The 461,373-nt window shown below is 60.9% G+C and carries 424 protein-coding genes, 2 tRNA genes, 1 other RNA gene and 2 pseudogenes (2 of these 429 cut by a window edge); 216 read left to right on the top strand and 213 right to left on the bottom strand.

The window, feature by feature from the left end:
- A protein-coding gene (locus NBH21_RS08015) for a metallophosphoesterase (protein WP_425340391.1) crosses the window boundary here: on the top strand, positions 1–386 show its 3' end. Its footprint begins 709 nt before the window's first position; 386 of the gene's 1,095 nt are visible here — the last part of the coding sequence; its start codon lies off the left edge, out of view; its stop codon occupies positions 384–386.
- A 16-nt stretch (positions 387–402) separates the two neighbouring features.
- On the opposite strand, the gene murB is transcribed toward NBH21_RS08015, so the two are convergent.
- The 18 genes from murB to NBH21_RS08105 all read right to left on the bottom strand — a co-directional run bounded on the left by murB (position 403) and on the right by NBH21_RS08105 (position 19,879).
- Positions 403–1,377 carry a UDP-N-acetylmuramate dehydrogenase gene (gene murB, locus NBH21_RS08020; RefSeq protein WP_250916001.1) on the bottom strand — a complete coding sequence of 325 codons (975 nt, stop codon included), beginning with the start codon at positions 1,375–1,377 and terminating at the stop codon, positions 403–405.
- On the bottom strand, positions 1,374–2,795 hold the full coding sequence (gene murC / locus NBH21_RS08025) for a UDP-N-acetylmuramate--L-alanine ligase (RefSeq protein WP_250916000.1): 1,422 nt from the start codon (positions 2,793–2,795) through the stop codon (positions 1,374–1,376). The genes murB and murC overlap by 4 nt, the downstream gene beginning before the upstream one ends.
- A complete protein-coding gene (murG, locus tag NBH21_RS08030) occupies positions 2,795–3,913 on the bottom strand; it encodes an undecaprenyldiphospho-muramoylpentapeptide beta-N-acetylglucosaminyltransferase (protein WP_250915999.1) in 1,119 nt (372 codons plus the stop codon). The genes murC and murG overlap by 1 nt, the downstream gene beginning before the upstream one ends.
- A gap of 6 nt (positions 3,914–3,919) precedes the next feature.
- Positions 3,920–5,074, bottom strand: coding sequence for a putative lipid II flippase FtsW (gene ftsW / locus NBH21_RS08035; RefSeq protein ID WP_099058273.1), 1,155 nt, complete (start codon positions 5,072–5,074; stop codon positions 3,920–3,922).
- A 1-nt stretch (position 5,075) separates the two neighbouring features.
- On the bottom strand, positions 5,076–6,485 hold the full coding sequence (gene murD, locus NBH21_RS08040; protein WP_250915998.1) for a UDP-N-acetylmuramoyl-L-alanine--D-glutamate ligase: 1,410 nt from the start codon (positions 6,483–6,485) through the stop codon (positions 5,076–5,078).
- 7 nt (positions 6,486–6,492) lie between these two features.
- On the bottom strand, positions 6,493–7,593 hold the full coding sequence (gene mraY / locus NBH21_RS08045) for a phospho-N-acetylmuramoyl-pentapeptide-transferase (protein ID WP_250915997.1): 1,101 nt from the start codon (positions 7,591–7,593) through the stop codon (positions 6,493–6,495).
- Positions 7,594–7,617: 24 nt separating this feature from the next.
- The gene (locus NBH21_RS08050; protein ID WP_250915996.1) at positions 7,618–9,051 is read right to left on the bottom strand and encodes a UDP-N-acetylmuramoylalanyl-D-glutamyl-2,6-diaminopimelate--D-alanyl-D-alanine ligase; all 1,434 of its coding nucleotides are present in this window, start codon (positions 9,049–9,051) and stop codon (positions 7,618–7,620) included.
- Positions 9,048–10,508 (bottom strand): UDP-N-acetylmuramoyl-L-alanyl-D-glutamate--2,6-diaminopimelate ligase, encoded by a 1,461-nt coding sequence (locus NBH21_RS08055; RefSeq protein ID WP_250915995.1) that lies wholly within the window; start codon positions 10,506–10,508, stop codon positions 9,048–9,050. The genes NBH21_RS08050 and NBH21_RS08055 overlap by 4 nt, the downstream gene beginning before the upstream one ends.
- A gap of 59 nt (positions 10,509–10,567) precedes the next feature.
- On the bottom strand, positions 10,568–12,316 hold the full coding sequence (locus NBH21_RS08060; RefSeq protein WP_250915994.1) for a peptidoglycan D,D-transpeptidase FtsI family protein: 1,749 nt from the start codon (positions 12,314–12,316) through the stop codon (positions 10,568–10,570).
- Positions 12,316–12,690 carry a cell division protein FtsL gene (gene ftsL, locus NBH21_RS08065; RefSeq protein WP_250915993.1) on the bottom strand — a complete coding sequence of 125 codons (375 nt, stop codon included), beginning with the start codon at positions 12,688–12,690 and terminating at the stop codon, positions 12,316–12,318. The genes NBH21_RS08060 and ftsL overlap by 1 nt, the downstream gene beginning before the upstream one ends.
- A 3-nt stretch (positions 12,691–12,693) precedes the next feature.
- A complete protein-coding gene (rsmH, locus tag NBH21_RS08070) occupies positions 12,694–13,719 on the bottom strand; it encodes a 16S rRNA (cytosine(1402)-N(4))-methyltransferase RsmH (RefSeq protein WP_250915992.1) in 1,026 nt (341 codons plus the stop codon).
- Between the two features lie 14 nt (positions 13,720–13,733).
- Positions 13,734–14,174: a division/cell wall cluster transcriptional repressor MraZ gene (gene mraZ, locus NBH21_RS08075; protein ID WP_250915991.1), complete on the bottom strand. Its 441-nt coding sequence runs from the start codon at positions 14,172–14,174 to the stop codon at positions 13,734–13,736.
- A gap of 410 nt (positions 14,175–14,584) precedes the next feature.
- An RNA gene (rnpB, locus tag NBH21_RS08080) (RNase P RNA component class A) lies at positions 14,585–14,980 on the bottom strand.
- Between the two features lie 82 nt (positions 14,981–15,062).
- A complete protein-coding gene (locus NBH21_RS08085; protein WP_250915990.1) occupies positions 15,063–16,250 on the bottom strand; it encodes an NAD(P)/FAD-dependent oxidoreductase in 1,188 nt (395 codons plus the stop codon).
- 71 nt (positions 16,251–16,321) lie between these two features.
- Positions 16,322–17,509 (bottom strand): NAD(P)/FAD-dependent oxidoreductase, encoded by a 1,188-nt coding sequence (locus NBH21_RS08090; RefSeq protein ID WP_250915989.1) that lies wholly within the window; start codon positions 17,507–17,509, stop codon positions 16,322–16,324.
- A 72-nt stretch (positions 17,510–17,581) separates the two neighbouring features.
- Positions 17,582–18,115, bottom strand: coding sequence for a lytic transglycosylase domain-containing protein (locus NBH21_RS08095; RefSeq protein ID WP_250915988.1), 534 nt, complete (start codon positions 18,113–18,115; stop codon positions 17,582–17,584).
- Positions 18,116–18,383: 268 nt separating this feature from the next.
- A complete protein-coding gene (locus NBH21_RS08100; protein ID WP_250915987.1) occupies positions 18,384–19,145 on the bottom strand; it encodes an N-acetylmuramoyl-L-alanine amidase in 762 nt (253 codons plus the stop codon).
- Positions 19,142–19,879, bottom strand: a complete 738-nt coding sequence (locus tag NBH21_RS08105) for a J domain-containing protein (RefSeq protein ID WP_250915986.1) — start codon at positions 19,877–19,879, stop codon at positions 19,142–19,144. The genes NBH21_RS08100 and NBH21_RS08105 overlap by 4 nt, the downstream gene beginning before the upstream one ends.
- A gap of 363 nt (positions 19,880–20,242) precedes the next feature.
- On the opposite strand from NBH21_RS08105, the gene NBH21_RS08110 reads away from it, so the two are divergent.
- From NBH21_RS08110 to NBH21_RS08120, 3 genes are all read left to right on the top strand, one after another.
- Positions 20,243–21,457, top strand: coding sequence for a pyrophosphate--fructose-6-phosphate 1-phosphotransferase (locus NBH21_RS08110; RefSeq protein WP_250915985.1), 1,215 nt, complete (start codon positions 20,243–20,245; stop codon positions 21,455–21,457).
- A 47-nt stretch (positions 21,458–21,504) separates the two neighbouring features.
- On the top strand, positions 21,505–22,140 hold the full coding sequence (locus tag NBH21_RS08115) for a LysE family translocator (RefSeq protein ID WP_250915984.1): 636 nt from the start codon (positions 21,505–21,507) through the stop codon (positions 22,138–22,140).
- A gap of 103 nt (positions 22,141–22,243) precedes the next feature.
- Entirely contained in the window at positions 22,244–23,206 is a 963-nt protein-coding gene (locus NBH21_RS08120; protein WP_250915983.1) for a lytic transglycosylase domain-containing protein, read from the top strand.
- 30 nt (positions 23,207–23,236) lie between these two features.
- Here the strand turns inward: NBH21_RS08120 and NBH21_RS08125 are convergent, their stop codons facing one another.
- Positions 23,237–24,604, bottom strand: coding sequence for a serine hydrolase domain-containing protein (locus tag NBH21_RS08125; RefSeq protein WP_250915982.1), 1,368 nt, complete (start codon positions 24,602–24,604; stop codon positions 23,237–23,239).
- Positions 24,605–24,809: 205 nt separating this feature from the next.
- On the opposite strand from NBH21_RS08125, the gene NBH21_RS08130 reads away from it, so the two are divergent.
- From NBH21_RS08130 to NBH21_RS08150, 5 genes are all read left to right on the top strand, one after another.
- Positions 24,810–26,057, top strand: a complete 1,248-nt coding sequence (locus NBH21_RS08130) for a BtaA family protein (RefSeq protein ID WP_250915981.1) — start codon at positions 24,810–24,812, stop codon at positions 26,055–26,057.
- On the top strand, positions 26,057–26,710 hold the full coding sequence (locus NBH21_RS08135) for a class I SAM-dependent methyltransferase (RefSeq protein ID WP_250915980.1): 654 nt from the start codon (positions 26,057–26,059) through the stop codon (positions 26,708–26,710). Before NBH21_RS08130 ends, NBH21_RS08135 begins: the two co-directional genes overlap by 1 nt.
- A 135-nt stretch (positions 26,711–26,845) precedes the next feature.
- On the top strand, positions 26,846–27,628 hold the full coding sequence (locus NBH21_RS08140) for a glycoside hydrolase family 25 protein (protein ID WP_250915979.1): 783 nt from the start codon (positions 26,846–26,848) through the stop codon (positions 27,626–27,628).
- A 142-nt stretch (positions 27,629–27,770) separates the two neighbouring features.
- Positions 27,771–28,955, top strand: coding sequence for a lytic murein transglycosylase (locus NBH21_RS08145; RefSeq protein ID WP_250915978.1), 1,185 nt, complete (start codon positions 27,771–27,773; stop codon positions 28,953–28,955).
- Between the two features lie 113 nt (positions 28,956–29,068).
- Positions 29,069–29,998, top strand: a complete 930-nt coding sequence (locus NBH21_RS08150) for a DMT family transporter (protein ID WP_250915977.1) — start codon at positions 29,069–29,071, stop codon at positions 29,996–29,998.
- A 452-nt stretch (positions 29,999–30,450) separates the two neighbouring features.
- Here the strand turns inward: NBH21_RS08150 and metF are convergent, their stop codons facing one another.
- From metF to NBH21_RS08175, 5 genes are all read right to left on the bottom strand, one after another.
- Positions 30,451–31,359 carry a methylenetetrahydrofolate reductase [NAD(P)H] gene (gene metF / locus NBH21_RS08155; RefSeq protein WP_250915976.1) on the bottom strand — a complete coding sequence of 303 codons (909 nt, stop codon included), beginning with the start codon at positions 31,357–31,359 and terminating at the stop codon, positions 30,451–30,453.
- Positions 31,360–32,367: an ArsR/SmtB family transcription factor gene (locus NBH21_RS08160; RefSeq protein ID WP_250915975.1), complete on the bottom strand. Its 1,008-nt coding sequence runs from the start codon at positions 32,365–32,367 to the stop codon at positions 31,360–31,362. It lies immediately after the preceding gene.
- A gap of 176 nt (positions 32,368–32,543) precedes the next feature.
- On the bottom strand, positions 32,544–34,889 hold the full coding sequence (locus tag NBH21_RS08165; RefSeq protein WP_250915974.1) for a methyl-accepting chemotaxis protein: 2,346 nt from the start codon (positions 34,887–34,889) through the stop codon (positions 32,544–32,546).
- A gap of 246 nt (positions 34,890–35,135) precedes the next feature.
- Positions 35,136–36,785, bottom strand: a complete 1,650-nt coding sequence (gene ettA, locus NBH21_RS08170) for an energy-dependent translational throttle protein EttA (protein WP_250915973.1) — start codon at positions 36,783–36,785, stop codon at positions 35,136–35,138.
- A 111-nt stretch (positions 36,786–36,896) separates the two neighbouring features.
- Entirely contained in the window at positions 36,897–38,684 is a 1,788-nt protein-coding gene (locus NBH21_RS08175) for a hypothetical protein (protein WP_250915972.1), read from the bottom strand.
- A gap of 136 nt (positions 38,685–38,820) precedes the next feature.
- Between NBH21_RS08175 and NBH21_RS08180 the strand changes: the two genes are divergently transcribed.
- From NBH21_RS08180 to NBH21_RS08195, 4 genes are all read left to right on the top strand, one after another.
- Complete coding sequence (locus NBH21_RS08180) at positions 38,821–39,777, top strand: alpha/beta fold hydrolase (RefSeq protein WP_250915971.1); 957 nt, start codon at positions 38,821–38,823, stop codon at positions 39,775–39,777.
- A gap of 245 nt (positions 39,778–40,022) precedes the next feature.
- Positions 40,023–40,979 carry a DMT family transporter gene (locus NBH21_RS08185; RefSeq protein ID WP_250915970.1) on the top strand — a complete coding sequence of 319 codons (957 nt, stop codon included), beginning with the start codon at positions 40,023–40,025 and terminating at the stop codon, positions 40,977–40,979.
- Between the two features lie 11 nt (positions 40,980–40,990).
- Positions 40,991–42,193, top strand: coding sequence for a succinate--glutarate CoA-transferase (caiB, locus tag NBH21_RS08190; protein WP_250915969.1), 1,203 nt, complete (start codon positions 40,991–40,993; stop codon positions 42,191–42,193).
- Positions 42,190–43,842 carry a thiamine pyrophosphate-binding protein gene (locus NBH21_RS08195; RefSeq protein ID WP_250915968.1) on the top strand — a complete coding sequence of 551 codons (1,653 nt, stop codon included), beginning with the start codon at positions 42,190–42,192 and terminating at the stop codon, positions 43,840–43,842. Before caiB ends, NBH21_RS08195 begins: the two co-directional genes overlap by 4 nt.
- A gap of 3 nt (positions 43,843–43,845) precedes the next feature.
- Here NBH21_RS08195 and NBH21_RS08200 read toward each other — a convergent pair whose 3' ends face one another.
- On the bottom strand, positions 43,846–44,712 hold the full coding sequence (locus NBH21_RS08200) for a LysR family transcriptional regulator (protein ID WP_250915967.1): 867 nt from the start codon (positions 44,710–44,712) through the stop codon (positions 43,846–43,848).
- A 136-nt stretch (positions 44,713–44,848) separates the two neighbouring features.
- On the opposite strand from NBH21_RS08200, the gene NBH21_RS08205 reads away from it, so the two are divergent.
- The gene (locus tag NBH21_RS08205; protein ID WP_250915966.1) at positions 44,849–45,673 is read left to right on the top strand and encodes an SDR family oxidoreductase; all 825 of its coding nucleotides are present in this window, start codon (positions 44,849–44,851) and stop codon (positions 45,671–45,673) included.
- Between the two features lie 67 nt (positions 45,674–45,740).
- On the opposite strand, the gene NBH21_RS08210 is transcribed toward NBH21_RS08205, so the two are convergent.
- From NBH21_RS08210 to NBH21_RS08225, 4 genes are all read right to left on the bottom strand, one after another.
- The gene (locus NBH21_RS08210) at positions 45,741–46,082 is read right to left on the bottom strand and encodes a RidA family protein (protein WP_250915965.1); all 342 of its coding nucleotides are present in this window, start codon (positions 46,080–46,082) and stop codon (positions 45,741–45,743) included.
- Positions 46,083–46,142: 60 nt separating this feature from the next.
- Entirely contained in the window at positions 46,143–46,481 is a 339-nt protein-coding gene (locus NBH21_RS08215; RefSeq protein WP_250915964.1) for a protein tyrosine phosphatase family protein, read from the bottom strand.
- An 83-nt stretch (positions 46,482–46,564) separates the two neighbouring features.
- Entirely contained in the window at positions 46,565–47,395 is an 831-nt protein-coding gene (locus NBH21_RS08220; RefSeq protein WP_250915963.1) for an aldose 1-epimerase family protein, read from the bottom strand.
- Entirely contained in the window at positions 47,392–47,796 is a 405-nt protein-coding gene (locus NBH21_RS08225) for a MarR family winged helix-turn-helix transcriptional regulator (RefSeq protein WP_250915962.1), read from the bottom strand. The genes NBH21_RS08220 and NBH21_RS08225 overlap by 4 nt, the downstream gene beginning before the upstream one ends.
- Before the next feature lie 247 nt (positions 47,797–48,043).
- Between NBH21_RS08225 and NBH21_RS08230 the strand changes: the two genes are divergently transcribed.
- The gene (locus tag NBH21_RS08230) at positions 48,044–49,390 is read left to right on the top strand and encodes a L,D-transpeptidase family protein (RefSeq protein ID WP_425340392.1); all 1,347 of its coding nucleotides are present in this window, start codon (positions 48,044–48,046) and stop codon (positions 49,388–49,390) included.
- 109 nt (positions 49,391–49,499) lie between these two features.
- Here NBH21_RS08230 and NBH21_RS08235 read toward each other — a convergent pair whose 3' ends face one another.
- The 7 genes from NBH21_RS08235 to NBH21_RS08265 all read right to left on the bottom strand — a co-directional run bounded on the left by NBH21_RS08235 (position 49,500) and on the right by NBH21_RS08265 (position 57,662).
- Positions 49,500–50,219, bottom strand: a complete 720-nt coding sequence (locus tag NBH21_RS08235; protein ID WP_250915961.1) for a ParA family protein — start codon at positions 50,217–50,219, stop codon at positions 49,500–49,502.
- 190 nt (positions 50,220–50,409) lie between these two features.
- Positions 50,410–50,793 (bottom strand): hypothetical protein, encoded by a 384-nt coding sequence (locus tag NBH21_RS08240; protein ID WP_250915960.1) that lies wholly within the window; start codon positions 50,791–50,793, stop codon positions 50,410–50,412.
- Between the two features lie 120 nt (positions 50,794–50,913).
- Positions 50,914–52,059, bottom strand: coding sequence for an iron-containing alcohol dehydrogenase (locus tag NBH21_RS08245; protein WP_250915959.1), 1,146 nt, complete (start codon positions 52,057–52,059; stop codon positions 50,914–50,916).
- Entirely contained in the window at positions 52,056–53,441 is a 1,386-nt protein-coding gene (locus tag NBH21_RS08250) for an aldehyde dehydrogenase family protein (RefSeq protein ID WP_250915958.1), read from the bottom strand. Before NBH21_RS08250 ends, NBH21_RS08245 begins: the two co-directional genes overlap by 4 nt.
- A 282-nt stretch (positions 53,442–53,723) precedes the next feature.
- Positions 53,724–55,088, bottom strand: coding sequence for a glutamine synthetase family protein (locus NBH21_RS08255; RefSeq protein ID WP_250916413.1), 1,365 nt, complete (start codon positions 55,086–55,088; stop codon positions 53,724–53,726).
- 135 nt (positions 55,089–55,223) lie between these two features.
- Positions 55,224–56,777 carry an amino acid permease gene (locus NBH21_RS08260; protein WP_250915957.1) on the bottom strand — a complete coding sequence of 518 codons (1,554 nt, stop codon included), beginning with the start codon at positions 56,775–56,777 and terminating at the stop codon, positions 55,224–55,226.
- A gap of 111 nt (positions 56,778–56,888) precedes the next feature.
- Positions 56,889–57,662, bottom strand: coding sequence for an N-formylglutamate amidohydrolase (locus NBH21_RS08265; RefSeq protein ID WP_250915956.1), 774 nt, complete (start codon positions 57,660–57,662; stop codon positions 56,889–56,891).
- A 181-nt stretch (positions 57,663–57,843) separates the two neighbouring features.
- Between NBH21_RS08265 and NBH21_RS08270 the strand changes: the two genes are divergently transcribed.
- The 6 genes from NBH21_RS08270 (at position 57,844) to NBH21_RS08295 (ending at position 63,602) form a co-directional block, all read left to right on the top strand.
- Entirely contained in the window at positions 57,844–58,716 is an 873-nt protein-coding gene (locus tag NBH21_RS08270; protein ID WP_250915955.1) for a MurR/RpiR family transcriptional regulator, read from the top strand.
- Between the two features lie 146 nt (positions 58,717–58,862).
- A complete protein-coding gene (locus NBH21_RS08275; RefSeq protein ID WP_250915954.1) occupies positions 58,863–59,969 on the top strand; it encodes an ABC transporter substrate-binding protein in 1,107 nt (368 codons plus the stop codon).
- 119 nt (positions 59,970–60,088) lie between these two features.
- On the top strand, positions 60,089–60,979 hold the full coding sequence (locus NBH21_RS08280) for an ABC transporter permease (RefSeq protein ID WP_250915953.1): 891 nt from the start codon (positions 60,089–60,091) through the stop codon (positions 60,977–60,979).
- Positions 60,976–61,758 (top strand): ABC transporter permease, encoded by a 783-nt coding sequence (locus NBH21_RS08285; RefSeq protein WP_250915952.1) that lies wholly within the window; start codon positions 60,976–60,978, stop codon positions 61,756–61,758. Before NBH21_RS08280 ends, NBH21_RS08285 begins: the two co-directional genes overlap by 4 nt.
- A 10-nt stretch (positions 61,759–61,768) precedes the next feature.
- On the top strand, positions 61,769–62,827 hold the full coding sequence (locus tag NBH21_RS08290; protein WP_250915951.1) for an ABC transporter ATP-binding protein: 1,059 nt from the start codon (positions 61,769–61,771) through the stop codon (positions 62,825–62,827).
- 145 nt (positions 62,828–62,972) lie between these two features.
- A complete protein-coding gene (locus NBH21_RS08295; protein ID WP_250915950.1) occupies positions 62,973–63,602 on the top strand; it encodes a DAK2 domain-containing protein in 630 nt (209 codons plus the stop codon).
- 6 nt (positions 63,603–63,608) lie between these two features.
- Here the strand turns inward: NBH21_RS08295 and NBH21_RS08300 are convergent, their stop codons facing one another.
- Positions 63,609–64,412, bottom strand: coding sequence for a helix-turn-helix transcriptional regulator (locus NBH21_RS08300; protein WP_250915949.1), 804 nt, complete (start codon positions 64,410–64,412; stop codon positions 63,609–63,611).
- 199 nt (positions 64,413–64,611) lie between these two features.
- Here NBH21_RS08300 and NBH21_RS08305 point away from each other — a divergent pair, with 199 nt between their 5' ends.
- From NBH21_RS08305 to NBH21_RS08325, 5 genes are all read left to right on the top strand, one after another.
- Positions 64,612–65,706, top strand: coding sequence for an ABC transporter ATP-binding protein (locus NBH21_RS08305; protein WP_250915948.1), 1,095 nt, complete (start codon positions 64,612–64,614; stop codon positions 65,704–65,706).
- Positions 65,707–65,752: 46 nt separating this feature from the next.
- Complete coding sequence (locus NBH21_RS08310) at positions 65,753–66,913, top strand: ABC transporter substrate-binding protein (protein ID WP_250915947.1); 1,161 nt, start codon at positions 65,753–65,755, stop codon at positions 66,911–66,913.
- A gap of 108 nt (positions 66,914–67,021) precedes the next feature.
- Positions 67,022–67,885, top strand: a complete 864-nt coding sequence (locus NBH21_RS08315; protein WP_250915946.1) for an ABC transporter permease — start codon at positions 67,022–67,024, stop codon at positions 67,883–67,885.
- The gene (locus NBH21_RS08320; protein ID WP_250915945.1) at positions 67,885–68,709 is read left to right on the top strand and encodes an ABC transporter permease; all 825 of its coding nucleotides are present in this window, start codon (positions 67,885–67,887) and stop codon (positions 68,707–68,709) included. The genes NBH21_RS08315 and NBH21_RS08320 overlap by 1 nt, the downstream gene beginning before the upstream one ends.
- A gap of 5 nt (positions 68,710–68,714) precedes the next feature.
- Positions 68,715–69,476, top strand: coding sequence for an SDR family NAD(P)-dependent oxidoreductase (locus NBH21_RS08325; RefSeq protein ID WP_250915944.1), 762 nt, complete (start codon positions 68,715–68,717; stop codon positions 69,474–69,476).
- A 10-nt stretch (positions 69,477–69,486) separates the two neighbouring features.
- Here the strand turns inward: NBH21_RS08325 and NBH21_RS08330 are convergent, their stop codons facing one another.
- Positions 69,487–70,470, bottom strand: a complete 984-nt coding sequence (locus NBH21_RS08330; protein WP_250915943.1) for a GlxA family transcriptional regulator — start codon at positions 70,468–70,470, stop codon at positions 69,487–69,489.
- A gap of 123 nt (positions 70,471–70,593) precedes the next feature.
- On the opposite strand from NBH21_RS08330, the gene bcoG reads away from it, so the two are divergent.
- The 10 genes from bcoG (at position 70,594) to NBH21_RS08380 (ending at position 83,775) form a co-directional block, all read left to right on the top strand.
- A complete protein-coding gene (gene bcoG, locus NBH21_RS08335; RefSeq protein WP_250915942.1) occupies positions 70,594–71,508 on the top strand; it encodes a 3-dehydrocarnitine:acetyl-CoA trimethylamine transferase BcoG in 915 nt (304 codons plus the stop codon).
- Positions 71,509–71,546: 38 nt separating this feature from the next.
- Positions 71,547–73,037: a carnitine 3-dehydrogenase gene (locus tag NBH21_RS08340; protein WP_250915941.1), complete on the top strand. Its 1,491-nt coding sequence runs from the start codon at positions 71,547–71,549 to the stop codon at positions 73,035–73,037.
- 87 nt (positions 73,038–73,124) lie between these two features.
- Positions 73,125–74,285: an acyl-CoA dehydrogenase family protein gene (locus tag NBH21_RS08345; protein WP_250915940.1), complete on the top strand. Its 1,161-nt coding sequence runs from the start codon at positions 73,125–73,127 to the stop codon at positions 74,283–74,285.
- 37 nt (positions 74,286–74,322) lie between these two features.
- On the top strand, positions 74,323–76,377 hold the full coding sequence (locus NBH21_RS08350) for an acetate--CoA ligase family protein (RefSeq protein WP_250915939.1): 2,055 nt from the start codon (positions 74,323–74,325) through the stop codon (positions 76,375–76,377).
- A gap of 4 nt (positions 76,378–76,381) precedes the next feature.
- A complete protein-coding gene (locus NBH21_RS08355) occupies positions 76,382–77,164 on the top strand; it encodes a carnitinyl-CoA dehydratase (protein ID WP_250915938.1) in 783 nt (260 codons plus the stop codon).
- Positions 77,165–77,284: 120 nt separating this feature from the next.
- Complete coding sequence (locus NBH21_RS08360) at positions 77,285–78,874, top strand: ABC transporter substrate-binding protein (protein WP_250915937.1); 1,590 nt, start codon at positions 77,285–77,287, stop codon at positions 78,872–78,874.
- Between the two features lie 108 nt (positions 78,875–78,982).
- On the top strand, positions 78,983–79,987 hold the full coding sequence (locus NBH21_RS08365; protein WP_250915936.1) for an ABC transporter permease: 1,005 nt from the start codon (positions 78,983–78,985) through the stop codon (positions 79,985–79,987).
- Entirely contained in the window at positions 79,984–80,811 is an 828-nt protein-coding gene (locus NBH21_RS08370) for an ABC transporter permease (RefSeq protein WP_250915935.1), read from the top strand. Before NBH21_RS08365 ends, NBH21_RS08370 begins: the two co-directional genes overlap by 4 nt.
- Positions 80,804–82,435, top strand: a complete 1,632-nt coding sequence (locus NBH21_RS08375; RefSeq protein WP_250915934.1) for an ABC transporter ATP-binding protein — start codon at positions 80,804–80,806, stop codon at positions 82,433–82,435. The genes NBH21_RS08370 and NBH21_RS08375 overlap by 8 nt, the downstream gene beginning before the upstream one ends.
- Positions 82,436–82,626: 191 nt before the next feature.
- A complete protein-coding gene (locus NBH21_RS08380) occupies positions 82,627–83,775 on the top strand; it encodes an acyltransferase family protein (protein WP_250915933.1) in 1,149 nt (382 codons plus the stop codon).
- A 40-nt stretch (positions 83,776–83,815) separates the two neighbouring features.
- Here the strand turns inward: NBH21_RS08380 and NBH21_RS08385 are convergent, their stop codons facing one another.
- Positions 83,816–84,604, bottom strand: coding sequence for a helix-turn-helix domain-containing protein (locus NBH21_RS08385; protein ID WP_250915932.1), 789 nt, complete (start codon positions 84,602–84,604; stop codon positions 83,816–83,818).
- 136 nt (positions 84,605–84,740) lie between these two features.
- Between NBH21_RS08385 and NBH21_RS08390 the strand changes: the two genes are divergently transcribed.
- From NBH21_RS08390 to NBH21_RS08405, 4 genes are all read left to right on the top strand, one after another.
- Entirely contained in the window at positions 84,741–86,330 is a 1,590-nt protein-coding gene (locus NBH21_RS08390; RefSeq protein WP_250915931.1) for an ABC transporter substrate-binding protein, read from the top strand.
- 23 nt (positions 86,331–86,353) lie between these two features.
- Positions 86,354–88,354 (top strand): CocE/NonD family hydrolase, encoded by a 2,001-nt coding sequence (locus NBH21_RS08395; protein ID WP_250915930.1) that lies wholly within the window; start codon positions 86,354–86,356, stop codon positions 88,352–88,354.
- Between the two features lie 59 nt (positions 88,355–88,413).
- The gene (locus tag NBH21_RS08400; RefSeq protein WP_250915929.1) at positions 88,414–89,457 is read left to right on the top strand and encodes a zinc-dependent alcohol dehydrogenase family protein; all 1,044 of its coding nucleotides are present in this window, start codon (positions 88,414–88,416) and stop codon (positions 89,455–89,457) included.
- Positions 89,458–89,587: 130 nt separating this feature from the next.
- Entirely contained in the window at positions 89,588–91,300 is a 1,713-nt protein-coding gene (locus tag NBH21_RS08405) for a methyl-accepting chemotaxis protein (RefSeq protein WP_250915928.1), read from the top strand.
- Positions 91,301–91,306: 6 nt separating this feature from the next.
- Here NBH21_RS08405 and NBH21_RS08410 read toward each other — a convergent pair whose 3' ends face one another.
- The gene (locus tag NBH21_RS08410) at positions 91,307–91,741 is read right to left on the bottom strand and encodes an ACT domain-containing protein (protein ID WP_250915927.1); all 435 of its coding nucleotides are present in this window, start codon (positions 91,739–91,741) and stop codon (positions 91,307–91,309) included.
- Between the two features lie 125 nt (positions 91,742–91,866).
- On the opposite strand from NBH21_RS08410, the gene NBH21_RS08415 reads away from it, so the two are divergent.
- Positions 91,867–93,204 carry an MFS transporter gene (locus NBH21_RS08415; RefSeq protein WP_250915926.1) on the top strand — a complete coding sequence of 446 codons (1,338 nt, stop codon included), beginning with the start codon at positions 91,867–91,869 and terminating at the stop codon, positions 93,202–93,204.
- 2 nt (positions 93,205–93,206) lie between these two features.
- Here the strand turns inward: NBH21_RS08415 and NBH21_RS08420 are convergent, their stop codons facing one another.
- On the bottom strand, positions 93,207–94,106 hold the full coding sequence (locus tag NBH21_RS08420) for an alpha/beta hydrolase (RefSeq protein WP_250916412.1): 900 nt from the start codon (positions 94,104–94,106) through the stop codon (positions 93,207–93,209).
- A 160-nt stretch (positions 94,107–94,266) separates the two neighbouring features.
- Here NBH21_RS08420 and NBH21_RS08425 point away from each other — a divergent pair, with 160 nt between their 5' ends.
- Complete coding sequence (locus tag NBH21_RS08425; RefSeq protein ID WP_250915925.1) at positions 94,267–95,136, top strand: protein phosphatase 2C domain-containing protein; 870 nt, start codon at positions 94,267–94,269, stop codon at positions 95,134–95,136.
- A 166-nt stretch (positions 95,137–95,302) separates the two neighbouring features.
- On the opposite strand, the gene metH is transcribed toward NBH21_RS08425, so the two are convergent.
- Positions 95,303–99,070, bottom strand: a complete 3,768-nt coding sequence (gene metH / locus NBH21_RS08430; RefSeq protein ID WP_250915924.1) for a methionine synthase — start codon at positions 99,068–99,070, stop codon at positions 95,303–95,305.
- Between the two features lie 193 nt (positions 99,071–99,263).
- Here metH and NBH21_RS08435 point away from each other — a divergent pair, with 193 nt between their 5' ends.
- Positions 99,264–100,520, top strand: a complete 1,257-nt coding sequence (locus NBH21_RS08435) for an AGE family epimerase/isomerase (protein ID WP_250915923.1) — start codon at positions 99,264–99,266, stop codon at positions 100,518–100,520.
- A gap of 8 nt (positions 100,521–100,528) precedes the next feature.
- Here the strand turns inward: NBH21_RS08435 and NBH21_RS08440 are convergent, their stop codons facing one another.
- The 5 genes from NBH21_RS08440 to NBH21_RS08460 form a co-directional block, all read right to left on the bottom strand.
- The gene (locus tag NBH21_RS08440; RefSeq protein WP_250915922.1) at positions 100,529–101,731 is read right to left on the bottom strand and encodes an efflux RND transporter periplasmic adaptor subunit; all 1,203 of its coding nucleotides are present in this window, start codon (positions 101,729–101,731) and stop codon (positions 100,529–100,531) included.
- Positions 101,732–101,737: 6 nt separating this feature from the next.
- Positions 101,738–104,101: an ABC transporter permease gene (locus NBH21_RS08445; protein ID WP_250915921.1), complete on the bottom strand. Its 2,364-nt coding sequence runs from the start codon at positions 104,099–104,101 to the stop codon at positions 101,738–101,740.
- A gap of 2 nt (positions 104,102–104,103) precedes the next feature.
- Entirely contained in the window at positions 104,104–104,811 is a 708-nt protein-coding gene (locus tag NBH21_RS08450) for an ABC transporter ATP-binding protein (protein ID WP_250915920.1), read from the bottom strand.
- Positions 104,812–104,910: 99 nt separating this feature from the next.
- Complete coding sequence (locus tag NBH21_RS08455; RefSeq protein ID WP_250915919.1) at positions 104,911–106,035, bottom strand: zinc-dependent alcohol dehydrogenase family protein; 1,125 nt, start codon at positions 106,033–106,035, stop codon at positions 104,911–104,913.
- A gap of 443 nt (positions 106,036–106,478) precedes the next feature.
- On the bottom strand, positions 106,479–108,101 hold the full coding sequence (locus tag NBH21_RS08460; protein ID WP_250915918.1) for an ABC-F family ATP-binding cassette domain-containing protein: 1,623 nt from the start codon (positions 108,099–108,101) through the stop codon (positions 106,479–106,481).
- Positions 108,102–108,258: 157 nt separating this feature from the next.
- Here NBH21_RS08460 and NBH21_RS08465 point away from each other — a divergent pair, with 157 nt between their 5' ends.
- Both NBH21_RS08465 and NBH21_RS08470 read left to right on the top strand, forming a co-directional pair.
- The gene (locus NBH21_RS08465) at positions 108,259–109,524 is read left to right on the top strand and encodes a metallophosphoesterase family protein (RefSeq protein ID WP_250915917.1); all 1,266 of its coding nucleotides are present in this window, start codon (positions 108,259–108,261) and stop codon (positions 109,522–109,524) included.
- Complete coding sequence (locus NBH21_RS08470; RefSeq protein WP_250915916.1) at positions 109,524–113,015, top strand: ATP-binding protein; 3,492 nt, start codon at positions 109,524–109,526, stop codon at positions 113,013–113,015. Before NBH21_RS08465 ends, NBH21_RS08470 begins: the two co-directional genes overlap by 1 nt.
- Before the next feature lie 140 nt (positions 113,016–113,155).
- Here the strand turns inward: NBH21_RS08470 and NBH21_RS08475 are convergent, their stop codons facing one another.
- Together NBH21_RS08475 and NBH21_RS08480 are read right to left on the bottom strand one after the other, a co-directional pair.
- The gene (locus NBH21_RS08475) at positions 113,156–113,980 is read right to left on the bottom strand and encodes a transporter substrate-binding domain-containing protein (protein WP_250915915.1); all 825 of its coding nucleotides are present in this window, start codon (positions 113,978–113,980) and stop codon (positions 113,156–113,158) included.
- Between the two features lie 172 nt (positions 113,981–114,152).
- Positions 114,153–115,073: a LysR family transcriptional regulator gene (locus NBH21_RS08480; RefSeq protein WP_250915914.1), complete on the bottom strand. Its 921-nt coding sequence runs from the start codon at positions 115,071–115,073 to the stop codon at positions 114,153–114,155.
- A 208-nt stretch (positions 115,074–115,281) separates the two neighbouring features.
- Between NBH21_RS08480 and NBH21_RS08485 the strand changes: the two genes are divergently transcribed.
- The 10 genes from NBH21_RS08485 (at position 115,282) to NBH21_RS08530 (ending at position 124,275) form a co-directional block, all read left to right on the top strand.
- Positions 115,282–116,454: an NAD(P)/FAD-dependent oxidoreductase gene (locus NBH21_RS08485; RefSeq protein WP_250915913.1), complete on the top strand. Its 1,173-nt coding sequence runs from the start codon at positions 115,282–115,284 to the stop codon at positions 116,452–116,454.
- The gene (locus NBH21_RS08490; protein ID WP_250915912.1) at positions 116,451–116,705 is read left to right on the top strand and encodes a 2Fe-2S iron-sulfur cluster-binding protein; all 255 of its coding nucleotides are present in this window, start codon (positions 116,451–116,453) and stop codon (positions 116,703–116,705) included. The genes NBH21_RS08485 and NBH21_RS08490 overlap by 4 nt, the downstream gene beginning before the upstream one ends.
- Positions 116,698–118,047, top strand: a complete 1,350-nt coding sequence (locus NBH21_RS08495; protein ID WP_250915911.1) for an FAD-dependent oxidoreductase — start codon at positions 116,698–116,700, stop codon at positions 118,045–118,047. Before NBH21_RS08490 ends, NBH21_RS08495 begins: the two co-directional genes overlap by 8 nt.
- Complete coding sequence (locus NBH21_RS08500; RefSeq protein WP_250915910.1) at positions 118,044–119,441, top strand: aldehyde dehydrogenase family protein; 1,398 nt, start codon at positions 118,044–118,046, stop codon at positions 119,439–119,441. The genes NBH21_RS08495 and NBH21_RS08500 overlap by 4 nt, the downstream gene beginning before the upstream one ends.
- Positions 119,442–119,451: 10 nt before the next feature.
- Positions 119,452–120,192: a 4-hydroxy-tetrahydrodipicolinate reductase gene (locus NBH21_RS08505; protein WP_250915909.1), complete on the top strand. Its 741-nt coding sequence runs from the start codon at positions 119,452–119,454 to the stop codon at positions 120,190–120,192.
- A gap of 17 nt (positions 120,193–120,209) precedes the next feature.
- Entirely contained in the window at positions 120,210–121,127 is a 918-nt protein-coding gene (gene dapA / locus NBH21_RS08510) for a 4-hydroxy-tetrahydrodipicolinate synthase (RefSeq protein ID WP_250915908.1), read from the top strand.
- Positions 121,128–121,263: 136 nt separating this feature from the next.
- Positions 121,264–121,929 carry an amino acid ABC transporter permease gene (locus tag NBH21_RS08515; RefSeq protein ID WP_250915907.1) on the top strand — a complete coding sequence of 222 codons (666 nt, stop codon included), beginning with the start codon at positions 121,264–121,266 and terminating at the stop codon, positions 121,927–121,929.
- 11 nt (positions 121,930–121,940) lie between these two features.
- Positions 121,941–122,711 (top strand): amino acid ABC transporter ATP-binding protein, encoded by a 771-nt coding sequence (locus NBH21_RS08520; protein WP_250915906.1) that lies wholly within the window; start codon positions 121,941–121,943, stop codon positions 122,709–122,711.
- Between the two features lie 10 nt (positions 122,712–122,721).
- Positions 122,722–123,795 (top strand): saccharopine dehydrogenase family protein, encoded by a 1,074-nt coding sequence (locus tag NBH21_RS08525; protein ID WP_250915905.1) that lies wholly within the window; start codon positions 122,722–122,724, stop codon positions 123,793–123,795.
- 261 nt (positions 123,796–124,056) lie between these two features.
- Positions 124,057–124,275 carry a hypothetical protein gene (locus NBH21_RS08530; protein ID WP_250915904.1) on the top strand — a complete coding sequence of 73 codons (219 nt, stop codon included), beginning with the start codon at positions 124,057–124,059 and terminating at the stop codon, positions 124,273–124,275.
- A 23-nt stretch (positions 124,276–124,298) separates the two neighbouring features.
- On the opposite strand, the gene NBH21_RS08535 is transcribed toward NBH21_RS08530, so the two are convergent.
- From NBH21_RS08535 to NBH21_RS08575, 9 genes are all read right to left on the bottom strand, one after another.
- Positions 124,299–125,588 (bottom strand): NAD(P)/FAD-dependent oxidoreductase, encoded by a 1,290-nt coding sequence (locus NBH21_RS08535; RefSeq protein ID WP_250915903.1) that lies wholly within the window; start codon positions 125,586–125,588, stop codon positions 124,299–124,301.
- A 10-nt stretch (positions 125,589–125,598) separates the two neighbouring features.
- Positions 125,599–126,951 carry a glutamine synthetase family protein gene (locus tag NBH21_RS08540; RefSeq protein ID WP_250915902.1) on the bottom strand — a complete coding sequence of 451 codons (1,353 nt, stop codon included), beginning with the start codon at positions 126,949–126,951 and terminating at the stop codon, positions 125,599–125,601.
- 21 nt (positions 126,952–126,972) lie between these two features.
- Positions 126,973–127,353, bottom strand: coding sequence for a cupin domain-containing protein (locus NBH21_RS08545; RefSeq protein ID WP_250915901.1), 381 nt, complete (start codon positions 127,351–127,353; stop codon positions 126,973–126,975).
- Between the two features lie 22 nt (positions 127,354–127,375).
- On the bottom strand, positions 127,376–128,317 hold the full coding sequence (locus NBH21_RS08550) for a 2-hydroxyacid dehydrogenase (protein ID WP_250915900.1): 942 nt from the start codon (positions 128,315–128,317) through the stop codon (positions 127,376–127,378).
- A gap of 20 nt (positions 128,318–128,337) precedes the next feature.
- Positions 128,338–129,978, bottom strand: a complete 1,641-nt coding sequence (locus tag NBH21_RS08555) for an ABC transporter ATP-binding protein (RefSeq protein WP_250915899.1) — start codon at positions 129,976–129,978, stop codon at positions 128,338–128,340.
- Entirely contained in the window at positions 129,978–130,817 is an 840-nt protein-coding gene (locus tag NBH21_RS08560; RefSeq protein WP_250915898.1) for an ABC transporter permease, read from the bottom strand. Before NBH21_RS08560 ends, NBH21_RS08555 begins: the two co-directional genes overlap by 1 nt.
- Positions 130,814–131,761 (bottom strand): ABC transporter permease, encoded by a 948-nt coding sequence (locus NBH21_RS08565; RefSeq protein WP_250915897.1) that lies wholly within the window; start codon positions 131,759–131,761, stop codon positions 130,814–130,816. The genes NBH21_RS08560 and NBH21_RS08565 overlap by 4 nt, the downstream gene beginning before the upstream one ends.
- On the bottom strand, positions 131,761–133,359 hold the full coding sequence (locus tag NBH21_RS08570; RefSeq protein WP_250915896.1) for an ABC transporter substrate-binding protein: 1,599 nt from the start codon (positions 133,357–133,359) through the stop codon (positions 131,761–131,763). Before NBH21_RS08570 ends, NBH21_RS08565 begins: the two co-directional genes overlap by 1 nt.
- A gap of 159 nt (positions 133,360–133,518) precedes the next feature.
- Positions 133,519–134,421 (bottom strand): LysR family transcriptional regulator, encoded by a 903-nt coding sequence (locus NBH21_RS08575; RefSeq protein WP_250915895.1) that lies wholly within the window; start codon positions 134,419–134,421, stop codon positions 133,519–133,521.
- Positions 134,422–134,542: 121 nt separating this feature from the next.
- Here NBH21_RS08575 and kdgD point away from each other — a divergent pair, with 121 nt between their 5' ends.
- From kdgD to NBH21_RS08595, 4 genes are all read left to right on the top strand, one after another.
- A complete protein-coding gene (gene kdgD, locus NBH21_RS08580; protein ID WP_250915894.1) occupies positions 134,543–135,499 on the top strand; it encodes a 5-dehydro-4-deoxyglucarate dehydratase in 957 nt (318 codons plus the stop codon).
- A complete protein-coding gene (locus NBH21_RS08585; RefSeq protein WP_250915893.1) occupies positions 135,496–136,920 on the top strand; it encodes an FAD-binding oxidoreductase in 1,425 nt (474 codons plus the stop codon). Before kdgD ends, NBH21_RS08585 begins: the two co-directional genes overlap by 4 nt.
- An 80-nt stretch (positions 136,921–137,000) precedes the next feature.
- Positions 137,001–138,434 (top strand): NAD-dependent succinate-semialdehyde dehydrogenase, encoded by a 1,434-nt coding sequence (locus NBH21_RS08590; protein ID WP_250915892.1) that lies wholly within the window; start codon positions 137,001–137,003, stop codon positions 138,432–138,434.
- 343 nt (positions 138,435–138,777) lie between these two features.
- On the top strand, positions 138,778–139,092 hold the full coding sequence (locus NBH21_RS08595) for a hypothetical protein (protein WP_250915891.1): 315 nt from the start codon (positions 138,778–138,780) through the stop codon (positions 139,090–139,092).
- Between the two features lie 210 nt (positions 139,093–139,302).
- Here the strand turns inward: NBH21_RS08595 and NBH21_RS08600 are convergent, their stop codons facing one another.
- A complete protein-coding gene (locus NBH21_RS08600) occupies positions 139,303–140,046 on the bottom strand; it encodes an SIMPL domain-containing protein (protein WP_250915890.1) in 744 nt (247 codons plus the stop codon).
- A 156-nt stretch (positions 140,047–140,202) separates the two neighbouring features.
- Here NBH21_RS08600 and NBH21_RS08605 point away from each other — a divergent pair.
- A tRNA-Ile gene (locus NBH21_RS08605) sits at positions 140,203–140,278 on the top strand.
- A 294-nt stretch (positions 140,279–140,572) separates the two neighbouring features.
- Here the strand turns inward: NBH21_RS08605 and NBH21_RS08610 are convergent.
- Together NBH21_RS08610 and NBH21_RS08615 are read right to left on the bottom strand one after the other, a co-directional pair.
- On the bottom strand, positions 140,573–140,923 hold the full coding sequence (locus NBH21_RS08610) for a hypothetical protein (protein WP_250915889.1): 351 nt from the start codon (positions 140,921–140,923) through the stop codon (positions 140,573–140,575).
- 262 nt (positions 140,924–141,185) lie between these two features.
- Complete coding sequence (locus NBH21_RS08615; protein ID WP_280925045.1) at positions 141,186–141,596, bottom strand: secondary thiamine-phosphate synthase enzyme YjbQ; 411 nt, start codon at positions 141,594–141,596, stop codon at positions 141,186–141,188.
- 301 nt (positions 141,597–141,897) lie between these two features.
- Between NBH21_RS08615 and NBH21_RS08620 the strand changes: the two genes are divergently transcribed.
- Positions 141,898–144,036, top strand: coding sequence for a sensor domain-containing phosphodiesterase (locus NBH21_RS08620; protein WP_250915887.1), 2,139 nt, complete (start codon positions 141,898–141,900; stop codon positions 144,034–144,036).
- Positions 144,037–144,144: 108 nt separating this feature from the next.
- The gene (locus NBH21_RS08625) at positions 144,145–144,615 is read left to right on the top strand and encodes a heme-degrading domain-containing protein (protein ID WP_250915886.1); all 471 of its coding nucleotides are present in this window, start codon (positions 144,145–144,147) and stop codon (positions 144,613–144,615) included.
- Positions 144,616–144,628: 13 nt separating this feature from the next.
- On the opposite strand, the gene NBH21_RS08630 is transcribed toward NBH21_RS08625, so the two are convergent.
- Positions 144,629–144,976, bottom strand: coding sequence for a YybH family protein (locus tag NBH21_RS08630; RefSeq protein ID WP_250915885.1), 348 nt, complete (start codon positions 144,974–144,976; stop codon positions 144,629–144,631).
- 68 nt (positions 144,977–145,044) lie between these two features.
- Positions 145,045–145,935: a LysR family transcriptional regulator ArgP gene (locus NBH21_RS08635; protein WP_250915884.1), complete on the bottom strand. Its 891-nt coding sequence runs from the start codon at positions 145,933–145,935 to the stop codon at positions 145,045–145,047.
- Between the two features lie 101 nt (positions 145,936–146,036).
- On the opposite strand from NBH21_RS08635, the gene NBH21_RS08640 reads away from it, so the two are divergent.
- Positions 146,037–146,651 (top strand): LysE/ArgO family amino acid transporter, encoded by a 615-nt coding sequence (locus NBH21_RS08640; RefSeq protein ID WP_250915883.1) that lies wholly within the window; start codon positions 146,037–146,039, stop codon positions 146,649–146,651.
- Between the two features lie 77 nt (positions 146,652–146,728).
- Entirely contained in the window at positions 146,729–147,877 is a 1,149-nt protein-coding gene (locus NBH21_RS08645; protein WP_250915882.1) for an amidohydrolase, read from the top strand.
- A gap of 22 nt (positions 147,878–147,899) precedes the next feature.
- Here NBH21_RS08645 and NBH21_RS26155 read toward each other — a convergent pair whose 3' ends face one another.
- On the bottom strand, positions 147,900–148,862 hold the full coding sequence (locus NBH21_RS26155) for a DUF930 domain-containing protein (protein ID WP_250915881.1): 963 nt from the start codon (positions 148,860–148,862) through the stop codon (positions 147,900–147,902).
- 375 nt (positions 148,863–149,237) lie between these two features.
- Here NBH21_RS26155 and NBH21_RS08655 point away from each other — a divergent pair, with 375 nt between their 5' ends.
- Positions 149,238–149,897, top strand: a complete 660-nt coding sequence (locus tag NBH21_RS08655) for a peroxiredoxin (protein ID WP_250915880.1) — start codon at positions 149,238–149,240, stop codon at positions 149,895–149,897.
- 267 nt (positions 149,898–150,164) lie between these two features.
- Positions 150,165–150,404: a DUF2798 domain-containing protein gene (locus tag NBH21_RS08660; RefSeq protein ID WP_250915879.1), complete on the top strand. Its 240-nt coding sequence runs from the start codon at positions 150,165–150,167 to the stop codon at positions 150,402–150,404.
- Positions 150,405–150,462: 58 nt separating this feature from the next.
- Here NBH21_RS08660 and rpoD read toward each other — a convergent pair whose 3' ends face one another.
- The 3 genes from rpoD to NBH21_RS08675 form a co-directional block, all read right to left on the bottom strand.
- Entirely contained in the window at positions 150,463–152,529 is a 2,067-nt protein-coding gene (gene rpoD, locus NBH21_RS08665) for an RNA polymerase sigma factor RpoD (RefSeq protein WP_250915878.1), read from the bottom strand.
- A gap of 518 nt (positions 152,530–153,047) precedes the next feature.
- Entirely contained in the window at positions 153,048–155,048 is a 2,001-nt protein-coding gene (gene dnaG / locus NBH21_RS08670; protein ID WP_250916411.1) for a DNA primase, read from the bottom strand.
- A 165-nt stretch (positions 155,049–155,213) separates the two neighbouring features.
- The gene (locus NBH21_RS08675) at positions 155,214–155,666 is read right to left on the bottom strand and encodes a GatB/YqeY domain-containing protein (RefSeq protein WP_425340393.1); all 453 of its coding nucleotides are present in this window, start codon (positions 155,664–155,666) and stop codon (positions 155,214–155,216) included.
- Positions 155,667–155,978: 312 nt separating this feature from the next.
- Here NBH21_RS08675 and carA point away from each other — a divergent pair, with 312 nt between their 5' ends.
- Entirely contained in the window at positions 155,979–157,184 is a 1,206-nt protein-coding gene (gene carA / locus NBH21_RS08680) for a glutamine-hydrolyzing carbamoyl-phosphate synthase small subunit (protein WP_250915877.1), read from the top strand.
- A gap of 36 nt (positions 157,185–157,220) precedes the next feature.
- On the opposite strand, the gene NBH21_RS08685 is transcribed toward carA, so the two are convergent.
- Positions 157,221–158,621 carry an MATE family efflux transporter gene (locus tag NBH21_RS08685; RefSeq protein ID WP_250915876.1) on the bottom strand — a complete coding sequence of 467 codons (1,401 nt, stop codon included), beginning with the start codon at positions 158,619–158,621 and terminating at the stop codon, positions 157,221–157,223.
- Between the two features lie 157 nt (positions 158,622–158,778).
- On the bottom strand, positions 158,779–159,684 hold the full coding sequence (locus tag NBH21_RS08690; protein ID WP_250915875.1) for a LysR family transcriptional regulator: 906 nt from the start codon (positions 159,682–159,684) through the stop codon (positions 158,779–158,781).
- A gap of 124 nt (positions 159,685–159,808) precedes the next feature.
- On the opposite strand from NBH21_RS08690, the gene NBH21_RS08695 reads away from it, so the two are divergent.
- Positions 159,809–160,801 (top strand): aldo/keto reductase, encoded by a 993-nt coding sequence (locus tag NBH21_RS08695; protein WP_250915874.1) that lies wholly within the window; start codon positions 159,809–159,811, stop codon positions 160,799–160,801.
- 77 nt (positions 160,802–160,878) lie between these two features.
- Here the strand turns inward: NBH21_RS08695 and ypfJ are convergent, their stop codons facing one another.
- Entirely contained in the window at positions 160,879–161,808 is a 930-nt protein-coding gene (gene ypfJ, locus NBH21_RS08700; RefSeq protein WP_250915873.1) for a KPN_02809 family neutral zinc metallopeptidase, read from the bottom strand.
- 108 nt (positions 161,809–161,916) lie between these two features.
- A complete protein-coding gene (locus tag NBH21_RS08705) occupies positions 161,917–162,651 on the bottom strand; it encodes a DUF1868 domain-containing protein (RefSeq protein WP_250915872.1) in 735 nt (244 codons plus the stop codon).
- Between the two features lie 261 nt (positions 162,652–162,912).
- On the opposite strand from NBH21_RS08705, the gene carB reads away from it, so the two are divergent.
- The 7 genes from carB to NBH21_RS08740 all read left to right on the top strand — a co-directional run bounded on the left by carB (position 162,913) and on the right by NBH21_RS08740 (position 173,259).
- A complete protein-coding gene (gene carB, locus NBH21_RS08710; RefSeq protein ID WP_250915871.1) occupies positions 162,913–166,395 on the top strand; it encodes a carbamoyl-phosphate synthase large subunit in 3,483 nt (1,160 codons plus the stop codon).
- A gap of 108 nt (positions 166,396–166,503) precedes the next feature.
- Positions 166,504–168,039, top strand: a complete 1,536-nt coding sequence (locus tag NBH21_RS08715; protein WP_250915870.1) for an MFS transporter — start codon at positions 166,504–166,506, stop codon at positions 168,037–168,039.
- Positions 168,040–168,129: 90 nt separating this feature from the next.
- A complete protein-coding gene (locus NBH21_RS08720) occupies positions 168,130–169,371 on the top strand; it encodes a T6SS phospholipase effector Tle1-like catalytic domain-containing protein (protein WP_250915869.1) in 1,242 nt (413 codons plus the stop codon).
- A 203-nt stretch (positions 169,372–169,574) separates the two neighbouring features.
- The gene (gene greA / locus NBH21_RS08725; RefSeq protein WP_099058414.1) at positions 169,575–170,051 is read left to right on the top strand and encodes a transcription elongation factor GreA; all 477 of its coding nucleotides are present in this window, start codon (positions 169,575–169,577) and stop codon (positions 170,049–170,051) included.
- Positions 170,052–170,072: 21 nt separating this feature from the next.
- Entirely contained in the window at positions 170,073–171,137 is a 1,065-nt protein-coding gene (locus NBH21_RS08730; protein ID WP_250915868.1) for a glycosyltransferase family 4 protein, read from the top strand.
- Positions 171,134–172,363, top strand: coding sequence for a capsular polysaccharide export protein, LipB/KpsS family (locus NBH21_RS08735; RefSeq protein ID WP_250915867.1), 1,230 nt, complete (start codon positions 171,134–171,136; stop codon positions 172,361–172,363). The genes NBH21_RS08730 and NBH21_RS08735 overlap by 4 nt, the downstream gene beginning before the upstream one ends.
- A gap of 5 nt (positions 172,364–172,368) precedes the next feature.
- Positions 172,369–173,259, top strand: coding sequence for a hypothetical protein (locus NBH21_RS08740; protein WP_250915866.1), 891 nt, complete (start codon positions 172,369–172,371; stop codon positions 173,257–173,259).
- Here NBH21_RS08740 and NBH21_RS08745 read toward each other — a convergent pair.
- Positions 173,176–173,643, bottom strand: coding sequence for an Lrp/AsnC family transcriptional regulator (locus tag NBH21_RS08745; RefSeq protein ID WP_250915865.1), 468 nt, complete (start codon positions 173,641–173,643; stop codon positions 173,176–173,178). The two genes, NBH21_RS08740 and NBH21_RS08745, sit on opposite strands and share 84 nt — an antisense overlap.
- 228 nt (positions 173,644–173,871) lie before the next feature.
- Here NBH21_RS08745 and trxB point away from each other — a divergent pair, with 228 nt between their 5' ends.
- The 4 genes from trxB (at position 173,872) to NBH21_RS08765 (ending at position 177,635) form a co-directional block, all read left to right on the top strand.
- On the top strand, positions 173,872–174,846 hold the full coding sequence (gene trxB, locus NBH21_RS08750; protein WP_250915864.1) for a thioredoxin-disulfide reductase: 975 nt from the start codon (positions 173,872–173,874) through the stop codon (positions 174,844–174,846).
- A gap of 20 nt (positions 174,847–174,866) precedes the next feature.
- Entirely contained in the window at positions 174,867–175,763 is an 897-nt protein-coding gene (locus tag NBH21_RS08755; RefSeq protein WP_163900048.1) for a LysR family transcriptional regulator VtlR, read from the top strand.
- 396 nt (positions 175,764–176,159) lie between these two features.
- On the top strand, positions 176,160–176,453 hold the full coding sequence (locus NBH21_RS08760) for an ArsR/SmtB family transcription factor (RefSeq protein WP_250915863.1): 294 nt from the start codon (positions 176,160–176,162) through the stop codon (positions 176,451–176,453).
- Between the two features lie 72 nt (positions 176,454–176,525).
- Positions 176,526–177,635, top strand: coding sequence for an alkene reductase (locus NBH21_RS08765; RefSeq protein ID WP_250915862.1), 1,110 nt, complete (start codon positions 176,526–176,528; stop codon positions 177,633–177,635).
- A 61-nt stretch (positions 177,636–177,696) separates the two neighbouring features.
- Here NBH21_RS08765 and NBH21_RS08770 read toward each other — a convergent pair whose 3' ends face one another.
- Together NBH21_RS08770 and NBH21_RS08775 are read right to left on the bottom strand one after the other, a co-directional pair.
- A complete protein-coding gene (locus NBH21_RS08770; protein ID WP_250915861.1) occupies positions 177,697–178,083 on the bottom strand; it encodes a DUF6220 domain-containing protein in 387 nt (128 codons plus the stop codon).
- Entirely contained in the window at positions 178,080–179,129 is a 1,050-nt protein-coding gene (locus NBH21_RS08775; RefSeq protein WP_250915860.1) for an NAD-dependent epimerase/dehydratase family protein, read from the bottom strand. Before NBH21_RS08775 ends, NBH21_RS08770 begins: the two co-directional genes overlap by 4 nt.
- Before the next feature lie 93 nt (positions 179,130–179,222).
- Here NBH21_RS08775 and NBH21_RS08780 point away from each other — a divergent pair, with 93 nt between their 5' ends.
- Positions 179,223–180,113, top strand: a complete 891-nt coding sequence (locus NBH21_RS08780) for a LysR family transcriptional regulator (protein ID WP_250915859.1) — start codon at positions 179,223–179,225, stop codon at positions 180,111–180,113.
- Between the two features lie 10 nt (positions 180,114–180,123).
- On the top strand, positions 180,124–180,600 hold the full coding sequence (locus NBH21_RS08785; protein ID WP_250915858.1) for a bleomycin resistance protein: 477 nt from the start codon (positions 180,124–180,126) through the stop codon (positions 180,598–180,600).
- A gap of 92 nt (positions 180,601–180,692) precedes the next feature.
- Here the strand turns inward: NBH21_RS08785 and NBH21_RS08790 are convergent, their stop codons facing one another.
- Positions 180,693–180,956: a DUF2188 domain-containing protein gene (locus NBH21_RS08790; RefSeq protein ID WP_250915857.1), complete on the bottom strand. Its 264-nt coding sequence runs from the start codon at positions 180,954–180,956 to the stop codon at positions 180,693–180,695.
- A 166-nt stretch (positions 180,957–181,122) separates the two neighbouring features.
- On the opposite strand from NBH21_RS08790, the gene NBH21_RS08795 reads away from it, so the two are divergent.
- Positions 181,123–182,214, top strand: coding sequence for a calcium:cation antiporter (locus NBH21_RS08795; protein WP_250915856.1), 1,092 nt, complete (start codon positions 181,123–181,125; stop codon positions 182,212–182,214).
- A gap of 172 nt (positions 182,215–182,386) precedes the next feature.
- On the top strand, positions 182,387–183,577 hold the full coding sequence (locus tag NBH21_RS08800) for an OpgC family protein (protein ID WP_250915855.1): 1,191 nt from the start codon (positions 182,387–182,389) through the stop codon (positions 183,575–183,577).
- A 78-nt stretch (positions 183,578–183,655) separates the two neighbouring features.
- Here NBH21_RS08800 and NBH21_RS08805 read toward each other — a convergent pair whose 3' ends face one another.
- The gene (locus tag NBH21_RS08805; protein WP_250915854.1) at positions 183,656–184,858 is read right to left on the bottom strand and encodes a pyridoxal phosphate-dependent aminotransferase; all 1,203 of its coding nucleotides are present in this window, start codon (positions 184,856–184,858) and stop codon (positions 183,656–183,658) included.
- Positions 184,859–185,076: 218 nt separating this feature from the next.
- On the opposite strand from NBH21_RS08805, the gene NBH21_RS08810 reads away from it, so the two are divergent.
- From NBH21_RS08810 to NBH21_RS08830, 6 genes are all read left to right on the top strand, one after another.
- Positions 185,077–186,012: an EAL domain-containing protein gene (locus NBH21_RS08810; RefSeq protein ID WP_250915853.1), complete on the top strand. Its 936-nt coding sequence runs from the start codon at positions 185,077–185,079 to the stop codon at positions 186,010–186,012.
- Between the two features lie 156 nt (positions 186,013–186,168).
- Positions 186,169–186,297, top strand: coding sequence for a hypothetical protein (locus tag NBH21_RS26060; RefSeq protein ID WP_280924228.1), 129 nt, complete (start codon positions 186,169–186,171; stop codon positions 186,295–186,297).
- A gap of 152 nt (positions 186,298–186,449) precedes the next feature.
- Positions 186,450–187,607, top strand: a complete 1,158-nt coding sequence (locus NBH21_RS08815; protein ID WP_250915852.1) for a PQQ-dependent sugar dehydrogenase — start codon at positions 186,450–186,452, stop codon at positions 187,605–187,607.
- A 103-nt stretch (positions 187,608–187,710) separates the two neighbouring features.
- Positions 187,711–188,601, top strand: a complete 891-nt coding sequence (locus NBH21_RS08820) for a DMT family transporter (RefSeq protein WP_250915851.1) — start codon at positions 187,711–187,713, stop codon at positions 188,599–188,601.
- A gap of 457 nt (positions 188,602–189,058) precedes the next feature.
- The gene (locus NBH21_RS08825; protein WP_003494703.1) at positions 189,059–189,274 is read left to right on the top strand and encodes a cold-shock protein; all 216 of its coding nucleotides are present in this window, start codon (positions 189,059–189,061) and stop codon (positions 189,272–189,274) included.
- Positions 189,275–189,425: 151 nt separating this feature from the next.
- Positions 189,426–189,896, top strand: a complete 471-nt coding sequence (locus NBH21_RS08830) for a BA14K family protein (protein ID WP_250915850.1) — start codon at positions 189,426–189,428, stop codon at positions 189,894–189,896.
- A 100-nt stretch (positions 189,897–189,996) separates the two neighbouring features.
- Here NBH21_RS08830 and NBH21_RS08835 read toward each other — a convergent pair whose 3' ends face one another.
- On the bottom strand, positions 189,997–190,644 hold the full coding sequence (locus NBH21_RS08835; RefSeq protein WP_250915849.1) for an MBL fold metallo-hydrolase: 648 nt from the start codon (positions 190,642–190,644) through the stop codon (positions 189,997–189,999).
- Positions 190,645–190,929: 285 nt separating this feature from the next.
- Here NBH21_RS08835 and NBH21_RS08840 point away from each other — a divergent pair, with 285 nt between their 5' ends.
- The 4 genes from NBH21_RS08840 (at position 190,930) to NBH21_RS08855 (ending at position 194,553) form a co-directional block, all read left to right on the top strand.
- Complete coding sequence (locus NBH21_RS08840) at positions 190,930–191,445, top strand: MarR family winged helix-turn-helix transcriptional regulator (RefSeq protein ID WP_250915848.1); 516 nt, start codon at positions 190,930–190,932, stop codon at positions 191,443–191,445.
- A gap of 1 nt (position 191,446) precedes the next feature.
- A complete protein-coding gene (locus tag NBH21_RS08845; RefSeq protein WP_099058436.1) occupies positions 191,447–192,148 on the top strand; it encodes a response regulator in 702 nt (233 codons plus the stop codon).
- A gap of 416 nt (positions 192,149–192,564) precedes the next feature.
- Positions 192,565–193,944 (top strand): ATP-binding protein, encoded by a 1,380-nt coding sequence (locus NBH21_RS08850; RefSeq protein WP_250915847.1) that lies wholly within the window; start codon positions 192,565–192,567, stop codon positions 193,942–193,944.
- Between the two features lie 21 nt (positions 193,945–193,965).
- Positions 193,966–194,553 (top strand): DUF1349 domain-containing protein, encoded by a 588-nt coding sequence (locus NBH21_RS08855; RefSeq protein ID WP_250915846.1) that lies wholly within the window; start codon positions 193,966–193,968, stop codon positions 194,551–194,553.
- A 107-nt stretch (positions 194,554–194,660) separates the two neighbouring features.
- Here the strand turns inward: NBH21_RS08855 and NBH21_RS08860 are convergent, their stop codons facing one another.
- From NBH21_RS08860 to NBH21_RS08875, 4 genes are all read right to left on the bottom strand, one after another.
- Positions 194,661–195,026 (bottom strand): tRNA-binding protein, encoded by a 366-nt coding sequence (locus NBH21_RS08860; protein WP_250915845.1) that lies wholly within the window; start codon positions 195,024–195,026, stop codon positions 194,661–194,663.
- A complete protein-coding gene (proC, locus tag NBH21_RS08865) occupies positions 195,023–195,826 on the bottom strand; it encodes a pyrroline-5-carboxylate reductase (protein WP_250916409.1) in 804 nt (267 codons plus the stop codon). The genes NBH21_RS08860 and proC overlap by 4 nt, the downstream gene beginning before the upstream one ends.
- Before the next feature lie 32 nt (positions 195,827–195,858).
- Positions 195,859–196,359 carry a type III secretion system chaperone family protein gene (locus tag NBH21_RS08870; protein ID WP_099058441.1) on the bottom strand — a complete coding sequence of 167 codons (501 nt, stop codon included), beginning with the start codon at positions 196,357–196,359 and terminating at the stop codon, positions 195,859–195,861.
- A 481-nt stretch (positions 196,360–196,840) separates the two neighbouring features.
- Positions 196,841–197,101: an accessory factor UbiK family protein gene (locus NBH21_RS08875; protein ID WP_250915844.1), complete on the bottom strand. Its 261-nt coding sequence runs from the start codon at positions 197,099–197,101 to the stop codon at positions 196,841–196,843.
- A gap of 196 nt (positions 197,102–197,297) precedes the next feature.
- On the opposite strand from NBH21_RS08875, the gene lgt reads away from it, so the two are divergent.
- From lgt to NBH21_RS08905, 6 genes are all read left to right on the top strand, one after another.
- Positions 197,298–198,131, top strand: coding sequence for a prolipoprotein diacylglyceryl transferase (lgt, locus tag NBH21_RS08880; protein WP_250915843.1), 834 nt, complete (start codon positions 197,298–197,300; stop codon positions 198,129–198,131).
- Between the two features lie 24 nt (positions 198,132–198,155).
- A complete protein-coding gene (locus NBH21_RS08885; RefSeq protein ID WP_250915842.1) occupies positions 198,156–199,256 on the top strand; it encodes a class I SAM-dependent methyltransferase in 1,101 nt (366 codons plus the stop codon).
- 121 nt (positions 199,257–199,377) lie between these two features.
- A complete protein-coding gene (pgeF, locus tag NBH21_RS08890) occupies positions 199,378–200,172 on the top strand; it encodes a peptidoglycan editing factor PgeF (protein ID WP_250915841.1) in 795 nt (264 codons plus the stop codon).
- A 1-nt stretch (position 200,173) separates the two neighbouring features.
- Complete coding sequence (locus NBH21_RS08895; RefSeq protein ID WP_250915840.1) at positions 200,174–201,325, top strand: M24 family metallopeptidase; 1,152 nt, start codon at positions 200,174–200,176, stop codon at positions 201,323–201,325.
- A 115-nt stretch (positions 201,326–201,440) separates the two neighbouring features.
- Positions 201,441–202,271 (top strand): hypothetical protein, encoded by an 831-nt coding sequence (locus NBH21_RS08900; RefSeq protein ID WP_250915839.1) that lies wholly within the window; start codon positions 201,441–201,443, stop codon positions 202,269–202,271.
- Between the two features lie 117 nt (positions 202,272–202,388).
- Positions 202,389–203,321, top strand: a complete 933-nt coding sequence (locus tag NBH21_RS08905; RefSeq protein ID WP_250915838.1) for a ribose-phosphate pyrophosphokinase — start codon at positions 202,389–202,391, stop codon at positions 203,319–203,321.
- 83 nt (positions 203,322–203,404) lie between these two features.
- Here NBH21_RS08905 and NBH21_RS08910 read toward each other — a convergent pair whose 3' ends face one another.
- From NBH21_RS08910 to NBH21_RS08925, 4 genes are all read right to left on the bottom strand, one after another.
- The gene (locus NBH21_RS08910) at positions 203,405–203,791 is read right to left on the bottom strand and encodes a DUF779 domain-containing protein (protein WP_250915837.1); all 387 of its coding nucleotides are present in this window, start codon (positions 203,789–203,791) and stop codon (positions 203,405–203,407) included.
- Between the two features lie 208 nt (positions 203,792–203,999).
- Positions 204,000–205,514, bottom strand: coding sequence for an aldehyde dehydrogenase (adh, locus tag NBH21_RS08915; protein WP_250915836.1), 1,515 nt, complete (start codon positions 205,512–205,514; stop codon positions 204,000–204,002).
- Positions 205,515–205,672: 158 nt separating this feature from the next.
- Complete coding sequence (locus NBH21_RS08920; RefSeq protein ID WP_250915835.1) at positions 205,673–206,632, bottom strand: helix-turn-helix domain-containing protein; 960 nt, start codon at positions 206,630–206,632, stop codon at positions 205,673–205,675.
- A gap of 146 nt (positions 206,633–206,778) precedes the next feature.
- Positions 206,779–208,806, bottom strand: coding sequence for a putative bifunctional diguanylate cyclase/phosphodiesterase (locus NBH21_RS08925; protein ID WP_250915834.1), 2,028 nt, complete (start codon positions 208,804–208,806; stop codon positions 206,779–206,781).
- Between the two features lie 319 nt (positions 208,807–209,125).
- Between NBH21_RS08925 and NBH21_RS08930 the strand changes: the two genes are divergently transcribed.
- From NBH21_RS08930 to pth, 4 genes are all read left to right on the top strand, one after another.
- Positions 209,126–209,725 (top strand): 50S ribosomal protein L25/general stress protein Ctc, encoded by a 600-nt coding sequence (locus NBH21_RS08930; protein WP_250915833.1) that lies wholly within the window; start codon positions 209,126–209,128, stop codon positions 209,723–209,725.
- Between the two features lie 217 nt (positions 209,726–209,942).
- Positions 209,943–212,318: a putative bifunctional diguanylate cyclase/phosphodiesterase gene (locus NBH21_RS08935; RefSeq protein WP_250915832.1), complete on the top strand. Its 2,376-nt coding sequence runs from the start codon at positions 209,943–209,945 to the stop codon at positions 212,316–212,318.
- A 30-nt stretch (positions 212,319–212,348) separates the two neighbouring features.
- Positions 212,349–213,092 carry a substrate-binding periplasmic protein gene (locus NBH21_RS08940; RefSeq protein ID WP_250915831.1) on the top strand — a complete coding sequence of 248 codons (744 nt, stop codon included), beginning with the start codon at positions 212,349–212,351 and terminating at the stop codon, positions 213,090–213,092.
- A gap of 68 nt (positions 213,093–213,160) precedes the next feature.
- On the top strand, positions 213,161–213,889 hold the full coding sequence (pth, locus tag NBH21_RS08945) for an aminoacyl-tRNA hydrolase (RefSeq protein ID WP_250915830.1): 729 nt from the start codon (positions 213,161–213,163) through the stop codon (positions 213,887–213,889).
- A 116-nt stretch (positions 213,890–214,005) separates the two neighbouring features.
- On the opposite strand, the gene aqpZ is transcribed toward pth, so the two are convergent.
- Together aqpZ and clpS are read right to left on the bottom strand one after the other, a co-directional pair.
- Positions 214,006–214,692, bottom strand: a complete 687-nt coding sequence (gene aqpZ, locus NBH21_RS08950; RefSeq protein WP_163900117.1) for an aquaporin Z — start codon at positions 214,690–214,692, stop codon at positions 214,006–214,008.
- 173 nt (positions 214,693–214,865) lie between these two features.
- On the bottom strand, positions 214,866–215,171 hold the full coding sequence (gene clpS / locus NBH21_RS08955; RefSeq protein ID WP_250915829.1) for an ATP-dependent Clp protease adapter ClpS: 306 nt from the start codon (positions 215,169–215,171) through the stop codon (positions 214,866–214,868).
- A gap of 185 nt (positions 215,172–215,356) precedes the next feature.
- Here clpS and ychF point away from each other — a divergent pair, with 185 nt between their 5' ends.
- Complete coding sequence (gene ychF, locus NBH21_RS08960) at positions 215,357–216,460, top strand: redox-regulated ATPase YchF (protein ID WP_250915828.1); 1,104 nt, start codon at positions 215,357–215,359, stop codon at positions 216,458–216,460.
- A gap of 41 nt (positions 216,461–216,501) precedes the next feature.
- Here the strand turns inward: ychF and NBH21_RS08965 are convergent, their stop codons facing one another.
- Positions 216,502–217,629, bottom strand: a complete 1,128-nt coding sequence (locus NBH21_RS08965) for a hypothetical protein (RefSeq protein WP_250915827.1) — start codon at positions 217,627–217,629, stop codon at positions 216,502–216,504.
- 157 nt (positions 217,630–217,786) lie between these two features.
- Between NBH21_RS08965 and NBH21_RS08970 the strand changes: the two genes are divergently transcribed.
- From NBH21_RS08970 to NBH21_RS08990, 5 genes are read left to right on the top strand one after another with little or no spacing between them, the layout of a single operon-like run.
- A complete protein-coding gene (locus NBH21_RS08970; RefSeq protein ID WP_250915826.1) occupies positions 217,787–218,257 on the top strand; it encodes a MaoC family dehydratase in 471 nt (156 codons plus the stop codon).
- Complete coding sequence (locus NBH21_RS08975) at positions 218,254–218,721, top strand: MaoC family dehydratase (RefSeq protein ID WP_250915825.1); 468 nt, start codon at positions 218,254–218,256, stop codon at positions 218,719–218,721. Before NBH21_RS08970 ends, NBH21_RS08975 begins: the two co-directional genes overlap by 4 nt.
- 9 nt (positions 218,722–218,730) lie before the next feature.
- Positions 218,731–219,216, top strand: coding sequence for a glutathione peroxidase (locus NBH21_RS08980; RefSeq protein ID WP_250915824.1), 486 nt, complete (start codon positions 218,731–218,733; stop codon positions 219,214–219,216).
- Positions 219,197–220,054 carry an AraC family transcriptional regulator gene (locus NBH21_RS08985; RefSeq protein ID WP_250915823.1) on the top strand — a complete coding sequence of 286 codons (858 nt, stop codon included), beginning with the start codon at positions 219,197–219,199 and terminating at the stop codon, positions 220,052–220,054. The genes NBH21_RS08980 and NBH21_RS08985 overlap by 20 nt, the downstream gene beginning before the upstream one ends.
- Positions 220,055–220,108: 54 nt before the next feature.
- Complete coding sequence (locus NBH21_RS08990; protein WP_250915822.1) at positions 220,109–220,720, top strand: LysE family translocator; 612 nt, start codon at positions 220,109–220,111, stop codon at positions 220,718–220,720.
- Between the two features lie 27 nt (positions 220,721–220,747).
- On the opposite strand, the gene NBH21_RS08995 is transcribed toward NBH21_RS08990, so the two are convergent.
- From NBH21_RS08995 to petA, 4 genes are all read right to left on the bottom strand, one after another.
- Entirely contained in the window at positions 220,748–221,290 is a 543-nt protein-coding gene (locus NBH21_RS08995; RefSeq protein WP_250915821.1) for an adenine phosphoribosyltransferase, read from the bottom strand.
- A 115-nt stretch (positions 221,291–221,405) separates the two neighbouring features.
- Positions 221,406–222,284 carry a cytochrome c1 gene (locus NBH21_RS09000; protein ID WP_250915820.1) on the bottom strand — a complete coding sequence of 293 codons (879 nt, stop codon included), beginning with the start codon at positions 222,282–222,284 and terminating at the stop codon, positions 221,406–221,408.
- 23 nt (positions 222,285–222,307) lie between these two features.
- Positions 222,308–223,576 (bottom strand): cytochrome b, encoded by a 1,269-nt coding sequence (locus NBH21_RS09005; protein ID WP_250915819.1) that lies wholly within the window; start codon positions 223,574–223,576, stop codon positions 222,308–222,310.
- Between the two features lie 15 nt (positions 223,577–223,591).
- A complete protein-coding gene (gene petA / locus NBH21_RS09010) occupies positions 223,592–224,170 on the bottom strand; it encodes a ubiquinol-cytochrome c reductase iron-sulfur subunit (RefSeq protein ID WP_163900136.1) in 579 nt (192 codons plus the stop codon).
- A gap of 291 nt (positions 224,171–224,461) precedes the next feature.
- Here petA and NBH21_RS09015 point away from each other — a divergent pair, with 291 nt between their 5' ends.
- The gene (locus tag NBH21_RS09015; protein WP_250915818.1) at positions 224,462–225,409 is read left to right on the top strand and encodes an endonuclease/exonuclease/phosphatase family protein; all 948 of its coding nucleotides are present in this window, start codon (positions 224,462–224,464) and stop codon (positions 225,407–225,409) included.
- 21 nt (positions 225,410–225,430) lie between these two features.
- Here the strand turns inward: NBH21_RS09015 and NBH21_RS09020 are convergent, their stop codons facing one another.
- Positions 225,431–227,314: an ABC transporter ATP-binding protein gene (locus NBH21_RS09020; RefSeq protein WP_425340394.1), complete on the bottom strand. Its 1,884-nt coding sequence runs from the start codon at positions 227,312–227,314 to the stop codon at positions 225,431–225,433.
- A 320-nt stretch (positions 227,315–227,634) separates the two neighbouring features.
- Here NBH21_RS09020 and NBH21_RS09025 point away from each other — a divergent pair, with 320 nt between their 5' ends.
- Positions 227,635–228,906, top strand: a complete 1,272-nt coding sequence (locus NBH21_RS09025) for a sugar MFS transporter (RefSeq protein ID WP_250916408.1) — start codon at positions 227,635–227,637, stop codon at positions 228,904–228,906.
- An 88-nt stretch (positions 228,907–228,994) separates the two neighbouring features.
- On the opposite strand, the gene NBH21_RS09030 is transcribed toward NBH21_RS09025, so the two are convergent.
- The 3 genes from NBH21_RS09030 to NBH21_RS09040 all read right to left on the bottom strand — a co-directional run bounded on the left by NBH21_RS09030 (position 228,995) and on the right by NBH21_RS09040 (position 232,007).
- Complete coding sequence (locus tag NBH21_RS09030) at positions 228,995–229,417, bottom strand: DMT family transporter (RefSeq protein WP_250915816.1); 423 nt, start codon at positions 229,415–229,417, stop codon at positions 228,995–228,997.
- Entirely contained in the window at positions 229,417–229,884 is a 468-nt protein-coding gene (locus NBH21_RS09035) for a DMT family transporter (protein WP_250915815.1), read from the bottom strand. Before NBH21_RS09035 ends, NBH21_RS09030 begins: the two co-directional genes overlap by 1 nt.
- A gap of 266 nt (positions 229,885–230,150) precedes the next feature.
- Positions 230,151–232,007, bottom strand: a complete 1,857-nt coding sequence (locus tag NBH21_RS09040) for an ABC transporter ATP-binding protein (protein ID WP_250915814.1) — start codon at positions 232,005–232,007, stop codon at positions 230,151–230,153.
- A gap of 378 nt (positions 232,008–232,385) precedes the next feature.
- On the opposite strand from NBH21_RS09040, the gene NBH21_RS09045 reads away from it, so the two are divergent.
- Together NBH21_RS09045 and NBH21_RS09050 are read left to right on the top strand one after the other, a co-directional pair.
- Entirely contained in the window at positions 232,386–232,841 is a 456-nt protein-coding gene (locus NBH21_RS09045) for a tRNA (cytidine(34)-2'-O)-methyltransferase (protein ID WP_250915813.1), read from the top strand.
- Between the two features lie 257 nt (positions 232,842–233,098).
- A complete protein-coding gene (locus NBH21_RS09050; protein WP_250915812.1) occupies positions 233,099–234,511 on the top strand; it encodes a cell envelope biogenesis protein OmpA in 1,413 nt (470 codons plus the stop codon).
- 109 nt (positions 234,512–234,620) lie between these two features.
- Here NBH21_RS09050 and NBH21_RS09055 read toward each other — a convergent pair whose 3' ends face one another.
- Positions 234,621–234,878 carry a hypothetical protein gene (locus tag NBH21_RS09055; protein ID WP_250915811.1) on the bottom strand — a complete coding sequence of 86 codons (258 nt, stop codon included), beginning with the start codon at positions 234,876–234,878 and terminating at the stop codon, positions 234,621–234,623.
- 165 nt (positions 234,879–235,043) lie between these two features.
- Between NBH21_RS09055 and hemF the strand changes: the two genes are divergently transcribed.
- The 3 genes from hemF (at position 235,044) to NBH21_RS09070 (ending at position 236,738) form a co-directional block, all read left to right on the top strand.
- A complete protein-coding gene (hemF, locus tag NBH21_RS09060) occupies positions 235,044–235,958 on the top strand; it encodes an oxygen-dependent coproporphyrinogen oxidase (RefSeq protein WP_250915810.1) in 915 nt (304 codons plus the stop codon).
- A 177-nt stretch (positions 235,959–236,135) separates the two neighbouring features.
- Positions 236,136–236,408: a hypothetical protein gene (locus NBH21_RS09065; protein WP_250915809.1), complete on the top strand. Its 273-nt coding sequence runs from the start codon at positions 236,136–236,138 to the stop codon at positions 236,406–236,408.
- 144 nt (positions 236,409–236,552) lie between these two features.
- Positions 236,553–236,738 (top strand): DUF1059 domain-containing protein, encoded by a 186-nt coding sequence (locus NBH21_RS09070; protein WP_250915808.1) that lies wholly within the window; start codon positions 236,553–236,555, stop codon positions 236,736–236,738.
- 118 nt (positions 236,739–236,856) lie between these two features.
- Here the strand turns inward: NBH21_RS09070 and NBH21_RS09075 are convergent, their stop codons facing one another.
- From NBH21_RS09075 to NBH21_RS09085, 3 genes are read right to left on the bottom strand one after another with little or no spacing between them, the layout of a single operon-like run.
- Positions 236,857–238,113 (bottom strand): CCA tRNA nucleotidyltransferase, encoded by a 1,257-nt coding sequence (locus NBH21_RS09075; RefSeq protein WP_250915807.1) that lies wholly within the window; start codon positions 238,111–238,113, stop codon positions 236,857–236,859.
- Positions 238,110–238,760, bottom strand: coding sequence for a CoA pyrophosphatase (locus NBH21_RS09080; RefSeq protein ID WP_250915806.1), 651 nt, complete (start codon positions 238,758–238,760; stop codon positions 238,110–238,112). Before NBH21_RS09080 ends, NBH21_RS09075 begins: the two co-directional genes overlap by 4 nt.
- Complete coding sequence (locus NBH21_RS09085) at positions 238,757–239,380, bottom strand: DUF1285 domain-containing protein (protein WP_250915805.1); 624 nt, start codon at positions 239,378–239,380, stop codon at positions 238,757–238,759. Before NBH21_RS09085 ends, NBH21_RS09080 begins: the two co-directional genes overlap by 4 nt.
- Positions 239,381–239,536: 156 nt before the next feature.
- On the opposite strand from NBH21_RS09085, the gene NBH21_RS09090 reads away from it, so the two are divergent.
- The 5 genes from NBH21_RS09090 to NBH21_RS09110 all read left to right on the top strand — a co-directional run bounded on the left by NBH21_RS09090 (position 239,537) and on the right by NBH21_RS09110 (position 246,890).
- Positions 239,537–240,550 (top strand): AAA family ATPase, encoded by a 1,014-nt coding sequence (locus NBH21_RS09090; RefSeq protein WP_250915804.1) that lies wholly within the window; start codon positions 239,537–239,539, stop codon positions 240,548–240,550.
- Between the two features lie 16 nt (positions 240,551–240,566).
- Positions 240,567–241,487, top strand: a complete 921-nt coding sequence (locus NBH21_RS09095) for a DUF58 domain-containing protein (protein ID WP_250915803.1) — start codon at positions 240,567–240,569, stop codon at positions 241,485–241,487.
- Positions 241,484–244,285, top strand: coding sequence for a DUF4159 domain-containing protein (locus tag NBH21_RS09100; protein WP_250915802.1), 2,802 nt, complete (start codon positions 241,484–241,486; stop codon positions 244,283–244,285). The genes NBH21_RS09095 and NBH21_RS09100 overlap by 4 nt, the downstream gene beginning before the upstream one ends.
- A 1-nt stretch (position 244,286) precedes the next feature.
- Entirely contained in the window at positions 244,287–246,359 is a 2,073-nt protein-coding gene (locus NBH21_RS09105) for a hypothetical protein (protein ID WP_250915801.1), read from the top strand.
- A 111-nt stretch (positions 246,360–246,470) separates the two neighbouring features.
- Positions 246,471–246,890, top strand: coding sequence for a GNAT family N-acetyltransferase (locus NBH21_RS09110; RefSeq protein ID WP_250915800.1), 420 nt, complete (start codon positions 246,471–246,473; stop codon positions 246,888–246,890).
- On the opposite strand, the gene NBH21_RS09115 is transcribed toward NBH21_RS09110, so the two are convergent.
- A complete protein-coding gene (locus NBH21_RS09115) occupies positions 246,874–247,437 on the bottom strand; it encodes a GNAT family N-acetyltransferase (protein WP_250915799.1) in 564 nt (187 codons plus the stop codon). The two genes, NBH21_RS09110 and NBH21_RS09115, sit on opposite strands and share 17 nt — an antisense overlap.
- Before the next feature lie 259 nt (positions 247,438–247,696).
- On the opposite strand from NBH21_RS09115, the gene NBH21_RS09120 reads away from it, so the two are divergent.
- On the top strand, positions 247,697–248,677 hold the full coding sequence (locus NBH21_RS09120) for a glutathione S-transferase family protein (protein WP_250915798.1): 981 nt from the start codon (positions 247,697–247,699) through the stop codon (positions 248,675–248,677).
- A 9-nt stretch (positions 248,678–248,686) separates the two neighbouring features.
- On the opposite strand, the gene NBH21_RS09125 is transcribed toward NBH21_RS09120, so the two are convergent.
- Positions 248,687–249,178 (bottom strand): NUDIX domain-containing protein, encoded by a 492-nt coding sequence (locus NBH21_RS09125; protein ID WP_250915797.1) that lies wholly within the window; start codon positions 249,176–249,178, stop codon positions 248,687–248,689.
- 41 nt (positions 249,179–249,219) lie between these two features.
- On the opposite strand from NBH21_RS09125, the gene NBH21_RS09130 reads away from it, so the two are divergent.
- Positions 249,220–250,128 (top strand): metallophosphoesterase family protein, encoded by a 909-nt coding sequence (locus NBH21_RS09130; RefSeq protein ID WP_250915796.1) that lies wholly within the window; start codon positions 249,220–249,222, stop codon positions 250,126–250,128.
- Between the two features lie 94 nt (positions 250,129–250,222).
- On the opposite strand, the gene NBH21_RS09135 is transcribed toward NBH21_RS09130, so the two are convergent.
- The 5 genes from NBH21_RS09135 to NBH21_RS09155 form a co-directional block, all read right to left on the bottom strand.
- Positions 250,223–250,891, bottom strand: coding sequence for a CerR family C-terminal domain-containing protein (locus tag NBH21_RS09135; RefSeq protein ID WP_250915795.1), 669 nt, complete (start codon positions 250,889–250,891; stop codon positions 250,223–250,225).
- A 153-nt stretch (positions 250,892–251,044) separates the two neighbouring features.
- Positions 251,045–251,839: an alpha/beta fold hydrolase gene (locus tag NBH21_RS09140; protein WP_250915794.1), complete on the bottom strand. Its 795-nt coding sequence runs from the start codon at positions 251,837–251,839 to the stop codon at positions 251,045–251,047.
- A gap of 3 nt (positions 251,840–251,842) precedes the next feature.
- Positions 251,843–253,558 (bottom strand): 2-isopropylmalate synthase, encoded by a 1,716-nt coding sequence (leuA, locus tag NBH21_RS09145; protein ID WP_250916407.1) that lies wholly within the window; start codon positions 253,556–253,558, stop codon positions 251,843–251,845.
- A 383-nt stretch (positions 253,559–253,941) separates the two neighbouring features.
- Positions 253,942–255,126 carry a benzoate/H(+) symporter BenE family transporter gene (locus tag NBH21_RS09150; protein ID WP_250915793.1) on the bottom strand — a complete coding sequence of 395 codons (1,185 nt, stop codon included), beginning with the start codon at positions 255,124–255,126 and terminating at the stop codon, positions 253,942–253,944.
- Between the two features lie 213 nt (positions 255,127–255,339).
- A complete protein-coding gene (locus tag NBH21_RS09155) occupies positions 255,340–255,699 on the bottom strand; it encodes a hypothetical protein (RefSeq protein WP_250915792.1) in 360 nt (119 codons plus the stop codon).
- A gap of 59 nt (positions 255,700–255,758) precedes the next feature.
- Here NBH21_RS09155 and NBH21_RS09160 point away from each other — a divergent pair, with 59 nt between their 5' ends.
- The 4 genes from NBH21_RS09160 (at position 255,759) to NBH21_RS09175 (ending at position 259,690) form a co-directional block, all read left to right on the top strand.
- Positions 255,759–256,859 carry a carboxynorspermidine decarboxylase gene (locus NBH21_RS09160; protein ID WP_250915791.1) on the top strand — a complete coding sequence of 367 codons (1,101 nt, stop codon included), beginning with the start codon at positions 255,759–255,761 and terminating at the stop codon, positions 256,857–256,859.
- A gap of 38 nt (positions 256,860–256,897) precedes the next feature.
- Positions 256,898–258,136 (top strand): saccharopine dehydrogenase family protein, encoded by a 1,239-nt coding sequence (locus NBH21_RS09165; protein ID WP_163900188.1) that lies wholly within the window; start codon positions 256,898–256,900, stop codon positions 258,134–258,136.
- Between the two features lie 320 nt (positions 258,137–258,456).
- A complete protein-coding gene (locus NBH21_RS09170) occupies positions 258,457–259,107 on the top strand; it encodes a DUF5343 domain-containing protein (protein WP_250915790.1) in 651 nt (216 codons plus the stop codon).
- Positions 259,100–259,690 (top strand): Swt1 family HEPN domain-containing protein, encoded by a 591-nt coding sequence (locus NBH21_RS09175; RefSeq protein WP_163900192.1) that lies wholly within the window; start codon positions 259,100–259,102, stop codon positions 259,688–259,690. Before NBH21_RS09170 ends, NBH21_RS09175 begins: the two co-directional genes overlap by 8 nt.
- Before the next feature lie 518 nt (positions 259,691–260,208).
- On the opposite strand, the gene NBH21_RS09180 is transcribed toward NBH21_RS09175, so the two are convergent.
- Together NBH21_RS09180 and NBH21_RS09185 are read right to left on the bottom strand one after the other, a co-directional pair.
- Entirely contained in the window at positions 260,209–260,793 is a 585-nt protein-coding gene (locus NBH21_RS09180) for an ATP-dependent Clp protease proteolytic subunit (RefSeq protein WP_099060085.1), read from the bottom strand.
- A 171-nt stretch (positions 260,794–260,964) separates the two neighbouring features.
- Positions 260,965–261,396, bottom strand: coding sequence for an Lrp/AsnC family transcriptional regulator (locus tag NBH21_RS09185; protein WP_099058495.1), 432 nt, complete (start codon positions 261,394–261,396; stop codon positions 260,965–260,967).
- A 123-nt stretch (positions 261,397–261,519) separates the two neighbouring features.
- Here NBH21_RS09185 and NBH21_RS09190 point away from each other — a divergent pair, with 123 nt between their 5' ends.
- Complete coding sequence (locus NBH21_RS09190; protein ID WP_250915789.1) at positions 261,520–262,623, top strand: saccharopine dehydrogenase family protein; 1,104 nt, start codon at positions 261,520–261,522, stop codon at positions 262,621–262,623.
- A 151-nt stretch (positions 262,624–262,774) separates the two neighbouring features.
- On the opposite strand, the gene NBH21_RS09195 is transcribed toward NBH21_RS09190, so the two are convergent.
- Positions 262,775–263,890 (bottom strand): acyl-CoA dehydrogenase family protein, encoded by a 1,116-nt coding sequence (locus tag NBH21_RS09195; protein ID WP_425340401.1) that lies wholly within the window; start codon positions 263,888–263,890, stop codon positions 262,775–262,777.
- A gap of 232 nt (positions 263,891–264,122) precedes the next feature.
- Here NBH21_RS09195 and NBH21_RS09200 point away from each other — a divergent pair, with 232 nt between their 5' ends.
- Positions 264,123–264,815, top strand: a complete 693-nt coding sequence (locus NBH21_RS09200) for a winged helix-turn-helix transcriptional regulator (RefSeq protein ID WP_250915787.1) — start codon at positions 264,123–264,125, stop codon at positions 264,813–264,815.
- 98 nt (positions 264,816–264,913) lie between these two features.
- On the opposite strand, the gene NBH21_RS09205 is transcribed toward NBH21_RS09200, so the two are convergent.
- Together NBH21_RS09205 and NBH21_RS09210 are read right to left on the bottom strand one after the other, a co-directional pair.
- Complete coding sequence (locus NBH21_RS09205) at positions 264,914–267,481, bottom strand: GcvT family protein (protein WP_250915786.1); 2,568 nt, start codon at positions 267,479–267,481, stop codon at positions 264,914–264,916.
- 180 nt (positions 267,482–267,661) lie between these two features.
- Positions 267,662–269,155, bottom strand: a complete 1,494-nt coding sequence (locus tag NBH21_RS09210; RefSeq protein ID WP_250915785.1) for a protein adenylyltransferase SelO — start codon at positions 269,153–269,155, stop codon at positions 267,662–267,664.
- Between the two features lie 277 nt (positions 269,156–269,432).
- Here NBH21_RS09210 and NBH21_RS09215 point away from each other — a divergent pair, with 277 nt between their 5' ends.
- Positions 269,433–269,930, top strand: a complete 498-nt coding sequence (locus NBH21_RS09215) for a hypothetical protein (RefSeq protein ID WP_250915784.1) — start codon at positions 269,433–269,435, stop codon at positions 269,928–269,930.
- Positions 269,931–270,195: 265 nt separating this feature from the next.
- Positions 270,196–270,768, top strand: a complete 573-nt coding sequence (locus tag NBH21_RS09220) for a HupE/UreJ family protein (protein ID WP_250915783.1) — start codon at positions 270,196–270,198, stop codon at positions 270,766–270,768.
- Between the two features lie 173 nt (positions 270,769–270,941).
- Here NBH21_RS09220 and queF read toward each other — a convergent pair whose 3' ends face one another.
- Positions 270,942–271,406, bottom strand: coding sequence for a preQ(1) synthase (gene queF / locus NBH21_RS09225; RefSeq protein ID WP_099058503.1), 465 nt, complete (start codon positions 271,404–271,406; stop codon positions 270,942–270,944).
- Complete coding sequence (locus tag NBH21_RS09230; RefSeq protein WP_250915782.1) at positions 271,403–272,326, bottom strand: cation diffusion facilitator family transporter; 924 nt, start codon at positions 272,324–272,326, stop codon at positions 271,403–271,405. The genes queF and NBH21_RS09230 overlap by 4 nt, the downstream gene beginning before the upstream one ends.
- A 275-nt stretch (positions 272,327–272,601) precedes the next feature.
- On the opposite strand from NBH21_RS09230, the gene NBH21_RS09235 reads away from it, so the two are divergent.
- Together NBH21_RS09235 and NBH21_RS09240 are read left to right on the top strand one after the other, a co-directional pair.
- Complete coding sequence (locus tag NBH21_RS09235) at positions 272,602–273,168, top strand: dual specificity protein phosphatase family protein (RefSeq protein WP_250915781.1); 567 nt, start codon at positions 272,602–272,604, stop codon at positions 273,166–273,168.
- 242 nt (positions 273,169–273,410) lie between these two features.
- Positions 273,411–273,872: a hypothetical protein gene (locus NBH21_RS09240; RefSeq protein WP_250915780.1), complete on the top strand. Its 462-nt coding sequence runs from the start codon at positions 273,411–273,413 to the stop codon at positions 273,870–273,872.
- 33 nt (positions 273,873–273,905) lie between these two features.
- Here the strand turns inward: NBH21_RS09240 and NBH21_RS09245 are convergent, their stop codons facing one another.
- Positions 273,906–276,095, bottom strand: coding sequence for an anthranilate synthase (locus tag NBH21_RS09245; RefSeq protein ID WP_250915779.1), 2,190 nt, complete (start codon positions 276,093–276,095; stop codon positions 273,906–273,908).
- A 565-nt stretch (positions 276,096–276,660) separates the two neighbouring features.
- On the opposite strand from NBH21_RS09245, the gene NBH21_RS09250 reads away from it, so the two are divergent.
- Positions 276,661–277,272, top strand: coding sequence for an extensin-like domain-containing protein (locus tag NBH21_RS09250; RefSeq protein ID WP_250915778.1), 612 nt, complete (start codon positions 276,661–276,663; stop codon positions 277,270–277,272).
- Between the two features lie 62 nt (positions 277,273–277,334).
- Here NBH21_RS09250 and NBH21_RS09255 read toward each other — a convergent pair whose 3' ends face one another.
- Both NBH21_RS09255 and NBH21_RS09260 read right to left on the bottom strand, forming a co-directional pair.
- The gene (locus tag NBH21_RS09255; RefSeq protein WP_250915777.1) at positions 277,335–279,518 is read right to left on the bottom strand and encodes a TonB-dependent hemoglobin/transferrin/lactoferrin family receptor; all 2,184 of its coding nucleotides are present in this window, start codon (positions 279,516–279,518) and stop codon (positions 277,335–277,337) included.
- A gap of 254 nt (positions 279,519–279,772) precedes the next feature.
- Complete coding sequence (locus NBH21_RS09260) at positions 279,773–281,452, bottom strand: formate--tetrahydrofolate ligase (RefSeq protein ID WP_250915776.1); 1,680 nt, start codon at positions 281,450–281,452, stop codon at positions 279,773–279,775.
- Positions 281,453–281,690: 238 nt separating this feature from the next.
- Between NBH21_RS09260 and NBH21_RS09265 the strand changes: the two genes are divergently transcribed.
- Complete coding sequence (locus NBH21_RS09265) at positions 281,691–282,206, top strand: TIGR00645 family protein (protein ID WP_250915775.1); 516 nt, start codon at positions 281,691–281,693, stop codon at positions 282,204–282,206.
- Positions 282,207–282,239: 33 nt separating this feature from the next.
- Here the strand turns inward: NBH21_RS09265 and NBH21_RS09270 are convergent, their stop codons facing one another.
- Together NBH21_RS09270 and putA are read right to left on the bottom strand one after the other, a co-directional pair.
- On the bottom strand, positions 282,240–283,241 hold the full coding sequence (locus NBH21_RS09270) for a COG3904 family protein (protein ID WP_250915774.1): 1,002 nt from the start codon (positions 283,239–283,241) through the stop codon (positions 282,240–282,242).
- Positions 283,242–283,445: 204 nt separating this feature from the next.
- Positions 283,446–286,565, bottom strand: a complete 3,120-nt coding sequence (putA, locus tag NBH21_RS09275) for a bifunctional proline dehydrogenase/L-glutamate gamma-semialdehyde dehydrogenase PutA (RefSeq protein ID WP_250915773.1) — start codon at positions 286,563–286,565, stop codon at positions 283,446–283,448.
- A gap of 110 nt (positions 286,566–286,675) precedes the next feature.
- Here putA and NBH21_RS09280 point away from each other — a divergent pair, with 110 nt between their 5' ends.
- The 3 genes from NBH21_RS09280 to NBH21_RS09290 all read left to right on the top strand — a co-directional run bounded on the left by NBH21_RS09280 (position 286,676) and on the right by NBH21_RS09290 (position 288,538).
- Positions 286,676–287,137: an Lrp/AsnC ligand binding domain-containing protein gene (locus NBH21_RS09280; protein WP_099058513.1), complete on the top strand. Its 462-nt coding sequence runs from the start codon at positions 286,676–286,678 to the stop codon at positions 287,135–287,137.
- A gap of 149 nt (positions 287,138–287,286) precedes the next feature.
- Positions 287,287–288,018, top strand: a complete 732-nt coding sequence (locus NBH21_RS09285; protein WP_250916406.1) for a helix-turn-helix transcriptional regulator — start codon at positions 287,287–287,289, stop codon at positions 288,016–288,018.
- A gap of 61 nt (positions 288,019–288,079) precedes the next feature.
- On the top strand, positions 288,080–288,538 hold the full coding sequence (locus NBH21_RS09290) for a PAS domain-containing protein (RefSeq protein ID WP_250915772.1): 459 nt from the start codon (positions 288,080–288,082) through the stop codon (positions 288,536–288,538).
- Positions 288,539–288,617: 79 nt separating this feature from the next.
- Here NBH21_RS09290 and NBH21_RS09295 read toward each other — a convergent pair whose 3' ends face one another.
- The 7 genes from NBH21_RS09295 to NBH21_RS09325 all read right to left on the bottom strand — a co-directional run bounded on the left by NBH21_RS09295 (position 288,618) and on the right by NBH21_RS09325 (position 296,429).
- Entirely contained in the window at positions 288,618–289,727 is a 1,110-nt protein-coding gene (locus NBH21_RS09295) for a DUF2333 family protein (protein ID WP_250915771.1), read from the bottom strand.
- A complete protein-coding gene (locus NBH21_RS09300; protein ID WP_250915770.1) occupies positions 289,720–291,018 on the bottom strand; it encodes a DUF6638 family protein in 1,299 nt (432 codons plus the stop codon). The genes NBH21_RS09295 and NBH21_RS09300 overlap by 8 nt, the downstream gene beginning before the upstream one ends.
- The gene (locus NBH21_RS09305; protein ID WP_250915769.1) at positions 291,015–292,940 is read right to left on the bottom strand and encodes an AAA family ATPase; all 1,926 of its coding nucleotides are present in this window, start codon (positions 292,938–292,940) and stop codon (positions 291,015–291,017) included. The genes NBH21_RS09300 and NBH21_RS09305 overlap by 4 nt, the downstream gene beginning before the upstream one ends.
- A 4-nt stretch (positions 292,941–292,944) precedes the next feature.
- Positions 292,945–294,093 carry a hypothetical protein gene (locus NBH21_RS09310; RefSeq protein ID WP_250915768.1) on the bottom strand — a complete coding sequence of 383 codons (1,149 nt, stop codon included), beginning with the start codon at positions 294,091–294,093 and terminating at the stop codon, positions 292,945–292,947.
- 108 nt (positions 294,094–294,201) lie between these two features.
- Positions 294,202–295,290: a hypothetical protein gene (locus tag NBH21_RS09315; RefSeq protein ID WP_250915767.1), complete on the bottom strand. Its 1,089-nt coding sequence runs from the start codon at positions 295,288–295,290 to the stop codon at positions 294,202–294,204.
- 152 nt (positions 295,291–295,442) lie between these two features.
- Complete coding sequence (locus tag NBH21_RS09320) at positions 295,443–295,895, bottom strand: pseudoazurin (protein WP_250915766.1); 453 nt, start codon at positions 295,893–295,895, stop codon at positions 295,443–295,445.
- A 147-nt stretch (positions 295,896–296,042) separates the two neighbouring features.
- Positions 296,043–296,429 (bottom strand): c-type cytochrome, encoded by a 387-nt coding sequence (locus NBH21_RS09325; RefSeq protein ID WP_250915765.1) that lies wholly within the window; start codon positions 296,427–296,429, stop codon positions 296,043–296,045.
- Between the two features lie 355 nt (positions 296,430–296,784).
- Here NBH21_RS09325 and NBH21_RS09330 point away from each other — a divergent pair, with 355 nt between their 5' ends.
- From NBH21_RS09330 to NBH21_RS09350, 5 genes are all read left to right on the top strand, one after another.
- On the top strand, positions 296,785–297,684 hold the full coding sequence (locus NBH21_RS09330) for a choline ABC transporter substrate-binding protein (RefSeq protein ID WP_250916405.1): 900 nt from the start codon (positions 296,785–296,787) through the stop codon (positions 297,682–297,684).
- A 92-nt stretch (positions 297,685–297,776) separates the two neighbouring features.
- Positions 297,777–298,637, top strand: coding sequence for a choline ABC transporter permease subunit (gene choW, locus NBH21_RS09335; RefSeq protein ID WP_163905773.1), 861 nt, complete (start codon positions 297,777–297,779; stop codon positions 298,635–298,637).
- Entirely contained in the window at positions 298,634–299,683 is a 1,050-nt protein-coding gene (gene choV / locus NBH21_RS09340; RefSeq protein WP_250915764.1) for a choline ABC transporter ATP-binding protein, read from the top strand. The genes choW and choV overlap by 4 nt, the downstream gene beginning before the upstream one ends.
- A gap of 42 nt (positions 299,684–299,725) precedes the next feature.
- On the top strand, positions 299,726–300,475 hold the full coding sequence (locus NBH21_RS09345) for a HugZ family pyridoxamine 5'-phosphate oxidase (RefSeq protein ID WP_250915763.1): 750 nt from the start codon (positions 299,726–299,728) through the stop codon (positions 300,473–300,475).
- A 114-nt stretch (positions 300,476–300,589) separates the two neighbouring features.
- Positions 300,590–300,907, top strand: coding sequence for an ArsR/SmtB family transcription factor (locus NBH21_RS09350; RefSeq protein WP_099058525.1), 318 nt, complete (start codon positions 300,590–300,592; stop codon positions 300,905–300,907).
- A 196-nt stretch (positions 300,908–301,103) separates the two neighbouring features.
- Here NBH21_RS09350 and NBH21_RS09355 read toward each other — a convergent pair whose 3' ends face one another.
- Positions 301,104–303,074 (bottom strand): PhoX family protein, encoded by a 1,971-nt coding sequence (locus NBH21_RS09355; protein ID WP_250915762.1) that lies wholly within the window; start codon positions 303,072–303,074, stop codon positions 301,104–301,106.
- Between the two features lie 203 nt (positions 303,075–303,277).
- Here NBH21_RS09355 and NBH21_RS09360 point away from each other — a divergent pair, with 203 nt between their 5' ends.
- A complete protein-coding gene (locus NBH21_RS09360; RefSeq protein WP_250915761.1) occupies positions 303,278–303,802 on the top strand; it encodes a ClbS/DfsB family four-helix bundle protein in 525 nt (174 codons plus the stop codon).
- Positions 303,803–304,032: 230 nt separating this feature from the next.
- The gene (locus tag NBH21_RS09365; RefSeq protein WP_250915760.1) at positions 304,033–305,139 is read left to right on the top strand and encodes a branched-chain amino acid ABC transporter substrate-binding protein; all 1,107 of its coding nucleotides are present in this window, start codon (positions 304,033–304,035) and stop codon (positions 305,137–305,139) included.
- A 112-nt stretch (positions 305,140–305,251) separates the two neighbouring features.
- On the opposite strand, the gene NBH21_RS09370 is transcribed toward NBH21_RS09365, so the two are convergent.
- Entirely contained in the window at positions 305,252–306,418 is a 1,167-nt protein-coding gene (locus NBH21_RS09370) for a DUF3095 domain-containing protein (protein ID WP_250915759.1), read from the bottom strand.
- A gap of 185 nt (positions 306,419–306,603) precedes the next feature.
- Positions 306,604–307,443 carry an alpha/beta fold hydrolase gene (locus NBH21_RS09375; protein WP_250916404.1) on the bottom strand — a complete coding sequence of 280 codons (840 nt, stop codon included), beginning with the start codon at positions 307,441–307,443 and terminating at the stop codon, positions 306,604–306,606.
- Between the two features lie 290 nt (positions 307,444–307,733).
- On the opposite strand from NBH21_RS09375, the gene NBH21_RS09380 reads away from it, so the two are divergent.
- The 3 genes from NBH21_RS09380 (at position 307,734) to NBH21_RS09390 (ending at position 310,912) form a co-directional block, all read left to right on the top strand.
- Positions 307,734–308,177, top strand: coding sequence for a MarR family winged helix-turn-helix transcriptional regulator (locus NBH21_RS09380; protein WP_250915758.1), 444 nt, complete (start codon positions 307,734–307,736; stop codon positions 308,175–308,177).
- A 141-nt stretch (positions 308,178–308,318) separates the two neighbouring features.
- On the top strand, positions 308,319–310,013 hold the full coding sequence (ade, locus tag NBH21_RS09385; protein WP_250915757.1) for an adenine deaminase: 1,695 nt from the start codon (positions 308,319–308,321) through the stop codon (positions 310,011–310,013).
- Between the two features lie 110 nt (positions 310,014–310,123).
- Complete coding sequence (locus NBH21_RS09390) at positions 310,124–310,912, top strand: potassium channel family protein (protein ID WP_425340395.1); 789 nt, start codon at positions 310,124–310,126, stop codon at positions 310,910–310,912.
- A gap of 26 nt (positions 310,913–310,938) precedes the next feature.
- On the opposite strand, the gene NBH21_RS09395 is transcribed toward NBH21_RS09390, so the two are convergent.
- The gene (locus NBH21_RS09395; RefSeq protein WP_425314359.1) at positions 310,939–311,310 is read right to left on the bottom strand and encodes an Atu4866 domain-containing protein; all 372 of its coding nucleotides are present in this window, start codon (positions 311,308–311,310) and stop codon (positions 310,939–310,941) included.
- A 337-nt stretch (positions 311,311–311,647) separates the two neighbouring features.
- Here NBH21_RS09395 and NBH21_RS09400 point away from each other — a divergent pair, with 337 nt between their 5' ends.
- A complete protein-coding gene (locus tag NBH21_RS09400; RefSeq protein ID WP_250915756.1) occupies positions 311,648–312,550 on the top strand; it encodes an AraC family transcriptional regulator in 903 nt (300 codons plus the stop codon).
- 22 nt (positions 312,551–312,572) lie between these two features.
- Here NBH21_RS09400 and bglA read toward each other — a convergent pair whose 3' ends face one another.
- The gene (gene bglA, locus NBH21_RS09405) at positions 312,573–314,261 is read right to left on the bottom strand and encodes a beta-galactosidase BglA (protein WP_250915755.1); all 1,689 of its coding nucleotides are present in this window, start codon (positions 314,259–314,261) and stop codon (positions 312,573–312,575) included.
- A gap of 134 nt (positions 314,262–314,395) precedes the next feature.
- Between bglA and NBH21_RS09410 the strand changes: the two genes are divergently transcribed.
- On the top strand, positions 314,396–315,433 hold the full coding sequence (locus NBH21_RS09410; protein ID WP_250915754.1) for an Ldh family oxidoreductase: 1,038 nt from the start codon (positions 314,396–314,398) through the stop codon (positions 315,431–315,433).
- 117 nt (positions 315,434–315,550) lie between these two features.
- Entirely contained in the window at positions 315,551–316,618 is a 1,068-nt protein-coding gene (locus tag NBH21_RS09415) for a glycosyltransferase family 4 protein (protein ID WP_250915753.1), read from the top strand.
- A 10-nt stretch (positions 316,619–316,628) separates the two neighbouring features.
- On the opposite strand, the gene der is transcribed toward NBH21_RS09415, so the two are convergent.
- From der to NBH21_RS09430, 3 genes are all read right to left on the bottom strand, one after another.
- Positions 316,629–318,053 carry a ribosome biogenesis GTPase Der gene (der, locus tag NBH21_RS09420; RefSeq protein WP_250915752.1) on the bottom strand — a complete coding sequence of 475 codons (1,425 nt, stop codon included), beginning with the start codon at positions 318,051–318,053 and terminating at the stop codon, positions 316,629–316,631.
- Between the two features lie 38 nt (positions 318,054–318,091).
- Positions 318,092–318,763, bottom strand: coding sequence for a tetratricopeptide repeat protein (locus tag NBH21_RS09425; protein WP_250915751.1), 672 nt, complete (start codon positions 318,761–318,763; stop codon positions 318,092–318,094).
- Between the two features lie 137 nt (positions 318,764–318,900).
- Entirely contained in the window at positions 318,901–319,479 is a 579-nt protein-coding gene (locus tag NBH21_RS09430; RefSeq protein ID WP_250915750.1) for an NnrU family protein, read from the bottom strand.
- A gap of 127 nt (positions 319,480–319,606) precedes the next feature.
- On the opposite strand from NBH21_RS09430, the gene NBH21_RS09435 reads away from it, so the two are divergent.
- Complete coding sequence (locus NBH21_RS09435) at positions 319,607–320,656, top strand: polysaccharide deacetylase family protein (RefSeq protein WP_250915749.1); 1,050 nt, start codon at positions 319,607–319,609, stop codon at positions 320,654–320,656.
- Positions 320,657–321,024: 368 nt separating this feature from the next.
- Here the strand turns inward: NBH21_RS09435 and sbmA are convergent, their stop codons facing one another.
- From sbmA to NBH21_RS09465, 6 genes are all read right to left on the bottom strand, one after another.
- Positions 321,025–322,302: a peptide antibiotic transporter SbmA gene (sbmA, locus tag NBH21_RS09440; RefSeq protein WP_250915748.1), complete on the bottom strand. Its 1,278-nt coding sequence runs from the start codon at positions 322,300–322,302 to the stop codon at positions 321,025–321,027.
- A gap of 174 nt (positions 322,303–322,476) precedes the next feature.
- Positions 322,477–323,658: a YbfB/YjiJ family MFS transporter gene (locus tag NBH21_RS09445; RefSeq protein WP_250915747.1), complete on the bottom strand. Its 1,182-nt coding sequence runs from the start codon at positions 323,656–323,658 to the stop codon at positions 322,477–322,479.
- A gap of 97 nt (positions 323,659–323,755) precedes the next feature.
- Positions 323,756–324,073 carry a type II toxin-antitoxin system RelE/ParE family toxin gene (locus NBH21_RS09450; RefSeq protein ID WP_250915746.1) on the bottom strand — a complete coding sequence of 106 codons (318 nt, stop codon included), beginning with the start codon at positions 324,071–324,073 and terminating at the stop codon, positions 323,756–323,758.
- Positions 324,070–324,297 (bottom strand): CopG family ribbon-helix-helix protein, encoded by a 228-nt coding sequence (locus tag NBH21_RS09455; RefSeq protein WP_250916402.1) that lies wholly within the window; start codon positions 324,295–324,297, stop codon positions 324,070–324,072. The genes NBH21_RS09450 and NBH21_RS09455 overlap by 4 nt, the downstream gene beginning before the upstream one ends.
- Before the next feature lie 126 nt (positions 324,298–324,423).
- Positions 324,424–325,173 (bottom strand): type I methionyl aminopeptidase, encoded by a 750-nt coding sequence (gene map / locus NBH21_RS09460; protein WP_250915745.1) that lies wholly within the window; start codon positions 325,171–325,173, stop codon positions 324,424–324,426.
- Positions 325,174–325,227: 54 nt separating this feature from the next.
- Complete coding sequence (locus NBH21_RS09465; RefSeq protein WP_250915744.1) at positions 325,228–326,274, bottom strand: LLM class flavin-dependent oxidoreductase; 1,047 nt, start codon at positions 326,272–326,274, stop codon at positions 325,228–325,230.
- A 232-nt stretch (positions 326,275–326,506) separates the two neighbouring features.
- Between NBH21_RS09465 and NBH21_RS09470 the strand changes: the two genes are divergently transcribed.
- The 4 genes from NBH21_RS09470 (at position 326,507) to xdhC (ending at position 332,423) form a co-directional block, all read left to right on the top strand.
- The gene (locus NBH21_RS09470; protein WP_250915743.1) at positions 326,507–327,280 is read left to right on the top strand and encodes a 3-hydroxybutyrate dehydrogenase; all 774 of its coding nucleotides are present in this window, start codon (positions 326,507–326,509) and stop codon (positions 327,278–327,280) included.
- A 60-nt stretch (positions 327,281–327,340) separates the two neighbouring features.
- Entirely contained in the window at positions 327,341–328,810 is a 1,470-nt protein-coding gene (gene xdhA, locus NBH21_RS09475; protein ID WP_250915742.1) for a xanthine dehydrogenase small subunit, read from the top strand.
- Positions 328,811–328,971: 161 nt separating this feature from the next.
- Positions 328,972–331,308, top strand: a complete 2,337-nt coding sequence (xdhB, locus tag NBH21_RS09480) for a xanthine dehydrogenase molybdopterin binding subunit (RefSeq protein ID WP_250915741.1) — start codon at positions 328,972–328,974, stop codon at positions 331,306–331,308.
- A 263-nt stretch (positions 331,309–331,571) separates the two neighbouring features.
- On the top strand, positions 331,572–332,423 hold the full coding sequence (gene xdhC, locus NBH21_RS09485; protein WP_250915740.1) for a xanthine dehydrogenase accessory protein XdhC: 852 nt from the start codon (positions 331,572–331,574) through the stop codon (positions 332,421–332,423).
- On the opposite strand, the gene NBH21_RS09490 is transcribed toward xdhC, so the two are convergent.
- Positions 332,396–332,626: a hypothetical protein gene (locus NBH21_RS09490; protein ID WP_250915739.1), complete on the bottom strand. Its 231-nt coding sequence runs from the start codon at positions 332,624–332,626 to the stop codon at positions 332,396–332,398. The genes xdhC and NBH21_RS09490 overlap by 28 nt on opposite strands.
- 110 nt (positions 332,627–332,736) lie before the next feature.
- Here NBH21_RS09490 and NBH21_RS09495 point away from each other — a divergent pair, with 110 nt between their 5' ends.
- The gene (locus tag NBH21_RS09495; RefSeq protein WP_250915738.1) at positions 332,737–333,654 is read left to right on the top strand and encodes a LysR substrate-binding domain-containing protein; all 918 of its coding nucleotides are present in this window, start codon (positions 332,737–332,739) and stop codon (positions 333,652–333,654) included.
- Here NBH21_RS09495 and NBH21_RS09500 read toward each other — a convergent pair.
- Entirely contained in the window at positions 333,622–333,852 is a 231-nt protein-coding gene (locus tag NBH21_RS09500; RefSeq protein ID WP_250915737.1) for a hypothetical protein, read from the bottom strand. The genes NBH21_RS09495 and NBH21_RS09500 overlap by 33 nt on opposite strands.
- Positions 333,853–333,947: 95 nt before the next feature.
- Here NBH21_RS09500 and NBH21_RS09505 point away from each other — a divergent pair, with 95 nt between their 5' ends.
- A complete protein-coding gene (locus tag NBH21_RS09505; RefSeq protein WP_250915736.1) occupies positions 333,948–334,868 on the top strand; it encodes a LysR substrate-binding domain-containing protein in 921 nt (306 codons plus the stop codon).
- A 21-nt stretch (positions 334,869–334,889) separates the two neighbouring features.
- On the opposite strand, the gene NBH21_RS09510 is transcribed toward NBH21_RS09505, so the two are convergent.
- Positions 334,890–335,225, bottom strand: coding sequence for a hypothetical protein (locus tag NBH21_RS09510; RefSeq protein WP_250915735.1), 336 nt, complete (start codon positions 335,223–335,225; stop codon positions 334,890–334,892).
- A 230-nt stretch (positions 335,226–335,455) separates the two neighbouring features.
- On the opposite strand from NBH21_RS09510, the gene NBH21_RS09515 reads away from it, so the two are divergent.
- From NBH21_RS09515 to NBH21_RS09535, 5 genes are read left to right on the top strand one after another with little or no spacing between them, the layout of a single operon-like run.
- Positions 335,456–336,691, top strand: coding sequence for a urate hydroxylase PuuD (locus tag NBH21_RS09515; RefSeq protein WP_250915734.1), 1,236 nt, complete (start codon positions 335,456–335,458; stop codon positions 336,689–336,691).
- Complete coding sequence (guaD, locus tag NBH21_RS09520) at positions 336,688–337,998, top strand: guanine deaminase (RefSeq protein WP_250915733.1); 1,311 nt, start codon at positions 336,688–336,690, stop codon at positions 337,996–337,998. Before NBH21_RS09515 ends, guaD begins: the two co-directional genes overlap by 4 nt.
- Before the next feature lie 7 nt (positions 337,999–338,005).
- Entirely contained in the window at positions 338,006–338,434 is a 429-nt protein-coding gene (locus NBH21_RS09525; RefSeq protein ID WP_250915732.1) for a hypothetical protein, read from the top strand.
- Positions 338,435–338,453: 19 nt separating this feature from the next.
- The gene (locus NBH21_RS09530; RefSeq protein ID WP_250915731.1) at positions 338,454–338,891 is read left to right on the top strand and encodes a potassium channel family protein; all 438 of its coding nucleotides are present in this window, start codon (positions 338,454–338,456) and stop codon (positions 338,889–338,891) included.
- Between the two features lie 39 nt (positions 338,892–338,930).
- Positions 338,931–340,076, top strand: a complete 1,146-nt coding sequence (locus tag NBH21_RS09535) for an alpha-hydroxy acid oxidase (protein WP_250915730.1) — start codon at positions 338,931–338,933, stop codon at positions 340,074–340,076.
- 10 nt (positions 340,077–340,086) lie between these two features.
- Here NBH21_RS09535 and NBH21_RS09540 read toward each other — a convergent pair whose 3' ends face one another.
- The 9 genes and pseudogenes from NBH21_RS09540 to NBH21_RS09580 form a co-directional block, all read right to left on the bottom strand.
- The gene (locus tag NBH21_RS09540) at positions 340,087–340,875 is read right to left on the bottom strand and encodes an anti-sigma factor family protein (protein ID WP_250915729.1); all 789 of its coding nucleotides are present in this window, start codon (positions 340,873–340,875) and stop codon (positions 340,087–340,089) included.
- Positions 340,872–341,474 carry an RNA polymerase sigma factor gene (locus NBH21_RS09545; protein WP_250915728.1) on the bottom strand — a complete coding sequence of 201 codons (603 nt, stop codon included), beginning with the start codon at positions 341,472–341,474 and terminating at the stop codon, positions 340,872–340,874. The genes NBH21_RS09540 and NBH21_RS09545 overlap by 4 nt, the downstream gene beginning before the upstream one ends.
- Before the next feature lie 174 nt (positions 341,475–341,648).
- Positions 341,649–342,206 (bottom strand): tetratricopeptide repeat protein, encoded by a 558-nt coding sequence (locus NBH21_RS09550; RefSeq protein WP_250915727.1) that lies wholly within the window; start codon positions 342,204–342,206, stop codon positions 341,649–341,651.
- A gap of 180 nt (positions 342,207–342,386) precedes the next feature.
- Positions 342,387–343,127: a metallophosphoesterase family protein gene (locus tag NBH21_RS09555; protein WP_250915726.1), complete on the bottom strand. Its 741-nt coding sequence runs from the start codon at positions 343,125–343,127 to the stop codon at positions 342,387–342,389.
- A 3-nt stretch (positions 343,128–343,130) separates the two neighbouring features.
- Positions 343,131–343,487, bottom strand: coding sequence for a hydroxyisourate hydrolase (gene uraH, locus NBH21_RS09560; RefSeq protein WP_250915725.1), 357 nt, complete (start codon positions 343,485–343,487; stop codon positions 343,131–343,133).
- Entirely contained in the window at positions 343,484–343,984 is a 501-nt protein-coding gene (locus tag NBH21_RS09565) for an ureidoglycolate lyase (protein WP_250915724.1), read from the bottom strand. Before NBH21_RS09565 ends, uraH begins: the two co-directional genes overlap by 4 nt.
- Positions 343,985–343,990: 6 nt before the next feature.
- Positions 343,991–344,317, bottom strand: coding sequence for a HepT-like ribonuclease domain-containing protein (locus NBH21_RS09570; protein ID WP_250915723.1), 327 nt, complete (start codon positions 344,315–344,317; stop codon positions 343,991–343,993).
- A gap of 44 nt (positions 344,318–344,361) precedes the next feature.
- Positions 344,362–344,448: pseudogene (locus NBH21_RS09575) on the bottom strand (nucleotidyltransferase); the annotation flags it as partial.
- 233 nt (positions 344,449–344,681) lie between these two features.
- The gene (locus tag NBH21_RS09580) at positions 344,682–345,716 is read right to left on the bottom strand and encodes a glutamine synthetase beta-grasp domain-containing protein (protein WP_250915722.1); all 1,035 of its coding nucleotides are present in this window, start codon (positions 345,714–345,716) and stop codon (positions 344,682–344,684) included.
- 391 nt (positions 345,717–346,107) lie between these two features.
- On the opposite strand from NBH21_RS09580, the gene NBH21_RS09585 reads away from it, so the two are divergent.
- Positions 346,108–346,290, top strand: coding sequence for a DUF2735 domain-containing protein (locus NBH21_RS09585; protein ID WP_250915721.1), 183 nt, complete (start codon positions 346,108–346,110; stop codon positions 346,288–346,290).
- Positions 346,291–346,707: 417 nt separating this feature from the next.
- Here NBH21_RS09585 and uraD read toward each other — a convergent pair whose 3' ends face one another.
- The 4 genes from uraD to NBH21_RS09605 all read right to left on the bottom strand — a co-directional run bounded on the left by uraD (position 346,708) and on the right by NBH21_RS09605 (position 350,374).
- Entirely contained in the window at positions 346,708–347,208 is a 501-nt protein-coding gene (gene uraD, locus NBH21_RS09590) for a 2-oxo-4-hydroxy-4-carboxy-5-ureidoimidazoline decarboxylase (RefSeq protein WP_250915720.1), read from the bottom strand.
- A 4-nt stretch (positions 347,209–347,212) separates the two neighbouring features.
- The gene (gene puuE / locus NBH21_RS09595; RefSeq protein WP_250915719.1) at positions 347,213–348,133 is read right to left on the bottom strand and encodes an allantoinase PuuE; all 921 of its coding nucleotides are present in this window, start codon (positions 348,131–348,133) and stop codon (positions 347,213–347,215) included.
- Between the two features lie 230 nt (positions 348,134–348,363).
- Positions 348,364–349,071: a DUF1045 domain-containing protein gene (locus NBH21_RS09600; RefSeq protein ID WP_250915718.1), complete on the bottom strand. Its 708-nt coding sequence runs from the start codon at positions 349,069–349,071 to the stop codon at positions 348,364–348,366.
- Positions 349,072–349,177: 106 nt separating this feature from the next.
- Positions 349,178–350,374: an NAD(P)/FAD-dependent oxidoreductase gene (locus NBH21_RS09605; RefSeq protein WP_250915717.1), complete on the bottom strand. Its 1,197-nt coding sequence runs from the start codon at positions 350,372–350,374 to the stop codon at positions 349,178–349,180.
- Between NBH21_RS09605 and mnmC2 the strand changes: the two genes are divergently transcribed.
- Entirely contained in the window at positions 350,373–351,134 is a 762-nt protein-coding gene (mnmC2, locus tag NBH21_RS09610; protein WP_250915716.1) for a tRNA (5-methylaminomethyl-2-thiouridine)(34)-methyltransferase MnmC2, read from the top strand. The two genes, NBH21_RS09605 and mnmC2, sit on opposite strands and share 2 nt — an antisense overlap.
- Here mnmC2 and NBH21_RS09615 read toward each other — a convergent pair.
- Entirely contained in the window at positions 351,117–355,163 is a 4,047-nt protein-coding gene (locus tag NBH21_RS09615) for a PAS domain-containing protein (protein ID WP_250915715.1), read from the bottom strand. The genes mnmC2 and NBH21_RS09615 overlap by 18 nt on opposite strands.
- A gap of 228 nt (positions 355,164–355,391) precedes the next feature.
- Between NBH21_RS09615 and NBH21_RS09620 the strand changes: the two genes are divergently transcribed.
- The gene (locus NBH21_RS09620) at positions 355,392–356,978 is read left to right on the top strand and encodes a trimethylamine methyltransferase family protein (RefSeq protein WP_250915714.1); all 1,587 of its coding nucleotides are present in this window, start codon (positions 355,392–355,394) and stop codon (positions 356,976–356,978) included.
- Here the strand turns inward: NBH21_RS09620 and NBH21_RS09625 are convergent, their stop codons facing one another.
- Complete coding sequence (locus NBH21_RS09625) at positions 356,979–357,662, bottom strand: helix-turn-helix transcriptional regulator (RefSeq protein ID WP_250915713.1); 684 nt, start codon at positions 357,660–357,662, stop codon at positions 356,979–356,981.
- Between the two features lie 85 nt (positions 357,663–357,747).
- Between NBH21_RS09625 and NBH21_RS09630 the strand changes: the two genes are divergently transcribed.
- Both NBH21_RS09630 and NBH21_RS09635 read left to right on the top strand, forming a co-directional pair.
- Complete coding sequence (locus NBH21_RS09630) at positions 357,748–358,062, top strand: hypothetical protein (RefSeq protein ID WP_250915712.1); 315 nt, start codon at positions 357,748–357,750, stop codon at positions 358,060–358,062.
- 5 nt (positions 358,063–358,067) lie between these two features.
- A complete protein-coding gene (locus NBH21_RS09635; RefSeq protein WP_250915711.1) occupies positions 358,068–359,177 on the top strand; it encodes a DNA alkylation repair protein in 1,110 nt (369 codons plus the stop codon).
- Between the two features lie 94 nt (positions 359,178–359,271).
- On the opposite strand, the gene NBH21_RS09640 is transcribed toward NBH21_RS09635, so the two are convergent.
- Positions 359,272–359,844, bottom strand: coding sequence for a cytochrome b/b6 domain-containing protein (locus NBH21_RS09640; protein WP_250915710.1), 573 nt, complete (start codon positions 359,842–359,844; stop codon positions 359,272–359,274).
- Positions 359,844–360,119 carry a PepSY domain-containing protein gene (locus tag NBH21_RS09645; protein WP_250915709.1) on the bottom strand — a complete coding sequence of 92 codons (276 nt, stop codon included), beginning with the start codon at positions 360,117–360,119 and terminating at the stop codon, positions 359,844–359,846. The genes NBH21_RS09640 and NBH21_RS09645 overlap by 1 nt, the downstream gene beginning before the upstream one ends.
- A 135-nt stretch (positions 360,120–360,254) precedes the next feature.
- On the opposite strand from NBH21_RS09645, the gene NBH21_RS09650 reads away from it, so the two are divergent.
- The 5 genes from NBH21_RS09650 (at position 360,255) to NBH21_RS09670 (ending at position 364,909) form a co-directional block, all read left to right on the top strand.
- Positions 360,255–360,623 carry a PepSY domain-containing protein gene (locus tag NBH21_RS09650; RefSeq protein WP_250915708.1) on the top strand — a complete coding sequence of 123 codons (369 nt, stop codon included), beginning with the start codon at positions 360,255–360,257 and terminating at the stop codon, positions 360,621–360,623.
- Complete coding sequence (locus NBH21_RS09655; RefSeq protein WP_250915707.1) at positions 360,620–361,285, top strand: response regulator transcription factor; 666 nt, start codon at positions 360,620–360,622, stop codon at positions 361,283–361,285. Before NBH21_RS09650 ends, NBH21_RS09655 begins: the two co-directional genes overlap by 4 nt.
- Positions 361,282–362,628 carry a sensor histidine kinase gene (locus tag NBH21_RS09660; RefSeq protein WP_250915706.1) on the top strand — a complete coding sequence of 449 codons (1,347 nt, stop codon included), beginning with the start codon at positions 361,282–361,284 and terminating at the stop codon, positions 362,626–362,628. Before NBH21_RS09655 ends, NBH21_RS09660 begins: the two co-directional genes overlap by 4 nt.
- Before the next feature lie 291 nt (positions 362,629–362,919).
- Complete coding sequence (locus tag NBH21_RS09665; RefSeq protein WP_250915705.1) at positions 362,920–364,317, top strand: DEAD/DEAH box helicase; 1,398 nt, start codon at positions 362,920–362,922, stop codon at positions 364,315–364,317.
- Positions 364,318–364,519: 202 nt separating this feature from the next.
- Positions 364,520–364,909: a hypothetical protein gene (locus NBH21_RS09670; RefSeq protein ID WP_250915704.1), complete on the top strand. Its 390-nt coding sequence runs from the start codon at positions 364,520–364,522 to the stop codon at positions 364,907–364,909.
- Positions 364,910–364,921: 12 nt separating this feature from the next.
- Here NBH21_RS09670 and NBH21_RS09675 read toward each other — a convergent pair whose 3' ends face one another.
- A complete protein-coding gene (locus NBH21_RS09675) occupies positions 364,922–365,806 on the bottom strand; it encodes a DMT family transporter (RefSeq protein ID WP_250915703.1) in 885 nt (294 codons plus the stop codon).
- 388 nt (positions 365,807–366,194) lie between these two features.
- Between NBH21_RS09675 and NBH21_RS09680 the strand changes: the two genes are divergently transcribed.
- The 4 genes from NBH21_RS09680 (at position 366,195) to NBH21_RS09695 (ending at position 370,014) form a co-directional block, all read left to right on the top strand.
- Positions 366,195–367,604 carry a circularly permuted type 2 ATP-grasp protein gene (locus NBH21_RS09680; protein WP_250915702.1) on the top strand — a complete coding sequence of 470 codons (1,410 nt, stop codon included), beginning with the start codon at positions 366,195–366,197 and terminating at the stop codon, positions 367,602–367,604.
- Positions 367,605–367,607: 3 nt separating this feature from the next.
- On the top strand, positions 367,608–368,549 hold the full coding sequence (locus NBH21_RS09685) for an alpha-E domain-containing protein (protein WP_250915701.1): 942 nt from the start codon (positions 367,608–367,610) through the stop codon (positions 368,547–368,549).
- Positions 368,550–368,568: 19 nt separating this feature from the next.
- Positions 368,569–369,393: a transglutaminase family protein gene (locus NBH21_RS09690; RefSeq protein ID WP_250915700.1), complete on the top strand. Its 825-nt coding sequence runs from the start codon at positions 368,569–368,571 to the stop codon at positions 369,391–369,393.
- Positions 369,394–369,546: 153 nt separating this feature from the next.
- A complete protein-coding gene (locus tag NBH21_RS09695; RefSeq protein WP_250915699.1) occupies positions 369,547–370,014 on the top strand; it encodes a hypothetical protein in 468 nt (155 codons plus the stop codon).
- Between the two features lie 49 nt (positions 370,015–370,063).
- Here NBH21_RS09695 and NBH21_RS09700 read toward each other — a convergent pair whose 3' ends face one another.
- A complete protein-coding gene (locus NBH21_RS09700) occupies positions 370,064–370,531 on the bottom strand; it encodes a MarR family winged helix-turn-helix transcriptional regulator (protein WP_250915698.1) in 468 nt (155 codons plus the stop codon).
- 391 nt (positions 370,532–370,922) lie between these two features.
- Here NBH21_RS09700 and NBH21_RS09705 point away from each other — a divergent pair.
- Positions 370,923–370,999, top strand: a tRNA-Arg gene (locus tag NBH21_RS09705).
- Positions 371,000–371,202: 203 nt separating this feature from the next.
- Complete coding sequence (locus NBH21_RS09710) at positions 371,203–372,666, top strand: tyrosine-type recombinase/integrase (protein WP_250915697.1); 1,464 nt, start codon at positions 371,203–371,205, stop codon at positions 372,664–372,666.
- Positions 372,667–372,762: 96 nt separating this feature from the next.
- Here NBH21_RS09710 and NBH21_RS09715 read toward each other — a convergent pair whose 3' ends face one another.
- A complete protein-coding gene (locus NBH21_RS09715; RefSeq protein ID WP_250915696.1) occupies positions 372,763–374,400 on the bottom strand; it encodes a recombinase family protein in 1,638 nt (545 codons plus the stop codon).
- Between the two features lie 273 nt (positions 374,401–374,673).
- Between NBH21_RS09715 and NBH21_RS09720 the strand changes: the two genes are divergently transcribed.
- The 3 genes and pseudogenes from NBH21_RS09720 (at position 374,674) to NBH21_RS26310 (ending at position 377,217) form a co-directional block, all read left to right on the top strand.
- Positions 374,674–375,321, top strand: coding sequence for a hypothetical protein (locus NBH21_RS09720; protein ID WP_065655073.1), 648 nt, complete (start codon positions 374,674–374,676; stop codon positions 375,319–375,321).
- A gap of 234 nt (positions 375,322–375,555) precedes the next feature.
- A pseudogene (locus NBH21_RS26305) lies at positions 375,556–376,122 on the top strand (flagellin N-terminal helical domain-containing protein); the annotation flags it as partial.
- 612 nt (positions 376,123–376,734) lie between these two features.
- Positions 376,735–377,217 (top strand): flagellin, encoded by a 483-nt coding sequence (locus tag NBH21_RS26310; RefSeq protein ID WP_483413722.1) that lies wholly within the window; start codon positions 376,735–376,737, stop codon positions 377,215–377,217.
- 179 nt (positions 377,218–377,396) lie between these two features.
- Here NBH21_RS26310 and NBH21_RS09730 read toward each other — a convergent pair whose 3' ends face one another.
- Positions 377,397–378,323 carry a hypothetical protein gene (locus NBH21_RS09730; protein WP_250915694.1) on the bottom strand — a complete coding sequence of 309 codons (927 nt, stop codon included), beginning with the start codon at positions 378,321–378,323 and terminating at the stop codon, positions 377,397–377,399.
- 358 nt (positions 378,324–378,681) lie between these two features.
- On the opposite strand from NBH21_RS09730, the gene NBH21_RS09735 reads away from it, so the two are divergent.
- Together NBH21_RS09735 and NBH21_RS09740 are read left to right on the top strand one after the other, a co-directional pair.
- A complete protein-coding gene (locus NBH21_RS09735) occupies positions 378,682–379,128 on the top strand; it encodes a hypothetical protein (protein ID WP_250915693.1) in 447 nt (148 codons plus the stop codon).
- 314 nt (positions 379,129–379,442) lie between these two features.
- Entirely contained in the window at positions 379,443–380,204 is a 762-nt protein-coding gene (locus NBH21_RS09740) for a DUF2958 domain-containing protein (protein WP_250915692.1), read from the top strand.
- A gap of 33 nt (positions 380,205–380,237) precedes the next feature.
- Here NBH21_RS09740 and NBH21_RS09745 read toward each other — a convergent pair whose 3' ends face one another.
- Positions 380,238–381,623 carry a hypothetical protein gene (locus NBH21_RS09745; RefSeq protein WP_250915691.1) on the bottom strand — a complete coding sequence of 462 codons (1,386 nt, stop codon included), beginning with the start codon at positions 381,621–381,623 and terminating at the stop codon, positions 380,238–380,240.
- 96 nt (positions 381,624–381,719) lie between these two features.
- On the opposite strand from NBH21_RS09745, the gene NBH21_RS09750 reads away from it, so the two are divergent.
- Together NBH21_RS09750 and NBH21_RS09755 are read left to right on the top strand one after the other, a co-directional pair.
- Positions 381,720–381,995 carry a DUF6626 family protein gene (locus NBH21_RS09750; protein WP_250915690.1) on the top strand — a complete coding sequence of 92 codons (276 nt, stop codon included), beginning with the start codon at positions 381,720–381,722 and terminating at the stop codon, positions 381,993–381,995.
- A 71-nt stretch (positions 381,996–382,066) separates the two neighbouring features.
- The gene (locus NBH21_RS09755; protein ID WP_250915689.1) at positions 382,067–383,089 is read left to right on the top strand and encodes an ABC transporter substrate-binding protein; all 1,023 of its coding nucleotides are present in this window, start codon (positions 382,067–382,069) and stop codon (positions 383,087–383,089) included.
- Between the two features lie 38 nt (positions 383,090–383,127).
- Here the strand turns inward: NBH21_RS09755 and gph are convergent, their stop codons facing one another.
- Both gph and NBH21_RS09765 read right to left on the bottom strand, forming a co-directional pair.
- Entirely contained in the window at positions 383,128–383,841 is a 714-nt protein-coding gene (gene gph, locus NBH21_RS09760; protein ID WP_250915688.1) for a phosphoglycolate phosphatase, read from the bottom strand.
- A 113-nt stretch (positions 383,842–383,954) separates the two neighbouring features.
- A complete protein-coding gene (locus tag NBH21_RS09765; protein WP_250915687.1) occupies positions 383,955–384,563 on the bottom strand; it encodes a hypothetical protein in 609 nt (202 codons plus the stop codon).
- Between the two features lie 123 nt (positions 384,564–384,686).
- Between NBH21_RS09765 and NBH21_RS09770 the strand changes: the two genes are divergently transcribed.
- Entirely contained in the window at positions 384,687–386,129 is a 1,443-nt protein-coding gene (locus tag NBH21_RS09770) for an IS1182 family transposase (RefSeq protein WP_250915686.1), read from the top strand.
- Positions 386,130–386,372: 243 nt separating this feature from the next.
- On the opposite strand, the gene NBH21_RS09775 is transcribed toward NBH21_RS09770, so the two are convergent.
- Positions 386,373–387,734 (bottom strand): hypothetical protein, encoded by a 1,362-nt coding sequence (locus NBH21_RS09775; protein ID WP_250915685.1) that lies wholly within the window; start codon positions 387,732–387,734, stop codon positions 386,373–386,375.
- Positions 387,735–387,820: 86 nt separating this feature from the next.
- Between NBH21_RS09775 and NBH21_RS09780 the strand changes: the two genes are divergently transcribed.
- Positions 387,821–390,463: a hypothetical protein gene (locus tag NBH21_RS09780; RefSeq protein WP_250915684.1), complete on the top strand. Its 2,643-nt coding sequence runs from the start codon at positions 387,821–387,823 to the stop codon at positions 390,461–390,463.
- A gap of 48 nt (positions 390,464–390,511) precedes the next feature.
- Here NBH21_RS09780 and NBH21_RS09785 read toward each other — a convergent pair whose 3' ends face one another.
- From NBH21_RS09785 to NBH21_RS09810, 6 genes are all read right to left on the bottom strand, one after another.
- The gene (locus NBH21_RS09785; RefSeq protein WP_250915683.1) at positions 390,512–391,081 is read right to left on the bottom strand and encodes a tyrosine-type recombinase/integrase; all 570 of its coding nucleotides are present in this window, start codon (positions 391,079–391,081) and stop codon (positions 390,512–390,514) included.
- A 339-nt stretch (positions 391,082–391,420) separates the two neighbouring features.
- Positions 391,421–392,116, bottom strand: a complete 696-nt coding sequence (locus tag NBH21_RS09790; RefSeq protein WP_250915682.1) for a hypothetical protein — start codon at positions 392,114–392,116, stop codon at positions 391,421–391,423.
- Positions 392,117–392,182: 66 nt separating this feature from the next.
- On the bottom strand, positions 392,183–393,181 hold the full coding sequence (locus tag NBH21_RS09795) for a restriction endonuclease (RefSeq protein ID WP_250915681.1): 999 nt from the start codon (positions 393,179–393,181) through the stop codon (positions 392,183–392,185).
- Between the two features lie 41 nt (positions 393,182–393,222).
- Positions 393,223–394,731 (bottom strand): ParB N-terminal domain-containing protein, encoded by a 1,509-nt coding sequence (locus NBH21_RS09800; protein ID WP_250915680.1) that lies wholly within the window; start codon positions 394,729–394,731, stop codon positions 393,223–393,225.
- Positions 394,728–396,137: a restriction endonuclease subunit S gene (locus NBH21_RS09805; RefSeq protein WP_250915679.1), complete on the bottom strand. Its 1,410-nt coding sequence runs from the start codon at positions 396,135–396,137 to the stop codon at positions 394,728–394,730. The genes NBH21_RS09800 and NBH21_RS09805 overlap by 4 nt, the downstream gene beginning before the upstream one ends.
- A gap of 8 nt (positions 396,138–396,145) precedes the next feature.
- On the bottom strand, positions 396,146–398,416 hold the full coding sequence (locus NBH21_RS09810; RefSeq protein ID WP_250915678.1) for a type I restriction-modification system subunit M: 2,271 nt from the start codon (positions 398,414–398,416) through the stop codon (positions 396,146–396,148).
- A gap of 849 nt (positions 398,417–399,265) precedes the next feature.
- Here NBH21_RS09810 and NBH21_RS09815 point away from each other — a divergent pair.
- The 8 genes from NBH21_RS09815 (at position 399,266) to arsH (ending at position 405,252) form a co-directional block, all read left to right on the top strand.
- Positions 399,266–400,159, top strand: a complete 894-nt coding sequence (locus NBH21_RS09815; RefSeq protein WP_250915677.1) for a hypothetical protein — start codon at positions 399,266–399,268, stop codon at positions 400,157–400,159.
- A gap of 251 nt (positions 400,160–400,410) precedes the next feature.
- Positions 400,411–401,549, top strand: a protein-coding gene (locus NBH21_RS09820; protein WP_250915676.1) for an IS3 family transposase whose coding sequence is annotated in 2 segments (ribosomal slippage) — positions 400,411–400,669 and positions 400,669–401,549 — 1,140 coding nt in all. Because the reading frame shifts where the segments join, the coding sequence is not laid out codon by codon here.
- 184 nt (positions 401,550–401,733) lie between these two features.
- A complete protein-coding gene (locus NBH21_RS09825) occupies positions 401,734–402,096 on the top strand; it encodes an ArsR/SmtB family transcription factor (RefSeq protein ID WP_250915675.1) in 363 nt (120 codons plus the stop codon).
- The gene (locus NBH21_RS09830; protein WP_250915674.1) at positions 402,084–402,521 is read left to right on the top strand and encodes a GNAT family N-acetyltransferase; all 438 of its coding nucleotides are present in this window, start codon (positions 402,084–402,086) and stop codon (positions 402,519–402,521) included. The genes NBH21_RS09825 and NBH21_RS09830 overlap by 13 nt, the downstream gene beginning before the upstream one ends.
- A gap of 15 nt (positions 402,522–402,536) precedes the next feature.
- The gene (locus NBH21_RS09835) at positions 402,537–403,064 is read left to right on the top strand and encodes an arsenate reductase ArsC (protein ID WP_250915673.1); all 528 of its coding nucleotides are present in this window, start codon (positions 402,537–402,539) and stop codon (positions 403,062–403,064) included.
- A 1-nt stretch (position 403,065) separates the two neighbouring features.
- On the top strand, positions 403,066–404,124 hold the full coding sequence (arsB, locus tag NBH21_RS09840) for an ACR3 family arsenite efflux transporter (protein WP_250915672.1): 1,059 nt from the start codon (positions 403,066–403,068) through the stop codon (positions 404,122–404,124).
- Positions 404,121–404,549 carry an arsenate reductase (glutaredoxin) gene (gene arsC, locus NBH21_RS09845; RefSeq protein ID WP_250915671.1) on the top strand — a complete coding sequence of 143 codons (429 nt, stop codon included), beginning with the start codon at positions 404,121–404,123 and terminating at the stop codon, positions 404,547–404,549. Before arsB ends, arsC begins: the two co-directional genes overlap by 4 nt.
- Positions 404,524–405,252, top strand: a complete 729-nt coding sequence (gene arsH, locus NBH21_RS09850; RefSeq protein WP_250915670.1) for an arsenical resistance protein ArsH — start codon at positions 404,524–404,526, stop codon at positions 405,250–405,252. The genes arsC and arsH overlap by 26 nt, the downstream gene beginning before the upstream one ends.
- Here the strand turns inward: arsH and arsK are convergent, their stop codons facing one another.
- Together arsK and NBH21_RS09860 are read right to left on the bottom strand one after the other, a co-directional pair.
- Positions 405,253–406,464 (bottom strand): arsenite efflux MFS transporter ArsK, encoded by a 1,212-nt coding sequence (gene arsK, locus NBH21_RS09855; protein ID WP_250915669.1) that lies wholly within the window; start codon positions 406,462–406,464, stop codon positions 405,253–405,255.
- Positions 406,457–406,819 carry an ArsR/SmtB family transcription factor gene (locus tag NBH21_RS09860; RefSeq protein WP_250915668.1) on the bottom strand — a complete coding sequence of 121 codons (363 nt, stop codon included), beginning with the start codon at positions 406,817–406,819 and terminating at the stop codon, positions 406,457–406,459. Before NBH21_RS09860 ends, arsK begins: the two co-directional genes overlap by 8 nt.
- Before the next feature lie 42 nt (positions 406,820–406,861).
- Here NBH21_RS09860 and NBH21_RS09865 point away from each other — a divergent pair, with 42 nt between their 5' ends.
- A complete protein-coding gene (locus NBH21_RS09865) occupies positions 406,862–407,374 on the top strand; it encodes a DUF6428 family protein (RefSeq protein ID WP_250915667.1) in 513 nt (170 codons plus the stop codon).
- A 354-nt stretch (positions 407,375–407,728) separates the two neighbouring features.
- Here NBH21_RS09865 and NBH21_RS09870 read toward each other — a convergent pair whose 3' ends face one another.
- From NBH21_RS09870 to NBH21_RS09880, 3 genes are read right to left on the bottom strand one after another with little or no spacing between them, the layout of a single operon-like run.
- Entirely contained in the window at positions 407,729–408,571 is an 843-nt protein-coding gene (locus NBH21_RS09870) for an MBL fold metallo-hydrolase (protein WP_250915666.1), read from the bottom strand.
- Between the two features lie 21 nt (positions 408,572–408,592).
- Positions 408,593–408,919 (bottom strand): hypothetical protein, encoded by a 327-nt coding sequence (locus NBH21_RS09875; RefSeq protein ID WP_250915665.1) that lies wholly within the window; start codon positions 408,917–408,919, stop codon positions 408,593–408,595.
- A 5-nt stretch (positions 408,920–408,924) separates the two neighbouring features.
- Positions 408,925–409,470: a sugar ABC transporter gene (locus NBH21_RS09880; protein WP_250915664.1), complete on the bottom strand. Its 546-nt coding sequence runs from the start codon at positions 409,468–409,470 to the stop codon at positions 408,925–408,927.
- 167 nt (positions 409,471–409,637) lie between these two features.
- On the opposite strand from NBH21_RS09880, the gene NBH21_RS09885 reads away from it, so the two are divergent.
- Positions 409,638–410,540, top strand: coding sequence for a LysR substrate-binding domain-containing protein (locus tag NBH21_RS09885; RefSeq protein WP_250915663.1), 903 nt, complete (start codon positions 409,638–409,640; stop codon positions 410,538–410,540).
- A gap of 220 nt (positions 410,541–410,760) precedes the next feature.
- On the opposite strand, the gene NBH21_RS09890 is transcribed toward NBH21_RS09885, so the two are convergent.
- The 6 genes from NBH21_RS09890 to NBH21_RS09915 all read right to left on the bottom strand — a co-directional run bounded on the left by NBH21_RS09890 (position 410,761) and on the right by NBH21_RS09915 (position 417,691).
- The gene (locus NBH21_RS09890; protein ID WP_250915662.1) at positions 410,761–412,563 is read right to left on the bottom strand and encodes a sensor domain-containing diguanylate cyclase; all 1,803 of its coding nucleotides are present in this window, start codon (positions 412,561–412,563) and stop codon (positions 410,761–410,763) included.
- Positions 412,564–412,990: 427 nt separating this feature from the next.
- On the bottom strand, positions 412,991–413,707 hold the full coding sequence (locus tag NBH21_RS09895) for an ABC transporter ATP-binding protein (protein WP_099058609.1): 717 nt from the start codon (positions 413,705–413,707) through the stop codon (positions 412,991–412,993).
- Positions 413,688–414,452: an ABC transporter ATP-binding protein gene (locus NBH21_RS09900; protein WP_250915661.1), complete on the bottom strand. Its 765-nt coding sequence runs from the start codon at positions 414,450–414,452 to the stop codon at positions 413,688–413,690. The genes NBH21_RS09895 and NBH21_RS09900 overlap by 20 nt, the downstream gene beginning before the upstream one ends.
- Positions 414,449–415,402 (bottom strand): branched-chain amino acid ABC transporter permease, encoded by a 954-nt coding sequence (locus NBH21_RS09905; protein WP_250916401.1) that lies wholly within the window; start codon positions 415,400–415,402, stop codon positions 414,449–414,451. The genes NBH21_RS09900 and NBH21_RS09905 overlap by 4 nt, the downstream gene beginning before the upstream one ends.
- A 56-nt stretch (positions 415,403–415,458) precedes the next feature.
- On the bottom strand, positions 415,459–416,322 hold the full coding sequence (locus NBH21_RS09910) for a branched-chain amino acid ABC transporter permease (RefSeq protein WP_250915660.1): 864 nt from the start codon (positions 416,320–416,322) through the stop codon (positions 415,459–415,461).
- A gap of 196 nt (positions 416,323–416,518) precedes the next feature.
- Positions 416,519–417,691 carry an ABC transporter substrate-binding protein gene (locus NBH21_RS09915; RefSeq protein WP_250915659.1) on the bottom strand — a complete coding sequence of 391 codons (1,173 nt, stop codon included), beginning with the start codon at positions 417,689–417,691 and terminating at the stop codon, positions 416,519–416,521.
- 322 nt (positions 417,692–418,013) lie between these two features.
- On the opposite strand from NBH21_RS09915, the gene NBH21_RS09920 reads away from it, so the two are divergent.
- Positions 418,014–418,403, top strand: a complete 390-nt coding sequence (locus tag NBH21_RS09920) for a globin domain-containing protein (RefSeq protein WP_250915658.1) — start codon at positions 418,014–418,016, stop codon at positions 418,401–418,403.
- A 3-nt stretch (positions 418,404–418,406) separates the two neighbouring features.
- Positions 418,407–418,784: a DUF423 domain-containing protein gene (locus tag NBH21_RS09925; RefSeq protein WP_250915657.1), complete on the top strand. Its 378-nt coding sequence runs from the start codon at positions 418,407–418,409 to the stop codon at positions 418,782–418,784.
- 2 nt (positions 418,785–418,786) lie between these two features.
- Here NBH21_RS09925 and NBH21_RS09930 read toward each other — a convergent pair whose 3' ends face one another.
- The 4 genes from NBH21_RS09930 to pobA all read right to left on the bottom strand — a co-directional run bounded on the left by NBH21_RS09930 (position 418,787) and on the right by pobA (position 421,226).
- The gene (locus NBH21_RS09930) at positions 418,787–419,173 is read right to left on the bottom strand and encodes a VOC family protein (RefSeq protein WP_250915656.1); all 387 of its coding nucleotides are present in this window, start codon (positions 419,171–419,173) and stop codon (positions 418,787–418,789) included.
- Positions 419,174–419,223: 50 nt separating this feature from the next.
- Complete coding sequence (locus tag NBH21_RS09935) at positions 419,224–419,487, bottom strand: hypothetical protein (RefSeq protein WP_250915655.1); 264 nt, start codon at positions 419,485–419,487, stop codon at positions 419,224–419,226.
- Entirely contained in the window at positions 419,487–419,876 is a 390-nt protein-coding gene (locus NBH21_RS09940; RefSeq protein WP_250915654.1) for a DUF2325 domain-containing protein, read from the bottom strand. Before NBH21_RS09940 ends, NBH21_RS09935 begins: the two co-directional genes overlap by 1 nt.
- Before the next feature lie 180 nt (positions 419,877–420,056).
- Positions 420,057–421,226, bottom strand: a complete 1,170-nt coding sequence (gene pobA, locus NBH21_RS09945) for a 4-hydroxybenzoate 3-monooxygenase (RefSeq protein WP_250915653.1) — start codon at positions 421,224–421,226, stop codon at positions 420,057–420,059.
- 110 nt (positions 421,227–421,336) lie between these two features.
- Between pobA and NBH21_RS09950 the strand changes: the two genes are divergently transcribed.
- The 5 genes from NBH21_RS09950 to NBH21_RS09970 all read left to right on the top strand — a co-directional run bounded on the left by NBH21_RS09950 (position 421,337) and on the right by NBH21_RS09970 (position 429,031).
- A complete protein-coding gene (locus NBH21_RS09950; protein WP_250915652.1) occupies positions 421,337–422,221 on the top strand; it encodes a helix-turn-helix domain-containing protein in 885 nt (294 codons plus the stop codon).
- A 116-nt stretch (positions 422,222–422,337) separates the two neighbouring features.
- Entirely contained in the window at positions 422,338–423,699 is a 1,362-nt protein-coding gene (locus tag NBH21_RS09955) for an NAD(P)-dependent oxidoreductase (RefSeq protein WP_250915651.1), read from the top strand.
- Positions 423,700–423,726: 27 nt separating this feature from the next.
- Positions 423,727–425,040: an NAD-dependent dihydropyrimidine dehydrogenase subunit PreA gene (preA, locus tag NBH21_RS09960; protein WP_250915650.1), complete on the top strand. Its 1,314-nt coding sequence runs from the start codon at positions 423,727–423,729 to the stop codon at positions 425,038–425,040.
- 251 nt (positions 425,041–425,291) lie between these two features.
- Positions 425,292–427,976 carry a bifunctional diguanylate cyclase/phosphodiesterase gene (locus NBH21_RS09965; RefSeq protein ID WP_250915649.1) on the top strand — a complete coding sequence of 895 codons (2,685 nt, stop codon included), beginning with the start codon at positions 425,292–425,294 and terminating at the stop codon, positions 427,974–427,976.
- A gap of 128 nt (positions 427,977–428,104) precedes the next feature.
- Positions 428,105–429,031, top strand: a complete 927-nt coding sequence (locus NBH21_RS09970) for a DMT family transporter (RefSeq protein WP_250915648.1) — start codon at positions 428,105–428,107, stop codon at positions 429,029–429,031.
- Here the strand turns inward: NBH21_RS09970 and NBH21_RS09975 are convergent, their stop codons facing one another.
- Positions 429,032–429,685 (bottom strand): TetR family transcriptional regulator C-terminal domain-containing protein, encoded by a 654-nt coding sequence (locus NBH21_RS09975; protein ID WP_250915647.1) that lies wholly within the window; start codon positions 429,683–429,685, stop codon positions 429,032–429,034. It lies immediately after the preceding gene.
- Positions 429,686–429,989: 304 nt separating this feature from the next.
- Between NBH21_RS09975 and NBH21_RS09980 the strand changes: the two genes are divergently transcribed.
- The 4 genes from NBH21_RS09980 (at position 429,990) to NBH21_RS09995 (ending at position 433,712) form a co-directional block, all read left to right on the top strand.
- Complete coding sequence (locus NBH21_RS09980) at positions 429,990–431,243, top strand: Zn-dependent hydrolase (RefSeq protein WP_250915646.1); 1,254 nt, start codon at positions 429,990–429,992, stop codon at positions 431,241–431,243.
- Positions 431,244–431,338: 95 nt separating this feature from the next.
- Positions 431,339–432,793, top strand: coding sequence for a dihydropyrimidinase (gene hydA, locus NBH21_RS09985; RefSeq protein ID WP_250915645.1), 1,455 nt, complete (start codon positions 431,339–431,341; stop codon positions 432,791–432,793).
- A 30-nt stretch (positions 432,794–432,823) separates the two neighbouring features.
- Positions 432,824–433,318, top strand: a complete 495-nt coding sequence (locus NBH21_RS09990; RefSeq protein WP_250915644.1) for a hypothetical protein — start codon at positions 432,824–432,826, stop codon at positions 433,316–433,318.
- Complete coding sequence (locus tag NBH21_RS09995) at positions 433,311–433,712, top strand: hypothetical protein (protein ID WP_250915643.1); 402 nt, start codon at positions 433,311–433,313, stop codon at positions 433,710–433,712. The genes NBH21_RS09990 and NBH21_RS09995 overlap by 8 nt, the downstream gene beginning before the upstream one ends.
- Positions 433,713–433,714: 2 nt before the next feature.
- Here the strand turns inward: NBH21_RS09995 and NBH21_RS10000 are convergent, their stop codons facing one another.
- Positions 433,715–434,128 (bottom strand): cupin domain-containing protein, encoded by a 414-nt coding sequence (locus NBH21_RS10000; RefSeq protein WP_250915642.1) that lies wholly within the window; start codon positions 434,126–434,128, stop codon positions 433,715–433,717.
- A 124-nt stretch (positions 434,129–434,252) separates the two neighbouring features.
- Between NBH21_RS10000 and NBH21_RS10005 the strand changes: the two genes are divergently transcribed.
- The 6 genes from NBH21_RS10005 (at position 434,253) to NBH21_RS10030 (ending at position 442,820) form a co-directional block, all read left to right on the top strand.
- Positions 434,253–435,041, top strand: a complete 789-nt coding sequence (locus NBH21_RS10005) for an ABC transporter ATP-binding protein (protein WP_250915641.1) — start codon at positions 434,253–434,255, stop codon at positions 435,039–435,041.
- A gap of 42 nt (positions 435,042–435,083) precedes the next feature.
- Positions 435,084–435,968: an ABC transporter permease gene (locus NBH21_RS10010; protein WP_250915640.1), complete on the top strand. Its 885-nt coding sequence runs from the start codon at positions 435,084–435,086 to the stop codon at positions 435,966–435,968.
- Positions 435,965–436,831: an ABC transporter permease gene (locus NBH21_RS10015; protein ID WP_250915639.1), complete on the top strand. Its 867-nt coding sequence runs from the start codon at positions 435,965–435,967 to the stop codon at positions 436,829–436,831. The genes NBH21_RS10010 and NBH21_RS10015 overlap by 4 nt, the downstream gene beginning before the upstream one ends.
- A 19-nt stretch (positions 436,832–436,850) precedes the next feature.
- On the top strand, positions 436,851–437,843 hold the full coding sequence (locus NBH21_RS10020; RefSeq protein ID WP_250915638.1) for an ABC transporter substrate-binding protein: 993 nt from the start codon (positions 436,851–436,853) through the stop codon (positions 437,841–437,843).
- Between the two features lie 446 nt (positions 437,844–438,289).
- Positions 438,290–439,480, top strand: coding sequence for an efflux RND transporter periplasmic adaptor subunit (locus NBH21_RS10025; protein WP_250915637.1), 1,191 nt, complete (start codon positions 438,290–438,292; stop codon positions 439,478–439,480).
- 13 nt (positions 439,481–439,493) lie between these two features.
- Positions 439,494–442,820, top strand: coding sequence for an efflux RND transporter permease subunit (locus NBH21_RS10030; protein WP_250915636.1), 3,327 nt, complete (start codon positions 439,494–439,496; stop codon positions 442,818–442,820).
- Between the two features lie 132 nt (positions 442,821–442,952).
- On the opposite strand, the gene NBH21_RS10035 is transcribed toward NBH21_RS10030, so the two are convergent.
- Positions 442,953–443,279 carry a hypothetical protein gene (locus tag NBH21_RS10035; protein ID WP_250915635.1) on the bottom strand — a complete coding sequence of 109 codons (327 nt, stop codon included), beginning with the start codon at positions 443,277–443,279 and terminating at the stop codon, positions 442,953–442,955.
- Between NBH21_RS10035 and NBH21_RS10040 the strand changes: the two genes are divergently transcribed.
- Positions 443,278–443,901 (top strand): Crp/Fnr family transcriptional regulator, encoded by a 624-nt coding sequence (locus tag NBH21_RS10040; protein ID WP_250915634.1) that lies wholly within the window; start codon positions 443,278–443,280, stop codon positions 443,899–443,901. The two genes, NBH21_RS10035 and NBH21_RS10040, sit on opposite strands and share 2 nt — an antisense overlap.
- Positions 443,902–443,939: 38 nt before the next feature.
- On the opposite strand, the gene ureG is transcribed toward NBH21_RS10040, so the two are convergent.
- The 21 genes from ureG to olsC form a co-directional block, all read right to left on the bottom strand.
- Positions 443,940–444,551, bottom strand: a complete 612-nt coding sequence (gene ureG, locus NBH21_RS10045) for an urease accessory protein UreG (RefSeq protein ID WP_250915633.1) — start codon at positions 444,549–444,551, stop codon at positions 443,940–443,942.
- A gap of 96 nt (positions 444,552–444,647) precedes the next feature.
- The gene (locus NBH21_RS10050; protein ID WP_250915632.1) at positions 444,648–445,331 is read right to left on the bottom strand and encodes an urease accessory protein UreF; all 684 of its coding nucleotides are present in this window, start codon (positions 445,329–445,331) and stop codon (positions 444,648–444,650) included.
- A complete protein-coding gene (gene ureE, locus NBH21_RS10055; protein WP_250915631.1) occupies positions 445,324–445,800 on the bottom strand; it encodes an urease accessory protein UreE in 477 nt (158 codons plus the stop codon). Before ureE ends, NBH21_RS10050 begins: the two co-directional genes overlap by 8 nt.
- A gap of 64 nt (positions 445,801–445,864) precedes the next feature.
- On the bottom strand, positions 445,865–446,719 hold the full coding sequence (locus NBH21_RS10060) for a GGDEF domain-containing protein (RefSeq protein WP_250915630.1): 855 nt from the start codon (positions 446,717–446,719) through the stop codon (positions 445,865–445,867).
- Positions 446,720–447,142: 423 nt separating this feature from the next.
- Positions 447,143–447,679 (bottom strand): peroxiredoxin, encoded by a 537-nt coding sequence (locus tag NBH21_RS10065; protein WP_250916400.1) that lies wholly within the window; start codon positions 447,677–447,679, stop codon positions 447,143–447,145.
- A 149-nt stretch (positions 447,680–447,828) separates the two neighbouring features.
- Positions 447,829–448,497, bottom strand: coding sequence for a TIGR02117 family protein (locus tag NBH21_RS10070; protein WP_250915629.1), 669 nt, complete (start codon positions 448,495–448,497; stop codon positions 447,829–447,831).
- Positions 448,498–448,504: 7 nt separating this feature from the next.
- Positions 448,505–450,217 carry an urease subunit alpha gene (gene ureC, locus NBH21_RS10075; protein WP_250915628.1) on the bottom strand — a complete coding sequence of 571 codons (1,713 nt, stop codon included), beginning with the start codon at positions 450,215–450,217 and terminating at the stop codon, positions 448,505–448,507.
- 3 nt (positions 450,218–450,220) lie between these two features.
- Entirely contained in the window at positions 450,221–450,850 is a 630-nt protein-coding gene (locus tag NBH21_RS10080; protein WP_250915627.1) for a Urease operon accessory protein, read from the bottom strand.
- A gap of 29 nt (positions 450,851–450,879) precedes the next feature.
- A complete protein-coding gene (locus tag NBH21_RS10085) occupies positions 450,880–451,296 on the bottom strand; it encodes a lysozyme inhibitor LprI family protein (RefSeq protein ID WP_250915626.1) in 417 nt (138 codons plus the stop codon).
- Positions 451,297–451,327: 31 nt separating this feature from the next.
- The gene (locus NBH21_RS10090; RefSeq protein WP_250915625.1) at positions 451,328–451,633 is read right to left on the bottom strand and encodes an urease subunit beta; all 306 of its coding nucleotides are present in this window, start codon (positions 451,631–451,633) and stop codon (positions 451,328–451,330) included.
- Between the two features lie 19 nt (positions 451,634–451,652).
- Entirely contained in the window at positions 451,653–451,907 is a 255-nt protein-coding gene (locus NBH21_RS10095) for a DUF1272 domain-containing protein (RefSeq protein ID WP_250915624.1), read from the bottom strand.
- Between the two features lie 7 nt (positions 451,908–451,914).
- On the bottom strand, positions 451,915–452,217 hold the full coding sequence (locus tag NBH21_RS10100; RefSeq protein WP_099058644.1) for an urease subunit gamma: 303 nt from the start codon (positions 452,215–452,217) through the stop codon (positions 451,915–451,917).
- Between the two features lie 26 nt (positions 452,218–452,243).
- Positions 452,244–453,062, bottom strand: coding sequence for an urease accessory protein UreD (locus tag NBH21_RS10105; protein WP_250915623.1), 819 nt, complete (start codon positions 453,060–453,062; stop codon positions 452,244–452,246).
- Positions 453,005–454,135 (bottom strand): CE1 family esterase, encoded by a 1,131-nt coding sequence (locus NBH21_RS10110; protein WP_250915622.1) that lies wholly within the window; start codon positions 454,133–454,135, stop codon positions 453,005–453,007. The genes NBH21_RS10105 and NBH21_RS10110 overlap by 58 nt, the downstream gene beginning before the upstream one ends.
- 97 nt (positions 454,136–454,232) lie before the next feature.
- Positions 454,233–454,928 (bottom strand): urea ABC transporter ATP-binding subunit UrtE, encoded by a 696-nt coding sequence (urtE, locus tag NBH21_RS10115; RefSeq protein ID WP_250915621.1) that lies wholly within the window; start codon positions 454,926–454,928, stop codon positions 454,233–454,235.
- A gap of 104 nt (positions 454,929–455,032) precedes the next feature.
- Positions 455,033–455,785 (bottom strand): urea ABC transporter ATP-binding protein UrtD, encoded by a 753-nt coding sequence (urtD, locus tag NBH21_RS10120; RefSeq protein WP_250915620.1) that lies wholly within the window; start codon positions 455,783–455,785, stop codon positions 455,033–455,035.
- A 5-nt stretch (positions 455,786–455,790) separates the two neighbouring features.
- Positions 455,791–456,951 (bottom strand): urea ABC transporter permease subunit UrtC, encoded by a 1,161-nt coding sequence (urtC, locus tag NBH21_RS10125; RefSeq protein ID WP_250915619.1) that lies wholly within the window; start codon positions 456,949–456,951, stop codon positions 455,791–455,793.
- Positions 456,948–458,564: an urea ABC transporter permease subunit UrtB gene (gene urtB / locus NBH21_RS10130; RefSeq protein WP_250915618.1), complete on the bottom strand. Its 1,617-nt coding sequence runs from the start codon at positions 458,562–458,564 to the stop codon at positions 456,948–456,950. Before urtB ends, urtC begins: the two co-directional genes overlap by 4 nt.
- Positions 458,565–458,823: 259 nt before the next feature.
- Positions 458,824–460,113, bottom strand: coding sequence for an urea ABC transporter substrate-binding protein (urtA, locus tag NBH21_RS10135; RefSeq protein WP_250915617.1), 1,290 nt, complete (start codon positions 460,111–460,113; stop codon positions 458,824–458,826).
- A gap of 221 nt (positions 460,114–460,334) precedes the next feature.
- On the bottom strand, positions 460,335–460,967 hold the full coding sequence (locus NBH21_RS10140) for a TerC family protein (RefSeq protein ID WP_250916399.1): 633 nt from the start codon (positions 460,965–460,967) through the stop codon (positions 460,335–460,337).
- A 245-nt stretch (positions 460,968–461,212) separates the two neighbouring features.
- Positions 461,213–461,373: the end of an ornithine lipid ester-linked acyl 2-hydroxylase OlsC gene (olsC, locus tag NBH21_RS10145; RefSeq protein ID WP_250915616.1), read on the bottom strand. The gene runs 670 nt beyond the window's last position; 161 of the gene's 831 nt are visible here — the last part of the coding sequence; the start codon falls outside the window, past its right edge; the stop codon is at positions 461,213–461,215.

Consider the following 461,373-nt stretch of genomic DNA (forward strand, 5'->3'; position numbering starts at 1 on the left):
CATTCGCTGCTGATGGCAGACCCGTGGTGCTGTTCCAGCATTACGGCTGGGACTCGTTTTCTCTGGAGAAATGGGACCCGGAGAAGAAGACCTTCGACGACGAAGGAAGCGGCGCACCCCACTGGTGGTCCGATGCCGAGCGGCAGGCCTTTCTCGATACGATCCAGGGATACAACGTGGCCGCCGTCTTCCACGGCCATGAGCACGATACGCCGATGATCTATCGCAGCGCCGGCCTCGATATCGTCAAGCCGACAGCCGCCTACAAGGGCGGTTTCGGTATTGTCAGGATCACTGACCGCTTCATGGACGTCGTACTCGCGGAAACCGCAGACGAAAAAGGCGGCGTCACTTTCGTCGCCGCCTCCAGCAAGGTTCTGGGCTAATATACTCTTGACCTGATTACTCGGTCGTCACGCCCATGAACGGCTTGATCTCGCGGCCCGGCATGAATGTGCCGAGACGCTTGATTTCCCATTCCAGCTTGATACCGGAATGTTCGAAGACGCGCTGACGCACGGTCTCGCCGAGATATTCGAGGTCGTAGCCGGTAGCGTGGCCGATGTTGATCATGAAGTTGCAGTGCAGCGACGACATCTGCGCACCGCCGATCATCAATCCACGGCAGCCGGCCGCATCGATCAATTCCCAGGCGGAATGCCCTTCCGGGTTCTTGAAGGTCGAACCACCCGTCTTTTCCTTGATCGGCTGCACCGTCTCGCGATGATGGCGCACCGCATCCATTTCAGCGCGGATCTTGGCCTTCTCGTCTGGATAGCCCTCGAACAAGGCGCTGGTGAAGATCAGCCCTTCCGGCGCGGAGGAATGACGGTAGCTGTAGCCCATGTCGGCTTTGGACAGCACATGGATATTGCCCCGCCGGTCAACCGCCTCGACTTCGACCAATCGGCCAGCCGTATCGCCGCCGTTAGCGCCTGCATTCATCCTGACGGCGCCACCGATCGAGCCGGGAATACCATAGAAGAAAGCGAAGCCGCCAATGTTGTGGTCCATCGCCATCGCAGCGATATGCTTGTCGGGGCAGATGGTGCCGGCGCGGATACGGTTCTCGCCCGCCAGTTCAACCTGACCGAAGCCCTTGGCAGACAGGCGGATGACGACACCCGGAATCCCCCCGTCGCGAACGAGGAGGTTAGAACCGACGCCAACGACCGTCAGCGGAACCGATTCGGGCAAAATCTTAAGGAAGGCGACGAGATCCTCCGTATCGTGCGGCTGGAACATGAGCTCGGCCAGACCGCCGGCCTGAAACCACGTCACACGATCCATCGGCGCATCCGGGGTCAACCGACCGCGCAAGCCATCAACGCCCTTATCGAGCGAAGCCAGAAGTTTTTCTCCGTCTACCTGTTTCATTCCGACTTTCCCGAACCCGAATAAGCTTCCAATTCCTTCGGCAGCGCCGCCGCCCAATACGTGATGCTGCCAGCGCCCAACAGGACCACGAAATCGCCGGGTTGCGCAATAGCTGCGACGAGCGGCGCGAGCTGATCCGGCGACGACAGGTAACGGGCGTCACGATGTCCGCCCGATTTGATCCGGGAAACCAGCGCTTCCGCGTCGATACCTTCGATCGGATCCTCACCCGCCGCATAGACCGGAGCCAGGAAAAGCGTGTCGGCATCGTTGAAGCAGTTGGCGAAATCCTCGAACAGGCTGGCAAGACGCGAATAGCGATGCGGCTGATGCACCGCGATGATTCGGCCCTTGCAGGCTTCGCGTGCGGCCCGCAGCACAGCCTTGATCTCGACCGGGTGATGCCCGTAGTCGTCGAAGACCTGCACTCCGTTCCAAGTGCCCGTCAGCGTGAAGCGACGCTTGACGCCACCGAATCCCGAAAGCCCCTTGCGGATCGCCTCTTCCGGAATGTCGAGCCGGTTGGCGACCGCGATTGCGGCGCAGGCATTGGAAATGTTGTGGCGGCCCGGCATCGGCAACTTCAGGTCCTGGAAGCTGAAAACGCGGCCCGTGCGGCGGCGGCGGATCTCGACGTCAAAGGTCGAATGTGTACCTTCCAGACGGACATTCGAGAAGCGGACGTCAGCCTGCGGGTTTTCGCCATAGGTGATGACCTTGCGGTCCTCGATCTTGCCGACCAGCGCCTGCACTTCCGGATGATCGAGGCACATGACGCCGAAGCCGTAGAACGGCACGTTTTCCACGAACTGGCGGAAAGCGGCGCGCGCATTATCGAACGTACCGTAGTGGTCGAGGTGCTCGGGGTCGATGTTGGTAACGATAGCAACTTCGGCCGGCAGCTTCAGGAAGGTGCCGTCCGACTCGTCCGCCTCGACCACCATCCACTCGCCCTCGCCCATGCGGGCATTGGTGCCGTAGGCATTGATGATGCCGCCATTGATGACCGTTGGGTCCAGCCCGCCGGCTTCGAGCAGCGCCGCGACCATGGAGGTCGTCGTCGTCTTGCCATGCGTGCCGCCGATGGCAATCGCATTGCGGAAGCGCATCAGTTCGGCCAACATCTCGGCCCGGCGCACGATCGGCAACAACTTTTCACGCGCGGCAACCAGTTCCGGATTGTTCTTCTTGATCGCGGTCGACACGACGACCACCTCGGCATCGCCGAGATTGGCCGCGTCATGACCGACGAACACTTCGATACCCTTGGCGCGAAGGCGCTGCACGTTCGCGCTGTCGGCCTGGTCCGACCCCTGCACCTTGTGCCCGAGATTGTGCAGCACTTCTGCAATCCCGCTCATCCCGATGCCGCCGATCCCGATAAAATGGACCAGCCCGATGGACTTCGGCATTTTCATCAATTGGCTCCCTTCACGTCGGTCACGCCCTTGCCAGCGGCAATAGCCTCAACCAGATCGGCGAGCAAGCGCGCAGCATCCGGCTTGCCGGCTGTTTTCGCAGCTTCCGCCATTTTGCCAAGCTTTTCCGGGTCCTGCATGGCCTCGCTCAACAGATGCGAAAGGCGCTCGGGACTGAGTTCGGACTGGGCGATCACCTTTGCGCCGCCGGTTGCGGCCAATGCCGCGGCATTCGCCGCCTGATCGTGATCCAGCGCATAGGGATAGGGCACGAGAATGGACGGACGCCCGATCACCGCAAGCTCGGAAACGGTAGATGCACCCGAACGGCAGATCACCAGATGGGCCGCAGCGATCCTTGCCGCCATGTCGGTGAAGAAAGGCTGGATCTCCGCGGAAATGCCGAGCTTGCCGGAGCAGGCCGTGACCCGGTCGTGATCTTCAGGTCTTGCCTGCTGCGTCACACTCAGGCGCTTGCGCAGGTTATCGTCGAGCAGGCTGATGGCATTCGGCACAGCGGCCGAGAAATACTGCGCGCCCTGGCTTCCGCCGAAAACCACCAGACGGAACGGCTGGCCTTCGAGCGATGGCTGGTAAGGCACCGATGACGCGGCAATGACGGCAGGCCGCACCGGATTACCGGTAACCACCGTCTTGGAGGCGAATGCACCACCCTCCGGCAAGAAGCCGCCGGCAATCGCTTTGACCCGGGAAGCCAGCGCCTTGTTGGCGCGCCCCATGACGGCGTTCTGCTCGTGGATGACGGTCGGGATACCGAGACCGGCAGCGGCAAGCAAAGGCGGCACTGTGGGATAACCGCCGAAGCCGACAACGGCCACGGGCTTCAGCCGCCGAATGAGCGCCTTGGCCTGTCGGAACCCCTTCCACAGCGACAGCAGCGCCTTGCCGAACGCCACGGGGTTTTTCGACCCGATCGTCGCCGAGGCAACCGTGTGGATCGCCTCTGCCGGAAACTTGCCTGCATAACGCTCGGCGCGGCTGTCCGTCACCAGATGAACCGAATAGCCGCGCTCGGTCAGCGTGTGCGCCAGCGCTTCGGCCGGAAAAAGATGACCGCCGGTTCCACCGGCGGCGAGAAGGATGATGCCCTTGGACATGTCGTCTTACTCCGCGGGGACGCCGTGAGCGACCCGGAAAAGGCTGCGCTCCTGCGCCCGCTTTTCGGGCCGCCGACGCGTCAGCGCCAAAATGAACCCGGCCGTCACGCAAATCGCGATCATCGAGGAACCGCCGTAGGAAATCAGCGGCAGGGTCATGCCCTTGGCCGGCAGCAGTTCCAGATTGACGCCGATGTTGATCATCGACTGGACGCCGATCTGAAGCACGAGGCCGGCAACCGCGAAACGGTTGAAGTCGTTGCGTTCCTTGAAGGCATGGCTGAGCCCTCGGATCACAAGGAAGGCGAAGATCGACACGAGCACCATGCAGAAGATGATACCGAACTCTTCCGCCGCGACGGAAAAGATGAAGTCGGTGTGGCTGTCCGGGATGATGCGCTTGACGATGCCTTCGCCCGGCCCCTGTCCGAACCAGTCGCCGCGAATGATCGCCTCGCGAGCGGTATCCACCTGGAAGGTATCGCCCTCGCCGGTGAGGAAGCGGTCGATACGCCCTGCCACGTGCGGCAGGGTGAGGTATGCGCCAAAAATGCCGGCCGCGCCGAGGCCGCCGAGCAGCGAGATCCAGAACCATGGCACACCCGCCATGAAGAACATGCCACCCCACACCACCGAGGTAAGAATGGTCTGGCCAAGGTCCGGCTGGGCGATCAGCAGCGCCGCAACGATGCCGAACAGGATGATGGCAAAGAGATTGCCGGGAATTTCCGGCTGGCGGGCATGTTCAGAGAACAGCCAAGCGCAGATGATAACGAAGGCCGGCTTCATGAATTCCGAAGGCTGGATGGAGATGCCGGCAATCGTGATCCAGCGCCGCGCGCCCTTGACCTCGATCCCGAAGAACAGGGCGAGGATCATCATTGCCAGCGACACCGCCAGCAGCACCATGGCCGTTCGCCGGACCTGACGGGGACTGAGGAAGGACAGGCCGATCATCACCCCGATCGCCGGCAGCATGAAGGCCGCGTGACGCTTGACGAAGTGGAAACTGTCGAGCCCCAGCCTCTCCGCAACCGCAGGCGACGCCGCGAAGGAGAGCATGAAACCGATCCCCATCAACAGAATGAAGGTGATCATGAACAACCGGTCGATCGTCCAGAACCAGTCTGCGACGGGTCCCCTCTCCGCGCGGCTTACCATCTCATTTGCCTCCTGTTGGCACGTCGACCAGCATCGTCACACCGTTCAGGGCGGCGACATGGCCGACAAAGGCATCGCCGCGCACTTCGAAGTTCTTGTACTGGTCGAAGCTTGCGCAAGCCGGGGATAACATCACGGCAACAGGACCGCCATCAGCAGCCGAATCAGCCGCAGCATGGGCGACAGCGAGATCGAGCGTGCCGGAAATTTCATAAGGAACCGTTTCACCGAGCGTGACCGCGAAGGCGGAAGCCGCCTCGCCAATCAGATAGGCCTTGGCGATACGCGGAAAGAGAGGCGCAAGGCTGGTGATGCCGCCTTCCTTGGGCAATCCGCCGGCGATCCAGTAGATCCGGTCGTAGCTCGACAACGCGGGGGCCGCCGCTTCGGCATTGGTCGCCTTCGAATCATTGACGTAGACGACATCACCCCGACGACCCACCGGCTGCATGCGATGCTTCAGGCCGGCAAAGGACTGAAGCCCCGCCCGGACCTCGTCCGCGGATACGCCAACAGCAAGGCAGGCGGCAATCGCGGCCGCCGCATTCTGGGCATTATGAGCGCCCCGCAATGTCTGGATACCGTTGAGATCGGCGAGAACCGACGTCGCGCCGCCATGCGCCTCGATGATGCGATGAGCATCATTATAGAGACCGTTCGCAAGCGGCTGACGTTTGGAAATGCGAACCACCTTCCCGCCGGCTCGCTCGACGCGGTCGGCAATCAGTTCGCTGTAGCTGTCGTCCATGCCGACGATGGCCGTATCGCTGCCGGCGACCAGCCGCTCCTTGACGTCGGCATAATGCTGGATCGTGCCATGACGGTCGAGATGATCGGGCGTGACGTTGAGCAGGATGCCTGCGGTCGGGTTAAGCGTCGGTGAAAGATCGATCTGGTAGGACGAGCACTCGACCACGAAGAACCTGCCGTCCTGCGGCGGATCGAGTGTCAGCACCGCACGGCCGATATTGCCACCGAGCTGTGCATCGCGTCCGCTTGCGGAAAGGATATGGGCGATCAGCGCTGTCGTCGTGGACTTGCCGTTCGTGCCGGTGATCGCGATGAACGGGCAATGGGGAGCATGCGCCCGGCGCTCCCGCACGAAGATCTCGACATCGCCGATGATCTCGACGCCTTCGGCTCTCGCAAGCGCCACGGACCAATGCGGCTTCGGATGGGTAAGCGGCACACCCGGCGAGAGCACGAAGCTCGCGACCGTCTTCCAGTCGATATCGTGCAGATCGCGGGTAACGATGCCTTCGCTGGCAGCCTTGGTAACGCTGTCGGGATTATCGTCCCAAGCGATGACATCGGCCCCGCCGGCGACAAGCGATCTGGCGGTAGCGAGCCCGGAACCGCCGAGACCGAAGAGTGCGACCTTCTTGCCCTTGAAGGTAGTGGCCGGGATCATCTCGGCCTCACCGCAGCTTCAGGGTGGAAAGGCCGAGCATGGCAAGGCCCACCGCAATGATCCAGAAACGAACCACGACCTGGCTTTCCGTCCAGCCAAGCTTTTCGAAATGGTGATGGATCGGTGCCATCAGAAACACGCGCTTGCCGGTCATCTTGAAGTAGCCGACCTGGATGATGACCGAGAGCGTTTCGGCGACGAACAGGCCGCCGATGATCGCCATGACGATCTCATGCTTGGTGGCAACGGCGACCGAACCGATCAGGCCACCGAGCGCGAGCGAGCCGGTGTCGCCCATGAAAATGGCCGCCGGCGGCGCATTGAACCAGAGGAAGCCGAGTCCCGCGCCGATCACCGCGCCGAGCACGACGGCCAGCTCGCCGGTGCCGACCACGAAATTGATCTGCAGGTAGTTGGCAAAGACCGCATTGCCCGCGACATAGGCGATCACGCCGAACGACGCCGCGGCTATCATCACGGGTACGATGGCAAGCCCGTCCAGACCGTCGGTCAGGTTGACGGCGTTGCCTGCTGCGACGATCACGAACCCGCCGAACAGCACGAAGAAGATGCCGAGATCGATCAGAAAGTCCTTGAAGAAGGGAAAGGCGATGGAGGAACCGAAGGTAGAGCCCTGCGGTGCGGACATCAGCGACGTCCTCATCATGAAATAGACCGCGATGCCTGCAATGACGAATTCTATGCCCAGGCGCGCCTTGCCGGAGAAGCCCTTCTCCGTCTGCTTGGTAACCTTCAGGTAGTCGTCATAGAAACCGATAGCGCCGAAGCCGAGCGTCACCAGCAGCGTGCAGACCACGTAGACGTTGGAAAGGTCGGCCCAAAGCAGCGACGAGACCACGATGCCGGCGAGAATCATCAGGCCGCCCATGGTCGGCGTCCCGGCCTTCTTGAAGTGGGTTTGCGGACCATCGGCGCGGATCGGCTGCCCCTTGCCCTGCCGGACACGCAGCGATGCGATCATGGCCGGCCCGAACAGGAAGACGACAAGAGCGGAAGTGAAGAGAGCAGCGCCCGTGCGGAACGTGATGTACCGGAACAGGTTGAAGAATTGAAAGTGGTTCGCGAGTTCCACAAGCCAGATCAGCATTGGAGCCCTTTCCGAAAGCTCTTATTAATTTTGGCGCCCCGTGTCGGGCACGGCCGGATACTTGTCAAGAAGAGCCGCAACGATCTTGCCGAAACCAAGACCGAGCGACGATTTCACCATCAGAACGTCGCCAGGGACGACCGACGCCGTGACGAAAGCCGCAAGCTCGGCCGTCGTCTCCAGATAAACGACACCAACGCTCTCGGGCAGAGCGTCGCGAAGCGCGATCATCTCCGGACCGGCCAGCCACACATGTTCGATACCGGCGGCAAGCAGCGGGCTTGCCAGCTCGGCATGGACCTTCTGCGAAAACTCGCCCATTTCCAGCATGTCGCCAAGAACAGCGATCCGCCGCCCCTCGCCTTCGGGCTGTGAGGCCGCAAGCACAGCGATGGCCGCGCGCATGGAAGCGGGATTGGCGTTGTAGCTCTCGTCGATCAACGTGAAGGTCGAGCCCTCGATCATCAGCCGGTGGCGAGCGCCGCGGCCCTTTACGGCAGAAAGACCCTGGAGGGATTCAATGGCCGCGTCCATATCGGCGCCAACCAGCGATACCGCCGCAAGCACGGCAACCGCGTTCTCCGCGATATGACGCCCAGGCGCGCCAAGCGCCACCTCACGCGTCTCACCGCCGAAACAGACCCACACCGTCGAGCTTTCGGCAGCGCCGTCGAACTCGGCGAGCCGGAACTCGGCCTTGGCATGCTGACCAAAGGAATGAACGTTCTCGATACCGGCCGCCTGCGCCGTATGATCGAGGAAATCGAACTGGCTGTTATCGCGATTGAGGATCACGTCGCCACCAGGCTCGAGCCCCTCGAAAATCTCGGCCTTTGCGGCGGCGATCTCCTCAAGGCTCGCAAAATTACCGAGATGCGCGGGCGCAATCGTCGTGATGATGGCAACATCGGGCCGCACCATACGGGAAAGCGGCGCGATCTCGCCGGCATGGTTCATGCCGATCTCGAAGACGCCGAAGCGCGTATCGACCGGCATGCGGGCGAGTGTCAGCGGCACGCCCCAATGATTGTTGAACGAAGCGACGGCGGCGTGGACATTGCCCGAAGGCGAAAGAGCGAGCCGCAGCATTTCCTTCGTCGTCGTCTTTCCGACCGAACCGGTGACAGCGATCACGGTTGCGGAACTGCGATCGCGCGCGGCGATCCCGAGTTTCTGCAGCGCGCCGAGCACGTCCTCCACGACGATCATCGGCACGACCAGCCGCCCGAGCGCCGGAAGCTTCGCCTCGCTGACGACCAGCAGCGAAGCGCCGTTGGCAATGGCAAGGCTCGCAAAGTCATGGCCGTCGACGCGGTCACCCTTGATCGCAAAGAAGGCTTCTCCCGGAGTAATCGTCCGGCTGTCGATCGAAATTCCGGTGATACCCTCCGGCAGAGTGCCGAACGGACGGCCATCCATGGCGTCGATGAGGTCGCGGGTCGTCCAAAGAAACGTCAATGTTCGAATTCCTCCAATGCCTTGCGCAGTTCGGTATGGTCAGAGAACGGCAGCGTTACATCGCCCACAGTCTGCCCCTCCTCATGCCCCTTGCCGGCCACGACAAGCGTGTCCCCCGCCGACAGCATGGCGACGCCGGCGCGGATGGCCTGCGACCGGTCGCCGATCTCAATTCCCTTCGGCGCCGCCGCCATGATTTCCGAACGGATGACCGCCGGAACCTCGGAACGCGGATTGTCATCCGTGACGATGACGATATCCGCCAGACGGCAGGCGATTTCACCCATGATCGGACGCTTGCCCTTGTCACGATCGCCACCACAACCGAAGACGACAATCACGCGGCCCGTCGTGAACGGTCGGACCGAGTTCAGCACATTTTCCAGCGCATCTGGCTTGTGGGCATAATCGACATAAGCGAGAGCGCCGTTCCTGCTATGACCGACAAGTTCCAGACGCCCCGAGGCGCCGACGAGCTTCTCCAGCGCCCTTAGGGCGACAGGAACGGCAACACCGGTCGAAATGGCAAGGCCAGCCGCGACCAGCGCATTGGCGATCTGGAAATCCCCCGCAAGCGGAATGTGCACCTCATGGATCTCGTCGCCGGCATGGATTTCCGCAACCTGTTTGTGGCGGAAATGCTCGACCCGCTTGAGCGACAGGAAGGTTCCGTTGCGACCGACGGTGCGCACGTCATGACCGGCCTTGGTCGCCACGCGGATCGCTTCCGCCGACCACGGATCGTCGGCGAAGATCACCGCCGGAGATCCCTTTGGAAGCAACGTATCGAACAGCCGCATCTTGGCGGCCATGTAGTCCTCTATCGTCGGATGGTAATCCATGTGGTCGCGGCCGAGATTGGTGAAAGCGGCCGCCGCGAGCTTCACGCCGTCGAGACGGCTCTGGTCGAGACCGTGGCTGGAGGCTTCCATCGCGGCATGGGTAACGCCCTCGTCAGCGAGTTCGGCAAGAAGCCTGTGAAGACCGACAGGATCGGGCGTGGTCAGCGAACCATATTCATTGCGTGTGGGCGACACGACGCCCGTCGTTCCGATCTGTGCCGCCGGATGGCCGGCCTCGACCCAGATCTGCCGTGTGAAGGAGGCAACCGAGGTCTTGCCGGCAGTTCCCGTCACCGCAACCATGGTTTCCGGCTGCCGTCCGAAGAAGCGCGCAGCTGCAAGCGCCAGGAACCGGCGCGGATTATCAACCACGAAAACGGGGACGGAGGCCTCCACGGCATGACCAGCCGCGACAGCGGCTGCGCCACGCGAAACCGCATCGGCCACATAGGCCGCGCCGTCCGCCTTCGTGCCCGCAAGAGCGACGAACAGCATTCCGGGCTCGACCTTGCGACTGTCTGCGGTGATACCGGAAATTGTAATCTCACCGACGGCATTTCCCGCCTTGCCGACCTGATCCTGATATTCGCCGCTCACCAGATCCCGCAAAAACATCGATACTTGTCCATTCTCAGAGGCGTTTCCCCCGAATCGCCGCGTAAATTTAAGCCTGCTTAATAAGAAATGAGCAAGGCGGAACCGTCTTCACCGAATTTCGGTTCTACACCGAGAATTGCGGCGCTTCTGCGGATGATTTCCGCAACCATGGGCGCAGCCGACGTACCGGCGAGCGCTGCACCGTTGCCTTTGTCCGTCTTGGGCTCGTCGATGACGGTCAGGACGACATAGCGGGGATTGTCGATCGGGAAGGCGGAAAGGAAGGCGTTGAAGTTCTTGTCACCGACATAGCGACCGTTGACGACCTTGTCCGCAGTGCCGGTCTTGCCGCCGACATTGAAGCCATCCACGCGCGCATTTCGGCCGGAACCCTTTACGCCGTTCCATTCGAACAGGAAGCGCATGTCCTTGCTGGTCGAGGGCTGAATGACCTGCTCGGCAACCTGATCCGCCTCTTCCTGCGTGCGCGGCAGGAAGGTCGGCGGGAGGAGCTTGCCGCCGTTGACCAGCGCAACACCCGCAACCGCCGTTTGCAGCGGCGTCGTCGAGACACCGTGACCGAACGAGATGGTGATCGAGTTGATCTTCTTCCATTCGCGCGGCTGGCTTGGCATCGCGACTTCAGGCAGTTCCGTCCTCAGTCGCGTCGTCAGGCCGAGCCTCTTCAGAAACTCCTTGTGAGCGTCCGTTCCCACCATGTCGGCGATCTTCGCGGTACCGATGTTGGAAGAATACTGGAAGATTTCCGGCACCGTCAGCACGCGGCTCTTGCCGTGGAAATCCTTGATCGTGAAGCCACCGATGCGGATGGGATAGCGCGCATCGACCGTGGAGTTGAGGCTCACCTTACCCTCGTCCAACCCCATTGCCAGGGTGAAGGACTTGAAGGTCGAGCCCATCTCGAACGTGCCGTTCGACATGCGGTTGAGCCAGCCTTCCTGGGCGCTTGCGGCCGGATTGTTGGGATCGAAATCGGGCATCGAGACCATGGCGAGCACTTCGCCGGTATGAACGTCCAGAACGACGCCACCGGCACCCAATGCCTCGAACTTCGTCATCGCCTCGGAAACCACGTCGTGCAGGATATTCTGCACCCTGAGGTCGATCGACAGCTTCACCGGCTCGAGCGGCGTGTCGCTGGTCATACCGAGCGCACGAAGATCAGCCATGCCCTGGTTGTCGATGTATTTTTCCATACCCGACATGCCACGGTTGTCGATGTTGACGTAGCCGACGATGTGGGACGCAGTCGTGCCGCCGGGATAGAAGCGGCGCTTCTCGGGCCGGAAACCGATGCCGGGAATGCCGAGCGCAAGGATCTGGCTCTGCTGCTTCGGCGTGAGCTGGCGGCGCAGCCACTGGAAATGCGACTGCGGATTGGAGAGCTTCTTGTAGGTGCCCTTGATGTCGAGGTCGGTCAGGACGGTCGCGAGCTTTTCGACCGCCTCGTCCGCATCCACGATCTTGTTGGGTTCGGCAAACAGCGACACCGTGCGGATGTCAGTCGCCAGAACCTCGCCGTTACGGTCGACGATGTCGGGACGAGACGCCATCAGCCGGTCGGCAGGCAGAATGCTGGAAACGGTTTCCGGATGAGCATAACCGTACTGCACCAGTCGTCCGCCGATGATTGCATAGGCAACAGCGAAACCGGCGATCATCAGGCCAACACGCTTGCGCGCCATTTCGGTCTTGCGCTTGCCTGTTCCCTTGAACGTCCCGTTCATCGATGCGCCGGCGCGATGAACATCGGCCGAGAAGTGGGCCTGGCTCTTCAACAGCATGATTCGCGAAAGAAAAGTCATCAGCGCTGCACCGATCCGGTTGTAATGAGATCCGAAACAGGATCCGAGCTCTTATTACCTTCTGCCACTTCCGGCTTCGGCACCTCGGCCTTCATCATCGGCAGTTCCACCGGCCGGGCGATCTGTTCCGGCGCCGTCGGTTGCAGCTGCAACTCGGCGCCATAGACCTTGATAAGCCGGTCGAGCCTGTTCGGCTGCGTCAGCAGCGCCCAGTCCGCCTTCAGGAGTTCGATCGTGTCCTTCTCGAGCTTGATCTCGGCCTCGATCTGCCGGACCTCCTCAAGCTTGTTATCGGTGTGATGCTTGATCTGATAGGTCACGGCAGCCGCAGCAGCCATGGCACCGATCATCACGAGGTCGAAAGTCCTGAGCATGGCTTACCCTCCGATCCTGTCGAGACTGGCGAGGTCGGGCAAATCGAAAATGGAGAAATCCGGTTTCTCGGCCGGAGCGGTGGTGCGAATGCCGGCGCGAAGCTTGGCCGACCGAGCCCGCGGATTGATTTCGGCTTCTGCTTCGCTGGCGGAAACCATGCCCTTGCCGACAGGCTCGAAGATCGCCGCCTTCGCCGTCACCATCGGCATGTGGCGAGAACCGGAAGCCTTACCCGAACGCTCGGAGAAGAATTTCTTGACGATCCGGTCTTCCAGCGAATGGAAGGTGACGACCACCAGACGCCCGCCCGGCTTCAACGCCTTCTCGGCAGCAAACAGCGCCTGGGCAAGCTCGCCCAGCTCGTCATTGACGAAGACGCGCAGCGCCTGAAAGACGCGCGTCGCCGGGTGGATTTTGTCCTTGGCCTTGCGTGGCGTCACGATCTCGATCATTCCGGCAAGGTCCCGCGTGGTGCGGAAAGGCTCATTCGCCCGGCGCTTCTCGATAGCGCGCGCAATACGGCCGGCCTGCTTCTCCTCACCAAGAAAACCGAAGATGCGAATGAGATCGCCAACCTTCGCCCTGTTGACGACATCGGCCGCAGATACCCCTGTCCCCGACATGCGCATATCGAGCGGTCCGTTTTTCTGGAAGGAAAAGCCGCGCTCGGCCTCGTCGATCTGCATGGAGGAAACGCCAATATCGAGAACGACGCCATCGAGCCCACCCGCCGGCGCAAAATCGGCCAGCCGGGAAAACGGCGTATGATGCAGCACGAGATGGCCGGCATGCGCATCGACCACAGCCTGACCGCCGGCAATCGCCGTCGGATCGCGATCAAGCGCGATCACGTCGGCACCGGCATCGAGGATAGCGGACGTATAGCCGCCAGCACCGAAGGTGCCATCCAGAATGACCTTGCCGGAACGAGGCTCAAGCGCGTCGAGCACTTCATTAAGAAGAACCGGAATGTGGCGAACCGGTCCGCCTTCGGCTTCAGTTGAACCTCCGCCTGAATTCGCCACCATTCCGTTTCCCCGTTCTATGGAGTCCGCAGCCCTCGCAGTCTGCGCTCCTCTCTTGCCGCCGCCTGCATTTCCTGAAACGCCTGCGGCTGCCAAAGCTGAAAGTGATCCGAGCGCCCGACGAAACAGACTTCCGTCGTGATGCCCGTAAAATCCCGGATGAAATCCGTGACCATCAGACGCCCTTCGGCGTCGAGCTTCATGAAGACGCCACCGCCGTGAACCAGCAGCGACATCTCGTTCCCCTCCCGGGAAAACGGATCCTCGTTCGCGATCTGTCGCTCGTACCGCTCCAGGACATCCGGCCCACCGACACTGATCGCCGGAAACACAAAATCCTGAAAGCAGTACAGCTCCTGGATATCGCGCTGCGCGAGCACGGAACGAAACACCGCCGGAACAGACACCCGCCCCTTCGCATCGATCCTGTTTGTCGCATTGGACAGGAAGCGGTTCATGATAATCGACCGCTACTCCCTTGAAGCGAGAGCCGACAGACAGCCCTCCAGAACTCGAAAACCCGACCGCCACAGATGCCTCAAGTCCGCAAGCTGAAGCCCGCTCCGCTTGCGCGGCCAGTTCGCCTTCGACCTTGAAAATCCGGACCTTCATCGGCCCCTCAACGGTATGCGAATGGGATAACATGGGATAACATGGGCGTCAATGGGACGAGGTATTTCCGATCCCTTTCGGGATTCAAATATTGATAAGCGGTTAAGCTTAACGAATGGTTAGGAGAAGCCGCCGACGTGGCGCTTTTTGACCTCCAAGCTTGACCGAAGCTGGATACGAAAGTCCGCCAAATGCGACATTTTTTCAGGAGGTTAAATTGCCTCCGCCGATCATGGCGGAATGGGGCGGCGGGAAAATTGCCAGTTGGCCTGTAAGCCGGGTTCTGTATGGCTCCGGTCGCCCGGAACGTGGCAGCCATTCATCTGGGACAGCGTTTGCACGCTGCCTCACGCAACCCACCCGGATGACTGGCCCGGAAACAGGCTGTAGACGCTTGCGCGCCCCGCGTCATCCCTATTCGGTCTTGCTCCCGGTGGGGTTTACCGTGCCGTCCCTGTCACCAGCGACGCGGTGGGCTCTTACCCCACCCTTTCACCCTTACCCCGACATGCAGGGCGGTTTGCTTTCTGTGGCACTTTCCCTGGGGTCGCCCCCGCCGGACGTTATCCGGCACCGTATTTCCGTGGAGCCCGGACTTTCCTCACCTTACCGCCTTTCGGCATTGGTAAAGCGCGGCTGCCCGGCCAACTGGCACCGCGTCCTTAGACGAGCAGGCCCGCGATTGCCACCAAAAATGCGGATACCAACAGCAGAAAGAGGCCTTTGGCGACCGATCAAAGGAAAACCGGTGTGAAAACCGGATCATAGGCCTCATCGACGATACGACCGTGCAGCATCAGTTCCGAGCCGAGGCGCCCGATCTCGTCGGAACTCTTGGCCGAAGTACCGCAGCCGCCCGTGAGCACCGCGATCCTGTCGCTGGCAAAGCCGATTGCGGGGTAATTGCCGGGCGTGAAGGACGTGACGCAAGCGCCCATCGTCACCGGCGCTTCGGCAAGCCCCGGCACAAGCCCGTCAAGGATACGCTTGAGATGCCGACGCGTCGTCTCCCGACCGCCGCCACGAAACCAGGCGCGAATATCGGGCTCGGTCGCAAGACGCAGGTCATCAGGATCCCCGCCGATTTTCAGATAGGTCTTGCCATCGGGGTAACGCACCGGCGGCAACAGATAGATGTGATCCAGGGGATCCTCGGGCTGATGGATCAGCGACGGCATGCCCGCATAGGCGCCGAGATCGGCCTCCTCGATCTCGAAAAAGGCGACGGTTCGCCCATAAACCTTCAGATCAAGCGGCCGCGGCAAGAGATTCTTAGCAATGGAAAATCCACCTGCCGCCACCAGCACCCGCTCGCCCCGGACCTCATGGCCTCCGGCCGTCGTCACGACGACCCCTCCGTCCGCTTCCCGCACTGTAACTGCCGTATCAGCAATCAGTTCGGCTCCGGCTTTCCGGGCGAGCTTCGATTGCGCTTCGACCAGCCGGCGCGGATTGACGTAACCCGCATTCGCCGCCTCGTAGACCCCTTCGCATCCCGCGCCGAAACTGAAATAGCCGAAACGTTCGAACAGAGTTGTATCGGACAGGATCTCGACAGGCACGCCAAGTGCTTCAGCGGCACCACAAACATTGCCAACATAGGGATCGACCCCGCCCCGCTTCGGCCCGACGATCAGGCAACCCGTTTCATGATAGAATTCGACGCCGCTCTCCCGGGCGATCTCCGCGTAACGGGCGATAGACCGATTGGCGAGCCGCGCCCAGACCGGATCAGGATCGATGGTGCGGGTGATCCTCGCCTCGTCGTAATGGCTGGCGAATACCCCGTCATGGCTGGCGGCATCCACCGGTTCATCCGGACCGATCAGGACGACGCCGTCCGTCTGCGAGGCCAGATGGCGGGCTGCTGCGGCACCCATCATGCCACGACCGATGACGATATGCCTGTAGCTTCCAACCATGTCTCACCACCCTCGAAATTACGTAATTATCGATAATTTTCAAAACCCTGCTGATGCAGGCGGAATCATTTTCACAAAAACACCGGCCGAAGTTTTTCGGCAAAATCGCCTTCCGACAAGGCACCGTCGACAAGCAGCCGCGCGCCCAATCGTCCCAGTTCATCCGAACATTTCGCGGCAACGAAATTGCCACCCGTCAGCACGGCAACATTGGGGGAAGAGGTAAACCCGATATAGGGATAGGTGGTGCGCGTGAACGATGCGATGCAGGCCCCGCTCGTCGTCGGCGCACCCTCAAGCCCCGGCATGAGCGACACGGCGATGCGTTCGAGCTTGCGGGCTTCCTCGACATCGCCATCCGAACGGAACCAACCGCCGATGGATGGAAGATCCTCGAACGCCGTCTTCTCGCTGTCGCCGCCGATCTTCAGGTAAGTCTTGCCGTCGGGATAGCGCACCGGGGGAAGAATGTAGACAAGATCCTCATCCCGCTCGGCGAAGACCACCGTCGACGGCATGGCCGAAAATTCCGCCTGCCGTCTCTCGTCCAGTTCGAAGAAGACGATGGTGCGCGCCGTCGCGCGCATGTCGACCGGCTGCGGCAACAGCCCGCAGAGATTGGTGAAACCACCGGCCGCGACCAGCACCTTGCCCGCAGTATAGGTCGCGCCGCCGGTCGTCCGCACCTCGGCACCTGCGGCACCCTGCAGAACGGAAATCACAGTCTCGGCAATCAGCTGAGCGCCCTGGCGCTCTGCCATCAAAGCCTGCGCACGCACTAGTGCTCGCGGATTGACATGGCCGGCATTGTGCCGCTCGTAATAACCGGAGTGCCCCTCGGGGAAGCGCATGTGGGGAAAGCGCGTCGCCAGTTCTTCCGAAGCGATCACCTCGACATCGAGATCAAGCTGCTTCGAAACGGCGACCGCACGGGCCATGTAGCCCTCCTCGCCTGGCAGCGGCGTGGAAAACAGGCAGCCAGCCTCGGTGTAGAAACGGATCCCGCTCTGTCTATGCAGTTCGTCGTAACGCTCGATGGAACGCGAGGCGAGCTGGCTCCATACGGGATTATCGTCAAAAGTGCGGGTAATACGGGCTTCGTCGTAGTGGCTGGCGAAAACACCCCGATGCGCCAACCGGTCGGCAGGCTCTTCCGGGCCGATAAGCGCGACCCGTTTGCCTTCCAACGTGAGGTGGCGAGCCGCCGCTGCCCCCATCATGCCTCGTCCGATGACGATAAACTCGAAATCCGTTGCCATGCACTTACCCTCGATTCCAGGGTTCTCGATAGCATGGCAACCATTCGCTTGCACGTCGTTGTCGCGTCGTGATTACAGGGAGCCGATCAGCGCCTGAACCTTGCCGCAGTAACGCTTGGAAACCGGATTCATGCGCTTGGCGCCGTGACCGGCATTGTACTTCAGAATGGTCGAACAGGTCCGGCCATCGCCGAGTTCATGGGCCATCGACAGATATTTCATGCCGTAGCGCAGGTTAGTCTCGGGATCGTAGAGCCCCTTGTTTGAGCCGGAATACCCCATCATGCGGGCAGTCGTCGGCTTGATCTGCATGAGGCCGATCTCACCGGCGCCGCCGCGTGCCTTCGGATTGAAATTGCTCTCGATGCGCACCACGGCGTGGGCAAGCGCGACCGGAACCCCGTAGGTCTTGGCGTATTTGGAAATCAGGCCGGTGTAAGGGCTGTTGGAGAAGGAAGGCGCTGCATATCCTGCTTCGGTTGTGGTCTTCTTGAAGGGAAGCTTGAATGTCTGCTCCCATTGTTCCTTTTCACCCGCGGATGCCGCCATGGAAGAGGACAAAAGAATAGCAAGGCATGCCGCAGCAGCAACAACTCGTCTTATCATGTGGAAGTTCAGTCTCCGAACCAGAGTGGCAGGCGGTCCGTCCTTTTTGGACGCAAATCTACCCTGTTCGCCCGTCCTTCCGGATCAGGCGCCGCACTTGCCCTCATCGTTGATATTTGCGATCGCAATCCGCTTTTTACGGGACACAGCGCCGCTGTTCAGTGCGATCTTTAGAACGTCGAAATTGGGAATTCGTGTGGCGATGCAACAAATTGGCGTTTCGTGCGTTTAGCGACGCCCGCAAAAAGGGGCGCCTCAACCGCCTGTTTCAGGCGTATCGCGGCAGTGCGGAAAGCAGCCTGTGCAGCGTCTCGATGGTCGACATATCGGCTATTCCATCCACCAACGCGGGACGGAAATGCCGCTGGAAAGCAGCGACCACGCCTTCGGTCTTTTCCGAATATTCGCCGGTGATATCAATGTCATAGCCGTAGAGCGACAGCATCGACTGCAACGCCTCTATCGGCTGCCCGCTTTCTCCCTTCTGGAAGAAGCGTCCGCCGGAGACTGGCACCGGCTCGACGAAATGCCCGACACCCGCGGCGTGGAGCTGCCCCCACGGGAAATTTTCACCCGGATCGACCTTGCGAACGGGGGCGACATCGGAGTGTCCGAGCACCCGTTCGGGCCGGATATCGAGCCTCTGGCCGCAATCGCGACACAATTCGATGACCGCTGCGATCTGTGCATCCGTAAACGCCGGAAGACCGGCGGGATGACCGGCATTGGCGATCTCGATACCGATGGAACGCGAATTGATGTCCTTTTCGCCGGCCCAGAAGCTCTTGCCGGCATGCCAGGCGCGGCGCTCCTCCGGCACGAGTTGCGCCACCCGCCCATCCTCATGCACGAAGTAGTGGCTCGACACCTGACTTTCAGGGCTGCAGAGCCACGCGAGAGCCCCCTCTTCCGAAGGCATGCCCGTGTAGTGCAGCAGGATGATATCAGGACGAACGCCATTGGCGCGTTCGCCATGGTTCGGCGAAGGCAGCACGCAGGCAGCCCGATAATCGGCATTGAAAAGGCTCATGCGGCGCGACGTGCTTTCTCGATCGCGGAATAGGCGGCATTGAACTTCGCCATGCGGTGATTGGCGACCGCGTGAAACTCGGTCGGAATACCCCGCGCATGCAGACGGTCAGGATGATGTTCGGCCGCCAACGCCCGGTAGCGCTTGCGGATCGTGGCAAAATCATCGGACGGATCAACGCCGAGAACACCGTAGGGATCCCCGTCGAGATAGACGTGACGCTCGGTGATCGCCTCGAAGCGCTCTTCCGACACGCCGAAGATCTCGGCGATACGCGACAGGAAGGCCAGTTCCTTCTCGTGCAGCATACCGTCTGCCTTGGCGATGTGAAACAGCGCATCGACGATATCCTCGAGCACCGGGCACTGCATCTCGCATGTCCGGCAAAGGCCCGCCAGCTTCTGAGCATAGGCCTCGTAGCCGGCCACGTCCTGACGGGCGAGGTTATAAAGTCGTGCAACGTTGCGCGCTTCTTCCGGCGGAAACTCGAATATCTTGCGGAATGCAGCAACCTCGGCCTCGGAGACGATACCGTCCGCCTTGGCCATCTTGGCCGAAAGCGCGATGATCGCCACGGAGAAGGAAACCTTGCGGCGCGTTTCGGGGTCACCTTCGAAAGCGGTTCTTACCGCCTCGATCACCCCGGACAGTACACTGCCAGCCGCGTCGCCGACAGCGCCCAGCAAACGGTCCCACAACGATGCTATCTGTTCACAGGCGAAATCGAATATCATGCAACAGCATGACCAAATCCCGGCAAAAAAAGCAAGACGGGCAGCCCTCTCGTTGCATTAAACTTTATTCACGTTCGGTTCGGAATAACTGAAGCAACGCCCTGATCTTCATCTGCAAAGCGGGGCATAAAGTATTGCCGCCGACCGCGCGACAACGGCCCCTCGCCTTTTTCCACAACACGCTCCGCGCGCACGTCCGGTTTGAAACGATTATATTCGCACTTGCGGTAGCATTCCTTTTCCGAAGCACCGAAATGCCCGGATTTCTTGATTTTTTTGCTTTACAGCTTGCCCCGACTATCGCATCCATTCGCCCGGAAAAACGTTTTATTGACGGCTCTAAGGGATGCCGAAGGAGGACTGATGGCCAAACAGAAAGTTGCAATGTTGACGGCAGGCGGCTTGGCACCCTGCCTCTCGTCCGCGGTCGGTGGTCTGATCGAGCGCTACACCGACATCGCTCCGGACATCGACATCATCGCCTACAAGTCCGGCTTCCGCGGCCTCCTGATGGATTACAAGATCGAAATCACCCGACAGATGCGCGAGAAGGCTCACGTCCTTCATCGCTACGGCGGTTCGCCGATCGGCAACAGCCGCGTCAAGCTGACCAACACCGCAGACTGTGTGAAGCGCGGCCTTGTCAAGGAAGGCGAAAACCCGCTGCGCGTCGCTGCCGAGCGCCTTGCTGCCGACGGCGTCACCATTCTTCACACCATCGGTGGCGACGATACCAACACCACCGCGGCCGACCTTGCAGCCTATCTCGGAGCCAACGGCTACAACCTGACCGTCGTCGGCCTGCCGAAGACCGTCGACAACGACGTCGTGCCAATCAGGCAGTCGCTCGGCGCATGGACGGCCGCCGATGTCGGCGCCCGTTTCTTCGACCACGTCTCCAATGAGCAGAGCGCCGCGCCGCGTACGCTCGTCATCCATGAAGTCATGGGCCGCCATTGCGGCTGGCTGACCGCCGCGACCGCCCGCGCCTATATCCAGCGCACCAAGGGCAACGAATACATCGAAGGCTTCATGATGAATCAGGAGCTGAAAAACATCGATGGCATCTACCTGCCGGAGACCCATTTCGACCTCGAAGCGGAAGCAGCCCGCCTGAAGGAAATCATGGACCGCACCGGCTTCGTCACGCTCTTCGTCTCTGAAGGCGCTTGCCTCGAGGAAATCGTTGCCGACCGCGAAGCCGCCGGTGAGGAAGTCAAGCGCGACGCCTTCGGCCATGTGAAGATCGACACGATCAACGTCGGCTCCTGGTTCCAGAAGCACTTCGCCAAGCTGCTCGACGCAGAACGCTCCATGGTGCAGAAGTCTGGCTATTACGCTCGCTCCGCCCCGGCGAACTATGACGACCTGCGCCTCATCCAGAGCATGGTCGATCTCGCCGTCGAAAGCGGCTTGAACAAAGTCTCCGGCGTGACCGGCCATGACGAGGATCAGGGCGGCAAACTCCGCACCATCGAATTCCCCCGCATCAAGGGCGGCAAGGCCTTCGACCTGTCCACTCCATGGTTCGCGGAAGTGATGGATTACATGGGGCAGAAATACCGTCCGGCACATTGACGGAGCCGGCGAAAGCTGGCTTGCTCTTTCCCTGGGAGGAAAGACTCATGTCGTTCGAACATTGGCTCGCTTTCGCCGCCGCCTCGGCCTTTCTCTTGGCAATTCCGGGGCCAACCACACTGCTCGTCGTGTCCTATGCATTGGGGCACGGCAGGAAGACGGCGTTTGCGACAGTGACGGGCGTGGCACTGGGCGATTTTGTCGCAATGACGGGATCCCTTCTTGGGCTCGGCGCGTTGCTCGCCGGTTCCGCCACAGCCTTCATGATCCTCAAATGGATCGGCGGCGCCTATCTCGTCTATCTCGGTATCCGACTCTGGAGAGCGCCCGTTGGGGACGGCCCGATGGCGGACAATGACAACCTCCCGGAAGAAAAACCGTTTCGAATCATGGCGCATGCCTTCGCAGTGACGGCGCTAAACCCGAAGAGTATTGTCTTTTTTGTCGCATTCCTGCCGCAATTCATGGCGCCGGCGGTGCCATTTCTCGATCAGGCCGTGATATTCGAAGCAACCTTCCTGGCTCTCTCAATCGTCGTCTGTCTGAGCTATGTCATGCTGGCGGACCGCGCCCGGCGCTTCATTCGCAAGCATTCTGTCAGAAAAGCCGTCAATCGGACGGGCGGAACGCTGCTCATTGCAGCCGGGGCGGTGACGGCGGGCTACCGCAAGATAGCCGCCTGAACGTGGCAAGCTTGCCGCAATTCCGCCCATGCATTATGACACCAGAACGTTAACGGCAGCGCATGCGCGTTAACCGGTGTTTAGTTTTACTTGGGATGTCGGCATGATCGCAAAAAGAGACCTGAGAGCAAACCTGGGTTTCGCCTCCATTCTGCTTGTCGGCCTCGCGGGTTGTACCAGCAGCATGGAAGACGCTGCCAAGCAGGAGCTCAAGGCCAATCCGGTCGCCGGCACGCCCGCTGCAGGCACGCAGACAGCGGCAGCAACCACGGCGGTCAACGGCGTTACGCCGGTTGTTGATCCCAATGCCTCGACCGAACCGCCGCCGATCATTCCCGGTACCCAGACACCCGCCCCGATCCCGGTCCTGAAGGCCACCGCACTGGCAACCGCAGCACAGACCATGCCGGCCGCACAGGCAATGGAGCTGGTGGCGAACCAACAGCGCGGCACCATCCAGACGGCCTCCATGCCGGAATCCCCCAACATGGTGACGAGCCTGCCGGACACGGCACCTGTCGCAGTGCCGACGATCCTGCCGCCGGAAGTGACCGAGGCACAGTCGATCGTTCCGGCACAGAAGCCGGGCAGCGCGCTTGCTTATGCTGCCCCTTCAGGCAACCTGTCGCTTGCAGCGCTCGACAAGCAGTTCGACGTCTCCCCGCCCGGCCCGCCGCCGGCCATTGAAGAGCCGGCGATGAAGCCCGCCACCAGCGGACCGACCGTCATCAATGCCCTGATCAAGAAATACTCGAAATTCTACGACATGCCGGAAGTGTTGATCCACCGGGTCGTCAATCGCGAAAGCACCTATAATCCCGCTGCCTATAACAATGGTCACTACGGTCTCATGCAGATCAAGTATTCGACCGCCAAGTCCATGGGCTATGACGGCCCCGCCTCCGGTCTTTTCGATGCGGAAACCAATCTCAAATATGCGATCAAATACCTGAAGGGCGCATGGCTCGTTGCAGATAACAGCCATGACGGCGCGGTGCGCCTCTACTCGCGCGGCTATTATTACGACGCAAAGCGCAAGGGCATGCTCGACGTTCTCGATCCTTGAGCAGCCGGAAACAGCAGACAGCGAAAAGCCTTACCGAAGGCCGTCAATGACGGCCTTCACCAGTTTCTGGGGCTGGTAGCCCAGTTTCGACGGCGTTAGCCCGAGCCGAACCACGATGAGGCGTTCGGAGGGAATTATGGTGACGAATTGTCCGTCATGACCAAGTATCCAGTAAGCATCGGCGGGCAAGCCGAACGCTTCGTCGTCAACCACTCCCGGCCCTTCCTGCCACGCTTGTCCCTCGGTGAAACGTCCCTTCGAGGCCAATGTCGGCTGCTGCATCATCGCGACATAGCCTTCCGGAAGAAGCCGGTTGCCGTTCCACACGCCATCCTGCAGCAGGAAGAGCCCGAAGCGCGCCCAGTCCCGGGCTGTCGCATAGACATAGGAACTGCCGACGAAAGTGCCGGCGGCATCGGCTTCCAGCACGGCGCTTGTCATGCCGAGTGGCGTAAACAGGGCGGTCTTCGGGTAGCCCAGCGCCTGCGACGTGTCGCCTATGCGGTCCATCCATATCCGCGAAAGAAGAACACTGGAGCCGGATGCATAATTGAAGACCTCTCCCCGCCTCGCCACCAGCGGTTTGTCGGCGGCAAAGGCAGCCATATCAGGCTCAAGATAGAGCATGCGCGTGACATCGGCGACATCGCCATAGTCCTCGTTGAATTCCAGACCGCTCTCCATGGCCATCAGGTCGCGAACGCGGATATCGGCCCTCCTGTCTTCCTTCCAGTCGGGAAACAGCTCACGATCATCCAGGCCGATCTTTCCCTCCCCGACCAGCCGACCGACAATCGCCGCATTGACCACCTTGGCCATCGACCAGCCGAGCAGAGGCGTCTCGGCTGAAAAGCCCGTGCCATAGGCCTCCCCGACGATACGGCCATCCTTGATAACGACGATGGCGCGCATGCCGGGGCCGGCAAGCGCGGGGTCCGCCAGGAGACCGGCAATGGCGGGATTGGGGATGTCAGCCCCATCACCGGCAGGCCAGGCGACATCCGAAACGGTCGGCCTTGCGCCACGCGCAGGTGACGGATCGATATCGTCCAGCGTGGCGCCATCAGGTACGTTGGCGCAACCGAGCCCATCCCTCCTCATGGCAGTACTGGGAGCTATTGCTCCCAGAAGGCGCGCGGTAACGGCTCCCGCATCCCGGTCCACATCGACATTGACCAGCTTGAGCAGAGGATGGCCGGGCGCCTGCACATCCAGGGCGAGAACCTCCTCCGGTTCCCGACCGGCGAGAAAGACATTCGAGCAGACGATCTTTGCCGCATAGCCGGTGCCGACCAGCAGCAGGGCCGGAGGCGAAAACGACAGCCAGAAGACGATTGCCGTAATGAACATGACGAGGGCAAGCACCAGCCCTCGGATGATCTTGCCAAACAATCGCATGCGCTTCCTCCCGATTGCCGGGCCATGCAATCAGGAAACATCCGATGACGAAACCCCAAAAAGGAGGGAGCAAACAGATTGCGTACGTTTTTCCGGCGTCACGAGCGAGCTTCGTACAAGCGGCCAGCGCACCCACAGCCCACGTCATCATACTGTTGCATGAGGGGGCTACACGCCCTCAACGTTCAATGGATGGCTAACGAACATGACCGACGTTGCACCGGATGCCGACTTTCGCAAAAACCGGAAACTCAAGAACGCTCTCCTCCAGCACAAGGCTCTGACGAAGGACGGTCTGTCCGAGCGGTTGTTCGGTATGCTCTTCTCCGGCCTCGTCTATCCGCAGATCTGGGAAGACCCCGAAGTCGACATGGAAGCAATGCAGCTTACCGAAGGTCATTCCATCGTCACCATCGGCTCCGGCGGCTGCAACATGCTGGCCTATCTCTCGCGCAGCCCCTCCAGCATCGATGTTGTTGATCTCAACCCCAACCATGTGGCGCTGAACCGGCTGAAGCTCGCGGCCTTCCAGCACCTGCCCGACCACGCAGCCGTGGTGCACCATTTCGCCCAGGAGAACACCCGCTCAAACTCCCGCAGCTACGACCGCTTCATCGCGCCGAACCTCGATGCGCAGACGCGGGACTACTGGAACAAGCGCGGCGTTACCGGCCGGCGCCGCATCGCGGCCTTCAACCGCAACTTCTATCGCACCGGCCTGCTCGGTCGCTTCATCGGCGCCGGCCACATCGTTGCCCGCCTCCATGGCGTCAAACTGACCGATATCACCGAGACCCGCTCGCTGCGCGAACAGCGCCAGTTCTTCGACGACCGCATCGCTCCGCTGTTCGAAAAGCCGCTGATCCGCTGGATCACGGCCCGCAAGAGCTCCCTCTTCGGCCTCGGCATTCCGCCGCAGCAGTATGACGAGCTTGCCAGCATGTCCGAGGGCGGCACGATCGCGCCCGTACTGCGCCACCGCCTCGAAAAGCTCGCCTGCCATTTCCCGCTGAAGGACAACTACTTCGCATGGCAGGCCTTCGCGCGCCGCTATCCGCAGCCCCATGAAGGTACGCTGCCCACCTATCTGAAGCCGGAGCTTTATCCGGCGATCCGCGCCAATGCGAACCGGGTCACCGTTCACCACGCCAGCTTCACCGAGCTTCTGACACAGAAGGCAGCCGCAAGCGTCGACCGTTACATCCTGCTCGACGCACAGGACTGGATGAACGACCGCCAGCTCAACGACCTCTGGGGCGAAATCACCCGCACGGCTGCTCCCGGCGCGCGCGTGATCTTTCGCACGGCGGCCGAAAAGAGCGTGCTGGACGGGCGGCTTTCCGATACCCTGCTCGACCAGTGGACCTACCATGCCGAAAGGTCCGCGGAGCTCAACAAGCAGGACCGGTCGGCGATCTACGGCGGCTTCCACATCTATGAGAGAAAAGCCTGATGGTCGCCGAAGCCGGGCTCGACGCCGAACACGCCGAACGCATGGACAGGATGTACCGCTACCAGCGGCACATCTATGACCTGACGCGCAAATACTATCTGTTCGGCCGTGATCGCATGATCGCCCGGCTCGATGTCCCGCGCGAGGGCAGCCTGCTTGAAGTCGGCTGCGGCACGGGCCGCAACCTGCTCCTTGCCCATCGGCTTTATCCGACCGCCCGCCTCTACGGGCTTGATATCTCGGCGGAAATGCTGGTCTCCGCACGCGCAAACTTCCGTGGCAAGCCTGCCGAGCCGGTCCTTGCCGTGGCCGATGCCACGACCTTCACCGCAGGCGAATTCGGCGTTTCCGGTTTCGACCGGGTGATGATTTCTTATGCCCTGTCGATGATCCCGGACTGGGAAAAAGCGATCGACGCGAGCCTTGCGGCGCTCAACCCCGGCGGCTCCCTGCATGTGGTCGATTTCGGCCAGCAGGAAGGTCTTCCTGGCTGGTTCAAGCGCTTCCTCCAGTCCTGGCTCGATCGCTTCCACGTCACGCCAAGGGCTGACCTGCGTCAGGCTCTGGAAGCACGGCTTGAACGGGTCGGTGGACGGCTGGAGTTCGAGACCGTCGGACGCGGTTACGCCTGGCATGCGATAATTCGCATCTGACACACTGTCTGACGGTTGAAAATAACGCATATTTAAGGATGATGGAGGCAAAAGGAGGTTTGCGCCTCTTTTGTATTTGCGTGTGCGCGCGCCGCATCAGGGGCATGACCTCGAATTCTATTTCACGGAATAACCATGCGGTGGCTTCTTCACGCCCTTCTGCCGGTCATGATCGCCCTCAGCGGCTGTACCTCGACCAGCTATGACTTCATGGAAACGGCCTCGATCAAGCAGCCCCGTTTCCAAGACAAGGACCCGCAGGACTTCGGCACCAACAATCCCCAGCGACACAAGGTGCACGGCATCGACGTGTCGAAGTGGAACGGTGACGTGGACTGGCCGAGGGTGCGCCAATCCGGCGTTTCCTTCGTCTTCATCAAAGCGACCGAAGGCAAGGACATCATTGATCCGAAGTTTGACGAATACTGGCGCAGGGCTCGCGCTGCCGGTCTCCCGCACGCGCCCTACCACTTCTATTATTTCTGCTCTTCCGCCGACGAGCAGGCCGACTGGTTCATCCGTAACGTACCGAAGGAATCGATGCACCTCCCGCCGGTTCTCGATGTGGAATGGAACCACACGTCGAAGACCTGCCAGTATCGTCCGAATGCGGAAACGGTGCGCAGCGAAATGAAACGCTTCATGGACCGCATCGAAGCCTATTACGGCAAGCGCCCGATCATCTACACCTCGGTCGATTTCCATCGGGACAATCTCCAGGGCGCCTTCCAGGACTATCATTTCTGGGTTCGCGCAGTCGCCCAGCATCCGGAGGAAATCTATCCGGAGCGTCGCTGGGCCTTCTGGCAATATACGTCGACCGGCGTCATTCCCGGAATCAAGGGAGAGACCGATATCAACGTCTTTGCCGGCACCGAGAAAAACTGGAGAAAGTGGGTCGCGGCCGCGTCCAGGTAGGATCGCGGCCGGCGATCTTCATCGCTGCGCCAATAAACTCAGCTAATCCTCTGCAATGCTGTGATTTTCCGGCTGACGATCTCGTTTTCGTCAAAATGACGGGCATGATCGCAGCCGACCCGAAAAATTCAAGGATATGGATATGAAAGCCGCTCCCCGTCTCGCCCTTGCTCTCGCAGGCCTTCTCACTACCACCGCCCCTTCGCTTGCCGCGGAATGCGGCGGCGATCTGCAGGCTTTTCTCGACGGCGTGAAGGCCGAGGCAATCGCGGCAGGAAGCTCGTCGGACGCGGCAATGCAGGCGCTTGCCGGCGCCGTGATCGACCAGAAGGTGCTCTCCCGCGACCGCGCCCAGGGCGTGTTCAAGCAAACCTTCCTCGAGTTTTCCCAGCGCACCGTCAGCCAGGGCCGTCTCGATATCGGCCGCCAGAAGATGAAGCAGTATGCCGATGTCTTCGCCCGCGCCGAACAGGAATTCGGCATCCCCTCCGGCGTCATCACCGCCTTCTGGGCGATGGAAACCGACTTCGGCGCAGTACAGGGCGATTTCAACACCCGCAACGCGCTGGTAACACTCTCGCACGACTGCCGCCGCCCCGAACTCTTCCGTCCGCAGCTGCTGGCACTGATCAAGATGGTCGAGCATGGCGACCTTGATCCCTCGACCAACACGGGCGCATGGGCCGGTGAAATCGGCCAGGTACAGATGCTGCCGGAAGACATCATCGCCTACGGTGTCGATGGAGATGGCGACGGCCACATCAACGTCAAGCAAAGCTCGCCGGACGCCGTCCTGACGGCCGCCAAGTTCATCCAGAGCCTCGGCTTCCAGCGCGGCCAGCCATGGCTGCAGGAAGTCACCGTTCCGGAAAATCTGCCTTGGGAGAAGACCGGCTTCGACAGCGGCATGAAGGCCGGCGACTGGTTCGCGCTCGGCGTCAAGCCGCGCAACGGCAACACCAGCAATGCCGGCCTCGAAGGCGAGCTGCTGCTGCCGCAGGGCCGCAAGGGCCCGGCCTTCATGGCCTATCCGAACTTCAACATCTATCTCGAATGGAACCAGTCCTTCATCTACACCACCTCGGCCGCCTATTTCGCCACGCGGCTCATGGGTGCAGAACCTTACCTGAAGGGCAACCCGGAACCGGGTATCAGCGACACGGAAATGAAGGCGCTCCAGACCAGGCTGCAGCAGAAGGGATATGACGTCGGCAAGATCGACGGCATTCTCGGCGGCGGCACCCGCATGGCGATCCAGAAGGAGCAGCTTCGTCTCGGCCTTCCCGCCGACGGCTGGCCGACCCCGGCTTTCGTCGCCGCGTTCTGATCACGGCGGAACGAACGATCCCGCAACATAAAAAGCCGGACCGCAACAAACGGGTGGCGTGACGAACGCGCCATCCGTAGCTATGAAGCTCGGAGAGAAACCGGAGCTTCCACATGAACACCGTCTCGCAGCAGAAAATGACGACCGCCACCTGGCTGATGCTCTTGCTGCTCGGCCTGATCTGGGGCGGCTCCTTCTTCTTCGCTCGTGTTGCAATCCCCTATGTGCCGCCGTTCACGCTGGTCTTCCTCCGCCTGTCGATCGCAGCGCTGGCCCTGCATCTCTATCTGCGGGGCAATCTGGACATCTACCGCCATCTCGCAGCCAACTGGCGTTCGTTCCTGCTGCTCGGCCTGATCAACAACGCCGTGCCCCACACGCTGATCTTTCTCGGGCAGACCCATATCGGCGCGGGCCTCGCTTCGATCCTCAACGCCACCACCCCGGTCTGGACCGTTATCATCGCCAATCGCCTGACCGACGACGAGAAACTGACCGGCACCAAGCTCGCCGGTTGCCTGACGGGCCTTCTCGGCACGATTGTCCTGATCGGCCCGAGCGCGCTTTCCACGAGTTCGATTCCGCTCTGGGCCGTCTGCCTGCCCATCCTCGCCGCAGTCTCTTATGGTTTTGCCGGCATCTACGGCAAACGCTTCAAGGGTATCCCCGCGCCGGTCACCGCAACCGGTCAGTTGACGGCATCGTCGATCATCATGCTGCCGGCCTCGCTCCTCATCGACCACCCGTGGAACCTCGCCATGCCGCCGGTCGGTGCGCTCGCGGCAATCGTCGCGCTCGCCCTCATCTCCACCGCCTTTGGTTACATCCTGTTCTTCCGCATCATGGCGCGGGCCGGTGCCACCAACACCTCGCTCGTCACACTGCTCGTTCCGCCAAGCGCCATCCTGCTCGGCGCCCTCTTCCTCGATGAGCGCCTGCATGCTACCGATATCGCAGGCATGACGTTGATCGGCCTTGGCTTGGTCATTCTGGATGGCAGGCTGATTGCGCGCAGGCCTGCTTTCGGCACCACGGCCAAATGATGCGGGTTGTCACGCATCAAAACGATCCCGTTTTTGCAAATCACGTTTGTTAAGCAATATTAACAGACGCTCACATTTTCCAAGATTTTGATTTTATTGATCTTTGCAAGCCGTGCGACAACTTATCCACGGCTCTGCACTGCGCTGCAGCACACAAAACGCTTTTCAACCGACACAAAACGGACATATTATCTAACGGTCAACACAAGGAGGCAGACATGGGACTGACCAATTCTCTCAATGTCCTGATCGTCGGTGCGGCGTTTGTGTTCATAGCGACGATGCTGTTCATCTGAGTTTTCATGGGTGAACCAACGGCCATCCTAAAGAGATCCCGAGAGGTCCGGCCAAGCCAGTGATGCTTTCCGAATTCAATAAGAAAGGCGCATGAACCGTTATCGGCATGCGCCTTTTTTAATGGCCAGCGAGATCAAGTAGGCCTCAACTCGGGGTCATGCGGCAGCGCCAGCCACAGCCCGCTCTGACGGCTTCAGTCCAACATTGGCAAGTGTCGCATTCACCAGCGGCGCGCGGTTCATCGTATAGAGATGGAAGTCACCGATGCCTCGACGCACGAGATCCTCGATCTGTTCGGCGGCAACCTCAGCCGCCACTTCCGCCCTCGCCTGCGGTTGATCGTCGAGACCGGCGAAACGGTCGTCCAGAAAGGACGGAACGCTGGAACCGCACATGGAGGCAAAGCGCTTCAACTGGGTGAGGTTCTGGATCGGCATGATGCCCGGCACGATCGGGATGGTGATCCCCGCAGCGCGTACCCGCTCCAGATAACGCTCGAATATATCGTTATCGAAGAAGAACTGGGTGAGCGCCCTGTGAGCACCGGCATCGACCTTGCGCTTGAGCATGTCGATATCGGCCGCATCGTCACGGCTTTCCGGGTGCTTTTCCGGATAGGCCGATACGGAAATCTCGAAATCGCCTATCTCCCTCAAGCCAGCGACCAGTTCGGCCGCGTTGGCAAAGCCACCCGGATGGGGCTGGTAAGCCGTTCCGATGCCGCCCTGCGGATCGCCACGCAGAGCAACGAAATGGCGCACACCAACGGCGCGGAATTCATCCACTACATGGCGAACCTCATCCTTCGTCGCACCGACGCAGGTCAGGTGCGACGCGGTGGGCAGCGTAGTGTCCGAGATCAGGCGGCGCACCGTGGAAAGGGTCGGCGCGCGCGTCGTGCCACCGGCTCCATAGGTCACCGAAACGAAATCCGGGTTCCAGCGCGACAGTTCATCGACCGTCGCCCAGAGCTGGCCTTCCATCTCTTCCGACTTCGGCGGAAAGAATTCGAAGGAAATGCGCAGCGGCGCGCCAGCCTGTTCGTTGTGATCGTTTCTCGCCATTCATATGCTCCCGGTCTGAAGGGTGGATCCGATGGAAGTTTCGCTATGGGCAGGCACGCGCTGGCGGGCAAGCCAGAGAGTGACCGTCAGACCGCCGCCTTTCGGCTGTTCCGGCTTGAGGTCGACTGCACGCTCCACATCGAGATCGTATTTGGCCAGCCATTCGGCCATCGTCTGGTGCGAGAAGCCGAGCCGCACATGGGCATGCTCGTCCCGCAGGTATTCATGATCGTGAGGCGCGAGATCCACGATGGCAAGCCGTCCGCCGGGCTTCAACATGCGGCTTGCCTCGGCCAGCGCCAGCTCGGGCTGCGGCAGGAAGTGCAGCACCTGATGGATCGTCACGAGATCGTATTCATTGCCGTCGAGCGGCAGGTTCAGGATATCGCCATGGCGAACGGCAGCCTTGAGGATGCCGGCCTTGTCAAGATTGGCCCGCGCTACGGCCAGCATGTCACGGCTGGCATCGATGCCGACAGCGCGGCGGTAGCCGTTGGCCAGAAGCTGAAGAATGCGGCCCGTGCCGGTGCCTAGATCCAGCAAAGCATCAACCGGCTCCGTGCCGACCAGCCGCACCAGCGCCGCCTCGACCGCATCGTCATTGACATGCAGCCGCCGCAGCTCGTCCCATCCGGAGGCATTGCGGCTAAAATAGTCCTGTGCGCGCTCCGCTCTCGTCCGCTTGACGGCGGCAAGACGCTCCCCGTCACGGAGCAGCACCGGATCGCTGTCGAGCGTTGCGGCAAGCAGCTGACGCGCCAGCGATGCCGCGTCACCATCCTGCTTGAGGCGAAAATAGGCCCATGCACCCTCCTGATAGCGGTCCACGAGGCCAGCTTCGGTCAACAGTTTCAGGTGGCGGGAGATTCGAGGCTGCGACTGGCCGAGAATATCGGTAAGATCGGTGACCGTCAGGTCGCCGGCAGCAAGCAGGGCAAGCAGGCGAAGTCGCGTAGGTTCGCCTGCGGCTTTCAGCAGTTCGACTAGAACGTCTACACCGAACTTCATACGACCTCCGCTCAAAACCAATCAAGATATAAAGATGTCTTTATGTCATTCACCATCCATGCGCAAGGACTAATTGCGCAACAGGCCCGATTGGCGAGGCGAAGGAAGGAACCGCGACCACTTCACACAAAAACGGCCGCACAGGGCGGCCGCTTGTCTTCGATTGCCGGGTCGGCTCAGAACTCTTCCCACTCGTCCGACTTCATGGCAACGGCGGCATTGCCGTGGGAAATCGGCGCAGGCCGCGCCCTTGACGGCTCCCGCGCCGGGGCCGGTCGCGCCGCAGAAGGACGGCTGACCGGCGCAGCGGTGGCGACGCGCTGAGCGGCCTGCCCCGTGCGGAAGCGGGACAGCAGTTCGGCAAGACGTGCACTCTCCTGTGCGAGGCTTGCCCCTGCGGCGTTCATCTCCTCGACCATGGCGGCATTCTGCTGCGTCGCCTGGTCCATATGATTGACGGCCGTATTGACCTCGCCAAGCCCCAGGGACTGCTCCTGCGCAGCGGTAGCGATGGCATCCATATGGGTATTGATCGACTGCACGAGTTCCGCGATCGAGGAAAGTCCCTCGCCCGTGTCGCTGACGAGTTTGACACCTTCGCTGACGGCGATTTCGGAATTGGCGATCAGCCCCTTGATTTCCTTTGCCGCATTGGCGGAACGCTGGGCCAGTTCGCGAACTTCCTGCGCCACGACTGCAAAGCCCTTGCCGGCTTCACCGGCACGTGCCGCCTCGACGCCGGCATTGAGTGCCAGCAGGTTGGTCTGGAACGCGATCTCGTCGATGACGCCGATGATCTGGCCGATCTGCCGTGAAGACTGTTCGATGCGCCCCATTGCGGAAACGGCGTTTGCGACGACATGGCCCGAGCGATCGGCACGTTCGCGGGTATTGCGAACCAGATCGCGAGCCTCGCCCGTCCGCTTCGACGTAGCCGTGACGTTGGCCGTGATTTCCTCCAACGCTGCAGCGGTTTCCTCGAGCGAAGCAGCCTGCTGCTCTGTACGCTTGGCGAGGTTGTCCGATGCCTGGGAGATTTCGCCCGACCCGTTGGTAACGGAACCGGCGACCTGACCGACGCTCTGCAACGCTTCGCGCAGCTGGCGGACCGACGTATTGAAGTCATGGCGCAGGGCCTCAAACTGCGGCGCAAATTGCTCGTTGATCTCGCACAGCATATCGCCAGAGGCCATGCGCTGGAGACCGGACGCCAGCGCGCCGGTGGCCTTGTTCAGACGCTCGTTAGCATCTTCTTCGGCCTTCCTCTGCAATTCGACGCGTTCTGCCTCGCCGCGGCGACGGTTGTCTTCCGCCTCGGTTTCCAGCTGCGCATTGCGGATGGCAGCCTGACGGAAGATTTCGACCGAGCGAGCCATGCCGCCGATCTCGTCGGCGCGATTGGCGCCGGCGATGGCAATGCCGAGATTGCCGGAAGCCAGTTCCCCCATGGAAGTTGTCAGCGCGGATACCGGCCGCACGACCCGGACCAGAACGACGGCCATGCCGACCACGCCGAAGATGAGGGAAAGCAGGAAGAGCGAGACGTAGAGAACCATGCTTGAGAAGGCATGAGATTCCGAAACCGCCGCAGCATTGTTGATCGCCTCCATCGCCTCGGAGGCAACGCCTGCGATCGTCCCGAGAGCCGCGGTCACGCGCGGACGCCAGTCGTCGATGGAAACGGGCGGCGCCTCGTTTGCCGACTTGGCGACGATATCGGCGCGCCAGTTGGCAAACTCACCGGCGAAGTAACCGTTCTGGGCCTGGGCAAACTTTTCCTTCACCACGGCCGGCGTGTCCGAATGGTCCACAAGAACCTTTACCGCGCTCCATGCGAAAGTCATGCCCGCGTCGAGCTTGGCAAGGTTTGCCTGCTCCTGGGGAGAAAGCGGCCGCTTGGCCGAAATCGGAGCGTTGAGCACGACAGTCGCACTGCCGCCAAGGGCGCGCGTTGCCCAGGCATAACTGCGGATCTGGATCAGGGCCACAAGCGAACTGTCGAGGGAGCGAACCTCGCCCTCTGCCGCAACGGATGCCGCCTCAAGGGCGGTAAGAAGCTTGTCCCCTTCGGCCAGTATGACCTTGTCCAGTCCGGCCTCGCGCTGATCGAGCGGCTTGGCGACGTTCTGGTCGATCCGCTGGCGCAGGGATTGCTGCGCCTTGTACTGCGCATCCAATGCGTTGAGTACCGAACGAAGCTCGACCGAGTCGATGTTCGCCATGTGCCCGGCAGCTTCCGCCATCGCCACGTCCACCTTCTCCCGGGCAGCCACCACGCTGCGCATGGAGCCGGCACCGGCTTCTGTCGAAAGGTTCATCGCAGTCGCCGCGTCCCCGCGCTCACTGCGAAAATTGAGCAATGCGTTGAACAGTGCCTTGTCCAGCGCAGTCAGGCCGGCAACGTCCTGAAACGTGGCGTAGCGCTGGTAGGAACCGTAAGCCGAAGAGCCGACCAGCACAGCCAAGGTCGCACTGACGGCAAGAAATACTCCGATGAGAATATTGCGAATCGAAAGTAACATTTGAAACCCCCTCAGTTCATGAGAAGGAGTGAACAACATTTTCGATTAAATACTGTTAAAATCTGGCAATCGATAAGTGTGCTGACGATCGTCACGCCTCCCAAGATTTGAGGTGGCGCGCTGTCAAAAACTCCGAACAGGCCCTGACGGTGAGATTGTCGCGCCGCCACACTCCCGGCATAACGAAAAACGGCCTGCGGATCATCTTCGCAGGCCGTTTGCTCAAGTACTCTATTGCTTATTCGCTCAACGCGTCAGGCGCTTGTAGGTCACCCGCTTGGGATTGACCGAATCCACGCCGAGACGACGCATCTTGTCCTGCTCGTAATCTTCGAAGTTACCTTCGAACCATTCGACATGGCTGTCGCCTTCGAATGCGAGGATGTGCGTGGCGAGACGGTCGAGGAACATGCGATCGTGGCTGATGATAACAGCGCAGCCGGCGAAGTTTTCCAGCGCGTCTTCGAGTGCACCCAGCGTTTCGGTGTCGAGGTCGTTGGTCGGTTCGTCGAGCAGGAGAACGTTGTAGCCGCCCTTCAGCATCTTGGCCAGGTGAACGCGGTTGCGCTGACCGCCCGAGAGGTTGCCGACCTTCTGCTGCTGGTCGCCACCCTTGAAGTTGAAGGCGCCGCAATAGGCGCGGCTGTTCATTTCATACTTGCCGAGCTTCAGCACATCGTTACCGCCGGAGATTTCCTCCCACACGGTCTTGTTGCCGTCAAGCGTATCGCGGCTCTGGTCGACATAACCGAGTTCCACCGTCTCACCGACGGTGATCGAACCGGAATCCGGCTTTTCCTGTCCGGTGATCATACGAAACAGCGTCGTCTTACCGGCGCCGTTCGGGCCGATGACGCCGACGATACCGCCGGGCGGCAGCTTGAAGGTGAGGTCTTCGATCAGGACACGATCGCCATAGGCCTTGGTAAGACCTTCAGCCTCGATAACCGTATTGCCGAGGCGCTCACCGACCGGAATGACGATCTGCGCGTCGCCCGGGCGACGTTCGGCCGCTGATTTGACCAGCTCGTCATAGGCCTTGATACGGGCCTTGGACTTGGCCTGACGAGCCTTGGGGCTGGCGGAAATCCACTCCTGTTCGCGCGAAAGCGCCTTCTGGCGGGTCGCCTCCTCACGAGCTTCCTGCTGCATGCGCTTGGCCTTGGCCTGAAGGTAGGCCGAGTAGTTGCCCTCGTACGGAATACCGCGACCACGGTCGAGTTCGAGGATCCAGCCGGTAACGTTGTCGAGAAAGTAACGGTCGTGGGTGACCATCAGGATGGCGCCCGGATATTCGCGCAGGTGCTTTTCAAGCCAGGCGATGGTCTCGGCGTCGAGGTGGTTGGTCGGTTCGTCGAGCAGCAGCAGGTCGGGCTGGCGCAGCAGGAGCTGGCAGAGCGCGACGCGGCGCTTCTCACCGCCGGAGAGATTGTCGATCGTCGCATCGCCGGGCGGGCAGCGCAGCGCCTCCATGGCCATCTCGACCTGGCTTTCGAGGTCCCAGAGGTTCTGGCTGTCGATGATGTCCTGGAGCTTGGCGCCCTCTTCCGCCGTCTCGTCGGAATAGTTCATCATCAGTTCGTTGTAGCGGTCGAGGATCGCCTTCTTGTCGGCCACCCCTTCCATGACGTTGCCAAACACGTTGAGGCTCTCGTCGAGCTGCGGCTCCTGCGCGAGGTAACCAAGGGTAGCGCCGTCGGCAAGCCATGCTTCGCCGGTCCACTCCTTGTCGAGACCGGCCATGATCTTCAGAACGGTCGACTTACCGGCGCCGTTCGGGCCGAGGATACCGATCTTAGCGTCCGGGTAGAACGACAGATGGATGTTCTCGAGGATCTTCTTGTTGCCATAGGCCTTGTTGAGGCCTGACATGTGATAGATGAACTGGCGTGCCATCGTTCGGTTGCTCCGCGCGTCGAATTGGGAAGTTGCCGCTATGTAGGCGAAAGCGGCAATGGGAGCAATGCGGTGCGCCCGGTTTTTGTGATTTGCCGCGGTCGCCGCAGACTAGCGCAAGGTATCGTGCTCGATACGAAACAGCCGGAATGCCGATTTGCCGTCACCAACTCCTGTCATCCCGGGCCAGTCCTCGCCACCCGCAAGGGCACGGAAGAGAGGAGCGCGTTCGCCTTCGGCAGGCAGCGTTCGACGGCATACGGCAACATAGTCGAACGGCGCCAGCGCCTCCCGCCGCACCTGCGGATCCTCGCTGGTTAGCGCTTCATAGGTTCGCCGGAGGCCGGGCGACGCGCGATGGAAAGGAATGCCGGCGACGGAAATACCCGGCTGCATGCGCGAAGCAATCGCCATGGCGACACCCGGCGGCGCGAGGATGCGCCCTCTCGACAACTGGTCGAGATCGGACAGCCCCTCCCCTTCACAGCTGTCGGCATTCATGTAGTCGACGATATTGAGCTTTGTTGCGGCCGAGGACATCGCGTTGGCCGCGCCGGATGCGGCAAGGCCAATCAACCCCACGACGGCAAGACCGAGCGCCAACCGTCCCTTGCGCGCGTCCCGCCACAGATGAACCGTCTCCCGAAAGGCAAGGGGCAGGAACAGCGGCCCGACCGAGGTGGCGATCGGAGTGTAGCGAAACATCGCCAGCGCAAGCAGAAGAGCCGAAGCAGCAATGCACCATGCAATTCCCCTCCTGCCGATATCCGCTCCGCTTTCCCTGACAAGCCCGACCGCAGCAAGGATGATGACCAGCGCAAGCAGCGCAAGCCGCAACACTTCCACCCCATGACCGGCCGCCAGAATGGTGCCAATGCCACCCTCCTGCGCCACAGTGGAGAACCAGTAACGCTGCGAGACCGGGTCAATGATGCTGTAGGGTCCAGCGAGGCATTCGCCGAACAGGGCCGGAGCACAAAGCGCAATCGGCAGGCCCACGCCGATCATGGCAAACAGCCGCATGCCAGACCCGGCACGCGACGGGAGCAACAGCACCACGACAGCCGCCCCCAGCGGCATCACCGTCAAAACGAAGGCAAACGGCGCGGAAAAACTGTCGCATTGGGTCGCAAGAATACCATCCGTTCCGACGAGCAGGCTGCCGAGCAGCGGCGTGGTCAAGGCGCAGGAAAATAGGAAGGCAAGCGTGACCCCGCGCATCGCGACGCCACGAACGCACCAGACCATCACAACGGCGACCGCACCAACCGCGACAAGCGGCAGACATTCGAGGCCGATCATTGGCGAAACGGCAATCGCCACGCCGGCAAGCACGCCCCCTGCAAGATCGCCGCGCAATGCACCATAGACGAAGAGCAGGAGCAGAAGGATCTGCGCATTGTGGTGATCGATGCGCCCCGGCTCGAATTCCGACACAGCCGGCGCACCAATCATCACCATCGCGACGAGCTGCCAGAAAGGCACCCTGCCTGAAATATTCGACGTGAGACGAAACAGGCTGGCGCTGAAAAGCAGGCCGAAGACGACAAACATCACCGGCGGCCAGACCAGAAAGGCATACTTCGCGGCAACCTCCCGCCCGGTGAAAGGCTCGATCATCCAGGTCAGGAGAACATACGGCAGATCGACGAGGCGGGACCACGGGGACACGTAGGCATCCGGCATCCGAATTACATCGAGGGTCCGGTCGAACCACCTGCCGTCCGCCAGCAATTGCAGGACCTCGATGCGACGCAAGGCATCGTCGACATCGATTCGCTCGAACCGCCCGTCCAGTCCATCGAGAAAAATCAGCAGAAACCCGATGGAAATCAGGCTTAGGAAAAACAAACCGCGAGTAAGCCCCGTACGGCCACCATCGCCGACTTGCAAAACCATCAAAGCCCCCGTTCAATAGTCCATGGGAGAGGACCACCACGAAACTAGCCCTGCAGGATTTAACGCCGGATAAACCGGGGACCGCTTTGCAGGTCGCATGCCATCGAGTTTTCGATAGGAACAAGGGGGGAGGCACATGTTTACGGAAGCCAGACGTTTTTCCAGTCCGACCGGCGCACTGATCGCCTATCATCACGAGACCGCGCACGACGAGCCCCGCGGCATCCTGTTGATCTGCCACGGCCTGATCGAGCATTCCCGGCGCTACCATGCCTTCGCCCGCGCGATGGCTGAGGCCGGATTCCACGTCTATGCCCACGATCACCGCGGCCATGGCGAGACCACTTGCATCGACGCGCCGCTCGGCCGGTTTGCCGGGCGCGGCGGGGTCCACAAGGTCGTCGCCGATGTTCGCGCCATGCGCGACATGGCGGTCGCCGAACACCCTGGTATGCCGGTCGTGCTCTTCGGGCACTCCATGGGTGGGTTGATCGCCCTGAACACCGCCGCCATGCATCCCGATGCCTTCCGAGCAGTGGCGATCTGGAATTCCAACTTCAATCCCGGCCTCACCGGCCGGTTCGCCCAGGGCGTACTCGCTGCTGAACGCATACTGAAAGGCTCGGACGTTCCAAGCAGCATCCTGCCGAAGGCAACCTTCGATGCCTGGGGGCGCTCCATCAAGAACCGCCGGACGCCATTCGACTGGCTGTCGCGCGACGGGGCGGAAGTCGACAAATATGCAGGCGATCCGCTTTGCCGGTTCGACGCCAGCGTCTCGATGTGGAGCGACGTTCTGGCGCTCACCTTCCGAGGACGCTCTCCCGCAATGCTGAACCGCCTCCCCCGCGATCTGCCCTTCCATCTCGTCGGCGGCAGCCAGGATCCCGCCACCCGCGGCGGCCGCGACATTCTCTGGCTGGAAAAACACCTGCGCGACAGCGGCCTCACCAACATCAGCACCCGCATCTACGAAGACATGCGGCACGAAACGCTGAATGAAATCGGCAAGGAACGCGCGGTCAGCGATTTCAGGAGCTGGTGCGACAACACGGTCGGCGACGCAGCCCGCCCGCTCGAAACACTTTCCTAGCCGCAACCCGCATTTAGGCAGTCAGCGACGGCACCACCACGCACAAGCTCCGGCCCATCCCATAGACTTGTTCGACGGCAGTCAGCGAGCCGCTTGAAGAAGGTGAGAGTGTCGCCCGCGTCGCCACACAAAAGGCGGCTTCGCACCCTTCCTGCGGCAAACCGACGCCCGGCATTGTCGAAAGGGAATAACCCCATGAGAGAAATTCAAGTGTTTGCCGGAACACTCCCCGCTATAGAAAGACCATGATGTCGTCGTCCGCTACATTGGCAGATACCGCCCCCGAAAACAGGATCATGCAGGGCCTCGGACTGATGATTCTCGCCATGCTGGTCGCTCCCTGCATCGACATCTTTTCCAAGCTTGCAACAGCCAACACCTCGCCGACCATGATCACCACCGGCCGCTTTCTGTTCCAAGGACTGTTCATGCTGCCCATCGTTCTTGCCAATGGTACATGGCGTGATTTTTCCTGGCGGCTGAGCGGTTATCACGCCATTCGCGCCGCCGTCATCACTCTGTCGATGATCTGTTTCGTCGCGACGCTCGCCGTCATGCAGGTCGCCGATGCAGTCGCCATCTTCTTCGTCGAACCGATCATCCTGACCGTTCTTGCCAGCATCTTCCTGAAGGAAACCATCGGCTGGCGTCGCTACACTGCCTGCGCCGTCGGTTTCCTCGGTGCTGTCATCGTCATCCGCCCGAGCTTCGAAGAAGTCGGGTTCGTCGCGGTGCTGCCCATTGTGACCGCCTGCGGCATCGCCATCTTCGCGCTGATGACGCGAGCCTTGTCGCAGCGGGAGAACCCGTGGTCGATGCAGTTCCAGATGTCCCTATGGGGCCTGCCGATCTGCGGAGCCCTTCTCGCCTTCGGCGGCGTGACCGGTATCGAGTTTATGGCCCCTTCCATGCCTGACGGGCAGACGCTGGTCTGGTTTGTCGGCATCGGCTTTTCGGCGGCGCTTTCCGGCATTCTCGCTGTCTATGCCTACCGCGTCGCCCCCGCCTCCGTTCTCGCTCCCATGCAATATCTGGAAATCGTGTCCGCGACCCTGCTCGGCTGGCTCGTGTTCGATGCCTTTCCCGATGCGATCAAATGGCTCGGCATCGCCATCATCATCGGTTCCGGCCTTTTCATCGTCTGGCGTGAGCGCCGCTTCTCCTCGAAGCCGGTATCCGACAGAAAACCCATTTCTCCATGACAGGATCGACCATGACTGACGCGCCTTCAAGGAAACCACCTCTTTCCGGCATCCGGGTGATCGAGCTTGCCCGCGTGCTCGCCGGTCCCTGGGCCGGCCAGATGCTGGCGGACATGGGCGCAGATGTCATCAAGGTCGAGAACCCCGAAGGCGGTGACGACACCCGCGCATGGGGGCCGCCCTTCGTTGAGGGCGCCGACGGCGAAAACCTGTCTGCCGCCTACTACCACTCGACCAACCGCAACAAGCGCTCCATCGGCGTCGATTTCCGCTCGCCCGAGGGCCAGGAAATCATCCGGCGGCTGGTCGCCACCGCCGATGTGGTGATCGAGAACTTCAAGGTCGGCGGGTTGAAGAAATACGGCCTCGACTATGAGAGCCTCAAGGCGATAAATCCGAAACTCGTCTACTGCTCGATCACCGGCTTCGGCCAGAACGGCCCCTACGCCGAATTTGCCGGCTACGATTACATCGTACAGGGCATGTCCGGCTTTATGTCGATCACCGGCGAGCCGGACGGCCAGCCGATGAAGGCAGGCGTCGCCATCGCCGACATCTTCACCGGCATCTATGCCGTCACTGCGATCCAGTCGGCGCTGATCCACGCCATGAAAACAGGTGAAGGCCAGATGGTGGACATGGCGCTGCTCGACGTCATGTCCGCGGTGCTTGCCAACCAGAACATGAACTACCTGATCTCCGGAAAATCTCCGGTGCGCCTCGGCAACGCCCACCCGAACATCAGCCCTTACGAGGTCGTTCCGACGGCGGATGGCCACCTGATCCTTGCGGTCGGCAATGACGGCCAGTTCAAGCGCCTCTGCACCATCCTCGGCATAGAACAGGTCGCCGACGATGAGCGCTTCACCACCAACAAGGCACGCGTCGCTCACAAGGCGGAAGTGCGGCGCATCGTTTCGACCGAAACGGCGAAATGGGCAAAACGCGACCTGCTAACGGCCTGCGAAAGCAATGCCGTGCCAGCCGGCCCGATCAACTCCATCGCCGAAATGTTCGACGACCCGCAGGTCAAGGCGCGCGGCCTGAAGATCGACCTGACCGATGCCGATGGCAACACCATCCCAGGCGTTCGAACCCCGATCGTGCTTTCCGAAACGCCGCTGCGCTACGAGCGTCCCAGCCCGCGGGTCGGCGAGCACCGCGATGAAATCCTTGCCGAACTGGAAGAGATCGAGAGAAAGGCAGCCCAATGAAAAAGACCGGTGGTCAACTGATCGTCGATGCGCTCAAGGCAAACGGCGTCAAACGCGTTTCCTGCGTTCCGGGCGAAAGCTATCTCGCGGTGCTCGACGCGCTCTATGAAAGCGGCATCGAAACCATCGTCTGTCGGCAGGAAGGTGGCGCGGCGATGATGGCAGACACCTGGGGCCGGCTGACCGGCGAGCCCGGCATCTGCATGGTCACCCGCGGTCCCGGCGCGACCAACGCGTCCGCCGGCCTGCATGTCGCCAGGCAGGATTCGATCCCGATGATCCTGTTCATCGGTCAGGTGCAGCGCGACGCCCGCGAGCGCGAGGCCTTCCAGGAGGTCGAATACCGCCGCGCCTTCACCGAATTCGCCAAATGGGTCGGAGAGATCGACGACGCAAGGCGCATTCCGGAATTCGTCACCCGCGCCTTTGCCATCGCCACCTCCGGCCGCCCCGGCCCGGTCGTGTTGACGCTGCCGGAGGACATGCTGGTCGATGAAGTCGATGCGCCCGAGGCCAAGCCGTACATGCCGGTCGAGGCCCACCCCGGCCCTGCCCAGATCGAGGCTTTCGGCGCGCTGCTGGCAAAGGCGAAACGCCCGATGCTGATCCTTGGGGGCACGCGCTGGGATGAGGAATCCGTCGCCGGCATCCGTGCCTTCGCCGAACGCTTTGCCCTGCCGGTCGGATGCTCCTTCCGTCGCCAGATGCTGTTCGATCACCTGCATGAAAACTATGCCGGCGATGTCGGCATTGGCATCAACCCGGCGCTTGCGAAGGAAATCAAGGAAAGCGACCTCGTCGTCCTGCTCGGCGGCCGCTTCTCGGAAATGCCGTCTTCGAGCTACACCCTCATCGGCATCCCCTACCCGTCCCAGACGCTGGTGCATGTCCATCCCGATCCGTCCGAACTCGGCCGCGTCTACCGCGCCGACCTTGCGATCTGCGCAACGCCGAAGGATTTCGTCGCGGCACTGGGCAAGCTCTCCCCTGCTGTCGAACCGGAATGGGCCACCCGCACCGCCGCCATGCATGCCGGTTACCTCGCTTGGTCCGCCCCGCCGAAGACGGGTCCGGGCAAGCTGCACATGGGTCCGATCATGGAGTGGATCGAGGCCAATACGCCGAAAGACGCGATCTTCACCAACGGCGCCGGCAACTACGCCACATGGCTGCATCGCTTCCACCGGTTCCAGACCTTCAATACACAGGCCGCCCCCGCCTCGGGATCGATGGGCTACGGCCTGCCCGCCGCCGTCGCCGCCAAGCAACTCTTTCCGAAGCGTGAGGTTATCTGCTTCGCCGGCGATGGCTGCTTCATGATGCACGGACAGGAATTCGCGACCGCCATCCGCTATAACCTGCCTATCATCGTGCTTCTGGTGAACAACGGCATCTACGGCACAATCCGTATGCATCAGGAACGGGAGTATCCCGGCCGCGTCAGCGCCACGGATCTGACCAATCCGGATTTTGCGGCCCTTGCCCGCGCCTATGGCGGCTATGGCGAGACGGTCGAAGACACGGAACAGTTCACCGCTGCCTTCGAACGCGCCCGCGCCTCCGGCAAGCCTGCAATCCTCGACATCAAGCTCGATCCGGAAGCGATCACCCCGACGAGAACGCTGACCCAGATCCGCGAGAGGACCTGATTTTCAGGTTCTCCGTGCGATTTCCCGGGCAACATCGATGAAGGCGCGCACGGGCGGAGGCAGATGCCTGCGCCCGGAGAAATAAATACAAAGCCCCGGAAACGGCGGCGTCCAGTCCTCAAGCACGGCCTCCAGCAACCCGGCCGATAGCGCAGCAGCGGCCTGCCTCTCGGTCATGTAGGCAAGACCTACACCAGCGACGGCGGCCTCGAGCATGAGATCCATGTCCTGCAGCGTCATCGGCCCCTCGACATCGATCCGGCTCTCTTGGCCATGCCGTTCGAATTCCCAACGATAGATTCCCCCACTGGGCAGACGCAATCGCAGGCAAGGATACCGCAATAGATCTGTGGGCACCGAGGGTTTGCCGTAGCGCTCGAAATAACGCGGTGCGCCGAGAACCAGAAAACGCTCCTTCTCGGTCAGAGGAATGGCGACCATGTCCTGCGGTATGCTCTCCCGTAAGCGCACGCCGACATCGAAGCCCTCCTCAACAATATCCACGAGACGGCCCTCGCTCGCGACATCGACATGAACTTCAGGATAGCGACGCTGGAATTCGACAAAAATGGGCATCAACAGCCCCGTCATTCCGCTCGGTGAAGTGTTGATTCTCAATCGCCCGCGCGGACTGGCCGCCGCTGCGGTGGCTCCCTCCATCGCACCAGCGATATCCTTTAGCGCCGGAGAGATCTTTTCCAGAAACCGCTCTCCGGCCTCGGTCAACGATACGCTACGCGTCGTGCGGTTGAACAATCGCACCCCGAGACGGTTTTCCAGCGCCGAAATGGCGTGACTGACGGCAGAGGCGGACATGCCGAGGTCGCGGGCCGCCGCTCGGAAATTACGGGTCTCGGCGACGACGGCCACGGCATTCAGTTCGATCAGCCCTGCCTTCTTCATTGTTCGACTTCACTCATCATGCTGTCCGTAATTATCGTGCTTATCGAAGCATATCCGGAAATCTATCTCTTGCGCATCCCCAAACGCCAAAGGAGTTGGAAGCATGGCAAAAACTGTCCTCATCACCGGAGCATCGTCCGGCATCGGCAAGGCGAGCGCAAAACTCTTCAGCTCTCAAGGCTTCAACGTCGTCGCCACGATGCGGAACATATCCGCCGGCGTGGAATTCAGAGAGCTGTCAAACCTGCTGGTGACACGCCTCGACCTTGAAGATCAGGCCAGCATACAGGCAGCGATTGAGGAAGGGATCGAACGCTTCGGCAGGATCGATATTCTGGTGAATAATGCCGGCTACGGTCTCTACGGCGTCTTCGAGGCGATCCCGCGGGAAAAGCTCCAGCAGCAGTTCGACGTGAATGTCTTCGGCGTGATGGACACCATCCGCGCCATCCTTCCCCATTTTCGCGAGAACCGCGGCGGCACCATCGTCAATCTCAGTTCCGGTGCAGGACACTTCACCCTGCCGATGATCTCGGCCTATTGCGCAAGCAAGTTCGCGCTGGAAGGTTTCACCGAGGCTCTGTCCTATGAGTTGCTGGCGCTCGGCATCGGCGTCAAGCTGGTCATTCCCCATGGCGGAGTGGCGGAAACCTCATTCCAGCAAAGATCGGCCGCCGATTTCGCTCGGGACGGCACGCCGGCCGAATATGAGACCTTTCTCGAAAGAAGCGTCGCCACCTTCACTCGTCTCGGCGGGGCCGTGGCCATGACCTCCTCCGATGTCGCAAAGGTCGTATTCGAGGCGGCGACCGACGGAAAACCGCAGCTGCGCTACTTTGTCGGCGATGCCCAAAGCGGATGGCTGAAAGCCCGCAAGGAACTCGAGGAAAACGACTACATCGCCTTCATGCGCCAAAAATTCGCCTGACCGGCAGAACGAAAAAGGCCGACGCATCAAGAGGATGCGCCGGCCTTTCGAATCAACTTCTCAAGGATCAGAGAGCAGCGGTGACGACGAACTCGACCTTGTAGTCCGGAGTCGCGAGCGCGGCCTGGCTGGTGGCGCGTGCCGGCGGGTTCTTCGGGTCGATCCATGCTTCCCAGACGGCATTCATTTCGCCGAAGGTCGACATGTCCGAGAGGTAGATGATTGTCTGCAGGATCTTGGACTTGTCCGAGCCGGCGGCGGCAAGCAGGCGCTCGACTTCAGCGAGAGCCGACTTCGACTGGTCGGTCACGGACACGCCATCGCCGACCTGGCCAGCCAGATAAACGGTGTTGCCGTGAACGACTGCGCCGCTCATGCGGGCGCCCGGCTCGATACGCTTGATGGTCATGGGAAATACTCCTGTTGCTGTAAAAGGAAATCGACCGGCCTGAACGGCCGGAAGGACAGATCAGCCACGCAGCGGCAGCGTCTTCTGATAGGTATTGGTGGAGCGCGCACCGGAACGGCAGTAGCCGAGCATCGGACGGTCGAAATCGTCGAGCGCGTCCATCATGCCGCTGATGGCCTCCTCTGTCACGCCCATGGGGCCGACCGGCACATGCTTGATCTTGATGCCGAGCTCCTCGGCCCGGGCAGCGATGTCGGCGAAAGCCGGCTGGCCCGGCTCCTCGCCATCGGGCCGATGGCAAACGATCGACTTGAAACCCTGCGCCTTGATCTCGTCGAGATCGTCGACCGTGATCTGGCCGGAGACGGAATACTCTTCGTTGATCTGCCTGATATCCATCGTCATCATGCTCCTCGAATGAATGTGGCAAACACTTAAGGTGCCATGTCGGAGGCGTCAATCAAAGTTGTGCCTAAGCCGGTTCAAACAAACGAGAAAGTCAGGGCGTATTCGCGGCTCTCGCCCGGAGCAAGTTCGACGAGTTCCCCGCGTTTCGCAAGTTCGGCGCGCGGCTCCCAGCGATGGGAAACCGGTTCGATGCCCAGCACATGGGCAGGAGCGGCCTGATTGCGCCAGATCTGCAGGAAAGGCAGGCCATCGGTGCGGAAACGGACCCGAAGCGTCTTGCCGCCGATTGCCGCGATGGGGCCGAGCCGGACTTCCGCCCAGTCTTCATCGCCGGCAGGCACGCAGAACACGCCGCCATTCCCCTCGCCGAATGCCCAGGGAAAACCACCCTTTTCCAGCATGGCGCCCTCCAGACGCACATCATCATCGAAAAGCCGGGCGCCGATATTCATGTGGTACATCAGCATGGCCGGAAACGGCTGCGCACCTGTATTCGTAACCCGGTCGGAAAGCTGTACCTCGCCGGTCGCCCCGTCGATCCGCCAGTGACGCTCCAGCCGGGCGCTGCCGCCATCGGCTAGTCTTGCGTCGATAATCGCGCGGGCCTCCGCGTCCCCTTCTTCGAGGGAGGACGAAACGACCTCCGCCGGATGGGACGAAAACGAGCCATGCAACGGAAAGCGAACGCCGTCCTGGCCGGGAACCGGCTCCGGATGGCGGATGTGGTCGGGACCGCAGGTGAAGAGAAAGCCTTCGAGCGAATGATCAATGCGCGGATCGCCGTCATCGGGGATAGCCCGGCCGGGGGCAATATTGACCCCGTCGACAACGCATGCGCCGATGTCAAACACCGATCCCTCGTCAAGCGAAAGCTTCGGCCCCTTGCCGCCACTGAATTCGATCACTGCCCGCCATCCTCGTCAGCCGGCGATGGCATGCGCAGATGTCCCGTCGCCATCGCATCCTCGATGCCGGACAATCCGTCATCGAGCGCCTTGAGGTACGGCAAATCCACCGCCCCTTCAAGCCAGTGCTGATAGTCGGCGGCACAGCGCTTCAGCTCGGTGTAGGCCGCCTGTCCGCTGTCGGTCAGCGTCAGGATCTCAAAACGCCGGTCCACCGTGTCGCGCTGCCGGCCAAGCCAGCTGCGATCCTCCAGCGCCTTCACGGCGCGGCTGACCTTGGTCTTTGTCAGACCGGCATGCCCGGAAATCGCCTTTGCGGTTCCATGCAGCCCTTCACCCAGCGACCAGAGCACCTGCCACTCCGTCCAGGAAACCTCCCCGCCGACATCGCACTGCCGCATGAAATGGCCGCTAAGCCTTTCCGCCGCACGATTTAACCGATAAGGCAAAAAGCTCTCGATATTGAAATGATTTCGCATCGTCCCCCCGCGACGAGATAAAAAACAGCCGGCTGTCCGATCCTCACTCCCGACAAAACCGACTCTGCTCAAAAATGGATTTTAAGCCATTCTTCACCATGAATTCACCTTTTCCACATTAGTGTCAAATTTATCGCGTTTTTCCCATTGGAAACAAGGAAATCGAATCGTGAGCGATATGAAGAAAGCCGGCCTGTTACTTGCGTCTGTGGCATTGATCCCGGCCCTCCTCGCCATGCCCGCGCACGCGCGCGACCCCTACGGCTATCGCCCGAGCTCGACCATCCTCGTCACACCGGAAGGCGACATCCTCGGCTACACCCCCGAGCAGAACGAAGTCGTGATCAGCCGTGACCGCATGGGTCGCCGCGTTCTTTTCGATCACTACGGCAACCTGATCGCCACGGAAGTTCCGGCGGAAAGCTATTTCCCGCGCGGCGCGCAGCAGCGCGATCACCCGGAAACCGCTTACGACAATTACCCACCGCAGCCGCGCGGATGGAACGACGATCAGGTCGTCACCGGCACGATCCCCGACGCCAACACCATCGATCGTCAGCCGCTCGACGAGCCGGCCCAGGACATGCCCTATGGCGGTCCAGACATGGCGCCGCCGACCGAGCAGGCAGCGCCCCGCACAGTGACGCCCGATATCCCGGTGAAGAGCAACCTGTCACAGCTCGAAATCACCGCTCTCCAGACCTTCCTCGATCGCGAGGGCATTTCACCCGGCGTCATCGACGGCAAGATGGGTCAGAACGTCAACAAGGCGCTGGTGGCTTATCAGCAGATGACCGGCGAGACGCTCGACCCGAACAATGCCGATGACATTCTGGAGCGCCTGCGGCTCTCCGGCGGTCTGGCGATCATCTCCTACACGATCACGCCCGGCGATGCAGCCGGCCCCTACGTCGCGTCGATCCCGGAAGATTACAGCCAGAAGGCTCAGTTGCCGGCGCTGTCCTTCACCTCCACTACCGAGATGCTGGCGGAGAAGTTCCACATGGACGAGGCCTACCTCAAGGCGCTCAACCCGGGCGTCGACTTCACCGTTCCGGGCACGATCATCAAGGTCGTCGATCCGGGCAAGGGCAAGCAGGGGCAGGTCGCAAAGATCGTTGCCGACAAGGGGCTGAAGCAGGTTTTCGCCTACGCCGCCGACGGCTCGCTGATCGCTGCCTATCCGGCCAGCATCGGCTCGGCCGACACCCCCTCGCCGTCCGGCACGGTGACAGTGGAGCGCGTCGCCTTCGATCCTGGCTACACCTACAATCCGAAGGTCAACTTCCAGCAGGGCGCAAACGACAGGGTTCTCGCCATCCCGCCCGGCCCGAACGGCCCTGTCGGCACCGTCTGGATGGCGCTGTCCCGCCCGACCTATGGCATCCACGGCACGCCGGAGCCTTCCAAGATCGGCCGCACCCAAAGCCACGGCTGCATCCGCCTCACCAACTGGGATGCAACCGAACTCGCCAAGATGACCAAGCCAGGCGTAACCGTCGAATTCATTGACTGAGTCAGTCGAGAATCTCATTCCGATAGAAGAAATGGACATGCAAAAGAGCCGCTGGATATCCATCCGGCGGCTCTTCTGCTTTTTCGCTGCTTGGGAGGAGCGAGGTATTTCACGCTGCGCTGCGAACGACCTTGAACAGCCGGCGTGGCTGCTGTGAACGCACGATGCGAACCGGCAGCAACTGCATCACCTCGCCGGCAAACAAGCGAGCATTTTCGCGGGCCTTGTCGAGATTGCTGATCTTTGTGGGGTCCATACTGTAGAGGGTGCCACCACAGTCGAAGATCTCGCGATAGGCGGTGCGCTCGGCGATCGGCGTATTAATGACGTTAACGCCGCGGGCGGCCAGAAGCCCTTTGATGGTCAGAAGAGCGCGCGTGGTCACCATTGAAGTGACGCGAGTCAGAACGACGGAATGGTCGATCTTCAGCTTGCCGGTTTCTTCCATCAGCTTGATGAGGTCGAGAATCTGCGCACCCCCGCGCGCATCCATCGCGCAACCCTGAACTGGGATCATCACATGGTCGGAAAGCCCGATTGCGGTCGTCACGATGGCATCGCGTGCACCGGCAAGATCGATGATCGTATAATCGGCCGTACGGGCCAACTCGCGGATATGCCCCTGCAGGGAGGCGACCGTCACTTCGGAAATCACTTCAATATTATGCTGCGGACCCGAAAGCTCATGCCACTGCGTGATCCAGCGCTGCGGATCGGCGTCCAGGATGCCGACACGATATCCCTGCTGGGCAAGCTCGGTAGCGAGAAGAAGGGCTGCGGTGGTCTTGCCGGCTCCACCCTTGGCATTGGCAAACGAGATGACTGGCATGCTGGATCCCTGAAGCTGTGAACCGAGCCAATCATCAGCTCCTGCAGTCGCCTCCTGTTCATGGAGGCAGTATGCAAATTATTCGCCATCATAGTTAAGAAACGGCAAATGAAGCCGCAAACGCCCTCCCCAAAAATGGGAGGACGTTTGCGAAACATGATGAAAAATAAAAGGTATTTCCGTATCGCGTTTAGCCGCGCAACGGCACGCATGCCCCGACATCTTCCGGCCGAACGCGCCCGACTTTCAGATCGGCAAACCTGGGAATGCTCGCGTCTGGTCCGCCCACGCTCTGCTCGTAGGTTGCGCGATCGAGCGTGATCATCCGGCCACTGCCCAGGATGCTCACCATCTTCTTCGAATCCACATAGGCGATGCTCGCCTTGAGCTTACAGAAAAACTTGCTGTCGCCATTCACCAGAACCCAGCCTTGCCCGCCGGATTTGCCCTGCCCCATCTTGCCGACAACATAGCCCTTCTTCGTCAGCGACGTGAAGTTCTCGGCCGATGCGATGGAGGGGACGAAGAGAACCGCAGCCGCCAGCAGGCAGGAAATGCGTACAGATTTTTTCATGATTGAAAACCTTGTTTGCAACAGGATTAGGGGCCTCGCAAAAAAACTCAGCAGGCCCGAACGATAATGGCCCGACCTTCTTCAAAGTCGGGCCATTATTCAAGTTGTATCCTGCAACGATCAGAAGCAGTCTTCGTACAGCGCCTTGGTGTTTTCCAGCGTCATCTTGACCGGGTTGCCGCCAGCGCTCGGATCCTCGATCGCCATAGCCGACATCTCCTCGATCCGGCTCTTGTCGAGGCCGAGCGCGCCCAGGGTTTCGGGAACACCGAGTTCAGCGCGCAGCTTCAGGACCCAGTTGTAGAAGCCGTCGAAACCGCCTTCGATGCCGAGATAGGCGGCGGCGCTGGCGATCTTGCCTTCGATGGCAGCGCGATTAAAGCGCAGCACCGCCGGCATCACCACGGCGTTGGTCATGCCATGATGGGTGTTGTAGATCGCGCCGATCGGGTGCGAGATCGCGTGGATCGCGCCGAGACCCTTCTGGAAGGAAACGGCACCCATGGCAGCCGCTGACATCATGTGGGTGCGAGCCTCGATATCCGTACCGTCATGGAAGGCACGCGGCAGGTATTCCTTGACGAGACGCATGCCTTCGAGCGCGATACCCTGGCTCATCGGATGGTAGAACGGTGAGGAATAGGCTTCCAGGCAATGGGCGAGCGCATCCATGCCCGTGCCTGCCGTAATCGACTTCGGCATGCCGACGGTCAGCTCGGGATCGCAGATGACGACGCCCGGCAGGAACTTCGGATGGTAGATGATCTTCTTAACATGGGTCTTCGAATTGGTAATGACCGATGCGCGGCCGACTTCGGAGCCGGTACCGGCCGTCGTCGGGACGGCGACGATCGGCGCAATGCCTTCGATGCTGGCGCGGGTCCACCAGTCGCCGATGTCCTCGAAGTCCCAGACGGGCCGCGTCTGGCCAACCATGAAGGCGACGCACTTAGCGAGATCGAGGCCAGACCCGCCGCCGAAGGCGACGACGCCGTCATGACCGCCATCGCGAAACGCCTTGATGCCGGCTTCGAGGTTGATGTCGTTCGGGTTCGGATCGACATCGGCGAAAATCGCCCGTCCCAAGCCGCCTTCGGCAAGGATGTCGAGCGCGCCCTGCGTGATCGCCATCGAGGCAAGGCCCCTGTCGGTGATCAGGAGCGGCTTCTTCATGCCGAGCGACTTGCAGGCGTCGGCGAGTTCCTTGATCCGGCCGCTGCCCATCTTGATGGCGGTGGGATAGCTCCAGTTTGCGACAATGCTCATTTCGTGACTTTCTTGAGGTGGTAGGATTTCGGACGGGTAAGGTTGTGGAAACCGATGACAGATAGCGAACCGCCGCGACCGGTTTCCTTGACGCCCGTCCAGCACAGGGCCGGGTCGAGATAGTCGGCACGGTTCATGAAGACGGTACCGGTTTCGATTTCGCGGCCAAGACGCCCTGCCCGTTCGGGGTCCTGCGTCCAGAGCGATGCAGTAAGGCCGTACTGGCTGTCGTTCATCAGCGCCAGCGCTTCCTCGTCGTTCTTGACCTTCATGATGCCGACGGCCGGGCCGAAGGTTTCGTCGCGCATGAATGACATGGAGTGATCGACGTCCACCAAAACCTGCGGCATCAGATAGGCGTGGCCGTCATCCTGGGGGAAGAGCTTCGGATCTACGAGCGCCTTGGCGCCCTTGGCAACCGCTGCTGCGATCTGTTCGCGCACATGCGCTGCGAAACGGCGATGCGCCATCGGGCCGAGCGTCGTTTCCGGATCGAGCGGGTTGCCGAGCTTGTAGTTCGAAACCCAGGCGACCGACTTCTCGACGAATGCGTCGTACAGGCTCTCATGCACGTAGATGCGCTCGATGCCGCAGCAGCACTGTCCGGAATTGTAGGTAGCGCCATCCATCAGCGTATCGACGGCGGCGTCGAGATCGGCGTCCTCCATCACATAGCCCGGATCCTTGCCGCCGAGTTCGAGGCCGAGGCCTGCGAAGGTGGAGGCAGCAGCGCGCTCGATGGAGCGACCGCCTTCGACCGAACCGGTGAAATTGATGAAGTTGAAGCTGCCGGTCGCAATCAGCGCCGAGGTGGTCGCGTGATCGAGGAAGACGTTGACGAAGACGTCATCGGGAACGCCGGCCTCGACGAAGGCGCGAACAAGCCGTTCGCCGACCAGAAGCGTCTGCGTCGCATGCTTGATGACAACAGTGTTACCGGCCATCAGCGCCGGTGCAACGGTGTTGATCGCCGTCATGTAGGGGTAATTCCACGGCGCAATGACGAAGACGACACCATGCGGCTCGCGCTCGATACGGCGCTCGAAGCTGCCGCTGTTCTCGATCACGAGCGGAGCCAGCGCATCGGCGGCAATGGAGGCCACATAGTTCGAACGCTCATTGAAGCCCTTGTATTCGCCACCGTAGCGGACCGGACGACCCATCATCCAGGCCAGTTCCGGCACGACTTCGTCGGACATCTCGTTGAGGCGGGCGACGCCCTTGAGCACGAGTTGCACGCGCTCTTCCAGCGGACGACGAGCCCAGGCCTTCTGGGCTTTGCGAGCCCGGGCCACGGCAGCGTTTGCCGCCTCCAGCGACATGGCCTCGCGCTCGGCAAACACCGAGCCGTCGACCGGCGAAATGCATTGAATCATTGTCATTCCATTGCTCCTTGAAAGCCCCTCAGGCCAGTAGCCCGACACTCGATGTCACGCCATTGGCCAAGATGGCGCAGCCGCTCAACGCTGATCGATCCCGCCCGCCGGAAAGCGGTGCGGGATCGCGTGTCAGGCTACACCTGCTCCCCTGTTTCATGTCGATTCACAGGGGCATGTCTTGCAGTCTATTGCGATTTGGCCGACACCGAAATCTTCCGAAAGTAATATGTCTGCCGATTGTCGATGGTACCAGGCGAAGATCTTTCGCCGGATGGAGAACGGGCATCAGGCTCGCTCGAAACCGCGCGCGACCTCCCAGTCGGTTACCCGGCGATCGTATTCCTCCTGCTCCCACTCGGCGGCCCGGACGTAGTGATCGATCACGTCGTTGCCGAACGCATCCCGCAGCATGGCCGAGCCGGAAAGCGCCTCGGTCGCTGCACGCAGCGTCCGCGGGATCTCTCGAACCCCCTTCGCACCGTAGGCGTCACCGGTGAACGCGGGCTCCAGCTCCCTCTTCTTCTCGATCCCGTCGATACCCGCTGCCAGCAAAGCCGCCATGGCGAGATAGGGATTGAGGTCGGAGCCGCCGACACGGCATTCAACACGGATCGCCTTGGTTTCTTCTCCGCACATGCGATAGCCTGCGGTGCGGTTGTCCTTGGACCAGATCGCCTTGGTCGGCGCGAAAGTGCCCGCCATGAAGCGTTTGTAGGAATTGATGTAGGGCGCAAGGAAATAGGTGATCTCGCTCGCATGAGAGAGAAGGCCCGCCATGTAATGCTTCATCGTGGACGACATGCCGTGTTCACCGTTCTCATCGAAGAACAGCGGCGTCTTGCCATCGGAGGTCCACAGCGACTGATGGATGTGCGACGAAGAACCCGCGGCATTGTAGTGCCACTTGGCGAGGAAGGTGATCGCCTTGCCGCGCGACCAGGCAATTTCCTTGCAAGCGTTCTTGATGATTGCGTGACGGTCAGCCATGGTCAGCGCGTCGGCATAGCGAACATTGATTTCCTCCTGCCCGGCCGAAGCCTCGCCCTTGGAATTCTCGACCGGAATGCCCGCGGCCTGCAGGCCCTTGCGGATCGCCCGCATCACATCTTCTTCCTTGGTGGTCTGGAAGATGTGGTAGTCTTCGTTGTAGCCGGAGGCGAGCTGCAGGTCGCGGTAACCCGACACGCGGGCATCGTCATAAGTCTGGTCGAACAGGAAGAATTCGAGCTCGCTGGCCATATAGGCCTTCATGCCCATCGCCTCGAGACGGGCGACTTGCTTCTTCAAGATCGCGCGGGGCGAATGGGGTACTTCGTCATGGGTGTGGTGATCCAACACGTCGCACAGAACGAGCGCCGTGCCTTCGAGCCACGGAACGCGACGAAGCGTCGAAAGGTCGGGCTTCATCGTATAGTCGCCATAACCCTTTTCCCAGCTCGTGGACTTGTAGCCCGATACGGTCTCCATCTCCATGTCGGTCGCAAGCAGATAATTGCAGCTGTGAGTTTCCTTGTAGGCGCTCTCGATAAAGTATTCCGCCTGGAAACGCTTGCCCATCAGGCGGCCCTGCATGTCGACCTGGCATGCCAGCACCGTATCGATGCGGCCGTCGGCGACGTCCTTTTTCAAATCGTCGAATGTGTAAATCATGCTCATATTGACCGCCTACAAGGTGAAAATACGTCTCCGATCGGCGATGCTTGCGCCGAATCGGGGCCTGGTCTCATTTTTCGGCCCGGAACAGCTTGACCGCTCCGGGCCGCATCTCAACTGCGCCACGTTAGCTCAGACAACTTCACCAACGGCCTTTTCAGCGGCAGCAATCTGTGCCTGCCGGCGAGCGACTTCATCGCCGATCGGCGGACCCTTGAAACGCTTGTTTTCGAAAGCTAACCAAACGATTGCCGTCAGCACCAGAAAGCCCACGGTGATCGGCAATGCCCAGTCGTTCGGCGGCTGGATGCCGATGTAGAAGATCACCGCCATCGACACGATGACAAGGACGGAGACCAGCCGATAGCCGGTGACGCCCATACTCCACGGACCCATCTTCGACCACTTCGGCGTACCGATCGCCACGAAGCCAAGCGCGATCGGCAAGGCGAAGGAAAGGAAGAGAAAGATGACCGTGCACGACACGACGATCGAGTAGGCCGGCGTTCCGGCAATGGTGATCGCCGAGGTGAACCAGACGAACAGCACCGAAAGGATGGAACCCGTCCAGATGGCAGAAACCGGCGTGCGGTATTTCGGGCTCACCTTCGACAGCGCCGCAGAACCGGGCAGACCCTTGTCACGCGAGAAGGCAAAGATCATACGGGACAGCGAGGTCACCGTCGCGAGGCCGCACAGGAACTGGGACACGAAGATGAGGAAGTACAGTATCTCCTTCATCGTCGGATTGACCTGCGCATCCATTGCCCAGAAGAACACGTTCCAACCCTGCTTGGCGGCATCGTCCATGTTCGGGATCATCAGCACGAACGAGCAAAGCATCACATAGCCGAACAATGCCGACCAGATGACCGAGCTCACCATGCCCTTGGGCACGGAATGGGCAGCCTTGACGGTTTCCTCCGACGTATGGGCCGAGGCGTCGTAGCCGGTGATGGTATAGATCGGCAGCAGCAGTCCGAGCAAAAACGCCATGCTGCCGGAAACCGCGGTCGGCCACACCAGAGAGGCGCCTTCCGTTCCGGTGTAGTTGGCAAAGGTGAAGAGCCTGCCGATTTCATAGCTCGGCGCGGAAATCAGGCACACGACCGTCAGGAGAATGGCGGTGGCGAAGATCAGATAGCCCGAGAAGTCGGTAAGCTTCGCGGTCAGGCCGATACCGAAATGATTGATGAGCGCCTGCAGGCCGGTAATCAGCGCCACGAAGACGACGCGGTGCGTCAGCGTGTCCTCCAGGCCGATATAGGAGCCGAAAGCGCCGAAGAAGAAATAGAACGTACCGACGTTGATGGCACCGAGAACCGTCACAAGGCCGAGCAGGTTGAGCCAGGCAGCCAGCCAGCCGGTGAACCGGTTACCGAGGATCGAACCCCAGTGATAGAGCCCTCCCGCCGTGGGATAGGCCGAGCCGATCTGGGCAAGCCCCAGGGCGAACAGACCCGAAATCAGGCACCCCAGCGGCCAGCCGAGGCCGATGGCCGCCCCGCCCGCTCCGGAGGTCGCCTGCCCGAGCGAGTTGATGCCGCCCGACAGGATGCAGATGATCGAAAAGGAGATCGCGAAGTTCGAGAACGAACTCATGCGACGCTCTAGCTCCTGAGCGTAACCCATGGAGTGCAATATATGAATATCGTGCTTTTTGTCCTGCTCGGTATAATCTGACATGACGTCCCCCAATTAACCGATCGCCCGCGGGATTGCGGACAATTCCGTTGGTCTCGCCATCGTTCTTTTCGATGGCTGGTTTGCAGATCACCTGCTCCCCGGGGTCATTTCTTATTGCTGGCAGGTGCCGATCGCCGCGCGGATCAGTCCTGCCAGATAGTCGGCCATAACCCCTTGGCCGACTTCATCTGCGATCAGGTCGTTTCGAACCTCGATCATTACGTTGAGGTGCCCGTGCGGAAGCCCGTGCAGCCTGAGAGTATGAGTAACGCCGTCCTCGGGGCCGTACGGCGAATTCCGTTCGACACGGAAAGGACCGCCCTCCGCCGCCGCCAGCATGGCATCGGCCAGCCGGCTGTCCGTATCGTGGAGAATGCCGATCTCGACCGCGCGCGGCTTGCCGAGATAGACCGGCGTGAAACTGTGCATCGTCACCAGCACCGTCTGCCGCCCCCCTTCCGTCCGGTCGGCAATGATCGCCGCAATCCGGTCGTGAAACGGCACGTAGAGGGCGGCCGTGCGGGCGTAGCGCTCCGCCGGGGACAGATCCCGGTTGCCGGGAATTTCGTAGATCTCGCTCACCTCCGGCATGGCGCCGGCTGATTCCGGAGGCCGGTTGCAATCGTAGACCAGCCGGGAAAACCGCTGATGGACGAGGGTCGCATCGAGCTTGACCGAAAGAGCCTCTGCTACGGCAAGCGCACCAGGATCCCAGGCGATGTGGCTTGAAAGCGCTTCTGCATCCAGTCCGAGATCGCCGACGCTTGCGGGCAGCCTTCTGGAGGCATGTTCACAGATGAGAAGTACGGCCCCGACACCCTGTGGGTTGTCGACGCCTGCAGCTTCGCCTTCTGCTGCCGTCAGAATATCCGACCTCAAAAGCATGCATGTTCCCCCGGACCTTCATGGTCCTCTTTATTGAGAAGAGAATTCTTCACGATTAAGAGACTGTCAATCCACTCCTGAAAATTTCTCTTCACCTCCCCGATTGACACACAGGTTCGCGACAGGGATAAATTTGTCATGAGGCTGACAAAAGATTGGCCCAGGGGAAAAAGGACGATCATTGCCGAACGCTTCGAAAAGAGTCGCGGACGTCATACAGGCGCGTTTGGAAAACCTGACGCGTGCGGAACGGCAGTTGGCCGACAGCTTGCTGGACAACTATCCCGTTTCCGGGCTGGGCAGCATCACGACAGTCGCGGAAAATGCCGGCGTCTCGACGCCGACGGTTGCGCGCATGGTGCAGAAACTCGGCTATAGGGGATATGCGGAATTCCAGTCCCACCTGCATCAGGAACTCGAAGCGACACTCTCGAACCCGATCGCCAAGCACGATCGCTGGGCCTCCAATGCGCCCGGAACGCATATTCTCAACCGTTTCGCCGAAGCGGTGATGAACAATATGCGCCAGAGCCTTGGCGAACTTGATCCGGCTTCTTTTGACGAGGTTGCCCGGCTGTTGGCCGATCGGCGCCGCAACCTCTATTTCGTCGGCGGACGCATCACCGGCGCTCTCGCCGAGTACTTCTTCACCCACATGCAGGTCATCCGGCCGAAGACGACCCTGATGTCTTCGAACGCCAGCGCCTGGCCGCAGCATGTGCTCAACATGAATCCCGGCGACGTGCTGGTGATCTTCGATATCCGCCGCTACGAGGCGGACATGGCAACACTGGCGCAGGTCGCCAGGACGAGCGGTGTAGAGATCGTGCTCTTCACCGATGAGTGGGGCTCTCCGGTTTCGAAGCATACCAGGCACTGTTTCAAGGTGGCGGTGGAAGCACCGTCCGCCTGGGACTCGTCAGTCGTCACATTATTCGTGGTGGAAGCATTGATAGAGGCAGTCCAGAGTTCGTCGTGGGCAGAGACCCGTGAGCGCATGAACACACTGGAAGGACTGTTCGAACAGGCTCGCCTGTTTCGGAAACCACGCTAGTAGGACATCATACATGCAAGGGAGGAGGTCAGACGGAACAAGAAATCCGAGAGCCGGCTAACGGCCCCACTGGAAATGTCACATTATTATCATGCAAGCCGAATATCTGTCCCGCATCGCTGTATAACCAACCAAGGAGAACTTCAGTGATTACGAATTTCCGCCGCATGCTGTCGCTGACGACCGCCGTTGTCGTCGCGTCGTCCGCTGTCGCTTACGCTGAACCGAGCGCAGAATTGATCGAGGCCGCCGAGAAGGAAGGCATGCTCACCACGATCGCCCTGCCCCACGACTGGTGCGGCTACGGCGCCGTAATCGACGGCTTCAAGAAGAAGTATCCGGAAATTTCGGTCAACGAACTGAACCCGGACGCCGGCTCGGCTGACGAAGTCGAAGCCATCAAGGCCAACAAGGACAACAAGGGCCCGCAGGCTCCTGACGTCATCGACGTCGGTCTCGCTTTCGGCCCGCAGGCAAAGGCTGAAGGCCTGCTGCAGCCTTACAAGGTCTCCACCTGGGACGAAATCCCGGACACCATCAAGGACGCTGAAGGCTACTGGTACGGCGACTACTACGGCGTCATGTCTTTCATCGTGAACAAGGACATCGTCAAGGAAACCCCGAAGGACTGGGCCGACCTGCTGAAGCCCGAGTACGCTGGCCAGTTCGCTCTCGCCGGTGACCCGCGCGCCTCCAACCAGGCCATTCTCGGCGTTCTCGCCGCAGGTCTCGCTTCCGGTGCCAAGGCTGGCAAGGAAGCCGGCGAAGCCGGTCTGAAGTACTTCGCCGAAGTCAACAAGGCCGGCAACTTCGTTCCGGTCATCGGCAAGTCCGGCACGCTTGCCCAGGGCTCGACCCCGATCGTCGTCGCCTGGGACTACAACGCCCTGTCCTGGAAGGACACGCTCGCTGGCAACCCGCCGGTCGACGTTGTCGTTCCGGAAAGCGGCGTTCTCGCCGGCGTCTACGTTCAGGGTATCTCGGCTTACGCTCCGCATCCGAACGCTGCCAAGCTGTGGATGGAATACCTGTACTCCGACGAAGGCCAGACCGCATGGCTCGCCGGCTACTGCCACCCGGCCCGCTTCAACGCCATGTCGAAGGCTGGCAAGATCCCGCAGGCTTTGCTCGACAAGCTGCCGCCGGCTGCATCCTATGAAAAGGCTTACTTCCCGACCCTCGAGGAAGTCGATGCCAACAAGGCTGCCGTCACCGCTGGCTGGGACAAGGTCGTCGGCGCCAACGTACAGTAATTTTGCGCACTGAAATGCCCGCCCCGGTCTTGAGGCCGGGGCGGATTTTGCCTTTTATAGAAATACTTGAACGCATTAAAACAAAAGCCGGGCATGACGCGCGGCAGGGGACACAATCGATGGCAAACGAAAGTCCGGTCGTCGGCAAGCAGGCCGGCATCGCAGATCGGCTCCCGCTGCAATGGCTGGGTGTTGCACCTTTTCTGATATTCGCGACGCTGTTCCTGCTCCTGCCGACGATGAAGATCGTCATCGGTGCATTCCAGACGCCGGATGGCGGGTTCACCCTCCAGAATATCGCCGACCTCTTTACGCCGTCGATCCTGTCGGCCTACTGGATTTCCATCAAGATAAGCTTTGCCTCGGCTTTCCTCGGCTGCCTGATCGGCTTTGCAATGGCTGCAGCCGTCGTCCTCGGCGGATTGCCGTCCGGCATCCGTGCCCCGCTCCTCACCTTCTCGGGCGTGGCCTCCAACTTCGCCGGCGTTCCGCTTGCCTTCGCATTTCTGGCAACGCTCGGTCCGGTCGGCTTCGTCACTGTCTTCCTGCGCACGCAGATCGGCATTGACCTGCGCTCGCTCGGCTTCAATATCCTGTCCTTCTGGGGCCTGACCATCACCTACCTGTTCTTCCAGATCCCGCTGATGATCCTCATCATCACGCCTGCAATCGACGGATTGAAGCGGGAATGGAAGGAAGCGGCCTCGATCCTCGGCGCCACCAACGGGCAATATTGGCGCATGGTCGCCTTCCCGATTCTCCTGCCCTCGCTGCTCGGCACGATGGCGCTGCTGTTCGCCAATGCCTTCGGCGCCGTGGCAACCGCAATCGCGCTGACAGGCTCGTCGCTGAACATTGTGCCGATCCTGCTCTTCGCCCAGATCCGCGGCGATGTTCTCGGCAATCCCAATCTGGGCTATGCTCTGGCTTTCGGAATGATCTTCGTTACCGGCATCGCTAACGCCCTCTACATCTGGCTGCGCGCCCGCAGCGAAAGGTGGCTGAAATGAAGAAGATCTGGGCCTGGGGGGCCTTGCTGTTCGGCCTCCTCTATTTCGCTCTGCCGCTGATCGGCATGACGAACTTTTCGCTGAAGATGCGCCGGGGCGAATATTCGTTCGACGCCTACGCCAAGGTGCTGGGCGATCCACGTTTCCAGGAAACCTTCACCTACTCGGTGACCATGGCGCTGGTGACGATCATCTTCGGTGTCCTGTTGGTCGTACCGACCGCATACTGGGTGCGCCTGCGCATGCCGACGCTACGTCCCTTCATCGAGTTCATCACGCTGCTGCCGCTGGTCATTCCAGCGATTGTAATCGTGTTCGGCTATATCCGGCTCTACAATACGTCGAGCTGGCTGCCGCTGACCGGCTCGATCATGGGAACCAACATTCTCCTGATGTTCGGCTATGCGACGCTGTCGCTGCCCTACATGTATCGCGCCGTGGATACCGGCCTGCAGTCGATCGACGTCCGCACCCTGACGGAAGCGGCCCAGAGCCTCGGTGCCAGCTGGGCCCGTATCCTGTTCCGCATCATCCTGCCGAACGTGCTGATCTCGGTTCTGTCGGGCGCCTTCCTGACATTCGCCATCGTCATCGGCGAATTCACCATGGCCGCACTGCTCAACCGCCCCGCTTTTGGTCCCTACATGCAGCTGCTCGGCGCCAATCGCGCCTATGAGCCGGCGGCCCTCGCCGTGATCGCCTTCGGCATCACCTGGGGATGCCTAGGCCTGATCCAGCTCGTGTCCCGCTTCCAAAAGACAACTCAACGTCCAGCCTGAGAACACCGCCATGTCATTTCTGACCCTGACCAATATCCAGAAATCCTTCGGGCCGGTGCAAGTCGTTCACGACTTCAACATGGCTATCGAGAAGGGCGAATTCATCTCCTTCCTCGGCCCATCGGGCTGTGGCAAGACCACCATCCTGCGCATGGTCGCGGGCTTCGAGACGCCGACCGGCGGCACGATCGTCATCAACGGCCGCGACCAGTTGAGCCTGAAGCCAAACCAGCGAAACATCGGCATGGTGTTCCAGGCCTACGCGCTTTTCCCCAACATGAACGTTTTCGATAACGTCGCGTTCGGCCTGAAGGTCGCCGGTACACCGAAGGCCGAGATCGAAAAGCGCGTGAAGGAGATGCTCGATCTCATCCATCTCGGCCATCTTGGCGAGCGCTATCCCTACCAGATGTCCGGCGGCCAGCAGCAGCGCGTAGCGCTGGCCCGTGCGCTGGCGCCGAAGCCGCAGGTTCTGCTTCTGGACGAGCCGCTCTCGGCGCTCGACGCCAAGATCCGCGTTTCGCTGCGCGAGGAAATCCGCCAGATCCAGCAGAAGCTCGGCATCACCACCATTTTCGTTACCCACGATCAGGAAGAGGCCTTGTCGATTTCCGACCGGGTTGTCGTCATGAATGCCGGCCGGGCCGACCAGATCGGTACGCCCTTCGAGATCTATAACAAGCCGGCCACCCGTTTCGTCGCCTCCTTCGTCGGCACGCTCAACCTCATCGAGGCGACGGTGCTCGATCCCGCGACCGGCAGCGTCCGCATCGGCGACACCGAAGTGAAGCTCAGGGATACCGTTGCAGCGGCCGCAGGCGGCAAGGTGCAGCTCGCCATGCGTCCGGAAGCCGGATCGCTGGCAGACGGCCGCAAGAGCGACACTACCCTCCACGGCCAGGTCGTGTCGAGCCACTTCCTCGGCTCGGTCATCCGCACCCGCCTGAACGTCAGCGGCAACACCATCTCCTTCGACATGTTCAACGATCCGGGCGTCAGCCCACCGGTTGTCGGCGATACGGTGGCGCTCAGGATCGATTCCGGCGACCTGCTGGTCCTGCAGGACTGAAGGTCGCAGCTGCTGCGCTGCAATAACGGCTTGAACCGGGCCTGAAAATTTTCTCTACTTGTCCTAACCGTCACAGGGGTACGGAAAGGGCAAGCATGAGAAACCGGTGCGAACGACAGCAGATCATCATGTGGGAGGCGCTGGCATGACGGCTCCCACTATCACCACCGTCTCACTGCTTGAGGCCTTTTCCGAGATCGCCGCGGCGATGACGGAAAACCGCAGCATGCTTTCCCGTATCGACCGCATCGATGGCGACGGCGACCATGGCGAGACCATGGCCCGCGTCTTCTGCGGCGTGGAAACCCACCTCGCCAAACTGGAACCGTCCGATTCCACGCCTTCCGAACTCTTCGATATCGTTGCCGAAAGCCTGATGACCTTCGACGCGGCTTCGGCCCGGCTCTACGCCAGCGCCTTTCGCCGTGCGGGTACGGCCACGATGCGCAAGAAGGCACTGACGGCCGCCGATTTCGCGAAGGCGTTCAAGGAAATGGCAGCCGGCATTGCTGCCCACGGCAAGGCCGGAACGGAAACAAAGAACATCGCCGATATCTGGCAGGCCGCTGCCGCCGCCTATGCGGAAGCAACTGTCAGCAACGACGATCCGGCCGTCTGTTTGGCGGCTGCCCTTGAAGCGGCCGAGGACGGTGTGGAAACGGATGCCATCATACACGGCGCCGATGCCACCTTCGTCAACGGCCGGCGCCCGCCCGATGCCGGAGCGCTCTCCGCCCTGCTGATGATCCGCGCACTACGAGACAGCTTTCGCTGATCCTGCTCAGGCCGTCGTCGGCAGCGTCTCGAGGTAAAGCGACAGAAGTTGGATCTGCGAGGATATGCCGAGCTTCCGGTAGACATTGCGCCGGTGCACCTTGACCGTGCCGGTCGCTATGTTGAGCCGGAGTCCAATGGACTCCGACGAATGGCCCTGCAGCACGAGCTCGATGATCGCGGCCTCCCGTGCAGTCAGGTTGAGATCCCGCCAGATGCGCTGCGGGCCGGAATCGTCCACATGCCCACGCTTGCGGCTTGCTCGCGCCGCATCGAAACGCTTGCCGGTTTCCGCCCAGAAATGCCGCACGATCGCCGCGACTAAAGGTTCGGCCTGCTTCAAAAGCGCAAACTCGCTGGCCGAAAAGACCCCGGATGCCTCCTTGCGCATCAGGGAAAGCACGATCGTCACATCGCCCGACAGCGTGACGAAGAAACCGATCTCTTCGGCAAGGCCCGTCTGCCCGTAATAGGTCCGGTAGTATTCGCTGGAAAAGAACCGGTCGGGTGCCAGTTCCCGCATGCGAAAAACCCCGGCACCGGCCGCAGTCGCATTCCAGTAGAACGGATCGAGCAGATAGGCGCCGTCCTGATAGAGGCTGACGAAAAGCTCGTGTTCCTTCTCGTTGAAGGTGGCGTAGAGATCGATCGGCCGCTGTTCCCCGCGATAGGCAAAGACAACGACATGGTCGAAGCGCGTGAGGCTCGCCATCAAACGGCGAAAGCGTTCCCCCACCTCGGCATCGGCAAGAGCCTCCACGCCGACCAGCGAGGCAGCAGCCTGAAACAGGTTTCCATGGTCGATCGGCATGGCGTTGAGATCCTTTCCATGTCCGAGCCTCTCCTCCGAAGCGCGGCAGAGGTATATCTCCCACGACACAATTTACGGCAAAATACCTCTCTCGGGGTATATACCGCGAAATGAACGCAGGACTACTCTTCCACCTAGCGACGGTGGCAAGGCAACGAAGAGTGCCGACATAAAAAACCTCTAGCCGCGGGGAACAGACGTGACGCAAACGTCAGTCAACGACATCGAATTCCGGTCCGTTACCAAGAACTATGGTGCCGTGACCGCAGTGAAGAACATTGAACTCGCAGTACCCAAGGGTGCGTTTCTGGCACTGCTAGGGCCATCCGGCTGCGGCAAGACCACTTGCCTCAGGATGATCGGCGGCTTCGAGCAGCCTAGCGAGGGCGAAGTCATGATCGCCGGCACTCCGATGCATGGCGTTCCGGCCTATCGCCGCCCGGTGAACATGGTGTTCCAGCACTATGCGCTCTTCCCGCATTTCGATGTGGAGAACAACGTCGCCTATGGCCTGAGGCAGTTCCGTCCTCGCCTAGCGACTGGCGAAATCACCAAGAGAGTTGCCTCCGCACTCGAGATGGTCCGCCTCGGTGGCTTTGGCAAACGACGTATCCATGAACTCTCCGGCGGTCAGCAACAGCGCGTGGCGCTTGCCCGGGCGCTGGTGAACCGTCCCTCGGTCCTCCTGCTCGACGAACCTTTGGCCGCGCTCGACAAGAACCTGCGCACTGCCATGCAGATAGAACTGCAGACGATCCAGCGGGAACTCGGCATCACCTTCGTGCTCGTCACCCATGACCAGGAAGAGGCACTGTCGATGAGCGATCTCGTCTGCGTCATGAATGCCGGCCGGATCGTTCAGCTCGCCCCACCGCAAGAGGTCTACGACAACCCCGCCGATCTCTTCGTCGCCGGCTTCGTCGGCAAGACCAACAAGCTGGAAGGCGACATCGAGGCCCGAGGCACCGATCGCTGCATGGTCCGCCTCGGCAATGGCGTGGCGATCACCGCACCGGTCAAGCGGGAGCTTTCGGCAGGCAAGGCGATCCTGTCCGTGCGCCCCGAGGCCATCACGCTTTCGACCGCCGCAGACGCGGTCACCGACGCTCTGCGCGGTCAGGTGACAAACCGGATCTTCCTGGGCTCCAGCGTTGAATATTGCGTGGCCGTGCCCGGCATCGGCGATGTCCTCGTCACCACGGAACGCCAGCCTGCCGAAACCGGCCTGCACGATCCCGGCACGGAAGTCGCGCTCGGCTTCGACCCGCAGGCCGTTCACATTTTTTCAGCATGACGAGCATTACAAGAAAACATCACGAAAAAACAAAGGGAACAGCAACATGAGCAGGAAAGAAAAGGATAATTCGCTGATCACGCCCGAACGTTTCGCGGACGAGTTCATGCGTCTGAAGCGTGGTTCCGTGAGCCGCCGTCACTTCCTCGGCATAACCGGCCTCGGCCTTGCAGCCACCGTCATGGGCGGTGCAATGCGCCCCTTCGGTTCCATGGCGATGGCCGAGGATCTCGGCAAGCAGATGTCGATCGCCACCTGGCCGAACTATCACGATCCCGCAACCTTCGAGGCCTTCACCGCCGCGACCGGCGTTGCCGTCGAGGTCAACGTCTTCGGCTCCAACGAGGAAATGCTGGCCAAGCTCCAGGCGGGCGCTTCGGGCTGGGACCTGTTCGTGCCGACCAACTACACGATTTCCACCTACGTTCAGCTCGGCCTGATCGACGAACTCGACCTGACCAAGGTGCCGAACTTCAGTGCAACGACCGAGAACCCGCGCTTCACTTCCGAAGGCAAGATCGACGGCAAGACCTTTGCCCTGCCGAAGAACTGGGGCACCACGGGCTTTGCGGTCAATACCGACAAGATCAAGAAGCCGATGGCAAGCTGGAAGGACTTCTTCGAAGTCGCCATGACCGAGGCTGACGGCCGCGCCATGGTACATGATTATCAGCTCACCACCATCGGCAACGCCCTGGTCTCGCTCGGCTACTCCTTCAACTCGATCAAGCCGGAAGAACTCGCCAAGGCCGAGGAACTGTTGCTCAAGGTGAAGCCGCACCTCTTCGCCATCAACAGCGACTACCAGCCGGCGATGCGCGCGGGTGATGCATGGCTGACCATGTGCTGGACCAATGACGGCGCCCAGCTCAACCGCGACATTCCCGATATCGCCTATATCCTCGGCAAGGACGGCGGCGAGATCTGGACCGACTATTACGCGATCCCGAAGGATGCCCCGAACAAGGCGGCCGGCTACGCACTCCTGAATTTCCTGATGGACCCGGCCGTCGCCGTGAAGGAACACGTCGCCAACGGTGCTCCGGCAACCGACAGCCGCGTCATCGATCTGCTGCCGAAGGAAATCACCTCGAACAAGATCGTCTATCCGGATGAAGCTGCACTGACGCCGCTCGAATTCGGCGCAGCCGTGACGCTGACCGATCCCGGCCGCGCCGAGCTGATGGCACGGTTCAAATCGGCCTGAGCATGAAACCGGGCGGTTCATCGCCGCCCGCTTCCCATCCCCCGCCGATACAAGGCGGACCACGGCGGGGGTCTTCCGTTCAAACTCCTACAGGATCGATTTCGACCCATGGCCAGTCTCGACACAAGGAAAAAGCTTGTGACCGCGGCGCTGATCGCGCCGGCGGCCCTGTGGCTGTTCTTCTTCCTGGTGCTGCCCTTCATCGCCATGCTGGTCTTCTCCTTCGGCGAACGCGGCGCGGCCGGCGGCTATCAGCCAGGCTTCACGCTGGAGCACTACGCCAATCTCGGCGCCCGCTCGATGGCCTATGTCAACACACTGACGCTTGCGCCGGTCGGCTCCCTGCTCTGCCTGCTGATCGCCTATCCGGCAGCCTATTACCTAGCGGTCAAGTCGAGCCCCAGCCACCGGCTCCTGCTGGTCTCGCTCGTCATCATTCCCTTCTGGACGAGCCTGCTCGTGCGCACCTATGCCTGGATGTATATTCTCGGCTCGCGCGGCATTCCGAACCTGCTGGATATCATCGGCATCGAGAATGTCCGAATGCTCAACACGCCCGGCGCAGTGCTGCTCGGCATCGTCTATGGCTATCTGCCGCTGATGATCATGCCGATCTATGTCAGCCTCGAAAAGCTCGACCGACGTCTGTTGGAAGCCTCCGCCGATCTTGGCGCAAAACCGATCTCGACCTTCTTCAGCGTCACCCTGCCGCTCTCGCTTCCCGGCGTCATGACCGGCGTGGCGCTCGTCACCATCCTGCTGCTCGGCGAATACCTGATCCCGCAGCTTCTCGGCGGCGGCAAGGTCTTCTTCCTCGGCAACGCGTTGGTCGACCTCTTCCTGCAATCGCGCAACTGGCCCTTCGGCTCGGCGATTGCCGTCACCCTCGTGCTCATCGTCGTCATCGTCCTGATGATCGCCATGCGGATCGCCTGGCGCGTCTCAGGCACAAGGCAAGTGGATCTCGTCTGATGCGCGCCTTCATCACCAGCGTCTACCTGTTCCTGTATGCGCCGATCGCACTCGTCGTCCTGTTCTCGTTCAATGCCGGCCGCAACGCGTCCGAATTCATCGGCTTCTCGACCCAGTGGTATGGCAAGGCGCTCGGCAACAGCTTTCTGATGAATGCGCTGTGGAACAGCCTCGTCATCGGCCTGACCAGCGCCCTGCTCGCCGCCCTCTTCGGCACCATGGCCGCCCTTGCGATGGAGCGCATGTCACCCCGCATGCGGGCAATCTTCGATGGGCTGTTTTCCGCCGCCATCGTCGTTCCGGGCGTCGTCATCGGCATTGCGACGCTCGTTGCACTGGTCGAGGTGTTCAATTTCGTCAATCCGGTGATAACGGCGATCTGGCCGGGAGAGGTCGCGCCGAAACTGGGGCTCGGTTACGGCTCCGTGATCGCCGCCCACGGCCTGTTCAGCATGGCGCTCGTGACCATGATCGTGAAGGCGCGCATCGCCAGCCTCGGCCGCGATATCGTGGAAGCCTCGAGCGACCTTTACGCCACGCCGTTCACCACTTTCCGCTCCATCGTCCTGCCGCAGATCCTGCCATCCATCGTGGCCGGTTTCCTGCTCGCCTTCACCTTCTCCTTCGACGATTTCATCATCGCCTTCTTCGTCGCGGGATCGAAGACCACGCTGCCGATGTATGTCTTCGCCTCGATCCGCCGCGGCATCACGCCTGAAATCAACGCCGTCGCATCCATGGTGCTTGCCGCCTCGCTCATGATGATCGTCGGCGCACGCAGCCTGATGCGCGAGCGCAAGCCTGCGTCTTCGGAAACGGAGTAAATCCCATGATCCTCAAGGACCGCGTCGCCATCGTCACCGGCGCCGGCTCGGGCATCGGCCGCGCTTCCGCCGCGATCATCGCCCGCGAGGGCGCCCATGTCGTCGTCGCCGACCGGAACGCCGACGCGGCGCAATCGACAGTCGCGGATATCGAGGCGGCAGGAGGTTCGGCCGAGGCGCTCGTTCTCGACGTCACAGACGATGCCGCCCTCAACGATGGATTTGCCGGCGTGCTTGCCCGTCATGGCAGGATCGACATCCTGCACAATCATGCGGGAGCCCAGGTCGAAGGCGATCTGGAAACCGTCTCCGTCGAAGGCTTCGACCGCTCCTGGGACCTGAACGTGCGCGCCCATTTCATGGCGGCTCGCCTCGTCATGCCGGCGATGAAGGCCGCCGGTCGCGGCGCCATCGTCAACACCTCGTCGTCCTCGGGCATTCTCTACGACCGCGAGATGATCGCCTACACCACCTCGAAACACGCTATTATCGCCATGACCAAACAGATGGCCGGCGACTATGCGAAATTCGGCATCCGGGTAAACGCCCTTTGCCCGGGCTGGGTCGACACCCCGTTCAACGATCCCTTCATCCGCCAGATGGGCGGACGACAGGAGCTTGAAGCCTATATCCGGCGAAAGGTGCCGCTCGGCCGCTTCGGCAGCACCGACGAGATCGCGGAAGCCGTTCTCTTCCTCGTCTCCGACCGCTCATCCTATATGACCGGCCAGGTCCTCGTGATTGACGGCGGCGAAACCGTATCCTGAGCGGCCAAGACTACGCGACCAACCCGCTGCCCGGCCGCAACCGCCGGCGGGTGTCGGAAGCGCTTTCGCGGAAATGCGCCCGGTAGCTACGGGCAAAGGCCGAAGCCGAATTGAAACCGGTCAGCGCCGCGATATCGGCAAAGGCAAGCCGCGTCTCGATCACCTTGCGCCGCGCCGCATTGAGCCTGAGAGCCAGGTAATGCACATGCGGCGGCGCGCCGATCGTCTCCCGAAACAGGGATTGCAGGTAACGATCGCTGACCCCGACGCGCCGGGCAAGCCGCGCCAGCGTCAGCGGCTGCTCGATATGCTCCTCCATCAACCGCATGGCATGGCTGACCCTCGGGTCGGCCAGCCGCACGCTGCCGGTCGACGGCATGGCCGCAGCGTCGCCCGGCGTACCGCCCTGCTCGTAGATGAACTGCCGCGACACCTCCAGCGCCATGGAATAGCCGTGACGGCGACGGATCAGTTCCAGCATCAGGTCGAGTGTCGGCAGAGAACCGCCGGTGGTGATACGTTTTCCGTCGATCACATAGCGCTCCCGAACGGTGCGCACCTGCGGATAGGAGGAGGAAAACTCCTCGTAGTCCTCCCAGTGCGAGGTTGCCGAGAAACCGTCGAGCAGCGCCGTTTCGGCCAGCAGCCATGTACCGGATTCGATCCCGGCGACGACACTCCGATGGCGGGCGGACTTTGCCAGCAGGGTTTTCAGCGCGGAGGTCGCATAACGCCGCCAGTTGTGGCTCGACAGCACGAAGAGCGGGGTTGTCTCGTTCTCCGGCCGGAAGACCGCGTCGACCGGTACGGGAATGCGGCTCTTCGTCTCGATCGCCAGCCCGTCCGGGCTCATGATACGCCAGTGGTAAAGGTCAAGACCGCTGACCCGGTTGGCAACACGCAACGGCTCGATCACCGAGGCGACGAGGATGAGGTTGGTTTCCGGAACGACAAGAATGTCGAACTCCGTCGTCTGGATCGGGTCTTCCGCCATGCAAGGGTCTTTTGAAAGAGCATCAGATCAGTTCTGATACTGTATAGAATTGATCCGTTCATGCAAAGCACGTTCCTCAAAACTGGCACGTAATAGCTCCAACAAAAGAGGGAGAACCTGACCGTGCCACTAGCCATGAATCGCGACGTCTTCATCACCTGTGCCGTTACCGGCGCCGGCGACACCACTTCCAGGTCGAAGCACGTACCGATTACCCCCCAGCAGATCGCCGAAAGCGCCATCGATGCAGCCAAGGCTGGCGCTGCCGTCGTTCACTGCCACGTCCGCGAGCCGGAAACAGGTGCAGCAAGCCGCCGCAACGAACTCTACAGGGAAGTTACCGACCGCATCCGCGCAGCCGATGTCGACGTGGTCCTCAACCTCACCGCCGGCATGGGCGGCGACCTGATTTTCGGTGATGTCGAAACCCCCCTTCCCCTGAACACGAAGGGCACCGACATGGCCGGCGCCACCGAGCGCGTCTCCCACGTTGCCGAATGCCTGCCGGAAATCTGCACGCTCGACTGCGGCACGATGAACTTCAACCTCGGCGACTACGTGATGACCAACACGCCGTCGATGCTGCGCGCCATGGCGAAGCTGATGACGGGCCTCGGCGTTCGCCCCGAGATCGAGGCCTTCGATACCGGCCATCTCTGGTTCGCCAAGCAGCTCGCCGAGGAGGGGCTGATCGAGGACCCGGTCCTGATCCAGCTCTGCATGGGTATTCCCTGGGGCGCGCCCGATGATCTCAATACCTTCATGGCGATGGTCAACAACGTGCCGTCGCACTGGACCTTCTCCGCCTTCTCCATCGGCCGCAATGCCATGGCCTATCCGGCAGCCGCCGTGCTCGCCGGCGGCAATGTCCGTGTCGGCCTCGAGGACAACCTCTATGTCGGCAAGGGCCAATTAGCCACCAACGCCCAGCTCGTCGAAAAGGCTGTTCAGGTGATCGAAGGCATGGGCGCCCGCGTTATCGGCCCGGCCGAGGTGCGCGAAAAGCTGAAGCTGGTGAAGCGCGCGCCGCGCAGCTGATTCGGAACAGGCAACCGAGAGATACAGGGAATTTCTGCATGACCAAGATCAACAAGGCCGCCTGTGTCGGCGGCGGCGTCATCGGCGGGGCCTGGGCCGCCCGCTTCCTGCTCGCGGGCATAGACGTTTCGATGTACGACCCGCATCCGGAGGCGACCCGCATTGTCGGCGAAGTGCTGGCCAATGCCGAGCGCGCCTATGGCATGCTGACCATGGCGCCGCTGCCGCCGCGCGGCACGCTTTCCTTCGCCAAAAGCATTGAGGAAGCCGTGCAAGACGCTGACTGGATTCAGGAAAGCGTACCGGAACGGCTGGAGCTGAAGCGCGGAGTCCTGACCCAGATCGACGCGGCCGCAAGCCCGTCTGCCCTGATCGGCTCCTCCACTTCCGGCCTGATGCCGACCGATCTCCAGCGCGACATGAAGCATCCAGAACGCTTCTTCGTCGCCCATCCCTACAATCCCGTCTACCTGCTGCCGCTAGTCGAACTCGTCGGCGGCCAGAAGACCTCGAAGGAAACCATCGCGAAAGCCAAGAAACTTGCCGCCACCATCGGCATGGAAGGCGTGGTCATTGCCAAGGAAATCGAGGCCTTTGTCGGCGACCGCCTGCTCGAAGCCCTGTGGCGCGAAGCGCTCTGGCTGATTCAGGACGACATCTGCGATACCGAAACCCTCGACAACGTGATCCGCTATTCGTTCGGCATGCGCTGGGCGCAGATGGGTCTGTTCGAGACCTATCGCATCGCCGGCGGCGAAGCCGGCATGCGCCACTTCCTCGCCCAGTTCGGCCCCTGCCTCCAGTGGCCCTGGACCAAATTCACCGATGTCGTCGATCTCGACGACGCGCTGGTCGACAAGATCGGCAGCCAGTCGGATGCGCAGTCCGGAGCCTATGGCATCCGCGAACTCGAGCGCATCCGCGACGAGAACCTCGTCGGCATCATGCAGGCGCTGAAGGGCGGAAACGGCGGCAAGGGCTGGGGCGCCGGTAAGCTGCTGGCCGATTTCGAAAGCCGCCTCTGGGCCAATGCCGGCAAGCTCTCGGTCGATACCGGCGCCGCAAAGCCGCTCCGCCTTCTCGACGTCAAGGTCAACCCGTCCTGGGCCGACTATAACGGCCACATGACCGAATTCCGCTACCTTCAGGTCTTCGGCGACACCTCGGACGCCCTGCTCAGGTTGATCGGCGTGGATGACGCTTACGTGAAGGACGGCCACAGCTACTACACGGTGGAGACACACATTCGCCATCTCGGCGAAGCCAAGGTCAACGAAGCGCTCTACTCCACCTGCCAGGTTCTTTCCGTGGATGAAAAACGCATCCACGTCTTCCACACGATCCACCGCGCTGCGGACGACGAAACAATCGCCACCGCCGAGCAGATGCTGCTTCATGTCGACGCAAAAGCCGGCAAGGCGGCACCCGCTCCGGAAAGTGTGCTTTCGAAGGTGAAGGCAATCGCCGAGGCCCATGCCACCCTCCCGAAGCCGGAAGCGGCGGGACGGCATGTGGGGCAGAAGAAATGAAGTCAGACCTTGCCACTCCCGCCGGTCCTGCAGGCCGGCGGGAGCGGCAAAACGGCACGTCACTAACGGAGAATTGGGGGGAAGTGCATGAATTTCGGGCTGACCGAAGAACAGGAAATGATCGTCAGGACGGTGCGGGATTTCGTTGAGACGGAAATCTACCCGCATGAGGACGAGGTTGAGCGAACCGGCATTGTGCCACCGGAACTCGGGCAGGAAATTGCCCGCAAATGCAAGGAAATCGGCTTCTTCGGCTGCAATTTCCCGGAAGAGGTCGGCGGTGCCGGCCTCGATCACACGACATTCACGCTGGTCGAACGTGAACTCGGCCGCGGATCGATGGCCCTGACGGTCTTCTTCGGACGGCCCTCCGGCATCCTGATGGCCTGCAACGACGAGCAGAAGGAAAGATATCTGCTTCCCGCCGTGCGCGGCGACAAGTTTGATGCGCTCGCCATGACCGAACCGGATGCCGGTTCCGACGTCCGCGGCATGAAGTGTTTCGCCCGACCGGACGGCGACGACTGGATCGTTAATGGCACCAAGCATTTCATCAGCCATGCCAACATCGCCGACTTCGTCATCGTCTTCATCGCCACCGGCGAGGAACGGACCCCGCGCGGCCCGAAGAAGCTCATCACCTGCTTCTTCGTCGACCGGGGTACACCCGGTTTCGAGATCCGCGACGGATACTCCTCGGTCTCCCACCGCGGCTACAAGAACTGCATCCTGACCTTCGACGAATGCCGGCTGCCGAAAAGCCAGATCCTCGGCGAGCTTCACAAGGGCTTCGACATCGCCAACGACTGGCTCTATGCGACCCGCCTGACCGTTGCGGCGACCTCCGTCGGCCGGGCACGACGCGCCTTTGACTATGCGCTTTCCTACGCCGCCGAGCGCAAGCAGTTCGGCAAGCCGATCGGAGCCAATCAGGGCGTATCGTTCAAGCTCGCCGACATGATTACCGAGATCGACGCAGCAGACCTCCTCACTCTCTCCGCCGCTTGGCGGCTGGATCAGGGGCTGCCTTCCAACCGCGAAATCGCCTCGGCCAAGGTCTTCGCCACGGAAATGCTCGCCCGCGTCACCGATGAGGCAATCCAGATCTATGGCGGCATGGGCCTGATGGATGACCTGCCGCTCGCCCGCTTCTGGCGCGATGCCCGGGTCGAACGCATCTGGGACGGCACCTCGGAAATACAGCGGCACATCATCAGCCGCGAACTGCTTAGACCGTTGGGAGCGTAAGGATGAAACCGATCGCTCCCGTGGAGAACCTTAGCCCATGATCCGCCCCCTCGACCGCCTGATCCGTCCGAAATCGATCGCCGTCTATGGTGGCAAGGAGGCACGCCGGGTCATCGAGCAGTGCGACAAGATGGGTTTCGCCGGCGAGATCTGGCCGGTTCATCCGAAACTCGACGAGATCTTCGGCCGCAAATGCTATCGCAGCACGGCCGACCTCCCTGCACCGCCCGACGCATCCTTCGTCGGCGTCAACCGGGCGCTCACCATCGACATCATCCGCGAACTGTCCGCCACCGGCGCAGGCGGCGCGATCTGTTATGCCTCAGGTTTTCGTGAGGCAATGAGCGAATTGCCTGATGGCGGCGACCTGCAGGAGGCGCTCGTGGCCGCCGCCGGCGACATGCCGATCATCGGCCCCAACTGCTATGGCCTCATCAACATGCTGGACGGGGCCCTTCTCTGGCCGGACCAGCACGGCATGGTCCGCACGACGAAAGGCGTCGCCATCCTTACGCAGTCGTCCAACATTGCCTGCAACATCTCCATGCAGACCCGCGGACTGCCGCTCGCCTACCTGATGACAGCCGGCAACCAGGCGCAGACAGGCCTTTCCGGCCTGGCCTGCGCCGTGCTTGAAGACCCGCGCGTCACCGCCGTCGGCCTCCATATCGAGGGCTTCGACGACATCCGCACTCTGGAGCGGCTGGCGCTGCGTGCCCGCGAGCTGAAGAAACCCGTCATTGCGCTGAAGGTCGGCAAGTCCGAAGCGGCGCGGAAGGCGACCGTCTCGCACACGGCGTCCCTCGCCGGCAACGACGCCGTTTCGGGCGCGGTTCTGGAACGTCTCGGCATCGGCCGGGTCCACAGCCTGCCGGCCATGCTGGAAACGCTGAAGCTGCTGCATCTCTACGGACCGCTCGAAAATACCGACATCTCCTCCATGAGCTGTTCCGGCGGCGAGGCCTCGCTGATGTCGGATGCCGCAGTCGGCAGGAACATCAACTATCGCGACCTCAAGCCGGAACAACTGGGGCCCCTGCGTGAAAGCCTGGGGGAGATGGTGACGCTCGCCAATCCGCTCGACTATCACACCTTCGTCTGGGGCAATCTGGAACGCCAGACCGCAGCCTTCACGGCAATGATGTCCGGCGGCTACACGATGAACCTCGTCGTACTCGACTTCCCACGCGGCGATCGTTGCGATTCCAGCGACTGGATGACGACGGTCGATGCCGTCGTGGCCGCCGCTCGCGCGACAGGCGCGCGCGCAGGCGTCGTCGCAAGCCTCGGCGAGAATATGCCGGAAGACATCGCGCTCGGCCTGATGGAAGAAAACGTGGTGCCCTTCTCTGGCATCGACGAGGCGCTGACCGCAATAGAAACGGCAGCCGCAATCGACTCCGCCTGGACAAAGCCGACGCCCGCCCCGCTGATAGACGCTGCCATCGTCGACGGCGAAGCCGTAATGCTCTTCGAGGACCAGGCCAAGGCGGAGCTTGCAGCTTTTGGCGTCCCCACCCCGAAAGGCAAGGTCGTCGCGACACCGGATGAGGCAGCAAAGGCAGCCGAGGAAATCGGTTTCCCGGTCGTGCTCAAGGGCCTCGGCATTGCTCACAAGACTGAATCCGGCGCGGTTCGCCTCGACCTGCGCGATGCTGATTCTGTACGTGAAGCGGCAGCGCTAATGGATTCCGTCGCAAGCGGTTTTCTCGTCGAGGAAATGGCGCCAAAGCCGGTTGCCGAAATCATTATCGGCGCGATGCGCGATCCCGTCGCCGGTCCGGTGCTGACGATTGGCGCGGGCGGAATTCTCGTTGAACTGCTGGAGGATAGCGCCATTCTGACACTGCCGACGACGCCGGACGCCATCCGCGAAACGATCGGACGCCTCAAGGTCTCGAAATTGCTGGACGGCTACCGCGGTGGACGGGCCGGCGACAAGGATGCATTGATACAAACCGTCGCAGCCGTGGCACATTATGTCGCAACCAATGCGACGAAAGTTGAAGAAGTCGACGTTAATCCCGTGATGGTGCTGCCGCATGGCATGGGCGTCGTCGCCGTTGACGCCCTGATCCGGAAGAGGAGTTGACTGCATGACCGACCCCATCCGCACCAGACGTGAAGGCGGCATCCTCGAAGTCACCATCGACCGCCCCAAGGCCAATGCCATCGACCTGAAGACGAGCCGCATCATGGGTGAGGTTTTCCGCGATTTTCGCGACGATCCGGAGCTGCGCGTCGCCATCGTGACCGCCGCCGGCGAGAAATTTTTCTGTGCGGGCTGGGATCTCAAAGCCGCCGCCGCCGGCGATGCCGTCGATGGAGACTATGGCATCGGCGGTTTCGGTGGCATGCAGGAACTGCGCGACCTCAACAAGCCGATCATCGCCGCGATCAACGGCATATGCTGCGGCGGCGGTTTCGAGATCGCCCTGTCGACCGATCTCATCCTCGCGGCGGAACACGCGACCTTCGCGCTTCCTGAAATCCGCTCCGGCACCGTGGCGGACGCCGCCTCGATCAAGCTGCCGAAGCGCATCCCCTATCACATTGCCATGGACATGCTGCTGACGGGCCGCTGGCTCGATGCGCAGGAAGGCCATCGCTGGGGCTTCGTCAATGAAATCCTTCCCGCCGACAAGCTGATGGAGCGAGCCTGGGAACTCGCCCGTCTGCTCGAAAGCGGCCCGCCGCTGGTTTATGCGGCAATCAAGGAAATCGTCCGCGATGCCGAGGGCAAGGATTTCCCGACCGCGATGAACAAGATCACCAAGCGGCAGTATCGCACGGTCGACATTCTCTATTCGAGCGAGGATCAGCTCGAAGGCGCTCGCGCCTTCACGGAAAAGCGCGATCCCCTGTGGAAAGGACGATAGAAAGATCGAGGGAGGCCTTCGGAGACCCGGCCTGATGCCATGGCATCGAAACGGTCCCCGCATCACGGAACAAAAACAACATGCCGGATGCGTCCAACCAACCAGAGAAGGAACAGGCTAATGAACGATTATACGAAATACCTCGCAGGTCGTGTCACATCCGCCGGCATGAACCGTCGTGAATTCATGGGGCGGGCCATGGCCGCGGGCTTGACGCTCACGGCCGCAAGCAGCCTTTTCGCAGCCAGCGCCGAAGCCCAGGAGCCCAAGAAGGGCGGTCACCTGAAACTCGGTCTTGAAGGCGGCTCGGCCACCGACAGCAAGGACCCGGCAAAATTCCTGTCGCAGTTCATGTTCTGCGTCGGCCGTTGCTGGGGCGACATGCTGGTCGAAAGCGATCCGCTGACCGGCGCTGCTGTTCCGGCTCTTGCCGAGAGCTGGGAGCCCTCCGCGGATGCCGCCACCTGGACCTTCAAGATCCGCAAGGGTGTGCAGTTCCACGACGGCAAGGAACTGACGGTCGACGACGTTATCGCCACCCTCAAGCGCCACACCGACGAAAAGTCGGAATCCGGCGCGCTTGGCGTGATGAAGTCGATCAAGGAAATCAAGAAGGACGGCGACAATCTCGTCCTCGTGCTCACCGAGGGCAATGCGGACATGCCGCTGCTTCTCACCGACTACCACCTCGTCATCCAGCCGAATGGCGGTAATGACGATCCGCTGGCTTCGATCGGCACCGGTCCCTACAAGCTGACCAGCTTCGAAGCCGGCGTTCGGGCGACCTTCGAAAAGAACCCGAACGACTGGCGTTCCGATCGCGGCTATGTCGACACGATCGAGATCATCGGCATGAACGACGCCACCGCCCGCATCGCGGCACTGTCGTCAGGTCAGGTTCACTACATCAACCGCGTCGATCCGAAGACGGTGGCGCTCCTGAAGCGCGCTCCGAATGTCGAGATCCTCAACACCTCCGGTCGCGGCCACTACGTCTTCATCATGCACTGCAACACCGCGCCGTTCGACAATAACGATCTGCGGCTTGCGCTGAAATACGCCATGGACCGCGAAACCATGGTGGAAAAGATCCTCGGCGGTTACGGCAAGGTCGGCAACGACTTCCCGATCAACAACACCTATGCCCTCTTCCCCGAAGGCATCGAGCAGCGCGCCTACGATCCCGACAAGGCGGCTTTCCACTTCAAGAAGTCGGGTCATTCCGGCTCGGTGCTGTTGCGCACCTCGGAAGTCGCGTTCCCCGGCGCCGTCGATGCGGCGGTCCTCTATCAGCAGAGCGCCAAGAAGGCCGGCATCGACATCGAGGTGAAGCGCGAGCCCGGCGACGGATACTGGTCGAACGTCTGGAACGTCCAGCCCTTCTCCACCTCCTACTGGGGTGGCCGTCCGACGCAGGACCAGATGTATTCCACCGCCTATCTTTCGACGGCGGACTGGAACGACACCCGCTTCCTGCGTCCGGACTTCGACAAGCTCCTGCTGCAGGCCCGCTCGGAACTCGACGAGACCAAACGCAAGGAAATGTATCGCGAGATGGCGATGATGGTCCGCGACGAAGGCGGCCTGATCCTGCCGATGTTCAACGACTTCGTGAACGCCGCCAGCAAGACGGTGAAGGGCTACGTCCACGATATCGGCAACGACATGTCGAACGGCTACGTCGCCACCCGCGTCTGGCTCGAAAGTTGACGAAAATGAGGCGGGGCCGCATGATGCGCCCCTGACATTTCACGGGGATCCGCGCTCCGACAGGACCGCGAATCCTGCTCGATTTTTCATAAAGCCATACCGGAGCCCATGACCCAATTGCCTGACGCCGGTTCGCCGTCACTCAGATTCCGCGAACGATATCCGCTTGTCGCGCTGATCCTTCAGCGCCTCTTCCTCAGTCTCGGCCTGCTGATCGCCGTATCCATGTTGATCTATGGCGGCGTGGAAGCCCTGCCGGGTGATTTCGCGACGACCTATCTCGGCCAGTCCGCCACGCCACAGGCCGTTGCCAACATCCGTTCGGAACTCGGTCTCGACCGGCCCATCGTCACCCGCTATTTCGAGTGGCTCGGCAATGCTTTGCATGGCGATTTCGGTACCTCCTGGGCAAGCCGCAATTCCGTGACCGAGCAGATCGGCAAGCGACTCGGCAATTCGCTGGCTCTTGCGGGACTGGCAGCAATCATATCCGTGCCGCTGGCCGTCGGGCTCGGCATGCTGGCGGTGCATTTCCGCAACCGGCTGCCGGACCGCATCATCAACATCGTCTCGCTGGCGGCCATCTCGCTTCCCGAATTCTTCATCGGCTACCTGCTGATCCTGTTCTTCGCCATCAACTTCGGCATCGCGACCTTCCCCGCAACCGTGCATGACGGCATGACCATATCCGAACGCCTGCAGGCAATGGCGCTGCCCACCGCAACCCTGGTCCTCGTCGTTCTCGCCCACATGATGCGCATGACCCGCGCCGCGATCCTGTCGGTCATGTCATCAGCCTATATGGAAACGGCGGAACTCAAGGGCCTTTCCGCCTTCCGCGCCATCGTCAAGCATGCGGCGCCCAACGCGCTCGCCCCCATCGTCAACGTCGTGGCGCTCAACCTCGCCTATCTCGTGGTCGGCGTGGTCGTGGTCGAGGTGGTCTTCGTCTATCCCGGCATGGGCCAGTACATGGTCGACGCCGTGACCGTTCGTGACATGCCCGTCGTACAGGCATGCGGCCTGATCTTCGCCGCCGTCTATATTTTCCTGAACATGCTGGCCGATATCATCGCGATCATCGCCAATCCGAGACTGAGGCATCCCCGATGAGGCTGAGAGATATCCCTGTTAGCGCCTGGGTCGGCATTCTCGGTATCCTCCTGGCCTTCGTCTGCGCCATATTCGCCCCCTTCATTGCGCCCTTCGAGGAACGTGAGATCGTCGGCGGCGTATGGGAACCGATGGGCGGTGCCTATCTGCTCGGCACCGACAACCTCGGCCGCGACCTCCTGTCCCGCATGATCTACGGCGCCCGCACGACACTGTTCGTGGCGCTTGCCGCAACCGTCCTTTCCTTCTCGCTCGGCATCTTCCTGAGCTTTACGGCGGCGGTCTCGCGCGGCCTGATCGATCAGACGCTCTCCCGCTTCAACGACCTGATGATGTCGATCCCGACGCTGATCTTCGCGCTGGTCGTTCTGGCCGTCCTGCCGCAGAACCTTTTCGTCCTGATCCTCGTCATGGCGGTCCTCGACTCGACCCGCGTCTACCGCCTCGGCCGTGCCGTAGCGCTCGATGTCGCAGTGATGGAGTTTGTGGAAGCGGCAAGGCTTCGCGGCGAAGGCACGCTCTGGATCATCTTCCGGGAAATCCTGCCCAACACGCTTTCGCCGCTTCTGGCCGAATTCGGTCTGCGCTTCGCCTTCTCCATCCTGTTCCTCTCCACCCTCTCCTTCCTCGGCCTTGGCATTCAGCCGCCGGCCGCCGACTGGGGCGGCATGGTAAAGGACAACAAGGACGGCATTATCTTCGGCATTTCCGCAGCCCTCGTTCCGGGCTCGGCCATCGCCGCCCTTGCCGTCTGCGTCAACCTGGTGGTCGACTGGCTGCTGAAACGAACCTCCAGCCTGAAGGGAGGCCGCGGCGATGCCTGAACTTCTTTCCGTCCGCAATCTCAAGATCGAAGCCACCAGCTATCCGCCGGGCGAGCCGCCGAAGAATGTCACCATCGTCGAAGGCGTCTCCTTCGATCTGCGGAAGGGCAAGGTTCTCGGCCTGATCGGCGAATCCGGCGCCGGCAAGTCCACCATCGGCCTGTCGGCACTGGCCTATGGCCGAGGCGGAGTGCGCATCGCCGGCGGCGAAGTGCTGCTGGACGGCGATAACATTCTGGCGCTCGACAAGGGCGGCATCCGCAAGGTGCGCGGCGCCCGCGTCTGTTACGTGGCCCAATCCGCCGCTGCCGCCTTCAACCCCGCCCACAAGCTGGGCGACCAGGTGATCGAGGCAACGCTCACCCACAGGCTGATGACCGTCGAGGAAGCCCGCGCCCGCGCCGTCTACCTCTTCGGCGTGCTCGGCCTGCCCGATCCGAAACACTTCGGCGACCGCTATCCGCATCAGGTATCCGGCGGTCAGTTGCAGCGCGCCATGACGGCCATGGCGCTCTGCCCGAACCCGGAACTGATCGTCTTCGACGAGCCGACCACGGCCCTCGACGTCACCACCCAGATCGATGTCCTGGCAGCGATCAAGCACGCGATCGAGGAAACCCACACCGCAGCGCTCTACATCACCCACGATCTCGCGGTGGTCGCCCAGATCTCCGACGACATCATGGTCCTGCGCCATGGCAAGACTGTCGAATATGGCAGCGCGCAGCAGATCATCGAGCAGCCAAGGCAGGACTACACCCGCGCTTTGGTGAATGTCCGTCAGGCGAAGAAGGACGAGGCCGCCGATCAGTCGAGCGCGCTGCTGAAGGTCGAGAACGTCACGGCCGGCTATCCGAACGGCTTCAGGGTTCTGCATGACGTTTCACTGCACCTGCCGAAGGGCCAGACGCTGGCCGTCGTCGGCGAGAGCGGATCCGGAAAATCGACGCTCGCCCGCGTCATTACCGGCCTCCTGCCCCCGCTCCAGGGCAGTATCAACTTCGACGGACGCCAACTGCCGCCGGCGCTCTCCGGCCGCTCGCGCGACGACCTGCGCCGCATCCAGCTCATCTATCAGATGGCCGACACGGCAATGAACCCGCGTCAGACCGTTCGCGACATCATCGGCCGTCCGCTGACTTTCTACTACGGCCTCCATGGAGCGGCGAAGACGGCCAGGGTCAAGGAACTGCTGGAACAGATCGAAATGGGCTCCGGCTTCGTCGACCGTTTCCCGGCGGAGCTTTCAGGCGGCCAGAAGCAGCGCGTGGCGATTGCCCGGGCGCTCGCGGCAAAGCCCGAACTGCTGCTCTGCGACGAACCGACCTCGGCGCTCGATCCGCTGGTAGCAGAGGGTATCCTGAAACTCCTCATGCGTCTCCAGGAAGAAACCCAGCTTTCCTATGTCTTCATCACCCATGACATCGCCATCGTCCGCGCCATCGCCGACAGCGTTGCCGTGATGCATCGGGGCCAGCTGGTGCGCTTCGGCCCCAAATCGAAGGTGCTGGAGCCTCCTTTCGACGACTATACGGACCTTCTGCTGAAATCCGTCCCCGAAATGGAAATCGGCTGGCTGGAAAAGGCCTTGGCGACCCGGAAGATGGCAAGCGCCGGAAATTGAAGCGCTTGCCGCCCGGCCTCCGTTCGGCCGGGAGAGAAGAACGCCCAACCGACTTCACTTAGCTGTTGCAACAAATACTTGTTGCAATGCGGCAACGCTTTGGAATACTCTACAATCAGAAGTAATAATTGCAGACACTCTATCTATTATTTGCGCGGCAACGCGTTGATTTTCCCGGAGCATCGATCGAAATGATGCGGTTTACCTCACTCGACTCCCTTCGGGGAATTGCGGCTCTGACGGTCGTTCTTCACCATATCTTCCTGACGTTTCCGCAGGCGATCGTGCCGGTCGATCTTTCCAGCCTGTCGGTCTGGTTGGACCCGGTCACGTATCTGCGATATTCGCCGCTGCGCACCATCGTCGGCGGAAGACCCGCCGTTATTCTCTTCTTCGCCTTGAGCGGCTTCGTGCTGGCCCTGCCTTTTGCGGTCGGTCGAAGCACCCCTTATCCGAGCTATCTGGTGAAGCGCTTCTGCCGGATTTATATCCCCTTCGCGGCCTCCATCGCCTTTGCCGCCATGCTCGCATCGCTGTCACCGGCAGGGCCGATCCAGGGCCTCAGCGACTGGTTCAACATGAAATCCTGGACAGAACCGGTCAGCATCAAGCTCATCCTCAGCCATCTTCTGATGCTTGGCACACCCTCCTCCATGGACCTCAACAACGTCATGTGGAGTCTGGTGCATGAGATGCGGATTTCGCTGTTCTTTCCCCTGATTGCACTTTTTCTCCTCCGCGCCCGCCGGATCGCATTGCCCGTCTTTTTCATGATCTGGCTTCTCGCCAGCGCGATCGTTATGCTGTTCAGGCCGGACCCGCTGACGCGGTCGCTCCTCGATACAGCCATCTATACGCTGTTCTTCGCCCTCGGCGCGCAAATGGCGATCGACCGCACACGAATTACGGACATCGTGTCGTCCCTCAGCCGTCCCGCATTGTGGAGCGGCCTGGCGCTAGCGTTCACCCTTTTCGCAGTGCCGCCCGGTCTGCCGGGAGCGGAGCTTCTATATGGACTGGCCTCCATCATGGTCATCGCCGCAGCCCTTGGGAACAACGGTTTCCGCACCGCGCTGGAACACGACGGATGCCAGTGGCTTGGCCGGATTTCCTACAGCCTCTACCTGTTCCACCTTCCGGTGCTGCTGTTCCTGTTCCGCTGGTTCTACGGCGAAATTCATCCCGCGCTGATTATCGCGGCGTCACTTGCGATAATCGTGCCGGTCGCCGCATTGGCCTACAAAAGCGTGGAGGTCCCCTCCATGGCGCTCGGTCGTCGCCTCGGCGCCGCGCTGGCCCCGGAGACCGGAAAGGTCAGGCAATCGAGCGGGGTTTCCTGAAACACCGGGGCCGAAACCTTCGGCATCGGTACCGTCCGTCTCAATATTCCGTCGGCACGGTTAGAATTTCCGCCGACGGATCTTCAAGAAACGCTCGAACCGTCGGCGGCAAATGCCGTGATCCAAGCGGCAGAACGCCGCACCGTGACAGCACCTGACGAATATCCGGCTCCCGTCCGATGGAGCGCCAGATCATCCGCGACGCATAAGGCAGGTTTTCCTTTCGCCACGACACACCCATCGTCGTGCCGCGCAGATAGACCCGCTGATGCGCTTCGAACGGCATCAGGATAGTTTGCGACAGCATCGTGTTACGACCGATATTGCGCTCGGTGATGAAGATGCGGTTGCGCCAGAAAGCCGCCAGTCCGACATATTTCGAAAATTGCAGGATTTCCCGTTCGGCGTCGCGAATGCGCTCCACCGAGCGAACGCGGATCAACCCGTCCTCCTCGTAAAGCCTGCTGTAGGAACAGACCACCAGCCCCGGCCACGACGGCGACAGATGATACGTCTGGTAATATCCGACATGCCGGCGCAACGCCGCGATATCACCCGGAAATCCCTGGAAAACATCGACGACGCCCTCCGCTCCCCCGAGTGACGGCCTGCGAAGCTTCTGCCCGAAGGAACGCTCCGGCAGCTGGAAATCGGCCGGCGTCAGGCCGAAGAACGCAGCGATCCGCGCCAGATTATGGGCAGACGGCTTTGCCTCGCCATTGATGTAGCGATTGAATTGCTGACGGTTGATCCCGATCTCCCGGCACACCTGGGAGATCGAGCGCTGCGTCGCACAGGCGGTCCGGAGGTTTTCGACAAGGGCATCCATTTTCGATTCCATACGCGATTTGAGCACAGGATACATAGCGTAAACCAGCGTAAAAACGCGTCAGATAGCGAAATTGCGCGCCGCATTTGCCGCGATACGGTCAGCCCCGGATTTGAAACAAAAAGGGGAACCGACCATGTCCGAATTCACCAGAAACACCAACGGCCTCATCCTGCCTGCGGGCGTCAACCGCCGCGGTTTCCTCGGCGGCACGGCAGCCCTTGGCGGCCTTGCTGCCTTCGGCGGCAGCCTTCTTCCCCAGTCCGCGCGGGCGCAGGAAGCCAAGCGCGGCGGCCATCTCAAGCTTGGCCTCAAGGGCGGTGCGACGAGCGACGTGCTCGACCCCGCAAGCTACAGCGCCTCGGTTCTCTTCGTGGTCGGCCGCCTCTGGGGCGACACCCTCGTCGAGTCGGATCCGAAGACCGGCGCTCCGCTGCCAGCACTCGCCACCTCGTGGGAGCCTTCCGCCGACGCCTCCGTCTGGACCTTCAAGATCCGCAGCGACGTCGCCTTCCATGACGGCAGCAAGATGACTGTCTCCGACATCGTCGCCACGCTGAAGCGTCACTCGGATGCAAACTCCAAGTCCGGCGCGCTCGGCCTGCTCTCCTCCATCACCGCGATCGAGGAAAAGGCCGGCGATCTCGTCCTGACGCTCAAGGAAGGCAATGCTGACCTGCCGCTGATGCTGACCGACTACCATCTGATCATTCAGCCCAAGGGCGGCGTCGAGAACCCGGCAGCCGCCATCGGCACCGGCCCCTATGTGCTGAAGAGTTTCGAGCCAGGCGTCCGCGCAACCTTCGAGAAGAACGCAAGCGACTGGCGCTCCGATCGCGGTTATGTCGAGAGCGTCGAAATCATCGTCATGAACGATGCGACCGCCCGTATCGCCGCCCTGTCCTCGGGTCAGGTCCATTTCATCAACACCGTCGATCCGAAGACCGTGCCGCTACTCAAGCGCGCACCGAAGGTCGAGATCGTGCGCAGTTCGGGCAAGGGCTTCTACAGCTTCCTGATGCATTGCGACACCGCCCCCTTCGACAACAATGACCTGCGTCTTGCCCTGAAATACGCTGTCGACCGTCAGGCAATCCTCGATCAGGTTCTCGGCGGCTTCGGCACGCTCGGCAACGACTATCCGGTGAACGGCAACTACGCTCTGGCGCCTGAAAACATCGAGCAGCGCATGTACGACCCGGACAAGGCGGCCTTCCACTTCAAGAAGTCCGGCCTCGACCGCCCGGTCCTGCTGCGCACGTCCGACGCGGCCTTCCCCGGCGCCGTGGACGCCGCCATCCTGTTCCAGGAAAGCGCCAAGAAGGCAGGCATCGAAATCGAGGTGAAGCGCGAGCCGGAAGACGGCTACTGGACCAACGTCTGGAACGCCCAGCCCTTCTGCGCATCCTACTGGGGCGGCCGCCCGACGCAGGATTCCCGCTACTCCACCTCCTATCTCTCGACGGCGGAATGGAACGACACCCGTTTCAAGCGCGAGGATTTCGACAAGATGCTGCTCGAGGCTCGCTCCGAGCTAGACGACGCCAAGCGCAAGGCACTCTACCACAGCATGGCGCTGATGGTTCGCGACGAAGGCGGCCTCATCCTGCCGGTGTTCAACGACTACATCATGGCGTCTTCGAACACGCTCAAGGGCTTCGTCGATGATATCGGCAATGACATGTCGAACGGCTATATCGGTAGCCGCGTCTGGTTCGACGCCTGAAAACGCAGGATAGGAAGCCCATCATGTCTGGCACACGCCCCTTCCAAGTCATCGAGAACCAGTGGATCGTCCTGAAGGACGGCACACGCCTTGCCGCCCGCATCTGGATGCCGGACGGGGCGGAAGCCGATCCCGTGCCGGCGGTTTTCGAATTCCTGCCCTACCGCAAGCGCGACGGAACCTGCCTGCGCGACGAGTCGACCTATCCGTCCTTCGCGGAGGCCGGCATTGCCGGCGTCCGCGTCGACATCCGCGGCTCCGGTGAATCGGATGGCGTCATCGACGGCGAATACACTCCGCTCGAACTCGCCAACGCCTGCGAACTCATCGCCTGGATCGCCGAACAGCCGTGGTCGAACGGCTCGGTCGGCATGATGGGTATCTCCTGGGGCGGCTTCAACTGCCTGCAGGTGGCGGCGATGCGGCCGCCTGCCCTGAAAGCGGTCATTTCGATCGCGTCCACCACCGATCGCTACAACGACGATATCCACTACAAGGACGGTTGCCATCTCTCGGCCCAGCTTTCCTGGGCAGCAACCATGCAGGGCTACCAGTCTCGCTCCCCGGACCCGGCGCTCGTGGGCGACCGCTGGAAGGAAATGTGGCTCGAACGGCTGGAAAACGAACCCTTCTTCATGGAGGAATGGCTCTCGCACCAGCGCCGTGACGACTTCTGGAAACACGGCTCGATCTGTGAAGACTTTTCCGCTTTCCAGGTGCCCGCGCTGGTGATTGCCGGCTGGGCCGACGGCTATCGCAACACGCCGCTCAAGGCCGCGGAAGGCTTGGGCGAAAAGGCCAAGGCGTTGATCGGCCCCTGGGTCCATAAATATCCGCATTTCGCCTGGCCCAAGCCGCGCGCCGATTTTCTCGGCGAGGCAATCCGCTGGTGGAACCGCTGGCTGCGTGACGAAGCGAACGGCATCGAGGATACGCCGCAAGTGCGAGCCTACATCATGGACGGCATCCGCCCCGCCCCGCGCCGCGACGTCGACCCCGGCCGCTGGATTGCCAAGGCTGCATGGAGCGAGCCGGAATACCAGTCCTTCGCAGTCGACGCCCATGGAGCACTCGTCACCGGCAATCCGGCTGGAGCGAGCGCGGGAGACGTCTTCCTGAAATCGCCGCTCGACACCGGCACGGCCTCAGGCGAATGGTTCACCCTGAAGCCCGATGCGGAAATGGCAATCGACCAACGCAGCGACGATGCCGGTTCCCTCTGCTTCGAGACCGCACCGCTCACGCAGGATGTCGACTACCTCGGCCGCCCCGTCGTCACGCTGGAAGTGGCCTGCGATGCGGACTGGGCGAACCTGATTGCCCGCGTCGTCGATGTCCATCCCGACGGCACCGCCTATCGCGTCTCCTTCGGCGTCCTCAATCTGGCGCATCGCGAAAGCAATGAAAATCCCAAGGCCATGCCGCATGGCAAGAAGGTCAAGGTGACCGTGACGCTCGACGCCTGCGGTTATCGTTTCCGGGCCGGTCACAGGATCCGCGTCGCGCTTTCGACCGCCTATTGGCCGATGGTGCTGCCGGCACCCTTCGATCCGGGGCTGACAGTCGATACGGCCAGCCTGTCGCTCGCCTTGCCCCTTCTCGGCGCCCATGATGAAATCACGGTGAAGGAGCCGGACAATCCGGATCCGCTGCCGAAATACATCAACCACGAACCGGGCGAGACCCAGCGACAGGTGCTGCGCGATCTCTCCGGCAACAGCACCACCTACTATCTGCTGGAGGACACGGGCCTTTCCGAACACCCGGATACCGGTCTCTCCACCCGCCAGATCCGCGAGGAGGCCTGGTCGATCACGCCCGGTGATCCGCTGTCCATGTCGGGAACCTCGACCTGGACATGCGACATGGTTCGTCCCGGCTGGACGGTTCGCTCGGTCGCGACCTCGACCATGACCTGCACTGAGACCGAATGGCTGATCGAGGCGCATGTGACAGCCCATGAAGGCGAGGCTCTTGTCTTCGAGCGACACTTCGAGCGCCGCATCGCACGTGATTTCATGTGATCGACGTGCTTTGATATCTCGCCGCCGGAATGTCGGCGGCGAGTCTGAAGGAGAGTTTCATGAAGGCGATGCTTTACGAGCGTTTTGGCGAATCCCCTGAAGTGATCGACGTTCCCGATCCGTCGCCGCCGAAAGCCGGTGTCGTCCTCAGCATCACCGCGACAGGCCTCTGCCGCAGTGACTGGCACGGCTGGAAGGGACACGATTCCGATATCAACCTGCCGCATGTCCCCGGCCACGAATTCGCCGGATTGGTCGAGGCTGTCGGGCCGGAAGTGAAGCGCTTCAAGGTCGGCGACCGCGTGACCGTGCCCTTCGTCTCCGGTTGCGGCCACTGCTTCGAATGCAAATCGGGCAACAGTCAGGTTTGCGAGGAGCAGTTCCAGCCCGGCTTCACCCATTGGGGCAGCTATGCCGAATTCATGGCGCTGGATTACGCCGACCATAACCTTGTCAAGCTCCCCGACGCAATCGACGATGCGACGGCGGCAAGCCTCGGCTGCCGTTTCGCAACCTCGTTCCGCGCGGTCGTCGATCAGGGACGGCTCAAGGGTGGCGAGTGGCTGGCCGTGCACGGTTGCGGCGGCGTCGGCCTTTCCGCCATCATGATCGGCAAGGCACTCGGCGCCAACGTCGTTGCCGTCGATATCTCCGAAGAAAAACTCACGCTCGCCCGCTCGCTCGGCGCTTCGGTCACGATCAACTCGACGCGCGAGACGGACGTACCCGTTGCTGTGCGCGATGCAACCGGCGGCGGCGTTCACGTCTCCATCGATGCGCTGGGGTACCCCTCCACCTGCTGCAATTCGATCGTCAACCTGCGCCGGCGCGGTCGCCATGTACAGGTCGGCCTGATGCTCGCCGATCACGCGACACCGCCGCTGCCGATGGACCGGGTCATCGCCCATGAACTGGAGATATACGGCAGTCACGGGATGCAATCCTGGCGCTATGACGCCATGCTCGCAATGATCGAAGCCGGCACATTGCAGCCCCAGAAACTGATTGGCAGGCACATATCGCTGACGGAAGCGGTCCCGGCCCTGATGGCCATGGACAGCTTTGCCGAAAACGGCATCACCATCATCGACCGGTTCGAGTGAAAAACACTGCAGCAGCAGGGCACCTCGCTCGCTGCTGCACTTTCAATCCGATTAAAATTAACAGATTATTTTTAGTTATTTAGCATAAACGTGAATGCTCGCATCTCGCCTATTCCGGAGCTTTTACCTCATGTCCATGCTTTCCCTCGGCCTCGGTTCTGATGCCTCCCGCATCGTCGAGGCATTAAACCGTTCGCTCGCCATCATCGAGTTCGATCTGGAAGGTAACATCCTCGACGCCAACGACAATTTCTGTCGCGTGATGGGCTATCGTAAGAGCGAGATCGTTGGCAGGCACCATCGCATCTTCATCGATCCGGCAGAAGCGAACTCACCTGCCTACCGCGAATTCTGGCGCAATCTTGCAGCCGGCAAGTACGATCAGCAGCAGTACAAGCGCATCGGCAAGGGCGGCCGGACGGTCTGGATCGAGGCGACCTACAATCCGGTCTTTCGCGGCAGCAGGCCTTACAAGGTGGTGAAGACAGCAACCGACATCACCGCGGCGAAGCTTCAAGCCCTGGACAGCACCGGCAAGATCTCGGCGCTCTCCCGCTCGCAGGCGATCATCGAATTTACGCCGAAGGGCGAAATCATCACTGCCAACGAGAACTTTCTCGACCTGATGGGCTATAGCCTGCAGGAGATCAAGGGCCACCATCATTCCCTGTTTTGCGAACAAGAATACGCCAAATCCACCGGCTACAGCGCCTTCTGGAACAGCCTTGCCTCCGGCGAGTTTCATTCCGACCAGTTTACCCGCGTGACGAAGAGCGGCAAAAGGGTTCACATTCAGGCAACCTACAACCCGATCCTCGACGAGACCGGCAAGGTCTGGAAGGTCGTAAAATTCGCCAACGACGTCACCGGCCGCGTCCGGGCCATGGACGAACTTGCAGCAGGCCTCCACCGGCTGGCCGACTGCAACATCCGTATCACGATGGACCACCCCTTCTCATCCGAATTCGAGCCCCTGCGCCACGACTTCAACACCTCTATCGCCAAGTTTCAGGAAACGCTGGTCGAGGTTCTCGCAGAAACGGCGCAGCTCAAGTCCAACAGCGCCGAAATGCGCGAAGGATCCGAGCATCTGGCCAGCCGCTCCGAGCAGCAGGCGTCCTCACTCGAGGAAACTTCGGCAGCACTCGAGCAGATCACCGCCACCATCCGCGAATCCACCAACCGCACGAACGACACGCGATCTCTGGTCCGTGACGCTCACAAGGCGGCAACAGCTTCGGTGGAAGTCGTCAAATCGACGGTCGCAGCCATGGGACGCATCGAGAGCGCCTCAAAGGAGATCGCCAATATCATCGACGTCATCGACGAGATTGCCTTCCAGACGAACCTCTTGGCCCTCAACGCCGGCGTCGAAGCCGCGCGCGCAGGCGAAAGCGGCAAGGGCTTTGCCGTCGTGGCACAGGAAGTGCGCGAACTTGCACAGCGTTCGGCCAAGGCCGCGCAGGAGATCGCCCAGCTCATCACCCACTCCTCGGACGAGGTGAAGGAAGGCGTCAGGCTGGTGGCGGACACCGGCGACGCGCTGAACCGCATCGAGACCTTCGTCCACTCGATCGACCTCAACGTGGAAGCGATCGCAACCGCCGCCATCGAACAGTCGCACCGGCTGTCGGAAATCAGCACGGCGGTCAACGCCCTCGACCAGGTAACCCAGCAGAACACCTCCATGGTTGGCAGCATGAAGGGCATCAGCCTGGCGCTGGCGGAAGGAGCCGAAAAGCTCGTCGTACTGGTCAACCGCTTCAAGCTGAACCGGCGGAAAACCATTCGCGAGCCGGGTGTGACCGCGCCAGCGGCAGCACCGGTGCACCGGGCCGCCTGATCAGGGTCAGGAAAACATCCGCGTCTCGTTCTGCCTGCTTCCGGCGCTGAGTTCCCGAAGCAGGCGCAACGCCTTCTCGGCATCGGTAGCCGGCACGAAGATATGGTCGTGATAAAAAGCCGCGACGACGTTCGCGGCTATTCCGTTTCGTGCGAGTTCACCTGAAACGGCAGCGGTCAACCCCACGGCTTCCAGCGAGGAATGCACATCGAGCGTGATCTGCCTCAACGGCGTCCCGCCAGCCAGTCCGTGCTCCCTCGCTTTGTCCTCGGAGAGGATCAGCGTCAGCCCTTCCGTCTCCCGAAAGGTTCCCACCGGATCCAGTGCAGCGAGGTCCAGAGCGTGTCCCGCTGGTACATGCACGAACACGAAGAGACCGGGAGCCAGTTGAGGCTCCATCTCCGCCAGAAGTTGCACCGGGTCAATGATACCGTTACTCATCCCCAAGCCCCCGCATTTTCAGGGCATTTCGGCCCGACGCAACCATGAAATGGCTTGCAATACCGGCCGCTTTGCCGCATTCCCGGCCCGGCGCGCTCGATGCGCTGTATTTCAGGACGCCTCGCATGAACTCCCTCCCATTGACGCAGACAAAATCCCGCCCCCTCGACGGCCGCGACTACAAGACGCTTGGCCTCTCCGCACTCGGTGGCGCTCTCGAATTTTATGATTTCATCATCTTCGTCTTCTTTGCAACGGTGATCGGCAAGCTGTTCTTTCCCGAGGGCATGCCGGACTGGCTGATTCTGATCCAGACCTTCGGCATCTTCGCCGCCGGTTATCTGGTTCGCCCGCTGGGTGGCATCATTCTCGCGCATTTCGGCGACCGCTTCGGCCGCAAGAAGGTTTTCGCCTTCTCCATCCTGCTGATGGCGCTCTCGACGCTCGGCATGGCGCTCATGCCAACCTACCAGACGATCGGCGTCGCTGCGCCCGTCCTGCTCATCGTTTTGCGCATGTTGCAGGGTGCAGCGATCGGCGGCGAGGTTCCCGGAGCATGGACCTTCGTGGCCGAGCATGTACCCGCCCGCCGCACCGGCCTTGCCTGCGGTATCCTCACGTCAGGCCTATCGCTCGGCATCCTTCTGGGATCGATGATCGCCACGCTGGTCAACACCATCTTCGTGCCCGAGGAAGTGGCCTCCTACGCCTGGCGCATCCCCTTCTTGCTCGGTGGCATCTTCGGCCTCATCGCCGTCTATCTGCGCCGCTGGCTGGAAGAAACGCCTGTTTTCGCCGAAATGAAGCGCAGCAACGCGCTGTCGGCCAGCCTGCCGCTCAAGGCTGTACTCCGCGACCATCCGCGCGCGGTCATCATCTCCGTCCTGCTGACCTGGGTTCTTTCCGCGGCAATCGTCGTCACCACGCTGATGACGGCAACCTTCCTGCAGAAACTCTACGGCTACACCGCCCGCGAGTCGCTTGCCGCGACCTCCTTCGGAACGCTTTTCCTGATGGTCGGCGTGGTCGCCGCAGGCGCCCTGATCGACCGCATCGGCAGCGGCAAGTTCTTCACCTTCGGCAGTATCTTCTTCGCCGTCGCGACCTTTGCCTTCTACACCTATGCGGCAACGTCGCTCGAAATCCTCTTCGCGCTCTACGCCGTAATGGGCCTCTCGGTCGGAATGGTCGGTGCGGTTCCCTATGTGATGGTGCGCGCCTTCCCGGCTCCGGTCCGCTTTTCCGGCCTGTCGTTCTCCTACAACATTTCTTACGCCGTCTTCGGCGGGCTGACGCCGATCGCGGTCACCACCATGCTCGCCGTCAACCCCATGGCCCATGCATGGTATCTGCTGTTCGTTGCGGCGCTTGCCTTCGCCATCGGCATCTATCTGCTCATCCATGGCGACAAGGTCGAGGCTCACGGCGCGGAACAGGAGACCCCGGCCCGCGCCGCAGCCTGATATCAGATCGTTCCCGCCAGCCGGGATACGGCAAGACAAAGGGCGTCGAAGCCATCTTCGGCGCCCTTGCTCATATGGCGGGCGCGCAGCCAAGCATGCACCATCTGCGGTTCCTCGCGAAACCACACATTGACACCGTCCTCGACCAGACGCGCCGCGTAAAGACGGGCATCATCCCTGAGCGGATCGAAATGCGCCGCCGCAACATAGGTTCGCGGCAGCCCCGCAAAGTCGTCGGAGAGCAGCGGAAAGGCCACCACGTCGTCTTCCGGAGCCTTGAGAACCTCGCGATAATAGCGGACATCGGCCGTCGAAAGACCCGGAGCCTCACTCATTTCGACATAGGAGCCGGTAATGAGGTCGCCGCCGAGCCCCGGATAGATCAGCGCCTGCCCAAGGATCTGCTCCGTCCGGCCCTCGTCCCTCGCCCTGAGGGTGAGGCCTGCGACGAGATTGCCGCCGGCGCTGTCGCCGATCAGCACCAGCCTGTCGCCATCAGCGATCAGTGCATCGAGCACCGCCTGACAATCCTCATGCTGCGCCGGCCAGACATGTTCCGGCGCCAGCCGATAGTCGATCGCGGTGAGTTCCGCCCCGACACGATCCGCAATCTCTGCGCAGATGGCGTCATGGCTTTCGAGCGAGCCGACGACGAAACCGCCGCCATGGATATAGACCAGCCTCGCAGCGGTCCTCACCTGAGCCGGTCGATAGAGACGCACCGGCACGCCGGCCACCTCTCCGTCGAGCTTCACAAGCCCCTCCGGCAGCGCGGGGGAGAACTGGGCGCAAAGGGCGTTGTACCAGATGCGCTGCTGGGCAATCGGGGCATCGACAGCATCTGGCGGATAGAAGCTGTCGCATTTTTCGAGAAAGGCGAGAATGCCCGGTTCCGTAGGCATGGGTTTCATCGGTCCGTCTCCCTTGGCAAGATGCGGTGGATCGCATGACATTTTTCATGGTCATGCCCACCCCACCGGATCATCATCCGCACCATACGAGTCGTTGTGACTCCGATCCGGCAGAAATGCTCTTCCATTTGCGTCCTTGAGAGTTCCAGACATGGCTTTTTCCATCGACATCCTCGACACCATCACCGATCCCGGCAAAGCCGGCCGCCCGAACGAGGACAGGTTCGGTTTCAACCCCGATGCCGCCTTCGTTCTGGATGGCGCGACCGGGCTCGGCGACCGGCAGTTCATGGAGGGGCATGGCAGCGATGCGGCATGGATGGCGGAATTCGCGGCAACCCGGCTCGGCGAAAGACTTGACGGTGTCGCTGACGTTGCGGAAACCGTCCGGGTAATTTCATCCGAGGCGCGCGACACCTTTCATGCCATCGCCGGCGAGCAGCCGCGTTATGCATGGCCGAGCAGCAGCCTGACCGGCCTGCACCGTACACCCTCGGGTTTCGAATATTTCGGACTGGGCGACAGCTGCCTCTACCTGCTCCATGACGACGGCCACGGCGATTTCGTGATCCCTATCCCCGGCGCCTATGAATGGGAACAGCTTGCAGCGCAAAAGCATATCGAGCGAACCGGTGGCATCGGTGCTTCCGGCAGCGCCGTCGGCGACCCCACGACGCTGGAGGACCTGCGCAAGGGCCGCTCGCGGCACAACACGACCGAAAGCAATGTATGGACCTTCGGCATGGTGCCGGAAGCGGCAGATCATCTCTACCGGCAACCGATCGAGATCACCGGAGGCGCAACGGCTATCCTCTGCTCGGACGGCCTCGCCGATCTCGTTGCCCTCTACAAGATCTACGATCCCGCCGGTCTGGTGCGGCGCGCCGAAACCGAGGGGCTGTTGCCACTGGTCGAGGAATTGCGCCGCTTCGAGCGGGAGATCGATCCCGATGGATTGAGATTTCCCCGCTTCAAGCAGAGCGACGACACCACAGCCATTCTCTTGCGCTTGAAGGCGTGACGCCCAATCTGGAAAATGATTCCCGTTCAGGGCGATAGCGCGAGAAGCGGAATCTTTTTCGCAAGACTTCCGGGCGACACAGAAATAGCCACCCCTCATCCGCCGGCCGGCACCTTCTCCCCGCAAACGGGGAGAAGAAAAATCATTCTGTTTCGAACGCCACTCGTCAGGCGGCTTCGGTTTCCACCGCCTTCGGCACGTAGTTCAAGACCGGCCCGAGCCAGCGCTCGACCTCCCTGACTTCCATGCCCTTGCGCGCGGCATAATCCTCGACCTGATCGCGCTCGACCTTGGCAACGCCGAAGTAATAGCTCTCGGGATGACCGATATAGATGCCGGATACGGAGGAACCGGGCCACATGGCGTAGCTCTCGGTCAACTCAACGCCCGTCGCCTTTTCCGCATCCAGCAGCCGGAACAGTGTCGTCTTCTCGGTGTGGTCGGGCTGGGCCGGATAACCCGGCGCCGGACGGATGCCGCCATAGGCCTCGCCGACGAGTTCGTCGCTGCTGAAGCTCTCATCCGGCGCATAGCCCCAGAACTCCCGGCGAACCCGCTCGTGCATCCGCTCGGCAAAAGCCTCGGCGAAACGGTCCGCCAGCGCCTTGACCAGAATGGACGAGTAGTCATCATTCGCCCGCTCGAACCGCTCGGCAATGGCGATTTCCTCGAAACCGGCCGTCACCACGAAGCCACCGACATAATCGGCAACGCCGCTACCCTCAGGCGCGACGAAATCCGAGAGCGCCACGTTCGGCCGCCCGTCGCGCTTCGACAATTGCTGGCGCAGCGTGAAGAAGGTCGCAAGCTCCTCCGACCGGGCCTCGTCGGTGAACAGGCGGATATCGTCTCCGACCACATTCGCGGGCCAGAAGCCGATGACGGCCCGCGGGCGGAACCACTTCTCGTCGATGATCTTCTTCAGCATCGACTGGGCGTCGGAGAAAAGCTGGCGCGCGGCCTCGCCCTGCTTCTCGTCTTCGAGAATGGCCGGATAGCGGCCCTTCATCTCCCATGTCTGGAAGAAGGGCGTCCAATCGATGTAGCCGGCAAGTTCTGCGAGGTCGTAGTCCTCGAAGACCTTCGTACCGAGGAAGGAAGGCTTCTTCGGCTTGTAGGCGGACCAGTCGAGCTTCACCGCATTTTCGCGGGCACGCGCCAGCGGCAGGCGCTGCTTCTCGGCTTCGGCCCGCGCATGGGCGTCGGCGACCTTGGCATATTCGGCGCGCAGGCCATCGATGGTGGACGAACGGTTGTCCGGCGACAAGAGCGACGACACGACACCGACCGCACGGCTGGCGTCCGTCACATAGACGGCCTGCCCCGCCTGGTACTGCGGATGGATCTTCACCGCGGTATGCACCCGGCTGGTGGTCGCGCCACCTATCAGCAGCGGAATGTCGAAGCCCTGCCGCTGCATCTCGCCGGCAACATGCACCATCTCGTCGAGCGACGGCGTAATGAGGCCGGAAAGCCCGATGATGTCGACCTTCTCCTTGACTGCAGTCTCGAGAATTTTCGTCGCCGGCACCATCACGCCAAGGTCGATGATATCGTAATTGTTGCAGGCGAGAACGACGCCGACGATGTTCTTGCCGATGTCGTGCACGTCGCCCTTGACCGTCGCCATCAGCACCTTGCCGGCCGATTGCCTTTCGCTGCCGCCGCCATTGGCCGCCTTTTCCGCTTCCATGTAGGGGAGCAACACGGCGACCGCCTGCTTCATCACACGGGCGGATTTGACCACCTGCGGCAGGAACATCTTGCCTGCGCCGAAAAGATCGCCAACCACGTTCATGCCGGCCATCAGCGGCCCCTCGATGACGTGTAGCGGCCGCTCGGCCTTCTGCCGCGCTTCTTCCGTATCGGCGTCGATGAACTCGGTGATGCCGTTGACCAGAGCATGCGAAAGCCGCTTCTCGACCGGCCATTCGCGCCAGGCGAGATCCTGCCCCCTTGCCTGCTTCTCGCCGGTGTCGCGGTAACGGTCGGCGATCTCCAGCAGCCGCTCGGTGGCGTCCGCGCGGCGGTTCAGCACCACATCCTCGCAGGCCTCGCGCAATTCGGGATCGATGCTCTCGTAGACGGCAAGCTGACCGGCATTGACGATGCCCATGTCCATGCCGACCTGAATGGCATGGTAGAGGAACACGGCATGCATCGCCTCGCGCACCGGCTCGTTGCCACGGAACGAGAAGGAAAGGTTCGAGACGCCACCGGAAATATGCACCAGCGGCATCTTTTCGCGGATCGTCCGCGTCGCCTCGATGAAGTCGACGCCGTAATTGTTGTGCTCCTCGATGCCGGTCGCAACGGCAAAGATGTTCGGGTCGAAGATGATGTCTTCCGGCGCGAAACCGACCTCTTCGGTCAGGATACGGTAGGCCCGTTGGCAAATCTCCACCTTGCGGGCATAGGTGTCCGCCTGCCCCTGCTCGTCGAAGGCCATGACGACGACGGCTGCGCCATAATTGCGGATCAGCCGGGCATGCTCGACGAAGGACTGTTCGCCCTCCTTGAGGGAGATGGAATTCACCACCGCCTTGCCCTGCACGCATTTGAGGCCGGCCTCGATGATCGGGAACTTTGACGAGTCGATCATCACCGGCACGCGCGCGATGTCGGGTTCAGCGGCGATCAGGTTCAGGAACTCGACCATCGCCTTCTCGGAATCGATCAGGCCCTCGTCCATATTGATGTCGATGATCTGGGCGCCGTTCTCCACCTGATCGCGAGCGACGACCAGCGCAGACGTGTAATCGCCAGCCGTAATCAGTTTGCGGAACTTGGCCGAGCCGGTGACGTTGGTGCGTTCGCCGACGTTGACGAAGGGTATCTCCTTGGTCAGCACGAAGGGCTCGAGGCCGGAAAGCGACATGAACGGCCGGTGCTCGGCCGGCTTGCGCGGCGCCTTGCCGGCAACGGCCTCGGCGATCGCGCGGATATGCTCAGGCGTCGAACCGCAGCAGCCGCCGACGACATTGACAAGGCCTTCTTCCGCAAAGCCGGTAATCTGCCGCGCCATATCATCAGGCGTCTCGTCATAACGGCCGAACTCGTTCGGCAGGCCGGCATTCGGATAGGCGCAGATGAAGGTGTCGGCGATGCCCGAAAGTTCCTGCAGATGCGGACGCATGGCGTCAGCACCCAGCGCACAGTTGAGGCCGATGGTGAAAGGATTGGCGTGGCGCACCGAATACCAGAAGGCCGACGGCGTCTGGCCCGAAAGGGTGCGACCGGAAAGGTCGGTGATCGTGCCGGAGATCATCACCGGCAGGCGAATGCCCTTGGCAGCGAAACGCTCCTCGCAGGCGAAGATCGCAGCCTTGGCGTTCAGCGTGTCGAAGATCGTTTCGATCAGGATGATATCGGCATTGCCGTCGATCAGTCCGTCGATCTGTTCACCATAGGCAAGGCGCAGGTCGTCAAAAGATACCGCGCGATAACCGGGATTGTTGACGTCGGGCGAAATGGAGGCCGTGCGGTTGGTCGGACCGATGGCGCCGGCCACAAAGCGGCGACGTCCATCCTCGCGCTCGGCGCGGCTTGCAGCCCGGCGAGCAACCAAAGCCCCTTCCCGGTTCAGGTCATAGACCGCCTGCTCCATCTGGTAGTCGGCCTGTGCGATGCGGGTCGAGGAAAACGTGTTGGTTTCCAGGATATCCGCACCCGCCATGGCATAGCGGAAGTGGATCTCCTCGATCGCATCCGGCTGGCTCAGCGTCAGAAGGTCGTTATTGCCCTGCTGGTGACAGGCGCAGCCGATGAAACGGGAGCCGCGAAAGGCGTCCTCGTCAAAGCCCAGCCCCTGGATCTGCGTGCCCATGGCGCCGTCGAGGACAAGGATCCGCTCGCGCGCGGCAGCAGCCAGCGCCTGCATGATCTCCGTGCCGTTCCGTTCCCCAGCATCTCCGTCAAACAGCTTGTCGAACATCTGGCCAGCCTTCCTTGCAAATGACAATAAATCGAAATCACATAAAGATATCTTTATGTCAACATGCGTTTGTTCGTTTCAATTGCGACACGCAAAACAAGGGAATGCTGCAACCGCGACGCCGGTTGCGCGGTGACAATCCTCCGGTTTCGCGATAAGAGGTTTCAAACGATTAGAATTCGGGAGGATCGCTATGCTGGAAACAACCGCCCCCAACGCTCTCGCCACTCGATGGAGCGATCGTTCCTATCATCGCAAATGGCTGCTGGATCAGGCGGACGGCCTCTTTTCCTTCTTCCAGCGGGAAGCCATCAACCCGAAGGGCGGCTTCTTCGACCTGACGCGGGATGGAAAACCGCTCAACACCGAGAATCCTGTCCGCGGCATCCACATGGCCGCGCGTATGGTTCATTGTTACGCGATTGGTGACCTGCTGGGCCGGCCGGGGGCCGCCGACGTGGTTGACCACGGCATGAAATTTCTCTGGGAGCGCCATCGCGACACCGAGCACGGCGGTTATTTCTGGCAGGTGGACGACAATGGCGCGGCCGATGCCGGCAAGCAGGGCTATGGCCACGCCTTCGTGCTTCTGGCTGCCTCCTCCGCCAAGGTCGTGGGCCATCCGCTGGCTGACGCGATGCTTGCCGACATCACAGAAGTTCTCGAAACCCGCTTCTGGGAGGAGCGCTTCGGCGCCATCGCCGAGGAGTTTTCCCGCGACTGGCAGACTGTTCCCGGCTATCGCGGCCAGAACTCCAACATGCACCTCACGGAAGCCCTGATGGCAGCTTTCGAGGCAACCGGTGACAGCGGCTATCTCGCCAAGGCCGAGAGCATCGCGGATCTGCTGATCCGCCGCCGCGCCGCCGAACAGGGTTATCGCGTCCCGGAACATTTCGACGAGGTCTGGACACTCGACCGCATCTATTACCATGAGAACGAGATGTTCCGCCCCTCCGGCACCACGCCGGGACATTGGCTGGAATGGGCCCACCTGATCCTTCAGCTCTGGGTGCTTGGCGGCAAGCGTCACGACTGGATGCCCGACGCCGCCCGCGGCCTGTTTTTCCAGTCCATGTCGCTCGGCTGGGACAAGGAGAAGGGCGGCTTCTTCTATACGCTCGACTGGGAAAACATCCCGGACAAACGCTTCAAGCTGTGGTGGCCGCTATGCGAGGGCGCGGGCGCCGCCCACTTCCTCAACCAGTTGAGCCCGAGTGATTTCCACGAGGAAAGCTACCGCAAGATCTGGAGCTTCATCGCCAACCACAGCCTCGACCCCGACTTCGGCGGCTGGCACGAGGAACTGACGGAAGACCTCCGCCCGGCGAATACCCTCTTCCCCGGCAAGGGCGACATCTATCACGCCCTGCAGGCCTGCCTCATTCCCCTCTTTCCGGCAACGGGCAGTCTGACCAAGGTCATCCGGGAAACCGGCGGCGCGATCTGACTCCGCCCTTACTCCACGCGCGCTTCGACCAGCGCCCCCTCGCTGATCGTATCGCTGGGATGCAGGATGACGGCGTCGCCCTGCTCCAGACCCGCCGCGAGTTCGGCGGTCTCATCGTTCATGTGGCCGATCTCGACCTTGATCTGGCGCGCGCGCCCGTCGCGAATGGCAAAGACCGCCCACTCGCGTCCGTTACGGAACAGAGCGCTGATCGGCACCTGCAGCACGTCTTCGCCCTGCCACAGTGTCAGGCGGGCGTAGATGCGAAATCCATGCCCGAGGCGCGGGTCCTTGTCCTCCAGGTCGAGGATCAGATTGACCCGCTGCTCCTCGATGCCGAGCGCGGAAACCTTGGTGAAGCCTGCCGGCTCGATCCGCCGCACCCTCGCGGCAAGCGCATGTTCGCCGCCCCAGTCGATGATCTCGGCCTGGGCGCCGGGAACGACCCGCACCGCATCCGATGACAGGAGGTCGACGACGATCTCGAGATTGCCGGGATCACCGATCTCGGCAATCTTGGTGCCTGCCGCAACCGGCTGTTCGCTCTTGGCCATGACGCCCAGCACCACCCCGTTCACTGGCGCCGTGACGTAGACACAGCAATTGCGCTCGCGCGGCGCATCGGATGACTGCGGCTGGATGAGGCGCGCCTCGGCGCTGGCAAGCTCCGCCTTGCGCAGCTCGATAGCCGCCTTGGCCGAGCCAAGCTGCGCCTCCAGCACCTCGACCTCGGTCGTAGCTTTCTGCAATGCGCTTTCCGCGAGGAATTCGGTCTTGGCGAGCCGAAGCGCCCGGGCGAGATTATCGCGTGCGAATTGCAGATCGGACTGGAACCGCTTGTATTCGATCTCCGCCATGGAGACGGCAGCGCGGGACGCCTCGCGTGCGGCCAGGAGCTCAGCCTGGTTGCGGCTATCGATCAGCGGCGGATCGAGCGGATGGATGGCCGCTACCACCGTGACATCAGCGGTCACCTTGTCGCCCTCCTCCAGCACCGTGCGCGCCAGATGCCCGGCGATCGGCGCCGAAACGGTATAGACGTCGCGGACCCGCGTGACACCCTCCTGCGACACGCTGACCTTCATCGCGCCGCGCGTAACCGCGCCCGCATCGACGGCCTGCGGTTTTTCCCGCAAGGCATAGGCGAAGCCGGCGACGATCCCGGCAACGACCAGCGTCCAGACGAACCGCTTTATCCATTTTCCCTGCATGGAGCCTTACTCCCTAGCTTTCAGTACGCCCACGAGATCCAGCGCATCGATACGCCGGCGCACGATCAGCGCCGACACCAGCGATGCACCGAGGACCACAAGGCTCGCGATTGCAAATGTCGATGAATTGATGACGAAGGGAATGCGGAAGAGATCGCTGGAAATCCCCTCCACCACCAGCTTCGAGAAAAGATAGCCGAGCAGCCATCCGAGGGGCTGGGCAGCGAGAACGACCACGGCAAGCTCGGTCAGAAGCACACCAGACACTTCCGCCGGCGTAAAGCCGAGCACCCGCAGGCTCGCAAGCTCACGCGCTCGCTCGGAAAGCTGGATCCGCGCCGAATTATAGACCAGCCCGAAAGCGACGATGACGGCGAGCGTCGTATAGACGACCTGCATCGTCGATATGTTCTGCTCGACCGTTGCCCGGAAGCGGTCGCGCGACAGTCCGATCAGCATGGCAAAGGCAATGGCCGGCGTCTGCTTGAGTTCCGCATAGAGCGCCTCCTTCTGCGCCATGTCGAGGGATACCCGCACGCCGGTAATCCGCCGCCCGTCGCCGATCAGCCGGTCGAGCGCGTCGATGCGCATGTAGGCGTCCGTGCCGACAAGGCTCTGCGCGATACCGGTTACCGGCACCATAATGCGCCGGTGGTCCTTCTCGACCAGTTCCACCTCCACCATATCGCCAACCCGCGCGCCGAGCATGTCGGCCACCCGACCTATCAAAAGAAGGCCATGGGCCGGGGGCGAAATCGGCTGCATGTTCGCATCCATGATCCGACCGAGGTCGGCATCCTCTCCGATGCCGAAAATCGTCAGGTCCTTCTCCCGCGAGCCATTGCGCAGCTTAACGGCAAGCGCCCGGAAAGGCTCGGCCCGCATCACGCCGGGCAGATGCCGAACGGCGTCGAGTGCGGCCACCGACCGGTCCTGATCGAAGAACAGGCTGGCATCCTGCCGTTCCATGCGGAAAAATATCTCGTTGACCATGTACTCAACGGAATCGGAAGAAAACATCGAGACCACCAGCAGGGCCACGGAAAAGGCGCTGCCGAGCGAGGTGAGAAACGCCCTGAAAGGCGTGCGGACGATCTGTCTGAAGGCCATGATCGTCAGCTGAGAGACGAGCGGCACACCGCGCGGACGCCTTGAAAACAGCGAACGAAACCGAAGCGGCGCAGGCGGCTGCATGGCAACGGCGGCCGGCAGCGTGATCACCGACCAGATCGCCCGGATGGCGCCGGCAAAAGCCGCTACAATGCAAACACTGCCCGAGATGAGATAGAGGTCGGGGCTCTCCCGGAAAATCAGGAAGGGAAAGGAAAAGAAGCGGGCATAGAGCTGGGTCAACCCACGTCCCGTCCAGTTGCCGGCGGCAAAGCCGATCGTCACGCCGATCAGCGCGATCACGATCGTAAGCTTTAGATAGTGCCAGGCGACCTCGGTCTCGCGGTAGCCGAGCGCTTTCAAGAGCCCGATCTGTTCCCGCTCCAGAGCGATCAGCCGCGTCAGGATCATGTTGACGAGGAAGACCGAGACGAACAGAAAGATCGGCGGGATGATCGCCGCCATCGCCCGAAGCTGGTCGAGTTCGTTTTCGATGAAGGTATGGGAGATCTGATCCTTGCGCGGAAAGGCTCCACGCCCGCCGTATCGGTCTAGCAGGTCGTCGAGCTTTGCCCGCACGTCTTGGAGGTTGGCGCCGCGCAGAGTCGTCAGCGCTGCATTGTTGAAGGCGTCGTCCATGTCGAAGATGCCCTCGAGCGCATCGCGCGACATGTAGAACACGCCGAAGCGGCGCGGATCGGGCACCATGTCGCCCGGCCCGATCGTATAGATGTATTCCGGCGACAGCACGATGCCCGTTACCGTCAGTTCCTGCTTGCGGCCGTTCATGATTGCGGAAAAGCGGCTTCCTTCCGTCAGGCGATGCGCCTTGGCGAAGCTTTCCAGCACCGCCACCTCCTGCGGCCGTCCGGGTTCCGGCAACCGGCCGCTGCGAATATAGAGCCGGTTGACCGCCGGCTGGCCATGTTCCGGCAGGGATACCGCGACCCCGGTCGCCGGCTCCGCCATACCCTCCATGTCAAGGAGCACGTATTCCACGATCCTGAGTTCGGCGCTGCCGATGCCGTTAATTGCAAGGACCCGGTCCCGCAGGTGCAAGGGCGCGCGGTTCGCCTCCACGAACAGGTTGGCGAAGCGATAACGGTCATAGAAGACGCGCCGCGTCTCTTCCAGTGAGCGATAGGAACCCACGGCAATGATGATGGTCGTCACCCCGCAGGCCATCACCAACGCGACCGCCAACACCTGCGCCCAGAGCCGGATGACATCGCGATAGAGCTTCCGGTTGAGCATGGACATGGCTACCAACTCACCGAGGATGGTTGCAGCCGGACCGCGTTCGTCGCCGCCTCCTCGATCCGCCCGTCGCGGAAGGAGAAGACGCGGTGCGCGATCTGGCGAATGGCGGCATTGTGGGTGATGATCGCCATCGTCGTGTCGAATTCCGCGTTGACACGGCAGAGAACCTCCAGCACCAGAATGCCGGTCTTGGAATCGAGCGCGCCTGTCGGCTCGTCGCAGAACAGCACCTCCGGTCGCTTGACGATGGCGCGGGCGATCGCCACGCGCTGCTGCTCGCCACCCGAAAGCTGCGCAGGGAAATGATCCATGCGCTCCTTGAGACCAACCATCGCAAGGGCCTCTCCCGCATCCATGGGATTGCGGGCGATCTCCGTCACCAGCGCCACGTTTTCGTAGGCCGTGAGACTGGGAATGAGATTGTAGAACTGGAAGACAAAGCCGACATGATCGCGCCGGTATCGCGTCAGCTGCCTTTCCGTGTGCTCGGTGAGTTCGTGGTCGGCAAAGCGCACCCGGCCGGAAGTCGCCCGGTCGAGCCCTCCCATGATATTGAGCAGCGTAGACTTGCCACTGCCGGAAGGCCCGAGCATCACCGCCATCTCGCCGCGCTCCAGCGTCAGGTCGACGCCGCACAAAGCCTGTACCTCGACATCGCCGGTGCGATAGGACTTGGTAACGTCCTTGACCTCGAAAAGCGCTTCGCTCATTTCCCACCATGATTGAACAGGGAAAGGCTATCCGAACAGCAAGGCACAGGCTTTGACCATTGTCAAAGCCGGCGAAAGCTCCAACTCGGCCGCTCCCGCCTAGAAGGTGATCACGTGCCGGATCACCTTGGCCTCGTGCAGCAGGTCGAAGGCCTCGTTGATGCCCTCAAGCGGACCGGTCGATGACAGGAGCCGGTTCACCGGCAGTTTCCCGGCCTGATAAAGCGCAATGAAGCGCGGAATATCCCGCACCGGCACGCAGCTTCCCATATAGCTGCCGCGCACCACCCGCTCATCCGCCACCAGCCCGACTGCAGGAATGGAAAACTGGGCAGTAGGCGGCGCAAGCCCGGCGCTGGCGGTCACCCCTCCCCGCCGTGTGATCTTGTAGGCCGTTTCGAATGCGCGCGCCGAGCCGGCCATTTCCACCGCATGATCGACGCCGCCGCGGGTCGCCTCGCGGACCTTCTCCACGATGTCGGGATCGCCGGCAAGGAAGGTATCGGTCGCCCCGATTTCACGCGCCTTGTCGAGCTTTTCCTGCGCCAGATCGATGGCGACGACGCGTGTCGCGCCCGAGGCCACCGCCCCGAGAACGGCGGCAAGCCCGACGCCACCCAGACCGACGATGGCCACGCTCTGGCCCGGCTGAACCCTACATGTATTGACGATCGCCCCGACGCCGGTGAGCACCGCGCAGCCGAACAGCGCCATTTCCGCCATCGGCAGTTCCGCCTCGACCTTGACCGCCGAATAACGGGAAACGACCGCATATTCCGCAAAGCCGGAAACCCCGAGATGATGGTAGAGCGGCACCTCCTCGCAGGAAAGCCGCGAGCCGCCGCCGAGCAATTCCCCCTTGCCATTCGCCTCGGCGCCGGGAATGCAGAGCGCCGAACGCCCTTCCGCGCAAGGCAGGCAATGCCCGCAGGATGGCAGGAAGGTCGTCACCACCCGGTCGCCGGGCCGGATGTCGTGCACCCCGCTTCCAACCGCCTCCACCGTTCCCGCCGCCTCATGCCCGAGCACCATCGGCGTCGGCCGCGGCCGGTCGCCGTTGATGACCGAAAGATCGGAGTGGCAGAGCCCTGCCGCCCCGATTCGCACCAGCAGTTCCTCCGGCCCCGGCCCCGCAAGTTCCACCGTCTCGATGGAAAGCGGCCGCGACACCGAAAACGGCGGTTTGACCGGCGATTGCCTTAAAATGGCAGCTCTGACCTTCATGAATGCAGTCCTCCTGTTATCTCCCGTCCCAAGACATAACAGGAAAGGCAGGCTTTGCGTCTACCCCGGCTTAAAGGCAGCCTTCCCGCGTGTGCGGGGGAACATACCTCGACGTCTCTTCCTTAAATGGATATTCTACCGTTGCCGGTCCTTCGGCTAGTTTGTCATCCGAAGGTTTTGCAGGGGCGGTGTCTGTCCTAGCGCTCCTGCCGGTATCATTCTCCATTTTGCATACGACACTTCCCGCGCGTGGGGGAAACACCAGGCACGCAGAGAGCCGTTCGGATCGATGCCCGGTTCGTCCTCGCGTATGCGGGGAACACTCTTCCTGGAAGCCAGTGAAATCATTCACGAATTCCCTCGCGCCAAAGTCTACCGATTTTTTGAGCCCGGAAAAGCGGTATTTTCAGGCCATGACGACACCCGGTCACGACCCGGAAAACTCAGCCTCCGACGCCCGGCGCCTCGTGGCCGGTACGAGCGACATATTCGGTATAGCCGCCGTCATAGCGGTGAACGCCCTCGTCGGAGAGTTCCAGTACGCGGTTGGACAGCGCGCCCAGAAAATGCCGGTCGTGGCTGACGAAGAGCATGGTGCCCTCGTAATCGGCAAGCGCCTTGATCAGCATTTCCTTGGTGTCGAGGTCGAGGTGGTTGGTCGGCTCGTCGAGAACCAGCAGGTTCGGCGGGTCGAACAGCATGATCGCCATCACCAGCCGCGCCTTCTCGCCGCCCGAGAGCACGCGGCAGCGCTTTTCGATATCGTCGCCGGAAAAGCCGAAGCAGCCGGCGAGCGCGCGAAGCGAACCCTGCCCCGCCTTGGGGAAATTGTGCTCCAGCGTCTCGAAGATAGTCATGTCGCCATCGAGGATATCCATGGCGTGCTGGGCGAAGTATCCCATCTTGACGCTGGCGCCGAGCGTCACCGTGCCCTCGTCCGGCGCGGAATCGCCCGCGACCAGCTTCAGAAGCGTCGACTTGCCGGCGCCGTTGATGCCCATGATGCACCAGCGCTCCTTGCGGCGGACCATGAAATCCAGCCCCTCATAGATCACCCGGTCGCCGTAGCGCTTGTGGACGTTCTTGAGGTTGACGACATCTTCGCCCGAGCGTGGTGCCGGCTGGAACTCGAACGCCACCGTCTGGCGGCGGCGCGGCGGTTCCACGCGCTCGATCTTGTCGAGCTTCTTCACACGGCTCTGCACCTGCGCGGCATGGCTGGCGCGCGCCTTGAAGCGTTCGATGAACTTGATTTCCTTGGCGAGCATCGCCTGCTGACGCTCGAACTGCGCCTGCTGCTGCTTTTCGTTCTGGGCGCGCTGGCCCTCGTAGAATTCGTAGTCGCCGGAATAGCTGTTGAGCGAACCGCCATCGATCTCGATGATCTTGGTGACGATGCGGTTCATGAACTCGCGGTCGTGCGAGGTCATCAGCAAGGCGCCGTCATAGGTTTTCAGGAACTCCTCGAGCCAGATCAGGCTTTCGATGTCCAGATGGTTCGACGGTTCGTCGAGCAGCATCACGTCCGGCCGCATCAAGAGAATGCGCGCCAGCGCCACGCGCATCTTCCAGCCGCCGGAGAGCGCGCCGACATCGCCGTCCATCATCGACTGGCTGAAGGAAAGCCCGGAAAGAACCTCGCGCGCGCGGCCTTCCAGCGCATAGCCGTCCAGCTCCTCGTAGCGCGCCTGCACCTCTCCGTAGCGCTCGATGATGCTGTCCATCTCGTCCATCCGGTCGGGATCGACCATGGCAGCCTCGAGTTCGCGAAGCTCCGCCGCTACTTCGCTGACCGGCCCCGCGCCATTCATCACCTCGGCGACGGCGCTGTGGCCGGACATTTCGCCGACATCCTGGTTGAAGTAACCGATAGTCACACCCTTATCGACGGAAACCTGACCCTCGTCCGGGATCTCCGATCCGGTAATCATGCGGAAAAGCGTCGTCTTGCCGGCACCGTTCGGGCCGACGAGTCCGATCTTCTCGCCCTTGTTGAGCGCGGCGCTCGCCTCGATGAAGAGAAGGCGGTGGCTGTTCTGCTTGCTGATATTCTCGATGCGGATCATGGAAGGGCGGAACCTGCTGGCTGGGTCGTCTGGCGTTCTGGCGTATGCGTGTTTCGGGCGCCCTTATGCCACGGCTTTTTCCCGATGTCGCAGTTTTTCCGTGGGCCCGCACAAGCCGGCGATTGCTGGCGCGTTCCATCGCGGCTAGAACAGCGCCATGCCCTTCAGGTTCGTCCACACCGCCGACATACATCTCGACTCCCCGCTCAAGTCGTTGTCCCTGCGAAACCGCGATCTCGCCGATCTGATCGGCGACGCCACCCGCAAGGCGCTGGTGCGGATTGTCGATCTCTGCCTTGAGGAAAAGGTCGATGCCCTGCTGATCGCCGGCGACCTCTATGACGGCGACCAGACCTCGATGAAGACGGCCCGCTTCCTCGCCTCGCAGATGGAGCGGCTGCATGAGGCGGGCATCCGTGTCTTCAAGATCCGCGGCAATCACGACGCGCTGTCGAAGATCACCCAGCAGCTCGTGCTGCCGCCTTCGGTCAAGGTTTTCGGCACCTCCGCTGAAACGGTCGAGATTGAGGCCGGCGGTCTGTCGGTCGCGATCCATGGCATGAGCTTCGCCAAGCCCCACGCGCCAGATAGCTTATTACCTAAATATCGACCCGCGCTCGTCGGTGCTGCCAATATCGGGCTGATGCATACCAGCCTTGCCGGCGCCATCGGCCACGATCCCTATGCCCCCTGCACTGTCGCCGACCTGCAAGCCTCCGGCTTCGACTACTGGGCGCTCGGCCATATTCACCAGCGCGCCGTTTATCAGGGGCCGCGCACCATCGTCATGCCCGGCATACCGCAAGGGCGCGACATCAACGAAGGCGGCGAAAAATCTGTCTCGCTGGTGACGATATCGGATGATCGCAGCGTCACCGTCGAGGAGCGCCTGACAGGCATCGCCCAGTTTGAAAGGATCGGCGTCGATGTGACCGGCGCTACCGACTGGCGCGAACTCGTCAACCGGCTGGGCGACGCGCTGGAAATCAGGCGCGCCGACACGCGCTCGGAACACCTCGTCGCCCGCCTCAGCCTTTCCGGCGCGACCGAACTTTCCTGGGCCATCCGCCGCGACCTCGATCTCCTGCTGGCGGAAGCCGAACAGCGCGCCGATCGTATCGGCAAGACCTGGATCGACAAGATCGAGCTTGGCGTCACCCCGCCAACAATCAGAACATCTGCCACCGCCGATCCCGTGGTCGAACTGGGAGACCTGATGCGCAGCGACGTGATGGCCGGCCACGGCTTCCGCGAGGAGGTCCGCGAAATGGTCAAGGAACTGCTCGACGACCTGCCGGCGGAAAGCCGCGGCTTTTCCGGCCACAGCGAGGAAGCGCTGGAAGGCTTTATCGACACCCTGATCCGCGAGGGTGGCGAAGACGTGATCGCCCGCCTGAAGAACAGCGGCGAAGGAGACGAATGATGCGGCTCCGGCGTCTCGACCTCACCCGCTACGGCAAGTTCACCGACTTTTCGCTCGATTTCGGCGCGGCTCCCGAAAACGGTCCGGATTTTCACATCGTCTACGGCCTCAACGAAGCCGGAAAGTCGACCGCCTTCAGTGCCTACCTGGACCTGCTGTTCGGCATTCCGGAGCGCAGCCCCTACAACTTCCTCCATGCCTACAATCTCATGCAGGTCGGCGCCGAGCTTGAAATCGACGGCAAGCCCCATGATCTCGTGCGGCTGAAGCAGCGCAACAATGCACTGACCGACAGCCGTGGTCAGGGCATCAACGAAGCCCTGCTCTCGTCGGCGCTCGGCGGCCTCAGCCGTGACTCCTATCGCACCATGTTTTCGCTCGACGACCGGTCGCTGCGGGATGGCGGTGCTGCCATAGTCGAGAGCAAGGGCGACCTTGGTGAACTGCTGTTTTCCGCCAGCGCCGGCCTTGCCGATGCCAGCCGCACGCTTGCAACGATTGCCGAGGAAGCGCAGCAGATCCACAAGAAGCGGGCGCGCAACACCCGCATTGCCGAATTGAAGCGCAGGCTTGCCGAACTCAAGGAGAAGCGCGAGGAAATCGACACCTTCGCCTCCGCCTTCGCCGGGCTCGTCGCAAGCCGCACCCAGGCGGAAAAGGCTTATGACGAAGCGTTGGCCGAGCTTTCCACCGCTCGCACCCGCCACGACGAACTGGCGGCATTGAAACGGGCGCTGCCGCTTGCCGCCGATCTCGCCCGACTCAACGCAGGGCTGGAACGCTTTGCCGGCCTGCCCCGCCCGCCACAGGAATGGACGGCGATGCTGGCCGACCTGATGCGCGATGAAACCCGCCTGCAAACCCAGATTGCCGGCAGCCGCACCGCCCTGTTGAAGCTCGAGGACGAGGTGAATGAAATCGTCATCGACGAGACCCTGCTGCCACTCGCAGGTCGCATCGCCGGTCTCGATGATCTCAAGGCACGCTTCCGCGGCGCGGAAAACGACCTGCCAAAACGTCGGCTTGCGCTTGGCGAACAGAATGCGCTGGTCGCCACCATCCTGAAGACGCTGGGTCAGGCCGGTCAAGACGAGCCCTCCGCCCTGCTCCTTCCCGCCGCCCTCACCGGCACATTGCGTGACCTGATCGAGACGCGTTCCGGCATCGAGGCCACGCGCAAGACGGCCGAACGGGAACACGAAAATGCGGTACGCGCGGTCGAGGAAGTCGAAGGACGATTGGGCGACGAACGACAGGCCGGCCTCGGCCCGAGCGCTCTTCGCCGCCTCGAAACCCTGCTCGACCGGCTGGAAAAGGGCGACCGGCACCTTCGCCTCGCCGCTGAAGAAAAAGAGGCCCGGCGGCTGGACGGCGAGTTCCACGAACAGTCCGCAGCGCTCGCGCCATGGTCGGGCGCCATCGATGAACTGCGCCGCCTCGTGGTTCCCGACCGCCGCCGCATCGAGGCATGGCGAACCGCATCGGGCGAGATCGAGAAACGCATCGCGCGCCATGCCGACCAGCGTCGCGATCTCGAAACCGAACGACGTGAAGTGGCCGCAAGGATCGCCGCCCTGACCGAGACGGGCCAGCCCATCGATGACGAAAGTTCGCTTGCGGCGCGTCAGGCCCGGGAAAAGGCATGGCAGGCCCACCTTGCAGCCCTGAACGCGGAGACCGCCAGCCATTTCGAGACCACGCTCCGGCGCGACGACGCGCTGACCGAAGCTCGCCTTGAACGCTCGGGCGATCTGGCGGAACTGCGCCAGTTGCAGAAACAGGACCGGCTCATCCGCTCCTCCCTGGAACGCGAAGATGAGCTTTTCCGCACAGCCATCGACGAGCGTGACGCACTGCTGAAAGACCTCAAGGCGTCGCTTCCCGCAGAACTGACGCGAGTCGAGGAAGGCTCGGTGGATCGTCTTCTTTCGATCGCCGAAACATGGCTCGAACGTCGCCGGGAATGCCTGTTCACCGCCGAAGCGTTGCAGGAAGTCACCCTGCGCCGCGACGCCCTGCGCGACGAACATACCGCCGACACACAGGCGCTCACCACAGTCTTGGCCGAAGCTCTGGCCGAGACCGACAGGAAACTGGACCCGAACGCCGACCTGCGCCGGCTGCTCGACATCGCCGGCGATCTCGTCGCGGAAGCGCGTACCGGCACCGTCGAGCGCGGCGGCATGGAGCGACGGCTCACCGAACTGCAGGCCGTGCTGAAACAGCGCCGGCAGGCCATGGACGACGCCATCAAGGCGTCCGAAAGCTGGACCGCAAGGTGGCGCGAGAGCCTTGCACGCACTTGGTTCGCCGAAGAAACGGAAATCGCTCCCGTCCGGGCGATCCTCGATGCCCTCACCGAGCTTCCCGCAGCCCTTCGCGAACGCGACCAACTTGCCCAGCGCATCACCCAGATGGAGCGTGACCGGCAAGCCTTCATCGACGAAATCGCCGAACTTCACGACAGCCTAGGACTTTCCTTCGACGCCAATCGCGTGCTCGAAATGACCGAAGATCTTGGTCATCGACTTTCTGAAACCCGTAATGCCCGCGATCTCAGGACGAACCGCGAGCGGGAATTGCAGGAATTGCGCCACGAGGCGGAGCGGCTTGCCGACGCGCTTGCCCTGCACGAAGCCCGCAGGACCGAACTCACCGGCTTTTTCGACGTCGAGACGCTGACCGATGTCAGCCGCCGTATGGAGGACGCCGCAGAACGGCTGCGGCTGGAGCGCCGCGCCGACGAGATCCGCGAACAGATTGCAAGGGACTTGCGGGCTCCCGATTTCGAAACCGCCGAGAAAGTACTCGCCGGCATCGATGAAACCGGGATCGAACGGGAATTCTCCGAACTCACCGAACGCATCGAAAATCTCGGCGAACGGTCCCGCGTGCTGTTTGCCGAACTGACCCGCGCCCGCGACCGGCTGGACGCCGTCGGCGGCGACGATGCCGTGGCGGCCATCGAGGCGGAACGGGCAACCGTGCTGCTCGAAATCGAGGACCTCGCGCTTCGCCACCTGAAGCTCAGGACCGGCGCGCTCGCCGCCGAAAAGGCCCTGATCCTCTACCGCGAAAAGCATCGTTCCTCAATGATGGCGCGCGCGTCGGAAGCCTTCCGACTGGTGACGAAAGGCGAGTATTCCGGCCTTGCCACACGGCCCGAAAAGGATCGCGAAATCCTGATCGGCGTGGCCAAGGACGGCGCTTCGAAACTCTCCGACGCCATGTCGACCGGCACCCGCTACCAGCTCTATCTGGCGCTGCGTTTCGCCGGTTACGAGGAATTCGCAGCCGTGCGCCCCACCGCCACCATCCCCTTCGTCGCCGACGACATCATGGAAACCTTCGACGAGCCCCGCTCCGAGGAAGTCTTCCGCCTGTTCGGCCAGATGGCCGGTCTGGGACAGGTGATCTACCTCACCCACCACCGCCACCTCTGCGACATCGCCCGCGACGTCGTGCCCGGCGTTCGTATTCACGAGCTTTGAGCGGCACGCCTGAACACTGCGGAAGAAGGAGCAGAAACGGGTGGATCGAAACGACGGGGATAGCCTCAAGGCCGGTCACCCGCGCGCACGAAAAAGGCCCCGGCAAGCCGGAGCCCTGACAGCACTCAGGACGGAAAACCTCAGCCGCCGAAGCCGAAGCCTTCCGGAATGTCCTCCAGCTTGATGCCGAACGGCTCGAGGCTGTTGACGATCCAGGTCTGGTTGTTGCCGATCCGGCGGTTGTAATCAGCCCAACCCGAGACGAAGCCCTTGAACACCTGATCCGAATTATAGTTGACTGCGATGACCGAGGGAGCGGCCAGCACGGGGGTCGGAACCTTGAGCTTGCCAAGCGTCGGCGCCTTCTTGGATACGACGAGCCCGTTGAGCATCGTGCTGACCAAACCGTCGGCCTTGCCCGTGGTGGCGGCAACGATGGCTTCGTCACGAGTCTTGAAACGCAGCACATTCGCCTTCGAAAGATACTGCTGGGTCATCAGGTCCTGGGCGGATCCCATGTCGACGGCGAAGGTGTATTTGGGGTCGTTGAGCTCGGTCCATGTCTTACCGGTCAGTTCATCCTTCGGCGAGACGATCACGAAGCTGTTGTAATAGGTCGGAGAGGAGAACTCGATGGCAAGCGCACGCGCCGGCGTCGCAGTCACGGCAAATGCCATGTCCACCTTGCCGCTCTGCACGTCGAGAATGGCATTGGCCCAGCTCGACTCCACGACTTCGAGCTTCACATCCAGCGTCTTGGCGATATCGTTCGCCATGTCGATGACGAAACCCTTCCATTCGCCGGTACGCGGATCCTTGTTGAAGTAAGGAACTTCATTGAGGATGCCCGGAATGCGCAGAACCCCGCGCTGACGGATTTCATCGATCGTGCCGGCATGCGCGGCACCTATCGCCAGCGACAGGGCCACGGCAGCGACACCGCAGATTTTCTTCAGCAAATTCATAATTGATCTCCATGTTCCCCGAGAGTTCTTGCGCGCCGCCGGCAGCCTTCCCGAAAAGCTGGCCTGACCGGAGACGTTGGAGAAAGCGTATCGGACAATCGGGGCCGGACAATGCTAGAGACACGCGGCAGCTTATCGCATTTTTTGTATGTGGCGGCGCGACAATACGCCGTCAGGAAAGGGGCTCCTCGCCGCGCGGGGGATCCAGAACCGTTCCGACGAGTTCGCGCCGACAGTCGTCGAAGAGCTGCTGGACATTCGGATGTTTTTGCAGGAAGCCCGCGTTACCGAAATAGACACGGACCTCCGGCAAACCGGTGATCGGAACACTCGAAATCGTCAGATCCTCGGGTGCGACACACCACGAGGGGATAATCGAGAAGCCCAGCCCCTCCTCCACGCAGCGTTTGACACTCGAGCTTCCGGACGTTGAAATGACGGGCTGGAAGGAGGCGCCGCCGCGGCCGAGAAAGTCGAGCGCAAGGTTGCGAAGGGTCTGGCCGGGTTCATAGGTGATGAAAGGCCTCCCCTCGGCCCATCGCGCAATGTCGTTGGGCGCCGGCGGCGCTCCCCAACCCTTCGGATAGACGAGGCTCAGCCGGTAGGACCCAAGCAGACGCTGGGGCACGACGGGGTCACCGAAATACCGTTCCGAAATACACACGTCGAGAGAACCGTTCTTGACCAGTTCGGCCAGCACGGTGTCGCGTTCGTAGACGGAAAATTCCATGTCGGGAAACTGTTCGCGAAAACGCTTCAGGATGCCCGTGAAGAGATAGTAGAAAATGGCCTGCGGCATGCCCACACGCAATGAGGAACGCTGGTTTTCGATCAGCTTCGTCAGCCTTTCCAGCATGATATCCAGTTCGGGGTGGAGCAGGTTATAGAGCGCCCGCCCGCGTGGCGTGAGCGCTATGCGCTTTGCCCCCTGCTCGGAATCGATGAGCTTTCCCTTCAGGATCTGTTCCAGCCTGCGAACATGGTTTGCCGCCGACTGGTAGGACAGGTTCAACTCCCGCGCCGCGCCGGAAAAGGAGCCGTGGCGGGCGACCTGATAGAAGGTCTGGATGAGGGTAAGGCTGATTTTCGGCATGTCTTTGATCCGGAAGCGGCGGGAAGGCAGTTGAAGCGAACGAACGGCGGATATCAAGCGCCATCAGCGCCACTCCGGATCATCGCGCCCATTCCCCGACAATCTCGATACAAATTTCGTGCAAACGCAAGGCCGTGATCTTGTATCGACGCTGACCGCCTGCCCGCCCCAATATCGGAACCACAACGCAATAATGCTGGTTCCACTCGTGTCTCGAACTTCCTTACCAAGCTCCGTTCTGATCGCCGGCTGCGGCATAGTCGGTGCAGCGACGGCCTTTTTCCTTTCAAGGCGCGGCATCGATGTCACCGTGCTGGATCGCGAAGGGCCGGCCGCCGCAGCGACCGGCGCCGCCGATGGTGCAGTTTCCGTTGCAAGCAAGCGGCCCGGGCCGATGATGATCGCCGCGCTTTCAGGTGTGATGCTTTATCGCGAACTGCTTGCCGAAGGCGTGCTGACGGATCTGTTCAAGCCACGCTCGACCTACATCATCGCCGCGTCCGAAGAGGAATGTGCCGTTCTGGAGGCGCACGCCGCGGCGCTTTCGGGCGAGGGCGTTCAGGTTGAGATGTTCGGCCGGCAGGCACTGCGGGATCATTTTCCCTCTCTCTCACCGGCCGCCCGGATCGGGGTCGAGGTCAAGGGAGACGGACATGCCATCGGTTATCGTATCGTCAACCGCATGCTTTCGGCATTCGGCGTGACCGTTCGGCGAGGAACGGAAGTAACCGGACTTATCGAGGCTGCCGATGGAAGCGTGGCGGGCCTCGCCTCCAACCAGGGCGACTTCCACGCCGAGGCGATCGTCGTTGCCTCTGGCAACGGCACTGCCGACCTTCTCGGCTTCAACGGCATAATGCGCCCCCGCAAAGGCCAATTGCTGGTGACTGAAAGGGCGCCCGCCCTGAACGCCTCCGTGCCCGGCTCAATCATGTCCGGCCGCTATCTTCTGTCCAAGGGGAGCCAGAAGGGCGCGCCAACCCAGGCACGCGGTTATGGGCTGGTCATAGATCCGCTCGTCACCGGACAGTTCCTGATCGGCGGCACCCGCGAAGACACGGATGCCCGACAGACCAACGACCTGGATGCCGTGCGCCATATCCTGACCGACGCCGTCGAACTTGTACCGGACCTGTCGCGGGTAAGGCTGCTGCGCGCCTTCGCCGGCGTGCGCACGGCAGTCATTGACGGCCTTCCCATGGTCGGCCCGGTATCAGGGCGTAAAAACCTTTTCGTCGCAGCCGGTTTCGAAGGAGACGGCATCTGCCTTGGCCCCGTCATGGGCCGGGCGATCGCCGACATGATCTGCGGGAAAAGGCCGGCGCTCGACCTCGCGCCGTTCGAACCGGCCCGCTTCTCGACCCGCGAGGTGGCGGCATGAGCCAGCGCATCTTCTTCTGGCAGGGACAAGAGATCGCTTTCAACGAAGGCGAAAGCATCGCTGCGGCGCTCGCAGCTGCAGGCTTCCTTTCGTATGGCGCCGACATGGCCGGTCGCCAGACTCGATACTTCTGCGGCATCGGCGCCTGCCAGAACTGCCTGATACGCATGGACGGCAAGATCATCGAGGCCTGCCTCACGCCAGCCCGCGCGGGTCTTGTGGTTCAGGATGCGGGAGACGAACATGTCTGACGCTGAAGTTGTCGTCATTGGAGCCGGCCCAGCCGGCCTCGCAGCAGCCGGGGAACTGGCGCGCGCCGGAATTGCAGTCACGCTCGTCGAGCAGCGCGCGACTGCAGGCGGGGCAATTCATCGTCAGCCGGTGGGGGCTGCGAAAGCCATCCCCGTCTCCGCGATAGCACGTCGGCGTTTCGAAACCCTCATGCGGGGCGTGGACACGCCACTCGTCAACCATCGCGTCTCCACGTCCTTCCTTGGTCTCGACGGCGACGGCCTCGTTATCCTCGAAGGTCGTCTCTCGGGGCAGGTCGATGCGATCAAGGCAAAAGCAGTCATTCTCGCCACCGGGGCGGTGGAGAAGATCCGTCCCCTGCCCGGTTGGGAACTACCCGGCGTTTCCACCGCAGGCGGCATGCAGGTCATGCTGAAGGAGACGGGCGCAGCGCCGAAGGGCCGTGTTCTTCTCGCCGGCAACGGCCCACTGCTGATCGCGCTCGCCGCACAGATGATCCGGGCCGGTAATCCACCAATTGCCATTGTCGAGGCAGGAAATCCGTTTTCCGCGCCCGCGACCGCCCTGCGCCTGCTGCCCCATGGTGCGCTGTTGCGCGAAGCGTCAGGCTATATGGCCGACGTGCTGCGTTCGGGCACGCCGTGGAAACGCGGCGCACGGCTATCGAGGATCGAACGGACGCAGAGAGTACTCACGGCAACGATCCGTCATGCCGACGGTCGAGAGGAAAGCATCGAATGCGATCGCATCGCTCTGCATGACGGCATCCGTGAAAACGATATCGGCCTGCCTCCGGCTGCAAGCGATCGGGCGCCTTTCGTCCTCAGGGCTGGGGATTGCCGGCATGCACTTGGCGTCCTGGCCGCCGTCGCCGATGGCGAGCGGGCAGGCGTGGAAGCTACAGGTCTTATCGCCGGCAAACTGGCTGCGCTTGCCCGTTTTCAGAAGAAAATAGTGCGGCAGGAAGCGGCGCAGGCCTTGCTCGCACGGCTCTTCATACCCGTCACGGAGCCGCCACCGCTCGCGGATCTTCCCGGAGAGACCGTTCTTTGCCGTTGCGAAGGTGGAACGGTCGATGACCTCAAGTCACTCCTGAGGATCAAGGACGGGCTTTCCGGGCGGGAAGTCAAACACAACGGCCGCTTTGCCATGGGAAGCTGCCAAGGGCGTTTTTGCGCCGCCAACACGGCGGCACTCATGGCTGAGCTTCGGCCGGATGGCCCAACGCCCACCCAAGGGGATCTTACGGGCCGACGCTGGCCCGTGCGCCCCGTTTCCATCGCGGCGCTCCTCAACGCCGCGTCCGATAAAACGACCAACGATCACGAGGTCCGGTCATGAATAGCCTTAATGCGATCACACCAACGACGACTTCCATCCTCGTCTGCAATCCCTACAACGGTCAGCCGGTCGGCGAGGTTGGCGTATCGTCCGGCGCAGAAATCGTCGCGACTATCGCCCGCGCCAAGAGCGCTCAGGCCGGTTTTCGACGCTCGACACCCGCCGTCCGGCGCGCGCTTCTCAACACGCTGGCCTCGGAGATCGCAGCCGACGCAGACAATCTTGCCCGCATCATCTCATCGGAAATGGGCAAGACGATCCGCGAAGCCCGCAATGAAGTGCGTCGCGCCCAGAACACACTTAAACTCTCAGGCGATGCGGCAACCTTCCTCGACGGCGAAGCACTCCATTGCGGCATCGTGGAAGGCGGCGTCGACAGGCTCGCGACCATCACTTATGAACCGGTCGGCGTCGTCGGTGCGATCACGCCGTTCAACTATCCGCTCAACCTGCTCTGCCACAAGCTCGGTCCGGCTATTGCAGCTGGCAACGCTGTCATCGCCAAACCCTCGCCCAAAGCTCCGCTGGCCGCCGCCCGTCTTGCACAGCTCACGGAAAAGGCCGGCTGGCCGCAGCATCTTTTCCAGGTGGTGCATGGCGCAGCCGACGCCGCACTTTCGCTGGCTCGCGGTCCGATCGATCTCTTGTCCTTTACCGGTGGCCCAACTGCCGGACTTGCCCTGAAGAATGCTTCCGGTCTCGTGCGTTGCCTGATGGAACTCGGCGGCAACGACCCCCTCTTCGTGCTCCCCGACGCAGATCTCGACAAGGCCGTCGCCACCACCATCGGCCACCGCTTTGAAATTGCCGGACAGAGCTGCGCGGCGGTGAAGAAGCTCTATCTGCATCGGGATATCGAAGCGGCTTTCACCGAAAAACTGCTGGCGGCCGTCGACGCGGTCGAATTCGGCGACCCCTCGCTTGACGATACCGACATGGGTCCGGTGATCGACCTGGCTGCGGCAAAGACCGTCGAGGATCGTGTCAACGCCACGCTGTCCACCGGCGAGGCACGGCTCCTGACCGGCGGCACGCGTAACGAAACACTCTACGCCCCGACGGTCATCTCCGGTGTGGCATCGGATGCTCCCGTCATCGCCGACGAGACCTTCGGCCCGATCATCGCCATCCGTTCGTTCACGAACGCGGCGGACGCAATTGCTGAAGTCAACGCCGGCATTTACGGGCTTCAGGCCGGCGTCTTCACAAACGACCATGCGTTGATCCGTCAGTTCTCGCGCGACCTTATCGTCGGTGGCGTGATGATCAACGAGGGGCCGGACTTCCGGGCCGAACATGTTCCCTTCGGCGGCGTCAAGAAGAGTGGCCTCGGTCGGGAAGGCGTACGCATCACGCTCCGTGAAATGTCGGAGCCGAAGGTCGTCATCGACTGAGGAGAGCATCATGCGCATCGGCATCATCGGCGCCTCAGGCCGGGTGGGAACGAGACTGATCGAAACGATCCTGGCCAATCCGGGGCTGGAACTGGCCGCCGCGCTGGTTTCGCCCGGCTCTCCGCTGATCGGCAGACCGGTCGCGGGAGCGATCGAATACCGTCCGGCCGACAAAACGATACGCAGCCATTGCGACGTGATGATCGACTTCTCGACGCCTGCGGCATCGCTTGCGTTTCAGGATCTGCTTGGAACCCAGTCAACCCCGGTCGTTATCGGTACGACCGGCTTTACGACCCAGCACGAGGAGATGCTCTCCCGCTACGCCGAAAATCGCCCCATGCTCGTGAGCGCCAATTTCGCTTACGGGTTCGAGGCCTTCAAGTTGGCAGCACTCGGCTTTGCCCGGCAGATGCCGGGCGCCGAGGCACAGGTCGGGGAAACATACCACGCTCGAAAGAAGGCAGAGCCTTCAGGCACCTCCCGAATGCTGGCGGGAGAAATCGCCGCCATGCGCAGCCTCTCCATGGGATTTGCCGCCCCCGAAACACCTGTCGTCGTCAATCGCGAAGGCGATACGGTCGGCATCAACGAAGTCCGCTTCAACCTCGGTTCCGGCGAGGCGGCCTTCACCTTCACCGTTCACACGCTCTCGGCCTATGCCGAGGGTGCCATCGCCGCCGCGCAATGGTTGGTCAATCGCGCCCCTCCTCCGGGACGCTACAGCCTCGCCGACAGCCTCAACCGATAAACAAAAGGAGTTTGCAGATGAACACTCTGGCGGACCGTTTCAAAGGCGTCTTTACGGCGCTCATCACTCCGTTCAAGGACGGGGCAGTCGACTTCCCGGCCTATGATGCGCTGGTTGCCCGTCAGCTTGAAGCCGGCGTGGCGGGCCTCGTGCCGGTCGGCACCACGGGCGAAGCAGCAACCCTGTCCGAAGAAGAGGCCGAAGCGCTGATCGCCCGAACCGTCAAGCTTGCCGAAGGTCGCGCCCTGATCCTCGCCGGCGCTGGCGCCAACGACACCCACAAGGCGATCGAAAAGGCAAAGCGCGCCGAGACTGCCGGCGCCGACGCGCTGCTGGTGGTCACGCCTTACTACAACAAGCCTTCGCAGGCCGGCCTCGTCGCTCATTACGCCGCAGTTGCGGAATCGACATCCCTTCCCATCGTGCTCTATTCCGTCCCGGGCCGCTGTGGTGTCGAGATCGCTCCGGAGACCTGCGCAGCCCTGATGGAGCGCTGCGGCAACATCGTCGCCATCAAGGAAGCCGGCGGAGACGCAGCCCGCGTAACGAAACTGCGCGCGGCCTGCGGCGATCGCCTGATCGTGCACTCCGGTGACGACGCGCTCACCCTCCCCTTCCTTTCGCTCGGGGCCGTCGGCGTCACGTCGGTGGTGTCCAATGTCGCCCCGCGTGAAATGGTCGCGATGGTCAACGCCTGGCATACAGGCGATATCGCGGGAGCCTTGAAGCTCCACGAGATGATCGCAGAACTGACCGACAGCATGTTCATCGAAAGCAATCCCGGCCCGGTCAAGGCAGCACTAGCCCTTTCGAACCTCGCCGGTCCGGAAATGCGCCTGCCGATGGTCCCGGTTTCAGATCAGACGCGTCAGCGCCTGACCGGCATCCTGACGCGGTTCGGCGAAGCGTCGGCGCAGTTCAGGGAAATGCGCTAAACAAACGCGGCCTGCTTTCCGAAGCGGGCTGCATCCAGAAAATGGACCAAGCCGGCGGGAGAAGCCGGAAACGGTTCGAGCCAGAGGGACAGGGACATGAACGACAATCGCAAACCGGATGGGAAGGGAGACCGCCATGACGTATAACTGGGATTTCCAATCGGTCTGGCAATATTCCGACCTCTTTCTGTGGGGGCTCTGGATTACCGTAGTCTACACGTTCGGATCGATATTCTTCGGCGTTATCATCGGCTTTATCACCTGCGCGGCGCGCCTGTCGGGCTGGAAGCCCCTGGACATCGTCGCCCGCGTCTATCAGGAACTCTTCCGCTGTACGCCGCTGCTGGTTCAGCTTCTGTGGTTCTACTACGCGTTCCCGCTGCTCGTCGGCGCAACCATCGACAACCGTGTTGCGGCCATGTTGACGCTCTCGCTTTATGTCGGCGCCTTCTATGCCGAGATCTTCCGCAGCGGCATTGTCTCAATCGACAAGGGCCAGCGTGAAGCGGCCGCTGCCATCGGCATGAGCCCAGCGCAATCGATGATCCGCATCATCTGGCCGCAGGCGGTGAAACGCATGCTGCCCTCCTTCATCAACCAGTCGGTGATCCAGTTCAAGAACACCTCGCTGGTCTCGGTCATCTCGGTTGCCGACCTCGCCTATATGGCAGCGGTGGTCAATGGCCAGACCTACCGGCCACTCGAATCCTACACCGTGATGGCCCTGCTCTACATCATCATGCTGCTGCCGCTCACGCAGGCTGCGGACTGGATCGAAAAACGCCTCCGGGTCAGCGATTGAGGAGAAGCGACATGACCACTCGACAGAACGAAGCCCCGATCATCGAGGCAATTGCCCTGCGCAAGAGTTACGGCAATCACGAGGTGCTGAAGGGACTGGACCTTTCGCTCGCCCGAGGTGAGGTCGTTGCGCTCATCGGCCCCTCCGGCTCCGGAAAATCCACCTTCATCCGCTGTCTCAATCACATGGAAGTGCCGAGCGAAGGCGCCATCCGCTTCCGGCAGAAGAAGGTCGGCGACACGTTTCGCGACAAGGGAGAGGAAATCGGCTTCGGCACACTGCGCCGCCATGTCGGCATGGTGTTCCAGCACTTCAACCTGTTTCCCCACAAGACGGTGCTGCAGAACGTAGTGGAAGGACCGGTGACCGTGCTCAAGCGCCCGAAGAAGGAAGCGGAAGAACTTGGTCTGGATCTGCTCGGACAGGTGGGACTTGCAGCCAAGCGCGACGCCTATCCGAACCACCTTTCAGGCGGACAGAAACAGCGCGTCGCGATTGCCCGGGCGCTCGCCATGGAGCCTGAAGTCCTGCTCCTCGACGAAGTGACCTCGGCCCTCGATCCCGAACTCGTCGGAGAGGTGCTCTCCGTCATCCGCGGCCTTGCGGAAAAGGGAATGACCATGGCCATCGTCACCCACGAAATGGCCTTTGCTGCCGATGTGTCCAACCGCGTTCTGTTTCTCGATCAGGGCGTGATCGCCGCCAGCGGCTCAGCGGAGGATATCATCCGCAATCCCCGCAACGAACGCCTCAAGGGCTTCGTTTCCCGGTTCCACGGATAGGAGAAAAGAGATGGCTCCCTTCCGGACATTCATCTTCGGCGCGGGCAATATCGGCACCGCCCTGGCCGGTGCGCTGACCACCCTGCCCGAAATGGCCGTCACGCTCGCAGACAGCACCGACGAGGCGCTCGACGCGGCGAGACGGTCCGGAATCGACGCCACCTTTCGGTCCGGTTACCTGCCGGGCGATCTGCGCTCCATGGCAGCCGGTCACGATCTCGTCGTTGCCGCCGTACCCGACCGCACCGTGCCGGAAACCGTCCGTCTGGCCGCCGAGATCGGGACGCATTATCTCGACTTTTCACGACCCGCTCCCGAAACCAGGGCGGCGCTTGCGGGATTGTCCGAACATCGGGCGGTCCTGACCGGCTGCGGCGCCTCTCCCGGGCTGGTCGAAACGCTCGCCATGGATCTCGTCTCGCAGTTCTCGGAAATCGAGGAACTGACAATCCGTGTCGGCGCCATTCCGCAGCACCCCGTCAACCGTCTGGGTTACGGACGCATCTGGAATATGGACGGCCTTTTTGACGAATATCTTCTGCCTAGCCCCGCCCTGCGCGACGGCAAGAAGGTCATGCTGGATCCCCTCGAAGACTATGAGCGCTTCGTGGTGGACGGGATGGCCTACGAGGCCTTCGTCACCTCAGGCGGCATGACCGACGATTTCGCCTCCTGCGCGGTGCCCGTCCGCGGTCTCACATTCAAGACAATCCGCCATCCCGGACATCTGGACTACATGCGCTTCCTTCTGGACGATCTGGGGCTGCGCAAGCGACGCGACATGCTGAAGTCGCTGCTCTGCAACGGCCTGCCAGTCGTAGAGGAGGACGTGGTCATGTTCTTCATCACGGCGAGAGGGCGAAGCGAGGTGGAAAGCGTGGAGCGATCGATCTTCCGGCGCCTTTCTCCATCCTTCCAGGCCGGCCGTTTCAACGCCTTGACCCGCGTTGCCGTCGGCTATGCGGCAAACCTGATCGATCTTCTGAAGCGCGGTGAACTCGGCGAACGCGGCATCATCGCCCACCACAGCCTGCCCGTCGAACCCATTCTCGAGAGCCGCTTCCTGACCGGCATGGCGCCTTGACCGCCTTCGAAAGGCTTCCTGAAGGACTACCGCAAGCCCCGGCATCAATGGTGACACGGGCTTGCCGTACCCTGCGACAAATCGCAACTGCCGTCGGCAATCATCCAACATCAGTGCGAACGGCTCGCAATGCGATTGAACGCAGGCGAATGAGGGCATATTGAGACACTCGACATGGCGGCGTGAACCCACTGCATTTCACGCCATCGCCTGAAGCGGCTCGTTCACCTTCATCCACCCACATCCTTCCGAGAGCATTCCATGGACAACGAAGAAAGCATGACCATCGAAAACCGGGCGGATTTCGCCCAGTGGGCCATTGAACGCGCTCGCGCCATCGTCGCGGATCAGGGCGGCAACCTTGCTGTGGCCGCACGCGACGCCAACGACGAGCAGATCGCCGAAACCGCCAATGCGCTGGGACAGGCGATTGTCGATGCGATGCTCGAAGTCTTCGACGGGCTGATGTCCGACGAGTAACCCGACCGGGATGCGGAAGCCTGTTAGCGCAGGCTCTCGCGCAGCTTGTAATACCACATGCCCGCAGCAAGCGCCTGCTGGCCGACCCAGGCGCCGAACGGCAGCCGGATGTGATCGACGCCGGCGAAGACGTCGAATTCTTCCATCGTGCCGGTGATCGCCTTGGCCATGATCTCGGCAACAATATGGGTCGTTGCGATGCCGTGCCCGGAGTAGCCCTCGGCATAGAAGATGTTCGGCGCGATCCGGCCGAGATGCGGGATGCGATTGACGATGATCCCAGCCATTCCAGACCACTGATAGGCGATCTTCACGCCTTTCAGGCGCGGATAAGTCTTCTCGATCGCGGGCAGCAGTTCGGCGGCGATGTCCTTGCTGTTGCGGCCGGAATAATTGGTGCCGCCGCCGAAGATCAGCCGACGGTCGGCCGACAGGCGGTGATAGTCGAGCACGAAGCGGTTGTCATAGACCGCCAGATCCTGCGGATTGATCGCCTTGGCCGTCTGCTCGGACAATGGCTCGGTCGCCACCACGCCGAGCGAGGCCGGGAACAGCGCGCCGCGCATCTTGCCCCGCGCCAGCCGATGATAGGCGTTGCCCGCCATCAGCACAGTCGTCGCTATCACGTCGCCGCTTGCAGTGCGGACCACCGGCAGGGCCCCATCCTTAATCTCAATGACCTTGGCGTCTTCGAAAATGCGCACGCCGATGGAAGCTGCCGCCATCGCTTCGCCGCGGCAGAGATTGAGCGGGTGGAGATGCATGTTGCGGCGGTTGATGAGGCCGGCCGGGTAAAGCGGGCTCTCTACCAGCGCCGCCATGGCCTTTCCTTCGACGAACTCCACCTCGTCGCCCATACCGCGCTCGACTGCGGTTTCGTAGAGAGCACGCAGTTCCGGAATGTGGGACGGTTTGTAGGCCGTCTGCACATGACCGTGCTTAAGATCGCACTGGATGCCGTATTTCTCCACGCGCCGCTTGATGATGCCGTGGCCGCGCCAGCGCAGATCCCAGATGAAATCCGATGCATCACGGCCCATGGTGCGACGGAACTGCGTCTCCATCGCCTTGTCACCGGAAAGCGAACCCGTCACCTGTCCGCCATTGCGTCCCGATGCGCCCCAGCCAATGCGGTTCTGCTCGAGAACGACCACCGACAGGCCGCGTTCCGCCAGTTCGATGGCGGTATTGAGGCCGGTGAACCCGCCGCCGACGATGCAGACGTCGGCGCGAATGCTGCCATCCAGCTCTTCGAACGGCTGCATCGGGTTGGCGCTGGCGGCGTAGTAGGACTGCGGATAGGCTTCGGACATGGGACGCTCTTCAAACGATGTGCAGGTAGGTGGCATATTCCAGATCAGATATGTCGCGGTTGAAAACCGCAAGCTCCTGTCGCTTGCCGGCAACGAACAATTCGACCAGTCGGTCGGGCAGGATGCGCCTGATGACGTCGCTCTTTTCGAACAGATCGAGTGCTGACGGCCATGTGGTCGGCAAGAGCTTCGCATCGCTGGCATAGGTATTACCCTGGGTAGGCGCCGGCGGCACGGCCTTGCGCTCGATGCCATCGAGCGCCGCCGAAAGGATCGCGGCAATCACGAGATACGGATTGGCATCGACGCCGGCAACGCGGTGTTCGATGCGGCGCGCGACCGAAGGCCCGCCCGGGATACGGATGGCGGCCGTACGGTTCTCATAGCCCCATGCAGCCGTCGTCGGAGCGAGGCTGTCAGGGCAAAGCCGCCGGAAGGAGTTCTGATGCGGGGCAAACAGCGCGGTCGAAGCCGGCATGGCCTCGATCAGGCCGGCCACGGCCTGACGCATGATCTCCGTGCCCTCGGGTCCGCCATTGTCGAACACATTGCGGCCCTCGGTATCGACAATGCTGAAATGCACATGCAGGCCGCTGCCGGACTGGTCGGGATAGGGCTTCGCCATGAAGGTCGCGGCAAACCCATGCTTGCGCGCCATGTTGCGGACGATCTGCTTGAAGAACACCGTATTGTCGGCAATCCTCAGCGGATCCGGCCCATGCATGAGGTTGAATTCATACTGGCTCGGCCCGCTCTCGGACGTCGCGGCATCGACCTCGACACCGCAAGCTGCAGCCATTTCATAGACGTCGTCAAGAAAGCTACCGACCTCTGCGAGTTCCTCAAGCGAGTAGATCGTGTCCTTGGCCGCGGCATGCCCGGGAGACGGCGGTGACAGGGGCGTGGCACGCGCAAAGATCGGGTTGATCAGGTAGAATTCCACCTCGGTCGCGACAACAGGCGTCAGCCCGGCGGCGCGGTAACGGGCGAAGACCTCGGCCAGCACCCGGCGCGGATCGCCGAGAAAGGGCTCGCCGGTTTCCGCCCGCATCCACATCGGCACGAACTGAGACGGCGTGCCGGTCCATGCAAGCGGGATCGGCCCGCGCTCGGTCGGCTCGCAGATCCCGTCCAGATCGCCCTGGTCCAGCGTCAGCGAATTCGCGAAGACGTCAGTGCCCCAGATGTCGACGCCGATGGACGACATCGGCATGCGGATGCCGGATTTCAGGATCTTGTCGAGCGAGGCAGCCTCGACGCGCTTGCCACGGAAACATCCGTTGAGGTCGCAGGTTGCCGCCAGAACATAGCCAGCCTTTTCCGCCCGCGGGTCAGCGGGGCGGATCTGTGTCTCGATTTGCATGATTGGTTCCTTGAAGCCGCGTCAGCTGGCGGCGTTGGCGGGTAGTGCGTCCGCGTCGTAGATCACCCAGAACTTGCGGGTCGTCTCATGCACACGCCAGACGCCGCGGAATCCGGGGCGCATGACGCAGCTGATGCCGGGCTTCAGCACGATGGTCTCGCCGCCGTCCTCGATAAGCTCGGAGTGACCGGAAATGATAGTCATGAATTCCCAGCTGTCCTTGACCACGTTCCACGCGCCAGGCTCGACTTCCCACACGCCACTGGTCACCTTGTTGTCGGCAGTGGCTTCGATGTCCCAGGACTTGTTTTTCGGGTCGCCCTCGATCACCCGTTCTGGACGGGGGGAACCCAGTTCGGGTTCCATGGAGGGGTTGGCGTCGATGGCCAGAAGATTGGTCATGTCAAACTCCTTCGAAAAGAGGTCAGTAGCCGCGGGCGCGATCGCCGACCGGCGACGGCGGCAGACCGGATTCGACGCGGCGGATGTTGTCGATGACGGCGTCGGCAACGATGTCGCTGTTGCCGTCCGAGCCGACATGCGGGGTCACACGTACCAGCGGGTGCTCCCAGAACGGGCTGTCCTGCGGCATCGGCTCGGGCGCGAAGACATCGAGCGTCGCGCCGCCGAGATGGCCGCTGTCGAGCGCCGCCAGCAGGTCTTCGGTAACAAGATGGTTGCCGCGGCCGAGATTGACGACGATGGCGCCCTTCGGAAGCGTCTCGAACAGCGAGCGGTTGAGAATGCCGATGGTGTCGTCGGTTGCCGGAAGGATCGAGATCAGGAAATGCGCCTCGGCAGCCATGGCCTTCAGTCCGTCCGCACCGCTGAAGCTGGTGATCCCGGGAATATCCTTGGGCGAGCGCGACCAGCCCATGACAGAGAAGCCGAGCGCGGCAAGCGTCTTGCCTGCCGTGCTGCCCATTTCGCCGAGACCGAGAAGGCCGACCTTGAGGCGCGACTTGTCACGGATCTGCAGGAATTCCCACTGCTTCTTCGCCTGCTGGGCGGCAGCAACGTCCATCTGGCGGTAGTAGTGCAGAACCACATGCAGAACGTAATCCCGCATCTGTTCCCGTGTCTTGTCGTGCATCAGGCGCACGATCGGCTGCCTGGACGGCAGCTGCGGGTCGGCGATGATGTGGTCGATCCCGGCCCCCATGGAGAAGATGACGTCGAGGTTAGGCAGGGTGGCGAGCAAGCCGGCACGCGGCTTCCAGCACAGTGCATAGGCTACGGAGGCCGGATCGTAATCCTCGCCGTCGGTGTGAACCACCAGTTCCGGCATCCGCTCGCGGAAAATGGCGCGATAGGGTTCAGGATCTTCGCCGGTGGCAGCGATCAGCAGGGCCTTGTTGTTTCTCATTGTCGGAGTCTCCGGTCTCTTCATTCGGTCTCGGCGTGGCGGGCGGCGATCAGTTCGTCCAGCCAGCCGGTACGCAATTCCGGGACGGCCTTGATCAGCGCCCCGGTATAGGTGTCGTAGGGTGGGTTCAGCACCTCGTCCGCCGGTCCCTGCCGGACGATCCGTCCCGCGCGCATCACCGCGACATAGTCGGCCATGGCGCGCACGGCGCTGAAGTCATGGGTGATGAACAGATAGGAGACATGCTCCTCCTTCTGCAGGCGGGCGAGCAGACGCAGCACCTCATCGGCAATCAGCGGATCGAGCGCGCTGGTCACCTCGTCGCAGATGATCAGCTTCGGTTTGGCGGCGAGCGCACGCGCAATGCAGATACGCTGCTTCTGGCCACCCGAAAGGCCAAACGGCATACGGCTGGCGAGATCCGGGCTGAGCTCCACCTGCTCCAGCAGATGGGCGACACCTTCCTGACGCTCGGCCCCCTTGAGACCGTGGAATTTTGTCAGCGGCTGACCGATGATGTCACCCACGGTGTGCCGGGGGTTCATCGCCAGATCCGGGATCTGGTGCACGATCTGGATTTCCCTGAGATCGTCCAGGGAGCGCTTGCGCATGTTTGGCGCCATCAGACGGCCATTGAAGGTAATCGTCCCCTTCTTCGGCGGCAGCAGACCACAGATCACCCGGCCGAAGGTCGATTTACCAGATCCGGATTCCCCGATCACGGCAAGTGTCCGGCCCTGCGGCACGTCAATACTGAGGCCATCCACGACCGTCATCGTGCCGTAGTTGGCGGTGATATCGCGCACCTCCAGCAGAGGCTTCGGCCCTGGTTCCGGCACGTGGACGAGGTTGCGCGCCTCGATCAGCCTGCGGGTATAATCCTGCGCAGGTGCGTTCAGAACCTCGGCGGCAACGCCGGTCTCGACCGTGCGTCCATGGCGCAGAACCATGATGTGGTCCGCCATCTGCGCCACCACGGCGAGATCGTGCGAGATATAGAGGGCCGCCATCCCCTCCTCTCGAATGGCCTCGCGAATGGCGAGAACCACATCCACCTGCGTGGTCACATCGAGCGCCGTCGTCGGCTCATCGAACACGATCAGATCCGGCCGGGCGCACATCGCCATGGCGGTCATTGCGCGCTGCAACTGCCCTCCCGATGCCTGATGAGGAAACTTCTCGCCGAAGGTTTCAGGCTTCGGCAGCTCGAGCTTGCGGAACAGTTCGATGGCGCGCTGGCGAGCCGCGTCCTTGTCGAGCATACCGTAATTGCGCACGGTTTCCGTTACCTGATCGATCAGGCGGAAAGCCGGATTGAAGGCAGATGCCGCCGACTGGGCGACATAGGCGACACGGCGGCCGCGGATTTCACGCAGCGAGGCGGCGCCACCGGCGAGAATGTCCTTGCCATTCAGAATGACATTGCCACCGCTGATCCACGCCCCTCCCCGGCCGGCACCGAGCGTGGCAAGCCCGATGGTGGACTTGCCCGCACCGGATTCCCCGATCAGGCCCATGACCTGACCGCGTTCCAGCGTGAAGGAGACGTTGTGGACCAGCCGGATGGTCTTGCCACCGGCAAGCGGAGCATCGACGCAAAGGTCCTGGATTGAAAGCAGCGGCGTTGAGGATTGGGTATTCACAGCGCGTTCGACCGACATCATGCACCCCGCCGCTTCTGCACCAGCCAGTCGCCGAGCAGGTTTACCGAAATTGCCAGCAAGGCGATGCAGGTCGCCGGTACCAGCGGCGTGATCTTGCCGTAGTTGAAAGCGCCGACATTCTCGCGAACCATGCCGCCCCAATCCGCCATCGGCGGCTGCACGCCAAGCCCGAGGAAGGAGAGCGAGGCAACGAAGAGGAAGGCGAAGACGAAGCGAAGCCCGAATTCGGCAATCAGCGGAATGATGGCGTTCGGCAGAACCTCGCGGAACATCACCCACCATGTGCTTTCGCCACGAAGCCGCGCCACATCGACGAAATCGCGCACCGCGATATCGGCCCCGAGCGAACGGGTCAGGCGGAAGACACGCATGCTGGAAAGGGCAGCAGCGACAATCGTCAGCGTCAGCAGCGACGTTCCGAAAATGCTGATCGCAAGCAGCGCCAGGATCAGCGGTGGCAGCGCCATGAAAAGATCGACGACGCGGCTGATCGCCTGATCCGCAAGGCCGCCGAGAGAAACGGCGGCAAGGCCCAGCGTCACGCCGATAGCGAAAGCTATGCCGGTGATCGCCAGCGACAGGCCGATGGAGGTGCGGGCACCATAGATGATGCGCGACAGCATGTCCCGGCCCAGCTGGTCGGTTCCGAGCGGATGAGCGAGATCCGGGCTCTGCCAAGGCAGCGCGATCAGCTCGGTTTCACTATAGGGCGCTACCCAATCGGCGCCGAGGGCGCAGACGATGAAGAGCAGGCAGAAGGCTGCTGCGAGCCCCACTGCGATGCCATGGCCGCGGCTCGAGCGCTTCTGCGGCGTGGTTGCGTCGCGGAGCATCATTTTGCATGCCTCAATTGCGGGTTGAGCCCGATAGCCAGGAGATCGGCGATCATGTTGAGAAGGATATAGGTCGCGGCAAAGATCAGGCCGCAGGCCTGCACCACGGTGACATCCTGCTTGGAAACGGCGTCAACCATCAGCTGGCCCATGCCGGGATAGGCAAAGATCGCTTCGACGATGATCAAACCCACCACGAGATCGGCGAGGTTGAGCACGACGACGCTGGCGATCGGGCTCATCACGTTCGGCAGCACATGCCGGATGACGATCTTCCATTCCGGCATGCCCTTCAGCATGGCCGTCCCGACATATTCGGAATCCATCACCGAGACGATGCTGGCTCGCGTCAGTCGAATCATGTGCGCCGATGACGTAATCACCAGTGTCATGACCGGGAGGACCAGAAGCGGCAGCATGTCACCGAAGCTCATGTCCGACGTGACGATGGAGATCGACGGCAGAAGATGGAAATTGACCGCGAACAGGGCGATGGCCATGTAGGCGAAGAAGAACTCCGGCGTCGCCACCGTCACCATCGACAGGACCAGAACGACCCGGTCGAACCAGCGGTCGCGGAAGATCGCCGCCAGTGTACCGAGGCCGACCGAAAGCGGCACTGCGACCAATGCCGCACAACCGGCAAGGATCATCGTATTTGCAAGGCGCGCTTCGATCAGCGGACCGATTTCCCGGCCGTTCGTCAGCGATCTCCCGAGATCACCCCGGAACAGACCGCCAAGCCAGGCAAGGTAGCGATAGATTGCGGGGCTGTTTACGCCCCGCGCTTCCCGGAGCGCCGCTACCGTTTCAGGCGTGGCCTGCGAACCAAGCAGCTTGGTCGCGAAGTCACCCGGCAGCAGCTCTCCGGCGAAGAAGAGAATGGCGGAGGCAAAGAGCACCAGAACGATGCCGATGGCCAGACGCTTTACGAGGTATCGGATCATCAGCTTTCCAGCCAGAGCCTTTCAGTGAACCGGCCGCCCATGAGATACCAGGACGGGCTCGGCTCGACGCCGCCAACCCGCTTGCTGTAGGCATCGATGAAGTCGGCGAAGACCGGCACGACGTGACCGCCGTCATTGTGAATAAGGGCCTGCATTTCCCAATACATGTCCTTGCGCTTGGCCTGGTCGAGTTCGCCACGCGCTGCGAGCAGCAACTTGTCAAACTGTTCGTTGGCCCAGAAGCTTTCGTTCCACGGAGCGGTGGACTGGTAGACCATCGACATGATCATGTCGGCAGTCGGACGGCCCATCCATACGCCCGTCGTCATCGGGTGCGCGACATTGAGCCAGACCTGATCCCAGTAACCGTCGGAAGGCTGGCGCACGACTTCGAGGTCGATGCCGGCTGCCTTGGCTGCCTGCTGGTAGAGAAGGCCGACGTTGGCGGAGTTGGCGAAGGTCGCGTCGGAGGTGTCGAGCGCAATCTTGAAGCTGTCCACGCCTGCCTGCTTGAGGTAGTGCTTGGCCTGCTCCGGATCGTAGGGACGCTGCTTCAGTTCCGAGTTGAAGAACGGATCGCTTGCCGGCAGCGGCTGGTCGTTACCGACCTTACCATTGCCACGCAGGATGATGTCGACGATCTTCTGGCGGTCGATCGCATACTTCATCGCCGTACGGACGTTGAGATCGGTGAACGGACCCTGCTTGCAGTTCAGTGCGTAGCTCCAGAACTGGCCGCCGGAGCTGTTGACCACCTGCAGGCCGGGAACGCTGCGCAGCATTTCGACGGCAGCCGGATCGACAAGACCGAGCGCATCGATCTGCCCCGACTGCAGCGCGGCAAGACGTGCCTGGGTGTCGTTGAGAACGAGGAATTCGACTTCATCGACGTGAGCCCGGCCCTCTTTCCAGTAGTTCGGGTTCTTCTTCCAGGTGGCGCGTACGCCCGGCTCGAAAGATGTCTGGATATAACCGCCGGTACCGACCGGCTTTGCCCAGTCCTCGAAACCATCGGGAGTAATGGCAAGGTGGTCGCCGCTGAAGTTGAACGGCAGGTCGGCGTTCGGGCCGTCGAGCGTGATCTGGATCTGGTTATCGGTAAGAGCCTTGATCTCCTTGATTGAGGCCATCAGGCTCTTTGCGCCGGACTGCGTGTTCGGGCCGCGGTGACGGTTGATCGAGTAGATGACGTCGGCGGCAGTGAGCGTCTTGCCGTTGTGGAATTCCACGCCCTTGCGCAGATTGAAGATCCACTCGGTCGCACCCGGCTTGGCTTCCCAGCTCTCGGCCAGCTCCGGAGCCAGCGTCTTGTCGGCCTTGATTTCGACCAGATGGTTGAAGGTCGTGTAGGCGGACATGACACCGAATTCATCGGTTCTGAGCGCCGGGTCGTTGGTGTTACTCGTGGCGCCGAGGATACCGGCCCGCAAGGTGCCGCCCTTCTTCGGTTCAGCCGCACGGGCCATCGAGGGCAGCAGACCGCCGCCCATTCCGAGCGCCAGCCCCATGGCAGCGCCGCTCTTCATCAAAGTTCTGCGCGAGATACCGCCAGCCGCACCCGGCATGACGGTTACCTTACCGTTCCCAGTTGTAGACATTCGAACCCTCTTTCGCCGGTTGCCGTCCTTTTGGACATTCGTTTTTCGGCCGCGGAACCATGCCGCCAAGCCGACCGATCTTTGTGACACCCCGGATGCTAGTCACTTTGAATAATACCGTCTACGTTAATTAATGTATTGTTTGATGCATCTATTGCATCAATTGGAAACCGCCGCTGCAGCCCTGGTTCTCAGGAGTGTCAGGAACCCGTTCAGCGCCGGGTTGTCGTTGTTGCGTCGCCAGGCAACGGAGAGCGTCACCGGCTGCGGCAGGCTCAACTCGACCTCACGGATGACCATGGATTCGAATTGCAGTTGGCGGGCGGATTCGGGAACGAGTGCGATACCCAGCCCGGCCTGCACCAGCGCCAGGATCGCATGGATCTGGGACATGTAATGAATGTAACGCGGGGTGACCCCGACAGACAGGAACACGGCGGCCAGCAGGTCATAGAAATAACGCGCCTCGACAGGTGAATAGCCGATGCAGGTTTCCTGATCGAAGTCCTGCGCCGTGATCGTGCGCCGGCGGGCAAGAGGGTGGTCTATAGGAATGGCGCAGACCAGTTTTTCCCGCGCAACCACAAAGAAATCAAGCTCCTCATGCCCAACCACCGGGCGCATGAGCCCGACATCGATCTGTCCGGAAGACAGCGCTTCCAGCTGCTCCTGAGTCACCATTTCCTTAAGCGTGAAATCGATGTTGCGCAGCGGCACCTTCGCCGCGGTCAACAGTTGCGGCAAAAAGCTGTAGCTCGCGGATGCGGTGAAGCCCACGGCCAGCGCGCCATCCCTGCCCTCGGCAATGCGTCTCGCCGACAAAGACGCGCTCTCGGCGAGATTCAGGATCCGCCGGACCTCGATCAGAAAGGACCGACCGGCCGGCGTCAGCTTCACCGAGCGGCTGGACCGGTTGAGCAGCTCGACACCCACCTGATGCTCCAGCTGCTGGATCTGCCGGCTGAGCGGCGGCTGTGTCATGTGAAGGCGGGCAGCGGCACGTCCGAAATGCAGTTCGTCGGCCACGGCAGCAAAGCAGCGAAGGTGACTGAGTTCAAACATTGATGCTCCATACGTATCGAACAATGCTTATTTTTATGTCGATAGCATCAATTGTAAAGCCTATAAATTGTGCGACTGGCGCTTCTTGCCGAAGACCGCACAAACAAATGGGATTGAATTGATGAGCCGCATGACACCGCAGGAAATGGCCGGAGAGATTTCGAAAGGGCTTCTGTCCTTTCCGGTAACCCACTTCAACAAGACCGGTGCCTTCCAGCCCGAACCTTTCCGCGACCACCTCGAATGGCTGACCGGCTTCGGCCCGGCAACATTCTTCGCAGCCTGTGGCACGGGCGAGTTCTTCTCGCTTTCGCCGGCCGAAGTGGAGACCGTGACCCGCGTCGCCATCGACCAGATGAAGGGCCGCGTGCCGGTCATCGCCGGCGTCGGCTACGGCACGTCGATGGCCGTTGAAATGGCCGCCCGTGCGGAAGCGGCAGGCGCTGACGGCCTGCTGGTGCTGCCGCCCTACTTGATCACGCCGGAAAGCGCCGGGCTCGAAGCTCATGTCGAGGCGATCTGCGCCTCCACCAAGCTTGGCGTCACCATCTACAATCGCGACAACGCCATTCTGGACGAATACGCCCTGGCCCGTCTTGCGGAACGCTGCCCCAACCTAGTCGGCTACAAGGACGGCGTCGGCGACGTCGAACTGATGGTCCGCATCCAGAGCCTGCTCGAGGGGCGCCTGACCTTCATCGGCGGCCTGCCGACGGCAGAAACCTTCGCGCTGCCCTATCTGGACATGGGCGTAAACACCTATTCCTCGGCGATCTTCAACTTCGTGCCGAAGTTCGCCATGGACTTCCATGCTGCCGTGCTGCGTCGCGACCACGCGGCCATCATGCAGGGATTGCGCAATTTTGTTCTGCCCTATATCGAAATCAGGTCGCGTCGTCGTGGCTATGCCGTCTCGATCGTAAAGGCCGGATTGCGCGCCATGGGCCGGGATGCAGGCCCGGTTCGCTCTCCCCTGGTGGATCTCACGGAAGCTGAAATGTCGGAACTGACCGCATTGATCGAGGGCATCGAGACCAGCGCTCCGCTGTCCCGCCAGCCCGCGGACGCAAGCGCGTGACGCTTGCAGCCGAACCTCTTCTGACAGCACTTGCTGCTGTGGTCGGGACGGATCGGGTTTTGACCGATCCGGCCGATCTCGCACCCTATGAGACCGACTGGCGGGGCCACTTCAAGGGCAAGGCGCTCTGCGCCGTTCTGCCCGGCTCGACCGCTGAAGTGGCTGAAACCGTGAGGCTTTGCGCCCAGGCCGGCGTTGCGGTGGTTCCGCAGGGCGGCCGCACGGGACTGGTCGGCGGCGGCGTGCCCAACGATGCAGGCACCGCCGTCGTTCTTAATCTTGCGCGGATGAACAAGGTTCGGTCACTGGATGCCATGGCGATGACAATCGCCGTGGATGCCGGAATAACGCTTGCCGCAGCGCGTCAGCATGCGGCAACGGCGCAACTCAATCTGCCTATCCTGATCGGGTCGGAAGGTTCCGCCCAGATCGGCGGCGTCATCGGCACCAATGCCGGCGGCAGCAATGTTCTGCGCTACGGCATGACCCGCAATCTGGTCATGGGCCTCGAGGTCGTACTGCCGGACGGACGCATCTGGAACGGCATGCGCGCGCTGACCAAGGACAATACCGGTTACGCACTGCGCCACCTCTTCATCGGCAGCGAGGGCACGCTCGGCATCGTCACCGGCGCCGTGCTGCAACTGGCGCCGGAGCCGCAACGCACCACCACGGCATTCTGCCCGGTCGTCGACATCTCCTCCGCCCTGTCGCTCCTCGACAGCCTGCGCCGGGCGCATTTCGACGCACTGGTCGCCTTCGAATACATCAGCGCAGCAACCGTCGCGCTGATCGCGAAATATCGGCCGGAGCTTGCCTCGACCCTTTCCGTCACCACGGAAACCGGCGACTGCCTGTTGATCGAATTCGCCCATATGCGCGCTTCGGAAGAAGCCGCCGCAGAGATCGAAGCCGACCTTGGAAATGCATTCGAGCACGGCTGGATCACCGATGCCCTGATCGCCTCCAGCGAAACGCAGAGAAAGGCGATGTGGGCCTTCCGCGAGGCGATTTCCTTTGCGCAGAACGACGCCGGTTATTCCGTCAAGAACGATGTGTCCGTGCCGGTCGCGCGAATTCCGGATCTGCTGAGCGAAGCGACCGCAGCGGTTGCGGCCGTCACACCACTGGCACAGCCCATCTGCTACGGCCATCTCGGGGACGGCAACATCCATTTCAATTTCAGCCCCGCGACCCGGGAAGTATCGGGGGAACTGCGCACGCTCGAACCCGCCATTGTCGCGGCGTTGAACAGCGTGGTGCAGTCGCTCGACGGCAGCTTCTCGGCCGAGCACGGCATTGGCCAGGCAAAGGTCGAAACGCTGGCGAAGTTCCGCGCCGGAATGGAGCTGGAACTGATGCGGGCGATAAAGACGCTGCTTGATCCGGATAACAGAATGAACCCGGGCAAGGTCGTGTAAACGGCTGCCCGGAACTGAGACTAACGGAACCGGGACTGCTCGGAACCGATCATGATTGAATGAAAGATTTGGAGAAGAACATGACCTATCCCGCTCCCAAGATGTTCATCGCCGGTGTGTGGCGCGGCGCCAGCAACGGCGCTTCCCTGCCGGTCATCAACCCGGCAACGGAAGAAGTGATCGGTCAGGTACCGGTCGCAACCGAAGCAGACCTTGAAGAAGCGGTTGCCGCTGCCGTCGCCGGCTTCAAGATCTGGCGCGATGTCTCGGCCTTCGAGCGTTACAAGATCATGCGCAAGGCCGCCGAACTCATGCGCAGCCGCTCGCAGGAGATCATCCGCAACCTGACCATCGAACAGGGCAAGCCACTCGCCGAAGCCACCATCGAGACGCTCGCCTGCGCCGACGTCATCGACTGGCTGGCCGAAGAAGGCCGCCGCAACTACGGCCGCATTGTCCCGGCCCGCGCCACCAACGTACAGCAGTTGGTTATCCGCGAGCCGGTCGGCCCGGTCGCGGCCTTCACGCCGTGGAACTTCCCGCTGAACCAGGCGGTGCGCAAGATTTCCGCCGCGCTTGCCACCGGTTGCTCGGTCGTTATCAAGGCCCCGGAAGAGACTCCCGCCAGCGTCATGGCGCTGATCGCCGCCTTCGCCGATGCCGGCGTTCCCGATGGCGTCATCAATCTGGTCTTCGGTGTCCCGGCCCAGATCTCCGAATACTTGATCGCTCACCCGGACATTCGCAAGATCTCGTTCACCGGCTCGACCGCCGTCGGCAAGCAGCTGGCAGCACTGGCCGGCCTGCACATGAAGCGCAGCACCATGGAACTCGGCGGCCATGCCCCGGCCATCATCTTCGACGACGCCGATGTCGATCAGGCCGCCAAGCTGCTCGGCTTCAGCAAGTACCGCAACGCCGGTCAGGTCTGCGTCTCACCGACCCGCTTTCTGGTTCATGAGAACGTCTACGAACGCTTCCTCGAGGGCCTCATGGCGGTCGCGAAGAACATCAAGGTCGGTAACGGTCTGGACGAAGGCACCAATATGGGCCCGCTCGCCCATGACCGCCGTATTCCGGCGATGGAAACGCTGGTAGCCGACGCCCGCGCCAAGGGCGCCGAGATTGCCTTGGGCGGCGAACGTCTGAACAGCAAGGGCTATTTCTTCCAGCCGACGGTCATCACCAACCTGCCTTCGGACGCACGCATCCTGAGCGAAGAGCCCTTCGGCCCGCTGGCGCCGATGATCCCGTTCCGCGATACGGAAGCGGTGATAGAGGAAGCCAACCGGTTGCCCTACGGCCTCGCCGCCTATGCCTTCACCTCTGCGGCGGAAACCCGCGCGCTTCTGGCCAAAAAGGTCGAGGTCGGCATGCTGACGATCAACCATCTCGGCCTCGCCCTTCCGGAAATCCCCTTCGGCGGCATCAAGGATTCCGGCCAGGGCTCCGAAGGGGGCACCGAGGCGTTGGACGCCTACGTCAACACGAAACTGGTGACGGAAGCCATCTGAGGCTTCCTGTCGCGAACCTCTTGAAATGAATGCTGGCCGCGGGACGATTGTTCTTCGCGGCCTGACGAAATGACGATGAGTATCCCCACCCCATCATCGTCCGGCGGTTTGACCGCCTTTCAGGCAGAAGCGGCTAAGGCAGCTTCTGCCTTCTTTTTTGGGCCTTCAGCAAGGAGAAAGAGATACGAGCGCGCGGCATCGCCTCTCTTTGACAAGCTTTGCAAGCCTCGGTGACAAGCCAAGGAAGGGATGTGAAAGCGGCGCGACAGAAGCCGGTCAGGCATGGTACCGGAAAAGACCGTGCGATCGACAATCCGTCGAAATGAAAACGAAGGAAATACTTGTGAAAACCACTGCCACCGCCATTACCATCGTCCTTCCAGTCATCCTCGCGGCCCTGCCCTCCAATGCCGCACTCTCAGGCTTCTACGACAGCGGTGAGCAGATCAACCTCATCCTTTCGAGCAAGGAAGTCGCCGACGCCGTGCGTCAGGCACCGATCGGCGCGATTTCCAACACCGGCACGCGCAAGGGCGGCGCCCATGAGTGGACCATCCGCGTGCAGGAATGCGATCTCAAGGTCTATCTGACCCCGATTCCGCCGAAGGGAACTGGCAAGACCACCTACGAACTCGACGCCACAGGGAAATGCGAGTGAACGCATGAACTGGCATCGGCGGGATGGATCGCACGACCATATACGGTGTCTTGCGAATACCATCGCCGCCGCTGGATTTGCCCGAGATCCTGCCTCAGGATCGATATTCGACCGCCTTACCACGGCCCGAGAGGCAATTCCGGCAAAGGTGTACCGGGGCAGGAGAGCTGGCTCGGGAAATCTGAACAGCTTGAGGACATACCTCCACACTTACTGTTCGAGCGCGTAAGTGATGTTGACGGTCACGGTGTAGCTGTTTTCGCCGCTGGCCACCGGCACCGCGTCAGCTGCCATTTCCTTGGCCATGGCGACGCGATACATCGGCTGGGCCATGGGGCGGGCGAAGTTTTCGCTGATCTCGATGACGCGTCCGAGGCGCACACCGGCCGCTTCCGTCAAAACCTTCGCCTTTTCGGCAGCTTCGGCCACCGCTTTCTGGCGGGCTTCCGTCACGGCATTCTTCGGATCGTCATTGCCGAAGACGATGTTGCCACCCTGGTTGACGCCGAGCTTGACGCTCGCATCAATCAGGCCACCCAGCTTCGACAGGTCCCGCACCTTCACGGCAAGAGAGTTGGTGGCGAGGTAGCCGTCGATTTCCGGCGCCTGATAGCTGCCGTCGGTGGCCTTGTCCTGACGGTATTGCGGCTGCACAGAGAAATCGGAAGTCTGCAGGTCGCGTTCCGCGATGCCCTTTTCCTTGAGATCCGCAAGGACCTTCACCATGGCCTCGTTATTGGCCTTCATCGCTTCCTCGGCCGTCTTCGCCTGGCGCACGACACTCAGCGTCATCGTGGCCATGTCAGGCGCAAGCGTGGTTTCGCCTTCGCCGGAGACGATAATGGTGGCCTCGCGCTTTTCCTGCTCGGCGCTCCATGCCGACTGAGGCGCAATCAGAGTGGTGGTGGTGATCATTGCTGCGAGGGCAAGGCCCCCGATCTTGCTGCTGGTCATCGTGTTTCCCTTTGATGAAGCGTCCCTATCCCATGCCTTGTTGACTTGTGATTGTGAAGCCATTGCGGCAAAGGCTTGTGGGTATGTACGAATTGCGTTAGAGCGAACCGACCGTTGCGGGAGCCATTGCCCGCACGACCGCCCCTCACTCGGGCAGGGCCTGTAGCTCAATGGTTAGAGCCGGCGGCTCATAACCGCTTGGTTGGGGGTTCGAGTCCCTCCGGGCCCACCATTTCACGTGCATGCACTTGATTTTTAAGCACTGAATATGGGCAAGCAAGAGGTTACACGACTGGGAAACCGACCCGTTTTTCCCGTGGCAGACACAATTTCCCGAATCCGCTACGAACTTTCCGAGTGACGCGCGCCCTAAACTCCATTGCAAAAGTGGAGAACAGGCATGTGCGATCTCCGCAATCCGACGACGAATCGGGAGGTCCCCTTAGTCTCCCCGTCATCCACAAATCGGCGGCAGGCTTGGCGGTTGGAACAACCGTCAACAGCCCGCCACCGGTAACTCCTCCGATTAGTAACGGATGATCGGGCAACCGCGCACGTTGGCGAAGACCATGCGGTCGAAATCGCCGTGCCGGACGCCGCCCACGACCACGCGGCGCGGGGTCACGTCATGCACGCGGGCACGGTGCAGGCCATTCCAGCGGGCCTTTTCGACAGCCTCGCCCGGGAAGCAGCCGCCGCGTGGGCGCTGATGACGACGCTCGTAGCCGTTATGGCCGCCACGACCGTAATCCATGTCATAGCCGGGACCATCATAGCGGAAGCGCCAGCCATCGGCGGCAGCCGTGGAAACGGTGGCGAACGTCGCGCCCAGCGCGATCAAGGCTGCAAGGCCGGTCTTTGCAAAAACACCCATCATTGTCTGTCTCCTCATCTGGGAACTTCGTTGGTCATTCCCGCCTGCTTCAGCGATTGAGGAGAGACTATGCGGCACCGCCTGAATGCGATCCGAACCGACCGTTCAGTCTTCATTCATGCCCGAATACACACCGAAACTACGGGGAGATCCGAAGCTGGACGCCGTGCAATTCGAACAGGAACGCGGTGAGAAAGTTACCCCGAGTGATTTGAAAACAACCAGAGAGACCTTGAAGAGCGGTCCGGCTCTCAGCGGAAATGTCTCAAGGCCCGCAATGCAACACGATCTCACGACGGTGCGGCCGGTTGCGATGTTCAAAGAGGTAGATTCCCTGCCATGTCCCCAAAAGCAACCGCCCTTGACTGTAGGGAATGCCGATGGAAACCTGCGTCAGGGCCGCCTTGATATGGGCCGGCATGTCATCCCGTCCCTCGTCCCTGTGGGAGATCCAACGCATTGACACATCGTCGGACGGAGGCACGAGACGAGCGAAAAATGCCTTGAGATCACGTTGCACCGACGGGTCCGCATTCTCCTGAATGACCAGAGAACACGAAGTATGGCGGACAAACACTGTCATCAGCCCTTCCTGCACTCCTGAAGCGCCGAGAAACGCCTCCACCGCGTCGGTGAATTCGTAGAGCCCCTGCCCTTTCGTCGCGATATTTATCATTCTCAGCGCCACGGCTTCATTTCCTCTCGTTAGTCAAACCGACACAATCCAGTAAGAAAATTGCCAGCGAGAAAATCGATAGACAGCAATAAAAACGGAAACTCCTCGAGTACTAAAAATCTTTATCAATCATCAAGTAGAAATAAAATTTAGAAAACCCTAATTAGAACGAATGTATGAAACAAAAATCACGAAAAATGCTGGAACTTAATAAGAGTAAATCTATAATCGGATAGATTATGAGCAGTTTATTATATCCGGCGGAACTTTTATGCAGTCTGCAACACAAAATCTCCGGGATATGGACCGACTGAGGGAACTCGGAACCTATCACATCTACGGCACACCTTCCGAAAGCGAATATGACCATATCGTGCGCCTCACCGCCGAGCTGTTCGAGGCGCCAGTGGCTTTGATCAATATGGTTGGCCGCGATCAGGTCTGGGTAAAGGCTCGGGTCGGCATAGATGCGCAGACGGTGCCTTGCGAGCTTGCATTTTGCAGCCACGCGATCCTGGAAAAAACGCCGATGATCGTACCGGATCTCGCCTCAGACAACCGTTTTTCCGAAAATCCACTGGTTGCGGCGGAAAATGGCTTCCGCTTCTACGCAGGCGCACCGCTGATTTCGTCGGAAGGCTATGGGATCGGGACGCTTTGCATTCTCGACATGGCGCCTCGCCCTCCCCTGAACAAGCTTCAGGCTCGCCGACTGCAGGATCTGGCGCAACTCGTCATGGACAAGCTGGAACAGCGCAGACTGTCACGGCTGGAGGTGATCGCCTCGAAGCTCATGGCGGCGACATCGGACGCAGTGGTCGTCACCGACGAACATCGCAACATAGCAGCTTGGAACCCGGCAGCCGAGGCAATCTTGGGCTATAGCGCCGAAGAAACAATAGCCCGCCCGCTGCCGGAAATCATCGCCGGCATATCGGGGGATGCCGAGCTTCAGGCAATGCTGGACAGCGTATCGGCTGATGGCCATGGCCATTCCGGATCCATGGAATTCACGGCTCACCACCGGCACGGGCAGGAAATCACCATTTCCGTGTCCGTAGCCGCCTGGCGCGACGAAAAACTGGGCCTTTCCGGCTTCGGCGCGATCATTCGCGACGTGACCCAGCAGCGGATGGCCGACCGGCGCATTTCCTTCCTCGCCCATCACGACGAACTCACAGGCCTCGCCAATCGCAACAGCCTGCACCAGCAACTCGAAAACCTGCTCCACAGCGCACGCCGGGCAAAAACCTCCATCGCACTCTTCCGCATCGACCTCGATCGCTTCAAGATCATCAACGAGACACTCGGGCACCGGGTTGGGGATGCGCTCTTGAAGCAGGTCGCGCATCGGTTCGGTATGATCGCCGAACAGGGCGACATTGTCGCGCGTCTCGATGGCGACGAATTCGCGATCGTCCGTCGCGCGCCCGGGAACCGGAAAAACATGCGGCTTTTCGCCGAGGCGATCCTCTCCGCACTCGTCGAACCATTCGAGGTTAACGGCCACCTGGTGTCCGCCAGCGCGAGCCTTGGCATCGCGGTCTATCCCGATCAGGCCGCCGATTGCGACACGCTGCTCAATCATGCCGACCTTGCAATGTACCGGACCAAGATCGAGGGGCGTAACGGCTTCCACTTCTTCGAGCCCGGCATGGATGGCCAGACACTCGCCAAGCGCGGGCTGGAAAGGGATCTGCGCGGTGCGTTGCAGCGCGGCGAGTTCGAAGTGCATTATCAGCCGCAGATCGATCTCCTGACCGGCCGAATGACCGGCGCGGAAGCGCTTCTGCGATGGCGCCACCCGGTTCATGGACTTGTCAGCCCTGCGGACTTCATCCCCATTGCGGAATCGACCGGTCTCATCCTCCCGATCGGTCGGTGGGTCATGGAAACGGCCTGCCGTGACTTTGCGGCGCACATGTCCGGCCTCAGACTTGCGGTCAATCTCTCCGCCGTACAGTTTCTCCGCAGCGACGTGGTGGCGCTCGTCAGGGAGGCGCTGCGCTCCTCCGGCCTTCCCGGCAGCCGTCTGGAGATAGAAATCACCGAATCCCTGCTTCTGGAAAAGGATTCGAACACTCTCGACGCCCTGAAGGCGCTCAAGGAAATGGGCGTCGGCATTGCACTCGACGACTTCGGCACGGGCTATTCCTCGCTGAGCTACCTGCGCAGCTTCCCCTTCGACACGATCAAGATCGACAGGAGCTTTGTGAAGGACGCCGACACCAACTCCGATTGCGCGGCGATTCTGGAAGCGATCTCCGCTCTCAGCGCCACACTCGACCTGACGACCGTTGCCGAGGGCATCGAAACGGAAGGGCAACTCGCCCACATGAAGAACCTCGGCTACCAATGCGGTCAGGGTTACCTGTTCGGCAAGCCGATGCCGCTTGAAGACCTCGTCCATATGACGGCCGGGTTGGGCATTCCGGCATGACGGCACGACGGAGGCCTTAACACCTTGAATCTACGCATCGGTCCGAAAATCGATTCCGATTTTCGGACCGATGCGCTAGTCTCCGCTCCATCTGAGAGAGGAGACAGCATGACCGCCGACAAGACCGACCTGCTCGCCATCATTGATGCCCAGGAGGCAAAGCTGGTTTTCCCTGTATTCGACGAGGAAACGGCAATCGAAATCGGAAAGCGGCTTTTGAAGCGTGCGCGGCATGACAAAGCCCCGGTGGTCATCAACATTCGCACGCCCGACCGGGTGCTCTTCCATGCCGCCCTGCCCGGCTCCTCGCCGGACAACGACCATTGGGCGCGCCGCAAGAGCAACGTCACCCTGCGCTTTCACAAGGCCTCCATGCGGATCGGGGAAAGCTATCGCCAGAAAGGGCGCACGGTCGGCCCGGACTACGGGCTCGATCCGTTCGATTATGCCGTCCATGGCGGAAGTTTTCCGGTGCGCGTCGCCGGCACCGGCGTCGTCGCCGCTATCACGGTCTCGGGCTTGGCCTCCGAAGAGGACCACGCGATGATCGTCGACGTTCTGGAAGATTATCTCAAGTGAGGGGCAACGGCGCTCAAAGCGCCGTCGAGAGATAAAGGCTGAGGCGGGAGAAACGCTCGCCTTCCCTTTCAAATACCATGACGCAGGGAAGCGAAGCGGTCTCTCCGCCCGAGACTTCCATCGTGCCATCGACCACACCACGAAAACCGCTTTCATCGACCATCACCACACTGTTGGCGAAGCGGGCATCATGACGCAGCAGATAGGCGGCAAGCGTGTCGCGTAGCGATTCGATGCCGATGACGCGCATGCCATCCGGCATGTCCAACGCCGCATCGTCATCGAAGAAGCCGGAGAGCGAGGCCAGATCGCGCCGGTTCAGCGCATCCAGCACCCCGGAGATCTGTTGCTTTAGAGACATTGGCACTTCCTCCTTCTTCCTCGGACAAGAGCAATTAGGGCCGGATGCCTGCCCGACAAGGGACCGGGTCACGATGGATCCTGCTCCAGCAGGCGGCGAGCGGTGGCGAGCACCGCGTCCGTCAGGACCTTGAGCGCGGGTCCGGCCGACCGGCTCCAGTGCCAGTAGAGCGGAACGTCCAGCGGGCAATCCGGCATAAGCGTTGCCAGTCTGCCGCTGGCGATCGCATTACCGACGAGGATTTCCGGGTTCATTCCCCAGCCTACGCCTGCCATCGTCGCATCGACGAAGCCATGCGACGATGGCAGCCAGTGGGTCGGCGGTGAAATATCCGCCGCGAAAGCCTGCGCCAGCCAACGGGATTGCAGTGTATCCTTTATGTTGAAGGTCATCGTCGGCGCGACAGCCAGCCGCTCGGGTGTCACGCCATCAGGAAACCAGCGCGTCATGAAGGCGGGACTGGCGGTTGCAAGATAGCGCAAGCGACCGAGATAGCGGCAATCGCAGCCCTGTACCGCCTGCGGTGAACCGGTGACGGCAGCCCGCACCTCGCCGCGCCGCAGCCAGCCGGCGCTGTGATCCTGATCGTCCAGCACCAGATCGTAAAGAAAGGCGTCGACTGAAGCCATGGCTGGCACGAACCACGTGGCGAGGCTGTCGGCGTTGACCGCAAGCCGCAAGCTCGGCGTTTTTGCCATGCCCTCGAATGCACCGAGATCACGGCCAAGCCCCGCTTCGAGCAGGGCGACCTCCTCCGCATGGCGGAAAAGCCTTTGGCCGGCCGACGTCGGTTGACATGGCTGTCCGCGCACCACCAGCACCGCGCCCACCCTCTCCTCCAGCGTCTTGATCCGCTGGGAAATCGCCGAGGGCGTCAGCCCCAGCTGTCGCCCCGCCTTCTCGAACGAGCCAGTCCGAAGAATGGCTGAAAGAGCGGCAAGGTGATCGTAATCCAGCACGAGATTAATTTTCCTAATCATATGTAAGGAGATTTAATTTTTCTAATTCGGAGCGACAGGCTAGTCAATCCCGACCCATCTTAACCCAAACCGGGATCTTCATGACCGCCTCAACCTCTGCCGCCCTCGCGGGCTTTCTGCTTGGCCTCAGCCTCATCGTTGCCATCGGTGCCCAGAACGCCTTCGTTCTGCGTCAGGGTTTACAGGGCCGTCACGTCCTCGCCGTCTGCCTCACCTGCGCCGTTTCGGACGCGTTGCTGATTGCCGCCGGTGTCGGCGGGTTCGCCACCGTAATTGCCGGCATCGGCTGGCTCGATCCCCTGCTTCGCTATGGCGGTGCCGCCTTTCTGGCCTTCTATGGCTTGCGCAGCCTGCGCTCCGCAGCCAGCGGCAATAGCGCGCTGGCGGTGCGGGGTGATGCAGAACAGAGCCTTGCGGCAGCGTTTATTACCTGTCTGGCGCTGACATGGCTGAATCCGCATGTCTATCTCGACACCGTCGTCCTGCTCGGCTCGATCTCCACGCATTACCCCGGCGAGGAGCCCGCCTTCGCCGTCGGCGCGGCAGGAGCCTCCTTCCTCTTCTTCTTCTCGCTCGGTTATGGCGCCCGCCTGCTTCGTCCCATCTTCGCCCGCCGTACCGCCTGGCGGATCCTCGACGGCTTGATTGCGCTGGTCATGGGAAGCATCGCCTTCAACCTCGTATCGAACGGTTGATGCGCGAAACCTGCCCGATAGGCACCCGAGGCAAAGCGGTGTAGACCTGTCGCCAGCATATTCTGTCAGGGCAAACCATGTTCCTCACCAATCACGATCTGGTCGATCTGATCGACCTTCGCCGCGATCTTCATCGCCATCCCGAAATCTCCGGCGAGGAGAATTGGACGGCCGCGCGCATCGTCTCCTTTCTCTCCCCCCTGAAGCCTGCAAGGATACTCACCGGCCTCGGTGGCCACGGCGTTGCCGCCGTCTTCGAGGGAGCGGCATCAGGCCCGACGCTTCTATTCCGCTGCGAGCTGGATGCCCTCCCGATCGAGGAAAAATCCGCAGCCGCCTACCGCTCGGCCATTCCAGGCAAGGGCCATCTCTGCGGCCATGACGGTCATTCGACCATCATGACGGCGCTCGCCCTCGGTCTCTCACGCCGGTTGCCGAAACGCGGCCGCGTCGTGCTGCTGTTCCAGCCGGCGGAGGAAACCGGAGCGGGCGCGGCAGCCGTCATCGCAGATCCGCAATTCAGCGGCATCACGCCGGACCTCGCCTTCTCGCAGCACAATCTGCCGGGTCTTCCGCTTGGCCATGTCTCGATCAAATCAGGACCGGTGAACTGCGCATCGCGCGGCATGCGCATCGCCCTTTCCGGCAAGACGGCCCATGCCTCGCAGCCGGAAACCGGTATTTCCCCCATGTCCGCCATCGCAGCCCTGATGCCGGCGTTGACGGGTCTGTCGCGTAGCGCACCGCCTGCCCTCGACTTCCGGCTGGCGACAGTTACCCATGCTTCGCTCGGCGAAAAAGCCTTCGGCATAGCGCCCGGCGATGGCGAGATCTGGGTGACGCTTCGCACCCTGACTGACGACGGCATGGACAAACTCTGCAGCGAAGCGGAGGCGCTGGCCCGTTCAGCCGCCGAAGATGGGAACCTCGGCCTAGACATCTCCTATGACGACATCTTCCTGCATTGCGAAAACGCGCCGGAAGCCGTCGATCACCTGATCCGCGCGCTCGATGCCGAAGGCGTCTCCCATGACGAACGCAATCTGCCGATGCGGGGCTCGGAAGATTTCGGCCGCTTCCGCGCCATCGCCCCCTCAGCCATGTTCTTCCTCGGCTCCGGCGAAACTCACCCCGCCCTTCACAATCCGGACTACGACTTCCCCGAAGACCTGATCGCCATCGGCGCAAGGATCTTCATGCGGGTGGTGCGGGATATATTAGATTAGCGGAAATTCGGCTGGCGGCCGCTTAACGGTAGCGGTCAATGCCATGCTTTTTCCATTCGCTACGCGGGACGGGCGCCCCGACGGCAAAACTGAAATCGACGACCCGCGTCGCGTCATCGTCTACCGTGCAGCGCATGGCGAGATTGTACCATTCACCGTTCCAGTCGCCGAAAGCTACCTGCGGAGCTTTAATAACGTTGCCGGACCTCAGATTGAACTCTGGAGCCCACTTAATATCCCTTGAAGGAGAAGCTTGAGAAAGCTGGGCTTTCAATTCCGTTCCACAAAGTCTGTTAATGCGCTCCCCACGGCTTTCCCCGGCCATGGCTGACATAGCGACCAAATCATCGGCCACCGACGCTGAATAAATGCGCTTTACCGGTTTCGGGACCAACTGAACCTCAGCCTCCGCCGTGCCGTCCGCTTTTGTCGGTTTGGCCGGTTTCGGCGGCGGCGGCGCGGCGAGTGCCAGCGCCTGATCGGTCGGAAACTCCGTCTCGCCTTCCTCGGTCGCGCCCCCATCAGCGGGCTGCTCGACGCTTTCCGCCGTGTCTTCAGGCTCGGCCTCGTCCGGCGCCTCGTCGGTCTTCGCCGCCTCAGGCTCCTGCTTTTCCTCTACTGGCGGTGTTTCCACCGACTTATCAGCTTCTTTCTCCTCAGCATTGCCGCGAAGATCTACACGCGTGCCGCTATCCTTCTCGCCAAACAAGGTCGCAGGATTGAGCACGGGTATGGTCGGCGGAGGTTCCTCTACCTTTTTCTCTTCGACGGGCGGCGGAGGTGGCGGTGGCGGAGGCGGCGGAGGTGGTGGTGGTTCAGCCGCCTTTTCCTCTTCCTGCTTGGGCTCCTCGGCCGACTTCTCTTCCTCAGGCGGCGGCACCAGTTCTACCGCAACGCTCTCTTCTTCCTGAGGCAGTTCCGGCAAGGCGGGGAGCTTCATCAGGAACACGACAAGGACAATGAGATGCAAGGCAACGGAAAGCACGAGCCCTCTGCCCCATCTGTCCAGGAATCTTGTCGGTTTCTCTTGCATGAGACGAAGGAAGTCCACTCACTTTACCGGAGATGTGGTCCCAAACCGGTGCGTCATCAAGTGACAAATTCGCAAGCCCCCGTGAAATGCGATACCTTCTCGGAACGGGAAGCATCCTGAAACGCGTCAATTTCCCCTTCGAAACACCTTGCGGCCGGAAGAATCCGGCAAGGGAAGAGACCTGTCGCCTGGATTCCAATTGCCGATAATAGTCGAAGTAGAGAATTTTCGACCGCCATGTTCACCTTGATGAGCATGGCCTTTGCCGACGTGACACGGAAAACCTGTAATGATCCCACCCATCATCCGATCAACAGGAGAACGATCATGAGCCTGCGCATCAACCAGACCGCCCCCGATTTCACGGCTGAAACCACCCAGGGCACCATCCAGTTTCACGACTGGATCGGCGACAACTGGGCCGTTCTCTTTTCCCATCCGAAGAACTTCACGCCGGTCTGCACCACCGAACTCGGCACCATGGCCGGCCTCGAAGGCGAATTCCGCAAGCGCGACGTCAAGATCATAGGCATCTCCGTCGATCCGGTCGAAAGCCACGGCAAGTGGAAGCAGGACATCCGGGTCGCAACCGGCTTCGACGTCGAATATCCGCTGATCGGCGACAAGGACCTCAAGGTCGCCAAGCTCTATGACATGCTGCCCGAGGAAGCCGGCAACAGCTCGGAAGGCCGCACACCCGCCGACAATGCCACCGTTCGCTCGGTCTACGTCATCGGCCCGGACAAGAAGATCAAGCTGATCCTCACCTATCCGATGACCACCGGCCGTAACTTCGACGAGATCCTGCGCGCCATCGACTCGATCCAGCTGACCGCCAGGCATCAGGTCGCGACACCCGCCAACTGGAAGCAGGGCGACGACGTCATCATCACCGCCGCCGTCTCCAACGAAGACGCCATCGCCCGCTTCGGCTCCTTCGACACCGTCCTGCCCTACCTTCGCAAGACCAGGCAGCCGAGTGCCTGAACGAGAAGCACAATAACGATATCCCGCCGCATGAATTCGGCGGGATATCTATTGGAAACGCGATTTTCGCACATAACCTCGCTTCATGTGGCAATCCACAACGGGCTGGACGAAAGCGAAAAAGAGGCATATGAGAAAGCCGCTCCCGCCAGAGGGAGCCGTAAGCGTCTGACGTTAGGCTACGCATATCAATCCGGATCATCCAGGTGATGACGATGATATGTGAAGTGCCGTCGCGGGATGATCCAATAAATTGGAAATTTCATCATGAAGCTTGCACGTCTGCCTGCACGCTACGCAGGAATCCTTATGCCCTTGGTCCTCTCGATATTGATGACATTCGTCGTTTCCGGTGTCTCGACTGTGAAGATGATCGGATTTCACCCGGAGATCATCTCCTTCTGGATGCCGGCATGGGGGATCTCGTGGCTGATCGCATTTCCAACTTTGCTCGGCGCAATCCCGGTCGCCCGGCGGATCGTTCAGGCGGTAACCCGTCCAGCCTGACAAAAAGCCCGGTCTGCTATTTGCAGACCGGGCCTCTCAAGCATTGACTTGAATATTCTCAGCTGTCGAGGAAGGAGCGCAGCTTGCGGCTTCGGCTCGGATGCTTCAGCTTTCGCAGAGCCTTGGCCTCGATCTGGCGGATACGTTCACGGGTAACCGAGAACTGCTGGCCAACTTCTTCGAGCGTGTGGTCCGTGTTCATGCCGATACCGAAGCGCATGCGAAGGACACGCTCCTCGCGCGGCGTCAGCGAGGCGAGAACGCGGGTCGTGGTCTCGCGCAGGTTCGCCTGGATGGCGGCATCGATCGGCAGAAGCGCGTTCTTGTCCTCGATGAAATCGCCGAGGTGTGAATCTTCTTCGTCACCCACCGGGGTTTCGAGAGAGATCGGCTCCTTGGCGATCTTCAGGACCTTGCGGACCTTTTCGAGCGGCATGGCGAGCTTTTCGGCCAGTTCTTCCGGCGTCGGCTCACGACCGATCTCATGCAGCATCTGGCGCGAGGTCCGGACGATCTTGTTAATCGTCTCGATCATGTGCACCGGAATACGGATCGTGCGGGCCTGGTCGGCGATCGAACGGGTGATCGCCTGCCTGATCCACCAGGTCGCATAGGTCGAGAACTTGTAACCGCGGCGGTATTCGAACTTGTCAACCGCCTTCATCAGGCCGATATTGCCTTCCTGAATGAGGTCAAGGAACTGCAGACCGCGGTTCGTGTACTTCTTGGCGATCGAGATAACCAGACGGAGGTTGGCTTCCACCATCTCCTTCTTGGCGATGCGGGCTTCGCGTTCGCCCTTCTGCACCATCGATACGATACGGCGGAATTCGGTGATCGAAATGCCGGTTTCGGTGGCCAGATTCTGGATCTCGCCGCGAATGTCGCGGATCGTCTGGTTCTCTTCCTTGGCGAATTCCTTCCAGCCGCGGCCAGCGAGGTTGCCGATCGACTTCATCCAGTTCGGATCGAGTTCGGCACCCTGATACTGCTCGAGGAAGGCTTCGCGCTTGACGCCATAGCTTTCGGCGAGGCGCAGCAGACGGCCCTCGTTCTGCATCAGGCGCTTGGAGATGTCGTAGAGCTGCTCGACGAGGCTGTCGACACGGTTCTGGTTGAGGGACAGCGACTTCACCGCGGTGATCAGCTGGTCCTTCAGTTCCTTGTAACGCCGCTCCTGACCGGAAGACAGCGTGCCGGCACAGGCCAGACGGGCTTCCACCTGCTGGTCCTGCAGCTTGCGCAGCTTCTTGTAGGTATCGGCGATGGTGTCGAGGGTCTCCATGACCTGCGGACGCAGTTCCGCTTCCATGGCGGCGAGCGACAGGTTCGATTCGTCCTCGTCCTCTTCCTCTTCTTCCGGCGGCATGCCGTCGCCGCCGATGGCGGTGATGTCATCGTCTTCGGAACCGGCAGCCTGCGGACGGCGCTTGGCGCGTTCCCTTTCCTTTTCTTCGGCCGCCTTGCGGTCAGCCTCGATCTTTTCCGGGCTCTGGAACTGCGGAGCAGCCTTGGCTTCCGGACCGGAATAGGTGGTTTCGAGATCGATGATCTCGCGCAGCAGCGTGGTGCCTTCGTTGAGTTCGTCGCGCCAGATAATCAGCGCCTGGAAGGTCAGCGGGCTCTCACAGAGACCGGAGATCATCGTCTCGCGACCGGCCTCAATGCGCTTGGCGATAGCGATTTCGCCCTCACGCGACAGAAGCTCGACCGAACCCATTTCGCGCAGATACATGCGCACCGGGTCGTCGGTACGGTCGGTGGGTTCTTTCTTCTTCGCGGTCGCAAGCGCCGTGCCGGAGGTCGGGGCGAGTTCGCCGCCTTCGCTCTCGCCGTCTTCGCTGTCGTCGCCGTCTTCGGAGGCGGTAGCCTCCTCGGCTTCCTCATCCTCGATGACGTTGATGCCCATGTCCGACAGCATGGCCATCGTGTCCTCGATCTGCTCGGAGGTGACTTCCTCCGACGGCAGAACCGAGTTCAGCTCATCCATGGTGACGTAGCCGCGCTTCTTGGCGGCTTTGATCATCTTTTTGACCGCGTCATCCGAAAGGTCGAGAAGCGGACCATCCGTTGCGCCATCGCGTTCGTTGTCTGCTTCTTCGTTTTCTTTGACTTTGGATGCCATCTAATTCGTCGCTTTCCCTGACGTCTGATCTTGCCGCGCGCTGCAAGGCGGATAGGCTGCCCCCGCGGCCCCTGCCCGCTGCAATACAGTCAATGACCTAACGGAATGTTGCTTAATTCCCGATTAACTATGGGCGTCGAGACCATTGGGCCGAGCCCCGTTTTTTCTGCATGACCGGTCATGGTACGAGAGTTCCGCATGAACCTACTTCACCCTTGTATGCCTGAAATGGTGATTCCCACAATTTTCTCTGGCGTCAAGCTCTTCCGACATCAAAACCCAAAGAAAAGCGGGGAAATCCAACCGTTCCGCATAATAGTGGCCGATTGGCCCTGATGTAGGTCAGTTGCCGCAGGAAACAAGGGGCGAGCGCCGTTTGCCTCAGCCTCACTCGATAGAACCAGCCCCGGCCCCGCGACCGACTGCGAAGCCATGACGCACGCCCATCCGCCTCGGCTTCCGTATCAAACCGGCACTGGCCGCTCGAATCGCTTCTACGCAACGCCCGCGGACACCCCCTAGACACCGTGACCGGTAGCCGCTCCCTTGACCCGTCCCGACATGACCCCGAAACCATCGATGATCGCTTCCTGGTTTTCCATCCGGGTCACCTCCTGCTGCACCTGGTGCAGCGCACCGATAAGCTGGCCGATACGGTCGCCGTCCTCGGCTTCGGTCGCTTCCGCCACCTCTCGCTCCAGTTCCATCCGTTGCCGCCTGAGCGCCTTGGCCCGTTTGTGCAGGGAATGCGCCTGGCGATAGGCCTCGCGCGCATCCTCGGGGGCCGCGATCTCTGTCGCGACCCAGAGGCGGGCATTGCGGATCTGCTGGTCGAGGCTTTTGATCACGGCCCCGTGCCCCTGCTCTTCCAGCCGCGCGATCAGCTTTTCCCGCGTCAGCTCCGATGCCGCGCCGGCGGCAGCCGTGAGCAGCGAAGACCAGAGCTTCTGCAAGTCGCGATTTTCGTAATCGATCGAGGCGATCTCGTCATACTCGTCCTGCAGAAGCTGCGGATGATTGACAATGGTAAGCGCCAGCACGCTCTCCCTGAGCGCCGGCTGCTCCTGATGTCCCTTGACGAGACCGGAACGCGCCAGACGGTCCGAAATCCCACCGCCGATAGCAGAGTAGCCACCGGGAGGCCGACCACCCCGGCCATTGTCGCGACCGCGCCCGCCGCGGTTGCCGTCGAACCCGCCACGCCTTTCGCCGCGATTGTTTGACGTGCCCTGAAAGAAGGCGTTCAGCCTGTCGCGGACATCCTGCTGGTAATGCCGCCTGACATTCTCGTCGGCGATCACGGAGATGACCTGCTTCATCCGTGCCTCGAGCTCGGCGCGCTTTTCCGGCGTGTCGTATTGCCCGGCTCCCGCCTCGCGCAGCCAGACCATCTCGGCGAGCGGCCGCGCTTCCGAAAGCACCTTGTCGAAGGGTGTGCGGCCGTCCTGTTTTACGAGATCGTCAGGATCCTTACCGTCCGGCAGCATGGCGAAGCGCACGGACTTTCCGGGCTTCAGATGCGGAAGCGCAAGGTCCACCGCCCTGAATGCCGCCCGCTGGCCGGCTCCATCGCCGTCGAAGCAGAGCATTGGCACCGGCGTCAGCTTCCACATCAGATCGAGCTGGTTCTCGGTCAGCGCCGTACCCAACGGAGCAACAGCGTTCTCGATACCCGCCTGATACAGCGCGATCACGTCCATATAGCCTTCCACGGCGATGATCGTGTCGGCCCCGCCGGCGCCTTGAAGGGAACGGCGCGCACGGGAGAAATTGAAAAGGACGTTGCCCTTGTGGAAGAGCTCGGTCTCCGGTGAGTTCATGTATTTCGCCATCGCGTCCTGCGCCATGGCGCGACCGCCAAAGGCGATCACCCTGTCGCGTGAGGACAGGATCGGAAACATGATGCGATCGCGGAAATAATCGTAGGAGACCGGGATATCAGGCCCGTGGCGAACCAGTCCGCAAGCCTCGATCTGTTCCTTCGGCACGCCCTTGGAAGCGAGATATTCCTTGAGCGCGTTGCGGCTCTCCGGTGCATATCCCAGCCGGAAAGTCTCGATCGTGCGCCCGGACAAGCCGCGCTCACGCAGGTAGGCGCGCGCCCTTGCGCCGTTGGCGGTCTGGAGCTGGTCCTGGAAGAACTGGGTCGCCAACTCCATAACATCGAGCAGCGTCGTGCGCTCGCGTTCGCGCTGCTGTGCCTGTATGTCGGGCTTCGGCATGGGCACGCCCGCCATCTCCGCCACCTGCTCCACGGCCTCGGGAAAGCTCAACCCTTCGAGATCGGTAAGAAAGCGGAAATGGTCGCCGGTCACGCCGCAACCGAAGCAGTGATAACGGCCCTTGCGGTCTTCGCAGTGGAAGCTCGGGCTCTTCTCGCCATGGAACGGGCAGCAGGCCCAATAGTCGCCACGCGGGACATTGGTCTTCTTGCGATCCCAGGACACGCGACGGCCGATCACGGCCGAAATCGGCACGCGGTCGCGGATCTCGTCAAGAAACTCGTTGGAAAAGCGCATCATGTCCTCAGGCTAGCCATTTCCATATAGGCCGGCATTTCGCGGAACGCTACCAGCGTCTGCACCCATACCCGCTATTCACAGGCTGGACGGAGACCCGGACGTCCAAAACAAAAGGCCCCGCCCGAAGGCGGAGCCCACGTTTTCCCGGCCAATAAAGGCCGTTTACTTCAGCAGATCCTTCACCATGCCAGAAGCCTTGGCGAAATCCATCTGGCCGGGATAGCGGTCCTTAAGCAACGCGATGCACTTGCCCATGTCCCTGAGACCCTGGGCGCCGACTTCCTGAATGGCGGCGGCGGCGGCATCCTTCACCTTCTCGTCGGAAAGCTGTTCCGGCATGAAGGTCTTGATGATGGCGATTTCCTCGCGCTCCTGCTCGGCAAGTTCGGGCCGCGCATTTTCGGCATAGATCTTCGCCGACTCTTCGCGCTGCTTGATCATCTTGGTCAGGATCTGCATGATATCGTCGTCACTGACGGGGTCCTTGCCCGCGCCGCGATTGGCGATATCTCGATCCTTGATTGCAGCCTGGATCAGCCGCACGGTGGACGTACGGCGCGTATCCTTGGCCTTGAGGGATTCCTTCAGGGAATCGGCGAGTCTGTCGCGCATCATCTTCCTTCTCCACGGAAAAGCCGGCCTGCAGGCTTCACCAATTGTGGCTTTTCCTTGTCATTTTCGCCGAAGCAATAGCCAGTCCCGGAGGCTCGCGCAAATCAATTACACAACCCATTGAAATACATGGGAGTTAATCCAGCGCAAAGAATTGACCGTCGGGATCGATCCGTCTATTTTCCGGCACCTGCACGAAAATTGTCATCAGGGCCGAACGCGCGCGTATTCGCGCGTCCTCGATCTGCGACATAAATGGCCATCGCCTCCCGTTCCTTCAAGGACCGGCGGTTTGCGGCCGGACAAGGAACGAACATGACCTCGACAGCCCCATGGAGCACCCGCAAGCCGACCGCCCTCCTCGTCCTCGCCGACGGCACGGTCATCGAAGGACAGGGTATAGGCGCAACCGGCAAGGTCCAGGCAGAAGTCTGCTTCAACACCGCGCTCACCGGATATGAGGAAATCCTCACAGACCCCTCCTATCTCGGCCAGATCGTCACCTTCACCTTCCCCCATATCGGCAATGTCGGCACCAACGAGGAAGACATCGAGGACCTGACGCCCGCCGCCCGGCGCGGTGCGGTCGGCGTCATCTTCAAGGCCGATATCACCGATCCGTCAAACTATCGCGCCGCCAAGCATCTCGACGCCTGGCTCAAGGCCCGCGGCATCATCGGCCTGAGCGGCATCGACACCCGTGCGCTGACCGCCTGGATCCGCGAGCACGGCGCGCCGAACGCGGTCATCGCCCATGACCCGAACGGCGTTTTCGACGTCGATGCGCTGAAGGCCGAAGCCAAGGCCTGGAGCGGCCTCGTCGGTCTCGACCTCGCCATCGAGGCAACCTCCGGACAGTCTTCTGAATGGAAGGAAAAGCCCTGGGTCTGGAACGAAGGCTACAGCGAGCTTGCCGCCGGTGACGTGAAATATCACGTCGTCTGCCTCGACTACGGCGTGAAGCGTAACATCCTGCGCCTCTTCACCGGCCTCAACTGCCGCGTGACTGTCGTCCCGGCCAAGACTTCGGCTGAAGACATTCTCGCCCTCAATCCCGATGGCATCTTCCTGTCGAACGGCCCGGGCGACCCGGCCGCCACCGGCGAATATGCCGTTCCGGTCATTCGCAAGCTGGTGGAAAGCGGCCTGCCGGTCTTCGGCATCTGCCTCGGTCACCAGATGCTGGCGCTCGCGCTCGGCGGCACCACCGTCAAAATGCACCAGGGTCACCACGGCGCGAACCATCCGGTCAAGGACTACACCACCAACAAGGTGGAAATCGTCTCGATGAACCACGGCTTCGCAGTCGACAAGAACAGCCTGCCGGAAGGCGTTGAGGAGACTCACGTTTCCCTGTTCGACGGCTCCAACTGCGGCCTGCGTCTCGCCGGCAAGCCTGTCTTCTCGGTGCAGCACCACCCCGAGGCCTCGCCCGGCCCGCAGGACAGCCACTACCTCTTCCGCCGCTTCATCAACATGGTGCGCGAGAAAAAGGGCGAGCCGGCTCTGGCAGAGCGTTGATCGGACTCACAGATTAGAGACAGCGATGCGGCCCGGTTAACCCCGGGCCGTTTTCATTTCGAAGCGTACCTTCTGGAAAAACCGCAGGCACAGCATCACCGAAGCGGTGAATAGGCCGATCAGGAAGCCGATCCAGATGCCGATGCCGCCATAGCCCATCGGGAAGGCGATGAACCAGGCCAGGAAGAAGCCGACGGGCCAGTAGGCGATCAGCGCCAGCAGCATCGGCACCCGCGCATCCTTGAGCCCACGCAACAGGCCCGACGCAATCGCCTGCAGACCATCGACCAACTGGAAAATGCCGGCGATAACCACGAGCGGCACGGCAAAATCGAGCACAGCTGCAGCATCCGGGGTATGGGCATTGATAAAGGCGCCGCTCAATTCGCGGGGCATCATGTAAAAGAGCACCCCGCCCGCAATCGATATCAGGCTGGCAATCCCGAGCACCGTGATGGCCGCCCGCATCAAGTCGGGATAGTTGCCGCGTCCGTGCGCAAGGCCGATCCGGACGGTTGCGGCCTGCGACAGCCCGAGCGGAAGCATGAAGGCAATCGAGGTGAGTTGAAGCGCAATACCATGCGCGGCAAGCTCGACCGTGCCGATCTTGCCCATCAGCAGCGACGCCGCCGCAAACAGGCTGACCTCCGCCAGAACAGTCACGCTGATCGGCAGGCCGAGATGCACGACATCCCAGAGCGCATGCCAATCCGGTCGCCAGAAGCGAACGAAAAGCTCGTAGCGGCGCGTCTCCTCGCGTGTCTCGATGTAGGCGACCATGAACAGGAAGCTCGCCCACTGCACTGTGACAGCAACGATGGCAGCACCCGTCATGCCGAGAGCCGGCAGTCCGAAATGGCCAAGCACCAGCGCATAGGCAAGTACCGCATTCATCACCAGAACGGTCAGCGTCACATAGAGGATGATGCCTGCCCTGCCCGTTGCACTCACAAGTGCACGCAACACGGCGAAAAGCAGCGCAGGCAGCAGGCCGAACTGCACGATCATTACGTAATGCGCGGCAAGTGCCGCCACTTCAGGCTTCTGGCCGAGCGCCAGCAGGATGGTCTCCGCATGGAAGAACAACGGCGCCGTCATCAGCGTGTAGGCAATCGACACCCACATGCCCATGCGGATCGAACGGCGCACGGATACGACGTCTCCGCGCCCATAGGCCTGTGCAACCATCGGAACCACAGCGATGGAGAAGCCGGAGCCGAAGATGAAGATCGTGAAGAAGAACTGTCCGGCCAGAACCATGGCTGCAAGCGACTGCGCGCCGAGCTGGCCGACGATCACCACATCCGTAGTATGAATGCCAAGCTGCGCAAGCTGGGCGCCGATCAAGGGAATTCCGAGCTGCAGCGTCGCGAGTATATGCGACCACCAGCTTGCTGCACCGGGCCTTGCGGACGAGATAGAGGCATGCGTATTCATGATGGCACCCAAGACGAAAAAAGCCGCTTCCAGAGATGACTGGCGAGCGGCGCGCGACTTTTGCATAGGGGAAACGTCAGGGGGGAGCAAGGAAAGCTTGCTACCGAGAAATAAATTTCACGGAAGCTTCACATTAACTGATAGGTTGCAGACAGACCTATTTTTCCGACACCCGGTCGTGCCGCAAGAAATCCACGAAGGCCTTCAGCGGGGCCGGCATGTAGCGACGACTGGGGTAATAGAGGAAAGGCCCTGAAAACGCCTGTTCCCAATCCGGCAGCACCGGCAGCAAGGCTCCGGATGCGAGATCGTCGCGAAGAAACTCCTCGAAAGTGAAGATGATGCCGAGCCCGGCCCGCACGGCCGCAAGCTCCAGATCGATGGACTCCGCGATCATCCGCGGCCGTGGATGAACCGTGATCGCCTCGCCTTCGCGTTCGAAGGTCCATGAAATCGTGCGACCGCTGGCAAAGCGATGCAGGACGGCCTCATGGTCGACCAGTTCGCGCGGATGGGAGGGCATTCCCCGCCGCTCGATATAGGCTGGAGCCGCAGCCCCGACATAGCTCTGGCGCCGAGGCCCGAGCGGAATGGCGATCATGTCCTGATGCAACGCCTCCTCATAGCGGACGCCGGCATCATGCCCTTCGGCCAGCACGTCGACGAAGGCGTCGTTGACCGATATCTCCATGGTAATCTCGGGATAGGCTTCGAGAAACCGGGTGGCGATATCTGGCAGGATATTGCGGGCGACGATGCCCGGCACGTTGAGCCGCAACCGCCCGGCGGGCCGATCGCGAAAGCTGTTGATCGCATCGAGCGCCGTCTCGATTTCCGCAAGTCCCGGCGTCAACCGTTCGAGCAGCCGCTCGCCCGCATCGGTCAGCGTCACGCTGCGGGTTGTGCGATTGAACAACCGCACATCGAGTTGCGCCTCCAGCCGTCGCATGGCCTCGCTCATCGACGAGGCGGAGACACCACGCAACTTACCCGCCGCCCTGAAACTGCGCAGGCGCGCAATGGTCGCGAAGGCGTCGAGCTCAGCGAGCGGCAGATTGCTCATTGTACAAAATTCCAAACAGGCCGTTTCGTTTGCATCGGATTATCGCACAAAACGTCGAGGAGTAGAAAGGACCTCGGCAACATCCTCAACATCCTCTCCGGGGATTTTCGAAAGGAACCAGACAATGCAGACTGTGAAACTCGGCCGGACCGGCCCCTCCGTCTCCCGCTTCGGCCTCGGCTGCATGGGAATGTCCGGCATGTATGGCGAGAGCGACAGAGCCGAGAGCATCGCCACCATCCACGCGGCCCTCGACGCCGGCATCAACCTGCTGGACACCGGCGATTTCTACGGCATGGGCCACAATGAAATGCTGATCGCCGAAGCGCTCAAGGGCCGTTCCCGCGACGATATCCTGCTCAGCGTCAAGTTCGGAGCCCAGCGTGATCCCGCCGCCGGCTGGATCGGCTTCGACGCCCGTCCGGCCGCCGTCAAGACGGCGCTGGCCTACACGCTGCAGCGGCTCGGCGTCGACTACATCGACATCTACCGCCCTGCCCGCCTCGATCCCACCGTTCCCGTCGAGGACACTATCGGCGCCATCGCCGACATGGTGAAGGCAGGTTTCGTCCGCTATATCGGCCTTTCTGAAGTCGGTGCGGACACCATCCGCCGTGCAGCGTCCGTCCACCCCATCGTCGATCTGCAGATTGAATATTCGTTGATTTCCCGCGGCATCGAAGACAGGATCCTGCCGACCTGCCGCGAACTCGGCATCGGCATCACCGCCTATGGCGTACTTTCCCGCGGTCTCATCAGCGGCCACTGGCAGCCGGCAAGTATCGGCAGGAACGATTTTCGCGCCCATTCCCCGCGCTTCCAGGGGGAAAATGCCGCCCACAATCTCGCGCTCGCGGAAGCACTCGGCAAGGTCGCCGCATCGAAAGGCATGACGACCGCCCAGGCCGCCATCGCCTGGGTCGCGGCACAAGGCGATGACATCGTGCCGATCATCGGCGCACGCCGCCGTGATCGCCTTCAGGAATCCCTTAGTGCTGCCGATTTTTCGCTGACGCCGGAGGATCTCGCCGAAATCGAACGCGCCGTACCGAAGAACGCTGCCGCCGGTACCCGTTATGCCGAAGCGCAGATGGCGCATCTCGACAGCGAAAAGTGACCTTCAAATATGGAAACGGCCCGGTCGAAGCCGGGCCGTTTCTCGTTTCATTCTATCTTGGCCAACCTTCTATCGGATCAGATCGGCCCGGAGAAGGTGTCGCAGGACGCCACCTTGCCGCTGTCAAAGCCGCGCTTGAACCACTTCATCCGCTGGGCGGACGTGCCATGGTTGAAGCTATCGGGCACGACATAGCCCTGGCTGCGCTTCTGCAACGTATCGTCGCCGATCTGCCTGGCGGCATTGAGCGCTTCCTCAAGGTCACCTGCTTCGAGCAGGCCCTTCTGCTGCGTGTACTTGCCCCAGATCCCGGCGAAGCAATCCGCCTGAAGCTCGACGCGCACCGACATCTGGTTGGCTTCGACTTCACTCATCGACTGCCGGGCCTGATTGAATTTCGGCAGGATGCCGGTCAGGTTCTGAACGTGATGACCGACCTCATGTGCAACCACATAGGCTTCGGCAAAGTCGCCGGAAGCGCCGAAGCGGTCATTGAGTTCCCGGAAGAAGTCCGTATCGAGATAGACCTTGCGGTCGCCCGGGCAATAGAACGGCCCGGTGGCGGAGGAAGCGGTTCCGCAGGCAGAAGCCGTACGTCCGGCGAATAGAACCAGCGTCGGCTCCTGATAGGTCTGGCCGGCCGCCTTGAAGATGCCGTTCCAGGTATCCTCGGTCTCTGCCAGAACAGTACGAACGAAAGCCGTCATCTCGTCGCTGGCCGGCTGGGAGGGCTGCTCGCCGATCGACTGTTCATAACCCGACCCCTGCTGCTGCATCGAGCCATCGCCCAAGAGTTGCAGCATGTCGATGCCCATCATCTTCAGGACGAAATATATGACGATGAGAAAAATGATCGTGCCGATGCTCATGCCACCGCCGCGCCGGCCTCCCGTGGGGAGTTGCATGCCCGACCGTCCGAACGGATCGCGCCCCATGCCACCGCGGCCGGTCGAGGTGCCGCGCCGGTCTTCAATATTGTCCGATTGACGTCGGCCCTTCCATTCCATGGTGTTCATCCTCTCCAGCAAGCGCTGCGCGCCCTTGGAAACAATCTATAGTGCAAACTGTTCCCTGCGGCCATTCCAATCGAGAGGAAGCGCGGCTCCGCCGGACATTCAGGCCGGCTCGAAAACGAGCAGTTCCTCGAAGTGGTTCATGTCCTCGAAGGCGCAGAAAGCCGGCGGCTTGAGCGCGATCACCGGCGACCGGTCGCGGATCTCTTGCGTCACCTTGTCGAGGAATGGAACCCAGGCTGCAATCGTCTCGTCGTCAAAGCGCTCCTTCGGATAGGCGAAGGTGATGTGGAAGGAATAGCGGTCATGATCGGGATGCCTATAGCCGAGAAGATCGGCGAAACGATTCCGCCAGGATTTCAATCGAGCCCTGTCATCCGCCGTCACCCCATCCAGCGTCAGACCCGCCGGCGTTGCTTCGGTCACTTCCATCTCGAACGGACCGTCGGGCACAAAAGCTGCCAGCCGATCCATGTAGATCGCCGTCATGTCGTCGATCGGCGCATCGAGCGGCACATCGGCCGGCCAGAACGGCAGCTTCCGGCGATATTCGATGATTCCCTGAAACAACGTCATGTGCAGGCTGGAGACCGGCGTGAAGGCGAGTTGGCACGCACCCGGCATCGATAGATAGCCCATCCGCGCATCGACGATTGCCTGTTCGCTCTCGGTTCCCGGCAGGAGATGGCAGACGATGGTATTGCCCGGCTCGCGCAGGAACTGCCCGGAAGAATTGTATCGCGTTCCGAAATGCGGAAGCGGTTGCGGCGTCAGCGTCCGGGAAAAGAGGTGCAGATAGGGAGGAAGAGTATCAGGTGTGATCGGTTCGACGGCCATGGAACAACCTTTGCGGTGGGGAAATACTGCTCTATCCGTCCGGCAACAAACCTGTGTGACAATTGAATGAATTCCGGCTCCGCAAAGCCGTTGATCGCCGCTCCCCAACTTTCATGCATTTGGCTTCATTTAAGGGGTTGGTTTGGGCGAGAGTTTTCCCTATAAGCCCCTTCTAGCCTGAAAAGACCCTCGTTTGTGCCCCGGCCGGTGAAAATTCACCCTGGCCGGTTTTTCGCGCAACCTGAAAATGGAAATAAGCCCATGCCGAAGCGCCAAGATATCAAGTCCATCCTCATCATCGGCGCTGGACCGATTGTCATCGGCCAGGCATGCGAATTCGATTATTCCGGCACACAGGCCTGCAAGGCGCTGAAGGAAGAAGGTTACCGGGTCATTCTGGTAAACTCCAACCCGGCGACGATCATGACCGATCCGAACCTTGCCGACGCCACCTATGTCGAACCGATCACCCCGGAAGTCGTCGCAAAGATCATCGCGAAGGAACGCCCGGATGCCCTGCTGCCAACCATGGGTGGCCAGACCGCGCTCAACACCGCACTGTCCCTTAAGCGCATGGGCGTTCTCGACCGCTACAATGTCGAGATGATCGGCGCAAAGCCGGAAGCCATCGACAAGGCCGAGGACCGCGCCCTCTTCCGCGAGGCCATGGCGAAGATCGGCCTTGAGACCCCGCGCTCGATGCTCGCTAACGCAACAGAGATCAAGGACGCCGACCGCAAGAAGCACGAAGCCGCCCGCAACGAGGTGAAGGCCAAGCTTTCCGGCGCAGAACTCGACAAGGCGCTCGACGAGCTGGAAAACCAGTGGAACCTCGGCGAGACCGACCGCAAGCAGCGCTATATCAGCCACGCCATGGCGATTGCCGCCCAGGCCATCGACACCGTCGGCCTTCCGGCCATCATCCGCCCCTCCTTCACCATGGGCGGCACCGGCGGCGGCATCGCCTACAACCGTTCGGAATTCTTCGAGATCGTCGGCTACGGCCTTGACGCCTCGCCGACCACGGAAGTCCTCGTCGAGGAAAGCGTTCTCGGCTGGAAGGAATATGAAATGGAAGTGGTCCGCGACAAGGCGGACAACTGCATCATCATCTGCTCCATCGAGAACATCGATCCGATGGGCGTCCACACCGGCGATTCCATCACCGTCGCGCCAGCTCTGACGCTGACGGACAAGGAATACCAGATCATGCGCAACGCCTCGATCGCGGTTCTGCGCGAGATCGGCGTCGAGACCGGCGGCTCGAACGTACAGTTCGCCGTCAATCCGAAAGACGGCCGCCTGGTCGTCATCGAAATGAACCCGCGCGTATCGCGCTCGTCTGCCCTGGCGTCCAAGGCAACCGGCTTTCCAATCGCCAAGATCGCCGCCAAGCTCGCCATCGGCTATACGCTCGATGAGCTGGAGAACGACATCACCGGCGGCGCGACCCCGGCATCGTTCGAACCGTCCATCGACTATGTCGTCACCAAGATCCCGCGTTTCGCCTTCGAGAAGTTCCCAGGTGCCTCGCCGGTCCTGACCACCGCCATGAAGTCGGTCGGCGAAGTCATGGCCATCGGCCGCACCTTCGCGGAATCGCTCCAGAAGGCTCTTCGCGGCCTCGAAACCGGACTGACCGGCCTCGACGAGATCGAAATCCCCGGCCTTGGCGAAGGTGACGATCACAACGCCATCCGCGCCGCCATCGGCACGCCGACGCCGGATCGTCTCCGTCAGGTCGCGCAGGCTCTGCGTCTCGGCATGTCCGAGACGGAAGTGCACGAAAGCTGCAAGATCGACCCGTGGTTCATCTCCCAGTTCAAGGCCATCGTGGACATGGAAGCCCGCATCCGCGAGCACGGTCTTCCAACCGACGCCGAAAACCTGCGCATGCTGAAGTCCATGGGCTTCTCCGACGCGCGCCTCGCCAGCCTGACGCACAAGCGCCCGAAGGAAGTGGCGGAACTGCGCAACGCGCTCAATGTTCGCCCGGTCTACAAGCGCATCGACACCTGCGCCGCCGAGTTCGCCTCGCCGACCGCCTACATGTATTCGACCTATGAGACGCCCTTCGTCGGCGCGGCCCGTTCGGAAGCCCAGATTTCCGACCGCAAGAAGGTCGTCATTCTTGGCGGCGGACCGAACCGTATCGGCCAGGGCATCGAGTTCGACTACTGCTGCTGCCATGCTGCCTTCGCGCTCAAGGATGCCGGCTATGAAGCCATCATGGTCAACTGCAACCCGGAAACGGTTTCCACCGACTACGACACCTCCGACCGCCTCTATTTCGAGCCGCTGACGGCCGAAGACGTGATCGAGATCATGCGCGCCGAACAGGAAAAGGGCGAACTGGTGGGCGTCATCGTCCAGTTCGGTGGCCAGACGCCGCTGAAGCTCGCCGAAGCGCTGGAAAAGAACGGCATCCCGATCCTCGGCACTGCGCCCGACATGATCGACCTCGCCGAAGACCGTGACCGCTTCCAGAAGCTCCTGATGAAGCTCGACCTCAACCAGCCGAACAACGGCATCGCCTACTCGGTCGAGCAGGCTCGCCTCGTTGCCTCGGAAATCGGCTTCCCGCTGGTCGTTCGCCCGTCCTACGTTCTCGGCGGCCGCGCCATGCAGATCATCCACAATGAGAGCATGCTGCAGACCTACCTGCTCGACACGGTTCCGGAACTCGTGCCGGAAGACATCAAGCAGCGCTATCCGAACGACAAGACCGGCCAGATCAACACTCTGCTCGGCAAGAACCCGCTCCTGTTCGACAGCTACCTGACCAACGCCATCGAAGTGGACGTCGACGCCCTCTGCGACGGCAAGGATGTCTTCGTCAGCGGCATCATGGAGCATATCGAAGAGGCCGGCATCCATTCCGGCGACTCGGCGTGCTCGCTGCCGGTCCACTCGCTGTCGGACGAGATCGTCGACGCCCTTGAACGCCAGACCGTGGCGCTGGCAAAGGCGCTCAACGTTGGCGGCCTGATGAACGTGCAGTACGCCATCAAGGACGGCGTGATCTACATTCTCGAAGTCAACCCGCGCGCCTCGCGTACGGTGCCTTTCGTCGCCAAGACCATCGGCGCTCCGATCGCCAAGATCGCCGCCCGCGTCATGGCCGGCGAGAAGCTCGACGCTGCCATCTCAGCCTATGGGGCAAAGCCCGATCCGCGCAAGCTGAAGCACATCGCCGTCAAGGAAGCCGTATTCCCCTTCGCCCGTTTCCCGGGCGTGGACACGCTGCTCGGCCCCGAAATGCGCTCGACCGGCGAAGTCATCGGCCTCGACACCGATTACGCTCTGGCCTTCGCCAAGGCGCAGCTCGGCGCAGGCGTCGAACTTCCACGCGATGGAACGGTCTTCGTTTCGGTGCGTGACGAGGACAAGGAGCGCGTGCTTCCCGCTATCAGCCTGCTTTCGAGCATCGGCTTCAAGGTTCTGGCCACCGGCGGCACCGCCCGCTTCCTTGCCGAAAAGGGCATCAAGGCTGAAAAGATCAACAAGGTTCTGGAAGGACGCCCGCATATCGAGGACGCCATCCGCAACCGTCAGGTCCAGCTGGTCTTCAACACCACGGACGGCAACAAGGCAGTCTCCGACTCCAAGTCCCTGCGCCGCGCCGCCCTGATGCAGAAGGTGCCGTACTACACGACGATGGCCGGCGCTCTTGCCGCCGCACAGGCCATCGAGGCCCTGAAAAAGGGCCAGCTGGAAGTTCGCCCGCTGCAGAGCTACTTCTGAAAATCCGATGGGTCGGGTGAAAAAATCATCTGACCCATCATCATTTGACATTTGTCTATCAGCCCGGAGAAGACGATCATCCGCGACTCAGGTCGAGGAGGACTTCTCATGCAAGACAGGACTGATACCGTCGCCGTCGCGGGACGGCGCGAATGGATCGGGCTCTATATCCTTTCCATCGCCTGCCTGATCTATTCCATGGACCTGTCCGTGCTGTTCCTGGCGATGCCGGCGATCACCACCGCTCTCGATCCTTCGGCTGCCGAACTTCTCTGGATCAACGATATCTATGGCTTCATGGTCGCGGGATTCCTCGTCACCATGGGTACACTCGGTGACCGCATCGGCCGCCGCAAGGTTCTCCTGATCGGCGCCTCCGCCTTCGGCGTGGCCTCCGTCTTCGCGGCCTTTTCGACATCGGCCCAGATGCTGATTGCCGCCCGGGCCTGTCTTGGCATTGCCGGCGCGACCATCGCCCCATCAACGCTGTCGTTGGTGGTCAACCTCTTCTCGGACGAGAAGGAACGTAACCGGGCGATTGGCGTCTGGGGTACGGCCTTTGCCCTTGGCGGCCTGATCGGCCCACTGATCGGCGGCGTCCTGCTCCAGTATTTCCACTGGGGCTCCGTCTTCCTCATCAATGTCCCCGTCATGCTGGCGCTCATCATCGCCGCCCCCTTCCTTCTGCCGGAATATCGGGGCGACGGTGCCGGGCGTCTGGACCTGCCGAGCGTCGGGCTTTCTCTCGCCACCGTCCTGCCGATCATCTACGGCTTCAAGAAGATCGCGACAGATGGGATGGATCCCCTCTATCTCGTTCCCGTCGCGGCGGGGCTGGCTTTCGGAGCGCTGTTCGTCCGTCGTCAGCGCCGTCTTGCCGATCCGCTGATCGACCTCTCCCTGTTCAGGATACCCGCCTTCCTGGCGTCGCTGCTGGTCAACCTCTCCGGCGTCTTCTTCGTCTTCGGCATTTTCCTGTTCCAGAACCAGTATCTGCAATTGGTGATCGGCCTGACGCCGCTCCATGCCGCACTCTGGTCCGGCCTGCCCGGCCTCGTCTTCACCGTCATGTCCCTGCAAGCCTATCGCATCACCAACCGCCTGGGATCGGTGAAGACGGTTTTGACCGGCCTTCTGGTCAACGCCCTTGGTGCCGCCGTCATGGCCGTTGCCGCCTATTACGAAAGCCTGTTCGGCGTACTCGGTGCCAGCGCCCTGATTGCGCTGGGCTTCGTCCCGGTCATTCTGACCACAACCGGGCTGATCGTCGGCTCCGCGCCGCCAGAACGCGCCGGAGCCGCCTCGGCCATCTCGGAAACCAGCGCCGAGTTCGGCGGAGCGCTTGGCGTAGCCCTGCTCGGCAGTCTCGGCAGCGTCATCTATCGCATCGCCATGAATGGCGCCGACTTCGACGGTCTGCCGACCGACATGGTGGAGGCCAGCCGCTCGACACTCGCGGCCGCGGTCGATGCCGCCCGCACTCTCGGCGGACCGGCTCCATGGCTGGACCTTGCCCGCAGCAGCTTCTCTCTCGGCTTTGCCGCATCCTGTGCGGCCGCAACCGTGGCACTCGTTCTGCTCGCCATCATCGCCCGCCGGGTCTACAGCCTCAACCCCGTGACGGAGAGCGCACCGGCACACTGAAAGCGAAGAGAAACGCTCGACGGCAACCGAAAATTGCAGCACCAGACCAAGTCTGCTATCGTCGCGCCAAAGCAGTCGGGAACGCGCGGCATGGGCAAGAACATCGTTCTTCTCTTCGACGGCACATCGAACGAAATCGCGGCGGACCGCACCAATATCCTGCGTCTGTTCGGCACCTTGAGGCGAACCGACCGGCAACTCGTCTACTACGATCCCGGTGTCGGGACGTTCGGTGCAGATGATTCCTGGTCACGCGCATGGCGCAAGGCGGTGGAGGTCTGGGGGCTTGCCACCGGCTGGGGCATGGATTCCAACATCAAGCAGGCCTATCGCTTCATCGTCGAGAACTACGAGGCAGCACCGCGTGACAGTGACGGCAAGAAGATCGGCGAGGACGACCGCATCTTCATCTTCGGTTTCAGCCGGGGCGCCTATACCGCCCGCGTCCTGGCAGGCTTTATCCATGCGCTTGGCCTGATTCGCCGTGAACACCTCAATCTCGTCGACTACGCTTATCGCACCTACAAGGGCATACCTGATCACCAGACCCGCACCCCCGCAACGCCCGCACCGGAAGGCAGTCCAGCGCCATCAGCCTTCGCTGCCATGCGCCTCTACGAGCGCACGCTGAAAGGCATTCGCCCCACGATCGAACTTCTGGGACTGTTCGACACCGTCGCCTCCGTGATCGAGCCCGGCAAGGTCGGCATCCAGTTCAAGACGCACCCCTTCAGCAACCGCAACCCGAGTGTGCGCCATGTCCGCCACGCAGTCGCCATCGATGAACGGCGCACGATGTTCCGGCCGGAGCTGTGGCCCTTCGACCAGCCCTTCTGGGGCAGTCCCTTCAGGCCACCGGCAGATCACCCTGTTGAACCGCAGGACGTCAAGGAGGTCTGGTTCGCCGGTGTCCATGGCGATATCGGCGGCGGTTATCCGGAAAAGCAGAGCGCACTCATCAAGCTGCCGCTTGCCTGGATGATCAGGGAAACCAAGGCGATGGGCCTCGACTATTCGACCCGTACGGTCAACGACGTGGTACTCGGCAAGAATCCCGAAAAGGATTACGTCGCTCCCGACCCGATGGTGGAGCCACACGATTCGATGAACCTCGCCTGGCGTCTCGTCGAATACATCCCCCGCAAGGTACCCCCCTCGTCCTGGCGGCATGATGGCAAGGGCGGCGGCATCTATCTGCCGAAATCCGATCCACGCTTCATCCCCGAAGATGCGCTTGTCCACATATCGGTGGAGGAGCGCTTGAACGGCTCACCGGTCGGCGGCCCCTACAAGCCACAGAACCTGCCTATACGCTATCGCGTAGAGCCCTGATGGCAGGCCATTACACGCTATAGGAAACATGGCGCGCGCGCCGTCAATCCCCGCCCTCCAACATAAACCTCTGGAACTTTCCGTCTTCTATCTGTTATAGTCCCGGGCAACGTTGATTTGAGACATGGTTCCGCAGCTTTGCTGCGGAGCCTGTTTTTCTTTTGTGTCCGCCCTACAGGACATGAAAAGCAGAGGAAGGCGAAATGGTTGAAAAGGTCCCGATGACGCAGAACGGTTACGTCAAGCTGCAGGAGGAACTGCGCTGGCGTCAACAGGAAGAACGCCCGCGGATCATCGACGCGATCGCAGAAGCGCGCGCCCATGGCGACCTTTCCGAAAACGCCGAATACCACGCCGCCAAGGAAGCCCAGAGCCACAATGAAGGCCGCGTCGGCGAGCTTGAGGATCTGATTGCCCGCGCCGAGGTCATCGACCTCTCCAAGATGTCCGGTTCCAAGATCAAGTTCGGCGCAACCGTCAAGCTGGTCGACGAGGATACCGAGGAAGAAAAGACCTATCAGATCGTCGGCGATCAGGAAGCCGACGTGAAGGCTGGCCGTATTTCGATCTCTTCGCCGATTGCCCGCGCGCTCATCGGCAAGGAAGTCGGCGACAACATCGAAGTTGTTGCTCCCGGCGGTTCGAAAGCCTACGAAATCCTCTCCGTCGCCTGGGGCTGACGCAGAACCGGAAGGCCTCCCTTGCTTTCACTTGCCGATATCACGGTGATCGCGCCGCATTTCAAGCGGCGCCTCTCCGGTGTAACCTCGACCGTGATCCAGCTCGTGCCGGCGCAACGCCGCCACGGACGCGGCATCGTTACCCTCGGGCCCGGCCTTCCCGATCATCTTCCCAAGATGCACTGGCGGCAATTACCCGCCATCTGGCGCGCGCCCAAGGGCGCGCCCATTCGTATCTGGCATGCCCGGCGCAACAACGAGATGCTGTTCGGCATCTTCCTGCGCGATGTCCTGCGCATGCCCCTGAAGCTGCTCTTCACCTCCGCTGCGCAACGCCGCCACACCGGCTACACCCGCTGGCTGATCTCGAAGATGGATGCCGTCGTCGCGACCAGCGCGCGCTCCGGCTCCTTCCTCAAGGTGCCGCACACCGTCATCCTCCACGGCGTCGATACCGAGCTTTTCCATCCGGGTGAGGAGACATCTGATACCATCGCCGCAACCGGGCTGCCGGGACGCCATCTCGTCGGCTGCTTCGGCCGCGTCCGCCACCAGAAGGGAACGGACCTCTTCGTCCGCGCGATGATCGAACTCCTGCCGCAGTTTCCCGACTGGACCGCCGTCATTAGCGGTCGCGTCACCTCAGAACATCAGGGTTTCGCCGACAAGCTGAAGGCGGATATCGCCGCTGCCGGTCTTTCGTCGCGCATCATCTTTCTCGGCGAAGTCGATGACATCAAGCCCTGGTACCGCCGGCTTTCCCTCTACGTTGCCCCTTCCCGCAACGAAGGCTTCGGCCTGACGCCTCTCGAATCCATGGCCTCCGGCACCGCAGCCGTGACCAGCGACGCCGGCGCGTATGCGGAAATGATCGTCGAGAACGTCACCGGCAAGGTCGTGCCCGCCGGAAACTACGAGGCGCTGCGCGACGCGATCCGCGTTTATCTCGCCTCGCCGGCCGCAGCCGAGGAGGCGGGCCGCGTCAGCCGCCAGCACATCCTCGACAATTTCGCCCTCGAAAACGAAGTGGGCGGACTGGAGAAGGTTTATGATCGCCTTCTCGGGCATGACAAGGCGATCCCATGACCAAGGTGAAGTTCATCGGTCACAGCAAGCATCTCAACGGCATCCGCAAGGCTTCTGACGGCAGCCTTGAACTGGTTCCGCTGAAGCTTGTCGACACGATCCGCGAACTCGTGCGCCGTAAGGGGTTCGGTGGCCTTCTGGCAACCATTGCCGGTCGCGACGAATTTGTCGATCTCAGGCCTGTTGTCGAGCGCAACCTGATACGTCGGCGCATCCGTTTCGGCTGGTTCTATTCCAACCCGATGGTCGCCGCCATCTACCGGGCCATGGTCCTGCCTCGCGCCCGCATCCCCGCCGCACTGCTCAAGCTCTGTTTTGACGAACACCCGGAAGCCCGGGCTCTGGTCTTCAACGGCTTCCTGATGCCGGATGCGTTGACGCTCGAAGTCAGCAAGGCGCTTGGCCGCGAACGGCTGGTCATGGAGCTCGGCTTTTTCCCGAAGATGCTGCAGTATGACCGCAAGGGCATCAACTACGACAGCACCCTTCCCCGCGATCCCGCCTTCTACCGCATGTTGGACGACCGGATCGGCAAGGAAATGCCGGCAGACCTCGTGCGCCGCCAGAGCAAGCAAAAGGGTTCCGAGACCGCCACCTTGCCCCCATCCTATGTCTTCGTACCGTTCCAGGTGCCAAGCGACATGCAGGTGCTGGCCCATTCTCCCTGGATCAGGGACATGGTGCATTTCTACGAGGTGATCGCCCGCCTCGCCGACCGCCAGCCGGATGTGCACTTCGTCATCAAGGAGCATCCCAGCTTTCCGCTGTCGATCCGCGGCCACGTCAAGCCGCACAGCCGCATCCATTTCGCCAATCACAATGAGACACGTGGCCTGATAGAAGGCGCCGACGCCGTCATTGTGATGAATTCGACCGTCGGCCTCGAGAGCCTGTTCCTCGGCAAGAAGGTCATCACCATCGGCAACGCGCCCTACAATATAGACGGCCTCGTGCTGCATGCCGGCAATGATAGTGAACTGGCTGCCGCTTTTCAGGCGCTGAAAAACTGGGAACCCGACGCGGACCTTCGCACGACCGTCATAAGGTACATTTACAACGTCTTCCTGCTCAGGGGCGATCGCAACAATGCGGACGCGGCCATGATGGAGGCCTTGCGCCAGCGCGCCGAGGGAACCGACCAGCACAGCCTTTTCCTGAAAGAATTTGCCGAATGTTCGGGTCATGAAGACCGAGCGGAGAGACAACCGGTCAGGGAAGGCCCGTAGCGACGATGAATATGCAAACCACGCTCACCCCTCCGGTCAATGTGGTTTGCATGAAATGGGGAACCCTCTACGGCCCCGAATACGTCAACAACCTGAAACGCGGTGTCGCCCGCCACCTTCGCCGCCCCCATCGTTTCGTCTGTTTCACGGACGATACGACCGGGCTGGAAGCCGGCATCGAGACATTCCCCCTGCCGGAACTCGACCTGCCTGCCGGCCATGGCGACCGGCGCTGGCGCAAGCTCGCCCTCTTCCGCCGCGATCTAGCCGATCTTCAGGGCACCACGCTGTTTCTCGACCTCGATCTGGTCATCATGACCGATCTCGAGCCGTTCTTCACGCATCCCGGGACATTCCTGATCATCCGGGACGACAATCTCTTCCGCGCCAAGCCGCTTCGCCGCATCAACCCGGCCCGCGACCGTTTCCTGCATTCGGTCGGCAACAGTTCCGTCTTCCGCTACGAGATCGGCGCACACAGCTATATCCTCGACGCCTATCTGGCAGACCCTGCCAAGGCCATGACGAATTACGAGATTTCCCAGCAGTTCCAGAGCGCCCAGCTTGCCGCCCATGGCCACCTGCAATACTGGCCGCGTGAATGGTGCGTGAGCTTCAAGAACGCCTGCGTTCCCCGCAATCTGGCCAGCTACCTCTGGGACCCCGCGCCGCCGCAAGGCGCGAAGATGGTGGTCTTCGCCGGCCAGCCGAAAATGAGCGAAGTTCTCGCCGGCGGCGGGCACAAATGGTATCGCAGGATCGGCAAGGTCGACTGGCTTCACGATGCCTGGTACAGCAACGGCCAGGCGGCTTCAGATCTCCAGAAGGGGAACCTTCTTGACTTGGCGGATCGTCAGCATGGTCCGCACGGTATGGACGTGCTCGTTGGCGGTTAGCACCTCGATGACGAAGTCCTGAAAGCGGGTCAGGTTTTCCGCAACACAGTGCAGCAGGAAATCGCTGTCGCCGTTGACCATCCAGGCCTGCCGCACCATCGGCCATACCTCGGTCGCAGCGGCAAACGCCTTGAGATTGGCCTCCGACTGGTGTTTCAGGCCGATCATGCAGAAGGCGACGAGGTCGAAACCGAGCTTCGGCGCACTCAGCATCGCGTGATAGCCCTCGATGATGCCGCTCTCCTCGAGCTTTCGTACGCGCCGGAGACAGGGCGGCGCAGAAATGCCGACCCTCTCGGAAAGCTCCACATTGGTCATTCTCCCGTCCCGTTGCAGTTCGCGCAGGATTCGAAGATCGATTGCGTCCAACTCGGCTCTCAGCACGGGGATGGCCTTTCATGATTTGCAGATGGGCATTTTCTAGCGGAACCCGTGGAATACGCAAGAATCAGGCTGCATTGCGAACAAAAATTACCATGCGACGCATTGCCTTGTTGGTATTGCAAGGCTGACCTTGAATAAATGCATGGATCAATCATAAATGAGCCTACAAAGAAGTGGCGCGCGAGCTTATATCGCACCCTCCCCTGGCCGCTTTGAAAGGAACTACCCATGACTGCCCGCCATACAAAGGTGTTGATCATCGGCTCAGGCCCAGCCGGATACACGGCCGCGATCTATGCCGCCCGCGCCATGCTGAAGCCGGTTCTCATCGCCGGCATGGAACAGGGCGGTCAATTGATGATCACGACCGACGTGGAGAACTATCCCGGTTTCGGCGATCCGATCCAGGGCCCGTGGCTGATGGAGCAGATGCTGAAGCAGGCAACCCATGTCGGTGCCGAGATCGTCAACGATCTGGTGACCGAGGTCGACGTTTCCCGTCGTCCCTTCACCGCCCGGACCGATTCCGGTGCGGTATGGACCGCCGACACGCTCATCATCGCCACCGGCGCCAAGGCCAAGTGGCTCGGCATCGAGAGCGAGCAGCATTTTCAGGGCTTCGGCGTTTCAGCCTGTGCCACCTGCGACGGCTTCTTCTATCGCAACAAGGACGTCATCGTGGTCGGCGGCGGTAATTCGGCCGTCGAAGAGGCACTTTACCTCTCCCACATCGCCAAGTCCGTGACCGTGGTGCACCGCCGCGACAGCTTCCGCTCCGAAAAGATCCTGCAGGAGCGTCTGTTCGCCAAGGATAATATCCGCGTTCTCTGGAACACCGAGGTTGCCGAAATCACCGGCGCGCCCGCCAAGCCGCCGATGCCGCCGTCTGTCAGCGGCGTGAAGCTGCGCGACACGCTGACGGGCGCTGTCACCGAAACGCCGATCGACGGCGTCTTCGTCGCCATCGGCCATGCGCCTGCGGTCGAACTGTTCAAGGGCAAGCTGAAGCTCAAACCGAACGGCTATCTCTGGACCGCTCCCGACAGCACCGCCACGGACGTATCAGGCATCTTCGCCGCTGGCGACGTGACCGATGACATCTACCGGCAGGCGATCACCGCCGCCGGCATGGGTTGCATGGCAGCGCTTGAAGCCGAGCGCTTCCTGGGCGCCCAGCCGGTGCAGGCCGAAGCTGCGGAGTAATGGTCATGAGAGGGGGTGGCATGCCGTTGGATTGGGACAAGTTGCGCATTTTTCATTCGGCCGCAGAAGCTGGGTCTTTCACCCATGCGGCCGACAAGCTGCATCTTTCCCAATCGGCGATCAGCCGCCAGGTCAGCGCGCTGGAACAGGATATCGGCGTCAAGCTGTTCCACCGCCACGCGCGCGGCCTCATCCTCACCGAACAGGGCGAATTGCTTTACCGCACCGCCCATGACGTGCTGCTCAAGCTCGAAACGGTGAAGATGCAGCTCACCGAGACGACGGAGAAGCCGAGCGGCAAGCTCCGCGTGACGACAACTGTCGGTCTCGGCCAGGGCTGGCTTACGGACAAGGTGCAGGAATTCCTGCAGCTTTACCCGGACATGTCCATCCAGCTCATCCTCGACAACGAGGAGCTGGACGTGAACATGCGTCATGCCGACTGCGCCATCCGCCTGCGCCAGCCGCAGCAATCCGACCTGATCCAGCGCAAGCTCTTTACCGTGCACATGCACGTTTATGCAGCACCGTCCTACATCAACCGCTACGGCGAACCGCAGTCGATTGAAGATCTCGACAACCACCGCATCATAACGTTCGGCGAGCCGGCCCCCGGCTACCTTCTGGACGTGAACTGGCTGGAAATTGCCGGACGCTCGTCCGACAATCCGCGAATGCCGCATCTCCAGATCAACAGCCAAACCTCGATCAAGCGGGCCTGCCTCTTGGGAATCGGTCTCGCCTGCCTTCCGGACTACATCGTCGGTCGCGATCCCGGACTGATTCAGCTGTCACTCAGCGCCGATGTACCCTCGTTCGACACTTATTTCTGCTATCCGGACGAAATGAAAAATGCTGCGAAGTTGAAAGTCTTTAGAGACTTCATCGTCGCAAAGGCCAGAAATTGGAACTTTTAGGCCGTTTTTGCAGCAAAACGAGCAGGCCTGCACATCATGCATGCCTGACATGCATAAAAAAGCATTGTTCACTGCACAAAAAACCACCATATCGCTCACAGCTGATGCACATGGTGGCTTTCCTCCCAGTTCCACCGCAGCAGCTGTTCCCCTCTGGAGGTTTTTTGACCTTCACACTTCAAAGGGCCCTGGAGCGATCCGGTGGCCCTCTTTTTTTTCTCACAGATCCCCACGTATCGCAGCAATGATGAATGGAGGCTCGCCGATTCTGAAAAATTTCAAGAATTGTCCCTAAAATGAGCCAATCCGAGGAACGGGTTTACTGTTACCTAAGTTGACACCTCATTTCGTCGCCATATTTGAATTGCTTCCACTCCGATACGGAATCACCAGCATATGAATCTTGACGAGACCCTCAAAGCGCTTGCACATCCCGCAAGGATTGAAATGCTCGTGTGGCTCAAACAACCCGAAGTCCATTTCCCCGATCGCCCTCATCCGATGGAATTGGGCGTCAGCGCAGGGCAGTTCGAACGTTGCGGGCTGTCGCAGTCCACCGTATCAGCCCACCTCACCACGCTGCAGCGCGCCGGCCTCGTGCTGTCCACCCGCGTCGGCCAGTGGGTTCTGTATCGCCGAAACGAGGAAGCGATCGGCAAATTCCTCGCCGCCTTGAACACGGCCCTCTGAGACACCAGATTCGAATTTCCGGGATAATCCACCCCTCCTGCATCGGATAATTTGGAAATTTAGAGAGGTCTCATGTCCAGTCTTTTCGACCCCATTATGCTTGGCCACGCCACGCTCGCCAATCGCATTGCCATGGCCCCGCTGACCCGCAATCGCTCTCCGGGCGCCGTACCGAACGATCTGAACGTCACCTATTATGAACAACGTGCATCGGCAGGCCTGATCATCACCGAGGGCACGCCGATCACCCAGCAAGGTCAGGGCTATGCCCAGGTTCCCGGCCTCTACCTTCCTGAGGCAGTCGAAGGCTGGAAGCGCGTCACCTCCGCCGTGCACTCGGCCGGCGGCAAGATCCCCGTCCAGCTCTGGCATGTCGGCCGCATTTCCCATACCTCGCTGCAGCCCGGTGGCGCGGCTCCCGTTGCCCCGTCCGCCATCCGCGCCAAGTCCAAGACCTACATCATCAACGATGACGGCACCGGCGCGTTCGCCGATACGTCCGAGCCCCGCGCCCTCGACATTTCCGAAATCCCCGGCATTCTCGAGGATTACCGCCGCGCCGCACGTGCAGCTGTCGACGCCGGGTTCGATGCCGTCGAGATCCATGCCGCCAACGGCTATCTGATCGACCAGTTCCTGCGCGCCGACACCAACCACCGCACGGACGCCTATGGCGGCTCGATCGAAAACCGCATCCGCTTCGCCATTGAGGTGGTCGAGGCCATCGTCAACGAGATCGGCGCAGACCGCACCGGCATCCGCATCTCTCCGGTGACCCCGGCAAACGATGCATCCGACCCGGATCCGCAGCCCCTTTTCAATGCACTCGTGGAAAAGCTCGCCTCCTATGACCTCGCCTTCATCCATGTGATCGAGGGCGCGACCGGCGGCCCGCGCGACAACCTTCCCTTCGACTGGGCCGGCCTGAAGGCTGCTTACCGCGCCAAGGGCGGGAAGGCCGTTTGGATGGTCAACAACGGGTATGATCGCGAACTGGCGATCGAGGCCGTCGAATCCGGCCGCGCCGACATGGTGTCCTTCGGCAAGCTCTTCATCTCCAACCCGGACCTCGTCCAGCGGCTGAAGGAAAATGCCCCCCTCAACGAGGCGGACCGCAACACCTTCTACGGCGGCGGCGCGGAGGGTTACACCAACTACCCGACGCTCGCACTTTCCGCCTGAGCGTTACGGCAGACACACGAATGCCCCGCTGCCGCGGGGCATTTCTTCTGAAGGTTTTCGCCTACCTCAGGCTGCGGAAGGCCAGACGGACCGATATCCCGAACATCAACGCGCCATTCGCCGGGTGCAACGCCGCCACCAGCGGCATATCGACTTCCTGCCCCACCACGACCACGGCGATCTGCAGGAGATAGCTCGTCGCCAGTACTGCCGTCAGCTCTCGAATGGCAATCAGTCGCGGCGACATGAAGGCTTGCGCCAGCAGCGCGAGGATCGGCAGGACGATGGCGCTACCAACGATGCGGTGCACGTCCCAGTCAACCCCGCCCCCGAAGATCGCCATGCCTGCGAGATAGAACTGGGTACCGATGCCCGCGCTGGTCAGGATCGCCATCCCCGTGAAGACGAGGCTCGCGGGAGCCGGCCTTATTTCTAGCCGCACACTCATGCCGCCCTCCCGGTCGAGGAAGCAGATATCGAACCTGACTGCCTGTCGGCACGGAACACCCCGTCCACCCGCTCTGGAAGGCAGCCAAGGCTTGCCAGGGTGGTCGCGACAGCCTCGTCGATGGGTGTGTGCGGCTCTTCTCCGAGAAACTCGACGAGACGCCGATTGTCCATCATAACCTCACGGCTCCAGAGGTAACGCATTTCCAGGAGTTCCCGAAAGATCGGCACGAAGGGCGATGCAAGTATGGCAAGCAGCCAAGGGAAGCGCTTCAGCTTGAGATCCGGCCGCCCCGTGACCCGACGGATGGAAGCCGCAAGTTCGTTACCGTCCCGATCCCGGAAACCCGCCATATGGAAGCGTGCGAAGGTCGGCAACCGGACGGCATGCTCCAGCAGACGCACCATGGTTTCCGCGGCATCCGGCAGATAGGCCCACTGGTGCCCGACGCCGGGCGAAGACGGGTTGGTGATCGCCGTAATGGGCGCACCGGGCTTGATGACACCCTGCGCAAACCAGTTGTTGCCGGCACCGGGACCGAAGAAATCGCCCGCCCGGACGATCAGCACCGGCACGCCATCGGCGGCCGCAGCTTCCAGGCGGCGCTCAAGCTCAACCCTTATCTGCCCCTTGCGGGTCACCGGATGCTGCGGACTATCCTCGCGAACCAACGGAAAACTGTCCGGCCCAAAATTATAGACCGTCCCCGGCATCAGGATGCGCGCGCCGTGACGCTTCGCGGCGGCAATCGTACTGTCGATCATCGGCAGCACCAGCTTGCCCCAGTTGCGATAACCGGGTGGGTTGACGCCATGGACGATGAGGCTCGCACCGCAGGCCGCATCCATTACATCGGCGGCGTTCATCGCATCGCCCTGCACCCACTGGTATTGCGGCATCCGCGCCTGCATTTCGGACGCGCGACGATGCATTGCCCGGACGCGATACCCCCGTTCCGCGAGCTTTGCAGCGACCGCGCCGCCGACGCCGCCGGTAGCGCCGAGAACAAGGGCTATGGGGGAATGAATGACTGCTGTCTCTGTCATGGCCTGAACTCCTTCGTTTCGATGCAAGGAGTATCCAATGCGCCAAAGATATACGGAATTGCCAGATTTTCTTTAGTTGATATACATTAATGCATGAGCATCGAACTGGCCTGGGATTATTACCGCACCTTCCTCGCAGTTCTGCGCGAGGGATCGCTTTCCGCCGCCGCACGCGAACTCGGTCTGACGCAGCCGACCGTCGGGCGCCATATCGACGCGCTGGAACAGGCAGGGGGCGGGCCGCTCTTCCTGCGCACGCCGAAAGGCCTGCTGCCGACGGAGACCGCCCGACAGATGCGTCCCCACGCCGAAGCAATGGCGGCAACGGCGGCCGCACTGGAGCGGGCCGCCTCCGGGCGATCCGACACGGTGACCGGGACCGTGCGCATCAGCGCCAGCGAAGTGATCGGCATCGAGGTGCTTCCGCCGATCCTCGCGGACCTTCAGGAGGCCCATCCCGGCCTGGATATTGAACTGTCCGCATCCGATGAGGTGGAGGATCTGCTGAATCAGGCGGCCGACATTGCCATACGCATGGTCGAGCCAGCGCAGGATGCCCTGCTCTCCCGCCGCATCGGACGCATTCCGCTCGGCTTTTATGCCCATCAGCGCTATCTCGACCGCCACGGCACGCCACAATCTCTGGCCGAGCTTGGAGAGCATCGCCTCATCGGCTTCGACCGGCACTTCGCCTATATCCGCAACATTCTCGCCGGAAGGCCCGATCTCGCGGACACCCATTTCTCCTTCCGCACGGACAGCAACCTCGCGCAACTCGCGGCAATCCGGGCGGGCGGGGGCATCGGCATGTGCCAGGACGGGCTTGCAAAGCGCTTTCCGGATCTCGTACCAGTCCTGCCGGGCGCACTGGGGCTCTCGCTCGACACCTATGTCGTGATGCATGAAAGCCTGAAAACCGCCCCCCGCTGCCGCGTTGCTTTCGATGCGCTGGTCAGGGGATTGCTGGACTATATCGACCGATAGGAATTCAGGGATGAGCGAACTGACACGCGCCGAACGGGACGGATCGACTGGAACCGGCAGCCAGCCAACAGGGGGATTTGCGCCCCTAGTCCCCGAACTCGATGTCACCAGCATCGAGGCAAGCCTGCACTTCTGGTGCGATGGTCTCGGCTTTCGCATCGCTTATGACCGCCCGGCCGCGAAATTCGCCTATCTCGAGCGTCAGGGCGCCCAGCTGATGCTCTGCCAGATCAATGGCAACTGGAAAACGGGAGCGCTGGAAAAACCCTTCGGGCGCGGCATCAACTTCCAGATAGCCACGGACGATCTTGAGCCGATACTTGAGGACTTGCGCGAACTGGATTGGCCGCTCTTCGAAGGTGTGAGCGAAAGCTGGTATCGCATTGGAGAGAATCAGGAAAGCGGCTCGCGGGAATTCCTGGTGCAGGACCCCGATGGCTATCTGATCCGCTTCTCCCAATCGATTGGAAAACGCACCATCGGCTAAGGCCTGACGCGCAAAAGGGCTGGACGGTTTTGCGATGACGGGACGGCATACGACCAAGAGTGCCGATCCGATCCCGAAGATCGAGTCGCGCTCTAAAGGGAAGAATTCGCCTGATGCGGGTCGTCGATCTCGACCTCAGGGCGATCGCCGCCGTCGGAATATTCCTCCCGCCACTTGCCCTTCTCATCCTGGTAGCTGATCTCGACCGGCTCGTCGCCGACCTGCTGTTCCTGCATGACGATGCGGGCCGCTTCCAGCGCTTCATCGTGGCTGTTGAACGTCTCGGAAAACACGTTTCCGAGCTTATAGGCCCAACCGCCATCATGAGGAACAATCTCGTAAACGATCTTAGTCATTCTTTCCTCCTTCCAAGCCGGAGCATTATCACACCAAGTGGCGCAAACATCAAACGAGGTGGAAAAATGCACACCCGGCAAGAATCTCCGGCCCGAAAAGACTGGACAAGACGTGCTTTTAGGCAGTTCTGGGAGATGCCCATCCCACCTTCAAGGCAGCGCATCCGTGCATAGTCTCCGTCAGGAAAAGACACTTGTCTTCCCGCTTATTGTCGCAGTCGCCGGCCTGGCGCTGGAACACCAGATCCTCGCTTTCGGGCCGGTCGTCTCGGTGGTTGCAGCGGTCGTCCTGATCGTCGCGATCCTCTTCGCCTCGCTGCGCATCGCCCACCACGCCGAAGTTCTCGCCGTAAAAGTCGGCGACCCCTACGGCACGATGATCCTGACACTTTCGGCCGTCATGGTGGAAGTCCTGATCCTCGCGATCATGATGAGCGAGGAAGGTTCGCCGACGCTGGTGCGCGACACGATCTATTCCGCCGTCATGCTGGATATCAACGGCATCCTCGGCCTTGCCGCGCTGCTGGGCGGCCTGAAGCACGGCGAACAGCCGTACAACGACGATTCCGGCAAGACCTACGGCGTGATGATCCTGACTGCGATGGGCATTTCCATGGTCGTTCCGGAATTTATCCCGACGGCGAAATGGCAGTACTATTCCCTCTTCACCATCTTCGCGATGATCGCCCTTTACGGTCTCTTTCTGCGCATGCAGGTCGGCACGCACAGCTACTTTTTCAGCTACAGCTATCCCCGCACCCAGCAGCGAGGACAAGAGGAGCACGTACAGGAAGGGGAAAACGAGCCGACAACACTCTCGGTCACCGTCATCATCATCGGCGTTGTGCTGATCGGCGTTCTTGCTGAGTTGATGTCCGCGTTCCTGAACGTCGGCCTTAAGGATGTCGGCGCGCCCGTCGCCCTCACGGCAATCCTAGTCGCCGCCATTTCCGCCGGCCCGGAAATCCTGACTGCATTGCGGGCCGCCCTCGCCGACCGGATGCAGGCCACAGTGAACATCGCCATGGGCGCATCGCTGTCGACCGTGATTCTCACAGTACCCGTCATGGAGGCCATCGCCCTCTACACCGGTCAACCTTTTATGATGGCCATGTCGCCGGTGCAGACCGTCATGATCGCGATCACGCTGATTGCAGCCGCGATAAATCTGAATGACGGCGAAACCAATGCGATAGAAGGCATGACGCACTTCATCCTCTTCGCCACCTTCATCATGCTCTCCTTTCTTGGCCTGTAAAGCCGGGGCACGAAAGGTAGCGCTTACGGCACTTTTGTCGGGAACCTTTGGCGGCACCTCCCGTTCCGGCCAGAGGCGATCCACATCAACTTTCCCGGTTCGCCCCATTGTCAACAAGATGCGAGGCAAAAACGCCCCCGGTCACCGGGGGGCTAGCTCGGGAGCCGAACCTTTGAAAAGATTGGACGTCATCGATGGCATGCGAGGCTATTTCCTCGTCTTCATGCTGATCAACCATCTGGTCTTCGCCGGCGGGCTATGGCTCGTTCAAATCAATCACCGCAATCTTGCATTCGTGGAAGATGCCCAGGGATTCGTCTTTCTCTCCGGCCTGCTGACCGGCATGGTCTATGCGCGCAAGATGATGAAGGACGGGTATGCCGTCGGCCGCGACCGCATCTGGTCCCGCGCGCTTGAGCTTTATCGCTATGCGATGTGCATCGTGGTTGCCGTACTCGTATTGCAACTCGTGCTTCCCGGCGCCGCCGGCATCTGGCAGAACTGGCTCGGCGGCTCGCGCCTCCATGACGGAGAACGGCTTGCGGCCATCGGAACCTTCCTGTTCCAGCCGACCTTCATGGACATCTTGCCGCAATACATCATCTACATGGCCTTTGCGCCCATGGTGATCTGGCTCTGCATCACCGAACGCTGGGCAGCCGTTGCCATTGCCTCGCTGCTGCTCTGGCTTGCCGGTCAGCTCGGCCTGCAGCGCCTCATCACCTATCCGCTCAACGAATGGCTGGCCGGAGCGCCGGACAAGGAAGGCCTGCGCGCAAGCTTCAACCTTCTCGGCTGGCAGGTTGTCTTCTTCGCAGGCGTGATCGCCGGCAGTCTCACCTCGATGAAGCGTATCGAATGGAAGCGGGTCTTCAATCCCGAGGACACGTTCCTTGCAAGGATGGCACTGGCCATCTGCCTGTTCTTCCTGCCGCTGCGCGTCATGACCGCCCATGAACTGATGCCGGGCATGGTGCTGGAAAAATTCGGCATGATGGAAGTGCGCGCCGATTTCGGCCTCGTCTATCTCGTGAACTTCGCGGCGGTAGCCTATGGGCTGGCATGGCTGCTGATCGCCGGCCCGCGCCATCAGAGCCCGGTCATCCGCAAGATCGCCTCCGGACTGACGCGCCTCTTCTCGCTGAGCTTCCTGCAACTCCTCGGCCGCCATTCGCTGCAGATCTACGTCTGGCACGTCCTGATCGTCTATATTGTCTTCTATATCGACGGCCGCGTCGGGGAGCTCTCCCAGTTGACCAAGACCATCGTCGCCATCGGCTCGCTGGCGATCCTCAGCCTGCCCGCCATCTATCGCGAGCGCGAAAAGCTGTTCAGCCTGCCAACCACCCAGCCGGCCCGATAGAAACGAGCCGAAAGCACAAAGAGAAAGGGCGGGACCTGATGGCACCGCCCTTTCTGCATGATGTGGCTGTCGAAACGCTTACTTGCAGGCGCCGCAGAAGCGCTGAATGCGCTTGCAGGCTTCCTCGAGCAGTTCTTCCGAGGTCGCATAGGAAATGCGGAAGTTCGGGCCGAGACCGAAAGCCGAGCCGTGCACGACGGCGACGCCTTCGGATTCCAGCAGCTCGGACACGAAGTCTTCGTCCGTCTCGATGACCTTGCCCGACGGCGCGGTCTTGCCGATCAGGCCGGCGCAGGACGGATAGACGTAGAAGGCGCCTTCGGGCTTCGGGCATACGATGCCGTTCGCCTGGTTAAGCATCGATACGACGAGATCGCGGCGGGCTTCAAAGATGGCCTTGTTCTTCGCAACGAAATCCTGCGGGCCGTTCAGAGCCTCGACGGCTGCCCACTGAGCAATTGAGGACGCACCCGAGGTCTGCTGCCCCTGGATCATGTCCATGGCCTTGATGAGCTGCAGCGGGCCGGCAGCATAACCGATACGCCAACCGGTCATCGCATAGGCCTTGGAGACGCCGTTCATCGTCAACGTGCGGTCATAAAGCTTCGGCTCGACCTCGACCGGGGTCGCGAACTTGAAGTCGCCGAAGGTCAGATGCTCATACATATCGTCGGTCAGGATCCAGACATGCGGATGCTTGAGCAGGACATCGGTCAGCGCCTTGAGTTCGTCCGCGCTGTAGGCGGCCCCCGTCGGGTTGGACGGCGAGTTGAAGACGAACCACTTGGTCTTCGGCGTGATGACGCTTTCGAGTTCGGCAGCCGTCAGCTTGAAGTTGTTTTCCTGCTTCGTCGAAACGAAGACCGGGGTGCCGCCGCACAGCGCCACCATTTCCGGATAGGAAACCCAGTACGGTGCCGGGATGACGACTTCATCGCCCGGGTTAAGCGTTGCCATGAAGGCATTGAAAAGAATCTGCTTGCCGCCGGTGCCGACGATCGTCTGCTGCCAGTCGTAGTCCAGCCCGTTCTCGCGCTTGAACTTTGCGGCAATCGCCTTGCGCAGTTCCGGAATGCCCGAAACCGGTGTGTACTTCGTTTCGCCGCGGTTGATCGCGTCGATAGCGGCCTTCTTGACATTGTCGGGCGTATCGAAGTCCGGCTCACCTGCACCGAGGCCGATGACGTCACGTCCCTTTGCCTTCAGGTCGCGTGCTTTCTGCGACACTGCGATGGTTGCGGAAGGCTTTACACGGGAAAGAGCGTCGGCGAGAAATGCCATTGTGATTGTCCTGAAGCTGTTGAACGAAGGAACCTCGATCGGCCAAGGCCCCAGGTTCAAGTTCTATGGCGAAAGAGTCGCTGCGTTTCAAGCGGAAAGCGGCCAGCACGGCGTAAACCGCGACGTTTTCGCTTTTTAAGATTCTCTTAATATTCAGGTAAGTCTTGCAGGGTAGAATTCGCACCCACCGAGGGTTGAGAAGGAGAACGGAAGGAAGAATGGGTCAGACCAGCATCTACAGCCGTCTCGTGCATATGGCGGGCGCATGGTCGACCGCCTACGGCCCCTTCGTGCTGCGCTCGGCGCTGCAACCGATTTTCCGGCGCATTTCCGATGATGTTCTCGATGTCTATGCCTTCCAGGGCCTCGTGCGCGCCGAACGCAACGAAGAGCCCTATCCGCCATCGCAGTTCTTCCCGCTGGTCGAGTCGCAGGATCTTCCATCGGTCGACAGCCTGCTCAGAAGCATCCACATCCTCAATGTCGGCAGCCTGAACCGCGCCCGCGCCGGCGTTTTCGTCAGTTTCCAGCCACAACTCTACATCGATCCGTCAGCGATGCGTCTCGAACTCGATCGTATCCGCCTTGCCGGTCACGAGGTGGCCGTACAACCCGACAGGATCGTCTGCGATATCAATTCCAATACGGGCGATGGCAGACTGATCGCCAGCGCTATCCGGCAATTGCGACAGGCCGGCTTCCGCATATCCATTTCCAATTACGAGGCGAGCGAAACCAGTATCGAGGTCGTTCGCCTGCACAAGCCCGATTTCGTCCGCTTCGATGGCGATTGGGTGCGCGACTACATGCACAACTCCGCGGGCTTCGCCCTGCTGCGGGTCATCGTTCGCCAACTCAGGGATGACGGTATCGAGCCGATCTTCGAACGGCTGGAGGAGAACTGGCAGGTCGAGCTTTGCACCGATCTCGGCGTGACGCTGCTTCAGGGCTATGCGCTGGCCCGTCCCCAACTCGCCCCCGCCGACTTCAACGAGATGTTTCCCGAGGTGTCGTTCTCGCCGACTGGGGATCCCATCCCGGCTTCGGCAAGCAGTCCCCTGCCCAAACGCTCATCGATCGACGCGCCGGCTGTGGTCCTTCCTCAGCCGACGCGCCCGTCGCGCGTCTTCGGAAAACGCGGCAGCAATTCGTAAGCCGACGCTCCGGCTACGCTGTCCTCTCGCAAGCGGTTGAAAGATCACGATATCGCCACGATAAATACAGTGGCCTGCCGTAATTCGGTCTCCGGAAGGTCCATAACCGGGTCTTTCATTCCCTTCGTTGAACAATGTCGCTTCAGAAGGGCCGTCATGTTTCTGGACGAAGACAAGATCGTCGCACCCACCTTGCTCCAGCGTGTCCTTGACCGCACGCTGATGCAGCTTGTCGCCCTGCTTGCCTGCGCAGCACTTCTGATCGGTCTCGCCGTAACCGCCTGAAGCAGGCCGCCGGCTTTTCTCGCTCTCGTCTCTTCACATTTGCGCTAGCAAGCGCCGGTTCGGCGCTTTGGCAGGCAGAAATCCGGGAGACGGGGTTGTTTCGGGATAAGCCGGTTCCAAATTACCGGGAAGAGTTCAGCGGAGACTGACATATGCCCTTTGCCAGCCACCCCGGATCGTCGACCTTCGCAGGCGCGGCGGTCCTACTGACCACACTTCTTGCGACAGCCCCCTCTGCCGCGTCGGCAGCGGACCATTATCCCACACGGAACTTCGAAGTCGAGGTCACCGAAATCGCCGCCGGCCTGGAGCACCCATGGGCAGTCGAAGTGCTGCCGGATGGCGCCTATGTTGTCACCGAGCGCCCCGGGCGACTGCGCATCATCCGCGCCGGAGATGTGGGCAAGCCGATTGAGGGCCTCCCGAAACTCTTCGTCGGCGGTCAGGGCGGCCTTCTCGACGTCGCGCTGTCACCGGACTTTTCGACCAGCCGCAAGCTCTATTTCACCGCCTCCATTCCCGGCCCCGGCGGTCAGGGCACGGCGCTGTTTTCCGCAAACCTGGACAAGGACGAACGGAAGCTCGAAAATCTCACCCAACTTTTCGCCATGAACCGCTTCACCGGCACCGGCCAGCATTTCGGTTCGCGCATCGCCATCACCGGTGACGGCAATCTGTTCTTCGGCATCGGGGAACGGGGCGAGATGGACCGCGCGCAGGACCCGAACGATCACGCCGGTTCCATCCTTCATATCACGCAGGACGGCCGCCCCGGCCCTGGTAATCCCTTTGTCGAAAACGGCAAGGGCCTCCCGGAAATCTGGTCGAAGGGCCATCGCAATCCGCAGGGTATCGTCATCGACAAGAAGGACGGTACGCTCTACACGGTCGAACACGGCGCCCGCGGCGGCGACGAGATCAACGCGCCGAAGGCGGGGCATAACTACGGCTGGCCAATCATTTCCTACGGCAAGCACTATTCCGGGGCCGAAATCGGCGTCGGCCAGGCCGCGGAAGGATATGACCAGCCTCTTTATTATTGGGATCCATCCGTTGCCCCCGGCGCGATCGACATCTATCGCGGCGCAATGTTTCCGGAATGGGAAGGCAACTTCCTTGTCGCGGCGCTGAAATACGAGTTGCTCGCGCGCATCGAGCATGGCGAAGGCGGTGCCGTCGAAAACGAGGAACGGCTGTTCCAGGGCGAATACGGCCGCCTGCGGGATGTGAAGGTAGCGCCCGACGGCTCGATCCTTCTCCTGACCGACGAGGACGACGGCAAGCTGTTGCGTGTCACGCGCGCGCCCTGATCATCACCGAACTGCGGACATTCGACCCCGGCTTGCTGAACGCGGGCACACCTGTTAACCGGAGCCGTTCCCCGCTCGTCGAACTGCAATCCGGAAATCTCGCATGTCCCGCATCCAGGCCAACCTCGTCTTGCTGCTCGCTGCAGCTATCTGGGGCGGAGGTTTCATCGCCCAGTCGCAGGCCATGGAGTGGCTGGGGCCGAACTGGTTCAATGCGCTTCGCTTCGGGCTTGCCACCCTCGCCGTCCTGCCTTTTGCAATGCGGGAAGCCGCGAAGTCCCGGCAATCACTCACCCGCCGCGACTGGATGTGGTTCGTGTTCGTCGGTCTCTCGCTTCTTGCGGCACAGACCACCCAGCAGATGGGCATCCAGAACACGACCGTAACCAATGCCAGCTTCCTCACCGGCCTCTATGTCGTTCTCGTCCCGCTGATCGCCGTCTTCGTACTCTCGCGCCGGCCTCACTGGATTGTATGGCCGGCTGCCGCCCTGACCCTGTTCGGTATCCTTCTGTTGAGCGGCGGCTCCCTTTCCGCCCTCAATTCCGGCGATGCGCTGATCATCCTGTGCGCCGTCTTCATCGCGATCCAGATCACCTTGACGCCGATTGCCGTCGGCAACAGCGACCGGCCGCTGGCGCTCGCAGTTACCCAGTTTGCCGTCTGCGCCGCCGGTGCGGGTATGGGAGCCGTCGCGTTCGAGCCGATCGACCTCCAGTCGATCACCTCCGCGCTTCCGGAAATTCTTTATGGAGGGCTTCTGTCTTCCGGTCTGGCGTTTTCGCTTCAGATCATCGGCCAGCGCTACACGACAGCGTCCCAGGCGGCGATATTCCTCTCCGCCGAAGCACTGTTTGGGGCTCTTCTCGGCGCAATCATCCTGTCCGAGACCCTGCCGACGGTAGGTTATCTCGGCTGCGCGCTGATCTTCGCGGCCATATTGATGGTCGAACTTGTACCGGAACTGACACGTCGACGCCTCGCGGTAAGCTGATTTCACCCCCCATGTGAAAAAAATTCAATGCCACGTCTTTGGGCAATTTGAGAAAGCTTTTTCGCGAAATTGCATCGCACACAATGCAATTTGTGCCTGTGATAGGCAGAAACCGCACTAGAGGGCTCAAACTGCCTAAAGATTCCCTTTACAAAATCTTTATCGCAGGCAGAGGGTTAGAAAACTTTCGCTTGCCAATTTTTAATAAACCAAGCAATCTTCGGGCGTTCGGGCATTTTGGCGAGCATGGGAAGAGCAAAATAATAAACGCGAGCGGGGCGCAAAAAACCCCGGCAGTGAGATCCGAAGGCGAAGGGACAATAGCCGGGGGATCGAATGCTGCGGCAATATATGGCCGCTTTCCCCACATTTGAAGAAATGCCGGGCCAACACCCTGATGGGGTAATATTGTAATGCTGCCCCGCCGATACCGGGCAGACAGAAAAGGACCTGACGCATGGCCGAGACTGGCACTGTAAAATTCTTCAATACCGACAAGGGCTTCGGTTTTATCAAGCCCGACAATGGCGGCGCTGATATTTTCGTACACATTTCCGCTGTTCAGGCTTCCGGACTTTCGGGCCTCTCCGAAAACCAGAAGGTAAGCTTTGATACAGAACCGGACCGCCGCGGCAAGGGTCCGAAGGCCGTGAACCTGCAGATCGCAGGCTGACGCTTCGGAATTGCTTTGGCACTCGCGTTGCGGCCCGGCATAATTGCCGGGTTTTTTCGTTCAGGTCAGGTTCAGCCACCGGCCTCTATCCTGCCTTCATCATTTGTTAGCAAACAATGATGAGTGAATTCAGGCCACGGAAGGCAACGCCATGATGAAGTTCGCAAAATACACCCTGCTTTCGGCAGCGATCGCAGTAGCACCGTTTGTTGCTTCGACGTCGGCCAACGCAGACGAATACTATCGCCGCCATCACCACAACAACGGCGATGCAATCGCGCTGGGCGCCCTCGGGCTTGCCACCGGCGTGATTGTTGGCTCGGCCATCGCCAGCCAGCCGCGCGAGGTCTATGTCGAGCCGGAACCCGTCTATGTCGAACCCGAGCCGGTCTATGTTCGCCCTGCCCCGGCTTACGTCCGTCCGGCTCCCGCCTATGTCCGCCCTGCTCCGGTCTATGTCGATGACTATCCGCCGGCACCGCAGCGCGTCTATGGCGCAGCTGTCGAACCCTGGTCGCCGGAATGGTACGATTATTGCGCGACCCGCTACCGCAGCTTCAACTCCCGTACCGGCACTTATGTCGGTTACGACGGTCGCTCGCACTTCTGCACTTCGGGCTGACCTTTAAGAAATCGAATTGTCAAATGCGCCGGTCGTCGCCGGCGCATTTTTCGTTCTGGAGCACCTTGCTACTCATTCTCCGCGCGCAGATGCTCAGACGTCAGATCCCGCGCAGGAAGGGATTGTTGCGGCGCTCCTCACCGATCCGTCCGCCCGGACCGTGGCCGCAGATGAACCCTACATCGTCTCCAAGTGGCAGGACCTTGTCCCGGATCGAGTTCAGCAATGTCTGGTGATCGCCACCCGGCAGATCGGTGCGACCGATCGAACCGTTGAAGAGCACATCGCCGACATGAGCGAAATTCTGCACCCGGTTGAAATAGATCACATGTCCCGGCGCATGGCCCGGGCAGTGGAACACCTCGAATTCGTGTTCGCCGAAGGATACGCGGTCCCCCTCTTCCAGCCAGCGATCCGGCGTGACGTTGCGCACCGCCATCTGCACGTTGAACATCTTCGCCTGCTGCTCGATGTTCTGCAGCAGTTGCAGATCGTCCTTGTGCGGCCCGACGATCGACAGCCCAAGCGTCTCCTTCAACTCCTCGGCCCCGCCGGCATGATCGATATGGCCGTGGGTCAGCCAGATCTCCTTGAGCGTGATATCGTTTTCCCGCAGCGTCTGCAGGATGACGTCGACGTCACCGCCGGGATCGACGATCACTCCCTCCCGTGTCTCCGCATCAAAGAGGATCGTGCAGTTCTGCTGGAAGGGCGTCACCGGAATGATGCCGGCCTGCAATTGTCCCATGGTCTCTCGATCTCCATATCCGGTGTCGTGCAGGCGGCGGAATACCATGCCTGCGGAGCAAACGGAAACCCGAGCACGGCATCAGGAAACCGAACCTGTCGCCCGGTGTCTGCGGAAACTGTGCGATCCCTGTAATTTCGTTGGAGTTTTTCCTCGTCTGCGCATAGTTTTGCCGCAAAACCGGTGCCCGGCTTGAGCAGGCGCCGCCGAGACAAGAAAAATGAATTGCCCGACGCCGAAGCAGAAGCCTGCCGGCTGCCGGGCCGCATGAAAGGAAACACACGCGTGGCACGACAGTCTGTGGGTAGGGCTGCCAAGAAGGAACTTCCCGAAATGCCGGTCGTCGACGATAAGACGATCGATTTCGAAACCATTGAGCTTCTGTTCTTCGCCTATCGCGATTTCGTCTCCGACCCGGACGCGATTCTCGCCAAGATCGGCTATGGCCGCGCCCATCACCGCGTTGTCTATTTCGTCAGCCGCCGTCCCGGCATGACGGTCGCCGATCTTCTCGGCATATTGCAGATCACCAAGCAGAGCCTCGCCCGCGTTCTCAAGGAACTCATTGATTCCGGTTATATCCGCCAGATGGCCGGCCCCGCCGACCGCCGCCAGCGGCGACTTTATCCGACGCTTGCCGGCCGCGAACTGGCGCTTGCGCTCTCGGAGCCGCAATCCCAGCGGATCGCCCGGGCGCTGGAGGGCTTCACTCCGGAGATGAAGGAAGGCGTCTGCAAGTTCCTCGAAGGCATGAGCCGGTCCGCCAAGGACCAAGAAGCGGCAACCGACGGAGCCGGATGAGATGGCCAGGAAGATCTTCATTCCCGACGACGCCCCCCATCTCCTCGTCGTCGACGACGACACCCGTATCCGCGATCTGCTCCACCGTTACCTGAGCGAGCAGGGCTTCCGTATCACGGTTGCGGCGGATGCCGGCGAGGCCAGGCGCAAGCTCGAAGGACTGCATTTCGATCTTCTCGTCCTCGACGTGATGATGCCCGGAGAATCCGGCCTGTCGCTGACCCGAAGCCTTGCTGAACAGAAGCATGTTCCCGTCATCCTGCTGACAGCGCGCTCCGAGGCTGAATCGCGCATTGCCGGTCTTGAAGCCGGCGCCGACGACTATCTCGCCAAGCCCTTCGACCCACGCGAACTGGTGCTGCGCATCAACAACATCCTGAAGCGCAACCTTTCAGCGGATACACCGAAGATTGAGCAGGTCATGTTCGGCCCCTACACCTTCTCGATCCTTCGCAAGGAATTGAAGAAGGGCGCAGACGTCATAAGGTTGACCGATCGCGAGCAGGAAATCATGCTGCTGTTCTCCACGCGGGCCGGAGAAACCATCCCCCGCCACGAGTTGATCGGCAACGACACCGAGGTCGGCGAACGCACGATCGACGTGCAGATCAACCGGTTGCGCCGCAAGATCGAGGACGATCCGGCGAACCCGGTTTGGCTGCAGACCGTGCGCGGCATCGGCTATCGGTTGAGCATGGACTGACCGGCGACGGACGTTGCCGAACTGAAGCATGTCGCGCCAAAGTCCACGGCGGTTTTGCGGCAACGACATGCGAGAGAACAAGGACGAAGGCGTAAGGAGCGAATCTGAAAGATCGCGACACATTTTAGGGTCAAAACTCAATCAGGATAGGCGTTCTGTTGGTCAGGATGGGATTGAATGGAAGCGAACAAGCGCAGGTAAGGCCGGGTGGCCTTGCCGAGCATTGTTTGCGATCAGGCGGCCCATCCAGATCAACCCTTCGGCCACGCCGCATCTTGGGCCTGCGGGCGTCGTAAAGGTTTGAAAATGATCCGCATTTCCTGCACCGTCCCTCCTACTCAGGCCCAAGGTGCGACGCGCAGAATGCCTATCCTGATTGAGTTTTGACCCGAGGATCCGACGGAAGCGAAGGACAAATGACGCTCTTTGAAAGCATCCGCGGAGAGGATCGCACACCGGGCGGTGGCCTGAGGAGTGTTATCCGCTGGCTGCGCCACAGGCTGCCGACGGGTCTTTACGCCCGTGCGCTGCTGATCATCATCCTGCCCATGCTGATCCTGCAGACGGTTCTCGCATTCGTCTTCATGGAGCGCCACTGGCAGATGGTGACGCAGCGCCTGTCCGGCGCAGTGACCCGCGATATCGCCGCCATCATCTCGCTGATCGATGCCTATCCCGGGCCAGAGAATTTCCAGAACATCGTCAGGATCGCGCGCGACAACCTCGACATGACGATCTCGCTGGACGAGAGCCGCGAACTGCCGGCTCCCCGGCCCAAGCCCTTCTTCTCTATCCTCGACCAGACCTTGAGCGACCAGATCGAGAACCAGATCAAGCGTCCCTTCTGGATTGACACCATCGGCGATTCCCGCCTCGTCGAGATCCGCATCGCGCTCGATGATGGCGTGCTGCGCATCTTTGCCCGCCGCAATTCGGCCTATGCCTCGAACACCCACATCTTCCTCCTATGGATGGTCGGGACATCGCTGGTGCTGATCGTCATCTCCACCCTCTTCCTGCGGGGTCAGATCCGCCCGATCCTGACACTCGCCAAGGCCGCCGAGAGCTTTGGCAAGGGCCAGCGCGCACCGGAAGAATTCAGCCCGCGTGGAGCCGACGAAGTGCGACGCGCCGGCCTCGCCTTCATCCTGATGCGTGAGCGCATCGAACGACAGATGGAGCAGCGCACGGCCATGCTGACCGGTGTCAGCCACGACCTGCGCACCATCCTCACCCGCTTCAAGCTTCAGCTCGCACTGGCCGGCGACAACCCCGAACTCGACAACCTCAACCAGGATGTCGAGGACATGCAGACCATGCTGGAGGGATACATGGCCTTTGCTCGCGGAGAAGCGGAGGAAGACGTCGGCGAACTCAAGCTTAGCGAACTCTTCGAGAAGATCGAAGGCGACTTCACTCTTCACGGCAAGCAGTTCTCCTGCAAGATCGAGGGTGAGGACGAGATCGCAGTCCGCCCGGCAGCATTTACGAGGCTGGTCACCAATCTCGCTTCCAATGCCCGCCGCTATGCCGACCGGCTGGAGATCGAGGCCCGCCACAGCGCCAAGTGGCTGACCATCACCTTTGACGACAACGGTCCCGGCATCCCCCGAGACATGCGCGACGAGGTGTTCAAGCCCTTCTTCCGACTGGATGAAGCCCGAAACCTCGACGCCTCCGGCACCGGTCTCGGTCTGGCGATCGCCCGCGACATCGCCCGAAGCCACGGCGGCAATGTGACACTCAGCGACAGCCCTCTCGGCGGCCTGCGTGCGACCATCCGCGTTCCGGCATAATCACAGAAAAGGACAGATCTCATGACGGCAGGAAACTGGGACGGCATGAACTGGCTCAACCCTCCGCCCGTGCTGGAGCTCACCTCGGAGGCGCTGCATATCGCGACCGGAGACCACACCGACTTCTGGCAGCGGACCTATTACGGCTTCCAGCACGACAACGGTCACTTCCTGCACCGCCGTCGCGACGGCGAATTCACCATGGAAACCGCCTTCACAGGCTTCTACCAGACCCTCTACGATCAGGCCGGTCTGATGCTTCGCCACGACGAGAACAACTGGATGAAATGCGGGATCGAATACACCGACGGCCATCGCCATTTCAGCACCGTCGTAACGGTTGCCGGGCGTTCGGACTGGTCGGCCTTCGCACTACCGGATACGGATGGCCCGGTCGAGGCTCGTGTCACCCGGCTGGCGGATGCACTCTTCGTGCAATACCGGATCACTGAACTGGATGACTGGAAGATGGCGCGGCTCGGCTACTTTCCGCCCGAACTCGTGTCACTCGATGTCGGGATCACCGCCTGCTCGCCCCAGAGGGCAGGCTTCGAGGTGACGTTCCACCGCTTTATCCTCACGGATCCGCTCAGCCGCGAAATCCACTGAGTGCAGGCAATAGGCCCGAAAATCGGATTCGATTTTCGGGCCTATTCGAAATCTCAAGGATTTGGAGCGTTCTTCGCCCGCCAAAGGACACACGGTGCCCCGGCGCCTCACATCATCTTCATACCGTTGGGCACAGCCTGTTCGACAGCCGCCAGCACGATGGCGCCGTCCTTGTCGGCAAAACCAAGGGTCAGCACCTCCGAGCGGAACGGCCCGATCTGGCGCGGCGGGAAATTGACCACGGCGAGCACCTGACGTCCGAGGAGACTCTCGGGGGAGTAATGAATGGTGATCTGAGCGGATGACTTCTTGATGCCGATCTCCGGCCCGAAATCGATCTTCAGCTTGAATGCCGGCTTGCGAGCCTCGGGAAAAGTCTCAGCCTCCACGATGGTACCAACGCGGATGTCGACCTTCTCGAAATCGGCATAGGTGATCTCGGACGAAGCGGCGGATGAAACGGGAGCATTCATCCGGCCAGTTCCTCGGCGCGGCTGCGGGCAGCCTCGATTGCCTTGTCGAACAGCGGCTGCATCCCCTCTTCCGCCATCAGCACGGCGAGAGCGGCTGCAGTGGTACCGCCGGGAGAGGTAACATTCTGGCGCAGGCGCGCGGCGTCGTCGGGGGACTGGTGAAGCAGTTCGCCAGCCCCCGCGACAGTTTCCCGTGCGAGGCGCATGGCAAGGTCCGCCTGCAGGCCAGCCTTGCGGCCAGCCTCAGCCATGCACTCGACGAGATAGAACACATAGGCCGGGCCGCTGCCCGAAAGCGCGGTCACGGCATTGATGGCATCCTCGCTGTCGAGCCACTCGACCGGGCCGGAAACCTTCAGGAGACGATTGACTGTTTCGCGCTGCTGTTCCGTAACGGCAGCATTGGCGTAGGCACCCGTAACTCCACGGCCAATCATGGCAGGCGTATTCGGCATGGCGCGAACCATGGCTGCAGTGCCGAGATGGCTTTCCATGAAGGCGATCGTCTTGCCGGCGGCAACGGAGACCACCACGGTATCAGGCCCGACAAGCGCTTTCAGCGGAGGCAGAACCTTGTCCATCACCTGCGGCTTGACCGCAAGGAAAAGGATATCGGCCTTAAGATCGGCAGGCGCTTCCTTGGTATAAGTTGCGCCGGCTTCGGAGATCTGCGCCAGCATCGTCTGCGAGGGACCCGGATCGACAACGGTGACGGAGGAGCCCGGAACGCCGCTCTTCAACCAGCCGGTCAACATGGCGCCGCCCATATTGCCGGCACCGACGAGTACCAATTGTCCCATAGCAGAATAACTCACTTTTACGCCTTCCCGGTTCAGGCTTCCCCGGCCGTCTCGAACAGGACGGCCTCCATGGCCGTCTTCGCATCCACTCCGGACCAGACCACAAACTGGAAGGCTTGGAAATAGGCTTCGCATGCCTCGACGGCACTCGACAGCAGCACCTCGACCTGACGGTTGGTCGGCTCGGCGCCACCGGCGAGCAACAGCGACTGACGGAAGATCACGACGTCCTCCTGGCGCCAGAGGTCGAAATGCCCCATCAGCACCTGGCCATTGATGTGCGACAGGAGGCGGATCACCTCGTTGACGCGGTTTTCGGGAATCTTGAGGTCGAAGGCGGAAGCGACATGCAGCGCCTCGAACTCTTCCATCCAGGAAAAGGAAACATGGTAGTCGGCCCAACGGCCCTGAACAGTCATGGCGATCTCGTCCTCGCCGGACCGTTCGAACGACCAGTCATTAGTCGCAGCGACGAACTCGATCATATCGACCGGGTTGGACTGGCGTTCGAATTCCATTTCCATAAGGCTCATGCATCACCTTCTTGCCGGAATGAATGCGGATATCGAGCGAAAAGCAGCGAATACACACACGACTTTACCGGGAACAACACTAGGAATGATTCCCTATGGACCCCAGGATACTACACTCACCCTGTCCGAAACTTGTGAAGGTCCGCTTCGAATCATCATTTAAAATCAGTGTATAATGGCCCCCACCAAGAACCAGCCCCCGTCGGGCGATTTGGTCGCCGGGCCTGTGGAAAGCGATTGTGGCGAGTGGTGCGAAAGGTGTCATAAACGACTCTGGCCATTGGCTTTTTTCCACCTTCCGGCATGTGGATAAAAAACTGTTAACGGCGCAATCGAGCATGCCCTGACGCGGGGCATAACAGCAGGAACTGAAATGCAAAACGGCCTGCCGCGCTGTTTCGCGACAGGCCGTCGAACCTCGTGAAACCGACCGAAGTCCGGGAGGACCGGAAAATACGGCGGCTTGTGGCCTTACGTCTTGTTACTTCGCCTTCTCGGCAAGCTGAGCCTCGAGCGCCTCGACTCGCTTCAGCAGCGCATCGTTCTCGTCGCGCGCCTTGATCGCCATTTCGCGGACGACCTCGAATTCCTCGCGCTTGACGAGATCCATGCTGTTCATCCAGCGCTCCGCCTGAGCGTGGAAGGCTGTTTCCACTTCCTTGCGCACGCCCTGGGCCGCGCCTGCGGCATCCGTCATGAGCTTGGCGAATTCGTCCATAATGCGGTTAGGCCCGGTCGACATGGCTTTGGCTCCTCTAGCGCCTGATCCCTTGGCCGGCATCGTTTTCCGGCCAGAAGTGAGGTAGGCATTTGCCGTTGCCGTTGCAAGAAGATTCGCGTGCACGCAGACAGGCGCAGACACAACCGCACCAAGATTCCATCTTGACCATGCCACGATCGAACGCCATTTTCCGGCCACATCACCAGAAGGGGCAACCTTGTCGCCAGCCGCAGAACTCCTCTCCATCCTGACCTTTCCGGCCATAGATCCGATTGCCTTTTCCGTCGGCCCGCTGGCGATCCACTGGTATGGCCTCGCCTATGTCTGCGGCATCATGCTCGGCTGGGCGGTCGCCCGCAGCCTGGTGCGCAACGAAAAGCTCTGGCCCGCCAACACGCCCCCCTGCACTGTCGCCCATCTCGACGATTTCCTCGTCTGGGTGGCGATCGGCATCGTTCTCGGCGGCCGGCTCGGCTATATCTTCTTCTACGACCTGTCTTCCGTCATCGCGGATCCCATTCGGGCGATCGAGGTGTGGAATGGCGGCATGTCCTTCCATGGGGGCTTCGCCGGCGCGACACTTGCGATGATCCTGTTTGCCCGCCGCCACACGATCCCGATCTGGAGCCTGTTCGACATCGTCGCCAGCGTCGCGCCGATCGGCATCTTTTTCGGCCGGGTGGCGAACTTCGTGAACGGCGAACTCTGGGGACGGCCATCGAATGTGCCGTGGGCCATGGCCTTCCCGACAGGCGGACCGTTCCCTCGCCATCCAAGCCAGCTCTACGAGGCCCTGCTCGAGGGACTGCTGATGTTCGTCCTCTTGCAGATCATCGGCCGTGCCGGCGGTTTCCGCATGCGCGGACTGGTCACCGGCTGCTTCGTCAGCCTTTATGCCGTGGCCCGTATCACCATTGAATTCTTCCGTGAACCTGATCCGCAACTCGGCTATCTTGCCGGCGGCTGGCTGACCATGGGAATGGTTCTGTCGCTGCCGATGCTGGCCGTCGGCCTGTGGGCTCTGTGGCGCGCGCGCCGCGCGGCCCGCTGAAGCGTGGATGGAGGAGGAACACCAATGACGACCGCACTCGCGGACAAGATCAAGTCGCTGATCCTTGCAGGCGGCCCGATCAGCGTCACGGACTATTTCGCCCTCTGCCTTGCCGATCCGGAGCATGGCTACTACCGCACGCGCAATCCCTTCGGGCGTGCCGGCGATTTCATCACGGCCCCGGAGATCAGCCAGCTTTTCGGCGAGATGATCGGCGTTTTCATGGTGCTCGCCTGGCAGCACCATGGCGAACCGGCCGACGTCCGCCTCGTCGAGGTCGGCCCGGGCCGAGGCACCATGATGGCCGACATGCTGCGGGTCATCTCGCGCCTTGCCCCCCGCCTCTACGAACAGTCCACGGTTCACCTCGTAGAAACCAGTCCCCGCCTGCAGGACGTGCAGCGCCAGACGCTCGTCAGCCACGGCGACAAGGTTCACTGGCACGAGAGCTTCGACGAATTGCCTGATGGCTTCACCCTGCTTGCCGCCAACGAACTCTTCGACGCCATCCCGATCCGCCAGTTCGTGAAGACGCCCTCGGGTTTCCGCGAGCGCATGGTCGGCCTCGATGCCGACGACAACCTTGCCTTCACGCTCGGCGTCGCCACTCTCGACCCGACCATGCTGCCACCGCGCGATGGATCGCCGGCGGATGGAACCGTCTACGAGATCTCGCCGGCGCGCGAAGCCGTGGCGATGACCATCTGCGAGCGGCTGAAAAGAAATCACGGCACGGCGCTCATCATCGACTACGGACACATGGTCACCGGTTTCGGAGACACGCTGCAGGCGGTTCGCGACCATAAGTTCGATCCGCCACTTGCCAGCCCCGGCCTCGCCGACCTGACCAGCCATGTCGATTTCGAACATCTGGCCCGTTGTGCGCTCGCAGCCGGCGTGCACGTCAATGGCTGCCTTCATCAGGGCGACTTCCTGGTGGCGCTCGGCATCGAGGAGCGCGCATCCTCGCTGGGCCGCGACAAGGACGCCAGGACCCAGCGTGACATCGTTGAAGCCGTCCAGCGGCTCGCCGGCTCCGGTGAGGGAATGATGGGGGAACTGTTCAAAGTGCTCGCCCTTTCCAGCCCCACAATTTCGGTCCTGCCCTTCAAATCCGGCAATTGACATCGACTGCGGCGATGGCCAACATCACGCGGATCGCCGCGCCGAAAGAACAGAAATTCCGCTTTTATTTCAATGCGGGAACAGGCGTACCGAATCCGGGACCGCCGCGACGGAGACCCTCATGCCGATGAATGCCGCACCAGAGCCAATTGAAAGCCCCCTGCTCGCCGAAGGTGCCGGCAGCGGTATACGGCATGGTTACTTTACCCGGCAGGGCGGCATTTCCGATGGCATTTACGCCGGCCTCAATGTCGGACTCGGCTCGCGCGACGATCCGGAAAAGGTGCGCGAAAATCGCCGCCGCGTCGCCGAGTGGTTCGCGCAGCCGGCCCAGAAGCTCGCAACCGTTCATCAGGTGCATTCGCCCGATGTCATGGTGGTAGATGCGACCTATAACGGGGAACGGCCGGAAGCCGACGCGCTGGTGACAGCCACGCCGGGCATCATCCTCGGCGTCCTGACGGCGGATTGCGGGCCGGTACTGTTCATGGACCCGGAAAGCGGCGTGATCGGCGCAGCGCACGCCGGGTGGAAGGGCGCGCTGGGCGGCGTTCTGGAAAATACCATCGACGCCATGGAAAGCCTCGGCGCACGCCGCGAGACCATTCGCGCCTGCCTGGGCCCCTCGATCAGCGCCCGCAATTATGAGGTTGGTCCCGAATTCGTCGAGCGCTTTCTCGCTCAGGATCCCACCTTCGACGCCTTCTTCTCTCCTTCGGAGCGGGCCGGCCATGCGATGTTCGACCTGCCCGGCCTGACCGTCCGTCGCCTCGCCAATGCCGGCATCAAGGCGCAGAGCCTCGATTTCTGCACCTATGCCGACCCGCAGGCCTTTTATTCCTATCGCCGCACCACCCATGCCGGCGAACCGGACTACGGAAGACAGATTTCTGCAATCGCCATCCTGGAGAAATGACATGGCCCTGCAGTTCGAACCGACCGAGTATGCGGATCGCCTTTCGCGCCTGACGGCCAGCATGGCCAAGCAGAAGCTGGACGCGGTTCTCCTGTTCGCCCAGGAAAGCATGTACTGGCTGACCGGCTATGACACCTTCGGCTATTGCTTTTTCCAGACCCTCGTCGTCAAGGCGGACGGCTCCATGACGCTCCTGACGCGCTCCGCCGACTTGCGTCAGGCCAAGCATACCTCGACCATCGAGAACATCGTGGTCTGGGTCGATCGTATGAACGCCGATCCGAGCGTCGACCTGCGCAACCTTCTGAGCGAGATGGACTTGCTCGGCGCCCGCATCGGCATCGAATACGACACCCACGGCATGACCGGTCGTGTCGCCCGTCTGCTCGACCACCAACTCACCAGTTTCTGCGAGATTGTTGACGCATCCTATCTCATCAGCGAATTGCGCCTTGTGAAGAGCCCGGCGGAAATTGCCTGCGTCGAACGCGCGGCCGCCCTTGCCGATGACGCGCTTGATGCCGCGCTGCCGTTGATCAAGGCCGGCGGCGACGAAGCCGCAATCCTTGCGGCCATGCAGGGCGCCATCCTTGCCGGCGGCGGAGATTACCCGGCCAATGAATTCATCATCGGTTCGGGCCCCGACGCCCTGCTCTGCCGCTACAAGGCAGGCCGCAGAACTCTTTCCGAAAACGACCAGCTGACACTGGAATGGGCAGGCACGGCGGCGCATTATCATGCGGCCATGATGCGCACGATCATCATCGGCGAACCGAGCCCGCGCCATCGGGAGCTCTATTCCGCCTGCCACGAGGCCATCAAGGCGATCGAGCAGGTGCTGAGGCCGGGCTACACCTTCGGCGACGTCTTCGACACCCATGCCCGTATCATGGACGAGCGCGGCCTTGCCCGCCACCGGCTGAATGCCTGCGGCTATTCGCTCGGCGCCCGCTTCTCCCCCTCGTGGATGGAACACCAGATGTTCCACACCGGCAACACACAGCAGATCGTTCCTGACATGTCGCTGTTCGTCCACATGATCATCATGGACAGCGAACGCGAGACGGCAATGACGCTGGGACACACCTATCTCACCACCGCCACCGCGCCCCGCCCGCTTTCCCGTCACTCGCTGGAGCTCATAATCCGCTGACTCCCTGCAAAGCCGGACCATCCACAGCCCCGCCCTCGCCGCCATAAGGATTTGCTAGGATTTGATCCGTATTCTCCTCAATTGCACGGAGGTGACTTGAGGACGGTTGCGCAAGATGAAACTTCCACGGAAGGCGATGACAGGCATTATGGCGGCGGCCATGCTGACGGCGTGCAATACGTCGGAAGTCCTGACACCGCCAATGGAAGTGGGCGACGGCGGCCAGCCGGTGACCGACAAAAATCTCTCTCTCGCAAGCCAGTCCGGCGGCTCCTACAATTCCTCGACGGCGTCCTATCCCGTCGAAAGCAGCTCCCTTTCCGCAAGCAGCTATTCACCTGGCCCGCAGAACACGCTGGAAGCCCAGGCAGCCGCCTTGCAGTACGGCCATAATCCCGTCGCATCGGCTCCGCTGGCGGGCGATCCCGGTAGCTATCCCGAAGCTCCGTCCGCCTCGTACCAGCAGCAGCCACAGCAGCCCATGCCGCAGCAACAACCAATGCAGTCGCAGCCTGCGGCCGTCCAGCAGCCCATGCCCGCCGCTCCGGCAAATGTCGCGGCGCTTCCGCCGGCCGCTGCCGCCGGCACCATCCGTTTCCTGCCAATCATCGGCGCTCCGGTCCAGGCCGTCACTCCGCTGTCGCGCCAGCTTGGCGCCGAAGCCCGCGCCCGAGGGCTCACCATCAAGCCCGCCTCCGACCCAGCCAGCGAGCATATCCTGAAAGGTTATTTCTCGGCCTTCGGCGATGGCGGCAACGTGACCATCGTCTACGTATGGGACGTTCTCGACGCCAGCGGCGGCCGGTTTCACCGCATCCAGGGACAGGAGACGCTGAAGTCAGCTTCGAAGGATCCGTGGGAAGCCGTGCCCGCTTCCCTCATGCAGCAGATCGCCACAAAAACCATCGGCGAATACGTGAATTGGCGCGACAGCCAGCGTGGTTGATGCAACGCGGTCACATAGTTTTCACGAAAAAGGTTCTCATTATCGTCAAGCCTCTTGCATTCGAGCTTGAGGGCGCTAAAAAGCGCCCATTCTCAGCAGGGCAATAGGCGGGCCAAAATGAAGGTATTCGCAGGTAACTCGAACCGGCAACTTGCCGAGGCAATCTGCAATTATCTCAACGTACCACTCGGGAAGGCCAGCGTAAGACGCTTTGCAGACCAGGAAATTTTCGTAGAGATTCAGGAAAATGTGCGTGGCGAGGACGTTTTCGTCGTCCAGTCGACAGCTTTTCCGGCCAATGACCACCTGATGGAACTGCTGATCATGATCGATGCCTTCCGGCGTTCGTCGGCACGGCGCATCACGGCGGTCCTTCCCTACTTTGGTTACGCCCGTCAGGATCGCAAACCCGGCCCGCGCACCCCGATTTCCGCAAAACTCGTCGCCAACCTGATCACCGAAGCCGGCGCCGACCGCGTTCTGACCCTCGACCTTCATGCCGGCCAGATCCAGGGCTTCTTCGATATCCCGACCGACAATCTCTATGCCATTCCGATCCTCGCCCGCGACGTCAAGGAACATTACGACCTGAAGAACGTCATGGTCGTCTCCCCCGACGTCGGCGGCGTCGTGCGCGCCCGTTCGCTGGCAAAGCGTCTCGACTGTCTGCTTGCTATCGTTGACAAGCGCCGCGACCGCCCCGGTGAATCCGAAGTCATGAACGTCATCGGCGACGTGACCGGCAAGGACTGTATCCTGATCGACGACATCGTCGACTCAGGGGGCACGCTCTGCAACGCCGCCGAAGCGCTCCTGAAGCACGGCGCGACCAGCGTTACGGCCTACATCACCCACGGCGTCCTGTCCGGCGGCGCCGTAACCCGCGTCGCATCTTCCAAGCTGCGGGAACTGGTCATTACGGACTCGATCCAGCCGACGACCGCTGTCCAGTCGGCCCACAATATCCGCGTGCTGACCACAGCCACCCTGCTCGGCGAAGCCATCAACCGGACGGCCGCCGAAGAGTCGGTTTCCAGCCTGTTCGACTGATCGTTTCGATATTCGCATTCAACAGAAAGCCCGCGACTCGAATGAGACCGCGGGCTTTCTGCTTATCGGGGATATTCCAGCACTCAGGTCTTCACCATCGGCACCGGGCAAGCCTCGCCGCCGGAAAACAGCCGGGAGCGTGTCAGGAAACGCCGCTCGCGGCCATTGTCCAGCGAGAACATACCGCCTCGCCCGTCGACCACATCGATGATGAGCTGTGTGTGCTTCCACACTTCGAACTGGCTACCGCTGATATAGAACGGCACGCCGCCGATCTCTCCGAGCTTCACGTCGGTTTCGCCGACACGATATTCGCTCACCGGATAGCACATCGGCGAGGAACCATCGCAACACCCTCCCGACTGGTGGAAAAGAATGTCGGGATGGTCCGCCCTGATTTCATCGAGAAAGGCAAGCGCCGCCTCGGTGGCGAGAACACGTGGCTCTGAATTGTCTGATTGATCGATCATCCGTTTTCTCCGCCATGGCACGTCGCGCAAGGTGGTGGAACGGCTCGCAACGACACGCGGCAAAACACGCTTTCGAAGCACGGACGTAGGTCTTAGCGACCGCGCCGCGCTTCAAATAAGGAACCCTCCCCCCGGTTCGGGCGGGGAGAGGGTGAAAGAAGAACGAAGGTGGGAAGAGGCCCGTTCTTCTTCGGGTAGGACGCGGATATCAGAAGAAACCAAGAGCCTTCGGGCTGTAGCTGACGAGCATGTTCTTGGTCTGCTGATAGTGATCGAGCATCATCTTGTGGGTCTCGCGGCCGATACCGGACTGCTTGTAGCCGCCGAAGGCCGCATGGGCCGGATAGGCGTGGTAGCAATTGGTCCAGACGCGGCCGGCCTGGATGTTGCGACCGAAGTGGTAGCAGGTGTTGGCATTACGGCTCCACACCCCGGCACCGAGGCCGTAGAGCGTGTCGTTGGCGATTTCGAGCGCTTCCGCCTCATCCTTGAAGGTGGTGACGGAAACGACCGGTCCGAAGATCTCCTCCTGGAAGATCCGCATCTTGTTGTTGCCTTCGAACACGGTCGGCTTGACGTAGTAGCCACCGGCCAGATCGCCGGAAAGCTCGTTGCGGTAACCACCGGTCAACACCTTCGCGCCTTCCTGCTTGCCGATATCGATGTAGGACAGGATCTTCTGCAGCTGTTCGCTGGAAGCCTGTGCGCCGATCATCGTAGACATGTCCAGCGGGTCGCCCTGCCGAACAGCCTCGACGCGCTTGACGGCCTTTTCCATGAAGCGGTCGTAGATCTTCTCATGCACCAGCGCACGGCTCGGGCACGTGCAGACTTCGCCCTGGTTGAGGGCGAACATGGCAAAGCCTTCCAGAGCCTTGTCGAGGAAGTCATCGTCTTCCGCCATGACGTCGGCAAAGAAGATGTTCGGCGACTTGCCGCCGAGTTCCAGCGTCACCGGGATCAGGTTCTGGCTGGCATACTGCATGATCAAGCGACCGGTCGAGGTTTCCCCGGTAAACGCGATCTTGGCAATCCGCGGGCTGGTCGCGAGCGGCTTGCCGGCTTCGAGACCGAAACCGTTGACGATGTTGAGAACGCCCGGCGGCAGAAGGTCTGCAATCAGGTCTGCCAGAACGAGGATCGAGGCAGGCGTCTGCTCGGCCGGCTTCAGAACCACGCAATTGCCTGCGGCAAGCGCCGGAGCGACCTTCCAGGCGGCCATCAGGATCGGGAAGTTCCACGGAATGATCTGGCCGACGACGCCGAGCGGCTCATGGAAGTGATAAGCGACGGTGTCGTGGTCGATTTCGCCGATCGAGCCTTCCTGAGAGCGAACGCATGCGGCGAAGTAGCGGAAGTGGTCTATGGCGAGCGGAATGTCGGCCGCCATGGTTTCGCGCAGCGGCTTGCCATTGTCCCAGGTTTCGGCGCGCGCCAGAAGCTCGAGATTGGCTTCCATGCGGTCGGCGATGCGGTTGAGAATGTTGGAGCGTTCGGCGACCGAAGTGCGGCCCCACTTGTCCTTGGCGGCATGCGCAGCATCAAGCGCGAGGTTGATGTCGTGTTCGTCGGAGCGGGCGACTTCGCAAAGCTTGCCGCCGGTCACAGGCGTCGTGTTGTCGAAGTAGCGACCGTTCACCGGCTCGCGCCATTCACCACCGATGAAGTTGCCGTATCTGAGCTTGAACGGCGTTTCCGCAATGGTCTGAACCTGAATGTTCATCTGTATTCCTCCCTTGTCAAAGGTCCCTCCTGGACCCGATGAGAGGATGATCGCGATGAAAGAGGACTTGCGAAAGTGGCGCCAGCCGATACCGCAGCGCACACTGTTTCACTTATGATACAGCGGTCGCTAACATGCGTACCGCTGTATCGGCCGCATCACTGCAGCGAGAAGCGCTTCATCTTCCTGTGAAGGGTCGCACGGCTGATACCCAGCACCTGGGCTGCCTGAGAAACATTGCCGTTGGTGCGCGAGAGCGCCCGCCTGAGCGCCGCCCGTTCGGCATCGTCGAGATCGGAATTCGCCTCGCCCCTGTCCTCGCTCAACGCATCCGCCGCAGGAATGCCCTGCGCGATCAACTGGTCGTCCAGCCTGAGCGCCACGCGTGCAGCCTTGGTCGCACCGAGAATCAGATCGTCGTGATCGACGGCAAGAAGAGCCGAGGCGGCAGCACCCGCTGTTGGCACCATAACGATGCGGGCAGACGGGAACGCCATCCGGAAAAGGCTCATCTCCACGCGCGCGGCAACGTCGCGAACGGCCTGCGAAAGGATCGCGAGCGTCATGTCCGTCACATCCTGGCGGCATGTGGAGATGTCGAGAGCTGCCGTCACCCGGCCGAGATGATCGCGGATCGGCGCGGTCGCGCAGCTCAACGTGGTATTCGAACTCAGGAAATGCTGATCACCGTGAATGACGACATGTCGTTCGTCGGCAAGAGCGGTACCGATACCGTTAGTGCCCACGCTCGCCTCGCTCCAGACATTCTGCTGCCAGAGGCCGAGGCCGTGGAAATCGGCATCGTCGCCGGCTGCACCGCGCCGGTCGAGTACGATGCCGTTCCTGTCGGACAGTACGAGGCAGCACCCGGAGCGACCGACGGTCTGGTAGAGACGGTCGAATTCGTCGGCACAGGCATGAATGAGGTGCTCCATCTTTTCGCGAGCCTCGCGAAAGACGATATCATCGACCTGCACCGGCTTGCGCCCCTCTTCGGGCTGCAACTGGTGAAGGTTCAGGCAGCGTCGCCACGATGCTGCAATAGGCGAACTTGCAGCCGCCGAATTCTGTGAGGCGGTCGCATAGACCAAGTCCGAATGACTCGTTTCCCGGCGCATGTGCTCCTCCCAAAGCTTTAGTATATTGTGCCAGCGCAGGAGGAATCTTTCAATCAGCGTGTCATGAAACAAGGCACGGCAAGATTTCACATCCCGATCTGTCGCAATATTGCGTCATAACGAGGATGGATTGCACAGACCTGTCATCAGGCAGCTAGGTTGACCAGAGCTTCGATCACCGCCTTTGGTTCAGGCTTGCCATAATAATAGCCCTGAACCTGATTGCAGCCTTCCGCTTTCAGGAAACGAAGGTGCTCCTCGCTCTCCACCCCTTCAGCAAGCACGGGAATGTCGAGGCTTTCCGCAAGAATGAGGGTCGAGCGGACGATCGCCGCGGACTGGCGGTTGGTGGCCACGTGATCGATGAAGGCCTTGTCGATCTTGATCTTGTCGAAGGGAAAGAGCTGCAGGGTCGAGAGCGAAGAATATCCCGTGCCGTAGTCGTCCATGGCGATCTTCACGCCAAGCGCCTTGAGCTGGCGGATGATGTTCAGGGCGTGTTTCTGGTCGGCAATAATGCCGGACTCGGTAATTTCGAGTTCGAGCCGGTCAGGCGACAGGCCGGTCTCGTGCAACACCTTGAGAACCCGCGCCGGCAGGTTGCTGTTTGCAAGCTGTTGCGGCGCAACGTTGACGGCAATAGTAAACGGCTTACGCCATTGCACCGCCTCCCGGCAGGCCTCACGCATCGCCCATTCGCCAAGCTCTACGATGAAGCCGGTCTTCTCCGCGATCGGAATGAATTCGATCGGCGAGATACGTCCGCGAACAGGATGATTCCAGCGCATAAGCGCCTCGAAGCCGATGATTTCCCCCGTGCGGGTGTCATTTTGCTGCTGATAGAAGAGCTCGAACTCGCCCCGCTGCAGACCGACGCGCATGTCCATGGCCAGCGCATTCCGCTCCCGGGCCGCCTGATCCATCGAGGTATCGTAGAAGCAGACATTGTTGGAACCGGCCGCTTTTGCGCGATACATGGCGACATCCGCCTGGGCCATGACGTCGTCAACCGTCTCCCCGTTGTCGGGGAAGCTGGATATGCCGATGCTGGTCCCGATCCCGAACACCTGCTCCTTCCACGCGATCGGCTGGCTGATCTCCCGAATGATCCGCTGGGCAAGCTGTGAGGCATCGTTGCGATTGAAATGACGAACGGAAACCATGACGAACTCGTCACCACCCATTCGGGCCAGGAACTCTCCGTCCTTGAGCGTCGCCGACATCCGCGCGGAGATGGCTCGCAGCACATGGTCGCCAGCCGCATGCCCATGCACGTCGTTGATCTCCTTGAACCGGTCGAGATCGAACGACAGCACGGCAATGCGGGCGGAACCCGCGTCGGGGCGTTCGATCATGTGGCCGATATGCTCCATGAAGGCGGCGCGGTTGGGCAATCCGGTCAGGGCGTCGTGCAGGGAAAGGTGCCGGTAGCGCTCGACGGTCGCAAGCGTCGCCTGCTGGTCGATTGCGTAGGTGGCTGCCCCCAGCGACAGGATGACGAGGGTGATCGCGACCACGACGACCGAAAGCATACCTTCATGAAGCACACCCGTCGGCATGCCTGCGTCAGCATTGGGAACAACGGTCAGGCCGGTCATCCCGGTAAAATGCGTGGCAAGGATCGTCAGGATCAGGAAAGCTCCGCCACCATAGGTGCAGAAGCGGCTGAACGGCCTTGCCACGCGATTGGTGGTCATCGCGCCAAATACGGCCGCAAGCACCAGAGACGCATAGACATAACGAGCGTCCCAGACCAGATCCGCCTGCAACTGATAGGCCGACATGCCGAGATAGTGCATCAGCGCGATGCCAAGCCCGACGACCGCACCGCCCACCTCCACCAGCAGGCTGCGCTGCGAGAGCGAAGCGATGGCAAAGCCGGCACCCGTGGTGGCGATGGCGCTTGCCAGAGAAAGAAGAGTGATGACCGGTTCATAGCCGCTGACAACGCCGGCCTGATATCCCATCATCGCAACGAAATGGGTCGTCCAGATCGATGATCCGCCGATGATCGCGCTCAGCGCCAGCCAGCTCAGCCGCACGACACCGCGATTGTTGCGTGCCCTGGCAAAGAGCCTTACGGTCAGAAACGAACCGAGTATGCAGATAAACAGCGCCGCCACGAGCGACAGAAAGTCGTGCTCGACGGCGATGCAGGTGATGACATTGAGCATGAAGTTCGGCCCGAGGATCCGTTATTAAGATCGGGCTCAATTATCATCCATCAATTTCCAAATGCTTGTCGGAAATGGTTAGCAGGCTGCTGATTGGCTGAACGCCAGGCGTACGCGGGCCGGAATGTCGCAGGAATGATGCAAAAAGCCCGGAAAGCCTTGCCTTGGCGGGCCGCCTGTATTATAGCGCCCCCGTCCGCGTAGACACCCTTGGAGGCAACGCGGATGAGGCGTTTTTAACTCCTCGGGTTCCCGGCTGGCGATTATCTCTAAGAAGCGCCCGCGTGAACCTCTCCAAATAACCTCGAAAGGAATAGCCATGAGCCACGCAACTTACGAGCTCAAGGCCGAGGCGCGCGAACGGGTTGGTAAGGGGTCCTCCCGTGAACTTCGCCGCAACGGTTTGATTCCCGCTGTCATCTATGGTGACAAGCAGGCCCCCATCTCTATCGCGATCAACACCAACGAGGTGACGAAGCGCATCCACGCCGGCGGTTTCATGACCACCGTTGCCGTGATCGACGTCAACGGCGAGAAGATCAAGGTCCTCCCGAAGGATTATCAGCTCGATCCGGTTCGTGACTTCACGATGCACATCGACTTCCTGCGCGTCTCGGCAAACAGCCGCGTTACCGTTGAAGTTCCGGTTCACTTCGTCAACGAGGAACAGTCTGCCGTCAAGATCGGCGGTGTTCTGAACATCGTTCGTCACGAAGTCGAGCTGCTCTGCCCGGCCGACAACATCCCGGAATTCATCACGGTTGACCTCGCTGGCCACAAGATCGGCGACAGCCTCCACATCTCGCATGTGAAGCTTCCGGCTGGCGTTACTCCGGTCATCACCGACCGTGACTTCACCATCGCGACGATCGTCGCTCCGGCTGGTGGCGTCGACGAAGCTGCTGCTGCAGAAGCCTGATATCTTCTGCAAAGCCATCAATACGATCCCGCCTCATCGAGGCGGGATTTTTTTGCCCGCTTTTCTGCGCAGCTTCGCAGATGCACAATATTTTGATGCGCCGCTTTAGCGCTATTTAACATTTTTGTGTAAGCGTCCCGATAGCAGGGGCACACAGGGGGCATGCAATCGTGGCGATCGGAACGTGCGGTCCGATAACGGACAGGAATTGAGCGCGATGAACCGCTCAGTCGAAAGCCGCTTCCTCGCGATTGTCGCCATCACCGTCTTTGTCCTGATCGTTCCGCTCTTCGCCCTTTTCCTGACCCTTTCGTCGGAACAGGCCGGCAAGGAACTGAAGGACCACGTCGAGGTCCTTCTGGCTGCCAACGCTCAGGCGCTCGCCAAGCCCATGTGGGATTTCGACCGCGAAAGCGTCGAACAGATCACCGCGACTATCGTCTCCGCCAATTCCGTCAGCAAGGTGCAGGTCCGCGATGTCTCCGGCGGCATCAGCGTTTCCATGCCCCCCTTCCCCGTCTGGCCGAAGAACGGTGTCCGCTCGATGTCGCGCGATATCTTCTACCAGACACTGGACGGACCCAAGCAGGTCGGAACGATCACGATCTACTTCGACAAGCTGGATGCCCTCTCTTCCCTCAGGCGGGCGGAAGGCCTGCTGATCGGCATCTTCGTGATCGCGGTCGTCGGCATCATCGGCGCAGCCATCCTCGGCAACCGCGTGATGATCATCCAGCCGCTGCTGAAGCTTACCGCGGCAATCGAGGCGACACGCCAGCTCGGTTCCCGCCATCACGTCGACTGGCAGTCGAACGACGAGATCGGCAGGCTCGCCAAGAGCTTCAACGTGATGCAGAGCCAGCTCGAGCAGGAAGAGAGCGAGCTGAAGCTCGCGCATCACCGCATCACCGACATCTATAACCTGACGCCAGCCATGCTTCTCTCGCTCGACGAGGACGACCGCATCACCGGCGTCAGTGATTACTGGCTTCTGGCAACCGGCTATCAGCGCGCTGGAGTCATCGGTCGCCGCTTCGCCGATTTTGTGCCGGAGGATGTTCGCGACCTCTATCTCGAGCGCAAGAGCAGCAAGGGCAAGGGCAATTACGTCGTCGAGATCACGACCAGGTTCATCCGCGCCGACGGCAATGTAATGGACGTCCTGATCGCCGAGGCGAAAAAGGAAGGCCATGCCGACGAACTGGCGCTGTCTCTGAGCGTCATGACGGACGTGACGGCCCTCAAGCAATCCGAAGCCCGCAACCTTCGCCAGGCCATCACCGACCACCTGACCGGACTGATGAACCGCCAGGGCTTCGAAAGCGCGCTCGACATGGAAATCATGAAGACCGATGAAAGGGGCGGCGAACTCGCCTGCATCTTCGTCGATCTCGACCGCTTCAAGTGGATCAACGACAATCTCGGTCATCACGCCGGCGATACCGTCCTTCGTCTCCTTGTCGAGTTGATGCGCCCGCTGCTGCCGGCCGGCGCCATCGCCGCGCGTCTGGGTGGCGACGAATTCGCCATTCTGATCCGCTCGACCTCCGCGGAACAGGACGCTCTGGACCTCAGCCGGCAGCTCTGTTCCATCTTCGACGTACCGCTCCCGATACATGGCGCGACGGTAAGGCTCAGCGCCAGCATCGGCATCGCGCTCTATCCCCGCCACGCCCACAACGCTGCAGAACTGCTGCGGAAATCCGACATGGCGATGTACAGCAAGAAGCGCGACGGCAAGAACGGCGCCCTGCTTTACGATCCCCTCCTCCAGGACAACACGCGCCAGCGGGCAGAGATCGAGCGCGATATCGAGGCAAGCCTTGAAAACGACTGGCTGGACGCATTCTTCCAGCCGATCGTGGACCTCTCGACGGGCACCGTGAAAGGCTACGAGGCATTGTTGCGCCTCGACCATCCCGAAAAGGGCATCATGGCGCCCGCGGAGATCATCCGGGTTGCGGAAGAGACCGGCGCGATCATCCGCGTCGGCAACCGCATGCTGGAAAAGGCGCTCTCCAATCTCGTCCAACTGACGAATGCAACCGGTAACGACAAGACCTATCTCGCCATCAACTTCTCGCCCCTGCAGTTCGAGCAGACCCTGCCGATCCGGCTTGCAGCGCTGACGTCGCGCCATGGCATTGCGGCGAACCGTATCGTCATCGAGATCACCGAAGCGACACTGCTGCACGACAACCCGCAGATCCGCACCATACTTGATGAATTCGCCCGCTATGGCTGCCGTATCGCACTCGACGATTTCGGCACTGGCTATTCCTCGCTGAGCTACCTCAACAGCTTCCCCGTCGACATCGTGAAGATCGACCAGTCCTTCATCCGCTCGCTCGTCGCCGACGCGCCGGACCTGCGCCACAAGAGCCGTATGCTTGTCGAAGGCATCACCGCGATCTCCCACAAGATGGAATGCACCGTCGTCGCCGAAGGCATCGAAACGGAAGCCCAGCGCGATGTTCTGACCCAATTCGGCGTGGATTGCGGCCAGGGCTATTTCTTCGCCCGGCCGCAGCCCGTCCAGCATCTGATCGATCTAGAAGACATTCACGAAACGGCGCGGAGTTCCGTCGCCTGAACCACGACCGTCAAGCAAGGGAATGCGCATATGAAAGTAATGGCATTTTTCCTATCGATGGGCCTCGCAACGGCGACCAGCGCCGAAACGATCCACTTCACCACCGAGGACTATCCACCCTACAACTACCGGCAGGGCAACGGATACAGCGGCGCGGGCTACAAACAGGTCGTCGAGCTGATGAAATATGTCGATGCCGATTACACCGTGGAGCTTATGCCATGGGCGCGGGCTTTCGCTCTTGCCGAAACGGAAGGCAACACCTGCGTCTTTACGACGGCCCATATTCCGGAACGGAACGACCGTTTCAAATGGGTGGAACCGCTAGCCATCGATCGCAATTTCATGATTGCGCGCAAGGGATCAGGCGTACGAGTGAACAATGACGAGGAGGCAAAGCGCTACGTCGTCGGCACCCAACGCGACGACTACACGGAGGATCTTCTGGAACGGAACGGCTTTCCGAAAATCGATCTTGCGACCGACCTCAATCTCACCCTGAAAAAGCTCGTCGCAGGTCGCATCGACCTCATGCCGATTTCCGAGAAGTTCTATATGAAGCTCAAGAAGGAAGGGAACCCGGTCGAAGCCCAGTACATTTTCTCCAAACAGACGTTCTCGATCGCATGCAACATCAATTTCCCCGAACAACTTCACCTCAGCATGCAGGAAGGACTGAACAGGATCATGGCGGACGGGACGCAGGCCCGCCTTCTTCAGGAAGAAGGGCTTGGCGGATTGGGAGAGACGACCGACGAGTTTCCAAAGCAATAAATCCGGGTTGACAAGTTTCACATTTGGCGGTGGTGAAGGCGCCTGAGACAGAAGAGGAAGCGCCGTCTATGATGATCATCGCGGGGCTCGGCAATCCCGGGTCAAAATATCAGGACAACCGCCACAACATCGGCTTCATGGCCGTCGATGCGCTTTATCGCCGCTACAGCTTCTCGCCGTGGTCGAAGAAGTTCAAGGCGGAGATCTCCGAAGGCGAGATCGCCGGTGAGAAGGTCCTGCTGATGAAGCCGCAGACTTTCATGAACCTCTCGGGCGAAGCGGTCGGCGAAGCCATGCGCTTCTACAAGCTATCCCCCGCCGATATCGTCGCCATCCACGACGAACTCGATCTGCCGCCCGGCAAGGTACGGCTGAAGGTGGGCGGCGGCCATGGCGGCCACAACGGCCTCAAGTCGCTCGATGCCCATTGCGGCAAGGAATACCGCCGCCTTCGTCTCGGCATCGGCCATCCCGGCGACAAGGATCGCGTGCATGGCCATGTGCTCGGCGATTTCGCCAAGGCCGATCAGGTATGGCTCTATCCCCTGCTCGACGCCATCGCCGATAACGCCGATCTGCTGGTCAAGGGCGAGGACGGCAAGCTGCTCAACAAGCTCGCGCTCGCAACCGGAGGCAAGGTAGAAGAGGAAAAGCCGAAGGCGGCTGCCAAGACCGCCCCGAAGCCGACCAGCAAGTCGCATATCCATCAGGCCCGCAACCCCGCCCAGCCAAAGCTGCCGGAAACAGGACCGATGGCGGAAATGCTGAAGCGGATGTTCGCGAAGAAGGGCGACTGAAGCACGTCGCGCAGGAGCGACCAAACTCGATATCGACGACGATCACTTACACAAACGGTGCTTCGCGATCATCCGGATTGCTCCCGGCGAGTCAGTTACCCGTCGGGAGCATGTTCTCACTTTTCTTCGCCAAGCGCCCGCCACAGCAGGGCCCCGACCACCGCACCGACGATCGGCGCCAGCCAGAACAGCCAAAGCTGCTGCAATGCCCAGCCGCCTGCAAAGAGCGCCTGCCCCGTCGAACGGGCCGGATTGACCGACGTATTGGTCACCGGGATGGAAATCAGGTGGATGAGCGTCAGAGCGAGACCGATCGCGATCGGTGCAAAACCTGCCGGCGCTTTGCCATGCGTGGAACCTAGGATGATGATAAGAAAGAAAGCCGTGAGCACGATCTCGATCAGCAAGGCTGATACCAGAGAATAGCCGCCCGGCGAATGCTCTCCATATCCATTGGAGGCAAAGCCACCGAGATCGACGCCAGCCTTGCCCGTTGCAATGACGTACAGCACAGCCGCCGCCACGATGGCTCCAAGAACCTGGGACACGATATAGTGGGGAAGCTTGCCCGCTTCGAAACGGCCAGCGACGGCAAGCCCGACCGATACGGCGGGATTGAAATGTCCGCCGGAAATACCACCGACCGCATAGGCCATCGTCAACACGGTCAGGCCGAAGGCCAGCGCAACGCCGACAAAGCCGATACCGAGTTCGGGAAAGGCCGCAGCCAGTACGGCACTGCCGCACCCGCCGAACACCAACCAGAACGTTCCGAGAAATTCCGCTAAGAGTCTTGCTTTCATGTGTATCCCCGCCTTGTGTCGTTCCTGTCGATCCGAAAAATCCCGTCGCGCGACTCGCTGAACGCAGATCTCCCTTAATAAACTTTAGATTAGAAAAACAATGAAATACAAGGCTAAGGTGTCCTCATGCGCCGGGACCGGCAACGTGGGTGATGACCACCTGCAAGCGACCGTCACTCCTCCGGCTCGGTCGTAAACATCAGCGGAAACCCCGCTTCCTTGGCGAGGTCGGTTGCCTCCTTCGCCTTGGTCTCGGCGATATCACGGGTACAAACGACCACCACCGCCGTCCCCATCTTGTGCGCCGTCAGCATCACCCGGTAGCCGGTCTCCTCGCTCATCCGGAAGACGGCCTTCAGCACCATGGTCACGAATTCCCGCGGCGTGTAGTCGTCATTGACGAGAATGACCTTGTAGAGCCGTGGCCTCTCCAGCTTCGGCTTCGTCACCGTGTTCAGACCGGTATCGTTTTGCGGCATGGGGGATCTCCTGTCGCGGCTCGGCATCTCATGCGCATGATATCCAAGCTTATCACGGATAGGCAACGATGCTCGGTGTTCCGCACGCCGGAAAGGCATACGAGCGCCTCAAGACCTTGACCGCATCACTCCTTTATCCCATAGGCGTGGGCAACGAAATTTCCAAGCGAAACAGGTATCCGGCCATGGGCTTCAAATGCGGTATCGTCGGCCTGCCGAATGTCGGCAAGTCCACCCTCTTCAACGCGCTGACCAAGACGGCTGCGGCTCAAGCCGCCAACTATCCCTTCTGCACCATCGAACCGAACACCGGCGAAGTCGCCGTTCCGGATCAGCGCATGCAGAAGCTCGCAGCCGTCGCCGGCTCGAAGGAAATCATCCCGACGCGCATCTCCTTCGTCGATATCGCCGGTCTCGTGCGCGGCGCATCCAAGGGCGAAGGCCTCGGTAACAAGTTCCTCGCCAACATTCGCGAAGTCGATGCCGTGGTCCACGTGCTGCGCTGCTTCGAGGATGACGACATCACCCACGTCGAAGGCAAGATCAATCCGGTCGGCGACGCCGACACCATCGAGACCGAGTTGATGCTCGCCGACCTCGAAAGCCTCGAGCGCCGCGTCGAGCAGACACGCAAGCGGGCGGCCTCCAAGGACAAGGATTCTCTGGCGCAGCTTCCCGTCATGGAAGCCGTCATCAAGCTCCTGAACGAAGGCAAGCCGGCGCGCCTGCTGCTGAAGACCCTTGCTGCCGACGAGATCGAGGTGCTGAAGGGCCTGAACCTCCTGACCTCGCACCCGGTTCTCTACGTCTGCAATGTCGCCGAAGGCGATGCCGTGGACGGCAATGCCCATACGAGGGCTGTTGCCGAGATGGCCAAGGCGCAGGGCGCGGAATGCGTCATCATTTCCGCCGCCATCGAGGCGGAAGTAGCCCAGTTGCCGGAAGAGGAAGCCAAGGAATTCCTGTCAGCCCTCGGCCTTGAGGAAGCAGGCCTCGACCGCCTGATCCGCGCCGGCTACCACCTGCTCGACCTCATTACCTATTTCACCGTCGGCCCAAAGGAATGCCGCGCCTGGACCATCGTCCGCGGCACCAAGGCTCCGCAGGCCGCCGGCGTCATCCACACGGATTTCGAACGCGGCTTCATCCGCGCCTTTACCATCTCCTATGACGATTACATCGCCTACAAGGGCGAAGTCGGCGCCAAGGAAGCGGGCAAGGGCCGCGATGAAGGCAAGGAATACGTCGTCCATGACGGCGACGTGATCCACTTCCGCTTCAACACCTGATCGGGAGAATTTCCCATCCAGACGATATGGCTGCCGCCCTCCTACCGGAGTGGCGGCAGCTTCGTTTTCAGCGGTTCCGGCAGCAGAGTGAAGATCGCCCGGCGGATATACGCCCAGCCGACACCGATCGTCAGCACCAGTACGCCCACCAGGATCAGCGTCACGAACACATAGCTGTCGAGCGCAAGATCGGCGCTCCTGAAGATGTTGTAGATCGCATAACCGAGCGACAGCAGGCCGGAGGTCACGAAGGCGCGGCGGTCGATGATGACGCCGATCATCATGAAGCAGGCGACAATTGCAATCACCAGCGCCGCCTGGCCCGCATCCGGTTGCTCCGGATAGAAGCTCAGCCCGTCGATAGCATTGAGGAAGACCAGAGCCAGCATCGTCCACAGGAGCGAGGGAGCCGTAACCAGATGCAGCCAGAAGGCAACGTCGGAACGGCGGGTGCGACGCTCGGGATCGCGCAAATCGAATGCCATTGCGATAGCGAAGAGCCCGATGGCCATAACGAGCAGGATGCTCACCGCGAGCGATCGGTGCGTGGCCATAAGATCGACGACATCAAGGAACTCGCTGAGGCCGGCCAGGATCAGAGCCGCGGCAAGGCCGACCAGACTGAAGATGGCCAGCGCAAGCGACAACGGCACGCGATAGCGCCAGTGGAAAAGGCCGAGCAACAAGGGATAGGGCGACAGGTAGACGAGCACGAAGAATGCTTTGCTGGCCTCGGGCGACACGAGATCTTCCGTGACCGTCTGCATGATCGTCATGACCGAAATCACGAAGGCGATAGTCAACGCCACCGCCGGCAACGCCAGACGCTGACGGCGCACGAGGATCTCGGCAAGCACCAGTGTCAATGGCAGGGCGAGAAATGCCGACCCAAGCCCCGAGGCACCAACGAGAGCAACGATGAGGCCGATGGTTATCAGGATATCGTGAAAGCCGCGAATGAAACGCGGGGCTTCCGTTTCGAAAGCCGCATCTTCCGCCACCACAGACGCGTCACCTTCGAGACCACCGCCGATAGCACTTGGCTGAACGACAGCGCCCAAGACAGTCACGCCCCTGCCCGAAAGGAAGCTTTCCAGCGGCCCGGCCTGCTCTGCTCCTATATGGCCGGCGCTCACCGCCTCGCCGAGAATGGATTTCAGGCTTGCCATGCATGCTCCTTTACGATTCGCTCGCGTCACCTGCGGGCAACGCGAGCGGCAAATTAGCGGCATATTGCAATCGGGCAAGATCACAAGCCACTGCCGGCCCTTGAATTCTCCCTCAGGGACAGACATTGTACATGGATGAACAACAGGGAAATGCTGCATGTCCAGTCCGCAACTCTATTTCGAGGACTTTGAGCCCGGCCGTTTCTTCGAACTTGGACCAAAGACCGTCGAGACTGCACAAATCATTGAATTTGCGCGAGAGTTCGACCCACAGCCGATGCATCTGTCGGAAGAGGCAGGAAAGGCCAGCATTCTCGGCGGCCTCTCCGCATCCGGCTGGCACACCAGCAGCATGTTCATGCGCATGATGATCGATTCCTATCTGCTGGCCTCAGCTTCCGAAGGCGCGCCGGGCATCGATTCCATGGAGTGGAAGAAGCCGGTGCTCGCTGGCGACACGCTGAGCGGCCGCTCAACCGTCGAGACGGCCCGCCCCATGCGTTCCCGGCCCCATATCGGCATCGTCGCCTTCCGGCACGAACTGCAAAACCAGCGCGGCGAGACGGTGCTTCTCTCCCGCAACTCCATCATGTTCCGGCTGCGCGCTGTGAAGGAAGACATCGCATGAAGATGATAGAGCTTTATCCGCCGGGCGAAAGGATCGCGACCGGCTCGAAGACCTTTACCGCCGCATCCATCATCCGCTTTGCCGAGAAATTCGACCCGCAACCCTTTCACACGGATGCGGAGGCGGCAAAAAACTATGTCTTCGGCGCGTTGTGCGCCTCCGGCTGGCACACCTGCGCGGAGTGGATGCGCTGCTTAATCGACTTCTGGAAGGACGAATTCCACCGGCTGCGCGCAGCAGGCGAGACACCGCCGAAACTCGGCCCCTCCCCCGGCTTCGAAGCCCTACAATGGCTGAAACCCGTCTATGCCGGCGACACGATCAACTACAGCCTCACGAGCGTCGAGAGCCGCCCGCTCGTCTCCCGTCCCGGCCTCATTCTCAACATGGGAACGGCCGAAGGTTTCAACCAGAACGGCGAACCTGTGCTACGCTTCAGGTCCAAGATCCTCGAGTTCGAATAGGAGGCAGACATGCCCACCAATTTCCATGATTTCCATGCGATCGATATCAAGGGCAAGGAACGCTTCATGGGCGAGTTCGCCGGCAAGATCGTGCTGGTGGTCAACACCGCAAGCGCCTGCGGCCTCACACCCCAATATGCCGGTCTTCAGAAGCTGCAGGAGACGTTCCCCAACGATCTCGTCGTCCTGGGCTTTCCCTGCAACCAGTTCGGCGCGCAGGAGCCTGGCAGCGAGGAACAGATCGCAACCTTCTGCGACCTCAACTTCCACGTCACCTTTCCGATGTTTTCCAAGATCGACGTCAACGGCGACGATACCCATCCGATCTTCCAGTATCTCAAGACGGCGGAGCCCGGCATTCTCGGCTCCGAGCCGATCAAGTGGAACTTCACCAAGTTCCTGATCGGCCGCGACGGCAACCCGTTAAGACGTTACGCGCCGACAACCACGCCGGAAGAGATCGAAGGTGATATCCGTGAGGCGATCGCGGCGTGACATGACCGTCATGGCCGGCGGCTTCAAGATGTTTCCAACCGGCCGTCCCGGCCTCCTGGCCGTGGCCGCCTCCAGCGATCACGTCTTCCCGCGCCACACCCATGACGAATACGGCATCGGGCTGTTCATCTCCGGCGGGCAGATGTCCGCCTCAGGCCGCGGACAGATCACCGCCGGCGCCGGCGACATCATCACTGTCAATCCCGGCGAGGTTCACGACGGCGTGCCGACGCGCGGCGAAAGCCGATCATGGCTGATGCTTTACCTGGACCCCGCACTGCTCGCCGATATCAACTCCGACCTTGAGGGCATTCAAGACGCCGACTTCGAGTTCGAGCGGCCGGCATTCAGTGACCCGAGAGCCGCCCTCTCCTTCACGTCGGTATTCGCCGCAGCAACCGGTGAAAGAGACAACAAGGGGCTGGCCCTCGATCAGGCCCTTGCAGCGCTCTTTGCACCTCTTTCTTCGGTGAAACCTTTCGCGAAAAAGGCTCAGACCGGACGCCGCCTGCTACGGGCAAGGACCATGATCGATGACGATCCCGCGCGCAATCTCTCGCTGCAGGATCTGGCGACAGAAGCAGGCCTCAGCCGCTTCCAGACGCTTCGTGCTTTTCAGGCCCTCACCGGCCTTACCCCGCACGCCTACCTCATGCAGCGTCGAATGAGCCTTGCCAGACGCCGGATTTCTCAAGGGATGAGCCTTGCCGATGTCGCCGCGGAAGCAGGCTATGCCGACCAGAGCCACATGACCCGCGAATTCAGGCGGCGCTACGGCCTGACGCCAGCCGCCTACCGGCAGGCAGTCACACCCTGCAATTCCATTCAAGACGCTTGAGCGCTGCAACCGCTAGCCTCCGATCCGCATTCCCTCTTCCTGATCGGACCTTGCATGTATCTCGAATTCATCCTCACATCGCTGATCGTCATCGCAACACCCGGCACCGGCGCGCTCTATACCGTCGTCATGGGACTCTCGCACGGAAAGGGCACATCGATCGTGGCTGCAGCGGGCTGCACGCTCGGCATCGTCCCCCACATGATCGCCGCGATCCTCGGCCTTGCCGCCGTTCTCGCCACCAACGACACGGCATTTCAGATCGTCAAACTCGCCGGCGCGCTGTATCTGCTCTACATGGCGATCAGCATCTGGCGCGACGCCTCGCTCTTTTCGCCGGAGCGCGACCGGCAGCAACGCTCGGCGCTCGGCATCATCCGCCATGCCGTGCTGATCAATCTCTTCAATCCGAAGCTGTCGATCTTCTTCCTGGCATTGCTGCCGCAATTCGTCAGCGCTGCGGACGAACACGCCGTCCTGCGCATGACCGAATACAGCCTTGCCTTCATGGTGATGACGTTTGTCGTCTTCGCGCTTTACGGCCTGTTTGCCGCCGCTGCCCGCGACAAGGTTCTGTCCCGGCCCATGCTGATGCTGTGGATCCGGAAGAGTTTTGCAGCCGCCTTCGTGGCTCTGGGCCTGAAGCTGGCTCTTGCGGAGCGCTGACACGCGCTCCGCATCGTGGTCACGACTTCAATGACCGGAGAATTCCACCAGCGTACGGACCTCGACGCCGAGGTCTTCAAGCTTCCTGCGACCGCCGAGATCGGGCAGATCGATGACGAAGCAGGCGGAAATGACATCTGCCCCGATCTTGCGCAGAAGCTGTACTGCACCGACGGCCGTACCGCCGGTCGCGATCAGGTCGTCAACCAGAATGACCTTCTGGCCCGGCTCGACCGCATCGATGTGCATTTCCATTTCATCGACGCCGTATTCGAGGCTGTAGGCGACGCTGACGGTCTCATGCGGCAGCTTGCCCTTCTTGCGGATCGGCACGAAGCCTGCAGAAAGCTGGTGTGCAACAGCACCGCCCAGAATGAAGCCACGGGCTTCCATCCCGGCGATCTTGTCGATCTTGAGCCCGGCATAGGGCTGCACCAGTTCATCGACTGCACGGCGGAAAGCACGCGGATTGCCGAGAAGCGTGGTGATGTCACGGAAGATGATGCCGGGCTTGGGATAGTCCGGAATGGAGCGGATCGAAGACGCCAGCTCCAACGCAAAATTGCTCATTGTCAGTCTCTGGAAGGGTTGGGAGGATTGCACCGGAGATTAACAAGTCCGGCAGCGGTAACCAACAAAAAAGGCGGCCGGAGCCGCCTTTTTCCGTTAGTCGTTCACGAAAGGCTCAATGCGCTTCCTTGTTCGCGTAAACTGACTTCTTCGTCAGGTAGATCAGCGCCGAGAAGATCGCCAGGAACACCATGACCATGAAGCCGGTGCGCTTGCGCTCGTCGAGATGAGGCTCGGCGGCCCACATCAGGAAGGCGGAAACGTCATGGGCGTACTGGTCGAGCGTCTCCGGGGAGCCGTCGTCATAAGTCACCTGACCGTCGGAAATCGGCTGGGCCATGGCGAGGGCTGCAGAGGCGTTGAAATACGGATTGAAGTGGGTGCCTTCAGCCACCTCCACGCCTTCCGGCGGCTCCTGATAACCCGTCAGCAGCGAGTAGATGTAGTCCGGACCACCTTCCTGATACTGGGTGAAAATATCGAAGATGAAGGTCGGGAAGCCACGTTCGACGCCACGCGCCTTGGCGAGCAGCGACATGTCGGGCGGAGCCGCACCGTTGTTGGCGGCAGCGGCAGCCTCGTCATTCGGGAACGGTGACGGGAAGTGGTCGGAAGGAACAGCCTTGCGGGTGTACATTTCCCCGTCGGCATTCGGGCCGTCCTGCACTTCGTATTCCGAAGCGAAGGCCTTTACCTGCTCTTCCGAGTAACCGAGGTCTTCCAGTGTGCGGAAGGACACCAGCTTCATCGAGTGACAGGCCGAGCAGACTTCCTTGTAGACCTTGAGGCCGCGCTGCAACTGGCCCTTGTCATACTTGCCGAACGGACCGGCAAAAGACCAGGACTGGTTCTTCGGCTTCAGGATCGGGTAGTGGCCGGCTGCGGCAGCGTGGTGCACGGCCTCGGCAAGGCCACCCTCTTCGGCAGCGGCAGCGGAACCGGCGCTAAAGCCGAGAGCGGCGATCAGCGCGATGCTTGTAACAAGCTTCTTCATATTGATGATCCTCTCTCGCACGCTCAGGCCTGGGTCGCGGCAGACTTGCCGCTCTTCTCGAGAACCGCCTCGGTAATCGAGTTCGGAACACGCCGGGGCGTTTCGAACAGGCCGAGCAACGGCATGATCACGAGGAAGAAGCCGAAGTAGTAGAGGGTGCCGAACTGGGCCATCAGCGTGTAGAGGTCGGTCGGCGTACGCGAACCGAGCCAGCCGAGCAGGATGCAGTCGGCAACGAAGAGCCAGAAGAACAGCTTGTACCACGGACGGTAAACGGCCGAACGGACCTTCGAGGTATCGAGCCAGGGCAGGAAGAACAGCACGATGATCGCGCCGAACATCACGAGAACGCCGCCGAGCTTGGAGTCGATGAACCAGATGTTGAAGGTGATGGCGCGCAGCATTGCGTAGAACGGCAGGAAGTACCATTCCGGAACGATGTGAGCCGGGGTCTTCAGCGGGTTGCCCATGATGTAGTTGTCAGGGTGACCCAGGAAGTTCGGCATGTAGAAGATGAACCAGGCATAGGCGATCAGGAAGATCGAAACGCCGAAGGCATCCTTGAGCGTTGCGTAAGGCGTGAACGGAACGGTATCCGTCTTCGACTTCACTTCGACGCCGGTCGGGTTGGTCTGGCCGGTGACATGCAGCGCCCAGACGTGCAGGACGACGACGCCTGCGATCATGAAGGGCAGCAGGTAGTGCAGCGAGAAGAAGCGGTTCAGCGTGGGCTGATCGACGGCGAAACCGCCGAGCAGGAACTGCTGGATCCACTCGCCGACCCACGGGAAGGCGGTAAAGAAGCCGGTGATAACGGTCGCGCCCCAGAAGGACATCTGACCCCAGGGCAGAACGTAGCCCATGAAGCCTGTCGCCATCATCAGCAGGAAGATGACAACGCCGAGGATCCAGAGGATTTCGCGCGGAGCCTTATAGGAACCGTAGTAGAGACCACGTGCAATGTGCAGGTAGACGGCAACGAAGAAGAAGGATGCACCGTTGGCGTGCATGTAGCGCAAGAGCCAGCCATGGTTCACGTCGCGCATGATCTTTTCGACGGAAACGAAGGCGACGGTCGTGTCGGCGGCATAGTGCATGGCAAGCACGACGCCACTCAGGATCTGGACGATCAGCATCACCGCCAGCATAGCACCGAAGGTGTAGGCGTAGTTCAGGTTGCGGGGAACGGGGTAAGCGATAAAGCTGTCATAGACCATGCGCGGCAGCGGCAGCCGCGCGTCAATCCACTTCTCGAGGCCGGTAGCCGGCTGGTAGCTAGAGTGACCACTCATATTTCATTATCCCCCTCAGCCGATCTTGATCACAGTATCGGAAACGAATGCGAAATTCGGAATATGCAGGTTTTCCGGCGCTGGACCTTTGCGGATACGGCCGGCCGTGTCGTAGACCGAACCATGGCAGGGACAGAACCAACCGTTGTATTCGCCGGACTGGCCGAGCGGCACGCAACCAAGATGAGTGCAGGAACCGATCATCACGATCCAGTTTTCCTTGCCTTCGCCGGCTGAACGGGCCAGGTCGGTCGCCTGTTCGGCAGCATCGACATTGGCGTTGCGCGCGACCGGGTCCTTGAGTTCCGCCAGCGGAACGGCCTTGGCGTCTTCGACTTCCTTGTCCGTGCGATTGCGGATGAACACGGGCTTGCCGCGCCACTTGACCGTGAGCGACATGCCCGGCTCGAGTGCCGAGACATCGACTTCGATCGAGGCGAGAGCGAGTGTCGAAGCATCCGGCCGCATCTGGTCGATGAAGGGCCATACGGCAGCAACGGCACCAACGGCACCCGCCATTCCTGTGGTCAAATAAAGGAAGTCACGGCGAGTGGGCTCGCCCAAGGTCTCGGTATTAATTTCGTTTTCGCTCACGGTTAAACCATCCTCTCGCAAGATCCTGCGACAAACCGCATTTCCCCCAAGGCGCAGACTCTGTGTCATCGACACGAATATGCCACAGATTCCCCGCCAATTTGGCGGGTTCTAAGCTTCATACCCAATTATGTCCATACTTCACAGGGGAGGAGGGCACAATGTCGCGGTTAAAATCGCAGCGTGTTTCCGGGATGTGACGAACCGGCCCGTTCATGTTGCAATGCACCCTGAATTGGGGCATGTTCCGCGCAAACGGGCATCGGGCCCATCATGGGAAAAAAAGGCCTGATGCGAGACAGACTTTCCTGCGTTGCGTGCGTTCTTCTGTTCATCGCTCTGATGCTCGTCAGCCTCCGTTATATAACGGACTTCTGGCTGCTCGCCTTCTTCTACAGTCTGCAGCCACATATCGGCGCGGCCGCCATTATCGGCTCCCTGATATGCCTTGCGATCAGGCGAAGTACTGTCGCCTGGGCGCTGCTGGCATGGTCGATGTTCATCACCGGCCACGCCTTCTGGATGAAGTTCGAATTCCTGCCCCCCTCGGCAACGGTCATCTCCGAGAAAGCGACGCGGTTCCGCCTGCTTTCCTTCAATGTGCTCGGCGATAACTTCACCAATGCGGATCGCATCGTCGAGACGATCAGGATGTCGGGCGCGGACGTTGCCTATGCCATGGAAGCCGGACCGCTCGGCGACCGGCTCGACCAGCTTAAGGACATCTATCCCTATCACATCGGCTGCGGTGCGATGGTCGAGTTCTGCGACCTGCTGATTCTGTCGAAATACCCGATCGAGCAGCCACGCTTCTTCAGCCTGAGCGAGTTGCGCGCCAACAGGTTTGCAATCGCCGGCATCAGGATCGGCGGACAGCTGGTCAACTTCTCGGCCATCCACGTGACCAAGCCCTACTTCGACGATTATCACACGCTGGAGCTTATCCGCGCCGGAGCCTACATGCGCCAGCGCCCCGGCCCGAAGATCCTCGCCGGCGATTTCAATTCCGACAGCATCGCGCCGGACATGCAGCGCTTCCTGCGGCACTACAAAATGCATACGGCAGGCTTCGAGCCCGCCACATGGCCGATCGAGGCCGGCCCCTTCGGCGTGCCGATCGACCACATCTTCGTGACCGGAGACATCAAGGCGGTCGGTCTGCACAGGCTTCCCGACAGCGAGGGTTCGAACCATTTCGGCCTGATCGCCGATCTCGCAATCGAGCCAGCGTCCAACTAAGTCTATCTCCAGGAAGGAGGCCTACTCCGCCGCCTTCTCCTCTCCATGCTCGTGCACCGCGAGAAATCCACCGGACTGTCGCGCCCAGAGTTCGGCATAGAGCCCGCCCCTCTCGACGAGTTCCGCATGGGTGCCCTCCTCGAGGATGCGTCCCTTGTCGAGCACGATGAGCCGGTCGAGGGCGGCGATGGTCGAGAGCCGATGCGCAATTGCCAGCACCGTCTTGCCCTGCATCAGCCGGTCGAGATTGGACTGGATCGCCGCCTCCACTTCGGAGTCGAGCGCCGAGGTCGCCTCGTCCAGAACGAGGATGGGCGCGTCCTTCAGCATGGCGCGGGCAATGGCGATGCGCTGTCGCTGGCCACCGGAAAGCTTGACGCCGCGCTCGCCCACATGGGCGTCGAAACCCTTGCGGCCCCTCTGGTCTTCGAGCCTTTCGATGAAATCCAGCGCTTCCGCCCGCTCTGCCGCTTGGAGCAGCTGCACCTCGCTCGCGTCTTCCCGGCCGAACAGGATGTTGTCCCGGATCGACCGGTGTAATAGCGCGGTATCCTGTGTCACCATGCCGATATGGCCGCGCAGGCTCTCCTGTGTCACCGACCGCACATCCTGCCCGTCGATTAGGATGCGCCCGCCTTCCACGTCGTAGAAACGCAGCAGCAGGTTGACGAGCGTCGACTTGCCCGCTCCCGAGCGCCCGACGATGCCGACCTTCTCGCCCGGCCTTATGGTGATCGTCAGATGGTCGATCGCCCCCTTCTGCCGGCCATAGTGGAACGATACATCCTCGAAGCGGATCTCCGGTCCCGTCACCTGCAGATCGCTCGCACCGGGCTGGTCGACAAGGCCGATAGGCCTGGAAATAAGTTCAGCCGAGTTCTGGATCGTGCCGATGTTGCGCATGATGCTGTTGAGCTGGGTCATCATGCGTCCGAGCAGCATGTTGAGACGCAGCACCAGCCCGAGCGTGAAGGCGACGCCGCCAGCGGTGATCGCACCGGCAAACCAGAGATCGACAGAGACGGCGGCCACCATGGCGATCATAATGCCAGAAAGGATCGCCTGCGATGCCCGCACGCCGGTAATCAACCGGGCGAAGGGCCGAAGCGTATCCTGAAAGCGGTCGAAACCCTCGCGGATGAAGTGATCGTTCTGATCCTCCCGACCGAACAGTTTCAGCGTCTGGATATTGCTGAAACTATCGACCAGCCGTCCGCTCACCATGGATGCGGCCTCGGCGGATTCCCTTGCGTGATAGCGGATGCGCGGCACGAAATAGCGCGCGAGCAGCCCGAAGATCACCACCCAGGCGCCGATGATACCGGCCAGCCGCCAGTCGAGCTGGCCGACCAGCGCCATGGTCGAACCGGTATAGATGACCATGAACCAGACGACCTGCAGCAGCGAGGTCAGGAGATCGCCCGTCGCCTGCCCCGCCGACCAGACCTTGGTCACGATGCGACCGGAGAAATCGTTCTGGAAGAAGGAAAGCGACTGGCGCGCGACATGCACATAAGACTGCCAGCGCACCAGATTGAAGAAGTTGAGAACGATCGCCTGCTCTTCCACCAGCGCTCCGATGGTGATGACGAGAAAGCGCCCGAAAAGCACAACCAGCGCCATTCCGAGCAGTTCGAGCCCATGCGCATGAAGGAGGCCGTTCCATCCCGCTTCCCGCGGCACCGTGTCGAGCAGGTCGACGAGACGGCCGACAAACCAGAAAAGCCCCGCCTCAAGGATAGCGACGGCGCCGCCGAAAGCCGCCATGACCGCGAACGCGCCTTTCGCCTGAGACACGTAGAACCAGACGAAAGCCCATATGCCTTCTGGCGGCTGCAGATCACCCCGTCGTCCGAAGGGATCGACCCAATTCTCGAAAAGGCGGGTAACAGCGCGGATCATCATGGCGATCCATATAGGCGTTTTCCGCAAGGCGGCAAAGGCGACGCAACACAAATGCCCGTGAGAACCGGCGCGATTGGCGAAAACCCGACCGATCCCCTAACTACCCGATCAAAAGGCCGCATATCAAAGCGCTTGCATTGCGATACTATTATATTGCATAGCAACCACGATATCGCGAACGACCGATGGCATCCTCCCAACAAAGCCTCGACCGATCCTCGCGGCGACGATCCATTGAAGCCGACGACCGGCGGTTCGACAAGGGCCGCACGTGCACGTCGCGCTTCCCTCAAGTGCCCGAAGGTAATAACTTGGCCGGTATATCCCAATCCTCCACGCGCGTGGCATCCGCATCCGCGGAAACCCAGAGCGGCAGCTACCGCTTTGCGCTCACCGCGCTCACCTCGCTCTTCTTCATGTGGGGCTTCATCACCTGCCTGAACGACATCCTCGTTCCGCATCTGAAGAACGTCTTTTCGCTCAACTACACCCAGTCGATGCTGATCCAGTTCTGCTTCTTCGGCGCTTACTTTCTGGTGTCGCTGCCGGCAGGCGCGATCGTCCGCCGTATCAGCTACAAGGGCGGCATCATCCTCGGACTGGTGATCGCCGCCGCCGGCTGCGGCCTTTTCGTGCCGGCTGCGTCCTACCGCGTCTACGGGCTGTTCCTCGCGGCGCTCTTCGTTCTGGCAAGCGGCATCACCCTCCTGCAGGTCGCGGCCAATCCCTATGTGACCGTACTGGGCGCCCCCGATACCGCAGCAAGCCGCCTGACCATGACGCAGGCCTTCAATTCGCTCGGCACGACGCTTGCGCCGATGTTCGGCGCCTTCCTGATCCTCTCGGCCGCAGCCGGCGCAACGGCGGGCATGACGCCAGAACAGGCGGATGCGCTGCGCGTGGCCGAAGCCTCTGCCGTCAAGATGCCCTATATGGCTCTCGCTGCGGCCTTCCTGCTGCTGGCCGCCCTTTTCGCCGCGTTGAAACTGCCGGCCTTCGAAGCCGATGAGGACTTCGATCCGATCACCGAGGGACGCTCGGCTTGGAGCTATCGTCACCTCGTGCTCGGCGCGGTCGGCATCTTCCTCTATGTCGGCGCGGAAGTGAGCATCGGCAGCTTCCTCGTCAACTTCCTCGGACAGGCCCATATCGCCGGCATGCCGGAGGCAGAAGCAGCCCACTACGTCGCCTATTTCTGGGGTGGCGCGATGATCGGCCGTTTCGTCGGCTCGATTGCCATGCGCAGCATCGAAGGCGGCAAGGCGCTGGCATTCAACGCCGTGATCGCGGCGATCCTGCTGCTCGTCACCGTCTTCACCTCCGGTTCGGTCGCGATGTGGGCGGTGCTCGCCATCGGCCTCTTCAATTCGATCATGTTCCCGACGATCTTCTCGCTCGCGCTCTATGGGCTGGGCAAATACACGAGCCAGGGTTCCGGCATCCTCTGCCTCGCCATTGTCGGCGGCGCGCTGCTCCCGGTCGCCCAAGGCGCGCTTGCCGATACGGTCGGCATCCAGCACGCCTTCCTCATGCCGGTGCTCTGCTATGCCTACATCGCCTATTACGGCATGAAGGGTCACCGCGCGAGCTGAGGCCTACAGCACTGAAGTCATGGAAAGGGCGCGTATCGCAGGATACGCGACCTTTTTTTCCTGATGATGTGCAATCCGCGAAATGCAATCAGCGCGAATAGCGTGTGAGATAGATACCGAGCAGGATCAGTGCGACGCCGGCCGGCTGCCCGATGCTGATCTCAGCCGTTCCGCGCAGAATGTCGATCATCAACCCGGTAATCATCTGCCCGCCGATAATCAGCAGCGACGAGCGGGCGGCACCGATCCTTGGAAAGACATAGGAGCTCAACGCAACGAACATCGCCCCGACGATGCCGCCGGTAAACGCCCAGACCGGCACGCCGCCGAGCAAGCCGAAAGCCTGCCGGTGAAAGGCCACCACGAACAGGCTGAGCAGCACGAAGCCGATGAAGTGGTTCCAGAACGAGGCGCGAAAGGCCCCGCGATCCATGGCAAGCCTTCCGTTGATCGAACGGCTCATGCCGACGGCAGCGCCCCCCGCCAGTGCAACGAGAACGGAAACCAGCATCACGCGCCTCGCGAATAGATGATGAGCGCGCTGCCGCCGATAACGCAGAGCGCAGCCAGGAAATCGAACCGGTTGAGGACACGCAGCGGCGTGCCGAACAGACCCCAGCGGTCGGAGACAAGGCCGAACAGGATCTGCCCGACCAGAAGCAGCGACAGCCCGCCGGCAAGCGCCAGTTCCGAATTGACCGCAATGGAACTGAGGGCAACGGCAAACGCTCCCGGCGCGCCGCCGAGATACGACCAGAGCGGCGGCTTTGCGTCCCCCTGCCCTCCACCGCCTCGTCCGCCGGCAAGAAGCAAATTGGCGCGCAGCAGGATGAAGGCCGCGACCGCTCCGATGCCGTGAACCACCCATGATGCCGTGATCGGCGTGGTGAAGGCCGCCAGTCCGCTGTTAATGGTAAGCATGACTGCCAGCATGGCCCCAGCAAGCGCCGCCCACAGCCAGTCGAGATAGTGCCGCATATCGAGATGTCCCCGCCGCTTGAAGATTCGAGCCCGTCCTGTCCCGCTCAGCGCAATTCCAGCAAAAGTGGGAACCGGTTTTGCGTCCGGAATTGCGCGAAACCGGAGAGATAGAGCATTGGAGGCGATTCTGTTTTCGCCGGAAATGCTCTAAGCGCGAGAAGAGCCCGGACACAATCGATTTATTGATCGGATAACTTTAGAAAATCTGCAGGCGCGGCAGCAGCAAAAAGCCCTTCCCGCATTTCTGCGGGAAGGGCCTGATCTTATTCCGCCGCTTCGCTTTCGCTGTCCGACTGATCGGCAAGGAAGCCGCCGGACTGGCGGTTCCAGAGGTCGGCGTAAATGCCCCCCTCGGCCACCAGACCGGCATGGGAGCCGGTCTCGACGATGTGCCCCTTGTCGAGCACCACCAGCCGGTCCATCTCCGTGAGCGTCGAGAGACGGTGGGCAATTGCAATCACGGTCTTGCCATCCATCAGCGAGAACAGGCTCTCCTGAATGGCGGCCTCGACTTCCGAGTCGAGCGCGGAGGTCGCCTCGTCAAGAATCAGGATCGGCGCGTTCTTGAGGAACACGCGAGCGATCGCAACGCGCTGGCGTTGGCCGCCCGAGAGTTTCACGCCACGCTCGCCGACCTGAGCGTCGAGGGCCTTGCGGCCCTGCATGTCGACGAGGCCTTCGATGAAGTCCCAGGCATTCGCCCGCTTCGCTGCCTCGATCACTTCCGCATCGGTCGCCTCGGGCCGGCCATAGGCAATGTTGTCGCGGATCGAGCGATGCAGCAGCGAAGTATCCTGCGTGACGACACCGATCAAAGCGCGCAGGCTTTCCTGCGACACATTGGAGATGTCCTGCCCGTCAATGGTGATTTTGCCCTTCTCCAGATCGTAGAAGCGCAGAAGCAGGTTCATCAGCGTCGTCTTGCCCGCACCCGAGCGGCCGACCAGCCCCACCTTCTCGCCCGCCTTGATGGTCAGCGAGAAGTCGTTGATCACGCCCTTGTCCTTGCCGTAGTGGAAACGGACATGGTCGTAGACGATTTCGCCCTTCGGCACGGCCAGCGCCTTGGCCGCGGGAGCATCGACGATATCATGCGCCTTGGTCATCATGCCCATGCCGTCATAGACGGTGCCGATGTTTTCGAAGAGTGCGGCCACTTCCCACATGATCCACTGCGACATGCCGTTGATGCGCATCGCAAGGCCGATCGCAACCGCAATCGCGCCGATCGAAACGCTGCCGCCGAGCCAGAACCAGATGCTGAGCGCCGAAATCGAGAACAGTACGATGGCGTTGTTGATATCGACGAGGATGTTGAGGAGCGTGATCTGCCGCATCTGCCGGTGCACGGTGCCGAGGAAGGCATCCATGCCATCCTTGGCATAGGCCTCTTCCCGGCCCGCATGGGAGAACAGCTTCACCGTCGCGATGTTGGTGTAGCTGTCGACGATCCGCCCCGTCATCATCGAGCGCGCATCCGCCTGTTCGCTGGAAAGCTTGCGCAGACGCGGGATGAAGTATCCGAGGATCAGCGAATAGACCACGATCCAGAAGACCAGCGGCCCGACGAGGCGCCAGTCGGCAGCGAAGACCAGCGCCAGCATCGAGACGAAGAAGCTGATGGCATAGACGAACACGTCAATGATCTTCATCACCGATTCACGAACGGCCAGCGATGTCTGCATGACCTTGGTCGAGACCCGGCCCGCGAACTCGTTGGCGAAGAAGGTCATCGAGTGGCGCAACAGGAACCGATGCATCTGCCAGCGGGCGATCATCGGGAAATTGCCGGCCAGCACCTGATGCATGGTCAGCGAATGGATCGCTCCGACCACGGGAAGACCGACGAGCAGCAGCGCCCCCATCCAGACCAGCCTGGTCCATTCCGTTTCGAGGAAGGTGGCGCGATTGGCGACCGTCAGCCAGTCAACGATATTGCCCAGGAACTGGTAGAGGACCACTTCCGCCACCGCGATCAGCATCGAGCATAGCCCGAGCACCAGCAGCCAGGGGGCCGCGGGTTTCGTATAATACCAGCAGAAAGCGACAAGTCCCTTGGGCGGCAGCGCGGGCGCTTCCGACGGATAGGGATTGAGGCGGCTTTCGAACCACGCAAACATGAATATGCTCCAGCAATCTGGCGCCCGGCACCTGACGACCGCAATCGATCGCACACGGGCGGAAATCGGGAAAAAGAGGCCGCAGTAACGGCCGCATGGCAATTTAAATGGGTAGTTTAGAGAGAAAGGGCGAGCGTTTCGCCGTCACGCAGCCTGCAAATAATGCGGCACCGGGAAACGCGTCGTGTCAATTGTCATCATCGAGGCCTCCCTTGTTGCGTGTTGAAGATGCAGACTGTCTATCTATGAAGGTCCGGGTTGAAAAGAGGGAAAATGCGGCAGTATCGCGTTTTGACGCTTGGATGTTGCCTGAAGACAACAAATCATTGCCAACTCGCCGGACTTGAGGACGATACCCGCCTTGGCTTATGAGAGGGCATGACCGCGCTTCGCATTGCCCTCTACCAGCCCGATATTCCCGGCAACACCGGCACCATCCTCCGGCTTGCCGCCTGCCTGGGGCTCGGCGTCGACATCATCGAACCGGCAGGCTTCGACATCTCAGACCGCAACCTGAAGCGCGCGGGCATGGACTATCTGGCAAGCGTCACGCTCACCCGTCACGTCAACTGGAACCAGTTCGAGACATGGCGGCAATCAACGGGCAGACGGCTGGTGCTCGCCTCCACCAAGGCTGCCGAGCGCTACACCGATCTCACCTATCGCCCTGATGACATCCTGCTCTTCGGCCGTGAGAGCGCCGGCGTTCCGGACAACGTGCACGAGGCGGCAGATGCCCGCGTCATCATTCCAATGGTGGCCGGACAGCGCTCCATCAACGTCGCGATGTCGGCCGCGATGATCGCCGGCGAAGCGCTGCGGCAGGTCTCCTGAAGACCGCACAGATTAGGGCCAAAACGCAATCAGGACAGGTATCCTGATTGCGTTTTGGCCCTAATCGCCGGAAAGCGCCCCGAACCGACATCCGTCAAGGACATGTCTTCAAAATCCGTTAGACTCCCTACGTTCGCAAGGAGATACGAAGACGGTTGCATCTGCAACCTTCAGGTGGCACAAAACCGTATTCGCACATTTGCTAATTCTACCGAAAGACGATATGTTGCGTCGCAGCAAAAACCGGGAGATGATTGATGTTCGAGACCGCATTCGCCCTGAGTTTGACCCACTTCGCGAGATCGCTGAGCTTTCCGGAACGCCTTCAGCGCCGGCCGGGCCGCAATGCCGCCCTTGAACCCTGGCGTCTGCGCAACGCCAATCTCGATGCCTTTTTCTACGACGTGAAAGCGCTGACGGCAGAAGAAACTTTCTATGTCAGCGATGTGATCGCGGCCGAGGGCCTGATTATGATCGTTCCGCCGACAGGCGCCGGCATGCTGACGCTCTGCGATACGGTCGACGAATACCTTTTGCGCGGCGGCCGAAACGTCCATGCGCTCACTGTTGCCGGCGTTGGCGGCTCCGCCATCGGCGCGGCGGCCTTTGCCCGCAACGTGGCTGACGCCATCGGCGAACCCGTTGCCGCCGTCGTTTCCGGCTATGGTCTTGGCGACATCGTCAACGAGGCCGTCGGCGGCGCGTTCTTCTTCGGCTGGCTCGGCCACATGCGCAACGACCTCGAGGTTCTGGACGACATGGTCGGTCGCCCGCAGCTCGGCGCCTATCAGGACCGTCACCTCATCGAACTCAAGCCGAATGGCAGTTGCCTCGATGCCGACACGGTCAAGAGCCTGCTCGCCAATCCAGAGCTTTCCTTCCATTTGCTTGCCGGCCATTCTCGCGGCAACCGCGTCCTGTCCGAGGCCCTCTATGCCTTGAAGCTGGATGACCCGAAGCGCCTGAGGAAGCTGACGGGCGGCCTGCGCGTCGTCACCTTCGGCAGCCGCATCACCATGCCGCCGGAATGCAGGAACGTCATCGACGTGATCGGCGAGTTCGATTGGTTCGGGGAGATCAATTCGCGTCCTCTCATTGAGAGCGATGTTCGCGTGCCCTATGCCGGCCACTCCACCAACACCGGTTTCCCAGGCTCACTTTCCGTGACGAAAATCCTCAAGGAGATCGTCGCCCACAGCTTGCCGGCCGTGATCGAAGAAGAAAGCGCAGCCCCGGAGACGGCAGCGCCTCCCGTCGAGATCGCAAAGGCAAGAGCCGCCAAGGCAGCAGCCAAAGCGAAGCCTGAAGAGGTTATCGAGAGCAAGCCGCCCGCAGTGGTGTCCGTCGAACCCCAGCCAGTTGAAACATTGGCCGCCGAGCCGCCGTCCGCTGAACCCTCACCAGCAGCCGCCGAAGCCGCCGAAGCACCACTTTCCGAAGTGACGGAGCCTGCAATCGCACCGACGGAGCCGGTTACGGTGGAAGACGATCTGCAGGTCGTCGCTGCCGCAGAGCCTGCTCCACTGTCAGAAGTTGCGATCGAACCCGTGGTCGAGGAACTGCCCGCGCCCGTCAGACCGGAAATGAAGACGGAAATGGCTTCTGCGCCGAAACCTAAGCCCTCGCGCCCGTCAAACAAGCGCGGCGGTCCCAAGGGTGGCCGCCGCTAACGCGGCCCAATAATGACTCTCCACGTGATGGGTTGGCGGGAGAGCGCTCAACGGCGCTCTTCCAAAGTCGCACATGCCAGGGCAGAGCAATAGGTCGGAATGACGCGCCTCAATCGGCCGAAGGCAGTCGCCGCATGGTGAATTCGATGCGGTCGCCCTCGAGCTGACGCCAGCTCTCGACCTCTGTCCAGTAGGCGGCTTTCGGAAAGGCGTCGAACCATTCTCGCGCCTTCGCCCGCGCTTCTTCCCGTGACAGGCAGAACGTCTCGCGCACGAAATCGGACCCGCGCTGTGCCTTGGCCTTGCGGTGGTCGGCGATGCGCTTTTTCAGGCCATCGAGTGGTGGCGGACCGGGTATTCTCGTCATGAAAACCTCGCTCCCCTGAAGATAATTGCCACACTTGTCTTTTGCGAGTCGATTTTCAGAGGTTGAAGCACCTGCCTTTCTGGTCGCGCCGGAATTGACCTGCTAATCGAAGTTCGGATTTTGTGACGAGTCGCCGCGCGAATGAACGCCGCGACGGGGGAGCAGATGGAAAGACCTGACCTGCCGAAAGGCCTGCCGAACGATATCGGCGAGAAGATGCAGACGGCCCGCGCCTGGTTCGAAAACCTGCGCGATACGATCTGCGCTTCCTTCGAACTTCTGGAACAGGACCTGAGCGGACCGCTTTCCGACCGTCAGCCAGGCCGCTTCGTCGGCAAGGACTGGCTTCGCGACGGTGGGGCCGGCGGTGGTGGTCGCATGTCGATGATGGAAGGCCGGGTCTTCGAGAAGGTTGGCGTGCACACCTCGACCGTCTACGGCGAATTCTCTCCCGAGTTCCGCAAAACCATGCCGGGCGCCGAGGAAGACCCGCGTTTCTGGGCTTCGGGCATTTCGCTGATCGCGCATCCTGTCAATCCGAACGTGCCCGCCGTGCACATGAACACCCGCATGGTGGTCACCACCAGCCAGTGGTTCGGCGGCGGGGCCGACCTGACCCCCGTTCTCGACAATCGCCGCACTCAGGAAGACCCCGACAGCCGCCTCTTCCACCGCGCCATGGAAATCGCCTGCGGACGCCACAGCGGCGTCGCCGACTATGCGGCCTACAAGAACTGGTGCGACGAATATTTCTTCCTGAAGCATCGCAACGAGCCGCGCGGCATCGGCGGCATCTTCTTCGACTGGCTGCATTCGCCGGAAGAGCGCGGCGGCTGGGAAGCCGACTTTGCCTTCGTTCAGGATGTCGGCCGAGCCTTCAACCTCGTTTATCCGAAGATCGTGCGCGGCAACTTCAACCAACCGTGGACCGAGGAAGAGCGCGACGAGCAACTGGTGCGTCGCGGACGCTATGTAGAGTTCAATCTGCTCTACGATCGCGGCACGATCTTCGGCCTGAAGACGGGCGGGAACGTCGAATCGATCCTATCATCCCTGCCGCCGGTCGTACGCTGGCCGTAAAGGCCGGCCATTTTTGCACGAAAAATGCGCAATTGGTGCCGTTTTGAGCCATGGACAAAACCTCGGTTTGCCAATGGTCAAGACCATCGCGGAATTGTGACCTGCGACATCAAATTGCATTTGGAATTGAAACATCTGGTGTTATCTTTCTCCCGGTTCTTAAGGAGGAGAATTGCTATGCCTGATACAAGCAGCGTTTCAGTCCCCCCGCATGCAGCAGCCGACCGCGCGCTCGAAGCGCCGGAATTCATTGATCGGCTGGCCGAAGAGCTTCGCGCTTCAAGCGACATTGACCTTCCCCACGCCTACTTCGTCGAACAGGTCAAGCTTGGCCTGTCGGGCCGCGAACTGACTGATGTCGAAGCGGCCAACGACATCGAAGGCTACACCCGCCCGCCCCACGCCCGGGTTGCCGCTTCCGTCTTCAATTGCTGGGCAATGCCCGAATAGGATCCCGGATCGCCTCTCAGGAGGTGACGAAAGATCCCCTTGTCCTGCACCGCTTCGGCTGTGCGGGATAAGGGAGCAATTGAGAATTTTCGAATAATGTGATATGCTCCCCGGCGTCGAACCCAGTCGAAGAGGAGATGCGCTATGAAGCAGTTTGAATGTGGTTCACTGGTTCCAGGCTGCGCCTGGCACACCCGCGCCAAGGAAGAAGCGGAGGTGGTTCATCGCGCCGTTGAGCACCTGCGCACTGCCCATGGCGAAACCGTCATCCGCGAAAACATGGTCGAAAACATCAAGGCTCGCATTACCGAGGAAGCCGACGCAGCCTGACGGCAGACAGTACGCAATTCGCTGTACCGAACCCTGAAAAGAAAGCGCTTTCAGCAACTTGGCATCCAGACCTGAATCAGGATGTCAGGACGTTGAATCGGTTTCTCAACGACTTGAATCAGGACTTCAGCACCTCTGGCAGCCGGGCGAGAAGCTTCGCCCGGTCCATGGAGAAGCTGGACGATATCCATTCGTCCTCCAGCTTGCGTAGCGCCTCGCCCACCTTCGGGCCGGCATCGGCGCCTGCTGCCAAGACGTCGCTGCCGGTCAGAGGAAAGCGCGGCCGCTCGTATTTCTGTGCCCTGTCAAGCAGGACCGAAAGCCGCCCCGCCCGCGCCATGGCTTTCGGATTTCCTTCGGCGCTGGCTCTCGTGCCGGCCAGTTCCAGCTTGATGACGGCGATGATCCCTTCCGTGCCGAAACGATAGAGATCGCGGGTAAAGACCGCGTCGGTCACGGCATCGGCGGGTTTCGGCGCAAGCGCGAAACGCTCCAGATAGACAGCTTCGGCCCTGGACAGACGAAGCCGCTCCGAAAGCCCAGCCAGCCGCTGAACGTCCTTCGGCACGATCGCGGCAAGCCGCAGCAGCGGGTCCGGTGTCCAGCCGAGCGCCTGCTCCGCCGCAATCAGACCGGGGATCGCATCGATCCCCCATTTCTCGGTTTCCGGCAGGACCTCCGTCAGCACGCCGGACTGCCGCATCCAGAGCAGCGCCCGGCCGGGATCGGTTGCCACAAGCAGCTTCTTTATCTCGGACCATACCCGCTCGGCGGACAAGGTCTTGAGCTGGTCCTTGGCCCGCGCGCAGGCCTTCAGCCCCGCAGCATCCGGCCGTCCGCCGCCATAATGGGCGAAGAAGCGGAAGAACCGCAGAACCCTGAGATAATCCTCTGCAATCCGCGTATCCGCATCGCCGATGAAGCGCACGGTCTTCGTCTCGATATCCGCGAGACCGCCGATAAGGTCGATCACCTCGCCGCGTTCGTCGACATAGAGTGCATTGATCGTCAGGTCGCGGCGTTCGGCATCCACCTGCCAGTCTGTTCCGAAAGCCACCTGAGCCCGACGCCCGTCGGTCTCCACATCACGCCGGAGCGTCGTCACTTCAAACCCGGTGCCGTCGATCACCAGCGTCACCGTGCCATGGTCGATACCGGTCGGAACCGCCTTGATACCGGCAGCCCGGGCGCGTTCTACCACGACATCAGGCAGAAGCGTCGTGGCAAGGTCGACATCGCCGACTGGAAGGCCCATCAGGCTGTTGCGCACCGCGCCGCCGACCACCCGGACCTCACCGCCATCGGCATTGAGCAGCGCGAAAAGCCTTGTCAGCGCAGGATCGCGGAACCAGGCTTCCGACGAGAGATTGGTCATGCATAAAGCCTTTCGTAAAGCGTCCGGATGATGCCGGCGGTAATGCCCCAGATATAGCGCTCGCCATAGGGCATCACATAAAAATGCCTGACGATCCCCTGCCAGGCCTTGCTGTCGCGCTGGTGGTTGGCGGGATCCATAAGGAAACAAAGCGGCACCTCGAAGACCTCTTCCACCTCGGTCGGATTGGGCGTGATGGTAAATCCCCGCTGGACCACGGAAAGAACCGGGATGATGCGAAAACCGGTTCCCGAGAGATATTGCGGCAGACGGCCCACCGTCTCGACGAAGGAAGGCGCAAGCCCGATCTCCTCCTCCGCCTCACGAAGAGCCGCGATCTCCGGCGACTTGTCGTCCTCGTCGATCCCGCCGCCCGGAAAGGCGATCTGTCCAGCATGCTTGCGCAGCTTCGCCGTCCGCTGGGTCAGGATGACCTTGGCACCATCCGGATCGTCCACCACGGGCACGAGCACGGCCGCATCCTTGAGCTTCAACCCCTCGTTTTCGAGAACAGTCTGCGGATTGAGAAGGTGGTCGCCATGGTCGCGCCATGCATGTTCGATCGGCGCGCCGATCTGGTTCAGAGCACGTTGCCTGAAATCCTGAGCGCTGAAGAGCGCGGAAGTCCCCGAAGTACCAGCGATCATTGTGACAGCCGATCCAGCTCTTCGGCCGGCATGACCGGAAACACCGAGCCACCCGAGCGAAGGCAGAACATATCCCGGTCATCGACGGACAGGATCTCGCCAAGCTCGACGAGATCGTACATCACGGCTCGCGAGACCAGCGCCTCCAGCCGCCCCCGCACATGCAGATAGGGCTTCAATTCCTGATTCTCGCCCGCGATCACGAAACGCAGCGGATGCGCCGCACCCGCCTCGACCACATCGCCGACATTGGTGCGGAAAACCAGCACCGGTTCGTCGTCACGCACATCCACACTCATTTCGACGGCAACAAAGGGCGCATCCTCGACCCGGATCCCGACCTTTTCCACAGGTGTGACCAGATAGGTTTTCCCGTCCTCGTCCTTGCGAAGGACGGTCGAGAAAAGCCGAACCAGCGGCGCGCGGCCGATCGGCGTCCCCATGTAGAACCATGTACCGTCGGCCCGGATTTCCATGTCGATATCGCCGCAAAACGGCGGTTCCCAGCGCTCGACGGGCGGGAGCCCGTTCTTGCCCCCGGCGGTCTGCTCGCCGGCACGGGCGATCAGCGCGGCGAGCCCCGCCGCATCCGTCGTCGCTTTCAGCATGTCGCCTGCCATCTTTGCGTCCCGGTTTGCCTCTAATCCATTGCAGTCACGAGATAGTCATTTGAATCGCGCTTGTCAGCCGCCCGTTCGGGAATAAGTTAGTTCTAAAAGTGACGGTTGCGTATGAGGCGCGATTCGTCCCATTGGCCGCATGAGATGGAGAAGACCATGGGAATGATGCCTGTGCCGGATGCCCCCCTCGATGAAAAGGCCATCATTGCAGCCGCCGAAAAGGCGCTGGCCGATATTGCCACCATTCGCGGCGAAGTCTCCAAGGTGATCTTCGGCCAGGAAAAAGTGGTCGAGAACACGCTTCTGGCGATCCTGTCAGGTGGTCACGCGCTGCTGGTCGGGGTTCCGGGCCTCGCCAAGACCAAGCTCGTCACCACGCTCGGCACCGTTCTCGGGCTCGACGCCAACCGCATTCAGTTCACGCCTGATCTGATGCCGTCGGATATCCTCGGCACCGAAGTCATGGACCAGGACGAGAACGGCCGGCGTTCCTTCCGCTTCGTCAAGGGACCGGTCTTCGCCCAGCTTCTGATGGCCGACGAAATCAACCGCGCCAGCCCGCGCACCCAGTCGGCGCTTCTGCAGTCCATGCAGGAATACCACGTCACCATCGCCGGGCAGGCCTATAACCTTCCCTCCCCGTTCCACGTGCTCGCCACGCAGAACCCGCTGGAACAGGAAGGCACCTATCCGCTGCCCGAAGCCCAGCTCGACCGCTTCCTGCTGCAGGTCGACGTCGGCTATCCGGAACTGGCGGCCGAACGCCAGATCCTGCTCGAAACCACGGGCCTTTCCGAAGCGCGCGCAACCAGCGTCGTAACAGCCGAACGGCTGATCGAGATCCAGAAGCTCATTCGCCAGATGCCGGTTTCCGAAGGCGTAGTAGATGCGATCCTGTCGCTCGTCCGCTCCGCCCGACCGGGTCAGGGCAATGCGGAAACCGACAAGAACGTCGCCTGGGGTCCCGGCCCGCGCGCCGGTCAGGCGCTGATGCTCTGCGCCCGTGCCCGCGCGCTTTACGAAGGTCGCCTCGCGCCGTCGCTCGATGACGTTTACGCGCTTGCAGAGCCGATCCTTGAACACCGCATGGCGCTTGCCTTCTCGGCCCGCGCGGAAGGCATGTCGGTACGCGATGTGATCGCTGGCCTCGTCAGCCGTGCTCGCGGCTGAGAAAGGCTAGGGGCTCGTGGCAAGCATTGGCCAGATAGTCGAGCAGACCCCGAGCCGCGATGCGCTGAGCCGCGCCCGTCAGCGCGCCGCCCTCGTGCCCGACTGCATGGTCGAAGCCCGCCGCATCGCCAACACCGTGATCGCCGGCTGGCACGGCCGGCGAAAGCGCGGCATCGGCGAAAATTTCTGGCAGTTCCGCCCCTATTCGGAAGGTGAGAGCTTCACCCGAATCGACTGGCGGCGCTCCGCCCGCGACGATCATACCTATATCCGCGACCACGAATGGCAGGCAGCCCATACGATCTGGCTGTGGGCCGATATGTCACCCTCGATGATGTACAAGTCGACGCTTGCTTCCGTTTCCAAGGAAAGCCGGGCGCTGGTGCTGATGCTGGCGCTTGCCGAAATCCTTGCCCGGTCGGGCGAGCGCATCGGTTGCCCCGGCGTCATGGAGCCTGTTTCTGCCCGCAACGCCGCCGAACGGCTCGCCGCAGCGCTCATTCATGCGCCGGTGACCAGCGGTCTGCCGGATACCAGCATGATCCGCGGCATGAGCGATATCGTTCTGATCGGCGACTTCCTCGATGACGCCGACCGCATCATGGATCGTATCGGCCCGCTTGCCCGTCGCGGCCTGCGCGGCCATGTGGTCGAGATCGCAGACCCGGCGGAGGAGACCTTCCCCTATACCGGCCGCACCGAGTTCACCGATCCGGAAACCGGCGAAAAGCTGACCTCCGGACGTGCCGAGAGCCTGCGCGAAGACTACCGCCGCGCCTATCTCGCCCGCCGTGACAATCTCGGCGAAGCGCTGCGTCGATTGGGGTGGAGCTTTGTGCCCCACGGCACAGACCGGCTGGCCTCCGAGGCACTGGTCGCCATCCACATGTATCTCTCCGGCACGCCGCCACGCGTCAGCAGGAGCAATGCCTCATGAGCGCTTTGCCCTTTGCCTTCGCCGCCCCTGCCGTTCTGATTGCCCTTGCCGCCCTGCCATTGATCTGGTGGCTGCTCAAGCTCACCCCGCCTCGCCCCAAGGCAGAGGTGTTTCCGCCGCTCAGGATTTTGGCCTCGGTGCTCAAGCGGGAGGAAACGCCGTCGAGAAGCCCGTGGTGGCTGACCCTGCTGCGTATGGCGATTGCCGCGCTTGCGATCTTCGCGCTCGCCGATCCGGTGATGAACCCGCGCAACGCCTCCGTATCGGGCGATGGCCCGCTGGTTCTCGTCATCGACAACGGCTGGTCGACATCGACCGATTGGGACCGCCGGATCGCGACCGCCGAGGCGCTTATCGGTGACGCGTCCGACGCGAGCCTGCCGGTATCGCTCGTCTTCACCGCCGATCCAAGTCACGATCCTGTACCCGTTGCCGCCAGCACCGCGCTGGAAAAACTGCATGCAGCTGCGCCGAAGCCTTTGCGACCCGACCGGGAGCGCGCCATCGGTGCGCTCAGGGAAGCACTCCAGTCCACCCGCCCCGGCACGCTCGTCTTCTTCTCCGACGGCCTTTCGTCGCGTGAGAATGACACGACCATGGCAGACCTCGCGGCCCTTTCGCCCTATCAGTTCAGGCTGGCCGAGGGTGACGGCAAGGCGGCAGTCGCTATCACCGGCGCGACCAACGGATCCAACGCTCTGGAAGTCAACCTTTCCCGGCTTTCAACGAATAGCGCGGCGAGCGTGAACATCGAGGTGCAGGACCGGCAGGGCCGCGTGATCGCTACCGGCATGGCCAATTTCCGCAGTGGAGAAAACGTGGCAAAGGCTGCGGTGAACGCACCGTTCGAACTGCGCAACGATTTCGCCCGGCTCTCCGTCGTCGGCCTCGGCACGGCCGGTGCCACGCATCTGCTGGACGACGGCTTCCGCCGTCGCCGTGTCGCGCTGATTTCCGGCGAGGCAGGCGACGAATTCCAGCCGCTGCTCTCGCCCCTCTATTACATCGAACGCGCGCTTGCGCCCTATGCCGACCTGATGAAGCCCGATGTCACGGATCTTGCCGTGTCGATTCCGGAGTTCCTGTCGCGCAATCCCTCCGTCATCGTACTCGCCGATGTCGGTCGTCTGCCTGCTGAAGTCTATGATCCGCTGCAGCGCTGGATTTCGCGCGGAGGAACACTGATCCGCTTTGCCGGCCCGCGTCTTGCCGCCGCCCCCTCCGGCGACCCGCTGCTTCCCGTCATCCTGCGTCAGGGCGAGCGCGCGCTCGGCGGCGCCCTGTCATGGGCGGAGCCCCAGCCGCTGGCGGACTTCCCGCGCTTCGGTCCCTTCGCGGGCATGGCCCGCCCGCAAGACATCCTCGTCAAGCGACAGGTGCTTGCCGAGCCTACGCCCGACCTCGCGGAACGCACCTGGGCAAGCCTTGCCGATGGAACGCCGCTCGTCACCGTCCGGGAAAACGGCGCAGGCCGCATCGTGCTTTTCCATGTCAGCGCGGAAGCCACATGGTCGGATCTTCCGATCTCCGGCCATTTCGTTGAAATGCTCCGCCGCCTCATTCAGCTTTCCCGCGTTGGCACCGCCGCCGAAGGCGGCGACGCGACCGCTCCGGCCCTTCCGCCCTATCGCCTGCTGACGGCTTCGGGCACCATGACCAGCGAAGCCGGAACCGCCCGCCCCTTGAGCCTTGGCAACGAACGTCCTCTGGCATCTACCTTCGACAATCCGCCGGGCCTCTATGGCACCGAGGACGGCTTCGTCGCCCTGAACCTTCTGCCTTCGGACAGCGAACTGACCCCGCTTCCTCAGGATGCCAATGTGCAGGTCTCGCGCGAGCGGCTTGCCGGCTCTGCCGCCAAGCCGCTGAAACCGGCGCTCCTGTCGATCGCCTTTGCCCTGCTCGTGCTGGATAGTCTCGTGGTGCTTTTCATGAATGGCGTCTTTGCCCGCCTTCCCGGCCGAACCACCACGACCGGTATCGCCATGATGATGGCCGCATTGCTGATGCTCCCTGACGACCTGCGCGCTGCCGATGCGAAACCCGGCGACGAACTGATCCTCGAACGGCTCGACAACACCCATCTCGCCTATGTCATTACAGGCGAACCGGAAGTAGACCGTATCTCGGAACGAGGGCTTATCGGCCTCACGGATTTCCTCACCTACCGCACGACGCTCGAACCTGCGCCTCCGGTCGGCCTCGACATTTCCAAGGACGAACTGTCCTTCTACCCTATTATCTTCTGGCCGGTATCGGCGACTGCGCCCATGCCCTCGGCTGCTGCCATCAGCCGCATCGACGCCTATATGCGCGCCGGCGGTACCGTGCTCTTCGATACCCGCGACCAGATCTCCGCCCTCGGGGGCGATGCCGGCCCGAGCGCCAATGGCGAGCGTCTCCAGGCGATCCTCGCCACCATCGACATTCCGCCGCTGGAACCCGTTCCGTCCGACCATGTGCTGGCTCGGTCGTTCTATCTGCTGTCGAATTTCCCCGGTCGCTACACCGGCAGCCCCCTTTGGGTCGAGGCAAGGCAGGAAGCGAAAAAGGCGGATAGTGCCGTCGCCTCCGCAGGCGATGGCGTCTCGCCCATCCTGATTACCGGTAACGACATGCTCGCCGCCTGGGCGATCGAGGATAACGGTGCCCCGATGATGCCGACCGTCCCTCCTGACGAGATGCAGCGGGAAATGTCCTACCGCGCCGGGGTGAATATCATGATGTACATGCTGACCGGCAACTACAAGGCCGATCAGGTGCACATTCCCGACCTCCTGGAACGGTTGGGCCAGTGACATGACGATCGAATTCGCCCCCTTCATTCCTTGGTTCGTTCTGGCAATGCTCGCAGTGCTGACCCTGCTGCTGCTGGGGGTTGGCCTCATGAAACGGGTGCGCGGCACGGTCCTGCGCTTTGTCGCCTCCGCCGCCGTGCTTGCCGCTCTCGCCAATCCGCTGCTGCTGCAGGAAGAGCGCGAACCGCTGAGCACCATCGTCCCCGTCATCGTCGACCGCAGCCAGAGCCAGGAGGCTCCTGGCCGCACGGCCATGACCGACGAGGCCTTGAAGGCACTGACCGATCGCCTGTCTCGCTTTGCCCGCATCGAGCCGCGCATCGTCGAGGTGAGGAACCCGCCGACCAACGATTCTCCCTCGACAAGACTCTTCGAGGCGCTGGCGTCTTCCATCACGGACGTTCCGCCCACCCGTGTCGGCGGGGCAATCATGCTGACCGATGGTCAGGTGCATGACATTCCGGCCATCGGCCAGTCCCTCGGCTTCGAGGCTCCCCTGCATGCGCTGGTAACCGGCAAGGCGGATGAATTCGACCGCCGCATCGAGGTCCGTCAGGCCCCGCGCTTCGGCATCGTCAACGATCCGCAGGAACTGACCTTCCGCGTTTTCGACGATGGCAGGAAGACGGATGCGCCGGCGGAAGTCACCGTGCTGATGAACGGCGAGGAGATCGCAAGGCTCAACGCCGTTCCGGGCGTCGACACCCCGCTTTCCTTCAAGGTGCCGCGCGGTGGTACCAATGTGCTCGAGTTCGATGTCGCCGGCGCACCGGGCGAAGTCACCGACATCAATAACAAGGCCATCCACCTGATCGAGGGCATCCGCGAGAACCTGCGGGTACTGCTCGTTTCCGGCTCGCCCCATGCAGGCGAACGCGCGTGGCGCAACTTGCTGAAGTCTGATGCCTCGGTCGATCTGGTGCACTTCACCATTCTTCGCCCGCCGGAAAAGCAGGACGGCACGCCGATCAACGAATTGTCACTGATCGCCTTCCCGACCCGCGAGCTGTTCGTCGAGAAGATCAACGATTTCGACCTGATCATTTTCGACCGCTATCAGGACCGCAAGAACGTCCTGCCGATCCTCTACTACGACTATATCGCCGAATACGTGAAGCGCGGCGGCGCACTATTGATCGCAGCCGGGCCGGAGCTGGCAAGCGAGGATTCGATTGCGCTGACGCCGCTCTCCTCCGTCATTCCCGCCGCACCCACGGGCGAAATGCACGAGGCAGCCTTCTATCCGCGCCTTTCCAGGGAAGGCGAACGCCACCCGGTCACGCGCGGCCTCGATGGCTCCGCGAGCGAACCGCCGGCCTGGGGCCGCTGGTTCCGCAGCGTCGATGTGGCCAATCCCGATGGGGAAACCGTCATGACGGCAGACGGCGGTCGTCCGCTGCTGGTGCTCAACCGCTCCGGCGAGGGGCGTGTCGCCATGCTGCTGTCGGATCAGGGCTGGCTCTGGGCGCGCGGGTTCGAGGGCGGCGGCCCGCATGTTTCACTCTACCGGCGCATCGCTCACTGGCTGATGAAGGAACCGGAACTGGAAGAAGAGTCGCTGAAGGCGCGCGCCATCGGCCGCACGCTGGAAGTGACGCGACAAACCATCGGGGACAAGCCGGGGCCCGCTACCATTCGCACGCCCTCCGGCAAGACCGAAACACTCGACCTGACGGAAACCATTCCCGGCCTCTATAGAGGCGAGCGGCGGATGGACGAAATCGGTCTGTTCACCGTCAGCAACGGCGATTTCTCGACGCTGGTGCATGTCGGTGCGGTCGATGCGCAGGAATTCAAGGCCATGGTTTCCACCACCGAGGCGCTGGCGCCCATCGCAGCGGCTACCAAGGGAATGGTGGCGCGCCTCGACAATGGCAATGGCGGCATCCGCGTGCCGGATATCGTTCCGGTCAGCAGCGAGGTCCGCGTGACCGACAACCGGCGCATGCTCATCCGCCTCACGGATGAAACAGTGCTCAAGGGCGTAAACACGCTGCCCCTGTTTGCCGGCTTTGCAGGCCTTGCCGTCCTGCTTTTCGCCGTCTCCGCCACGTGGTGGCGCGAAGGACGATGATCCTTCCACCGTGTTCAGATCACTTTAGAGACCCGATGCTCTTGTCATCTTGTATGCCGCCGTCGCAAAACGGTGAGCAAGACGGCACGACATGCCCCTAGGATATTAGCCATGCCTTTGGAACTGGAAATATTCGACAGTGCCACCGACGAGGATCGCGCCGCCATCCGTAAGGGTATTCTCGACTACAACGATGGGATGCTGGGCCCAACGAACCGGAAGAACATCTTCATCCCGCTGAAGGATGACGAAGGCAAGACCGAAGGCGGCCTGATCGGCTACACGGGGCGAGGCTGGCTTTATACCGAAATGCTGTTCGTACCCGAGCACCTGCGCGGTCAGGGCCTTGCCGGAAAGCTGCTGGAGCGGGCGGAAATGGAAGCAAGGGAACGCAACTGCGTCGGTGCCTATATCGACACCATCAATCCGGAAGCCTGCCGCGTCTATCAGCGGCAGGGCTACGAAATCTGCGGCAGGATCCAGAATTTCAGCGGCGAATACGCCATAACCTGGCTCAGGAAGCGATTTTAAGCGCTTCCGCCTCGGTTTCGGCTTCGGAGGCCGGCTCTTTCCACTGGCATTCTCGCCAGGCGATCACGCCCTTCAGGCGCTCATGCACTCCCTCGGCCATCGGCACCACCAGAACCCGCCCAGGATCGACTGGACCCGGAAAATCAAGCGCCTTCCACGCCACCTTCTCGAAGCCGAGCGGCATGTAGTATGGCGGATCACCGACGAGAATAACCGCCTCGGAACCCTTCCGCCGGGCAGCCTCGATGGCGATACGGACCAGTTCGCGACCGATACCCTTGCTCTTGTGCGAGGGCCGCACGGCCAGAGGTCCGAGCAAATGGCCATGAACGCCACCGGCGATGACCGGCGTCATCCGAACCGATGCGATGGTCTCGCCGTCATCGGCGCAGATGAAGGAAAGCGACCTGTCATGCGGTCCCTGCTCCCGGATGCGGGCGGCAGCGCGGGTGAACCGGCCGGGACCGAATGCTTCTTCGTTGATGAGTTCGATAACGGCGTCGTGCGACGCATCCTCAGTGAGGTAGACGAGGTCGTGATTTTTCATGAAATGACCGAAACCAGCAGAGCAGACGTAGATATGGGTTCTCGTTAACGCCTAGGGGCGTTCGGGAAGCATCAGCGTCGTCGCAGGGTCCGTGGTGCGGTCATGGGGCCTTCATCCTTGAGGTGGCAATCCGGATAGCAGCATTTTTTCCGTCCGTCCAACGGAAAAACACACCGTTCATCCTTTCGCGTCTCGTAATCGCGCTGCCAAACCGTATTTTCAGGCCACGACACGGGAAGAAACAAGAAGGAGTTGCCCGATGGGCATGCTGATCGAAGGTACTTGGCATGACGTCTGGTACGACACCAAGGCGACCGCGGGACATTTTCGTCGCGGCGATTCGACCTTTCGCAACTGGGTCACCGCCGACGGGAGCGCCGGCCCGAGCGGACGCGCAGGCTTCAAGGCGGAGGCCGGCCGCTATCATCTCTACGTCTCCTACGCTTGTCCCTGGGCGCACCGCACGCTGATCTTCCGCAAGCTCAAGGGCCTCGAAGACCTGATTTCCGTCTCGGTGGTGGATCCGCTGATGCTGGAAAACGGCTGGGAATTTCACGACCGCGACGGCGCAACCGTCGATCACCTCTTCGGCTCGCACGCGCTCTGGGAAATCTACGTTAAAGCCGATCCCGCCTATAGCGGTCGGGTCACCGTCCCGGTTCTCTGGGACAAGCACACGAGCACTATCGTCTCGAACGAATCCTCCGAAATCATCCGCATGTTCAACAGCGCCTTTGACGGCCTGACCGGCAACACGCTGGATTTTTACCCGGAGATACTGCGCAGTGAGATCGACGAGGTAAACAAACGCGTCTACGATACTCTCAACAACGGCGTCTACAAGTCGGGCTTCGCCACCACGCAAGCCGCCTATGAGAGCGCCGTCTTTCCCCTTTTCGAAACCCTCGACTGGCTTGAAGAGCGGCTGGCCAGACAGCGCTACCTGTTCGGCAACAGCCAGACGGAAGCCGACTGGCGGCTGTTCACCACCCTCGTCCGCTTCGATGCGGTCTATGTCGGTCATTTCAAATGCAATATCCGCAGGATCGAGGATTATCCGAACCTGTCAGCTTACCTCCGCGATCTCTACCAGACGCCGTGTGTGGCGGAGACGGTCAACATGCGCCACATCAAGGACCACTATTACCGCAGCCACAAGACCATCAACCCGACGGGCGTCGTGCCGGTCGGCCCGGCTCTCGATTTCAATCGCCCGCATGGGCGGGAAAAACTCGCTTGAGTTTTTCCTTCACCAGATATCGGCGGGGCTTGCCTCGCCGTTGATCTCCGCCAGACGCCGCAAGGTCGCGGTGGTGGTATCGACCGGAAGATCATGGAGATCGAAGAAGCCGGATGCGGCGATCTCCCGGTCAGGTGGGCGCGGAGCAGTCTGCCTCACCTTCGCGCGGTAGAGCATGACGTGATCCCGCACGCTGGCCTTGCTGTTGTAATAGACGTGGAAGAGCTGCGGCGGCTCGGTCATCACCAGATTGCCCTCTTCACGCAATTCCTTTTCCAGTGCCTGCGGCACTGTTTCCCTGCGCTCCACCCCGCCACCCGGCATGTACCAGCCCGGCACATAGGTGTGGCGCACGAGGAAGATCCGGCCCTGTTCGTCAAAACAGGCCGCCCGGACACCGAGCGTCATGCCGCGCGAGATCGCGAAGTAACTGTGCAGAATACGCAACACGAACCGGGTAGTTGTCCCGGATACTTCTTCTGTTCCTTGCTGTTGCGTCATTGTCCTTGCCCGCAGGAAGTGCGCTCTTTAAGAAAAGCACCATGTTCAAGCTCGCGCATATATCCGACGTTCACCTTGGGCCATTGCCGAACCTGACGATCCGTGAACTCGCTTCCAAGCGCATTACCGGATATGTGAACTGGCACCGCAACCGGCGCAAGCACCTCTTCGCCAATGCGCTCGATCTTGTGATCGAGGACCTGCGCCGACAGGAGCCCGATCATCTCGCCATCACCGGCGACCTCGTCAATCTCGCCTCGGGCATCGAAATCCGTCGCATCGCGGAATGGCTCCACGAGACCGGCGCGCCGCTCGATACTTCCGTCGTTCCCGGCAACCACGATGCCTATGTGCCCGGCGCCCACGACAAGGCAGTGCAGGCCTGGTACGACTACATGCGCGGCGACGACGATCCGATGATCTGGCGCGAGGGCTACAAGCTCTTTCCCTATATCCGCCGGCGCGGGCCTGTCGCTCTTATCGGCTGCTCCACCTCCATCGCAACGCCGCCCTTTTCCGCCAGCGGCTTCTTCAGCGCCCGGCAGGCGCGGGAAACCTCAGACCTGTTGAAGGCGGCCGGCGAGGAAGGCCTGTTCCGGGTGGTGATGATCCATCACCCGCCCATTCGCGGCGCCGCCGCCTCCTACAAGCGGATGATCGGCATTCGGCGTTTCGCGGCCGCCATTTCGACGGGCGGTGCGGAACTCGTACTGCACGGACACACCCATCTCAACACGCTCTACTGGCTCGACAACCGACAGCAGCGCGTGCCGGTGGTTGGCATCGCCTCGGCGTCACAAGGCCCCGGTGGGCACAAACCCGCTGCAGGCTACAACCTCTTTTCCATCAGTGGGGAACCTGGAGACTGGCGCCTGCAATGGGATCGCTACGGCCTTTCCGATGCCGGAACGGAACTTCGCCACGACCATCACCAGATCCTTGCGGAATAGGCCCCGCCCCTGCCGCAGATAGGCTGAAAATGCGCATGAGTTTGCGAGAGCGGATCATGCACGCACGGAAAGTGGTCCGACAGCGTGATGTGCGTCAGGTCTCAAACCCGTTCAGCTTGCGGTGATAGGCGACGATCGCCTTGAGGTTCTGCGAGACGATGACGTTTGCAGCCTGCGCCTGTTCCAGCCCGAAACCCGGCCACTCCATGTGCTTGACGATGACCGGCTTGCACAACCGGAAGAACATCGATTGGCCGAACAGTGAAAACACGGTCAGGGCAAGATCCTTGCCCTCGCCCGGTCGGCCGATGGCGATCGCAAGCAGTTGCGAAAAACGTTCGTGCAAGGGTTCGGCCAGCTTGTCGTAAAGCAGCGCGTCGAAAGCTCCCGGCATGACCAGCTCACGCGTCATGAAATTCGAGATCTGATCGGCATCCGGCCGCGTCGAACCGATCAGCAGCAAAGTCGAGAACATGCGGTCCATCGTGTCAAGCGCATCGTCCGGACCGAGATTGGCTGGTAGCGGCTGCCATACCGACGGGCCGAGCGTCTCCTTCACCACCGCGATGACATATTCGATGCAGGCGATCCGAAGTCCCGGCTTGCTTCCGAAATGATAGGCGATGCTGCCGATATTGGCAGCGGCATGATCGGCGATCTGGCGTGTGGACACGGCATCGTAGCCATAGTCGCCGAAGAGTTCGAGCGCTGCGGATACCAGGGATTCGCGCGTGGCAGCCGCGCCGGAAGCCTGCCTTGCCATCTACATCCTGCCTCAAAAAGCCGTAGGACCATCCAGCCGGCTCGTGCCCGGTCACGGATGATACATGAAATCAATACGTTACTTCCAGCAATCGCTCAAGGCGCTCAATCGGGGTAGAGCCGGTCGATCAAGAGAATATGCGCAGGCAGACCGTCAGGAAACCGTTGCTTCCACACGCCTGATAGTCCGAAGGATTTCCTCGGCGACTATATCAGGGCATTCATCAACCAGCATGTGGCCGCCCCCCGGAAGACGACGAACCGCGAGACCATTACCGGACACCGCGCTCTGGTGCGGTGGCAGGATGCAATCCTCGAGGCCCCAGAGCAACGCCTTCGGCATCGGCAAGGCGAAGATATCGGCAAGCGGCAACTGACCCTGAGCCGGTCCAGTCTCACAATTGGCCGAAACGATTGCCGCAAAGACCGTGCTCAAAGCCTCTCGCGCGCCTTCGCCGCGACGTGCCTCAAGCGTGGCCTCGATCATCGTCTCGGGGATATCGAAGTTATAGCCGACCATGATTTCCAGGGCCGAACGAAGCTCTTCAGCCGTTTCGGCAAGACCGAAGCGCTTAAGGACCCGATGATTGATTTCCGGTCCGAAACCGCCGGGCGCGACCATGGTCAGGCTCGGCACCGCCTGCGGCCGACGAAGGGCGATCAATGCAGCAGCCGCTCCACCGAGCGAATGGCCGGCGAGATGAAAGGCGGGAATGCCCCGCCTGTCGAGATCCGAAACGATCGCCTTGGCCATACGGCCCGCCCCGCCAAGACCCTCGGCATGCAAGGAACCCACATGCCCCGGCAGATCGTAAGCGATCACCGGCAGGTTCGCCGGCAACCGGTCGGTCACCTCACGCCAGACGAAGGCACCGCCGCCGAAACCATGCAGCAGCACCAGAGGTACTGTTGCATGAGGATCACCGGTGATGACGGCGTGAAGCGCCACGCGTCAGGCCTTTGCGGCCCGCTCTTCGAGCACCCGGTTGGCAGCCGAAACGATCGCTTCCAGCGAGGCCGTCACGATGTTGGTGTTGATGCCGGCACCGAACAACTTGCCGCCCGGATGCACCATCTCGACATAGGCGATGGCCGATGCGTTCGAACCATGCTGCAGCGAATGCTCCGAGTAATCGGCCACCGAGAGATCGATGCCCAGATAGGTCGACAGCGCATTGATGAAACCGTCGATCGGACCGGTTCCCTGCCCCTCGATCCGCTTGAGTTCACCATTGTCGGTAATCTCGGCTGCAACGATGCGCCGGCCCTTCTGGACGGTATCGGGGTAGGTGTGGTGATCGACGAACTTGAGGCGGGCTCCCGGCTGTTCGACATAACGCTGGATGAAGCGTTCGTGGATACGCTTCGACGGCAGCTCCACGCCTTCCTCGTCGGTGATCCGCTGGATGTCCTCGCGGAACTCCACCTGCAGGTTGCGCGGCAGGTTGATGCCGTAGTCCTGCTGCAGAATATAGGCGATGCCGCCCTTGCCCGACTGCGAATTGATGCGGATGATCGCCTCGTAGGTGCGGCCGACGTCCTGCGGATCGATCGGCAGATAAGGCACTTCCCACACGCCGGTATTCGACTGCTTGATCGCCTTCATACCCTTGTTGATCGCATCCTGATGCGAACCCGAAAACGCGGTGTAGACCAGTTCGCCGACGTAAGGATGGCGCTCGGGGATGGTCATCTCGTTGGAATATTCGTAAACGGCCTTGATCCGCTCGATATCCGAGCAGTCCAGTTCCGGATCGACACCCTGCGTGAACATGTTCAAGGCCAACGTCACGACGTCGACATTGCCGGTACGCTCGCCATTGCCGAACAGCGTGCCTTCCACGCGGTCAGCACCGGCCATCAGGCCGAGTTCGGTCGCGGCGATACCGGTGCCGCGGTCGTTATGTGGATGCAGCGAAATCAGCACGTTCTCGCGATTGTCGATGTTGCGGCACATCCACTCGATCATGTCGGCATAGATGTTCGGCGTCGACATCTCGACCGTCGAGGGCAGGTTCAGGATCAGCTTGTTGTCGGGCGTCGGCTTGATGATCTCGATGACGGCGTTGGAGATTTCCAGCGCCACCTCCAGCTCGGTGCCGGTGAAACTCTCAGGCGAATACTGGAAGCGATAGCCACCGCCGGCCTTGGCGGCCATGTCGGTAATCATCTTGGCGGCGTCGACGGCGATCTGCTTGATGCCTGATACGTCCTTGCCAAACACCACGCGGCGCTGCAACTCGCTGGTCGAATTGTAGAAATGGATGATCGGGCGCGTGGCGCCTTCCAGCGCCTCGAAGGTGCGGGTAATCAGCTCGGGCCGGCACTGCACCAGCACCTGCAGCGACACGTCGTCAGGCACATTGCCCTGCTCGACGCACCAGCGGGCGAAGTCGAAATCGGTCTGAGAGGCGGACGGGAAACCGATCTCGATTTCCTTGAAGCCCATGTCCAGCAACATCTGGAACATGCGGGCCTTGCGGTCATGGCCCATGGGATTGACCAGCGACTGGTTGCCGTCGCGCAGATCGACCGAACACCAGATCGGCGCCTTGTTAATCGTCTTGGACGGCCAGGTGCGGTCCTTGATGTCAATCTGCGGATAGGGGCGGTATTTCTTGGCCGCTTCGGGCATGCCGTGCTTCACACCGGCGGTATTCACGCTCATCTCGTTCATCGTCTTCCTCTTCCGCATCTGCCCGCCATCATCATTTTGGGGCTGGTACAGACGCCTTGGCCATCACAGACCGTTCATGGTGCAAAACTGGGATTTTATCCGAGGAGCTGTGCCACGCGGCTAACCGGCCGCCGGGCGCTCCTCAAAGGACCCGGCAACCGCGGATAAGGCTAAGAAGAAGCGAGTTTAGGGCGAGAACCGACGCGCCGGCCGGAATGCGGCCTGCGTCGAATGAAGCGGTGATGTGTTCGCCCGAGATCTTCATGCGAGCCTTATAGCCACCCTTCGCCGCAGTTGGCAAGTACGTCATTCGTATGTTTGCCCATTGGTTCGCCCATGAGGTGGCCAAGTGTGACGCACCCGATATCCTCGCCTCAGCCCCGCCAGGTCTTGGCGACATTGAGCAGGCCGAGCATCAGCCCGCCCGCAACAAGCCCCCAGAAAGCGCCGGAAATGCCACCGAACGACACGCCGGAAGCCGTGATCAGGAAGGTGACCGCCGCCGCTTCGCGCGTTTCGGCGTCCTTGAAAGCGGCAAGGGCGGAGCCGGAAAACGCCCCGATCAGTGCAAGCCCGGCAACGGCCTGAATGAGGATGGGCGGAGCGAGCGAGACGAAAGCCGTCACGGCTCCGGCCAGTAGGCCGAGAATCACATAGCCGACGCCGCCGATGATCGCCGCCCAATAGCGTTTCTTCGGATCGGGATGGGCGTCCTCTCCGGCGCACATGGCCGCCGTGATGGCCGCCAGATTGACGGCATGCCCGCCGAACGGAGCCGACAGCAGCGAGAAAAACCCCGTCGTTGCAAACAGAGGGCCGGGATTGGGATCGTAGTGATTGACCTTCAGCACCGCGATCCCCGGAATATTCTGGGAAGCCATGGTGACGATGAAGAGCGGCAGCGCGATCGAGATCAGCGACGGCAGGGTGAAGGCAGGCGTCACCAGTTCCATCGGCGGCGCAAGCGATGCGGCCCAGTTCGCCATGGCTCCCTCTGGCAGTTCCACCCCGAACATCATCACCAGAACGAAGGCGAGAAGTGCGGCCGGAACGGCATAGAGCCGCTTGAAAGCGGCAACCACCGCCCATACGGCAAGGATCGGAAGGCCGAGCAACGGGTCGAAGGCGATGGCCTTGAAGGGCGCGAAACAGAGACCGAGAATGACGCCCGACAGCATGGCGTTGGCAAGCGGCGCGGGAATAGCGGCAACGGCCTTGCCCAGCGGCTTGAACAGGCCCGCAATGATGATCAGCGCGGCGCAGACTAGAAACGCACCGACGGCCACCGGAAATCCGCCCTCCGGAACGCCCGCGGTCGCCAACAGCGCCGCACCGGGCGTAGACCAAGCAATGGAAACGGGAAGCTTGGTCCATGCACTGAGCACGATGGCGCAAAGGCCCATCGAAACGGAAAGCGCCATCAGGCCCGAGGCCGCCTCGAAGTCAGTCGCCCCGACCCCCTTCAGCCCCTGCAGCACGACGGCGAAGGAACTGGCGAAGCCGACGAAAGCGGTCAGGCAGCCCATGAAGAAACTTTGGGGAGAAAGGTCTTTCAGCATGACGGACTCGGAGGTGCGGGATTTGGAAAGCTATCGAACAGCAAAATTCCTCCCGGCACGCAAGGCTGGTTTGTCGAAAAAGGTACGGCCACAAGGGGAAAACAGGTGCCGGAAAGCCCCTCCCGGCGACTTACGACGCAAAGCGGCATCCGTGTCCGGCAAGGTGAAAGGCAAACGGGGCCGCTAATTGATATGTTGTATTCGCCGGAAGCGTCATGTATAGGCCGGCCAACAAGTTGCAGGTTTCATCTGCTGGTTGGAGAGGACGCCATGTCTAGCGACGCCCTCTTCCAATCGGGGATGGGCCCAGTCGGACTGGATGCCCCCCGAACGGAAGAATTCTTTACGACGCCCGTAAAAGGAGCGTTCCCGGTGGTATTTCGTCTCGTTTTCACGAGAACGAAGCGCATCGCGATAGCGCTTGTGCGCACGGCCGTGCGCCAGCGCGGTGGCCTGCAGAAGCGGCTCGTGCCACGCCGGATGGCCTTTACCATCCCCTCTTGAACCACCCGAACCAGATTTCAATCGACATCGGATCATGCGCGCCACGCCATGCCCTGATGCCTGTTTCACGTCGCCGTCACATGCCGATGGCAAATCAGCACCACCTTGAAAACGAGCAGGTTCCCAAGATGCAGCTACAGACCCCCTATTACCTGATCGACAAGTCGAAGCTCCTGCAGAACATGGAGAAGATCGCCAGACTGCGCGAACTCTCCGGCGCCAGGGCGCTGCTCGCGCTGAAATGCTTCGCCACATGGTCGGTCTTCGACCTCATGCGCGAATACATGGATGGCACCACGTCTTCCTCGCTGAACGAGGTCCGTCTCGGCCACGAGCGCTTCGGCAAGGAAACGCACGCCTACTCGGTCGCCTATGCCGACTACGAGATCGACGAGGTCGTGTCCCATGCCGACAAGATCATATTCAACACCATCGGCCAGTTGCAGCGTTTCGAGAAGCAGTCGGCCGGCATCATCCGCGGGCTTCGCCTCAATCCCGGCGTCTCCTCATCGAGCTTCGATCTTGCGGACCCTGCCCGGCCCTTCTCCCGCCTCGGCGAATGGGACATGGCCAAGGTTGAGCCGGTCATGGACATGATCTCCGGCTTCATGATCCACAACAACTGCGAGAACGGCGATTTCGACCTGTTCGACCGGATGCTGACCGCGATCGAGGAAAAGTTCGGCCCGTTGCTGAAGAAGGCCGGCTGGGTCAGCCTCGGCGGCGGCATCCATTTCACCGGCGCAAACTACCCGCTGGAAAAATTCGCCGAGCGCCTCAAGCGTTTCTCCGGCGAATTCGGCGTGCAGGTCTATCTGGAGCCCGGCGAGGCCTCGATCACCCGGTCGACCACGCTGGAAGTGACCGTTCTCGACAAGCTTTACAACGGCAAGGACCTTGTCGTGGTGGATTCGTCCATCGAAGCGCACATGCTGGATCTCCTGATCTATCGTGAAAACGCGAAGGTTCATCCCAACCAGGGACCACATCGTTACATGGTCTGCGGCAAGTCCTGCCTGGCTGGCGACATCTTCGGCGAGTTCGATTTTCCGAACGAACTGAATGTCGGCGACCGGATCTCGATCCAGGACACCGCCGGATACACGATGGTCAAGAAAAACTGGTTTAACGGCGTGAAAATGCCGGCAATCGCCATCCGCGAACTGGATGGCAGCATCAGAACGGTCCGCGAGTTTTCCTACGCGGACTACGAACAAAGCCTCTCGTAAGGCTTCTGACGATTGGACATAAGGAGTTGGTCCCCATCATGAAGAAGAACGTGCTTATCATCGGCGCCGGTGGCGTCGCCCAGGTCGTGGCGCATAAATGCGCCCAGAACAACGATGTGCTCGGTGATATCAACATCGCCTCGCGCACCAAGGCCAAGTGCGACAGCATCATCGCATCGGTCCATGAAAAGAAGGCCATGAAACAGCCTGGCGTGCTCGAAGGCCACGCGCTGGACGCCCTCGATATCGAGGCTACCAAGGCCCTCATCAAGTCAACCAATTCTCAGATCGTCATCAACGTCGGCACTGCATTCCTCAACATGTCGGTGCTGCGCGCCTGCATGGATACCGGCGTCGCCTATATCGACACCGCGATCCACGAAGAGCCGAACAAGATCTGCGAGACCCCGCCGTGGTACGGCAACTACGAGTGGAAGCGCGCCGCTGAATGCGAGGAAAAGGGCATCACCGCCATCCTCGGCGCCGGCTTCGATCCGGGCGTCGTCAATGCTTATGCCAAGCTCGCCAAGGATGAATATCTCGACAAGGTGACCGACGTCGACATCGTCGACATCAATGCCGGCAGCCATGGCAAGTACTTCGCCACCAATTTCGACCCGGAAATCAACTTCCGTGAATTCACCGGCGTCGTCTATTCCTGGCAGAACGGTCAGTGGCAGACCAACAAGATGTTCGAGATCGGCAAGGACTACGACCTGCCGGTCGTCGGCACCCGCCGCGCCTATCTCTGCGGCCATGACGAAGTGCACTCGCTGGCCAAGAACATGGATGGCGCCGACGTGCGCTTCTGGATGGGCTTCGGCGATCACTACATCAACGTCTTCACCGTGCTGAAGTCGATCGGCCTTCTCTCCGAACAGCCGGTCAAGCTCGCCGACGGTTCCGAAGTGGTGCCCCTCAAGGTCGTCAAGGCCTGCCTGCCCGACCCGGCCTCGCTCGCTCCCGACTACGAAGGCAAGACCTGCATCGGCGACTATGTGAAGGGCTTCAAGGACGGCAAGGAAAAGACCGTCTTCATCTACAACGTGGCCGATCACAAGGAAGCCTTCAACGAAGTCGGCAGCCAGGGCATTTCCTACACCGCCGGCGTTCCCCCGGTTGCAGCAGCCATGCTGGTGGCCACCGGTGAATGGGATGCGAAGAAGATGGTCAATGTCGAGGAACTTCCGCCGAAGCCGTTCATCAACCTCCTAAACAAGATCGGCCTGCCGACCCGCATTCAGGATGAGGATGGCGACCGGGCCGTGGAGTTCTGAGAGCGCGGATAGCGCTTGAGGATTGAAGGAATGCGGACCCCGCCGGAGCGATCTGGCGGGGTTTTTCATATGCCCACCTACACCCACCGCCGTCCTCCTCGGGCCTGTCCCGAGGATCTACTGCCGCTAACGGCAGGCGGCGAGGTCACAGATAGGATGCCGCGGCAGACGCTCGGAACGAGCGCGGTGCATGACGACCGAGTGCAACGAGGAGCGGTAAAACGCAGCACTCAGACTTGGGCCACCCTTCACTTACGGTGAATTCTACCGCAGAGTGCATCTTATCGTGCCGATAGCATTTGGATGGGTGGCCAAATCAGATGAGTAACGTTCCTTACCTAGCTTCACCAGGAAACATAATTAAGGCATTCGCTGCCATTAAGACTGCCGCGACCCCTCCTAAGGTTTCGCAAGACTTTGTGAAAACAAAACTAGGAATAACCGGCAGTTCTGGGGACCAAATGACCACATTTCTGAAGCGGCTTGGTTTCGCCTCGGCAGATGGAACACCCACTGACCTGTATAGAGGGTATAGGGGGGTCGGCGGAGGACGCGCATTGGCAACAGCGATCAAGAGCGCTTACAGCGCCTTATATCAACGTAACGAGTACCTGCATGAGTGCGATGAAAAATCACTAAAAGAGATAGTAATGCAGGAAACAGGCTACGCGAAAGACGCGAGGCCGCTCGGTCTCACAGTCAGTACTCTAAGGAATCTGATTTCTTTGGCAGACTTTTCTGAACCGGAAAATTCTGCCAGTAGCGACGACCGATACAACGACGCCGCCTACTCCATTTCACCCCAGGCACAGATCAATCACGACATGGTTTCGAAGACGAAAGGCGAAAACGTCAGCTTAAACCTAGGATACACCATCAATCTAAACTTACCAGAGACGACCGACATCGAGGTTTTTAACGCGATATTTAAAAGCCTTAGAGCAAATCTACTGAGTAGCTCAGATGACTGAAAAAACCGATCTCTATCTGCGGGCGTTCGGTATGAGCGGGGCCCAAATTTCGTCTGAAATGCGGAAAATTGAGCGCGAAAAGGGAGTAACCCTGAGGGCGACAAAAGAGGCAAGGAAGGCTAGAAAGCACGAGGATTATGCGAATTTCGAGCAATCCATTCGAGACGATGCGTCCTGGATGTCTGAGTATTACGAGATCTTCTACTGCCTGGAAGTTTCAATCAGAAAACTCATAAATGATACTCTTACGGAGGCAGAGGGCGCGGATTGGTGGAACACCGACCGAGTAGCGGTCGGCATCAAGAATGAGGTTCAAGCCATAAAGAATAAGGAAGAGCAGGCTGCCATAACGCTGCGATCCGATAACCCAATCGATTACACGACGTTCGGACAGTTATCACAGATAATTACTGATAATTTTGATCTTTTTGTTCCAATTATTTCATCAAAGGGTGCAGTAAGTCGGGTACTCAACCAACTAAACTTGTTACGAGGGCCGATAGCTCACTGCTGTCCGCTTGCCGCGGATGAACGCGACCGGCTAAAGCTGGCTGTTAGAGATTGGTTCCGTCTGCTAAGCTGAGTGTTGCGGGGAAGTCGGAAGTACAGGCAGCAGCGACGAGAAAGTGGTCAGTTATCGCGATCGCGCTAGATAGCTTTTCATCGCGCCTCGCTCACCCCCATCACCCCAACCCCAAACACCCGAAAATGCCGTAGATTCCGCGTTACCACGGTCAGCCGTGATATACCGCCGTCCCGGCAATCATCGCATCCGACGCACCCGGCCTCGCGCTGTCCGCGATGGCCTTCGCTTCGAGAACTCCCAAAACCCTCACCACCTCAGCGTCCACTGGGAGAATGAAACTCCCGAGTCGTGTCACGGAGCGTTCGCAACCAACCCTCAAGGGCGCGCGCCTTCCGCGTCACCGCTTTGGCATCGAGAAGGCGGATGCCCTTTTCGATCTCATGGATCGAAACAGCCGAAAGATGCAGACGACCCAAACACTCCAGGGCCTCGGCCCATGGCACGCCCCACTTCCAAACCAAAAACCCGCCGGATCGCTCCGGCGGGGGTCTCCATAAACTTCGGATCTAAAGCGCTCAGCCGATGTCGGACTGGCTTTCGATGATCTTGCCGACGAGACCGTAGGCAACGGCTTCTTCAGCCGACAGCCAGTAGTCGCGGTCGATATCCTTGGCGATCTTCTCTTCCGTCTGGCCGGTGGCCTTGGAATATATCTTGATCAGGCGCTGGTTCATCTTGATGATTTCGCGGGCCTGGATCTCGATATCGGATGCCATGCCGCGGGTGCCGCCCGAGGGCTGATGCATCAGGAAACGCGTGTTCGGCAGGCAAAGGCGCTGTTCCTTCGGAACCGACACGAAGATCAGCGAACCGGCGGACGCAGCCCAGCCCGTCGCAATGATCCACACCTTCGGCTTGATGAACTTGATCATGTCGTGGATCGCGTCACCCGATTCCACATGACCGCCCGGCGAGCTGACATAAACACGGATGTCTTCGTCGCTAGCGGCAGCCAGAGCCACGAGCTGGGTGCAGACCTTCTGCGCCAGTTCCTGAGTGATCCCGCCAAAAATGAAGATCGAACGCGACTTGAAAAGATTCGCTTCCGTTTCCTTGCCGAGCGGCAGTTCCTTGCTCTTGTCGTCTTCGTCTTCGTTCATCCGGATCATCTCCACTTGGGCTTCGTTCTCCCGCACATAGTGCGACTCATGTCCTAAAACAATGCGGGAAAAAGACAAGGCACGGAACCGGTGAACAGCCCGTTAGCGCCGTGCCCCACAGGCTTCGGCGCAAAACGCTTTCGCAACACCTATCCTGATTGAGTTCGGACCCTACCGCGAGATGCGCGTCGACAGGATGATGGAGGACAGCGTCCGCTCGACCCCGGCGAGTTCGCCGATGCGGTCGATCAGCCGGTCGAGTTCGGCGATGGAGGGAGACGCGATGATCGCGATCAGGTCATAGGGACCGTTGACCGAATGCAGCGCCGTCACCTCGCGGATCGCCGCAAGCTCGTTGGTAACAGCCGAAAGCGACTTCGGCGCAATGGTAATCAGCACATGTGCCCGGATCAGGTCCCGGACATAGCTGTCAGACAGCCTGACCCCGTAGCCGGTGATGACCTGCCCTTCCTCCAGCCGCTCCAGCCGCGCCTGCACCGTGGTGCGCGAAAGCCCCAGTCGCCGCGCGAGGGTAGCGACCGGCATGCGGGCATTCTCCCCGAGCAGGGAAATCAGTTCGCGGTCCTTGTCGGTCAGTTGCATTGTGACAAATCCATTCGGCAATTAGACCATTTTCATACCACGAATAGCGCTTTTCGCCACTATGAATCGACCAGACACCACGGCATCCTGTTCACATCTGACAAATTTCAAGAGGGTCATATTATGAAAGATATCGTGGTCATGGGTGCGGGCAAGATCGGCGGAGCGATCGCCCTGATGCTGGCGGCAAGCGGCGATTACCGCGTTACCGTCGCTGACAGGAGCGAAGCGCAGCTGGCCGCCATCGAAGCCCATCCGGCGATCACGACCGCCGTCGTCGACATTGCCGACGCCGCCGCGCTGGACGCGCTGCTCAAGGGCCGTTTCGCAGTTCTCTCGGCCGCCCCGTTCCACCTGACGGGCGCCATCGCCGAAGCTGCCGCCCGCACCGGCACGCATTATCTCGACCTCACCGAAGATGTCGCCACGACCCGCAAGGTGGAGGCCCTGTCTGCCGGCGCAAACAGCGCCTTCATTCCCCAGTGCGGCCTCGCTCCGGGCTTCATCTCAATCGTTGCCCATGATCTGGCGAAAAATTTCGACAGCCTCGACAGCGTTCGCATGCGCGTCGGCGCGCTGCCGCAGTACCCTTCCAACGCTCTCAACTACAATCTGACCTGGAGCACCGACGGCCTGATCAACGAGTACATCGAGCCCTGCGAAGCCATCGTCGAAGGTCGCCTCATCACCGTTCCGGCCATGGAAGAACGCGAGGAATTCTCCCTCGACGGCGTGACCTACGAAGCCTTCAACACGTCGGGCGGCCTCGGCACGCTCTGCAAGACGCTGGAAGGCCGGGTGCGCACGATGAACTACCGCACCATCCGCTATCCGGGCCACCAGGCCATCGTGAAGGCGCTGCTGAACGACCTGAACCTCAAGAACCGTCGCGATGTGCTGAAGGACCTGTTCGAAAACGCCCTGCCCGCAACCATGCAGGACGTCGTCGTTGTCTTCGTCACCGTCTGCGGCACGAAGAACGGCCGCTTCATGCAGGAAACCTATGCCAACAAGGTCTATTCCGGCGTTATCGGCGGTCGCCTGATGAGCGCCATCCAGATCACCACCGCCGCCGGCATCTGCACGGTCCTCGACCTGCTCGCCGATGGCAAGCTGCCGGCCAAGGGCTTCGTTCGTCAGGAAGAGATCGGCTTCTCCGATTTCCTCGCGAACCGCTTCGGCCGCGTCTACGATCCGGAAGCCACGAAGCTGGCGCGGGTCGGCTGATCGATCAAACTGAGGTTCTCCGTACCGCTGGCATGGAGAATTGAAGCGCATTGACCTTCTCTGCGGGGAGAAGGGTGGGCTGAAAAGCCCGTGATGGGGCGGAGTGACCGGCATGAAAACCGGCCTCCGCCCCAACTTTATCGGCTATACGTCAGAAGATCCGGTCGACCGGTTGGCCAAGCGCCACGGCGCCTGCGTAGCGCGCCTGCGGCCCGGACTGCAGCGGATGGAACCGCGCGCCCTGCACGTCGCGGAAACGCCGCTCCAGCCCGTTTGCCCGGTAGAAGGACGCCCCACCGGCAAGCTCCATCGCAAGTTCCGTCGCCTTGATCGCGTATTGCGCCACCAGCGAGCGGCCGATCATGATCTCGTTCACCGTATCGGCAGATGGCGCGTTCCGATCGACGACATCCAGCATGAAACGATGCGCGATCTGCGCAGCCCTCAGCGCTGTGTCGACCTGGCCGGCAAGTTCGGTCACGCAATCGCTCTGCGGCCGCTTCCGCGCCATGTCCATCGCGATATCCCGCGCGCTTTCGGCAACGCCGAGATAGACGGCGTAGATCAGCGGAAAGGCGATGGTCGAGATGATCTGGAAGACCGGATGCCACTCTCCCGCCTTGCGGGAAAACGCGACGTTGGCATCGGGGATGAACAGGTTCTCGATGAAAACGTCATTCGATCCCGTGCCGCGCATGCCGAGGCTGCGCCATGTGTTCTCGATCTTGACTTCCGGCGCCTTCATCGGCGCGCCGAAATGGATGACGGAACGTGACCCGTCCTCCGCCTCGTGGATCGCCCCGGTCATCAGTACCGCACCCGCCTCGGCGCCGGATGTAAACACCTTGCGCGCCGTGACGCGGTATCCGCCTTCGACCCGTTCGGCCCGGCCGGAACCGCCGATCCAGTCGGATCCACCGCTGGAAAGCAGGATCAGGCGTTCCGCCGCCACGCGCCGCAGAAGCGGCTCGACCACGGAAACCTTCTGATGACGCCAGCGCCATGCCGGGATCGCCACCTGATGGGTGTGCATGGAAAAGGCGAGCGCCGTCGAACCGCAGGAATGCGCAAGGATGCGCAGCATATCCGCAAGTTCCCGAACCTCTGCTCCACGCCCTCCTAGCTCGACCGGCACACCGGCCTCGACCAGTCCTGCTTCCTTGAGAAGCGCATAGTTCTCGCTGACGAAGCGGTCGTTTTCATCATGTGAGGCCGCGCGCTCCGCCAGAACCGGCGCAAGCCGCCGCGCGATCTCGGTAATGCTCATTGCAGTGTCGGTGCCAGCCTCTCTCGCCGTTGCCGTTTCAGCCATGCCGTGCATGTCTCGTTCCTCCCATTGACTTGCAACGATGAGGAGTCTGCGCGCCTTGCCGGGTTATATCCAGTTCAGGAAATGTACCTCGTCGATTTCCGTAAAGAGCGGACGGAGGTCCGGATGATTGGCAGCGGCGCTGTTTTTGACTATTGTTATCGATGGCACGGCCACAGGAGGATCCCACATGCAGGAACATGGTGGGTATGGGCAGTTTTGCCCGGTGTCGATGGCTTCGGAAATTCTATGCTCCCGCTGGATGACGCTCGTTGTCCGCGAGCTTCTATGCGGCTCCACGCGCTTCAACGAACTGCGCAAGGGCGTGCCGAAAATGTCCCCCACCCTGCTCTCCAAGCGCCTGAAGGAGCTGGAACAGGCCGGTGTCATCACCATCGACCGCCTGCCCAACGGCACCTCGGAATACCGCCTCTCGGCATCGGGCGAGGAACTGCGCCCTCTCATCATGGGCCTCGGCATCTGGGCGCAGCGATGGATCGAATCCCGGCTCTCCCTGAAGAACCTCGACCCGTCGCTGCTGATGTGGGACATGCGCCGCAATCTGGACCTCAGCCACCTGCCCCGCCGCCGCTGCACGATACAGTTTCTGTACCCTGAGCTTTCGGCCACCCAGAAAAGCTGGTGGCTGCTCATCGACAACGGCACGACCGACGTCTGCAATTTCGACCCGGGCTACGAACTCGACCTGCTCGTCAGAAGCTCGCTTCGCTCCATGACGGCCATCTGGATGGGCCTGACCACCGTTCGTCGGGAGACCGAAAACGGCGATCTCAGCATCGAGGGCGACCCTTCCCTCGCCCGCAACATGCAGGACTGGCTCGGCCTCAGCAAATTCGCCCCGGTTGCGCGGATGGTACAATAGGTTCGCCCCACTTGCTTCCCATAAGAAGAGAAAACCCGCCGGCCTTTCAGCCGACGGGTCATAAATGCATTCCGCCTTTGCAATCCGACCCTTGAGCCTTAGCTCCGCGGCTTCAGGTTTTCGGGGTCGTAGAGCGGCTTGTAGCCGACGGCGACGACTTCGACCGGGTAGGTCTCGCAGAAATATTCGACATTCAGCTTGCGGCCGACCTGGCAGTATTCCTGCGGCAGGTAGGCGAGCGCGATGTTCTTGCCGATGGTCGGGCCGTAGGCGACCGAGGTCGTGTAGGAGATGCGGCCAAGGCTGTCGACCAGCGTCTTGCCCGTTGCCGGATCGATCACCGGCATTGCGCCGACCGGATAACGCTTCACGCCGTTGGCGTCGGTGTTTTCGGTCATCGCCAGCGTGCAGAGCATGGCCGGCTGCTGTTCGCGGGCCTTGTACTCTAGATGCTTGGCCTTGCCGCGGAAATCGGCTTCCTTGACCTTCGGACGGGCGAGATCGGCTTCGATCAGGTTGTACTGCGTCGTGAGGTCGGCATTCTGCAGGCGCAGGCTCTTTTCCATGCGGCGCGAGTTCGCATAGGTCTCGACGCCGAAGGCCATCACGCCGGTAGCGCGCAGCGCATCCCAGACGGCAAGGCCATCCTCGTACTTCATGTGCAGTTCCCAGCCCTGCTCGCCGACATAGGAGATGCGGAAAGCAGAGACGGACTTGCCGGCGATCTCGATCGGCTTGATGGCGGCGAAGGGGAAGTTCTCCACATCGAGGCCAGCCGGATCGGCAACCACCTTCTTCAGCGTCTCGCGGGCATTCGGACCCCATATGCCGATGGTGATGAACTTTTCCGACACGTCGGTGATGGTAACATCGAGGCCGCGATCCTCGGCCACGCGCTTCATGTAGTGGAAGTCGCGCGGGCCGGCATCGGCACCGTTCACCAGACGGCAGCGATCCGCCATGCGGAACACGGTGAAGTCAGCGCGCACCATGCCCTCGTCGTCGAGGAAGTGCGTGTAGATGCCCTTGCCGATATTGGCGTCGCCACCGACCTTGGCTGCGCAGAGCCATTCCAGCAGCTCGACATGATCAGGACCTTCGATGTCCACCATGTGGAAATGCGAAAGGTTGACGATGCCGCAATCGTCGCTCATGGCGAGATGTTCGGCGTTGGAAACGCGCCAGAAGTGACGGTTGTCCCACTCGGCCTCACGAACCGGCACCTTGTCGCCGTACTTCTCCAGGAGATGCTCGTTGGCCTTGTAGCCATGGGCGCGTTCCCAGCCACCGAGTTCCATGAAGTAGCCGCCAAGCTCCACTTCGCGCTCGTAGAAGGGCGAACGTTTGATGTTGCGGCCGGTGGCATAGGGTTCGCGCGGGTGAACGGCGGGGAAATAGATCTTGCACGCAGCCTCGGAGCAACGACCGAGGATGAAGTCTTCCTGCATCTGGTGCGGATAGAAACGGGCGAAATCGATCGAGGAGTGGTCGACTTCGGTGCGGCCGTCGGTGATCCAGTCGGCCAGAAGCTTGCCGTAGCCCGGAGCGTCCTTGACCCAGATGCCAACACAGTACCAGAGACCGCGCACCTTCTGGCTCTCGCCGCAGGAAGCGCCGCCGGCGGCGGATACCTGCAGCAGGCCGTTGAACGAATGGCTCTCGTTGTAACCGAGTTCGCCGAGGATCGGCGTAAGCTCTATGGCCCGCTCCAGGCCTTCCATCAGGCCGTCAGCCTCGAGATCGAGGTCACGCTGCGAGGGAGACAGGCGAGCCTGTTCCTTCTCGAGCAGATCGCGCGGATGGCACATGCGCGGGTTTTCGGTGTTGTAGTAACCCCATTCGAGCTGGCCGCCCTCGGTGGTCTTCGGGTCGCCGGTGTCACGCATGTAGGCGGAGTTGCCCTGGTCGCGCAGCAGCGGATAGCCGATTTCCTTGCCGGTACCCTCGAACTCGTTGAAAGGACCGAAGAAGGTGAGCGCGTGGTCGACCGGCATGACCGGCAGGTCTTCACCGACCATGCCCGCGATCATGCGGCCCCACAGGCCGGCGCAGACGATGACGTGATCCGCCATGATCGTGCCGCGATGGGTGACGACGCCCTTGATGCGGCCATTCTCGACGATCAGCGACTGTGCCGGCGTATTGCCGAACATCTGGAGCTTGCCGGACTTTTCGGCGGCATCGACCAGCTTGCCGGCAACCGTCTGCGAACGCGGAATGACGAGGCCTGCATCCGGGTCCCAAAGCCCGCCTGCGACCACCTCTTCCTCGACCAGCGGGAACTTTTCCTTGACTTCGCTGGCGCTAATCAGACTGGCGCGCGTGCCGAAAGCCTTGCCTGAGGTGACCTTGCGCTTGACCTCTTCCATCCACTTGTCGTCGCCGGCACGAACCACTTCGATGCCGCCGATGCGGGCGTAATGGCCCATCTTCTCGTAGAATTCGAGCGAGTAGAGCGAGGTCCAGACCGACAGGAAGTCGTGGCTGGTCATGAAACAGAAATCGGAGGCATGCGCCGTCGAACCGATATCGGTCGGAATACCCGACTTGTCGATACCGACGATGTCGTCCCAGCCGCGTTCGATAAGGTGATGCGCGACGGAAGCGCCCACGATACCGCCCAGCCCGATGATGACGACTTTAGCCTTTGTCGGAAACTCTGCCATAGGAACAAACCCTGATTGATGATTTGTGCCGATCTTAGGGTTTCCGGAAGCGTCATTGCGTCCTTAATGCGACATTCTACAAATACTGCACGACCAGTTTCCGACGCAAAATCGGTCCGCGAGCGGCACCGCGAACCGTCTGCATGTCGGAAGAGCGACAGCCAGGGAACACCTCCGGCGTCACGTGCCGCAGAACGTCCGCATCACTCTCTCGGCCGGCATCGGTGGCAGGGCATAATCTGCATAGGCCGGATCCTCTGCATAAGGCCGCTGTAACGCCGCGTGCATCTGCTCGAAAGGCTCGAAATCGCCCGAAAGCCCCGCGACGATCACCTCTTCGATGCGATGGTTGCGCGGGATGACGGCAGGGTTCACCGCGTCCATCGACGCCTGCCGCTCCTTCGGCGTCCGTTGCCCGCCATGGCGTTTCCGCCAGCGTTCCAGCCAGTCAGCGACACCCCAGCGCTCCTTGAACTGGGTGAGTAGCACTTCGTCATCGGCACCGCCGGCAACCTTGCCCAGAGCGCGGAAGGTCAGCGTGAAGTCAGCCTCCCCCTCATGCATCAGCGACAACAGGCCATTCACCAGTTCGACATCCCCCTCCACCTCGCCGCCAATGCCGATCTTCCGGCGGAAGAGATCGATCCAATGGCTCTGGAATACACGGCCGAAATCGACCAGCGCCGCATTCGCAGCCTCGATGCTCTCGTCATCCCGCGCGGAAAAGAGCGGCAGCAACGCCTCGGCGAAACGCGCGAGATTCCACTGCGCAATGCCCGGCTGGTTGGCATAGGCATAACGGCCCCGCTGGTCGATGGAGGAGAAGACCTTGCGCGGATCGTATTCGTCGAGAAAAGCGCAGGGACCGAAATCGATCGTCTCACCCGAAACCGCCATGTTGTCGGTATTCATCACACCATGGATGAAGCCCACGGAAAGCCAGCGCGCCACAAGCTCCGCCTGCCGGGCAGAGACGGCATTGAGCAGCGCCAGATAGCGATTGTCATCATCAGCCGAGATTTCCGGATAATGCCGCGCGATCACGTGGTCCGCAAGCACGCGAAGACCATCCGCATCGCCTCGCACGGCAAAAAACTGGAAGGTGCCGATGCGGATATGGCTTGCCGCCACCCGCGTCAGCACGGCGCCGGGCAGCAGCGTTTCACGCACCACCGGCTCGCCGGTCAGAACAGCAGCAAGCGCGCGCGTGGTCGGAATACCGAGCGCATGCATGGCCTCGGAAACGATATATTCGCGTAGCACCGGACCAAGTGCCGCCCGCCCGTCGCCATTGCGGGAAAAGGGCGTGGCGCCTGCCCCCTTGAGCTGGATGTCGCGGCGCACGCCGTTGCGGTCCACCACCTCGCCGATGAGGATCGCTCGCCCGTCGCCGAGCTGCGGTACGAAGTTGCCGAACTGGTGCCCGGCATAGGCCATGGCAAGCGACGCCGCCCCTTCCGGCAGGTCGTTGCCGGAGAAGATCTCGGCCAGCCGCGCCTCGCCGGCATCGGAAAAATCGAGCCCGAGCTCGCTAGCCAGCTCGGCATTGAACCGGATCAGCCGAGGCGCCCGGACAGTCGCGGGCTTCACAGCCCGAAAGAAACGCTCCGGCAGCCGCTGATAGCTGTTGTCGAATGCGAACACGCTCTGTCCTCCTGGCTTACGGCCGAACATTTTCGACCATTGCTTAAATATGGGGCTGGTATTCCACGGAGCAAGCGGAAAGAAGCCGAAGGGTCGGTTTGCCCGTCTGCGGGCCGCTCTCCAAGGCCAAATCTGGGCGCATCGGCCCGCGACTATTGTATCGCGGATTTCAGGATATTTAACGTGGCCTTCATTCGGCGTAGCGCCCTCGTCACTGAATGACGGCGGCGCGCGCCATGTTGTTGTCTGCGTCCTCCATGGACTGCAGAACCGCCATCATATCGCTGATTGAGAGGGGTAATCAGACATGAAACTTCGCCTTGCCACGGCGGCGGCCTTCGCCATCGTTCTTTCCGGCTGCACCACGACGGAAGAAGCCAATACCGTGATCCAGTCCCGATGGGTCGGTCAACCGGTGGAGGTCTTCTTCACCCAGTATGGTCCGCCTGTCTCCGAGTTTCCGATGGCAAGCGGCAACGTGCTTTACACCTGGCGCGGCGGCGACAAGACCCGCTACATCGCACCGACCTATTCCACTCCGACACCGGCCCAGACAACCACCCGGACCGAAACCAAGGAAACCAAACCCGGCGTCACCGTCACCAAGACGACAACGACTGGCATCTATCAGCCCCAACCGCAGATGATTTCGCCGCCGCGCTACGAGGAACTTTTCTGCGAATTGCAGATCACCGCCGATCCCTCCCAGCGCATCGTCGCCATCCGCGCCTCGAACGATACGGATGGCGAAGGCCTGAGCTTCTCCCGTTGCGCCGAAGTGCTGAACGCGCATCCGCAACGCTGAAGCATCGCCAGGAGCTACTTCAAAAGTCAGACAAGGAAGCCCCGCCCAAGATGGGGCTTTCTCGTTTCACTTGATGATATCCCGGCTGCGACCTTGCCTTGCCGCGATCCCGCCTGCGCCGGAAGCGAACAAGCTCCATTGTGCGACGCAGCTCTTTTGTCATGGACAGTTACAAAACCCTTACGCTAGTCTGTCGCATGACATATAGACGAAGGCCGGCGCGACTGATTTCCAGGCGCCGTGTCGACCAAAAAGAGGGACAAACATGTTCAAACGCCTTTCACTCACCGCTGCCATTTTCGCGGCCGCAGCCGCCCCCGCTTTCGCTCATCTCAATCCCGAGGAGCACGGCTCCTTCATGGCCGGCATTTCCCATCCGCTGTTCGGCGCGGACCACATCCTCGCCATGGTCGCAGTCGGCCTCTGGGCCTCGCAGATCGGCGGACGTGCGCTGATCGCCGTTCCCGCCGCCTTCGTCGGCACCATGGCGCTCGGCTTCGCGCTGGCTGTCGCCGGCGTAAACCTGCCCTTCGTCGAGCCTGCGATCCTCGCTTCCGTTATCGGTCTCGGCTTGCTGGTTGCTTCCGCCATCCGCCTGCCGGTTGCGGCTTGCGCAGCCATCGTCGGCCTCTTCGCCCTGTTCCATGGCCATGCCCATGGCGGCGAACTCGGCTCGGCCGGCGCGCTGCAATTCGGCCTCGGCTTCGTGGTTTCCACCGCCCTGTTACATGTTGCAGGCGTCGGCCTCGGCATCACCCTTTCGCGCCTCGGCCCGCTGGTCACGCGCCTTCTCGGCGTTGCCACCGTGTTCGGCGGCGCGGCTATCGCCTTCGGTTGATCGAAACTCATCCGGACATGAAAACGGCAGCTCCCGGAGCCGCCGTTTTTGTTTGTATCGAGGAGAGGATGCCAAGCCGGCAGAACGGAATCAATTTCTCCGCTTCCACTCCCAGACTGCTAAAACGACTCAGCCTTTCGGGACCAGCCGTCTCTTAAAGTAATGTCTGAGCCTCAGCCGCGCCCGCGATAGGTGGCAACGCCCTGCTCCGGTAGCCACACGCCCTCCGGAGCAGCGCCCGTCTGCCAGAAGACATCGATCGGAATGCCGCCGCGCGGATACCAGTAGGCCCCGATCCTCAGCCACTTGGGATCGAGCAGCTCGACGATGCGCTTGGCAATGTAGATCGAGCAATCCTCGTGGAACGCCCCGTGATTGCGGAACGAGAACAGGAAGAGCTTCAGCGACTTGGATTCCACCAGCCAGTCGCCGGGAATGTAGTCGATCACGATATGGGCAAAATCAGGCTGCCCGGTCATCGGGCAGAGCGAGGTGAATTCCGGCGCGGTGAAACGCACGACGTAATCGGTGCCGGCATTGCCGTTCGGCACCCGCTCCAGTACGGCAGCCTCAGGGCTGGTCGGCGCCTCGACATTGCTTCCGAGCTGCGACAGCCCGCTGACATCGGTCTTGCTCATGGGGTGTGCTCCTGATCCTGGACGTTGACGCCGATCCCGTGCGGCATTTCGTTCTCGGGTTCGACGTGAATGGTGACGCGCGCGCCCGGTAGCGCATTATGGATGGCCATTTCAAGCCGGTCGCAGATGACATGGGCCTCGCGAACGGTCATCTTCGCTGGCACCACCAGATCGAAGGCAACGAACGTCACCGACCCGCCCCTGCGCGTGCGCAGGTAATGGGCCCCGAGGGAACCCGCCGAGTTTGCAGCGATCGCATGCTTGATCGCCTCTTCTTCCGCCGGTTCCACGGCCTTGTCCATCAATCCGTCGACCGAATGGGAAATCACCTTCCATCCCTGGAAGATGATGTTGATCGCCACCAGAATGGCAAGCACCGGGTCGAGGATCGCATAACCGGTAAGAAGCGCAAGCACCAGTCCGATGAGCACGCCGACCGAGGTCACCACATCGGAAAGGATATGATGTCCGTCAGCAGAAAGCGCCGGCGAGCGATGCGACTTGCCGACACGGATGAGGGTCATGGCCCAGACACCGTTGATGACACCGGCGACGGCATTGATCGCAAGACCGAGAACCGGCGCCTCCGGCATGGCCGGAGCAGAGAGGTGGCGAACAGCCTCGTTGACGATCAGAAGCGCCGCCACCACGATCAGCACACCTTCGAGAACTGCGGAAATGTATTCCGCCTTGTGATGCCCGTAGGGGTGATCGGCATCGGCCGGCTTCTGCGCATAGCGAATGACGAAATAGGCGATGAAAGCCGCGACCACATTGACAGTGGATTCCAGCCCGTCGGAAAGCAGCGCGACGGAACCCGTCACGTACCACGCGAGCATTTTCAGCCCCATGACACCGAACGACAGCGGGATACCCCAGAAGGCCAGCCGCTGGACGAATCCATTCTTCTCGGCGGACATCCATCTTCTCCTTTGCAGTTGCAAGCGATTAGCACAAGGCATCGCCAAAACGACGAAACCGCCCGCGACAAGCGCGGACGGTTCAGCAAGTGCTCATTAAGACATCAGTCCATCCGGGTCAATCCATATGCCCCACCCCGGCCACGTATTGCGTCGGAGAATGCCATGCGATACCCCTTGGCAACCGGAACCGGCGCATGTCACAGAAACGCCGGGATGGATGGCTATCGGCCTCCCATGCGCTCCGGTCGAAACGCGGATCAGGACAAGGCGGAATGAAGCTTCTAAAAATTGCCCGCCGGCTCGGTATCGCGACCGGCGCACTCGCGCTCGGCCTCGGGGCCTATCTTGGCATGCTGCAACTGACGGGCAATTTCCACGAGGTCATCGCCGGAAAATTCTACCGCTCCGCCCAATTGTCGCCGGAAAAACTCGCCGCCTATATCGACCGTTACGGGATCAAGACGGTCATCAACCTGCGGGGTGAGAGCCCTCAGAGCGAATGGTACCGCCGCGAGCTGGAGACTATCCATGCCCACAATGCCGGGATCGTCGATTTCCACATGTCGGCCAGGCGCATGCTGACGGTCGAGCAAAGTCGGCAGTTAATAGCCCTGATGCGCAATGCGCCGGGCCCGATCCTCATCCATTGCAGCGCCGGCGCCGACCGTACCGGCCTCGCCTCGGTCATGTACATGCAGCAGATTGCCGGCGTCGATGAAGAGACGGCGGAATGGCAGCTTTCTCCGCTCTATGGCCATCTCAACCTGCCTTTCCTCTCCGTCTACGCCATGGACGATACATGGGAGACCTTCGAGAAGGCAATCGGCCTGGATAGCTGAAGGCGCAGGGAGCGCATCGTCGGATAACGGCTACCCGCCAGATGCCGTGAATGGCGGAGGCCGGAAATCACCGGCCTCCGTATTCGACGCATAAAGCTGCCTCAGGCTGCCTTTTCCTTTGCCCGACGTGCAAGATGGGCGACCACGTTCTCGATCATCCGCATGCCGACGTCACCATCAGACCGCCGCTTGCTTGTCGGAACAACCGATGAGAGCCTCTTCGAATCCTTCAGGAGTGGAAAATGGCATCAACCCACCCAACTCCCATCAGCTTTCTCATGAAGGCGCGATTGATTTATCTCGCGGTATTCCGACCTGCAGACTTCGCAGAGGAAGAAAAAGCCGATTCTGAGTTACAGAATAAGCAGGAGAGCGGCACACCAACGGATCCGCCGATTTTCCAAATCCGACGTGCCCTTGTTGAATCCCTAGCTTGGTGTATCGGTGCAGTCTTCATTGGCTTCATCGCCGGCGAAATCTGCGTAATCTTGCTCCGTCCTCGGACTGGACTATCTGCCGCTTTTATTATCGTGGGGACCACAATTCTACTTTGGGCGACGTTGGCATCAAGAGGATGGAGCATTCAGTCTTTTGGCGGCGTCACACTTAGCGAGCGCCTTAACCAATGGATATTTCGAACACTCTATGCAGTGGGCACAATCGCGGTAGTGTTTGGCACGACGTGGAGCGTGTTGACAACATAGAGATGAGCCAGCTCAAGGCTGGCTATCTACCCCTCAGGCAGCCTTTTCCTTTGCCCGACGTGCAAGATGGGCGACCACGTTCTCAATCATCCGCATGCCGGCGTCACCGCCGAGCGTCATGATCGATTCCGGGTGGAACTGTACGGCGGCGACCGGTTCCTTGGTGTGTTCGATACCCATGATCGTGCCGTCTTCGCTTTCGGCGGTAATCATGAAGTCGCGGTTGAGCGTCGCCGGATCGGCGAAGATCGAGTGGTAGCGACCGACGGTCACTTCCTTGGCTAGCCCGGAGAAAACGATGCCCGGTTCCAGAACCCGGATACGCGACGGCTTGCCGTGCATCGGTACAGCGAGATGGCGAAGCTCGCCGCCATAGGCCTCCGCGAGCGCCTGCAGGCCGAGGCAGACGCCGAAGATCGGCAGGTTGCGGGCCCGCGCCTTCTTGATCGTCGCCTTGCAGTCGAAATCCTTCGGATTGCCCGGCCCGGGCGACAGCACGACGAGGTCCGGGTTCATTCGGTCGAACACCTCTTCCGGCACCGGCGTGCGCACCGTGGAAACGGTCGCCCCCGTCTGGCGGAAATAATTGGCAAGCGTGTGCACGAAGGAATCCTCGTGATCGACGAGCAGGATGTTGACGCCCTGCCCGACCTTGGCGACACCGCGCTTGGTCTTGGCGTCGTTGCCGGCCTTGGCGTCGCGGATCGCCGCGATCATGGCGGATGCCTTGAGTTCGGTCTCGGCCTCTTCCTCGTGCGGATCGCTGTCGTTCAGAAGCGTAGCACCGGCGCGCACTTCGGCAATGCCGTCCTTGATACGCACGGTGCGCAGCGTCAGGCCCGTATTCATGTCACCGTTGAAGCCGACCATGCCGATCGCGCCGCCATACCAGGCACGCGGGCTCTTCTCATGGGCCTCGACGAAACGCATCGCCCATAGCTTCGGCGCACCCGTGACGGTCACCGCCCAGGCATGAGACAGGAAGCCATCGAAAGCGTCCATACCATCGCGCAGACGTCCCTCGATGTGGTCGACCGTGTGGATCAAGCGTGAATACATCTCGATCTGACGGCGGCCGATAACCTTGACCGAACCCGGTTCGCAGACGCGGCTCTTGTCGTTGCGGTCGACGTCCGAGCACATGGTGAGCTCGGACTCGTCCTTCTTGGAATTCAGCAGCTTGAGGATCTGTTCGGAATCCGCGATCGGGTCGTCACCGCGCTTGATCGTGCCCGAAATCGGGCAGGTCTCGATGCGCCGGCCGGAGACGCGCACGAACATTTCAGGCGAAGCGCCGACCAGATATTCCTGGTTTCCGAGGTTGATGAAGAAGGAATAGGGCGAAGGATTGATTTCCTTCAGCCGCTTGGAAATTTCGGAAGGCTTGCTGTCGCAGCGCTCCATAAACTTCTGGCCGGGCACGACTTCGAACAGGTCGCCGCGCCGGAAGCTTTCCTTCGCCTTGACGACGAGTTCGGCATATTCGCCGGGACGATGATCGCCGCGCGGCGGGATCTTGTCGGTATGCAGGAAGGGTTCGGCCGGAATCTCCGCCGATTTTCCATCCGTGGTCACACCACCCTTTTCGAAGTCGTAATGGTCGATCCAGGCCTTGGCCGAATAGTGGTCCACGACGAGGATTTCGTCGGGAAGGAAGAGCACCATGTCGCGCTGGTCCTCCGGACGCTCCAGCGAGAGCTTGATCGCGTCGAACTGGAAGGCGAGATCGTAGCCGAAGGCACCGAACAGGCCGATAGAGGAATCCGCATCCGAATAGAAGAGATCGACGACCGCACGCAGCGCCGTGAACACGGTCGGGATCTTGGAACGCTCTTCCTCGGTGAAGACGCGATCGGGCTCATTGACCACGAGATCGAGCCGCCGGGCGGTGCGCTCGCCGAGCGTCAGGTCCATGACCGTCTTCAGCTTGTCGGCGATGAAACCCAGAAGCACCTCGCCGCGCTCGTTATAGGCCTCGATCCACATCTTGCGGCCGAAGCAGGCAATGCCGAGCGGCGGATCGATGATGGCCGTATCCCAGCGGGTATAGCGGCCGGGATATTCGTAGTTGGAGGAGAAGACCGCGCCGCGACGGCTGTCGAGCCGGTCGATATAGCTGCCGATGGCATCCGCATAGGGTGTTGCCCTCCGCTGCCGGGTTACCTTGATCCCCCCGCGGGTCTCGTAGATTTCCCCACCATCATCCCGAATGATCGTCGCCATGCTTCTGCTTCTCCGCTTTCAAGGCCCGGTTCGAGGCGCCTGAATACAAAAAAGCCGCCTCAGGTTTTCCGGGCGGCTTTGGGTCACTTGTCTTTGGACATGACTGGTCAAGGCCGCGTTAGCGTGCCCACCACCAGTTACCGATGTTCAAAGACTTGATCATGGCGAAACACATACCGTCATGCGGCAATGAGCGCAAGTCCCTCGCGACTGAAAGCCCTGCAAACACTGGAGGAAAGTGACGTGGTGAAACTTCCCGTCCCCTCGGTCGTTAACCCCTGCCCGCAACAACGGAGACGGCTTATTGCGAAACACGACCCTGCTGCTCTGCCTCCTGCTATCGACCACTCCCGGCATAACTCGTGCGGATAACGTTCCGATACCGGAACCGCGCCCCGAACAGTCAACCCAGGCGCCGCCTGTTCCTGAGGAAAAACCCGCGTTTCCCCCGGCGGAGGAAGAGAAAAAGATCCCGGCAGGAAAGCCCTCCGAAGCACCGCCGGAAACCGCGCGCCCGACACCGTCAGAGCCACCGCCACCGCCATCGTCTCAGGCCCCCGCCCCGGTGCCAGCCCCAGCTCCGGCCCCGACGCCTCCGCCGCCCGTGGAGGCGGAAGATCCCGCAGCCTTCGAGGCGTGCACGAAGGAGTTGTCGACCCTTGGCGTTGCGTTCAAGCCTCTCCCCCGCATCGACGACGGCGACGGATGCGGCATCGATCGGCCGATTGCTGTGACCGCCCTCTCACGATCGGTGAAGCTCGAACCTGAAGCGACGCTCCGCTGCGACACCGCTCTTGAACTCGCCCGCATGACGCGCGACATGCTGGAGCCGGCGGCCCGGCTTGCCATGCCGGAGAAGGGGCGTCTCAAGGCTGTGCATCACGCCTCGGCCTATGTCTGCCGCAATCGAAACGGGGCGGACGATGGCAAGATTTCCGAACATGCCCGCGGCAACGCCATCGACATCTCATCGCTCGAATTCGAAAATGGAACCGTGCCGATGAGCATCGCCAGGCCGGAGGCATCCGACCTCCCCGCCGCCTTCCAGCGCAGCCTGAACGCTTTCGCCTGCCTCTATTTCCGTACCGTCCTTTCCCCCGGCAGCGACGCCGCGCATCAGGACCACCTGCATCTCGACATTCTCGAACGCAACGGCGACTTCCGCTATTGCCGGTAGTCGTCACACGAAAGACGGCGCCGAAGCGGCGCCGTCCTGCAGACTCATATTCCAGCTTTCGCTCAGAACTTCTGGGTGAGCGAAATCTTGAAGTAGCGGCCGGCTTCCGAATAGAGTTCGGAAGCATTGGCGATATCCTTGACTTCCAGCGCATCGAAATACGTCTTGTCGAAGACGTTGTAGACGCCAGCCTGTACGCGCAGGCCTTTCACCTGTTCCGGCTCCCACCAGCCCGTGAGGTTCACAACGCCGTAGCCGGCAGGCTTTGTGCTTGCCGTGGAGCTGTCCCGGACCGCAGCAGATGCAACGAGGGTGGCGTCCGCTCCCCAGGTTTCCGTCTCATAGCCTACGCCCAGGATTGCCTTCAGCGGCGCAACCGACCCCAGGATTTCGTCGGTATCGAGATCCTCGCCATAGGCATAGGCAAGCGAGCCATGCACGTTGAAGCCGTTGGCGAACTTCTTCTGGCCGCGCGCCTCGATACCCGAAATGCGGACATTGGCGCGGTTGAAGAATTCGAAGCTGCCGAGCCGATAGCCGGCAAGCGCCACGGTTTCGGTATCGATGAAGTCCTTGTAACGGGTGGTGAAGGCAGTGATCCGGCCGCCGAAATCCTCGTCGCCGAGATTGGCGCCGACTTCGAAACCGTAGCTGCTTTCCGCCTCGAGATCGGGATTGCCGACCTGACGATAGAGCGGCGCGTTATCGTAATTGGAATAGAGCTGCGAGACGTTCGGCGCCTTGAAGCCGGTGGCGAACTGCGCGAACAGTTCGACATCCGGACGCACCTGCCAGCCGGCCCGAAGCTTGGGCGAAAGCGCCCAGTCGGACTGGCCGTCCGGCAGGCCGGCATAACCAGTATTGTTTTCGTAGCCGGCCGTATCCTGCGGGTCATAGTCGTACCAGTCGAAGCGCAGGCCGGGCGTCAGTGAGAAGCCGCTGGAACCGATCTCGATGCGATCTTCCGCATAAAGACCGATCTTCTTCGCATCGGTTTCCGGCATGTCCGCCTGGTTGGTGTGCAGGAAGGCGCAGTTCGCAACATAGGTGACATCGCAGCTATCCTCACCCTTGGCAAACTGGGTCGTCGTCGCGAAACTCAGGTCCGTTCCAACAGTCAGCTTGTGCTGCAAGGCCCCGGTGGCGAAATCGCTGTAGACATAGCCGGCAAAGCCGATGGCCTTTTCCTCATTGGTGCTGATGCGGCTGTATTCGCCGATCGGCGCCGTGTTACGATAGCCGTCGGTCCCGTCCCTCTTCTCGGTCTTCTGCCAGTAGAGCGTGGCGAAGGCCGAATCGATCAGGCTGTCTTCACCGATGGCATCATAGCGATAGTCGAGCGAGACGCGATTACGCGTCAGGTCGGCGATCTCGTCGTAATTGTCCCGGGCATAGGTGCCCCCTTGGCTGGCCTTCAGATCGGTAGTCGAATCGAAGTCATAGTGCTCGGCCGTGATCCCGATCTGGTGACCGCCCTCAAGATCCTGGCGAACCTTGAAGAGCACGTTTTTCTTGTCGTAATCCTCCGGCTCCGCTTCAGTGCGGGTAGAACCGTAACCACCGACATCGCCGCCGGTATCCTGCTCGTGGCCCTTCTTGTAGCTACCCTGCAACAGGACGGAAGTGTCCTGGATCTTATTGGTGATGGCGAAGGAGCCGCCGAAGGATTTGTCGGAGCTGTCATAGGTCGTCTTGGCGATGCCGCCGTAATCCTTGCCTTCGCCGATCAAATCTTCCGGCTCCAGTGTGCGCAGCAGCACCGCGCCACCGAGTGCGCCCGAGCCTGCACGGCTGGAGTCCGAGCCGCGCAGGATGTCGATGCTCGAAAGCGATGAGAAGTCGTAACTGTTGGCGCCGCCGAAGGAGGTGCGCACGGCATCGGAAAGATAGGGGATAGGAATACCGTCAATGGTGGTCAGCACGCGGTCGCCTTCCAGACCGCGAATGTTCACGCTCTGTGAGGATTCGACGAAGCTCACGCCCGGCTCGGTCGTATTGCCGAGATCGTCGAGATCCTCGATCTCCTTCTTGGCGATATCGTCCTTGGTCGTCTGCGTGGCAAGCGGCGTGTCGGCAACGGACCCCTTGGCGACGCGCTTGCCCTTCACGACAATGGTCTGGAGCTGGGTTTCGCCGGCCTCGGCGGGCGCCGTGTTGCTGTCCTGGGCGTAGGCTGAAAATCCGGGAGAGACGGCGACAAGTGCCGAGCAGGCAAGAAGAAGCGGTCTGAAATGCCGAGAGACCATGAAATATATGTCCTTTCACCGGCAAAGCTCCTCCGTCCCCAAAGCGCGGAGCGCGTTGGGCCAAGCCGATCGAGTTGTTGTCAAAACCTGGGCAGACAGCGGTTACCCGCCTTGATATAGCCGGGTATAAAACATGATGTTTAGAGTCAACAAATGAAAGGTGATTATTTTAATCATGATTTCGTGAGCGGTAAAAAACCGTGCAAAAATGCAACACGTTTGCACAAGGAACCCGTTCTCCGGCAGAAGCCGCGTCAGAACAGCCCTTCGATATAGCCCTGCTCGTTGAGGAAGATCCGCTCGGATGACGGCGATTTCGGCAGCCCCGGCATCGTCATGATTTCTCCCGTGATCGCGACGATGAAGCCCGCGCCGGCGGAAAGCCGCACCTCGCGCACATGCACCACATGCCCCTCGGGCGCGCCGCGCAGATTGGGATCGGTCGAGAAGGAATACTGGGTCTTGGCGATGCAGACCGGCAGGTTGCCGTAGCCCTGCTCTTCCCAGGTCGCGAGCTGGTCGCGCACGGCCTTGTCAGCGGTCACCTCCGCCGCGTGGTAGATCTTCGACGCCACCGTCTCGATCTTCTCCAGCAGCGACATGCTGTCGGGATAAAGCGGCCGGAACGCCGACTGGCCGGAATCCGCGAGTTCAGCGACCCGCCTTGCCAGTTCCTCGACACCGGCCGAACCGTCGGCCCAATGACGGCAAACAATCGCATCCGTTCCGAGCCGCGACACATATTCCCTGACCGCCGCAATTTCGGCCTCCGTGTCGGAAATGAAGTGGTTGACGGCCACGACCACCGGCACGCCGAAGCGCCGGACATTGGCAACGTGACGCCCCAGATTGGCGCAGCCGCGGGTCACCGCGTCCACATTCTCGTGGCCGAGGTCTTCCTTGCCTACACCGCCGTTCATCTTCAGCGCCCTGACCGTCGCGACGATAACCGCCGCAGCCGGCTTCAGCCCCGCCTTGCGGCACTTGATGTCGAAGAATTTCTCCGCCCCAAGGTCGGCGCCGAAGCCTGCTTCGGTCACGACGTAATCGGCAAGCTTCAGCGCGGTCTTCGTCGCCACCACCGAATTGCAGCCATGGGCAATATTCGCAAACGGCCCGCCATGCACGAAGGCCGGATTGTTTTCGAGCGTCTGCACGAGGTTCGGCTGCATCGCGTCTTTCAGCAGAACCGCCATAGCGCCGTCCGCCTTGATGTCTCGGGCGAAGACCGGGCTCCTGTCGCGCCGGTAGCCGATGATGATATCGCCGAGCCGCCGCTCCAGATCTTCAAGGTCCACGGCAAGGCAGAGGATCGCCATGACCTCGGAGGCGACGGTGATGTCGAAACCGGTTTCGCGCGGATAGCCGTTCGCAGCACCGCCAAGCGAGCAGACCACCTCCCGGAGCGCCCGGTCGTTCATGTCCATCACCCGCCGCCAGCTCACCCGCCGACTGTCGATGCCCTGCTCGTTGCCCCAGTAGAGATGGTTGTCGATCAGCGAGGCGAGCAGGTTGTGGGCAGACGTGATGGCATGGAAATCACCGGTGAAATGCAGGTTGATGTCTTCCATCGGCACCACCTGCGCATAACCGCCGCCAGCGGCCCCGCCCTTGACGCCGAAGCACGGACCGAGCGACGGCTCGCGCAGGCAGATCAGCGTCTTCCGGCCGATCCGGTTCAGCCCGTCGCCAAGCCCAACCGTCGTGGTGGTCTTGCCTTCGCCTGCCGGCGTCGGGTTGATGGCGGTGACAAGAATGAGCTTGCCATCGGGACGGCCGGAAAGCGAGCGGATGAACTCGGCCGACACTTTCGCCTTGTCGTGGCCATAGGGCATGATCTGCTCCGCGGGAATTCCGAGCTTCTCGCCAATGGCCTGGATCGGCAGCTTGCGCGCCGCGCGTGCGATTTCGATGTCGGATTTGACGTCACCCATGGACTGCTCCCATACCCCGTGGCCTGTTTCCGGCGATTGAAACGTGCAGATAGCCGAACATGGCGCAAATGGAAAAGAAATTGTTCAAACGACACCTTGCAAAAAGGGCTAAACGTCCCTCGGCATTGTCGATGCGGGACAATTGGCCTCTTGTAGTGCAGTATGGCTCCCTTTATGTCTCGCCGCGTGCACCTCACCCGATCCCCTTGCCCGTCAAAGACAATGGAGAACCCGCAAGATGAAGTCCCTGGAACTGCTCGTTGAAAAGATCATCCTTTCCAGCCGATGGATCCTCGTCGTCTTCTATCTCGGCCTTGTCGCAGCGCTTGCCGTCTATGCGGTGTCATTCGGCTACAAGTTCCTCAAGGTCGCCGGCAATGTCTTCGAATATGGCGAAGCGGAAATGATCCTTGCCATGCTCGGCCTGATCGACGCAGCACTCGTCGCCAGCCTGATCGTGATGGTGATGATTTCCGGCTACGAGAACTTCGTCAGCCGTTTCGACGAAACCGACGCGGAGGTCTCCTTCCTCGGCAAGCTCGATGCCGGCAGCCTCAAGATCAAGGTCGCCTCCTCCATTGTCGCCATCTCCTCGATCCACCTGCTGCAGGTCTTCCTCAACGCCAATCAGTTTACCGACGGCAAGATCATGTGGCTGACGTTGATGCATCTGGCCTTCGTCGTATCCGCCGTCATGCTCGGCTTCCTCGAGAAGCTGATGTCCAAGGGCAAATACGAAGAAAAGGGTTTGTAAGCCCGAACCGGCGGCGGCTTCCCTTACGACGGCTTACCCTCCCTGCGCTGCCGTGACGGTCGATACCGCCTCGCCAGCCGGCTCGATCGTGGCGGACGCAGGCGCTGCCTCTGGCGCGGCCGGAGGGGGTGGTGGCAGTCCACGGCGATGACAGCGGACATCGATCCCGTCCTTTTCCGTGCAGAGCAACATTCCCGGCGTCTCGTAGGAGGCCAGCATGTCGGTGAGCAGTCCTATTTTGAGGGCTTCGACCACCGAGAGAACACGCAGGTTCTTCGGGTCTGCGCTGCTGACGAAATCCATGATGCCGAGGTCGACGCCCATCTCGGTGAAGTAGGCGTTGAGCTTAGCCCGTGCCTTCTTCGAAAGCTTCGTGCTCTCCCCTTCATTCCGGAGCCTGCGCTTCACCTCCTTGCGGGAAACTTCCTTCTTCTTGCCGTTCACCATCTTGTACTGGATCTCATAGGTCACCTGAACGCTCCGCTGGATCGTCGTGATCTGATGAACGCCGAGAACAGACCATTGTGAAGCCGAGCGCACGGTGCCGCCGGCCATCATGAACGGGCAGGCCGAAACACAGTAGGCACCCCATGAAAAGGCCTGCCCCTCCGACGCGCCCTTCCTGGCGATACCGGCCTTGCATCTGGGTTCCGCAGTGGGACAGTCCTTGAGCCGTGTCGCTCCCACGGCTGTTTCCAGTCCGGCCTTGCGGATCATCCGGCCCATCTGCAGCGATGCATCGACATCACCGCCTTGCGACAAGAGCACCACTGGCGGCTTCCTGCTGCCCAGTGTCTTCAACATCTTCTTCAGCCGCGCCGGCGTATCGGATGTGATCCGACCCTCCGCTGAAATCCATTCCGTGCAGTTCTCCTGGCAACCGGCGCTACGCACCAGGATGAAGCTCATCGGCGGATCGTCGTCCCTCGGCTTCGCCTTGCTGTCGGCGGCCCATGCGGCAACGCCAGAGGCAAGAAATGCAAGCAGAACGAGGAATATGGGGGAGAGGATTTTGCGAGAAAAAGCAATGCGCACGTGCCGAACGCCCTGGTTGCAGATAGGGCACGCTAGCGCATCGGACCGAAAATCGAAATCGATTTTCGGAAAGCTCGATGTGTCACTTCAAGACGTCAGAGCGTCCTGTGTGCGTCCCAATGGACGCAGGCGCTCTGACAACTGAAAAAGCGGGCGCCACGCGGCATTTCCACACCGCTTGCCGCCAGACCTGTTGTTCTCCGATCAGCCCTCGCCGATGGCGATCAGGCTGGCATTGCCACCGGCCGCGGCCGTATTGACGGAAACCACCTGTTCTAGAGCAAAACGCATCAGATAAGCGGGACCACCAGCCTTGAAACCAGTGCCGGAAAGGCCGGAACCGCCGAAGGGCTGGGTGCCGACGACAGCACCGATCATGTTGCGGTTGATGTAGACATTACCGGTGTCGAGCGCATCGGCCACGGCGCGGATCGTCGCCTCGATACGGCTGTGCACGCCGAGCGTCAGGCCATAGCCGGTCGATGCTACAGACTCGATCACCTTCGGCAGATCCTTGGCCTTCCACCGCACCACATGCAGCACGGGACCGAAGACTTCCTTGGTCAGCGCCTCGGGCTTGTCGAGTTCGATGATCTGCGGCGCAAAGAAGTTGCCCGAGTTCGGCACAGCACCGGAGTAGCGGACCTTCTGCGTCTTGCGCATGTCGTCGACATGGCCCTTCAGCATCGCCGTCTGCTTCTCGTCGATGATCGGGCCGACATCCGTGGTCGTCAACGCCGGATCTCCGAGATTGAGTTCGCGCGCCGCCCCCTCGATCATCTCCAGCATGCCGTCGGCGATATCCTCCTGAAGATAGAGGATGCGAAGCGCCGAGCAGCGCTGGCCGGCTGAGCGGAAGGCCGACATCACCACGTCGTCCGCCACCTGTTCGGCAAGCGCGGTGGCGTCGACGATCATCGCATTGATGCCGCCGGTTTCAGCGATCAGCGGTACGATCGGACCGTTCTTGGCGGCAAGCGTCCGGTTGATCGCCTGCGCCGTTCCGGTCGAGCCGGTGAATGCAAGGCCAGCTAGCTGCGGATGGGCGGAAATGGCCGCGCCGATATCGGGACCACCAGGCAGGAACATCAGCACATCGGCCGGAACGCCGGCCTTGTGGAAGAGCTTCACCGCCTCGAAGGCAATAAGCGGCGTCTGCGGCGCGGGTTTCGCGACGACGGCATTGCCGGCGACGAGCGCTGCCGCGATCTGGCCAAGGAAGATCGCCAGCGGGAAGTTCCATGGCGAAATGCAGGCGAAGACGCCGCGACCGCGCCAGAGCACCCGATTGCTCTCCCCGGTGGGACCGGGCATCGCTTCCGGCTCGGCAAACAGCTTTCGGGCCTGATCGGCATAATAGCGGCAGAAATCGACCGCCTCGCGGATTTCGGCAATACCGTCATCCAGCGTCTTGCCGGCCTCGGCGGCCAGAAGCGCCAGCAGGCGGTCGCGGTTCTGTTCTAGAAGATCGCCCATCTTGTCGAGGCAGGCGGCCCGCGCTTCCGCCGGCTGCCTGGACCACGAGACGAAACCCTTGCGACCCGCGACGAAGGCACGATCGACATCGGCCACGGCTGCGTTGCGAACGCTGCCAACCTTGCGGCTACGATCCGACGGAGAAAGAACGTTGACGACTTCCGTCTGGCCGGTGGCGCCGGGCACGAGCGGAGTGGCATCGACGGACTTGTTTTCCGTGGCAAGCCGCGCCATCAGCGCTTCAAGGCTCTCGCGATGGCCGAACTCGAAGCCGGCGCTGTTGCGGCGCTTGCCGTAGAGTTCCTTCGGCAGCGGGATCTGGCTGTGCCGCGCGCTGACACCCTGATCGAGCCCAAGCCGCTGCGCCGGCCGCTCGAGCAACTTGGCGATCGGCACGTTCTTGTCACCGGCAACCGCCACGAAGGACGAGTTGGCGCCGTTTTCCAAAAGCCGCCGCACCAGATAGGCAAGAAGATCGCGGTAACCGCCGACCGGCGCATAGATACGGCAGGCAATGCGCTCGTTGCTGGACAGGAGGCTGTCATAGAGAGCCTCGCCCATGCCGTGCAGGCGCTGGAACTCGAAGCCGCTTCGGTCGGCGCCCGCAAGTTCGAGGATGGAGGAAACCGTCAGCGCATTGTGGGTGGCGAACTGCGGGAAGATCCGCGCCCGCTTGTCGAGCAGCTTCGAGGCGCAGTTGAGGTAGGAAAGATCGGTCGCCGGCTTGCGCGTCCAGACCGGATAATCATCGAGACCGCGTTCCTGCGCCCGCTTTACCTCGGTATCCCAGTAAGCGCCCTTGACGAGACGCACCATCATTCGCCGGTTATACGTCCGGCAGAGGTCGTCGATATAATCGATCACCTGCGGCGCGCGCTTCTGGTAGGCCTGAATTGCGAGGCCGAAGCCATCCCATCCCGCAAGCGACGGATCGGCAAAGACGGCGGCGATCACATCGAGCGAAAGCTCCAGCCGGTCGGCCTCCTCCGCATCGACAGTGAAATTGAGCTGATGAGCCTTGGCCATCTGCGCAAGCTTCAGGAGATCCGGAACCAGTTCGCGCATCACCCGGTCGTGATGGGTGGCGAGATAGCGCGGATGCAGCGCCGAGAGCTTCACCGAAATGCCCATGCGATCCGGCAACTGCTTGTTCTTGCCGTGCTTGGCCATGAAGGCACCAATCGACTGGATCGAATCCGCATAGGACTTAAAATAGCGCTTGGCATCTTCGGCCGTGCGGGCTCCCTCGCCCAGCATGTCGAAGGAATGGCGATAGCCCTTCTCCTCGCTCTTGGCGGCGCGGCTCAAGGCGTCCTTCATCGTCTCGCCGAGAACGAAATGGTGGCCGAGGAAACGCATCGCCTGCTTGGTGGCGCTGCGGACAGTGGGAAGGCCGAGCCGCTTGACGAGACCGCGGACCACTCCCTCGGGCGTCTCGCCGGGGCGGATGACGCGGGCGGAAAGTCCGAGCGCCCAGGCCGAAGCCGAGACGAACCAGCTGTCGCCATGCGCCTCATGCTCGCTCCAGCCGCCTTCCTTCAGCTTGTCCTCGATCAGTCTGTCCTGCGTCAGCGCATCGGGCACGCGCAACAGCGCCTCGGCAAGCACCATCAAGGCGAGGCCTTCGCGCGTGGAAAGGCCGTATTCCCGCAGGAAATCCTCGACCCCGCCGATCGAACCGGAATTGCCACGGATCGCTTCGATAAAGCGAGTAGCGCGGCGGTCGATCGAGGCATTCTGGCTGTCAGACAGCGAGAGACGTGCGGCAAAAGCCTTTACGAGGCTGTCGTCGTCGCCTGCAAAAGGCGCATTGAATTGCGGAAAATCTGGCGTGGCATTCTTGAGCATCGTCACCTCCGAGTTATCGGCAACCTACAGAGAGATTAATAGCATTTCTCACTGATTTTTGGCATATACTCCGTGAGTGTCCCTAGATAATGCAGAAAAGATAGAGACTAATGAAAGAGCTGGACCGCCTCGACCGCAAGATCCTCCGCACGCTGCAGAAGGAGGGACGACTGACCAACATCGAACTTGCCGAACGCGTCCACCTTTCACCAACCGCCACAGGCGAGCGCGTCAGGCGGCTGACGCGGGACGGCTTCATTACAGGCTACATGGCTGTGCTCTCTCCGCAGAAGCTCGGACGTGGTCTGCTCGTCTTCATCGAGGTCAAGCTGGACCGCACCACGCCCGATATCTTCGATGCCTTCGCCGCCGCCGTCAAACGTTCCGACGACGTGATGGAATGCCATATGGTGGCCGGTGGCTTCGATTATCTGGTGAAGGCGCGCGTGGCCGGCATGGAGGCCTACCGGCAGTTTCTCTCGGAAGTCATCCTGCCACTCCCGGGCGTGCGGGAAACGCACACATATGCTGTCATGGAAGAGGTGAAATCAGGCTCATCCCTACCAATTTGAGTTTACAGCAACGCTCTGATTTTGCCCAAGAAATTAACAGTTCACCAAGGGTGCTCGAAATTTGATCGACAGCACGCGAAAAAACGCTGGCTTTTCGTTGCAACTGATATATTTGTTAACGTTAACATACTTGTGTTTGTCAACTTTCGATAGTCTTCATTATGATCGCGGAACGTCAGTCTCTCCTGAGCGACGAAATTTCGAACAGCCGGACGCGCCCAGATTTCATGCGCGGCATGGTGCGCGTTGCAGGGGAGTTTGGCCTCGATCACGTGACGATCCTGTCGGCCCCCGGGCCGAGCGACGTGCTGTTGGCCCCCTTCGTGCTGGAAAGCACCCTGCCCGCACAGTTTGCCCGCGAGTTCGACAAGAATTTCTTTCTCCGCGCCTGTCCTATCCTGCCGCGTCTCAGACAGTCGATCCTGCCCCAGACATGGCACCTCAGGGATGGTGAGTGTACGAACGGTCGCAGTTTTCCGCCAGCGATGCGCGAACTGATGGAACGTTACGGACTGATGATGGGCATGATATTCCCGGTGACGTCTGTGGACGGCAACCGCTTCCTTTTGCGTTATGACGGCGACCGCCCTCGCCTGCCGCAGGTGGAGCTGAACGAACTCAACATGATCAGCCTGCATGCCTTCGACGTCTTCGACCGCATGCGCCGCGCCGAGCTGGTCAATCCCAACATCCTCTCCGCGCGCGAGCTGGAAGTGTTGCGCTGGACCGCGCAGGGCAAGACTTCCATCGAAATCGGTCAGATTCTTTCCCTTTCGGACCACACCATCAACGCCTATATGACGAATGCCATCAAAAAGCTTGATTGCGTGAACAGGACCCAGTTGGTGGCCAAGGCCATACGTCTAAAGCTCATCAACTAGCTGCTGATTCGTCCCGCTCCAGCTGTGGCCAGCAGGGGGGCCAGCAGGGGGACAGTCCATCGTGCCGCTTCGTTTCGACCAGTTTCAGCAACGGGAATTCCAGGATTGCACCAGCGTTGGGCTGGACGAGCATGAGGTCGTGGACCTCATGCAGGAATTTCACCTGTTCGGCTTCTGGCGCATCGATCTCGATACCGGACTGTTCTACGCGACGCCCGACGTCTTCCGGATTTTCGGCCTGACGGCCACCGACGGAAAAATGAGTCTCGTCGAGTTCAGCTCCCGCATTCATCCCGACGACCTGCCCATGTTGATGGAAAGCTTCGAACGGACCTGTCAGCACAAGCAGAGCTATCACAACATCTATCAGGCGCTCGGCGAAGACGATCACTACAAATATGTGCGCACCGTCGGACGTTTCCGGGAAAAGCCCGGCACCTCGGGCGAAATCATCGGCATCACCTATGAATTCTTCGAGCGCCTGAGAACCGTCGCCTTTTCCGATGGCCTCCAGAACTGACTGGGCAGATAGCTGAAACAAGAAAGGCCGGTCGGCATCCTTTCCGACCGGCCTTCTGTTTTACTTATCTCCTGCCCCGTCAGCGCTCGAGGACGGAGCGCAGTTCCACCATGTTCGAACGAACGCGAAGGATATAGAAACCCATCGTCGAGAGATGGTTGGGCATGATCCAGCCGTCTTCGGCGCCATTGGAGATGATCGCCGGCTGTATGCGGAGGGCGGAATCGAGCTGCTTTTCCATTTCCGTCCAGATGGCCGTCAGGTTCCGTTCGCGGATCACATCCAGGAAATCCGCGCGGGTCGCGCGCAGCAGCGCATACTGGGCATAAAGCTGGCCGTAGGCGAACCAGAAACGGTCGTCGGCGCGCGTGTCGAACCAGCCGGCATGATATTCCTCCGAACGGCGGCGCAGGATATCGGAGGTATTGCCGAGATCGTTCGCCATGCGGTCGAGCACCTGGGTCAGGTTGTCGGCGCGCGCATCGAAGACGGCCTTGCAGGTTTCGAGATCCGAATTGAACTTGCGCCAGCTGTTGACGGCCGAACGGTAATAGGCGGGCGTCGGCGTCTTGAAACCGAAGGGATTGGTGCCGAAGTACCAGGTGCCCTCGTCGAACTGGATATTACCGCGCGCATCCTGCAGGTCGTTGTTGATACCGGAGGTGCCGCGCACACGGCCGAGATTGTCTGCAAGCTCGATCGCGACGCGACGTACAACCTGGTTCACGCCGCGCTGGAACGATGCCTTGTTGTCGAAGAAGGGCGTGTGATCCCAGTCCATGCCGAACAGGCCGAGTTTGTAGAGCAGCGTCGACGAGATCCAGATATTCTGGTTGACGTTGAAGTCCGTCAGGTCGGCGGCAATCGTCACGATCGCCGAGTTCTGGCAGGTATTGGGCTTGTCGGGAACGGCGGCACCGGCGGCAATGGTTCGCTGGTTGAAGTCGTAGCCATTGACCATTTCCGGATTGAAATTGTGCCAGGCCTGGGTCCGCCAGACGAACTGGCCGTAGAACACGAGCGCAATGACGATCAGCAGCAGGATCGGCCCCTTGATCATCCAGTTGCGGCGCTGGTACCAGCCGTGCGCAGCCATGAACGGCCAGAACAGCCCAGCGAACACCAACCCGATGCCGCGGCCTATGGCGGCAAGGATGCGCCGGAAAAACGCGAAGACCGGATCAAGCATTGTCGTCGTCTCCTATGCCGTAAAGGCGTTTGCGGAAGGCAGCTTTGTCCTGCAGATAGGTTTGCGTAAGTCGCGTTACAACGAATTCGCGAAATACGTCGCTATATCCTTCATAAGCTTCATAAAAGCCCTGTTTGTCGAAAATGAACCGCGACACGAAGTCCGAGGGCACCATTTGCGAGATCAGCCGGTTGGTCAACCACTGGTCGGCATGGTCGGGGCGGGCCCGGATCAGCAGGAAACGGTGCTCGGGGCCCACATCGGCGATCTTGATACTGCCGGTCGCAGCAATCTGCCGCAGCATTTCCTGCAGGAACGGATAGGTGCCGTCCCGCGCGATCAGTTCCGCGTTGCGGTGGAGGAAGGTCTGCAGCCACACCGCATCGATGCGGGAGAAATCAAGCGCCGGATCGGCCTGATAGGCGAGCGCCAGAGCCACCATTTCGGCACGATGAGCAAGGAGACCGGACGCATCCACCCAGCTTGCCCGCGGCAGTTCGATCCGCCCGGTCTTCGCCAGAAAATCGAAGATCGTCGCCGGGTCCTTGGCTGAGATATAGCTGACCTGCCACGGACGCGACCGACGAAAACCCGGAGCTGACGGATCGCAGATGACAGTGGTGATCTTGTCATCGACGAAGACATAGACCCCGCCGAAATGATTGGCCCAGAAGGCATCGTGCCGGAAGACCAGCTTGTCGGGTACGAGCATGTTCTGGCGGATATCGCCCGTCAGCTTCGCCAGCTCCACCATGCGGTTCAGCATCGCGTCGTCACGCCAAGCCTCCGGGTCGGTCTGCAGCCGGTCGGCGAGCTGCCGCAACTCGCCCGCCTTGCCGAGCACATCCTCCGCGGAAAGCACCCGGAACTGCACCTCGTTGATCGACAGAAGATCTTCGAGGCTTTCCACCGTGGAGACGGAATCCTCGATCTCGCCGTAGAGCGCATCCTTGATGGTGATCGCGTTGATCGCCCGCGCATTCGCCCGGTAGAATTCGTGCATCAAGCCGGCGGTATTGGAAAAGCTCGTATGGACGACCGGCAGGTTCTCCTGATCCGGCGTCATGATGATGAAACGCCTGTTCACCCTGTCAGGATCGAGATAGTCCTTATCACCAAGCTCCGCCGCGATCTGCGGTGAAAAGCCGGTCATGTCGATATCGAATTCGGCAAGCGCCGTCGGCCTCAGGCCAAAGCCCGAAAGCGCCTTGTTGTAACGCTCGATCAGATGCGGCTCACGAATGGTCAGCAGCCTGCCATAGATGAGTTCGGCTTCGAGAAGACGGTTCACGGCTGCCACTTCCCTTCCCGCTTCATCGTCTCGATCTCGCTGACCGCCCTTTCGCGCAGGCGTTCGCGCCGCACGATATCCGCGACCGCGGCGTCGTCGGACTTGTCGGCATAGCGGAATTCGCTGTCGGCGTAGCGGTTGATCTCTTGGCAGACCATCTCCATCGTCACGGGGCCGCGAAGCTCCGCGATCATCGCTTTCTTCTCGTCGTAGCTGCGATGCATGAAGGCTTCGGGTGCTGCAAACCACTCGTCCGGCAGTTCCACATCCATCACCCGCATCTTGATCGCGTCGGTGATGTTCTTGATCGCACGACCGGTGAAGCGAGGTTCGGCCAGCTTGATCTCGTGAAGATAGGCGCCGATATCGGCCAGCGTCTCGATCCTGCCATGGTTCTTCTCGAATCGCTGCCAGACAGCCACCAGCCCATCCTCTTCCGGACGGTTATGCTTGTCATAGGAAACGGACACCGCCCGCTTGATTTCCTGATTGGCGAAAAGCTGGTGCTCGCCGAGCGGGATCGAATGGTTCTTGCCGATCAGTAGCGCGAAGATGTCGATATAATCGGCCTCGCTCTGCGGCCCGTCGATCAGCCAGCGCGCGCCGGCCCGCTGGCGGAGCGCATCGTCGACATTCTCTGGATAGTTCGAGAACATGCCGAAGCAGCAATTGCCGCGCACCACGGTCGAAGCGCCGGCAAAGCTCTCCATCAACACCGCCGTCACCTCATGCTGGCCGGCCGACGCCCGGTCGTCGGAACGCTTCGCCGCCACCTGATCGACGTCGTCAATGGTGCCGAAACCGATGACGCGGGGATTCGTGACGTTGTCGATGAAGGCCTTGCAGTTCTGGCCCGACTTGCCCTGATAGGAGGAAATCTGGTCGACGCCGAAATTCTCGTAGTGGAAGGTGTAATCAGCCACCTGGCAATAATCGTTCAGAAGCCCTGCCAGCATCTGGATCAGGATGGTCTTGCCGGTGCCCGGCATGCCGTCGCCGATGAAGGTGAAGAGAAAACCGCCCAGCTCCACGAACGGGTTCATCTGCCGGTCGAAGTCATAGGCCATCATCATCTTGGCAAGCTTCATCGCCTGGAACTTGGCGATGTGATTGCCGACGATTTCCTCCGGCTTCTTGAAGGTCATGGAAAGCGGCTTGCGCCGCGCGCCCGGCGCGACATCAAAACCATCCAGCGTGAAATCGTCCTGATCGATGCGAATATGGGTGTTCTCGAAGACCGAGAGGCCCGTGAACCGCGCCTTCCGACCGATCAGCCCGTCGATGGCCGCGCGTGCAAAACCTCTGGCACGTCCGACCAGCGTCGCCTCGTCAGCCGACCCGGCAATCGCGGCGTCGAGCCCGGCGACCATACTTTTCAGCGCATCCTGCGGGGTATCGAACAGGAAATCCGGCTCATGCGCGTCGTTGACAGGCTCACCCTCGCCCTGCAGCGTCGACAGAAGATAGGCGGCGAGAGAAAACGCCGCGACATAGGCCGATGCGGAAAGCAGCGACTTGAACCGGCCAGCATCCTCGCCCTGCAAGGGGGCGGAAAGATTGCGTGCCTGCAACTGCTCAAGATCGGTCTGACGCGCGAACACATCGGCAATCGCCAGTGCCACCTGAATGCCGCGGCGAACGCGATAGAGCACCGCATGCTGCTGCGGTGTCATCAGCGGATCGCTGCCACCGCCGACCGCCTGCACGGTCTTCGACAGTTCGGCCTCCCGCGTGCGACGGACCGATCCCGTCGAAACCGTCGGCACGAAGCGCCTGCCGGTGCCGGCAAGCGGCGTGCCGCTCCCAGCTCCATCTCCCGCATCGATCACCACCGCGCGGGTCACAAGCCCCTGCGCCACCGCCAGATGCTTGCGGATCTCGTCCTCGCGGATGGTCGTCAACCCGGCATTCAGTCCGTTCATGATGCTAGACCTCGCTGACCACGTTGTTGCCGGAAATCACATGGACCTTGTAGTTGCCGAAGATGGCATTGGCCTCGCCCGAGGCATAGAGCGCCTGATAGGCGTCGTGCGGCACCAGCGCATGCTTTTCATAAGCCGAAACGCCCATGCGCGCCGCTTCGAGATCGCCCGTCTCGATGTGGAATTCCTGCGTGGCCGGCGTCGAGGAGAAGAAACCGCGCTGCGCCGGGCGCTCCGCCTTGGAAAACACTTCCTGCATCGTCCATGTCAGGAGCCAGGCGTTTTCGGGCTTGCGCACCCGTGACAGGATTTCGTTGATGCGGGCATTATTCTCCGTGATCCCCGCCGAATAGAAGGGGCCGAGCACGATACGCCGGAGAAGCTTCGGATGCAGCGTCGGGAAATCCTTGTCCATGTTGGTGGCGATCGTCGCCGGCGTCAGCGAATAGGCGCCGTTCTTGCCGGCGAAATCGTCGAACTGCGCGGCAAGTTCCGGGTTCAGCAGCCCCCCCACTGGAAGCGGAATATCGACGTAGGAACTAAGCTTGCCGTCCTCTCCCACCAGTAGTTTCGCGACATTGGCGGAACTGTCCTCAATGCCGGCGATATAGATCATCGGCAGCGTGTTGGTGCCGTCGAACACGGCCCAGTTCACCACGTAATAAGGCCTGCGGCTCGCCTCATTGACCGTCACGCGAACGGTTTCCGGCAGCACATAAGGCGAGAAGATCGCTCCCCGGCCGATCTGCTCCAGATAAAGCCGTTCCGCCATCCGCGATTGCAGCGCCTCGGGAAAAGCCTTCTGCCGCAGGATGAAATCGACCATCTCGGTCCGTAGCGCCGCCGCCTCGGGGATTTCGGCAAGCCGCTTCTCCGCGCTCGTCCGGTCGTTTTCCAGCTCCAGCACGTTCTGGAAGACTGGAAAGCCGCTTTCCGCCTTTGAAATGCGGAACTGCTCGGTAAAGCCGATACGGTTTTCCCAGCAGGCGAAGGAATTCTTCAGACGCTCGACATAAGGCAGGAGCAGCGCGCCGGCCACCCCGCTGCCCGGCAGCACCAGATCAGGATTGCGTAGGTAGATCTCAAGCCCGCCGAGTGCGGCCCGGATCGACTGGAAATACTGGGCGACCGGCCCGTCGACCGCATTCAGCATGGCACCCGCCCTGTTGTTCTTTTCAGCTCAAGGCCAGCGGAGGGTATTTCCGACACGCTTGCGTCTCCAATGCGCCAGACATCAAAACTCGGCATTACGCCCGGCCGATCAGGACTTCACATAGTTCGCCGCGTTGTGCTTTTCGAGCACGGCCTGGAAGCGGCGGGCAAAAGCCTCATCGGCCAGCTTCTTGCGGCGCTGGATGTCCTGCGTCGAAAGCATGTTCTTCTCGTGCAGTTCGAGAAGATCGCCGATATGGCGCTGGGCGGCGGAGCCGATGCCGGCCATGGTCTCTTCCGCGGCGGTGTCGACCTGGCTGCCGAGCGTGTTGATCTTGTGGGCCACATCCTGCTGGGCGGCGGTCTTCAACGAATCTTCCAGCGCCTTGTAGAGCACGATGCGCTGTTCGGTATCGATCGTCAGCTTGTTGATCAGCGTGTTCTGTGCGGCGATCTGGTTGTTGAGCGAATCGACGAAGGTCTGGAACATCGAGGTGTAGCGCTCGAGCGTCTGGCTTTCCGCCAACAGCTCCTGTTCCTTGGCCTGCATCTGGTTGTATTCGGTGGCAAGCTTCGAACGCGCGCCTTCCAGCTCGGTGCGGGCCGACTGGTCCGTCGAGGCGGCAATCTTGTTCTCGATGTCGAGCAGCATCGGGTTGAGCTCCTCGATCCGCTTCTGAGTCGCTTCAAGGCTGGCTATCGTGCCCTTGCGGCGCTCGATCACCTGGATCAGGCTGGCCTCGGAACTCTTGTAGCGCTGGTCGAGCACGCCGCGCTGATCCTTCAGGATACCGACAATGCTGTCGGACTTGGAAAGCAGTTCCTGCAGGTTTCCGGCGAGCGACATGTTGCGAACGCGTTCGGTGCGCATGCGCTGCGCGCTCTGCTTGGAAAAGATGCCGATGAACTTCTCGTAGCCGGTATAGCTCTTCATGCTCTCGAATTCGGAGCCGAAGACATTGGTCGCATCCTCCAGCCCGATGATCAGGTCGGCGATATTCGCCTCCATCACCTTCTGCTGGTTGATGACATCCTGGATACGGGCGTTCTCGATGTCGAAATTGACGTCGCCGAGCTTGGTTTCAGCCTTGGCGAACTGGTCGAGAACGACGCTGGACTGCTCCAGCTTGCCTTTCATGTCGTTGACGATACCGCGGGTCTTTTCGATTTCGCTGTCGAAGGACTGTAGCGAGGCCATGCTGGTTCATCTCCCGAAATGAATAAATGAGCGGAAAAACTGCCGCTTTCTATTTGGCGAACTTATCTTATTTCTTTCATTTGAAAACCCGATAACGGCAAAAGCCGGGCAGTTGCCGCCCGGCTTTCCATTAAAAAACAAGGCCCGGAGGATCAGAGGCCGAGAGCGGTGATTTCCGCGTCAAGCCGCTCACGTGCTTTCTTCGGCAGCTTTCCGGTCTTGATCGCATCCAGATTGGCCGGCGCACCCTCACCGACCACGACCAGCGCCACCATGCCCATTCCGACATGCGGCGTGCACTTCACGACATAGGCGCCTTCCTTGTCGACCGTAACCTTGAAGGCCTCGTTCATCTTGCCCTTGGCGAGTTCGACGCCTTCCGGAACCATGTCCTTCATATAGGCGGCGTCATGCCCCTTGTCGGTAGGGACGAAGGTGATGGTGTCACCGACGGCAGCCTTCACGGTCGCCGGCTCGAACACCATGGCATCGCCGTTGGAGCCCTTGTTCAGCATCTTCACTTCTATATCGGCGGCAAGGGCCGGAAAGGCAAAGAGACCGGCAACCGCCGCGGCGCCGACGAAACGAATGATCCTGTTCTGCATGTGTCACTCCTGAGCAAAAACCGCACCCTGCGGGTTATCCGGATGCGTTTCTAACGGAGTGAACAGCGGCCATCCTTGACTAGAATCAAATGCGGCAAGCCGACGCATCCGACCGGCACAGCCGGCCGGATGCGTCTTTCGTCAATTTCAGTTTCCGCCAGCCGCCGGGTTCTTGAGATAGGCGATCACGTTGGCAATATCATCCGGCTTCTTCAAGCCGGCAAAGGCCATCTTGGTGCCGGGAACAAGATCCTTCGGCTTCGGCAGATAGGCCGCGAGCTCCTCCTCGCTCCACACCTTGCCCTGGCCGAACGTGGTCATGGCCGGAGAATATTTGTAGTCGGCGACGCTCGCCACCGGACGACCGATGATCCCCATCAGCGTTGGGCCAACCTTGTTCTTCGCCTCGGTCGCCGTATGGCAGGCGGCGCATTGCTTGAAGACCTTTGCGCCGGCAACCGGATCGCCATCGGCAAGGGCCAGCCCCGCGGGAAGAACCATGGCCGCAGCCATGATCAGACAGTGAAGTTTCATAGTGTCTCCTCTCTCGAAAAACCGGCGCCCGGCACCGGCGGCGCAAGCCAGGAGGGAGCCTATCCCCTTCCGGGAACATTGGCCACAGGACGCTTTGATGCAGCCCTCCCGGCCGTTGAAAACTCCCCCGGCAAAGGATCGTTCCGGCTTACGGGCAAGAGTTTTCGACGGCCTGTCGTAAAAAAATCGCTGCGTCGCAAACAGGGTGTGCGATCCGCCGCAAATGCACCGGGCGCGCTTGCTTTTGTGGGGTATTGAATGTTGACTTGGGAACATTAAAAAACACTGGGAGTCAAAAATGACGAAATTCCATTCCTATCGGCTGACGCTTGCGGCAGCTGCATCCGTTTTTGCCATGGGCCTTGCACCGGCCATGGCGGCAGAAGCCGAAAGCTGTAAGGCCGTGCGTTTCTCCGACGTCGGCTGGACCGACATCACCGCAACGACGGCAACGGCTTCCGTTGTGCTGAAGGCTCTCGGTTACGAACCGACCACCACGGTCCTTTCCGTTCCCGTCACCTATCAGTCCCTGAAGAACAAGGACATCGACATGTTCCTCGGCAACTGGATGCCGACCCAGGAGAACGACGTTCGCCCCTTCCTCGACGACAAGTCGGTCGAATCCTTCGGCCCCAACCTCGAGGGAGCGAAGTACACGCTCGCCACCAACGCCAAGGGCGCTGAACTCGGCATCAAGGACTTCAAGGACATCGCCGCCCACAAGGACGAGCTGGAAGGCAAGATCTACGGCATCGAGCCGGGCAATGACGGCAACCGCCTGATCCTCGACATGATCGAGAAGGACACCTTCGGCCTCAAGGGCTTCGAAGTCGTCGAATCCTCCGAACAGGGCATGCTAGCCCAGGTCGCCCGCGCTGAGAAGGATGGCACCCCGGTCATCTTCCTCGGCTGGGAACCGCACCCGATGAACGCCAATTACAAGATGAGCTACCTCACCGGCGGCGACGACATCTTCGGGCCCAACTTCGGCGGCGCCACCGTCTTCACCAACATTCGCGCCGGCTACACGACCGAATGTGCGAACGTCGGCAAGTTCATCACCAACCTGAAGTTCTCGCTTCCCATGGAAAACGAAATCATGGGCAAGATCCTGAACGACGGCAAGGATCCGGAAGTGGCAGCAACCGAATGGCTGAAGGCTAACGGCTCGGCCGTCGAGCCGTGGCTTGCCGGCGTGACGACCTTCGATGGCGGCGATGCAGCCGCCGCGGTCAAGAGCGCCCTCGGCCTCTGATATCCGAATGCACCGTGGTGGCGTATACTGGTCGCCACGGTGCGTTTTGACAGTCGAATTTCCCGAAACTTGAGACGGATGGCAACGACGTGATCTCGTTACCCGATTGGCTCGCCGATTCCAGCGGCAAACTGAACATCGGCCCCTGGGCCAAAACCGGCGTCGACTGGCTGACGAACAATGGCGAGTGGTTTTTCGACCTGCTCTCCTATTCGCTGGACCGTGTCATCAAAGCGCTTCTCTACGTGCTGCAGGCGCCGCCGCCAATTGCCGTCATCATCGCAATTGCCGCCCTTGCCTATTGGCTGCGCCGGTCCATCGCGATTACCCTCTTCACCTTCGTCGGCCTGCTGCTCATCATGAACCAGGGCTATTTCAAGGAAACCATGGAGACGCTGGCGCTGGTTCTCGCGGCGACGGCTGTCAGCATGCTGCTTGGAATACCGCTCGGCATCGCCGCCGCCCGCCGCGCATGGGTCTATGCCGGCATGCGCCCGGTCCTCGACCTGATGCAGACCATCCCGACCTTCGTTTACCTGATCCCGGCGCTGATCCTCTTCGGCCTCGGCATGGTTCCGGGCCTGATCGCCACGGTCATCTTCGCCATCCCCGCCCCGATCCGCCTGACGCGGCTGGGGATCATCTCGACGCCGCCGGCGCTCGTCGAAGCCGCGATCGCCTTTGGCGCCACTCCGACGCAGGTGCTGCGCAAGGTCGAACTGCCCTTCGCCATGCCGCAGATCATGGCCGGTCTGACCCAGACCATCATGCTGTCCCTGTCGATGGTGGTTATCGCCGCCCTCGTCGGCGCAAGCGGTCTCGGCGTACCGGTCGTTCGCGCGCTCAACACCGTGAACATCGCCAAGGGCTTCGAAGCCGGCCTCTGTATCGTCATCCTCGCGATCATCCTCGATCGCATGTTCCGCAGCTCCGAATCGGGAGACGACGCATGACCGACGCCGTCATTTTTGGAAACGTCGATATCGTCTTCGGCGACAATCCCGAGAAGGCGCTTGCCCTCGTCGACCAGGGCAAGACCCGTGATGAGATCGGCGCAGAGACCGGCCTCGTGCTCGGCGTCGCCGGTGCGTCGCTCGCGGTCAAGGAAGGCGAAATTCTCGTGCTGATGGGCCTTTCCGGCTCCGGCAAGTCGACGCTGCTGCGCGCTGTCAACGGCTTGGCACCTGTGGTGCGCGGCAATGTCAGCGTCAGAACTACCAACGGCAACGTCGATCCCTATCGCGCCAGCCCGAAGGCCCTGCGCGACCTGCGCATGCACACGGTCTCCATGGTGTTCCAGCAGTTCGGTCTGCTGCCATGGCGCACGGTTGCGGAAAACGTCGGCTTCGGCCTCGAGCTTGCCGGCGTGCCGGAAGCCGAGCGAGCCAAGACGGTGGCCGAGCAGCTCGCGCTGGTGAACCTCGCCAAATGGGCGGACCGCAAGGTCAACGAACTCTCGGGCGGCATGCAGCAGCGCGTCGGCCTCGCCCGCGCCTTTGCGACCGGCGCCCCCATCCTCCTGATGGACGAGCCTTTCTCCGCGCTCGACCCGCTGATTCGTACGCGCCTGCAGGACGAGCTTCTGGAGTTTCAGTCGCGGCTCAAGAAGACGATCCTGTTCGTCAGCCACGATCTTGACGAAGCTTTCCGCATCGGAAACCGCATCGCCATCATGGAAGGCGGTCGCATTATCCAGTGCGGAACTCCGCAGGAAATCGTACAGAATCCGGCCGACCAATACGTCACGGATTTCGTCCAGAACATGAACCCGATCAATATGTTGACGGCCAAGGACATCATGGCCGCGGGTCTCGATGCCCCCACGAATCAGGGCACGGTCGCCGGCACGGCGAAGCCGGAAACGCCATTGATCGAGATCCTCGATGCGCTTTCCCGCCATCCGGGAACGATCGGCGTTGTTGACAATGGAGCCGTCATCGGCACCATCTCCTCCCAGGATGTTGTCAACGGTCTGACTCGGCACCGCCGAAGGGGCTGACCGGGGTCAAGGGGCGCAACGCGCCCGGGGGAACGGGAGTGCATGTCGGACAAACCATCAGTCATTCGCGAAACGGATGACGAGGCGCGCGGTCTCGCGCGCCGGCTTCTGCGTTCGGCGCGCTATGTTGCGCTTTCCGTTATCGATCCGGACAACGGCTTCCCCTCAGTGAGCCGGGTTCTGCTCGGAACGGACACGGACGGCTCTGCCATCATCCTCGTTTCCGGGCTTTCCGCTCACACGAAGGCTCTCCTCGCCGACAACAGGGTTTCCCTTCTGGCGGGAGAACCGGGCAAGGGCGACCCGCTCGCCTATCCGCGGGTGACCGTTCAATGCCTTGCGGAAGCCGTTGAACACGGAAGCGCCGAGCATGGTCGCCTGCGCGCCCGCTTCATCGCGCGCCATCCGAAGGCGAAGCTCTATATCGACTTTCCCGATTTTCGTTTTTTCCGACTCGTACCGCAGACCGCAAGCCTTAATGGCGGCTTCGGCAAGGCCTACATTCTGCCCGGGGAAGACTTCCTGATTCCCCCGGAAAAGGCCGGCGATTTTTCCGGTCATGAGGACGCGATACTACAAGAATTAATGGTTAAGTTTCCGGAGGCCGCCGAAGTTATCGCAACCACCCGATGCGGGCAGGAATCCGGAAAATGGGCTTTTTGTGGCGTGGATAGGGCAGGAATCGACCTGATTTGCGGCGATTTACTGGTTAGATACGAATTTGGGTATCTAATGGCCATGAGGACTGAATTGAATTCAGTCATATCTAATACAGCATACCCGGTACCTTAAATTTAGGCATATACAATTAGCCGCTTCTTGTTAGAGTTTGATCATAGCTAATTTGAAGGATTGCAAACGGTCGCCTCTTCCCAAGGGGGGCTCCGACAAAGGAAAGTTGAAGTCATGAAAACCAAAGCTTTGTCCGAACAGTCGATTGCTGCAGCCGGTCTTCTCTCTGCGATGGCCAACCCCAAGAGACTAATGATTCTCTGCTCCCTCGTTGAGGGCGAAGTTCCGGTCGGCGTTCTCGCAACGCAGGTGGGCCTGAGCCAATCGGCTCTCTCCCAGCACCTCTCCAAACTCCGCGCCCAGAAGTTGGTGAAGACCCGCCGCGACGCGCAGACGATCTACTATTCCAGCACCTCCGAGTCGGTCATCAAGATCCTCGAAACGCTGGAAGACATCTATTGCCAGACCAGCGCCAGCAAAACTGCTGCCTGATGACAGCGCTGCCACGCTGGCAGCAATAATCCGCAGGTCAGCTGTCTCGGCCCGACCGGCAATATATGGCAATCGACATTGCCAAACCGGATCATTCCCGACCGGCGGATCTTCGATCCGCCGGTTTCGTTTTTATAAGTCTGGCCTGCCCCCCAGATATCGCAAAGAACCTTGCGAAGGGAGGCGGGCGGACCGATCAGCTTCCGAGCGTTTCCTTGTCGTTACGGCTGAGCACGATCAGCGCCGGACGCGCCGGCAGACCGTCCTTGAAGTCCGGCCAGTTGGTGCCGGCATCGGCAATGGAGGTCGCATCCTCGTCATCGTCGAAACGCAGTTCTCCGGGATGCTGGATCGAGACGAAGACCGTCCTGCCATCCGGCGTAAATGTCGGTGAGCAGCATTCGGAACCGACCGGCGCCACGTAGAAGAGCTTCGGAAGCGCCCGTCCCTCGCCCTCGGTGTCCATCACGAACAGTGCATCGGCAATGCCGACCGGCGGCGGACCGTCGGTGGCAACCCATAGGCGACCTGCCGGATCGACCGACAAGTTGTCCGGATCGGTGAACCAGCCGTTTTCGGAGGTCGCCGGATGAAACATCGCCCCTTCGTCGGCCACAGCCGGATTGCCGCAAAGCACGAACACATCCCAGCGGAAGCTTTCTGCCGCGAAGTCCGGCTTGTCGGAACTGCCGGGCGGCACGAGTTCCAGAAGGTGACCATGCGGGTTGGGGCCGCGCGGGTTGGCCGGGTTGACCTGCTCGCGCTCCTCACCCTCGCCGGCGGCGAGGCGGTCCTCGTTCTCCGTCATAGCGACGTAGAGCTTGCCCGTCTTCGGATGCACGACGAAACCTTCCGGCGCGTCCATCGGCGTGGCACCGAGAAGGTCGGCGGCACTGCGGGTGTTGAGCACGACATCCGCCTGGCTCTTGAACCCCGCCTCGGCCGTCAGCGCTCCCTCGCCGGCAACAAGCGGCAGCCATTGCATCGTGCCGTCGCTGGAAAACTTGGCGACCGAAAGCGTGCCGTTGTCGAGCAGGTCCCGGTTGGCGGCGCGGTCGTTCGGGTTCCACGGATCGCGGCTGACGAAGCGGTAGAGATATTCGAAGTCGTCGTCGTCGCCCATGAACACCACGACGCGGCCATCCGGAGCCACCGCACACTGCGCACCCTCATGGGTGAAGCGGCCAAGCGCCGTACGCTTGACCGGCCTTGCCGTCGGATCGAGCGGGTCGATCTCCACTACCCAGTCGAAGCGCATCCATTCGTTCGGCTCTTCCTCGAACCTGAAGCGCGGTTCGATGCGACCGACGCCGTAGATGTCGTTGTCTTCCTCGTCCCAGCCCTGACGCTCCACGAGTTCCTGGTTCGCCAGCGTCTTGAAGTCGCCCGCAAACACGTCCATCGAGCCTTCCTCGCCGGAAAGCATGGTGCCCCAGGGCGTGATGCCGCCATTACAGTTCGAAATCGTGCCGAACACGGTTTTGCCGGCCGGGTCGGCCTTGGTCTTCAGACGGTCGTCGCCGGCGGCGGGACCGGAAATCGCCATCTCGGTGCCCATGTGGATGCGGCGACTGAGCTTGCCGTCCAGTACGACCTCCCACTTGCCGCCGGCCTTGCGCACCTCGAAGATCGAAAGACCGACCGACGCCATGATCGCGCGGATCTGGTCATCCGTGAGCTTCTCGCGATAGTCCTCGTCCGTCAGGCCGGGGAACATCAGGAAGGGCGTCGCATATTCATGGCTGACGATCATCAGGCCATGATCGGAGCTGTCCGAGCCGAAGGGCAGCGGCATGTAATAGGTGAAGTCGTTGTTGTAGCCGAACTGGCGCTCGGCCGCCTTGCCGTCGAGCTTGGCCACGTCGAACGCAGGGCTGTCGGCAAACAGGGCATCCCCCCAGCGCACCAGGATCTGGCGGCCATAGCCTTCCGGCCAGTGGTCCTCGCGATCGCGCACACGCTTGAGTTCGTTGAACCTGAGTGTGGAAACCTCTGCAGCCCTGGCTTCGCCGCCGATGAACGGCATGGCGACGGAGCTGCCGGCAATCGCCAGAAGGCCCTTCAGTACGCTGCGGCGCTCGATGCCGGCGGCAAGCACCTCTCCATAGGTTTGTGCAAATGCGCGGCGCGGATTGGGGCGCGCCCGGGTTTTCTGGCGGTCGGACATCTCAACTCCCGATGAATGAATGGATTTAATGAAACGGATGCAAGCAATCGCGTGCCGGCTGCGCCGGCGGCCGGCAGCTTATGCAAGCCGCAAGAAGCCTTGATGACGGAGAAAAACGCGCGACGGGCTTGCTCCCTATTAGGAAGAGCATCTTATCCGATGCACAATAGGGCAGCGCTCACAGGGCATTGAAAGGAAAGAGAATGGCGGTTCCGACCAGCAAGGGCGAACTCCTTCAGGCGATCGAGCGGGAATACGACAAGCTGAAGCGCGAACTCGGCCAGATGCCGTTTGCCCGCTGGCGGGAAAGAACGATGGAAGGCCATGCGAGCGGCACCTCTATGAGCGTTCACGATCTCGTCGCCTATCTGGTCGGCTGGAACGAACTCGTTCTCAAATGGCATGCGCGCAAGATGGCCGGCGAGCCGGTGGACTTTCCCGAAACGGGCTACAAATGGAACGAACTCGGACGCCTGGCGCAGAAATTCTACCGGGATTACGAAGCGCTGGATGATGAGGAATTGCTGGAGAGACTGGACACGGCAAAGGCTCGAATCATCGGCCTGATCGAACAGGCTGACGACGAAACGCTCTATGGCAGGCCATGGTACGAAAAGTGGACCGAAGGGCGGATGATCCAGTTCAATACCTCGTCGCCCTATGCCAATGCCTGCGGCCGACTGCGCAGATGGCGCAAGAACGATTGCACGGCATCCGCAGCGACGTGATGCGTACCGCGAACAGTCTGCTCGACCTTTTTCCGTCTGCGTGTTTCCGCTAGGGCGCCATGCGTCCATTCTGAAGCACAAAGGACGCTCCAAGGTCTTGAATCTGCGCATCGTAGCTTTCCGAAAAGCGATTCCGATTCCAGGGCCGATGCGCTAGGCTCCAACAAAACAAGAAAAGCCCCAGGGGAGTCTCGAAGGTTGGCCTTCGTAACATTCAAGGAGAAACGGAAATGAAACTGAGACTGCTGGCGGGTTCCGCCATCGTTGCATTCATGGCAACCGCGCCTCTGGCGCACGCCGAAATCGTCATCGGCCTGATTGCCCCGCTGACCGGACCGGTCGCCGCCTATGGCGAGCAGGTCAAGAACGGTGCCCAGGTTGCCGTCGATGAAATCAACAAGAAGGGCGGCATTCTCGGCGAAACCGTCGTTCTCAAGCTGGCCGACGATGGCGGCGAGCCCAAGCAGGGCGTTTCCGCCGCCAACCAGCTCGTCGGCGAAGGCATCCGCTTCGTCGTCGGTCCGGTCACCTCCGGCGTTGCAATTCCGGCTTCGGACGTTTTTGCTGAAAACGGCGTACTGATGGTCACCCCGACCGCAACCGCACCCGACCTGACCAATCGCGGCCTGACCAACGTTCTGCGCACTTGCGGCCGTGACGACCAGCAGGCCGACGTGGCGGCGAAATACGTTCTTGCCAACTTCAAGGACAAGAAGGTCGCCATCATCAACGACAAGGGTCAGTACGGCAAAGGTCTCGCCGACGCCTTCAAGGCAACGCTCAACGCCGGCGGCGTGACGGAAGTCTTCAACGACGCACTGACGGCCGGCGACAAGGACTTCAGCGCGCTGACGACCCGCCTCAAGGCTGAAAGCGCCGAAGTCGTCTACTTCGGCGGTTATCATCCCGAAGGCGGTCTCCTGGCCCGCCAGCTCGCCGACCTCGGCATCAAGGCCCTGATCATTGGCGGCGACGGCCTGTCGAACAGCGAATACGCCTCCATCGGCGGCGACGCTGCGAACGGCACGATCTTCACCAACGCCTCCGACGCGCTGAAGAACCCCGACTCCAAGGCCGCAGCCGACGCGCTCGCCGCGCGCAATATCCCGGCAGAAGCCTTCACGCTCAATGCCTATGCTGCCGTCGAAGTGCTGAAGGCCGGCATCGAGAAGGCCGGCAGCGCCGAGGATGCGGAAGCAGTCACCACCGCGCTGAAGTCGGGCGAAGCAATCCCGACCGCCATCGGCAAGGTCACCTACGGAGAAGCCGGCGACCTCACCTCGCAGGCCTTCTCCCTGTTCAAGTGGGATGCCGGCAAGATCGTCGCCGTGGAATAAGCCACGCATCGTTTAGACGAATAACGGAAACGGCCGGCAGCGGCCGTTTTCTCGTTGAAGGAACGCACTGCAACGTCAGCCTGACACCGTTGCGCCCATCAGGCCCAAGCCATCAGACCTTGCCCATCTGCGCCTTCAGATAAGTTGCGGCAGTGGCGTAGCCTCCCATGGCGCCATCGACGAAATGCATGTGATTGCGCCGCACCGCCGAGGGAACGATGCAGGTCATCAGTGCCTCATCCTGTTCATGCAGACCGAAATAACAGATGCCCCGAGCCTGGGCTTCACCCAGCTTCTGCCGAATCTGCGCAAGCCGCACCACATCGACATCCACCGTCATTTTCAGACCGTCCTCGAACTTGCGGAAATCGGTGTTGCGGGCAACTCCCTGCCGGTATCCGTTGGCGCTGAACCGCCCGAGCGACGCATTGAAGCTGGCGAGAACACGCACCAGAACCACCTGGGCCGAAATCCCGAGCGTGTGTTTCACCCGCGCCCAGCCGAAGCCATATGGTGACCGGGCCTTGGCCTCGAGCCTGATCCCCTCCTCCGTAAAGCCCACCTCCGGACCGGCAGCCGGCACTGGATGGCCGCCGCGACCATCCTCGTTCGAGAGATCCACGAGATCGATGACCAACCGGCGGAATGCTTCCATATCACCTTCCGGCTTAGGCAGGACGATGATCGAGACGATGCGCCCGTAGCTCGCGGCTATCGGGTTCCAGCGGCAGGACAGGCCGGACAGATCGGGGCGAGCCCCCTTAGGCGCGGATGCGATGCCGTATTCACCCAGCTTCATACGCGCCTCCGCCCAGCTGCTACCGCCGCCGGAAAACATCGCATAGGAAATATCATTGCTGGCATTGAAACGCGCCACACGCACGTCGAGCCCGTGATGCCGGATATCCTCGACCGGCACGATGGAGGCGCGCATGGCGAGATCCATGTCGTCACGCACCCAGCTCAACACCCGCGCCAGCGTTTCCCTGGCAATCTCGATGGAAGCGGGAGGCACTGCAACGACAGCTCCGTCGCCGCCGAAGACGAAGGGCAGATCGTATTTTTCGAGCGCGTTCAAAAGTGCGGAGATCACGCCTGCGCCGGCCATGTTGACCGCCTTGTAGCGGCCACCGTCTATCGCCCCCGTAGAGTTGATGACATCCGCGACAGCCAAGGCCCAGCCATCCGGCAAGGGCTCGTATTTCAGGGTGTCGGCGACATCCCCGAATTCATGCAGAACCGGCAGGCGTTGAAGGAATTCGTCAGCTGCGTTGGCCATGGGATAAATATCGTCTTCTCCTGGCAAAAATCCAGTGCTGGCCGCGCCCATAAATATCCCCGCGCCGCGACGTCATAGCATCGGGAAAGCGCTATCGGCACCCCGTAAAAGAACGGCCCGGAGGCGGGATTTCCCCTCGCCTCCGAGCCGGTCATCATCGACGGATCGCTATCCGCCACCCATCCTCAAGCCTTGAAGAAGGCCAGCAGGTCGGCATTGATGATATCGGCATGGGTCGTTGCCATGCCGTGCGGCAGGCCTTCATAAACCTTCAGCGTCGGCTTCTTCAAAAGCTTGGCCGCAAGCAGCGCGGAGTCGGCGATCGGCACGATCTGATCGTCGTCGCCATGCATGACCAGCACCGGAACTTCGATCGTCTTCAGGTCTTCGGTGAAGTCCGTTTCCGAGAAGGCCTTGATGCAATCGTAATGGGCCTTTGCGCCGCCCATCATGCCCTGCCTCCACCAGTTATCGATGGAGCCCTGGGAGACCTTCGCGCCCGGCCGGTTGAACCCGTAGAACGGACCCTCCGGGATATCCCGGAAGAACTGAGCCCGGTTGGCGACGAGCGCCGCGCGGAACCCGTCGAAGACTTCGAGCGGCAGGCCGCCCGGATTCTTGTCCGACTTGACCATCACAGGGGGAACCGCGCCGATCAGGACGGCCTTGGCGACGCGGCCGTTGCCACCGTGGCGCGCGACATAGCGAGCCACTTCGCCGCCGCCGGTCGAATGGCCGACATGGATCGCGTTCTTCAGGTCCAGATGAGCGGCAAGTTCGGCCACATCGGCGGCGTAGGTGTCCATTTCATTGCCGGTGTCCGTCTGGGTGGAACGGCCATGGCCACGGCGATCATGGGCGATGACCCGGTAGCCCTGCTGCAGGAAGAACAGCATCTGGGCATCCCAGTCGTCGGATGAAAGCGGCCAGCCGTGATGGAAAACGACCGGTTGCGCGTCCTTGCTACCCCAGTCCTTGTAGAAGATCTGCGTGCCGTCCTTGGTGGTGATGGTGCTGCTGCTCATGATGTTCGTCTCCTTCTGGTTGGAATGCGTGGCTGCGGATGCCTTGGCAAGGTCGAGGAAAGGCGGGATCGCCGTCGAGGCGGCAAGACCCATCCCCGCGATCAAAACACGCCTGCGTGTCGTTTTGTTAATCTGGTCAGTCATCTGCCGTCTCCGTTTTTACGTTCGCGATATTTGTTATCGCGATATCTATATGCATAACTGCACGTGAAATCCTTGTCCATAGGAAAAGTTATCGCGATATCATTTTTCGTGGTAAAAGAACTCAACAGCCAATTTGGGAGTTCCCCATGACCAGCCGAACTTCACCGGTCCCCTTGGACAACCAGCTCTGCTTTTCGCTCTACATGGCCAATATCGCCATCAACCGCACCTACAAGCCGATGCTCGACGCCATGGGCATCACCTACCCGCAATATCTCGTGCTGAACGCACTTGCGGAGAACGATGGCCTGACGGTCGGCGCCATCGCGGACCGTCTGTCGCTCGAATCCAGCACCATCACCCCGCCGGTCAAACGCCTTGAGCAGGCGGGCCTGGTGGAACGCCGGCGCAGCACCACCGACGAGCGGCAGGTTCACGTCTGGCTCACGGAAGCCGGCCGGGCGCTTGTCCGGGAAAGCCGCTGCCTCGGCGAAACTCTGACCGCGCGCTCCGGCATGACGCCCGAGCAGCTTCAGGCGTTCAACCGGCAGGTCCTGACCTTTCTCGGCGCGCTCACGGCAGAGGACTGAGCGACGGCCGGACATTTGCCGAAGGATCGGGATTGCCTCGCCTTGCGCTTTCCCTTTCGGCCGTCTGTTGGGTAGACTGGCGGTCAGGAGATTCCGGCCGGCGGCGACCGGCCGGCCTCACGGCAATCGGAAGGAACCCGCATGACTGCACTTGAACGCCGCATCGACCAGGGCGTGGGCCGCGAGCCAGCCGACATCGTTCTGAAGGGGGGCCGTTTCTTCGATCTCGTCACCGGCGAACTCATCTCCTCCGACATCGCCATCTGCGGCGACACCGTGGTCGGCACCTGCGGCAACTATTCCGGCCGCGAGGAAATCGACATCACAGGCAAGATCGTGGTTCCGGGCTTCATCGACACCCATCTCCATATCGAAAGTTCGCTCGTTACCCCGCACGAGTTCGACCGCTGCGTCCTGCCTTATGGCGTCACCACGGTCATCTGCGATCCGCACGAGATCGCCAACGTGCTTGGAACCGAAGGCATCCAGTATTTCCTCGATTCGTCCGAGCAGGCGATCATGGATATCCGCGTGCAGCTCTCTTCCTGCGTTCCCGCGACCCATCTGGAGACGTCGGGCGCCGACCTGCCCATCGAACGCCTCCTACCCTTCCGCAACCACCCCAAGGTGATCGGCCTCGCCGAGTTCATGAACTTCCCCGGCGTGATCCACAAGGATCCCATCTGCATGGCCAAGCTCGAGGCCTTTCAGGGCCAGCACATCGACGGCCACTCACCGCTTCTCTCCGGCAACGACCTGAACGGCTATCTCTCGGCCGGCATCCGCACCGACCACGAATGCACCAATGTGCCGGAGGCCATGGAGAAGATCCGCAAGGGCATGCACATCCTGGTGCGCGAGGGCTCCGTGTCGAAGGACCTGCACGCGCTGATGCCTATCATCACCGAACGCCTGTCGCCCTTCCTTGCCCTCTGTACCGACGACCGCAATCCGCTCGACATCGCCGAGGAAGGTCACCTCGACTACATGATCCGCACGGCTATCGCGCATGGCGTCGAACCGCTCGCCGTCTACCGCGCCGCCTCCATCTCGGCGGCTCGGGCCTTCGGCCTCAGGGACCGCGGCCTTGTCGCCCCCGGCTGGCGGGCGGACCTCGTCGTTATCGACAGCCTCGAAAACTGCAAGGCCGATATCGTTTTCGCCGCCGGTCGCCGCGTGACCCCGGAACTCTTCGCGACCCGCAAGCCGGTCGCGCCCGTCGGCCTCGACAGCGTCAAGGCGCGGATCGTCAAGGCCGCCGATTTCGGCGTTCCCGTCTCCGAGGGCGAAACGCCTGTGATGGGCGTGCTTCCCGGCAAGATCATCACCGAACACCGCCGCTACCGCCTGCCCACCGCCGGCAACCAGAGCAGCGTCGATCTCGACCGCGACATCATCAAGGTCGCCGTGATCGAGCGCCACGGCAAGAACGGCAACCACGCCAACGGCTTCGTTCAGGGTTTCGGCCTGAAGAAGGGCGCAATCGCCTCCACCGTCGGCCATGACAGCCACAACATCTGCGTCGTAGGCGTCTCCGAGGATGACATGGCGCTCGCCGCCAATCGCCTCGGCGAAATCAAGGGCGGCTTCGTCGTGGTCGAAGACGGCAAGGTGACCGGCGAGATCCCGCTCCCCGTCGCCGGCCTCATGAGCCTTGAACCCTACGAGGCCGTTCGCGACACGCTGCATCACCTGAGAAAGTCCGCCTATGCCCTTGGAACGACTCTGCAAGAGCCCTTCCTCCAGGTCGCTTTCCTCCCGCTTCCGGTCATTCCGCACCTGAAGATTTCCGACAAGGGCATGGTCGACGTGGATCAGTTCCGCCTGATAGGGTGAGGACTGGCAAATTCCGAACCTGTAAGATCTTATCGAAACAGGTAAAGGCGTTGCCACGTGATACCGCCTTCCTTGCTGCCAGTCATAAGCTCCGCCGCGGACCAGGATTCATGCCAACCCCTGCAGTTGACGCCTCGCATCCGACCATACGCCAGAGGATGACAAGCCTTTATTATGGTCGCGGCAAAGCAGCGGTCCGTTTTCAATTTGCCATGATGGTCATCGACCTCGCCATCATTGGCTTCTTTCTCGCCGGCCCTTATCTGCGCAACCGACCATCCTATATCGTGATCGACTATGCAATCGCGCTTTGGATGGCGCTGGAGTTGGCCGCCCAATGGTCTGCATCGACCTCTACCCGCAGATGGATGGCGAAGCCGATCACATGGCTCGATATCTTCGTGTTTTGCACACTGCTCTTTCCCCAATGGCTGTTCAACTTTGCATTCCTGCGCGTGGTCCGCATCTGGGCAGTGGCGCAACGGCCGATCTTCCGGCTGATGCTGAAACGTATCGGCCTTCGAGAGCAGACCGATGTCGTCAAGGCCTTCCTCAACTTCATCGTGTTCCTGTTCCTTGTAACCGGCTTCGTCTACAGCTTCTTCTTCTATTATGAGGATTCGGGAAGCGGCTTCATCGATGCGCTTTATTTCACCGTGGCGACGGTGACGACCACCGGCTTCGGCGACGTCACTCTTCCCGGAACCTTCGGCAAGCTGACCTCGGTCATCACCATGATCATCGGCATCTCGCTGTTCGTACGCCTTGCGCAGGCCATCGTACGGCCACACAAGGTGACCTTTCCCTGCCCACAATGCGGCCTCAACCGCCACGATACCGATGCCGTGCATTGCAAGGCCTGCGGACACATACTCAACATACCGGACGAGGGCGCCTGATCCCGTCCGGTATATTCTGAAAAGGCTCAGTGCCGGTAAAGCACCATGCCTGCGTGATGAAGGATATCGCTGCGGAAATCGCCATCGGCGGTAAAGCCGGTGTCGTCCCAGTATTCGATGTGGCTGCCGCTTACTTCGTAGCGGCCCTCATAGGCGTGCTCGCGATTTCCGCGGGCCTCCACATAGCGCCCGTTGGGCAGAAGCTCGTGACGAACGTGGCCGTCACCCGTTACCCACAATCCTACATAGGGATGGCTCTTCATGTCTCTCTCCTGAATTTCGGTAATCTCGCCGGAGAAATTCCCGGCCCTTGGCGGCGTCATCACGAAAAGGGTGATGTAGGCGATGGCGGCAACAAGCGCGATCATCGCCGGTGTATCGTTTGAAAAATCAACCATTCAGCCCATATCTCCGTTCCAGACGATCCTGTCGTTCGGAATGGATCCGCCCGACCGTCGCAAGAACGTGCCGGGCACCCGCAGCAACCCAGCGCAGAGGGCTTTCCAGAATATATTGAAGTGCAGACATCTTCCCGTCCTCCTGGATTTTGCATCTCGCCGCCCGTCGGCGATTGACGGTGATATGGGGATCGGGACCGAGGAAGTGGTAGAACACTTGGCCGCAAGGATTGCACAATCCTCCGAATTGCACGATCCTCCATTTGGGGTTTCCCGTCAGACATCCTAGCTAAGACCCGAAAAGCCAGAACAATCAGGGCTCAGGAGCAGCCTCGCCATGAAACCGCATATCGAATTGAAAGAGCTGATTGCACGACACGCCACGCAGGAAGGCTTGCAGGCAACCCCTGTTCCGCGCCTGACGCTGATCCGCGCCAGCCAGCCGACCGAGCCGATGCACGGCGTACACAAGCCATCGATCTGCATCATCGCCCAAGGGCGCAAGCGCGTTCAGGCTTGCGAGCGGGTGTTGGAATACGGTGCGGGAAACCATCTGATCGTCTCCCTCGATCTGCCGGTGCTCGGCCATGTCATCGATGCGACGCCGGAGGAACCCTATCTCTGCCTGCGGCTCGATCTGGACCTGGCTCTTCTCGGCACGCTGGTGCTGGAGATGAATGCTCCGATCGGGCAGACCACCCCCTCATGCAAGGCGCTTGGCGTTGCACAAACACCCGACGCGTTGCTGAATGCAGCAATCCGGCTCGTTGGATTGCTGGACAAGCCGCAGGACATTCCCTTCCTCGCACCGCTGATCGAACGGGAATTGCTGTACCTGCTGCTGCGCGGCGAACATGCCGGCCTCCTGCACCAGATGCTGACGCCGAACCACCGCCTGCAGAACGTCAACCGTGCCATCAACTGGATCCGCACCAATTTCCATCGCCCCTTCTCGATAGAAATCATTGCGGCCGAGGCCCGCATGAGCAGCTCGTCCCTGCACGAGCACTTCCGTGCCATGACCAGCATGAGCCCGCTGCAATACCAGAAGCAACTCAGGCTTCAGGAGGCACGCCGGTTGATCCTGACCGAAGCACTCGATGCAGCAACGGCAGGTCGCAAGGTGGGCTATGACAGCCCATCCCAGTTCAGCCGCGAATATCGCCGGCAGTTCGGAGCACCGCCGGTCTCCGACGTGACGCGGCTCAAAACCCGCCCCGGAGATCTGGCGGAGGCCTGAATTTCAGGCCCACAGGCAGCCTTCACACAATCGCGCAGAAACCATCGAGCGGCGCAAGGTGAAGGCTCGCCTTCTCCACGGTGCCGCTGTAACCGGGCAGGTCCAGCACCTGCTTCACGGAGACGCCGACCGGCAACACCACCTTGTGGGCCTTTCGGCCCATATTGAAGGCGAAGAGCAGCCGCTCCTCGCCCTTGGACCGGATGAAGGCCAGAACGTCTTCTCCGGCATCGAGGAACTGCATGTCGCCATCGATGAGCGCCACGTGCGTCTTCCGGAAGGCGAGCATGGCGCGGTAATGCCCGAGCACCGACGTCGCCTCTCCGTCCTGCACGTCGACCGCCAGCGCCGCATGCTCGGTCGGCACAGGTAACCATGGTTTCGAGGCCGTGGTGAAACCGCCATTCGCCATCTCCCCCTTCCAGGGCATCGGCGTGCGGCATCCGTCACGCCCCTTGAAGGCCGGCCAGAAACGAATGCCATAGGGGTCCCGCAGGTCCTCAAAGGCAAGCTCGGCCTCCGGCAGTCCCAGTTCCTCGCCCTGATAGAGGCAGATCGAGCCGCGCAACGCCGCAAGCACGCTGATCGCCAGCTTCGCCACCTTGGCGCGCTCCGCCTCATTCTGCGCAAACCGGCTCGCATGCCTCGTGACATCGTGGTTTGAAAAGGCCCAGCAGACCCAGCCATCCGTCACCGAGCGGAAGAAATCCTCGACGCAGCGGCGAATGTGGGATGGCGTGAAATCCGGTCCGAGAAGGTCGAACGTGTAGCACATGTGCAGCTTGTCGCCGCCGGCGGTATAGGCCGCAACCGTCTTGAGAGAACGCGCACCATCGCCGACCTCGCCGACACTGGCGCGATCGGGATATTCATCGAGCAGCGCCCGGAAACTCTTCAGGAATTCAACGTTTTCCGGCCGCGTCTTGTCATAGAGGTGGTTCTGCATCCCGTATGGATTGACGTCGGGCGCATCGAGGCCCGCATCGTCGCTATCGGGAGCATGCGGCGGGTTGTCCCTCAGTTTCTCGTCATGGAAATAGTAGTTCACCGTATCCAGCCGGAAGCCATCGACACCCCGTTCCAGCCAGAAGCGCACCGCCTTCAGGAGAGCGTCGCGCACCTCGGCATTGTGGAAGTTCAGATCCGGCTGCGAAGCGAGGAAGTTGTGCATGTAATACTGCTTGCGCACGCCGTCCCATTCCCAGGCCGGCCCGCCGAACACCGAGAGCCAGTTGGTCGGCGCCGTGCCATCGGGCTTGGCATCCGCCCAGACGAACCAGTCCGCCTTTGGATTGTCGCGGCTCGACCGGCTTTCCTTGAACCAGGGATGCTGGTCGGACGTATGCGACAACACCTGATCGATGATGATCTTTAAGTCCAGCCGGTGCGCCTCGGCCATCATCGCATCGAAATCGGCGAGTGTCCCGAACATCGGGTCGACGTCGCAGTAATCGGATACGTCATAGCCCATGTCCGCCATCGGCGAGGTGAAGAAGGGCGACAGCCAGATCGCATCGACACCGAGCGATGCGATGTAGGGCAGCTTCTCCGTCACGCCCTTGAGGTCTCCGATGCCATCGCCATTGGTGTCCTGAAAGGACCGCGGATAGACCTGATAGATCACAGCCCCGCGCCACCAGTCGGCAGTGCCAACGCCAGATTTCGTCTTGTCATGGGCCTTGTTGGAGGCCTTGCTGTGACTTGAGGTCATGGAGAGTTCCTGAATGGAGTTTCCGGATCGGCGGGAATCGTGATCTGAATAGTACCGTCTCGCGACAAAAGGCCAAGCGGCGGCCGGGACCAATTCCATCGCGAGCGCCACCGGGGAACACATCGGGGTAGAGGATGAGCGAAACCGAAAGACTGACGCTTGCAGAAGCGGAAGCCCGCGTGGCGGCGGCCTGTCGCCGCGCCGGCGCAAGTCCCGCTGCAGCCGTTTCGCTTGCCCGCGCCACGATATCGGCCGAAGCCGGCGGCAATACCCCGGTTGGCCTCTCCCATCTCATCGATTACCTCGCCGCCCTGCGGGAGGGTCGGATCAACGGCGGCGCGGAACCGGTGATTACATCCCCCGCCCCCGCTCTTATCCGCTCGGATGCCGACGGCGGCATCGCCCAGCTCGGCTTCGACCTCGCCTTCGACGATCTGGTCGGGAAAGCGAGAAGCCTCGGCCTTGCGCTCTTTGCCCAGCGGGGCAGCTTCACCTCGGGCGAACTCGGCTACTATCCGTTCCGGCTGGCGCAGAAAGGCTTGGTATCGCTCGCCTTCACCACCGGCCCCGCCTTGCTGACGGTGGAAGGCGCGACGCGGCCGCTCTACTGCACCAATCCGCTGGCCTTCGCCGCACCCGCCGGCGCGGACGGTCCGCTCCTGATCGATCAGGCGTCGAGCAGCACGGCTTACGTCAATATCCGCAGTGCCGCCGAGCGTGGCGAAACGATCCTGCCTGGTTGGGCGGTCGACAGCCAGGGCCATCCGACCACCGATCCGCATGAGGCCATGCGCGGCGCGCTTCTGGCCTTCGGCGGATCGCGCGGCGCCAATATCGCGCTGATGGTCGAAGTTCTGGCATCCGGCCTTTCCGCCGCCAACTGGTCGATGGACGCGCCGTCTTTCACTGAAGGCGACCAGAGCCCCGGCTCGGGCCTCACCGTCATCGCCATCGCACCCGCTCTTCTGGACGAGGATTTCGAAACGCGCCTCGCCGCCCAGCTGAAACGGCTGGCAGAGGAAGGCGTGCATGTGCCGGGTATTACCAAGGCGAAATGGATGAAGACTGCGGCATCCGCCGGCATTGCGGTCGGGAAATCCCTTCTCCAGCGCATCGACGGATGCGTGCCCCCACTGCGGCTGACATCAACCTGTAATACTACCATCACATAAAGCCGGGGAACGAAGAAAGCGGGAGTCGCATGACCGCGCTCCCTGATGTGCGGGCTGCCGCGCGGCGATCATCCGGGTGAAAGAACGGGGCGCGGCGATCCCGGAGGTGGCGAGAACATGCCCAGACTGACCATCGTGACCGATGCCTGGCATCCGCAGGTGAACGGGGTGGTGCGCTCCATCGAGAACACCAACCGCGAGCTAGCGGCAATGGGCGTCGAGGTGTCGATGCTCACGCCCCAGCCCTTCCCCAGCATTCCAATGCCGACCTATCCGGAAATCCGTCTTTCGCTCGCCCGCTACACGCAGGTCGCGCGCTTCATCGAGGACCAGAAACCGGATTACATGCACATTGCGACCGAAGGTCCGCTTGGCCTCTGGGCACGCCGCTGGTGCCTGAGGCATCACATGCCCTTCTCGACCAGCTATCACACCCGTTTTCCCGAATATGTCGCCGCCCGCGCACCGATCCCGGTGTCCTGGCTCTATGCCTATGTCCGCTGGTTTCACAATCGCGGCGGCGCCTGCATGGTCGCCACCGATAGCCTGCGCCGCGAACTCTCGGAAAAAGGCCTGAACAACCTCTGCCTCTGGAGCCGCGGCATCGACACCACGCTTTTCCGTCCGCGCCCGCGGCAGGAAAACCCCATGGGCCTGCCGCGCCCGATCTTCATGACGGTCGGGCGCGTGGCGGTGGAAAAGAACCTGCCGGCCTTCCTCGATCTCGACCTGCCGGGTTCAAAGGTTGTGGTCGGCGACGGCCCCGCCCGCGCCGAACTGGAAGCCCATTATCCGCGCGTCCATTTCACCGGTCTGAAGACCGGCGAGGATCTCGCCGCGACCTATGCCCAGGCCGACGTCTTCGTCTTTCCGTCGAAGACCGACACCTTCGGCAACACCATCCTCGAAGCCATGGCATCGGGTGTTCCGGTTGCGGCCTTCCCCGTCACCGGTCCGGTTGATATCATTCCGGCGGAAAGCGGCGCGGGTGTTCTGGACGACAACCTGAGAAACGCCTGCCTGAAGGCGCTCGACTGTCCACGGGACAAGGCGCGCGCCCTTGCGGAAACCTTCTCGTGGCAATCCGCTACGACCCAGTTTCTCGACAACGTCATCGAAGCGAAGACGCAGGCCCGGCGCAAGCGCCTGCTGCTGCGCCACCCTGGTCGGCAACTCGGCGCGTAAAAAAGGGAAATCAGCGCTTCTTCTTGCGGTTTTCGAACGGGTTGTCCGACGCCTTGAAGTGAATGCGGATCGGCACGCCGGGCAGCTGGAAATCGTTGCGCAGACCGTTCGTCAGGTAGCGCACATACGATTCCGGCAGCGCATCGGCTCGTGTGCAGGATATCATGAAGGCCGGCGGGCGTGCCTTCACCTGCGTCATGTACTTGAGCTTGATGCGTCGGCCGGAAACTGCCGGTGGCGGATGCTGGATCTGCTGATGCTCCAGCCAGCGGTTGAGCTTGGCGGTCGAGATGCGACGGTTCCACACGCGGTCGGTGTCGATGATGTTCTGCATCAGCTTGTCTAGACCGTAGCCGGTCTGGCCGGAAATCGGCACGGCGCGGATACCGCGGGCCTGCGGCAGCAGGCGCTCGGTCTTCTCGCGCAGGTCGGCAAGCACCGCCTGCGGGTCTTCGACCAGATCCCACTTGTTGAAGGCGAGCACGGCGGCGCGGCCTTCGCGCAGCACCAGATCGGCGATCTGCAGGTCCTGCTTTTCGAAGGGAATGGTGGCGTCGAACACGATCACCACCGTCTCGGCAAAGCGGATGGCGCGTAGCGCATCGGCAACGGAAAGCTTTTCGAGCTTTTCCTGCACCTTCGCCTTGCGCCGCATGCCGGCGGTGTCGAACATCTTGATGGTGCGGCCGCGCCAGTCCCATTCGACGGAAATGCTGTCGCGGGTGATGCCGGCTTCGGGGCCGGTCAGCAGACGGTCTTCGCCGAGGAAGCGGTTGATGAGCGTCGATTTGCCGGCATTCGGACGGCCGACGATCGCCACGCGCAGCGGCTTGGTCTCGTCATAATCAGGCTCTTCCTCTTCGTCACCCTCTTCAAGGCTGCCCGGCGCGACGGAGACATTGGTCACCGCCTCGTCGATTTCCTCGGGGAAAGCGCGCTCTTCGCCGATTGCCGCAACGATGGCATCGCGCAGGTCGATCATGCCCTGGCCATGCTCCGCCGAAATCGGGCAAGGTTCGCCAAGGCCGAGCGTGAAAGCGTCGTAGAAGCCGCCGTCCGAGCCGCGGGCTTCGGACTTGTTGGCAACCAGCACCACCGGCTTGCCGCTGCGGCGCAGCAATTCGCCAAACGTCTTGTCGAGCGGCGTCAGGCCGGACTTGGCATCGACCACGAACAGCGTCAGGTCGGCTTCATCGATGGCCGCCTCGGTCTGCGCCCGCATGCGGCCTTCCAGCGTGTCGGGGCCGGTTTCTTCGAGACCAGCGGTATCGATGATGGTGAAGCGTAGATCGATGAGCTTGGCGTCGCCCGGGCGGCGATCGCGCGTCACGCCGGGCGTATCGTCGACAAGCGCCAGCTTCTTTCCAACCAGACGGTTGAAAAGCGTGGACTTGCCGACATTCGGACGGCCGACGATGGCGACGGTGAAGCTCATTCGGTTTTATCCTTCCGGGCGAAAGCGCCCAAAACGGCTCAGGGCGCCTTGCCGGAGGCGGTGATGTTGTCGAGCAGCATGCGGGCGCGGTTCGCCACATTGCGCGGGGCTTCGGCATCCTCGGTTATCTGCTCGAACCATTCGCGCGCGCGCACCATGTCGCCAGCCTTGTAGGCGGCAAGCCCAAGCGCTTCGCGAGCGGAATGGCGCATCGCGTCGGTCGGGGTCGCCATGGCCTCCACTTCGGCGGAAACCTGCTCATAGGTGCCAGTGTCGATCAGCAGCCACGCAGCGCGCATATGCGCCACATCGCGGATCACCTGCGGAACGGAATTGTCCTTGCCGATGTCGGTAAAGGCGGCGATTGCCGCAGCGGCATCGCCCTTCTGCGCCTGAACGGTGGCCGAGCGCATGCGGGCCAGGACCGCATAGGCGCCGTAGCCGTCCTTCTCCAGGGCAGCGAGGGCTGCGGTGGCCTCGTCGTTCTTGCCTTCGTTGGCAAGGGTCAGTGCGGCGAGAAACTGGTCGCCCGCGCCGGACGAACGGTGCGAGTGCCAGTATTCATAGCCGCGATAGCCCGCGGTGCCAAGAACGATCAGGAGAGCGGCGCCGATGATGATCGGTGCGAATTTCCGCCAGGCCATCTTGACCTGCTCCGAACGGAGCTCGTCATTGACCTCGCGAATAAAGCTGTCGTTGTTATCCACCATGTCTCGTTCCGGAAGGCCGGCCTTTCAACTGCATTCTGCTGCGTAAGCGGCCTTCCTAGAGCAAAGGATGCCCAAATGGAAGCATCCTTTGCGGTCACAAGGGCGGCACCGGCGGGGAAAATGCCCCAAACGGGGCATTACATCGGGAGGGGAGCCACGCCGATCAGCCACAGGTGGAGCTTCCAGACGAACAGCGCCCAGATCACCGCACCCACGCCGATGGCGATCACGTCGTACTTCGCCGAAACGAAGGGGCGCAGCGTGACGAGACCAGCCCGCTCCCGGCGCTTCAGCGCAATGCGCAGGATGACGCCCCAGGCGAGGAACGAGCCGAACAGCAGCACGGAAGCAAGATCGCCATTGGTGAGCAGATGGGCGAAGGCCCAGATCTTTACGCCGAGGATCATCGGATGCTTGGTCTTCGTCGCAATGTGGCCCGCGGGAAGTTCGGCGGCGGCAAGACAGATCGTCGACAACAGCATCAAAGTCACGGTGAGATGCGACATGCCGGCCGGCGGGAACCAGAGATTGACGGTCGGCGAAATCGACCATCCATAGATCAGAACGACGATCGAGACGATGCTGGCGAGGGAATAGATGCCCTTCCAGCCATTTTCGCCGAACTTGTCGACCATTCCCGATCTGAAATTCGGGGCAACGACCCGGACCAGATGCAGGCCAAGAAACAGGATGATCCCGAGAATCAGGATTGCCATCGATAAGACCTCGTCTTGATAATGTTCATCATGGAATAGTGATGTCCGATGCCAATTTCCAGTGTGTTCAAAGCTTCGCCGCATTTGGATGACAGGACGCCCGCTTGATTTCGTAACGGGTTCCAGCATGCTTCGTTCGTCCGCCATCCTTTCGCTCGCCTTTTTCCTGCCTCTGCCGCTGATGGCCGAGCCGCTTCAGGAGGCCGGGCAGAAGGCAGACCAGACAGCACCAGCCCCGCAGGAGCAGACGACGCCCGCCCAGGAAAAGCCGAAGCAACTGCTGCTGATCTCCTTCGACGGCGCTCATGACAACGCACTATGGACCAGGAGCCGCGATATCGCGCGACGCGCCAACAACGCCCACTTCACCTACTTCCTGTCCTGCACCACACTCATTCCGCGCTCCGCTTCCAAAGGCTATCAGGCGCCGGGCAAGAAGGCCGGCCGTTCCAATGTCGGCTTCGCGCCGACCGTGGAAGACGTGACGACCCGGCTCGACAACCTGTGGAATGCCCACCTTGAAGGCCACGAGATCGGCAGCCATGTCTGCGGTCATTTCGACGGCAAGGACTGGTCGAAGGCCGACTGGCTTTCGGAATTTTCCACCTTCCGCACGACGCTCGCCAATGCATGGAAGGCGAACGGCGTGGGGGACAAGGAGCCCCAGGGCTGGCAGGATTTCGCCGCGCATGGCGTCAAGGGCGTCCGTGCCCCTTACCTTTCGGCCCCGGACAGCCTCGTCGAAGCCGAGAAGGCCTTCGGCTTCACCTTCGACGCAAGCCTCGTGACCAAGGGACCGGCACTGCCGCAGCAGGATGGTTCGGTCACCCGCTTCGGCCTGCCACTTATTCTCGAAGGACCGCAGAACCGCCGCATCATCGGCATGGACTACAATCTCTTCGTTCGCCACTCCGCCGGCATCGACAACCCCTCGCGCTCGCAGGAATTCGAGGAACGCACCTATGCGGCCTTCAAGTCGACCTTCGAAGACCAGTACAATGGCGAACGCATCCCGGTTCAGTTCGGCTTCCATTTCGTCGAGATGAATGGCGGAGCCTACTGGCGCGCCATGGAACGGCTGGTCACCGACGTCTGTCAGCGGACGGATGTCGCCTGCGTCAGCTATTCTGAGGCGATGGATATCCTGGCGAAGCGGCAGGCGCCTCCCCGTTCCTGAGACTGAACGGGGATATTTCCGGCCTCCTTCTGAAAAACAATCCGGCATCATCAAGGACTTGACGAGAACGGCCCCTCTCTGGCGTCCCCGTCCGGCCGTGATCGCCTAGTCTGGTGAAGCCATCGGATGGGAAACCGGCTTCGCGAACCGGCGCACCAAGGATCATGAGCCGGTTGCCGATGGCGGTTGCAATCAAGGTCTTTCGGAACCCTCCGACGATAATCCGAAGACCGAGGCGAAGATTGTAGCCGGGGCAGGCGGAACGCCTGATACCAATACCCAAGTTCAACCCCGCCTGCCCTTCTCCCAAAACGAAACCGCGCCGGAGTGATCCGACGCGGCTGAAGGTGCAGGCTATTCGGCAGCTATCAGTGTTTGTTCGCCTCGATCTCGCCGAACTGCTGTTCGCGCTCGAGATATTTCTGGTCGATTTCCGGCAGCGCCTCGTTGTCGATGGCGGCTTCGAACGTGCGCAGACGTTTGTAGATCGAGAGCAGTTCGACGATCGTCGGCCACACATTGACGAGATACTGGAACGAGTTCGACACCTGACCGAAGGCGGTCGCGATCTGCTGGTAGATACCGTAGGTGATCTTCACCGCGACGAAGGTCGGCACCAGCATGAAGAGCAGGAAAAGACCGTCCGCCTGACCGTAGAACGACCGTGCGAGGTTGAAGTAGGTGTAGTGGAAGTAGAGGCGGAAATAGTTTTTCCGCACGTTGGAGAAAAGCTCGGCAACGGTCAACGGCTGCGCGCGGTCGGCATGGTCCTCGCCATAGACGAGTTCCTTGCGGTATGCGGCCTCGACGCGCTGGTTGCGGAACTCCAGCCCCGGCAGCTTGATGCCGACCAGCGCCAGCAGCGCGGTGCCAAACACCGACCAGACGAGCGCCAGCCAGAACAGGCTGTGGGGGATCTGGCCGATAATCGGCAGGTCGGTGACGTATTTCGACAGCACGAACAGGATCGGCAGGAAGGCGACGAGGTTCATCACCGCGTCGATCAGGCTGACGCCGAGCCCCTCGAATGTGGTGGCGAAGCGCATGGTGTCTTCCTGCACGCGCTGGGACGCGCCTTCGATATGGCGCACCTTCTGCCACTTCGACATATAGTAGTTGTTCATCGCCGAACGCCAGCGGAACACATAGTGGCTGACGAAGAAGCGCACCACGACGAAGACCGCAACGTTCAGGAAGGCGATGCTCCAGAACGTGATCATCAGGCTGTAGAAGTCCCAGTCCGTAATACCGGGCTTGCCGGTCAGTGCGTTCTGCAAGAGATCGCCGAAGGGCCGCCGCCAGTTGTTGAGCAGCACTGACACCTGAACGTCGAAATAGGTGGTGAAGATGATGAAGTAAGAGCCCCAGATCGCCCAGTGCCGCCACGGATGATCCTTGGCGTAGTATTCCCAGAACAGGCCGAAGACCGCCGCCCATACACCCGTATAGAGGTAGAACCACAGGTAGTCGGCGGTGATGAAGAAGCTCAGGTTGATGATCGGCTCAGCATCTTCCGGCATCGGCTGGAAGCCGAGTGCCGCACCCATCTGCGCGCCTGCCAGATACCACACGAGGATCGCAAGCAGGGTCCAGATGGCGAAGGATGAGAAGAACAGTTTCGGTTTGGGAAAGAAGGATTGAAACACGGGGCGGGTTGCTTTCTCGGCGTGAAACGGGAGGGCGTTTGAAACCCGGTCTGTGGCCCGAAATTAGGGCAGAACAAAGAACCCGGCAACGCCATTACCAAAATGTAACCGAACCGGACGAAGCCAATTCACAACTTAGCCGCAGAGGCTCGGCTTCGCCCCTGCCGCGACGACTCAGGCGAGCCGCCGGTAAACCGGCATAACCACAAGCGCCGCAGCAAGAAGCGCGACTGCCGCGGCAATCGTTCCGGCATCGAAGCTGCCCGTCCATTCCGCGAGCAAACCCGCCACCAGCGGGCCGAGGATCTGGCCGACACCGAAGGCTGCGGTCAGGAAAGCGAGCGCGCGACGCTGGCTCTCCCGCGCAAGCTGGCGACCGATCCTCAGCGCGTAGGCGGTGATGATCATGAATGTGGCACCCAGCATCAAACCGCCGACGATCGGCGCATAGGGCGAAGGCAGCAGCACCGAGCCCAGAACACCCGCCGCCTCGACCAGCAGGCTCGTCACATAGGCGCCGCGCAACCCGATACGGATCATGACGGGCCGCCACGCGAACAGGGAAACCGCCGCCGTGCAGCCCGCCAGGAACCATGTCAGAAACTCCACCATCGGCCCGGCGTCGCTCATGCGCGCCATGGTGACGACGAATGTGGCGGTCACCACATAGCCGAAACCGAACAGGGCATAGGAAATCGTCAGCAACACCAGAGGAAGCTTCCACACGAGCGGCGGCTCGGGGCTGGGCTTCGCCTCGTATTTCGGAGCCGGCGGCAGAAGCACGATGACGATCAACAGGGCAATCAGGCTGATTGCGGCACCCGCCAGCCAGTCCACCTGCCACGAGGCAATCCCGTACGGACTGGAGAAAGCCACGATGGCCACCATCAGAGACGAGACGGCAATCCCGAACCCCACCCCGCCAAAATGGGTCGACTGGACCGCCTCGCTACCGGCCCGCGCGGCATGACCGAGAACGACGGTGGTTATGAAGATCATGGCGAAGGCGCTGGCGAGACCGGCAAGGAAGCGCAGCACGCAGAAGGCCCAGACGGTTTCAACGCCGGCCATGGCGGCCAGCAGAAGCGTACTGATCGTCAACGCAGCAAGCCCCGCGCTGCGCTCCCGGCCGGCAACCCAGCCATAGGCCGCAAGGATGGCGCCCGCCAGATAGCCAGTGAAGTTAGCCGCCGCGATCAAACCCGCATCGCCGCTCGAAAGACCGAGATCGGTCACCATGCCCGGCAGGATCGGCGTGAAAGAGAAACGCCCGAAACCCATGGCCGCCGCCATTGCCAGCGCGCCGGCGAGAGCCGTCTTGAAAAGATCGAAACCTTGGAAATTGCCTTTTGTCATAGCCGGCTTATCGCACTGCACCAACGGCGCAACAAACCACAAATACTGATCACCGGCTCAACGCAGCTTGATGGAAAGCAGGCGAAAGGGGCCAGTCTTACAGATCTTCCAGATCGAGGTCATCATCAAGCGGCAGCGTTGGTGGCCGCTGATGTCCGTGGCGAATGGCCAGAATCACCACCACGGCGGGGCGCACTTCATAGTCGATCAGATAAGGCCCCTGCACGAACCGGAAGACACCCGGCATCGGAAGCTCTTCGGAAACCCTTCCGATATTGGGGAAAGTCGAAAGATGCTCTTTCAGTCGCTTCAGGTTCTCAACGAAATCACGGGCCGCTTGCGGATTACGCGCTCGCAGATAGTCAGCCTCGGACTTGACGTAGTCACGTGCTCCGGGCGACAGGACGACCTTCAAGCAGCCGCATCCTTGGCCGCGCCTTCCAGTTCCCGGATCACCTCGTCCAGATCGACCCCGCGCCCCTGATCAACGTCAGCCTGGGCCGCAGCCAACTCCATGAGTTCACGACCTTCCGCAGCGAGATAGGATTTCAGGGCGCGGACGATGACCCAACTGCGGCTACGCTCGCAAATCCGCGCGATCTCCTCGACATCCGCGAGAACATCGACGGGAAGCCGCATGGTAAGAGGATCGGAAAGAGTGCCTGTTTTCTGCATTTTTTCCTCCATTTGTAATACAAAATAGCGCGCCTGACCGGGAAGGTCAAACGCGCTGTAGGACCGGTGGCAGAGGTGAAGAGATACGCACTACTCCGCAAGCGTCAGGATGATCGGGCCGTTGCGGGTGACGACAACGGTGTGTTCGAACTGCACCGTCGGCGCCTTGGGTTCGCTGAAGAGCGTCCACGGATCATCGCCATCCTCGGCCCACAGGCCGCCGATCGAAAGAAACGGCTCGACGGTGAAGACCAGTCCCTCCTCCATGATCCGCGTCTCGTCCGGATCCGGCCAGGTCGCAAGCTCCTTCGGCTCCTCGTGCAGCGAATGGCCGATGCCATGGCTCGCAAGGTTCTGGATCAGCGTGTAGCGGTTCTTCTTCGCGAATGTGCCGATGGCATTGCCGATATTGGCCATGGGCTGGCCGGTGCGGACCTGGTTGAGCCCGACCCACATCGCCCGCTTGCCGTCGCGCACCAGCCGCTCGAGCTTCGGGGTGACCGGCGGCACGATGAAGGACGATCCGGTATCGCCGAAGAAGCCTGCCTTCTCGCCGGAAACGTCGATATTGACGAGATCGCCGGCGAGGATCTTGCGGTCGCCCGGAATGCCGTGGGCGACTTCCTCGTTGACGCTGATGCAGGTGGCGCCCGGAAACTGGTAACAGAGTTCCGGCGCCGACTGCGCGCCGGCGTCTTCCAGAACCTTGCGGCCGATCTGGTCGAGTTCCCGCGTCGTGATACCCGGCTCCAGCGCCGCAGCCATGGTCTTGACCGCCACCGCACAGATATGGCCGATCTCCTTGAGGCGGGTCAGGTCGTCGTCGCTGGATACAATCATCGCTCGTCTTTCGGGCCGAAGGCCCTGTCTTGTCGCAAAGGGGATGCGGGGTGCTTACGCCCCCGCTTCCGACGGGGTCAATGCCTTTCGCACCAGAGGCGCGACTTTTGTGCCGTAAAGCTCGATGCCGCGCATGATGTCCTTATGCGGCATCGGGCCGATCGCCATCTGCAGCATGAAGCGGGTATTGCCGAAGAGCTTGTGGTTGGCGACGATCTTTTCCGCAACGGTTTCCGGATCGCCGACGAACAGCGCCCCTTCCGGCCCGCGCGACATGTCGAAATGGGCGCGGCTTGTCGGTCCCCAGCCACGCTCGCGGCCGATTCGGTTCATCACGATCGCCTGCGGCTCGTAGAAAGTGTCGGCCGCCTTCTCGGTCGTGTCGGCAACGAAGCCGTGCACGTTGATAGAACTCTTCAGCGTCTTCGGATCGAGGCCCGCCTTGGTTGCGCTCTGGCGGTAGAGATCGAAGAGCGGCGCGAAACGCCGGGGTTCGCCGCCGATGATGGCCAGCGCCAGCGGCAGGCCGAGATAGCCGGCCCGTGCCGCTGATTGCGGCGTGCCGCCAATGGCGATCCATAGCGGCAACGGATCCTGCAACGGACGCGGATAGACGCCACGCCCGGCAATCGGCTTGCGCGTCTCGCCCTCCCAGGTCACCACCTCGTTTTCGCGGATCTCTCCGAGCAGTTGCAGCTTCTCTGCAAACAGCAGGTCGTAATCCTCGAGGTCATAGCCGAACAGCGGAAAGCTCTCGATGAAAGACCCCCGTCCCGCCATGATCTCGGCGCGGCCGTTCGACAACAGGTCGACAGTGGCGAACTGCTGGAAGACGCGGACAGGATCGTCGGAGGAAAGCACTGTGACGGCGCTCGTCAGGCGAATGTTCTTTGTCTTGACGGCAGCAGCGGCAAGAATGGTGGATGGCGACGACGCCATGTAATCGGGACGATGGTGTTCGCCAAGACCGAAGACATCGAGACCCACTTCGTCGGCCAGCTGAATTTCCTCCAGCAGATCGTCGACACGGCGCTTGGCTTCCGCGCCCTTGTTGGCGGCATTCGGATCGACGTCCGCGAAGGTATAAAGTCCGAGTTCCATGACGATCTCCCGTTGAAGTCACGACACAAATAGAGATCGGAAGGGACAAGGGCAAATCACCGGAAAGACAACACAGTGTTCGCTCGCAAGCGGGTGGACGTTCCGGCCCATTGCAAAAAAGACAACGGGCTGACCTCCAAAAACGCGATTGCCAGCACGCTCGGTTTGCGCGTAACTTTTCATCATCTTTTGCGGCGCAGCAGAACGCCGGTTTTATGTGGGAGAGGTAAAGATGGGCAGAACAGTCGTCGTCACGGGCTCGACCAGCGGCATCGGCCTTGCAATTGCAAAAGCCTTTGCGGCGGAAGGCGATAACGTCGTCATCAACGGTTTCGGCGACGCGGCCGAGATCGAGACGATCCGCAAGGGTCTCGAAGCGCAGGGCGGACGCGCCATCTATCATGGCGCAGACATGACGAAGCCCGCCGAGATCCGCGACCTGATGGCGACCGCTGCCCGCGAGTTCGGCATGGTCGAGGTGCTCGTCAACAATGCCGGCATCCAGCATGTCTCCCCGGTCGAGGATTTTCCGGAACACAAGTGGGACCAGATCATCGCGATCAATCTCAACAGCTCCTTCCACACCATCCGCGCCGCCGTTCCGGCAATGAAGGCAAAACGCCACGGCCGCATCATCAACGTCGCGTCCGCCCACGGCCTGATCGCCTCGCCCTTCAAATCGGCCTATGTGGCTGCAAAACATGGTATCATGGGCCTCACGAAGAGCGTGGCGCTGGAGCTTGCCGAATTCGGCGTGACCGCGAACGCCATCTGCCCGGGCTATGTGCTGACGCCGCTGGTGGAAAAGCAGATCCCCGACACGGCCAAGGCCCGCGGCATCACGGAGGAACAGGTGAAATCCGAGGTCATGCTGAAATTCCAGCCGACCAAGGAATTCGTCGCAGTCGAGGAGGTCGCAGCCACCGCGCTGTTCCTCGCAAGCGACGCGGCAAAACAGATCACCGGCACGCATATCTCGATCGATGGCGGCTGGACCGCACAGTAAAGCGGCACGCGATACCAGAGGGAAAATCGGGGCGAATGCCCCGCAATAAAAAGGCGCTCAATGACCGACAGCATCCGCTTTATCCTGAATGGCGAGGACATCGCCCTTTCGAGCTTCGAGCCGACCGAAACGCTTCTCGATTTCCTGCGCCTCAAACGCCGGATGACGGGCACCAAGGAAGGTTGCGCCGAAGGCGATTGCGGCGCCTGCACGGTGCTGGTCGGCCGTCTCGTCCATGGCAAGCTGACCTATGAGACGGTGAATGCCTGCATCCGCTTTATCGGCTCGCTCAACGCCACCCATGTGGTGACCGTCGAGCATCTGGCCGCAGCCGACGGTCAGCTTCACCCCGTCCAGCAGGCCATGGTCGACTGTCACGGCTCGCAATGCGGCTTCTGCACGCCGGGCTTCGTCATGTCGCTCTACGGTCTGTGGCTGAGCAATTCCAACCCGTCCCGCGCCGAGATCGAACGAGCGCTGCAGGGCAATCTCTGTCGCTGCACGGGTTACGAGCCGATCGTCAAGGCGGCCGAACTTGTGTCGCGCACCCGGCCAAGCTCGCTCTTCGACCCGCTGGAGCGCGACCGCGCCAGCATCATGGCGCGCCTGTGGAACCTGCAGACGGCCGAGACGATCACCATCGTCAAGGACGACCGTCGCCTCATCGTGCCGGGTTCGGTCGCAGCGCTCGCCGATATCCTTGCGGAGGAACCCAAGGCGACCGTGGTTGCCGGCGCGACCGATGTCGGCCTCTGGGTGACCAAGCAGATGCGGTCGATCAACCCCGTGGTCTTCATCAATCATCTCGCGGACCTGCAGACCGTTACCGTCGACGGCAAGGGCATCACGCTTGGCGCCGGCGTCAGCTATGCGCAGGGTTTTCAGACGCTGCGCAAGGAAATCCCCGCCTTCGGCCGTCTGATCGAACGCATCGGCGGCCAGCAGGTGCGCAACATGGGCACCATCGGCGGCAATGTCGCCAACGGCTCGCCGATCGGCGACACGCCGCCCGCCCTGATAGCGCTTGGCGCAAAAGTCAGGCTGCGCTCCGCCGCCGGCAGCCGGGAACTGCTGCTCGAGGATTTCTTCATCGACTACGGCAAGCAGGATCGCCGCACCGGCGAATTCGTCGAGAGCATTTTCGTGCCCCGGCCGGAAGCCGATGCCCACTATGCGGTCTACAAGATCTCCAAGCGGCGCGACGAGGATATCTCCGCTCTCTGCGGCGCTTTCCATCTCTCGCTCGCCGCCGATGGCAGCGTGTCCGGTATTCGCATCGCCTTCGGCGGCATGGCCGCAACCCCGAAACGCGCCCGCGCGGTGGAGGCCGCTCTCTTCGGCAAGCCCTGGACGCAAGCGACCGTCACCGAGGCCCGCGATGCCTTCGACCAGGACTACAAGCCGCTTACCGACTGGCGCGCCACGGCCGACTATCGCCAGCTCACGGCAAAGAACCTCTTGACCCGGTTCTTCCTGGAAACATCGGGAACGCCGCAGGAACTCCAGCGTTTCGAGCGGGAGGAAGCGTGATGAGGAACCGCCTTGTCGATTTGCCCCTCACCCTGCCCCTCTCCCCGCAGGCAGGGAGAGGGAATGCAGACGTCGCGGCATCTCCCTTCTCCCCGTTTCCACGGGGAGAAGGTGCCGGCAGGCGGATGAGGGGCAGGAACGCGGACGCAGGAATTTGACCCATGGATAAGGCGAGCTACGAACTCTACAAATATATCAACGGCCCGATGCACCAGCCGCTGCGCCATGATTCAGCTCATAAGCATGTCAGCGGAAGTGCCGAATATATCGACGATATTCCCGAACCTGCTGGCCTTCTGCATGGCGCGCTCGGCATGGCGGATCGCGCGCACGCGGAAATCGTCTCGATGGATCTTTCCGCGGTCAAGGCCTATCCGGGCGTCGTCTGTGTACTGACCGGAAAGGATGTACCCGGCGTCAACGACGTCTCATCCGGCGGACATCACGACGAGCCGCTGCTGGCTGAAACGAAGGTGGAATTCCACGGCCAGCCGATCTTCGCCGTCATCGCCGAAACGCGTGACGCCGCCCGCCGCGCCGCGCGCCTCGCCAAGGTCGAATACAACGATCTGCCCTTCTGGACCGATGTCGATGGCGCTCTTGAAAACGGCGCTCCGCTTGTCACCTCCGGCATGACGCTGAAACGCGGCGAGCCGGAAGAGGAACTCGCCAAGGCCGAGCATCGTATTAAGGGCACGATGCGGATCGGTGGGCAGGAGCATTTCTATCTCGAAAGCCACATCGCGCTCGCGGTTCCCGGCGAGGACGAGGATGTGACCGTCTGGTCCTCCACCCAGCACCCCTCGGAAGTGCAGCACATCGTCGGCCATGTGCTCGACATTCCCTCCCACGCGATCACGGTCAACGTGCGCCGCATGGGCGGCGGTTTCGGCGGCAAGGAAACCCAGGGCAACCAGTTCGCCGCCCTTGCGGCGCTTGCCGCCAAGAAGCTCAACCGCGCCGTCAAGTTCCGTCCCGACCGGGACGAGGACATGACCATGACCGGCAAACGCCACGACTTCCGCATGGATTACGACGTCGCCTTCGACAAAGAGGGACGCCTTCATGCGATGGTCGCCAACTTCGCCGCCCGCGGCGGTTATTCGGCCGACCTCTCAGGCCCCGTCACCGACCGCGCGCTCTTTCACGCGGATTCGAGCTATTTCTATCCGCATGTGAAACTCACCTCTCAACCGCTTAAAACCCATACGGTTTCCAACACCGCCTATCGCGGTTTCGGCGGTCCGCAGGGCATGCTGGGCGGCGAGCGCATCATCGAGGAAATCGCCTATGCGCTCGGCAAGGACCCGCTCGAAATCCGCAAGGCAAACTTCTACGGCGACCTCGGCTCGGACCGGGTGTTGACCCCCTATCACCAGACGGTCGAAGACAATATCATCGCCCGCGTGGTGGAGGAGCTTGAGACATCCTGCGACTATCAGGCACGGCGCAAGGCGATCATCGAGTTCAACAGGACAAGCCCGATCATCAGGAAGGGCATCGCGCTGACCCCGGTGAAGTTCGGCATTTCCTTCACGCTGACCGCCTTCAACCAGGCCGGCGCGCTGGTGCATGTCTATCAGGACGGCTCGATCCACCTGAACCATGGCGGCACCGAAATGGGTCAGGGGCTCTACACCAAGGTGGCGCAGGTCATCGCCGACAGCTTCCAGGTGGATGTCGAGCGGGTGAAGATCACCGCGACCACCACCGGCAAGGTGCCGAACACTTCGGCCACCGCCGCCTCTTCCGGCACCGACCTCAACGGCATGGCCGCCTATGACGCCGCCCGCCAGATCAAGGAACGCCTCGTCGCCTTCGCGGTCGAGAAATTCGAAGTGCCGCCGGACGAGGTGGAATTCCTGCCGAACCGCGTGCGCGTCGGATCGAAGGAAATCCCCTTCCCGGATTTCGTCCGTCAGGCCTATTTCGCCCGCGTCCAGCTTTCGGCGGCGGGCTTCTACAAGACGCCGAAGATCCACTGGGATCGCGCCGCCGGCCGCGGCACGCCCTTTTACTACTTCGCCTATGGCGCCTCCTGCTCGGAAGTCTCCATCGACACGCTGACCGGCGAATACCTGATGGACCGCACCGACATCCTGCACGACGTCGGCAAGTCGCTCAACCCGGCGATCGACATCGGCCAGATCGAGGGCGGCTTCGTGCAGGGCATGGGCTGGCTGACGACGGAAGAACTGTGGTGGGACGGCAAGGGCAGGCTGCGGACGCATGCGCCCTCCACCTACAAGATCCCGCTCGCCTCCGACCGGCCGAAGATCTTCAACACCCGGCTTGCCGAATGGTCCGAAAACGCCGAACCCACCATCGGCCGCTCCAAGGCCGTTGGCGAACCGCCTTTCATGCTGGCGATCTCCGTGCTGGAAGCGCTCTCCATGGCTGTCGCAAGCGTCGCCGACTACAAGGTCTGCCCCCGTCTCGACGCGCCGGCAACGCCGGAGCGGGTGTTGATGGCGGTGGAGAGGTTGAAGGCGATCTAGGAGATGTTGTCTTCGAGAGGAATCCCCCTCTGGCCTGCCGGCCATCTCCCCCACAAGGTTGGAGAGACCTGGAGGAAATCTCTTGTTCACATCCAGAGGGACGCAAACAAGCAGCTCTCGCGTGGCAAAACTTGGAGGGGAGCAGCCTCACGTACGACCTCCCCCTTTGAGGGGGGTGAGGAGCGGTCCGCGCAGCGGAGCAATCGATCCAGTGAATCGATTGCAGCGACGAACGCCGGCAGGGCGGAGGGGGGTAGCCCCGCATGAACCAAAGACAGTCTCTCCCTGCCTTCCTCGCCGCACACCCGAAGGCCGTCCTCGTCGAAGTTGCCGAAGCAAAGGGCTCGACTCCGCGGGAAGCCGGCGCCTTCATGGTCGTGGCCGATGGCGGGTCGTTCGGCACCATCGGCGGCGGTCATCTGGAATACATCGCCATCGACCACGCTCGCGCGATGCTTGCGGGCAAGGCGGCCGACGAGACGCTGGATATCCCGCTCGGACCGGAAATCGGTCAATGCTGTGGCGGCCGCACGCTGCTGCGTTTCACCCGGATCGATGAGACGGTTACCGAAAGGCTCCTGCGGCAATCATCGAGCGAACAGCAGGCCTTTCCCGATGTCTTCCTCTTCGGCGCCGGCCATGTCGGACTTGCTCTGGCGACGGCACTTGCGCCCCTGCCCTTCAACGTGACGGTGGTGGAGACCCGCCAGATCGAGCCCGGAGCTCTGCCCGAGACGATCACGTTTCGCCATGTCCCAATGCCGGAGACCGAGGTCGAGGCCATTCGCCCAGGTGGCGCGGCCGTCATCCTCACCCATGACCACGCGCTTGATTTCCTGATTGCCCGGCAGGCGCTTGCCCGCGACGATCTCGCCTATACCGGCATGATCGGGTCGGCGACCAAGCGGGCCACCTTCTCCCGCTGGCTGATGCGCGAGGGCGGCGAAGCCGCATGGCTCAATCGACTGACGCTGCCGGTCGGCGGCGACACGGTGAAGGACAAGCGGCCGGCAGTCATCGCAGCGCTGGTTACGGCGGAACTCGTCACCCGATTGCTCGGGGCCAGGCAGGCGAAATCTTCCACCCGTCAGGACGAGCGCGTCCTCGGCCGGTAAGGACGACGGTTCGAAAGCAGCCGGTCGGCCTCCCGACGATCCGCGATCATCCAATCCTTCTCCAGCCCCACATCTCGCAACAGGCCGTCCGGCAGATCCTCGATGGACATGCGTCCGCCGGAAAGGAGACGCCGGAAAAAACGGTAGACCGAAGCGAATACATGGCTCCCGGGAAGGAATACCAGTCGAATCGCGGACAGCATGGTCGCCTCCACATGCGAAATGTTCTGTTGATGCATGTCGCAATAAATGCCGTTGATTTCCGGGAAATTCCAATTCAATCTCGGCGAAACACCATAAAGAGAGCTTATCGATGAAGCTGTCGCGCCAATTTCCACTGAATGCTCTGCGAGTCTTCGAGACCGTCGCCCGGCTTGGCAATTTCACCCGCGCCGGGGAGGAGCTGGGCATGACCCAGACGGCCGTCAGCTACCAGATCAAGATTCTGGAGGAGAATATCGGAGAAGCACTTTTTGTGCGCCAGCCACGGCAGGTGGTTTTGACCGAAACCGGCAGCCGCATGCTCCCGAAGGTCAGTGAAGGGTTCGTGCTGCTCAACGACGCCGTCAATCAGGCCCGGCGCAGCCGCGACGAAATTCTGGAAATCCATTCGACGCCAACCTTCGCTTCTCACTGGTTGGCCCGAAATCTTGGCACCTTCCAGCTCGAATATCCGCACATCGCCGTCCGTCTGCAACGTGGTACGCAATTGACCGATTTCAACCGTGAGCCTGCCGATGTCGCGATCCGAATCGGCATTGATCCATGGCAGGGGCTGGTATGCCACCCGCTCATCCGGCTTTTCTACACGCCCATGCTCAGCCCGCGCCTCGCTGAAAGCATCGGCGGTATAAGCCAACCGGCCGACCTCCTGAAACTGCCGCTGATCTCCGACGACGACAGGTGGAAGGTGTGGTTCGCCGCGGCCGGCGTCGATGCCTCGCAGAGCAACACGCAAAAGCTGGATGCCTTCGGCGCGCTCGACCTCGAGGCGGGAGCAGCACTCGCCGGTCACGGCGTGGCGATGCTCAGCCCCTTCTACGTGCAGGACGAACTGGCGTCCGGCCGCCTGATACAGCCCTTCGACCTCAGTTGGACGGACGAGAAAATCTACTGGCTCGTCTATCCGCATGGACGGCGCAACCTGCCCAAGATCCGCGCCTTTCAGGCATGGCTCATGGCCGCATTGCCTGTGTCGTCAGAGATAGCGCGGCGGCCAGCCGACGCCTGACCAGACATCGCGGCGATGATCCTCGCGATCGGGGCCGGGTGTCCGCCGACCGTCCAGAAGACCAAGGTCGCGCATCTGGTGTTGCGACAAGGCCTCCCGCCTGCGCCGCGACCGGACAAGGACCCTCGCCAGCAAAGCGCTAAACCTGTTTTTCCGGCGATAAAGGCGCAGGAAGCCATCCGGCATAACATACGTCATGGCCGACCTCTCGTTGACAATGAAGAATTGCAGTTGATCTATGAGAGATAGAATGCGCCTGATTATCGCCGTATTCCAACGAAAGATCCGTCTGCATGGATCAAGAGGGCTTATCCATGAAACTATCCCGCAATTTCCCGCTGAACGGCATGCGGGTGTTCGAGGCCGCAGCCCGGCACCTGAGCTTCACCAGGGCGGGCGAGGAACTGGGGATGACGCAGACCGCCGTCAGCTACCAGATCAAGCTGCTGGAGGAGATGCTCGGCGAGCAGCTTTTCCTGCGCCGGCCAAGGCAGGTCACCCTGACGGAAGCCGGGGCAAGCCTCGCGCCAAAGGTGGCGGAAGCCTTCGGCCTTTTGCAGGAGGCCGTCGCCAATATGCGCGAGACGGCGCAGGTCACGCTCACCATCCACTGCACAGCGACCTTCGCCCAGCAATGGCTGGCACGGCGGATCGGTGATTTCCAGATCAGGCACCCGAACATCGCGGTGCGCCTCGAGGCATCATCCGCGCTGATCGACTTCAACAGCGCGGAAGCCGACATCGCCATCCGCACCGGCGACGGAAAATGGCCCGGCCTCTACAGCCAGTTCCTGATCTACAGCGGTTTCACGCCTATGCTCAGTCCGGCACTTGCACAAAGCGTCGGAGGCCTGCACCGGCCGGAAGACCTCCTGAAGCTGCGCATCATCGATCCGAGCGATCCCTGGTGGCGCATCTGGTTCACCGCCGCCGGCGTCGCAGATCCCGATCTGGACAGCCGCCCACGCAGCCGGCTCGGGGCTCAGACCTTCGAGGCGAATGCCGCCATGGCCGGTCAGGGCGTCGGCATCCTGACCCCGAAATTCTATCGTGACGAGATCGCCATGGGCCGCCTTTTCCAGCCCTTCGATATCATGGGTCGCGACGGCCACGACTACTGGCTCGCCTATCCGGAAGCCAAGCGCAAGCTACCGAAGATAAGGGCATTCCATGCTTGGATCGTGGAAACGCTGGCAACGGACGGCCTCACCTGAGCTTCGCCGATCGGTCTTGGCTTAGAAGGACATGTCCGGTGCATAGAAACATCGGGGCGTGTTTTCGTCCGGAAAGAGACAGAGGTGATATTCGCTGTCCTGGGAGCGGCGGGTGGTGCTCTGTGGGAACTTGAAGATGTGATTGCGGGTGATAAGCCGGTGATCGCCCGGCGCAAGCGTCAGCTGATATCCACCCGGCACGATCCTGACGCTCGACGACGGTATCTCCTGACAGTCGCCGGTGTGGCCATCCCCGTTGCAGCAATAGAGATCGTAGCTCCAGCCGGAATGGGCATCGTGAGCTTCGACGGTGAACGCATAGAGTATGATGCTGACGATTAGCAATGCCAAGCGCATGGGCGGCTTCTCCATTGAATGAAGGCCTTCGCCGGTACGCACGACCACCCCCCGGCGGATTTGCGACACCAATGTAACAGTTAACGAACATTAGAATAAGAACATAAATTGGGGAGTAGGTTTTCGCGGCGCACAAATCACCGGGGAAAGCATCGATTTCGCCCCCTGCCCCCTTTCATTCCCAAGGCTTTTTCGACAAAGTTTCGGGTTGGGGAAGAAAGGGATTTCTGATGTATGAATTTGCCATCGCCTGGGAATGGCTGGCCTTTGCCGTTCGCTGGCTGCATGTCGTCACCGCCATCGCCTGGATCGGTTCGTCCTTCTATTTCATCGCACTCGATCTTGGTCTCGTAAAACGCGACCACCTGCCCGCAGGCGTATACGGCGAGGAATGGCAGGTTCACGGGGGCGGTTTCTACCACATCCAGAAATATCTGGTCGCGCCGGCCTCCATGCCGGAACACCTGACCTGGTTCAAATGGGAAGCCTATACCACCTGGCTTTCGGGCTTCGCCCTGCTTTGTGTGGTCTATTACGGCGGCGCCGATCTCTTCCTGATCGACCGCCATGTCCTCGATGTAGACCAGTGGCAAGCGATCGGCCTTTCGCTCGCATCCCTCGGCGTCGGCTGGGTACTCTACGACCTCTTGTGCAAGTCGCCGCTCGGCAAGAATACCTGGGGCCTGATGGCATTTCTCTATGTCGTGCTGGTCGCCATGGCCTGGGGCTACACCCAGATCTTCACCGGCCGCGCCGCCTTCCTGCATCTCGGCGCCTTCACGGCGACGATCATGTCGGCCAACGTCTTCTTCATCATCATCCCGAACCAGAAGATCGTCGTGGCCGACCTCATCGCCGGCCGCACGCCGGACCCGAAGCTCGGGGCACAGGCCAAGCAGCGCTCGCTGCACAACAACTATCTGACGCTTCCCGTCATCTTCTTCATGCTGTCGAACCACTACCCGCTGGCCTTCGGCACCGCCTATAACTGGATCATCGCCGCCCTGGTCTTCCTGATGGGCGTCACCATCCGCCACTGGTTCAATACCACTCACGCCCGCAAAGGCCGCCCGCTCTGGACCTGGATGGTCACGACCGTTCTGTTCATCGTCATCATGTGGCTTTCGACCGTGCAGAAGCCCGTTTCGGAAGATGAGGTATCGGTGGCTCCCGTCTACCAGCGCTTTGCCGCTGACGCGCATTTCCCCGCGGTGAAGGACATCGTCGCCAGCCGCTGTTCGATGTGCCATGCGGCCGAGCCGGTATGGGATGGCGTGGCGCGCGCGCCAAAATCCGTGAAGCTCGAAAGCGACGCCGAGATCGCCGCCCACGCCCGCGAGATCTACCTGCAGGCCGGTCGCGCGCATGCCATGCCGCCCGGCAACATCACCGAGGTCAGCGCAGAGGAGCGCGCGCTTCTCGTTGCCTGGTATGAAAGCGCCGTCTCCGGGGAAAGCAGCCAATGACAGCCACCCTCTATCGCGGCCGGCTCATCTCCTTCCGCCGCGCGCCCGAAAGCGTGCATGACGAGGGAAGCTACCGCTATGAAAGCGACGGCGCGCTGCTGGTCGAAAACGGCCGGATCGCCGCCATGGGCGACTACGCCTCCGTGAAGGCGGAGGCCGCGCTCGATACCGTCGAGGTCGATCATCGGCCGCATCTCATCCTGCCCGGCCTGATCGATACTCATGTGCATTTTCCACAGATGCAGGTGATCGGCTCCTATGCCGCCAACCTGCTGGAATGGCTGAACACCTATACCTTCCCCGAGGAATGCCGCTTCGTCGAGACCGCCCACGCGGAACGCATCGCCCGGCACTTCTTCGACGAGTTCTTCCGCAATGGTACGACCACCGCCGTCGCCTATTGCTCCGTGCACAAGGCCTCCGCCGACGCCTTCTTCGCCGAGAACCTTCGCCGCGGCAGCCTGATGGTCGCCGGCAAGGTGATGATGGACCGCAATGCCCCTCAGGGCCTGCTGGACACCCCTCAGATGGCCTATGACGAGACGCGTCAGGTGATCGCCGACTGGCACGGCAAGGGCCGCAACCACGTCGCCATCACGCCGCGCTTCGCCATCACCTCCACCCCGGAGCAGATGGCTGCCACGCAGGCGCTGGCCGAGGAATTTCCCGACCTGCACATCCAGACACATCTTTCGGAAAACCGCGACGAGATCGACTTCACCTGCTCGCTCTATCCGGAAGCGACCGACTACACGGATATCTATGCCCGTTACGGCCTGCTTGGCCGCAAGACCCTGCTCGGCCACGCCATCCACCTCTCCGATCGCGAGGCCGACGCGATCTCCGAAGCCGGTTCGATCGCCGTCCACTGCCCGACATCGAACCTCTTCCTCGGCTCCGGCCTCTTCCCGATGAAGCGCTACCAGCGCCGCGACAAGCCGGTCAGGATTGCGGTGGCGACCGACATCGGCGGTGGCTCCAGCTATTCCATGCTGAAGACCATGGACGAGGCCTACAAGATCCAGCAGTTGCAGGAGGAACGCCTCAATCCGCTGGAGAGCTTCCACCTGATGACGCTCGGCAATGCCGAGGCGCTGTCGCTTTCCGACCGGATCGGCACGCTGGACGCAGGAACGGACGCCGATTTCGTCGTCCTCAACCCGGCGGCGACGCCGGCCATGGCTTTGCGCATGGAAACAGTGAAAACCCTTGCGGAAGAGCTCTTTCTGCTGCAGACATTGGGTGACGACCGCTCCGTCGTCGAAACCTACGTTGCGGGCAAGGCAAGCAAACCGGCCGCCGCCTGAGGAATCGATGCAGCACGGCTATTCCGGCACTCCCCTTGCCAAGAAACTCGGCCTCAAACCGGGCATGGCGGTCTTGTTCCTCGACTTGCCTGAGCACCTGGGGGATCTCACCCGGACTGACGGGCTGGCGAGCGTCGCGACAAGCCTCGACAGGGTCGCCGCGCGGGAATTCGACCTGATCCACGCGTTCGAAACCGTTCGCGAACAGCTTGCCGACCGACTTCCCGTACTACGCGCCGCATTGAAGGCGGACGGCATGCTGTGGCTTTCCTGGCCGAAGAAATCCTCTGGCGTGGAAACCACGATCACTGAGGACGTCCTGCGCGAACTGGTTCTGCCGCAGGGACTGGTCGACGTGAAGGTCTGCGCCGTCGATTCTGTCTGGTCGGGACTGAAATTCGTGTTCCGCAAGGAACTGCGCGGGACACTCGCCTGATGCTTGCCGGGAACACCCCATGAACCTGTTGCTGAACCTCGCCCTGGGCACGCTGATGATCTCGCTCACCGTCGTCATCCACACCTTCGGCTTGATAGGTGTCACCCGCGTGATGAGTTGGATCATCGACCGCATCCGGCTGCACGGCCATCGCAGCCGCATCCTGGCCATGAACACCGTGGTTCTCGGCGTCTTCTGCGTGCTGACGGCCGAGGTCTGGCTCTGGGCGCTGTGCTATCGGCTGATCGGTTTTCTCGGCGATTTCTCGACGGCGCTCTACTTCTCGACCGTCACCTTTTCGACCATCGGATACGGCGACGTCATTCCGCACCCCGAATGGCGCATGCTGGCGGGACTGGAAGGTGTCAGCGGTTTCCTGCTGATCGGCTGGTCCACCGCCTACCTCGTCGCAGCCGGCATAAGGGTCGGCCCCTTTCGTTCGGGGGAGCATTTCTGATGGCTCTCTGTCGCTAATTTCCAGCTAAAGGCAATAAAAGTGTCCACCATTCTCGAAATCGCCGATCTCAAGGCGCTGGCGAAGCGCCGCGTTCCGAAACTTTTCTTCGATTACGCCGATAGCGGCTCCTATACAGAATCGACCTATCGGGCCAACGAGTCGGATTTCTCCAAAATCAAGCTGCGCCAGCGCGTGCTGGTGGACATGAGCGGCCGCTCGCTCGAAACCACGATGATCGGCGAGAAGGTCTCGATGCCGGTGGCTCTTGCCCCGACCGGCCTCACCGGCATGCAGCATGCCGATGGCGAAATGTTGGCCGCCCAGGCAGCCGAGGAATTCGGCGTTCCTTTCACGCTTTCGACCATGAGCATCTGCTCGATCGAGGACGTCGCCTCGGCGACGAAGAAGCCTTTCTGGTTCCAGCTCTATGTCATGCGCGACCGCGATTTCGTGATAAACCTGATCGATCGCGCCAAGGCCGCAAAATGCTCGGCACTGGTGCTGACCGCCGACCTTCAGATCCTCGGCCAGCGCCACAAGGACCTGCGCAACGGGCTGTCCGCTCCGCCGCGCCTCACGCCGAAGCATCTCTACCAGATGGCGACCCGTCCGCGCTGGTGCTGGAACATGCTGCAGACCAGCCGCCGCACCTTCCGCAATATTCACGGCCATGCCAAGGGCGTGACCGACCTCGCCTCTCTCAACGCCTGGACGTCAGAACAGTTCGACCCTAAGCTTTCGTGGAAGGATGTCGAGTGGATCCGTGAACGCTGGGGCGGCAAGCTCATCATCAAGGGCATTCTCGACGCCGAGGACGCCAAGCTCGCAGCACAGACGGGTGCTGACGCGATCGTGGTTTCCAACCATGGCGGCCGCCAGCTCGATGGAGCGCATTCCTCGATCTCCATGTTGCCGAGGATCGTCGATGCCGTCGGCGACAAGATCGAAATCCACCTCGACAGTGGCATCCGCTCAGGACAGGACGTGCTGAAGGCCATGGCGCTCGGCGCAAAGGGCACCTTCATCGGCCGCCCCTTCCTTTACGGTCTCGGCGCGATGGGCAAGCCGGGTGTCACCAAGGCGCTGGAAATTATCCGCAAGGAGATGGACACGACCATGGCGCTGTGCGGCAAGCGGCGGATCGAGGAAATCGACCACCGGATCCTCGCGGAAAACCCATACTGACAGTCCTCAATCAGGCGGAGAGCCTGTCAATCAGTGCCTCCGCCAGATCCAGCATGCGCGTTTCGGGCGCATGCCCGATCAGCATCAGCGCATGACTGCCATCCGCCCAGTGGACGACGGTCATGCCATTGCGTTGCTCTGTCCGCATAGGCGCGGGCTTCCCATCCGAGCGGACGATACAGAAGGCAAGCGGGCCGCTGTCCGGATCGAGATAAAGGATCTGGGCCAGCGGCTTGCCGTCATAGGCCAGAACCTGCGCACGCTTGTAGTCGAGGTCATCGAAATCGAGCTGCTCGGATGTCATCCGCATGTCGAGACGCCGGTTGACGGCCGAAAGCTCCGCCGCCTGCTCGGCGGCCGTCGGCAGCACACCTGAAAGTGTCTGCACATCGTAGAGCGACATGTATTGCGCGACGAGGCCCCGCCACTCGTCCGGCCCCTCGCCATCTTCTTCGAACCAATCGAAACCGATCCTTCCAAGGAAAATGCCCGAGACAACCGACGCGGCGATGGCGCCGACAAGAGCACGGCGACTGATACTGCCCGCCATGATCGGCGTCGGCTTCGTACCGGCCGCCGCAAGCATGGACTGCAGCCGCCCGACCGGCGCTTCCCCAAGCAGGGGCGCGAAGGAATGGCGGTAATCGAGATTGGCACGCATCAGGAATTCCAGCCGCTCGGCAACACCTGCGTCCTGCTCCAGCAGATGCTCGATGCGGTCGCGCTCATCGCCGTCCAGTTCTCCATCAATGAAGGCCGTCAGGAGTTCGTCCGATGGCATGATGTCGTCCCCTGTCATCGCTCACCCTCCCCCCTTGCCTCTGCGAGCTTTGCCCGCGCTGCCGCCAACCGGCTCATGATGGTTCCGACCGGCACGCCCAGGATCGTTGCGACCTCGCGGTAGGACAGCCCCTCGACATAGGCCAGAAACACGGCGGTCCGTTGCGCCTCCGGCAGGGCGTCCACGAGACGCATGACCTGATTGGCCATGACCTTGCGGTCGGCCTCTGCCCGGCCATCGAAGGAAAGAACGTCGGCAGCCTCGGCCAGCCCCGCGCCCTCGCGCACCCGCTGCGCTCGGACCTCATTCAGCCAGATCGAATGCAGGATGGCGAGAAGCCACTGGTCGATCCGCGACCCCGCGGCAAACTGTGCCGCCCGCTCCAGCGCCCGGACGCAGGTCTGCTGCACCAGATCGTCGGCCATGTCCCGCCGACGCGACAGCACGAAGGCATATCGCCACAGCCGGCTCAGATTGGCCGACAGACCGTTTCGCACGTCCGCCTCGCTTGCGATGGCAGCCTCCCTTCCCGTGAATGAAACGGGCGCGACCGCCCGGTCCTGTTGCGATGACGGGGCGGCGCTGTTCAGCGGATAATCACAGGATAGGCTCGACATTGGCAAGATACCGATTTGACGACAGACCGAACCACGAAATCGCGGCCCGGCCCGTCATCTGCTCCCCAGCGCATCGGCCCGAAAATCGGAATCGATTTTCGGAAAGCTCGATGCGCAGATTCAAGATGTTAGAGCGTCCTTTGTGCGTCCAAATGGACGCGCGGCGCTCTAGCGTCAGATCTTCGCAGCCGCGCCGATGGCGGCATCGAGGTCGCGATATTCCTCGCAAGTGGTGCCGCAAAGCCCTTTGATGGCCTGCAGCTGCGCCTTGGCCAGTTCAATCTCGCCCTTCAGGACATAAGCCTCACCGAGATATTCCCGCACCTGCGCATATTGCGGGTCCGCGGCCACGGACCTCAGGTAATAGCCGATGCCCTCATCGAGACGGCCGAGCTTGCGGGTAGCGTAACCGCGATAATTCAGCACTTCCGGCGAGTTCTGATCCTTCACCGTATCGAGAACGTCGAGAGCATCCTGGTAGCGCTCGGCCTTTGCCAGCGCATAGGCATAATCGGCAAGGTTTTCGTCGATGAGATTGGCGCCGCTCTGCCGGATGCATTTCTGGGTCTTGCGGTCATAGACGCTGCCCTTTTTGCAGACCGGCGTGGAACCCGAGCTGGAATCCGAACCGCCGCCATAACCGCCGGCCGCGAAAACGGGACCGGCAAGGGCGACGGAAAAGAGGCAGACGGCAGACAGGGTGGCAAGGCGAAGCTTTTGAACGCGGGGCATGGCTCGATCCTCTGCAAATACGACAGCGCCGGAAGCCACCCACGATGAACGGCGGACGCTGCGAGTTTGATTTTCCCGCATGACCCCGCGCCGAACGTTCCCGGCGGAGGCAAACATGCAAGGTTGCAGGAGGTGAACACCCCGGAGGGTGCTTCTATTCGATGGAATCTGAAATTTTCTTCAGGCGATCCAGCCGCCCGAAAGCGCGCTGACCCAGTCTGCCATGCCGTGAGCAGCCGCCATCTCGGCTGCGGCCGCGTTATCGTAGCGAACCTGCCGGAAGGTCGGCTGCCAACCGCGCCCGGTCTTTTCCAGCACGGCATAGGCGGAAAAAGGCGTGCCCTGCTGGGCCTTGTGATAGAAGGGCTGGTCATAATCGAAGCCCGGACAGCCAACGCTGCCCGGATTGACGATCAGGCGGCCATCGGAAAGCTGGACGGCCCTCGCGATATGGCTGTGACCGCAGAGAATGAGCGGCTGCTCGATACCATTGGCAAGCCCCTCGATTTCATCGAGCGGCTTCAGATGGAAGATGCCATCCGGCGACAGCGTCTCCATCCAGTAGGTGTTGTCGTCCCGCGGCGTCGCGTGGCAGAGATAGGCCTCGTCGCGGTAGACAGCGCTGAACGGCAGCGCGCGGATCCAGTCGAGATGCTCTGCGCTGAGCTGCGGAAAAACCGGCTGCTCCCAGTCGCCCATTTCCGGAAACGGCCGGTCGATCAGCGCCCGGTCGTGGTTTCCGCGAACGCTCACCGCCTCGAGCGGCAATAACAGATCCGCCGTGGCTCCGGCATTCAGAGGACCGGAAAAACTGTCCCCGAGATTGACGATCTCGGAAATACCCTGCCGGCGGATATCCTCCAGCACAGCTTCAAGCGCCAGATGGTTGCCGTGAACATCGGCGATCGCAGCGAAGATCATCGATCAGCTGCCCCGATAGGTGGAATAGCCATAGGGCGAAAGCAGAAGCGGCACATGGTAGTGCGCCTCGGTATCGCTGATGCCGAAACGGATCGGGATGACATCGAGGAACGGGGGCGAAGTGAGCGGCGCACCCTGCGCCTTCAGGTAGTCGCCGGCATGGAACAGCAGTTCGTACTGCCCGACCCGGAAGCTCTCGCCCGAAAGGATCGGTCCGCCGTCGACGCGGCCATCGGAATTGGTGATCGCGGTGGTTACCAACTCGGCATCCTCGCCCACGATCCGCATCAACTGGATCTTCAGACCTTCCGCCGGCTTGCCGAGCGCGGTGTCGAGGACATGGGTGGTGAGGCCGGTCATAGATGGGGCTCCAGAATCACGAAGGGCTTGTCGAAAAAGAACTCTTCGAGATTGTTGCCCGGCCCGTCACGATCGACAACCAGAAAATCCGAGATTTCCCCGATCGCCATCAGCGGATGATGCCAGACGTTGCGCCGGTAGTTCACGCCCTGATCGGGACGCGCCAGAAAGACCTGCGGACGCCCGGGCCTGCCATCCTCATCGGGCGAGACGGCCACGAGGAACGGCCGGCCGGAGAGCGGCGAAAAGCTCTGGCTGCCGAACGGATGCCGCTCCATCATTCCGACCTCATAGGGAAAGGCGCGCGGCTGGCCGCGGAAGATGTTGACGATAACCCGCGCCCCCTCGCCCGTTACCTCCGGCGAAAACAGCGCATGAAACCGCTCCGTGGTGCCGCCATTGATCAGGCGCATTGTTTCGGGCTTGGCGGAAATCACCTCACCGAAGGGAGCGAATGCCTCGGGAGTGAGAGGCTGGATGGAAAGCAGGTCGGACAAGAGGAGTCATTCTCCTTGAATATGCGGATGGCGTAGCTGGTTGATCTGGCGGATCAGTGCCGGCAGGTCGACTTGAACGGTGTCCCACACCAGTCGCCAGTCAAGTCGTTCGTGCTCATGGACAACCATGTCGCGCCAGCCCCTGATTTTCCGCCAGTCGATGTCAGGATATTCGGAAGCGGCAGACGGAAAGCCGGCCAGTACCCTCGCAGCCGCGGCGGCGATCAGCACGAAAGTCATCGCAACCGCGCGCTGGGTCAGGATATCCCGCTCGAATGCCTCAAAGGTCACATCCTTGACAAAGCCGACAGCCTCGGAGGCTGCCTCCTGCATGTCGCGAAGATTTTCGAGAAACCGCTGCTCTGGAGTCATATGACCGCCACCGAACCGAACACGCTCGGTTTCGCCGCATTGAAGCGTTTGGTCGCCTGCCTGTTAGTCTCCAGCACTTCCGATGGCCTCATGGCCGAACCTCCGTTTGGGGCACAATATAGAGCATGTCCCGTGAAAGTGGGAACCGGTTTCGGACGAGGACATACGCCCCAATACGCAGCGAGAATTTGAGCGATCACAACGCGCTTTGGCGAGGCCCCCTCCCGAAGAAAATCGGGAACCTCACCAGAACTCGGCAGGCCGCACACGAAAACAGCGCCGGCTTTCACCGGCGCTGTCGTGATCAATGGTCGATCTTCGAAGATCAGGCTGCTGCAGAAGCAGCGAACGGAACTTCCGAGATCGTCTTCAGGACCTGCGAAGCGATCGCATAGGGGTCGCCCTGGGAGTTCGGACGACGATCTTCCAGGTAACCCTTGTAGTCGTTCTTGACGAAGGAGTGCGGAACGCGGATCGAGGCGCCACGGTCGGCAACGCCGTAGGAGAACTTGTTCCACGGAGCCGTTTCGTGCTTGCCGGTCAGACGCATGTGGTTGTCCGGGCCGTAAACGTTGATGTGGTCCATCAGGTTCTTGTCGAACTGCGCCATCAGACGTTCGAAATAGTCCTTGCCGCCAACTTCGCGCATGTACTTGGTCGAAAAGTTGCAGTGCATGCCCGAACCGTTCCAGTCGGTGTCGCCGAGCGGCTTGCAGTGCCATTCGATGTCGATGCCGTACTTTTCGCAGATGCGGAGCAGCAGGTAGCGAGCGATCCAGATCTGGTCAGCGGCCTTCTTGGAGCCCTTGCCGAAAATCTGGAATTCCCACTGGCCCTTGGCCACTTCGGCGTTGATGCCTTCGTGGTTAATGCCGGCTTCGAGGCACTGGTCGAGGTGCTCTTCGACGATCTGGCGAGCGATGGAGCCGACATTCTTATAGCCGACGCCGGTGTAGTACGGACCCTGCGGAGCCGGATAGCCGTGTTCCGGGAAGCCGAGCGGACGGCCGTCTTCGTAGAAGAAGTATTCCTGCTCGAAGCCGAACCATGCATCCTCGTCGTCGAGGATGGTCGCGCGGCTGTTCGACGGATGAGGCGTGACGCCGTCCGGCATCATGACTTCGCACATGACGAGAGCGCCGTTCTTGCGGGCCGGATCCGGGAATACGGCAACCGGCTTCAGGACGCAGTCGGAGCTACGGCCTTCGGCCTGCTCGGTCGACGAACCATCGAAACCCCAGTAGGGAAGTTCTTCCAGCGACGGGAAATTGTCGAATTCCTTGATCTGCGTCTTGCCACGCAGGTTCGGCACCGGCTTGTAGCCATCGAGCCAGATATACTCGAGCTTATACTTGGTCATTCTTGGTCTCTCTTCAGTCAAGCGTCCACCCATGGAGCGCAACAGAGGGGCGATTCTCCGGAACTCCGGCGAGTCGTTTTGGTAGAAGCAGGAAGTGTGCCAACTAATGAGAGCCGTCATCCGGCCGACACAATGACGCACCCCGCTACGGTTTGCGCGCGGGAATCCTTAACAGTTTCAGCTTATTGTGTGGGAACATGACACAGCCATACCGTGTTCTCGTGTATGGCGGGCCTCGTCGTAGATTGTGATGATTTCGCACTCACACATGTTTTTGGCCCATAAATGCCTATAATTTATGCATTTTGCACTTTTCGTGTGCATTCCATTTAAAGTTCTGTTAGGGAAGATCATCGGGCTCGAAAACCGATGAACAACGAAAGGCAGCAGCATGACAACGAACATGGTTCGGGAATCGGCGAAGATCCTGCAGTTCCCGGTAAGAAACATTCAGAAGCTGATGGAAACGCGCGAGCGCGACGACCGCTCACGCCCCGTGATTTACGAAAGCGGCGCAGGCAGTTGGTATCACGAGGATGCGATCCGCGAGGCGGAAGACGCGCGCAAGCAATAGCAAGCGCCAGACTGCCCTGTCACTCAGACCTTCGGTTCCTGGGGAGCGGACGTGTGACGCCGCCATCAGGGCCACGGCGGCAAGGCAACAAGGGTGACGAACCCGTTTCGGTAATCACGTGACCGCCAAAAATGGATAGCGTCCGTCTGCATTATCCCGCGCTATATACCTGGCATCCGGCCGATCGCGGCCTGGACGTCATCGCGAGTGGAAGCATCGCGGGCATCCGGTAGCCTGCTTCGGGCAACTCGCAGCTTCCTGCTGATCCCCCCTGAAATCTGCCTGACCGCACCGTCCCGCCCCTTTCGAAGACCGGATGAAGGAAAGCACTCGTGACCGGACACCCGTTTGCGACGGCCAGCCGGCAACGTCGGCCGTTAAATCGGCCAGCGCCATGACGAGCCCCGTTCGAGCGCTTCAGACGCTCTCCGGCAGGAGATGTCCAAGGCGGATGCGGGCGATCTTCTCGACCTGGGTGCAGGCCGTGGAAAACTCGGTTTCGCGGTCATTGGCTATACGCGCCTCGAAGGCGGCAAGGATGTCCTCCTTGGTCAGCCCGGTGACCGCAATGATAAAGGGAAAGCCGAACTTTTCGGTATAGGCCGAATTGATGTCGGTAAAGCGCGCAAACTGTTCGGGGCTGAGCTGGTCAAGCCCCGCACCGCTCTGCTCCCTGCGGCTTTCCATCGTCAGTTCGCCGGCAACGGCAAGACGCCCGGCAAGGTCCGGATGCGCCCGCAGAACTCCCAGCCGTTCGGCCGCGCTTGCCTTGCGAAACTGCTCGGCGAGCGCGGCATGCACGCTCGAAACCGTCAGCGGTTCGCTGATCGCCCCGACGTCGAAGGCTCGCTCGGCGATGAAGGGAGAATGCTCGAATACGCCGCCGAAGGTGGCGATGAAATCGTCTCGCGTCACCATGCGCTCACCACGTCGGCTTGTGATTCTTGTGCCAATGTTCAGCGATCTCGATACGCTTCGGGATCCACACCTTGTCATGCGACCGGACGTAATCGATGAAGCGCGAGAGCGCCGCGGCGCGTCCCGGACGGCCGACGAGACGGCAATGCAGGCCGATGGACAGCATCTTGGCGCTGCCGGCCTTGCCCTCTTCATAGAGCACGTCGAAGGCGTCCTTGAGATAGGTGAAGAACTGATCGCCGGAGTTGAAGCCCTGCGGTGTTGCAAACCGCATGTCGTTGGTTTCGAGCGTATAGGGGATGATCAGGAACGGCTTGCCATCGATGCCCTTCACCCAGTAGGGCAGATCGTCGGCATAGGAGTCCGACGAATAGACGAAACCGCCCTCCTCCATGACGAGCCTGAGCGTGTTGTCGGACGGCTTGCCCTGATACATGCCGAGCGGATGGGAACCGGTCAGCTCCTTGTGCAGGCGCACCGCCTCGAGGATATGCTTGCGCTCCTCCTCCTCGGAAAAGTCCTTGTATTCCAGCCAGCGATAACCGTGGCTGGCAATTTCCCAGCCGGCTTCCTTCATGGCGGCAACGGCTTCCGGGTTACGCGCCATGGCGAGTGTCACGCCATAGACCGTCACCGGAACATTGCGCTCGGTGAACATCCGCCAGAGGCGCCAGAAACCGGCCCGCGAGCCGTATTCGTAAATCGATTCCATGTTGAGATTGCGCTGGCCGGGCCAGGGCTGCGCGCCGACGATCTCGGACAGCAGGCTTTCCGAGGCCTTGTCGCCGTCCAGAATGCTGCTTTCACCGCCCTCCTCGTAGTTGACGACGAACTGGACGGCGATGCGGGCATCGCCGGGCCATTTCGGGTCCGGAGTGTTGCGGCCATAGCCGACGAGGTCGCGCGGATAGGTATCGGTCTGCATCAAATCACCCTGTGGAGACATGCCGCGCAAGCATCTGCCTGCTCACGGGGCACGACATCGGAAAAGAACAACAACTGTCGGCACGGGAGCGAATCCGGAAGATCGCGACGCGCCTGAATGCGTTACGCAAACGGTAAGCAGCGTGAAGGCCGATGTCGAGATGGAAACGTCAGAGCGGGGCGTTGCCTTTTTGGCGACACCCCCTCGCCGGCCCGCGACCGGACCGGCGTTCAGGCGATCTTGCGGGCGGAAATGCGCCCCATCGGATGCAGCGAGTGAACCTGGAACGGCGCCCCCGGCTCCTTCTCGACAAACAGGGCAAGATTGGAGAAATCCACCGGTTCGGATAGGACTGGCGCGAAATGCGCCCGCAGCGCTTCCTCGATCCGCGCGAATTCGTAAGGCGCCAGCGGACCGGTAAGCGGCATATGAAAGCGGAATTCGTCCATCACGTATGGATGACCCCAGCGATAGAGATTGGCGAACTGCGATGCCGACAATCCCTCCGGATTGCGCCGCTCGATTTCCGCTTCGGTCAGCGGTGCCCGGAAGGCATCGAATTCCTGCACTACGGCAGCGGCCAGATAGTCGAGTGCCGGGCACGGACGCTCCAGCACGAGGCCGAAGAAATCCCCGAGCCGGGCAATTTCGAGCCGCGGCAGTTCGAAGGGCTCCAGCGTTCCGGCAAAACGCATCAGGTCGCGAAGCATGGTGGCTTCAACGAGGTCGCTGTGCAGATGAAAGGGAGCTTTCAGCGTGGCGTGGAAGCCATAACGACGAGGCAAGGCGGTATGAAAGGCAATCTCGTGCACCCCAAGACCGCGCAGGGCGGGATGCTCGACGGCCTCGCCGGAATAGACATTGCGCCCGAGCCAGCCTGCGGCAGCAAGCGTCAGCGGGTCGCCCGAAGGGGGCGTGAAATGTATGGCATAGCGCATGCGAATACCTCACCCTCTTGTCCGTCGCCAATTTTAGCAATTGACGTTACAACACCGAGGTAGGTGATTTGCATGACAGGATCACGACGAGAGACCGGCCCCGGCCTCACGCATTGCGAGCAGCGATCACGATATGATGATGAAGCGCGAAGGATGAAGGCAGTCCGTTCGTATCACTTTCCGAATGCCCTGTAAAAGCGGCGACCGCCGCCTCCGCCAGTCGGTGCGCAATACCGAAGCTGACCTTGAAGCCGCCTGTCAGCGCATGGATGCGCGGATGATCGGGATGCGGCCCCACCATCGGGTCACGATCGATCGCCTTGGGCCGCAGCCCGGCCCACCGCTCGACCACCTCGGCATCGCGGAGCGCCGGTGCAAGCGCCCGCGCTCGACCGATCAGCCCTTCAAGCTGGTCATCGGTCGATGCCGGATCGTCGAACCTGTCCTCGCTGGTGCTGCCGATCGCGGCATAACCGCCCTCATGCGGCACGATGTAGAGACCGTCGAGATAAAGCAGCGGCAAGGCCGGATCGATATCGGCCTTCAGCAAGGCGGCCTGCCCCTTTACCGGTTGACCGAGCGGTTGCGGCAGCGGCGCTCCGAGCGACTGAAGCATGGGGAAGGACCTGTGGCCCGCCGCAATGATGCAGTGACCGAAGGAAACCGTCCGGCCATCCGAAAGCCCGGCAGTATCCGTCTCGGGATGGAGCAGATCGACCCCGGAATTCTCGATGATTCGGACGTGCGAGGCTTCTTTCAGGCGAGCGGTGAGCAATCCGGTCAGGCTGCGCGGCGATACCCGCGCGGCAAATGTGTCGCAGACGATGCCAGCCGCCATGAACTCTTCCGACGGCCAGCCGTTTCCCGCTGGCGAGGCATCGAGCGGCGTCCACGAGAAGGAGCGTGCGCCGTGATGCCAGTGCGCCTCCGCATCCTTGCAATGCCGTTCCGCGATCACCCGCAGATGCGGCTTCGGCAGCGGGATCAGCCTGCCGCTGCGACGATAGCCGGCCGACAGCCCGGTCTCTTCCTCCAACCGCCGGACTTCTTCCTCAAGGCTGATCAGCGCATCGAACTGGAACTGCTTCTTCTCCGACCAGCGATCCGGCATGTGGGGCATCAGCGCACCCAGCAATCCCCCACTTGCTCCGCGGGCAAGCGGCCCCTCATCAACCAGCAGCGTATCGATGCCCTGCCGCTGCGCATGCAGAGCCGCCCAGAGGCCCATGATGCCGCCGCCCACGATCAACAGGTCGGCGCGTAATTGACCTGACGGACGCGCGGCAGTATCCGCTTTGCTCATGACAGCTTCCCACACGATATCGCCGGCCGAAGGGCCGGATGCGAGCCAGGGGCAGGGCCTCACCTGGAACGAGGGCGATATGCCCTATTCGACTGCCTTTGGCGATCATTTTTATTGCCAGACCGATGGCCGTCTGGAATGCGGCCATGTCTTCCTTTCCGGCAATGGACTGCCAGACCGCTGGACGGGCTCCGGGACCTTCCGCATCGGCGAACTCGGCTTCGGCACCGGCCTCAACGCCTGTGAGACATGGCGACAGTGGAAGGAAACCCGAACAGCCGGCTCCGCCCTGCACCTCGTCTCCTTCGAGCTTTATCCGATGCAAGCCAAAGAGCTTGAACGCGCGCTTTCGCGCTGGCCGGAAATCGATGCGGAACGCAAGGCGCTCGTCGCCCTGTGGCCCGCAACGCCTGAAGGCGTGGTGGACATCACGCTGGACGACCAGACACGCCTGACTGTATTTTGCGGCGACGCCATGCAACGCCTGACAGCAAGCTCGCTCGCCTTCGATGCATGGTTCCTCGACGGCTTCGCCCCCTCCCGCAATCCGGCCATGTGGTCGCCGGAACTGATGCAGGCGGTGTTCGATCATACCGTCCCCGGCGGCAGCTTCGCGACCTATGCGGCGGCCGGCTTCGTCCGCCGCAATCTCGCGGGCACGGGCTTTGCCGTGGAAAGACGGAAGGGCTTCGCAGGAAAGCGCGAAATGCTCTGCGGCATCAGGCCCTCCGATGGCCTGGCCTCACTCTCCGGCCTCTAGCGCACCACGCGACGACTGCGAAGACAGCCACTGATTGATCTTCTGCTGCATGTTCTCCGGGCTGATCGGCTTCGACATGTAGTCGTCCATACCGGCGGCAAGGCAGAGTTCCTGATCGAGATCCTGCGCATGGGCCGTGACACCGATGATCGGCACATGCTGCCCGTCGCCGAGCGCGCGCTCCTCCTCACGGATGGTTCGCGCCGCCTGATGACCGTTCAACACCGGCATGGAAACATCCATCAGGATCAGCCGAGGGGAAAGCGAGCGCCACGCGTCCACTGCCTCACGACCGTTTTCCACGATCCGCCAGGTCAGGTTTGTCGCCTGCATGATCTGACGGAAGACGATCTGGTTGACCTCGTTGTCTTCGGCAATCAACACGTCACAGGCGCTTGCGACGGGTGCCTTTCGCTCTTCCTTGCGCTCGGCAGTCTGAACCGGCGGCGCGGAGAGAACCGGTGAGGAAACGCGAGCCGAAGCAGGCGCCGGCGCCGGCGCCATGAAACGTCCGGCATGGGTGCGAAGCCGCGCTGCGCGAACCACGTCGATGACGGCGCTACGCAACAGATTGGCACGCGCGGGCTTCATCAGATGCGCCTGAATGTTGAGTTCCTGGAAGATGCGCTCGTCGCCGAGCATGTCCATCGATGTCAGGAAAATGATTGCGCTGGCATCGAAGCGGCGGTCCGCCCGGATCAGACGGGCGACATCGACACCGTTCATCACCGGCATCTGGTAGTCGATGATCAGCGCATCGATGACCACGCCGACCTGAGCGGCTTCTTCCAGTATCGACAGCGCGGCCGGGCCGCTCTCGACGGCGAGGCAATCGAAGCCCCACATCGTCAGCTGCTCCGTCAGGATCTGGCGGTTGACGGCGTTATCGTCAATGACGAGCACATGGGCGTTTCTGACATTGACCGGCATGGCGTTATGCTTCTGCCGTTCGCTTGCCATGACAAAGGGCAACTGAACGGTAAACACCGACCCCTTGCCCAATTCGCTCTCCACATCGATATGCCCGCCGAAAAGGCCGACAAGGCCTGCCGTTATGGCAAGACCGAGACCCGTTCCCTCATGCCGCCGGGTGGACGAGCTATCGACCTGCGAAAACTTTTCGAAGATCGAGGCCCGCTTTTCGGCGGGAATACCGATGCCCGTATCCTCGATCTGCACCGTCAGCAGCGTGCGGCCCTCGGCCAGAGCCTCGCTCGATACGGCGATCAGCACATGCCCCTTCTCGGTGAACTTGATCGCATTGCCGACGAGATTGGTGACGACCTGCCGGAAGCGCCCGGCATCGCCGATCACCATATGGCGGACAGTCGCGTCGCCGCGCACGATGAGTTCGATGTCCTTCTCCGAGGCGGAGGCGGACAGAAGCGTCGCCACGTCTTCGATCGCCTCGACCGGATCGAACGGCGTCTTGCGCAGCTGCAGCTGGCCGGCGTCGATGCGGGAAAAATCGAGGATGTCGTTGATGATGGTCAGCAGCGCGTTGCCGGACTTGACGATGATATCGACAAAAGTCTTCTGCCGCGTGTCGAGAGCGGATTTCGAAAGAAGTTCCGCCATGCCGAGAACACCGTTCATCGGCGTGCGGATCTCGTGGCTCATATTCGCGAGGAATTCGGATTTCGCCTTGTCCGCCGCCTCGCTGCGCGCAAGCAGGACCTTCAGCTCTTCCTCGCCCTTCTTGATCTCCGTGACATCGGTCATGACGACCATCCAGTGACCGCGACCACTGACGGTCGCTTCCATCTGGACCCAGGTCTTCCGGTTGGCGAGGAAGGTGGTCGAAACACCGCTCGCCGAACGCGCCTTCTCCCGCCACTCCCGGAGTATCGACATTGCATCCGGTCCGAAATCGCCACGCTTGGCGCAATAGGCAAAGGCGGCGTGCCAGCTCTGCCCCTTCTCGACCATCACCGGGGGCAAGCCGAGTATCCGCACGAGCGCATCATTGCTTTCGATGATGACGCCATCCTCGATCACCACCAGCCCCTGCGACATGACGCGCGTCGCGTCCTGCATGACCTGTCCGAGGCGTTCGAGCTGCGCGCGCGCCTCGCTGATCTCCAGTTCACGTCGGCGTATATCCGTGAGGTCGGAATAGGTGAGCAGTATCCGGTCGTCATTGAGCCGGGTGACCGTGCTCAATACGTATTTTCCATCGTCGTAGACGAGGTCGCGAACCACCGATCCCTGCAGGCTGCGGAACAGCTCGACCCGCTGCCGGTAGCCTTCCTCGAACTCCACGTCCGGCCAGCTCCAGCCGCGCCCGCGGTTAAGCTCGCAATAATATCGGAAGGACATGCCCTCAAGCGGAACATCCTTTGGCCAACACCAGATTGTCGAGCATTTTTCATTGACGAATTCGACGATCATGTCGCGATTGAGGATCGCGACACCGACCGGCATGATGTGGAAAACACTAAGCAGGTCGTCGTAAAGCTTTTCGGCGCGCCCCTGGGCCTCGATGAGTTCCCGTTCGCGAACCTTGAGCAGGGTGACGTCGGTGATCGAGCCGACGATGTAGCGATGGTCGTCGGCCGTCATAATGCGGTTGAGCCGTGTGATGACTGATGCCGGACGCTCGCCGGGCAACATGATATCCTGTGGCCGCTCGAAGCTTTCGCCCGTCGCAAGCACCTGTTCGTTTTCGGCGCGAAGCTGCTTGCCGGAATGCGGAAACATCTCGTCCTCGCGCATGCCGTAGAATTCGTCTCGCGGCTTGCCCTGCAACATCTCGTAGGCGGCATTGGCGAAGATCAGCCGCCTGTCGCTGTCGCGGATGAAAACGGGCACCGGCAGCTGCTCGATCGCCGTGCGATAGAGAATGGTCTCCTGTTCGCGCTGATGCAACTCCGTGACATCGGAATAGGTCACAAGGATCTTGCCATTGGCAAGCCGCCGGCTCCGGATCGCAAGGATAAGTCCGCCAGGGGTTTCCGCCTGCGAGACGACGCTGTTTCCATCCTCGCTGAACTGGGACAGCCGCGCCTGATAGATCGCCTCGACGTCCACCAGTGCGGTATCCCCGTAGCGTCCCCGGCTGAAATTATAGTCCAGAAACGCCCGATACGAATGCCCCACCGGCTGATAGGTATCATCGGCTTCCAGCATGTCGCAGAAAGCGTCGTTGACGTATTCGATCGTGAGCGCATCGTCGAGGATCATCACCCCGACCGGCAGCGATTTCAGCAGGCTCTCGAGATAGCTGTGCAGCTCCTCTGCTTCCGCCCGCGCCTCGATGAGTTCCCGCTCGCGCTGCTTTGTCGCGGTCGTGTCGGTGATCGAGCCGACGAGATAATGCTTGCCGTTGCTGGCAGTGATCCGGTTCTTGCGGGTGATCGCCGGCAGTTCGAACCCGTCGACAAATCGGAAGACCTGCTCGGTCAGCAGAACCTTTCCGCCCTGCAACACCTGGCTGTTCTCGGTGTGGTAGGTGCCGCCCTTGTCGCCGAAGGTTTCCCACTCGTCCTTGCCGATGAGATCGTCCCGGTCGATATTCACGATGGCCGCATAGGCATCGTTGGCGAAGACCATGCGGTGATCGCTGTCGCGCACGAAGGTCGCCGTCGGTATGTCCTCGAGAACCATGCGCAGAAGCTCGGTCCGGTCCGTGGTGGACGGCACAGACGCCGATGGCGTCCGCTCCTCGATGACACGCCTCGGCATCCCCTCGGCCATGCCGAACAGGAAAATGCTGTCGTCCTCATCCAGAAAACGCTCGATCTTCAGGGCGACCCTCTGGGAGCCGCCGGGATTCAGGACCAGCGCGCGCTCATCCTCCCCGAACACCAGCGCACGGCGTTCGCGGTCGTCACGATCGAGATATTCCGCCTGACCGAAGGCTTCCTGATCGGTTTTTCCAGCAATGGATTGCGAGCTGACGCGCATGAAGCGGGCATAGGCCTCGTTGACCGAGACGTAACGCAACTCGCTGTCCTTGACGAAGGCCGGCACATCGAGCTCGGCGATCTTCTCGCAGGCTAGTCTCAGCAAATCGCCACCCGTATTCAAGAATGCACCCCTGAGACGACCATGACTTCGAATGGTAAATGCTTGGTAACCAAGACAGCCTGCATGACGCTGACCACTAAAATCCCGACTCGCCCCTTCACGTTCATCCTGCCTCAATATGACGTGGTCATTGTTCCAGTTAAGCCAGTCATTCGTCGCAATTGGCTATGTCATCCCCGAGAGGAACCCGGATAGTATCCATGTCGAGGATGACACAATGGATAGACCATGAGCGACATTACACCGCCTGCCTTGCCCGAGACTGAAACCCTCTCCGCTCCGGCCGAACGGCGGCGTCGCAGCGGTGGACGCGGGGCTGAACGGCAACGTCCGGCTGGTGCTCCGAAATATCGCAACCTCGTCAACCGGCTGGCGAAGACCGAGCTTCTCGACCAGCAGGCGCTCGATGACATTCACGAGGCCTCGCTGACCGTTCTCGAGGAAATCGGCATGGACATCATCCTGCCGGAGGCCCGCGAGATCATGCGCCGGGCCGGCGCCTCCGTGACCGAGGGAACGGAGCGTGTCCGTTTCGATCGCGGCCTCATCATGGACATGATCGCATCGGCGCCGGCGCAATTCACGCTCCACGCGCGCAACCCAGCCCGCAATGTCGCGATCGGCGGCAACAATCTGGTTTTCGCCCAGGTCGCCTCGGCCCCCTTCGTCGCCGACCGCGAAGGCGGCCGCCGCGCCGGAAACCAGGAAGACTACCGCAAGCTCATCAAGCTCGCCCAGTGCTACGACATCATCCACACCACCGGCGGCTATCCGGTGGAACCGGTCGACATCCACGCCTCGATCCGCCACCTCGACTGCCTGTCGGATCTGGCAAAGCTCACCGACAAGCCGTTCCATGCCTATTCGCTCGGCAAACAGCGTAACCTCGACGGACTGGAAATAGCCCGAATCGCCCGTGGCATCAGCACGGAGCAGATGGAACAGGAGCCATCGCTCTTCACCATCATCAATTCGTCGTCGCCACTGCGCCTCGACGGCCCGATGCTTCAGGGCATCATCGAGATGTCCTCCCGCAATCAGGTGGTTGTCATCACACCGTTTACGCTCGCCGGAGCCATGGCGCCGGTGACGATTGCCGGAGCGCTGGTGCAACAGAACGCCGAGGCCCTGTGCGGCATCGCCTTCACGCAGATGGTGCGCAAGGGCGCGCCGGTAATGTATGGCGGCTTCACCTCGAATGTCGACATGAAGACCGGAGCGCCCGCCTTCGGCACGCCGGAATACATGAAGGCCGTGGTTGCCGGCGGACAGCTTGCCCGCCGCTACGGCATTCCATACCGTACCTCGAACACCAACGCCTCCAACACCCTCGACGCGCAGGCGGCCTACGAATCGGCGCTGTCGCTCTGGGCGCTGACGCAGGGCGGCGGCAATTTCATCATGCATGCCGCCGGCTGGACGGAGGGCGGCCTCACAGCCTCCTTCGAAAAGTTCATCCTCGATGTCGACATGCTGCAGATGGTCGCCGAATTCCTGACGCCGCTCGATGTCAGCCCCGACGCGCTGGCGCTCGACGCCGTGCGCGACGTCGGCCCCGGCGGACACTTCTTCGGCACGGCTCATACGCTTGCCCGCTACGAGAGCGCCTTCTATTCGCCGCTTCTTTCCGACTGGCGCAACTACGAGACCTGGACGGAGGCCGGTCGTCCGACCACCTACGACCACGCCAACCGCATCTACAAGGAAGCGCTTGCGCGTTACGAGCGTCCGCCGCTCGATCCGGCAATCGAGGAGGAACTGGATGCCTTCGTGGCGAAGCGCAAGGCGGAAGGCGGCGTCGCCACCGACTTCTGATCAGCCGGCCTGCAGCCGCTCCAGATAGACGTCGTATGTCTGGTGCTGTTCGAGTTCGAACCGCTCGGCCAGCACCTTCCACGCCTCCACCCGGTCGAGGCGAAAATCGCGGAAGTCGCCGCGCTTCTCGCACCATGCCGTCATCAGCCACAGCCCACCGAAGGCGCTGAGCGCAAGCGGCCGGACGGTCCGCTCGCTGCGTTCTCCCGTCAGCGCATGGTAGGAAATCCACACCTTGCGCCGCGCCGAAAGCGCGCCCCTGATATCTCCGAGACAGGCCGGGGGCGCGGGCTGCGCCGCCGAACGGAAGGCGTGGATCTGGGCACTGGCAAGCCGCGCGGCGTGCTCCGCCGGCAGGAGACCGAGGATCTTTTCACGCGCCTCGCGAGCAGCCTGACCGAGCCGCGGATCGCCGAGCATCTGCGCCGCCCGCAGGCCGAAGGCCAATGCCTCCAGCTGTTCGAAGGTGAAGGTCAGCGGCGGCGCGTCGAAGGCCTCCCGCAGCATGTAGCCGACACCGCGCTCCCCCTCGATCGGTGCGCCCGAAGCCATCAGGTGCTGCATGTCACGATAGATCGTGCGCGGCGCTACCTCCATCTTCGCGGCAATCTCGTCGGCTGTCATGGCGCGCCCGGTGGAGCGCATCAGCTGAATGATCCGGAACAGGCGGTCGGCGGGACGCATGATCGAGCCTCGGTGATTGCAGTGGCCATAAGGCTGTCAGGAGCCATGTGATAGGTCAAGCGCATCGACAGACAAGGAGCATCCCATGACCGATATCGCCATGACCGACACCACCATTTTCGAAATCGCTGTCTGTACTATCGCCGACGAACCGGAGGCGGAAGAGGCACGGAAAGCCGCGATGGAAGCCGTTCGTCATTACCCCGGTTTCATAAGCTGGCAGGCCCTTACGGCGAACGACCGGCCGGAACAGATCGCCGACATCGTGGAATGGGCGAACAGGGAAGCCGCCGACGCCGCTGCGGAGAGAGTGCGGACCGATCCGGCCTTCGCACCTTACATGGCGGCGATTGCCTCCATCTTACTGATGCGGCATTTTCACACCAGCCATAGCCTCTGAGCGCCATGCCCGAACCGTTGAAAAACCTGATCGGAGAGACCGTTGTCCGTGAGACCGCGGCAGCGCTGTCGCGGGCATGGCCGGAATTCGGCCGGCACACCTTCCTGGCGGAAATCCTGCCGGATCTCGACAGCCTCGAACTGATGCAGCGCAGCCAGTCGGTCGCCGCCGCCATGACCCGGCTGCTGCCGCAGGACTTTGCGAAAAGCGCCGTCATCCTGCGGGACTGCCTTCCCGGCGACAATCGACCCGGCCTGAGCGGATGGGCCTTGCTGGCCTTCAACCAGTATATCGGCGCAAACGGCCTCCAGCATTTCGAAACGTCTCTCGATCTCCTGAGGGCGCTGACGCCGCATTTCACCGCGGAATTCGGCATCCGCCCCTTCATTGCCGCCGACCCGCAACGCGCGCTGTCGATCATTTCTGGCTGGATCTCCGATCCGAACCATCATGTGCGGCGTCTCGCCAGTGAAGGCACCCGCCCCCGCCTGCCCTGGGCCATGCGGTTGCCGGAACTGATCCGCGACCCGTCGCCTCTCATGCCGATCCTGATCCCGCTCCTCGACGACCCCGAGGATTACGTTCGCCGCTCGGTGGCAAACAGCCTCAACGACATCGCCAAGGATCACCCCGATCTCGTCGCGGATTTCGTTTCGCGCCATCGGCAGGATGCCTCGCCGGAACGACTGTGGCTGCTGCGGCATGCATCGCGGACGCTGGTCAAGAAGGGGCATGCCGGGGCGCTCGCAAGCTTCGGCTTCGAAGCCGCAGAGGACATCGTTGCCGGTTTGTCGTTGAGGCAGGCCAAAATCGGCTTTCCCGGAGTTTTGGAATTCGCCGTCCGGCTGTCGAACGGGTCGGGCAAGGCCCAGCGTCTGCTGATCGACTACGCGATCCATCATCGCAAGAAGGACGGCTCTCTTTCGCCGAAAGTCTTCAAGGGCACCAGCCTGACGCTCGGGCCGAACGAAGCCGCGGATCTCGACCGCCGTCATGCCTTCCGCCCGATCACCACGCGTGTCTACTATCCCGGCCTTCACCGGCTGGAACTGCTGGTGAACGGCTCCCCGCTCGCTTCAGCCGAGTTTCATCTCGACATGAGGGAAGATCGGTAAAGGATTCCCGCATAACGGAAAACCCGGACGGCTCTCGCCGCCCGGGCTTCTTTTCCGGCCGTGTTCACGCGAAACCACCGCCGACCGTAAAAGCTCAATCGCGGCGCTTCCAGCCTGTCACCATGGCGCGCACGAGGTTCTCGCGGTGCTCGACACTGGCGAGCACCACGCCGGCGATATGCAGGGCGATCAGCCCGAGCGTCGCATAGACGAGTGTCTTGTGGGTATCCTCGACCCATTCAACGCCCCAATAGGCATCGGTAGTCTGCATGTAGCCGGTGGTGACAATGCCGGCGATCATGACGAGCAGTGCGATCACCATCGCGCCGCCGGCGGGGTTGTGTCCGATATAGCGTTTTGCCCGCATTCCGGCCGTATCCGCCAGAAAACGCAGCACCGTGAACGGGCTGTAAATGAAGTTCACGAAGCGGGCATGTTGCGAGCCGAAAAGGCCCCAGAGAACGCGAATGGCAACAAGGCCGCCGATGATATAGCCGGACACGATATGTGCCGATTTCCATTCATCGCCCGTGACGAAGGAAAAGGCGAAAAAGCCGACCAGCGACCAGTGGAACAGCCTGATGACGGGATCCCAGACCTTGATCCGTGCCGGCCGCATGTCGCGGCCGGCCACGGCGCCGGGCATTTGCTCAGCGGCTTCGGACATCAATCGTCTCCGTCGGCACCGACCTGAGCGCCGGTTTCCGGATTGAAGATCACCTCGACCTTCTTGCCGTCCTTGATGCCGTAGACTTCGTAGCAGCCGTTCTCGACCTTGACCTGGCGAACGTCGTAGCCGAGTTCGGAGGCCTTGGCCTTCAGTGCGTCCTTGGTCATCCACTTGTCCTGCGGAATGGAGCCGCACTTGCCACCTTCCTCTGCATGGGCGATCCCGCCGAAGACGGCGGCTGCGAAAAGGGTGGCAACAAGGGTCTTATTCATCGGAAAATATCCTTCGCTGAACCGGTCGGGCACCATTGCCCCGAACCGTTGGCGGCAAGCTAGTCGAAGGGTGCTGAGCGATAGCTGACGAAGAATGTCAGCGAAATTTCAGCTTGCCGGTGATATTGAGGGCCAATGAAGGTCGCGCGTGGGGCAGGCTCGGGATGGTTGGTCGCAACGGCTGCAGCATGTCTGCTGCTGCCGGGGTTCGTCCTTGGCCACGCGGGCGACATCCGTGCCGAGGAAGACCATTTCCATGCTGACACTGATGACGACCGGGATCGCATCCGCGAGAGCGTCGAGAAAGGTGAGATCAAGTCGCTGGCTGACCTGCGCCGCATCGTTCTCGCCCGGGTAAACGGCAAGATCGTTTCCACCGAAATTGACCGGAAGGGCAAAAGCCTCATCTACGAATTCCGTGTGCTCAGCACCGAAGGACGGCTGGTGGAGGTGGAAGTCGATGCCGCCTCCGGCCTCATACGCGAAATCGAGAACCAAGAATGAGGATCCTGCTGATCGAAGACGACATGCTGATCGCCCGCGACGTGATCTCCAATCTGGAGCGGGCGGGCTTCGTGGTTCTGCATGAAAAGGACGGCGAGACCGGCTGGTTCACCGGCGACACCGAGGATTTCGCCGCCATCGTGCTTGATCTCGGCCTACCGGGAATGGATGGCCTGTCAATCCTGAAACGCTGGCGCGGCTCCGGCCGCATGACGCCGGTGCTCGTCCTCACGGCCCGAGGCAACTGGCAGGAACGCGTTGAAGGGATCGACGCCGGCGCCGACGACTACCTCACCAAGCCCTTCCAGATGGCCGAACTTTTGGCGAGGCTGCGCGCCATCATTCGCCGCAGCGCCGGACAGGCCAACCCGGTCATCACCATCGGCGGTCTCTCCATCGACACGCGCACCAAGGCGGTGATGCTTGATGGCCTGCCTGTCGACCTGACGCCGCTCGAATACCGATGCCTCGCCTTCCTCGCCCACAACAGCGAACGCAACGTTTCCCAGATGGAACTGACGGAGCAGCTCTACGCCCAGGATTTCGAGCGCGACAGCAATTCCGTCGAAGTGCTCGTCGGACGCCTGCGCCGCAAGCTCGGCAAGGGGGTCATCACCACCCGGCGCGGCTATGGCTACCGGATCGGCGGAAGCGACGGATGATGCAAGCGATACGCAGCCGTTTCCTGCTGGTCTCTCTGGTCAGTGTCGCGCTGGCGCTGGTGATGGCGAGCGTCGTGCTCGTCTCGCTGTTCACCCGCAATCTGGAAACCCGCATCGACGACGAACTCACCGGCCATATCGACAACATCGCCGGCGCTCTGCGCTTTGCCGCAGACGGCACCCTGCAGCTCCCGGAACGGCCGGTGGACCGCCGGTTCGAGGAACCTTATGGCGGTCTTTACTGGCAGGTGGAAGACGATGCCAGAAAGAGTGAGCTACGCTCCGCATCCCTCTGGGATTATTCGCTTCCCCTACCCGACGACGAGCAGGAAACAGGCGCGATCCACCGATATCGATTGCGGGGACCGGAGGGCTCCAGCCTGATCGTGCAGGAACGCAAGATCGTCTTTGCAGCGCCTGACGGACGCCGCGCGATTCGTGTTGCCGCAGCCATCGACGGATCGGTCGTCGCGGATGCGCGCCGCGCTTTTGCCTTCGACATCATTCCCTACATGGTGGCGCTCGCTGTCTTCCTGATTGCAGCCTCGCTGGCGCAGCTCACCTATGGCCTCAGGCCTATCTCCTCGGTCAGTGAAGGTCTCGACCGCATCCGCGAACGCAAGGCCGAAAGGCTGACCGGCACCTTCCCGCGCGAATTGCGCGGCGTCGTCGCTGCCGTCAACCAGTTGCTCGACGCCCAGTCGCGCCTGATCGACAAGGCAAGGGCGCGTGCCGCCGATCTTGCCCACGGCCTGAAGACACCGCTGACCGTGCTGTCGAACGACGCCGCGACGCTCAGGGAGCGCGGGGACACGGAAATGGCCGACGAACTCTCCCACCTCGCGGGCGTGATGAAGGCGCACGTAGAACATGAACTGACCCGCAGCCGCATCGCGGCCAGCGCCGACCTACGCAAGTCCGACGCCGATCTCGCCGCCTCGCTCGGCATCATCGTGCGAACATTGAAGCGCACCCCGCGCGGCGAGGCGCTGGACTGGAACATCGAGGTTCCCACGGGCATCGAGGTTGGCATCGACCCGCTCGACCTGCAGGAGATGCTCGGCAACATCCTCGACAACGCCGTCAAATGGGGCCGCTCCACAATCCGCGTCCGTGCGGTGAGAAGGGACGAACGACCAGTTCTTACCATCGGGGACGATGGTCCCGGCGCTGATCCCGCCGGGCTCCGCACGATCATGCAGCGCGGCACTCGGCTCGATCTGAAGACCCCCGGCACAGGCATCGGACTTGCCATCGTCCGCGACATCGCAGACGTCTACGGCCTGGACATCGAGGCCGAAAACGTTGCAGCAGGCGGCTTTCGCGTCACCATCCGCTTCTGACGCCTTCGCTGCATTGCAAAAACATTTCTTGACTTTTTGTGGGGAAAGGCCCATTTGCAGAAACAGCTTTCACCTTCCGGCCGCCGCGTGAGCGTGCCCAGCGACAACTGAGACGTGAAGAAGGCAAGGCGCAGGATATGATACGGCCGCACACGTGCGGCTCATGCGCTGGAAAGATTTTTCCAACTCACAAGTTCCCATTTCACGCGGGGTTCTTGACGCTACGAACAGGCTGCACCGCAGAACGCGATGCAGTTCGATGTCTCGTGGCGCCCCCGAAAGGTACAGACATTGACCACTTTTCATGACCTCGGCCTGTCGCACAAGATCGTATCGACGCTCTCGGCCATCGGTTTCGAAACCGCAACGCCGATTCAGGAGCAGGCTATCCCGCTGGTGCTCCAGGGCCGTGATCTCGTCGGCCTCGCCCAGACCGGCACAGGCAAGACGGCCGCCTTCGGCCTGCCGATCATCGAGATGCTGATGACGAACGGCGACCGGCCGAAGCCGCGCTCGACGCGCGTGCTGATCCTCGCCCCCACCCGCGAACTGGTGAACCAGATCGGCGACAACCTGCGCAGCTACGTGCGCAAGACCCCGCTCAAGATCATCCAGGTCGTCGGCGGCGCATCGATCAACAAGCAGCAGTTCCAGCTTGAACGCGGCGCCGACATTCTCGTCGCCACCCCCGGCCGCCTGCTCGACCTGATCGAGCGCGAAGCCGTGACGCTCCGCGATATCACACACCTCGTGCTCGACGAAGCCGACCAGATGCTCGACCTCGGCTTCATCCACGACCTGCGCAAGATCGCCCGTATGGTGCCGAAGGACCGCCAGACGCTGCTCTTCTCGGCCACCATGCCGAAGACCATCGCGGACCTCGCCGGAAGCTTCCTGACCGATCCGGTCAAGGTCGAGGTTGCGCCTCCGGGCAAGGCTGCCGACAAGGTCGATCAGTATGTGCATTTCGTCAACGGCCAGAACCACAAGACCGAAATGCTGAAGAAGATCCTGGCGGACAATCCGGACGGCCGCTCGATCGTCTTCCTGCGCACCAAGCACGGCGCGGAAAAGCTGATGAAGCATCTCGACGTCACCGGCTTCTCGGTTGCCTCGATCCATGGCAACAAGAGCCAGGGCCAGCGCGAACGCGCACTCAAGGGCTTCCGTGACGGCGCATTCCGCACGCTGATCGCCACCGACGTCGCCGCCCGCGGCATCGACATCCCGGCCGTCAGCCATGTCTTCAACTACGACCTGCCGGAAGTTCCGGACGCTTACATACACCGCATCGGCCGCACCGCGCGCGCCGGCCGCGATGGCATCGCCATCGCTTTCTGCGGCCCGGATGAAGGCCGTCTGCTGCGCGACATCGAGCGCCTCATGGGCATCGATATCCCGGTGGCAAGCGGCGAAGCCCCGGCAAACCTCAACCGCCCGGCCCGCCCGCAGCGTCGTGGCGGCGGTGGCGCTGGCGGCGGCAACAACCGCAATCATCAGGGCCAGGGCCGCGGCAAGCATGAGAGCGAAGCACGCTCGGCCAATGGCGAGGGACGTCCCGCCCAGAAGCAGGGCCATCGCAAGGGCAATGGTGGCGGACGCCCCGGCGGCCCCTCCAACGCGGCTCATGGCAAGCCGGGCGGCTCCCCCCCCGCAAACCAGCAGCGCAATCGCCGCCGCGAGGCCTGAGCGGAGCTTTCCGCTTCTACATGACGATAAGACCAGAGGCGCGGCTTGGACCGCGCCTTTTTCTTTGGGTGACAAACTGGTCACCCCCAACCCCAAGCTTCCTCACATCGCTCGATCGCACCATCCGGCCGTGATAATCAAGGCTTCACCCCCGAGGGGGCAGCGATTCCCCCGACCCGTGAAGAGGACCTGCATGTCGAGATTGCTTATCGCCGTCCTGACGATCCTTTCCCTGGTGGCGCCCGCAAGCGCAGAGTCGAAAATCGACATATTGACCATCCTCGACCAGTTCATGATTTCCAAGGCGGTCGCATCGAAATGCACGCCACCCGACAAAGAAAAACGCGCGAAGTTCCTTCTGAACATGGAAACCGTGAGGTTGCATGCAACTCAGAGGCTGAAGAAAATGTATCCGAAGGCCACCGACGAGATGATCGCCAAGGGCGCGATGCAGCGGCAGGCTGAACTCAATAAGGGGGTTTCAGAAATTGTCGCCAAGGAAGGCTGCGATGGCCCTCAGATAAAGGAAGCGCTCAAGCGCTTCGATATACAGGCTGACATGAACCTGTTTGCGCTGACAAAGGACAAATAGTCCCCGCCCTCTTCATCCCCGCCTCCGGTCCACCTTCCGGTTCGTAAGATAGACGCCCAGAACGGCGATCACCGTACCGACGATCATCGGCAGCGACAGACGCTCCCCGAAGATTATGGCCGCTTCGATGGCGGCAAGCGGCGGCACGAGATAGATCAACGATGCGGCCTTGGAAACATCGCCGCGCCGGATGAGATAAAGCAGCAGCGCGATCGCGCCCATGGAAATGCCGAGGACCGACCAGGCGAGCGTGGCGAACAGGCCGAAGCCCCAGACGACCCGCAGGTTTTCCAGCATGAGCGCCGCCGGCACGGTGACGATCAGCGCGCCGACATACTGCAGGGCCGCGACCGCTCTCAGATCGCCATCCTTCAGAAACCGCTTCTGATAAAGAGTGCCAGCCGTGACACAGGCCATGCCCAGCACGTTGACGACAACCGCATAGACCGGGATCGCCCCTGCATCGACCGTCAGCAGGTTCGGCACGACCGCGATGGCAATGCCGATAAAGCCGAGAAGCAATCCCAGCCGTTGGCTCATGCCCAGCCTCTCCCCGATCACCACGGCGGCGGCAATACCGGTCATCAAAGGCTGGAGACCGGCAATGATGCCCGAGAGGGAGGCCGGAACGCCCTGCCCGATCGCCCACCACAGCATGCCGAGATAAAGTCCATGCAGGAACATGCCGGAGACGATGGCATGAAAGATCGCGGTGCGTCCCTTCGGCCAGCTGACGCCGGTCACACGACAAATGGCATAGAACAGGATCGCCGCCACCGCATAACGCAGGGCAAGAAAGGTCAGCGGATCGGCAAACAGCGTGGCATACTTGGCAGCGACCCAGCCGGTCGACCAGAGAAGCACGAAAATAGCCGGAGCAAGGCGATCGAGTGTCATGGCGCATTTCCCCGAACAAGCGCCCAGCCCGAACCTTTCAGGGACATGCGGCGGTGTCGCTTAGCGCGTAGCACCGGGACGCGTCAAAAGAGTTTTCCTGCAGCCGGCGATAAATTTTGCTGACAGTCGCCGCATTGAAAAAAATTTCACAAAAGCTGACGCCCATATTTTAGGCAAACTCACAGAAGACGCACCTGTCCTCATTCAACTTTCGTCAATATCGGCAGTGAAGGCAACCGAATGGATGGCAAAAATCCCGAAAACATGACCTAAATATAGGCTTTTGCCGATTTTTCGCACCACGGAAATTCTTCCCCCCTGACTCTGCACGCTGCTTGCATTGCCTGTAACGTTGTATTCAAATGGCAAAAAAATGGGGATGGCGCCGTTGGCATTTGATGAAATGATTAATGCGGACAGCAGTCCGCGAGCACCCTACCGGAACTACCATGAGTGGTACTCCAATCAGGACCCCGCCCGATTGATCGCCAAGTCGCGGGACGCCGAAAACATCTTCCGCAAGACCGGCATCACCTTCGCAGTCTACGGCCACGAAGACTCCTCCGAGAAGCTCATCCCCTTCGACATCATCCCGCGCGTCATCTCTGGCAGTGAGTGGCGGCGACTGGCCCAGGGCATCGAGCAGCGCGTTCTGGCGCTCAACGCCTTCCTCGACGACATCTACCACAAGCAGGAAATCATCAAGGCGGGCCGCATTCCCCGCGAACTGATCGAGAAGAACGAGGCTTTCCTGCCCGAGATGATCGGCTTCCGCCCGCCGGGCGGCGTCTACACCCACATCGTCGGCACCGACATCGTGCGCACCGGCGAAGACCAGTTCTACGTGCTGGAAGACAATGCCCGCACGCCGTCCGGCGTCAGCTACATGCTGGAAAACCGCGAAACCATGATGCAGATGTTCCCGGAGCTGTTCCAGCTCAACAAGGTGCAGCGCGTCGAGGACTATCCCTATCTCCTGCGCCAGTCGCTCGCTTCGCTTGCGCCTCCCGGTTGCAAGGGCAAGCCGCGCGTCGCGGTGCTGACCCCCGGCATCTACAATTCCGCCTATTACGAGCATTCCTTCCTCGCCGACATGATGGGCGTGGAACTCGTCGAGGGTTCGGATCTCCGCGTCATCGACGGCAAGGTGAAGATGCGCACCACCCGCGGCTACGAGGCGATCGACGTGCTCTACCGCCGCGTCGACGATGACTTCCTCGATCCGCTGACCTTCCGCCCGGATAGCTGTCTCGGCGTACCCGGCATCATGGACGTCTACCGCGCCGGCAACATCACCATCGCCAACGCTCCCGGCACCGGCATTTCCGACGACAAGGCGATCTATTCCTACATGCCCGAGATCGTCGAGTTCTATACCGGGCGCAAGGCGCTTCTTGAGAACGTGCCGACCTGGCGCTGCTCCGAACCCGACAGCCTGAAATACGTGCTGGAGCATCTGGAGGAACTGGTCGTCAAGGAAGTCCATGGCTCCGGTGGTTACGGCATGCTGGTCGGCCCGACCGCCTCGAAGAAGGAGCGTGCGGTCTTCGCCGAGAAGCTCAAGAGCCGGCCCAACAACTACATCGCCCAGCCGACGCTTTCGCTTTCGACGGTCCCGATCCTGGTCAACAAGGGTATTGCCCCTCGCCACGTCGATCTTCGTCCCTATGTCCTTGTATCCGACAAGGTGCAGATCATTCCGGGCGGGCTGACCCGCGTGGCCCTGAAGCAGGGCTCGCTCGTCGTCAACTCCTCCCAGGGAGGCGGCACCAAGGACACCTGGGTATTGGAGGACTGAGCCATGCTGGGCAGAACCGCAAACGGACTTTACTGGATGTTCCGCTACATCGAGCGGGCCGAAAACATCGCCCGCCTCGTGGACGCCGGCCTCAGGATGTCGCTGACCCGCACCGGAGCCTCGGAGGAAGACTGGGGCGCCGTGCTTCTCAGCGCCGATGTGCGCGAGGGATATGACGCAGCCCACCCGAAGCTGACGAGCGCCGATGCGATCGACTACCTGCTGCGCGACCTCGCCAATCCGTCGAGCGTAATGTCATGCATCGATTCCGGCCGCAACAACGCCCGCATGGTGCGCACCGCGCTGACCCGCGAGACCTGGGAAGCCACAAACGAATGCTGGATCGAGTTGAAGCAGCTGCTGGGCCGCAGGCTCAAATCGGCAGACCTGCCCGAAGTGATCGACACGGTGAAGCGCCGCGCCGGCCTTATCCGCGGCGCTTTCCACGGATCCATGCTGCGCAACGAGATCTACAATTTCGCGCGCATCGGCACCTTCATCGAGCGGGCAGACAATACCAGCCGCATCCTCGATGTAAAGTATTACGTGCTGCTGCCGGCCGTGACCCAGGTCGGCTCCTCGCTGGACAACATGCAGTGGGAATCGATCCTGCGCTCCGTCTCGGCGCACCGCTCCTATCGTTGGGTCTATGACGGCGAATATCGTGCGGCCAACATCGCCGATTTCCTGATCCTCAACGGCCAGATGCCGCGCTCGCTCGCCTATTCCTACGAGAAGATCGTCAGCAACCTCGGCTATCTTGCCAAGGAATACGGCCAGCGGCTGCCGGCCCACGACACCGCCGATTCCGTGCGCACCACTCTGAGTTCCTGCAATGTGAACGCGATCATGGACCAGGGACTGCACGAATTTCTCGATAATTTCATCTCCCGGAACAACCAGCTGGGCAGCGAGATTACCGAGGGCTACCGCTTCTACAGCTGACGGCAGGCAGGACACCATCATGCGGCTCAAGATCACCCATACCACCGGATACCAGTACGCCGAGCCGGTGGCCTATTCGCTGCAGCGGCTGCGGCTGTCGCCCGTGGCAAGCCCCGGACAGGACGTGCTCTCCTGGCACATAGCCGTCGATGGCGCCGTCGTCGAGGCAGGTTTCCACGACCAGTTCGGCAATCACGTCCACCTCGTCTCGACCGAGGGCGACAGTTCCAAGGTCCATATCGTCGCCAGCGGCGAGGTGGAGACAGAGGATCGCGCCGGCGTCTTCGGCCCCCATATCGGCTACTGCCCGCTATGGCTCTTCCTTCGCGACACTCCGCGCACCAAGGCCGGCAAGCTGACGAAGGAGCTTGCCAAGGGTCTTTCCGGTGTGACCGACCTCGACCGCATGCATGACCTGATGGGCACGGTCCACACATCCGTCGCCTATCGCCCCGGTGAAACCGGCACGGAAACGACGGCCGAACAGGCGCTTGAAGCGGGCCACGGTGTCTGCCAGGATCACGCGCACATCTTCATCGCCGCCGCGCGGCTTCTGGATATCCCTGCTCGCTATGTCTCCGGCTATCTGATGATGGAAGGCGTGGCCGAGCAGGCCGCGACCCACGCCTGGGCAGAAGTGTTTCTTCCCGGTCTCGGATGGGTCGGCTTCGACGCCGCCAACGACCATTGTCCCGATGCCCGCTACGTGCGCATCGCCTCCGGCCTCTGCTATGCCGATGTCGCGCCGGTTTCCGGCATGCTCATCGGCCGCGCCGGCGAGGATCTCGCCGTCAAGGTGGTGGTGGAGCCCAGGCTTCAGGGGCAAAGCCAGAGCCAGAGCTGAGGTTGCCGGAGCGCGACGTTTCCATCCGCACACACAAGGAACGCTCCGCCCCTTGCATCTGCACATCACGCCAAGGCCCACCGGTGACATGCACGCCGTAAGCCCGACGCCAAGTCCGCGTGCTCTCCTCATCTGCCCAAGGGAGAATCACGCATGCTGTTTCGCCAGTCGTTGTTCCAGTCGGTCGTCGAGCGTCTTTCGGATGAAGATATCGACCCGACGGCCAAGGAAAGCCCAGCCGTATCCCATCGCATCCACGGCATGCCGGGCAACTATCTCGCGGACAGTCTCACGACCGAGCCTCAGGAAGCAACCCGCCTGCAGCAGGCCTATCTCTTCCTGATGGAAGACGGGCCGCTCGAAGAGCCTGCGGCCCCTGCTCCGCCACAGGCCCAAGCGCCCGTCACACCCGCCCACCTTGTGCGCCTGTCACTGGAGGAAATTGCGGAGGATCTCGGCATCGCGCCGACCGATGATCGGGAAAGACTGGCCGAGCGGCGGCGGCAGTTCGCCAAACTCAACCACCCCGACAGGATTCATGCCGATTTCAGGGAGCGCGCGACGAAACGTATGAAGATCGCCAACCTGCTGATCGACGAAGCAATCCGCCGCCTGCCCTGATCAAGTCAATCCGATCAGAACGGGCAGCGGCGCCGGAAACCTTCAGATTTCAATCGTAAAGTTTCTTCAGCAGCCCGATCAACTGGTCGCGCGCTTCAGGACCGCCAAGCTGCGCCAGTAGCCGCCCTTCATGCTCCTGCCAGATCGGCATGAGTTCGTTCAGATAGGCAAGGCCTGCGTCGGTAATGTAGAGCGACTGGACGCGGCGATCGAGATCGGACTTACGGCGCTCGACGAAGCCCTTGTGCTCAAGACCGTCGACGATGGCGACAAAATTGGCTCTCTGGATACCGAGCGCCTCCGCCACCTCGCTCTGCTTCGATCCCTGGTTGCGGGTCAGAAGCAGCAAGACGGCGAAGTCCGTCGGCCGCAACCCCTTTGCGGCAAACGTCTCGTTGAAATGCTGGAAGACCGCAAGTTGAGCGCGCCGAAGGCGATACCCGACGGCATCCTCCATCATCGAAAAATCTATCTTGGTGGACCCCAGAGCTGTTTCTTCAGCCTTATTTTCCGTCATCTAGACGCCATTCTCATGCATTTTCCCCGCCAAACCATAACGCAAACCAACGGGAAGCGTCATGATCATAACAATAATCTTATAGGATTACCTTCATGGCACAAGGGTTTAGGCTCAGATACCCGTGAAAACAGACAGATTTGGCCCGAAGCAATCCTCGGTTACATTGAGACACGGAAGGATATGCTCCGCCCCGGGAATCCGTCTGTTTTTCGGTTCGTAGCGTATAGAGTGCTGGATCAGGCTTCCTACGGTCAAGGATTTGAATCCTGCTCACTATGTCGAGATTGTTGAGAGCGACGCGTTTGCGCATTTTCCACATTGATGCGAAGCAAACTCTAGGGTATGACCGCCAAACAGCCTGACGGCGAGGCCAAACCTCGCCCCGGATGCACCCGTAGCTCAGCTGGATAGAGTGTTGGATTCCGATTCCAAAGGTCGCAGGTTCGAATCCTGCCGGGTGCGCCACTGAACTATCTGATTTTATTGACTTATCAGTTTTTTCTTGTCCTCATGTGGACTGGAAATAAGCTAGCTCAGTCCTAGCTCAGTAGCGCATATCCTTCGGAATTTCTCAATGATTTCAATGTAGCGTTTCCGCGCTCGGGCTCGGAGCTAGCGCAGTTCCAGCGCAGTGCTCCGACCGAAGTAACTCCATTGGAGCCCAGGTTATGTTGCAGCGCACCTCCGATCCGACAAACGCCCCCTTCACGCTTTTTCAGCGTGAGGGCACCCGAAACTGGTCCATGCGCTATTCGCTCGGTGGCAGGCAAATCAAGAAGTCGCTCGGTATTGCCGACTACGATGCCGCGCTACAGCGGGCGAACGAGGTTTATCACGAGCAGAAGTACCGGCATAAGCAGGGCCTGTCGCTGGTCCAGCATCCTTTCAATGAGGTCGCCGAGGAGTTTATCGAAAAGGTCTGTGCTGAAGCAGAGCGGGACGAACGCAGCCAGTATCACCCGACATTCTGGCCTCCGATCATCCGGCGTTTTCCTGTCGGCTATTTCGGGGACAAGGCAATCGATCTCATCACGACCGCCGACGTCGAACGCTATCTGGAATGGCGCAAGACCTATTGGACAACGGGGCCGGGATCGAAGATCGAGAAAATCCGTTGCGAGCGGGAAGATGGTCGTGTTTTCTCTCGCGCTGCACCACGCAAAGTCGCTGCTTTGGCGACCATGAAAGGCGAAATGGTCATCATTCGCGAGCTTTTCCGTCAGGCATCACGATGGGGCTATTGTAAGCCTTTGGAGTTGCCAACCGTCGAAGCAAGGAAGAAGCCCGACAATCGCCGCCCAGGCTTCAAACCGGAGGAATACGAGAAGCTCATCGCCAAGAGTACCGAGCGGATCAACGAGCATCATTCGAAGCTCAAGGTCATCAAGGCTAAGGATGGGCGTGTCTGGACCCAAAAGGCCGTTACCGAAGGCATTCGCGCTGACCGCGTTCGGTTGCACGCCTATATCGAATTGATGGCGAATTCCGGCCTACGCCCCACAGAAGCCAAGAACCTTACATGGGGCGATATCTCGCTGTTTCGGGAAACGCGGCACTTGCCTCTTTACCAACAGGATGCGCGTTTGGCGGTTCACGGCAAGAGTAAGCATGGCAGCACCGTACCGCTCTACGGCGCACTGTCGGCTCTCGGTATGCTTTGGGACCTGTTTGTTCACGACATGGGACGCGAACCACAGGATGATGATCCGGTGTTCGTTGACGAAAAAGGCAACCGCATCATGTCTTTCAAGAAGAGCCTCAACGCCCTCCTCATTGCCGCAGGGCTGGAGAAGGACAATCGCGGCATTCGTCGCACGTCCTATTCCTTCCGGCACTTCTATATCTCGCAGATGCTCGCAAACAACGTCTCTGTCCACCACGTCGCCCGCAATACACGCACGTCACTCGCGATGATCGATAAGCACTATGCGCAAGTGAACACCGAGCAGATCAAAGACTTCCTCCGGCCTGGACAAGAGGACTATGCAAATGAACCCGTTCTGTTGGATGACGATGCCTACGCTGAAATCAAGCTTCTCGAAAAACGCATCGAGGAATTGAAGCGGGGCAGCAAAGACGGGTCCACGGAGCAACAAATCGCAAAGCGGTACGCCGAGAAACGAGCCGGATAGGCTGAGCCTGCGGCGGATGGCTTCGCGGCTTTAGCAATTGTTCAGGCGGAAAAGTTCGTTCAAACGAACTTTTCGCATGGGGACACCCACCGATATTCACGCCGCAAATGCCCGGAACAGTGCGCTAATCATTCTGTCTTTTATCCTGTAGGCGGACACGCCGTTTTCTATGATAACGACCGCCGTATAACTGGGGCTGTCAAAACTGATTTCGGTCATAAGCTCCCTTATCGCGGTGTGGGCTTCTGAGCGAAGTTCGTAGCGCGTGGCTTCTTCTGCATTTTCCCACGCCACTCGAAGCTTTGCGATACGGTCGGCCATGTTGGCAGAGTTATGGTGTCGGATTGATTGACGCTGGCGTTCTGTCTGTTGATGCCGTAACTCTGCCTCGACCGCTTGCCGTTCGCTCTGCCTCGCCCTGAGCAGATTGAGAATGGCATTCGGCGGCTCGTTGTCGTCTTCAATGGCCTGAGCCAGCCGCTGCTCCTTTCTGCGAAGCTCTTCCAGTTGCAGCGTCAGTTCGGCGATGGTCTCATCAAGCTTCCGACGCGCATCATCGAACCGGGCCGCTTGCAGTGTCTCCGCGAGATTGATCTCCCTGACGTGATCGAGGATAACCGCCTCCAGCGGCTCGTATCGGAAATGTCGGTTGCCATCGGCGCAGCGATGACCGCGCACATAGTTCGCGCAAACCAGATAGCGCCCGTTCTCATTGCCCTTCACACGGCTGAGCTTCATTGTCATCGGTCCGCCGCAGTGGGCGCAATGGCACAGGCCAGTAAATAGATTCGCGAACGTATCGCCTTTGCGGCCCGGTCTGCCGGGGTTGCTTCGCATGGCCTGAACGCGCAGGAATAAGTCCTTTTCGATGGCGGCGGGGAAATAACCCTCAATGGGATCGCCATCCGGTACGCGCTTGCCGTCCTGCATACGATGCGGCTGGAATGTGCCAATGACATCGTGCCGGGTGAGTAGTGCCTTGATGATGCTCTGATACCATCCGTCCTTGCTCTTGAAGGCCGGAACGCCGTCCACATTGAGCTTTCGAGCAATTGCCGTCGCGCCGAGCCCGCGCATTGCCATCTCGTAGATAGCCCTCACCGTCTCCGCGTGATGGTTCAGCGTGAACTCGTATCGGTTCGCGTCGATCCGTTTGGCATCTATCCATGCGGGTGTGATGCTGGTGATGTGGCCCTTACCCTCGCGGGCTTGTTCCCGCTTCCGCTTGGCAACAGCACTGATGCGTTCGCTCTTCGTCTGGCTTTCCTCGTGACCGCGCGACATCACCGCAAGCCCGATAATTAGCTTGGTCCAATCCCCGTTAAGCCGGTCACGACTGTAGATTTGCCTGTCTTCGCCAAGGGTCGCAATGATGATGCCCGCATTGATGATCGCCATGAACAGCGTCAGTGCATCCGGCACCGCTTCTCTTGATAGCCGGTCGAGGCTTTCGATCAGCAGATAGCTACCTTTGGGGATTTCTCCGTTCTCGACCATAGACAGAAACCGACCCAGTGCGCCGGTCTTGAAGTTTCTCCCCCTCCACGCGCTGACGCCCAAGTCCTGCAAGCTGTCGTCCAGAAGCAGAGAGTGTTCGTCCGCAAACGCCTTCGACCGCTCAAGCTGTCGGCGTAAGCTATCGCCGCGAAGCTGCTTGCGGGTGCTCATACGCACATAGGAATAGGCCCGCACCGGACCCGATGAATGTTGATTGCCGGGAAATTCGTCCTGCATGACCGCCTCCTTTGCGTCCGACCGCTAACACCAGAGGCGGAGAGGTTCGAGCGCGAGGCGAGCGGGGTGTAAACGGCTAAGTCGGCGTAATGCTTCGGCTTGCGGGAATAGGTTGAGAAGACGCGGCGCAAATCGCCGCTTATTACATTGAGATTACTGCGACCCGCTCGGTTAACAAGATATAAATTTCTCGCAGAGTGCAAAAACACTTGACGGGACGCGAATTCGGCTGACGGATGCTGAAACGCCTGACGGGAGGCCAAGCTTACTGACATGAGCAAAGGACGCTCTGAAACGCACGATCTGGCCCGACAGCTTTTTCGGGATCAAAAGAAAGTGCTGGATCTCATCAAGAGGGATCGCCCCGACTCGGGTTTTGCAACCGCAGTTTTTCGTTTGTTTGGTGACAAACCCGAACGCGGCAAGACTGTCAGGATCGGCAAGCATGAATTCGACTATTCAAGCCATGAGAAAAGCCTTGTGAGTTTTCTGCCTGCGCGGTGGCGAGAAGAACTGGACAAAACCAAGGGCGCATGGTCCGGCTGCGAAAACTGGTGGGCAGGCTATCCGCTAATCGCTTGGGTGGAGATACGGGCCGCCGATGACGGAACGACGGCGCACCTCAAGCTGCATGCGGAAGTCGGTCCTGTTTCAGACCATAAAGTTCGACAGGGGATTATCGAGGCGATCAGGATGGCAGCATCTGCGAAAGGCATGGAACGAATTCAGTTCCCGGTCGGAGCCTCTGACAAGGGGCGTCTCTATTCACGGTTCTTGCGGGAGAATCCCATCACCGTCAGCGATATTCGCAACGCGGACGAAATCGAGAAAAAGTTCGTGGAGGTCATCGCTGGCTTCGAGCCGGAGTTCGAATTGGTTTCGAGCGTCATACCGAACTTCACGAGCGCCAACGCTCCGTAGATTTCATCGTCGTTAACTTCCCGTTAACTCTCTTTAATGCAATAACGTTGATGAAAATGTTCGATTCCCGTCGAGCAGCCCTGAGACTAAGAGTAGCCTCGTTCTTAGGGTGACGGTCCCGCCATTATGGCGGGCACCCTTTGTGGTTAACCGTACGAAGTGTCCTATTATTGCTGGTTCAAAGCAGGCCGTTGACGCGGACTGCAAGCCAGCGCATGGGCTCGGACGGTTACCATGACCAGCATCTTGACGAATATGGCGGCGATGGCCGCTCTGCAAACCCTGCGCATGATCGGCGCGAACATGGCCGACACGCAGCGGCAGGTGAGTTCGGGATTGCGGGTGCAAACCGCAGCCGACAATGCCGCCTACTGGTCGATCTCCACGACGATGCGTTCGGACAATATGGCGCTCTCCGCCGTGTCGGACGCTTTGGGCCTTGGTGCCGCAAAGGTCGATGTCGCTTATCCGGGCATGGAAAGCACGATTGATGTTCTTAGCGAGTTCCGGGCAAAGCTGGTTGCCGCCAAGGAAGATGGCTTGGACAGAGGCAAAATCCAGACCGAGCTTGACCAACTCAAGGATCAACTGCTTTCCGTCGCCACATCGGCCAGCTTCAACGGGGTCAATTGGCTCAACACCGATGCTCCACAGAACCTATGGGAACTGTCTTCGCTGCCAGCAAGCATCACGTCATCCTTCATCCGCTCTGCCGACGGCTCCGTGCGTGTCGGCACGACCGATATCGATATTGCCGATATCAGCCTGTTCAATGTGGGCGGCGGGGGTGCCTTGCAGAAGGATATTCGTTCGCTTGGGGATATCGGCGGCTTTCGGGGAAGCAACGTCGCCACCTATGGTGATCCCGGTTATCAGGACTTCGATTTTACCGGCGCTTTTACCTTGTCCGGAACCGACACCATCAGCTTCAACGTGCTGGTCGATGGTAGCAGCAGCTACACCGTCACCATCGATGAAGCCACGATCAATGCCGCTTTATCGAAGACGGATGGCACCGTATCCAACGACGACGACTTTGCCCGTGTGTTGCGACACGCTTTCGGGACTGTAAACGATGTCGCCAGCGTGATATTGCGCTTCAATGGCGTGCGTATCCAGAGTGTCGAGACAACCGGATCGTCTCATTCCAGCATCGAGATTACCGGGGTGACGTCGAACTTCGGATCAGGAAATTTCGGTGCTGGATTGGAAAACGGAGCCACTTCGGAACTTGCAGACGATTACCCGCAATGGAGTTTCAACTTCTCCGGTCCCTTCAATGTCTACCGCGATGTCGAATTCAGCTTCGACCTTCAGGTCGGAACCGATCCGGCCACAACGATCACTGTGACGCGGGACATGGTAGATACTGCGCTCGGCACCTCCGACGGCAAAATTTCATCAGCCGCCGACATGGCAACATTGCTGGACTATGTACTCGACGGCAAAGGGCTTAACGTGACGGCGAGCGGCACGTCGATCCTCTTCGACATCGACAAAACCCTCTACCCCGATGCCGGAAGGCGGGCGTTCATACAGATCGGCAACGTCACCGACAACCTCGGCCCCGCGCCGGATTTCGACATTCTCGACGTGGATATCACCGATCCCGCCAATGATCTCGACAACTACTTAACCGGCGTCGATGCCATGCTACAAAAGGTGATCTCAGGCGCATCGGCACTCGGCGCGGTCAAGACCCGCATCGACATGCAGACGATTTTCACGCAAACACTGATGGACAGCATCGATAAGGGCATTGGCCGCCTTATCGATGACGACATGAACGAGGCTTCGACCCGACTCAAGGCGTTACAGACGCAGGAGCAGCTCGCTATCCAGTCCTTATCCATTGCCAACGCAAGCGCCGGAAACATGATACAGTTGTTCCAGTGAGGTTTCGTGATCGGCATCGCTCTCGCGCCAATTGCGGTCATCCCTCCCCATTGTTGACCCCAAAGCTACCACGTGACCAGATAAGGTCATAGGCTGCCCCATAAGCCCGTGTGCTTAGACGGCACGTAGTTGCGCAAAGTCGGAGCACCTCGCGTATTGTACTCTAGGTGCGCATGGCTCTATTCGTCTGCTACTAGTTCGACGACTTCAGCAATGTCGTGCAATGGCCCCAGATCGACCAAAAACGGCTTGAGCTCTCTTTCCTCTTGGAACTGCCAAATGAACCGATATTCGTTCTGGTACAGGTATTTTATGTTCTTGCTGAATGCGGGCATGAGCTGGTCGCGCCGGGTCGTATACGGGTCGTAATACTGGATTGGACCGTGCCCGATCACGGCGTCTGGCAACTGTTCTGCCATGGCTCGGGCAAAACGATCCTCAAATGCCGCTTTGTCTTTCACCACAAGTGCGGCATTTGCCTCAAACTCGCTGAACAGCCGCGCATCGTAGCCAAGGCCACAGCACCAGACATAGAAGTTTGGGACGTTCATGTAACGGAACAGTTCGCCCCAATGTGGCTTGACCTCGACCTCGTTGCCATGATCATCAAGACCGATGAGGCGCATCATCAACCGCTCGTTGGGGCTTCTGACATGATGCTGGAGTTCATCGTCTAGCTGCGCCGCATTAAGCGACGGGTCGTTATACTTAGCCGCAGGCTGGATAAAGAGCTTCCCGGTTAGTGCTAGGAGAATATGTTCCTTCTTCCCGAACTTGGCGTAACAGTCTGGTCCAAACGCAATCGGATGAACCGTTCGACGCCGTATATACCTGGCCGAAGCCTCAAGCCGCACAGCGGCCTCATCAAAGGCCAGTTCGCCCGACTTTGACCGCTCCATCTGTTCGCGAAGCACATGAGTATATAACTCAAGCATTCCGCGCCGATGGTCGAGGCTGCGGGGCTGGGTAACTTCTCCATCACGGCCAGTTGACCAGAGATTGTTCCCAATGGCTTCTAGCCGCTGCTGGAGGGCTTCGTCTGTCGCTTCGCGCAGATAGCGGGACTGCATGTATTGGTCGCACACAGCCTTAACATCGATCATCATATTGCCCCATATAGCCCTGAAACGGAGGTAGCGAGACCTTGAACCACAACATCGTCCGCCGTGCCCCTACAAACAGCCTCAAATCGTTCGCCGGGCATATCACGCTCCTTCAGAAACTGCGCTACCTGCGGCGCTTGGTCCGTCGTTAGCCATTGTTCTAGCTCCTACATACTTTTGATTTCCGCCCTAGCACAATACCCATTCTATGTCGGCGTTCAGGGAGTTCGAAGCTGAAAGCGGTCCGTCCGCATCCAGCCTTGCAATGGCTGCCTCGGCCCCTGAAAAACTCTTCGCTCGCTCTTTTGGCAAACGGCTGTATCCGGGAAACACGTTCAACGGTTTCGCAAAGGATCACAGTATGTCTCACCTCAAGGCTCTCAAGCTCACTTCCGCCGTTCCGGTACGTGCTGCTGCCGACCCCGTGCAGCGTTCGCGGGAAAAGATGATTGCCGCGCTGGCCGAGCAGAAGCAGATGGCGGAAGCAAAGATCGCCGGTCAGGCGTTCACGCCGACGCATATCGTCCGCAAAAAGAATGCCGAAGGTGTCCGCGTCGAGGTCGAAGCGTCCAAGCGTGTGCGTCAGGGTTGGTTCACCGACGGCAACGGAAAGGTGTTTTTCGCCCTGCGTTATGCGGGCAAGACCATCGAATTCGCCAAGGACAAGAACGCTGTCGAGATCGGTGAGCTTTCGGCGCTGCCGAAGGTCATCGACACGCTGATCGAGGCGGTACGCGCGGGCGAACTCGACGCGCAGTTGACCGCCGCCGCCGTCGAACGCGGCAATATGCTGCGTAAGTCCGTATAAACAGCGCAGTTTTTACCGGGCGAGCATCCGAAGGGCATGGGATCATTTGATCCCATGCCCTTCGTGCGTTCCAGCGGTGCCGGAACATCATCAAGGAGCGTCACGGACACGCGTTCGGTGCGGGGGGCTGTGCAACACTGTTTTCGGGCTGGGCCGCATTCCTTGATGCTTCTGTGCTTCTGCACGATGCGCGTTGCCCGTCGGACGTGCCCCCCGAAAGCACGCGCACTTCCGCCATTTGTTCGGTCGTGTCTTTGAACTCGCCCTTTGCGCCATCTGGAATTTTGTTTCCGCCGAAACCGAGCGGAGACTTGATGCAAGACCATTCACCCGGCGATCACGCCGACAAACTTACGCAGGCGCAAATTGACCTGGCCATGCTGTTCATGACCGACCTACATGTGGGGTCCGAACGCCTCTACAAGATCAAACGCAAAGGCACATCGCTGAGCTTGCGCTACGCAATCGACGGAGAAATGCACCAGCGCAGCTATCTGTCGGCGTTGTCGTGGCGGGCGATTTTGCTGTTTGCGCTGACCGAGGGCAAAACTGCCACCGTCCACGAAATGGACGAGCCGGGACGATACCGGCAGATGTTCCCGAAAACCCTGCTGCGCCGCCTTCAATGGCATGCACGACCGAATGCGAATTTCCCTCCGGTCGCAAAGCTGTACGAGCCCAATGGCAAAGCCGCCATTCTACTGACACGAAGCCGGCTCTGCGGGCATGCCGTCGATGCCCTGCACAATCTCACCAATGGCAGGCCTGTGTTTCAGCCGCTGTGGATTTCCGACATCATGGCATTGCGTCCGATGCTCGGAATAGAGCTTGTCCGCGACGAGGCTTTCTCAGCCACCATGCCGATTGGCGCGTACATGGAAGCTGCCGCGATCAGAGGCCGGATTGTCGAGGAGCCGGAGCTTTCAGCCTTGCCTCTCACCGGCAATGTGTCCCGGCTTGCAACGCAGCCGTCATCGAAGGCAGTTCGCAGCATCTTCGATCAAGCGTGCCGGGAAAATCCGGCATTGGAGGCGCTGCGGGGACTGACCATCTACGATGATTATTCGTTTGCATGAACGGAGACAAGAAGTTCGGTGAACGAACTTTCGTCAGTACGCCGCCCCACCTCGTTGATCACCACTGGCTTGCCTTATATTCGCGATACTACGCAGACGCTCGGAAAGGCTGATAACGTTTCCGACGCATCTGGATGTCTTGCTTACAGCAATCACACCAGCAGGAATGTCGCCAGCGCCCGGTCGCTGTAAGAGGTTGCTTTTGCTGGCATCAGTCCAGTTAGCATCCTGTACAATATTATTATACACAAAACGCGTTAAGCCATTCCCCATATCGATGATATCCGCACTACTCCTCGAAACAACGCGACTGTCTTCGACAACGAAAATCCCATTCATATCCGACACAACGGAATTTACTTTCATTTCATCAATATGGTTTCGAGTACCAGAACGGTCAGGCATCGCATCTGTCGATTTCTCACCGTCCTCAATCTCTTCACCAATAGAAATGCTCGAAGACGTGACACGTTGAACACCGCTAGCCGATTTGTCTTTGGCTTGTCCGATAACAACGCGAAGCGATCGAAAGCCGGATCGCTCCAGACATAGCCAGTCCACATATGCGCGGATATCTTCGGCTGGCCACCAGTTGCGTTCGGTTGGCTTTGCCTCATCGGCTTGTTCTGCCTCAATGAAGTCCTGAGCATCTAGCCGCTTGTAGTCGCATTCGATGCGGAATTTCAGGCAATAGCGGACGATATTCTGAATATTGTCGCCGGCATCGCGATATGCGCGAAATGGCTGGATATCCACCTGATATTTTGCCGTGTGGGTTTCCTTGCGTAAGGCGCTGGCGATTTCTTCCGTTGTCAATCCACCCTTGCGGATGATCGCATGTAGGTGTGGGCGCCAGATTGTTTTGTCCGGGGCTTCCATCAGCGGAAAGCCCAGCGCATCCAAAGCCAATCGTGTGTTGCGGCCACAGGTTTCGAAATCACCAAAGCTCATGCGGTCGATTTCCCACCAGCCCAGCATTTGAAAGCCATTCCATCGGCTATCCTTCTTGCGCTGGCGATCTATGAAAGTGCGAAGACGGCGCTTTTCATTCTCCACGAGATCGGTCATGCCGGTGAAGTCGAGTTGCGGCGGAAGCAGGATCGTTGCAAAAGCAAGCTCCTCGTTTGCGGCATCGCAAAATATCTTCTTGACCGCCTTTCCCGTTTGAACACCACGTTCCCGCAGATGGCAACGCGGACAAAGCGGGACACCGCAATAATCGATGTTGCCGTAGTCATCGACCTCGCCACAGGTTTCCATCCAGCGTCGGGCCAGATGGTTCACGGGAAGCGCCGCCTTTACATATTGGCGTTGTGCTTCATTCGCTTTGGTCAACGTTTTGATTTGACGGCGCTCATAACGGGTGAATACACCCTTCGTCATCATATCCGCCCTTAGCTGTTCAATTCTTGTCTTCATTGAAAATCCCCTGCTGAAATAACGTGCTATTTATCCAGCACCATTTTAACGCCGTGCCTTCTTGGAAATAAATATTTGTTTCAAGGAGATAGCAGAATGAAGATCAAAGACATCTACGAGGCATTGCGCGCGGATGGGCTGACCAGTTCGCAGATGGAGTTCTCGCGCATCTGGCTCGGACGCAGCCCGCGCTACTATTCGCACCTCATCGCCGTCGACCGAGAGCCGGGGCTTGCCACGCTTTGCGGAATTTCATGGCGGCTGAAACGAATGCGGTTGGACAACTACCCTGCACTGCTAGATTTCCAGCGACAGCTTACCCGCGAGATTGAGCGGAGAGCGATAACCGATGTTCGCCGACATCGATCTTAACGTTTGGCCAACAGCCGCCCAATACAATCGCCGCGTTTATTATCCGCATCTTTCCGTATCAGGAATTTCCAATGAACGCGCATATCTCATCCGGCAAGGCAACAATCGTTGCCGCGCTGGCAATCTCCGCAGTCTCCATCGCCTCACCCGCCTATTCCCTCGAGAAAGTCCGCTTCGGCACCGATTGGCTCGCCGAGGCGGATCATGGCGGCTTTTATCAGGCCGTCGCCGACGGCACCTATGCCAAATACGGCCTCGACGTTGAAATCCAGCAGGGCGGTCCCGGCGCACAGAACCGCGCCCTTCTCCTAACCGGCACGCTAAACTTTTATCTGGGCACCCAGCAGGAACAGCTTGTCGGCATCGAGCAAGGCATCCCCTTGGTTGATGTCGCCGCGTTCTACCAAAAGAACGCACAGGTCATTTTGGCCCACCCCGACGGCGGCGTTGAAAAATTCGAAGACCTAGCCAAGCTCGAAACGATCTTCATGACACAGGGCGGATTCGGCGCTTATTTCGATTGGATGAAGGCCAATTTCGGCGGCTTCCGCGACGAGCAGTACAGGCCCTACACTTTCAGCCCCGCACCGTTTCTCGCCGATAAGAACTCTGCTCAACAGGGTCTGATTACCGCTGAACCATACGAAATCCAGAAGCAGACCGGCGCGGAACCCAAGATTTTCCTACTCGCTGACAGCGGCTACAAGCCCTATGCGACCATGATTACCGTCCAGCGAAACCTCATCGACAGCAATCCCGATCTCGTACAGCGGTTCGTCGATGCCTCGATTGAGGGCTGGTACAACTACCTGTACGGCGACAACGCAGCAGCCAACGCGCTGATCAAAACAACAAACCCCGAGATGACGGATGGCCAAATCGAATATGCCATCGACAAGATGAAGCAATACGGGATCGTGGATAGCGGCGATGCGCTCGACAAGGGAATTGGTTGCTTGACCGCCCAACGCTACAAGCAGCTTGCAGACGAACTGGTCAAGGTGAAGCTGCTCAAAGCCGACACCGATTACACCAAAGCCTTCGACACCCGCTTTTCCTGCAAGGGCGTCGGGTTGTCGTTAAAGAAGTCGTAGTCCACCCAGAAACGCGTTGAAGAAATCGGTCGCAAAACTCAGCATTTTGCGACCGATTTTCGCGAACTGCTGAGAAGTTCGGTGCAGGCGTTCACCAAATCATCGAAGTGATGCAGTAGGATGTCCGGCGCGAGTTCGACAGCTGGAATTTCGGTGTAGCCGAAGTTGACCAGGATCAACGGTGTCCCAGCAGCCCGCGCGGCTCCGGCGTCGGTGTCGGCATCGCCAACCATCACAGTGCGAGCGAGATCACCACCCACAGCTTCCACGGCTTCTATAAGGTGGGCGGCGTCAGGCTTGGCTGCCGAGACGGCGTCAATGCCCACCACACCCTCGAAGAGGGCCGCCATGTCTAGCGTGGTCAATAAGCTATGCGATAGATCGGTGGGCTTATTGGTGCAGACTACCAGCTTGGCACCCGCTGCCTTTAGGGTTTTCAGGGCGTCGATTACACCCGGAAACGGCAGGCTCTCATCTGCGACATGAGCACTGTAGTAGCTAATGAAACGACTAAAAAGGGCGGCGGCACGGGCGGCTGGCTCTTGCTCTCCGGCAATCTCAAGACCCCACTGCAGCAGCCATCGGGCTCCACGACTGATAAAGGGTCGCCCCTCATTGTAGGCCAAGGGTTGCAGGCCCTCTAAAATCAGGATTGCGTTCACAGCTCCGATCAGGTCGGGGGCCGACTCGACTAGAGTTCCGTCGAGGTCGAAAGCGATAGTCGCCCCGTTAAGGACGGTCCGGTCAATCACAGTGCATGGTTCCTTTGTTGGGCCAACGAAATCAACAAGAATATATGCACATTGGCTTAGCGCTCGTGAGTACCTGTCGCAAAACTCCCACAGACTGTCCTAAAACCCGCATTCTAAGCGGGATCTGTATCTTGCCCGGCGGCCAACAGCGAGCCGGTTCCCAAAACCGCGATGCCGCTTATCTGATTGGTATCGAGAGCCCGCGCTATCAGATAGCGCCGCAGACCAAACATCCCTACCATCGGGACCGCAACGGCAAGTAGGTCGCCGCCCGTGTAGGTAAAAGCCCAAAAGATGGTCGCTGCCGATACCGCGAGCAGTAGTCCCGAATACATCCAACGGCTCCTCTTGGGCAGGCCGTCCGTTCCGATAAAACCACGTTGAGAAAAAACGATCAGCGCGCACCCGACCACGAAGACAGTGACCAGCACTCCGCGATATGAATGGGTAACGAGGACGTCACTGAATTCGAGTGCGCCTGCATAGAACGCGGCCATGATCAAAGGCGTGATGATCACCAGATGAACATTTATTCCCAACATGATCGGATTGAATTGAATTCTAAAATAGCGAAATGCAACAAGCAGCGTTGTCGCCAGAGCCGCTCCGATCCAACCTGACAGTTGCATATCCACGTTGCTACGCCAAAGCGCAAGGAAAACTATCGAGGGCGTGGCTTCCAGAATATCCGTCAACCACTCGCGTTGCAGCGATTGTTTCATTGCCCGAAGTCCCCCGTAATTAAAGTGTGATCTTCACTCTATAGTTCTGAATGGCATCATTTTCTACCGTGAGTAAACACGACTTGCGATTCCTCATGATGTCGCGGTGTGGTAGAATTTTCCATGGCACATCTTTCAGGAACAGATCGCGCGCAATTGCTGCTTCTGCCGGAAGCGGTGGACGACTACGTCGGCCCGGACAACCCGGTGCGCTTCATCGAGGCTTTCGTCGACGGCCTCGATCTTGCTGCCTCAGGCTTTGTGCGGGTGGCGGCGAAGGAGACCGGCCGTCCGGGCTATGATCCGGCCGATCTTCTGAAGCTCTACGTTTATGGTTATCTCAACCGGGTGCGATCCAGCCGGCGGCTGGAGGCAGAAGCCCATCGCAATATCGAGGTGATCTGGCTGCTGCGACACCTGAAGCCGGACTTCCGCACCATCGCCGATTTCCGCCGCGTGAACCGTGCTGCCTTCAAACAGGTATTCCGCGAGTTCGTCATCCTGTGCCGGCAACTCGATCTGTTCGGACGCGAACTGCTGGCGGTCGATGGCACGCGCATCAAGGCGGTGAACAACAAGGATCGCAACTTCACACGGGGTGTGCTGACGAAGTTCATCAACGAAGCCGACGAGAAACTGGCCGACTACATGAAGCGGCTCGATGAAGGCGATGCGCAAGAGGAAAAAGCCAGCAACAATGGCAGTTGCGGTCGCAGCGATGGCAAACTCGCGGAAAAGATCGCGGCGGTCCAAGGCAAGCGGGATCGCCACAAGGCGCTGCTGGATGAGTTGGATCGCACTGGCGAGGACCAGATCTCGCTGACCGATCCGGATGCCCGCGCCATGGCGCGCATGACGAAGGTCGGCGTCGGCTACAACATCCAGCTCGCCGTTGATGTGAAGCACAAGCTGATCGCCGAGCAGGAAGTCTGCAACCAGGTACTCGACATGGGGCTGCTGGCGCCAACGATCGAGGCAGCGATGGACACGCTCGGTGTCGATAGGATCGAGGCTGTGGCGGACCGGGGCTACTTCAAGATCGAGGACATAGAAGCCTGCGAGAAAGCCGACATCACCGCTTATGTTCCCAAACCGATCCGTGGTCCGGCCGTGGCCGAGGGGTTCTTCTCCAAGGAAGAATTCCGCTACGAACCGGACAAGGACATTTACCTTTGCCCCGCAGGCCAGGTGCTCTCGCCCCGTCACTTTGGCAAGTCACGCGACAATGTGAAGATCGACTATGTCAACCGCGACGCCTGCAAGGCGTGCCATCTGCGCGAGCGCTGCACCAAAAGCTTCCGCCGCGTGTCGCGCCTTGAGAACGAGGCGGTGCTCGACCGCATGGCAGCGCGTCTCGCCGCCCAGCCCGACGTTCTGGACCAAAGGCGCGAAAGCGTCGAGCACCCGTTCGGCACCATAAAACAGTGGATGTATCAGGGAGCGTTCCTGATGCGCAGGCTGGAAAACGTGCGAGGGGAGTTCAGCCTGACGGCACTGGCCTACAACATCAAAAGAGCCATCACTCTTGTCGGCGTTGCGGGCCTGATCGCCGCTGTCAGGGTGTGAAAGGCCGCTCTACGCACTTTCTGAACCAAAATAGCGCATCCAAACGCTCCGCAACGCCTTCTCAGGGCTATTGGGCATCGAAATCCGGAAAATCTCGCCACCCACAGAGTTCCAGCACTGAGCAGCGCATGCAATCATTCCTCCAAAGAGTTTTTGGACGCTCTGCCCAAGTTTTGTTTCGGTTTTGCGCCTGATATTTGCGACCCTGCGAAATTTGGGCGTTTTGCAGAGCCGTGTAGTCGATCACGCCGCGGCCAGCGTGTCGAGAAACGATGCCCAAGCGGTCGTCTTGGACTGTGGATCGGCCCATATATCCTCGATGGCAAACCGAAGCCCTTTCAGGGTTACGGGAACGTCGTTCTCGTACTCCTCTGGATTGTCAAAAATCCTGTTCACCTGCTGGAAGACCCGCACATAGGCTTCGGCGTTGTGGTTCATGAGGATCATGATGCTGTCGTTGTCGAGATCGGACGAACCGTTCGACCCGACGCAGATTTCATTGACCTTCACACGTGCGCCGACCGTCGTTGACGCAGGGATCGCGTAGAGGGTCCGTTCGTCTTGGATGGCTCTACTGCCCCGCTTAGCCTTGGGCCGACGTTGTGCAATTTCCCATGCAAGCTCATTGAGAGAGCGGGTATCCGAGGGGCTTCCTTCTTTCGGCATGGATACCGTCGAGAAGGTCCATCCGGTCTTATCCAGCCGGTGGGTCATCAGCGCCTGAAACTTCGCAGCGGAAATAAAAGGGCCTGCCGTGTCGAACGTAATCTGAAGATCTGGGTTGATGTCGGTCACGCAGCGTTGCAGCGCGTTGAACAAGTAGGCGATAGACGGCGTGGAGATGCCCAATATGTGTATCCACTTCGCTGTTTGCAGCAGGCCATCGTTGCGCATATCGTGAAGGCGGTTGAGCAGCAACGAAAAGGAGTTCTGGTGAGCCCCTGCGAATGCCCAGCCTTCGAGGCCATAACCCTTCACGGCCTCATACCATGCCTTGCTTTCCGCCTCGTTGCGACCCTGCAGGACATTCAACAGTTCCGTGGCCCCCGGTTTTCGGTTTTGCACGAAATAATCCAGGTTGAGCAAAGACTGTTTCAGGCAGGCATTGAAATCCAGTGACTGGCCGTTGGCCGCGCACATCGCATCGAGATTGTGGCCTTCGGCTATCAGCCGTTCGGCATGCATGGCGACATTGCCGGGCGTGATACCGCCGGTTGGGAAGTCCAGCGACATCGAATAGTCGGAATGTGTTTCCAGCCAGCGCAACATGCGCTCGCATGTCGGATCGCCAGTGAACTTGATCCGGTTGCCCTGTATCTGGAAACCGCCGCTATCTCCGATGACCGTGGTCGCCTTCCGGTCGCGCAATTTGACGATGTTGTCTTCGAGTGCCGAGTTCGCAGTCTTTGCAGCCTGACCCGCGCTGTAGAGCGCATAGGGGTAATGAAACAGGCCGCTCTTCGGGTCGAGAAAGTTCAGGTCGGTTTCCAGAAACGCAAAGCGCCGTTTGAGGTGCTGCGAATATCCGAGCTTCGCGAATTCCTGACTGATCGCGGGGGTGTAGATGGCATATTTTGAGGGCTTGTTAAACATGTCGTCCGTCAAAGAATTTTCGCATTGGGATCGTCTGCAAATTTTAAGGATTGCTCGGTCTGATTGCGCCACGTTGAATAAAATGCGTGGGGCATCCAGTGGGAATAGCGGTTAAAAAACAAACAATTCGCGACCAAAATTATTACGAAGCACAGTTCGCCACGATCAAAAGCGCAGCCAGCGCATTCGAGCAGCACGAGAGCAAGACAGAAAACCTGCTGCATGTCGCGTTGGACAAGATTTTTGACTTCGGTGAAAGCATCCGCCAAAACCCGCAGGCATTCGAAAGCTTCCTGAGTGATCACGGAAAAGCCTGCAACAAGGTGACGAAAGCCAATCCCTATAATGCCCTTGTCGATCTGGCCTTCTCCGATAAGCGAAGCAAATCGTGGCGCAGCCAGATGAGCAATGTTCTCGCTCTCGCGGCGGAAACAATCGGCGATCAGCAATTTATCGACTGGCTCGTCAGCAACGGCGGCGTGTCGGGCTGTTACATTCTCGCCGTCCAGCACTTTGCGCGACCGGCGACAGCCAAGGCCGAAAAGCTCCGCTCGATTCGGTTGAATATGATATCGGAAGAATTGAAGCGCAAGCCGATTGTGAGAACCGCCTTGCCGGGTGTCAGCCTGCCGGATGGTTTTCATCGGTCCATGCTGTTTTCGCAGGGTGGTCAGACCTTCCTTGTCGATATCCGGAAAGACGACAGCGACGCGACAATCGAAAAGTACCTGTTGGAAGCGATTGGTGACAGGGCCGTCACCACTCATCCGCTTGCTGACAAGCCGCTTTTTTCTCTGTATCGCGCCGTCGATCTGATTTCCGGCACCTGCAAGCCGTCATCGGCAGGTCAGTTGCAATGCATTGCCATCTGGAACGAGGATGCCGGCAACGGCCCTGTTACAAAACTCCGCTTTCTTTCCGACGCTTACAGCTTCACCCATGCCACCGTCACGCTGGCCCATGCGCTGCCCGAATTGAACGGCAAGGGACAATTCATTCTCGATCTGGCCGATGCCGATATTTTCCAGCAGCAGTTCCAGCAGGACACTGACTGGACGATCCGTGAGGATAATGGTGGGCTGATCTTGGCCGACAACGCTAAATCCCCCACGCGTCTGACATTGTTACCAGTGTCTGACTACGCAGAGAAAAAGCTTCGGCAGGGCCGCAAACTCGGATTGCGCACACGGCACTTCACGGTGTCGCTGGACGCGATACAGCGAGATAGCAAGAATCTCGATATCGCGATGACGCTGTTTCAGAAGGCGAACGCGCAAAGGACGACGCTGATTTCGCGCCCCAAGCGATTCCAATGGGTGTTTAACGGCAAGCATATCGAACTCGGCTTCGAACAGACGTCCGGCATGATGAACACCAACTATCCGTCTGTAGCGTTCAAGGAAGCGACGGCCACGTTGCCCCAAAACGAGCTTTTGCTCGCTGATGCGCAGGCTGTTTGGAATTCGTTCCTCGCCCATGGTGAAGACATTGGCGGGTACATCGCGCATGGCGAAGTCCAAGACGCTGCATTTTGCATCGAGCATACCTTCGTCAATGGCGATACCGTTGAATACAGATCGCCGTTGATCATCGGCAGCAAGATGGACCCGACACAGATTTGCGAACCGTTCGTTCCGGCAACGATACCAACGCCACCTGCACCGCAAACACCACCGCAGGGATCGAACGGTTCAACACCATCAGGAAACCCCGGCTGCTCTTCGCATTCGGGGACAACGAAAACGAGATCAGCGTCTGCAAGCATTGCTACGAGTGCTACGGCCGCTCCCGATCATCGCTCCCGAAACTACGCGTTGATCGAAAAGAATAGGCGGAAAAAAACGACGTTTCCGGCCACACCGTCGTCCAGCGGACGCGCATTCGGTGCCTTTATCACGAGCTTTTTGCCTGACGAAGGGGAACACCGGGCCAACAGGAAGTTCGATTTTGAATGGCAACTCGAATGGTGGCGCCGTATGACGGATATTCCCGTTCATGTCATGGCGTCCAATTGGACCAACGAAGAAATTGCCGCCAGCAAGGAACTTGGCCTACTTGCCGAGCATGGTGGGTGCGTCACGTGCGTCGGTCCTCGCATCCTGATCGAAAACCGCATCGACTGCCTAAAGCAGCTATATGGCAGCGATTTCGATTGGGGCATCATCATGGATGACGATGCAGTGCTAATGCAGGCCGAAACCCATAACAGCAGCTACCGTCTGTTTGCGGAAATGGCAGCGAACGGGAAAGATGCCTACGATGGCGTTGATGTTTTTGCCCCGATCTATGGGAGGAAAGTTCCTTTCAGCAAGGAGCTTAATGCCCCCGGAAATCCGTACGCGAACAATCACGTCTTCAAGAAGAGCACGGATTTAAAAGGCAGCATGATTGTTGTACGCAACTTTGAAAAAGAGGGGCGGAAACCGCTGCTCCCTGATCCGAGCTTCCGCACACATGGCGAAGACACATATGTCGTGCTGCAAGCCGTCTCACTCGGCTACTCAACCATGACCTCGTGGAACATGGTTCTGGAAGAGCTTTCAGGCGAAAGCACGTTCGCAAACGGTGACGATGACCGGACGGAAAAGATGCGTGAGGGTCATGAACTGCTCGTTGAAAAATTTGGCCAGCTTGGTTTGCGCATGAAGACAGGTTCTCATTCGCTCGATAAGAAGGAATTCGAAACGGCCTGCTGGGGCGCAAAGCCAAAGCGGATAGAAATCCCCAAGCCGGTCCTCTAGCATCCGCCGGAAAAGTTCGTTGAGCGAACTTTTGCCCATGAGGAGCGGTCAGAGCAAATCGACTGCCGCTTTCATCATGTCATCGCGCACATCGATGTAACGTTGCGTGGTCGTCAAGTTGCGATGCCCTGCCAGCGTCATGATGACCTTCGGGCTTACTCCGGAATGTGCAAGCCGGGTAATGAACCAACGGCGACCGCTATGCGAGGTCGCCCCGTCGAGACCGGCGCTCTTATATAATTGTCCGATTAACTGGCAGAGGGTATTCGCGGAAAACGCCGTCCGCTTCTGTGTCGCCAGCAGTGGTGCATCGGCGTCCTTGTGTTCGGGCCATTCGCTGCGATGCCGTTCGATCTCCCGGCGTAGCTTCTCGTTGAGAAACACCACACGCGCATGACCGCCCTTGGTGATCTCGGCCCGCAGCCGCAGTTGCTCGCGAACCTTCCCGTCGCTGTCGAGGACATCGCGTACCGTCAGGGCGGCAATCTCACCCACGCGCAACCCTGCGAGGTGTGACAGCATTAACGCAAGCCTATTTCGCCCCGCATGCTTCATCTGTGCCACCACGGCCAGCAACCGCTTAAATTCGGCATCCGTCAAAACGCGCGCTTGTTTCATCAGAACCTCACAAAAAACAGCATTTCTATGCCGTTCGTTATGTTGCCGATGAAAAGGAAGGGCGAGTATTGATCGCAGGCGGAAAATTTCTCTGCGGGATCAAGGCGTCAGCGCCATCCGGAGCGCAAACGTCAGAAAATGTGCATTTTCTTAGATTGCCCTTTAAGCAGAAACTGGGCGATACTGGCCATTGCGCACCGTCCTAGTTAAGACTCAAAAATCAGACACAACGGCTATCAAGCCGGAGCGCGTAATGCCGTCCGAGGGATTTGGAAGCTTACCGGCTAAGTGCTATGAGACATGGCCTCATACCCCGCCTCTCTTCGTTTGCGCCACAGATCAGCGTTCTTCCTGCCGTTGCATTCTTCGACGCCACTCCCAGACAACATTATCATTGTGCTGGACCCAATCGGCGAGCTTCTCCACCTCTGCAATCGCAGCCATCAAGGCCTCACGGCTCACCTCAAGTTGAAAGTTCCCCCAGGACGCCGACGCTGTTTCATTGTCCTCCCTTCCAACGAAGAACGGATTTGGATGTTTTTCGAGTGTCTTAGCGTTATGTCTCGTCTGAAAAGACAGGAAGTTGTCATTGTGGGCGAAGTCGTTCCGAGCCAGGATAACCTGCTCGATCACATCAAAACGGACAGGACATGTCCTGAACTCCTCTCCCATTACGTGTTCAATGATTTGCCGATACGCTTCCACGACGCCTTGCTTGAAGTGATTCTTGCGAGCCTTCTCATCTTGCCAACGAATTCCGAAGTGACGCTCCAATTCGTGGAAGTACAGCTTCAGCGTATCCGAGAGAAGCGAAACCGAGAGCAGGCCCACCAACTCCCTCGTCTGCTCTGCCTGTATCCACTCTACGAGATACGGTGGCTCACCGCTGTCCGTATCGGGATCGAAAAAGGGAGGCTCCCATGGTGGCACCTCCTCCTCAATATCGCGCTTCAGTTGCTCAAAAGGTACACGTGCTTTGTCATAGAACAACCGGATCAGGCTAGTTCTTTGCCTGAGGAAGTAACCCAAATCCACCGAAGAAGCTCCTCGTGCATCCCCTGCACTCGCGTCTAGTTTTAGCCCCTGCCCTTCGCGTCGGCATCACGTCGGAAGGTTCTCCTCTAAAGAGGGCACGTATATCCTCTTCAGAGGCAGTACGGCTTGATAGCGGGGATCGAAACTGTGGTAGTGCTCAAAGACCAACCCAACAAGCTGGTCGCCGTCTATGAGCCGAAGATTGGGCTTTGACCGGTCGTACTCACGCGCGTCCTTCGTGTAGCTGCCAAGCGTGACGAATAGGCCGAACTCGCCGTTCTCCACGTTGCCCAGTAGTTGCGTAACTTCTGGTCGGCCAATCGGGTTGGTAACCTGCTTGCATTGAACCTTGATCACCGGAGGCTCGAAGCCGAGTTCATCCTTATGCGCGATCACGTCAACGCCGCCATCGCCGGATTTGGGTGTGACGCGGGCGTGATACCCCATGCATTCCAGCAGGTGAGCGACGAACTGTTCAAACTGATAGGCGTCAATGGCTGTCTTCAACTGCCGAATCACGAAGTCCTGCGTCGTTTCCTCCGCCTGCGATGCTACAGCTTTTGATACCATTGCATCGTCGCGTCGCTCTTCCGTTGCGTTTTCGGTGGGTTCCGGCAAATGCGAGCCGTTGAGAGCGGCCAAGAACTCGTTGCGATAGTTTTTGACGGCAAAGAGCGTGATAAACGAGCCGATTTCGTAGAGCGCGTCCTGCGAGAAGTCTTCACGGGGAAGATGCTTTAGCCATTTCACTGGCAGCATATTGGGATAGGTCGGGTTCTTCAGAGGTTGGTATTGATAGGGCCCGACGACCTCGCCCAGATTGACCATCCGATCGACCTTCGACGGGTAGACAACGAGATCGCCTGGTTTCACTTCATGAAGGAAACGGAACAGTACTCCGGCTTGTACAGGGATGGAGCCAGGCTTCGAGTCAGGATAAGCAACTTTGATCGCGGACTTGAAAGCTTCTCGATTGGCTGACAGCTTGGAAAGGTCCCCTAGCTGTGGCCAGCCGATCCCGACGAAACCCTCATCCGTCGGCCTGGTGCCGACGCTGATATCCATGTGAATACCCCACAAAGCGGAGCTTCTCTTTCTCCCGTCGCTCATGCTTCAACCGCCTTTTCATCTAGTCCGAAGTAGATCGAGACCTGACGTTTGACGGCTTCCCGCAACCCGTTGGTATCGCTTTCGCGAAGCTGTTTGATCCCCGCGAGGTTGAACCGGATATCCTTTTGTGCGTCACCGATTGAGTTGTTGTGCACGAGCAAAAAGTTTCGGTGAGGTAAGCCCTGGCCTTGGTTCAATCCCATGAGGTAGCCTATCTCATGATAGACGTTCGGGTTGCCCTTCGTTAGATCGGCGATGAGATAACCAGAGTCTTCGATCAGCCGTAGGATTTCATCATTGATAACGTAGGAAAAGCCGGTATCGAATTGATCAATTCGGAGGGGGCGGATGGCGATATCCAGATCATGCTTAACGTTTAGATCGTCAATCGCACTTTTGATCGCCTCGAAATTGGGCTTTGTATCTTCGCTGAATTGCATGGAGACGAAAACTTGGCGTTTGCGAGATTGTGCGATCTTGCTGAAAATCTTGATGAGATCAGCCGCATTAATTGAGCGCAGTTCATACTGGTGCGTTCGCAGCACCCAGTTGGTGAACTGCTCGTAGGTGCCCCGGCTTCGATCTGTGGACAGCTGGAAGTAGAGGAAGGCGGCGAATAAGCCCTGCGCGGTCGAGGCTTGCAGCCGCTTATCGCCATAGGTGTCGTTGATGCGTTTAATCGCCCCGAAAACGGCTTCGGTATCGAGTGTTGTCTTAGGGTCGATCTGCCCGCGCACATCCTGCAAAGATTGGATGAGAACGGAACGCGCGCATTCGTCCTGACCTTTGTTCTTACCGAAGACGCTCTTCAGGTTGGCAAGGTAGGAAAAATCGAGCCGATCCTTGAGCTGGCGGCATTGCAAATATTCTGGCCCAAAACGGTCGTTCAGGTCGCTGTCGGAGAAGTCATCCGGCGCATCGATTATGCCTTTGTATACCTCCTCCGAAGTCAGAGGCATGGCTTTGGAGTTGATATTGTGAAAGAGCGCCTTTTCGTTCCGGCGGGCGTCCTTTGCGGAGCCGAAGAACACCAGACAAAAGGGTGCTACATAGCGATCGAACTCGACATCCTTCAACGCCTCGAAGGCGCTCAGACGGTGGTTGCCGTCGATGCGTTTGAAAAGCTTCTGGCCGTCCGGCACTGTGATCTCGTAGCGCGCTAGGTCGCTGGTTGACCTCGTCTTGCGTGGCTTGATGTCGAGCCCATTGGTGTTTGACTTGAAGGGCTCGCCGTCACGGATCAGTTGGAAAGGGTCGGCAGAGGGCGCGCCCGCCTTCTCATAGTCGACGTCCAATTGCACCGATAGGATGATCTCGGGGAAGAACAGGTATTCCCCATCGTCGAAGAACTTTTTGATGTCCTCCACATGCGAGGGCTTCAAGTCACGCTGGTAAGCCTCGTCGGCATAAGAACAGCGGGCGATGTCGATCAACCGGGCATAGCCCCTCACGGTCAGGAAGCCGCCGATTGAGGGGGCGAAGGCGCCATTGAAAACTGTACTCATGCCGCATCCCCCAATAAGATCGCTTCGATGTCTAACTTAGCTCGTTCAAGCTCTGCATTTGCTTCGCGGCGCAGTTGCAGCGCAGCTGTCTTCATTCGTTCGATTTCTTGCCCGATACTCAGTTGCGTTGAACGGTCAGGCAAAGGTATTTCGATCCGCTTGAGTTCCGCTGCGGTGATCGCCGGATAATTTCCCCCGCTGGAGCGTTGCTCCATCTGCGTCAGGCCGATCCTTGAGCGCAGAACGTGAAATAGGAACTTGCGGTCGACCAAGCTGGTATCGACTTCTCGGATCACCGCAAACCCCGTCGAGGCGATGAAGGGTTCGTGATCATAAGAGACTAGAGTTATTGCTCCACGAGAGGGGCGGGTAGTCGAGACAAGGATGTCTTGAGGCCGTACCATCATACGTGCGCGGCTTGGTGCTTCCTCAAGCGGAATTTCGGCGATCTCTGTTATCTGGCCTGTCGTGCGATCAATCGCCGAAATTTCAAGATAGGGAAAGGTTTCGCCGAAGCCGCTCTTTTGATCCCAAGTTTCAGATGAAAGGTTACACACATCGCGAAGTAGTTTGAACGGTCGTCTAGCAATTGCCTCTGTCAGATCGACATACTTCCTCGCGAAGAAATTCGGGTCGAGCCGCTGCTGTATCGCCGAGAATGACACCCTCTGCGTGCGCTTGTCGATCGTGTTTTCCGGTTCTAGCGGCAGGGCGATGCCAAGCTCAGCCAAAAGATAATCATCGATCGACGCCAAGAGCACGTCGGCCTTTTTGAGTGCGTCCTTCCTCCGGGAATTAGCTTCTTCAAGCAGAGGAAGGATTGCCTCGTTGTAAATGATCGGAAGTGACCGAAGCGCCGGGTAGTCTAGAGCGGGGCGGGTTCCACCTGTCGCACGACGCGTGGCCAGCGCCTCGCCGATATCCGTGTTGAGGAAGGCTGCAAGTGTTTCGCTTTCGATCCTGCTTCTCGTCTTCGCGCGGACAATGTGTTGGTTGATGTTCCCCTCAAAACCTTTGGGCGGAACAGAAGAAACGGCCATGCGTCCCACACCGGTGATCTTCACAAGTAGGTCGTCTTCGTGCACGTGGCTGCGTGCCAGCATCCCGTTATGTGTCTCGGCGTTGATGAATTTGACTTCCTCAATGTCCAGTTCGCCGCTCGTGCTGAGGTTTTGAACGCGGATAAAAGGAATTCCGATTGCAGGGTCGTCTGAGTAGTAAAGCTCCTTCTCTTCGGCCTTCGGCGTTGCTCCGCCCGCCATCGCAATGAAGAAATCACGAAGCCGACGATCTGTCCTACCTCTGACTTTCTCCTCAAGCTTGACGAAGCGGGGAAGGTAGAACCTTACATCATGCCGACGCTCGATCTTGCCCCAACTCACCATGAAGAAATGCTCTTCATTCAAGCCGGGGCTCAGGCAAAAGGGCGCGGCACTCTCCCCTCGAGATGTTGGATGAACCGGCCTAACTCGGCGGCCACAGTCTCCAGTTCATTTGTACCGGTCGGTCGCCCTGTGGCGTCGTAGCCGATATCTTCGGCGATCGCCATGAAGATGTCGTAGTCGGCGACTTCGGCCTTCACCTTCGCCAAGAACTCGTCATTCAGCGTTTCGCGCAGCGTCGCAATACGCTCATTATATTCCTCGGAGATCGTCGTCTTCCATTGCTGGAAATCTTCCGTGTCTTCGTGCGCCTTTTTGGCCTGGTCCGCTTCGCTTTTGAGGCGACGCTTTGCCTCTGGTGTCAAAGTGCCTTGCGCCGCAAGTGCCTCCAGCTTGTCGATGAGTTGCTGGTCGATCTGTTCGATGACGGCGTCGCCCTTTTTGAGCTTTGCCGCTTTCTCCTTGATCAGGTTTTCGAGTGCCTTGCCGCCGTCCTTGCGTGCATGGATGGCGTCCTGCGCTTTCTCCTTGACGCGCTGAATGGCAATTGTCGTCGCGTCATCGAACTTCTTCAAGAAAAGGACAGAGCTTTTCACGCCTGCGCCGTTGGCCGCAAAAGCGAACTGAGGCAACGAAACGACGCTGACAATACGCCAATGCTCCTCGATCCAGTCACGCACATATTGCATGCTGGAATTGGTCAGGATGCTGTCCGGGATGACCATTGCCAGGTATCCGCCCGGCTTGAGGAAGCGGTGGCATTGTTCAATGAACAGAACTTCAGTCGTCTGCTGATCCCGTGCCTTCTCCAGAAAAGTGCGTCGGATCAGGTCCTTCTCGCCGACTTTCTTTTGTTTGACAGTGATGTTTTTCAGCTTCGCATCGATCCAGTCCACATCCTTGCAGCCGAGGTCATAGTCTTCCAGATACCGCTTCTCGTTGAGTTTGACCTTGGCTCCGAACGGCGGGTTTGTGATGATGAAGTCGAAGCGGTTGGGTTTGAAGCCCTGGTTCTTGGTTCGCTCGCGCATGGTGTCGATCGATTCCAGCCCATCGAAAGCGATGACGTTGGTGTGCCCATCATCATGAATGATCATGTTCATTTTGGCGGTGCGGGCGATGCCTTCGGAAATCTCGATACCGTAAAGGTTATTCTCCGCGAAGTCGTGCCAATGTTTATGGTGCTGAACCGAAGACTGCTCAAAGTAGCCTTCTTCGGCCATGCGGTCAGCTTCACGGCGCACCTTGTCGAGGGCGTGCAGCAAGAAGCCACCGCTGCCGCACGAGGTGTCGATGACGACGGAATCGTGCGTGATGGGTAGCGCGTCAACGATGAACTTAACTATGTTGCGCGGCGTGAAATATTGGCCGAACTCTCCCCGGAAGAAGCCAGTCATGAAGGTCTCGAAGGCGCGGCCCTTGCTGTCCAGATCGGTTTTTCCGAGGTTCGTTCCGGCGAGATAGCCGACCACGGTTTGCAGCTCAGAATTCGACAGACGAATGTCTTCTTTGAAGACTTCGGGGTCCTTCTCCCGGCCCTTGTGATAGAGCGCCTGAATGCGTTTTTTAAGGTCATCTCCTTTGTCATCGGAAAAGACCTGAAAGTCATACGGTTCGCCCGGCTTCCTGTTTGTCCGTTCGTCCCAGATTTTACAGAAAATCAGCTTGTCTAGCTCATCGAAAGCTTCAGATGGGTTGCGCTTGCCACCCGCCCAAAGAGCATCGTGAGCCTGCTTGAATTTGCGGGTGAGTTCGTTTTCCTCGACGACCTCCAACTCAAAACCGCCCTTGCCGCCCTTGGTGTACTTCGCGCGGGAAGCTTCCTTCTGGTCGACCTTGGGAAGATCGGCGATACGGTTTTCGATGCGCTCGGCACCGCCGAACCCGGATACCTTGAAATAGTCGTTTCGGATGCCGGAAGTCATCCAAAGGAAATCTGCACTCAGGGAGTTGGCGTAGCCGAATCCCTGCTCGACGGCTTGATCCAACTCGCCTTGGCTTGCTTCGTGACGCTTGCACTCGATGACAATATAAGGCCACTTCTTCGACGCATCCTTGAAGACAACCATGTCAGTATGGATGTTCGGCACGCGGTGAGGCACCGGGTACTCAAGGGCAATTTGACCTGCAGGGTAACCATAATCGAGGATGAGAGAGACGTAGGCCTCCGCGCGTACGATTTCCTCCGGATCGCTCAGGCGGTATTTCTTGTTTTGCGCGATGTAGATGACGTTTCTGTTCTCTTCATCGAACGCGATAATTCGCTGTTCGATACCGCGAGCTATCGTGTCCGACACTGCCATTCTAAAGATCCCCATACGCGCACTGATTCGAGCGAGGGGATGTTATGGTATTAAGTGTGCCGTGACCATTTCTGGCGCGGTTATCCACTCGACCTTCGAGGGTAAGGAGTGAAACCCAGTTTAGATTACGCACCTCGACAATGCCCGAGGAAATCAGACTTAGCTAAAAGCAGATCACCATCTTCCAATTCCGATGACACTCCCCGACCTATTGGACTGAGCTAGTCCGAGTTCTGAAGCCATGGCAGAAAACTAGCGCAGTTCTAGCGCAGTCTGAAACCCACAATATAAAAATCATACGTTTAGAACCTATATCTTCCAATTCCGATTCCAAAGGTCACAGGTTCGAATCCTGTCGGGTGCGCCAGCTTACAACTTGATTTCATTGACGTTTAAGTCTTTGCTTGTCCTCGCACGCAGCGGAAATAAGCTAGCTCAGTCCTAGCTCAGTAGCGCATACACTTCGGAATTTCTCAATGTGGCGCGGCGCTGCCTTCTGGACAGATCAGCATCAGCTTTCGGACAAGAAAACAAAAAAACTTGACGGCAGCGGTGTGCCGCGACGTCTAAATTAGCTCCCCTCGGCTTGCAGGAACACCAAGGTCAGCTTCCTTGCATACCGGTTCGGTCCGAGATGATGCGCGTCACAGCCATTACTTTCATGCTGCTTTGAACTGCACTGACGCTGATGAGCATCATCGCTGCCATAGCAGCATAACCTCCCGTCGCCTCCGCGAAGAGCTTCGCAAGTACTCCACAACACTAGCCTAAAGTGCATGCTTGCGTCAGCCCTTGCGCTGCGACACACTCCGTTCAAAGCAAATCCCTCGCCAATCCATGGAAAATTCAATGCCTGAAAAACCGAGATCCGTGGCATTCGATATCAACAATGCTGATGATATTACATTTAAGAATGTCACTGTTGAGGGAGCGGATATCGGAATACGAGCGCGAAACACGCGCAACCTCAAGCTCGACAACTTTGGCTTTGAGGGAGATGGCCGAGCATTCGATATCCAAGCAGAGAGTGCCGAGATCAAGGGTACCCGCATCAAGTCCACGCCATCGAAGGCAGGATCCTTCGTGGGCTGGGTGAAGCCCAACGGTCCGCCGCTGCCGGCTCAGTGCCCACATTGCAAGAGCATTTTTCCTTCAAGGCATTACAACGTGGAGATCCCCCGCTTCCTTGTGAAGAACAATCTGGAGACATGTCCAGTCTGCGGCCACCATGAGGCAACCTTGGCTGAAGGCCTTTTCGATCTTGTCGGCGAATTCGTCAAAGCCTTAGAGGCGGATGGCGCAACAATTGCGATGTTGAAGGCTTTGGGAGCGCCCACTGAGAGCTTTTTGCGAGGCGAAACGTCCGTTAGTGAGACGATTCACCAGATTGAAAAAATCTCTCCTGCCGCAGCCAAAGTCCTGTCGAAACCGAACGTCGTGGTGATTGGCGCGTCCGTTGCGTTACTGTTCACCGCAATGGGCAGTCTGAACATCATACATGACTTCAATGATAATTATCGAATTTCCGAATATGGAACGCTTCTTTACCGGTGGATGTCAGGGGTGGTGATAGAAGGTAACGACACCGGCCGGTTCGAACTAAAGCAAATAGACACCTACAAGAAACCGCGACTAGGTGCCCGCATCGACATAAGTGGCGGGCAAGTTAGCGGAACTCCTGACACTTTACCGCTGCCCTTGGCCGCTCCGGAACCTCCCGCAGTGCAGCAACCCCTGAATTGAGATGCCTGGAATTGACACCCACCGATGATGATGGAGCGGTGGAGATCAGACCCGTCTTTCGTACCAATCCACCGCGGCGATCCCGACCAGGGCTCCGACAACGAATGTGGCGATAAAGGCCATTAATAGCATTTTGGTCTCCTTGGATGATGGGGCGGTTGGATGACAGAGTTGGCTGGGGAAATCTGCACAGCTAGGATAAGTGGAATTTCTGCCTGACTTCGGCTTAGATGCCGGGAACAGGAGAAATCATGACAAGACGACCGCGCCGGAACCATAGCCCGGCTTTCAAGGCGGAGGTGGCACTTGCTGCCATCCGAGGTGAGCAGACGCTGGTGGAGTTGTCCCAGCAGTTTGACGTGCACGCCAACCAGATCAAGCAATGGAAAGACCAGCTCCTTGAGGGGTCGACAGGCGTTTTCGGCGATGAAACCAAGGCCGAACCGGCCGGTCCAACCGTCGATGTCAAAACGCTTCATGCCAAGATCGGCGAACTGACACTGGAGAACGATTTTTTATCCGGTGCGCTCGGCAAGGCGGGATTGCTGGGCGGAAAGAAATGATCGACCGCGAGCATAAGCTATCCGTCGTGCGCCAGGCGAAGCTGCTCGGCTTCAGCCGTGGAAGCGTCTATTATTCTCCACGTCCAATGCCTGACGGCGATTTGGCCTTGATGCGGCGGATCGACGAACTGCATCTCGACTACCCGTTTGCCGGAAGTCGAATGTTGCAAGGGCTCTTGAGAGGAGAAGGTCTGGAAGCTGGGCGGCTGCACATCGCCACGCTGATGAAGAAGATGGGGATCGAAGCGATTTACCGTCGGCCGAACACCTCCAAACCAGCGCCTGGGCACAAAATCTATCCCTATCTTCTGCGCAAGTTGGCGGTCACCCGACCCAACCAGGTGTGGGCAATGGACCTGACCTATATCCCCATGGCGCGTGGTTTTGTCTATCTCTGCGCCGTCGTCGATTGGTTCAGTCGCCGCGTGCTCTCATGGCGGCTGTCGATCACCATGGAAGCGGCCTTCTGTATCGAAGCAGTCGAGGAAGCTCTGGCCCGTAATGGCAAACCCGACATCTTCAACACCGACCAGGGATCACAGTTCACATCCATCGACTTCACCGCCGTGTTGAAGAAGGCGGAGATCGCCATCTCGATGGACGGCAAGGGTGCGTGGCGGGACAACGTGTTCGTCGAACGGCTCTGGCGTTCGATCAAATACGAGGAAGTCTACCTGCACGCGTACAAGACTGTGTCCGAGGCTCGCACTGACATCGGCCGCTATCTGACCTTTTACAATACCAGACGCCCGCATTCATCGCTTGACCGGCGGACGCCGGATCAGGCCTACTTCAACGCGCTGACACCAATGATGCTGGCGGCATAATCGAGGCGGAAATCCACTTAACAAAACGCCCGAAACTGTTCAGACAAACCGAGCCACCTCTCTCTCGCTGCAACCGTTATCTTCTGGCTCTGATCAACGTGTCCTGAGCCTAAAAGTGTTCTTTCGCTTTCGATCACGGGCAGCGCGCCATTGACATCAATAACATATCCATTATTCTGGATACATGGAATCAAAGAACGCTATAGCGGCGCTCGCCGCCCTCGCCCAGACAACAAGGCTCGAAACCTTCCGCCTACTTGTCAAATCCGAGCCGGAGGGCATTCCGGCGGGCGAACTGGCGCGCATCATGGACGTCCCGCAGAACACCATGTCCGCTCACCTTGCGACGATGTCGCGCGCCGGAATCGTGAAGAGCGAGAGAAGGAGCCGCTCCATTATCTACCGGGCGGACCTGGAGGGTCTTCGCGCCCTCACGCTGTTTCTTCTCAAGGACTGCTGCGGTGGAAACGCCAAGCTTTGTGCTCCTTTGATCGCCGATCTGACCCCCTGCTGCACTCCGGAGGGAGCGGCGACATGCGTGAACTGACCCTCAAAGAGATCCCGTCAGGCAGCGACCTCAGGGCGGCACTTATGGCCGCCGGGCTTCCTATTGACGACCTCGACGAGCCCGGACGGCTTTACTTCGAATGCCGAAATCCCGACGGCGTGCTGATCGGCTTCTCGGGGCTGGAGAAATGCGGGCCCGACCTCCTTCTCCGATCCGTCGTGATACTTCCCGAATTCAGATCGCGGAAACACGGCCGAGAACTGGTCCTAGCGACAATTGCCCAGCCCCCATCATCAGCCGGCATCTATTTGGCAACGACAACGGCCGCGGCGTTCTTCGAGCTGCTTGGCTTCGAAGCTGTCACACGCGACCGAGTACCGGAACCAGTCCTCTCCACCCACCAGCTATCGGGGCTCTGCCCTGCGTCGGCGACGATCATGAGACTAAACAGGCCACCGACCTAACGACGGAACACGACCATGACAGACAAGACCTACAACGTGCTCTTCCTGTGCACGGGCAATTCCGCACGCTCCATCCTCGCCGAATCCATCCTCAACAAGGAAGGCGGCGGACGTTTCAAAGCTTTCTCAGCGGGCAGCCAGCCAAAGGGCGAAGTGAACCCGCATGCGCTGAAGGAACTGGCCGCCCTGGGCTATCCGTCGACGGGCTTCTCCTCGAAGAGCTGGGACGTCTTCGCAGAACCCGGCGCACCCGAGATGGATTTCATCTTCACCGTCTGCGACAGCGCCGCAGGGGAAGCATGTCCTGTCTGGATTGGTCATCCGATGACCGCCCACTGGGGAGTCGAGGATCCGGCCGCCGTGGTCGGCAGCGAAGTCGATATCCAGCAGGCTTTCGCCCAGGCGGCACGCTTCCTCAAGAACCGCATTACCGCCTTCATCAACCTGCCCCTAGCCTCCATCGACCGAATGGCGCTCGAACAGCATGTCCGCCAGATCGGTTCGCTCGAAGGCGCCTCCGTCAAATCCGCAAAGGCCGAGTAATATGTCAACGTTCGAACGATACCTGACCATCTGGGTCTTCCTCTGCATCGTCGTCGGCATCGCCCTCGGGCACCTCATGCCCAGCGTGTTTCACGCGATCGGTGCGGCCGAGGTCGCAAAGGTGAACATCCCGGTCGCAGCCCTGATCTGGCTGATGGTCATCCCGATGCTGCTCAAGATCGACTTCGGGGCTCTGGCGAAGGTCGGAAGCTACTGGCGGGGCATCGGCGTGACGCTCTTTGTCAACTGGGCGGTCAAGCCATTCTCGATGGCACTGCTCGGATGGCTGTTCGTGGGCTGGCTCTTCCGTCCCATGCTTCCGGCCGACCAGATCGACTCCTATATCGCCGGCCTGATCATTCTGGCGGCCGCGCCCTGCACGGCAATGGTTTTCGTGTGGTCGAACCTTACCAAGGGCGAGCCGCACTTCACCCTGTCCCAGGTCGCGCTCAACGATGCCATCATGATCGTTGCCTTTGCTCCGATCGTCGGACTTCTCCTTGGACTGTCGGCGATCACGGTTCCATGGGACACGCTGACGATCTCTGTCGTCCTCTACATCCTGATCCCGGTGGCCATCTCTCAGATCATCCGGAAGAGGCTCACTGCCGATGGCACGACCCGGTCGCTCGACCGCCTTCTCGCCCGGCTGCAACCACTCTCCCTCCTTGCTCTGCTCGCCACGCTGATCCTGCTCTTCGGCTTTCAGGGTGAGCAGATCATCGCGCAGCCGACAATCATCGGCCTTCTGGCGGTTCCGATCCTGATCCAGGTCTACTTCAACTCTGGCCTGGCCTATCTGCTGAACCGGATGTCGGGAGAACAGCACTGCGTCGCCGGGCCTTCCGCCCTCATCGGGGCCAGCAATTTCTTCGAACTCGCAGTCGCGGCGGCAATCAGCCTGTTCGGCTTCCAATCCGGCGCGGCTCTCGCGACAGTCGTGGGCGTTCTCATCGAGGTCCCTGTGATGCTGTCGGTCGTATGGATCGTGAACCGCACCAAGGGCTGGTACGAAGCCGCCCCCGCCGTCTCCAAGAACACTGCTACCGAAAGGACATGACCATGGATGTCACCATCTACCACAATCCCGCCTGCGGGACTTCGCGCAACACGCTCGAGATGATCCGCAACGCTGGCATCGAGCCGACGGTGATCGAATATCTCAAGACCCCGCCCTCCCGTGATGAACTGGTGAAGATGATCACCGACGCTGGACTATCGGTGCGTGAAGCAATCCGCGAAAAGGGAACGCCCTTCGCTGAACTCGGTCTCGACAATCCGGAACTGACCGACGACCAGTTGCTCGATGCAATGCTCAAGGATCCGATCCTGATCAACCGCCCGTTCGTCGTCACCCCCCTCGGCACCCGCTTGAGCCGTCCGTCCGAGGCTGTTCTCGATATCCTGCCGGACACCCACAGGGGCGCCTTCACCAAGGAAGACGGCGAGAAGGTTCTCGATGAGAAGGGAAAGCGCATTGTCTGAGTCATTTCCAGCCCTCGAGGAACGGCATCTGCGTCAGCCGGATCTCGATGCGCTTCGGCCATCGTTTTCGACCCACAAGCCGCGCATCCTGATCCTCTACGGATCGCTCCGGGAGGTTTCCTACAGCAGGCTCCTCGCCTACGAGGCGCGCCGACTGCTCGAGCGGCTCGGATGCGAGGTCAGGGTCTTCGATCCCAAGGGCCTTCCCCTGCCTGACGAAGCTCCTGTCAGCCATCCCAAGGTGCAGGAACTCCGGGAGCTTTCCGAATGGTCCGAGGGCCAGGTCTGGGTCAGCCCCGAGCGGCATGGCGCGATGACCGGGGTCATGAAGTCCCAGATCGACTGGATTCCCCTGGCCGTCGGCTCGGTGCGGCCGACGCAGGGAAAGACGCTCGCGGTGATGCAGGTGTCCGGCGGCTCGCAGTCCTTCAACGCCGTTGGCCAGCTCCGGATCCTCGGTCGCTGGATGCGGATGATCACGATCCCGAACCAGAGCAGCGTTGCCAAGGCCTTTCAGGAGTTCGATGCCGATGGACGCATGAAGCCATCATCCTTCTACGACCGTGTCGTCGACGTGTGCGAGGAGCTGGTGAAATTCACGCTGCTGACGCGGGATGCCTCTTCCTACCTCACTGACCGATACAGCGAACGCAAGGAAGACGCCGCCAAGCTCGATCAGCGTGTGAAGCTGAGCTCGATCTGATCAGCCGACGGTGACGGGATTTTGCCTCGTCGCCATCGACACGCTGACGAACGCGGCCATGCCGACCATGCCGAGGGCCGCCGTGGCGAACAGGGACAGGCCAATGCCGAATTGCTCCATCGCCATGGCGAAGACGAAAGGCGCGGCCGCTCCCATGGCAAGCCGCGCAGCCGCCATCTTGCCTGTGATCGCGCCGTAGCCGTCGCTCCCGAACAGATAGAGCGGCAGGCTGCCCTGGGCGATCGAGTTGATCCCGGATCCCAGGCCGACGCAGATCGCGAACGCGACAGCGCCAGGCAACCAGCTTCCGCTCAGGCCGAGGATCACGATACCAGTCACCATGAGCGCCGCCGATATGACCGCCAGCATGGGCGGCGACAACCGCGTTCCGAAGATCATGTTGATCAGGCGGCTCAGAACTTGCGCCGGTCCGAATAACGACCCGATGATCACCGCCGCTGTCCCGAGACCGAGATTCCCGAGCATCGGAACCATATGCGCGAGGATGGACGCTAGGGTGAACCCGAGGATGGCGAAAGCGGCCGACACCACGATCATCGCGCCGCGCCGTGCTTCCGGCGGCATCACGCCAATCACCCGTTCACGTTCGCGGGCTGCTCCCCTGGCGTTTGCAGCCTTTCCCTTCCGCATCATCCAGAAATGCAGGGGCATGCAGACGAGCAGATTGAGGGCGGCGAACGCCAGGTAGATTTCCCGCCACGACAGGTATTCCATCAGCGCGGAGGATATCGGCCAGAAGATAGTGGAGGCGAAGCCGCCGATGAGCGTCAGGTAGGTGATGCTCCGGGACGCCGTCTTGGGATCGCTCTCGACGAGCGCAGCGAATGCCGCCTGGTATTGAACCATCCCCGAGGATATCTCCAACAAGACGATCGCGAGCGCGAAGACCGCCACCGATGGCGACCATGCACACAGCGCGAGCGTGAGCGCGGAGAGAACCGAACCGACGGTCAGGACGGTCGCCGCTCCTGCTCTGTCCATCTGCCTGCCGATCACCGGAGCCGAGAGGCCTCCGATGAAGAGCGAGGCCGAGAAGACACCAAAGACCTGCTCGAGCGTGATGCCGAGATCCTTCGCCATGCCAGGCGCGAGGATCGAGAACGAGTAGTAGAGCGTTCCATAGCCGATGATCTGTGTCAGGCCAAGCGCTGAGATCGTTGCGAGCGAAATCGCGTTCGTCGCATCACGCATGCGGGTTCGCTTCCCGTGCCTCGTTGGAGCAGCAGTCACCCTTGCCCTCGGTTGTCCCAAGGACTCGTGGATGTCCCATGCAGCAGTCATGCATGAGGAACGTCACCAGACCCGAGAGCGCATCGTAGTTGGCGCTGTAGAGGATTGAGCGCGACTCACGTCTCTGCCCGATCAGTCCTGCGCGTTCGAGCTCCTTGAGATGGAAGGAGACGTTGGACGGCGAGACACCCATTTTCTCAGCAATAGCTCCGGCGGCCATGCCCTCCGGGCCAGCGACCACAAGGTTGCGCACGACAGCTAACCTGGTTTCCTGCGAGAGGGCCGCGAATGACATGAGGGCTTGACGTTCATCCATATTTCAATATTCCTTGAATCATCAAAGCAAGGATTAGCGCACATGAACGCGATCGACAAGACACTCTCGACCGATATCACGCTCGGCCATCTTCTCGATGTCCTGGCGGCTGCGCCTGATGCGCCCTTGGTGTTCCATCACGAGGGTCACCCTGTGAAGCCCGGCTATCACGTGACCGAGGTGAAGGCCGGACAATTTGCGGCTCTCGACTGCGGCGCAAATCCAGAAGCCTGGTCGGAGATCTTCGTACAGCTCTGGGACATCGATGAGGATGGGCGGACCCACATGCCCGCGGGAAAGTTTGCGGCCATCATCCGGAAGGTCAGTGACCACGTGAAGCTTGAACCATCCGCGAAGCTCACCTTTGAAGTCAGCGACGGGAAGCGGCCGATGGCCCTCTACTGCGCCGGATCCCCGCAATTGCAGGACGGATCGTTCCAGGTGGCGCTAAACGCCCGGCCATCGAGCTGCAAGCCTCGTGACCGCTGGCTTGCAGAGGAACAAGCGAAAAGCTCGTGCTGCGCGCCATCATCAAGCAAGAGCTGCTGTCCCTGATCCGCATTACGGGCAACAAAAAAGGCCGGGGCGAAATCGCACCGACCTTCCTGATCATCGTTCTATCACCAGTGCCAGTACATCCGTGGTCAAAAGCTTGAACGATGCAGCATCGCGAGCGGCGAAATCATCTCAGCGCTCATCAGCAATGCCAATGAAGTGCTTCTATCTGACGAATGTGTCCGCAACATGTCGGCGATGGGCTAGGCGGCGGGCCAGTCGTCGGTCGGCTCTTCGATGTAGGTTATCCGCCATCTCAATAAGTTGCGCGGACGAAAATTGACTAAGGATCGATTCAACGAAAGCGCACCATCCTGATTGCCAAGACGCGGAGGTAAGGCCACTGAACCACTTTCATTTTTCATAGGAGACCGCATACGTCCCGTTTGCTGCTCGCGCGATATGTCCGAAAGCGGATTCGCCCAGATGCATTCCCGCGATCAGCAGGTTTTCCGAACTGGCAATGTCCAGCAGCCTCGTTCGTGTTTCGGCGGCGAGATGTGCATCCTGATCGAACGCAATCGACACGTCAGGGCGCGGAATCTGAATCTCAGGGAAATGGACAATATCTCCCCAAACCAGCAGATTCTGGCCGCCGGATTCGAGACGGTAGCCGGTGTGCCCGGCGGTGTGACCCGGAAGCGGAACCGCCGTCATGCCAGGCAGCACCTCACCGGCGTCGAAGGTGCGCAGACGGTCGCGATAGCCGTCAAAGGCCTGACGCGCCACGAGGAAGTTGCCACGGGCACGCTCAGGCGCGCGGCTCAGATTGCCGTCATCCTGCCAGAACGCGACTTCCCGATGGTGGGCGACAAGCTCGGCATTCGGAAAGACGGCTTCCCCTGATGCGTTCATCACCCCCCCGACATGATCGGGATGGGCATGCGTCAATAGGATTGCGTCGATTTCCGAAGGATGAATGCCAGCGAGTAGCAGATTGGCAGTTAATCGACCGCCCCATTGCTTGAAACCGCCCGCACCTGCGTCGATCAGGATCGTGCGACCGCCTCCGCGCACCAGATAGCAGTTGATATGGATCGAGGTATGATCCGTTATCCCTGCATTTTCCTGCATGCGAGAAGCTTCGGCCGGATCGATATTCGCGAGGAAATCGAAACTGGCGTGGAGATAGCCATCACTGACGGCGGTGATCGTGAAGTCACCGACCGGCTGGCTGGGTAATGCAAGATGAGACATGGTTCTTCTCCAGGCGTCAACTCAATTTCGTGCGTGGATGCTCGACGCGTCATAGCCAAAGCAGCGAATGCGCGCCGTGAGGCCGATCTTGCGCCTTATGGCGTCGTCCAGTCCCTCCATGAACCGTTCCATGACCGGCAGCGTCCGAAATGGCTCAAGGCGATATTGGATTTCAGCGAAAGCCGGGTGCCCTCGACCGTGCCAAACAGCGACATAGATGATGTGCACGTTCGGCAATGCCGCCCGGAGAATGCCCGTGCAAAGTTCTGCGCATTGCTCCGTGAGATCTGCGAGCGCTTCGTCCGGTGGCATCCTGTCTACGGGAATGTAGATCGTGACATTCGGCATCAGTGTTACCGCGCCTTCCTGACAGCGACGTTACCGCCATTCGCCAACTGCGCCGTCATCGGCGCATAGACATGGACGCCTTCAGATAGATGCTCGATGTCAGGCACGTTGCCGCGCTCCACCTTGGCGAGCCAGCGCTGCTCCGGGAACTTCTCCATAGCAACCGCCTGCATCGCATACGGGGTGAGACCAAGCCGGACCAGAGGTTCGGGACCTGTTGCGCTCAACGCAAGATATTCGCCCTCACCAATGGCCGGCGCTCGCTCGATGCCATCGTAGAGGTTCCGGTGCCAGTCGGTGATGTACTGTTGCCAGCGTGCAAAATTGCCGCCGCCCTTCTGGCGGTATTCCTCACCCGCCAGAATATCGAGGCCATCAATCGAATGAAGGGCTAGATAAACAGGGCAACCACGGGTCAAAGCCTTGAAACGTTGCGAAGTATGAAAACCGCTCACGGAAATAAGGGCTGGCAGCTTGTCCAGGCTGTAAAAGTCGTTCCATTCCGCTTCGCTGCCGGGATCGGCAAAGCTGCATTCCACCGTATAGATCATTGCACCACCTTCGACCGAAAGCACGGAGCTTCAGGCCATCTATCGTTGATATTTGCTCATGATAGACTGACAATCTTGGTCTATATATCGACAACGGATCATGCTTCAGTGATCTAATATCAAGGTGGCGGTGGATCGAACGCCGACCCGTGCTGTCAGGAACCATCATGCGCCGCAAGATTCCCAGCAATTCCGCACTCATGGCATTCGAGGCGTCCGCTCGTCATGGCAGCTTCGCGCGCGCGGCCGACGAACTGGCCCTGACCGAAGGGGCGATCAGCCGCCAGATCGGTCGACTGGAAGCGTTCCTTGGCATCACGTTGTTCGAACGGGTTGGCAATCGTGTCCGGCTCTTGCCGAATGGAGAGCGTTATGCCGTTCAGGTTCGCGAGTCACTCGACCGGCTGGAGCGTGACAGCCAATATCTGATGGGGCAGCCCAGCGATGGCGCGAGCCTCGACATCGCCACCATCCCGACCTTTGCCACGCGCTGGCTTATTCCCCGGTTGGCGCGGTTTCGTGAAATGCACCCAAACACCACCGTGCATCTTACTGAGCGGATGGAGCCCTTTGTGCTTGCCGGTAGCGGCTTCGATGCTGCGATCCATTTCGAGCATCCTGCCTGGACGGGAATGAGAACGCACCGCCTGTTGCATGAGACGTTGGTACCTGTTTGCCATCCGGCGCTTCTCGATGGAGGTGAAGGAGCGGTATCCTTGGATGAACTGCCTCGCCTTCATCGACGTCAGAACCCGGACGCCTGGCAACGCTATGCGCAGGAAACCGGGATCGCGCTGACCAATCCTGCGGTTGGAGCCCGTTATGATCTTCACTCCATGCAAATCGAAGCCGCGTTAGCCGGCCTCGGCGTTGCACTCGTACCGCGCCTCTATGTCGAAACCGAATTGGCGGAAGGTCGCTTGGTCGCGCCCTGGCCCGATGGAATATCGATCGCCAAAACCTTCTGCCTCATCTTGCCGGAGCCGATACGATTGAGCGAAGGACCTATCCAGATGTTCGCGAACTGGCTGATCAAGGAAGCACGCCGTCACAGTCCAAGCTTCGATTGACACGGGGCAGCCGAATACTTCTAAGATTCGAACCATGCTTAAGAGAGGGCTATAGCGTAGACATAGTTCTCGTCTTCACCCGGCGCGGTGCGCCATTATTCCCAAATACCTGACCGTTTATCAGGGCTTTTGGAAGCAGCCCAAAAGAAGCAACCAGGAAACTTCAAGCGGTGCGGTGAACAAGCGCATCCAAGCGGCAGGGCTCTCTGCAATCCTCAGGTCACCGATGAGCCAAAGGAGCCAGATCCACGGTCTGTTCCCGGCCCGGTCGCACGCGGTTACGACCGTCTTCCTTGGCCTTGAGCAGCGAGGCATCGGCGCGACTGACCAGCGTGGCCCACGGTCCCTCGCCCGGAGACTGCGCCACACCGATCGACATGGTGACGCGGCCGAGCGGGCGGGCGCGATGGCTGAGCGGGGCATCGGCCACCGCGGCGCGAATGATTTCCGCCAGATCGAGCGCCTGCTCGATCTCCATGCCGGGGCAAAGCACGGTGAACTCTTCTCCGCCGAAACGGAAAACCTTCCCTCGATCGGCCACGCTTTCGCGGACGATCTGCGCCACGTGCTGCATGACCATATCGCCGGCGTCATGGCCGAACTCGTCGTTGAAGCGCTTGAAGTGGTCGATGTCGAGCATCATGCAGGCGAGCGCCGTGCCCTGCCCGTCCGCGAACCGGTTCAGCATTTCATCGAGCGAACGCCGGTTGAGAAGGCCGGTCAACGGATCCCGGATCGCCATGTCCGTCAGGCGCTCGCGCAGTTCCAGATTGGCGATGGCCAGCGCAACGTTTTCCGCAATCATTTCCAGATAGAGACGCGATATGTCTCCGGAGGAACGCGCGCCGTCCACCTCTTCGAAATAGAGGAGACCGATAGTATCGCCGAGCGCCGACAGCGGCACGCAGAGCGCCTCCTGCTCCCCCTCGCGCAGATGCTTGCACTGGGCATCACCGCCTCGCACATCGCTCACGTGAGGATGGCCGCGGCGCAATGCCCAGCAGTCGGAGAGTTCGAACTGGTCCTCGCAGCGCTTCGGCTCCAGCCAGCTGGCATCCACCCGCAGGGTGGTGCGCCGATCGTTGAGCAGCAACAGATGGCCGGCAAGTCTCGGAAAGATCTGCGGCATGAAGCGGGTCAGCATCTCCGCCACTTCCCCGCGCGTCTGACAGGCCTGAAGCCGGTGCATCATCTGCAGGATCAGGTCCTTCGTCTCCTGCTCGGCGCGCCGCGCCGCATCGAGGCGTTCGCGCTCAAGTCCGTTCTCGCGGAAAATGGCGAGCGCATTGTTCATCTCGCTGATTTCGTCGTGCCGGCCATCCGGCAGAACCTCGACCTCGTAATCCTGCCGGGCCAGCCGCCGGACAACGGCGGCCATCTTGACGAGCGGCATCGCCACTCGCCGACGCAGCACGAAATAGAGCACGCCGAGGAAAAGCGCCGCCGTCGCACCCAGCAGTATGCGCGCGATCAGGCCGAAGAAATCGGCGCGGAACTGCGCATCGTGCACGGCGGAAAGGGTGCGGTTTGCCGTATCTTTGCGAAAGGTCTCGACATTAGCCATGAAGCGCGCATGGAGCTGCACATGCTCGGTGCCGAACAGGGTATCGCGCGCCTTTGCCACGTCGCCCTGCTGGTAGGTCTGGATCGCTTGCCGCTCCATCGTGTCCAGAACGTCCGCATCCCGCCGTATGGAATTCAGGAGATCGACTTCCTGCGGCGATGGGTCGAGCGAGCGGATCGCGGTAATCGTCCCTTCCAGCCGCTTCTCCTCCGCCTCATCGGTAGCAAAGGTCACGAGGCGGCGTTCCTCGCCGCTCATCACGTAGAGCCGGGCTTCATTGGTACGCTCGTCAGCCCCGAGCGCCAGTTCCTCAGCGAGGCTGTCGAGCGAAAGATGGTGCTCCACCGCCACCCTCTCGCGATCCGCGCTGTGGGACGAAACGATGAAAGCGGCTGCGGACAGGCCGGTGAAGACAAGCGTCAGGCCATAGGCCCAGTTGGTGATTTCATGAATACGCATGAAAGCCTTTCGCTTCGCAAACTTGAGCGGCCCCCGCGATTGCCGCGTTGCCCCTGATCGACGGAGCCATTCTTCGGAACGGCCACCACGATCGCCGGAGAGAAAAGCCGTCGATGCCATCTGTCCCCGGCGAAAATCCCGCTGCAACTCCCTGACCTACATCAGGATTCGGCTGCACGCCGATGCGACCGTAAGTCATCATCATCTATCGCAGGGCAAGTATGAAGGAAAGGCCCTTCCCGTATCGCGAAGGATCCATGAACTTTGTAAAGAGAATGCAAACCGGAACGGGTTCGGCAGGGCTGGTGTCAGCCGGGACTTTTCCACTGCGCGGAGACAGACCGACGAAGCACGCAACGCCGCGCATCACAGGAGAAGCGCAGCGTTGCGGTAAACGTGAGGCGTGCCGGAGGGAGCCGTCAGGCGGTCAGTGAAGACCGCCGACGCCGAGCAGTTCCTCGACCGCCTGCTTGTCGGCAGAAAGTTCGACGGGTGTGCCGCGCCAGGCGATGCGGCCGCGCTCCATGATGATGACGTGATCGGCAAAATCGAGTGCGCTCTGGATGCGCTGCTCGACCAGCAGGATCGTCATGTCGCCCGTCTGGGCAAGCCGCGAGAAGGCGGCCATCAGTTCCTCGCAGATGACTGGCGCCAACCCTTCCAGCGGTTCGTCGAGCAACAGCACGGTCGGCTGGCCGAGAATGGTCCGCGCAGTCGAAAGCATCTGCTGCTCGCCGCCAGAAAGCTGCGAACCGAGGTTCCGGCGGCGCTCCTTGAGGCGCGGGAACATCGCATAGGCTTCCTCGAGCGCGTCCTTCGAGCGTCCCTTGAGGCCGACGAAGAGGTTCTCCTCCACCGTCAGCGTCGGGAAGATGTCGCGCGTTTGCGGTACGTAACCAAGACCCGCAATCGCGCGTGCAGCACTCGGCAGTGCGGCAATGTCGCGCTCGCCAAGGCGAATCTCACCGCCATAACGCTTCGTCTGGCCGGCGAGCGTGGCAAACAGGCTCGTCTTGCCCATGCCGTTACGGCCGAGAACCGCGAGGCGCGAACCGGCGGCAACGGAGAAAGATACATCCTCGATCACCCGTGTCGGGCCATAGCCCGAGCTGAGGTTGCGGATTTCAAGCGGCGCTGCCGGCATTGGCATAGCTCCCCAGATAGGCTTCACGGACACGGGCGTCGTTGGTCACGGCGGACGGCGAACCGTCGAAGATCACCGTACCCGCCGCCAGCACGACGACGCGCTTGGCGAAACGGAAGACGAGGTCCATGTCATGTTCGATCATCAGCACGGCGAGATCTGCCGGCAGTTTTTCCAGCGCCTGTTCGATACGGCCGGTATCGCTCTGTGGCACGCCCGCTGCAGGCTCGTCGAGCAACAGCACCTTGGGCTTGAGAGCAAGGGCGAGCGCGATTTCGAGGAGGCGCTGCTGGCCATAGGCAATCTCGCTCACCCGGCTTTGGGCAAGCGCCGTCAGGCCGAGGGTGCCGAGGATGTCATACGTTTCCTCCATCACCTCGCGCATGCCGGCATGGCTGCCGAACATGCGACCGGACTTGCCTTCGCGCTGCAGGATGGCGAGCGACACATGCTCTTCCGGCGTCATGTCATAGAACAGCCGCGTCACCTGGAAGGAACGCACGAGGCCACGACGCACGCGCTGCATGGAGTTGAGCGCGGTCACGTCCTCTCCGGCCAGTTTCACGCTGCCCGAAGACGGCTTCAGGTTACCCGTCACCAGATTGACGAAAGTGGTCTTGCCGGCGCCATTGGGGCCGATCAGGGCGATGCGGTCGCCCTTGGCCATGGAGATCGACACATCATTGGTGACGACCAGACCGCCGAAGTTGCGACGCAACTGCTGGACTTCGAATATCGCACTCATGCGCTGCGCTCCTTGCGGCGGCTGAACAGATGCTGCGCGGTACCGTAAAGGCCGCGGGGAGCAAACAGCACGACCGCGATCAGCAGCGCACCGACCATGGTCAGCCAGTGGAACGGATTGGCCGCGGAAACGAGGTCCTCGAACCACATGAAGGTGACGGTGCCGATCAGCGCGCCAAACAGCGAACCCGTTCCGCCGAGAACCAGCATGACGAGGGCTTCGGCGGAGAGCGTGAAGCTGAGGCTGTCGAGGCCGACGACCTGGGTGGAGATTGCGTTCAGCGCGCCGCCCACGCCGGCCACCATGCCGGAGATCACGTACATCTTGAGCAGCGTCGAGTTGACCGAAGCACCCATCGCGTGAACACGGATCGGATCCTCCTTGATACCCCGACAGAGCATGCCGAAAGGCGAGCGCACCAGCATGCGCAGCAGCACGAAGACCACCAGCAGCAGCACAACGCCGTAGATATAGGCCGTCTGGCCCCAGAGGTCGAATTCGAACATGCCGAGAAGCGCATCCGGCATGATGTCGGCAAGACCGTCGCTACCGCCCGTCCAGCCGGATGCCTTGTTGGCCGCCTCATGGAAGAGATGGATCACGGCAATCGACAGCACCAGCTGCGACAGCCCGTGGGCGCGAAGCACGATGGCGCCGGAAACAAGGCCGGCGACCGCGCCGGCGGCAGCACCGATCAGTGTCATGGTCAGCGGTTCGGTGATGCCGAAATGAGCCGCCGCGATGCCGGCGCCATAGGCGCCCGCTCCGAACAGGGCCGCATGGCCGAGAGTCGCGACGCCGCAGTAACCGGTAACGAGATCGATCGACAGCACCAGAAGTGCTGTGCCGATGATGCGCGTCAGGAGCGCCAGATTGCTGGGGAAGAGGAAGTAGCCGATGATGGCGACGACGATGATCGCCGCCACGCCGACGAGACCGCCGATTTCCATCTTTCTGCGGGGCACCGCACCGGCAAGATTGGTTTCGTTCATGAGGACCGCCATTTTCACTTGAGCCTTCCGGCCAGGCCGCGGGGGAACAGGGTGACCACCACGATGACGGCCAGATAGAAGAAGAACTCGCCATATTCCGGCGCGAGGTAACGTCCGGTTGTATCGATTCCGCCGAGCAGCAGACATGCGGCAAGCGCACCGGGAATGGAGCCCGCGCCGCCGACCGAGACGACGACGAGGAAGGTCACCATATAGCGCAGCGCATAGTAAGGCTCGACCGGCATCAGTTCCGCACCGACGACACCGCCGAATGCGGCAAGGCCGATCGCAACCGCAAACGAGATCGCATAGACCACCTCGGTCCGCACGCCGAGTGCTGCGGCCATGGCGGCATTGTCGACCGAAGCGCGCAGCTTCACGCCGAATGCCGTGCGCTCGATCAGGAACCAGAGCGCTCCGGCAACCGCGAGACCGCAGACGATCGCGAAGATGCGGTGCGCGCCGATCGAGCGGAAACCGATATCGACGGAACCCTGCAGCTGTTCCGGCAGCGGAATGGTCTTCAGTGTCGGCCCAAAGGCGAAGTTGGCGATACCGATCACGCAGAAGGTGATGCCGATGGTCATCAGCACCTGGGTCAGCTGCGGAGAACCATAGATACGGCGATAGAGAAGCCGTTCCAGCGGAATGGCGATCACCACCGTTCCGATGACCGCGACGAAGATCGCGCCGACATAGCCGATGCCGAAGTGCTGTGCCGCATAAGAGGCGAAATAGCCACCGATCATGGCGAAAGCGCCGTGAGCCAGATTGACGACACGCATCAGGCCCATGGTCACCGAAAGACCGATCGAAATGACGAACAGCACCATGCCATAGGCGAGCGCATCGACGGCTATGCTGAACATGGTTTGCATTGTTTGGTTCCTGTCTTTTGGCCTTGCGCATCCGCTCGATGCGCCGGCGGCCGTCACCTTGTAAGTCCCGCTCTCGGGTCGGGCCGGTCATGCGCCGGCGCTCTGGCGGGATATTGCGACCCACACGGGATGGGCCACTCGGACAGTCCGCTGAAGCTATCTTCGACGGACTGTCCGTGCATCGTGGTTCGCCGCGTTACTTCGCGGCGGCGAGACCCGGATCCTTCTGGTTTTCGAAGGTCTGGATTTCCTTGTTGTAGTAGGTACCGTCATCGGCCTTGGCAACTTCGCGCAGATAGATGTTCTGCGTGATGTGGCGGCTTTCGGCATCGATGCTCACCGGACCGCGCGGGCTGGTCCAGGAGAGGCCTTTCACGGCTTCGACAGCCTTGGCGGCATCCTGCTCGCCACCGGTCGCCTCGATCATCTTGTAGATGACATACATGCCGTCATAGGCGCCGACGGCCGGGAAGGAAAGTTCCGCCGGATTGCCGATCGCCTTGCGGGCGGCCTCGACGAACACCTTGTTTTCCGGAGAGTCATGCGCGACCGAATAGTGGAAACCAGTCTGCATGCCGAGCGCCATGTCGCCGAGAGCCGGAAGATCCGATTCCTGCGTGAAGTCGCCGGGGCCGTAAAGCGGCGTGCCGGCGGCCTTCAGGCCGTTTTCGTTGTAGGCCTTGACGAAGCCGAGCGTAGTCGGGCCGGACGGCAGGAAGGCGAACACGCCTTCTGCGCCGGAATCCTTGATACGCTGCATGATCGGGCTGAAATCATTGGTGGCGAGCGGCATGCGGATGGTCTCGACCACCGTGCCGCCCAGCCCCTCGAAGCCGGTCTTGAAGGCGTTCTCAGCATCGATACCCGGACCGTAATCGCTGACCACCGAGATCATCTTCTTGATGCCCTTGTCGAAAGCCACCTTCGCCAGCGGGGTCGAGGTCTGCCAGGTCGTGAACGAGGTGCGAACGACGAGCGGGCTCTTGGTGACGATCGCCGAAGTCGCGGCGTTCATGACCACCATCGGCACATTGGCCTGCTTCAGAAGCGGGGTAACGGCCATGGCGTCAGGCGTGAAATAGAAACCGGCAAGATACTGCACGCCTTCCTTGACCACCAACTCCTGAGCCAGCGCCTTGGACTGGGCCGGATCGGCCTGCGGAACGTCGCGGTAGACGACCTCGACGGTATCGTCTCCAACGGTATTGCCGTTCAGCGCCATGTAGGCGTCGATGCCCGCCTTGAAGTTCTTGCCCTGCAGGGCAAACGGCCCGGAAAACGGCCCGATGACCCCCACCTTGATGGTGTCAGCATAGGCGGTACCGCTCATGAGAATGGCCGCAACAGCGGCGACAACCAACTTCTTCATCGAAACTCCTCCCTTGGCCGGCATCTGCTTATGCGTCCTCGCGCCGGCAAAAATGACCACTCCCATTGCTTAGGCGGAGCTGGCCACGATGTATAATAAAAAGCCTGAGCGAATTCATACCGAATTCATTATGAATCTCGGCCGAGGATAAAGCTTATCATGCCTGTCTGAGCAGCATTTTCCACAGGCAGCGACAGGGCAACACATAACCATCCGGTGCGCAATGACCTGAAGCGCGCCTTTTGCCGCACAGCCGCCCGATCCTGTTGCCCGGAGCACAGCCTCGCGGATAATAAGAAATGCTGACAATCGGAATCCGGAAATGAGCGAAGAGACAATTACACTCTATGAGGCGATCGGGGGAGACCCAACAGTCAAGGCTCTGGCCCATCGCTTCTACGAGTTGATGGACAGCCTGCCCGAGGCCGCGCGCTGCCGCGCGATCCACCCGCCGGATCTCTCCGGCAGCGAAGAAAAGCTCTACGAATATCTCACGGGCTATCTCGGCGGACCGCAGCTTTACATCGAGAAGCGCGGCCATCCGATGCTGAAACGCCGTCATTTCGTGGCTGAGATCGGCCCCGAGGAGCGCGACGAGTGGCTACTCTGCTTCCGCCTTGCCATGGAAGACACAATTTCCCACGCGAAGCTGCGCGCCATCATCTGGGACCCGGTCGAGAGGCTCGCCCACCACATGCAGAACAAGGAATAGACCGTGCCGCAGAATTCCGAAGGATTGAACCGTCTGTTACTGGCGCTTGCGGGCCTTATAGGAGCTTCGGGCGTTGGCCTTGCCGCCGCGGCGACCCATACCGGCAGCGAAGGCCTGCTTGGGCCAGCATCCACCATGTGCCTTGTTCACGCACCGGCTCTGTTGGCTCTAAGACTGACCGGCAATCGCATCCCCACCGCAACGGCCGCTGGCCTTGTGCTGGCACTCGGAACAATTCTCTTTGCCGGCGATCTCGTCAGCAAACAGTTCCTGGGAACGCGCCTCTTCCCAATGGCCGCACCGATGGGCGGCATTCTGATGATAGTCGGGTGGCTGATCACGGCCGCCGGAGCATTCTTCCGGCGGCGCGCGAGTGAGTAGCCTCAGGCTCTCGGCGGACCGAGACGGCGGCCGAAGAGCAGGAGGTTTCCGTGCGGGTCACGGACATGAAACTTGTCGATCGGCCGGTCGAATTCATCGACATGGCGTGTGAGTTCCACGCCGCGCTTGTCGAAATCGTCATAGAGCTGCCAGACGTTTTCGGAGCGAAAGAACACGGAACTGCTTTCGCTGAGCGTGGGATCCTGGCAATTCCAGAAATGCAGCTCGAGGCCGTCGCGGCGCACACTCATATACTCTTCGCAGAAGCCTTCAACGGCCTCGAAGCCAAGTTTTTCGACGTAAAACTGTCTTGTCTGTGAAAAATTGAGGGAAGGAAGAATCGGCAGGACATCGACCCGCGTGAAGTCGACAGGGTTTTCCGCATTCATGCGTTCGGTTCCCGGTTTGGCTTCCCGCCGACGTCGTAACCCCAGGCCCTTCAGCCGCGCTGCCGTGCGGCGTTCCGCTGCCACTTCGGGGCGGGAAATTCGATAATTGTCGCGTCGCCCCATGACGACTGTAAATAGATGGGTTTTACCTTTCGCTTATGCAAGGGCGGAATCGGAATGATCTCCGCACTTGCGGCCCATTGCGTCTGCCGATCGATCAAACGTTCGTGAAGCGCCGAAACAAGGCCATCGCCGTTCTGGCTGGCAAGCTTGTGCAGGCCGACCAGCATGGCGGAATCGAATTCATCGTCCATCACTGACTTTCATTCCTCTCGTTCAACGTCTGCAGCGCACGCTCCAGACTCGACTTGCTGCCGTTGCGCAAAGGGATGAAGGTCTTGCCGAACTTCTTGCAGCCGCTCTTCACCCTCAGACACGCATCATGGCTGATACAGTCGATAGGGCAGAAGACACAGTCGACCGAGGGAAGCACGGTATCGATGCGCGATACAGCCTCTCTCAGACCGCCGTCGTGATGAATGAGTTCAGCGCCGAAGTTGCTGGCGATCTGGCGCAGATGCGCCACCTGGCAATCACGCCCACCGACGTAAAGAAAGCTTTTGACATCGAGAGCAGCCCGGCTGTCAGTGGCAGCGGATTTTGCCCCACCCTTCTGCTCTTCGCGCTTCTTTTTCTTCGCCATGCCTCACAAACTCCTCTCGCAACAGGACCGGCCTCACGCAGCCCCAGCCCTTCGGATTCGGAACCTACAAAACATGAGTATTATAGTAAAGTATATACTTGAGAATTTTTATCATATTTTGACGAAAGCAAAACGGCGAGGCCGAGGCCCCGCCGTCCCTGGGAGGAAACTGGTAGTCAATCAGTAAGGCAGGCCAACGTAATTTTCGGCCATGGCCGTCTGCGCGGCATTGGAGGACGAGAGGTAATCGAGTTCCGCTTCCTGCACCTTCTGGCCGAACTCGCCTTCAGCCGGGAACCGGTGCATCAGCGTCGTCATCGACCAGGAGAAACGTTCCGCCTTCCAGATGCGGGCAAGCGCACGGGCCGAATAGGCATCGATGCCCGCCATCGACTTTTCCCCATAGAAGCCCTGCAGTCCCTCGAACAGGTAATGCACGTCGGACGCAGCGAGGTTGAGCCCCTTGGCGCCCGTCGGCGGCACGATATGCCCGGCATCGCCAACGAGGAACAGGCGGCCGAAACGCAGCGGCTCAGCCACGAAGGAACGCAACGGCGCTATGGACTTTTCGATCGAAGGACCTGTCACCATGGCCTCCGCGACATCGGCCGGCAAACGCCTGCGGATCTCGTCCCAGAACGCATCGTCGGACCACTCCTCCGCCTTGTCCGTAAGTGGCACCTGCACGTAGTAGCGGGAGCGCGTCAGCGAGCGCTGCGAACAGAGCGCAAACCCACGCGCATGGTTTGCATAGATCAGTTCGTGATGCACCGGGGGAACGTCGGCAAGGATCCCGAGCCAGCCGAAGGGATAGACCTTCTCGTAATTCTGGATGCCCTTGTCCTGCACCGAAGCGCGACAGACGCCGTGGAAGCCATCGCAACCGGCGATGAAGTCGCAATCGATCCGATGCGTTACGCCATCCTTCTCATAGGTGACATAAGGCTTGTCGCCGTCGAAGTCGTGCGGCTTGACATTGGCGGCATTGTAGATGGTGACGCCGCCATCGGCCTCGCGATGATCCATCAGGTCGCGGGTAAGCTCGGTCTGGCCATAGACCATGACCGATGTGCCGGTGAGGTTCTTGAGATCGATGCGGTGACGCCGGCCGGAGAAGGAAAGGTCGAAACCGTCATGCACCAGGCCTTCCTTGTGCATGCGTTCGCCCGCACCCGCCTGATCCATCATGGAAACCATTCCGACTTCGAGAACGCCCGCGCGGATACGACCGAGAATGTAGTCACGATCGACGCGGTCGATGATGACGTTATCGATACCGGCCTTGCTGAGAAGTTGACCGAGAATGAGCCCGGATGGGCCCGAGCCAATGATGGCGACCTGTGTACGCATCGTACTTCCTCCCTGAATTCTTGCAAAATGATAAGCAAGTCGCCCTTGCCGACAATGGAATAATCCGGCAATTTCTTGGACAAATCGAACATTGCTCCCATAAGGCCACCATGAACAGCAGAGTGCCCACCTACAGCCTCTACGGCGAGACGGCATCGGAAACGCCGGAGTTCTGGCTGCATGCAGAATCGATTGCCAGCCGCAGCCAGTTGCATGGATGGGAGATCAGCCGGCACCGTCACGAGCGCCTGTTCCAGATCCTGCACATCCGCAGCGGCGAGGGTCAGGCCCTAATCAACGGCCGCTGGCATGGCTTCGGCGCGATGACGGTCATTACCGTTCCCGAACGGCACGACCACGGCTTTCGCTTCTCGAACGACGTCGACGGCGCCGTCATGACCATGGTGTCGCGCCGTTTTCTTTCGCGGCTTCCCGCGCAGACCGGCATGACCGACTGGCTATCCCGCCCCCAGCTTACCCCCCTTCCCCCGGACCAGCCTGACAGCCAACTCGTTTCGCAGATGCTGACGAGAGGCGAAAAGGAGATCATGCAGGGTTCGGAGCGCCCGTCGGCCCTGATCGAAAGCCTGCTCAGCACGGCGATCCAGCTTCTCGTTGCCGTCAATGGAGCACATGCCGCCGCAACCCTTGCGACAAAGGACGAGCAACGCTTCGCGCAACTCAACGACCTGATCGGCGACGGGTTCCGCAGCCACATACCCGTCGATGCCTATGCACGTCGCCTCGGGGTCTCCACAACCCATCTGAACCGCATCACCCGGACGATCTGCGGCAAGCCGGTAAGTCGCATGATCGCGGAGAGAATCATCTCGGAAGCCAAACGCGATCTGGTCTTCACCACGATTTCCGTCCAGCAGGTGGCCACCGCCCTCGGCTTCGACGATCAGGCCTATTTCAGCCGGTTTTTCACGCGCCACGCCGGCCTTTCGCCGAAAGCCTACCGCGATCGCGAACGCGCCCTCATGGAAGGCTGAATCCCCCGCATCTCAGGCGTTTTGCGTTGTAATTTCTCCGAAATTTTACCGTTTGATAAATTTTTTTTCCTGAGTTACCGTATTCGCAATCGCACCATAAAAAAGAGGGAACTTCGATGCGACGACTGGAACCGGGCCTGAAGGCCGGGCGGCTTGACGCTGCCGATTATGTGAAGAACTTCTCCGACCTCCATCCGCGCCTCGGCGATCACGAAGCGCTGGTTGCCTCTGACCGCTGTTATTTCTGTCATGACGCGCCGTGCATGACGGCATGTCCCACCTCCATCGACATTCCGATGTTCATCCGCCAGATCGCAACCGGCAATCCGCTCGGCTCGGCAAAGACGATCTTCGACCAGAATATTCTGGGCGGCATGTGCGCCCGCGTCTGTCCCACCGAAACGCTGTGCGAAGAAGCCTGCGTGCGCAACACGGCGGAAGAGCGCCCGGTAGAGATCGGCCGCCTGCAGCGCTACGCCACGGATATCGCGATTGCCGAGGGACGCCAGTTCTATACGCCGGCCGCTGAAACCTTCAGGAAGATCGCCGTCGTCGGCGCTGGCCCGGCCGGTCTCGCCTGCGCCCACCGTCTGGCTATGAACGGCCATTTCGTCACCATCTACGACCACAGGGAAAAGGCCGGCGGCCTGAACGAATACGGCATCGCCGCCTACAAGACGACGAACGACTTTGCTCAAACCGAAGTCGATTACGTCCTGTCGATCGGCAATATCGATGTCTTGAACGGCCAGATGCTCGGCCGCGATTTCACGCTGGCCGAACTGCAGTCGCAGTATGACGCCGTGTTCCTCGGAATAGGCCTCGGCAACGTCAACATGCTGCACACCCCGGGCGACCAGATCAACGGCGTTCTCGATGCCGTCGAGTTCATCGCCAACCTGCGCGAAGCCGACAACAAGGCCGACGTGCCGGTCGGCCGGAACGTCGTCGTCATCGGCGGCGGCATGACCGCCATCGACGCCGCAATCCAGGCCAAGCTTCTCGGCGCTGAAACGGTCACCATCTGCTACCGTCGCGGCAAGGAACACATGAACGCGTCGGAATTCGAGCAGGATCTCGCCGCCTCGAAGGGTGTCACAATCCGCCACTGGCTGCAGCCGAAGGACATCGACCACAAGGGTGGCCATGTCAGTTCCATCAAGCTGGAATACACCCATCTGGAAAACGGCCTGATGAAGGGAACCGGCCACACGACCGAGATCGCGACCGACCAGATCCTCGTCGCCATCGGCCAGAAGCTCGACACCCTTGGGCTGGCGGACCTCAAGACCGAAGGCGGCAAGATTGCCATCGACGCGGAAGGTCGCACGTCGATCCCCGGCGTTTGGGCCGGCGGTGATTGCGCCTTCGGCGGTCAGGACCTGACGGTTTCTGCCGTCGCCATGGGCCGCGATGCGGCCGAATCCATCAATCGTTCTCTCGCCGCTCTTTCGGCGGGAGCAAGTGCTGTCGCTTGATCCGAAGAACATTGAGAGGAACGAACAATGGCTGATCTCCGCAATAATTTCGTCGGCATCAAATCGCCGAACCCCTTCTGGCTCGCCTCCGCGCCGCCGACCGACAAGGCCTACAATGTCGAACGCGCCTTCAAGGCCGGCTGGGGCGGCGTGGTCTGGAAGACCCTCGGCTCTGAAGGACCGCCGGTCGTCAACGTCAATGGCCCGCGCTACGGCGCAATCTGGGGCGCCGACCGCCGCCTGCTCGGCCTGAACAACATCGAACTCATCACCGACCGTCCCCTGCAAATCAACCTGCAGGAAATGAAGATGGTGAAGAAGAACTGGCCGGACCGGGCGCTCGTCGCCTCGATCATGGTCCCCTGCGTCGAAGAGGAGTGGAAGGCCATCCTGCCACTCGTCGAGGAAACCGGCGCTGACGGTATAGAACTCAATTTCGGCTGTCCCCACGGCATGTCCGAGCGCGGCATGGGTGCCGCTGTCGGGCAGGTGCCGGAATATATCGAAATGGTCGTGCGCTGGTGCAAGCAGTACTCCCGCATGCCCGTCATCACCAAGCTGACGCCCAACATCGCCGACATTCGCAAGCCGGCCCGCGCGGCAAAGGCTGGCGGCACCGACGCCGTGTCGCTGATCAACACGATCAATTCCATCGTCTCGGTCGACCTCGACAACTTTGCCCCGAACCCGACGGTCGGCGGCAAAGGCACCCATGGCGGATATTGCGGCCCGGCGGTCAAGCCGATCGCGCTCAACATGGTGGCCGAAATCGCCCGAGATCCGGAAACCTACGGCCTGCCGATCTCCGGTATCGGCGGCGTGACGACCTGGCGCGACGCGGCCGAATTCCTCGTCCTCGGCGCCGGCAACGTGCAGGTTTGCACCGCGGCCATGACCTACGGTTTCAAGATCGTCCAGGAAATGATCTCGGGTCTTTCCGACTGGATGGACGCCAAGGGTCATCGCAATCTCGACGACATCACCGGCCGCGCCGTGCCGAACGTCACCGACTGGCAGTATCTCAACCTCAACTACATCGCCAAGGCACGCATCGATCAGGACGCCTGCATCAAGTGCGGCCGCTGTCACATCGCCTGTGAGGACACCTCGCACCAGGCGATCACCTCCATGGTCGATGGCGTCAGGCATTTCGAGGTCATGGAAGACGAGTGCGTCGGCTGCAACCTTTGCGTCAACGTCTGCCCGGTCGAGAACTGCATCACCATGGTCGGATTGGAAGCCGGCACGCTGGACCAGCGCACCGGCAAGCCGGTCGATCCGAACTACGCCAACTGGACAAGCCATCCGAACAACCCGATGGCCGTACAGGCTGCCGAATAGGCAGGATCGTTCATCCGCGAAATGGAAGCCCCGGAAACGGGGCTTTTTTCGTTACCGGCCAAACCTGGGATCAACGCCTGCCCCGGGCTGGGACAGAGTCCAAAAAAAGCCTCAACCCGATCACGGTATTGCCACTTTTGATAGAAGGGATTCAGGAAATCTTCAGGGCTTGCATGCGAATTAGCTGATTTAAGAGAGTTTAAAAATACCATTTTAGAATCGAGCAACTCCATTTGCCGGGGGCGTCGGGTATGACGGGCAAAATCAGGAAGAAGTCCTGGGTGTCGCTGCGCGCGGCGCCGCAATACTATTTTCCTGCGCTCATCGTTGTCATCGCCGTGGCCATCTCGATCTTCTATGCCGATAACCAGAAGCGACGATTGAACCAGGAAAACCTGCGTACCAGCGTCGCCGAGCAGATCGGCGTGATCAGGGCAAAGCTCGAAGGCGACATCAACGCCAACATCCAGCTCATGCAGGGCCTGGCAGCGGTCATGGAGACCGAACCCCAGATAGACCAGAACCGGTTCTCAGCCCTCGCCTATCGCATCTTTGCAACGCCCCACCAACTCAGGAATGTGGCCGCGGCCCCTGACCTCGTCACCAAGCTGGTCTATCCGATCTCCGGCAACGAGAAGGTCATCGGGCTCGACTATCGTCGGAACGACGCACAGCGCAAAGCCGCCTATCAGGCCCGCGACACGGGTCGCTATGTAGTCACGGGGCCGGTCGATCTCGTGCAGGGCGGCAAGGGCCTCATCGTCCGCTACCCGATCAGCTATGGCAACGGCCAGGGCGGATACACCTTCTGGGGCCTGCTTTCGGCGGTGATCGACATCAGCAAGCTCTATGCCGCCGCCGGTCTCGAAAACCCCGGTCTCGACATCAATGTCGCCATTGCCGCCAGAAGCGAGGGCGACAGCGCAACCGACAAGACCTTCTTCGGCGATCCGGCGGTCTTCAACGACGCGCCCGTGACGATGACCATCGGCTTCAGCACCGAGAGCTGGCAGATCGCCGCCGCACCCAAGGGCGGCTGGGATCAATCCTCCGCCGAACTCTGGTTCTTCCGCGCGGTCATGATGTTCGTCGGCCTGATGATCATCTCCCCGGTGCTATGGGTCGCGCGGCTGCTGCGAGAACGCCAGGCCAACATTGCCGCGCTGCGCCAGCGCGAGGAAGAATTGCGAGCCCTCTCGCATCGCCTTGAGATTGCGCTGGAAGCCTCGCGGATCGGCGTTTGGGAACTGGATGTCAGCAGCGGCGAGCTGCACTGGGACAACCGCATGAAGCAGCTCTACGGCTGCGATCCGGGCCGTACGGGCACTTATCAGACTTGGTGCAACTCGCTCCATCCCGAAGATCGTGAGGCGACAGAACGGGCTTTTGCCACGGCGCTGGAGACTGGCAAGGATTTCGTCACCGAGTTTCGCATTCTGACGCCGGCCGGCGAGGAGCGCCATGTCCGCTCCTACGGCACGGCCTACCGCGACTCCCGTTTCCGCAAGAAGATCGTCGGCGTGAACTGGAACGTGACGGCGGACGTAAGGCTGCAACATGCGCTGCGCGCCGCCAAGCTGCAGGCGGAACTGCAGAACCAGCAACTCGAGCAGGCACGCAAGCGCATGGAGCATGCCTCGCTGCACGATGCGCTCACCAATCTGCCGAACCGCCGTTATCTCGACCAGTATCTTTCCGAAATCGACAACTCGGGCGGGCAACTGAACCCCGTCGTCCTGCACATCGATCTGGACCGCTTCAAGGACATCAACGATACGCTGGGGCATGGCGCCGGCGACGCCATCCTCCGCCACGTCGCCTCCAAGCTGCACGAGAACATCCGCTCGGATGACTTCGTGGCCCGCATCGGTGGCGACGAGTTCGTCGTCGTATGCCCGGAATCGATGAACGAAAAGGAATTCACCGACCTCGCCCGCCGACTTATCGACGCACTCAACACCCCGATCACCTATGATGGCCACGAATGCCGAGTCGGCGCATCTATCGGCGTCGCGACCCGGCAGGACCAAGGCATCCCAGCCGAGCAACTGCTGATCAATGCCGACATCGCGCTATACGAAGCCAAGCGTCGTGGCCGCAACCGGGTGGAACGCTATACGGACACCCTGAAGTCTCTGACGATCAACACCAAGATGACAGCCGATGCGATCCTGAGATCGCTCGAACAGAACGGCTTCATCGCTCACTTCCAGCCGCAGTTCGACGCCCATACGCTGGAGATCACGGGTGTCGAGGCGCTGGCACGCTGGGAACATCCGCAGCAGGGCATACTCCCTCCCGCCGCCTTCCTCAAGATCGCGGAGAACCTCAACGTGGTCTCTCAGATCGACGCCGCCATCCTCGATCAGGCGCTGCTGCAGCTCACCCGCTGGCGCGCGGCCGATCTCAATATCCGCAAGGTCTCGGTCAACATCTCCGCCCAGCGGCTGTTCGATGAAACCCTGATGCAGCGGCTCGATACTCTGGACCTCGCCCCCGGCAGCCTGTCGTTCGAACTGCTCGAGTCCATTTCCTTCGACGACAAGGGCGCGAGCGTCACCGAAAGCATCGAGCGGATCAAGCAGCACGGCATCGACATCGAGATCGACGATTTCGGCACCGGCTACGCCTCGATCCTGAGCCTCCTGAAGCTCTCGCCTCGCCGCCTGAAGATCGACCGGCAGCTGACTGCGCCCATCATTTCCTCGGCAGCACAGCGACGCCTCATCAGCTCGATCGTCGATATAGGCCGCTCGCTCGGCATCGAGATCGTCGCGGAAGGCGTGGAAACCATGCAGCATGCCGCAATCCTGCGCGACCTCGGCTGCCAGACGCTGCAAGGCTATGCACTGGCCCGCCCCATGGATGCAGCAAGCTTCCTCGATTTCGCCCGCAGCCGGCACTGGCTTGCGGAGAAGGCTGCCGAAGCCGTCTGATCCTCAAGGTAATGCAGGCGCACAGGTCGAAACCTAGCGACCCGGTGACACAGAGCCCTCTTCTCCTCCCGACCCTTCCCGTGCTACCCCCGCGTTAGATCCCGCCCACCGAGCAAGCAGAATATCCCGTGACCGATAGCAGCACCGCGCAAAGCCGCCACAACACCCATGCCAAGGGACGGGAGAAGCTCAGGGCGCACCTTGCGATGCTGCTCTTCTCCGTCCTCATCGCCGGCTCCTTCTCCTTCGGCGGCATTGCCACGCAACTGGTCGATCCGATTGTCGTACAGGCTCTGCGCTATATGCTGACGATCCTGCTGATCGGGTTCATTTGCGTGAAACTGGGCCTGTCGTTGCAATGGCCAAGGGAACCATGGCGCTTCGGCATCCTTGGCGCGTTGATGGCGGTTTACATGGTGACGATGTTCATCGCCCTGCAGTTTACCAAACCTGTCGCGACAGGCGCGATCTTCACGCTGATGCCGCTGCTGAGCGCCGGATTCGGCTGGCTGCTGATGCGTCAGCGGACGCGGTCCGGCGTCTTCCTGAGCCTGCTGATCGCGGCAACAGGCGCGGTCTGGGTGATCTTCCGTGGAGATCTCGGTGCGCTGCTGGCCTTCGATGTCGGTCGCGGCGAAATGATCTTCTTCATCGGAGTTCTCTGCCACGCGGCCTATGTTCCGCTGCTCCGCCTGCTCAATCGCAAGGAGCCGCCGCTGGCCTTCATCTTCTGGGCCTCGGTCGCGACATTCCTCTTTATCATGATCCCGGCAGTCCCCCGTTTCCCCCAAGTCGACCTGCTGCACGTGCCGTCCATCGTCTGGCTGGCGATCGTCTACCTCTCCGTCATCACGACGGCGCTCACCTTTTTCCTGCTGCAATATGCGTCGATGCGCCTGCCCGCCCCGAAAGTGTTGGCATACGGCTATCTCACACCGACCTTCATCATCGTCATCGAGGGATTGATCGGCCACGGCTGGGCCTCGCCACCGGTTTTTCTCGGCGCCCTCGTCACGGCCTGCGGACTGCTGGTGATGGCGCTGCTGCCGGATTGATCAGGAACCGACGGAAGGCTCCGGAATAAGCCCCCGGATGAACAGCACTTCCAGAAATGCCGCAGCCTCATCGAAGCGGTTCATCGTCTTGCGGCCGCTGCCGAGCACCGCCTTCACCTGTACGTCGAAGTCGGCATAGTGCTGCGTGGTCGACCAGATCGAGAAGATCAGATGGAAGGGATCGCATTCCCGCACCTTGCCCGCGCCGATCCATGAACGGATCACCTTGGCCTTCTCGTCCACCAGTTCCTTGAGCGGACCTCTCAGAACATCTTCGATATGCGGCGCGCCGGCCAGCACCTCGTTTGCAAACAGGCGGCTTTCGCGCGGGAAATCCCGGGCCATTTCCAGCTTGCGTCGAATGTAGGAACGGATCTCCTGTTCGGGATCACCCTCGGCATCGAAGGCCTTCAGCGGTTCCAGCCAGTTTTCCAGCACCCGGTCGATCAGCGCCCGATGCATCGCTTCCTTGGTGCGAAAATAATAGAGCAGGTTCGGCTTCGACATGCCGGCGGCCTCGGCAATCTGGTCGATGGTCGAGCCGCGGAAGCCGCTTCGCGAGAAAACATTCAGCGCAGCCTCCAGAATCTGTTCTTCCTTTTCCTCCTGGATGCGCGTCCGCCGCTGTGTCTTCGCCGCCCTCGGTATTGCCATCTCTTGTCTTGTCCCGTTCTCCCGGATCGCCGCTAAGATATTGATCTTTATCAGGATTGATCCTGCTCATTTTTCGAGCAACTGCCCGCTATTTTGTCTCGTATTTTTCGTGTTTTCCGTCTTGAGTGCGGCGATGGAAGCTGTAATGTTTACCAGTCGGTCAAATTATTGGTTAGGTGCCAGATAAAGGCAATCACCAATCCGAATGTCGAAAGAATCATAAAATATCGGCATGCGGTGATCGGGGGAATATTGGGGCATGCGATTTGCATGCTCATACGAAAAAACTGGTGAGGATTTTGAAATGACGGCAGCACCCGGCGAGAACTTGCGCGTAAACGGCGATCGCCTGTGGGATTCACTCATGGACATGGCGAAGATCGGCCCCGGCATTGCCGGCGGCAACAATCGCCAGACCCTGACCGACGCGGATGCCGAGGGACGCTCCCTCTTCAAGAAGTGGTGCGAAGCCGCCGGCATGACCATGGGCGTAGATAAGATGGGCACCATGTTCGCCACCCGGCCCGGCACCGATCCGGACGCCCTTCCCGTTTACGTCGGCTCACACCTCGATACCCAGCCGACCGGCGGCAAGTATGACGGTGTCCTCGGCGTTCTCGCGGCGCTCGAAGTGGTCCGCTCGATGAACGACCTCGGCATCAGGACGAAACATCCGATCGTCGTTACCAACTGGGCAAACGAGGAAGGCGCGCGCTTTGCCCCGGCCATGCTCGCATCCGGCGTCTTCGCCGGCGCGCTCTCGCTCGACTATGCCTATGGCCGCAAGGACCCCGAAGGCAAGACCTATGGCGACGAACTGAAGCGCATCGGCTGGCTCGGCGACGAGGAAGTCGGCGCCCGCAAGATGCACGCCTATTTCGAATATCACATCGAACAGGGCCCGATCCTCGAAGCCGAGGAAAAGCAGATCGGCGTCGTCACCCACTGTCAGGGCTTGTGGTGGCTGGAATTCACGCTGACTGGCAAGGAAGCCCATACCGGCTCCACCCCGATGAACATGCGCGTCAATGCGGGCCTCGCCATGAGCCGCATCGTCGAGATGGTGCAGGCCGTTGCCATGGAAAACCAACCGGGCGCCGTGGGCGGCGTCGGCCAGGTATTCTTCTCACCCAACTCCCGCAACGTGCTGCCGGGCAAGGTCGTGTTCACGGTTGACATCCGCACGCCGGATCTCGCCAAACTCAATGCCATGCGGGCAAAGATCGAAGCCGAAGCGGCCAAGATCTGCGAAGCCATCGGCGTGGGCTGTTCGGTCGAGGCGGTCGGTCATTTCGACCCCGTCACCTTCGATCCGGTGCTGGTGGACCGCGTGCGCAACGCCGCCGAGCGGCTGGGCTACAGCCACATGAACATCATCTCCGGTGCCGGCCATGACGCCTGCTGGACGGCCAAGGTTGCGCCGACCACAATGATCATGTGCCCCTGCGTCGACGGCCTTTCCCACAACGAGGCCGAGGAAATCTCGAAGGACTGGGCCACCGCCGGCTGCGACGTGCTGTTCCATGCCGTCATCGAGACCGCGGAGATCATGGCCTAGGCTGCGCCGCATCTCGCGCAGCCTCAAGCTTCCGGCCGTCGGCAGAAAGCAGGTCGACGGTCCATTCCAGAATATAAAACAGGGAACAGGGACCAATGAGCACAGTCATCAAGGGCGGCACGGTCGTTACCGCCGATCTCACCTACAAGGCTGACGTCAAGATCGAAGGCGGCGTGATCGTCGAGATCGGCCCGAACCTTTCCGGCGACGAGGTTCTGGATGCGGCCGGCTGCTATGTCATGCCGGGCGGCATCGACCCGCATGTTCACCTCGAAATGCCGTTCATGGGCACCTACTCCGCCGACGACTTCGAAAGCGGCACCCGCGCCGGTCTCGCCGGCGGCACCACCATGGTGGTCGATTTCTGTCTGCCCGATCCGGGCCAGTCGCTCCTCGACGCGCTGAAGCGCTGGGACAACAAGTCCACCAGGGCCAATGCCGACTATTCCTTCCACATGGCGGTGACATGGTGGGACAAGCAGGTCTTCGAGGAGATGGAAACCGTCGTCCGAGAAAAGGGCATCAACACCTTCAAGCACTTCATGGCCTACAAGGGCGCGCTGATGGTGAACGACGACGAAATGTTCGCCTCCTTCTCACGTTGCGCCGAACTCGGCGCCCTGCCGCTGGTCCATGCCGAAAACGGCGACATCGTCGCCTCGATGCAGGAAAAGCTGATGGCATCAGGCAACAACGGCCCGGAAGCCCACGCCTATTCCCGCCCGCCGGAAGTCGAGGGCGAAGCGACCAACCGCGCCATCACCATCGCCGACATGGCCGGTTGCCCGGTCTATATCGTCCACACCTCCTGCGAACAGGCACACGAAGCCATCCGCCGCGCCCGCCAGAAGGGCATGCGCGTCTATGGCGAGCCGTTGATCCAGCATCTGCTGCTCGATGACAGCGAGTATTCGAACCCCGACTGGGATCATGCCGCCGCCCGCGTCATGTCCCCGCCCTTCCGCAACAAGCTGCATCAGGACAGCCTCTGGGCCGGCCTGCAGGCAGGCTCGCTCTCCTGCGTCGCCACCGACCACTGCTCGTTCACCGTTCAGCAGAAGCGCTACGGCGTCGGCGATTTCCGCAAGATCCCGAACGGCACCGGCGGCCTCGAAGACCGCATGCCGCTGCTCTGGAGCTACGGCGTCAATACCGGCCGCCTGACCATGAACGAATTCGTGGCCGTCACCTCCACCAACATCGCCAAGATCCTCAACATCTATCCGAAGAAGGGCGCGATCGTCGTCGGCGCCGATGCGGATATCGTCGTCTGGGATCCGAAGCGCACCAAGACAATTTCGGCCAAGACCCAGCAGTCGCCGGTCGAATACAATGTCTTCGAAGGCAAGGAAGTGACCGGCCTGCCGCGCTACACCCTCACCCGCGGCTACGTTGCCATCGAGGAATCGACCGTCAAGACGCGGGAAGGCCACGGCCAATTCGTGTCGCGCGAGCCCTTCCAGGCGGTCAACAAGGCCCTGTCCACCTGGAAGGAACTGGTCGCTCCCCGCAAGGTCGAGCGCACCGGAATTCCGGCATCCGGCGTCTGATAGGGCGGTTCCGGGGGAGGAGCATCATTGGTGGCACTGAGCTATGGCAAGGATTGGTTCATGCAGCGGTATGCCACGGCAGCCGTTGCCGGAACCTATTCCGGCGTCGTTCTCGCGTTGGCCACCACCGCCCTCGCCGGGATCAACATGCTTGAAGGTGCGTCGCCCTGGGTGGCCGCGCCGGCAATCATCATCGTTCCGTTGTTTCTCGCAGTGCCGGTTGCGCTGTTTTTCCTTCCGGCAGGTTACGTGATGCACCGGATCCTCAAACGCCTGCGCCTAGCGCATCCGGCATTTCACTGTCTCGCAGGCACTCTCACTGTCATATCCACGTTTGCAGTGATCGCTTTGGCTGCATTCGCGGCCTCCTCCGAATACGTCGATCCATACGAGGCTCAGTTATCCTTTGACCAGACGCAATGGCCAATGGACCTTGCCTTCCACGCAACGTGGATCCTGAGCAGCGCCATTGGCGGCTACACCTTCTTTGCTACCCGAAATCTGGGAGCGCAGCCCAATGCCTGAACAGAAAAACCATCACCGGCTTTCGCTTTACCCGGCGGTTTTGTCATCGATGCTGGCGCTGACACTTCCTGCCATCGCCGCAGAGCTGCCGATCAAGGGGAGTTATGGCAACAAGGACGGCTGCGACTACGCGATGACGGGTGAATCCACCGGTTCCGACAATTTCTTCCTGCTGACGTCCGAAGCCGTGACCACCGCTTCGGCCTATTGCACGTTCAAGGAAGTACACGAGGATCCGGACAATGGCTTCACCGTCACCGCCACTTGCGAGGAGGAGGGCGGAAACGAGGAACAGGCACCGTTCGAGATCGATATCGACCGCGCCGGCCCCGACAGTTACCTCTTGAAAATCGACGATGGCTCGACCTGGGGACCGCTGGCCCTATGCAGATAGCCTCAAACCTTCACCAGCGCGTCCAGTTCGGGCAGAAGCACCACGCTTTCCTGCTCGTTCGGATCTGTCCGGGCGATAATCGCCGTGCAGGGCGCGTTGGAAAGGTTGGCCGGAAGATGCGGCACGCCGGCGGGAATGTACATCAGTTCACCTGCATGCAGGATCACATGGTTTTCCAGCCGGTCGCCATACCAGGTGTGGGCGGAGCCGGAGAGGCAGTAGATCGCCGTCTCATGGCTTTCGTGCAGATGGGCCTTGGCCCGCGCGCCGGGTGGCAGGGTCAGCACATGCATGCAGATACCCTTGGAGCCGACGGTCTCGGCCGCAATGCCCTCGAAATAGGTCAATCCCTGCTTGCCGTCATAGGTATTGCTCGGCCGGACGATCCTGCAGGTGGGCTTCAATGACGTATCCATGGTCCCGCTCCTCCAAAGCGTTGGGTCTCCACGCAAAGTCTCATAGGCCGGCACGATCCGGCCATGTCATGATAGCATGCAAGAGGCCTTTTGCCTTTGCAACCAAGTCGATGAGTTCCATTTGATGAACGCTTCATTCTCCGTCGTGTCAGCGAAGAACCTCTGTCTCACCTTCCAGACGGGAGACGGGCCGGTGCACGCACTTTCCAATGTCGATCTCGAGGTGAAGAAGGGTGACTTCGTCTCCTTCATCGGACCTTCGGGTTGCGGCAAGACCACCTTTCTCCGCGTTATCGCCGATCTGGAAAAGCACACCAGCGGCGAGATCACCGTCAACGGCATGACGCCGGAGAACGCCCGCAAGGACCGCTCCTACGGCTACGTCTTCCAGGCGGCGGCGCTCTATCCGTGGCGCACCATCGAAAAGAACATCGCGCTTCCGCTGGAAATCATGGGCTTCTCCGCCGAGGAAAAGAAGAAGCGCATCGAGCAGACACTCGAACTCGTCAACCTCACCGGCTTCGGCAAAAAGTTTCCCTGGCAGCTTTCCGGCGGCATGCAGCAGCGCGCCTCGATCGCCCGCGCGCTTGCCTTCGACGCCGACCTGCTGCTGATGGACGAACCCTTCGGCGCGCTGGACGAGATCGTCCGCGACCATCTCAACGAACAGCTTCTGAAGCTCTGGGACCGCACCAACAAGACAATCTGTTTCGTCACCCATTCCATTCCGGAGGCCGTCTATCTCTCCACCAAGATCGTGGTGATGAGCCCCCGCCCCGGCCGCGTGACCGACGTGATCGAGTCCACCCTGCCGCGCGAACGCCCGCTGGAAATCCGAGAATCCCCCGAATTCCTCGAAATCGCCCACCGCGTTCGCGAAGGCCTGAAGGCAGGGCACAGCTATGAGGAATAAGGAGCGCGGTTCTCTTTCTCTCTGTTCGACGGGAGGACACGTATGACATCCCCCTCCCTCTTCCGCGATCGGGTCCTTCCGATCCTCACCGTCATATTCGCCATCCTCGTCATCTGGCATGTCTTCGTCATCTATCTCAACGCGCCCTTCGTGCGTGATCAGGCGGCGCGCGACAACGAGACGCTGAGCTTCGGGCAGGTGGTGGAACGCACCTTCGTTCAGGAGCGCCCGGTATTGCCGGCACCGCACCAGATCGCCGTCGAGCTGTGGGATACCACCATCAACAAGGCGATCACCTCGAAGCGCAGCCTCGTCTACCATGCGTGGATAACGCTTTCAGCCACCCTGCTAGGCTTCGCTATCGGCACCGTGCTCGGCATCCTGCTCGCTGTCGGCATCGTGCATAATCGAGCAATGGACCGCTCGCTGATGCCGTGGGTCATCGCCAGCCAAACGATCCCGATCCTTGCGGTCGCGCCGATGATCATCGTTGTGCTCAATGCGATCGGCATTTCGGGCGTGCTGCCAAAGGCGCTGATCTCGACCTATCTATCCTTCTTCCCCATCGTCGTCGGCATGGTGAAGGGGTTGAGAAGTCCTGATACGCTGCTGCTCGACCTGATGCACACCTACAATGCCAGCCAGCCCCAGACCTTCTGGAAACTCCGCTGGCCGGCCTCGATGCCCTACCTCTTCACCTCGCTCAAGGTGGCAATCGCCATCTCGCTGGTAGGCGCCATCGTCGGCGAGCTGCCGACCGGTGCTGTCGCAGGCCTCGGCGCACGCCTGCTCTCCGGCTCCTATTACGGACAGACCATCCAGATCTGGGCGGCGCTGTTCATGGCGGCGGGTCTCGCCGCCTGTCTCGTCGCCATCGTCGGCTTCGCCCATGGCCGCGTTCTGAAACGCATGGGGGTCAAGCCATGAACGGTTATCTGCTTTTCGCCGTCGTCTTCTGGCTTGCGACCTGGGGGCTCAACGAATGGCTGGTGCGGCAGCACTTCGCCAACCCGGCGCTTCGCCGCGTCGCCAATACGGCCGTGCCGCTGATCTTCGGCGTCACGCTGCTGGTTATCTGGGAATGCGTGGTGCGCGGCTTCTCCATTCCCTCGATCCTGCTTCCGGCACCGTCGATGATCTGGACGCGGCTCATCAACTCCATCCCGACGCTATGGGCCGACTTCCGGCAGACCTTCCTCAAGTCCGTATTGACCGGCTATGTGCTCGGCTGCGGTCTCGGCTTCATCGTGGCGATCCTCGTCGACCGCTCACCCTTCCTGCAGAAGGGCCTGCTGCCCATCGGCAATTTCGTGTCCGCGCTGCCGGTCGTCGGCGTCGCGCCCATCATGGTCATGTGGTTCGGCTTCGACTGGCAGTCCAAGGTCGCCGTCGTCGTCATCATGACCTTCTTCCCCATGCTGGTGAACACCGTGCAGGGGCTGGGTGCGGCAAGCCACATGGAACGCGACCTGATGCGCACCTATGCGGCAAACTGGTGGCAGACGCTGACCAAGCTTCGCCTGCCCGCCGCCTGGCCGTTCATCTTCAACGCACTCAAGATCAATTCGACGCTGGCGCTGATCGGCGCCATCGTGGCAGAGTTTTTCGGCACCCCGATTGTCGGCATGGGGTTCCGGATTTCCACGGAAGTGGGGCGAAGCAATGTCGACATGGTCTGGGCCGAGATCGCGGTCGCCGCGCTCGCAGGCTCGATCTTTTATGGGGTGGTGGCGCTGGCAGAGCGCGCCGTCACCTTCTGGCATCCGTCTGTCCGCGGTGGACAGGCGTAAAAAAGAAGAGGGAACAGACATGAAATTCAAGATCGCATCCCTGCTGCTGGCAGGCGCCGTCTCGCTGACGGCGATGCAGGCGGCGGCCGCCGACAAGGTGACGCTGCAGCTGAAATGGGTGACGCAGGCCCAGTTCGCCGGCTACTACGTCGCCAAGGACAAGGGCTTCTATGAAGAAGAAGGTCTCGACGTCGACATCAAGCCCGGCGGCCCGGACATTGCACCGGCACAGGTCATCGCCGGCGGCGGCGCCGACGTCGTCATCGACTGGATGCCTTCGGCTCTGGCCGTGCGCGAAAAGGGCACCCCGCTCGTCAACATCGCCCAGCCGTTCAAAAAGTCGGGCATGATGCTGACCTGCCTCAAGGAAACCGGCATCACCAAGCCGGACGACTTCAAGGGCAAGACGCTGGGCGTCTGGTTCTTCGGCAACGAATATCCGTTCCTGTCGTGGATGGCCCACCTGAAGATCCCGACCACCGGTGGCGCCGATGGCGTGACGGTGCTGAAGCAGGGCTTCAACGTCGATCCGCTGCTGCAGAAGCAGGCCGCCTGTATCTCGACCATGACCTATAACGAATACTGGCAGGTCATCGACGCAGGCATCAAGCCGGAAGACCTCGTCACCTTCAAGTACGAGGACGAAGGCGTCGCCACCCTCGAGGACGGCCTCTATGTTCTGGAAGACAAGCTGAAGGACCCGGCCTTCAAGGAAAAGATGGTCAAGTTCGTCCGCGCCTCGATGAAGGGCTGGAAGTGGGCCGAGGAAAACTCCGATGAAGCGGCTGGCATCGTTCTGGAAAACGACGCCTCCGGCGCCCAAACCGAGAAGCACCAGAAGCGCATGATGGGCGAAGTCGCCAAGCTGACCGCCGGTTCCAACGGCGCGCTCGACGAAGCAGACTACAAGCGCACCGTCGCCACCCTGCTCGGCGGCGGTTCCGATCCGGTCATCACCAAGGAGCCGACCGGCGCCTGGACGCATGAGATCACCGACGCCGCGCTGAAATAGTCGGACGCGACGGTAGAGCAATTCCAGCAAAAGTGGGAACCGGTTTTGCGTCCGGAATTGCGTGAAACCAAAGAGATAGAGCATTGCAGGCGATTCCGTTATCGCCGGAAATGCTCTAGACGCAAAGAAAGGCGCACGGGGCCTGGCCCCTGCGCCTTTTTTGTTTTCCCGCGTTGCCCGCAGTGGGGGCTCAACCTGTGGCTTTGCGACCACATTGATTTGCAGGAAACACACGCGTAAAATTTTCGCCGCGAAGAAGGTGCTTGTCGCTCTTGTAAGTCGAACGAGCGATACACAACTATGAACCGGTTGTGTAATAGAAGGATTTTCCTCCCGAGGGAGTGGAATCCGGAAGCTGTTCTATTGGCATCTTGACGATTTCCCACGGGAAAACAAGTTTTATTTAATAACTATTGGTGCATTCGCATGAATGCTGGAAGGAGCCCATGGTTCGCAACAAGGATGCCATCGCCGGACTGCTCGTCTTGTCCGCCCTGTTCGTGCCTTATGCCGCGCAGGCGGAGGAGGCGGTCGCATCGGCGCCGCAGCAGCCCAAGATCCCCTCGATCGTCGTGACGAAGGCCGAGACCCGGCCGCTGGTCGACAGGATCGTTGCGACAGGCACCATCAAGCCGGTGGAAGAGATCTATGTGCAGCCGCTCGTCGAGGGACTGTCGATCAAGACGCTCGAGGCCGATGTCGGCGACAAGGTGGAAGCCGATGGCGTGGTCGCACGCCTGAACGACGATGCGCTGCGCCTGCAAAAGGGCCAGCTTCAGGCATCGCGCGCCAAGGCGGAGGCAGCGCTTGCGCAATATCACGCGCAACTCACCGACGCCAAGACCACGGCCGACGAAGCGGACCGTCAGTTCAAGCGCGCCACCGCGCTCGGCAAGTCCGGCACCTTCTCGACCTCTTCCGTCGAGCAGGCAGAAACCGCTGCCACCAGCGCGCGCGCCAAGGTGACGAGCGCCGAACAGGCCATCGCCATTGCCGAAGCCGACATCAAGGTTGTCGACGCCCAGATCGCAGACATCAACCTCAGTCTGGCCCGTACCGATGTGAAGAGCCCGTTTGCCGGCGTAGTGTCGGTACGAAACGCCAAGACCGGCGCCATCGCCTCCGGCAGCGGCCAGCCGATGTTCACCATCATCCGGGACGGACAGATCGAACTCGTCGCAGACGTATCCGAAACGGATATCCTGAAGATGCGCGTTGGCCAGAAGGCGAAGATCACCGTTGCTGGCGGTGCAGCGAGCCTCAACGGCTCGGTCCGGCTGATTTCCCCCATCGTCGACCCGCAGACCCGCCTTGGCGCGGTGCATATCGCCATCGACGATGACAACGGCGCCCGCGCCGGCATGTATGGCAACGCCGAGATCATCGTGGCCGAAGCCAATGCCGTGGCCCTGCCGCTGTCGGCCATCACCACCAGCAAGCACACCACGACCACCCGCCTGGTCAATGACGGCATCATCAAGCAGGTCGATATCGCGACCGGCATCCAGGATGGCGCCTATATCCAGGTCGTCAGCGGCCTGAAGGCAGGCGACGTGGTGGTTGCCAAGGCCGGCGCCTTCGTTCGCGACGGCGACCACATCAACCCGATCAACGACGAAACTGCCGCCTCGAACTGAGAGACAGAGCGCCATGAACTTCTCCGCCTGGGCCATTCGAAATCCCGTAGCGCCGATCCTGGCCTTCTTTCTGCTGATGGTGGTCGGCCTGCAGTCGTTTTTCGCGCTGCCGATCACCCGTTTCCCGAATATCGACGTGCCGCTGGTGGCAATCACCGTGACCCAGAGCGGCGCGTCGCCGGCTGAACTCGAGACGCAGGTGACGAAGGAGATCGAGGACGCGGTGGCGAGCATCACCGGCGTCGACGAACTCACCTCGACCGTCACCGACGGGCAGTCGCAGACCCTCATCATGTTCCGCATGGAGGTACCGACCGAACAGGCGGTGCAGGACGTCAAGGACGCCATCGACCGCATTCGCGGCGACCTCCCGGCATCCGTCGACGAGCCGATTGTCGCCAAGATCGACGTCGAGGGCGCGGCCATCCAGACCTTTGCGGTCTCCGCACCCAACATGAGCATCGAGGAACTCTCGTGGTTCGTCGATGACACGGTCAAACGGGCGCTGCAGGGCCAGAGCGGCATCGGTCGTATCGACCGTTACGGCGGCGCCGAGCGGGAAATCCGCGTCGAGCTGAACCCCGACCGCCTCGACGCCTTCGGCATCACCGCCGCCGACGTGAACCGTCAGTTGCGCGGCACCAATGTCGACCTCGGCTCGGGCCGCGGTCAGGTGGCCGGCGCCGAACAGGCGATCCGCACACTGGGCGACGCCCGCAATGTCGATACGCTGGCCAACACCACCATCGCGCTGAGTAACGGTCGTTTCGTCAAGCTTGCCGACCTCGGCACCATCAAGGACACATACGAAGAACAGAAATCCTTCTCGCGCTTCAACGGCGAGCCGGTTGTCACCTTCGCCGTCTTCCGTTCCAAGGGCGCCAGCGAAGTAAGCGTCGCGGAAACGGTTTCCACCATCCTTGATCAGGTCCGGGCGGAGAACCCGGGCGTGGACATCAAGCTGATGGACGATTCCGTCTACTTCACCTACGGCAACTACGAAGCGGCCATGCACACCCTGATTGAGGGCGCCGTTCTGGCGGTCATCGTCGTCTTCCTGTTCCTGCGCAACTGGCGCGCCACACTGATTTCGGCAATCGCCCTGCCTCTGTCCGCCATCCCGACTTTCTGGATCATGGACATGATGGGGTTCTCGCTGAACCTCGTCAGCTTCCTGGCGCTGACGCTCGCAACAGGTATTCTCGTCGACGATGCTATCGTCGAGATCGAGAACATCGCCCGTCACATCAAGATGGGCAAGACACCGTATCGCGCGGCTATAGAGGCCGCGGACGAAATCGGTCTCGCCGTCATCGCCACCACTTTCACCATCATCGCGGTCTTCGTTCCGGTATCCTTCATGCCGGGTATTCCGGGCCAGTACTTCATCCAGTTCGGCCTGACCGTCGCCTTCTCCGTCTTCTTTTCGTTGATGGTCGCGCGCCTCATCACGCCGCTGATGGCCGCTTACCTGATGCGCGCCGAAGACGCGATGGACGACCATCACGACAACGACAGCGCCTTCATGAAGGGCTATACGCGGCTCGTGCGCGCCACCACGACCCGCTGGTATGCCCGCTACCTGACGCTTATCGGCGCCTTTGCCTTCCTCGTGGCCTCCATCGCTCTCCTGGCACAGGTTCCCGGTTCCTTCCTTCCGCCGGAAGACGCCGGTCGTATCGTGCTGTCCATCGAATTGCCGCCGAATGCAACGCTCGATGAAACCGAAAGCAAGACCGAAGCGATCTATGCCGCGACCAAGGATCTCGAGGGCGTGGAAAGCGTCTTCATCCTCGGTGGGGCCTCCCCCAAGGGCGATATGGAGCTTCGCCGCGCCAGCGTGACGCTCAACCTCGTCCGCATCGAGCATTCGCTGCTCAAGACGCTGGTCAACAAGGGGCTGGGCGGCATTCCTGTCATCGGTCCCTATCTGCCGAAGATGACGATTGAAGGCCGCACGCGGCCGCAATGGGACATCGAGAAGGAAGCATTCGAAAAGCTCCGGCCGATCCCCGACATCCGCGTGTCCAAGCTGAACGACCGTGGCGAACGCGACCTCTCCTTCAACTTCCTCTCCAAGAATGCGGACGAACTGAACGAGGCTGCTGCCATCCTCGAAGCCAAGCTTCGCACGGTGCCGGAACTCGCCAATGTCAGCTCCGACGGCGCCCTGCCCCGTCCGGAACTGCAGATCCGCCCGCGCGCGGATGAAGCGGCACGGCTCGGAGTGACCGCGCAGCAGATCTCGGAGACCGTGCGCGTGGCCACCATCGGCGATGTCGACTCGGCCCTCACCAAGATCTCGCTCGACGACCGCCTTATCCCGATCCGGGTACAGGCCTCTCTCGACCTTAGAACCGATCTCGCCGCGATCCGCGCCCTGAAAGTGCAGACCGCCAGCGGCGCGACCGTTCCGCTGGCGAGCGTCGCCGATATCGACTATTCGGAAGGCGTCAGCGCCATCGAGCGCAACAACCGAAACCGCGTGGTCTCCATCGGTGCCGACCTGCCGCAGGGCGTGGCCCTCGACACCGCATCCGCGGCCTTCCGCGCCGCCGTCGATTCAACCCAGATCCCGGCATCGGTAAAGCTTGCGGAAAGCGGCGACACCAAGGTCCAGCGGGAGATGCAGCAAAGCTTCGTCAATGCAATGCTGCTCGGCCTGCTTCTGGTGCTGACCGTGCTGATCCTGCTGTTCAAGGATGTCATCCAGCCCTTCACCATCCTGCTCTCGCTGCCGCTTGCCATCGGCGGTGTGGCGGTGGCGCTGATCATCACCAATAATCCGCTGTCGATGCCGGTCCTGATCGGTATCCTCATGCTGATGGGCATCGTCACCAAGAATGCCATCTTGCTGGTCGATTTCGCCATCGAGATGCGCCACAAGGGAATGCAGCGGGTGGAAGCCATGGTGGAGGCCGGCCGCAAGCGCGCCCGCCCGATCATCATGACCTCCATCGCCATGTCCGCCGGCATGCTGCCGTCGGCCATGGGCGTTGGTGAAGGCGGTTCGTTCCGCGCCCCGATGGCGATCGCCGTGATCGGCGGCATCATCGTGTCGACGGCGCTCAGCCTGCTGGTCGTTCCTGCCTTCTTCCTGATTCTTGACGACCTCTCCCGCCTGCTTGGCTGGATGTTCGGTAGACTGGTCGGCAAAAAGGAGGAGGAGACCATCCCGCTCTCCGCCGAGGAACTGACGGAGATGGCCAGAGAGAACAACGAGACGCTCGAAAGCCTCAAAAAGCGCCTTGCAGCCGTCGAGAGGCAGGCTCCCGGCACATCCCGCAAGGAAGAAAGCGGCGGCAAGATCATCAATCTTCCACCGCTTGCCGCCGAGTAGAACAAGAAAGTATGCGCATCAAACCGGGCCTCTGAGCCCGGTTTTTTTGTATTTTGCCGTTGTTATGAAGAAAATCTGACACCCCCGGCCAGATCGGTTGATCGAAATCAAATCAACCTTGCTCGACCTTCCCTATCCTTTTTTTCGCTGAGGAATGAGTAACGACTGAAGGTTGCTTCCCCAGACGGAGATGATGTTGCTGAACACATTTTCGCGGGACGCCGCCATGATCGCCGGGTTGCCGGCGGATCTACGATTTCCCAGCAGCGGAAGAGTGGTTGCCGTCAGCTGGAGGAAGCGGAGCGGCCCGCCTTTTCGAAGCTGTGGGAAGCGTCTTCTCGTTGCTGGGGATTGGCCATCGCGCTCCGCAAGGACCGCAATCTGGAGCCGTGAAACCGTGAACAAGATTTTGAAGTTGAACACACGCGACAAAAACACCCTGCTGAAGACGCCGTTCATGGCGTCTCTCGGTGCGAGCGCGCTGGCGCGCATGCTAGAAATCTGCACCGTGACCAATTACGAGGCGCGCGACATCCTGTTTCGGGAAGCGGAGGCCGCAGAATATTTCTACTGCGTACTCACCGGCTATGTGCGCCTCTACCGGCTGAACAAGGAAGGACGCGAAGCCGACATCCGTATCTGCGGCCCAGGCGAGACCTTTGCCGAATGCCTGCTCGCGCTCGGCGACAACTACCTCTACAACGCCCAGGCTGCCGAGAACATCACGGTCGCCCGGTTCGAACTGCAGAAGGTTCGGGCGCTGGCGGAACAGGAGCGTGACATCGCGCAGGCGATCATCCGCAACCTTTCCGCTCACCTGCGCAGCACCATGGAGTGCATCGCCAACGACCGCCTGCAAACCGCGCCGCAACGCGTCGCTCATTACCTGCTCGACAACTGCCCGCAGGACAGCGCCACCGCCTCGATCCGCCTGCCCTTCCAGAAGAGCCTTCTGGCCGGCAAACTGGGCCTCGCCCCGGAAGCCCTGTCACGCGCCTTCTCGTCGCTTCGCCGCGCCGGCGTCATCGTGCGGGGCCGCATCATCCAGATTAACGACGTCAGCGCCCTCAAGCAGATCTGACGCCCAGGAGCGGAATTGCCGTTCACATTTCGGGGGGCTCAGAGCCCCCCGCTTTCTTTCAGGAACGCCACGATATCGTCGACGCCCGCGCCGCGTTTCATGTCCGAGAATACATAAGGGCGGGACGAGCGCATGCGTTCCGCATCCCGGTCCATCACCTCGATGTCCACGCCGACATAGGGCGCCAGATCCTTCTTGTTGATCACCAGCAGGTCGGAACGGGTGATGCCCGGGCCACCCTTGCGCGGGATTTCCTCGCCCTGGCAGACGGAAATGACATAGATAGTCAGGTCGGCGAGATCCGGAGAGAAGGTCGCCGCCAGATTGTCGCCACCCGATTCGATGAATACCACGTCGAGATCAGGGATACGGGCCGTCAGATCGGCAATGGCCTGCAGGTTGATCGAAGCATCCTCGCGGATCGCGGTATGCGGACAGCCACCGGTTTCCACCCCTACCACGCGGTCGGAGGATAGCGCCTGCATACGGATCAGCGCATCGGCATCCTCGCGCGTATAGATGTCATTGGTGACAACCGCGACGGAATACTGGTCGCGCATCGCCTTGCAGAGCTTTTCCGTCAGCGCTGTCTTGCCCGACCCCACCGGGCCGCCGATACCGACGCGCAAGGGACCATTCTGTGACTTCATCTTATCTATCCTGTTGGCAAGCGATGGCGAAGCAGCTGGAGACCAGTTGGCCTCTCTGCCCGGCCGCATCCGATGGGAAGAAATGTAACCCCGAGGTCACGACTGGAACAACCTCGAATACTGAACTTCGTGCCTCAGGCTCGCGATATCGGCCAGAACGGTGGCGCTGCCGAGGTCATCAAGCCCAAGCCGCGCCGCACGCTCGGCCTGGGCCAGAACAGGTCGCTCCAGCCCGGCTAGCGTCGCGACACCCTGCTTCTGCCCGATAACCGCGAGCCTCACCGCAACCGAGATCAGTTGCGCGCACTGCGCCTGCAGGAAGGCGGCAAGGGCATCGCCAAGCGGCACATGATGGGCGGCAGCCACGGCACCGACGGCGACGCTGTAGGCCGTACCGCCGGAAAATTTATCGAGCACCGGATGCGGCCATGCCGACGCGGCAGCAAGGAACGCATCACCCTGCCTTACGATCTCCGCATGGCGCTCCATCGATCCCGCAAGCGCCGCCGCGAGTTCGACCACGTCGCGCAAGCGGTCCGGGTCCTCGATCGATCGGTAGGCTTCGGCAAGCAATATGGCGTCGTTGCGCAGGCTGCCTTCTCCAAGCACGACGGACAGCCAGGCCGACAACTCCTCCGCCGAGCCGATCCGGCCGTCATCGATGACCGCCTCAAGCCCGCCTGAGTAGACGAAACCGCCAACCGGAAAGGCAGGAGAAAGCCAGGCGAGCAGCCGCAGCAGCCCCCCTCGCCCCTCGGCACCCGCCGAAGTCTCAGTCATGATGATGGCCCGAGTGAGAACCGTGCCCATGTCCGCCGTGGGAATGATAGGCTCCCCTCGCCGGCTGGAAGCGTTCTGTGATGTCCGTGACGGTAGCACCTAACCCGACAAGCATATCGCGGATCACATGGTCGCGGAGGATGAGGATGCGCTCCTCTTCGATCTGCGCCGACAGATGGCGATTGCCGAGATGCCAGGCAAGCTCGATCAGATGGCGGGGATCACGGGCCGTGATCTCGAACAGCTTCTCCTCGACCGCAGCCACCTCGACGGCCGTACCGTCATCCAGAATGAGAAGATCACCATGGGCCAGGAGTACCGGCTCCTTGAGGTCGAGCATGACCATGTCGCCATCTTCGAGATGCAGGAGCTTGCGCCTCAAATGGCGCTCATCATGGGCAAGGGCAAGCCGGCCGGAAATCGTAACGTCGCCGGAACCGGCAGGAAGAATGGAAGTAACGTGTCGCATGGTTATTCCGAATTGGCGATTTTTCAACCATGCACAAAAGACAGGCAGGCGGCAAGAATGAAGTTCAGCCGGAAGCGGGAAGCCCACCGTCGATTGCCAGCGAACCAGCGAAATCGTTCTTCGGCCATGCGGCAGACGCCTCGACGCCCTCGTCATGCAGCACCTTGTTGCGCCCATTCGCCTTGGCGAGATAAAGCGCGCGGTCAGCCGCAGAATAGACCGCCTCAGCGCGGAGGTCCGGCGCAAATTCCGCAATGCCTCCGGAAACCGTTGTGGATATTGTCTGTCCGTCGCAGGACACGGCGCGCGACGCAATCAGATTACGGGCCCGTTCCACCAGCGCTATGCGCTGGGCAATACCGCCGCCGTGGATGATCACCCCGAATTCCTCGCCACCGAGACGGGCCACGACATGTGGTTCCTTGAACACCTCCCTCAGGACCTCGGCGACAGCCATGATCACGGCATCGCCCGCCCGATGCCCGTGACGGTCATTGATCGACTTGAACCGATCAAGATCGAGAATGGCCAGCGATGCCTGACCGTTCATCCGGTCAAGCTCTTCGTTGAAAGCGCGTCGGTTCAGGAGACCCGACAGCATGTCCGTGCGGCTCAGTCGCTCGAACTCCGTACGCGACACGGAAAGCTCATGAATCACCTGACCGGTGACGATGGCAAGCGCACCGGAAACAGCGCCGCCGAACAGCCAGGAAAATGCCACGGAAAGCTTGATCGCCTCCGGCACCGTGAGCGGCATGATGCCGAGCTGATAGCAGATCGGCAGTGCGGCGATGCTGAGGACGAATGCCAGCAGGACAGCACGAAACGTCATCTTCAGGGCAAAGCCATAGATAGCTTCCCGGCCATTGAAATTGCCGAGATCGACCTGTAGCGAAACCCATCTTTTGAGAAATTCCATCGCGCCGCTCCCCATTCCTGCAGCACTCATCGAATAGGATAGCTTCCCTTCGCTTCGTCCTAATCTATTCGTTAAAATGCAACCGGCTCAAAAAATAGATTCGTATAACTCTCTTGGAAGCGATCTTATAACCAAAGATTGCATTTCGTCCATCGAGCACCTGATTTCCCGGAGCCTATTTCTTTCGCTAAAGTAACGAAACACCCCCGAAATTGGCCAAAGCCCGCCTTGACAAAGGGCAGATGTGTCAGGTTGACCCGAGGTTGTATTCAGCTCCCCATCGCAATAAGCGAAATACTTTTTCGGAAAACCTTTATTAACGACACCTAATATTGGAGCCTTCGGCAGATCCCCGTTCGTTAACGAAAAAGGCCCGGCAAAAAGCCGGGCCTTCGCAAGAAACGCTCGCGCGAAAAAAGAGCCTCAGGCGGCCTTCTTTTCCTTCAGCTTTTCCATGATGTTCTGCGGCGAGGAAACGCCATACGGATCGCTTTCGCAATTGTCCGAATAACCTTCTTCCTCGAACCACTGCTCGACAACGCCATCATCGATGATGGCAGCGTAGCGCCAGGAGCGCATCCCGAAGCCGAGGTTGTCCTTGGCGACCAGCATGCCCATCTTGCGGGTGAACTCGCCGGAACCGTCCGGGATAACCTTGACGTTCTGAAGGTTCTGGCCCTTTGCCCAGGCGTTCATGACGAAGGCGTCGTTGACCGACATGCAGTAGATTTCGTCGATGCCTTCAGCCTTGAATTCCTCGTACATCTTTTCGAAGTCGGGAAGCTGGAAGGTCGAGCAGGTCGGAGTGAAGGCGCCCGGCAGCGAGAAGAGGATCACGCGCTTGCCCTTGAAGTAGTCGTCGGAGGTCACGTCCTGCCAACGGAAGGGGTTCGGGCCACCGACGGACTCGTCGCGAACGCGGGTACGGAAGGTGACGTTGGGCACTTTTCTGCCGATCAGCATGGTAATCTCCTTTGGATGGACGGCGGCATTTGGGGATGCCATTTCTAGAATAGTTCTAAACTACCCTGAATCTTGATGCACTGCATCATAAAAACTTGAGCGCCAACATCAAGCGCATGGCTGCCATGCAAAAATACAACAACACATCAATTGAGCATGCCCAGCGACCAGCGAAGCGTCACCGGCAGCGGCGTCCACCATCCGGTCCTGACATCTGCTGTTCGCAGAGCAGCCGCAGTCCAGGTGTTGCAGCCGGCCAGAACGTTGAAGCTCCCGTTAGCCTCATAGAACATATCGGTCGCGCCATAAGAGGCTCCCTCTATCGGCTGCACCGCACCATCGGAAGAAACGAGCGTCGCCCGAATGAAGTCCATGAGACGATCCATCCCCTCTTCATCCGTTGAAAACCGCTGAACACCGGGAGCGTCCAGATCGATCTGCGCGGCCACATCCACATGCAGGACGGAGCTGTCGAGCGTCAGCGCCTTCAAGACCGGCATCGGCTTCAGGTCGCCCCATGTCGGCGTTTCGATATAGAAGGAGCGCCCGCCCCAGCCGAACACGACATACCGCGCATCGGGATGATCCAGCGGAGAACCGGCGGCGATCAGATCACCAAAGGCCCCGACGACATCGCCGTCGAGCGGCAGGACGATATCGGTATGGATCGGGTTGGAGAGCACCAGAATTTCCCGGCTACCCGTCGCGGCGATGGCGGGCTTGCCGGAAAGCGGCCGCGGAACCACCATGCCCGCGACCACAGCCAAGCAGATCAGGAGAGCGCAACCCACAATTCTCCGCAGAATGCGCGCCATGACCTGCTCAGAACAGGAAATAGCGCTGCGTCATCGGCAGTTGGGTCGCCGGTTCGCAGGTCAGCAGTTCGCCGTCGGCGCGCACTTCATAGGTTTCCGGATCGACTTCCACATGCGGCGTCAGATCGTTGTGGATCATCGACTTCTTGGAAATGCCACCGCGGGTGTTTTTCACGCCGAGCAACTGCTTGGCAACGCCGAGCTTGCTGGCAAGGCCGGCATCCAGCGAGGCCTGAGAAACGAAGGTGACGGAGGAATTGGTCCGTGCCTTGCCGTAGGCACCGAACATGTAGCGGTAGTGAACCGGCTGCGGCGTCGGGATAGAGGCGTTCGGATCGCCCATCGGCGCCGCCGCAATCGAGCCGCCGAGCAGCACCATATCCGGCTTCACGCCGAAGAAGGCCGGGTTCCACAGTACGAGGTCGGCGCGCTTGCCGATTTCGACCGAGCCGATCTCATGGGAAAGGCCATGGGCGATCGCCGGGTTGATCGTGTACTTGGCGATGTAGCGCTTGACGCGGAAGTTGTCGTTTTCGCCGGTCTCCTGTGCCAGCCGGCCGCGCTGACGCTTCATTTTGTCGGCCGTCTGCCAGGTGCGGATCGCCACTTCACCGACTCGCCCCATGGCCTGACTGTCGGAGGAGATGATCGAGAAGGCGCCGATATCATGGAGGATGTCTTCGGCAGCAATCGTTTCCTTGCGGATACGGCTTTCGGCAAAGGCGATGTCTTCCGGGATCGAGGACGACAGGTGATGGCAGACCATCAGCATATCGAGGTGCTCGGCAATGGTGTTAACGGTATAGGGCCGGGTCGGATTGGTCGATGACGGAATGACGTTGAGCTGACCGCAGATCTTGATGATGTCGGGCGCATGGCCGCCGCCCGCACCTTCCGTGTGGAAGGCATGGATGGTGCGGCCCTTGATCGCGCCGATGGAATCCTCGACGAAGCCGCTTTCGTTCAGCGTGTCGGTGTGGATCATCACCTGCACATCGTACTGGTCCGCAACAGAAAGGCAGCAGTCGATGGCGGCGGGCGTCGTGCCCCAGTCCTCATGCAGTTTCAGCGAGGATGCGCCGGCCAACACCATTTCCTCCAGCGCGCCGGGCAGCGAGGCATTGCCCTTGCCGGCAAAGGCAAGGTTCATCGGGAAGGCATCGGCAGCCTCGATCATCCGGGCGATATGCCACGGACCGGGCGTGCAGGTGGTTGCGAGCGTGCCATGCGCCGGACCGGTGCCGCCGCCGAGCATGGTGGTGAGACCGCTCATCAGCGCTTCCTCGATCTGCTGCGGGCAGATGAAGTGGATGTGGCTGTCCATGCCGCCGGCGGTGATGATCTTGCCCTCGGCCGCAATCGCTTCCGTGCCGGGGCCGACGATGATGTCGACATCGGGCTGGGTATCCGGATTGCCGGCCTTGCCGATCGCCACGATGCGGCCGTCCTTCAGGCCGATATCGGCCTTCACGATCCCCCAGTGATCGACGATCAGCGCATTGGTGATGACGGTATCGACCGCGCCTTCTGCACGTGTCGCCTGGCTCTGGCCCATGCCGTCGCGGATGACCTTGCCGCCGCCGAATTTCACCTCGTCGCCATAGCTGGTGAAATCCTTCTCCACTTCGATGAAGAGTTCGGTATCGGCAAGGCGCACCTTGTCGCCGGTGGTCGGTCCGAACATGGAGGCATAGGCCGCGCGGGACATCTTGTAAGACATGGATCAGGCTCCTTGGGAGAGGGAGGAAGCGTTAGGTGACGAAAGGCGCGTCAGCCTTCCGGAAACAATACGGGAATCAATAAGCCGCCGCTCGGCGGAAAAGGGATGGCCTTCCCAGCCTTCATGGCTGAAACCGGTAAGGCAGATGGTATCCTCAACGAAAGCCGGCTCGGAAAGCACGTGGGCGACAACTACCATTCCGCTACTCGGCACGACGTAGTCGCCGGGTTCATTCGCGGAAAGCTCGGCATCGACAGCCTCGTGCACGCGGCGCGAAATGATGCGGTGAATCTTGCCGCGGCGTTCAGCCAGACGTGCAAAGTCCTCCGTGTAGTCGTCGCAAAAATCGTCGAGTTCGGGATGGCTGACTGCGAGTTGCGGCCTGAGCGCCCGGAATTTCTCGGGGTCCCTGACGGACCAGATCTCGGCGCAGTCGCGTACCGACTCGCTGTCCAGCCATGCGTCGGAAGACAGCATGGCCTTTGCCGGCCGACCGGTATTGCACACTGCCAGCACGTCGGTCTTGTGGCCCGAGGCGGGAAAGCTCGGGGTCATGTTGAAACGAACGACCAGATCGGCAGCGTCGATCACGTCCGCTGCGCCCTCCGGTACCGATCCGTTCCCCACGATCATGATCCGTCTTCCCATTTCGCTCCCGGTTATTATTCGACGCCGTTGGCGAGGTCCTTGAGTTCCTCTGTCCGCTTGCGTGTCAGGTCAGTGAGGCACGAGGCAACGACGGTCGGATACATGCTTCCGCCCCAGACAGCGTAGCCCGCGGCATTGCACTGTCCGTCGCGATACTCGATCCAGGCCCGCTGCGCCTTCAAAAGCGACGCAACCGCACCCTTTGCCTGCTCGTCCAGATCGGCATCCCACTCGGCCACGACCTTGCGGGTCTTGAGCCATTGCAGGTTCAGTTCCTTGTCTGCGGCCTTGTAATCCCGATCGGCGCAGACGTTCATGTCGTACTGGGTCACGGCATTGGCGCAATCGACCTCGGGTTCGTCCTCGCTATAGGCAGGACCATCGGCGAGCAGCACGCAGCCGCAGAGCATCGATATCAGGGCTGACTTCATCGCCTGCTCCCTCCGACGGGGTCGACCGGCGTCACAGCTTGCCCATGATCTGCTGGCGGAATCCATAGACCTCGCGCTTGCCGGAAAGCGGGATCAACGTAACACGCCGCATCTGGCCCGGCTCGAAGCGCACGGCCGTGCCTGCCGGAATATCGAGACGCATGCCACGAGCCTGCTCACGATCGAAGGAGAGACCGGCATTGGTCTCGTAGAAATGGTAGTGGCTACCCACCTGCACCGGACGGTCCCCGGTGTTTGCGACTTCGATCGTCACAGTCGGAAGGCCGGCATTGAGTTCGATTTCGCCGCTCGCGGCAATGATTTCACCCGGGATCATCGCTTGTTCCCTCTCCTGTTCAGGCGGCAACGGAGGGCTTGCAGCCCTCGGCCTTGAAAACACGTTTTGTCGAGGCCGGATTGGCCGCAAGCTTCTCGGCCGGACGCACCGGCCGGCGCACCAGTTCACCACCGCAATTCGGGCAGAAGCCACCCAATACATCAGAGGCACAATCGCTGCAGAAGGTGCATTCGAAACTGCAGATCAGCGCATCCCGGCTTTCCGGAGGAAGATCGCGGTCGCAGCATTCGCAGCCGGGTCTGAGTTCCAGCATGGCGGTCTCAGCGGATGGGTTCGTGAACGGTAACGAGCTTCGTCCCATCGGGGAACGTCGCCTCGACCTGCACGTCGTGGATCATCTCGGCAATGCCTTCCATCACCTGGGCACGGGTGATCACATGGGCGCCAGCTTCCATCAGTTCGGCAACGGGGCGACCGTCTCGCGCGCCTTCGACGACGAAATCGGTAATCAGCGCAATGGCTTCGGGATAATTGAGCTTGACGCCGCGCTCCAGCCTGCGGCGGGCCACGATAGCCGCCATGGCGATGAGCAATTTGTCTTTTTCTCTCGGCGTGAGATTCATGGCTGTTCCACTCTTGTTGCGCTGCGTCAGAGATTCCAGACTTTCGGCACAGACGCGCCGCCGCGCAAGACCGAAATCACTGGGATCAGGATTTTTCTCAAGGTGAACCCGTCTTCGGCCGCAAGCCGGACGACGAGTTTTCCGTTCCAATGGCTGGCGCCGCCCGCGGCATTGCCCAGAAGATCGCGAACCGGGGAAAGATAGGCCTCCGCGTGAGGCCCTGTATAAAGCAGGGTGGAGAAGGCCACATCGCCGGAAAGGACGGGAGCCGCGGCCGTCAGGCTCCGCATGTCCCCTTCCATGAGCAGGTCTTCCGCATGGACGAGCTGGCCGGCGCGGCGAATACGCCAGCGATCCCGTACCATTCCGCTCTCCATGGCCTCGCCCATGGCCTTACGTCCGAGAAGAACGGCTTCTACGGCGAGGAATTCGGCGCTTTCATCGAGATCGACCTCCAGCCGACGCGTGAGCGACGCGCGGTCGAACAGGATCGATTCCTGCGGCAACCAGTGGAAGCGCGCGCCCTGCCCTACATCGATGCGGGTCATGACCTCGGCCGTGCCGGAGGATGCCTTGTAGATCTTTTCGCAGGCCTGCGTGGTTGCGGTGACGAAGGTGCCGGCACCGGCGGAAAACGACCAGTCCAGCCGGTCGCCGCCGGTCAGGCCACCGGCGGTATTGATGATAACCGCCTCCATCTCGGAGGAAAAGGTCTGCGGCAGGCGGATCTTCGCCGCCCCCTCCTGATAAAGCTCTGCAATGCGCGTACGACCGTCGAGCGCCTTGCTTACAAGCCGTCCGTCACCACGGGCTCGCTGTTGTCTGACTTGACCTGCTGACTGCACGTTTTCCCCTGTATACCCGCCTCTTTTCCGGCGGTTATCGTGTCGGCCGGGCACGCCGTTTTTTGAGGCGTCCCCGCGAGGAGTTCGCCACCCGAATTACGGAAGAAGTCCCACATTCTTCCCGTCGCATCAACCTCCCGGATCTTTTCCCCCTGCATTGCGGCAAGCCGGAAGCGGACCCGGTTGCCGGGCCAGGAATGGTCGGCATCGGCGATGACGTAGGAAATGACGCTCGTGCCGGCCTTGCAGCCGTAATAGGCAGAGAACGTCGCCGACTCTCCCTTCTCCCCACGCGGATGCGGATCGCATCCGTTGAGTTCAGCCCAGCGTTTCAAAGCCACTTCCCCGCCATATTGCCAATAGGCCTTGCCACCACCGGCAAAGGGATTGACGTCGTCCTTCAGGCCGGAAAAGGCAATGATCGAGACTGGTTTGGCCGGATGGCAGCTTTCCTTGCGCGGACGCCAGACGCCGTCCTCCTGCTCGGGATAGCCGGCGCGAAGCCCCATGACGAAGCCGGCAGCAGCAAAGTCGCCATGTCCGTCGCAGATATATTGCGACAGCATGCGGCCTCCGCCCGAATAGCCGGAAGCATAGATGCGGGCGGAATCGACGCAGAAGGTCTCCGTCGCATAATGGACGGCGGTGCGGATGAAGGCGCCCTCGTCCAGCCCCTCGGCCTTGGTCACACCGGGAACGTTCCAGGCATGGGTGCCCTCGAATTCGCCGGGCAGGCTGCCCTGCAGCGCCATGACGATGAAGCCTTCGCGCTCGGCCACCTCGTCCCAATGGCTGCGGTTCATCTGGCCGTCGGGATTGCTGTTGCTGCCGTGGAAGTCGAACACCACAGGAACCTTGCGTTTCCCACTATAGTTCGAGGGTATGAAATAGACGGCAGAACGCGTCTGGCCGTTGATATCGAGCGACAGATCGTGGCGACCTGCCGGGAAGGAAGCGCCGCAACCGGCGGCAAGGGCACTGCCGACGCCGGCAGCAAGAAAGAGAAGCCCCGAAACGACCAACCGGACAATGCCAGTCGACCGCACGCGGTTGAAAACCGTGCTGGATGTCATGGATGCGCCTTCTGTTCGCAGATGCGGAAAAAGTACCACGTCATGCACCAGCATCAAGCAGTAAAAGCTAATAAATCGTCAACCCTGTCATGCACGATCAGACGGTCAGATGCCGCCGGGCTTCCGGCGTATCCAGCGTTTCGGCCGGCCCCGTATGCACGATCTCGCCGCGATCCATGATGTAGACGTGGTCGGCAAGCTCCCGGCAGAAATCCAGATACTGCTCGACCAGCAGGATCGCCATACCGGTGGAATCCCGAAGATAGCGGATCGCCCGGCCGATATCCTTGATGATCGACGGCTGAATGCCTTCCGTCGGCTCGTCGAGCACGAGGATTTTCGGCCGCGTCACCATAGCGCGACCGATGGCGAGCTGCTGTTGCTGCCCGCCCGAAAGGTCGCCGCCACGCCGGCCCAGCATGGTCTGCAGGATCGGGAAAAGACTGAAGATCTCGTCGGGAATATAGCGGTCCTTGCGCGTGAGCGGCGCATAGCCGGTCTCAAGGTTTTCCTTCACCGTCAGCAGCGGAAAGATCTCGCGCCCCTGCGGCACATAACCGACGCCGGCCCGCGCACGGTTGAACGGGGCAAGACCGTTGAGCGCCTCGCCTTCGAAGGAAATCGTTCCGGCCGAGATGGGGTGCTGGCCCGTAACGGCGCGCAGCAGCGAACTCTTGCCCACCCCGTTGCGCCCCAGCACGCAGGTGATCTTGCCGATCTCGGCCTTGATCGATACGCCACGCAGCGCCTGCGCGGCTCCGTAATGAAGGTTGATGTTGTCGACTGTCAGCATCGTCGTTCCTCTGAATTCTTGCTCTGCAAAGGCGCTGCCGCCCCCTGGCACCCCGCCTTCTCCCGGGGTGGGGAGAAAGGCGGGGTTTCCGGAGCGTGAACAGGTTAGCGCCCCAGATAGTTCTCGATCACCTTCGGATCGTTCGAGACGAAATCGATCGAACCTTCCGCCAGCACCGAACCTTCCGCGAGGCAGGTGACCTTCACCCCGAGATCGCGGATGAAGCCCATGTCGTGCTCGACCACCACGACCGAGCGGGTCCTGGCGATCTGTTTCAGAAGAAGTGCGGTCTCGGCGGTCTCGGCATCCGTCATGCCGGCGACCGGCTCATCGACCAGCAACAGCTTAGGTTCCTGCGCAAGCAGCATGCCGATCTCAAGCCACTGTTTCTGGCCGTGGGAGAGATTGGCGGCGAGATCGTCCTTGCGCGCCGTCAGCCGGACGATCTCCAGGATCTCTTCGATACGCGCCTTGTCGTCCGCCGTCAGCCGGTAGAACAGGGTGGCGAATACGCCCCGGTCGCGGTTGAGCGCCAGCTCCAGATTGTCCCAGACGGTGTGGCTTTCGAACACGGTCGGCTTCTGGAACTTGCGCCCGATGCCAAGTTGGGCAATGTCGGCCTCGTCCTTCTTGGTCAGGTCGATTTCGCCGTTGAAGAACACCTCGCCCTCGTCGGGCCGAGTCTTGCCGGTGATGATATCCATCATCGTCGTCTTGCCGGCACCGTTCGGGCCGATGATCGCCCTCAGTTCACCCGGCTCGATAACCAGCGAAAGCGAGTTCAGCGCCTTGAACCCGTCGAAGGAAACGGACACGCCATTGAGATAAAGAAGGCTCGTCGGTTTTTTCTCGTCCATCGTCCTTACTCCGCTGCCTGGCCGACGGTGGCCGCAACGCCACCCTCTTCCGCCCTGGTTGCCGTCTTGATGTCGCGCCGCGCCATGGTCTTCTGCTGGATCGTCCCGACGATGCCCTTGGGCAGGAACAGCGTTACGCCGATAAAGAGACCGCCGAGCGCGAAGAGCCAGAGCTCGGGGAACGCGCCGGTGAAATAGCTCTTGCCGGCATTGACCATCAGCGCGCCGATGATCGGGCCGATCAGCGTTCCGCGACCACCGACCGCCGTCCACACCACTACTTCGATGGAGTTGGCGGGCGCGAATTCGCCGGGGTTGATGATGCCGACCTGCGGCACGAACAGCGCGCCGGCGATACCCGCCATCATCGCCGAGACGACGAAGGTGAAGAGCTTGATGTTCTCGACCCGGTAGCCGAGGAAGCGTGTGCGGCTTTCCGCGTCCCGCACGCCGACCAGCACCTTGCCGAACTTGGAGCGTACGATTCCGGAAGAGATCAGCAGGCAAAGCGCCAACATCAGCGCAGAACTTGCAAACAGCACGGCACGGGTACCATCAGCCTGAACGTTGAAGCCGACGATTTCCTTGAAGTCGGTCAGCCCGTTATTGCCGCCGAAACCCATGTCGTTGCGGAAGAAGGCAAGCAACAGGGCGTAGGTCATCGCCTGGGTGATGATCGAGAGATAGACGCCGTTCACACGGCTGCGGAAGGCGAACCAGCCGAACACGAAGGCGAGCAGGCCCGGCACGAACAGCACCATCACCATGGCAAAGGGAAACATGTCGAAGCCGTGCCAGAACCACGGCAGTTCCTTCCAGTTCAGGAACACCATGAAGTCAGGCAGAACAGGATTTCCGTAGACGCCGCGCGAACCGATCTGGCGCATCAAGTACATGCCCATGGCATAGCCGCCGAGCGCGAAGAAGGCGCCGTGGCCGAGCGAGAGAATGCCGCAATAGCCCCAGACCAGATCCAGCGCCAGCGCCAGCAGCGCGTAGCAGAGATACTTGCCCATCAGCGAGACGGCATAGGTCGGGATGTGCAGGAAGCTGTCCGGCGGAACCAGAAGGTTGAGCGCCGGGACAAGCACCGCGACGGCCATCAGGATCGAGATAGCGATGACGATCCTGCCTTCGAGAGCGCGGAAGATAAAGCCGGTCATCATGCTTCGATAGCCCTTCCCTTGAGCGCGAAGAGGCCGCGCGGTCTTTTCTGGATGAACAGGATGATCAGGACGAGAACGAGGATCTTGCCGAGCACGGCGCCGACCGACGGTTCCAGCAGCTTGTTCAGGATGCCGAGCGACAAGGCGCCGACGAGCGTGCCCCAGAGATTGCCGACGCCGCCGAAGACCACGACCATGAAGCTGTCGATGATGTAGGACTGACCGAGGTTCGGGGAAACGTTGTCGATCTGGCTGAGTGCGACGCCGGCGATGCCAGCGATGCCGGAACCGAGTGCGAAAGTGAAAGCATCGACCCAGGGGGTGCGGATCCCCATAGAGGAGGCCATGCGACGGTTCTGCGTCACCGCCCGCATCTGCAGGCCGAAGGCCGAACGCTTCATCAGCACCAACAGACCGAGGAAGATCGTCAGCGAGAAAACGGTGATCCACAACCGGTTCCAGGTGACGGTGAGGTCGCCGAGCGCAAACGAGCCGGACATCCAAGACGGGCTGCCGACCTCCTGGTTGGTGGGGCCGAAGATCGAGCGGATCGCCTGCTGCAGGATCAGCGAAATGCCCCAGGTGGCAAGCAGGGTTTCAAGCGGACGGCCGTAGAGAAAGCGGATGACGCCCCGCTCGATCACGAGGCCGACGGCCCCCGTCACGATGAAGGCAACCGGCAGCGCAATTGCCAGCGACCAGTCGAACAGGCCCGGGTAATTGTTGCGGATCACTTCCTGCACCACGAAGGTGGAGTAAGCGCCGAGCATGACCATCTCGCCATGCGCCATGTTGATGATACCCATCACGCCGAAAGTGATGGCGAGGCCGATGGCGGCAAGCAGCAGGACGGAACCGAGCGAGACGCCGTAAATGACATTCTGCACGCCGTCCCACAGCGCCAGCTTGTCCTCGATGGTGCGGATCGCGGTATCGATGTCAGCCTTCAGCGCGTCGTCGGCATTGGCCGAGGCAGCCATCAGGATGCCGATCGCATCGCGACCGCCGATCCCTTCGATCACGGCAATCGCCGCCTGCTTGTCTGCGAGCGGACGGTCGGACCCCATGATCGAGACGGCACGGGCCTGTTCGAGGAGCGAACGCACCTCGCCGTCCTTTTCCTCGGCAAGCGCGCTCTCCAGAAGCTCGAGATTGTCGGCACTGGGGGATTTAAGAACGGAAGCCGCCGCCTGCAGCCTGACGGCGCGGTCGGGGCTCATCAGCGTCAACCCGCCCTGCGCAGAACGGATCGCGCGGCGGAGATTGTTGTTGACCTTGATCTTGGTGAGAGCACCTTTGCTCTCCTCGCCGACGACTTCGCCGGACAGCGGATCGATGAGCGAGAGCTTGGAGCCTGCGGCTTTCGTGATGAACACGTTGCCGTCCGACTTTCTCGCATAGAGATCCCCCTCGCCCAGTGCCTCTAGCGCCGGCACGACCTTGGGGTTGCCGGTCTTGCCGAGGTCGCCGATGATCTTCTCGGCCTCGGGAAACGAGGCATTGCCGAGCGCGTTGATGAGCGTCGCAGCATCATCCGCAGCATGGGCAGGCAAGGTGCCGAAGGCCAGGACCAGCCAGAGAAACAGTAGTTTGAGTAAATTGGATAATGTCATCATATCGCCCCTCATCCGCCGCCTGGCCGTCCTGCGATCGCGTCCGCAATTCCGGCATCTCGTGACCATTTCACACATCCAGCGGGAGGTGAGGCGGTTTGAACACCCCTTCTAACCTGCTGGTCAGCTCCCCACGGAAGGGGAGAAGAACCGCGGCGCCGCCTCCTGCCGGTTCAAGCATGGACGGGTATCGAAAAAGCCCCTCCCCTGACGGGGAGGGGTTGGGGAGAGATACGCCTCCCCTAGTGCTTCACGCGGATCAGCTGCCCTTGCCGCCGCACTTGCCGGTGGCAACGTTGAAGTTGCCGCACGACATCGGCTTGCGCCAATCGGAGATCAGGTCCTTCGAATCCGGCAGATAGTCGGACCACTCGTCGCCAACCACCTGCGGGGTCTGCTGAACGATGTCGAACTGGCCATCGGCCTGGATTTCGCCGATCAGCACCGGCTTGGTGATGTGGTGGTTCGGCATGACGGTGGAATAACCACCCGAGAGGTTCGGAACGGAAACGCCGATGATCGAGTCGAGAACGGCGTCGGTGTCGGTCGTGCCGGCAGCCTCGACAGCCTTGACCCAGGCGTTGAAGCCGATATAGGCGGCTTCCATCGGGTCATTGGTCACGCGCTTGTCGTTCTTGGTGAAGGCATGCCATTCCTTGATGAACTCGGCATTGACCTCGGAGTCGACGGACTGGAAGTAGTTCCAGGCGGCAAGGTGGCCGACCAGCGGAGCGGTGTCGAGACCGGCAAGCTCTTCTTCACCGACAGAGAAGGCGACGACAGGAATGTCTTCGGCCTTGATGCCCTGGTTGGCGAGTTCCTTGTAGAACGGAACGTTGGCGTCGCCGTTGATGGTGGAAACGACGGCGGTCTTCTTGCCGGCCGAACCGAACTTCTTGATGTCGGACACGATCGTCTGCCAGTCGGAATGACCGAACGGCGTGTAGTTGATCATGATGTCCTCTTCCTTGACGCCCTTCGACATCAGGTAGGCCTTCAGGATCTTGTTGGTGGTCTGCGGATAGACATAGTCCGTGCCGGCCAGAACCCAGCGCTCGACGCCTTCGGTGCTGGCGAGGTAGTCGACGGCCGGAATAGCCTGCTGGTTCGGAGCGGCACCGGTGTAGAAGATATTGCGGGAGGATTCTTCACCTTCGTACTGGACGGGGTAGAAGAGGATCGAGTTCAGCTCTTCGAAGACCGGAAGAACGGACTTGCGGGAAGAAGACGTCCAGCAACCGAATACGGCCGCGACCTTGTCCTGGGAGATCAGCTGGCGGGCCTTCTCAGCGAAAAGCGGCCAGTCGGAGGCCGGATCTACGACCACGGCTTCGAGCTTCTTGCCGAGAACGCCACCCTTCTTGTTCTGCTCTTCGACGAGCATCAGCATGGCGTCTTTGAGCGTCGTCTCGGAAATCGCCATCGTGCCGGACAGCGAATGCAGAACGCCGATCTTGATCGTGTCGTCGGCGGCAAGCGCGCCATGGAAAGCCGTCGTGGCCAGCATGGCGCCGAGCAACGCGCCGGTGAATTTTGCCTTGAGTTTCATGGATTGAACCCCTCTCCTTGTTCCGCAACGAAAGGTTAAAAAGCTTTAACCGTTGCTGAGAGGGACTATCCGACGCTGCAGCGCAAAACCGTATACGTCGTTTGACGTACCAAGGGGGGAAGATAACGGGTGCCGTTGCGCAAGGTGCCGAAACGACAACGCCAGCCTCCCTTCGGGAAAGCCGGCGTCATTGGGATATCTGTCGAAACAGATTGCGTTTTTCAGGCAAGCCAACCGATGAGGATCGGCCAGACTTCGACCGCACCATGGTAGATCATGTTGACCGTCACATAGGCGATGACGCCGAGGCCGACATAGGCAATCCAGCGGTGACGGTGCAGTAGGCGTGCGACGAGGCTCGCGGCAAGCCCCATCAGTCCGATCGACAGGATGAGGCCGATGATGAGGACGCTCGTGTGTTCCTTGGCGGCGCCGGCAACGGCCAAAACGTTGTCGAGCGACATGGAAACGTCAGCAACCACGATCTCGGTGGCAGCCATCAGGAACGTCTTCTGCTTGACACTGAATTCGGTGTCGTCGGTCTCACCCTGCTTGTGCGGCTCATGCGCGGCCGCGCGCAGTTCGCTCCACATCTTCCAGCAGACCCATGACAGCATCAGGCCGCCAAGCAGTTGCAGGCCGACAATGCCGAGGAGAAAGGCCGTCAGGGTCGCGAAGCTGACACGCAGCACGGTTGCCGCGCCAATGCCGACAAGGATGGCCTTCTGACGCTGGTGATCGGGAAGACCGGCAGCAGCAAGGCCGATGACGATGGCATTGTCGCCTGCAAGAACGAGATCGACAGCAATAACCTGAAGAAGTGCCGCAAAGCCTGCGGCAGTGAAAATTTCCATCATGATTTTGGAACCGTGGATTTCAGAGACTGATTGTGTGTCCCGCTATAGACCCCAAGCGCAGCATGACAAGGCAAATGACCGGAAAATATGGGGTTTGTCGCAATATTTTTTGCGTTTTCTAAAAAGCGCTGCCTTTGCGAGATCGTTGCCCTCCAGGTTGAGCCGCGGGATCGCCGACCCAAACCGGATGGCAAGAAGGGGCGCGAGCGCCCCTTCGAATGACTGCGTCGCTTCCGCGACGCTCAGTTCGGACGGTTCCGCAGCGCCTCGGCTTCGGCGTAGAACTTCTTTTCCCATTCCTTGTGGTTGTCGAGACCTTCGCGGATGAAGGGCGTGAAGATCGCCATGTTCATCAACAGCCAGTTGACCAGCCGCGCCGGGAACTTCAGCGGCTTGACGAAAT

The sequence above is a fragment of the Ciceribacter sichuanensis genome (assembly GCF_024055605.1).
Lineage (GTDB): Bacteria > Pseudomonadota > Alphaproteobacteria > Rhizobiales > Rhizobiaceae > Allorhizobium > Allorhizobium sichuanense.

Coding starts and splice junctions, on each gene's coding strand:
- NBH21_RS08240 (WP_250915960.1), bottom strand. CDS start 50,793: ATGAAAAAATCTGTACGCATTTCCTGCCTGCTGGCGGCTGCGGTTCTC.
- NBH21_RS08225 (WP_250915962.1), bottom strand. CDS start 47,796: ATGCGGCAGTGCGATGTCGGCGGGGAGGTTTCCTGGACGGAGTGGCAG.
- NBH21_RS09830 (WP_250915674.1), top strand. CDS start 402,084: ATGCGTGAACTGACCCTCAAAGAGATCCCGTCAGGCAGCGACCTCAGG.
- NBH21_RS08625 (WP_250915886.1), top strand. CDS start 144,145: ATGACCGCCGACAAGACCGACCTGCTCGCCATCATTGATGCCCAGGAG.
- NBH21_RS08690 (WP_250915875.1), bottom strand. CDS start 159,684: ATGAGCAATCTGCCGCTCGCTGAGCTCGACGCCTTCGCGACCATTGCG.
- NBH21_RS09770 (WP_250915686.1), top strand. CDS start 384,687: ATGGCACATCTTTCAGGAACAGATCGCGCGCAATTGCTGCTTCTGCCG.
- ureE (WP_250915631.1), bottom strand. CDS start 445,800: ATGCGACACGTTACTTCCATTCTTCCTGCCGGTTCCGGCGACGTTACG.
- NBH21_RS10040 (WP_250915634.1), top strand. CDS start 443,278: ATGGCGTCTCTCGGTGCGAGCGCGCTGGCGCGCATGCTAGAAATCTGC.
- NBH21_RS09115 (WP_250915799.1), bottom strand. CDS start 247,437: ATGAAAAATCACGACCTCGTCTACCTCACTGAGGATGCGTCGCACGAC.
- NBH21_RS09800 (WP_250915680.1), bottom strand. CDS start 394,731: ATGAGTACAGTTTTCAATGGCGCCTTCGCCCCCTCAATCGGCGGCTTC.
- NBH21_RS08055 (WP_250915995.1), bottom strand. CDS start 10,508: ATGTTTTTGCGGGATCTGGTGAGCGGCGAATATCAGGATCAGGTCGGC.
- NBH21_RS09365 (WP_250915760.1), top strand. CDS start 304,033: ATGAAACTGAGACTGCTGGCGGGTTCCGCCATCGTTGCATTCATGGCA.
- mraZ (WP_250915991.1), bottom strand. CDS start 14,174: ATGAACCGCTTCCTGTCCAATGCGACAAACAGGATCGATGCGAAGGGG.
- NBH21_RS08850 (WP_250915847.1), top strand. CDS start 192,565: ATGACGCTCTTTGAAAGCATCCGCGGAGAGGATCGCACACCGGGCGGT.
- NBH21_RS09185 (WP_099058495.1), bottom strand. CDS start 261,396: ATGCAACTGACCGACAAGGACCGCGAACTGATTTCCCTGCTCGGGGAG.
- NBH21_RS08320 (WP_250915945.1), top strand. CDS start 67,885: ATGCGCGCCTTCATCACCAGCGTCTACCTGTTCCTGTATGCGCCGATC.
- NBH21_RS09260 (WP_250915776.1), bottom strand. CDS start 281,452: ATGGGTGACGTCAAATCCGACATCGAAATCGCACGCGCGGCGCGCAAG.
- pth (WP_250915830.1), top strand. CDS start 213,161: ATGATGATCATCGCGGGGCTCGGCAATCCCGGGTCAAAATATCAGGAC.
- NBH21_RS09455 (WP_250916402.1), bottom strand. CDS start 324,297: ATGCGGCTTCCCGTCGATGTTCTCGCGGATGTCGAGGAGATCGCGCGG.
- NBH21_RS09930 (WP_250915656.1), bottom strand. CDS start 419,173: ATGAATGCGGAAAACCCTGTCGACTTCACGCGGGTCGATGTCCTGCCG.
- aqpZ (WP_163900117.1), bottom strand. CDS start 214,692: ATGAAAGCAAGACTCTTAGCGGAATTTCTCGGAACGTTCTGGTTGGTG.
- arsC (WP_250915671.1), top strand. CDS start 404,121: ATGACCATGGATGTCACCATCTACCACAATCCCGCCTGCGGGACTTCG.
- NBH21_RS09265 (WP_250915775.1), top strand. CDS start 281,691: ATGAAGTCCCTGGAACTGCTCGTTGAAAAGATCATCCTTTCCAGCCGA.
- NBH21_RS09515 (WP_250915734.1), top strand. CDS start 335,456: ATGTATGAATTTGCCATCGCCTGGGAATGGCTGGCCTTTGCCGTTCGC.
- puuE (WP_250915719.1), bottom strand. CDS start 348,133: ATGCAGACCGATACCTATCCGCGCGACCTCGTCGGCTATGGCCGCAAC.
- NBH21_RS08180 (WP_250915971.1), top strand. CDS start 38,821: ATGTTTACGGAAGCCAGACGTTTTTCCAGTCCGACCGGCGCACTGATC.
- NBH21_RS08160 (WP_250915975.1), bottom strand. CDS start 32,367: ATGAAGTTCGGTGTAGACGTTCTAGTCGAACTGCTGAAAGCCGCAGGC.
- bglA (WP_250915755.1), bottom strand. CDS start 314,261: ATGACCTCAAGTCACAGCAAGGCCTCCAACAAGGCCCATGACAAGACG.
- uraD (WP_250915720.1), bottom strand. CDS start 347,208: ATGGTGACGCGAGACGATTTCATCGCCACCTTCGGCGGCGTATTCGAG.
- NBH21_RS09470 (WP_250915743.1), top strand. CDS start 326,507: ATGGGCAGAACAGTCGTCGTCACGGGCTCGACCAGCGGCATCGGCCTT.
- NBH21_RS10025 (WP_250915637.1), top strand. CDS start 438,290: ATGGTTCGCAACAAGGATGCCATCGCCGGACTGCTCGTCTTGTCCGCC.
- NBH21_RS09965 (WP_250915649.1), top strand. CDS start 425,292: ATGACGGGCAAAATCAGGAAGAAGTCCTGGGTGTCGCTGCGCGCGGCG.
- NBH21_RS09505 (WP_250915736.1), top strand. CDS start 333,948: ATGGATCAAGAGGGCTTATCCATGAAACTATCCCGCAATTTCCCGCTG.
- NBH21_RS08535 (WP_250915903.1), bottom strand. CDS start 125,588: ATGTCCGAAGCCTATCCGCAGTCCTACTACGCCGCCAGCGCCAACCCG.
- NBH21_RS09005 (WP_250915819.1), bottom strand. CDS start 223,576: ATGAGTGGTCACTCTAGCTACCAGCCGGCTACCGGCCTCGAGAAGTGG.
- NBH21_RS10005 (WP_250915641.1), top strand. CDS start 434,253: ATGAACGCTTCATTCTCCGTCGTGTCAGCGAAGAACCTCTGTCTCACC.
- NBH21_RS08385 (WP_250915932.1), bottom strand. CDS start 84,604: ATGGATGCCCTTGTCGAAAACCTCCGGACCGCCTGTGCGACGCAGCGC.
- NBH21_RS08560 (WP_250915898.1), bottom strand. CDS start 130,817: ATGATGCTCCGCGACGCAACCACGCCGCAGAAGCGCTCGAGCCGCGGC.
- NBH21_RS08910 (WP_250915837.1), bottom strand. CDS start 203,791: ATGATCGATCAATCAGACAATTCAGAGCCACGTGTTCTCGCCACCGAG.
- NBH21_RS08215 (WP_250915964.1), bottom strand. CDS start 46,481: ATGGATATCAGGCAGATCAACGAAGAGTATTCCGTCTCCGGCCAGATC.
- carB (WP_250915871.1), top strand. CDS start 162,913: ATGCCGAAGCGCCAAGATATCAAGTCCATCCTCATCATCGGCGCTGGA.
- urtB (WP_250915618.1), bottom strand. CDS start 458,564: ATGACATTATCCAATTTACTCAAACTACTGTTTCTCTGGCTGGTCCTG.
- urtD (WP_250915620.1), bottom strand. CDS start 455,785: ATGGACGAGAAAAAACCGACGAGCCTTCTTTATCTCAATGGCGTGTCC.
- NBH21_RS08375 (WP_250915934.1), top strand. CDS start 80,804: ATGCCTGAACTTCTTTCCGTCCGCAATCTCAAGATCGAAGCCACCAGC.
- NBH21_RS08930 (WP_250915833.1), top strand. CDS start 209,126: ATGAGCCACGCAACTTACGAGCTCAAGGCCGAGGCGCGCGAACGGGTT.
- hemF (WP_250915810.1), top strand. CDS start 235,044: ATGGAAAGACCTGACCTGCCGAAAGGCCTGCCGAACGATATCGGCGAG.
- NBH21_RS08455 (WP_250915919.1), bottom strand. CDS start 106,035: ATGAAGGTCAGAGCTGCCATTTTAAGGCAATCGCCGGTCAAACCGCCG.
- NBH21_RS09160 (WP_250915791.1), top strand. CDS start 255,759: ATGCAGCTACAGACCCCCTATTACCTGATCGACAAGTCGAAGCTCCTG.
- NBH21_RS09220 (WP_250915783.1), top strand. CDS start 270,196: ATGTTCAAACGCCTTTCACTCACCGCTGCCATTTTCGCGGCCGCAGCC.
- NBH21_RS09920 (WP_250915658.1), top strand. CDS start 418,014: ATGAGCGAAGAGACAATTACACTCTATGAGGCGATCGGGGGAGACCCA.
- NBH21_RS08545 (WP_250915901.1), bottom strand. CDS start 127,353: ATGACCAATCTTCTGGCCATCGACGCCAACCCCTCCATGGAACCCGAA.
- NBH21_RS26060 (WP_280924228.1), top strand. CDS start 186,169: ATGTTTCTGGACGAAGACAAGATCGTCGCACCCACCTTGCTCCAGCGT.
- NBH21_RS09075 (WP_250915807.1), bottom strand. CDS start 238,113: ATGACCAATCTCTCGTCGGAAGCCTGGTTCCGCGATCCTGCGCTGACA.
- NBH21_RS09750 (WP_250915690.1), top strand. CDS start 381,720: ATGAAGATCAAAGACATCTACGAGGCATTGCGCGCGGATGGGCTGACC.
- NBH21_RS09755 (WP_250915689.1), top strand. CDS start 382,067: ATGAACGCGCATATCTCATCCGGCAAGGCAACAATCGTTGCCGCGCTG.
- rsmH (WP_250915992.1), bottom strand. CDS start 13,719: ATGGTGGCGAATTCAGGCGGAGGTTCAACTGAAGCCGAAGGCGGACCG.
- NBH21_RS08405 (WP_250915928.1), top strand. CDS start 89,588: ATGTCCATGCTTTCCCTCGGCCTCGGTTCTGATGCCTCCCGCATCGTC.
- NBH21_RS09870 (WP_250915666.1), bottom strand. CDS start 408,571: ATGTCTCATCTTGCATTACCCAGCCAGCCGGTCGGTGACTTCACGATC.
- pgeF (WP_250915841.1), top strand. CDS start 199,378: ATGCCGATGAATGCCGCACCAGAGCCAATTGAAAGCCCCCTGCTCGCC.
- NBH21_RS08095 (WP_250915988.1), bottom strand. CDS start 18,115: ATGATAAGACGAGTTGTTGCTGCTGCGGCATGCCTTGCTATTCTTTTG.
- NBH21_RS08370 (WP_250915935.1), top strand. CDS start 79,984: ATGAGGCTGAGAGATATCCCTGTTAGCGCCTGGGTCGGCATTCTCGGT.
- NBH21_RS08965 (WP_250915827.1), bottom strand. CDS start 217,629: ATGGCAAGCCTGAAATCCATTCTCGGCGAGGCGGTGAGCGCCGGCCAT.
- proC (WP_250916409.1), bottom strand. CDS start 195,826: ATGGGACAATTGGTACTCGTCGGTGCCGGCAATATGGGCGGCGCCATG.
- NBH21_RS09675 (WP_250915703.1), bottom strand. CDS start 365,806: ATGACACTCGATCGCCTTGCTCCGGCTATTTTCGTGCTTCTCTGGTCG.
- NBH21_RS10020 (WP_250915638.1), top strand. CDS start 436,851: ATGAAATTCAAGATCGCATCCCTGCTGCTGGCAGGCGCCGTCTCGCTG.
- putA (WP_250915773.1), bottom strand. CDS start 286,565: ATGCTCAAGAATGCCACGCCAGATTTTCCGCAATTCAATGCGCCTTTT.
- xdhC (WP_250915740.1), top strand. CDS start 331,572: ATGAACCAAAGACAGTCTCTCCCTGCCTTCCTCGCCGCACACCCGAAG.
- NBH21_RS09125 (WP_250915797.1), bottom strand. CDS start 249,178: ATGACGCAACAGCAAGGAACAGAAGAAGTATCCGGGACAACTACCCGG.
- ypfJ (WP_250915873.1), bottom strand. CDS start 161,808: ATGGAATGGAAGGGCCGACGTCAATCGGACAATATTGAAGACCGGCGC.
- NBH21_RS08250 (WP_250915958.1), bottom strand. CDS start 53,441: ATGACAATGATTCAATGCATTTCGCCGGTCGACGGCTCGGTGTTTGCC.
- NBH21_RS09150 (WP_250915793.1), bottom strand. CDS start 255,126: ATGCTGAAAGACCTTTCTCCCCAAAGTTTCTTCATGGGCTGCCTGACC.
- NBH21_RS08770 (WP_250915861.1), bottom strand. CDS start 178,083: ATGAGTGTGCGGCTAGAAATAAGGCCGGCTCCCGCGAGCCTCGTCTTC.
- NBH21_RS09165 (WP_163900188.1), top strand. CDS start 256,898: ATGAAGAAGAACGTGCTTATCATCGGCGCCGGTGGCGTCGCCCAGGTC.
- NBH21_RS09430 (WP_250915750.1), bottom strand. CDS start 319,479: ATGGCAATCCTGATTCTCGGGATCATCCTGTTTCTTGGCCTGCATCTG.
- NBH21_RS09900 (WP_250915661.1), bottom strand. CDS start 414,452: ATGAGTGCGATATTCGAAGTCCAGCAGTTGCGTCGCAACTTCGGCGGT.
- NBH21_RS09795 (WP_250915681.1), bottom strand. CDS start 393,181: ATGGATATCAGCGTCGGCACCAGGCCGACGGATGAGGGTTTCGTCGGG.
- NBH21_RS09740 (WP_250915692.1), top strand. CDS start 379,443: ATGCAAGACCATTCACCCGGCGATCACGCCGACAAACTTACGCAGGCG.
- urtA (WP_250915617.1), bottom strand. CDS start 460,113: ATGAAACTCAAGGCAAAATTCACCGGCGCGTTGCTCGGCGCCATGCTG.
- NBH21_RS08415 (WP_250915926.1), top strand. CDS start 91,867: ATGAACTCCCTCCCATTGACGCAGACAAAATCCCGCCCCCTCGACGGC.
- NBH21_RS08100 (WP_250915987.1), bottom strand. CDS start 19,145: ATGAGCCTTTTCAATGCCGATTATCGGGCTGCCTGCGTGCTGCCTTCG.
- NBH21_RS08410 (WP_250915927.1), bottom strand. CDS start 91,741: ATGAGTAACGGTATCATTGACCCGGTGCAACTTCTGGCGGAGATGGAG.
- NBH21_RS08090 (WP_250915989.1), bottom strand. CDS start 17,509: ATGGCAACGGATTTCGAGTTTATCGTCATCGGACGAGGCATGATGGGG.
- NBH21_RS08705 (WP_250915872.1), bottom strand. CDS start 162,651: ATGGCCGTCGAACCGATCACACCTGATACTCTTCCTCCCTATCTGCAC.
- NBH21_RS08975 (WP_250915825.1), top strand. CDS start 218,254: ATGAAGATGATAGAGCTTTATCCGCCGGGCGAAAGGATCGCGACCGGC.
- NBH21_RS09650 (WP_250915708.1), top strand. CDS start 360,255: ATGAAGGTCGCGCGTGGGGCAGGCTCGGGATGGTTGGTCGCAACGGCT.
- NBH21_RS08345 (WP_250915940.1), top strand. CDS start 73,125: ATGAATTTCGGGCTGACCGAAGAACAGGAAATGATCGTCAGGACGGTG.
- murC (WP_250916000.1), bottom strand. CDS start 2,795: ATGAAAATGCCGAAGTCCATCGGGCTGGTCCATTTTATCGGGATCGGC.
- NBH21_RS09295 (WP_250915771.1), bottom strand. CDS start 289,727: ATGCTTGATCCGGTCTTCGCGTTTTTCCGGCGCATCCTTGCCGCCATA.
- ade (WP_250915757.1), top strand. CDS start 308,319: ATGACTGCACTTGAACGCCGCATCGACCAGGGCGTGGGCCGCGAGCCA.
- xdhA (WP_250915742.1), top strand. CDS start 327,341: ATGACCGACAGCATCCGCTTTATCCTGAATGGCGAGGACATCGCCCTT.
- NBH21_RS09330 (WP_250916405.1), top strand. CDS start 296,785: ATGGGCCTTGCACCGGCCATGGCGGCAGAAGCCGAAAGCTGTAAGGCC.
- NBH21_RS09720 (WP_065655073.1), top strand. CDS start 374,674: ATGAGCAAAGGACGCTCTGAAACGCACGATCTGGCCCGACAGCTTTTT.
- NBH21_RS08970 (WP_250915826.1), top strand. CDS start 217,787: ATGTCCAGTCCGCAACTCTATTTCGAGGACTTTGAGCCCGGCCGTTTC.
- NBH21_RS09350 (WP_099058525.1), top strand. CDS start 300,590: ATGAAAACCAAAGCTTTGTCCGAACAGTCGATTGCTGCAGCCGGTCTT.
- NBH21_RS08790 (WP_250915857.1), bottom strand. CDS start 180,956: ATGACTAAGATCGTTTACGAGATTGTTCCTCATGATGGCGGTTGGGCC.
- NBH21_RS09605 (WP_250915717.1), bottom strand. CDS start 350,374: ATGAGCAAAGCGGATACTGCCGCGCGTCCGTCAGGTCAATTACGCGCC.
- NBH21_RS08140 (WP_250915979.1), top strand. CDS start 26,846: ATGCGGTGGCTTCTTCACGCCCTTCTGCCGGTCATGATCGCCCTCAGC.
- NBH21_RS08825 (WP_003494703.1), top strand. CDS start 189,059: ATGGCCGAGACTGGCACTGTAAAATTCTTCAATACCGACAAGGGCTTC.
- NBH21_RS09495 (WP_250915738.1), top strand. CDS start 332,737: ATGAAGCTGTCGCGCCAATTTCCACTGAATGCTCTGCGAGTCTTCGAG.
- NBH21_RS08460 (WP_250915918.1), bottom strand. CDS start 108,101: ATGATCCGCATCGAGAATATCAGCAAGCAGAACAGCCACCGCCTTCTC.
- NBH21_RS08620 (WP_250915887.1), top strand. CDS start 141,898: ATGGACCGACTGAGGGAACTCGGAACCTATCACATCTACGGCACACCT.
- NBH21_RS09810 (WP_250915678.1), bottom strand. CDS start 398,416: ATGGCAGTGTCGGACACGATAGCTCGCGGTATCGAACAGCGAATTATC.
- NBH21_RS09640 (WP_250915710.1), bottom strand. CDS start 359,844: ATGTCCGAAGCCGCTGAGCAAATGCCCGGCGCCGTGGCCGGCCGCGAC.
- NBH21_RS08685 (WP_250915876.1), bottom strand. CDS start 158,621: ATGAATACGCATGCCTCTATCTCGTCCGCAAGGCCCGGTGCAGCAAGC.
- NBH21_RS08395 (WP_250915930.1), top strand. CDS start 86,354: ATGTCTGGCACACGCCCCTTCCAAGTCATCGAGAACCAGTGGATCGTC.
- NBH21_RS09525 (WP_250915732.1), top strand. CDS start 338,006: ATGCAGCACGGCTATTCCGGCACTCCCCTTGCCAAGAAACTCGGCCTC.
- NBH21_RS08110 (WP_250915985.1), top strand. CDS start 20,243: ATGGCCAAACAGAAAGTTGCAATGTTGACGGCAGGCGGCTTGGCACCC.
- trxB (WP_250915864.1), top strand. CDS start 173,872: ATGACTGCCCGCCATACAAAGGTGTTGATCATCGGCTCAGGCCCAGCC.
- NBH21_RS08990 (WP_250915822.1), top strand. CDS start 220,109: ATGTATCTCGAATTCATCCTCACATCGCTGATCGTCATCGCAACACCC.
- NBH21_RS10000 (WP_250915642.1), bottom strand. CDS start 434,128: ATGGATACGTCATTGAAGCCCACCTGCAGGATCGTCCGGCCGAGCAAT.
- NBH21_RS08355 (WP_250915938.1), top strand. CDS start 76,382: ATGACCGACCCCATCCGCACCAGACGTGAAGGCGGCATCCTCGAAGTC.
- NBH21_RS08630 (WP_250915885.1), bottom strand. CDS start 144,976: ATGTCTCTAAAGCAACAGATCTCCGGGGTGCTGGATGCGCTGAACCGG.
- NBH21_RS08330 (WP_250915943.1), bottom strand. CDS start 70,470: ATGGCGGAAGACCCGATCCAGACGACGGAGTTCGACATTCTTGTCGTT.
- NBH21_RS09205 (WP_250915786.1), bottom strand. CDS start 267,481: ATGGCAGAGTTTCCGACAAAGGCTAAAGTCGTCATCATCGGGCTGGGC.
- NBH21_RS09175 (WP_163900192.1), top strand. CDS start 259,100: ATGACTGAAAAAACCGATCTCTATCTGCGGGCGTTCGGTATGAGCGGG.
- NBH21_RS08615 (WP_280925045.1), bottom strand. CDS start 141,596: ATGATAAATATCGCGACGAAAGGGCAGGGGCTCTACGAATTCACCGAC.
- NBH21_RS08120 (WP_250915983.1), top strand. CDS start 22,244: ATGATCGCAAAAAGAGACCTGAGAGCAAACCTGGGTTTCGCCTCCATT.
- NBH21_RS09230 (WP_250915782.1), bottom strand. CDS start 272,326: ATGTCCGCCGAGAAGAATGGATTCGTCCAGCGGCTGGCCTTCTGGGGT.
- NBH21_RS08550 (WP_250915900.1), bottom strand. CDS start 128,317: ATGAGAAACAACAAGGCCCTGCTGATCGCTGCCACCGGCGAAGATCCT.
- NBH21_RS08735 (WP_250915867.1), top strand. CDS start 171,134: ATGACCAAGGTGAAGTTCATCGGTCACAGCAAGCATCTCAACGGCATC.
- NBH21_RS08900 (WP_250915839.1), top strand. CDS start 201,441: ATGAAACTTCCACGGAAGGCGATGACAGGCATTATGGCGGCGGCCATG.
- NBH21_RS09105 (WP_250915801.1), top strand. CDS start 244,287: ATGACGATCGAATTCGCCCCCTTCATTCCTTGGTTCGTTCTGGCAATG.
- NBH21_RS09195 (WP_425340401.1), bottom strand. CDS start 263,890: ATGAGCATTACCGAGATCGCGCGGCGGCTTGCGCCGGTTCTGGCGGAG.
- NBH21_RS08380 (WP_250915933.1), top strand. CDS start 82,627: ATGATGCGGTTTACCTCACTCGACTCCCTTCGGGGAATTGCGGCTCTG.
- NBH21_RS09630 (WP_250915712.1), top strand. CDS start 357,748: ATGACCGATATCGCCATGACCGACACCACCATTTTCGAAATCGCTGTC.
- NBH21_RS08475 (WP_250915915.1), bottom strand. CDS start 113,980: ATGAATTTGCTGAAGAAAATCTGCGGTGTCGCTGCCGTGGCCCTGTCG.
- xdhB (WP_250915741.1), top strand. CDS start 328,972: ATGGATAAGGCGAGCTACGAACTCTACAAATATATCAACGGCCCGATG.
- NBH21_RS09390 (WP_425340395.1), top strand. CDS start 310,124: ATGCCAACCCCTGCAGTTGACGCCTCGCATCCGACCATACGCCAGAGG.
- NBH21_RS09410 (WP_250915754.1), top strand. CDS start 314,396: ATGAGCGAAACCGAAAGACTGACGCTTGCAGAAGCGGAAGCCCGCGTG.
- caiB (WP_250915969.1), top strand. CDS start 40,991: ATGACTGACGCGCCTTCAAGGAAACCACCTCTTTCCGGCATCCGGGTG.
- NBH21_RS08765 (WP_250915862.1), top strand. CDS start 176,526: ATGTCCAGTCTTTTCGACCCCATTATGCTTGGCCACGCCACGCTCGCC.
- NBH21_RS08715 (WP_250915870.1), top strand. CDS start 166,504: ATGCAAGACAGGACTGATACCGTCGCCGTCGCGGGACGGCGCGAATGG.
- NBH21_RS08135 (WP_250915980.1), top strand. CDS start 26,057: ATGGTCGCCGAAGCCGGGCTCGACGCCGAACACGCCGAACGCATGGAC.
- NBH21_RS08300 (WP_250915949.1), bottom strand. CDS start 64,412: ATGCCGATCGACCATGGAAACCTGTTTCAGGCTGCTGCCTCGCTGGTC.
- NBH21_RS08785 (WP_250915858.1), top strand. CDS start 180,124: ATGAGCGAACTGACACGCGCCGAACGGGACGGATCGACTGGAACCGGC.
- NBH21_RS09425 (WP_250915751.1), bottom strand. CDS start 318,763: ATGGTGGATAACAACGACAGCTTTATTCGCGAGGTCAATGACGAGCTC.
- NBH21_RS08315 (WP_250915946.1), top strand. CDS start 67,022: ATGGCCAGTCTCGACACAAGGAAAAAGCTTGTGACCGCGGCGCTGATC.
- NBH21_RS08810 (WP_250915853.1), top strand. CDS start 185,077: ATGGGTCAGACCAGCATCTACAGCCGTCTCGTGCATATGGCGGGCGCA.
- NBH21_RS09180 (WP_099060085.1), bottom strand. CDS start 260,793: ATGAACGAAGACGAAGACGACAAGAGCAAGGAACTGCCGCTCGGCAAG.
- NBH21_RS08235 (WP_250915961.1), bottom strand. CDS start 50,219: ATGCCAGTCATCTCGTTTGCCAATGCCAAGGGTGGAGCCGGCAAGACC.
- NBH21_RS10095 (WP_250915624.1), bottom strand. CDS start 451,907: ATGCTGGAACTCAGACCCGGCTGCGAATGCTGCGACCGCGATCTTCCT.
- NBH21_RS08875 (WP_250915844.1), bottom strand. CDS start 197,101: ATGTCGACCGGGCCTAACCGCATTATGGACGAATTCGCCAAGCTCATG.
- NBH21_RS09070 (WP_250915808.1), top strand. CDS start 236,553: ATGAAGCAGTTTGAATGTGGTTCACTGGTTCCAGGCTGCGCCTGGCAC.
- NBH21_RS10060 (WP_250915630.1), bottom strand. CDS start 446,719: ATGGAATTTCTCAAAAGATGGGTTTCGCTACAGGTCGATCTCGGCAAT.
- NBH21_RS08925 (WP_250915834.1), bottom strand. CDS start 208,806: ATGCTCAATGTCATCACCTGCATCGCCGTCGAGCACGACTTTCTGTCG.
- NBH21_RS09100 (WP_250915802.1), top strand. CDS start 241,484: ATGAGCGCTTTGCCCTTTGCCTTCGCCGCCCCTGCCGTTCTGATTGCC.
- NBH21_RS08525 (WP_250915905.1), top strand. CDS start 122,722: ATGGCTCCCTTCCGGACATTCATCTTCGGCGCGGGCAATATCGGCACC.
- NBH21_RS08940 (WP_250915831.1), top strand. CDS start 212,349: ATGAAAGTAATGGCATTTTTCCTATCGATGGGCCTCGCAACGGCGACC.
- NBH21_RS09685 (WP_250915701.1), top strand. CDS start 367,608: ATGCTGGGCAGAACCGCAAACGGACTTTACTGGATGTTCCGCTACATC.
- NBH21_RS08150 (WP_250915977.1), top strand. CDS start 29,069: ATGAACACCGTCTCGCAGCAGAAAATGACGACCGCCACCTGGCTGATG.
- NBH21_RS08590 (WP_250915892.1), top strand. CDS start 137,001: ATGACCTATCCCGCTCCCAAGATGTTCATCGCCGGTGTGTGGCGCGGC.
- NBH21_RS08245 (WP_250915959.1), bottom strand. CDS start 52,059: ATGAGCATTGTCGCAAACTGGAGCTATCCCACCGCCATCAAGATGGGC.
- NBH21_RS09355 (WP_250915762.1), bottom strand. CDS start 303,074: ATGTCCGACCGCCAGAAAACCCGGGCGCGCCCCAATCCGCGCCGCGCA.
- map (WP_250915745.1), bottom strand. CDS start 325,173: ATGATTGTATCCAGCGACGACGACCTGACCCGCCTCAAGGAGATCGGC.
- hydA (WP_250915645.1), top strand. CDS start 431,339: ATGAGCACAGTCATCAAGGGCGGCACGGTCGTTACCGCCGATCTCACC.
- NBH21_RS08805 (WP_250915854.1), bottom strand. CDS start 184,858: ATGGCATTTCTCGCCGACGCTCTTTCCCGTGTAAAGCCTTCCGCAACC.
- NBH21_RS08115 (WP_250915984.1), top strand. CDS start 21,505: ATGTCGTTCGAACATTGGCTCGCTTTCGCCGCCGCCTCGGCCTTTCTC.
- NBH21_RS08255 (WP_250916413.1), bottom strand. CDS start 55,088: ATGATTTACACATTCGACGATTTGAAAAAGGACGTCGCCGACGGCCGC.
- NBH21_RS08205 (WP_250915966.1), top strand. CDS start 44,849: ATGGCAAAAACTGTCCTCATCACCGGAGCATCGTCCGGCATCGGCAAG.
- NBH21_RS09055 (WP_250915811.1), bottom strand. CDS start 234,878: ATGACGAGAATACCCGGTCCGCCACCACTCGATGGCCTGAAAAAGCGC.
- NBH21_RS09135 (WP_250915795.1), bottom strand. CDS start 250,891: ATGGCAAGGCAGGCTTCCGGCGCGGCTGCCACGCGCGAATCCCTGGTA.
- NBH21_RS09785 (WP_250915683.1), bottom strand. CDS start 391,081: ATGAAACAAGCGCGCGTTTTGACGGATGCCGAATTTAAGCGGTTGCTG.
- metF (WP_250915976.1), bottom strand. CDS start 31,359: ATGGCGAGAAACGATCACAACGAACAGGCTGGCGCGCCGCTGCGCATT.
- NBH21_RS08210 (WP_250915965.1), bottom strand. CDS start 46,082: ATGACCATCAAGCGTATCGAGCCGGGCGCCCGCATGAGCGGCGCAGTC.
- NBH21_RS08145 (WP_250915978.1), top strand. CDS start 27,771: ATGAAAGCCGCTCCCCGTCTCGCCCTTGCTCTCGCAGGCCTTCTCACT.
- clpS (WP_250915829.1), bottom strand. CDS start 215,171: ATGCCGCAAAACGATACCGGTCTGAACACGGTGACGAAGCCGAAGCTG.
- NBH21_RS08390 (WP_250915931.1), top strand. CDS start 84,741: ATGTCCGAATTCACCAGAAACACCAACGGCCTCATCCTGCCTGCGGGC.
- NBH21_RS09555 (WP_250915726.1), bottom strand. CDS start 343,127: ATGATCTTCGCTGCGATCGCCGATGTTCACGGCAACCATCTGGCGCTT.
- NBH21_RS08450 (WP_250915920.1), bottom strand. CDS start 104,811: ATGAGCGAAGCGCTTTTCGAGGTCAAGGACGTTACCAAGTCCTATCGC.
- NBH21_RS09885 (WP_250915663.1), top strand. CDS start 409,638: ATGCGCCGCAAGATTCCCAGCAATTCCGCACTCATGGCATTCGAGGCG.
- NBH21_RS10050 (WP_250915632.1), bottom strand. CDS start 445,331: ATGACTGAGACTTCGGCGGGTGCCGAGGGGCGAGGGGGGCTGCTGCGG.
- NBH21_RS09310 (WP_250915768.1), bottom strand. CDS start 294,093: ATGCTGAATGCGGTCGACGGGCCGGTCGCCCAGTATTTCCAGTCGATC.
- arsH (WP_250915670.1), top strand. CDS start 404,524: ATGAGAAGGGAAAGCGCATTGTCTGAGTCATTTCCAGCCCTCGAGGAA.
- NBH21_RS08285 (WP_250915952.1), top strand. CDS start 60,976: ATGAAGAAGATCTGGGCCTGGGGGGCCTTGCTGTTCGGCCTCCTCTAT.
- NBH21_RS08820 (WP_250915851.1), top strand. CDS start 187,711: ATGTCCCGCATCCAGGCCAACCTCGTCTTGCTGCTCGCTGCAGCTATC.
- ychF (WP_250915828.1), top strand. CDS start 215,357: ATGGGCTTCAAATGCGGTATCGTCGGCCTGCCGAATGTCGGCAAGTCC.
- urtC (WP_250915619.1), bottom strand. CDS start 456,951: ATGATGACCGGCTTTATCTTCCGCGCTCTCGAAGGCAGGATCGTCATC.
- pobA (WP_250915653.1), bottom strand. CDS start 421,226: ATGCGTACACAGGTCGCCATCATTGGCTCGGGCCCATCCGGGCTCATT.
- NBH21_RS08310 (WP_250915947.1), top strand. CDS start 65,753: ATGAGCAGGAAAGAAAAGGATAATTCGCTGATCACGCCCGAACGTTTC.
- NBH21_RS09500 (WP_250915737.1), bottom strand. CDS start 333,852: ATGACGTATGTTATGCCGGATGGCTTCCTGCGCCTTTATCGCCGGAAA.
- NBH21_RS09375 (WP_250916404.1), bottom strand. CDS start 307,443: ATGAGCAGCAGCACCATCACCACCAAGGACGGCACGCAGATCTTCTAC.
- arsK (WP_250915669.1), bottom strand. CDS start 406,464: ATGCGTGATGCGACGAACGCGATTTCGCTCGCAACGATCTCAGCGCTT.
- adh (WP_250915836.1), bottom strand. CDS start 205,514: ATGAACATTCAGGTTCAGACCATTGCGGAAACGCCGTTCAAGCTCAGA.
- uraH (WP_250915725.1), bottom strand. CDS start 343,487: ATGACCGGCCTCACCACCCATGTCCTCGACACCGCGCTCGGCAAGCCG.
- NBH21_RS08740 (WP_250915866.1), top strand. CDS start 172,369: ATGAATATGCAAACCACGCTCACCCCTCCGGTCAATGTGGTTTGCATG.
- NBH21_RS09585 (WP_250915721.1), top strand. CDS start 346,108: ATGACAACGAACATGGTTCGGGAATCGGCGAAGATCCTGCAGTTCCCG.
- NBH21_RS09700 (WP_250915698.1), bottom strand. CDS start 370,531: ATGACGGAAAATAAGGCTGAAGAAACAGCTCTGGGGTCCACCAAGATA.
- NBH21_RS09645 (WP_250915709.1), bottom strand. CDS start 360,119: ATGAATAAGACCCTTGTTGCCACCCTTTTCGCAGCCGCCGTCTTCGGC.
- NBH21_RS09080 (WP_250915806.1), bottom strand. CDS start 238,760: ATGATCGCTGGTACTTCGGGGACTTCCGCGCTCTTCAGCGCTCAGGAT.
- NBH21_RS09710 (WP_250915697.1), top strand. CDS start 371,203: ATGTTGCAGCGCACCTCCGATCCGACAAACGCCCCCTTCACGCTTTTT.
- NBH21_RS09245 (WP_250915779.1), bottom strand. CDS start 276,095: ATGGCGACGATCATTCGGGATGATGGTGGGGAAATCTACGAGACCCGC.
- NBH21_RS09110 (WP_250915800.1), top strand. CDS start 246,471: ATGCCTTTGGAACTGGAAATATTCGACAGTGCCACCGACGAGGATCGC.
- NBH21_RS08420 (WP_250916412.1), bottom strand. CDS start 94,106: ATGCCTACGGAACCGGGCATTCTCGCCTTTCTCGAAAAATGCGACAGC.
- NBH21_RS09860 (WP_250915668.1), bottom strand. CDS start 406,819: ATGGATGAACGTCAAGCCCTCATGTCATTCGCGGCCCTCTCGCAGGAA.
- NBH21_RS08470 (WP_250915916.1), top strand. CDS start 109,524: ATGCGGCTCCGGCGTCTCGACCTCACCCGCTACGGCAAGTTCACCGAC.
- NBH21_RS08265 (WP_250915956.1), bottom strand. CDS start 57,662: ATGCTTTTGAGGTCGGATATTCTGACGGCAGCAGAAGGCGAAGCTGCA.
- NBH21_RS08640 (WP_250915883.1), top strand. CDS start 146,037: ATGACCGCCTCAACCTCTGCCGCCCTCGCGGGCTTTCTGCTTGGCCTC.
- NBH21_RS08540 (WP_250915902.1), bottom strand. CDS start 126,951: ATGCAAATCGAGACACAGATCCGCCCCGCTGACCCGCGGGCGGAAAAG.
- NBH21_RS09020 (WP_425340394.1), bottom strand. CDS start 227,314: ATGATGATCCGCGCTGTTACCCGCCTTTTCGAGAATTGGGTCGATCCC.
- NBH21_RS08195 (WP_250915968.1), top strand. CDS start 42,190: ATGAAAAAGACCGGTGGTCAACTGATCGTCGATGCGCTCAAGGCAAAC.
- NBH21_RS09815 (WP_250915677.1), top strand. CDS start 399,266: ATGCCTGAAAAACCGAGATCCGTGGCATTCGATATCAACAATGCTGAT.
- NBH21_RS08515 (WP_250915907.1), top strand. CDS start 121,264: ATGACGTATAACTGGGATTTCCAATCGGTCTGGCAATATTCCGACCTC.
- NBH21_RS08295 (WP_250915950.1), top strand. CDS start 62,973: ATGACGGCTCCCACTATCACCACCGTCTCACTGCTTGAGGCCTTTTCC.
- NBH21_RS09735 (WP_250915693.1), top strand. CDS start 378,682: ATGTCTCACCTCAAGGCTCTCAAGCTCACTTCCGCCGTTCCGGTACGT.
- greA (WP_099058414.1), top strand. CDS start 169,575: ATGGTTGAAAAGGTCCCGATGACGCAGAACGGTTACGTCAAGCTGCAG.
- metH (WP_250915924.1), bottom strand. CDS start 99,070: ATGTTCGACAAGCTGTTTGACGGAGATGCTGGGGAACGGAACGGCACG.
- NBH21_RS08570 (WP_250915896.1), bottom strand. CDS start 133,359: ATGTCTACAACTGGGAACGGTAAGGTAACCGTCATGCCGGGTGCGGCT.
- choV (WP_250915764.1), top strand. CDS start 298,634: ATGACCGACGCCGTCATTTTTGGAAACGTCGATATCGTCTTCGGCGAC.
- NBH21_RS09895 (WP_099058609.1), bottom strand. CDS start 413,707: ATGCCGGCAGCGCCGCTTGAAATCCGCAACCTCAGCTCGGGCTATGGC.
- NBH21_RS08480 (WP_250915914.1), bottom strand. CDS start 115,073: ATGCCGAAAATCAGCCTTACCCTCATCCAGACCTTCTATCAGGTCGCC.
- NBH21_RS08755 (WP_163900048.1), top strand. CDS start 174,867: ATGCCGTTGGATTGGGACAAGTTGCGCATTTTTCATTCGGCCGCAGAA.
- NBH21_RS09915 (WP_250915659.1), bottom strand. CDS start 417,691: ATGAAGAAGTTGGTTGTCGCCGCTGTTGCGGCCATTCTCATGAGCGGT.
- NBH21_RS09490 (WP_250915739.1), bottom strand. CDS start 332,626: ATGCTGTCCGCGATTCGACTGGTATTCCTTCCCGGGAGCCATGTATTC.
- NBH21_RS09715 (WP_250915696.1), bottom strand. CDS start 374,400: ATGCAGGACGAATTTCCCGGCAATCAACATTCATCGGGTCCGGTGCGG.
- NBH21_RS09240 (WP_250915780.1), top strand. CDS start 273,411: ATGGCATCAACCCACCCAACTCCCATCAGCTTTCTCATGAAGGCGCGA.
- NBH21_RS08995 (WP_250915821.1), bottom strand. CDS start 221,290: ATGAGCAATTTTGCGTTGGAGCTGGCGTCTTCGATCCGCTCCATTCCG.
- NBH21_RS09255 (WP_250915777.1), bottom strand. CDS start 279,518: ATGGTCTCTCGGCATTTCAGACCGCTTCTTCTTGCCTGCTCGGCACTT.
- NBH21_RS09120 (WP_250915798.1), top strand. CDS start 247,697: ATGGGCATGCTGATCGAAGGTACTTGGCATGACGTCTGGTACGACACC.
- NBH21_RS08530 (WP_250915904.1), top strand. CDS start 124,057: ATGGACAACGAAGAAAGCATGACCATCGAAAACCGGGCGGATTTCGCC.
- NBH21_RS09345 (WP_250915763.1), top strand. CDS start 299,726: ATGTCGGACAAACCATCAGTCATTCGCGAAACGGATGACGAGGCGCGC.
- NBH21_RS09745 (WP_250915691.1), bottom strand. CDS start 381,623: ATGAAGACAAGAATTGAACAGCTAAGGGCGGATATGATGACGAAGGGT.
- NBH21_RS08350 (WP_250915939.1), top strand. CDS start 74,323: ATGATCCGCCCCCTCGACCGCCTGATCCGTCCGAAATCGATCGCCGTC.
- NBH21_RS10070 (WP_250915629.1), bottom strand. CDS start 448,497: ATGGCGCGCATTCTGCGGAGAATTGTGGGTTGCGCTCTCCTGATCTGC.
- NBH21_RS09325 (WP_250915765.1), bottom strand. CDS start 296,429: ATGAAACTTCACTGTCTGATCATGGCTGCGGCCATGGTTCTTCCCGCG.
- NBH21_RS08695 (WP_250915874.1), top strand. CDS start 159,809: ATGCAGACTGTGAAACTCGGCCGGACCGGCCCCTCCGTCTCCCGCTTC.
- NBH21_RS08870 (WP_099058441.1), bottom strand. CDS start 196,359: ATGAGCCTTATGGAAATGGAATTCGAACGCCAGTCCAACCCGGTCGAT.
- rpoD (WP_250915878.1), bottom strand. CDS start 152,529: ATGGCATCCAAAGTCAAAGAAAACGAAGAAGCAGACAACGAACGCGAT.
- NBH21_RS09235 (WP_250915781.1), top strand. CDS start 272,602: ATGAAGCTTCTAAAAATTGCCCGCCGGCTCGGTATCGCGACCGGCGCA.
- NBH21_RS09435 (WP_250915749.1), top strand. CDS start 319,607: ATGCTTCGTTCGTCCGCCATCCTTTCGCTCGCCTTTTTCCTGCCTCTG.
- queF (WP_099058503.1), bottom strand. CDS start 271,406: ATGAGCAAGACCGATGTCAGCGGGCTGTCGCAGCTCGGAAGCAATGTC.
- NBH21_RS08835 (WP_250915849.1), bottom strand. CDS start 190,644: ATGGGACAATTGCAGGCCGGCATCATTCCGGTGACGCCCTTCCAGCAG.
- NBH21_RS09955 (WP_250915651.1), top strand. CDS start 422,338: ATGCGACGACTGGAACCGGGCCTGAAGGCCGGGCGGCTTGACGCTGCC.
- NBH21_RS09085 (WP_250915805.1), bottom strand. CDS start 239,380: ATGGCAGGCGACATGCTGAAAGCGACGACGGATGCGGCGGGGCTCGCC.
- NBH21_RS09170 (WP_250915790.1), top strand. CDS start 258,457: ATGAGTAACGTTCCTTACCTAGCTTCACCAGGAAACATAATTAAGGCA.
- NBH21_RS09280 (WP_099058513.1), top strand. CDS start 286,676: ATGAAAGAGCTGGACCGCCTCGACCGCAAGATCCTCCGCACGCTGCAG.
- NBH21_RS08655 (WP_250915880.1), top strand. CDS start 149,238: ATGAGCCTGCGCATCAACCAGACCGCCCCCGATTTCACGGCTGAAACC.
- NBH21_RS09550 (WP_250915727.1), bottom strand. CDS start 342,206: ATGCCCCGCGTTCAAAAGCTTCGCCTTGCCACCCTGTCTGCCGTCTGC.
- murG (WP_250915999.1), bottom strand. CDS start 3,913: ATGTCCAAGGGCATCATCCTTCTCGCCGCCGGTGGAACCGGCGGTCAT.
- NBH21_RS10110 (WP_250915622.1), bottom strand. CDS start 454,135: ATGACATCCAGCACGGTTTTCAACCGCGTGCGGTCGACTGGCATTGTC.
- NBH21_RS09395 (WP_425314359.1), bottom strand. CDS start 311,310: ATGGTTGATTTTTCAAACGATACACCGGCGATGATCGCGCTTGTTGCC.
- NBH21_RS09950 (WP_250915652.1), top strand. CDS start 421,337: ATGAACAGCAGAGTGCCCACCTACAGCCTCTACGGCGAGACGGCATCG.
- leuA (WP_250916407.1), bottom strand. CDS start 253,558: ATGAGCGTGAATACCGCCGGTGTGAAGCACGGCATGCCCGAAGCGGCC.
- NBH21_RS08425 (WP_250915925.1), top strand. CDS start 94,267: ATGGCTTTTTCCATCGACATCCTCGACACCATCACCGATCCCGGCAAA.
- NBH21_RS08675 (WP_425340393.1), bottom strand. CDS start 155,666: ATGATGCGCGACAGACTCGCCGATTCCCTGAAGGAATCCCTCAAGGCC.
- NBH21_RS09890 (WP_250915662.1), bottom strand. CDS start 412,563: ATGCGTATTCATGAAATCACCAACTGGGCCTATGGCCTGACGCTTGTC.
- ftsL (WP_250915993.1), bottom strand. CDS start 12,690: ATGCTCAGGACTTTCGACCTCGTGATGATCGGTGCCATGGCTGCTGCG.
- NBH21_RS08105 (WP_250915986.1), bottom strand. CDS start 19,879: ATGATATTCGATTTCGCCTGTGAACAGATAGCATCGTTGTGGGACCGT.
- NBH21_RS09690 (WP_250915700.1), top strand. CDS start 368,569: ATGCGGCTCAAGATCACCCATACCACCGGATACCAGTACGCCGAGCCG.
- NBH21_RS08980 (WP_250915824.1), top strand. CDS start 218,731: ATGCCCACCAATTTCCATGATTTCCATGCGATCGATATCAAGGGCAAG.
- preA (WP_250915650.1), top strand. CDS start 423,727: ATGGCTGATCTCCGCAATAATTTCGTCGGCATCAAATCGCCGAACCCC.
- NBH21_RS08830 (WP_250915850.1), top strand. CDS start 189,426: ATGATGAAGTTCGCAAAATACACCCTGCTTTCGGCAGCGATCGCAGTA.
- NBH21_RS08555 (WP_250915899.1), bottom strand. CDS start 129,978: ATGTCGGTCGAACGCGCTGTGAATACCCAATCCTCAACGCCGCTGCTT.
- NBH21_RS08400 (WP_250915929.1), top strand. CDS start 88,414: ATGAAGGCGATGCTTTACGAGCGTTTTGGCGAATCCCCTGAAGTGATC.
- NBH21_RS10140 (WP_250916399.1), bottom strand. CDS start 460,967: ATGGAAATTTTCACTGCCGCAGGCTTTGCGGCACTTCTTCAGGTTATT.
- NBH21_RS09050 (WP_250915812.1), top strand. CDS start 233,099: ATGTTCGAGACCGCATTCGCCCTGAGTTTGACCCACTTCGCGAGATCG.
- NBH21_RS08855 (WP_250915846.1), top strand. CDS start 193,966: ATGACGGCAGGAAACTGGGACGGCATGAACTGGCTCAACCCTCCGCCC.
- ettA (WP_250915973.1), bottom strand. CDS start 36,785: ATGGCACGCCAGTTCATCTATCACATGTCAGGCCTCAACAAGGCCTAT.
- der (WP_250915752.1), bottom strand. CDS start 318,053: ATGAGCTTCACCGTCGCCATCGTCGGCCGTCCGAATGTCGGCAAGTCC.
- NBH21_RS08815 (WP_250915852.1), top strand. CDS start 186,450: ATGCCCTTTGCCAGCCACCCCGGATCGTCGACCTTCGCAGGCGCGGCG.
- NBH21_RS09580 (WP_250915722.1), bottom strand. CDS start 345,716: ATGACCAAGTATAAGCTCGAGTATATCTGGCTCGATGGCTACAAGCCG.
- NBH21_RS08660 (WP_250915879.1), top strand. CDS start 150,165: ATGAAGCTTGCACGTCTGCCTGCACGCTACGCAGGAATCCTTATGCCC.
- dnaG (WP_250916411.1), bottom strand. CDS start 155,048: ATGCGCTTTTCCAACGAGTTTCTTGACGAGATCCGCGACCGCGTGCCG.
- mraY (WP_250915997.1), bottom strand. CDS start 7,593: ATGCTGATCTGGCTTGTGGAACTCGCGAACCACTTTCAATTCTTCAAC.
- NBH21_RS26310 (WP_483413722.1), top strand. CDS start 376,735: ATGGCAACATTGCTGGACTATGTACTCGACGGCAAAGGGCTTAACGTG.
- urtE (WP_250915621.1), bottom strand. CDS start 454,928: ATGCTGACAGTCGACAACATCAACCTTCATTACGGAGCCGCGCAGGCG.
- NBH21_RS09190 (WP_250915789.1), top strand. CDS start 261,520: ATGAAAGATATCGTGGTCATGGGTGCGGGCAAGATCGGCGGAGCGATC.
- NBH21_RS09530 (WP_250915731.1), top strand. CDS start 338,454: ATGAACCTGTTGCTGAACCTCGCCCTGGGCACGCTGATGATCTCGCTC.
- NBH21_RS09200 (WP_250915787.1), top strand. CDS start 264,123: ATGCAGGAACATGGTGGGTATGGGCAGTTTTGCCCGGTGTCGATGGCT.
- NBH21_RS08720 (WP_250915869.1), top strand. CDS start 168,130: ATGGGCAAGAACATCGTTCTTCTCTTCGACGGCACATCGAACGAAATC.
- NBH21_RS09380 (WP_250915758.1), top strand. CDS start 307,734: ATGACCAGCCGAACTTCACCGGTCCCCTTGGACAACCAGCTCTGCTTT.
- ureG (WP_250915633.1), bottom strand. CDS start 444,551: ATGAAGTCACAGAATGGTCCCTTGCGCGTCGGTATCGGCGGCCCGGTG.
- NBH21_RS09360 (WP_250915761.1), top strand. CDS start 303,278: ATGGCGGTTCCGACCAGCAAGGGCGAACTCCTTCAGGCGATCGAGCGG.
- kdgD (WP_250915894.1), top strand. CDS start 134,543: ATGAGCCGCATGACACCGCAGGAAATGGCCGGAGAGATTTCGAAAGGG.
- NBH21_RS08780 (WP_250915859.1), top strand. CDS start 179,223: ATGAGCATCGAACTGGCCTGGGATTATTACCGCACCTTCCTCGCAGTT.
- NBH21_RS09940 (WP_250915654.1), bottom strand. CDS start 419,876: ATGGCGAAGAAAAAGAAGCGCGAAGAGCAGAAGGGTGGGGCAAAATCC.
- NBH21_RS09660 (WP_250915706.1), top strand. CDS start 361,282: ATGATGCAAGCGATACGCAGCCGTTTCCTGCTGGTCTCTCTGGTCAGT.
- murB (WP_250916001.1), bottom strand. CDS start 1,377: ATGAAACAGGTAGACGGAGAAAAACTTCTGGCTTCGCTCGATAAGGGC.
- NBH21_RS09090 (WP_250915804.1), top strand. CDS start 239,537: ATGGGAATGATGCCTGTGCCGGATGCCCCCCTCGATGAAAAGGCCATC.
- NBH21_RS08365 (WP_250915936.1), top strand. CDS start 78,983: ATGACCCAATTGCCTGACGCCGGTTCGCCGTCACTCAGATTCCGCGAA.
- NBH21_RS08645 (WP_250915882.1), top strand. CDS start 146,729: ATGTTCCTCACCAATCACGATCTGGTCGATCTGATCGACCTTCGCCGC.
- NBH21_RS08340 (WP_250915941.1), top strand. CDS start 71,547: ATGACCAAGATCAACAAGGCCGCCTGTGTCGGCGGCGGCGTCATCGGC.
- NBH21_RS09880 (WP_250915664.1), bottom strand. CDS start 409,470: ATGATCTATACGGTGGAATGCAGCTTTGCCGATCCCGGCAGCGAAGCG.
- NBH21_RS09315 (WP_250915767.1), bottom strand. CDS start 295,290: ATGGCCTCGCTACAGTCCTTCGACAGCGAAATCGAAAAGACCCGCGGT.
- NBH21_RS08060 (WP_250915994.1), bottom strand. CDS start 12,316: ATGACTTTTCTTTCGCGAATCATGCTGTTGAAGAGCCAGGCCCACTTC.
- NBH21_RS08905 (WP_250915838.1), top strand. CDS start 202,389: ATGAAGGTATTCGCAGGTAACTCGAACCGGCAACTTGCCGAGGCAATC.
- NBH21_RS08885 (WP_250915842.1), top strand. CDS start 198,156: ATGACGACCGCACTCGCGGACAAGATCAAGTCGCTGATCCTTGCAGGC.
- NBH21_RS09655 (WP_250915707.1), top strand. CDS start 360,620: ATGAGGATCCTGCTGATCGAAGACGACATGCTGATCGCCCGCGACGTG.
- NBH21_RS08280 (WP_250915953.1), top strand. CDS start 60,089: ATGGCAAACGAAAGTCCGGTCGTCGGCAAGCAGGCCGGCATCGCAGAT.
- NBH21_RS09305 (WP_250915769.1), bottom strand. CDS start 292,940: ATGAACGGACTGAATGCCGGGTTGACGACCATCCGCGAGGACGAGATC.
- NBH21_RS09995 (WP_250915643.1), top strand. CDS start 433,311: ATGCCTGAACAGAAAAACCATCACCGGCTTTCGCTTTACCCGGCGGTT.
- NBH21_RS09445 (WP_250915747.1), bottom strand. CDS start 323,658: ATGACAAAAGGCAATTTCCAAGGTTTCGATCTTTTCAAGACGGCTCTC.
- NBH21_RS08895 (WP_250915840.1), top strand. CDS start 200,174: ATGGCCCTGCAGTTCGAACCGACCGAGTATGCGGATCGCCTTTCGCGC.
- NBH21_RS09910 (WP_250915660.1), bottom strand. CDS start 416,322: ATGCAAACCATGTTCAGCATAGCCGTCGATGCGCTCGCCTATGGCATG.
- NBH21_RS08775 (WP_250915860.1), bottom strand. CDS start 179,129: ATGACAGAGACAGCAGTCATTCATTCCCCCATAGCCCTTGTTCTCGGC.
- NBH21_RS09600 (WP_250915718.1), bottom strand. CDS start 349,071: ATGCGCTATGCCATACATTTCACGCCCCCTTCGGGCGACCCGCTGACG.
- NBH21_RS10080 (WP_250915627.1), bottom strand. CDS start 450,850: ATGATCGTGGGGAACGGATCGGTACCGGAGGGCGCAGCGGACGTGATC.
- NBH21_RS09400 (WP_250915756.1), top strand. CDS start 311,648: ATGAAACCGCATATCGAATTGAAAGAGCTGATTGCACGACACGCCACG.
- NBH21_RS09215 (WP_250915784.1), top strand. CDS start 269,433: ATGAAACTTCGCCTTGCCACGGCGGCGGCCTTCGCCATCGTTCTTTCC.
- NBH21_RS09415 (WP_250915753.1), top strand. CDS start 315,551: ATGCCCAGACTGACCATCGTGACCGATGCCTGGCATCCGCAGGTGAAC.
- NBH21_RS09695 (WP_250915699.1), top strand. CDS start 369,547: ATGCTGTTTCGCCAGTCGTTGTTCCAGTCGGTCGTCGAGCGTCTTTCG.
- NBH21_RS08130 (WP_250915981.1), top strand. CDS start 24,810: ATGACCGACGTTGCACCGGATGCCGACTTTCGCAAAAACCGGAAACTC.
- NBH21_RS09975 (WP_250915647.1), bottom strand. CDS start 429,685: ATGGCAATACCGAGGGCGGCGAAGACACAGCGGCGGACGCGCATCCAG.
- NBH21_RS08490 (WP_250915912.1), top strand. CDS start 116,451: ATGAGCCAGCGCATCTTCTTCTGGCAGGGACAAGAGATCGCTTTCAAC.
- NBH21_RS08495 (WP_250915911.1), top strand. CDS start 116,698: ATGTCTGACGCTGAAGTTGTCGTCATTGGAGCCGGCCCAGCCGGCCTC.
- ftsW (WP_099058273.1), bottom strand. CDS start 5,074: ATGGTAAGCCGCGCGGAGAGGGGACCCGTCGCAGACTGGTTCTGGACG.
- NBH21_RS09980 (WP_250915646.1), top strand. CDS start 429,990: ATGACGGCAGCACCCGGCGAGAACTTGCGCGTAAACGGCGATCGCCTG.
- NBH21_RS09835 (WP_250915673.1), top strand. CDS start 402,537: ATGACAGACAAGACCTACAACGTGCTCTTCCTGTGCACGGGCAATTCC.
- NBH21_RS08290 (WP_250915951.1), top strand. CDS start 61,769: ATGTCATTTCTGACCCTGACCAATATCCAGAAATCCTTCGGGCCGGTG.
- mnmC2 (WP_250915716.1), top strand. CDS start 350,373: ATGACAGCTTCCCACACGATATCGCCGGCCGAAGGGCCGGATGCGAGC.
- NBH21_RS08520 (WP_250915906.1), top strand. CDS start 121,941: ATGACCACTCGACAGAACGAAGCCCCGATCATCGAGGCAATTGCCCTG.
- carA (WP_250915877.1), top strand. CDS start 155,979: ATGACCTCGACAGCCCCATGGAGCACCCGCAAGCCGACCGCCCTCCTC.
- NBH21_RS09040 (WP_250915814.1), bottom strand. CDS start 232,007: ATGTTTGCGTGGTTCGAAAGCCGCCTCAATCCCTATCCGTCGGAAGCG.
- NBH21_RS09935 (WP_250915655.1), bottom strand. CDS start 419,487: ATGGACGATGAATTCGATTCCGCCATGCTGGTCGGCCTGCACAAGCTT.
- NBH21_RS08260 (WP_250915957.1), bottom strand. CDS start 56,777: ATGTCAGATTATACCGAGCAGGACAAAAAGCACGATATTCATATATTG.
- guaD (WP_250915733.1), top strand. CDS start 336,688: ATGACAGCCACCCTCTATCGCGGCCGGCTCATCTCCTTCCGCCGCGCG.
- NBH21_RS09465 (WP_250915744.1), bottom strand. CDS start 326,274: ATGGAACTCGGACTTTATACCTTCGCGGACGTCGATCCGAATGCCGCC.
- NBH21_RS10100 (WP_099058644.1), bottom strand. CDS start 452,217: ATGAATCTCACGCCGAGAGAAAAAGACAAATTGCTCATCGCCATGGCG.
- NBH21_RS09825 (WP_250915675.1), top strand. CDS start 401,734: ATGGAATCAAAGAACGCTATAGCGGCGCTCGCCGCCCTCGCCCAGACA.
- NBH21_RS08760 (WP_250915863.1), top strand. CDS start 176,160: ATGAATCTTGACGAGACCCTCAAAGCGCTTGCACATCCCGCAAGGATT.
- NBH21_RS08845 (WP_099058436.1), top strand. CDS start 191,447: ATGGCCAGGAAGATCTTCATTCCCGACGACGCCCCCCATCTCCTCGTC.
- NBH21_RS10090 (WP_250915625.1), bottom strand. CDS start 451,633: ATGATCCCGGGTGAAATCATTGCCGCGAGCGGCGAAATCGAACTCAAT.
- NBH21_RS09620 (WP_250915714.1), top strand. CDS start 355,392: ATGAGCGACATTACACCGCCTGCCTTGCCCGAGACTGAAACCCTCTCC.
- NBH21_RS08500 (WP_250915910.1), top strand. CDS start 118,044: ATGAATAGCCTTAATGCGATCACACCAACGACGACTTCCATCCTCGTC.
- NBH21_RS09730 (WP_250915694.1), bottom strand. CDS start 378,323: ATGATGATCGATGTTAAGGCTGTGTGCGACCAATACATGCAGTCCCGC.
- NBH21_RS08860 (WP_250915845.1), bottom strand. CDS start 195,026: ATGAATGCTCCCGTTTCATCCGCCGCTTCGTCCGAGATCACCTATGCC.
- NBH21_RS09210 (WP_250915785.1), bottom strand. CDS start 269,155: ATGTTCGGCCGTAAGCCAGGAGGACAGAGCGTGTTCGCATTCGACAAC.
- NBH21_RS09045 (WP_250915813.1), top strand. CDS start 232,386: ATGACCGCGCTTCGCATTGCCCTCTACCAGCCCGATATTCCCGGCAAC.
- NBH21_RS09540 (WP_250915729.1), bottom strand. CDS start 340,875: ATGACAGGGGACGACATCATGCCATCGGACGAACTCCTGACGGCCTTC.
- NBH21_RS08505 (WP_250915909.1), top strand. CDS start 119,452: ATGCGCATCGGCATCATCGGCGCCTCAGGCCGGGTGGGAACGAGACTG.
- NBH21_RS09865 (WP_250915667.1), top strand. CDS start 406,862: ATGAACGCGATCGACAAGACACTCTCGACCGATATCACGCTCGGCCAT.
- NBH21_RS10015 (WP_250915639.1), top strand. CDS start 435,965: ATGAACGGTTATCTGCTTTTCGCCGTCGTCTTCTGGCTTGCGACCTGG.
- arsB (WP_250915672.1), top strand. CDS start 403,066: ATGTCAACGTTCGAACGATACCTGACCATCTGGGTCTTCCTCTGCATC.
- NBH21_RS09035 (WP_250915815.1), bottom strand. CDS start 229,884: ATGCGGCACTATCTCGACTGGCTGTGGGCGGCGCTTGCTGGGGCCATG.
- NBH21_RS08920 (WP_250915835.1), bottom strand. CDS start 206,632: ATGCGCCGGGAAACGAGTCATTCGGACTTGGTCTATGCGACCGCCTCA.
- ureC (WP_250915628.1), bottom strand. CDS start 450,217: ATGTCTTACAAGATGTCCCGCGCGGCCTATGCCTCCATGTTCGGACCG.
- NBH21_RS10010 (WP_250915640.1), top strand. CDS start 435,084: ATGACATCCCCCTCCCTCTTCCGCGATCGGGTCCTTCCGATCCTCACC.
- dapA (WP_250915908.1), top strand. CDS start 120,210: ATGAACACTCTGGCGGACCGTTTCAAAGGCGTCTTTACGGCGCTCATC.
- NBH21_RS08435 (WP_250915923.1), top strand. CDS start 99,264: ATGCTGGAAACAACCGCCCCCAACGCTCTCGCCACTCGATGGAGCGAT.
- NBH21_RS08165 (WP_250915974.1), bottom strand. CDS start 34,889: ATGTTACTTTCGATTCGCAATATTCTCATCGGAGTATTTCTTGCCGTC.
- NBH21_RS08565 (WP_250915897.1), bottom strand. CDS start 131,761: ATGATCCGATACCTCGTAAAGCGTCTGGCCATCGGCATCGTTCTGGTG.
- NBH21_RS09065 (WP_250915809.1), top strand. CDS start 236,136: ATGCCTGATACAAGCAGCGTTTCAGTCCCCCCGCATGCAGCAGCCGAC.
- NBH21_RS09765 (WP_250915687.1), bottom strand. CDS start 384,563: ATGAAACAATCGCTGCAACGCGAGTGGTTGACGGATATTCTGGAAGCC.
- NBH21_RS09000 (WP_250915820.1), bottom strand. CDS start 222,284: ATGAAGAAGCTTGTTACAAGCATCGCGCTGATCGCCGCTCTCGGCTTT.
- NBH21_RS09570 (WP_250915723.1), bottom strand. CDS start 344,317: ATGCAGGAGGCAGCCTCCGAGGCTGTCGGCTTTGTCAAGGATGTGACC.
- NBH21_RS09905 (WP_250916401.1), bottom strand. CDS start 415,402: ATGGAAATCGGCGGTCTCGTCGGCGTGGCGGCGATCATCGTCGTCGCC.
- NBH21_RS10085 (WP_250915626.1), bottom strand. CDS start 451,296: ATGAAGTCAGCCCTGATATCGATGCTCTGCGGCTGCGTGCTGCTCGCC.
- NBH21_RS09130 (WP_250915796.1), top strand. CDS start 249,220: ATGTTCAAGCTCGCGCATATATCCGACGTTCACCTTGGGCCATTGCCG.
- NBH21_RS08085 (WP_250915990.1), bottom strand. CDS start 16,250: ATGGTTGGAAGCTACAGGCATATCGTCATCGGTCGTGGCATGATGGGT.
- NBH21_RS09625 (WP_250915713.1), bottom strand. CDS start 357,662: ATGCGTCCCGCCGACCGCCTGTTCCGGATCATTCAGCTGATGCGCTCC.
- NBH21_RS08185 (WP_250915970.1), top strand. CDS start 40,023: ATGATGTCGTCGTCCGCTACATTGGCAGATACCGCCCCCGAAAACAGG.
- murD (WP_250915998.1), bottom strand. CDS start 6,485: ATGATCCCGGCCACTACCTTCAAGGGCAAGAAGGTCGCACTCTTCGGT.
- NBH21_RS09545 (WP_250915728.1), bottom strand. CDS start 341,474: ATGTCGAGCCTATCCTGTGATTATCCGCTGAACAGCGCCGCCCCGTCA.
- NBH21_RS10030 (WP_250915636.1), top strand. CDS start 439,494: ATGAACTTCTCCGCCTGGGCCATTCGAAATCCCGTAGCGCCGATCCTG.
- NBH21_RS09370 (WP_250915759.1), bottom strand. CDS start 306,418: ATGGCCAACGCAGCTGACGAATTCCTTCAACGCCTGCCGGTTCTGCAT.
- NBH21_RS09320 (WP_250915766.1), bottom strand. CDS start 295,895: ATGCAGAACAGGATCATTCGTTTCGTCGGCGCCGCGGCGGTTGCCGGT.
- NBH21_RS08600 (WP_250915890.1), bottom strand. CDS start 140,046: ATGACCAGCAGCAAGATCGGGGGCCTTGCCCTCGCAGCAATGATCACC.
- NBH21_RS08575 (WP_250915895.1), bottom strand. CDS start 134,421: ATGTTTGAACTCAGTCACCTTCGCTGCTTTGCTGCCGTGGCCGACGAA.
- NBH21_RS09510 (WP_250915735.1), bottom strand. CDS start 335,225: ATGCGCTTGGCATTGCTAATCGTCAGCATCATACTCTATGCGTTCACC.
- NBH21_RS08610 (WP_250915889.1), bottom strand. CDS start 140,923: ATGATGGGTGTTTTTGCAAAGACCGGCCTTGCAGCCTTGATCGCGCTG.
- NBH21_RS09030 (WP_250915816.1), bottom strand. CDS start 229,417: ATGCTGGTTTCCGTTCTCGTTGCACTGGCGGGGGGCGCTGCCGTCGGC.
- NBH21_RS08935 (WP_250915832.1), top strand. CDS start 209,943: ATGAACCGCTCAGTCGAAAGCCGCTTCCTCGCGATTGTCGCCATCACC.
- NBH21_RS08360 (WP_250915937.1), top strand. CDS start 77,285: ATGAACGATTATACGAAATACCTCGCAGGTCGTGTCACATCCGCCGGC.
- NBH21_RS10035 (WP_250915635.1), bottom strand. CDS start 443,279: ATGAACGGCGTCTTCAGCAGGGTGTTTTTGTCGCGTGTGTTCAACTTC.
- NBH21_RS09015 (WP_250915818.1), top strand. CDS start 224,462: ATGCGAGACAGACTTTCCTGCGTTGCGTGCGTTCTTCTGTTCATCGCT.
- NBH21_RS09635 (WP_250915711.1), top strand. CDS start 358,068: ATGCCCGAACCGTTGAAAAACCTGATCGGAGAGACCGTTGTCCGTGAG.
- NBH21_RS08175 (WP_250915972.1), bottom strand. CDS start 38,684: ATGGTTTTGCAAGTCGGCGATGGTGGCCGTACGGGGCTTACTCGCGGT.
- NBH21_RS08465 (WP_250915917.1), top strand. CDS start 108,259: ATGCCCTTCAGGTTCGTCCACACCGCCGACATACATCTCGACTCCCCG.
- NBH21_RS08445 (WP_250915921.1), bottom strand. CDS start 104,101: ATGTCCATGCTCAACCGGAAGCTCTATCGCGATGTCATCCGGCTCTGG.
- NBH21_RS08125 (WP_250915982.1), bottom strand. CDS start 24,604: ATGCGATTGTTTGGCAAGATCATCCGAGGGCTGGTGCTTGCCCTCGTC.
- NBH21_RS08325 (WP_250915944.1), top strand. CDS start 68,715: ATGATCCTCAAGGACCGCGTCGCCATCGTCACCGGCGCCGGCTCGGGC.
- NBH21_RS09875 (WP_250915665.1), bottom strand. CDS start 408,919: ATGCCGAATGTCACGATCTACATTCCCGTAGACAGGATGCCACCGGAC.
- NBH21_RS08440 (WP_250915922.1), bottom strand. CDS start 101,731: ATGCAGGGAAAATGGATAAAGCGGTTCGTCTGGACGCTGGTCGTTGCC.